We start from the raw sequence: 450397 nt of genomic DNA on the forward strand, positions 1-450397 counted from the left end.
CTGGATCTGCGCTCGGGGAGCCGTGGGACCACGCATCCTGAGGCTGTCGGGCGAGCCTGGGCGTTGAAGAACTGGGTCGACGGCGAGTACGTCGAGGAGCTGGTCACCGGGCCGCTCGACGTGGATGCGCCGGACCTGCTCGATGCTGTGGTGTTGCGTGAGCTGAGTCGGGACTTTGCTGCCGTGATCGCGCAGACCGAGGGACTGCGGACCGATGCGGTTGCCACGGCGGCGGCCGGCTTTGTGGACGTTCCTGGCGAGCCAGGGGGAACTGTGCGGTTCGACGAGCCGTTGACAGTGCGTCCGGTGGATGGGGCGCCGATGCCGCGACCGAGACCGCTGGCGGCGGCGACCACGCGGTACCTGTGTTACCTGCTGCTCGATCTCGCGACCGCCGACCCGGATGTCGGCGATGCCGGACTGATCGCGTCGCTGGCCGTGGCCCGGCGGTCAGGGTTGCCGGGGTACGTCGACGTAGCGGACGACGAGCTGGGATGGAGCGACAAGCAACGGGCGAGGTTTGTGCAGGCTTCGGAGGTGGTCGGATGAGCGCTGAGGATCTCGTTGCGCTGGCCGTCTCCCAGGGCGGGCTGGGCAACGACGCGTTGCTGGCCGCGGTGCTGCCGTTGTTCCACGAGACGGCCGCGGTGCATGAGCGCGGGCTGGTTGCGCCGCTGCGCGGTCTGGATCGGATCGTCGTCGACGAGCAGAACCGGCTCGGCTTCGCGCCCGCGGACGCGGGCCGGCCGTCGCTGGCTGTGCGTGAAGTCGATGCGCGGCAGGGATCGCGACCGACGGCTGTCGAGGTCGTCGCGCACCGGCAGTCCTCGTTGGACCTGGGCGAGAGCGGTGGTCAGGACAAGACGGTCGTCCCCGAGCCGGTGCCGGAGGCGATCACGGCGCCGACGCTGGTGGCCGGCTGGCAGAGCTGGGAGCACGTGGTCGGTCACCACGACCAGCTCACCGACATCTTCAGCCTCGGGCAGTTGCTGCTCGCGCTCGGCTGCGGTCTCGACCTGTCCCGGACCGCGGACGTCGCCACGCTGATCGATGCCCGAGGCAACTTGTACAGGCTCGATCCGGATCTGCATCCGGTGATCGTCTCGGTCGCCGCGCAGATGGTCGAGCCGGATCGGCACCGGCGCGCGCAGGACCTGCACTCGTTGATCGAGCAGCTCGAGAACTACCGCGACCAGCCGCTGGACTTCGACGTCGAGGCGATCGTGCGGGGCGCGGCGGATCGGCGTACGGCGGTGCTCGGAGCGTTGCGGGACAGGTTGTTCGACCTGTCGCGGCGCAATCGGCTGATCAACTTCCGGCCGACCGCGCAGACGTTGAACCTGACCGAGGTGTCGGTGCCGCTGATGCTCGACGTACGGACGATCCGCTCGGAGCAGCTGTTCACCTGGCGGGACGAGCTCGCGGCCGACCTGCTGAAGAAGGCGCAGCCGCTGGGGAAATGGATCCGGTACGACGAGGCGCCGTACGCCGCGAACACCTTGGACAAGCTGATCTCGACGGCTCGTCGGGACCGGGCCGACTACGGGCAGGATCAGCTGCGGCTGGTGCCGGCGTTCCTGCGGTGGCACGACCTGAAGAACGATCGGGATACCCGGATCGCGTCGCCGTTGGTGCTCGCGAAGGTGGAGTTGACGCGGAAGCGCGGGGTGCGGGACTCGTACACGTTGCGGGTGACTGATCCGATCGCGGAGGTCAATCCGACGCTGCGGCATAGCTTGCGGGTCCTGTACGGGATCTCGTTGCCGGAGACGGTCGATCTGTCGTCACCGGGTGCGCTGCGGGAGTTGCACGAGCGGCTGGCGAAGGAGATCCAGGCGACGGAGCCGGGGCTGCAGTTGCATCTGCGGGAGAAGCCGCGGATCGATCTTGTGCGGCAGCGGGCGATGACCCGATTGCGGACGTACAACCGGCGGCGGCGCGGGAATGTGGCGACGGGGTTCGGTGGGAAGCAGTACCCGTATTCGTATCGGCGTACGGACTATCAGCCGTTGGGTGTGCAGATCTATCGGACGCAGATTGCTGAGCAGACGTTGCCGTTGGGGATCGCGCTGGGGGAGGCGCCTCGGCCTGCGCGGGCGCTCGAGACTGACGTGTATTCGTTGGACACCGAGGGTGGGCCGTACTCGTGGGATGTTGATCTGTGCGCGGTTTCGCTGGCGAACTTCAACTATCGGACGTTGGGGTTGGTGCGGGACTACGACGATTTGCTGACGAGTGGGGAGTCGGCGGCGTCGTTCGAGCAGCTGTTCTCGGATCGGCCGCGACCGATCGGGAGTACGCCGCCGGAGCTGGCGCCTGCTGATCGGCATCTCGTCGTACCTGCTGATGGGTCGCAGGTGGCGGCGATCGCTCGGGCTCGGCGGGGTGAGAGTTTTGTGATCCAGGGGCCGCCGGGGACGGGGAAGTCGCAGACGATCACTAACCTGATCGCGGACTTTGTGGCTCGCGGGAAGCGGGTGCTGTTCGTTTGTCAGAAGCGGGCAGCGCTGGATGTGGTGCATGCGCGGTTGGCGAGCCGGCGACTGGATGGGTTGTGTGCGCTGATCCATGACTCGCAGGCGGACAAGAAGGCGTTCGTCCATGGGTTGCGGGAGACGTATGAGAATTGGCTGTCCGCGGAGGACGACTTCGATGCGTTGGTGACGCGCCGGGCCGAGTTGGTCGCTCGCGTCGACCGCCTCCTCTCCACGGTCGAGTCCTTCGAACACCAGCTGACCACGGGCGCCCCACCGCTCCGAACCCTCATCAACCGCCTGGCCGAGCTGCGCGAACACGCGTGGTCTCCCGCCGAGGACGCCGCTGGGCCGGCATCCTCCGTGGGTGCGGTGGTTCCGAGCGTCGCGGAGTGGTGGGCCGCGCGTGACGAGGTGCGCGAGGTCGCCCGCGAGTTGGCCTCGGCGGATCCGTCCACCGGCGGTGTACTCGCCCGCAGCTCACTCGCCTTCATCGCCACCAAACACTGGAACGACATAGACATCACCCTCCCCGCCCGCGCCATCCGCACCCGCTGGGACGCGGTAGCAACTGCGTTGGCAGCGATGGATAAGCCAGCTGCGCCGGCGCCTGCTGCGGAGACGGGCGACCCGGGAGGTGCACACGCGGGAAGCGGGGGGCGTGCCGCGCGGGGTGCACACGTGGGTGGTGCGGACGCGGACGTGCGGGAGGTTCGGGGGCTTGGTTGGCTGGGGCGGGTGGTGGGGCCGTTGGTGGGGGTGGATCGGGTGGAGGCGATTGTGCCTCGGTCTGGTGTTGCTCGGGAGTTGGGGGCTGCTGGGGGTGAGCGGCAGCGGTTGGTGGTGGCTGAGGGGGCGGCTTGGAAGGAGGCTGGTGGGTGGAGTGAGCCGCTGGCGCCGGCGGACGCCCGGGCGGCTCTGAAGGTTGCTCAGGGCAAGGAAGGCGGGGTTCTCTCGTTTCTGAGTGGGGATTGGCGGCGGGTGAAGAACCTGGTCCGCTCCCGCTTCGACGCGACGAACCGTGCCGTGCAACCATCCGTCACCGACACCCTCACGGATCTGGTCGCAGCGCACTCCGCATCGGCCGCCGTCCAACAGCACGTCGAGCAGACGCGGCGTGACTGGGGTGTCGACGACCCGCGTGAGCTGATCGAGCAGCTCGCCGCCGCCCGCAAGGCCGTGCCCGACTGGGAGTTCGTACTGCGTGACGGCGCGCCCGCGCAGCTCTCCCGCCTGGCCGACGCCCTCGACGAAGCCGAAGAACCAACTCAAGACCTGCTCGCCGACCACTGGGACATGTTGACGGTCGACGGCCTCCGCGACCTCGCCGACCGGCTCATCGCCGAGAGCCCCGTCGTACGCGCAGTCGGCCCCAAGCTGCGTGACCTCGCCACCGCCCCGCCCGCCGTGCTCACCGCCCTCCGCCAACTCGACGCCACACCCGACCAGCTCGAGTACGCCGTCTGCGCCGCCGAATGGGAACGCGCCCGCGCCGCCGCACCCCTCCAGCTCTCCTCCGCCCGAGTCGACGCGATCGTCGGCGAACTGAGCATGGCGTACGACGACCTGACCGAGCTCAACGCCCAGGTCGTCACCGCCCAGGTCCGCCGCCGCTTCCTCGCCGAGGTCGCGCACTCCGAGCAGAGCGTCACCGGGATGTCGCCCGAGGACCGTGAACGGAAGAAGACCTTCGCGACCGGCCGGCGCGAGCTGGAACACGAGTTCGGCAAGGTCATGCGGTACCGCTCGATCCGCGACCTCGCCTCCGGCGCACCCGGCGAGGTCGTCTCGGTGCTGCGGCCGGTCTGGCTGATGAGCCCGTCCTCGGTCTCAGAAACGTTGCCGTTGACAACTTCATTCGACGTCGTCGTGTACGACGAGGCCAGCCAGATCCCGGTCGAGGAAGCGATCCCGGCGCTGCACCGCGCGCCGCAGGTGATCGTCGTCGGCGACCAGATGCAGCTGCCGCCGACGCAGTACTTCCGCGTCCGCACACCAGACGAAGAGATAGCCGAGGACGAGACGGCCGAGCAGGTCGGGATCGCGCTCACCGAAGACAGCTTCCTCTCGATCAGCGCACTACGCCTCGCATCGACGATGCTCACGTGGCACTACCGCAGCCGTTCCGAGGCGCTGATCTCGTTCAGCAACTCGGCGTTCTACCAGGGCAAGCTCGCCACCGTCCCCGATCGACTGCCGCCACATGCAGCGCCACCATGGACGGTGCGGTCGGATTCGCCGATGGTGTCCGAGGTCTGCGACAGCATGCTGGCAGGAAGCATCACGGCGGTGCGGCTCGTCGACGGCGTCTACACCCGCCGTACCAACCCCGCCGAGGCGCGCTGGATCGCTGCCTTGGTGCGCGAGACGCTGATCCGGCAGACCGGGAAGAGTCTGGGCATCGTCGCCTTCTCCGAGGCCCAGCAGGGGGAGATCGAGCGGGCGCTGGACGAGCTGGCCGAGGCGGATCCGGAGTTCGCGGCGCTGTACGAGGCGGAGCAGATCCGCACGCACGGCGAACAGGACGCCGGCCTGTTCGTGAAGAACCTGGAGAACGTGCAGGGCGACGAGCGCGACATCATCCTGATGAGCGTCTGCTACGGCACCGGCCCGGACGGCCGGATGCTGATGAACTTCGGCCCGATCAACACCTCCGGCGGCGAGAAACGTCTGAACGTCATCTTCAGCCGTGCCCGAGAACACATGGTGATTGTCAGCAGTATCGAGCCCGAGGCCATCACCAACACCTACAACGACGGCGCCAACACCCTCCGCCGCTTCCTCGCGTACGCGACCGCCGTCTCCCGAGGCGACCACCCCGCGGCGAAGGCCGCCCTCACGCCGTACGCCGTCAAGACGCCGGCGTCAGCGCGACCGAGCGCCGTCATCGAGCAGCTCGCCGCCGCGCTCGAAGCCCGTGGCGTGGAGGTGGACACCGCTGTCGGCGAGTCCGTGTTCCGCTGCGATCTCGCACTCAAGCTCCCCGAGGACGCCGGCCACCGCCTCGCGGTACTCGTGGACACACCTGACCGCGTCGCTTCCGACACACTCCTCGAGCGCCTCACCACACACCCGAGTGCGTTGACCACCACCGGTTGGCGGGTCCATCACGTGCTCACCACGGACTGGACCCGCTCACCGGAGACCGTCATCTCACATCTTCTGGACGCCCTCCACCGGCAGGTCGACTAGCCGCCGATCAGAAGCCGTCCGGCTACCAGAGCTCCGTCGGTCTTGATCTCCCCGCCGACCTTCACCGCCTGCGCCCGCGTTTCCGGGCTCAAGGCGATCTCCAGCGCAGCAGTCAGCGAGTCGACCGTAGGCGTCGCGCGTTCGTGCGCGGCCCCGATCCCGAGCGCGGCAACCCGGGACGCCCAGTACGGCTGATCCGCGATCAGCGGTACGACGACCTGCGGCGTACCGGATCGGGCAGCGGTTGTCGTGGTCCCGGCGCCGCCGTGATGCACGATCGCCGCGACCCTCGGGAACAACGCCTGCTGGTTGACCTCCCCGACCACGAAGCAATCCTTGCCCTCATCGGCAAGATCCAGCTCGGCCCAGCCGCGGCTGAGCAGTACACGGCGACCGTGTGCGCGGCACGCCTCGATGGCCGTCCGGGCGATGTCCTTCGGCGCATGCGCGGCCATGCTCCCGAACCCGACGTACACCGGTGGCTCGCCGGCCTCAAGAAACGCCTCCAGCTCATCAGCCAGCGGACGGTCGTCACGCAGCAGCCATGCGCCCGTCTGTACGACGTCGAGGTCGGTCATGCCCTTCGACGGGCACAGCAGCGGATCCGCGGCGAGCCAGGGGCGCTCGGTGAACACGTAGTCCCGAACGTTCTCCACCGGCGGCAAGCCGATCTCGGCGCGGTGGCTGTTGAGGGAAGGGCCGTACAAGGCGTTCACGCGCTCGGCGTCCTGCTGCCACAACACGCGTCGATCGGTCACCCCTTCCGGCGACGGCGTACCCGGGCGTGCTCCCGGCGAGGAATGCTGCGACGGGATGCCGCCCAGATGGAAGGCCGCGAGCACGTACCGGATGCCGAGCTTGTCGGCGACGTCCCGCGCACCGGCCGGCATCAGACCGGTCGCCACCACCGCCTCGGCGCCCTGCGCCACCCGGCCGAGCGTCTCGAACCGCGCGGCGACCAGCCGCGGTGCCAATACGAACGCCGCGTGCCCCGACGGTGGTTTCGGCGCCGCGACCACCGACTTCACCGACGGCCCCAGCGGCTCCATCGGTACGCCGGCCCGCTCGAGCAGTGCCTCGAAATCATCGTCCGGCGGCGCGCAGACCGTTGCCTCCGCACCGAGCTCTTGTAGCGCTACCGCAAGTCCTGCCAACGGCTCCACATCGCCGCGTGATCCCCACGTTGCCAACACAAAACGCACTGGCCAATCTCCGTTCCCCGAGCTCCGACGAGCTGATCAGCCCACCATTCTGCGAGCCGAACCGGGGCTTGCGGCAAGTCCCCTGTGCCGCTATACGTTGGAAGTAGAGGGTGATTGACGCAGCTGATAGACGATCAGTCCGGCGAGAAGTGCGCCCAGCGTGCCGAGGGCCAGGTCGCCGAGGGTGTCGGTGTAAGCCGTCTGTAGTTCGGGGGAGTTGCGGACGAAGGCGACGTACTCGCCCAGCTCCCACACAACCGCAGCCGTGGCGCCGAAACCGAGGGCCACGAAGGCGGTGAGACCTCGGGACAGGCCGCGCGGTGCGAACGCGAGCAGCACGCCGGCGGTGAGGAAGCCCCACAGGATGAAGTGCATCGCGTCGTCCCACCAGTTGACCGTGTCGAACAGGTTGAGCCGGTTGCCGATCAGGTCGATCAACCACGGCAGCGTCATCAACAGGTCCGCCTGCCACGGGAACGTGCGGTGGAGTTTGCTGCGCGTGCGCCCGTAGGCCCACCACCACAGCGGGAGCACCATCGCGCCGATCGGGTACACGACCAGGCGGGCGGTCGACGCCTTGCCCTTGATCCCGCTGAGATCCGGCCAGATCAGGGCCGAGAGCAACAATGCGAACAGCAGCACCTTCGCGGCCAGGGCGGCGTACCGCAGCCAGTTCGCCCGCGTCGCGCGGACCGTGGTCACAGCCATCGTCGTCATGCCTCCCAGTCAATCGGGCCGCTGGGCGAGGCGGATGAGTACAACTACGCGAAGAACCCCCGCGATCTCCGTCATTGTGACGGAGATGCGGGGGTTCCGGACAGCGCTCGGTTCAGCTGACGCTGACGAGGTCCACGACGAAGATCAGGGTCTCGCCCGGCTTGATCGCGTTGCCGGCGCCACGGTCGCCGTACCCCAGGTGCGGCGGGATGACCAGCTTGCGCCGGCCGCCGACCTTCATGCCCTGGACGCCGGTGTCCCAGCCCTGGATGACCTGGCCGACGCCGAGCTGGAACGCCAGCGGGGCACCGCGGTTGTACGACGCGTCGAACTCCTCGCCGGTGGAGTGGGCCACGCCCACGTAGTGCACATTGACCCGCGAACCGGCCTTCGCCTCGTCGCCGTCGCCAACGGTGATGTCGGTGATCTCGAGATCCGCCGGGGGCGGACCCTCCGGAAAGTCGATCTCTGGCTTCTCAGTCATACCTTCCAGCTAACCAGATCGTCAGTCGAGAATCTGGCGCAGGGTGGTGGCGAACTCCTCCGGCTTGCCCGGCTGGCCGTACTCGTTGCCGAGGAAGCCACCGTGCCCGCTGGGAAACGTGACCGGCTCGAGCCCGAGCCGCTCCGCCGCAGCCTTGCCGCCGCGGGCCGCCATCTGATTGCCCGACTCCTCGCCGACACCGATGACGATCCGCTCCTTCGCCTTGGCCAGCGCGTCGAAGTCCGGCTGGTACGACGTACAGCCGCGAAGGTTCTGCCCGAGCAGCGCGTCGTTGCGGGAGCCGTCGTCCTCGGTCGGTAGGCCGAACATGGCCGGATCCGGCGCCGGCTGCTGCGTGTAGTCGGCGGGGACCTCGCCGTCGTACCCGACGAAGGCGATGAACTTCGCCATGCCGGCGCCCATGCCGTCGCGCTGGTACGTCGCGTACATGTCGGCGACCACGGCCAGGGCGTTCTCACTGTCGGGGAGGATCGCGGCCAGCGGCGGCTCGTGGGCGACCAGAGTGTTGATCAGGTCAGGGCGCTTCGCGGTCAGGGCCAGTGCGTTCACCGCGCCGCCGCTGCTGGCGAAGATGTCGACCGGGCCGGCGTCGAGGTGCTCGATGATCGCGGCGAGATCGGCGGCGTGATCGTCCGGGGACAGCTCGGTGATCTCACCGGTGCGGACGCTCCGCTCGACGCCGCGCGGGTCATACGTGACGACAGTGCGGTCGGCGAACTGCGAGGCCAGGGTCGGGAATCCGCTGGCGCCCATCGGCGAGCCGATCATCAGCAGCACCGGGCGGTTCGCCAGGTCGCCGCGAACGTCGTACGTCAGCGTGGCTCCGGGCACGTCGAGCGTCTGGGTCACAGGCTCTGGCATCACAGCTCCTCTGCGGGGTCGGACTCGTGATCGAGAGCCTAGACCGCTCCGGCTGCACGGAACAGGAACTCAAGGTGCACTATTGTCGCACTCTGTGATCACTCGGCTCGCTGTGTTGGCCGGCCTGGCGGCGGTCCTGACGTCGGCTGTCGCCGTGGCAGCGCCGGCCGAGAACTATGCGCAGTACTCGTTGATGTTCGAGAAGTCGGCCGGGCAGTACTACGCCGGCGGGACGGCCGCCGGCCAATGGGCCTGGACGCCGCTCAGCGCCACCGAGTCCGACATCTCCTGGGGCGATCCCAAGAGTTGGCCGCCGAAGTCCGCCGAGCACTTCATCCACGACGGCGACTGGGTCCTCCTGGACGGCTACAACGACGGCGCCGGCCGCCCACTGACCCAGATCCAACGCGTCACCAGCGAGAAGCTGGGCGACGCCAACTGCAACAACCTGAAGCCGATCCCGTCGGCGGGCGGCCGCCAGCACTATGTCCGATGGACCATCCCCACCACCGGCTACTGCCTCGACGCCACCGGCACCATCAAGCCCCCCAACGGCTCCACCACAGTCAACTTCCGCCACCTACAGAAGTGGCTTCCGCCCCACCCCTGCAGCAACCCTTACTACAAGTCCCAGACCTGCATCACCCAGTACGAACAGTGGTGGGACGACAACCAGCACCCGTACGCCCTTCAACTGACCCGCACAGTCGAACTGGCCCGCCGCCTGGGCATGGCCTTCACCAACCACACCACCGTCCCCCTCACCTGGAACGCCGACGGCCGCTACTACTGGCACTACTGACGCTGCGCGGGTCGGACCAGTCCGGAGTACACGCTAGGCTGATCGCCCGTGAAGGTTTTGGTGATCGGGTCCGGTGGGCGTGAGCATGCACTGGCCTGGGCGTTGACGCAGGACCCCGAGGTCGAGCAGGTGGTGGCGGCTCCGGGGAATCCGGGGATCGCGGCGCTGCGGCCCGCGCACGACGGGCAAACGATCGTTTGCCGGTCGGTGGAGATCGAGGACCACGACGCTGTCCTCGCGCTGGCACAGGAGATCGAGGCGGACCTGGTCGTGGTCGGACCGGAGGCGCCGCTCGTCGCCGGGCTGGCCGACCCGCTGCGGGAGGCCGGGTTCGCGGTGTTCGGTCCGTCCGGGGAAGCCGCACAGATCGAGGGCTCGAAGGCGTTCGCGAAGGACGTGATGGCTGCCGCGAGCGTGCCGACCGGGCGTGCGTACGTGTGCACGACGCCGGAGGAGGCTGCGACCGCGATCGACGCGTTCGGTCCGCCGTACGTCGTGAAGGACGACGGGCTCGCCGCGGGCAAGGGGGTTGTGGTCACCTCGGACCGCGAGGAGGCGCTCGCGCACGCGGCGCAGTGTGGGCAGGTGCTGATCGAGGAGTTCCTGGACGGCCCCGAGGTCTCGCTGTTCGCGATCACCGACGGCACCACGGTGCTGCCGATGCAGCCGGCGCAGGACTTCAAGCGCCTCGCTGACAACGACGAAGGCCCCAACACCGGCGGCATGGGCGCGTACACACCGTTGCCCTGGGCACCGGATGACCTGGTTGCCGAGATCACCGAGAAGGTCCTGCAGCCGACCATCGACGAGCTCCGCCACCGCGGTACGCCGTTCAGCGGTCTGCTGTACGCCGGTCTCGCGCTGACCTCACGTGGTGTCCGCGTGATCGAGTTCAACTGCCGCTTCGGCGACCCGGAGACGCAGGCGCTGCTGCCGATGCTGAAGACCCCGCTCGGCGGTCTCCTGCTCGCAGCCGCCACCGGCAAGCTGGCCGACCAGGGCGACCTGAGCTGGCGCGATGCCGCATCGGTCGCGGTGGTCGTCGCCGCGAAGAAGTACCCGTCCAGCCCGCGCAAGGGCGACCCGATCGCCGGCGTCGAGCAGGCCGAGAGCGACGACGTCCGCGTCTTCCACGCCGGTACGGCGCTCGACGGCGAGGAGCTCGTCACGTCCGGCGGCCGCGTACTGGCGGTCAGTGCGGTCGGCAAGGACCTCGCCGAGGCCCGCCAACGCGCGTACGCCGCCGTCGGCCAGATCCGCATCAAGGGCTCCCAGCACCGCACCGACATCGCCCTCAAGGCCGAACGCGGCGAGATCACGCTCTGACGACTCCTCTCCACCCCCGGCCTGTGAGAAAGTCATACGCTCGAGGGAACCGGATCGATGGGTCGGGGGTGTAGGTGGTTATGGAGACGGAGGGGCTGCGGGAGTTCTACCGCGCGCACCAGCCACGGCTGGTCGGGGTGATCTCGTTGCTCACCGGGTCGCGGGCCGAGGCGGAAGACATCGTCCAGGAGGCGTTCGTCCGGCTGGTGCCCCGGTGGCAGAAGGTCTCGCGGTACGACTCTCCGGAGGCCTGGGTGCGCCTGGTCGCCGTCCGGCTTGCCGCGAACCGGCACCGTGACGGGAACCGGTTCACGCAGCTGTTCCACCGGCTGCCGGCGGAACACGTCCCGGACCCCGCCGACAGGTACGCCGGTGATCTCGAGCAGGCTCTCGCCGGCCTGCCGATGCCGACCCGGCAGGTCGTCGTCCTCCATTACGTCTGTGACCTGAGCGTGGCTCAGGTGGCGGACACGCTCGGGATCGCGGAAGGCACGGTCAAATCGCGCCTGTCCCGCGCCCGGGACGCCCTGTCCGATTCATTGCTGTTGAGGAGTGACGACCATGCCTGATCTGCAAGAGGACCTGCAGGCCCTGGCGGACCGCAAGGCTGCCGATTCCGCCGGTGACTTCGACTCCGTCCTGACCGCGGCCCGTTCCCGCAAGCGCCGCCTGACCGCCGGCCTGACCGTGCTCGGTGCGGCCGTCGTGGTCGGCGCCGTCGCGGTCGTCCCCACGCTCCGGCCGGCGCACGACGCGCCGGTAGCCGACAGCCCGGTCCCGACGAACATGATCGCGCCGCCCGAGGTGTCCGTCCAGCCGAACCCGGCGCCCGTCGAGAAGGCCGGTCCGCTCACGCTGACCTCGGCGAAGGCACTGGTCGCCGGTGGCCAGGTCGTCGCGTCGTTCCCGGACAAGCAGGTCCGGCACGTGACCTTCACGCTCGCGTCGGCGGCCAAGCCGGACGTGCCGCTCTACACGCTGGTGGCCAAGGTGCCCGGCGACGCGTCCACGCCGTACTCGATGAAGGTGAACCCGGGTGAGTCCGGGATCGCGATCCCGCAGTACACCGGCGCCGGGCCGTACACGCTGGCCCTGCCGAAGGGGCTCGCCGCCGGTTCGTACCAGGTGTGCACCCTGTCCGGCGCCAAGCTCTGTGGTCTGGTGACCGTCAAGTAGTAGCCGTCTGGGAGAATGGGGCTCGTGACCAAGCCCCTGATCCCCAACGTTCTCGCCGCGCGCTACGCCAGTCTGTCGATGGCGGAGCTGTGGTCACCGGAGCACAAGATCGTGCTCGAGCGGAAGCTCTGGGTCGCGGTGCTGAGGGCCCAGAAGGAGCTCGGGGTCGAGGTTCCGGACGGGGTCGTCGAGGACTACGAGCGGGTGATCGACCAGGTCGACCTGGCATCGATCGCGGCCCGGGAGCGGGTCACGCGGCACGACGTGAAGGCGCGGATCGAGGAGTTCAGCGCGCTCGCCGGGCACGAACACATCCACAAGGGGATGACGAGTCGTGACCTGACCGAGAACGTGGAGCAGCTCCAGATCCGCGCCGGCCTCGAGCTGGTCCGCGACCGCGCGGTGGCCACCGCCGTACAGCTCGGTCAGAAGGCGGCCGAGCACGCGGCGCTGGTGATGACCGGCCGCTCCCACAACGTCGCCGCGCAGGCGACCACACTGGGCAAGCGGTTCGCCTCGGCCGCGGACGAGCTGCTGGTCGCGATCGCGCGGATCGAGGAGCTGATCGAGCGGTATCCACTGCGCGGCATCAAGGGCCCGGTCGGTACGTCGCAGGACATGCTCGACCTGTTCGGCGGCGACGAGATCAAGCTGGCCACGCTGGAGACCACGATCGCGCAGCACCTGGGCTTCAGCCACACGCTGACCAGCGTCGGCCAGGTGTACCCACGGTCGCTCGACTACGAGGTCGTCTCCGCGCTGGTGCAGCTGGCCGCCGGGCCGTCCAGCCTGGCGACGACGATCCGGCTGATGGCCGGGCACGAGCTGGTCACCGAAGGCTTTAAGGAGGGCCAGGTCGGCTCCTCGGCGATGCCGCACAAGATGAACACCCGGTCGTGCGAGCGGGTCAACGGCCTCGCCGTCATCCTCCGCGGATACGCGTCGATGGCGGGCGAGCTGGCCGGCAACCAGTGGAACGAGGGCGACGTCTTCTGCTCCGTCGTACGGCGGGTCGCGCTGCCGGACGCGTTCTTCGCGCTGGACGGGCTGTTCGAGACGTTCCTGACCGTCCTGGACGAGTTCGGGGTGTACCCGGCCGTCGTGTCGCGTGAGCTCGAGCGGTACCTGCCGTTCCTGACCACGACCAAGGTGCTGATGGCCGCGGTGAAGAACGGCGTCGGCCGGGAGACCGCGCACGAGGTGATCAAGGAGCACGCGGTCGCGACCGCCCTCGACCTGCGCAAGGGTCTGGCCGGCAACGACCTGTTCCACCGCCTCGGCGCCGACGGCCGGCTCGGCCTCACCGAGGAGCAGATCGTCGGCATCGTCGGCGAGCCGCTGACGTTCACCGGCGCGGCCGTCGCCCAGGTCGGAGCGGTCGTCGCGAAGATCGACGACCTGGCGAAGCGCTACCCGGAGGCCGCCGCCTACACCCCGGGTGACATCCTCTAACCCGTGTTCGCACCGCTCACCTGGTTCCTGGTTGCGCTGTCGCTCGCCGCGGCGGTGTTCGCCGTCGTCCTCGCGGCGCGCGACAAGCGGATCAATTGGACATTGCTCGGCATGCTCGGGGTGATCGAGGTCGCGCTGGTGGCGCAACTGGTGGTCGGCATCGTGCAGCTGAGCGGGACCGACCGGGACGTGTCCGGGCCGTTCTTCATCGGCTACCTGATCGGCTCGCTGATCATCCTGCCGATCGGGGCGTTCTGGGCGCTGGCCGAGAGCAGCCGCTGGGGCGCCGGCGCGCTGGCCATCGCCTGCGTCGTGATCCCGATCCTCGAGCTCCGGCTGTACGACGTGTGGACGGCCTGACATGACCGATCCCGCAGCGACCAAGCACGGCCCGGGCCGGATCCTGATCGCGGTGTACGGCGTGTTCGCGCTGGCCGCGACCGCCCGCGCCGGCGTACAGATCGCGACGAAGTTCAGCGACGCCCCGATCGCCTACGTGTTGTCGGCCGTTGCCGCGATCATCTACTGCGCGGCGACGTTCGCGTTGGCCAAGGCAACGAACGTGTCCCGCAAGGTCGCCACGACAGCGATCGCGATCGAGCTGATCGGCGTACTCGCGATCGGTGCGTTCAGCTACGCCGCCCCGGACGACTTCCCGGATGCGACCGTGTGGTCGCACTTCGGGCAGGGCTACGGGTTCGTGCCGGTGGTGCTGCCGGTACTCGGACTGCTCTGGTTGCGTCGCACTCGGTAACTGCCAGGAAACTGCCAGCCACACGCAGGGGCTGCCACAGGTTCGCCGGACAGCATCGGTGACATGCAGATTCCAGGTCATCCTCGGGTCGAGATCGTCGTGCCCGTCAAGAACGAGGAAAACGACCTCGGACCGAATATCAGACGGTTGCGGGAGTTCCTCGACACCGCTTTCCCGTTCCCGGCCGAGGTCTGCATCGCGGACAACGGAAGTACGGACGCGACATATGAGATCGGCATGCTGCTCGCGAGCGAGCTGCCCGGGGTCCGGATCGTCCGGCTCGAGCAGTCCGGCCGCGGCCGCGCGCTGAAGCAGGTCTGGTCCGCGAGTACCGCCGAGGTGCTCGCGTACATGGACGTCGACCTGTCCACCAACCTGAACGCCATGCTCCCGCTGGTGGCGCCGCTGCTGGCCGGGCACAGTGATGTTGCCATCGGCACCCGGTTGGCGAAGAGCTCGCGGGTGGTCCGGCGGCCGAAGCGTGAGTTCATCTCGCGCTCGTACAATCTGTTGCTGCGGGCAACATTGAGTGCGCATTTCTCGGACGCCCAGTGCGGGTTCAAGGCGATCCGTGCCGACGTCGCGCACGAGCTGCTGCCGCTGGTCGAGGACACCAGCTGGTTCTTCGACACCGAGCTGCTGGTGCTGGCCGAGAAGGCCGGGCTGCGGATCCACGAAGTACCGGTGGACTGGGTCGACGACCTCGACTCCCGGGTCGCGATCGCGAAGACGGTCGGCGAGGATCTGCGGGGGATCGCTCGACTGATGCGCAGCCGCGTCGACCTCGAGCCGGTCCGGCAGAAGTACGGCCGCCCGCGGATCCTCGATCCTCGTACGGCGATGGCGGCCCGGGTACTGCGCTTCTGCGCGGTCGGCGTGCTGAGTACCGCGGCGTACGCGCTGCTCTATCTCGTGCTGCGCCAGGGCATGCCGGCCCAGGCGGCGAACCTGCTGTCGCTGCTGATCACGGCGGTCGGCAACACCACGCTCAACCGCCGGATCACCTTCGGCGTACGCGGCGTGGAAGGCCGTTGGCGGCATCAGCTGCGCGGCCTGGTTGCCTTCGGCATCGGGTGGAGCTTGACCGCGGCGTCGCTCTGGCTGTTGCACACGGCAATCGCCGCTCCGCACCAAGCGGTGGAGATCACCGTGCTGACCATCGCGAACCTGGCCGCCACCGTGGTCCGGTTCAGCCTCTTCCAGACGTGGGTGTTCGACGACGACGCGCCTACCTTGCCCGCCTTCGAACCCCCTGCGGTTCTCGACCAGACCCGGAGCAATTGATGACAACCCTGACCGACCCCGTCGAGGCGACGCGGCCGCGGGCGATCAGTACGCAGTACACGCTGGGCCGGGACAAGGTCCTGTACGGCGGGCTGCTGGTGCTGACCGCGATCGCGTACCTGTGGGGACTGTCCAAGAACGGCTATGCCAACGAGTACTACGCGGCCGCCGTGCAGGCCGGGTCGACGAGCTGGAAGGCCTGGTTCTTCGGGTCGTTCGACTCGTCGAGCTTCATCACCGTGGACAAGACCCCCGGGTCGCTGTGGGTGATGGGGTTGTCCGCGCGGATCTTCGGCTTCAACAGCTGGAGCATGCTGGTGCCGCAGGCGCTGATGGGGGTCGCGAGCGTCGGGTTCGTGTACGTGTCGGTGCGGCGGTGGTTCTCCGCGAACGCCGGGCTGCTGGCCGGCGCGATCCTCGCGGTCACGCCGGTCGCGGTGCTGATGTTCCGGTTCAACAACCCGGATGCGCTGCTGATCCTGCTGCTCTGCGCGGGTGCGTGGGCCGTGACGCGGGCGATCGACTCGGTGAAGCACTCGGCCCGGTGGATGATCCTGGCCGGTGCGCTGGTCGGGTTCGGGTTCCTGACGAAGATGCTGCAGGCGTTCCTGATCCTGCCGGCGTTCGGGCTGGCGTACCTGGTGGCCGGGAAGCCGGCGCTCGGGAAGCGGCTGATCCACCTCGTGCTGGCGACGGTCTCGCTGATCGTGAGTGCCGGGTGGTGGGTCGCGATCGTCGAACTGCTGCCCGCTTCGGCGCGGCCGTACATCGGCGGGTCATCGGACAACAGCATTCTCGAGCTGACGCTCGGGTACAACGGGCTTGGCCGGTTGAGCGGTAATGAGACCGGTTCTGTCGGCGGCGGTATCGGCAACCCCGGCTGGGGTGGCGCGACGGGTCTGCAGCGGCTGTTCGGTGGTGAGTTCGGGTCGCAGATCTCCTGGCTGATGCCGGCTGCGCTGCTCGCGACCGTCGTACTGATCGTCGCTGCGGGCAAGGCGCCGAGGACGAACAAGACCCGCGCTTTCGCGTTGCTGTGGGGCGGATGGCTCGTGGTCACCGGGCCGGTGTTCAGCTACATGCAGGGCATCATCCACCCGTACTACATGATCGCGCTGGCGCCGGCCTTCGGTGCGGTGATCGGTGCCGCGATGTCGATCCTGTGGCGCCGCCGGGCCGAGTGGTTGCCGCGGGCAACTCTTGCGGGTGGGGCGTTGCTGACGGCCGGCTGGAGCTTCGCGTTGCTGAACGGGACTCCGACCTGGCACCCGTGGCTGCGGTGGGTGGTGCTGATCACCGGTGTGCTAGCGGCCGGGTTGGTGCTGCTGCTGCCGGAGCTCAAGTTGCATCGGACGGCGGCTCGACGCGCCGGGATCGCGGCTGCGGCGGTGTTGGCGTTCAGCGCGCTGGCGGGGCCTACGGCGTACTCGTTGGACACCATCAGTACGGCGCATGCGGGAGCGATTCCGACTGCTGGTCCCGGCGGGATGGGCGGTATGGGCGGCGGACGTGGTGGCTTTGCGGGCGGGCGGATGGGTACTCCGCCCGGACAGACCGGGACTGGTACGACGGGGCAGCCTGGGACTACTACCGGGGGTGGAATGCCTGGTGGTGGGTTCCTCGGGGGTGGCGGGACCAGTGGAGTCTCGAGTGAGCTGGTGACGCTGCTGCAGCAGGGCGCGAAGGGGTACACCTGGGCCGCCGCCTCGGTGACCGCGAACGGTGCCGCGCCGCTGCAGATTGCGTCCGGCGAGCCGATCATGGCGATCGGCGGGTTCAACGGGACCGACCCGGCGCCGTCGCTGGCCGAGTTCAAGCAACTGGTTGCCCAGGGCAAGATCCACTACTTCATCGGTGGTGGCGGAATGGGTGGCGGCTTCGGCGGCCGTGGCGGGACCTCGAACGAGATCTCGACCTGGGTCTCGGAGAACTTCACTGCGCAGACCGTCGGCAGCACCACCGTGTACGACCTCTCCACCGGAACAGGAGCATGAAGATGACGCAACCCCAAGAAGCCCAGTGGCAAGCCGCCCGAGCGGCCCAGGCCGGCACCGCACCACAGCCGCCGACCGCACCGCAGCCGCCGACCGCGCCTGCACCTGCAGCGGAGGCAGCTCCAAGTATGAAGCGGCCCAGCAACGTGGTGCTCGCCGGGGCCGGGTCTGTGCTTGCGGTGCTGGCTTTCCTTGGTGGGATGGCTGTCGGGCACTCGTGGGACGGGACGAGCACCCAGCAGAACCAGTTCGGTGGGCCGGGTGGTGGCGTCGGCCGCGGATTCCAGGGACAGGGCAACGGTCAGGGAACCGGGCAAGGCACAGTCCCCGGCCAGGGTCAAGGGCAGGGGACCACCGGTCAGGGCCAGGGAACCCAGCAGGGTCAGGGAACGCTTCCAGGGCAGGGAACCCAGCAGGGGCAGGGGACGACGCAGAACGGGTGAACCTGACTTGAAGTAGGCAGCCCGGCGGGTCATGAGCGGACACTCGGCCCGCCGGGCGTTGTTTCTGGACGATCGTCAAGCTGTAAGACGACACGCGGAATGGTTCACCGGCCCACGGGGTGGGGTAGGGATGGGGGCGTGGAATGGTCGAACGTCACCTGGTTCCTGACCGCGCTCGGCGCGGTCGTCGTCCTGATCACGCGCGTCCGGCTCGGTGGAACGGTGGTGGACGGCACCGCTCACGGCGCCGGCCGGCACGGGTTTTCTGCTGCCCTGCTGCGGTTGCACACCGTCGTGGGTGTGATCACGCTGCTCGGCTGGGTCGTTGCCCTGGTCACCGGTCGGCGGGAGATCGCGTTCGTGATGCTGGCCGGGTGGTGGTTGCTGACCGTCATCGGACTGTTGCTTCTGGCCCGTTGGTTGCCGAGTGGAGGCAAGCATTCCGAGGACACGCAGAGTGATGCGTGGGGTTCCGGCGCGGGCCTGTCCGTCCTCGGCCACGTCGGCATGCTGGTCGGCGTCTGCTACTTCACCTTCGTCACGATCACCGATCGCCTGTGAGCCCTGCGATCAGCGCCACGACAGAACGCCGTACGGCGGCCTCGAACGCTTCTGGTGAGAGCGTTGCGCCCGCGCCCGCGACGCGGTCGTACATCAACCCGTCCATCATCGCGGCCACCGGCCACGCCGCCGCCTCCGGCTCGGGTATGCCGAGCCCGTCGAGCAACTGCGCGAGCATCGCGCGCAGTTGCAGCCCGCCCTCGGTGATCGCCGCCCGCAGTTCGGGCTGACGACTCGCCTCCAACGACAGCTCGTACCGCGCGACCAGATCGTCCGGGCGATCGCGCGCCATCCCTGCCGTCATCCCGACCAACAGTTCGACCGGATCCGCGCCGGCCGGTGGCATCGCGCTCACGTCCCGGGTGAGCATCCGGCTCACGCATGCGGTGAGCAGAGCGTTCCGGGTGCGCAAGTAGTACGACGTCGATCCCGGCGGCAGGCCGGCCTCGGTGTCGACCGCGCGGTGGGTCAGCCCGCGCAAACCGCGCGTCGCGACCAGATGGATCGCGGCGTCGGCGATGGCGTCCTGGCGATCCGCACCTCGCGGAACCTGCTTCGTCACGCCGGTCAGTCTCGCACTTCCCAACCAAACTCTACAGATGTAGAGTCCAGTTCATGAGTACGGCGATCGTGGTCGGAGCGGGTATCGGAGGGGTTACGGCTGCTGTCGCGCTGCAACGGTGCGGCTGGCAGGTCACAGTGCTGGAGCGTGCTCCCGAGCTGGGCGAGGTGGGGGCCGGCATCTCGGTCTGGCCGTCGGCGGTCGCCGTGCTCGAGGAGCTCGGGGTGAAGGGCGTCGAGAAGGCGTCGGTGCAGTCGAAGCCGGCCGGCATGCGCAGGCCCGACGGCCGCTGGGTCGTCAGTGCGGCCGAGCTCGGCGTCGAGCTGCCGGTGATGATCCACCGGGCGCAGTTGCACGACCTGATCACGGCCGAGTTCGGTCCGGCCGTCACAGTTCGGACCGGATACGAAGTACGGACCGTCACCCAGGACGCGGACGGCGTCACGGTCAACGGTGAGCTTCACGCCGATCTCGTGGTCGCCGCGGACGGGATCCGGAGCGTGGTGCGGGGAGCGTTGTACCCGCAGTACAAGGGCCCGCGGTACTCCGGGTTCTCGGCGTACCGCGGGATCGCGGATGTGGAGCTGGACGACGGCGGTGGGGAGACCTGGGGCCGTGGGCAACTGTTCGGGTTCGCGCGGCTGATCGACGGGCGGTACTACTGGTACGGGACGGCGAACCAGCCGGCCGACGCGGCGAGCGAGCCGACCGTGTTCAAGAGCTGGCACGATCCGATCCCGAGGCTGATCGCCGGCAGCGAGAAGGTGCTGCAGAACGACATCTACGACCTGACGCTGCCGTTGGTCCCGTTCGTCCAGGGCCGGATCGTCCTGCTCGGCGACGCAGCCCACGCGATGACGCCGAACCTCGGCCGCGGCGCGTGCTCCGCGATCGAGGACGCCGGTGCGCTGGCGCGGCACCTGCAGGCGAGCGAGCTCAGTCAGGCGTTGACGGCGTACGACGCCGAACGGCGACCCGCGACGACCAAGCTGGTCAAGCGGTCGCGGGGTCTCGGCCGGCTCGCGCAGGTCGAGAATCCGGTGGTGTGCGGGCTCCGCGACGGGCTGTTCGCCCTAGGGGGCAAGGTGATGGCGCTGCGTGCCCGCAAGTAGGCTCGCGGCGTGATCACTACGCCGCAGGCGCCGGAGATCCCCGGCGCGAAGCACATCCACTCCGGCAAGGTCCGGGACCTGTACGAGCTGGAGTCCGGCGATCTGCTGATGGTGGCGAGCGACCGGATGAGCGCGTTCGACTGGATCCTGGAGTCGCTGATCCCCGACAAGGGGAAGGTGCTCACCGCGATGAGCCTGTGGTGGTTCGAGCAGCTGGACGTGCCGAACCACATCATCTCCACCGATGTGCCGGCCGAGGTCGCGGGCCGCGCGGTGGTGTGCGAGAAGCTGGCGATCTACCCGGTCGAGTGCGTGGCGCGCGGATACCTCAGCGGCACCGGCCTGCTCGACTACAACGCCACCGGCGCCGTCTGCGGCATCCCGCTGCCGGACGGACTGGTCGAGGGCTCCCGGCTGGACGACCCGATCTTCACCCCGGCGACCAAGGCCGAGCTCGGCGAACACGACGAGAACGTCTCGTACGACGCGGTGGTGGCAACCGTCGGCGCGGACACCGCGTCGACGCTGCGGGACACCACCCTGGAGATCTACGCGTGGGCGCGGTCGATGGCCGAGGATCGCGGGATCATCCTGGCGGACACGAAGTTCGAGTTCGGCGCCCGCGCGGACGGGACGCTGGTGCTCGCCGACGAGGTGCTCACCCCGGACTCGAGCCGCTTCTGGCCGGCCGACCAGTGGTCCCCGGGCAAGCAGCAGCCGTCGTACGACAAGCAGATCGTCCGCGACTGGCTGCAGTTCGAGTCCGGCTGGGACCGTACGTCGGGGGAGGCGCCGCCGCCGCTGTCCGACGAGGTGATCGAGCGGACCAGGGCGGCGTACATCAACGCCTACGAGCAGCTGACCGGCCGTAAGTTCGACGCTTAGAAGGCGCTGACACCCAGGGCGAGCAGGATGAAGCGGGCGCCGCGGCCGGCCAGCACCGACAGGGTGAAGACCACGGTCCGCATCCGCGAGGCGCCGCCGATCAGCGCCACGCCGTACAGCGGTGGGACGCCGACGAAGGCGCTCAGCAGCGTCACCGGGATGCCCCAGCGGCTGTCGCTCATCGCGTCCAGGAGGCGTTTGGTGACGTCGCGGTTCCACTGGATGAAGCGGCCCCGGCGGGTGTCCAGGTTGACCGGCTTGGGTTCCTTGGTCTTGCGGGCCGCGTAGCCGGGGCGGTACCGGACGGCCAGGAACATGGCGACCTTGCCGATGGTCTGGCCGACGGAGATCCCGGCCGCGGCGACGACCGGGTTCAGGGCATGGGTGGCACCGACGGCGAGGACGTACGCCTCGGCATTCATCACCGGTACGACGGCGGACCCGATGCCGAAGCCCACCGCGAGTACCAGTTGCCACACCCACATGACTCCGAGGCTATGCGCCATTGCGGCCATTCCCACGCATCTCAGGCCCACCTTCGGGGGTAGACCAGGGTCCACCCCCTCATCGCGGGTTTCCCGGGGCGGCGAGCCAGCGGCCGCAGAGGATCATGATCAGGCGGTACGACGACACCACCTTGACCGCGAGCGCCGCGATCGCGACGACGTACGGCAGCCACTGCGCGCCGGTGTGGCCGGCCACGACCAGCGAGACCACCACGGCGCCGGTGTTCAGTGCCTTGGCGGGCTTGGACCAGTTCCAGAGGAAGATCGGCCGGTCGACCTTGTAGAAGTAGTTCGGGCTGAGCATCCACGGCCAGAGCAGGAACGAGAACGTCAGCATCGTGTCGAGTACGCCGAACTGCGCCAAGTAGATCGCCAGCGGGCCGATCGTCTCCGGGTACGTCGCCATGAACGCGGCCGCGAGCAGGAACGAGCAGGCCCGGTCGCAGACGATGTCGAACACCGCGCCGGACAGCGACTCCTCGTTCCGCTTGCGGGCCACCCAGCCGTCGAGACTGTCGCCGAACCAGTACGAGAAGTACCCGAGCACCAGCCAGGCCAGGTCGCCGGTACGGAACGCGAAGGTGGCGACCGTCATCGCGATCAAAGTCCGGACCAGGGTGATGCGGTTCGGCAGGCCCAACAGCAGCGCAGGCCGGACCGCTAAAGGGGTCGTGCTCATGCGGCCCTCAGATTCTCGGGATCCAGTGCGTCCCGGAGTTGGTTGCGAAGGAGGTAACCGGCGGCCGTGCCGCCGAGATGGCCGAGCAGCCAGCCGCCGGCCGTCAGGGCCGCCGCGATCAGCAGCGTGCCTGGCTCGAATGGATCGACCGCGCCGCCGACCACGCGACCGAGGCCGATCAGGGTGCCGAGCAGCAGACCGGTCGCAAGCGCGGGTGCGGCGACCGCAGTCAACTGGCGGCGGATCACCCGGCGCAGGAACGCCAGGTCCACGCCCAGTGCGGTCAGGCTGGCGAACTGGCGACGATGGTCGACCAGCTGGTCCGCGACACCGACGATCAGGGCAGCCATCGCGGTCAGCGCGACCAGGGCGAGTCCGGCGATCGTCAGCCCGAAACCAGTGGTGTAGAACGCGGCATTGCCACCCCGGTCGTTCACGGCGTGGACTCCGGCGATCGCGTTGGCCATGGTGCCGACGAGGAAGCCGCAACAGCCCAGCAGCATGCAGATGCGAGACGCCGGGCGCGAGTCGGTGACCAGCCGGAGGCCGGTCAGCATGTACGCCGGATCACTCGACCGCTGCAGCCGCAGCCCGACGGCGCGGATCCACAACGCCGACATGCTCAGGAAGAGCAGTGCGATCCCTGCGAGCGCGATCGTCGACGCGATGTAGCCCAAGTACCGCGAGGTCGCCAGACCGATCACGATCAGCACCGGCCCGGCGATGATGCCCGTACGACGCTGCGCCGCGGTCTCCGGCGTGGATGGCACAGGACCGTCCCGGTGCAACAGACTGCCGATCACCGCACCAGCTGCCGTCATCGCGATCACAACGGGGATCCACAGAGCTGCGTCCAGCACCTCCGCGCCAGGCAGGATCCGGGCCATCCGGGGGAGTGCGCCGAACAGCAGGCTGAGCAGCAGGTACGCCGGTCCGGCGAGCAGTCCGCCGACCAGGCCCGCGATAGCTGCATCGGTCACGGTCAGCTGGCGCAGCTGCTTGCGGGACGCACCTGCCAGTCGGAGCGCGTCCAGTCGCCGTTCGCGTGCCGCCGTACCCAGGCGCAGGGCCTGGACTGCGAGGCCTCCGGTGAGTACGGCGAGGATGATGAGGATCGCGATCAGTCCGGAGCGGAGGCCGGGCTCGGCGACGTAGTTGCTGTAGATGTCTTCGCTCAGCGGGCCCTTGCCCAGGCGCGCGATGCGCAACGCGCCAAGTAGTAGGGAGCCGCTGAGTGCCAGGGTCGCAGTGGCCAGCTTGACCCGGCTGTGGTCGGCCAGCGTCCGCGAGCGGGACAGCTGCACCAGCGTCTCGAGTGTCATCCGAGCGACACCTCGTGCTGGATCAGGCCGTCGCGCAACCTGATCTCACGGTCCGCCGAGGAGGCGACGACGTTGTCGTGCGTCACCATCAGCAGCGCGGCGCCGCGGTACCGGGCGGCCTGCAGCAGTACGTCGAGCAGCTCCTGCCCGGCGCGGCTGTCCAGGCTGCCGGTCGGCTCGTCAGCGAGTACGACGGACGGCCCGGTGACCAGCGCGCGCGCCAACGCGGCACGCTGCGTCTGGCCGCCGGATAACTCGGACGGAACCGCGTCGGCGTCGTCGGCGATCCCCACCTGGTCCAGCCAGTGCCGTGCGGCCACGTGGGCCTCGCCGCGCTCGTGGCCGTCCAGGAGGAGTGGCAGCGCCACGTTGTCGATCAGTGGCAGATCCGGCACCAGCTGCCCGAACTGCAGCACGATGCCGACCTTCGTACGCCGGAGTGCCGCGCGCTGCTCCTCCGGCAGCGTGGCCAGGTCCTGACCGTCCACCCGGACCACACCCGCGTCGGGCGTGAGGATGCCAGCCGCACAGTGCAGCAATGTGGACTTGCCGCAGCCGCTGGCGCCGGTGACCGCGACTACCTCACCTGGTTTGAGCTTCAGACTCACGCCGCGGAGCGCAGTGTTCCGCCGGTACGAGTACTCGACGCCCTCCAGCTCCAGCACTGGTTGTCCACTCATCTGTGAGCCCCCCTTTGCTCTGAGATGCGGTCCAAGGCGCTGTCCAGCCAGCGCAGGTCGGCGTCGAGATGGGCCACGATGTACTCGCGGACCAGTGGTGAGGTCGGGTCGTCGTCGGCGGGCGTCTCGCGCAGCTCGCGGATCCGGCGCAGGTGACTGGCGCGCTGACGGGCAAGGAAGCCGGCCGCGTCCCCGCCGGTGCGGATGGCTGCCACGAGCTTCCGTAGTACCTCGTCGGCGCTGCCCCAGGCCGGCGGGACCGGGTCGGTGAGCCAGTCGGCCAGGTGGTCGCGGCCCTTGCTGGTGAGCGCGTAGACGGTCCGGTCGGGGCCTCCGCCGGATGTCTTGTCGACCACCTCGACCAGGCCGTCGCGCTCCAGTCGACCCAGCGTCGTGTACACCTGGCCGAAGGCCAACGGTCGGCTGTCGGGGAACCACGCGTCATGGCCGCGCTTCACGTCGTACCCGTGGGCCGGGCCGGCGGACAGTAGCCCTAATACGAGCTCTGCGGTGGCCATATCGGTGACTATACACTGCGTGTATGTACTGAGTGAATAGTCTCGGATGCGGCATTCTGGTGCTCGCTCGGTAGGATTCAGGCGTCACCCCGGAACGAACCTGGAGTAGTCAGTGGCTCGCGTTGTCGTCGACGTCATGCTCAAGCCCGAGATTCTCGACCCGCAGGGCAAGGCGGTGCACGGCGCGTTCGGCCGGCTCGGCTTCGACGGCGTGGCCGACGTCCGGCAGGGAAAGCGCTTCGAGATCACCCTGGACGGTGAGGCGACGGAGGAGCGGGTCGCCGAGATCCGCAAGGCCGCGGACACCCTGCTGGCCAATCCGGTGATCGAGGACTACACGCTGCACGTGGAGAACGGACAGTGAAGATCGGGGTCGTCACCTTCCCGGGTTCGCTGGACGACGCGGACGCCCGGCGGGCGGCCGCGGTGGCCGGTGCCGAGGCGGTCGCGCTCTGGCACGGTGACGCGGACCTGCACGGCGTGGACGCGGTCGTCCTGCCCGGCGGCTTCTCGTACGGCGACTACCTGCGCGCCGGCGCGATCTCCCGGTTCGCCCCGGTGATGGAGACCATCATCAAGAAGGCCGGTGAGGGCCTGCCGGTGCTGGGGATCTGCAACGGCTTCCAGGTGCTGTGCGAGTCGCACCTGCTGCCCGGTGCGCTGATCAAGAACCACCACCGCAAGTTCATCTGCAAGGACCAGCCGCTGCGGATCGAGAACAACCGCACCGCCTGGACCAGCGACTACGACGCCAACCACGAGATCACCATCGTGCTGAAGAACCAGGACGGTTCGTTCGTCGCGGACGAGGCGACGCTGGACCGGCTGGAGGGCGAGGGCCGCGTCGTCGCCCGCTACCTGGACGAGAACCCGAACGGCTCGTACCGCGACATCGCCGGGATCACCAACGAGCGCGGCAACGTGGTCGGCCTGATGCCGCACCCCGAGCACTGCGTCGAGACACTCACCGGCCCGACCACGGACGGCCTGGGCTTCTTCACCTCGGTGCTGAAGGCCGTCGTCGCCTCCTGATGAGCCTGACAGGGGTGCGGTCGCTCCTGGCCCGCACCCTCTTACTAGCGGCGGCGGTCGTCCTGGCCGGCACTGGTACGGCGGCTGCACAACCCACCGACCTGATGGCGAAGGTCGTGGTGATCGGCGTACCCGGGCTGAGCTGGAGTGACGTACAGGCTTCGCCGGAGCTGACCGCCTTGGTGAATCAGTCGCATGTGGGGTCGATCTCGGTGAAGACGGCCGGGCCGCACACCTGTCCGGTCGACGGGTGGTTGACGATCAGCGCCGGTACGCGTGCCTGGGGCAACGTTCCGGACCAGCCGTGTGGTGACCTGCCCGCGGTGACCGACGGCAAGATCGCCGGCTGGCAGTCGTACGTCGACCGCCAGGCCGAGCACCACACCGGCGCTCCCATCGGCCGCCTGGGCATCAGCCGCGACCGGGTCTGCGGCTTCGGCCCAGGCGCAGCGATCGCCGTAGCGAAGCCCAACGGCACCGTCGCCAACTGGAGCCCCGACTTCGACGCCGCCAAGCTGGCCAGTACTGCGTGTGGCGACGCGATCGTCGATGCCGGCGCCATGCCGCTCCGCGAAGGACGCGACGAAGCACGCAAGCACGTAGCAGACCTGGTGACGCAAGCCAGAGCTGCAGGTGGCTGGGTGCTGCTCGTCGGAGTCGGCCAGGAGACCGCCGACGCACACCAGCAGACGCTGGTGGCGATGCATCTCCCTCCGGACAACGGTCCGCGCTGGCTGACCAGCGACTCGACCCGCCGCCCCGGCATGATCCAGCTGACCGACATCACCGCCACCGTCCTGCGTGGGGAGGCCAAGCCGGTCGACCCAGCCGGGTCCGAGAAGGCAGGTCCGCTCGACGGCGCGGAGATCCACTTCACCGGCGGCCTGCACACCAATGCAGAAGCAGTGATCGAGGACCGCCTCGACGCCAACCAGCGGTTCGAGCAACCACGGCCGGTGCTGTTCGTGGTGGCGTTGACGATCGTCGGCGCCGAGGTGCTCGCCCTGGTGTGGTTCTTGATCAGGCGCAGCCCGGCGTCCCGTCGTACTGCGGTGTTCACGCTGCTCATGCAGGGCGGGTTCTTCATCGCTGTCTTCCTGGCGCAGGCGACGCTCTGGTGGCGGTGGCCGTCGCCCGGATTCTCCTTGTACGCCGTGACGATCGGCATCAGCGCTTTGTCCGCAGTCCTGGCGCAGGTGTTCCTGAAGCGGTACGCGTACCTCGGGCTCGCGTTGGCGGCGTACCTGCTCCTGTTGATCGACGGAGTGCTCGGTACGCCGATGCAGGTCGGCAGCATGTTCGCCGACGGGCCCGTTATCGGCGGGCGGTTCTATGGCTTCGGCAACTCGACCTTCGCCACGCTGGCGGTCGGTGCGCTGATCACGGCCGGCTGGGCCGCGCAGAAGCTGATCGACAAGAGCAGAGTGCAGGCTGCACTCGCAGTACTGGTCATCGGCGGTGCTGCGATCGTCGTGGACGGCAAGCCGGGCTGGGGTACCGACTTCGGCGGCATCATCGCGCTGACGCCGGCCGTGCTGCTGATGGCCTGGCTCACCTGGAAGGGCACCATCTCGCTGCGCGCACTGATCGGTGTGGGCGTTGCCGGCGTGCTGGCGGTGTCGTTGGTTGCCTTCCTCGACTACCTGCGTCCGCCCGAGCAGCGCAGCCACTTCGGCACGTTCGTCGCGCGGCTGCTCGACGGCGACGTCAGCGACGTACTCATCCGCAAGCTTCAGATGGCAGTCCAGTTCTTCAGCGGACCGGCCGGCTGGGGGATGCTCGTCGGAGTCATCCTCTGCATGCTGGCGACAGTCCTGCCGGACCGGGTGCCCTCGGAGTCCTACCGCGAGTTCTACCGCAGCCTGCCGATGGTCCGGCCCACGCTGCTGGCCATGTCGACGTGCGGTCTCGTCGGCATGCTGTTGAACGACGCCGGGGTCGCACTGCCCGCGATCATGATCGGCTTCGCCCTCCCACTGCTGGTGGCTCATCTCATGGCTTCCCGGCAGCCCGCTACCGTTTCACCTGAGTCCCACCTAGTGCAGGAGTCCTAACGTGTCCACCGACACCGTCAGCAATGCCACCAACACGCCTGAGGTCGAGCAGCCGTGGGCTGAGCTCGGACTGAAGCCGGACGAGTACCAGCGGATCCGGGACATCCTGGACCGGCGTCCGACCAGCTGTGAGCTGGCGATGTACTCGGTGATGTGGAGCGAGCACTGCTCGTACAAGTCGTCCAAGGTGCACCTGAAGCGGTTCGGCGAGATCCCGCAGGAGACGCCGACCGGGAAGATGCTGGCCGGTATCGGTGAGAACGCCGGCGTGATCGACATCGGCGAGGGGTACGCCGTCACGTTCAAGGTCGAGTCGCACAACCACCCGTCGTACGTCGAGCCGTACCAGGGTGCCGCGACCGGCGTCGGCGGCATCGTCCGCGACATCATCGCGATGGGTGCCCGTCCGGTCGCGGTGATGGACCCGCTGCGCTTCGGCCCGCTGGACGCTCCGGACACCAAGCGGGTGCTGCCGGGCATCGTCTCCGGCGTCGGCGGCTACGGCAACAGCCTCGGCCTGCCGAACATCGGCGGCGAGGTCGTCTTCGACCCGACGTACCTGGGCAACCCGCTGGTGAACGCGCTCTGCATCGGTGTGATGCGGCACGAGGACCTGCACCTCGCGAACGCGACCGGCGTCGGCAACCAGATGATCCTGTACGGCGCCAAGACCGGCGGTGACGGGATCGGCGGCGTGTCGGTGCTGGCTTCGGAGACGTTCGCCGAGGGTGGTCCGACCAAGCGGCCGGCGGTCCAGGTCGGCGACCCGTTCATGGAGAAGCTGCTGATCGAGTGCACGCTCGAGCTCTTCGCCGCGAACGTGGTCGAGGGCATCCAGGACCTCGGCGGCGGTGGCCTGTCCTGTGCGACCTCGGAGCTCGCCAGCGCGGGCGACGGCGGCATGCGGGTCTCGCTGGACAAGGTGCCGTTGCGGGACGCGTCGCTGTCGCCCGAAGAGATCCTGATGAGTGAGTCGCAGGAACGGATGATGGCCTGTGTCACCCCGGAGAACGTCGAAGAGTTCCTGAAGATCTGCGCGAAGTGGGACGTGCAGGCCGATGTGATCGGTGAGGTGACCGACACCGGCCGGCTGGAGATCGACTGGCACGGCGAGCGGGTCGTCGACGTACTGCCGGAGACCGTCGCGCACGAGGGGCCGGTCTACAACCGCCCGTACGCGCGGCCGGACTGGCAGGACGCGTTGCAGGCCGACGGCGCCGAGAAGTTGCCTCGGGCAAGCAGTGGCGCGGAGCTGCGGGACACCCTGCTGCGGTTGGTCGCCTCGCCGAACCTCTGTGACAAGTCGTGGGTGACGGACCAGTACGACCGGTACGTGCTCGGCAACTCGGTGCTCTCGCAGCCCGAGGACAGCGGGATGATCCGGGTCGACGAGACCAGCGGCCTGGGTGTCGCGGTCTCGACCGACTGCAACGGACGGTTCGCCAAGCTCGACCCGTACACCGGTGCGAAACTGGCGCTGGCCGAGTCCTACCGGAACGTGGCCACCACAGGTGCCCGGCCGGCAGCGGTGACGGACTGCCTGAACTTCGGCTCGCCGGAGGACTCGGGCGTGATGTGGCAGTTCACCGAGGCGATCCGGGGTCTGGTCGACGGCTGCATCGAGCTCGGCATCCCGGTCACCGGCGGCAACGTGTCGTTCTACAACCAGACCGGCGAGACACCGATCCTGCCGACCCCGGTGGTCGGTGTGCTCGGTGTGATCGACGACGTCACCCGCCGTACGCCGATCGGGTTCACGGCCGAGATGGAGGGTCACCAGCTGTACCTGCTCGGTGAGACCGAGGAGGAGCTGTCCGGCTCGGAGTGGGCGAACGTCATCCACGGTCACCTCGGCGGACGCCCGCCGGCGGTCGACCTCGAGGCCGAGAAGCAGCTGGCCGACATCCTGATCAACGCGTCGCGCGACGGGCTGATCGACGCCGCGCACGACGTCAGCGACGGCGGTGTCGCACAGGCGCTGGTCGAGTCCGCGCTGCGCGGCGGTGTCGGTGCGCGGGTGTGGGCGCCGGACGGGCTCGACCCGTTCCTGTTCCTGTTCGCGGAGTCGGCCGGCCGCGCGGTGGTCGCCGTACCGCGGACCGAGGAGGTGCGGTTCACCGACATGTGCACCGCCCGCCGCTTCCCGCACGCCAAGATCGGCGTGATCACCGGCGACACCCTCGACGTACAGGACCAGTTCGAGGTCCCGCTGGCAGAACTGCGTACGGCGTGGACGGCCACGCTGCCGTCCGTCCTGAACTGAGCCCCTGGTGCTCCTCCGGTCGTCTGGCACACTCGGTGGGGACGAGTGAGGTGATGGATGGCAGAGCGGCGGCCGGTGAAGCCGGGGGAGCTGATGGGCCTGGCGGCTGCGGCCGGCCAGGAGGCTCGGGCTGCGGCGGCTCGGCGGCGGATGGCTCAGATCCGGCTGACGGACGAGGAACGCCGGATCGCCACCGATGAGCTGGCGGAGCAGTTCGCGGTCGGGCGGCTGGACGAGTTGGAGCTGCATCGCCGGGTCGATCTGCTGAACGACGCGGTGACGCATGGCGACCTCCAGCCGATCTTTGCCGGGTTGCCGGCGCCCTCGTTGTACAAGCCGCCGGAGCGGAAGCCGGGGAAGTGGCGGTGGGCCGGGTTCGCCGCGGCCGCTTGGCTGGCGGTGCCGTTCGTGCTGACCGGGCTGCTGTTCATGGTGTTCGGCCGGGAGATCGCTGCGGCCATCTTCGGACTGCCGGCGCTGGCGTGGACGTTCTACGCGTACCGATGGGCGTCGCGTCCGGCCCGGGAGGAACGCCGGCGGTCAGGGTCCTAGCGTCGACTCGCGTGTGACCAGCTGGGCCGGGAGTTCGAGTACGCCGTGGTGTGGCGTGCCTGCGATCGCTTCCAGCAGCAGGGAGGCTGCGCGGCGCCCTAGGTCCTCGAGGCGGAGGTCGACGGTCGTGAGTGGCGGCCTGCTGGCCAGGGCCATCACCGGCCAGTTGTCGTAGCCGGTCACGGCGATCTCGTCGGGCACTGAGCGGCCGAGCTCGCGGAGGCGGTCGCAGACGCCGCGGGCGATCTGGTCGCTGCCACACGTGATTGCGTCCGGATCCTGGCGCAGTACCAGGTCTGTGGCTTGGCGACCCCAGCGTTCGGTCCACTCGCCGAACAGCGGCTCGGTGCAGAGGGCTGCGGCAACGGCATCGACGCGCTCGGCGGCTGATCGGTGGTGAGCCGGGCCGGTGATGTGGGCGATCCGAGTGCGGCCCAGACCCTGCAGGTGGGTGATTGTGGCGGCGGCGCCGGCTGCGTCGTCGACGATGACCGAGGCGTCCGCCGGATTGGTCGAGGCGGCTAGCGCGTAGACGACAGGCAGCGGTACGTCGATCGGCGGCCGCGGCTCGGTCCGCCGGCCGGTCACGACGATGCCGTCGACCCCACGCGCGACCAGTGCGCGCAGGTAGCTCTGCTCGCGTAGCGGATCGTCGCGGGTGTCGCACAGGACGGTCGCCAGCTCGCCTGCGCTGAGTACGTCCTCGACACCGCGCATGATTGGGATGCTGAAACGGCCCGAGCTGTCCGTGGTCAGCAGAGCGACGGTGTACGTCCGGCCGGACGAGAGCGCGCGGCCCCGGGCGTCCGGCGTGAACCTGAGCTGCGCGGCGGCCCGTCGTACCCGATCTCTCGTCTCCTGGCTCAGCTGGCCGGTGTTGTTCAGCGCCTTCGAGGCCGTGCCGGCGGACACGCCGGCCAGCGCGGCAACGTCGGTGATCCGCACGCCTGGCCTCTTCATCGCGTTTCCTTCCGTTCTCCGGCGGGAGCCTATCAGCAGCTCGTCACAGCGTTGCTGACCTGCGCTTTGATCTTGACCAAGGCCGTTGGCAGTCCTACGTTGTCAACGACGGAAAACGTGTGCGGTCTTTCCGTCGGTGTGATGTCCGCCCCCGTCACCCGAAAGGCGTATCGCCATGCCCGAACCCACCCCAGAAGGAATGCCCCGACGTGACTTCCTTGGTGTCTCTCTCGCAGCGGCGGCCATCGTGACCGCCCTCGATCCGGCCCACGCCGACGCTGTCCAACCGTCCGGACCACCCGCCGGTCGTGGCGGACACTATGTCCCGCAGCGCGCGCCGCTCCGGCCGGTGCCGTTCCAGAAGCTCCCGCCCGGCGCGATCGAGCCGCGCGGCTGGCTCGCGCAGCAGTTGGAGCTTCAGGTCGACGGACTCTGCGGCCGGTACGACGAGATCTCGGACTTCCTGGTCTACGAGACGAACGGCTGGGTCGATCCGGCGCAGGGAGCGTGGGAGGAGCTGCCGTACTGGCTCCGCGGGTTCGGCGACCTCGGCTACGTCACCGGCAACACCGGCGTGCTGACCAGGACGCAGCGGTGGATGGAAGGCATCCTGGGGACCCAGGCGGCCGACGGCTGGTTCGGTCCGGAGCGGCTCCGGACCTCGCTGGAGAGCGGGCCGGACTTCTGGCCGGGGATGCCGCTGCTGGCTGCGTTCCGGTCCTGGTACGAGTACTCCGGTGACGAGCGGGTCATTCCGTTCATGACGAACTACCTGGGGTTCCAGAACACGCAGCCGCCGGAGGTGTTCAACCGGTCGTGGGGTGCGTTCCGCTGGGGCGACAACATCGACAGTGCGTACTGGCTCTACAACCGCACCGGGGACGAGTGGCTGCTCGACCTGGTGACCAAGATGCACAGTGGGTCGGCGGACTACGTCGACGGCATCCCGACGTGGCACAACGTCAACCTGGCGCAGGGGTTCCGGGAGCCGCTGCAGTACTGGCTGCTGTCCGGGGAGGAGAAGCACCGCGCGGCGACGTACCGGAACTATGCGACGGTGATGGGGCTGTACGGGCAGTTCCCGGGCGGTGGGTTCGCCGGGGACGAGAACTCGCGGCCTGGGTTCGGTGATCCGCGGCAGGGGTTCGAGACGTGCGGGATCGTCGAGCTGATGCACAGCTGCGAGCTCCTCACCCGCTTCACCGGTGACAGGGCCTGGACGGATCGGTGTGAGGAGTTGGCTTTCAACTCGCTGCCGGCGTCGTACGACCCGCAGCAACAGGTGATGCACTACATCACCTGTGCCAACAGCGTGCAGCTGGATGACCAGCCGAAGCATGGGCAGTTCCAGAACCCGTTCCCGATGCAGGCCTACAAGTACGGCGTACACCAGTACCGGTGCTGTCCGCACAACTACGGCATGGGCTGGCCGTACTACGCGCAGGAGCTCTGGCTGGCGACCACGGACAACGGTCTGGCCGCGTCGATGTACGCCGCCAGCAAGGTGACTGCTCGCGTGGGTGCTGCTGGCGAGACCGTGAGCATCGTGCAGGACACGGAGTACCCGTTCTCCGACACGATCTCCTTCACCGTCCAGGGAGCGGCGCGATTCCCCTTGTATTTAAGGCGTCCCGGCTGGGCTCGCGACGTGTCAGTGAAGGTGAACGGCCAGCCGGTGCATGTCAGCGGCGACTGGCTCAAGGTGGACCGCAATTGGCACCCCGGCGATCGCGTGGAGCTGGTGCTGCCGATGCGGACGAGCACTCGGGTCTGGGACGACAACCAGCACTCGGTGTCTGTGGACCGCGGCCCGTTGACGTACTCGCTGCAGATCGACGAGCAGTACGAGCGCATCGGTGGAACTGATGAATGGCCGGAGCTCTCTGTCTATCCGGAGTCACCGTGGAACTACGGCCTGGTCGCAGGTGCGCGCTTCGACGTCGTACGACGGGACGCCGGCGCGAATCCCTTTACTACCGAGGGAGTGCCGCTCGCGCTGACCACGCAGGCGCGGCGGCTCCCGCAGTGGGAGACGGACACCGAGGACGTGGTCGGGCTGCTGCAGCCGAGTCCGGCGCAGTCATCAGAACCTGTGGAGACGGTGACGCTGATTCCGATGGGTGCGGCGCGGCTGCGGGTCACGTCGTTCCCGCAGGTGTCACCGCACGGCAAGGAGTGGAGCTACCGGACGCGGATCACGGCGTCGCATGTCAACGACGGTGACTCCCTCGAAGCTCCTGACTCGGGGCGGGTGCCGGAATCCTCTGCTGACACGTCGATTCCGCGCTTCACCTGGTGGGATCGTCGCGGGACGACGGAGTGGATCTCGTACGACCTGCGAGACGCTATCGAGGTGTCAAGGGTCTCCGCGTACTGGTACGACGACACCGGCTCCGGCCAGTGCCGGGTGCCGCAGTCCTGGCGTGTGCAGTGGCTGGACGGGGACACGTGGCGGGAGGTCGACAACACCACGCCGTACGACGTTGCAGTCGATCGGGTCAACACCACGACGTTCACGCCGGTGCGGGCGCAGTACGTCCGGGTGGAGGCGGTGCTGCAGCCGACGTACTCGGGCGGATTGCTGCTTTTGACATTCGACTGACCGCCTGGAGCTGCGAAAATAACCCCTGTGGGGGATGAACCGGCGCTGGAGCACGCGCTTCTCGAGCATCTGCAGTTCGCACCGTTGAGCCGGGCGGAGCTGTCACGCCGTACCGGCGTCGGCGATCACCGGGTCCAGGCTGCGTTGGACGACCTGGTCGCGGGGACGTACGTCGTACGGCGCCCGCAGGATGCCGGACCGGCCGACTACGAGATCACCGCGGCCGGATCCGGTCGGCTGCGAGTGGTCGAGGAGCTGGTCGAGTCGCCGTTGAAGATGATGGGGAAGCTGTTCGCGGCGACCGTCGCCGACACGATCCACCCTCGACAGACCACGCCGGCCGACCCTCGGGACCTGTGGCTGTCCGACGACGACCGGTCGGTCTGCTCGGAGGCGTTGGCGAACCAGTACGCCGTCGGGCGGATCGACAGGGGCGAGCTGGGACGTCGTACGGACCTCCTGCTCACCGCCAAGACCCGCCAGGAGCTGGACCCGATCTTCGAGGGCCTGCCGGTGCCCGAGCTGGCTGAGCCGATCACGCTGCCGCCCGGGGCGAAGGGGCCGAACTGGGGAACGGTTGCCGTGCTGTTGGTGCCGGTGCTCTTGGTTGTCGGGATCATCGGCCTCAACATCTGGCGCGGTCACGCGAGCCTCCCGACGGCGGTGCTCTACACGATCATCGCCATCTGTGTCTTCCTCTGGCCGTTCCGCAGTATGCGCAGGCGGAAGTGACGGACCCGGGCGTCGAGCGGCTGGTGCTCAGACACCTGGAGGGTCGGCCGCTGAGCCGCGTCGAGCTCGTCAGCCGCACCGGCGCCACCGACCACCAGGTCCAGGCTGCGCTGGACGAGCTGATCGGCACCGCGCACGTCGTCCGCCGCCCACAGGACATCGGCCCGGCCGACTACGAGCTCACGCCTGTCGGGGTGGAGCACCTGGCCCGGATCGGCCGCATGACCGCCTCGCCGGTCCCAGCTGCCAAACGGCCGGTGGTCAAACGTCAACCTGCCGCCAAGAGACGTCCGCTGGTGCGCCGGCCGACGGTCGCGGTCCGCACGCCGCGGTTCGAGGCGGAGCCCGAGCCGGCCGACCGGGAACTGATCGTGCGGCTGGCGAAGGACCTCGCGGTCGGAGTGGTGTTCTCGGGCGTGATGATCGCGACGCATACCTCGCTCCTGATGTTGTCCCTGGTTTTCTTGATCACCGGCGTCCGGATGTTCTCCACGTACCGAACCTGGGCCAAGAAGCGGCGTTCGGGGTGAACTAGCCTGTGCGCGTGGATCCTGTACTGCGGTTGGCTGTGCCGGCGGACGGGGCTGCTATTGCCGCCTTGGCCCGGGCCTCGGTGCTGGACGTGTTCCCGGCGTACTACGACGCGCAGGAGACCGCGAGCGCAGCCGAGCACATCACCACGCTGGATACCGCGCTGATCGACGACGGCACCTACTACGTGCACGAGGCTGACGGCCAGATCGTCGCCTGCGGTGGATGGAGCCGGCGGAACAAGCTGTTCAACGCGAGTACTGCGGGAGCCGACGAGCGCCTGCTCGACCCCGCGACCGAGCCGGCCCGCATCCGCGCCATGTTCGTCCGTGCGGACTGGACGCGGCGTGGACTCGGGAGAGCGATCCTGACCGCGTGTACGGACGCAGCGCGCGCGGAGGGGTTCACCAGGTTGGCGCTGATGTCGACGCTGCCCGGAGTACCGCTCTACAAGGCTTTTGGCTTCACCGAGGTAGAGGCTGCCCAGCTACCGATGCCCGACGGCACCGTGCTCGCCGGTGTCGCGATGGAACGACCGATAGAGGAGACGGCATGACTGCAGGCACCACTGTCACCGCACCGGACGGCAGCGAGGTCGTACTGGGTGAGATCGGGACCCGCGTGCTGCTGAAGAACTCGCGCGTCCGCGTGTGGGAGGTGTCGCTGCAGCCCGGTGAGGCGCAGGGCTGGCACCTGCACCACAACCCGTATGTCGTACTGTGCCTGTCGACGTCCCCGTGCCACATGGACTGGCTGGACGGCAGTCCGGCGCGGCAGCTGAGTGAAACCGTCGGCGGGTCCGTGTACCGCCCGGTGTCCCCGGTGCACATGCTCACCAACGACGGCGACGCGCTGTACCTCAACCGGTTGATCGAGGTCCTCGACCTGGGCGAGGAAGCCAGCGGCGACCCGCGCTTCGCTGTCGCCGGCGTCCCGGCCGAGTCCGGCTTCGAGCAGGCCGGTGAGCTCCCGGTGAAGGTGGTTGTCGACGAGGACGACGTACGCGTTCAGCACGTGACGCCCGAGGCCGGCGAGTCCTACACCTGGCGCACCGGCGCATACCCGGCCCTCGTGGTCGACCTGGACCTCGAACACCCTGACGTGACGTACCTGGAGCCCGGCGAGTCCTACACCCTGCCCGCCAAGCCAGAGCGCACCTCCGGCTTCAACCTGGTCGAACTGCGCTACTACAGCAGGCCGCGCACCTGATCTGCGTCTCTGGCTCTGAGCACTGCGGCAGTGTCGACCTGACTGAGGTCGGACTGCCGCAGTCGTGCTTTGACGAGTGGCACCTGCGGACCGACCGCGCTGAGCTCGGTGACGCCGAGGGCCGCGAGCAGTACTGCGGCTTGTGGGTCGCTGGCCAGGTCGCCGCAGACCGCGACGCGGACACCGGCGTTGCGGACGACGTGGTCGATGAGTTGGAGTACGGCGGGGTCCAGACCGTCGGCCAGCGAGGCGACCGCGGTGTTGGTGCGGTCGGCGGCCGTCGTGTACTGCGTCAGGTCGTTGGTGCCGATACTGACGAAGTCGAGATCCTTGGCGAGGGTGGCGACGCGCAGCGCTGCGGCCGGTACCTCGACCATGATGCCGACCTCGAGTCCGTCCCGCGGGCCGAGCTCGTCCAGTGCCCAGGCGACCTCGTCGGCGGTCGTGACCATCGGGAACATCACGTGGACCGGCGTCTCGGCTGCTACTCGACGGATGGCTTCGAGTTGGTCGCGCAGAAGCTCCGGGCGACGGCGGAAGACGCGGAGGCCGCGCTCGCCGAGGAACGGGTTCGCCTCCTTGGCCTGCGGGAGGAACGGAAGGGGCTTGTCGCCGCCGATGTCCCACGTGCGGATGGTGATCGGCTTGTTTCCAAGGGCTTGTGCGATCGCGCGGAACGCCTCGACCTGCTCGTCGACGGTCGGCGCAGTACGACGGTCGCCGAAGAGCACCTCGGTCCGTACCAGCCCTGATCCGTCGGCGCCTCGTGCGTCGACTGCGTCCTGGACGACGCCGACGTTCACGAGTACGTCGATGGTCCTGCCGTCGCGGGTGATCGCGTGCTCGTCCGCCTGGGCGACTGCTCGATCGCGCTCTACCTGCCGCTCGGCGATCGTCGCCCGCACGTGCTCCTCGTCCGGCGCAACCTCGAAGGTCCCGGTCCGTGCGTCGAACGCGATCGTCGCACCCGGCCGCACGTCGACATCGCCGATCCCGGTGATGAGCGGGATCCCACGGGACCGCGCCACGATCACCCCGTGGCCGGTCGTACCAGCCGCCCGCACCGCGATCCCTGCGATCCGCGTCGCATCAAGCGTCGCCGCAGTCGCAGCATCCAGCTCGGGTACTACGAGGATGCCGTCCGCCGGTGCATCCTCGGACGCTCCGACCAGAACCCGCAGCACTCGATCCCGCACAGCGCGGACGTCCTGCGCTCGTTCACGCTGGTACGCGTCGTCGAGTCCTTCGAAGGTCGCCGCGAGGTCGTCGTACACCTGCTGCCACGCGGCCGGCGCCGACGCACCGCCGGCGATCGAGGCACGCACATCGTCGAGCACCTTCCGATCACCGAGCAGCGCCAGGTGAGCCACGAAGATGTCGCCGTGCTCGGGGGTCGTGTCGCGCAACACCCGCAGTTGCTCACCGGCGGTTTCCAGGGCCTGCTCGAGCCGTCCAAGTTCGTTGTCTCCGGCAACATAACCACTCACGTCCACGCCCGAGCCCACCAACACCGCAGGCCCGATCGCCACATCCAAACCAGACCCACCCGCCGTGGAAGACCGTACATCGGGCGCGGGTTCGTCGCCGAAGCCTGCAGCGGCGAGCGTCTCGATCGCTTCCAGGGCCTCGGATGCCTGCCGACCGCTGGCCCCCACGCATACTCGATGACCTTGCTGGGCGATCAGCGTCGCGACCATGCTCAAACTGCCCGCATCCACCGGCCCTTTGCCGGTGTCCAGGTTGGTCAAGGTGACCGCCGCATCGAAGCCGTTCACCAGCCCGACCAGCCGAGCGGCCGGCCGCGCGTGCAGGCCGTGCTCGTTGCTGACGACAATCTCCAGCGACCGGTCAGGCTCCACAACCGGCTCCGCCTCAACAGTTGGAGTGTCGCCGAGATGGTCCTGTTTGCCGACTAAACCGCGTTCGGCCTCGGTGACCACCGCGTCGAGCGATGCGCCGGTTGAGGCGGTCACCACCGCGGCGACCAAACCCTCAACCAGAGGCGCACTGCTCAGACGGACGTGATCAGCGACGGACGGATCCACGAACTCGAGCGCCATCTCCGCGCTCAGCACCGCACTGCCGAGATCGAGCAGCACCAGCACCCCATCCGGGCTGTCCGCAGCAGCGAGCGCCTCCGACACCGCCATCGCGTCGGTCCCGAACGTCGTCGCGTCCAACCCGGCCGCGACCGCGATCACCGGACGCTTGTCCTCGGCAACCATCTCCGACGCGAGCCCGACCGCCGCATCGGCCAGCGCCCGGCTGTGCGACACCACCACGATCCCGATCATGCGAGCGTTCGGGCCGCAGACTCCAGAATCAGCGTCGTGCTGGTCGCCCCGGGATCCTGATGACCGGCACTCCGCTCACCCAGATAGCTCGCCCGCCCTTTCCGCGCGACCAGCGGAACCGTCGCATCCCGCCCCTTCGCCGCAGCCTCGGCCGCCGCGGTCAGCGCCGGACCGACGTCCGATCCACCCGCCACGGCAGCGTCGTACGCCTCCAGTGCCGGCGCCCAGGCGTCGTACATCGTCTTGTCGCCGAGCTCGGCCTTGCCGCGGGTAAGTACACCCTCGACACCCGCATGCAGCGCCTTGCCGACCGCCTCGGCGGTGATCGGCGCGACGCCGGCCAGCGCGGTCCCGAACCGCAGGAAGAACGTGCCGTACAGCGGCCCGCTCGCCCCGCCGACCTTGCTGACCAGCGTCATCCCGGCCTTCTTCAACAGCTCGTCGGCGCTCTCGAACGACGTCTCGTCGAGCACCGCCACGATCGCCTGGAACCCGCGATCCATGTTGGCGCCGTGATCCGCGTCCCCGATCGCCGAGTCCAGCTCGGTCAGGTACGCCGCGTTCTCGTGCAGCACGCCCGCGGCATCCCGCAACCAGTTGACGAAGGAATCGACTCCCATGCTCACGCGCCCCAGCGTAGGCCGGGGGTGTTCACCGGCGCGTCCCAGAGACGTACCAGTTCGTCGTCCACCTTCAACAGCGTGACCGAGCAGCCGGCCATCTCCAGCGAGGTGATGTAGTTGCCGACGAGGTTGCGGGCGATCGTGATGCCGGCGCGGTCGAGCAGCTGGGCCACCTCGTTGTACATGATGTACAGCTCGATCAACGGCGTACCGCCCATACCGTTGACGAAGGCAATCACCGAATCGCCTTGCTGATAAGGCAGATCGGAGACCACCGGATCGACCAGCATCGCCGCGATGTCCTTGGCGGGTGCCAGCGGCAACCGTTGCCGGCCGGGCTCGCCGTGGATGCCGATGCCGACCTCCATCTCGTTGTCGGCCAGGTCGAACGTCGGCTTGCCCGCGGCCGGGACCGTGCACGACGTCAGTGCCATACCCATGCTGCGACCGTTGTCGTTCACCCGGCGGGCGAGGTCCGCGACCTGGGCCAGCGGCTGGCCTTCCTCAGCGGCCGCACCGACGATCTTCTCCAGCAGCACGGTCACCCCGACACCGCGGCGACCGGCCGTGTAGAGGCTGTCCTGGACGGCGACGTCGTCGTTCGTCACGACCGACAGCACCTCGGTGCCGGCGTCGGCCGCGGCGAGCTCGGCCGCCATCTCGAAGTTCATCACGTCGCCGGTGTAGTTCTTCACGATGTGCAGTACGCCGGCGCCCGCGTCGACCGCCTTCGTCGCTGCCATCATCTGGTCCGGCACCGGGGAGGTGAACACCTCGCCCGCGCAGGCTGCGTCCAGCATCCCGAGCCCGACGAAACCGCCGTGCATCGGCTCGTGCCCTGACCCGCCACCGGAGATGAGCCCCACCTTGCCCGGCCTCGGCGCGTCCTTGCGGTAGACGATCCGGTTCTCCAGATCCACCCGCAACCGATCCGGATGCGCTGCCGCCATCCCCCGCAGCGCTTCACTCACAACATCACCTGGGTCGTTGATGAGCTTCTTCATGTCCCCATCTGAGCACACGCCCGCCCATTACGGGAGCCCCGATCAACCCGCCGTCGTACCCGACACCTCCGACAGCAACGGGATCGACCGGATCGGACGACTCAGGGTGAGCAGTACGGCGCTGAGCACGAGCAAGACGCCGAACACCAGCAGCGCTGTCCGCGAGCCGGAGCCTTCGAGCATCAATCCGCCGAGCAGCGGTGCGAGCGGGTTGGTGCTGCTCGCCAGGAACATCACCGCGCTCTGCGCGCGGCCTTGCAGGTTGTCCGGGGTGATCAGCATCTGGTAGCCGAAGAGGCCCGAGTTCAGTGCAGGCAGCAGGAACATCGCGAACGACGGCAGCACGATCAGCACTGCGGCGTGCGTGGTGAACGCGGTCGCGCCGAAGGTGATGCTGGTGATCCAGGTGGACGCGATCGTGATCCTGCCGGTGCTGAACCTCGCGAGCAGTTTCGGTGCGGCGATCGCTCCCAGCAGGCCACCCACCCCCAGGCCGGTCTCCAGCAACCCGATCACCGGCGTCGGTACGCCACGCTGCTGCATGCTCAGAATGAGCACGATGACCGTGCCGTTCGCGGCGAAGTTGAGGATGGTCGCGACCGTGGCGATCGTGCGCAACGCGGGCTGGCGGAGTATCCACGTCAGCCCGGAACGGATCGCCTTCAGCATCGGCTCGTGCTTGTCGCCGTCGGGCTTGGCCGCCGGCAGCGGGTGCCGGATCGTCGACAGCATGACCGTCATCACGAGGTACGAGATCGCGTCGACGGCCACCGGGATGACGCGGCCGACAGAGTAGAGCACGCCGCCGAGCGGTGCTCCGATCAGCGCCGCCAGGTTCTGCCGGCCGTGGCTGGCGGCGAGGGCGGTCCCGATGTCGTCGGGGTCGACGATCTGCCGCAGCGCACCGGCCTCGGCCGGGACGAACAGGACGTAGCCCGCACCGCTGAGCAGGCTGACGGCGATCAGGTGCGGCAGCGTCAGTACGTCGAGCCACCCGGCCACGGCGACCGATCCGTACAGCACGGTCCCGAACAGGCTGTACCCGATCAGGATCCGGCGCCGGTTCCAGCGATCCGCCAGCGCGCCGCCGGGGAGCGACATCAGGGTCGATCCGAGCGCACTCGCCGCACCGATCAGGCCGGCTTGAACAGGGGACCCGGTGATGGCCAGGCCGAGCAGCACGAAGACGAACGAGCTCATCGCGGAGCCGATGGAGCTGATCGTCTGGCCGGTCAGCAGCTTGAGGTAGTCACCGTTGTGCAATAACCCCCGGGCGGACATAACCCGGAGGGTATGTCTGGGGCAGGTCAGTCCTTGGGGCGCAAGAGCGGCCGGACGACCTCGCGGGCATCGTGGATCCGGGACTTGACCGTGCCCAGCGGTGCGCCGACCTCGGCCGCGATCTCCTCGTACGACAGGCCGTAGACGTCGCGGAGCACCAGGGGAGTGACCATCTGGGGACGGTCGCGCTCCAGCGTCTCCAGCGCCTCCAGGAGGTCCAGGCGGGTGCCGGCGATCACGCTGGTGGTCCGCGGGTCCGGCTTCTCCATCTGCTCGGGGTTGTGCGCGGCCTGGGCGCTGCGCTTCAGCTTGCGGTACGTCGAGCGGGCGGAGTTGGCCGCGACGGAGTGGACCCAGGTGGAGAAGCTGCTGCGGCCGGAGTACGTGTTGATCTTGGTGGCGATGTTCAGCAGCGCTTCCTGAGCGGCGTCCTCGGCGTCGGCGGAGTACGGCAGGACGCTGCGGCAGATCCGCAGGACGCGGGGGTAGACCTGCCGTAGCAGATCGTCCATCGCGTTCTTGTCACCCGCCTGCGCCTGCTCCGCGAGGGTTGCGAGGTCGTCGGTCGGGCTGGTGCTCTCGCTCATCTGCGCCTTTGCTCTCGATCGGCCCCGGCACGGGACACTCCAGTACTCCATAATGCCCTGTATGGGGGTCCCAACCAGACTCGGGCGTTACGTCGTGCGCCGACGCCTGGGCTCAGGCGGTTTCGCTACGGTATGGCTTGCTCACGATGAGCAACTGGATGCCGAAGTCGCGATCAAGGTGCTCGCGGACAACTGGGGCCATGACGACTCGGTCCGGCACCGGTTCCTCGAGGAGGGCCGGTTCCTGCGCCGGGTCGAGTCCGAGCACGTCGTCCAGGTGCACGACGTCGGCGAGCTGGAGGACGGCCGCCCTTTCCTGGTGCTGACGTACGCCGATCGCGGCACGCTGGCCGATCGGTTGAAGAAGAACCCCCTGCCGCTGGCCGAGGCCGTCGACGTGGTGGTCCAGGTCGGTCGCGGCCTGCAGGCCCTGCACCGGCGCGGTCTGCTGCACCGGGACGTGAAACCGGCGAACGTCCTGTTCCGCAGTACGGACGACGGCGAGCGGGCGGTCCTGTCCGACCTCGGCCTGGGCAAGTCGCTCGACGAGGTGTCGAGGATCACGATGCCCGGCGGCACCCCGTCGTACGTCGCTCCCGAGCAGGCGCTGGGTGAGCGGCTGGACCAGCGTGCCGACCAGTACTCGCTGGGCGCGGTCGCGTACGCCGCTCTCACCGGCCGATCGCCGCACCAGGTCGACGGGCTGGGCGCGGCCAGCCGGGTCGAGGTGGCGCCGCCGCCGAGCTCGCTCGGGTTCGAGCTGCCGGAGCAGGTCGACGCCGCGATCGTCCGCGCGCTGGACCCGGACCGGGAGAAGCGCTGGCCGGACGTGCAGTCGTTCACGCGGGAGCTTGTGGGCGGGCTGGACGAGACCACGCACGACTTCCCGCTGTCGATCCGCGAAGTGATTGCCGTCGACACGGATCACCTGGGTGCGAAGACCGCGTTGAGCGACGAGAACCAGCCGACGATCGTGAAGCTCGCCGAGCCGTCGGAACCGGCGGACACGGAGACGGTCGCGGTCGACGCTCCCGCCGTACCAGAAGAGGCCACGGAGCCTGCCCCGACGCCCAAGCGGAAACGGAAGCGCGGCCGCTGGGTCGTCGCCGCACTACTCGCGCTGGTGGTCGGCGGCGGCGCCGGGTACGCCGGCCAGTGGTACCTGTCCAGTCGCAAGGCGATCGTGGTCTCGCAGGGACAGTTCCAGGTGACGCTGCCCCGGGCCTGGGCGAAGTCGATCGCCCAGACGAACTGGCTGGCGCCGGGCAGCAAGGCCGGGTCGCCCGCTTTCCGGGTCAGCCGGGACGCCGACTGGTCGCCGAACACGCCGGGCGTGTTCATCGGCCTGGCGGGCTCGAAGCTCGCCCTGCCCGACAACAAGGCGCTCGGGTGCAAGCCGGGCCCGACCTACCCGGGCACGTTCAATGACCGGCCGACCACGGACCGGATTTCCAGTGGATGCGCCGGGGCCGATATGGTCCTGTTCGAACGGGTCGTCGATCGCGGGGACGGCGGCTCGATGCTCGTCCAGGTGATCACGCCAGATGCCGCCCGTGCTGCCGAGATCGCCGATTCGGTGAAGTACTAGCGCTGAGGAAGTCCCCATGCGTTTTCCGACCGAACGGCTGCGGCCGTCGCCGGCGCTGATGCAGTCTGCTCGTCGTAGGTTCTACCGGCTGCGCTCCACGATCTTCCGCACCATCTGGCCGGCCGACTAGTCGACCGTCAGCCAAGTGATGCCGAGCGCAACTACCCACAGGACGCCGCCTACCCAGGCAAGGGTGTGCAGACCTGCGGTGAAGCTCGCGGAGTGGCTGAGCACCGCGCTGTAGCCGGCTACGCCCGCTGCGCCGACCGCTTGCCGCGCAGTGTTGTTGACGCCGCTGGCCAGACCGGCGCGGTCCGGCGGTAGTGCTGCGATGGCCGCGTGCACTACCGCGGCGGTCAGCAGACCCATGCCTATGCCCAGGCCGATCTCTACGGGAATGACTGCGCCGTAACGGCTGTCCGAGCGGACAGCCAGCAGGCAGAACGAGCCGATAGCCCCGAGAGCAAGGCCGAACGACATCGGCAGCCTGGAGCCGTACCGAGCTGTGATGCGACCTGAGACCGGACCGAGGACGGCCAGTGGCAGCAGAACCGGCAGCAGTTCCAAGCCGGCACGGAGCGCGGATTGGTCCAGATGCTCTTGTAAATAAAGGGTCAGAGCGAGCAGCGTGCCTAGACCAACCAGATTCATCAGACCGGAGACCACGTTGGCTCCGACGAACGCAGCACCGATGTGCAGCCGGACGTGTGTCTGGCGGTGAGCAATCCGGCGTCGTGGCACCATCCGCCAAGCCATTGGCAGCACCAACGCGATGATCGGCAAGTTGATCAGGAACACCGCACGCCAGCCGAATGCATTGACCAGTACGCCGCCGAGGACCGGTCCGGCGACCAACGCCAGAGCACCCGCACCGGCCCAGATCCCAACGGCACGGGCCCTTGCGGCGCTGTCGACGTACTGATCGGTGATGACGGCCAGCGTGCTCGGCAAGAGCAGCGCAGCGCCGACGCCCTGGAGTGCGCGTGCTGCGACCACGAGCTCTATGTTCGGCGCTATGCCGCACACCAAGGACGCGCAGCCGAAAACCGTGAGTCCGGCGAGCACAGTACGGCGGTGGCCGATGCGATCGCCCAGTGCGCCGCAGACGAGCAGGAGCCCAGCCAGCGCGATCATGTAGCCGCTCACGACCCACTGCTGCCCGGCCGCGCCGGTATCAAGGCCGGTCCGGATCGTCGGCAGCGCCACGTTGACCACGGTCACGTCGAGCTGGACCAGGAAGATTCCGATACACAGCAACGCGAGAAGCATGCGTTCCACGTTCGCACCGAAACACTTCGGGTTGCGTCGAAGTATGACGGTGTGAGCATGGATTACATGAGTGGAGACGCCGATGTGGCTCGCGCCGCCGGCCTGATGGCCGAGCCCGCGCGGGCGAAAGTCCTGATGGCACTGGCGGACGGCCGCGCTCTGCCGGCCTCCCTGCTCGCTTCAGAAGCCGGTGTCTCACCACAGACCGTCAGCGGCCACCTGCGCAAACTGCTGGACGGCGGCCTGGTCGCAGTGGAGCGCTCCGGGCGACACCGGTACTACAAACTGTCCGGACCAGAGGTGGCCGCGGCCGTAGAAGCCCTGGCCCGGATAGCCAAACCCCAACCCATCAAGTCACTCCGCCAGAGCACCCGCGCCGCAGCGCTCCGCGAAGCCCGCACCTGCTACGACCACCTCGCCGGTCGCCTCGGCGTCGCTCTGCTGGACGGTCTGGTACGCCGGGAGGCCCTGACCCGCACCGACGGCGGCGTCGGCGCAGACCGCCGTACGGACGACCCGTTGGCCGCACAACTCCCGGACGGCCCGTATGCACTAGGCCCTCACGCTGTCGAACTGTTCGGCGGGTTGGGTGTCGACCTGGACCACCAGCCGTCCCGGCGCCAACTCCTGAGGTTCTGCGTCGACTGGAGCGAACAACGCCACCACCTGTCGGGCCAGCTGGGCGCGTCCGTAGTAGACAGCCTCCTCAACAACAACTGGCTCCGCCGCCGCCCGAACCAACGAGCCGTCGACCTCACCACCACCGGCCACAAGTCACTCGCCGGACTGCTCGAGGGCTAGGACGGGCCGATCGGAGTGTCGTCGCGCGTGGCCGAGTTCGCCGCGTGGTCGAGGATGTCCTCCATCGCGTCCCGGTCCTGAGGGAGTCCGGTGACGGCGATCTCGAACGTGCACAGGCCTTCGTGGTTGGCCACCCACCGGATGATCACGTAGCGAAGAGAGTTCTCCGGCACGTACGTGTAGACCAGCGTCGCTTCTTGGGTGTCCGGATCCACGGTCTGGGACTTGATCGACAGCATCTGGGCGGCCGGCACCGTCGCGAGATCCGTCAGCCTCTGCGCCATCGACTCGGCGGGTGGCCGGCGGATGGTGAACCCGGCCTCGATCCGGATCCAGCGCTTGCTGGTCGGATCGGTGTAGCGGCCGATCTTCGGCGGATCCGGCTGCGTGAAACCCCAGTTCCGCGGCACCTTGAGGCGGACGTCGGACCGGACGACGTTGGTCGCGGTGAACTCACGGATCCGGTACTCCAGCTGGTCCTTGTCCAGAGCCTTGGTGTCGTCCGGGACGATCTGCTTCGGCGGCGGGGCCGGTGTGGACGGCGTACCGGACGGATCCGGGGTACCCGCCATCGGAAGCGGGGCCGCGGTACCGGCCAGGCTGGGCTCGTCGGTGAGGAACAGGCCGACGCCGTACCCGCCGGCGCCACCGACCCCGGCCAGCGTGAGCAGGCCGGCGCCGAGCAGCGCGCGCCGCGACATCGTGCTCTTCACGCCCCCACCTTCCCCAGATCCCTACTCAAAAGAAGACACCTGAGTACAGTCTCAGGTTGCATGCCCCGAGGTAACAATTCCGTGAAAGCCCTCAGCCGACCTCGTGCACCGACGTCGAGGCGTGCTGTAGAACCTCGTCCAGGGCCGCGGCGTCCTGGGGGATGCCGGTGATACTCATCTCGACGTTGGTCAGCTGGCCGTCGATCGCGATCCAGCGCACGATCACGTAGCGGAGCGTCTGGCCCGGGATAAAGGTGTAGATCAGCGTCGCCACCGGGCGGGAATCGCCGTTCTCGCCGGTGATCGTGGCGTTGGTCTGACTGACGATCCGTACGTCGTTCTCCGGGGCCTGGCTCTTCTTCAGGTCGACGATGAGCTGGGCCATCGCGGCCGCGGGGGTCGTGTCGACCGGCTCGACCGCCTCGATCCGAACGCCCCGCTCCCTCTGGTCGTTCAGGTACTTCACCTCTTGGGGCCGCTTCGGGTCCCTGGTGATCTTCCAGCCCTGCGGCGTGTCGACCGAGAGCTGTACCGAGGGCTCGTCCTGTGGTGTGACGGTGAAGGTATGGCCGATGTACTGGAGGCCTGGTTCGAGCGGGTCGAGGTTGCTGGGGATCGGGGTCTTCACCGGGAGAGACGGCTCGGTCGGGGTCGGTGACGGGGACTCCGACACGGTGCCCAACGGGCCGGCGGTGCCGGAGGCGGTCGGTTCCGGGGTGTCGACGCGGTCGCCGGTGTAGTAGCCACCGCCGACGCCGAGCGCCAGGGCCAGCAGGAGCAGGCCGGCCAGGAGAACTCGTCTCACGCTTGCACCGGTCCACGGGGAGAGCGCGTGGGCGTGGCGGGACCGCCGGGCAGCAGCACGAGGTACGGCGTACCGGCCGGACGTGGGGAGGCGGTCACGGGCACGGCGCCATCTTCTCAGGAGAGGCGGGCACGAGCCCAAAACCCCGGCGGAGACCTTTTCACACCGGTCCTACTGAATCCTTTCAACGAGGACTTGACACCCTTCCAGGCCATACGTAGCGTCCCGGTGACGAAAGTAACACGATCCTGCGGTTACTTCACAGACTTCGCCGATATGTCGGCGCACAGGAGGACCCATGGCACTCGATCAGTCCGTCAGTCGACGGCGGCTCCTCCAGTTGATGGGCGGCGCCGCGGCGGTCGGGACGCTCGCAGCGTGCGGGGGCGGCAGCGGCTCGTCGTCGTCCGGCGGCACGCTCAAGGTGATCGGCGTCGGCGACCAGGAGGCCGGCCTGCGGAAGGTGCTCGACGCGTACAAGTCGTCACACTCCGGCTTCGACTTCAACCTGTCGTTCGCGCCGGCCGACCAGGTGCAGACCGCGCTCCGCACCCAGCTCGGCGGCGGCAACGCACCCGACGTACACGTCGTGTATCCCGGCAACGGCAGCGCGATGTCGATGGCCCAGCTGGCCAAGGCCGGACTGCTCGCCGACCTCAGCAGCCAGTCCTGGACGCAGAAGATCCCGGACGGCTTCAAGGGCGCGTTCCAGAGCGACGGCAAGACGTACATCTACTCGCCCGGATCCAGCATGCTCGGCGCGATCTACAACAAGAAGGCGTTCGCGACCGCCGGTGTCGAGCCGCCGACCACCTGGTCGGAGCTGCTGTCGGTCTGCGAGAAGCTCAAGGCGAAGGGCATCGTCCCGATCGCACTCGGCGCGCAGACCCCGTGGATCACCCAGCTGATCCCGTACGCGCTGGTGCCGGGCACGGTGTATGCCAAGACCCCCGACTTCGACGACAAGATGCTCGCCGGCCAGGCCTCGTTCGCGGACTCCGGCTGGGTCGACGCGATGAACAAGTACCTCGAGTTGCAGAAGAAGGGCTTCTTCAACGACAACCCGAACGGTACGACGTACGAGCAGGCCACCTCGATGGTTGCCACCGGCAAGGCCGCGATGGCGGTCCAGGTCTCCGCCGTACTGTCGGCGTTCCGGGCTGCCTCGCAGACGCCGGACGACCTGTCGATGTTCCCGTTCCCGGCGACGGATGTTGCCGCTGACAACTGGATTCCGGCCGGCGTGGTGGTCGGGATCGCGGTCAGCGCGAAGAGCAAGAAGTCCGACCAGGCCAAGTCCTTCCTCGACTACTGCGGCCAGCAGGAGAACCTGAACACCTGGGCCGAGGCCGTCTCCTGCGTCCCGCTGTACGGCGACGCGAAGGTCGACCCGGCGCTGACCCTGTTCCTGCCCGCGCTGAAGGCGAACAAGGCCGTCCCGTTCATGGACCAGCGCTGGCCGAACGCCGAGGTCCAACCCACCCACTTCGCCGTCGTCCAGGAGCTGCTCGGCGGCAAGACAACCGTCGACGCCGCCCTGAAGAAGATGGACGAGGCCTACCGGAAAAAGGCATGAGAGTACGTATTGCCCCGCCGTGGTGGTTCGCGGTCCCGGCGATCCTCGTGTACGCCGTGGTCGTCTTGTACCCGAGCATCGCGGGGGCGGGATCGGCGTTCACGGACTGGTCCGGGATCGGGAACGCCAAGACGTTCGTCGGGATCGACAACTTCAAACAGCTCGCGCATGACAGCCAGGCGCTCGGCGCGTTGCGGAACACGTTGCTGCTGACGGTCGCGATTGTCGTCGTGCAGAACGCGATCGGCTTGCTGCTGGCGCTCGGCGTACACACCAACATCAAGAGCCGGATGGCGTTGCGGCTGGTGTTCTTCGCGCCGGTCGTGGTGAGTCCGGTGATGGTGTCGTTCCTGTGGAAGTTCGTGTACAACCCGGCTCCGGACGCCGGACTGAACGCTGCGCTCGGAGCGGTCGGGCTCGGTGGATTGCGGCAGGACTGGCTGGGGAATCCGTCGCTGGCGTTGTGGTCGGTCGCGTTCACGGTAATCTGGCAGTGCGCGGGGTACTCGATGGTGATCTTCCTGGCCGGGCTCGAAGGCGTGCCGGCCGAGCTGCACGAGTCCGCGATGGTCGACGGCGCCGGTACGATCGCCCGCTTCCGCCACATCACCTGGCCGCTGCTGGCGCCGGCCGTGACTATCAACGTGATGCTGTCGACGGTGGGCGGGTTGACGTTGTTCACGCAGATCATCGCGATGACGAACGGCGGCCCGGGGTACGCGACGGACACGTTGTCGACGGTGTTGTACAAGCAGGCGTTCGTGTTCGGGAAGTTCGGCTACAGCACCGCGGTCGCACTGGTGCTGGCGATCTTCGTCGCGGCCGTGTCGTTCCTGCAGATCGGGTACCTGAGGTCGAGGGAGACGGCGGCATGAAGTATCGCCCGCGCACGTTCCTGCTGGAGCTGGTGATGATCGCGGTCGCGATCGGGTTCCTGTTCCCGGTGTACGTGCTGGTCACGCTCGCGTTCAAGGATCCCCAGCAGATCGCGAACCGGCCGTTGTCGTTGCCGGACCCACCGAGTGTCGGGAGCTTCGGTGAGGCCTGGCGGTCGGCGGGGCTCAGCTCGGCCTTGCTGAACAGCTCGCTGATCACCGTCGTCAGCGTGCTGCTGCTGATCGCGTTGGGCTCGCTGGCGGCGTACTTCCTGGCCCGTACGGCGACGCGCCTGAGCTACAGCCTCTACATTCTGTTCCTGGTCGGCATCATCCTGCCGTTCCAGCTGGGGATGATCCCGCTGTACCAACTCGTCGACAACCTGGGTCTGCTCGGGACGTACCAGGGCATGATCCTTTTCTACACAGGGATCCAGCTGCCGTTCACGGTCTTCCTGTACACGGGTTTCATCCGGTCGCTCCCGGCGGACTACACGAACGCCGCGCTGATCGACGGCGCATCACATCTCCAGGCGTTCGCGCACGTGATCTTCCCGCTGCTCCGGCCGATCACCGGGACGGTTCTGATCCTGAACGCCGTACAGATCTGGAACGACTTCTTCACCCCGTTGCTCTACCTCGGCGGCTCCGGCCACGAGACCGTGCCGGTGCGGGTGTTCGCCTTCGTCAACCAGTACACGTCGAACTACGGCCTGGTCGCCGCCGGCCTGATCCTCGCCGCCCTCCCGATCCTGCTGCTTTTCCTCTTCCTGCAACGCTATGTCATACGCGGTTTCGCCTCCGGCCTGAAAGGATGACCGCTCCAGAGGACAAAGGGGAGTGGAATGCTGCGAAGGTTGTGGGCTGGAATACTGGCTGTCACGTCGTTGACCGGCGGGATGGCTGTCCTGGGGAGTACTGCGGCTGAGGCACAGCCGGCTGCGGTGTCGGACACGTTGCTGCCGGGTCAGAAGCTGATGGCCCTGCAGTCGATCAAGTCGAAGAGCGGTGTCTTCACGCTGACCATGCAGCGCAGCGGGGTCGTCACGCTGCTGCAGCGTGGCGACAAGCAGCCGCTGTGGCAGACCGAGACCTACCGGCCGGGAGCGGTTCTGGTGATGGGCCAGGACGGGATGCTGCGCATCATCTGGGGCCGGACCCAGCTGCTGGCGATCGGAGCGGCCAGCGCCGGTGCCAAGCTGGTGCTGCCGAACACCGGGCTGCTGGCGACGTACAACACCCGCGGCAAGGCCGTGTGGAACCGGCACATGGTGATCGGCACGCTGACCCCCGGCGTCATCCTCAACGCGCCGAGCGTCGGCCCCGGGCGGGAAGTGATCCTGTACTCGGTTTCGCACGCGTACACGGTTCAGATGCTGGACAGCGGCAGTCTGGTGCTACTGAAGAACGGCAAGACCGTGCTGTGGACCACCGGCAAGAGCGGTCTGCCGAAGGGGTGGGCCGTCATGCGAGCGGACGGCACTTTGTCCACCTACAACGTGTCCAACGACGAGACCTGGCAGTACGACACCCGGCGGCCGGGCACCGTCGCCCAGGTCCGCGACGACGGCAGCTTCCTGCTGATCAACGGAAAGACCGTCGTCAAGAAGTTCCACTGATCAGTAGACCTCGATGCGGTCGAGGCTGATGACCGCGCTGGTTGAGGCCGGGTTCTTGTCGCCGGTGACTCGCACCTTCAGGGTGTGGGCACCGGCGGCGAGCGTCGGGGTGATGTACATCAGCTGCTCGCCGACGCGGATCGAGCTGTAGTAGTCGATGCGTTGCTCGGGACCGCCGTCGACGGAGATCGCGGCGATCCCGTTGCCGGTGTCGGCCACGCTGAGGAGCGCGGCCCGGGTGCCGGTGAAGTGGATGGTGGCGGTCGCGTTGGTCTCGCCGCTCCAGTGGTCGTTGCCCCAGAAGCATTGGTTGCCGCAGCCGGATCCCGAGCTCCAGTTCCCGGCGTACTCGACCGTGCTGTCGGTGTCGTTGATCCAGTAGTTCGACGAGCCGGGGTCACCCGATGGCAGGTTCTGTGTGGCGCCTGCGGCAAGCGGTCGGCCGAGGCTGGGCGTGCCGTCGGCGTTCCAGGTGATCTTCTGGACGCGGGTCGTGCGGAACGAATACGTGTAGGTGCTGGTGTTCTTGCCGTGGTACGCGATCCAGTCCTCGGTCCCGTCCGGCGACTTGAAGAACGAATGGTGCCCGGGACCCCAGACGCCGGTCTCGTCGTTGCGGGAGAAGATCGGGCCGGCGTGCTGCACCCAGTTGGACGCGACCATCGGGTCGGCGCCGTTCGCGATGCTCTTCATCCACAGCTGGTAGTCCGGCTTGCCGGTGTCACAGGTCGAGTAGGTCAGGAACGTGCGCGTCGCGCCGTAGAGCGGTGTCGGCCCTTCTCGAACCTCCGAGCAGCCGCCGTCCGCGGGGATCGCGACCCGGTCACCGGTAGACGTCCACGGGTTGCTCATCCGGACGATGTACAGCTGCGCCGGTCCGCCCTGACCGCGGCCGGGGCCGGTCCAGACGAAGTACTGCTGGCCGTTGACCGTGATCGGTTCGCCGTCGATCGCGTACTCGCCGAAGTCGGCGATCTTCGCCTTGAACGCGTACGGGCCGAGCGGGTCGTCGCCGGCCGACTCGAGGACGTACATCCGGTGGTTGGCGTCCACACCGTCCGAGGCCGTGTAGTAGATGTACCAACGGCCGCCGACGTGACGGAACGCCGGTGCCCACATCTGCGTGTTGCGGGTCGTGTCCGAGTCCCGCCACACCACCTGCTCCGGTCGGACGAGCAGCGTGGCGAGACTGGGGGACGACCAGATCCCGATCCGGTCGCCGCGGGTGGTCGCGACGTAGTACTTGCCGTTGTAGAACATCAGCGACGGATCCGCGGACGGGTTCACCGGGTTCCGGAAGGTCTGCGAGGACACCACATTCCTCTCGACGGCGGGAGCGTTGGCCCCGACCGAGCCGGTCAGGAGTACGGCGAGCAGGACGCTGAGGACGGGGCGGACGAACCTCATGACGAACACCTTCCGGGCTGTGGCGGACCATCTCCCTGGATGAACAGTCGTACGACGGATTTACCATCGTTGTAAACCCTTCAAACAAGGATCAAATGGTCCGCCACCGCGCCGGACTACCTTCCGCGGTTCTTCTTCGCGGCCTTCTCGGCCGCCTTCTGGACAGCCTTGTCGTACGCCTTCTCGGCGTTCTTCAGGTTCCGCTTGGCGCCGCGGTCGGCAGCATTGCCGGAACGGATCGTCTGGTGGATCTGGCTCGTCCCGCGCATCGCCTGCCGCATCTGGCGGCCGTTCTCCGCCGTGTCCTCAAGCCGCTGGTAGGCGTTGTCGACCGCCTTCGCAGCGTTCCGCACTGCTCTCGGCTGCTTCTTCTCTCCCCAGGCCATCGCTGACTCCCTCGTCGTTGGTCGTGCTGACGGTGGTTGCGACGAGACGTCAAAACGCCGGGTTCCGGGTTCAGGACCCTTTCGACCTGCGTCGAAAGGGTCCGGCAGGAACCTCTTGCCGGGATCCGGCGTCTCACCGCACATGAAGCTCAAGGTGCGGGTCGTGCACTACCGGCACGACTGCTGGTACGCCGACATCGACGACGCCGATGATCGCCAGCCGGACGATCCCTACTGGTACGCCGACGGCTGCCACACCCAGGCCGAAGCGATCGCCCTCGCCTGCTCCCAGCTCGCCGCCCTCGACCAGGCAGTTGCCGCCGGCACCCTCCCGGCCCGGATCAGCGAGGCCGTCGCCGCCTGATCCCCTCACGCTGTGTATCCACAGAAACACCTGTGGATAACGGTGTCTAGCTGTGGATATGTGGACGGTTGCTGTGGACAACCTGGGGGCCGGCTGTGGAGGAGGCAACTGATGCCGGTGAGGATGCACGTGCAGTCCGGCCAGTGAGAGAGCGGTTGCCGGGGTCGGGTTCTGGTGGTGAGATAGGTGGCCGTGTGCCGGATGAAACTTTACGAAGATTTATCCGTGACATTCGGCGCGCCAGCTCGTTGATCTGTCAGGCAGTTCGCGAATCAGCGGATCGCTGGGGAATCCGGAGGGACCGCTCGTGCACAAGTTCAACGCTCCACCCGACTGGCCTGAGCCGCCGAGTGACAGCTGGCGTCCGCCGATGGGCTGGGAGCCCGACCCGGCCTGGCCCGACGCCCCGGCCGGCTGGGGGTTCTGGACCAACCGCAGTGGCCGCCGCAGCAGCGGCCCGATCGGCGCGTACGGCGCCGTCGACGCCGGCCGCGTCGAGCTGGCGACAGTCGACCCGGCTCTGGTGCTGATGCACTCCTGATCGTCAACTCCGGCTCCCGCATCCCGACCGGCTGCGGGGGCCGTGTTGTGTCCGCGTTCGGCCACCAGGCTGGCGCGTTCTTATCGCCTTCTGGTGTTATGTTATCAATCTAGATAACACTCACCTGGGAGGCTTCGTGGGCTGGATCGGTCTCGATCTCGGCACGCAAAGTGTGCGCGCCGTGCTGGCCGATGCCAAGGGCCACGTGCTCGCGGGTGCGACCCGTCCGCTCACCAGCCATCGGGACGGCGTCCGCCACGAGCAGGATCCGCAGTCCTGGCTCAGCGCCGTCGACGCAGTCCTGGCCGAGGTCGGGACGGCCGATGTCGACGGCATCGCGATCTGCTCGACCTCCGGCACCTTCCTCCTCACCGACCGCGCCGGCCGACCCGTCACCCCAGCACTGATGTACGACGACGCGCGCGCGGCCGCCCGTCGCGATCACATCGTGGACGCCGACCCGGACCGCTGGGCCACGAGCATGCAACCCACCTGGGCTCTGCCGAAGATCCTCGAGCTCGTCGCGGACGGTCACGATCTCGCCGACCGCCGGGTCGTCCACAGCGCCGATTTCGTCGCGGCCCACCTCGTCGGTCATCCGGTCGCCACCGACACCAGCCACGCCCTCAAGACCGGCTACGACCTCCTCGCCGAGACCTGGCCGGCCGAGGCCTTCGACAAGCTCGGCCTCCCGCTGTCCGCGTTCCCCGCGGTTGTCCGACCTGGCGTCGAGCTCGGCCGCACTCCCGCCGGCGTCCCCGTCCACGCCGGTATGACCGACGGCTGCGCGGCCCAGATCGCCGCTGGTGCTCTCAGCCCAGGCGCGTGGAACTCGGTCCTCGGTACGACGCTCGTCCTCAAAGGCGTCAGCGACGACCTGCTCGTCGACCCCACCGGCGCGGTCTACAGCCATCGTCATCCCGACGGCGGCTGGCTCCCCGGCGGCGCGTCCAGCACGGGTGCCGGCGTACTCACCGAGCTTCTTCCCGCCGCCGACCTCGACGCTCTCGACCGCGCCGCGCGCGCTCAAGGACCGATCGACGCGGTCACGTATCCGCTGACCAAGACCGGCGAGCGGTTCCCCTTCGTCGCGCAGCAGGCCGAGCGCTTCACGCTGGGCAGTACCCCCGACGACCTGCACACGTACGCCGCCGTACTGCAAGGGGTCGCGTTTATCGAGCGGCTCGCGTTCGAGCATCTCGAGACGCTCGGCGCGGACCCGGTGCGGTCGGTCTCGCTGACCGGTGGCGCCACGCGGAGCGGCTACTGGAACCAGCTCCGGGCCGACGTGCTCGGCGTACCGGTCGAGCTTCCGGCCGTACCGGACCCGGCGTACGGCATGGCTGTCCTCGCTGCGTCAGGTGGGACCGACCTCATCGGCACCGCGCGACGCATGGTCCGTGTGGATCGCGTCCTCGAACCAGGCGACCAACGACTTGACGACTTGTACGGCGGATTTGTCGCGGAGCTCGACCGTCGGGGGTATCGCGGATGAGAACGACGATCGTCCTGGCCCGCCACGGCCGCACCGAATGGCATCACGGCAACCGGTACACCGGTTCGACGGACCTCCCGATCGACGAGGTCGGCGTACAGCAGGCACAGCAGTTGAAGGACTGGGCGCTGGACTACGCGCCGGACGCGCTGTGGTGTTCGCCCATGCTGCGAGCTCGGCAAACGATCGGACCGATCGCCGAGACCCTGGACCTGGAGCCGACCGTGGATGCGCGGCTGCGCGAGGTCGACTTCGGGTCGGCCGAGGGGAAGATGTTCAGCGAACTGCCGCCGGCGGTGGCGAAGGCGTTCGTGCTGGACCCGGTGCTCGACCACTTCCCGGGCGGTGAGCATCCGGCCGATGCTGCTGATCGGGTGCACGAGGTCTTCGCCGAGATCGCCGAGCGGCACGAGGGGCAGCGGGTCCTTGTCGTCGCGCACAACACGCTCATCCGGCTGCTCGTCTGCAGGGCGCTCGGACTGCGACTGAACGACTACCGCAGACTGCTACCTGCGCTCGGTCCCGCGGCGCTGGTGCGTTTCCGGTGGCAGGACGGCACAGTGGGTCTCGAGGCGTACAACGTTCCACCTGTGATCGAGCCTGCGCGAATGGAGACCCGGGAATGACATCGGACATCGATGGCGACACCACCGAACTGAGCCGGCCGGCACGCCGGCAGGCCGAGATCGCGGCGTACGTCGTGAAGCACGGCTCGGTCTCGGCCAACGATCTGGTCGAGGCGTTCGGGGTGAGCGTGATGACGGTGCACCGCGACCTGGACGAACTCGAGCGGCAGGGTGTGGTCCGCAAGTACCGCGGTGGCGTGAGCGCGCAGCCGACCAGCGTGTTCGAGAGCAACGTCGCGTACCGGCTGAACACCGCGCACGCGGAGAAGGCCGCGATCGCCCGGCACGCGCGGGCGATGATCGAGCCGGGGATGTCGGTGATGCTCGACGACTCGACCAGCGCGCTGGCCCTGATCGACCTGATCGAGGACATCACACCGTTGACCGTGGCAACGAACTTCCTGCCCGCGATCACCCGGCTGTCCCAGCTCCGCGACATCACGCTGCTCGCACTCGGCGGGATCTACTCCGCGACCCACGACTCGTTCGGCGGGATGCCGTGCGCCGAGGCCGTCGAGGCGCTGCACACCGATCTGCTGTTCTGCTCCGTCTCCGCGGTGTCGCCGACGCACGCGTTCCACCAGGAGGAGGAGATCGTCCTGGTGAAGCGGGCGATGTTGCGCTCGGCAAGGACCAAGGTGCTGCTGGTCGACCACGCCAAGCTGCAGCGCACCGCCCTGCATCGGCTCGCGCCGCTGACCGACTTCGACGTCGTGATCGTCGACGAGAAGACCCCGCAGGACCTGATCGAACCGCTGCGCGACCACGGCGCCACCGTGGAGGTAGCCAAACTCTAGGAGGGGGCTCATGGACGTCGGAGTAGACGTCGGCACCACCGTGACCAAGGCGGTCGCCTTCGACGCCGACGGCCGCCCGCTGGCAGAGGCATCCCGGCCGACCCGGTTGCTGCACCGCAGTCCTGGCCGGTTTGAGCACGAGGCGCTCGAAATAGTTGCCTCGGTCAACGAGGTTGTGCAGGAGCTGGCCGGCGCGGTCGGAAGCCGGCCGGGGGTGTTGGCGATCACCGCGCAGGGCGACGGCCTCTGGCTGGTCGACGATGCGGGTACGCCGGTCCGCCCGGCGATCTCGTGGCTGGACGCGCGGTCGAGCCCGATCCTCGATGAGTGGACCGGTAGTGGTGTGGCCGAGCGGGTGTTCCGGCGGTCGGGCAATCGGATGTTCCCCGGTGCGTCGGGGCCGCTGCTGGCCGCAGTACTGGCGGAAGAACCTGGGGTGATCGAGCGGGCGGGTACGGCGGCGTACTGCAAGGACGTGGTGATGCAGGCGCTGACCGGCGTACGGGCGACGGATGTGTCGGATGCGTCGGCGCCGTTCCTTGATCCCAGGACCGGGGAGTACGACGATGAGGCGCTGGCGGCCACGGGGTTGTCGGGGTTGCGTCGGCTGCTGGCGCCGGTTGCCGGTGCGGGGCCGGTTGGCGAGTTGCGGGACGACTCGACCGGGATGGCTCGCGGGACCAGGGTGTCTGCCGGGCCGTACGACCTTCCGGCCGCGGCGGCGGGCGCTGGTGTGACCGAGCCTGGCGACGCGCTCCTGACTGTCGGTACAACGTTGGCGTGCCAGGTCGTCACCCGTGAACTGCCCGTCGACGGCGAGCCCGCCGGCCTGTTCCTCGGTACCTGGACTCCAGGTGTCTGGCTGCGCGCGATGCCCGCCATGGTGGGCACAGCGGCCCTCGACCGTGTCCTCGCACTCGTCGGGGTCGGTACTGCTCAGCTGCCGGGCCTTCTCGCCGAGAGCTCGCCCGGTGCGGCCGGCGTGACTGTCCTGCCTTATCTGTCGGAGGCCGGTGAGCGCGCGCCGTTCGTCGACACCCGCGCCCGCGGCACGATCGACGGCATCTCGCTGTCTACGACGACGGCCGACCTCGTTCGCGCGACCTGCGAAGGGATCGCGTACGCCGCTCGCCACTGCCTCGAGGCCGCCGGGTGGACCGGTCGCGTGACGGTCTGCGGCGGTGGCGCCCGGAGCAGCGAGTGGACCCAGATCCTCGCCGACGTACTGAACGCGCCGCTGCACACCGCCGAGGCCGAACAGGTCGCCGCGCGCGGTGCAGTGATCTGCGCGCGACGGGCCGTCGACCCGGACAGCGCCGGAGCGGACTGGATCGCCGAGACCCGCCAGGTCGACCCGGATCCGGCGCGCGCCACGTTCTACGCCGAGGGATACGCCCACTACCTGCGCCGGATCGAGGCGGCCCGCCCGCGCTGGTCCGACCCAGCACCCACGTTCACAGGAGATCGATGAGAACCGTCAAGACGCTGCTCGCCGGCGACCACTTCGTACGCAACGAGCTGCTCGCGGCGTCGCTCAGCACGATCCCTGACGTCGTGTTCGAGTTCAGCGAGATCACGCTGCCGTGGCCGCTGACGCCGTACGGGCGGGTCGCCGAGGTGGACGAGGCCAGCGATGTCGAGGACCAGCTGATCGAGGTGCTGGCCGGGGTCGAACTCGCGGTCACGCAGATGGGACCGTTCACGGAGCGGGTACTCGATGCCGCGCCCGACCTGCGGTACCTGGTCGTCTGTCGTGGCGGGCCTGTGAACGTGAACGTTGCCGCGGCGGCTGAACGGGGGATCGCGGTCGCATCCACGCCAGGACGCAACGCGGTGGCGGCCGCGGAGCATGCGGTCGCGTTGATGATGGGTGCCCTGCGCAACCTTCCGCGACTGCAGCGGACGCTGGAGCAGGGGGAGTGGCGCTCCGACCTCTACGCGTACGACGAGTGCGGCGGCGAGCTGGACGGATCCACCGTCGGGCTGGTCGGTTATGGCGCGATCGGGCAACGGGTCGCGCGGGTGATGCTTGCCTTCGGCGCTCATGTCCTGGTCGCCGATCCGTACGTCGATGACCCCCCGGAAGGCATCGAGCTGGTGGAGCTCGACGAGCTGCTGCGGCGGTCCGACGTGGTGAGTCTGCACGCGCGGCTGACTGATCAGACCCGCGGAATGATCGGTGCGGAGCAGCTCGCGTCGATGCCGCGAGGCGCCGTACTGGTGAACACCGCGCGTGGCGGGCTGCTCGACTACGACGCAACGGTGGATGCGCTGGAGTCGGGGCAGCTCGGGGCGGCGGCATTCGACGTGTTCCCAGCCGAGCCGCTGCCAGCGGGTTCGCGGCTGCTGACGGCGCCGAACATCGTCATGACGCCACACCTGGCCGGCGCAACCCGGCAGACCGCTCACCGCGCCGGCTCGATCGCAGCCGAGGCGGTGGCAGCGTTCCTGTCCGGAAAGGATCCTGTGGGGTTAGTGTAGATCATCAGCTATGCTGATGGTATGAGTTCTTCGGATGTTGCCGCGCACGAGATCCGCACCAGCCTGTTCCGGCTGGTCCGCCGACTGCGTCAGGAGCGGCCCGAGGGTGAGCTCAGCTATTCGCAGTTCAACGTGCTGGGCTGGTTGGAGCGCGAAGGTTCGATGACGAACGCGGACCTGGCCGCCGCCGAGCGCGTCACCCCGCAGACCATGATGCGCGCCACCACAGACTTGGTAGCGAGCGGATTCATCAGCCGTGCTGATAATCCCGCCGATCGCCGTCAGGTCCTTCTGGAGATCACGCCGGCCGGCGCCACGCTGGTTCGCGAGGACCGCCGCCGGCGGGACACCTTCCTCGCGAAGGCAATGGACACCACCCTCACGCCCACCGAACGAGAACTCCTCCACCTGGCCGCTCGCCTGATGGACCAACTCTCGGAGGTCGTCGAGTGACGAAGGTCGCCGAGGAACAGGAGGTCGTCCAGGCGGGAGGGCTGCCGGCGCGGTACGCCGCCTCCGTCGGGCTGGGCACGTTGTTGCAGCCGTTGAACTCCTCGATGATCGCCGTCGCGCTGGTCGCGATCGGCGCGGACTTCCACGCGGGGACCGAGACACAGTGGCTGGTCTCGGGGCTGTACCTCGCGACAGCGGTCTCGGCGCCGACCGCCGGGCGACTGGCTGATCTGATCGGTGCCCGGCGAGTCTTTCTTGCCGGGCTCGCGCTCGTGGCGGTCGTGTCGGCGTTGGCTCCGTTGTCGCCGAGCCTCGGCTGGCTGATCGCCGCGCGGGTCCTGCTCGGGATCGGGACCGGCGCGCAGTTCCCCTCGGGCGTCGCGATGATCCGGCGGATCGCCGACCGTCGTAAGGCCTCTGCAGTGGGTGCGCTCGGGCTGTTGTCCGTCTTCGCGCAGACCTCAGCGGCGTTGGGCCCGAGCGTCGGCGGTCTGCTCGTCGGCACGTTCGACTGGCAGGCGATCTTCCTCGTCAATCTCCCGGTCGCCGCCGTCGCGGGCATCGCCGTACTCCGGCTCGTCCCCAAGGACCCGCCCCGACCAGCGGATGACGACCGCAAGCTCTGGCGGGAGATCGACCTCGGCGGGCTGGCGCTCTTCACGCTGGCGATGACCGCGCTCATGCTGGTCCTGCTCTCGCTGTCGACCAACCCGAACTGGTGGTTGCTCGGCGCAGCGATCCCGCTGGCTGTGCTGTTCATCCTCTGGGAACGGCGCTCCACGACGCCGTTCGTCGACGTACGCCTGCTTGCCCGCAGTGCGCCGCTGTCCCTCGGCTACCTCCGCACGATGCTGACGTACGTCGCCTTCTACGCGATCTTCTACGGACTGCCCGGCTGGCTCGAGCAAGCCCGTGGCCTCGATCCGACGAAGGTCGGTCTGGTGGTCCTCCCGATCGCGACACTTGGTGCGATCACCGTCGCGATCGCCACGAAGCTCGCCCGCCGCCACGGAGACCGGTTGCTGCTGATGATCGGTTCGGCCGGGCTGCTGGTCGGGGGCGCCGCGCTGGCCTTCGGAGTTCACAGCGGTACGCCGATCGTCGTACTCGTGGTGATCAGCGCGGTCCTCGGCGTACCGAACGGCTTCAACGGACTCGGCAACCAGTTGGCCGTCTACCGGGCTGCGCCACCTGAGGTCGCGGGCGCGGCGGCGGGGCTGTTCCGTACGTCGCAGTACGTCGGGGCGAACCTCGCCGCCGCCGCGATCGCCATCGTCTTCGCCGGCCCCGCGACCGATGCCGGCCTGCACCGGCTCGGGCTGCTCGTCGGCGGGATCGCCGCGGTACTGCTGCTGGATGTGGTCTTCGCGAGAAAGGGCGCGCTGTGATCATCACCGGGCATCGTGGTGCGTTGGGGACCGAGCCGGAGAACACGCTGCGATCGTTCCGCCGCGCGGTCGCCGACGGCTGCGACGAGATCGAGCTCGACCTGCGGGTGAGCGCCGACGGCGAGCTCGTCATCATGCACGATGCCACCGTCGACCGGACCACCTCCGGATCGGGCGAGGTCGCGTCGCTGACCCTCGCCGAGCTCCGGACGCTGGACGCGGGCCTCGACGAGCAGATCCCGACGTGGTCCGAGGTGATCGAGGCCGTCGATGTGCGTATCCAGGCGGAGGTCAAGTCCGAGGCCGCCGTACCGCTCCTCGCTCAATCCCTCAAGTCGAACCCGTCCCTCGCCGCCCGGACCCTGGTCACGTCCTTCCACCCAGAAATCCTCCTGGCCGTCCGCGACTCCTACCCCGACGCCACCACCGGCCACATCTTCGGCCGTACGCCGGACATCGCTGAAGTCATCACCCGGACCCGCGAGGCCCGAGCCACCTGGTCCCTCTGCGGCATCACCGGCCTGACCCCTGCCGGCGTCGCCGAGCTACACGCCGCCGGCCTCTCGGTCACCGCCTGGCCCGTCCCCGACCCAGCCACCCTCGCCCAAGCCACCGCCCTAGGCGTAGACGGCGTCACCACCGACAACCCCCACCTCCTGCTCTGAGGGTTCCAACGTGCTTGGGTTCACACGTTCCAACGTCGCCCACCCACCCCCGACGCCGGAGGCGGCGTGCTGACTCTCACACGTTCCAACGTCTGAATTTGTTCTTCCATAGAACATAAATGTGTGATTGCCTGTCTCGCATGGGAATCAGCATCGGCGTGGTTGGCGCCGGACAGTTTGCTCCTTCGTTCCTGCGGTTGTGGTCCGCGCACCCGGATGTGTCCGAGGTGCGGCTGACCGACGTGATCCCGGAGCGGACCGCGGAGATGGCCGCCGAACAGGGCATCGCAGTCACGCACGCGTCGTTCGAGGAGATGCTCGAGTCGGACCTGGACGCGGTCGCGATCTTCACCCAGCGCTGGCTGCACGGGGAGATGGCGATCAAGGCGCTCGAGGCCGGCAAGCACGTGTACTCGACGGTCCCGATGGCGATCGAGGCGGACCAGATCGCGCGCATCATCGAGCTGGTCAAGGAGACCGGCCTGACATACATGATGGGTGAGACCAGCTTCTACTACCCGTCGTCGGTGTACTGCCGGCAGAAGCTCGCCGAGGGTGCGTTCGGGCGGGTGTTCTACTCCGAGGGCGACTACGTCCACGACATGGACCTCGGCTTCTACGCGGCGTACCAGTACTCCGGCGGCGACGACTGGAAGAAGACCGCGTCGTTCCCGCCGCTGCTCTACCCGACGCATGCCGTCGGCAACGTTCTCTCGGTGACCGGTCAGCACGCCACGCACGTGTCCGCGATCGGCGTCAAGGACGACCGCGGTGACGGCGTCTTCGACAAGGACGTCAGCCAGTTCAACAACGACTTCTCGAACGCGACCGCCCTCTTCAAGCTGGCCGACGGCGGCATCATGCGGACCAACGAGATGCGCCGCGTCGGGTACCCGTCGCACATCCGCGAGTCGCGGCTGCGCGTGTTCGGCACCGAGGGCAGCTTCGAGCAGCTCGCCACCACGACCCTGTGGCAGAACAAAGAAGGCGTCGAGGACGTCTCCCACCTGATGGAGACCAAGCCGAGCAGCAACCTCGACGACGCCGACCTGGCGAACGTCGACCCCGCGCTGCGCGACGCGTTCCGCTCCGGCCTCTCCCCGGTCCACGACCGCAGCCGCCTGCCGAAGGAGTTCGACGGCATGCACAACGGCCACGAGGGCTCCCACCACTTCCTCGCCGACGACTTCGTCCGCGCGGTAGCCGACAAGACCCTCCCACCCATCAACGCCTGGGTCTCGGCCCGCTACACCCTCCCCGGCATCATCGCCCACCAATCCGCCCTCCAAGGCGGCGCACAACTAGAAATCCCCGACCACGGCGACGCCCCGGTCTGACGGGCAAGGTGATGTGAACTGGACTGGGGCGAGATCGGCCCTAGTCCAGTTCCACCAGTTGAGGCGGACTCTCCGAGAGACGGACGATTTCGTCCGGTAGGTGCCCGGGTTGTGCCGGACGCCGGCGGTAAGTGGTAACAAGCAGCCGCCTGAACTCGGAAGGGAGGCGAGCGAACATCTCGCCGAGCCAGATCGGTAGCGCGTCGTTCAGCCGTACCTCGTTCGCCTGAGACATCAAGGTGGCCAGCAGCCAGTAAGCAGTCGCAATCTCCGGAGCCGCAGGCACGGTTTCGTTGACCAGCCGTTCGAAGATCCGCTCGATCGGTACCAGATCAGAGGAATTGATCCAGACCTCGATTCGGCTGGCCGACAGGTCTTCGACGGCAGCGATGAAGCGGAGGCTGAACGCCCTGAGGCGCGCCTCGATCCAGTCCGCCGTCGGGCTTCCGTCGAGCAGCGGTTGAAGCCTCGGCACGGTGTCGAGGTTCACGAAGTTCGACACCAGGATGGAGTCGCGGGCGACGAACAACTGCCATGGCAGTTCGTCGAGCACGTCGTCGCCGACTGTCATGCCGCGCGCGACCGCCGCCAGTACGGTCAATGGCCCGCTGTCATAGAGCGATTCCGTGGCGTCCTGGGCATGCAGCTTGCTGATCAGATCCTGGGTCTGTGCGACGACGTCCTCAGTCGGCCGACCCGCGAGGCGAACCAGGGCCGGTAGGCAGGCGAACAGGCGGTACGACGGCCCGCGCTGAACATCGGGCTTGTTGATCAGCTCCCAGAGCTCCTCGATGAGCTGTTCGACCACCCGCATCGCATCGGGGAACTGCGAGACCAGATTCAGCAGCAGGAGTTCTCCATGGAACGGAGAGATGTCGTCCGGGCTCTGCGGGTCGCCGGCGACCTTGCCGAGGGATTCCTTGAGCGCTCCCGGCAGATCCTCGCTGGATGCGGGCAGATCACGGTCCTCCCAGTAGGACCAGCGGATCGAGAAGGCCCGGATCTCGCGGTAGTCCCGGCCGGGATTCTGTGACTGGAGATAGGTTCGGAGTACCTGTGACGTGAGCCGTTCGACCGCTCTTGGGGTGAGCAGCCCGAACTCGCGGAGACGGAGGGCGAACGCCGTCAGCATGTAGCGGCGTTTCTGCGTGGACTGGCCCGCCCGGCGGCACAGCTCCAGAACGAACCGCTCGGCCCCGCGATGCTGAAAGCTGTCGAGGACCGCGACCGATACCTCACCGATGACCTCCCACTCGGCGATCTCCAGGTGAGGGGCGAGCTTGGCGAGCAGTTCCTTGGGGCCGCCGGCCCTGCGAACCAGCTCCACCGCGGCGAAGTACTCGAGGAAGGTTCGATGGGTGAATGCGAAGATCGGCTGACTGGTCGGTCCGGAAGACAGGTCGGTGATCAGCCAGGCTCGGCCACGCCACAGCGAGACCAGCTCCTGCGCGGCCTCGCGGGCGGCGAGGACATCCGGAAGGCGCTGCTCCTGCCAGAACCTGGTCAGCCTCTGTACCAGCGCTGCCTCGGTGACACCTTGCTGGCGCTCCGCGCTCTGATAGATCCACAGGGCGATCTCACAGAGCGCGATCTTGGCGTCGGCCTTGAACGCCGGCGGAGTGTCGATGCGGCGCAGCGCGTCCCAGCGATCGAACAACAGGGCAGCACACTTCTCGTACAGTTCCGGTCGATTCTCCGGGATCGATCTCTCGCCCATGTAGATCGCGCAGAGCAGACTCAGCATCAGCGGGTTCGCGCGCAGGTCCGGGGCGTGCTCCTCGGACTCTGCGACGAACGAGTTCACCCGCTGCTCCAGCACCTGCGAAGTAAGACGCGCGTCGATCCGGAACCACGACTCGCAGTACCGCCGGATCTGATCGTCGGAGAACGGCAGGATCCTGAAATGGGTGAAGTCCGTCCTCGACAACGAGGCGATGTCGTAGCCGACCGAACGCGAGGTGACCACCATGGGTGTTGCGGCATAGAGACTCGCGAAGGCCAGGACCGAGTCCTTGACGGCTGCCCGGGACGTCCCGTTGACCACCTCGTCCAGACCGTCGAACATGACGACGGCCCGCCCACTGATGAGGAGCCACTCGATGCAACCGGGCGGCGGGACCAGCTGGTAGTCCTCCGCCATGCAGCTCTCGATGTGATCGAGGATCCGGCGCGGATCCCGCGTCTTGGCGTCGTTGTACCGGCGGAGCTCCACCAGGAACGGGACCCGTGCGTTCTGTTCCGTTGCACTGCTGGTCTCGTGCATCAGGTGCTGGATCAGGGTCGACTTGCCGGCCCCTGGATCCCCGAGGACGACGGTCCGCGCCGACAACTCGAACACGTCCCGTAGATCAAGGCGGTCAGAGTTTGCGACCGAGTCCCAGCCGCCGTCGATCGCCTGCAGATCAGGTGCGACATAGACGTCCTGCAGCCGGATCGACCGCTGCTGGTCGAGTTGTGCCAGCGTGAGGATCTCGGTCTTCTGCTGTACGAGGTTGCGGTACGAACCGACGAACGCGGCGAAGTCGACCAGGTTCAACTTCGACTGCAGTGCTTGCGCGAGTAGCTCCCGGTTGGCGGCTTGTTCGAGGTAGGACTTGGCTCCGTCTCCGGTACCTCGGCTGAATCGGCTCTTGGCGTTGCCGTACAGACCTCGCGCGGCCGCCAGCAGACCTGCGGTGATCGCTCCTGCGACCGCCGGCATGTCATTCGGGTGCGGGGCGATCGTCAGGATCAGGGCGGCTCGAACCTCGGCCCGGAACTTGCTCTGGATCGACTCCGTGTCGCCTCGCATCAGCGTGACCAGGAGTGCGGCCTCGGCGAGGTGCTGTGCCTCGGGAGACTGGCGCAGGAAGTCGCCGATCCGGGTCAGCAGCTCAGGCGAGAGGTCGTGGTCCTCGAGTTCGGCCTGTACGGTGAGGTTCACCGCACCCCGTGACCAGGTCTGTTCGCTGACCGGCTCGCCGACAGGCAGGAGCGCGGCCAGCATGCCGGCGCCCCTGCTGACGGCGTTGACCACCAGCCCGAGGGCGAACTCCCCGATGACCTCATGCGGCGACATGGTTCGTCCTCACGGTCGGTTCCTGCAACGGCAGCAAATCTATTCGACGCGCAGATGTGCCGGCAGGCTCCGCCGCTCGCGGCGCGGCTACGATCCGGTATGGCTTTGGATCTGTTTGCAGGGGTTTCTGTCAGGGACTACGGGATCGCGGTTGCGTGGTACGAGCAGTTGTTCGGTGGGCCGCCGAGTTTTCTGCCTAATGATGTTGAGGCGGTGTGGGAGCTCGGCGAGCATCAGTTCCTGTACATCGAGGTGGTGCCGGAGCATGCGGGGCATGCGCAGCACACGTTGTTCGTCGAGGACTTCGAGGGAGTGCTGCGGGGGATCGCCGAGCGCGGTCTTGTGCCCGCAGCACGGGAGACGTACGAGAACGGCGTACGGCATGCGACGTTCTTCGACCCGGACGGGAACGAGGTCTCGTACGGCGGTGCGCCGTTGGAGTGACGTTTGTTGTTCAAGAACACGACGCTCCGCTCAGGTTGCGACAGCGGAGGGCGGAACGTAGGAACGTCCTATGACCCTGCGACGTCTGGGCCTGTCCGCCCTCTGCATCTCCCTGACCCTTGGTGGCACGACTGCTGTCGCCACCCCGCCGACGCAGCATCTTCCGCTCGGCCCGGACAACCTCACCGAAACCCGCGACTCCCGCACGCAGCAGCCGGGTGTCACGCTGACGACGATCGTCCGCGGCCAGACCGACGCCAAAGCCGGCTGGACCGTCGAGATCGCGATCCCCTCCTCCTCACCCGATCCGGACGCGCCCGCGGCCGCGATCTCCGACCAGGCCGGCGCGAACAAGGCCGCCGACAAGCTCCGCGCCGCGGGCCTCGAGCCGCGCGTCGAGGATGTGCCGACGCCGCGGCTCGCTGACGCGGGTGGGGGCAACCTCGGGTACCGCGTTCGGCTCGGGCTGTTCGCGAACAAGGTCGACGCCGATGCCCTGCGTACCAAGGTGATCGCGGCCGGGCTCAGCGGATCGAGCATCTACACCGGGTGGGACGGCGAGCCCGACGACATCGCCGGCTCGACCGGTCCTTGGCACGTACAGGTGCTGACGATCGACCCGAAGAAGTTCCGCGGCACGCTCGATGCGACGTACGGCTCGGATATCGAGCAGCGCGAGACGACCACCACGCTCGCGACGCTGACCGGCGCGACGGCTGCGGTCAACGCCGGGTTCTTTGTGCTCGACCCGAAGTCTGGAGCGCCTGGCGATGCGGCCGGTGTTGGGGTGTACGACGGGCGGCTGGTGAGCGAGGCGACCAATGGGCGGCCGGCGCTTGTGCTCGGTCCGCGTGGCACGTCTGTCGACCGGTTCACTTGGCGTGGGTCCGTTCGGGGCGTTGGGGCGTCGTTGCCGCTGGACGGACTGAACCGGGTGCCGGGGTTGATCCGCAACTGCGGCGGTACGGCGGACGACCTGCCGACCGCGAAGCCGATGCACGACACCACCTGCACCGACGCGGACGAGCTGATCGCGTTCGACGAGTCGTACGGCGTAAGCACGCCGAGCGGACCGGGTGCTGAGGTGCTGCTCGATCGGCGGGGGATCGTCACCGCGATCCGTACGACGACCCGCGGCGGGGCGATCCCTGAAGGCGGGCGGACTGTGCAGGCGATCGGCAACCTCGTGGGGCCGCTGCTGGCTGCGGCTAAGGTCGGTCGCCCGCTGTCGATCCGCTCGACGCTGCTCGATGATCGCGGGCGTCCGGTGTCGCTGTCCCGCCGTACGACGATCGTCAACGGGGGACCGGAGTTGGTCCGCAACGGGCGGGTGTTTGCCACCGCGGCCGCGGACGGGATGGTGCAGGACACGCCGAGCTTCTACTACGGCTGGGTCCACAAACGAAACCCGCGCACGATCGCCGGCGTAGACGACCACGGCCGCACAGTCCTGATCACCGCCGACGGCCGCAACGTGAACAGCCTCGGGCTGTCGATCTCCGAAGCTGCCGCGGTAGCCAAGTCCTTCCACCTAACCGAAGCCATCAACCTCGACGGCGGCGGCTCCACCACAATGGTTGCCAACGGCAAAGTACTGAACACCCCATCAGACGCCACCGGCGAACGCCCGGTCGGGGACGCCCTGGTCATCACGAAGTAGCCGACGCGCTCGCACGCGGGGGTGACCAGCCGCCGCGTGCCCCCGCAGCCGACCCTCGCACGGGGCCTCTTCAGTCGCGGGCGGCGATTCGGTCCAGGTTGGTCCAGGGGAGGACTCGTGCGGCGACGACGGTTCGGTGCTCGAGTTCGGCGTGTAGGAGTCGATGCACCCCGTCCAGGATCGTGAGCCGGTCGTCGGGTCGGCGTACGACGTCCAGCGGATGGCTTAGATCGGCGGCCAGAGTGCGTTCGTACTGGTCGCGGTACGTGACCGGAGCCGCCGCCACCTGGTGGGGCGTGAGTTGGAACGGGCGGTCGGCGTACGCCCAGAACGGCAGGTCGAGATGATGGGCCAGGTCGGTGACCGGCAGCTCAATCACCGGCAGGTCGAGGGCGTGCAGGAGGTCGAGGTCCCAGTGGAAGTCCAGGATGTACGCCGTCAGCTCCGGCGGTACCGCCAGCGGGAACGGCCGTCGCGTCATTCGTAGATGCGGCGCAGTCGTAGCGTCATCGAGTTTTCGATGTGTTGGGTCATGGCCGCCTCTGCGCCGGCCGGGTCGCCGGACGTGATTGCCTCGACCAGCATCCGGTGTTCGGTCAGGACCTCGGGGCCGATGTCGCGGTTGTAGTGCAGGCGGAAGATGTGTAGGTGGCAGTGGGTGCGTTCGAAGGCGAGGCGGACCTGTTCGCTCCCCGATAACGACGTGATCAGCGTGTGGAAGCGGTTGTCGTGGGCGGTGAGGGACTTGTAGCCGGCGTAGTCGATTGATGTTGGCTCGACTGCGTTTGCCAGTTCCGAGCGAAGCCGTTCGATCCCCGACGGAGAGATCAGTTCGGCGGCGCGCCGCGCGGCCCACGGTTCGAGGAGGAGGCGGAAGCGGTACAGGTCGTCGAACTCGTCCAGCGTCAGCAGCGGCGTCGCTCGGTAGCCCTTCAGTGGCTCCTTGACCGCCAGGCCCTCCGACTCCAGTCGGGCCAGCGCCTCCCGGACCGGCGTCGACGACACCTGGAACTCGCGCGCCAACCCGTCGATCGAGATCCGCGCCCCGGGTCTGATGACGTGGTCCATCAGCATCGTCTTGATGGCCTCGTAGACGTCGTCGGCGAGCATCTGCCGCCGTAGGACCCGCCGGTCCACCTGCGCCTCCATCGGCCCCAACGCGTCAGCCATCAGCTGTCTCCGGAATCTGGTCGCGCCCTTGACCCCACCGGTCAGGTTTCGGCAGGGTAACACTGGTAATCATGCATCATGCACGATTCCGCCCAGAGCAAGCTATGGGAAGGCGCGAACGAATGGTGAGGTTCGAAGAGGTCGGCGTTCTGCCCGAGCCCGGGGACAACGTCGCGATCGCCTCCCGGCGGCTGGAGGCCGGTACCGAGGTCGAGTTGGACGGTACGACGGTGACGCTGCCACACACCGTGCTCGAAGGCCACCGCTTCGTGGTCACCCCGACCGGCACCGGTGACGCGCTGACCTCGTGGAACACCGCGTTCGCCCGCGCCTCCCGCGACCTGGTCCCCGGTGACTATGTGTGTACGCCGACCAGCCTCGCCGCCGTCACCGCCCGCGGCGTCGAGGGCCTGCCGGCAGAGCCGTCCGCGACCAACGAGCCCCTCGACCCGTACGAGCTGGACGAGTCCGCGCTCAGCTTCGGTGCCCAGGTGACCAGCGTCGAGCAGCCCGGCACGTTCCTCGGCTACCCCCGCGAACTTGGCCCGGCCGGCACGCGCAACCACGTCGTACTGATGGCGACCAGTTCGCGCAGCAGCGGGTTCGTCACCGAGCTCGCGCGGCGCTTCGACGGCGCGGCGGCCGGCGACGGCGTCGTACCGGTCGCGCACACCGAGGGCGGCGAGGACGACGTACCGAACAACCTGCACTTCCTGCTCGCCACGCTGGCCGGCTTCACGCTGAACCCGAACGTCGGCGCCGTCCTGATCGTCGACACCGAGGGCGACGTCGTCTCGGGCCGGGCGATCAAGGATTTCATGGCCGAGCACGGCTACCCGTCGATCAAGGTCCCGCACGCGTTCTTCACCCGGAAGGCCGGTTTCGAGCACGACCTGACGATCGCGGGCGCGCTGATCGAGCCGTGGCTGCCGGTCGTCGACGCGCAGCAGCGCGAGGAGGTCCCGCTGGCGGATCTGAAGATCGCGTTGCAGTGCGGCGGCTCGGACGCGTTCTCCGGCATCTCGGCGAACCCGCTCGCCGGTCAGGTCAGCGCTGAGCTGATCCGGCACGGAGGTACCGCGGTGCTCGCGGAGACCGACGAGCTGATCGGCGCCGAGCCGTACGTACTGAAGAACGTCCGCGACCTCGCGACCGCGAAGAAGTTCCTCGCCACGATCAAGTCGTTCAAGGAACGCGTCGGCTGGCACGGCCACACCGCCGAGGGAAACCCGTCCGGCGGCAACGTGTACCGCGGGCTGTACAACATCGTGCTGAAGTCGATCGGTGCCGCGCGCAAGCTTCCGCGCGAGGTCCGCCTCGACCACGTCATCGAGTACGGCGAACCGCTGCCCGGCAACGGCTACATCTTCATGGACAGCCCGGGTAACGACCTGGAATCGGTGGCCGGTCAGATCGGCAGCGGCTGCAACCTGATCTTCTTCACCACCGGCAACGGCTCGATCACCAACTTCCCGTTCGTGCCCACGCTCAAGTTCGTCACGACCAGCGCCCGGTACGAGCGGTTGCATGCCGAGATGGACGTTGACGCAGGCAAGTATCTGACCGGTACGCCGATGGCGGACCTGACCGCGGACACGTTCGGCCTCACGATCCGGGTCGCCTCCGGGGAGAAGAGCGCGGGCGAGCGGGCCGGCCACAGCCAGGTGTCGATCTGGCGGAACTGGAAGCAGGTCGGCCCGGTCGAGGGGATCTCGATCACCACCGACGGCCGGATGAGCCGCAAGCTGACCGACCTCCCGGCCGAGGATCGCGACGCCCCGCTCGACGGCCTGCCGCACACCGGGCTGACGTCGGACGCAAAGACCTCCACGGAGCTACTACGGGTCGACGACAGGTTGGTGCCCGAGGCGGTCGGCCTGATCCTTCCGACCAGCCTTTGCTCCGGCCAGATCGCGCTACGCATCGCAGCCCAGGCGGAGCTGGAGAAATGGGCCGGGAACGCCGTCACCCGGATGGTCGCTCTCCCGCACACCGAGGGCTGTGGCAGCAGTGGTGGCGCGTCCGAGGAGACGTTCGCGCGGATCATGCTCGGCTATCTGCTGCATCCGAACACCCGGATGGCGCTGCTGCTCGAACACGGCTGCGAGAAGACCCACAACGACTACTTCCGCTCGCGACTCGTCGAGGCCGGCGCCGACCCGTCCCGCTTCGGCTGGGCGAGCATCCAGGCGGATGGCGGTCTCGATGCAGTCGGCGAGAAGGTGAAGGACTGGTTCAGCAGCTTCGACCTCACCGCTCCGGCTGACGAGCGCGGGGACCTCGGTGCGCTTACCGTCGGCCTAGAAGCGCGAGGTTCGTTCTCGGATGCGACTGCCGAGGCGTTCGCGTTGATCGGCCGCGAGATCGTGGGCTCGGGCGGTTCCGTCGTACTGTCGTCGCGTGGTGCTCTGCTTGCGCATGACGGGTTCCGTACTGCGGCGTTCGGGTCGGCGGATCCGGTCGGGCCGACTGTCGCGCACGGGCAGCGGCTCGCGGCGCCGGGTTGGCACGTGATGCGGATGCCGGGGACGGACTGGATGGAGACCGCGACCGGCTTCGGCGCGACCGGTGTCCAGCAGGTCCTCGCGCATGTTGCCGGCGGCACCTTGTCGGCGCAGCGGTTCGTACCGGTCGTTGAGTTCAGCAACGACCCGGAGACGGTCGCGACGTACGGAGACGACCTGGACGCGGTCGCCACCGGTGACGCGGCCGAGCAGGCGCGGATCGGGCTCGACACCATCGCCGCGGTCGCCAGCCGCCGGCTCGTCCCCAAAGCAGTTGCCTCCGGCAATGTCGGTTTCCAGATCACCCGTGGTCTGCTCGGTACGTCGATGTGAAAGGCCTGTCAATGCACTTGGTCCGTTATCTGTCCCCGATCGACGGTCGCCCGATCCCTGGTGTGCGCACCGGAGACACGGTGGCATCGCTTCCCGGCATCAACACGTTCGCGGAGCTGCTGCAACTCCCGCTCGAGGACCTGCAGGGCGCGGTCGGGAAGCTGGGGGAGGGCGAGCCGGTCGAGGGGCTGAAGTTCCTGCCGCCGCTCGACGGCCGTGGTGAGGTCTGGTGCGCGGGTGTGACGTACGAGCGGTCGCGCGGCGCCCGGATGGAGGAAAGCACCGAGCAGTCGGTCTACGACAAGGTCTACAGCGCCGACCGGCCCGAGCTGTTCCAGAAGGCGCCGGCCTGGCGGGTCGTGGTGGACGGCGAGCCGGTCGGGATCCGGTCCGACTCCGGTCACGACGTACCGGAGCCGGAGCTCGCGGTGGTTGCCAACAGCCACGGTCAGATCGTCGGGTTCACGGTCTGCAACGACATGAGCTCGCGCTCGATCGAGGGCGTCAACCCGCTGTACGTACCGCAGGCGAAGCTGTTCGCGGGCGGCTGCGCGCTCGCGTCGGGGATCCGCCCGGTGTGGGAGGTTTCCGATCCGAAGAACCTCGACATCCGGTTGGTGATCGAGCGTGACGGCGCGGAGGTGTTCGCGGACACCACGTCGACGGCGAAGCTGGTGCGGGATCTCCAGGACCTGATCGACGTACTGTTCCTGCCGAACGACTTCCCCGACGGCGTGATCCTCGCGACCGGGACCGGCATCGTTCCCGAGCTGGACTTCGCGCTCGCCGAGGGCGATGTCATCACGATCACGATCGACGAGGTCGGCACCCTCACGAATACCGTGGCCGTAGGCCGGGAACCGTTCGCGTTCCTCGCCACCGACAACCTGGAGGGAACCCGATGACGCAGGACACCACGCCGGCCGAGCTCGAGCAGGCACTGGCTGCGGCTTCCGCGGCGGCTCCCGCGTTCGGCGCCTCCGAGCCTGCCGTCCGCGCGGGCTGGATCCGGGCGGTGGCCGATGCACTCGACGCCGCGTCCGACGAGCTGGTCCCGATCGCGATGCGCGAGAGTTCGTTGCCTCAGGCCCGGTTGACCGGCGAGGTTGCCCGCAGCACCGGCCAGCTGCGGATGTTCGCGGACGTCCTTGAAGAAGGCTCGCTGCTGGAAGTCATCATCGACACGGCCGACGCGCAGGCCAAGCCCGTACCGCGGCCCGACCTGCGGCGCGTACTCGTGCCGCTCGGCCCGGTCCTGGTATTTGCCGCCAGCAACTTCCCCTTCGCGTTCAGCGTCTGCGGCGGCGACACCGCCTCCGCACTGGCGGCCGGCTGCCCGGTCATCGTCAAGGCGCACCCCGGCCACCCGGAGCTGTCCGCGCGGACCGCCGAGGTGATGATCGAGGCGCTCAAGACCGCCGGCGCCCCGGACGGAACGTTCGGCCTGATCGCCGGCTTCGACGTCGGCGTCACCGCGCTGAAGGACCCGCGCATCACCGCAGCCGGCTTCACCGGCTCGGTCCCGGCCGGCAAGGCGCTGCACGAGATCGCGGTCACCCGCCCCGAGCCGATCCCCTTCTACGGCGAACTCGGCAGCCTCAACCCGGTTTTCGTCACCCAAGCGGCGATCGATGCCCGTGGCAAGGACATCGCCGGCGGGTACGTCGGTTCGTTCACGCTCGGCGTCGGACAGTTCTGCACCAAGCCCGGCCTGCTCTTCCTGCCGACCGGCCACGGCCTGCAGGAGCAGCTCGTCGAGGCAGTCGGCGGAGTCGCCGATGCGCCGATGCTCAACGATCGCATCAAGGACGGCTTCAGCTCCGGCCTCGACCGCCTCGAGAAGGTCGATGGCGTCCGAGTCTGGTCCGCCGGTGCCGCAACCCTGTTGCAGACCACGGTCACCGAGCTGCTCGCCCGCCGCGACGAGATCCTCGAAGAATGCTTCGGCCCCGTTTCGATCGTCGTCGAGTACGACGGCATCGACCAGCTCAAGCAGGCTGTCGAAGCATTCGAGGGCAACCTCACCGCGACTCTTCACGCGGAGGACGCGGACGCCGACCTGGCCCGCGAACTCCTCCCGCTCCTGACCGCCCGCGCCGGACGCGTGCTGTGGAACGGCTGGCCGACCGGCGTTGCCGTGTCCTGGGCACAGCACCACGGCGGCCCGTTCCCGTCGACGGTCGGCTCGATCCATACCAGCGTCGGCGTGACGGCGGCGCGGCGGTTCCAGCGTCCGGTCGCGTACCAGGACGCTCCCGATGCGGTGCTGCCCGACGTACTGAAGGACTCGAACCCGGCCGGTATCAGCCGCCGGGTGAACGGGACCGTGACCACAGACGAGGTGACGCGATGAGTGACGAACCGACTGTTGACGAGCCGGATGCGCCGATCGGACGGCGGAGTTTCGACCACTGGTTCGGTGAGAAGGGCCGCAACGGCTTCATCCACCGCTCCTGGATGAAGGCGCAGGGCTTCACCGACGAGGTGTTCGACGGCCGCCCGGTGATCGGTATCTGCAACACCTGGTCCGAGCTCACGCCCTGCAACGCGCACCTGCGCCGGCTCGCCGAGTCGGTCAAGCGCGGTGTCTGGCAGGCCGGCGGGTTCCCGTTGGAGTTCCCGGTCATGTCGCTCGGCGAGACGCTGCTGCGCCCGACCGCGATGCTGTTCCGCAACCTGCTCAGCATGGACGTCGAGGAGTCGCTGCGCGGCAACCCGATCGACGGCGTCGTACTGCTGACCGGCTGCGACAAGACCACGCCGGGCTCGATCATGGGCGCTGCCAGCGTCGACCTGCCGACGGTCGTCGTGACCGGCGGTCCGATGTTGAACGGTAAATTCCGCGGTTGCGACATCGGCTCGGGTACGGCGGTGTGGCGGTTCACGCAGGACCGCAACGCAGGCCGGATGACCGAGGAGGACTTCGCGGCGGCCGAGTCCGGCATGTCCCGCAGCAACGGGCACTGCATGACGATGGGGACGGCGTCGACCATGGCCTGTATGGCCGAGGCGCTCGGTCTGCAGCTGACCGGCTCGGCGGCGATCCCGGCCGTGGACTCGCGGCGGTACTCGATCGCGCAGCAGGCCGGCCAGCGGATCGTGAAGATGGTCGAGGAGGACCTCAAGCCGAGCGACATCCTGACCCGCGACGCGTTCGCCAACGCGGTCCGGGCCAACGCGGCGATCGGTGGTTCGACCAACGCTGTCATCCACCTGCTCGCGATCGCGGGCCGGGTCGGCGTCGAGCTCACGCTGGACGACATGGACGAGTGGGCCCGCGGCGTACCGTGGCTGGTCGACCTGCAGCCGTCGGGCAAGTACCTGATGGAGGACTTCTACTACGCCGGCGGCCTGCCCGCGGTGATGAAGGAGATCCTGCCGCTGCTCAAGGCGGACGCGATCACGGTCACCGGCAAGACCATGGGCGAGAACGTCGCACAGGCGCAGCGGACCGACTGGAGCGGGCAGGAGGGTGCGCCGCCCGTCGCCGTCATCCGTCCGGTCGGCGACCCTCTCGGCAGCGGCGCGGGGACCGCCGTACTGAAGGGGAACCTGGCGCCCGACGGCGCTGTGATCAAGCAGTCCGCGGCGTCCGAGAGGTTCATGCAGCACCGCGGGAAGGCGCTGGTGTTCAGCAGCATCGAGGAGTACGACAAGGCGGTCGAGGACCCCGATCTCGATGTCGACGAGGACACAGTGCTCGTCCTGCAGAACTCGGGTCCGCGCGGCTATCCGGGGATGCCCGAGGTCGGCAACATGACGATCCCGCGCAAGCTCGCGGAGATCGGCGTCGACGACATGGTGCGCATCTCCGACGCGCGCATGAGCGGTACGGCGTACGGCACCGTCGTACTGCATGTCACGCCTGAGGCGGCTGTTGGTGGACCGCTGGCGCTCGTACGGACCGGTGACTGGATCGAGCTCGACGTCGCGGCCCGCCGGCTGCATCTCGACGTGTCGGACGAGGAGCTCGAGAAGCGCCGCGCCGACTGGCAGCCACCCGCTCCGCAGACGGACCGCGGTTGGGCTCGCCTGTACGTCGACCACGTGACCCAGGCCAACCAGGGCTGCGACCTGGACTTCCTGGTCGGCCGCACCGGGTCAGCGGTCGGACGGCAGAGTCACTGATGAGCTGGGGACCCTTCGAGGCCGTCCGCGGGCTCCGGCCGTCCGGCACCCTCCCACAGGTGACGCCGATCAGGCGGATCCTGTCGGACGTGCAGACCTCGGCCGATCCGTACGCCGAAGCACGTGCCGCGCTCGAACCGCTCCGGGATCGGATCCTGCCCGACGCCCGGATCGCGGTGACTGCGGGCAGCCGGGGCATCCGCGATCTCGTGCCGGTGGTGAAGGCCGCCGTCGACTGGCTGAAGGATGTCGGCGCGGCGCCGTTCGTGATCCCGGCGATGGGGTCGCACGGTGGCGCGACCGCGGACGGGCAACGCGAGATGCTCGAAGGGCTCGGCGTCACGCCCGAGTCCATCGGCTGCCCGATCGAAGCGACGATGGAGACCGTGGTCGTCGGCACGCTCGACGACGGCACCGAGATCCACCACGACGCGATCGCCGCGAAGGCTGACGGCGTACTCATGGTGAACCGGGTCAAACCGCACACCGACTTCCACGGGCAGATCGAGAGCGGGATCGCGAAGGTCCTCGCCATCGGCCTCGGCAACCATCGCGGTGCCGCGTCGTTGCACGCCGGCGGCATCCCGTCGCTGGGCGGCAACATTGAGGCCGCGGCCCGGATGGTCGTTGCACAGGGCAAGATCCTCGGCGGCCTCGCGATCCTGGAGAACTCGCTCGACGAGACCGCATCGGTCGAGTTCGTCGAGTCCGACGGGATCGCCGGCGCGGCCGAGAACGCCTTGCTGCAAAGGGCGTCGAGCATGCTCGGGCGGCTGCCGTTCGACGAGCTCGACGTACTGGTGATCGATGAGCTGGGCAAGGACAAGTCCGGCGCCGGGATGGACACCAACGTGATCGGCCGGTGCTGGGTGCACGGGATCCCGGAGTTCGAGTCGCCCTCGATTGCCACGATCAGCGTGCACTCCCTGTCGCCGGCATCGCACGGGAACGCGTCCGGGCTCGGCCTGGCCGATGTCATCCCGGCGCGGCTGCTGGAACAGATTGACCTCCGCGCCAGCTACGTGAACGCGCTGACGTCCGGCGCCGGAGGTGCGCGGCGTTCGCGGCTGCCGATGGTGATGGAGGACGACGAGGCCGCCGTACTCGCGGCCGTGACGATGTGCGGGCGACGGCACTGGTCCGAGCTGCGGCTGGCCCGGATCAAGGACACACTGTCTCCGCACGAGCTGATGGTGACGCCGGCGCTGCTGAACGAGGCGGCCGAGCGTTTCGACCTGGAGATCACCGGTACGGCGCGCGATCTGACGTCGGCCGGGAGCCTCGGACCTTGGAGCGAGTGATGAACCTTCGCGAAGCACGTGCCCTGCTTGCCGATCGCGGCTTCGGACCGGGAGACAGCTCGACCAGGACGTTCCCCGACGGATCGCCGTACAAGGTCGAGATCCCCTCCTGCGAGGGGCCGCGGGTGATGACTGCGGTGCTGGAGGAGGCCAAGTCGCGCGGCATCACGATCGACCGGGTCTCGCAGGGCAGCGGCGTGATGATGCTGACCGACGGCGAGATCGAGGAGATGCTCTCGCTCGGCGCCTCCGCGGGTGTGGAGGTGTGTCTGTTCCTCGGGCCGCGCGGCGCGTGGGACATCGGTGGTCAGGCGAAGGTCTCGGCCGCGGTCGGCGGTGTTGCTCGGGGCAACGATCAGGTCGCGGCGTCGTTGTGTGACGCGTTCCGTGCGGTCGAGCTCGGCGTACGGAGTCTGCTGGTCGGCGACATCGGCGTACTGGAGCTGCTCGGCGCGTTGAAGATCGAGGGCGAGCTGCCCGCGGATCTGGTGCTGAAGACGTCGGTGCTGATGCCGTTGCCGAACGCACCGACTGCCCGGCTGTACGAGCGACTCGGCGCAACCAGCCTGAACGTGTCGACGGACCTGCCGGTGCCGGTGCTCGCGGAGATCCGCTCGGTGACGACGGTCCCGATCGACATGTACATCGAGGTCCCCGACGACCAGGGCGGCCACGTCCGCTTCTACGACGTACCGGAGATCGTCCGCGTCGCCGCGCCTGTTTACTTGAAGATGGGCCTGCGCAACGCGCCGAACATCTACCCGGTCGGAGCGCACCTCGCCGGTACGGCGGAAGCCCTCGGGCGGGAGCGTGTCCGGCGAGCGGAGTTGATCCTGCGGCTGCTCGCCGAACAGGATGAGGCATGACCGATGCGCTCGTAACCCGGCTCCGATCCGCGTTGGGCGACGCGGCCGTCGTCGATGACCCCGATGTGCTGGACAGCCATCGGCACGACCACGCGACGTTCTCGCCGGCCGGCGTACCGCGGGTGCTGGCACGGCCGACCTCGACCGCCGAGGTTGTCGAGGTCCTGCAGGCCGCTCGGGACTTCGGCGTACCGGTTGTCACGCAGGGCGCGCGGACCGGGTTGTCGGGGGCGGCCAACGCGATCGACGGCTGCTTGCTGCTGTCGACCGCGCGGATGAACCAGATCCTCGAGGTCTCGGTCGAGGACCAGGTCGCCGTGGTCCAGCCGGGGGTGGTGAACGCGGATCTCTCCCGGGCCGTGCTGGAGAGGGAACTGTTCTACCCGCCGGATCCGTCGTCGTGGGAGATGTCCACGATCGGCGGCAACATCGCGACCAACGCGGGCGGCTTGTGCTGTGTGAAGTACGGCGTGACGTCGGACTTCGTGCGCGGTCTGGAGGTCGTGCTCGCGTCGGGCGAGGTCGTTCGCACCGGTCGCCGGGCGGCGAAGGGCGTCGCCGGGTACGACCTGACCCGATTGATCGTCGGCTCCGAAGGCACGTTGGGCGTGGTCACGGAGGCGACGCTGTCGTTGCGTCCGGCGCCTGAGGCCGCGCTGACGGCGGCTGCGACGTTCCGCTCGATCGAGGACGGGATCGCGGCTGCCGCGGCGGTGATGGCATCGGGACTGCGGCCGTCGTTGCTGGAGTTCCTCGACCAACCGACGGTGCGGGCGATCCAGGACTACCGCGACATGGGTCTTCCGGGTGATGTCGGCTCGATGCTGCTCGCCCAGTCCGATCGCGGGCCTCGTGCGGCCGACGACGTTGCGCGCATCGCGGCGATCTGCGTAGAGCACGGCGCGATCGAGGTCGCGGAGGCGTCGGACGTCGAGGAGTCGCGGATGCTGCTCGAGGCGCGGCGGCTGGTCAACTCCGCGCTGGAGCCACTCGGGACCACACTGATCGACGATGTGTCCGTACCGCGTTCGCAGCTGGTTGCGTTGCTGCGTGGCATCGCCGAGATGGGCGACAAGTACCAGGTGCTGATCTGTTGCCCAGGGCACGTAGGCGACGGGAACATGCACCCGACCGTGGTCTTCGACCGCAACGATCCGGCTGCCGAGGAGCGCGCGCTGGAAGCGTTCGGCGCCGTGATGGAGCTGGGTCTCCGCCTCGGCGGTACGATCACCGGCGAACACGGCATCGGCACGTTGAAGGCGCGTTGGCTGGAGACCGAGCTCGGGCCGGTCGGACTCGAGCTGCACCGGCGGATCAAGCACGCCTTCGACCCGGACAACCTGCTCAACCCCGGGAAGGTACTGCGGTGATCGATCCGTCCGAGATCCGTCCGTCGGCGAGGCAGGTGGCGTGGCAGCGGCAGGAGCTGACGGCGTTCGTGCATTTCGGGCCGAATACGTTCACGGATCTCGAGTGGGGGACCGGCGTGGACGATCCGGCGGTGTTCGACCCGTCGGACCTGGACTGCGCTCAGTGGGTCGAGACCCTCGTGGCCGCGGGGTTCAAGAGTGTGATTCTGACGGCCAAGCACCACGACGGCTTCTGTCTGTGGCCGAGCAAGTACCTCCCGCATACCGTTGCCGCGAGCCCGTATACCGGTGATGTCGTGGCCGAGCTGTCAGAGGCGTGCAAGGCTGCCGGTCTTGGCTTCGGGATCTACCTGTCGCCCGCGGATCTCTATCAGGAGAAGGCGCCCGGCGGGTATTACGGCAACGGCAGCCCAGCGGTCGAGTCGGTCATCGGCGAGTTCACGTACACGGTCGACGACTACAACCGGTTCTACTTGCAGCAATTGCACGAGTTGCTGACGTCGTACGGGCCGATCGCCGAGGTCTGGCTCGATGGCGCGAATCCGACCAGCAGCGCGCAGGCGTACGACTACGACGCCTGGTTCGATCTGATCCGGCGGCTGGCGCCCGACGCCACGATCGCGATCGGCGGCCCGGATGTGCGGTGGGTCGGGAACGAGGACGGGTTCGCGCGCGAGACCGAGTGGAGCGTCGTACCGTTCGCCGCCGGTCAGATGGTGGCCGAGCAGACGGCGCCTTCCGTTGCCGGACCCGATGAGCTGGCGCAGGCCGACGAGTTGCGGTGGTACCCGGCAGAGGTCGATGTGTCGATCCGGCCGGGCTGGTTCTACCACGCGTCCGAGGATGCGGCGGTGAAGTCGTTGCCTGAGCTACTGGACATTTACCGCAAGTCGGTTGGGCGCAACGCCGTACTGCTGCTGAACATCCCGCCGGACCGGCGTGGACGGTTCGCTGACCCGGATGTGGCTGCGCTCTTGGAGTTCGGTGCGGCCATTCGGGAGTACTACGGGACCGATCTGGTGCTGCCGGCAACGATCAACGTGCTGGACCTGCGCGAGAACATCGAGGCTGGGCAGCAGGTTGAGGAGTTCGCGGTCGACGCGCTGATCGACGGTTCGTGGGCGGAGATCGCTCGCGGCACGACGATCGGGTATCGCCGGCTGCTCACGTTGCCCGAGCCGATCGCGCCTGCCGACGTACGCCTCCGCATCCTCGCCAGCCGGGCCGAAGCGGCGGTTTCATTGTCCGTCCACTTCGACCCGGTGCTGGCTCAGTCAGCTGAGGCGGGAGATTGAGCCGCCCGCGGTGATGCCGATCGACGTGCGTACGCCGGCCACGGTCAGGTCGACGACGTACGTCGTACCGGACCAGCGGGTCGCGTACGTGACGGCGCCGGTGGCCTTGACCGGTGCGATGAACGACAGGATCGACGCCGTGGTGCCGGAGCGGGCGAACATCAGGGTCGGCGCCGACAGCCGGGTGTTGATGTTCGGGTAGGTCCAGCCCTGGATCGGCTTGGTCTGCGCCTGCTTGAGCAGGATCGCGCCGGGCGGCAGTGCCTGCCGGTACGGGACCTGGAACAGGATCGTCCGGGTGTCCTCGCCCGCCTTCGATGCCAGGGCGGTCGTCCGCGAGTACACGGTCGCCTTCTGGTCCGCGGGCAGGTGCCACAGGGTCTGGAACTGCTGCGCGGTCTTCGACGACGCACGGTCGAGCGTGACGATCAGGTCCGGGTTGTTCAGCACCAGTACGGCGCGGACGCGGCTGATGCCGGGCCCGGGTACGTCGGAGAACTCGAAGAAGTCGGCGCCCGGCTTCACCTGGGACCTGGTCAGCTTGGTCGCGGGCAGCGTGTCGGCCGAGAGCGGCGTAGTCATCGCGCTGCTGGCGAACGGGCTCTTCGCCCAGGTCCGCCAGACGTCGTTCTGGTACCCGGCGTGGCCGCCGTCGATCAGGATGTCCCGCCCGCGGGCGGTGTAGGTGAGCGACGTGTGGTCGCTGTGACCGTGCAGCTGCCGTGTCGGCCCGTACCTGATGCTGTACGACGACTGGCCCGCGAAGTTGCCCCATCCGGAGCGGCCGAAGACGTAGCCCGCGGAGAACATGCCGACGCGGTCGGTCGGGGCGACCCCGGTGGCGCCTTGCGAGCCGGCGTACTCGAGCGGGGTGCCGGCGACGGGCGCCGTACGGACGACCTCGGAGTCGCCGATCTGGTGCAGGTTGCCGAGTGAGTTCGTTGCCAGGGCGAGCCAGTTGGCCAGGAGCGTGCGGCGCGCGGTGATCGTCGTACCGGGGTCGGCGCCGCAGGCTCGCAGTACGTCGACGGCTCGGCCCCACAGGGAGTAGTTGAACTGCGCGTAGGCGGTCGACTGTTCGTTGGTCGAACCCTCGGCATCGATCGAGGTCGTGATGCCGGCGTTGAGGCGCTGCTGGGCGAGCGTCATGTAGTCGGTGCGGTCGAGCGTGCAGCCGACGCCGAACAGCGCGATGCTCTCGTCGGTGCCGTGGTTCCAGGCGCCGCTCCAGTTGTTGACCAGGAACTTCGCGTGGTCGAGCAGCGCCGCGTCGAGCCAGGCGTACTGCGTCGGCAGCGTGGTCACGTTCAGCCCGGCGAGGACTGCTTGCCGGGTGCAAATGATCACGTTGGTGCGATGCATCGTCGACTCCCAGGCGCCGACGTCACCCTTCCAGGAGTACGGATTGTCGCGGACCCAGTCGTGGACGATCGTCGTCACGTGGTCGATCGCGGCGGTGTCGCCCTGGCTGGCGGCCGTGATTCCTTGGCCCAGCCAACGAAGCGAGTGGAACCACATGTACCAGCTGGGATTGCCGTACGGGTTCAGCTTCCAGTTGATGTTTCCCTTGCCGTCGCCAACCTTGTACGGCTTGAACCCGCCCCAGGTATAGGTGTCCTGCATCACGGACGACAGCGGTGTTGCGTCGTCGACCGTGCTGAAACCCGGGCAGGTGTAGGTGCCACCTGCCGCCGTGGTGATCGCCTGGGCGCTCTTCGCGGCCACCGCGGTCGCCGGGACCACGTTCGTTGCCCCTGGCACGAACTGCGCCGCCTCAGGCTCCGGTAGATCCGCGGCGATCGCGATCCCCGGCCCGGTCTGAGCCGTCGCGACACCGGTGGTGCCGGCAAGGCCCGCAGTAACGAGCCCGAGCACCAGTAACCCTCTGATCATGCATTTCCCCACCCACTCGCCCGCGGCCCCCCGGCCGGCGGTGACAGACCTGTACAACCGCCACGATGGTCAGCCGGTGGAGAAAGTTGCGATGAGTTCTGGTGAGTTTGATCAGCCGCCCGCCGTCTCCCCTGACGACGACGGGCGGCGTAACCGAGTGACTACTCTTCGACGGAAACGACGCGGATCCAGTCGGAGCAGTCGGCCTCACACCACACGTGATCACCCGCGTGCGCGATCCGATCACGCTGGACATGCCCGCAGGCGAGCTGAACCCGCCGCAACGCATGCCCCTGCTTCACCGGAGCACCGGTCCTACCGCCGGGCACCCGCTTCCTGTTCCTGAGGTCGGCCATAGCCGGTCCTCCTCTCATTTGTTGTTGTTCAGCCCTTCACGCAGATGACCTGCTTGAGGTGGGCTACTACTTCGACCAGGTCGGCCTGAGCGGCGATGACCGAGTCGATGTCCTTGTAGGCGGCGGGGATCTCGTCGATCACCCCGGCGTCCTTGCGGGACTCGACGCCGCTGGTCTGGGCGACCAGGTCGTCGACCGTGTAGCGGCGCTTGGCCTCGTTGCGGCTCATCCGGCGGCCTGCCCCGTGAGAGGCCGAGTAGAACGAGCGTTGCGAGCCGAGTCCGCGAACGACGTACGAGCCGGTGCCCATCGACCCCGGGATCAGCCCGAGGTCCCCGAGCCCTGCGCGGATCGCACCCTTGCGGGTGACGAGCAGGTCGAGTCCGTCGATGTGCTCCTCGGCCACGTAGTTGTGGTGGCACGAGATCGGCTGCTCGAACTGCACCTCGACGGCGAACGAGTCGCGCACCGCCTGCATCACCAGTGCGAGCATCACCGCGCGGTTGCGGGCGGCGTACTCCTGGGCCCAGGTGAGGTCGCGACGGTACGAGTCCATCTCCGGCGTACCGGACAGGAACACGGCCAGATCACGGTCCGGAAGGTCCGCGTTGTGCGGCAGCTCCCGGGCGATCCGGATGTGTCGCTCCGCGAGCTCCTTGCCGATGTTGCGGCTGCCGGAGTGCAGCATCAGCCAGACGCGGTCCTCGTCGTCGAGGCAGACCTCGATGAAGTGGTTGCCGCCGCCAAGCGATCCCATCTGCTGCTTGGCCTTGCGCTCGCGGTCCTGCACCCCGTCGTGCAGGCTCGTGAACGCACCCCACAGCCGGTCCCACGGGCGCGGGTCCAGGCCCAGCCGACGTACGCCGACCGTGTCCTTGTGAGCCCGGAAGCCCACAGGTACGGCGGCCTCGATCCGGGAACGGATACGCGACAGGTCGTCCGGCAGATCCGAAGCCGTCAGCGAGGTCAGGACACCTTCCATCCCGCACCCGATGTCGACCCCGACCGCGGACGGCGACACGGCCTGGTACATCGCGATCACGGACCCGACGGTCGCGCCCTTGCCGAGGTGCACGTCCGGCATGACGCGAACCCCGTGCACCCACGGCAGTGCGGCAATGTTGCGCAGCTGCTGCAGGGCCCGCGCGCCTACCTCGTGCTCGTGCGCCCACATCAGTGTGGAGTTCTTGGCCCCACTCAACTCGATCGGAAACTCCACGATTCCCCTCCTTGTTCGACGGCATGCAGCTGCCAGGGCAGGGCTCGAACCTGCGGGGCCTCGGGTCAGAACCGAGGGTGGGTCACCGTCGCCCACCTGGCATCGCGCGCCGCCGCGACACCGGATGGGTGTTGCGTCAGAGCGCTAACTCGGCACGGGAAGGGATCCAGGGCTGCCACAGCAGTGGCATGCCGGCCTCTTCCGGTGTTCGCGAGCCCTTCTTCTCGTTGCACTCGGAGTGCGCGGCGACGGCGTTCAGCCACTCGCCGCGTCCGCCCCGTGATCGTGGGACCACGTGGTCCATGGTGCTGGCGCCGGGCTTACCGCAGTACGCGCAGAGGTACTTGTCGCGCTTGAGTACGCCGGCGCGGGTGTACTGCAGCCGTCCCGATGCGTACCGCCACTTCATCACGACGTAGCGGACCAGACGCAGGACGCGGGGGAGGGGGAACGGTCCGATGCTGGCGCCGTCGTGGGCTTCCTCGACGACGGCGACCTCGCGGACGAGCATCCGGATGGCGTGCGGGATCGACACGACGTGCAACTGCTCGTACGAGGCGTTCAGAACGATCACACCGCTCATGTGGTTCCTCCTCCCTTCCAGTGTGCCCGACCGGGCCGCGCCGGGTCGGTGATGTCGGTGTCGGGTCAACAGATGTTCACTCAGGGTGTCCGGCGGGGCTCGAACCCGCTTTCTCCGGGGCCACGTCCCGGTGCATCGCCCGCTTCTGCTTCGGACACAGCACGCCCGGCAGGATTCGAACCTGCACCCCCCGGCTTCGTAGGCCGGTGCTCTCTCCGGTTGAGCCACGGGCGTCCGGTGCCCTGCGCCGGATGTACTGCGGATTTCCGTCACAGGGCACGCTTGCGGCGCCCGCTCGGCCGGTAGCAAGCATCCTGCGGGCGCCTGGTCCAGCTGGGAGGACTCGAACCTCCGATCTCCTCAACCCAAATGAGGTGGCCTTGCCGCTGGCCTACAGCTGGTAATTCATGAATTCAGTTGTCAATTGTTCGTGCCGGTATCCGTGAATACCGAATTGATTGCATGCGTAGCTGACCCGGATTCCGGGCAAAAGAAAAGAGCCGCCTGCTGCCGGCACCCGGCTCAGACGGCTCCTGGAGGTCTCCCCAGTCGGAGACTACCCAGGCGAACCGCCCGCCCACGGGCCCGGCTCGATGCTGAGCCGGTGGTATTCGAAGGTGTTGTCGGTGCCGGGCCGCGCACATGCCGACAAAACCATGCGGCCACGCCGCCAGGTCTTTGTCAGGGTGCTTGCGCCGGTCACGATCTCTCCTCAGGTTCTGGTCCTTGCGGGGAATAGTCTGACCCATCCCGCTGTGGGACGTCAACGCATTTCCTACAGCATTTATTCCGCCGCTTATTCCGTCGCCCGTCCGACGTACGCCGCCCCACCCCGGTTCCCCACCCGGGTGATCCACCCCACAGCCCCACCCCTCCGCGCCGGAACCGATTCGGAATCCTCCCCCCACTCCCGCTACACTCTTGCCTCGGCACCCGCCGCCTTAGCTCAGTCGGCAGAGCGTCTCACTCGTAATGAGAAGGTCGTCGGTTCGATTCCGACAGGCGGCTCCACCAGACCCCCAGGTCAGAGGTCACTCTGAGGCTGGGGGTTCACTCTTTCCGCTGCCCGTGGTGCAGGTTGTGGTGTCACCTGCCCGACGCACAGTCGATGCAGGTGCGGACCACCGGACGCGCTTGAAGCCGCTCTGCCGAGATCGATCGGCCGCAGCGCTCACACGTTGCGTAGGTTCCGGTCGCAACGCGTGCCAGGGCGGCATCGATCTCCGTCAGTGTCCTCTGGGCCTGCTCAGCGAGCGCGCCGAGCTGGGAACGCTCGAACGCAATCGTCGAACCCTCAGGATCGTGCTCGTCGTCGGCGTTGCTGTCGCGCGACGCAGCCACGACCTTGTCGAAGTCCTCGGTCAGGCTCGCCAGGCGCTCGATCGTCCTTTGCCGCTCACGCTCCAGCTGAGCACGCGGGTCGTCCATCCATCAATTCTGACTCGCGGATCCACCTCACCCAACGCACTCCATCCGGCCGTTCGGCCTCACTGCTCTCCGATCAGGTCGAGGAAGAAGAGCATCGAGTAGCTGTCGGTGGGGCTATCTACGTGGGGCAGGTTGGTGAGGTAATCGGCTCCGGTGGCGGCGGTGTAGGTGGCGATGAAGTCGAGGGCGAGGTCGGATTCGCGGGTGGTGAGGGGGCGGGTTGCGGCGTACGCGTCGATGAGTTGGTGGATGCGGGTGGGGTCGGCGTGGTGGTCGGGGGTGCGGGCCCAGGTTTCGGCGATGCGGCCCAGGTCGTAGAGCTGGAAGGACGTCATGCAGTCGTCGAAGTCGATGAGGGCGGTGATGTCGCCGGTCTGGTCGAGGAGGAGGTTGACGGCGCTGATGTCGTTGTGGACCAGGCCTTGGCGGAGGCCGGCTGGGTTGGCGTAGACGGCCGCGATCTTCTCCTGCAGGACAGTCAGGTGATGGGTCGCATCTCGAAGGACGGGGAGATCGGCGTACGGCGAGCGGAGGAAGCGCTGGATGCGCTCGAGGGGATCGAGTCGCGTGGTCCGTTGGCCGGGGAAGGTTTGGTCTGCGGTCAGGGTGTGCAGCTGGGCAGCGAGTGCTGCGGCGGCGCGGCCGAGTTGCAGGTCGGGTGAGAAGTAGCCGTCGATCAGGTCGGTCGGATGTGTGCCGGCGGCGTACGCGAAGAGCGCTGCGGGGCGGTCGTCGATCCAACCCCACAGAGATCCGTCGTCGGCCGCGATCGGAGCAGGCGTTGGGAATCCGCGACGCGCGAGGAACTCGGTCGCAGCCAGCTCATACTCCACCTCGGCAGCAGTACTGGAGCTGTAGCTCCGGGCAACAAAGGCGCCGTCGACCAGCCAGCTGCGGTTCTTTTCGCCGCCGAGAAGGGGTACGACGTCAAGCGCGTCAAGGCCCCACCCGCGAAGGAAGTCGGTCAGGTCCGAGGCGCCCATGGTGCCCGACCCTTCCACGGCCGACCAGCGAGCGCGACCGGATTCCCGTGGTTGAATGCGTCGATGGAGGTCCACCCCGTTGACCAGGAGCGATGGGACGACCTGGTCGAGCTCTTCGGACCCAGCGGCGGCACGCGCGGATGCTGGTGCATGGCGCGCCGCTTGCCCCCTCGCGAGTTCGCCGGCAACGAGAAGAACCGCGCCGCCCTCGAGCGCTTCGTCCAAGCAGGCATGCCCGTAGGCCTCATCGGGTACGTCGACCAGCGCCCGGCCGCCTGGTGTGCAGTGGCGCCGCGGCCGGAGTACCACGCGATCGTCCACTCACGCGTCCTGCCGATCGACGACCCGGACGACGACTCGATCTGGGCGATCAACTGCCTCTTCGTCAAGGCCGGCTACCGCCGCCGCGGCCTGACGTGGCCGATGATCGAAGCAGCCGTCGAATACGCCCGCACGGAAGGCGCCCGCCTGATCGAGGCCTACCCGGTCAAGACCATGCCCGCCGACCCGGGCCGCGGCGTCCTGACCACCTTCCTCGACGCCGGCTTCACGCCGTACGCCGAGAACCGCACCCGGGCGATGCACAACGTCGTCGTCCGCCGAAACCTTGCTGATTAGTTCCGGAAGGGGAGCGTCCGGAATGGGGTTTACGGTGCTGCCATGGCTGAGAATGAGTGGGTTTCGCCGTGGTGGGAACCGCCGATCGCGGGGACCGATGCCGAGCATCTGGTCGGCGCGTTGGATCGGTTGCGTGCGACCTTCCGGTACAAGGTGGACGACCTGGATGCCGACGGGCTGAACACGCGGATCGGCGCCTCGTCGATCACGCTCGGCGGGTTGATGAAGCATCTCGCGGCGAACGAGGACTACATGTTCAACGTGAAGTTCCGCGGGCTGCCGATGGACGGGCCGTGGGTGCAGAACGGCTGGCGCGACGACAACGACTGGGAGTTCGACTCCGCTGTCGACAACACCCCGGAAGAGCTGTATGCCCTGTGGGACGGCGCCGTTGAGCGTTCCCGCCAGACGTTGGCCACGGCCATCGCGGACGGCGGACTCGACCAGCCGGCCGACATCAGCTGGCCGGACGGGCAGCACGCGAGCCTCCGCCGCCTGGTCTGCGACCTGATCGAGGAGTACGGCCGCCACACCGGCCACGCCGACCTCATCCGCGAGGCCGTCGACGGGCGGGTCGGCGAGGACCCGCCCAGCGACTGGAAGCCCAAGAGCACTACTTGATCCGCTGCAGGGTCCCGTCTGCGGAGACGGCGATGACCGTGGTCACCCCGTCCACCTTCAGGTTGACCAGCATGCGGGACCCCTGCTGCGAAGTGGTGTAGCTGACCACGGCATTGGTGCGGGTCGGCGCGATCACCGACAAGATGGTCGCGTCATGCCCGGCCCGGTTGAACTTCACCACCGGCGCCGCAACCCGCTTGTCGATCGTCGCGTAGTGCCACCCCTGGATCGGATCCTGCGAACCGGAGACCACCTCGATCGGCGTCGTCTGCTGCTGGAACGGGATCTGCAGCAGCGTCGTCTTCACCCGATCGCCCGGCTTGACCGCCACCGCGCGGTCGTTGCTGCTGACAACCACCTTCTGATCCGACGGCAGGTGCCAGAGCGTCGAGTAATCCTGATCCGAAGCAGACGTCCCGCGGTCCAGCACCACCATCAGGTCCGGATCCTTCAGCACGAGTACGCCGCGGGTCCGGTCGAGGCCGGCGCCGAGCGAGTCGTGCAGCTCGTAGAACTCGGACGTCGCGCCGATCGACGACCGCGTCAGCTTGGTCTCCGGGTGCCCGGTCGCCGACTTCACCGTCAGCTCGTTGTGCGCGAACTGGCTCTTCGCCCAGAACCGCCAGTCGTCCACCTTGTACCCGGCATGCCCGCCGTCGATCAGGATGTCCCGCCCGTGCGACGTGTACGTGACGGAGGTGTGGTCGTTGTGCCCGTGCAGCTTCTGCGACGGCCCGAACCGGATGCTGTACGTCGACTCCTGCGTGAACGGCCGCTTCTCGCCCCACCCGGTCCGCCCGAAGATGTACCCGGCGTCGAAGATCCCGATCCGCTGCGTCGGCCGGATCCCCTGCTTGCCGAGCGTCCCGGCGTACTCGAGAACGGTCCCGGGAACGGGTGACGTCCGCACGACCTCGGAGTCGCCCAGCTGCGGCAGGTTCCCGAGCGAGTTCGTCGCGAGCGCGAGCCATTTCGCCAGTTCCCGGCGCCGCGCGATGATCGTCGTACCCGGATCGACCCCGCACTTCCGCAGTACGTCGATCGCCCGTCCCCAGAGCGTGTAGTTGAACTGCGCGTACGCCGTCGACTGCTCGTTCGTGGACCCCTGCGTGTCGATCGAGGTCTTGATCGCACTCGTCAGCCGATCGGACGCGATCTTCTTCAGATCGTTCCGCTGCAGCGTGCAGCCGATCCCGAACAGCGCCAGGCTCTCGTCGGTACCGTGGTTCCAGTCGCCGCTGTAGTTCTTCTGCAGGAACCACGCGTGCTCCATCAGCGCATCGTCCAGCCACGTGTACGTCAGCGGGAGCTTGACCACATGCAACCCGGACAGCACCGCCTGCCGCAGGCAGATCAGCACGTTGGTGCGGTGCATCGTCGACTCGTACGCGCCGACGTCGGACTTCCACGAGTACGGGTTGTCGTTGACCCAGTCGCGCGCGATGTTGCTGACCCGCTGCAGCGCACGCTTGTCGCCGCGCGCGCCGGCCTCGATTCCTTGCCCCAGCCAACGAAGTGAGTGCAGCCACATGTACCAGCTCGGGTTCTTGTCCGGGTTGATCCGCCAGTTGATGTTCCCCTTGCCGTCACCGACCTTCGTCGGCGGCGTCGTACCCCAGGTGAACTTGTCCTGGTACAGGTTCGCGACCGGGTTCGTGTGGTCGATCCCGCTGTATGCCGGGCACGTGTAGGTGTTCTGTTTCGCCGGGGTCGGCGGTGCGGTCGGCGGTTCGGGGGTGTGACTCACGGTCGGGTCCGGGGCCGCCTCCGGCTCGGAGCCGCCCCACGGGATCACCAGTACGGCGGCCAGTACGGCGGCGCTGACCAGCAACGGGATCATCAGCCGGAGCGTCGTTCTGGACGTGCGCAGATGTCTCGCGGGCATCGTTGGTCCTCCCCACATGCTTCACGCATGCCTCTTCTGGCCTAGACCTGAATTCGGGTAGGGCGCTCCCCGGGAAAAATGGTCAGGGTGTGTGTGGCGGCGTACTCAGGAAACGTTCGGCGGACCGTCAAAGGTTGCGGTCGGCATCCTCTGTCTAATAGATGTTTTGAGGGGGGTAAAAAGTTGCGTCGGATCGGCCACTCCGGTTCGGCGTTGCCCGGAAGGGCAGTGTCAGCCGCGCCGGATCGCCTGCAGAATCAGGGCATTCCGCGCGTTCTGACCGGCCGGCACGGTGGTGTGCCGGCCGTCACGCAGGTCGGTGTGGATCCGGTCGGGACGCGCGGCAAGGAATTCGGCCCACGGCACGATCCGCAGATTCGGGTGATGTGAGACCGCCTGCTCCAGTTGGAGATCGATCCATTCGCTGTTGCGTTGATCGGCGACCTGGACAGACGGCGGCTCGTCGGTGCGGGAGACCTGGACGTTGACCCAGTACACGGTCCGGCCCGGGCCGGCGATCCGGAGTGCGCGCTCGACCTGCCCGGCGAACGCGGGCGGATCGAAGATGTCGTTCGACCCGACCGCCATCACGATCCGCTTCGGCAGGCCGTACGTATGCGCCCAGGAGGCCATCGCGTCGACGGCGGCCGAGGTCGGCTGGCCGGACCAGCTGTACTCCGCGAACGTCGTACCCAGCTGTTGTCCGAGAAGCCGGCCGAGTGCTTCGCCGTCCTGTACGGCGATGCTGTCGCCGAACAGCACGACGCCGTTCGTCGAGACGACGTGGCGGACGTGGGCGCTGCTGGAGATGACGCGGTTGTTCCCCTGCCAGGAACCGAGCGTGCCGGATCCGTAGCTTCCTGTGCTGATGGCAGAAGTGGTCGTCTTCGCATGTGCGGCCGGGGCGTCGAAGTGCAGGAGCGCCAGGAGGAACGCGGTCAGGACCACGATGATGGCGGCTGAGGTCGACCAACCTCGGATGCTGGTGCGTGACATGGCTCGTCCCTCCCGTACTGCGGACGCGGAGGGAGATCCGGAGGTTGTCCTACGGCCCGCTCTTGATCGCTTCGGCGATCAGTTCGTTGCGGGCGCTGCCGCCGAGCGGCTCGCTGGTGTGCACGCCGTCGCGCAGGTACGGCGTGGGCCCGTTCGGCCGGGAGGTGAGGAACGAGGACCAGTCGATGATCCGCAGGTTCGGGTGGACGGCTGCCGCCTCGTTGAGCTCCTGGTTGACCCAGGCGCTGTTCGCGAGATCCGCGTCCCGTACGGCGGCCGGCTGCTTCGTGCGGCTGACGTACACGTTCACCCAGTACACGGTCCGATCCGGCCCGGCGATCTTCATCGCGCGCTCGACCTGGGCGGCGAACGCGGGCGGGTCGAAGATGTCGTTCGTACCGACTGCCATCACGATCCGCCGGGGCAGACCGTAGTCACGCGACCACTCCTCGAGTGCGTCGACCGCAGCCGAGGCCGGCTGACCGGACCAGTCGTGGAAGGCGATCGAGTCGCCGGTGCTGTCCGCGAGCCGGCGTTCGAGGGCCGCGCTGTCCTGTACGGCGATGCTGTCGCCGAACAGGAAGATGCCGTCGAACGTGAGCGTGTCGCGGATCTGGTCCTCGGGCGAGATCCGCCGGATCAGGTCCTGCCACGGGCCCAGCGTGCCCGAGCCGTACAGGCCGGGGCCTTTCGTCGGCACGCTGTACGAGCCGGTGCCGTCGGCCGTGGTGTCGGCATCGGTGGTCCGCGGCTCGAGTACGACGAGCGCGCCGGCGAGGACCGCCAGTACCACCAGGGTGACGAAGATCGAGGCGACTGACCCGAGGAACGCCCGGAGTATCGATACACGCTCGTGCTGCGGATGGTTTTGGGCCTGTTTCAGCGTGCCGACACCCCCCAGCTTGAGTCGTCGTCTCCGCGCCGCGACATGTCGCGGCGCGCCCCGAACCTGGTGCATCCCCCCGGCCCCCCACTTACTAAACGCCTCAGACCACCCGATTGGTTGCATCGAGCGGTCAGTGCTTCAGCGTGTACCCCTCACCCGTCAGACGAGCCCGCAGGTCCTTGACCTCGTCCCGCCGCAGGCCGCGCCGCCGAGGTTCCCCGTCCTCGGCAGCCTGCTTCTTCTTCCTCCGCCACCACCACTTCATTCCCTAAGCATCCCTGAAGATCCGACCCACGCATAGGTTTCTGGCTAGACCGGATGGAGTCAGCCGGCGCGTTCCGCCTCGCTCCGCTCCACACAGAATTCGTTGCCCTCGGGGTCCCTCATGGTGACCCAGCCGCGGCCGTCGGGCATCCGGTGGTCCTCGTGGATCGTGCCGCCAAGGGAGAGGATGCGTTCGACCTCTTCGTTGCGGGTGCGCTCGGTCGGGCCCCAGTCGAGGTGCACGCGGTTCTTCACGGTCTTGCCTTCCGGTACTGCGATGAACAGCAGCCCGGGGACCGGCGCGGGCGCCACCACCAGCACCTCGTCGTCGCCCGGCACGTCCCCGTCGGCGACCGGCCAGCCGGTGACAGTACTCCAGAATTGCGCGAGCTCGTAGGGGTTGCCGGCATCGATGGTGATGTGTCGCAGGATCATGCCGAGACCTTAACCGGATGGCCGGGTTCGAAGGGTCGCGGACTGTCGGCGGCCGGGTTTACTGTGCGGGCATGAGCGCCGTACCAGAGGGTCCGGCCGTTGGGGGAAGGAAAGATTCGATGGCATCCCGGCTCAATCCGTACATTCAATTCAAGAGCGAAGCCCGTCCGGCGATGGAGTTCTACCAGGGAGTCTTCGGCGGTGAGGTGGCCCAGAACACCTTCAAGGAGTTCGGTTCGGGCCACGGCCCCGAGGACGACGACCTGCTGATGCACGCCCAGCTCGAGACTCCGAGCGGGTTCACGCTGATGGCGGCCGACACCCCGCAGGGCATGCCGTACAACCCGGGCGACAACATCTCGATCAGCCTGAGCGGTGACGGCGACGAGCTGCGCGGGTATTACGAGAAGCTGTCCGCCGACGGCGGCAAGGTGACGGTCCCGCTGGAGAAGCAGATGTGGGGCGACGAGTTCGGCATGGTGACCGACAAGTTCGGCGTCAACTGGATGGTGAACATCGCCGCCAGCAGCTGACGGCCCGCGCCGCGCCCGGGGTGAAATCCAGTACCCCGGGCGGGGCCGGCGCGGCTAGCTTGGCCCGCATGGGACTCAACGACCTGCTGTACGACCCCATCCGGCACAACAACTGGGCGACCGGGAGCCTGATCCGGTTCTGCGCGGACCAGAAACTCACGGCCGAGCAGCTGGAGATCACCGGCGTCGGCACGTTCGGCGGCATTCTCGCGACCCTCGACCACATCGTCCGGTGCGACGGCGGCTACCTGCGCCGGATCGTGGACCGGCCGCTCGACTACGTCGACAGCGACCCCGCGACCGACCTCGAGACCCTCGCGGGCTGGAACGCCGAGGCCGGCGCGCTGTGGGAGGTGTTCCTGACCCAGCCGATCGACGTCGAACGCGTGATCATCGTCGACAACAACACCCGCGGCACCCGGGTCGGCATCTTCATCGCCCAGGCGATCAACCACGCCAACCACCACCGCGAACAGGTCTGCGCCATCCTCACCGGCCTCGGCATCGAACCACCCGACATCCAGGCCTGGGAATACGCCTGGCAGACCGAGCGGATCTGGGACCTAGCCGTTGATGGCAGCTGACATCAGGCCTGGCTCGTAGGAGCCGCCGGCCTGGTTGAACGTCACGGCCATCCGGTTGGTGGCGTTGATCATCGCGATCAGCGTCACCAGCGCGATCAGCTGGTTGTCGTCGTAGTACTTCGCGGCCCGGGCCCAGGTCTCGTCGGTGACACCCTCGGAGGCGTCGGCGAGCCGGGTCGCCTCCTCGGTGAGCGCCAGCGCGGCCTGCTCCTCCTCGGTGAAGACCGTCGAGTGCCGCCACCCGGCGACCAGGTTGAGGCGGGTCGTGGTCTCGCCCTCGGCCGCGGCCTCCTTGGCGTGAATGTCGATGCAGTGCCCGCAGCCGTTGATCTGGCTGGCCCGGAGCATCACCAGGTTCTGCGTCGCGTGCGGCAGGCCGGTCTGCTGAAGCAGGTTGTGTACCGCGAACAGCCGCTTGGCCAGCTTCGCTCCGAGCTCGTTCTGCATCACGTCGATACGGGGTTCGGTCATCATCGTCCTCATTCATGAGATCTACTGGATGACCACGAGATGCCGCCGGCCCGGCCGCCGTGACGATCCCAGGACGTGACGAGCGCCATACCGGACTTTGTGTCACAGAAGTCCGGTGAGCGGCATCTGATGGCGATACCCGCGCGCACTAGGAGTCCAGCCATGACCGGTACCGACAAAGCCACCGAGGCTTTCGTTGCCCATCGCAACCTCCTGTTCACGGTCGCCTACGAGCTCCTCGGCTCGGCCGCAGACGCCGAGGACGTTCTCCAGGAGACCTGGCTGCGTTGGGTCGGCGTCGACCTCGACACGGTCCTGGACCAGCGCGCGTACCTGGTCCGCATCGCCAGCCGCCAGGCCCTCCAGCGCCTCCGCACCCTCGGCCGCCGCAAGGAGTCGTACGTCGGCCCGTGGCTGCCCGAGCCGCTCCTCACCGCCCCCGATGTCGCCGATGACGTGGAGCTCGCCGACAGCGTCTCGATGGCAATGCTGCTGGTCCTCGAAACGCTCAAGCCCACCGAGCGCGCCGTCTTCGTCCTCCGCGAGGTCTTCGGCCTCGAGTACGACGAGATCGCCGAGGCCGTCGACAAGAAACCGGACGCCGTCCGCCAGATAGCCCACCGAGCCCGCTCTCATGTGGCCGCGCGCCGCCCGGCCGGCCCGGTCAGCCCCACCGAGACCCGCAAGGCCCTGGCCGCCTTCCAACGAGCCATCGAGACCGGTGACCTCCAAAGCCTGGTCGACATCCTCGCCCCCGACGTCGTCTTCCTCGGCGACGGTGGCGGCGTGGTCCAGGCCGTCCAGCGCCCGGTCGTCGGCGCCGACAAGGTGGCCCGCCTCCTCGCCGCCGCCGTGGACCACCTGACCGAAGCCACCCTGGAACTCACCCAGATCAACGGCCAACCGGCCCTGATCCTCCGCTTCGACGGCGAGATCGACACCGTCACCGCCCTGAGGATCGACCACGGCCAGATCACCGGCCTCTACTCGGTCCGCAACCCGTCGAAGCTCTCCCACCTGACCGAGGAGGTCCCCCTCACCCGCTAGCCCTGGATGAAGGCCAGCAAGTCGGCGTTGATGACGTCCGCGTGGGTGGTCGGCATCCCGTGCGGGTAGCCGGTGTACGTCTTGAGTGTGCCGTTCGCGACGAGCTCGGCCGCCCGCGGCGCGGTGGTGGCAGGATTGACGACCTGGTCGTCCTCACCGTGCAGCACCAGCACCGGCACGCTGATCTTCTTCAGGTCCTCGGTGAAGTCCTCGCAGAACGCGGCGATCTCGTCGTACTCCGCCTTCGCCGCGCCCGTCATCGCCTGCCGCCACCAGTTCTGGATGACGGCCTCGGACGGCTCGGCGTCAGGCCGGTTGAAGCCGTAGAACGGCCCCGACGCCACCGCGCGGAAGAACTCGGAGCGGTGCCCGGCCAGTTGCGCCTGGAAGTCGTCAAAGACGCCCTTGGGCAGCCCGTCCGGCCGGCCCTCCGCGGCCATCACGTACGGCGTGACCGCGCTGGTCAGCACGACTTTCGCGACCCTGCCCTCGCCGTGGCGACTGGCATAGCGAGCCACCTCGCCGCCACCGGCTGAATGCCCGATGTGGACGGCGTCGTGCAGATCGAGGTGTGCGGTCAGAGCGGCGAGGTCGTCGGCGTAGTGGTCCATGTCGTGGCCGTCGCCGACCTGCTCGGAGCGGCCGTGACCGCGGCGGTCGTGGGCGATCACCCGGTAGCCGTTCGCGAGGAAGAACATCAGTTGGGCGTCCCAGTCGTCGGCCGACAGCGGCCAGCCGTGGCTGAAGACGATCGGCCGGCCGGTACCCCAGTCCTTGTAGAAGATCTCGACGCCGTCGGTGGTCGTGATGGTGGGCATGGTGTGTTCGCCTTCCCTGCGAGCCGGTTGCTTCCGTGGATCAGCACACCCGACGCGGGCGTCCCGCAGTACCGCGATCCTGCCGGGCAATGACGCAATCCCGCCGGGATCGGGTCAGTGCACCTCGTCGCGGTGGTTGAGCTCGCTGAAGTACGTGCCCGGTGTCATCCCGTAGCGCGTACGGAACTCCTTGATGAAATGCGAGACGTTCGTGTAACCGACATGCCGCGACACCTTGGCCACTCCGCACCCGAGACATCTTCGGCTGGTCCCTACCCCGCTCAAACGACTGGCTCCTGACCCGCGTAACCACCGCAGTCCTACGCCCCGAGCGGAAGCTGTAGTAACGCCTCGCGCAAGATGGCCGGACAATCGAGCGGCCAGGGGACGCAGGGAAACCGCCTACCTCTCATGATGCCGCTGCCGACGGCCAATTTGGCGGCTAGGCGGTTGGGTATCGCTTCTTCGCAGATTGTGCGCGTGGCTTGCGGTGCGACTTGATTCCCAGAAGCCATCGACAAGCGCAGCCGCGCGGTCAAGCCGGTGTCGTTGCGGGTACTTGGACGATGGTCGGCCGCCTGCTTGATCGGCGAGGCGACGGCGTGTCAGGAATCCTCAGGAAGTTCTTCGATCCGACTCATGCGGCGGCTAGGAGCAGTCCTTAGCATCAGAAGCGACACATCGCCACACAGTCAATTGGGGGCCCGGCGATGACGAACGACACGCAGATTCGCCAGCCGGGAAGGCTGGCTGGAAGTCGCCGCCGCATCACCCACGCCGTTGGGCGCGTTGAGCGCTGGCAGACAATTCTGGTCGCCCTCATTGGTTCCTGCGCAACTATTGCTGTTGCTGTCATTGGAGTAGCTGCTAGTGCAGCGGGAGGCGAATCCCAATCGGGCAGAGACCGTATCAGTGTGGATACGGTTTCGTTCTCTGAACACGGCGGAGCCTGGCAGATAGAAATGCGCGGGACGTACAAATCTTCCCGAGCAGACGGCTACCTGCTCGCGATCGCGATACTCCGGGTCTCGGGAGGTAGGACTCAATGGTTCGTCTCTGAGCCCATCGAACCAGACCAGGATGGACGCTGGGTCGCCCGGATTCTCCTAGCGGCCCATCGCCAATCCGTAACCGTGCTGGCTTTTGTTCCCAGCGGCGGCTGCGCGCCAGGCAATGTCTGCGGTGCAAACCCCGAAGCTCTCCGGCAGGCGCTGGAGAACTGACGAGCACGCATGACGGAGCAGGGACATTGGCAACACATCGATGCATACGGGCGCGAAATGCGCCCATGGGCGAAACCTTCAGCGTTGGCTCCAAGGCCGGGGCTCAAAGGACTCGCAAGGAAGCGTTCATCGATCCGAGCCACCGACTTCTTCAGCCTTCGCTGGTGTGCAACTCCTCAAGCTGCCGAGTCCCGGCGCGTCTGCGGGAGCTGGGTCGTCGCACATTCAGGGGCATAGCAGCAGCTCCGCATCATAGGACCCGCGCTGATCCCACGTCACGACGTCGGCTGGCGCGGCTCGCAGATGTGGCTTGATCGCCCACCGCGCTGGCGACCCGGTCCACGCTGCAGCGGTCAGCTAGGCACAAGCCTCGCCGCCGCGTGGCTTGGCCGACGGGCGCTGGCCCTGTAGTCACCGCGCGATAAGCGCGCACTTGCGGGCGGTAGCCCCCACGTCCGGCGATAGCCGGACGGGATGCACCGGCGATGAGCCGGGGGGGCGGGTGGGTGCGTGCGGAGCGGCCGCGGTGAGGAGCGGAGCGACGAGGAGAGCGGCTGCGTAGCACGCGGGGGTGAACCCCAGTCAGTTGACCAGGTCGGTGGATTCGGGGACGGGGGTGAGGGGGGTGCCGTCCGAGAGCCAGTGGCGGATGTTGTCGACTACGAGGTTGGCCATGGCGGTGCGGGTGGGGATGGTGGCGGAGCCTACGTGGGGGAGGAGGACGGCGTTGGGGAGGGTGAGGAGGTCGGGGTGGACCTTGGGCTCGTGTTCGAACACGTCTAGGCCGGCGTACAGGATCGTGTTGGTGCGGAGGGCGTCGACCAGAGCCTGTTCGTCGACGACTGTGCCGCGGGCTACGTTGATGAGGATGCCGTCGGCGCCCAGCGCCTTGAGGACCGAGGCGTCGACCAGGTGGCGTGTGCTGTCGCCGCCGGGGATGACGATCATCAGGATGTCTACGTCGGCGGCCATTTCGGTCAGCGACGCGTAGTACGGATAGTCGACGCCCTTCGGGTGACGGTTGTGGTAGGCAACGGATACGCCGAAGGGCTGGACGCGGTCGGCGATGGCCTGGCCGATGCGGCCGAGGCCGAGGATGCCCATCCGGCGACCGTGCAACGTTGCCGGCGTCAACGGATACGGGCGACCGTCAGCCCACTTGCCTTCGCGGAGGTATTGCTCGGCCCGCCCCAGCTCGCGGACCGTCATCAGCAACAGACCGAGCGCTGTGTCGGCAACCTCGTCATCCAGCACCCCAGGCGTATTCGTGACCACGACCCCACGTGCAGCTGCGGCACTCGCGTCGATCCGGTCGTACCCGACGCCGAAGCTCGCAACCAGCCGTACGGCGGGAAGCCCGTCGAGGAACGGACCGTCGATCGTCGTACCACCGGTGGCGACGGCAACGATCTCGTCCCGCCGGGCCGCGAGTACGGCGTCCGGGTCGCTCTCCTCCCAGAGCCGGATCAGCTCGCAGTGGTCACCGAGACCCTCGGCGACGGCGGGATGCATCGGGCCTGGCATCAGTACGACCGGTTGTCCCACGGTTTCTCCTCACGGATGTTCACCACCGCTTTCCCGGCCAACCCTATTTCCTATCGGCGTCGAGTACGACGATCGGGGGAGGAGGTCACCATGATCATCGACTGCGCTTACTACCGGGACGGACGCCGCCAGCACGTCGAGGCGATGTCGGTCGAGGATGCTGCTGCCCACTGCCAGCAGGGTGGGTTCGTCTGGCTGGGCATGTACGAGCCCACCGCCGAGGAACTCGCCCAGGCGAGGGAGAGCTTCGGCCTGCACGAGCTGGCCGTCGAGGACGCGCAGACCTTCCATCTCCGGCCCAAGGTCGAGCCGTACGCCGGTGACGTGGAGCTCGTCATCCTCCGGACCGCCCGGTACGACGACGAGCGCAAGGAGGTCGACTTCGGCGAGGTGAGCGTCTTCGTCGGGCCGTCGTTCGTGATCACCGTCCGTCAAGGTGTCGCCAGCGATCTGCACGGAGCACGGATCCGCCTCGAGCAACGCCCCGAACTCCTGGAGTGCGGCACGAGCTCGGTCCTCTGGGCGATCCTCGACCAGGTCGTGGACAGCTACGGTCCCGTCGTCGCCGAACTCGAACGCGACATCGAGCGCGTCGAGCAGACCGTCTTCGCCGGCTCCGTCGCGCCGACCGAGCAGATCTACTTCCTCCGTCGTGAGGTCACCGACTTCTACCGGGCCGTCCACCCGCTGCTCGCCGTACTCGCGACGATCGAACGGGGCTCCCGCGACACCGCGCTCCTGCCGTACTTCCGCGACGTCCACGACCATCTCGTCCTAGTGAACGAGGAAGTCGCCGCTCAGCGCGATCTCCTCGCGACCGTCCTGGAGGCGAACATGGCGGTGATCGGCGTCGAGCAGACCAAGATCAGCGTCCGGCAGAACGCGTCGATGGAACAGCTCACCAAGCTGGCCACGGTCTTCCTGCCATTGACCTTCCTGACCGGGTTCTTCGGGCAGAACTTCGGCTGGCTGGTCGACCACATCAGCGCCGAGTGGGACTTCCTCGTACTGGGCATCGGCGGGCTCGTGGTGCCCTGTATCGCGCTCGCGATCTGGTTCCGCCGCCAACGAACAGCCCGACGGCAAGCTGCCTGACGCATCAGATTCACGCGGCGTTCCAACGGTGAAACGAGGGTCGTGGAGCAGGATCCATCCCCTCGGAGGTTGTGAATGCGAAAGCTCCCCGCCCTCATCGTCGCGACGACAATCCTGGCCGCCGTCGCGCTCCCGCCCGCCTCGGCCGCGCTCCCGGCCGACCAGATCCATACCAAACAGTATGGTACGGCGGCCGTCGCCGAGCCGCCGACGTACGACGCCACCCCGCTGAAGTCGTACGCCGCATTCGACGCGAACCAGGCCGTCGCCGTCGACGCGAAGTACTTCTACGCGGTCAACAACACCACGATCACCAAGCACGACCGCCGTACCGGTGAACCGCTGCTGCAGTTCGCCGGCGACGAGGATGGCCCGTTCATCCACATGGACAGCGGAATGGTCCTCGGCAACAAGCTGTACGCCGTCCACTCGAACTACTCGGACTGGCCGATGGAGAGTTCGATCGAGGTGTTCGACACCAAGACGATGCGGCACATCGACTCGTACTCGTTCGGCATCTACCGTGGCTCGCTCACCTGGCTGGACCGGCACGACGGCGCGTGGTGGGCCGGGTTCGCCAACTACGACGACGTGTCGGACCAGACCGGCGAGCCGTACGGCCAGACGTACAACACCCAGATCGTGAAGCTCAACGACAAGTTCGAGCCGCTCGCGTCGTACACGATCCCGAAGCAGATCCTGGACCGCTTCAAGCCGATGTCGAACTCGGGCGGCTCGTGGGGTCCGGACGGCCGGCTCTGGCTGACCGGTCACGACCTCGGCGAGGCGTACGTGATGGAACTGCCGACGGCGGGCTCGGAGCTGCGCTGGATCGCGACGGTCAACCTGCCCGACGTACAGGGGCAGGGCATCGCGTGGGACCGCTCGGACCCGCGGCACCCGACGTTCTGGGCAATCAGCCGGCCGAACCGGTTGGTGCACACGTTCTCGATGCCGATCAGCTCGATCAAGACGCCGACTGCGAAAGGCTGGTCGGTCCTCGGCCCGGGCCAGTTCCGGAAGTAATCGAGTGGGGTAGCGGACGGTTCCTGTCCGCTACCCCGTCGATGCTGGAGGTATGACCAACACAGCGACATTCCACGCGTACTTCGGTTACCGCGACGCCCCCGCCGCACTGCGCTGGCTGGAGAAGGCCTACGGGTTCGAAACCACCATGGAGATCCCGGACGACAAGGGCGGCATCATGCACGCCGAGATGCGGTACGGCGGGGTCGCATTCACGCTCTTCACCGACGAGGCGGCGTACGACCGACCGGTGCGCAAGGGCGACACGGTCGGCCACGGGATGTACGTCGCGTTCGACACGCAGGACGAGGTCGACGCGGTGTATGCGACTGCGACCGCCGCCGGCGCCGAGTCCGTCTGGACCCCTGAGTTGTCGGAGTGGGGCAACTACCGCTGCCGCGTCGCCGACCCCGAAGGCTACGAATGGACGTTCGGCACCCACCGCCCAGGTCTGCCTGCCGCCTGGTAGACGTCCACAGGGCTAGGTGGACCAACCGCCTAGGTTCAGGTCGGCGACCGTGACCGGTTGGCCGGTGGCGAGGGACTGGTTGGCGGCGATGCCTACAGCAACGGCTCGGACGCCGTCGTTGACGTCGGCGGCCCGCGCCAGCGGGTCGTTGGTCGGGCCTACGAAGAGGTCGGTGTAGAGGAGGCGGTCGCCGCCGCCGTGGCCGCCTTCGCCGCGGGGGATCTCCACCTCGACCGCGGTGGCCCAGTGCTTCTGTAGGACCAGTCGCTCACCGTTCGTCCGGACGTCACCGGCGATCACGCGATCGGACGGGTAGCTCGGATCGATCTGGTCGTCGACCACCGCGGCACGCTCGACAACTTCCAGTTCAGCACGGCCGAGAGTGCCGTTGACCGATACGCGGTACCCCTCCCACGGTGAGTGCGCGTTGAGCGAGTAGCTCATTCGCGCACCGTTCGCGTACTCCGCGATCACGGACATGTTGTCCTCGATCGTGATCCCCGGACCGAAGACGTCCTGGTCGCGCAGGTACCCGTCGTACTTCTCGCTCTCGTAGTACAACTGCCGGTTCGTCTCATCGTTGCGCAAGTCAAGCAACCACGGATCGTTGGCCGAGCCATCGATCGTGCCGCGCGCCGGTCGTTGCCCGAGGCCCCGAGCGGTCGCGTTCTCGTCGCCGTAGAAGGACAGTCCACCGGATGCGAACACCCGTGTCGGCGAGGAGGCGATCCACCAGTTCACCAGGTCGAAGTGGTGAGACGCCTTGTGGATCAGCAGGCCGCCGGAGTTCAGCTTCTCGCGGTGCCAGCGGCGGAAGTAGTCGGCGCCGTGCCGCGTGTCGAGCACCCACTGGAACTCGACGCTGGTGATCTTGCCGATCTCGCCGTCCGCGATCACCTGCCGGAGCGCGCTGTTCCGCGGCGAGTAGCGGTAGTTGAACGTGACGACGACGGACTTGCCCGACTCGTTCATCGCGTCGACGATCTGGCGGGTCCCCTCCGCGTTGATCGTCAGCGGCTTCTCCACGATCACGTCCGCGCCGGCGCGCAGCAGCTGCGACACGACCGATGCGTGTGTGTAGTCGGGGCTGGTCACCACGACGCGGTCGACGGACTGCTCCTTGACCATCCGCTCCAGGTCGTCAGCGCCGTACTGCGGGAGCTCCGCCCCACCGAGCTCCGTGACGAGCCGCTGGTGGAACGCGAGCCGGCCCGGGTTCGGGTCGAGCAGGGCGACGAGCTGGGCTTCCTCGGGGTGTGCCTGGAACATCGCGCGGATGTACGACTGCGCCCGCGATCCGGTCCCGGCGACGGCATAGCGTCTGGCCACGACGATCTCCTTCTACTCGTGTAGATGACACACGCTAGCAATCGCTTTCCGGGGCGGTCAACCGTCGTACCATCACTGCATGCCGAAGGAACCGGTGACGCGCAACGACGTGGCGGAGTACGCCGGGGTCAGCACGGCCGTGGTCAGCTACGTGGTGAACGAGGGGCCGCGCAAGGTCGCGCCGGAGACTCGCGAGCGGGTGCTGGAGGCGATCCGGGTCCTCGGGTATCGGCCGAATGCGACGGCGCGGGCGTTGCGGATGGGTACGACGCGGACGTTCGGGCTGATCACGCCGGATGGTGGGAACCCGTTGTTCGCGGAGCTGGCGAAGGCGATCGACCGGGAGGCGGCGTCGCGCGGCTACGTCGTACTGCAAACCAGCACCGACGGCGATCCGGCCACCGAACGCGCGAAGATCGCGGAGCTGTTGGTGCGCCAGGTCAGCGGCCTGTTGCTGGTCGCACCCCACGAGGACCCGGACCTGACCGACGCCGAGGTGCCCGCGATCGCAATCAACCGCGTGCTCCCAACGGTCAGCTCCGTCCGCCCCACCTACCGCGAAGGCGCCCGCCAAGGCGTCGAGCACTTGATCAGCCACGGCCACCAGGTCATAGGCCTGGTAATCGGCGGCACCGGCCACCCCGAACGAGAACTCGGCTGGCAGGATGCGCTCGAGTCAGCCGGCCTTCCCCGCGGCCCGATCGCCCGCGCGGCATTCTCCCGAGAAGGCGGCTACGCGGCGGCCCACCGCCTACTCGAGACCGTCCCTCGCCCGACCGCCATCTTCGCCAGCTCAGACCTCCAAGCTATCGGCGTCCTAAGAGCCCTCCACGAGTCCGGCCTCCACGTCCCCGAAGACATAGCCGTAGTCGCCTTCGACGGCACCCCCGAAACCGAATACACCTGGCCCCCACTAACCGTCGTCCGCCAGCCCCTAGAACTCGTCGCCCAAGAAGCAGTCCGCCGCCTAATCGAAGGCGAGCAATCCATCGAGGCCCTGACCCTCCCCACACAACTAATCCTGCGCCGCTCCTGCGGCTGCTAAGCGTGCGGCTACAGCGTGCCTACGTCTTCGAAGATGAGGGCGGTGCGGGTGGCTAGGACTTCGGGGATGGCTTGGAGTTTTTCTAGGACCAGGCGGCGTAGGCCTTCGTTGTCGGCGGCTCGGACCAACAGGATGGCGTCGAAGTCGCCGCCGACGAGGGCCATGTGTTTGATTTCCGGGATTGCCTGGAGTTGTTTCCGGAGGGTTCGCCACGAGCTTTGGCGGAGACTGAGGGTGACGTACGCCGACGTCGCCAGCCCGAGCCGCAGCGGGTCGACCGTCACCGTGAAGCCGGTGATCACCCCGGTGTTCGTGAGCCGCTCGACCCGCGCATAGGCGTTCGCCCGCGAGATGTGCACCTCGTCCGCGAGAGCGCGAATAGACAGCCGTCCGTCCCGCCCGAGAGCCTCGATGATCTGCCGATCGATCTCGTCGAGCGCGGGAGCGACGACAATCTGTCCAGGACCGGCCCGGTGGACCATCACCTCGTCGGACATTGTGCGACCTCCTCAGCCGGGGCGTAGGCCAAACGTCTCTCAATTCTCCCAGCTATAGATCCACTTGGCCAGGAGGTACGACGATGTGGCTACCGTCCGTCTCCTGCGCTGGAGGGTCAATGACCACCGTCACGGAGCACCTGCTCCCCTCCGCGGAACCCGTCTGTCTGATCGATCAGCACGGCGTACCGCACGAACATCCGTCGTATGACCTCCCCACCAGGGAAGCCCTGCTCGACGGCTACACAGAGTTGATCCGCGGCCGCCGCTTCAACGACCAGGCGAGTGCGCTCGTCCGCCAGGGCCGGCTTGCGGTCTACCCGTCCTCGCACGGGCAGGAAGCCTGTCAGGTCGCAGCGACGATGGTCCTCAAAGAGGGCGACTGGCTGTTCCCGACGTACCGCGACTCGGTCTCGATCGTGAGCCGCGGCGTCGACCCGATCGAGACGCTGACGCTGCTCCGCGGCGACTGGCACTCGGGCTACGACCCGTACGCGCGCATGGTGGCGCCGCAGTCGACCCCGCTCGCGACCCAGCTGCCGCACGCGGTCGGCGTCGCGCACGCGGCCCGGCTGAAGGGCGAGGACACGGTGGTGATGGCGCTCGTCGGCGACGGTGGTACGAGCGAGGGCGACTTCCACGAGGCGCTGAACTTCGCGGCCGTGTTCCACGCGCCGGTCGTGTTCTTCGTCCAGAACAACGCGTACGCGATCTCGGTCCCGCTCGCCAAGCAGAGCGCCGCGCCATCCCTTGCCCACAAGGGCATCGGGTACGGCGTACCGGGCGAACGGGCCGACGGCAACGATCTCGCCGGCCTCCTCGCCGTCCTCGGGCAGGCTGTGGAGAAGGCCCGCGCAGGCGAAGGACCGCAGCTGATCGAGGCGCACACGTACCGCGTCCAGGCGCACACCAACGCCGACGACGCGACGCGCTACCGCCAGGATGACGAGGTCACGCCGTGGCTGGACCGCGACCCGATCCAGCGGCTCACGACGTACCTCGAGCAGCAGGGCTGGCTGGACGACGACGTACGGCAGCGGGCGGAGGGTCAGGCCGTCCAGGTCGCTCAGCAGTTGCGCGACGGTCTGATGCCGGAGCCCGAGGTGGATCCGGCGGAGCTGTTCAAGCACCTGTACGCCGAGGAGACGCAGCAGCTGCGCGAGCAGGCCGCGTTCCTGCGCGACGAACTGGCGCGAGAGGAGGCCTGACGCCATGACGCACACGAAGATCTCGATGGCCCAGGCGCTCAACCAGGCATTGCGGGACGCGATGCACGCGGACGACAGCGTGGTGATGTTCGGCGAGGACGTCGGCGCGCTCGGTGGCGTCTTCCGGATCACCGACGGACTAACCGCGGAGTTCGGCGAGAATCGTTGCTTCGACACCCCATTGGCCGAGGCCGGCATCGTCGGTATGGCGGTCGGCATGGCGATGAACGGGATGCGCCCGGTCGTCGAGATGCAGTTCGACGCGTTCGGGTACCCGGCGTTCGAGCAGGTCGTCTCGCACGTCGCCAAGATGCGCAACCGGACCCGCGGCCGCGTCCAGCTGCCGATGGTCATCCGGATCCCGTACGGCGGCGGCATCGGCGGCGTCGAGCACCACAGCGACTCGTCCGAGAGCTATTTCGCGCACACACCGGGGCTGACCGTGGTGACTCCGGCAACGGTCGCGGACGCGTACGGGTTGTTGCGTAAGGCAATCGAGTTCCCCGATCCGGTTGTGTTCATGGAACCGAAGAAGCTCTACTGGGCCAAGGAAGAGGTCGACCTCACCGAGGACCAGCCCGGCATCGGCACGGCCGTCGTACGGCGTGAAGGCGCCGACGCGACGTTGATTGCCTACGGCCCCGCGTTGCCGGTCGCGCTCGAAGCGGCCGAGGTTGCGGCGGCGGAAGGGCGGCAGCTGACCGTGGTGGATCTGCGCTCGGTGGTGCCGTTCGACGACGAGACGGTGTGCGCGGCGGTACGGCGTACCGGCCGCGCGGTCGTCGTTGCCGAGGCGAGCGGGTTCGCGAGTGTGTCGTCGGAGATCGTTGCCCGGGTCACCGAGAAGTGCTTCCACTCGCTGGCGGCGCCGGTGCGACGGGTGACCGCGTTCGACATCCCGTTCCCGCCACCGAAGCTGGAGAAGTACCAGCTGCCGAGCGTCGACCGGATCCTGGACGCGGTGGACGACCTGCAGTGGGAGGACTCGTGAACACGTTCCTTCTTCCTGACCTCGGTGAAGGGCTGACCGAGGCGGAGATCGTTCGCTGGCTGGTGAAGGTCGGTGACGTGGTCGTCGTCGACACCCCGGTCGCGGAGGTCGAGACGGCGAAGTCGATCGTCGAGCTGCCCTCGCCGTACGCCGGTGTTATCGAGGAACTCCACGGCGAGCCCGGTACGACGATCCCGGTCGGCAAGCCGCTGATCACGGTCGGCGATCCCGCGGGCGAGGCGTACCGCGAGGAAGAACGCGCCGGGTCCGGGAACGTACTCGTTGGCTACGGCACAACCGACGTCTCGGGCGCCGGGCGCCGTCGCAAGCCACGGTCATACGGGAGAGGACTGCCACCGGCCGCAGACGAAAGGCGGGTGCCGGTTGCGAGCGAGAAGCGGGTGCCGCTCGTGGTCTCGCCGCTCGTTCGTCGGTTGGCGCGGGATGCCGAGGTGGATCTGCGTACGCTGGACGGATCCGGCCCGGACGGGCTGATCGTCCGTCGTGACGTCGAGCTGGCCATCGCCCGCCGCACCCAACTCGAGCCGGCCCCCGCCGTACAACAGACCCAGCCGGCCCCGGCTGCACAACAGACCCAGCCGACCCCGAGGCGAACGGGTCTGCCGGAGTTGCGGCGTACGCCGATGAGCGGCTTCCGCAAGGCTGTCGTCGCCACGCTCACCCGCAGCCGAGCCGAGATCCCCGAAGCCACCACCTGGGTGGACGTCGACGCGACCGCCCTCATCGACCTCCGCGCATCGTTGCGCACAGCAACAGACTCCGGCCCCGGCCTCCTCGCGCTGATGGCACGCTTCACAGTCGCCGGCCTGCTCAAATACCCCGAGCTCAACGGCTACGTCGACACCGAGCGCGAAGAACTCGTCCAGTACGACGGCGTGAACCTCGGCCTCGCCGCCCAGACGGACCGCGGTCTCGTCGTGCCGGCCGTCGCCAACGCCCACACCATGACCACCCGCGGCCTGGACACCGAGATCCGCCGCCTGACCGACTCCGCACGAGAAGGAAAGCTGACCCAACACGAGCTGACCTCCGGGACGTTCACGCTGAACAACTACGGCAGCTTCGGCGTCGACGGCAGCGCGGCGATCATCAACCACCCGCAGGTCGCGATCCTCGGCGTCGGCCGGATCATCGACCGCCCGTGGGTGGTGGACGGCGAACTCGCCATCCGCAAGCTGACCCAACTGTCCCTCGTCTTCGACCACCGCGTCTGCGACGGCGGCACCGCAGCCGCCTTCCTCCGCTTCGTCGCCGACGCCTTCGAAAACCCGGCTTCCGTCTTCGCTGATCTGTGAACACGTCCTACGGTGGCGGCATGGCCAAAGCTCCGGCTGACAACGGCGTCCTCGCGCTGCGCCTGCCCACGGCCGAGCGCGAGGCGTTCCTGACCAGGTACGACGCGGCGCTCAACGTCGCGCACGGCGTGGTGCAGAAGGAGTACGTCGCCGTCCCCGACGGGCTCCTCGCCGACACCGAACAGCTCCGCAAGCATTTCGCGGTAAGCGTCGCGTACGCGCAGTCGCTCAAGCCGAAGAAGAAGTCCTAGGACAGCTGTCGCGGCCTCAGGCCGACCAGGATGACCCGGAGTCCGGAGGCGAAGCGGGCTTCGGGGCCGGAGTGGCTCTTGCGGTTGAGGTACGCCGCGAGATGGGTCGCGTCGACGCCCATCCGGCCCGCCGACTCGGTGGCCCAGCGCGCGTCGTTCAGGCCACTGCGTCGTACGACGGAGAGCCAGGCCGAGTCGGTGACCGCGGAGCCGACCAGGTAGTGGAAGATCGCGGACACCGCGGAGTCCAGATGCGTCCCCTTGAAGCCGGCCGCGTCCAGCACTGACTCCACCCGATCGATGAGTGCGTTGTAGTTCGGCCCGAGCCCGCCGTGGGACGCGAGCAACCGCGCCGCCCAAGGGTGCTCCCACAGCGCGTCGTACGCCGCCTGCACGACAACCGTCACGTGATCGCGCCAGTCTCCCCGCTCGGGCGCCGGCACGAGCGCGTCCGCGAAGATCTCGTCGACCACCAGCTCGAGCAGGTCGTCCTTCGTCGCGACCCGCCAGTACAGCGCCGACGTCGCGGCCGCATCCAGCTCGGCCGCCATCACCCGCATCGAGAACTTGTCCAGGCCCTCCCGGTCCAGCACCCGGATCGCTGTCTTCACGATGTCGTCGCGGCTCAGCCGCGCCCGGGTCGGCTCCGGCTCGTCCCGCAGCCACACCGATCCCAGCACCGACCGCCGATCCGCTTCTCGCACTAAAACAGTGTGTCAGATCCGAGCACACTGTTTCACCATCCAAAGTCAGGCAGCAGGCGACCTCGGTACGACGACCTGAGCGGCGTACCGGCGAAGACTCGAAACCATGAGCGCAATCAACCGGGCCCAGTTCCTCCGCCGCGCCGCCGCCCTCGGGCTGATCACCACCGCGGGCATCACCACGACCGCCGCCGCGGCCAGTCCCAAACTCGCCCTCAGAGGCGTCGCGTACGACACCGGCGGCGGTCCCGCCGAGGAGGACAGCCGGGCGCGCTGGCGGAACAGCACGATGCGCGGCGAGATCCACGCCATCCGGCACCGGCTGCACGCGAACTGGGTCAGCATCTACGGCAGCGACGTACGGCGCCTGATCGACACCGCGACCGCGGCGCTCGAGGAGGGGCTGACCGTGTCGATCCAGCCGCGGTCGTTCGACGAGCCGCAGGCGGCGGAGCTGGAGAAGCTGCGCAAGGTCGCGGTCGAGGCCGAGCGGTTGCGGCGACGGCACGGCCAGGAGGTGATCCTCGTCGTCGGGTGCGAGTTCATGCTGTTCACGCCGGGGATCGTGCCGGGAGCGAACTTCTACGAGCGGGTCGAGTACCTGACCAAGGGCGAGTTCGACATGGCCGAGCTGCAGCGGAAGTTCCGCGCGTTCACCGCCCGGATGGTGAAGGTTGCTCGCAGCAACTTCCACGGAAGGATCACGTACGGCGCCGCGTCGGATCTCGAGCAGGTCGACTGGTCGATCTTCGACATCGTCGGGCTGGACTACTACTCGTACCACGCGAACCGCGCCGACCACACGAAGGAGCTGGCGCGGTTCCGCCGGTGGGGCAAGCCGATCCTGATCCTGGAGTTCGGCTGCTGCACCTTCACCGGTGCGGCCGAGCTGGGCGGGATGGGGTGGGACATCGTCGACTACAGCGGCGACGTCCCGGTCATCCCGCCGCAGTACGTCCGGAACGAGCAGGAGCAGGCGGACCACCTGGCCAACATGCTGGGTGTGTTCACCGACGAGGGCTTCCTCGGGGCATCGCCGTACACCTTCATCTCACCGGACGCCCCACACCGCCCGCACGACCTTCCCCACGACGAGGACATGGCCGCCTTCAGCCTGTGCAAGGTCCTGCGGATGCACGACGGCGATCCGGCCTCGCCGTACCACTGGATCCCGAAGAAGTCTTTCCATGCGGTCAGTGCGTTCTATCGTCGTCAGGGGTCGTGACAGTCTGCGGGGATGAGCTCCTCACACTTGGGTGTCTACAGCGACTGGATCGACCACGCGATTGCGCCCGCTGTGCGGGAATCTGCGCGCCCGGCCGCGGATCAGGTCCGCGAGATCGTACGGCGGATGGTGGCGACCGCCGGAGACGATGACGGCCCGTCGGACGTTCGGGTCGAGCGGCGTTGGACGGCGGACGGGCTGGTCGGCGAGGAGATCTCGTACTCCGTCGGCTTCGGCGCGCGGACTCGTGCGCGGGTGCTGAAACCGGCGGACGCCACCGGCCCGCTGCCCGGCGTACTCGCTCTGCACGGTCATGACGGCTTCAAGTACTACGGCCGCGAGAAGATCGCCGACACCGACGAGGAGCCTGCGGCCGAGGTGCGGGCGCTGCGAGACCAGTACTACGAGGGCCGCGCCTACGCGAACGACCTGGCGGCACAGGGGTACGTCGTGCTGGTGCCGGACGCGTTCTGCTGGGGCAGCCGCCGCTTCCCGCTGACGGAGATGCCACCGCAGGTCCGAGAGGATGCCGTCGACGGAGACGCCGCCGCGTACAACGCTGCGGCCGGCCGGCACGAGCACCTGGTCGAGAAGTACTGCACCCTGCTCGGTACGACGTTTGCCGCCGTCGTCGCGCGGGAGGACCGCATCGCCCTCGACTACCTGCGCGGTCGGGACGACACCACTGACCGGACGGCCAGCATCGGACTGTCCGGAGGCGGTTGCCGCTCCGCGTTGCTGCGGGCAACGAGCAGTGAGCTGACCGCTGCCGTCGTGATCGGGATGATGGGCACCTACAACTCGTTGCTCGACCAGAACGTCGTGACCCACACCTGGATGCTGATGCCCCGGATGTTCCCGCCGCAGATCGACTGGTCCGATGTCGCCGCCTGCCAGGCCCCGGCACCGCTCCTGGTGCACTACAACCGGCAGGACGAGCTGTTCCCGTTGGACGGCGAGGAGGCAGCACACGAGCGGATCTCGGCGCAGTACGCCGCCGCCGGGTCCTCAGCGTCGTACGTCGGTCAGTTCTTCGACGGGCCCCACAAGTTCGACCGGGCGATGCAGGCCGCTGCCTTCACCTGGCTGCGCAACGTCCTTGCGGTCGAGTAGGCCGGTGACGAGAGCGACGAGCAGACCGGACACCGCGAGAGCCGCGCCGACCCAGTTGGGTGCGGTGTAGCCGAGGCCGTGCTCGATGGTGAGTCCGCCGAGGTACGCGCCGGCTGCGTTACCCAAGTTGAACGCAGCGATGTTGGCCGCGGACGCCAGCGCCGGAGCGCCCTTCGCCTTGTCCATCACGCGCTTCTGCAGCGGAGCGACGGTCGCGAAGCCCGCTGCGCCGAAGAGTGCGATCGTCACGGCGGACGGCAGCTTGGCGTGGGCAGTGAACACGAAGGCGACCAGCACTGCGGCCAGTAGGGCCAGGATCAGGTAGAGACTCGGCATCAGCGACCGGTCTGCTGCCTTGCCGCCCAGGAGGTTGCCGACGACGAGCCCAGCGCCGAACAGCACCAGCAGCCAGGTCACAGCGCCCGCAGAGAAGCCAGCGACGTCAGTCATCATCGGTGCGATGTAGGTGAAGGACGCGAAGACTCCAGCGAACCCCAGCGCAGTCATAGCCAGCGCCAGCCACACCTGCACGTTCTTGAACACAGCCAGCTCGGTCCGCAGCCCCGGTCCCTCCGCCGTGCCCTGTCGCGGTACGAGGAACACGATGCCGAGCAACCCGACTACGCCGAGCGCAGTGACGGCCCAGAACGTCGACCGCCAGCCGAAGTGCTGTCCGAGCGCAGTCCCGCCCGGTACGCCGAGCACGTTGGCCACGGTGAGCCCCGTGAACATCAGCGCGATCGCACTGGCCTGCTTGGCCTTCGGTACGAGCGACGCCGCGACGACCGATCCGACTCCGAAGAACGCTCCGTGGGACAGCGCTGCAATGATCCGCCCGGTCATCAGAACGCCGTACGACGGAGCGAGCGCGGACACCAGGTTGCCGGCGATGAAGACACCCATCAGCGCGATCAGCACGGTCTTGCGGGAGACCTTCGAGCCGATCGCGGTGAGCAGCGGCGCGCCGACCACGACCCCGAGCGCATAGCCGGAGATCAGCAGGCCGGCCGACGGGATGCTGACGCCGAAGTCGGTCGCGACCTCGGGCAGCAGACCCATGATCACGAACTCGGTGGTGCCGATTCCAAAGGCACCGATAGCGAGGGCCAGCAGGGCTGCGGGCATGACGCGGACTCTCCTCGAATGTAGTCTTGTGACTGTTACCGGCGTGCGCGATAGTTGCATACGCGGACTATTGCACAAGCGCTATGATTGCGCACGCAAGCGTGAAGTTCAAGTGGAGGTGTCGTGGGACTACCGGATGACGCCGCGGAGGCGCGGGCGCAGGGGTGGCGCACCCTGGCAGCTCTGCATGCCCGGATCGAGGACGAGCTGGAGCGCGCGCTGCAGAAGCAGCACGGCCTGTCCGTGAGCGAGTACAGCGTGCTGGACGTGCTGGCGCGGCAGGACGACTACCACCTGCGGATGAACCAGCTGTCCAACGCAGTAGTGCTCAGCCAGTCCGCTACTACCCGGCTGGTGAACCGGCTCGAGGACCGCAAGCTGCTGGAGCGGTACCTGTGCCCGACGGACCGGCGTGGCATCTACACCGAGGTCACCGAGGCCGGCCGCGAGCTGCTCGACCAGGCGCAGCCGACGCACGACGCCGTACTGACGTCTGCCCTGAAGAACGCCTCCGAGCTGCCCGAGCTCTCGCCGCTGGTCGACGCCCTCGGGAAGCTGTCGCTGGCGGTCTGACATGGCGCGCCGGTGGGACAACCGGAAGGCCTACTACTGGCTGATGGGCAGCTGCCTCGCGCTCATCGGCCTGGCGTGGTTCGTGGTCCGGCTGTTCTCGATCCCGGTCGCGATCGGGATGAGCGCAGTAGCCGCCGTACTGCCGCCGATCGCTGTCATCGTCGCGAACTGGGGTCACGACCAGCGCTGACGCGGCCCTCCGCGGGTGTCGGGTCCAGATAGAGGTGCCGCACCATCGGGAACGCCTCCCGCACTCGTACGTCGACCTTCTCGGCGAGCTGCTCGACGGCAGCGCCGGTGGTGTCGGAGTCGTCCAGGTCGACGGTCGCAACGACCAGGACCTGGTCCGGCGCCAGCTGCAGGGTGAGCAGCTCGAGTACTTCGTCGATGCCTGGCGTGCTCGCGATCAGCTCGCGTAGTTCGCGCTGGGTGTCGGCCGGTAGCGCCCGTCCGATCAGCATGGTCTTGTTGTCCCGGCCGAGCGTGAACGCGACCACGATCAGCAGCAGGCCGATGGCGATCGACGCGGCACCGTCCCAGATGTGCTCGCCGGTGACGACGGACAACGTCACACCGGCCGCTGCGATGAGCAGTCCGATCAGTGCGGCCGAGTCCTCGAAGGCCACTGTCTTCACAGCAGGCTCGGCGCTCCGCAGATGCTTGAGGAACGGTACGTCGGCTTCGCGCGCCTCCCGGCGGAGCTGGAACACCGCCCGGAGCCAGGAGCTCCCCTCGAACAGGAACGAGATCCCCAGCACTAAATAGATCACTGCCAGGGCGGCGATCGGTGAGGGCGCGAAGATCGAGCGCAGACCCTCGGTGATCGAGAAGCCGGCGCCGAGGACCAGGATGCCGACCGCGGCGAGCAGTGACCAGAAGTACCGCTCCATGCCGTAGCCGAACGGATGCCGGGCATCGGCCGGCTTGCGACTGCGGTGCAGCGCGGCCAGCAGGAACACCTGGTTGAGCGTGTCCGCGACGGAGTGCGCTGCCTCGGCGAGCAGCGCGGTGGATCCGGACAGCAGACCGGCGACGATCTTGGCGATCGCTATCGCCAGGTTCGCCGTACCGGCTATCAGGACTGTTGCGTCCGACTCTTCCTCAGCCATCACCTCCGCGTGCCCGCGGCGTCATCACCCCAAACGAGGACCTCGATGAACGCTGCGGCCAGCGGGTCGGGCTCACCGCGCGTGTACGCCGTGAGCGTGCGCAAGACCGGTGGATCGAGATGGAGGATGTGACTGCCACTCGGCAGGCCGATGTTGTCGGGGACCAGGGCCGGGCCGAGACCGGCCGCGGCGAGTGCTGGTGCGGCAGCGGTCTGCTCCGTGCGCACGGCGATGCGCGGCTCGAACCCGGCCTGCGCGCACGCGTGGTCGAGCACGTCCGCGAGTCCGTGGCCGGGCGCGTAGTGCACCCATGCCCGGTCGGCGAGGTCCTGGAGCTTGACGGTGTCTCCGGTTGCAGCTGGATCGTCGGACGCGACCACGACGACCAGCTCTTCGGAGCCGAGCGTGCGGGTGACGCCTGGCCAGTTGCTGGGTTCAGGGCCGACGGCGAGGTCGGCCTCGCCTGCGTTCATCGCCTCGACCAGCTCGTCGGTATGGCGGTGCTCGAAGAGGCGGATGCCGACGTCGGGATGCGTCAGTCGCCAGCGGCGGAGTGCCGCGGGCAGCACGCCCAGAGTCATGGAGTAGAGCGTGGCGATCTGCAGTTCGCCGACCTCGAGGCCTGCGGCCTGGCGGGCGGCGCAGCGGGCGCGCTCGGCGTCGGCCAATGCGGCCCGTGCGTGCGGGAGCATGGCGCGGCCGGTCGGGGTGAGGCGAACTGTGCGGGGGAGCCGCTCGAGCAGCGGTCCGCCGGCTGAGCGTTCGAGCGTGCGGATCTGGTGCGAGAGCGCCGGCTGGGTGACGTGCAGGAGCTCGGCGGCCTTGGTGAAGGAGGTCTCGTCGACGACGGTGACGAAGTACTCGAGCTGCCTGAGCGTTGCCATGATCTGAGCTTATGGCTTCGGTGAAAACTATGCCTTGGTTTTATCCGCGCAGGTCAGCAAGGCTGTGGTCATGGAGAACGTCGCGTTGGTAGTCGGTGCCCGGGGTGTCATCGGGACGAATCTGGTCGAACATCTGGCGTCGCTGCCGGACTGGCGGGTGATCGGCCTGTCGCGTCGCGGCGGCGTCGATGTACCCGGTCGCGTCCGCCACGTCGCGGTCGATCTGCTCGATCCGGAAGACACCCGGACCAAGCTCTCGGGGCTCTCCGACGTGACGCACGTGTTCTACGTCGCCTACCAGGACCGGCCGACCTGGGCCGAGCTGGTCGCGCCGAATCTCGCGATGCTGGTGAACGTCGTGGACGCGATCGAGCCGGTCGCGCACGGGCTACGGCACGTGAGCCTGATGCAGGGCTACAAGGTGTACGGCGCACATCTCGGTCCGTTCAAGACGCCGGCCCGCGAGGACGATCCGCCGCACCTGCCGCCGGAGTTCAACGTCGACCAGCAGCGGTTCCTCGAGGAGCGGCAGCAAGGTAAGGCGTGGACCTGGTCGGCGCTGCGACCGTCCGTCGTCGGTGGCGCAGCGTTGGGCAATCCCATGAACCTCGCGGTCGCGATCGCTGTGTATGCGTCGATCTCCAAGGAGCTCGGCGTACCGCTGCGCTTCCCGGGCAAGCCTGGCGCGTACGACGCGCTGCTCGAGCTGACCGATGCGGGTTTGCTGGCCAAGGCAACGGTCTGGGCGGCGACCTCGCCCGCGGCGGCCAACCAGGCGTTCAACATCACGAACGGCGACCTGTTCCGGTGGAACGAGTTGTGGCCCCGGCTGGCGGCGTGGTTCGGACTCGAAGCGGCGCCTCCGCTGCAGATGTCGTTGCAGGACGTGATGGCCGACAAAGAGCCGCTGTGGAAGGAGATGCAGGCCACACACGGACTGGCCACGACGTCCTTCGCAGAGGTGTCGTCGTGGCCGTTCGCGGACTTCGTCTTCGGATGGGACTACGACTTCTTCGCCGACTCGTCGAAGTCCCGGCGGGCCGGGTTCCACGACTACGTCGAGACCGAGCAGATGTTCTACGGCATCTTCGCCGAGCTGCGCCGGCAGGGGATCATTCCCTGATCAGTCCCCGCGCAGATCGGTGCCGTGGGTCCGGAGGAAGTAGATCGGGTCGGTGTAGGTGCCGGGCAACTTGCCGAGCGACTGGATGACCGTCGACGGTCCGTTGGCGTGGCTCATCGCGTACAGGTACGCAGTACCGGCGTCTTTGTCCACGCCGATGAGCAGTGTGCTCACCTGTCCGCAGCGCTGGGCGACCAGGTAGTCGAAAGCTCCCCAAGTCCCCGAACGGACCTGCTTGACCACCGGGGTCATCACCTTCGTCAGTGGCAGGCGGATCGTGTACAGCGCCCCACCGCGGGTGGTGGCCAGGAACGTGTCGTACGTCGTGGACTGGCCGAGCAGCGCCCACGTCTTCACGGCGCTGAAGCCGCCTGTCTGCCCGGTAGGCGTCCAGCCGAAGCTGTTGATGACCCAGCGGTGCACAGTCCCGTTGCTGAGGCCGTAGAACTGATTGCGAGCCAGCGACGGCAGGTTGCTGCTCCAGTTCCAGATCGTGCTCAGCCTGGCCTGACCCGGGCTGAAGACGGTCACCTGCCGCTGGACCGATGAGACCGTCGCGGGCTGGGTCGCCGTGACGGTCCGGTACTGGACGACGCCCTGGCTGGTGATGGAGCCGAGGTCCATCGTGCAGGCGGTCGCGGTCGGTGCCGCATTGGCCGGGCTGGTCAGGAGGGTGAATGGGAGTGCGAGCGCCGGGAGGGCACGCAGGAGCTTCATGTGGGTCACCAGTCCTCTCAGTGAGGTTGATGCGCGCAACGGATCCGAAGTTACCGCCTCGATGTGGCATGCTCCGGGCTGTGACGGCGATGGGTGCGGGAAAGCTGCTCGGGACCAACCTGCGGGCGCGGCGGGACGAGCAGGGCATCTCGCTGTCCGAACTGGCCCGGCGGTCCGGGATCGCGAAGGGCACGCTGTCCCAGCTCGAGTCCGGTGCGGGCAACCCGACGATCGAGACAGTGTTCAGTTTGTCGAACGCTCTCGGCGTGCCGGTGTCGGCTCTGCTGGCCGAGTCGCCGGCGTCGGACCTGGTCCTGGTGCGGTCCGCGGACGTCGACGTACTGTCCGGTGAGGCGATCGATCTGCGGATGCTGCGGCGGCTCGAGCACCCGGGCGGGCTGTTCGAGATCTACAACCAGGAGATCCGGCCGGATGCGGTCCAGCACTCCGACGGACATCCGGGGACCGAGCACCACATCGTCCTGGCTGGTCGGCTACGTGTCAGTACACATGGGCAGACCGAGGAACTGGGGCCTGGCGACTACCTCGCCTTCCGGGCAGCCGGAGCGCACGGCTATGAGGCTGTCGACGGTCCGGTGCGGTCGGTGCTGCTGCTCGAATACCCGCCGGATGTGTACCCGACGGCGGCCGGTGGGCCGCATTTGCCGGGATAGTTCCGGGAGAAGTCCGGGAGAGGTCCGGTTGAGTACATTGACCGGTCGTCGGAACCGCGCGTACTCTCGATATCGTTCATTTTAGCGAACGTCATCGAGGAGAGCCGTCATGCACCGGTCCGCGACACCCGATGTGGTGGTGGTCGGTGCGGGCATGGTCGGGGCGGCCTGCGCGGAGGCGTTGTCGGCGGCCGGCGTGCGGGTGCTGGTCATCGACCGCGACGGCCCGGCCGCGGGGACGACGGCGTCTGGCGAGGGCAACGTGCTGATCTCGGACAAGGAGCCGGGGCCGGAGCTCGACCTGGCGATCGCCTCGCGTGCGGAGTGGGATGTCGTGCGCGGCCGCCTGCCTGAGCGAGTCGCGGATATCGAGTGGGAAGCCAAGGGCGGTGTGGTGGTGGCGACCGGGGATCCGGAGCCGTTGACCGCCTTCGCGGCCAAGCAGCAGGAGGCCGGGGTCGCGGCGCAGGTGATCACCCCTGCTGAGGTTTTCGAGCTCGAGCCACTCATCACGCCCCGAGTGACGATCGGGGTGCATTACCCGGACGACGCGCAGGTGCAGCCGGTGCTGGCGGCGACGGCTTTGCTGGCGGCCGTTCGCGAACGCGGTGGTGAGGTGCGATCGGGGGTGACCGCGCTGGGGTTGCGGCAGTCGCGTGGTCGTGTGGTGGGTGTGGATACCTCGGACGGCGATATCGCTTGTGGGGCAGTGCTCAACGCGTGCGGACCGTGGGCCGGTGCCTTCGGTGCGGCGGCGGGTGCGCCGATCGAGGTGCTGCCGCGGCGCGGCATGATTCTGGTGACCGCACCGCTGCCGGAGTCCGTGCGCCACAAGGTGTACGACGCGGATTACGTCGGTGCGGTCGGGAGCGGCGACGCCGAACTGCAGACGTCGTCGGTGGTCGAGTCGACGCGCGCCGGGACGGTGCTGATCGGGTCGAGCCGGGAGCGGATCGGGTTCGACGAGGCGGTCCGGGTGCGGGTGCTGCGGGAGCTCGCGCGGAAGGCGGTCGGGCTGTTCCCGTTCCTCGGCGATGTGCCGGTGATGCGGGCGTACGGCGGCTTCCGTCCGTACGCTCCGGATCATCTGCCGGTTATCGGTGCGGATCCGCGGGTGCTCGGGCTGTGGCATGCGACCGGTCATGAAGGCGCCGGTATTGGGCTCGCGCCGTCGACAGGCCGGCTGATTACTGAGTTGTTCCTCGGGCTTGCGCCACATCTCGATCCAGCGCCATTCCGCGTCGACCGCCCGGCGGTGATCGCATCATGAGCGCTTATCTTCGACCCCGGGCGGGCGATCCGGCAGCGGTCGGTGTGCCGTCCGCTGTGGACGTCACGGTCGACGGGCATCCGGTGACGGCTCATGCGGGTCAGACGGTGGCCGCCGTACTGCTGGCGAACGGTCGCGATACGTGGCGGACGACTCGCGTCCACAGTCGTCCTCGCGGGACCTTCTGCGGTATCGGGGCGTGTCAGGACTGTCTGGTGACGGTCAACGGTCTTGCCGATGTGCGGGCGTGCCAACGGACGATTGCGACCGGCGACGCGATCACCACGCAGGACGGCGCGGTCCTGCCCGCTACGTCGGCTGGTGTGCAGCCGCCGATGTCCGAGACTGTTGTGCATTCGGCGATGTCCGCCGAGGTTGTGGTTGTAGGTGCTGGGCCGGCGGGGGTTGCGGCCGCGGTTGCTGCTGCTGATGCCGGCGCCGAGGTGCTGCTGGTCGACAACGGACGGGGGATTGGCGGGCAGTACAACCGGCAATTGCCTGCAGAGTTCGCGGCGCGGCGGCCGGATCGCATTCAGCATGAGTGGAAGGCGTTTGCGGCCCAGCGGGAGGTGCTCGGTGGGCACCCGCGGATCACTTACTTGCCGGAGACTTCGATCTGGGCGATCGAGGACCGCGTCGATGAGCGCCAGAAGCTGCCAGTGGCTCGGCTCTGGGCGCAACGAGGTCCGGCGGATGCTGCTGGGCGACAGCCGTTCCCGATCGATGCGAAGGCTGTGGTGCTGGCGACCGGTGCGTACGATCGCGTGCTTCCCTTCCCTGGTTGGGATCTGCCGGGGGTGTACACCGCCGGCGCGGCCCAGGCGCTGGCCAAGGGACAAAGGATCGCGATCGGGAAGCGTGTGCTCGTCGCGGGCACTGGGCCGTTCCTGCTTCCGGTAGCCGAATCCCTCCTCGGCGTCGGCGCGGACGTGGTTGCGCTACTCGAAGCCAACTCGCTCACCACGGTCCGCAAGGGCTGGGCCACCGACCCATTGGTTGCCCCAAGCAAGCTTCGGGAGGCTGTCGGGTACGGCGCGCTGCTCGCCCGGCATCGAGTGCCGCTCCGTCACGGCTGGACCGTGATCGCTGCCCACGGGACGTGTCACGTCGAAGCCGTCACGATCGCGCGTCTCGACTCCACCTGGCGCCCGGTGCCTGGCAGCGAACGCCGTGTCGAGGTCGACGCCGTCTGCGTAGGCTTCGGCTTCACCGCCAACCTGGAGCTGGCAGTCGCGGCCCGCTGCAACCTCACCACCGGCCCCGACGGCGGCCCAGCCGTCGCCGTAGACGACCGCCAGCAAACCACCACCCCCGGCATCTACGCCGCCGGCGAACTAACCGGCATCGGCGGCGCCGCCCTATCCACAGCCGAAGGCACCTTGGCCGGAACAGCCGCAGCCCAACACGCCCTCTCTTCAGGTGATTCAGCAGATGCTCCTTCGGACCGTGCTGCGGTTGTTCGGGGGCGGCGGTTTGCGGCGGCTTTGGCTAAGGCGTATCCCGTGCGGGATGGGTGGAAGAGCTGGAGTGATGCGGACACCATCGTCTGCCGGTGTGAGGAAGTTACGCGGGGAGAGCTCGAGACCGTCGCGGGGGAGCGTGGTCTTGATGACAGCCGGGCAATGAGGCTCAGCAGTCGCGCGGGGTTGGGGATGTGTCAGGGGCGGGTGTGTTCGCGCACCGTCGCCGCATTGCTGGCCGCGCCCGGCGACGTACCGAAAGCAAGCATGAAACGACCGATCGCCGTACCAGTGAGGCTGCGCGATCTTGCCCAAGCTGAGGAGACAACATGAGCGAGAAACTGGACGGCGTGATCGTTGCGACCGCATTGCCGTACGCCGAGGACGCGTCGGCGCCGGCGGGATTGCGGCCGGACCTGGACAAGTACGCCGAGCACTGCCGCTGGCTGGTGGACAACGGCTGCCGCGGCGTCGGGCCGAACGGGTCCCTCGGTGAGTATTCGTCGCTGACCGACGACGAGCGCCGCGCTGTGGCGAAGACGGCGATCGAGGCGGTCGGTGACGACGGCATCGTGGTCGTCGGCGTACACGGCGTCGGCTCCCACCAGGCACGCGCATGGGCTGAGAAGGCCGCCGAGGACGGTGCGGACGGCGTACTGTGCCTGCCGCCGACCATGTACCGCGCGAACCGTGGCGAGGTGATCAACCACTTCACCGAGGTCGCGAAGGCCGGCCTGCCGGTGATGGTCTACAACAACCCGCTCGACACCAAGGTCGACCTGACCCCGGATCTGCTCGCCGAGATCGCCGGCATCGAGAACATCGTCGCGGTGAAGGAGTTCTCCGGTGACGTCCGCCGGGTCCTGGAGATCGGCGAGCTCGCGCCGGACCTGGCCGTGATCGCGGGCGCCGACGACCTGACCCTCGAGGCGCTGCTGATGGGTGCGACCGGCTGGTTCGCCGGCTTCCCGAACGTGTTTCCGAAGGAGTCGGTCCGTTTGTACGACTTGGCCCTGGAGGGCAAGCTGGAAGAGGCCCGCGCGCTGTACGAGCCGCTGGTCGCCGCGTTCCGCTGGGACTCGCGGCCCGAGTTCGTCCAGGCGATCAAGTACGGCATGGACTACGTCGGTCGGTACGGCGGACCGTGCCGGCCGCCGCGCGGACCGCTCGTCCCCGAGCACGTTGCGCAACTGGAGCAGGACATGAAGAAAGCCGTGGAATCCCTGCGATGAGATCCGTCCGGACGATCAGCGCGATCGATTCGCACACCGAGGGCATGCCGACCCGCGTCGTCACCGGCGGGGTCGGCGTCGTCCCGGGTGCGACGATGGCCGAGAAGCGCGAGTACTTCATCAAGCACCTGGACGACCTGCGGTTGTTCCTGATGAACGAACCGCGCGGTCACGCCGCGATGAGCGGAGCGATCCTGCAGCCGCCGACGCGTTCCGATGCGGACTGGGGCGTGCTGTACATCGAGGTCTCCGGCCTGCTGCCGATGTGCGGCCACGGCACGATCGGTGTCGCGACCGTGCTGGTCGAGTCCGGCATGGTCGAGGTGACCGAGCCGGTCACGCAGGTCCGCCTGGACACCCCTGCCGGCCTCGTCGTCGTAGACGTTGCTGTGAGCAACGGTCGCGCGGAGCACGTGACGCTGCGGAACGTCCCGTCGTACTCGCACGCCTTGGACGCTTCGGTCGACGTGCCCGGGCTGGGCAAGGTCACCTACGACCTGGCGTACGGCGGGAACTTCTACGCGATCCTGCCGCTCGAGCAGCTCGGGATCCCGTTCGACCGCGCCGAGAAGGACCGCATCCTGAAGGCCGGTCTGGACATCATGGACGCGATCAACGCCACGGACCGACCGGTCCATCCGCTCGACCCGGGGATCAACGGCTGCAAGCACGTCCAGTTCACCGCACCGGGCGAAGACGGCGCGCACTCCCGGAACGCGATGGCGATCCACCCCGGCTGGTTCGACCGCTCACCCTGCGGCACCGGTACGTCGGCCCGCATGGCCCAGCTCCACGCCCGCGGCGAGCTCCCGCTCAACACCGACTTCGTCAACGAGTCCTTCATCGGCACCCGCTTCACAGGCCGCCTGATCGAGGAAACCACCGTCGGCCCGCACCCCGCCGTCGTCCCCACCGTCACCGGCCGAGCCTGGATCACCGGCACCGCCAACTACCTACTGGACCCCGACGACCCGTTCCCGACCGGCTTCGTGCTCTAGACCCAGATTGAGGCGAGCTCGACGACTTCGAGCTCGCCGAGGGTGCAGTCGGCTTCGGACGGGGTGAGCGTCAGCTCGTAGTGACCCGGCTGCACGCAGGCGGTCAACGACGCCTCGCCGTCGTTCGCGAACACCTCGATCGATGTCGTGTCGACGAGGATGTCGAGCTTGCGAACCGCGGTGATCGTCGGCTGCTCGGCATCGAGTACGGCGATGCCGCCCGAGGTCACCGTGACCCGCGTACCGCAGATGTCCAGCGCCAGCTCGCCGTCCGGCGCGAGGGCGACGTCGCAGGTGATCCGAAGCAACGGCCACGCCGTCCCGATCCGCCACGGGCTGCTCCAGGGCGCCCCGGTGTCCGTCCGCGAGCGGACCGAGCCCGACGATGCGATCGAGGCGGTGTCTGCCGGGGAGAGGGTTCGGGCGGGCCAGGTGTGTCGGCTTCGCGCCAGGCTCTCGAGCTCGGGCACCGGCGTGCGGTACATCCGCAGGCCGTCGGCCGTGCGGTGCAACGAGAGGTCGCAGGGGATGCTCACCTGTTGGTTGAACGGCATGTTCGGGTAGCGGCCGCCGCGCATCCACGCGACCTGAACCCGGCGAGGACCGGCCGCCCAGCTCTGGGTTGCGTAGAAATGCGGCCCGCCATCTACCTGCAACTGTGCGGTCTCCTCGACGAAGGTCCGTCCGTCGAAACTCCCGATCGAATACCGGCCGTCCCCACGCACGAGGACCCATCGCGACTCGTCCGAGCCGGCCACCCCGAGCTCGAAGAAGTCCGGGCACTCGAAGCTGTCCGAGATCGAGCTGTCCAGCGACTCCCAGTGCAGCAGGTCGTCGGAGCGCAGCAGCTGATAGCGGTCGTCGCCGTACAGCACCATCACCCACTGCGCGCGCCGGTGATCGCGGAACACCATCGGATCACGCTCGGGCAGGTCCATGATCGGGTTGCCGACGTAGTGCGTCCAGGTCCGTCCGCGATCCAGGCTGTACGAGACGCATTGCGACCGGTTGTCGTTGCGCGACCAGAAGGCGACCATCGCCGGCCCCGCGCCCGGCTCGGCGAGGCCCGAGGTGTTGTCGACGTCGATCACACAGCTGCCCGACTGCACGCCGGTGTCGAGAGACTCCTCGAAGAACGCCGGTGCAAGCTCAGTCCAGTGCACCAGATCGTTGCTGACGGCATGGATCCAGCACTTGTTCCAGCGCTGGGCGAACAGGTGGTACTCGCCGTCGTAGAAGACCAGCCCGTTGAGGTCGTTGAGCCAGCCCTCCTCACGCTCGACCGGGTTCAGCCGCTGCATCGCCCATTGCCGGGCGGTGAAGTGGAGCTGCGGGCGGAGCGCTTCGGCGTACAGCGGTGGCATCACCGGCACGACGACGGAGCGTGTCGAGCTCAGGACGATGTCGCTCACGCGGAGGTTGCCGTCCGGTTCGTCTACGATTTCCAGCTGCGCTTCCTTGCCGAGCCAGTCGGTCAGGTCGAAGGATGCCGGGTGCAACAGCTCGGTGCCGCGGCCGGTCTCGCTGCGGACGATCCGGCCGTTCACGATCACGTTCAAGCAGGTCTTGTACTCGTAGTCACCGCCGCTGATCCGGAAATTCAGGTACGGGCGCGAGACGACGAACGGCACGGTGAAGTCGCCGATGACGACATCGGCGGAGAGGTCGGTCACGGCGTCCTCAGCGGTGGAGCTTGCCCTGCCAACCGGTGGGGACATTGCCGCCGGGGACCGGTTGGGTCTCGGGGTGGGCGGCCGGCGGGGCCAGCTCGGGGCCGTTGTAGTACTCGGACTCGCCGTAGTGCCAGAACCAGTCCTCGCCCGGCTCGAAGCTGCGGACGATCTGATGACCGCTCTCGGCCGCGTGGCGGGAGGCGTGCTGCTCGGGGGAGGAGTCGCAGCAGCCGATGTGGCCGCACTGCGCGCAGCGGCGGAGGTGGAACCACCAGCCGTCGGCGGCCAGGCACTCGACACAGCCGGTGCCGCTCGGAGGGACAGAACTGTCGATGCCCGGGACCGCGGAACTCTCCGTCATACCGCACATCTTTGCCGCTCCCCGCCGCCCTCACAAGCAAGGCCCTACTCGGGCCACGCAGAGTTCTTGATGACGTCGACGAAGTCGGTGTGGTGGAAGCCGGGCAGGAAGTGTTCGAGAACGTCGGACTTGACGTTGCCGAACGTCGTCGCGGGCCGGTCCTGGATTCCCTCCGTGAACGCCTCGAGGATCCGGTTCTTGAAGTCCGGACGCGGGTGGGCGGCGGTGACGGCGGCGCGCTGCTCGTCGGTGATGGTGTCGTACCCGATGCCGAGTACGTCGAGTTCGACACCGCGGGTGACGAGCGCGACCTCCGCGGGCAGGTGCAGCGGGATCTCCGGCGTGGTGTGTAGCGCGATCGCGGTCCAGACCAGGTCGGCGCTCTCGCCGATGATGCCGTGCTGCTGGAGGAAACGCCTGGCCTCGTCGGCGCCGTCGATCTCGAAGCGCTGATCGATACGGCGGTACCGCTCGGTCAGACCGAGGTCGTGGAACATCGCGCCGACGTACAGCAGCTCGGCGTCGTACTCGAGGTCCTGGCCGCGGAGAGCGCCGAACAGGAAGACCCGGCGCGAGTGGTCGAACAGCAGCGGCGACGCCACGTCGCGGACGAGCTCGGTGGCCTCGCGGGCCAGGGCGCTGTCGGGGATCCGGATCCCGGCGATGGTTTCGATCATGACTACAGGTTCGGGGTGCGGGTTACGCTGATGCCATGTCCAATTCGCCGCATCAACCACAGATTCGGACACACCGGGTCGCGTTCGTGGTGTACGACGGCGTCACGCTCCTCGACGTGAGCGGCCCACTGGAGGTATTGCATCAAGCGAACCGGGCTCAGGACCGCCGCCGATACGACACGGTGCTGGTGTCCGCGTCGAACGGGCAGGTGACCACGGCGTCGGGCGTCGTGCTCGCGGGGCTGGCCGCGGCTGCGGAGGTCGGGGCGGTCGACACGGTGGTGGTGGCTGGCGCCGATCACCTGGTCGAGGGCGTGCCGACAGAGGTTGCCGACCTGACGCGGATGCTTGCGGACAGGGCTGACCGGGTGGCGTCGGTCTGCAGTGGCGCGTTCGTGCTCGCGGGACTCGGCCTGCTCGACGGGCGGCGCGCGACGACCCATTGGCGGCACGCGGCACCGATGGCGCGGCAGTACCCGAACGTCAAGGTCGAGCCCGATGCGCTGCACATCACCGACGGGCGCTACGTGACCTCGGCCGGCATCAGCGCCGGTATCGACCTCGCGCTCGCACTCGTCGAGGCTGACCACGGCGCCGACGTCGCGCGGACAGTTGCCCGGGAGCTGGTGGTCTTCATGCAACGCCCGGGCGGGCAGTCCCAGTTCTCGACCGCCTTGGACACGCCGCCGGCACGCAGCGATCCCCTCCGGGCTGTGACCGAAGCCGTCGCGGCCGATCCCGCGGGCGACCACACCCTGCCCAACCTGGCGGCGTCGGCGGCCGTTAGTCCCCGGCATCTGACCCGCCTGTTCCAGAGCGAGTTCCAGACCACGCCAAGCCGCTGGGTGGAGCGCGTCCGACTCGACCGCGCCCAGCAACTCCTGCTCGACGGCCACAGCATCACCAAAGCAGCCCGTCTCAGCGGCCTCGGCAGCGACGAGACCCTACGCCGAGCCTTCGCCAGACACCTCAGCATCACGCCGACGGAGTACCTACGCCGCTTCCGTGCGACGTGAACCCCAGCTGCTGGCCCGGTCGTACCTGTGCACAGGCGTCCAGATCTGACTCGGCCACGTACGCGATGACCGGGTAGCCGCCGGTGACTGGATGGTCGGCCAGGAAGATGACCGGCGTGCCGGACGGTGGGATCTGGATGGCGCCGCGGGCCATGCCTTCGCTGGAGAGTTCGCCGGTGCGGGCGCGTTCCAACGGAGAGCCGTCGAGGCGTACGCCGACGCGGTTGCTGTTGCTGCTGACCTGGTAGGTCTGGGAGACCAGGGACTGCCAGCCCTCGTCGGTGAACCAGTCCCGGCGAGGTCCCGGGGTCACTCGGAGCGTGACCTTCCCGCCGGTCGGGTGTGCGACGGGAGCCAGGTCGACGCCGGGCATCGGTTCAGAGGAACGTCCGACCGGTAGCGTCTGGTCGGCCGTCAAGGGCGCAGGTCCTAGGACGGACAGGAGGTCGGTGGAGCGCGACCCGAGGACCGGCGGTACGTCGATCCCGCCGCGCACGGCGAGGTAGGTGCGCAGGCCGCTGGGCGGTGGGCCGAAGCGCAAGAGCTCACCGGCTCGCAGCACGGCGGGAGCGTTCAAAGGCACGCCAGCGCAAGGAGCTCCGGTGATGGCCACGACGAGGTCCGCATCCGCGAGCATCACCAGGCCGCCGAACGTCACCTCGATGGCCGCCGCTCCGGCAGGATTGCCGACCAACCGATTGGCCAGCTCGTACGACGACCGGTCGCAAGCGCCCGACGCCGGTACGCCGAGTGCCGCCTGCCCGGCTCGTCCGCGGTCCTGGATTGTTGCCAACGGCCCCGGTTCGAGGACGGTCAGGCTGGTCATCCACGGCCCGCGTCGACGAACCGGACCCGACGGCCCGGATGGAACAGCGCGGCCGGGTCGCGCCTCTGGTCGAAGATCCGCACCGACGTCCGGCCGATCAACTGCCAGCCGCCCGGAGACTCGCGCGGGTACACACCGCTGAACTCACCTGCCAACGCAACCGCTCCGGCGGGGACCTTCGTCCGCGGCGATGACCGGCGAGGGATGTCCCAGCCGCCGGTCGAGGTCAGGTAGCCGAAGCCCGGGGCGAAGCCGCAGAAGGCGACCGTCCACTCGTCGGCGGTATGGCGGCCGATCACGTCGTCCGCCGTGCAGCCGAGGAGGTCGGCGACGTCGCCCAGGTCTGCCCCGTCGTAGACGACCGGGATCTCGATGAGGTCGCCGGTTGTCCGGCTGTCCGGGGAGGGAGTTACGTCGCGCAGGGTCCGCGACAACGTGGCGAGATCGCCGGTTGTGGTGACCAGCACGGTACGGGCCGCCGGGACGATGTCGACGACGTCCGCCGGTGCATCCGCGGTCAGCGCGGCGTAGTACCCGAGCACTTGGTCGAGATCGTCGAGCTCGACCAGCAGCGCCCGGTCGCCCGCCGGGAGGATGCGCATCAGCCGGTGAACGGGCGCAGGGTGACGCCCGCTCCCTCCAACGCGCCACGCACGCGCCGAGCGATATCGACGGCGCCCGGGGTGTCACCGTGCACGCAGATCGAGGTCGGGTCGAGGACCAACGATCCGCCGGAGCTGTCCTGGATCGGTCGGCCGGTAGCCATCGCAATACAGCGGGCCGCGATCTCTGACGCGTCATGCAGCACGGATCCGGCCTCGCGCCGCGACACCAGGGTGCCGGACGGGGTGTACGCACGATCCGCGAAGGCCTCGTGCACCGCGGTCAGACCGGCCTCCGCCGCGAGCCGCAACCACACCGAGCCCGGAAGACCGAGCACGGGAAGCGTCTTGTCGTACTCCGCGACCGCGGCGACCACCGCCGTCGCCTGCTCCACGTGGTGGCCGATCGTGTTGTAGAGCGCGCCGTGCGGCTTCACGTACCGCACCCGGTCGCCCGCGATCCGCGCGAACGCGTCCAGCGCGCCGATCTGATAAACGACCTCGTCGCGCAACGCGGCCGGCTCGATGTCCAGGAACCGCCGCCCGAAGCCCGGCTTGTCGGCGTACCCGACGTGGGCTCCGATCGCGACCCCGCGCTCGACCGCCTCGGCCGTCACCCGCCGCATGATCGACGGATCGCCGGCGTGGAATCCGCAGGCCACGTTCGCGCTGGTGACAACCTCGAGCAGGGCCGAGTCGTCACCCATCGACCAGGAACCAAATCCTTCACCCATGTCCGCGTTGAGGTCCATGCGGCCACCTCCCTCGCCCGAGCCTAGAGATTGTTCAACAATCCTGCAAGAGGCTTGTTCTACTTTTCCTCGCCGCTCCGGTGCGGGATGATGCGGAGATGAGTACGGGTGGGGCCGAGACCGAACGGCAGGCGTGGCTGCGCACCGTCGCCGCCGACGTCTCGCGACTGGATCGGAGCAGCTCCGCGGAGCGGGCCGCCGACATCCTTCGCCGTAGTATCACCGAAGGCGCGCTGCCGCCCGGCGCCCAACTCTCCGAGATCGAGCTGACCGAGGTCCTGGAGGTCAGCCGGAACACGCTGCGCGAGGCGTTCCGGCTGCTGACCCACGAAGGCCTGCTGGTCTACAAGCTGCACCGCGGAGTGTTCGTCCCCGAGCTGGACGAGCGCGACGTCATCGACCTGTACCGGCTGCGTCGCGTCCTGGAGGTGGACGTCGTCCGCGGACTCGCCGACCGCGACCCGGAGCTGCCCGCGGGCCGCCTCGAGCCGCTGCAGGACGACGTCGAGGCTGCCGAGGCCGCCGCCCGCGCGGACCGCTGGCCGGCCGTCGGTACGGCGAACATGCGTTTCCACGAGCACCTGATCGGTCTGGCCGACAGCTCCCGGATGGATGCGATGACCGGCCGGCTGCTCGCGGAGTTGCGGCTCCTGTTCCACGTGATCGCGACCCCGCGCGAGCTGCACGAGCCGTACATCGAGCGCAACCGCAGGCTGTTCGAGCTGCTCGAGGCCCGCAAGTACGACGAGGCCGCGGCCGACCTGCATCAGTACCTGCTCGACTCCGAGGCGGGGATCCTCGCGGCGTTCCGAGATAAGGGCTTGCGCGCGCCGGTGTGAACCTGAGTTGATGAGTCAAACCGTCAGCTGCAAAGGGGAGCACAGTCATGACCGATGACGCCCGGACCGAAGAGACGCCGAAGTCGTACCGCCCCATCGACGCCAAGGGGTTCCGGGACTTCATCTCACGGGGCTGGGGGCCGGTGGACCGCTCGGTAGCGGTGCCGGAAGGGCTCGCCGAGGCGGCCGCCGAGCACCGGCGGAAGCTCGCCGCGGCGCTGCCGGGTCGGCGGATCGCGATCGCGGCCGGCCGCGCACCGGTCCGGTCGAACGACACCGACTACCTGTTCCGGGCCGACAGCGACTTCGTCTGGCTGACCGGTTGCCAGGCCGAGGGCGCCGTACTGGTCATCTCCGGAGACGGCGACGCCACGCTGTACCTGCGCGAGACGGCCGGCCCGGGCGAGGCGGACTTCTTCGCGAACGCGCGCGACGGTGAGCTGTGGATCGGCCCGGTGCCGGGGCTCAAGGACTGGTCGGACGCGCTGCAGATCGCGTGCCGCCCGCTCGAGGAGCTGCCCGCCGCGGTGCGTGGCGCGGTCCCGTTCATGCTGTCGGTGCCTGGCGTCGAGCCGATGCTGGACGCGTTGGTACGGACGTCGCCGACCGACGGCAACGCGCTGCGGCAGACGCTCGCCGAGCTGCGCCGGATCAAGGACGACTGGGAGCTCGACCAGCTGCGTGAGGCGGTCGCGGCCAGCGTGCTCGCGTTCGGCGACGTCGCGAGCGAGCTTCCCGAGGCGATCCGTGGTGGCGGCGAGCGCTGGCTGCAGGGCACCTTCGACCGGCGCGCGCGGACCGCGGGCAACGGCGTCGGGTACGCCTCGATCGTTGCCGCTGGCAAGCATGCGCCGGTGCTGCACTGGGTCCGCAACGACGGCGCGGTGAACGAGGGCGACGTGATCCTGCTGGACGCGGGCGTCGAGACCCGCACGCTGTACACCGCTGACGTGACCCGGACGTTCCCGGCCACCGGTGAGTACACCGCGGCGCAGCGGCAGGTGCACGACCTGGTGCACAAGGCCCAGCTCGCCTCACTCGACGCGGTCAAGGTCGGAGCGCCGTACCGCGCCTTCCAGTACGAGGCTTTGCGGGTGCTGGCCGAAGGGCTGCGGGACTGGGGTCTGCTCGAGGCGTCGATCGACGAGCTGCTCGGCCCGGACGGGCAGCAGCATCGCCGCTACATCGTCTGCGGGACCGGTCACTACATCGGCCTCGACGTCCACGACTGCGACGCGTCCCGTCCGGAGGCGTACTTCGCCGGCACGATCGAGGCCGGGATGGCGCTTGCGGTCGAGCCGGGGCTGTACTTCCACCCGAACGACGAGACCGTGCCGCCGGAGCTGCGTGGCATTGGCATCCGGATCGAGGACAACGTCGTCGTCCACCCGGACCGGCTGGAGATCCTGACCGAGGACCTGCCGATCACCACCGACGGCCTGGAGCAGTGGACCAAGTCACACCTGAAGTAATCAAGCGATCGCTCAAAATTAGCCGTCACAAGCGGTAACACTCTCCCGCCCAGCACGATGTACAGAGCGGGGGAGGGTCGAACTCGGCCGGGCGCGTGGCTAGTGGGGGGCCGCGTTCCACGCGCCAGGCCGAGGCGGCCCCGACTGGGCCCGGGGGGACCCAGGATCCCTGGGTACGGGGAGTAGTCATCATGAATCTACGGGTGCGAGTAGTGCACTACGGCAGCCGGCACTGGTACGCCGACATCGACGACGCCGACGATCCGCAGCCCGACGATCCGTTCTGGTTCGTCGACAACTGCCGGACCCAGGCGCAGGCACTGGAGACGGCCTGCAGCGAGCTCCGGCTGATGACGGGCCGGCTGGTCCGCGGGGACCAGCTCGACCGCGTCCTCGAAGTGACCGGCGTACCGGTCTGAGCTTTCAGCCGACCGGTGGTACGGCGGCGCAGCTGCTGCCGCGCTTGGGTACCGCACGCGCGATCAGGTAGTCGTCGATCGTCGTTTGCATGCACGGGCTCGAGTTGTAGCTCCCGTGTCCCCAGCCTTCGTACGTGAGCAGCACGCCGGACCGGCCGAGCTGACGCTGCACGCTCTGCGCCATGCGGTACGGCGTAGCGGGGTCGTGGATCGCGTTGGCGAGCAGCACCGGCGTCTTGAGCCGATGGACGCTCAGCACGTGCTGCGGGTTGTTCGCCTTCGGCGCACCGAGACAGATCGACACCGCCATCAGCTGACCCGGGTAGCGCATGTCCTGGTTGTTCCGGGCCAGCCGCTGCAGGTGTGCGGCGTACTCGCGGTAGTCCTTCACCGGAAGGTTCCAGTCCTGACAGAACACCGCCAGCGGGTACTGCGCGAGCCCGCTCGGGACGGCGGCAGCTGTTGGCGTTTCAAGGTCCTTCAGCGTCTGCGCCAGTGCGGACCACTCCGGGTCGTAGAGCATCCGAAACACCTGGAAGCTCAGCTTGAACGGATCACTCGACCGAGCCAGCAGTCCGGCCCACACCGCATGGACGTCCTGCCCGTGCAGTGCACAGGAAGACTCCGCCGAGCACCACTTCACGAACTCGTCGAACGAGTCCTGCGCCGCGGACGCCTGGACGTCGAGGAAGCTCTTCGTCGTCGGGGAGCCATGGTCGATCACGCTCTCCACCACCATCGCGCGCACCCGGTTCGGGTACGTCTCGGCGTACTGCGCTCCGAGCAGCGTCCCGTAGGAGCTGCCGTGGAACGAGATCGTGGACTCGCCGAGCGCCCGGCGTACGGCGTCGAGGTCGCGCACCGTCTGCCAGGTGTCGATGTGGTCGTACAGCGGACCGGTGTGCTCGCGGCAATCCGTTGCGAGCTGCTGGTTGTAGCTGATCGTCGCCGTGAACTCCGCCTTGCTGCTGATGATCGGCGACGGCTGCTTGGCGAGTAGTGCAGCCGAGCACTGCACCGGGTTGCTGCGGGCCACGCCGCGCGGGTCGAAGCTGACGATGTCGAAGCGGTCCTGGAGGTTCGCGCTGAATCGCGTCATGCCGGTCTTGATCCGGTCGACCCCGGAGTCGCCCGGTCCACCCGGCCCGAACACGAGCACTCCGACCCGCGAGCCCTTCGCAGTACGTCGGGCGATGGCGAGGTCGAAGGTCGGTCCGCCCGGTTTCCGCCAATCGACGGGCAGTCGGAGCGTCGCGCACTGCGAGCCCTTCACCAGAGCGGGATCGTCGTGCCCTTCTGGTTTGCAATCGGCCCAGTGCACTCGGCTGGGACTGGCAGAGGCGGTCGTCGTCAGCCCGGCCGCGGCGACCGCGAGTACTACGGCGCCGGCCAGGGCGCGTCGTGTGAACTTCATACCGACGATCCTTCGGCAATCGCTTGCTGACGGCATCAGGGACGAGCCCCGCGCGACCCTGGTCACGGATTCAGGGGCCGGATTGACTGCGGCCAAGGGACCGCCGTACCGTCCACAGCGTCAGTGAACTCAACAGCCGCATGAACCCGTGCGGGAGAGTCCCGGGCCAGGGAGACGAACTCTGGACCCGGGCGCCGTAGGAGCAACTCTCCCCAAGAATCTCTCAGGCACCTTCACCGCACGGGCGAGGCATCTCTGGAGGACGTCGGGTCCAACAGAGCGGGGAGGACACCAAACGGTCAACGGCGACCGGAAGGAACCTCCACACGATGGCGATCAGCGTCTTCGACCTGTTCAGTATCGGGATCGGCCCGTCGAGCTCCCACACCGTGGGACCGATGCGCGCCGCCCGCACCTTCGCACTCGGCCTGGCCGCGGACGGCCTGCTGGCTGCGACTACGACCGTCCACGCCGAGCTGTTCGGTTCGCTCGGCGCGACCGGGCACGGTCACGGCAGCAACAAGGCCGTCCTGCTCGGCCTGGAGGGCGCCGACCCCGAGACCGTCGTCACGCACTCGGTCGACGCCAGGGTCGAGACGATCCGCGAGCGCGGCCGGATCGTGCTGGCCGGCGACCACGAGATCGCGTTCGACGAGAACACCGACCTGATCATGCACCGCCGCAAGGCCCTCCCGTACCACCCGAACGGGATGACCTTCGTCGCCCGCGATACGCAAGGCGCAGTACTGCGCGAGCGCACGTACTACTCGGTCGGCGGCGGATTCGTCGTCGACGAGAACGCCGCCGCGGGCGACCGGATCGTCCTGGACACCACCCCGCTGAAGTACCCGTTCACCACCGGCGCGGAGCTGCTCGACCGGTGTCGCGAGTCGCAGCTGTCGATCAGCGAGGTGATGCTCGCGAACGAGCTGGCTTGGCGGACCGAGGACGAGATCCGGTCCGGGCTGTTGCACATCTGGCAGGTCATGCAGGACTGCGTGCGCGAGGGCTGTGAGACCGAGGGCATCCTGCCGGGCGGCCTGAAGGTGCCGCGCCGGGCGCACTCGCTGCACCGCAAGCTGAGCGGCGACCCGTGGTCGGTGGACCCGCTGAAGGTGATGGACTGGGTGAACCTGTTCGCGCTCGCGGTCAACGAACAGAACGCGTCCGGCGGCCGGATCGTCACCGCGCCGACGAACGGTGCCGCAGGCATCATTCCCGCCGTGCTGCACTACTACCGCCGCTTCGTGCCCGGTGCGACCGAGGACGGCGTTGTCCGGTTCCTGCTGACCGCCGGGGCGATCGGCGTGCTCTACAAGGAGAACGCGTCGATCTCCGGCGCCGAGGTCGGCTGCCAGGGCGAGGTCGGATCCGCCTGCTCGATGGCCGCCGCCGGTCTGTGCGAGGTTCTCGGCGGTACGCCGCAACAGGTCGAGAACGCCGCCGAGATCGCGATGGAGCACAACCTCGGCCTGACCTGCGACCCGGTCGGCGGCCTGGTGCAGATCCCGTGCATCGAGCGGAACGCGATGGCGTCGGTGAAGGCGATCAACGCGGCCCGGATGGCGATGCACGGCGACGGCGTCCACGTGGTCACGCTCGACAAGGTCATCAAGACCATGCGCGAGACCGGCGCCGACATGAAGGTCAAGTACAAGGAGACGTCCCGCGGCGGCCTCGCCGTCAACGTCATCGAGTGCTGATCACCACGGGACGGTCCCGTGCAGGCTCAGGTACTCCGCGGTCGGCCCGGACTGGTCGATCTGCGCGAGCCGGGCGATGATCTCCGCGCCCTCCTCGACGGTCTGGTAACCGCTGTGGCCGTTGAAGTCCGTCGCGGTGTAGCCCGGGTCGACGGTGTTGATCCGCAGGTTCGGCAGCTGTCGCGCGTACTGCACCGTCAGCATGTTGAGCGCTGCCTTCGAGGCGCCGTACGCCGGGGCCGGCACCCAGACGGGCACCGTGCTGATCACGTCCGGATCGACGGCGGTGGCGATCGAGCCGAGGCCGCTGGAGACGTTCACGATCACCGGGTTGTCGCTGCGCTCCAGCAACGGCAGGAACCGGCGGATCATCCGCACCGGCCCGTACACGTTCAACTCGAAAACCAGACGGAAGTCGTCGGCGGTCAGATCCCGGATCTCCTTGCGCGGCCCTGGGATGCCGGCGTTGTTGATCAGTACGTCGAGTGAATCCAGCTGCTGCGCGGCCGCGTCGACGGACTCGTCGCTGGTGACGTCCAACTCCAGGTACTGCGCGCCGAGGTCCGCGGCGGCCTGCTTGCCGCGTTCGGGGTCGCGGGCGCCGAGGTAGACAGTGTGTCCGGCCGCGATCAGCTGCCGGGCCGTTTCGTATCCGAGGCCTCTGTTCGCGCCGGTGATGAGTGTCGTAGTCATGGCTTCACCCTCCCGTCGCGCCTGTCGAGCAGGTAGTACCCGCGATGTCCTAGGGAACGGCAGTACCAGGCTGTTCCGGCCCCGGCGCGGAATACTGGGGGCATGGCTGAGCTCGGAAGGACGCTGCATGCCTGGCGCGACCGGGTGACGCCGGAGCAGGTCGGGCTGCCGGCCGGTGGAAACCGCCGCGCGCCGGGGCTGCGGCGCGAGGAGCTGGCCCAGCTCGCCGGGCTGTCGGTCGACTACATCGTCCGGCTCGAGCAGGGCCGGTCGGACTCGCCGTCCGCGCAGGTGCTGACCGCGCTGGCCCGGGCGCTCCGGTTGTCCGATGCCGAGCGCAACCATCTGTTCGTGCTGGCAGGCGAGGTGGAGCCGTCGCCCGGCCGGCTGTCGGCGTACATCCCGCCGGGTGTGCAGCGGATCGTGGATCAGCTCGACGGTGCGCCGCTGTGCGTGTGCGATGCCGCCTGGACGATCATCACCTGGAACCCGTTGTTCGCCGCGATGATCGGCGATCCGTCCGAATGGCGCGGGCGGGACCGCAACATCATCTACCGGCATTTCGTGGCACCGGGCGATCGCGTCGTACAGACGCCGGAGCAACAGCGGGACTTCCGGATCGCGATGGTGACGGATCTGCGCGCATCGCTCGCGCGGTACCCGCACGACACCGACCTCCGGGCGCTGATCGACGAGCTCCGCGCCCGGCATGACGACTTCGCGCGGCTGTGGGACGAGCCGGTTGTCGGCTTCCACCGGTCCGAGCGGAAGATCATCCGGCATCCCGCGGTGGGAGCGTTCACGATCGACTGCGACGTGCTCGCCGTCCCGGGCAACGATCTGCGCATGGTCGTGTACACCGCCGCGCCGAACACCGACGCCGCCGAGAAGCTCCGGCTGTTGTCGGTCATCGGTCTGCAGGCGTTGACCTGAGCGATCAGCTAACGCGCTGCATTCCTACGGTCGCGTAGACGGTTCGGAATTACTGGAATATGAAGTTCTTTCGTTCAATTTCTTCCAAGGGCTGTTTGAATCGACTCTTGGGCCGATAATCTCCCGGACTTGTGAGACCGATCTCTGCCACGGCTTCCCGCCGCCCGCCCTGGCAGAATCCGCGGCGACGCCGTCAGGCCGCCGCCGGCGCCGGCGTACTGCTGCTCGGCTGCCTCGTGCTGGCCTATCTCGGGTACCGCAGCGGCGGACCGCAGCCGGCCAGCCCGGTCGCCGGCCTGGAGCCCGGCCGGCCGACGCAGAACCTCCCGGCGATCCCGCGGACCGCGTCGCCGACGGTCGGTACGACGCCGAGCGCCGTACCGACGTCATTGCCGACAGCAACCAAGCCGGGCGAGATCCAGGTGCCGACCGGTCTCACCACCACGGGCTATCCCTTGATCACCACGGGTACTCCGACCCCGCAGGTCGTCGAGTCGACCGGCCCGACCACTGCGGTCACCGAGCGCCCGCCGACCGTTCCGCCCACTGCGCCAACCACTGCACCGACCGGCGGCCCGACAAGCACCCCCAGTAGCCGCCCCACCACCTCGACTCCCACCGAGCCGCCCCCGACCAGCAGCACCCCGACCGCACCGCCCACCACCCCGGACGACCCCGACCGCCCTGATGGCGGCCTGGGCGGCCTCCTCGGCTCTCTCCTGGACAAGCTCGGGCTCTAGTACGCCTCGACCTCGGTGGTGTCGGCGTTGCCATTGCGCATCGGCTTGAGGTTGACCTGCCAGCCCTGGTTCTTGCCGAAGGTCTGGTCGAACTTCTTGAAGGCGCAGTCGGCGCGGAACTTGCGATTGTCCGGGTCCCAGTCCGTGCCGCTCTTGAAGTAGAGGTGGTAGGCGCCGCCGATCTGCTTCACGGTGGCGGTCTTGGTCGCCTGGATGTACACCATCACCTGCGGGGTGCCGGGCGGCTTGCCGTCGGTGACGATCGAGACGGCGACGTCCTTCGCCGTACCGTTGGTGATCCTGAGCTGTCCCGTTCCGTTCGGGCCTCGCCGTACCAGGACGTCGCCGTTGTCCGGGCGCACTTGTTCTGGCGCACGACCGGGGTCGGGCAGCGTCTTGCCGAATGTCAGCTTGAGGCGTTGTAGCTGGACGAGTGCGGCACTCAGATCGGTGCGCAGTTGGCGCTGCACCTTCTGTGACGTGTATGCGACTCCGCCGCACCGCGCATCGTCCTCGGTCTCCGCCGACAAGCCCGTCAGTTGAGTGGCCGCCACACCGATCCGCACCTGCAACAGCCCGTGTACGGCGGTCAGGCGCGAAGTCACGGTGATCGCAGCCAGCCGCACCGAGATCGTGTTCAGCGAGTCAGCCAGCGTGTTCATGGCGTCGCTGAGCCCCTCGGCCGTGCGGACCCGCGTCAGTCGCGACGCCGGGCCGGCCAGCACCTGGTCGATCCGGGTCAGTTCGGCCTGGTACGCCGCCGAGCCGAGCGGGCCCGCTGTCGGAACGGATGACGCCGGCGCAGGCACAGCACTGCTCGCGACGGATGGTGCGGTCGGCGAGGGACCCGCCTTACCGCCACAACCCGCCAGCAAGCACACCCCGACACAGAGCGCAGCCCAGCGCCTCATCCCCTACCCCCCAGGTCCTCACCCCTGAAGCAGCAAGAGTACCCGTCAGTCCCTAACGCTGGGCCTGACGAACGGAAACGCTAGCGTGCTTCGAATGTTCTGACCCGTCAGCATCATCATCACCCGGTCGACGCCGATGCCGAGACCGCCGGTCGGCGGCATCGCGTACTCGAGCGCGGACAGGAAGTCCTCGTCCAGCGACATCGCCTCGGGATCGCCCGCGGCGGCCTTCAGCGACTGCTCGGTCAGGCGCCGGCGTTGCTCGACCGGGTCGACCAGTTCGGAGTACGCCGTACCGATCTCGGCGCCGAAGGCAACCAGGTCCCAGCGCTCGGCGAGCCGCGGATCGGAGCGGTGGTTGCGGGTCAGCGGCGAGGTCTCCAGCGGGAAGTCGGTGTAGAACGTCGGGAACGTGGTGTTCGGCTCGACGAGTTCGTCGTACAGCTCGAGCACCAGTTCACCGGCCGACATCTCGAAGGTCGTGTGTAGGCCGTGCTCCGCGCAGATCTCCCGCAGCCGCTCGACCGGGGTGTTCGGATCGATCTCCGTGCCGGCCGCCTGGCCGACGGCGTCGTGGACCGTGACGACCGGCCACTCGCCGGAGATATCGATCTCGCCGTCGGCCCGGCGTACGACGGGCTTGCCGAAGACCGCGGTCGCGGCCTCGATCAGCAGCTCACGGGTCAGCTCGCGCATGACGTGGTAGTCGGCGTACGGCTGGTAGGCCTCGACCGAGGTGAACTCCGGGTTGTGGGTCGCGTCCGCGCCCTCGTTGCGGAAGTTCCGGTTCAGCTCGAAGATCTTGCCCATCCCGCCGACGCTGAGCCGCTTCAGGAACAGCTCCGGCGCGATCCGGAGGAACAGTTCGGTGTCGTAGGCATTGATATGCGTGACGAACGGCCGTGCGTTCGCGCCGCCGTGCACCGCCTGCAGCATCGGCGTCTCGACCTCGATGAACCCGCGCGTCTCGAAACCGTTGCGCATCGCCCGTACGGCGGCACTGCGCTGCTGCATCATCCGCAGCGAGTCCGGGTTCATCACCAGGTCGATGTGCCGCTGCCGCACCCGCGCCTCGGGATCGGTGAACCCCTTCCGCTTGTCCGGCAACGGATGCAGGCACTTCGCCGCCATCACCCACGACGTCGCGGCGATCGACAGCTCGCCGCGCCGGCTCGTCACCACCTCGCCGGTCACGCTGACGTGGTCGCCGATGTCGACAAGTCGCCGCCATTGCTCCAGCGGTACGTCGCCGCACGCCTCGGCCGTGAACATCACCTGCAGCTGCGTCAACCCGTCCTGTAACTGCGCGAACGACAGCCCGCCGTGGTTCCGCATCCGCATCACCCGGCCGGTCACCGACACCAGGTGATCGGTGTGATGATCCGGCGGCAGGTTCGGGTACAGCTCCCGTACCCGCTCGAGCGTCTCGGTCCGCGGCACGCTCACCGGGTACGGATCGATGCCTGCGGCAACGAGCTCGGTCAGCTTCGCCCGCCGGATCTGCTCCTGCTCGGTCAGCTTGCGCTCCGGCAACGCGGGCCGCAGCAGTTCCTCTTCCTGCCCGCGTACGGCGGACGCGAACGCGCGCCCGTCCGCCGCCATGATCGCGTGCCGCTCAGCCGTCTCGACCGTGTCGACGCGGGTCCACGGCCGCGGCGCGGGCAGGAAGCCCTCCGCCGTACCGGCCGCCAGCACGACCTGGGCTAGCGATGCACCGCGCGAGTAGCACATCAGCCGCGGCGACCAGCGGGGCAGGTATTTCTCGTTCGACTGGTACAGACTCTCCAGCTGCCAGAAGCGCGAGGCCGCGGTGAGCAGCGCGTTGGTCAGGCGCAGTACCGGACCGGCGCCGACCCGCTCGGCGTCGCTGAAGATCTCGCGGAACATCGCGAAATTCAGCGAGATCCGGTGGATGCCGAGATCGCCGGACGCCTCGATCAGCGAGGTGACCATGAACTCCATCAACCCGTTCGCGGACTCCGGATCGCGCCGCATCAGGTCCAGCGACACACCCCGCACGCCCCACGGGACGAACGACAACAGCCCGCGTACGACGCCGTCCGCATCGCGCGCGATGACCATCACACAGCGCGCGTCGGCCGGATCGCCGAGCCGCCCGAGCGCCATCGAGAACCCACGCTCGGTCCGCGCGCCCCGCCATCGCTCGGCCAGATGCACGTACTGCGCCAACGTTTCCGGCGACAGGTCCCCGTGCCGGACAACCTCCGCGTGGTACCCGGCCCGCTGTACGCGCGTCACCGCCTGCCGCACCGGGCGCATCGTCCGGCCTTCGAGCGTGAAGTCCGCGACGTCGATGATCGCCTCGTCGCCCATCGACAACGCACGCAGACCCGCGTCGACGTACGCCTGGGCTGCTTCCTCGCTCGCGGACAGGACTGCGGGGGACCAGCCGTACGTGCGCGCTTCGACGAGCCAGCGCTGGATCGCGGCCGGCCAGGCGACCGGATCGCCCAGTGGATCACCGCTGGCCAGGCTGACGCCGTTGACCACTCGATAGGCGATCGCGGCGTTGTTGTCCGGCGCGAACACGACCGCCTTGTCGCGGCGGGTGGCGAAGTACCCGAGGGAGTCCCGTTCGCCGTGCAGCAGCAGGAGCCGGCGTACTTCGAGCTCCTCGGGCTGGGTCAGGTACCGGACGCGTTGGACCGAGCGGAGGAAGATCCAGAACGCGATCACCAGCGAGGCCGCGGAGATCGCGCCGACGGTCAGCCCGACCCAGCCGTGCCCCTCGTGACCGCCGAGCTTGCTACGGGACTGGCCGAGGGCGGCGACGATCGCCCAGCCGATCTTCTGTCGCTGACCGCTCAGCGTCCGCGGGAAGATCTGGGTCAACGTGATGCTGACCGCGATCGAGATCAGCATGCCGAAGACCAGCGCGCCGACTGCGAGCCGGCGCGTGCCGGGGGCGAGGCGGGCCGGGAAGGCGCCCCGGATCTTCCACAACAGCACGATCAGCGCGGCCACGACGACCCATTGGACGATGGCCCACTCGAGATCCTGCACCGTGGTGCGGTCGAGGTCGGACAGCCATTCGCTGCCCCCGGGGCTGCTGAGCCGGACCGTGCTGAAGGCGATGTAGGCGGTCAGGCCGAGGAGCCACAGCGCCTCGAAGACCCATAGCACCCAGAGCAGCGCGGCTCGCTTACCGCGCAGCAATGCGCTGCCGACGACCGCGAGGTAGACGGCCGAGAAGATCGTGTGACCGGCCGGGATGCCGACGAAGTCGAAGGCCATGTCCACGTGCTTGACGAGGATCGGCGCTCCGATGTGCAGCGGAATGGCAACGAACGACCACACCGAGGCGAGCACGACGACGCGGCCTACCCAGACCGCGGCTCGGTGCTGCCACACCGGTATGACTACTGCTTGTTCCGACCGCACCAGCCGATCATCCCATTAGTTCGCTGAGACTTCGGTCGACCTAGCACTACCTCGACCCTACCCCTGACGCCACAGCCAATACTTTGGTTGTCATGCCACGCTGACGAGCATGGACGCCGTCCCGTACCGCCTGGTCCGCAACCTGCTGGCGGCTGCCGCCGTGCTGTACTGCAGCCTGCTGCTGGAGGCGGCGGCCGGCTTCCCGCTGGACGTCCACAGGTCCTTCCTGAGTGAGCTCGGCGCACGCGACCAGGCAACCAGTCCGTACGCACGGGCGATGGACCTGTCCAGCAGTGTCCTGACACTGCTCGCGGTCGTGCTCGCCCGCCGAAGTCGTGAGCTGGCCGGGTTGCTGATCAGTACTGCCGTCTTCGCCGTCGGCACGATGTTCGACTCGTTCTCGCCGATGGACTGCGCCCCGTCGGCCGGCGCTGCCTGCCGTGCGGACGAGGTGAACGGCCAGGCCGGTGCGGCGTTGGTGCTGCACGAGGCGACGTCGACGATCGCCGGCGTAGGGACGATCGCCATGGCCGTCTTCGCGATCTTGCTCCTGCGGCGCGCACGCAGTTGGTTGAGCCGACTGGTCGCCGTACTCGCCGGTGGAGTCCTGGTCACTCAGGTCTGGCTGGGGTCGGTGGTCGCGTACGAGACGCTGAGCGGCCAGGAGGTCGCCGCACCGGGCATCCTGCAACGCGCCTCTACCGTGCTGTTCTGCTTAATGTTGGGGACTTTGCTACCAGGTCTGAGGCAAGCTTTCTCTCGATGACCGTGATCTGGATCGTTGTGCCCGGCCTGGCCGAGACTCCGGAGGAGTTCGCCCGGGTCGTCGAGCTGTTGCCGGACGAGGACGTCCGCGTGATCGATCCGTGGCGTACGCCGATCACGTCGGACGTGGACGCTTTGCGCGCGGCTGCCGACGTACCGCCGGATGCGGAGATCGGACTGGTCGGGCATTCGATCGGAGGGCTCGCAGTACTGCGGTGGGCGCTGACCCGGCCGCTGGAGGTGACCAGGTTGGTGCTGGTCGACACCAGCCTGACCTCGGAGACCGGATGGCGCGTGTTCTACCCGGGCACGCGTGGTGACCGGGCGGTGCGCGCGGTCGCGCGGTTCCTCGGGCGGATCGGACTACCGAGCGTCATCGGTACGGGAATGCGCCGGCTGAGCGTCCGCGTCGGCAGCATGGCGAACCACGACCTGTTGTCGAAGGCAACGGCAAGGAGCAGGTACGGCGCGGACACGTCGTGGCTGCTGTTCTGGGACGAGCTCGCGGGCAGCTGGGAGCTGGCGGCCGAAGTACAGAAGCTGGTCGCCGGACCGGTCGGCGCACTCGCGCCGACCACAGTGCTGGTCGCCACCGGCGGCAGCTCCCGCTTCACCGCCACCCGCTGGCTGGCAGGCCAACGCCGCCTGGCCGACAAACTCGGCGGCACAGTCGAGGTCCTACCCGACTCCGCCCACCTGGTCCACCTCGACCGCCCAGACGCAATCGCCACCGCCGTACTGCGGTCGCCCCGGCCTAGGTAGTGCTGGTCATGGCGGGGGTGGGGAGCTTGCGTTGCCACACCTCGTCCAGTGCCATGCGCATTGCACCGGTGACCACAGCGTCCTCAGCCAGGGCGGACAGCTCCAGCTTGGGGTGGTTGAGCGTCAGGAGCCGCAGCTGGTCGGAGATGGCGTCCAGCAGTACGGCGCCGGCGCGCGCGACACCGCCACCGATCACCACGGCCGTCGGGTCCAGCACCAGGATGGACGGCGCCAGAGCGCGTGCGAACGACCGCGCGACCTGCTGTACGACGGCCTGCGCGACCGGATCGCGGTCCGCCGCTGCGGCGAACACGTCCGCCGTGTCGAGCTGGTCACCGCCCAGCTCAGCCAGACGCGACTCCGGGTGGTCCAGCGCGGCCTGTCGACCGAGCGCTGCAATGGCCTCCGAGCCAACCGCCCGCTCCAGCGGTCCGCGGCTGTCCTCCGGGTTGATCACGTCATCCGGACCGGTGGCGATGAAGCCGATCTCACCGGCCGCTCCGGTACCGCGGTGCAGCCGGCCGTCGATGACGATGCCGGCACCGAGTCGCTCGCCCCACTGGACGGCCAGCAGCGTGCCGGTGCCACCTCGCGCGGCTGCGATCGCCAACGCGGCCAGATTGGCGTCGTTGTCCAGCATGACCGGGCAGTCGAGCAGACCGCGCACGTGCTTGATCAGATCGATCGCAGACCAGCCCGGCACGCTGGGGACCAGCTGGACCCGGCCGGTGTGCTCGTCGACGATGCCAGGGCTCGCTGCGACCGCAGCAGCGACGTCCTCGGCCGGTACCTCAGCCTCTGCGAGCGCCTCGGTGATCACCTCGCCGATGACGCCGAGCAGCTCCTGGGCGGTCCAGCCCGGCCCGGAGCGCCGTACCAAGGACAGCTTGCGGCCGGCCAGGTCGGAGACGCCGACGGTCACGCGGTGCGGGCCGACATCGAGGCCCAGAACCGGCGCGGCGCGGCCGCGGAGCGAGACGCGGATGGCCGGCCGGCCGAGCGACCGGTCCGCGGAGTCGGGGCCGTGCTGCTGCAGCCAGCCGGCGTCGAGCAGCTCGTCGACGGCCTGCGCGACCGTCGGTCTGGCCAGACCGGTCCGCTCGACCAGCTCAGCGACGCGCAACGGTGCCGGCGCGGATCGTCGGACCGCATCCAGGACCGAGGCGACATTGATCCGCCGCAGCATCGTCGTACCGCCGCCGCCGACCGTTCCCTTGCTCATGTCCGACCCCTTGCCTGCCACTCGCACAGTATAGATAGCGAGCGTTCGTAAATACTGTCCACTGGCCGCGTCGGTTGGCGGAAACCGATGCGTGAGTCGACAACTATCACCCAACGGGTGCCAGATGTTCCAGCACACGCATCGCTGCCCGGAATCGGGTCGGCTCCAGGCTCAGCCCTGGAGGGCGGTGCGGGCGAAACTGCTCAGTGCCTCCCGGTCCGGTTGCTGGGTCTTGGTCATCAGACTCGCCACGTGCTTCTCCACGGTCCGCGGCGAGATGTGCAGCCGGGAGGCGATCGACTTGTTCCCGATCCGGTCCACCAGCAGCTGGCAGACCTCGAACTCCCGGGTGGTGATGCCGAGCTGCCGCAGGTGCGCCGGAACCAGCTCCGATCCGTTCCGCCGCTGGGAGACCGTCGCGCCGAGCTGCCGCATCAGACCGCGACAAGCACTCGCCACGGCGGGGATTCCCGCGGTGTGGAAGTAGTCCTCGGCCAGCCGCAACCAGCCGACCGGATCACCCCAGCCGTCGGCGTAGGCAGGCTCGGCAACCAGACGCAGACCGAGGTTCCGCGCCAGCGGGAACAGCGCCGCGGTCTCCGTCGCCTCCTGCACCTTGGCGTTGGCTGCTTCGACCTTGCCGTCCCGGCCGAGCAGTACAGCCTCTGCGAACTGGACGAACTGCCTGTTCCACCGCATCCCGCTCGCCGCGGTCGCGGTCACCGCCTCGAAGTGCGCCCAGCCGTTGCGACCGGACAGTACGCCGAGCAGCAGCGCCAGACCGTTCTTGCCGGTCAGGTGGAGGGTGGTCGGGTTCTGCGCGTCGTAAGCGAGCGCCTGCGCCAGGTCGGAGTCGGCCAGCTCGCGGTTCTCCTCGAGCAACGCACAGAACGCCCGGGCCAGCCCGTAGGAGTACGGCAGTTCGTACGACGCTCGCTCGCCACCCCAGTTCGCGACCTCGGCCAGCGCTGCTTCCATCGCGGCCCGATGGCCCTGGTGCGCCTCCAGCATCGCCTTGATCGCCAGGAAGTAGGTCGCGGCCCGCCCCATCCGTAGCCGCCGGGTGACCTCCAGGCACTCGGCGATGATCTCCGCGGCCCGGGCGTACTCGGACCGCAGGATCGCCTGCTGACCGAGGATGCCGTCCATCTCGTACATCAACTGGATGGCGCCGATCCGCAACGCCTGCTGCCGGGCCTGCTCGAGCTCGAGGATGCTGCCGTTCGCGAGGCAGATGGTGCCCGCCTGGAAGAAGTGCGAGGCGACTCGCTGGTGCGTCATCCCTTGGGCCTCGGCGATCTGCCGGGCCCGATGGAAGTAGTCCACCGACCGGTCGAGGTCGTGCTCGCGGGCCAGGATCCCCAGCAGTTGCAGGGACTCGCAGGCCACCTCGGGCAGCTCCGCGCGTTCGGCCGCCGCGGCCGCGCGGAGGGCCAGTTCGGTCGCGGTCTTGAGCCGGCCCGGGCTCGTGCGCGCCAGCTCGAGGTTGGCCGCGATCGCGTCGACCGGGGCGAGGTCGGCGTCGCCGGCATCGCTGCCGAGCAAGGTGCGGGCGGTCGCGACATGCGCCAGCGCGGCCGACCAGCGACCGGCCATCATCTCGGCGTTGGCGAGCTGGACGTGCAGTGCGGCGACCTTGCGGCTGTCGAGGTTGCGGTCCGCCAGCTCGTCGACGGTCGCGGCGTGCGTGGCGATGTGTTCGTAGCCGCCGGTCTCGCTCAGCGCGAGCAGCAGCGAGCCGAGCACGTCGGCCCGGTGGCTGATATCGGGATCGGCGATCAGCAGGGTGTTCGCCCGCTCGAGCAGGTTGGCCGCCGACCCGGTCGAGCCGTCGTCGAACGACCGGCGCCCGGCCAGCGCGAACAGCCGCCCGGCTCGGATGCTGTCGCCACCGGTGTCGGCGAGCTCGGCGACCATCGGGCACCACTCGCCCGGCAGACCGGGATGCAGTTCCTCGACCGCGTCGGCGCAGCGACTGGCCAGGTTCGACCGTTCGGTCGGCGTCAGGCCGGCGAGCAGCGATTCGGCGGTGAGCGGATGCCGGAACGCGTACCAGTCGGGCGCCGGCTCGTCCGGACCGACCAACTGGGCGGCGACGCCGGCCCGGAGCGTGGCCAGCAGTTGACGTTCGTCCGTCCCGGTCGCCTCGCGGACGACGCTCAGCGGGAACCGGTGCCCGATCACAGCGGCGAGCACGAGGATGTCCCGCGACTGCTGCCCGAGCTGCGCGGTACGGCTGCTGATACTGCGCACCACCGCCGCCGGGACGTTCGTGTGCAGGTCGTCGACCACCTGCACGCTGCCGTCCGGCCCGGACACGAGTTGTCCGCTGCGGTTCGCCTCCTGCAGCAGCTCTTCGACGATGAAGGGGACTCCGGCGCTGTCGTTCCACAACTGGTCCGCCAGCTGCTCCGGCACGCCGTCGACCGGAACCTCCAGGCAACCCGCGGCGAGCTCGGCAACCTCCGTCCGCCGCAGCGGTTGCAGCTCGATCAGTTCAGCGGTACCGCGCTGCGCCGACAATCGCGCCAGCTCGTACGCCGCGCAGGTCTCGGACCGCATCGTCGCCACGAGCGCGATCGGCTGGTTGTCCAGGTTGTCGAGCATGTACTCGATCACGGCCAGCGTCTCCGGGTCGGAACCGTGCAGGTCCTCGAGGACGAGTAAGCACCCGTGCTCCCGGCCGACCAGGGTCAGCAGTCGCAGTACTGCTTCTCCGAGTACGACCGGTGACGCAGCGGTGTCGTGCGCCGTACCGTCGTCCCAGTCCGGAACGAGCCGGCCGAGCACCTGCTGGTACGGCCCGAGCACCTCGGTCGCGGGCATCTCACCACGCCGGATGAGCGACAGCAGCGCCTCGGTGAACGGGCGGAAGGCAACCATCGTGCCGATCGCCCCGACCCGTCCGCGCAGTGTCGTCATACCCGCGTCGAGGGCCTCGGTGGTGGCCGTCGCGGCAAGCCGGCTCTTTCCGATACCGGGCTCGCCGACCAGGAAGATCGCACCACCTCGACCGTCACCGGCGTCGGCCAGCAGGCGGTGGTGGCTCTCGATCTCCCGGGCTCTGCCGACGACGGTAGGCGAACGGGTCTGCACGATTGCCAACTGTAACGACGAATTGCTGTCACCGCAGATAGCTTGACCGAGGGCCGGTTGTACCGGACCCTCGGTCAAACGTTCGCTGGTGGGTGCCAGCAGGTCGTCGAACCTAGATCGTGCCGAACGGGCGGCCGTCGGGGGCCGCAACTACGGCGGCCGCCAATGCGCTCATGCCGACGGTTCCGACCAGGGCCATCGCCCGCAGGCCGACCTTGTGCCGCATCGGCAACGTGATCGGACCGAGCGGGTCGGTGTGTTCCGGAGCGGCGGACTGTGTATCGGCCGTGGTGCTGGGCTGAACATCGTGGTGCTGGGCGGTCATGTCGTTCCCCTTGTCACTGTGTGGGCTCTGGTGCTGTGCCACACCTCGACCCGGCGGTTGGTTCGAGCAGCAACACGGACGGAACCCGTTGGGGGAACGCAAGGCGGAGCACTCCGTACCCGATCCCTGCCAGACCGGTCAGCAGGCCTGGAGACGGTACGGCTCGTGGTGTTCCACACTGCGGTCCGTACTGCTGTACTGCCGCGAGCACCAACCCGGCACGACGTCGCCGTACCGCCTCTGCAGTTGGGTACTCACGTGCGGCGAGCCACATCAGTGACTCCACCGCGCCGAGCTCGCCGTGGCACAGACTCAGATCGGCGAGCACCGGACGTTGTGCCGCGGTCCTCAGGTAGCTGTCGAGATCCGCTGGTACTCCGGCCGCCGACCGGGCCAGCGCTGTCCCGGCGTCGCCCGAACACCAGCCGTGGCCGGCGGGTGCGTTCCGCCGGTCCAGGTCGGCTGCTGTCCGGGCGGCGTCCAGGTACCTGTCACCAGGTGCGCCGTACTGCCCGAGGGCCCATGCGATTCCCTGGAAGCCGCGAGCGAAGCCGTGTTCCGCTGCTACTCGGCCACGGAGGCCGCTCTCGACTGTGGTGACCAGGTGATCCGCGTACCGCTCGGCCAGTCGGTCGGCGGCCGGAAGTCCTGTGATTGCTTGCATCGCGGCCAGTCCGCCGGCCGCACCTTCGACGTACGACGGGAACTCGGTGGCATCCGGCACCAACTGCTCACTGAGCTCGAGCGAGCCGGCCAACCAGGTGCTCAGGCCGGAGTCGCCGAGGAGTGTGCGCAGACGGTCGAGGCCGTAGCTGATGCCACCGAGCCCGTGGAACCCCGCTCCGACCAGTTGGGCGGACTCGAGGTCACCCGCCAGCGCTTCGAGCAGCTGGGGGATCGGACGGATCGCGTCGCGCGCCAGCTCGCAGTACCTGTCGGCTCCGGTGATCACACCGACCTGTGCGAGGAAGAGCGCCGTACCGGTGTAGCCGTTGGACAGGCCCGCGCCCATGGAACGCACGGCCCAGTGGTGATCGTCGAGCAACTCCAGGCCGAGCCAGTTGGCCGCGCCACCGGTCTCACCGATCACCTGCGCGACGATCTCGTCGGCGATGTCGGTGGCTGCGGCAAGCAGTTGGTCGGGGTCTGCCTCGGTCGTGCCCAGATGTTGCCGGATCCTCGTACTGACGTGCTTGATCGGCTCCGGACGGGTCGCGAGGCACGCGGAGATCAGCCAGGCCTGCCGATGCTCGTCGACGTCGCTGAGGCCTGCGATCTTCGCCTCTACCGCCGAAAGCCCTGTAGTTGCGAGGACATCGGCGACCTGCGTGCCGTCCGACGCCCACACGTCCGTGCTGTCGGGGCGAGCGGTGAACAGCGGTACGTCGCCTGCCCACAGGTCGGCCAGCTCGTGCGGGACGATCGCGTGCAGTGACTCGTCCGCATCCCACAGCAGGTCGAGCAGCTGACTCCGGCCGGCCGCGTCACGCAGTGCGTCCGGATGGGTCGACTCGTCCAGCAGACTGGTGTACAGGCTGGTGCTGCGCGGTACGAACCGGAGTTGGTCCGCGGCACACTGCGCCAGCAGACCCTCAGGTCCGAGGAACTCGTCACGGTGTCGGGCGATCGCCTCATACGCGGCCCGAAACCCTGTGAGGACAGCGATCTCGTGCTCACGGGGCTCGATCGTCGCTCCGTCCAGCATCGGCCGGTTGGCCGCGCTCTGCGGCTGTCCGGGACGCCGGACGAGATGCATCGAGTCCAGCCCGGCATCGGCCCAGTCGACCACGCTCGTCGACGCCGTCGAGCCGGCGTCGCCGCCCAGCCCGGACACGTCCGAAACGCCGTACTCACCCGACACGAGCAACGGAAGCAGCGCGGTGCGGTACACCGAGCCGAGCAACGAGCTGTACGCCGGGTCGTGGGTCAAACCGGTCACCGGCAGGCGGCTGGGGTGGAAGAGCGTCTCGACATCGACCAGCACCGGCTGGTCGCCCGCGGCGATGAGGTTCTCGAAGTGCATGTCGGTGCCGTCCAGCACGTACAGCAACGCCAGCAGGGCACCTTGCCGCTGGTAGAACCGCCGTACACCGGCGAAGTCGTCGCAGGGCTCGTGGACGACGTACTCCAGCCAGCCGTAGCCGTCCCGAGGCAGCAGGCGGACCGTGCGGATGTCCAGCGCGGTCTTGGCGTTCGTCCAGTCCACAAAGGCGTTGAAGTGCTGGTGGAGCTCCAGCGAGCGGGGCTTGTAGACCAGCCGCCGGCCGTCGGCGAAGGTGAGGATCGCGGTGCACCGGCCGCCCCGGTGCGGGTCGCCGCCGGGGTCGATCGAGGTCAGCGACCCTGGGTCGCGGCCGTCCAGCAGTCCGGTGACGAGTGACGCACGGTCCTCGGCGAGTCGTGCCAGCAGCTCGAGGTGACCCTCGACGCCCTGACGGCACGACTCGCCCAGGACCCTGGCCAGCACCGGGTACGCGGCCAGGAACTCCGCCAGCTCGCTCCCTCCGACCAGCCGGTGGGTGAAGTCGAGGAACCTCTCGGCAGGGGTGTCGCCGGCCAGCTCGCCGCGGTCCCGGGCCCGGGCGAGCTCCAGGACCAGCGTGCGGGCGGCCAGCTTGACCAGGCGGAGGCCCAGCCGCTGCAGGAACTGCTCGGCGAGTACGCCGGTGTGCCCGGCCGCCGCCAGGTCCCGGCGAGCCGAGTCCAGGAGCGGTTCCAGGCAACGCATGAGCGCCTGCCGCCAGTCCGTGCCGGACCCATCCGTTGTCGTGGCCGCTCCACCTGACGTGTAGCCGCCAATGACACCGGTCCCTGCAGGGTCTCGACCGGCGACAGGCGCGCTCGGTGGGAGAGAGGTACTGCGCTCCACGTACTCGGCCCAGGCCGGCGCGGAGTGGGTCAACTCGTGCGGCCGGACGCCCGCGGACCACCAGGTCTTTCGCTGGCTGATCCGGGCTTTTCCCGCGGTCGCTGAGTTGAGCACGGGCTCAGGCTGCCATCGGGGACAGTACCCGGGCATGGGTACTCAGCCCCCATATTCCTGTCCGTTCCGGGTCGGTGTAGCTGAGTGTCGATCGGTGTCTGCCGCGGGGTGACGACTGGGGGGTAGAGCACCCCGCGGCAGCGGACCGGGCCGCCCGGCCTTTGGTGGAAGGCCGGCGGCACGCCCGGAACGATGCCTGCGCGGGACCGGGCCCGACAAGGGCTGTCACCACCCATTTTCGGACCGCCGACAGGGGCCCGAGGATGGGGGCACGGCGGCCGGAACTTGGGTGCCGAATCCCCATGCGTGAACAGGTCCCGCGCTGTCACCGTGGGCCCGTGCTCACCACTGTCGCTCCCGGACTACCCGTCTCGGCCCACTCTGTGCTGGACGTTGTACCGCAGCTGCCCGGTCAGTCGGCTGCGGCCGCGCTCCGGGAGACCGCGGAGGTGGCACTGGCCGCCGATGACCTCGGATACCGTCGGTTCTGGCTCGGAGAGCAGCACGGTGTTCGAGGTGTCGGCGGCGCAGCACCGGCCGTGCTCGCGGCGGTTCTCGCCGCGCGGACCGACCGGATCCGCCTGGGCGCCGGCGGACTCCTACTGACCACCCACCAGCCGCTGGTCGTCGCGGAACAGTTCGCTGCACTCGCAGCGGCGTACCCGAGCCGGATCGACCTGGGTGTGGGGGAGCAACGCAGCGTCGCACCGAGTACTGCGGCTGCACTCGCCGGTGGCGCACGTGACTCGTTCCCGCAGCGGCTGGACGAGCTGTGCGGGTTCCTGCGCGACGGTACGCCGGGCCGGGCGCCGGTCGGCGACGTACGGCTGTCCCTGGCCGGTCTGCCGCCACCGGTCTTCGTGCTGGCCGATCACGCCGGTACTGCGATGACCGCCGCCGTGCGTGGGCTGCCGCTCTTCCTGTCGCACCACACTGCGGCTTCGGTGACGCCGGCTGCGGTCGCGGCGTACCGGGATCACTTCGAGCCGACCGGACCGAAGGTACGGCCGTACCTGGCCGTAACGGTCGGCGTTGTGGCAGCCGACTCCGAGGAGGAGGCCTTTGCCCGATTCGCGGAGTACGTCCGGGTGAAGACCCGACTGGCCGCGGCTGGACCACGGGTCACGTCCGGCGAGCTGATGGCGTTGCTGGAACCGCCGCTGACCGGGCGGGAGCGTGGACGCGCAGAACGACTGCTGGACGACCCGGGCCACATCGTCGGCTCACGCGCGACCGTGGCAGCCGGACTGGGCGCACTGGTCGCGAGTACGACGGCGGACGAGGTCATGCTCGTCCCACTGGCCTTCGACGGAATCATCCGCTCGGCGATCCTCCGCACCGTCGCGGCCGGCCTGACTCGCATCGTCCGTACGGTCCCGAGGCACACGCCTCCGCTGATAGCCACGGCCTAGTCTGGGTACTGCCAACCCAGACGAGAGGCGGGGCCATGTCATCGGAGCGGGAAGTCGTCGAGGGGTGTCCGACCGAGCTGTTCATCGGAGGCAAGTGGGTGGCGGCCGAGGGCGGCAAGACTCTCGCCGTCGAGGACCCGGCCACCGGTACGACGCTCTGCGACGTGGCGGATGCCAGTCCGGCCGACGGCAAGGCGGCGCTCGACGCAGCGGTTGCCGCCCAAGCGGAGTGGGCCGCTACACCACCACGCGAGCGCGGCGAGATCCTGCGCCGTACCTATGAGTTGATGACTGAGCGGGCCGACGACCTCGCGCTGCTGATGACGCTGGAGATGGGCAAGCCGGTCGCCGAGTCCAAGGGCGAGATCGCTTACGCAGCTGAGTTCTTCCGCTGGTTCGCCGAAGAAGCGGTTCGGATCGAGGGCGGATACCAGGTCGCGCCGAACGGCTCAGGGCGGTTCCTGCTGATGCGCCAACCGGTCGGGCCGTGCCTGCTGATCACGCCGTGGAACTTCCCGGCCGCGATGGGCGCGCGCAAGATCGGACCGGCCGTCGCCGCCGGCTGCACGATGGTGATCAAGCCGGCCGCCCAGACGCCGCTCTCGATGCTCAAGCTGGCCGAGCTGATGACCGAGGCAGGTCTGCCGGCGGGTGTGCTGAACGTGGTCACCACCCACGATGCGGGCGGTGTGATGGAGCCGCTGATCCGCGACGGCCGCGCCCGCAAGCTCTCCTTCACCGGATCGACCCCGGTCGGCCGCAAGCTGATCGAGCAAGCCGCCGACCAGGTACTGCGGACCAGCATGGAGCTCGGCGGGAACGCGCCGCTGCTGGTGTTCGAGGACGCCGATCTGGACAAGGCGGTCAACGGCGCGATGCTGGCCAAGATGCGCAACGGCGGCGAGGCCTGTACGTCGGCCAACCGGATCTACGTGCACTCGTCGGTAATGGATGAGTTCTCGTCCCGCCTGACCGAGCGGATGGCAGCGCTCAACGTCGGCCGCGGTACGGAAGAAGGCGTCGAAGTCGGTCCGCTGATCGACGGCAAGCAGCGCGACAAGGTGGCCGACCTGGTCGCCGACGCGATCGCCCAGGGAGCCCGCACGTTGACCGGTGGTTCAGTTGCCGAGGGCAACGGATACTTCTTCCAGCCGACAGTGCTGGCCGACGTACCGGTGAGCGCCCGGCTGCAGAAGGAGGAGATCTTCGGACCGGTCGCACCGCTGACCGCGTTCGAGACCGAGGACGAGGCCGTACGGATGGCGAACGACACGGAGTTCGGCCTGGTCTCCTACCTGTTCACCAAGGACCTGAGCCGCGCGCTCCGAGTCTCCGAACGCCTGGAAGCAGGCATGATCGGCCTCAACCAAGGCATCGTCTCCAACCCGGCCGCCCCCTTCGGCGGCGTTAAACAGTCCGGCCTCGGTCGCGAAGGCGGCACCGTAGGAATCGACGAATACCTGGACCTGAAGTACGTCGCAGTCAACGTCGACTGACGAGTTGGGTGACGGTGACCAGTTGGTAGCCGCGGGCTCGGAGTCCGTGGACGATCGGGCCTACGGCCTGGGCAGTGTAGGGCGCGTTGTCGCCGCCGTGCATGTGGAGGACGACGATGGAGCCGTTCTGTACGTGGTCGAGGACCTGTTTGATGATCGGCTGGGGTGACTTGGCGAAGCCGTCGGCGCCGGGGACGTCGAGGCCGACGGCGGTTACGCCGGCTGGGGCGAGCTCGTGGAGGGCGGTGGCGTCGTAGCAGCCGCCGGGGAAGCGGAACCACCTGGTGGCGTGGGGATCCAGCTGATCCAGCTCGGTGATGGCGCGTCGTACATCCGCGAGCATCTGGTCGCGGGGAACCGTCCCCAGCGTGTAGCAGTGCTTGGTGAAACCGCGGTGATCGTAGGTGTGCGTGCCCAGCTCGAACAACGGGTCGTTGGCGAGCTGGCGGGTGATGCCGGGATACTGCTCCATCCACATCCCGGTCAGGAACATGGTTGCCGGAACATGCAGCGCACGGAGCTCGTCGATCAGTGCCTTGTTGTAGTACGACTTCACCGTGCCGGACACCAACCGCCTGCGCATCAACGCAGTCAGGTCGGCGTCGAAGGTCAGCGCGATCTGCTTCCTGTCCCGCGGCCCGTGGTCGAGGACCGGCATCAGCTTCACGTTGCCGGATGCACCCGGCTTGGCCTGCACCGGTACGACCGTCGGCCGCACCGGCTTCGCCGTACGCACAGGCACTGAGGGCGCCCGGGTCTGGGGTGTCGCCACCGGTCTGCTGTTGCTGCAAGCAACAAGCGCGAACAGCAGGCCAACGACAGCGACATACTTCCCCCAGGTCATGCCCTCACTCTACGGTCAGCGAGAGTCGCTGGATGCCCCAGTTGTTCGCGTCCGGGCCAGGCGGGAACCACACGTCGACGATGTCGTCCTTGATCCAGCTGCCGATGTCGGCCGCGTAGCAATGGCCGTAGCCGGGGACGTACAGGCGAGTTCCCCAGGGGATGATGCGGGCGTCCACCGCGCAGATCCCGGTGCCGGCGTTGTAGCCGAGCGCCGTCTGGGCGACGTCGTTGTACGCCGACACCCGGTAGTTCAGCGTGGTCCCGACCGGCATCCGGTACGACGCCAGGTGGTTCGACGAGTCCAGCCGGTACGACGTACTGATCTGGCCGATCGACGACGCCGAGGTGTCCTCGGCCGACATCGCGTACACCTGGTAATGCGCGCCGTCGCACGGGCTCGCGTCCGTCACCTGCAGCGTCGGCTGACCCCAGTCGCTGATCCACTGCAGCGCCTGCCCGTTCCGGAACGCGCGGTACGCCTTAGCGCCGGCCACCCGGTTGAACGTGAACGTCACCTTCCCGTCCGCGCCGAGACCGCCGCTGATCCCACCCGGCGCGGGCAGCCGGCCGCTCACGTCGTACGGCGGTGCGGTGGTCCCGTTGCCGTGACCGCCGGAGATCGGCCGGTCGGGGATCGGTCCGGTGTAGAAGTGCTGACAGGCCGGCAATGCCGCGGATGCGGTGGCCGGAGCGACCAGCAGAGAAGCGAAACTCAGCAGAACGATGGCGAGAGAGCGCATGACCGCAAGACCTCCAAGGTGGGGCGGGACCATGAGGTTTCACCCTCAAGTAGCGGTCCCGTCCCGCCTTTAGTCAAGGTCTCGACGTAAATCAGTTCACCAGATCGTTCGCCGACCGCAGCACCGGTACGCCGATCCACTCGGGCGCCTTCGCACCGGTGACGTGGAAGGTGTGGCTCTCGCCGGCCGAGAGCGTGATCAGGCACGAGTCCACCCGGGCCGCCGGGTCCAGCCGGTCCGGGAAGAAGGCCAGATCCTTGGCGAGCGCGGTCGCGACGACGGTCACGTCGTACCCGTCCGGGGTTGAGGTCGCCTCGGTGGTGAAGGCGTCCGGGGCCAGCTCCAAGGACGTGTCCTCCACGAAGTACCAGAAGGTGGACGCGCCATCTGCCCCGCGCACTTCCAGATACTCGCCGGCCGGGTTGGATGCGACGGCAACAGAGGAAGGCAACGCGTTGCTGACTGCGGACCGCGCCGGCACCTCGAGCGTGAACGTCTCGCGGGCCAGGACCTCACCGTCGCGGGCGGTCGACCGCCGGGTCACCGTCACCTCGGTGGACCAGGCGTTGTCGGTGTCGTTGTGTGCGGCAACGACCAGCTCGTCCTCCCGCGGTTGCACGGTCAGCAGGCGATCGGCGTACACCCGCTTCAGCGCGAACCACAGAGGCTTGCGGATCCCGTGCCCGTCGACGGCTGCCCAGGAGACCACGGGCCAGTTGTCGTTCAGCTGCCAGACCACAGCGCCGGTGTTCAGCGGGAAGAGCGAGCGGAAGTGCTCGATGCCGTAGGCAACGGCCCGCGCCTGGTTCAGCTGCGTGGTCCAGTGCCAGTCGTCGATGTCCTTCCATACCGGCAGATGCTCACCCAGTCCACGCTCCAGCTTGAGGTTGCCCTCGAATGCCTTCTGGTGCACGAGCATCTGCTCGCCGTACGGGTCGAGCGGCGCGTCGTGCACCACCGAGGTGAGCGTCGACCAGGCCGGCGGCCCCTGGAAGCCGAACTCCGACACGAACCGCGGCTTGTACTTGCGGTACGTCGTGTAGTCCACCTGGTTCCACACGTCCCAGATGTGCATCGTCCCGTGCCGCTCGTCGTTCGGGTGGATGAACTGGTCGAACGAGTACGGGCTACCGGCCGAGTATGGCGTCCGCGGGTCGAGCTCGGCGACGATCTTCGGCAGCAGGTCGAGGTAGTACCCGGCGCCCCACGGCCGGCCGGCCAGCGGGACCCGCCAGCTCCACTCGACGTACCCCCAGATGTTCTCGTTGTTGCCGTTCCAGACCGCGAGGCTGGCGTGCTTGCTCAGCCGGGTGACCGCCTGTCGCGCCTCGGCCTCGACCTCACTCCGCAGCGGCTCCTCCTCGGAGTACGCCGCACACGCGAACAGGAAGTCCTGCCAGACAAGGATTCCCAGCTCGTCGCAGACGTCGTAGAAGTCGTCGCTCTCGTAGATCCCGCCGCCCCAGACGCGCAGCAGGTTCATGCCGGCGTCGACGGCGTCCTGGATGCTGGTCCGGTACGTGTCCGCGTTCAACCGGGTGACGAACGCGTCGTCCGGGATCCAGTTCGCGCCGCGGACGTAGATCGGTTTGCCGTTGACGGACAGGACGAACGGCGTACCGTCGTTGTCCGGGGCAACGTTCACGGTGATGTCCCGGAAGCCGACCCGCCCGGTCCACTCCTCGTCGCCGAGCTTGACGACCACGTCGTACAACGGCTGCTCGCCGTGCCCGCGCGGCCACCAGAGGTCCGCCTCGGGGACCGTGTTGGTGACGGCAACGGTGTCCCACCCGGGCTTGACGCTCGCGGACTGCGTCGTACCGCCGACCTCGACGGTGACGGTGGCGTACTCCGAGGCGGTGTCCGTCCAGGCCAGCGAGACGAAGGTGTTCAGCACACCGTCGGCCCCGGCCAGCGGACGGACCGAGTCGATACGCACGCCGGACCAGGACTCCACACGGATCGGCCGCCAGATGCCCGCGGTCGCGACGTCCGGTCCCCAGTCCCAGCCGAAGTTCGAGGCCATCTTCCGCAGCTCGTTGTACGGGTGCAGGTTGGTGTGCGGCCAGCTGCCGACCTTCGCCCGCTCCGCCTCGGCCGCCGCGACCGGACCCTCGAACTCGATCACCAGCTCGTTGTCCCCGGCAACCAGCACGGCGGTGATGTCGAACCGGTACGAACGGTGCTGGTTCGCGGTCCGGCCGATCTCCTGCCCGTTCAGCGTGACGGTCGCGACCGTGTCGAGCCCGTCGGCCACCAGCTCCTGCCGGTCGTTGCCGTCCGCGGCCCAGCTGAACGTGGTCCGGTAGCTCCACCGGGTCCGCCCGATCCAGTGCAGCTTCGACTCGTTGTCGCCGTCGAACGGGTCCGGGATCTCGCCCGCCGCGAGCAGGTCGGTGTGCACCTCGCCCGGAACGGTCGCGGCCACCGGCCGGTCGATCAGGTCGGCGGGCGCCGGACCCTCGACGGCGCGGACGGTCCAGGCGGCGCCGCCGCCGGTGGTCAGGTCAAGGGTCTTCAGCGATGTCACAGTCGGGCTCCAGGGGATGAACCGGTTTAGTAAATCCGCGCCGCACCGATGAGTGCGGAGCGGTGGACGTCAGTCGTCCAGGACGTACCGTCGCCACAGATCGGCGAGGGCACGGTGGCCCGCCGGGCTCGGGTGCACGCCGTCTCCGGCGAGCGTTCCGGGGCCGACGGAGGCGGCCTGCTTGGTCAGCTCGAGATCGGTCGGCACCAGGATCGCGCCGTACTCGACGGCCAGCTTGCGGACCACCTCGAGCTTCGGGTCCAGGTCCTCGCGCCACGCGTCCTGCCCGTCCTTCACCGGCAGCAGGAACGGCTCCATCAGGACCACCGGACAGTCCAGCGGATCGAGCAGCGCCCGGTACGACGCCTCGAAGGACTCCGCCGTCGTCGGGTCGTTCTCGTCGTACCGCCGCCAGGTGTCGTTGATCCCGATCAGGATCGACACCAGCGACGGGTCGTGGGCCAGCACATCGGTCGACCACCGGCCGGCCAGATCGGCCGCCCGGTTGCCACTGATGCCGGCATTGACGATCTTCGGCCGGTGTTCGCGGTATCGGTCGGAGAGGTCGTCGTACAGGTTGCGGACATAGCCGTCACCCAACCCGTCCGGGTCGGTACGGCGGCCGCAGTCGGTGACCGAGTCCCCGGCGAACACGACGGTCCGCCGGGGATCGAGAAGGATGCTGGTCATAGCGTTGCTGCGGTCACGTCCCAGTCGTCCGGCAGGATCGGCGCGACCTCGACCGTGCTGTTCACGTCGACGAACGCGCCGGTGTCGATCGAATCGGTGATGGAGGCCATCACGTCGACGATGTGGAACGCCAGCGCCCCGGTCGCCCGGTGCGGCCGGCCGGCCCGGATCGCCCGCGCCATCTCCAGCACACCGGTACCGCGCTGGGCCACCGCCTTGGTCTCGGCGATGGTCTCCCAGTCGTCGGCACCGCGGCGACGGATCTTGATCTCACCGTCGAACCCGTTCGGGTCCGGTACGGCGAGCGTCGCGTCCGAGCCGGTGATCTCGACGAACCCGGCCCGCGACAGCGGCGAGTCGAAGCTGAAGATGCTCTGCGACGACTGACCCGACTCGAACTTCGCGATCGCGCTGACATGCGTCGGCACGGTCACGTCGAAATCGGTCCCCGCCAGCGGACCGGAGCCGATCGTGCGCTTCTCCTTCGACTTCGACCCGATCCCCGCGACCGCGGCGACCGGACCGAACAGCTGGACCAGCGTGGTCAGGTAGTACGGGCCGATGTCCCACAGCGGACCCGCGCCGTCGGAGAACAGGAACGCCGGGTTCGGGTGCCAGGACTCCGGGCCGGGGGACTGCATCAGCGTCAGCGCGGTCAACGGCGTACCGATGTCACCGCGCTCGATGATGCGACGGGACTCCTGCAGACCCGGGCCCAGGATGGTGTCGGGTGCGCAGCCCAGCCGCACGCCCGCGTCCTGTGCCGTGGCCAGCAGCTTGAGCCCGCTGTCCTGGTCCAGCGAGAACGGCTTCTCGCTCCAGACATGCTTGCCTGCGGCAACCGCGGCCAGGGCCACCTCGACGTGCGCGATCGGGATGGTCAGGTTGACCACGATCTCGACGTCGGCGTTGTTCAGCACGACCTCGGGACCGCCGTGGGCCTCGATCCCGTACTCCTTGGCCTTCTCCGCGGCCGCTTCCGGCCGCAGGTCGCCGATCGCGACGACCTTCAGGTCCGGGAAGCTCTGCATGCTCTTGATGTAGGCGTCGGAGATGACTCCGGCGCCGATCACACCTACTCCGACTGCTGTCATGCAGGCGCACCCTCTCCGGTCAGGAACGTGTAGCTGCCCTCGACCGCGTCGAAGATCTCGCCGGTGAAGTCGTCAAGTTCGACGACCCGCAGAGCAGCAGGCGCTGCCGCGAGGATCTCCCGGACCGCGATGACGCCGTCGCCGACCGCGACCTGGGCCTTGTTGTTCAGCGTGCCGTCGCCGTCCTTGACGTGGATCGCCTTGACCCGGTCACCGAACTTGCCGAGCAGCGCCGGTACGTCGGCACCGCCGACCGCGGCCCAGTACGTGTCGACCTCGAGGATCACGTCGTCGGACAGGTTGTCGACCAGGATCTCCAGCCCGTGCGCGCCGCCGATCTTCGACTCGAGCTCGAACTGGTGGTTGTGGTAGCCGACCGTGATGCCGTGGTCGGCGGCCTCGATCGCGGCCTTGTTCAGCCCGTCGGCGATGACCTTGATGTCGTCCGCGTTCTGCCAGCGGGCGGGGTCGGTGTGCGGGTCGATCACCGTGCCGATGCCGAGGCGCTTCGCGGCGGCGTAGATCGGGCCGGCCTCGTCCCGCAGCAGGCCGGCGTGCGTGGTGGGGGCCGAGAGTCCGTGCTTGGGCAGCGCGTCGGCCAGACGGTCCGCGAAGGCGGTCACACCGAAGGGCTCGACCTTGGTGTAGCCGATCTCCGCGATGCGTGCCAGAGTGCCGTCGAAGTCCTCTTCGAGCTTGCCCCGGACCGTGTACAACTGGAGGGACAGGTGGTCCACTGCGACCATTGGTTTCTCCTTGTCGGCGGCGCGTCACCCGCTGCCCTGGGGTTTGCACCGACTGATAAGCCGAACCGGTTAAGTAACGACGGCAACGGTATCCCACCGAGCCCGGGCGGCACCACCCTCCGCCCAACCACTGGGCGGTCACCTGGGGCATTTCTCTCGGATTCCCGAGTTTGATCAAACGGTCACTTTGTGTGCTCAAGTGATGACAGGGTGTTCAGGTCAGGCGCACACTGAAGGATTCCGGACCGACCGTCAGCGGTCCGGCCGCCCGTGAGGAGTGAAGCGTTGTGTCCCGTGTGACCATCAAGGAGATCGCCCGTCGCTGTGGTGTCTCCCAAGGCGCCGTCTCGTACGCCCTGAACAACCAGCCCGGGGTGTCGGAGGCCACCCGTGCACGTGTGCTGCAGGTCGCCGCGGAGCTGGAGTGGGTGCCCAACCGGGCTGCCCGCCAGTTGTCCGCCGCGCGCAGCGAGACGTTCGGGCTGGTGCTCGCGAGGTCGGCGCAGACCTTGATCGAGGAGCCGTACTTCATGGGCTTCGTCGGCGGCGTCGAGTCGGTCCTCGCGGAGAAGTCGTACGCGTTGGCCCTGCAGGTGGTGGCCGATCTCGACGAGGAGTTGGCGACGTACCGGAAGTGGGCGGCCGAGCGCCGGGTCGACGGGGTGATCGTCGTCGACCTCCGCGTCGCCGATCCCCGCCTTCCGGTACTGCGGAAGCTCGGTCTGCCGGCCGTGCTGGTCGGGGATCCGGCGCTCGCGGACGGGATGCCGTGCGTCTGGACGGACGGTACGGCGGCAATGAACGCAGCGCTGGATCACGTCGCGTCGCTCGGGCATCGGGTGATCGCGCGGGTCGCGGGGCCACCGGAGTACGGCGATGTCTGGATCCGCGACCAGGCGTTCGAGCTGGCCACCCGGCGATTGTCGGTCGAGACCCGCATCCACCACACCGACTACTCCGCCGCCCAAGGCGCCGCTGCCACGCGTGATGTCGTCACCGGCAGTCCGCGCCCGACCGCGATCATCTACGACAACGACCTGATGGCAGTGGCCGGCCTGGCCGTCATCCAGGGCCTCGGCCTGCGCGTGCCCGACGACATCACGCTGGTGGCCTGGGACGACTCGGCGCTGTGCCGGATCACCCATCCCACACTCACGGCGCTCAGCCACAACATCGTCGGGTACGGCGCGGAAGTCACCCAGCGATTGCTGGCCCTGATCTCCGGCGCCCAACCCCAGGCCCATCTGTACTCGACGCCGTTGCTGATCATCCGCGACAGCTCAGCGCCGCCGACTTAGGAAGCTGTCACCGTGACCGGTACTCCGTTCACCGCGGCGGTACCGGCCACGGCGTCGGTGTAGCCGGCGTCGGTCACATCGTTCGCGCTCTGCCCCAGCACCTGATTCGCGATGGTGAGGCGGGCGCCGGGACGGTTGTGACCGAAGCCGTGCGGGAGGCTGACCACGCCGGGCATGATGTCGTTGCTAGAGGCAACTTCCACGGAGATCGAGCCGGCCGCGGAGGTGACCGTGACGAACTGGCCGTCGGTGAGCTCGCGTTCGGCGAGGTCGTCGGGATTCATCAGGAGCTGGTGCCGGGGCTTGCCCTTCACCAACCGCGCCGAGTTGTGCATCCACGAGTTGTTGTTGCGAAGGTGCCGCCGACCGATCAGCAGGAGTTGGCCGTCCAGCTCGTTGAGCGAATCCAGCCGGGGCAGGTCGTCCAGAATCATCCGCTGCGCCAGATCGATCCGCTTCGACTTGTGATGCAGCGCGCCCGGGAGCGCCGGCTGCAACGGTCCGAGATCGATCCCGCCGGGCGACTTCCGCAGCTTCGCCACCGACAGCCGGTACGGCCCGATCCGCAGTCCGGCGTCCACGATCCTGCGCGGCGACACCCGCAGTCGAGCGGTCACCTCGACCCGCCGACGGCTCCACGACGTACGCCGTACGAACGCCAGCCCGAGGTCGCGGAAGATCTCCCAGTCGTGCCGGGCGTCCGCGGGCTTGGGCAGTACTGCGTCGTTCCAGCGCGCGGTGTTGCGTACGGCGAGCTGGTGGAAGATCACGTCGTAGTGGTCCCGCTCGAGCGGCGGCGCCGGCGGCAGGATCACGTCCGCGTGCCGAGTGGTCTCGTTGATGTACGGATCGATCGCGACCATGAACTCCAGCGACTCGAGCGCCTCGTCCAGCTTCCGACCGCTCGGCGTCGACAGCACCGGGTTCCCGGCCACCGTCATCATGGCCCGGATCTGGCCGTCGCCCGGCGTCAGGATCTCCTCGGCCATCGTCGACACCGGCAGCTCGCCGCCGAACTCCGGCAGCCCGCGCACGCGGCTCTTCCACACCCCGATATGACCGCGTCCGAGTCCGAGGAGTGCGTTCACCGCCGGCCGCGGGAACATCGTCCCGCCCGGCCGATCCAGGTTGCCGGTGATGATGTTCAGCACCTGGATCGCCCATTGGCAGATCGCCCCGAACTGCTGCGTCGACACCCCGACCCGCCCGTAGCAAGCAGCCCGGTCAGCCTCGGCGAACTCACGAGCGACCCGCCGGATCACCTCCGCCGGGATGCCGGTGATCCCCGCCGCCCGCTCCGGCGTCCATGCCTCGACCACGGCCTCGACCGTCTCCAGCCCGTCGACGTACTCCGCGGGACGCGCGGCGCCCAGCGAGATCACCTCATGGATCAGCGCGAGCAGGAACGCCGCGTCGGTCCCCGGCCGGACGAACTGGTGCTCGTCGGCGACCGCCGCCGTCTCGGTCCGCCGCGGATCGATGACGACGACCTTCCCGCCGCGCTTCCGCACGTCCTTCAGCCGCCGCCCGAACCCGGGCGCCGTCATCATGCTGCCGTTCGACGCCATCGGATTCGCACCGAGCATCAGCAGGTACGACGTCCTGTCGATGTCCGGCACCGCGACCATCAACTGATGCCCGTACAGCAGGTACGACGACAGCATGTGCGGCAGCTGGTCGATCGACGTCGCGCTGAACTTGTTCCGGGTCCGCAGCTGCCTGACCATCGTCGGCATGTGCGTGAGCGCGCCGAGACTGTGCACGTTCGGGTTGCCGAGGTAGACGCCGATCGAGTTGCGTCCGTGCTCCTTCTGGATCCCGGTGAACTTGTCGACCACGAGCTCGTACGCCGCGTCCCACCCGATCTCCTGCCAGCCGTCGGGCGTCCGCCGTACCGGCGTGGTCAACCGGTCGGGGTCCTCCTGGAGGTCACGAAGCGCGACCGCCTTCGGGCAGATGTGACCGTGGGACAGCGGGTCCGATTCGTCGCCGCGGATGTCGGTGACCCGCCCGTTCTCGACGGTGACGAGCACGCCGCAGATCGCTTCACACAGGTTGCACGAGGTCCGCCGTACGGTCATCCACTCAAACTACCCTTGGGTAAGGAGACCCGCCATCAGTCGAAGACGGCCTCGTCGAGCCGGCCGAGGATCGCGTCGACCGTCTCGCCGACCGACAGGTCGGAGTTGTCCAGCCACAACCCACGCCGCGGACTGAACGCGTGCAGCTCGTAGTCGAGCTCGTCGACCAGATGATGCGCGCCACCGAGCCGGCCGGAGATGACCTCGGGCCGCGGTGTCAGTACGACGAGATAGCGCGGGCGGGTCCGGATGCCGTCGAGGAACTCGCGCAGCAGTTCACCGATCACGACGTCCTGCAGTACGACGGTGAAACCCGCCTTCGCGTACTCGTCGGCGGCCATACAGGCGAGCCGGTAGCGGAGCTGAAGCTGACGCTGCGCTTCGAGTACGTCGTCGGCCATCGAGGCCTGTCCGCTGACGATCATCCGCCGGAAAACATCCCCCCGCAGATGCACGCCGTACTGGAATCTTTCGGCCAGCATCTGGGACACCGACGACTTCCCCGCCGCCATGATTCCACTGACGACGATCACCCCCTCGGACTCCATGCGGTGATCGTGCCACGTGGCGCAAGGTTTTGAACCGGTCGCGGCGATTCTTCTCCGAAAACCCCAGTTTTGTCAGGGCTTTTCGGTCATCAGTGAGTCCAAGTGGCGGCGCATCAGCTGTCGTAGCCGGGCCGGCGTCGTGCGGTCCGGCTGGATCGCGGCGTGCAACGCGAGGCCGTCGAGCAGAGCATGCAGCAGCTCGACCTCGCGACGCAGATCGAGACCGTCCTTGAGCACGCCGGCGTCGGCGAGCGAATGCAGCAGCGAGTCGCACAGTTGGCGCAGTCCGTTGTGCACGGTGTCGACGTGTTCCTGCAGGGTGCCGGCATCCGATTCGGCCCGGGCCTGCGCCATGAACGCGAGCCAGACATCGAACTCGGCGCGGCGCTCGGCGTCCAGCGGCAGCACCTCGTCGAGATAGCGCAGTACGACGGTCTGCACACTGCCGCCCTTGGGCTCGATCGCGCTGATCCGCTCGGTCACCCGGCGGGAGACCAGGTCCATCGCGAAGCTGAGCAAACCGTCCTGGTCCGGAAAGTAGTAGCGGACCGCGCCGGCCGACCAGCCCGCCTCGGTGGCGATGGTCCGGACCGATGCGGCCCGGATCCCGTCCCGACGGACGACCCGCCACAGCGCCTCGGCGATCTCCTCGCGGCGGGCGTCGTGGTCGACGATCTTCGGCATGTGGTCCTTTTTAGCACAGTCGTGTTAGTGTCGTTTTACAACACAGTCGTGCTGAAAAACCTCGGGAGGGTGAACGACGTGCTGGTCGCTGTGATCGCCGGGTGTGAGATCGGGTTCTGGGTGCTGCTCGCCGCAGGCCTGGTCACGCGGTACCTGCTCAAGCTGCCGAAGGCCGGGATGGTTCTGCTGGCCGGCGTACCACTGGTCGACGTGGTCATGCTGGTCGCGAGCGTGATCGACATCCACCGCGGCGCCGAGCCGGCGTTCAAGCATTCCCTGGCCGCGATCTTCATCGGCGTCAGCGTCGGCTTCGGTCACCAGACGCTGAAGTGGGCGGACGGGTGGGCCGCGCACTACCTCGGCGGTGCGCCGCGTCCGGTGAAGCCGCCGAAGCGCGGCCCCGAGCGGGCTCGCCGCGAGCGGGCCGGCTGGTTCCGGCACCTGCTCGCGTACGTCGTCGGTGTCGGCATCATGATCGGACTCGGCCTGCTCTCGGGTCGCGGGTACGACGCGGTGCTCGCGCCGGCCGGGACGTGGACGCTCGTGCTCGTGATCGACGCGATCGTGTCGTTCAGCTACTCGTTCGAGCGCGACCGCGAGAAGCAGTCGGTCTGACCTCCCCGGTCCGCGCGGTTACTCGTCGTACATTTCCTGCATGACGACGGTAGGGCGGATCTGGGCTGCGGTGACCGCGGCGGTGGTGGTGTGCGGGCTCGTCGTACAACTCTTCGTGACGGCGAGCGGGCACGAGGGATTCTTCCCGGACAACCCGGAGCGCGTGTTCAACGTGTTCGCGTACTTCACGATCCAGTCGAACCTGCTGCTCGGCGGTACGGCGCTGGTGCTCGCGTTGCAGCCGGATCGGTCGGGCGGGGAGCTGTTCAAGACCCTGCGGCTGAACGGCGTGCTGTGCATCGCGGTGACCGGGATCGTGTACCACGCGGTGCTCGCGCGTGACGCCGACTTCCACGGCTGGGCGCAGGTCGCGAACTTCCTGCTGCACACCGTCGCGCCGGTCGTCGGCGTACTGGGTTGGCTGCTCTTCGGGCCGCGCGGCCTCACCGACTGGCGGATCGTCGGCTGGTCCGTCGTGTACCCGCTGCTGTGGCTGGTGTTCACGCTGGTCCGCGGCGCGTTCGTCGGGTTCTATCCGTACCCGTTCGTGAACGTCGACGAGCACGGGTACGGAAAGGTGTTGCTGAACTGTCTGCTGGTGGCGGTACTCTTCCTGGCTCTGGCGGCCGGGGCGACCACTCTCGATCGCCGGTTGCGTCGGAAGACAACCGTCGAAAGGTAGACCCGTGCTGGTGACCTCGCGCTCGTACGCCGAGTACGAAGCGATGTTCGACCTGAAGGAACTCCCGGACTCCATCCTCGACTGCTGCGCCGGCGGCGCGAGCTTCACCGCGGAGGCCGCCGAGCGTGGCGTCGACGCGATCGCCGCCGACCCGGCGTACGAGCTGGAGACCCCCGAACTCGTCGACAGCGTCCGGAAGAGCCTGCCGGCGACGTCGGGAATCGTCGACGAGCACCAGGGGAGTTTCGTCTGGCACTGGTACGGATCCCCGGAGCGGAAGGACCAGTACCGGATCGAGGCCGCCGACCGGTTCCTGCAGGACGTGATGGCGGCGCCGGAGCGGTACGTCGCCGCCGGCCTGCCGGACCTGCCCTTCGGCGACCGTCGCTTCGAGCTGGTGCTCTGCTCGCACCTGCTCTTCACCTGGTCGGACAAGTACGACCGCGCGTGGCACGAGGCTGCTCTGCGCGAGTTGATCCGGGTCAGCAACTCCGAGGTCCGGATCTTCCCGCTGGTACAACAGGGAGCCGGCGATCCGATCCCCTGGTTGCCCGAGGTGCTCAACTCCCTCGAGGGCGTGACGACCCAGATCCGCAAGGTGCCCTACGAGTTCCAGGTCGGCGCCAACGAGATGCTGGTCATCACCCGCAACTGACGATTCTGGTGCTTCCCGCTCATCGCGATCACGGATGAGTTTGCGCCTACCCGCCACGATGAGCGGGAAGCGGTCCAGGTGTGCTGGGCAGGTGGCGGGAGGACGGTCTACCGTCACCTACCCAGCGGCAGTGCCGGGTCAGTTGCAGGGTCAGCGGAGGTACTTGCCGCAGACGGGCCACGGGGAGGCGCCGCGCTGCGCGTAGAGCTTCTTCGCGCGCATCAGCTGCTCGGCCGCGGAGGCCTTCGCCGGGTTGCCGGAGCCGCCGACGCTGCGCCAGGTCTGCAGGTCGAACTGGAACAACCCGTAGTAGCCGGCAGGATTCACGGCGCGGGGGTTGCCGCTGGACTCGCAGTTGGCGACCTTGGCCCAGGCGCCGCTCAGGTTCGCCTTGCCGCTGCTCGCCTTCGGGCGGTCCTCGGACCGGCTCGAGCGGACGTCGCGGTCGGCCTTCTTGGTCGTCGACTTCTTCGACTCGGACTTCCGGGTCTCGGACTTCTTCACGACCCGCGGCGCCGAGGTGGACTTCTTCGCGCCGTCCAGGGTGAGGGTCTGCCCGATGAGGATGAGGTTCGGGTCCTTCAGGTTGTTGATCCGGGCCAGCTCGTGCCAGTCGGCGCCGTTGGCCTGGGCGATCTCGGAGAGGGTGTCGCCGGCTTTGACCTGGTAATCGGTCGCGAACGCCGCGCCGGCGCCGGCGGCGGTGATACCGGCTCCCAGACCGGCGATGGAGAGGGTTCGAGCCACCCGGCGAGTACTTCGCCGGGCGCGCGCATGTCGGGCCTTGGACATCAGAAAGCGCTCCTTGTGAGCTCGGGCATGGTGGGGCACACCAGGCCCTCGTGCAGGGGGAGGGGCAATCCGGACACATCCCACAGCAGGTCACAGGACAGCGTCCGAATGATCACGCCACGGTAACGACGCGACCTGAGTTATCCTCGGGGAGGTTTCCCCGAAACGCAAGTGCAGATCCGGATCTGCCCCGAACTTTTTCCACCCTCTGACGTACCGAAACCCCAACAACAGAACGGTTTCCGGCTCGACACGCCCATCGCCACTGTCGCGGAACCGATCGGTTTATTAGCGCCGGAAATAGCGTTCCGGGACCAGTTCCACGGTCAATTCGCGGATTGTTTCCCGGATGTCGTCAGGCCAGGACTCCCAGACCTGCCGAGCCCACTTGAGCAGGGCCGACTCAACCTCGTCCACGCCGCCGGCGATCAGTACGTCGTACGCCGTCAGCTCGCCGACCCGGTCCGGCGGGACGAGCCGCGGCCAGTCGTCGTACGAGTTCGCCATGATGCCGTGCGCCGTCCGTACGTCGAGGTTGCCCGAGCCGCGCTCCAGGAACATGTAGAGACCGTTCAGCGCGAACACCGGCCCGATCCGCGGGGCGTCCGGGCTGACGTGCTGTCCGCCGTACGCGTCGATCCTGAGCTGGTGCAGGTACCCGAGCCGGGCGGCGTTCTCGACCTCGAAGCCGAGCAGCTCACCCGCGACCTCGGCGCACTCGGGCGAGGCGTTGTACTTCGGGGTCTCGGGCCACCGCGACGATGGAAGTACGGCGCGGCAGCCGGGACAAACCGTTGATTCGTGCGTGTCATCGGGCGAGTTCACTCGTTGATCGAAGCACGGGCCCCGCCGTCCCGGCAGTTGGTTTTCGGGTCGGGGGCGTGGGGCCGGCGGATGAGGCGACGGATGTGATGGGGGCTGTAGGCGTGATCCGAGTGGCTCTCGGCCATCGCGGCACGTTGGTGCGTGGTGCACTGGCCGCGGTGCTGGCAAGAGAGAACGACCTGGACGTGGTGGCCGAGCTGGACCGCTCGGAGGACGTCCTCCAGGTGGCCGGTCGGCGCCCGGACGTGTTCCTGCTCGATCCACAGCTGCCCGGCCGGATCCGGATCGAGGAGCTCTGCCGCAAACTCGCCGGTCGCGGCGTGCTGGTGCTGATCGACCACGAGGCGATCGCGGCCACCAGCCTGGCGCTGGTGAAGCAGGCGCCACGGATCGGGTTGATCGCGACCGACGCGACGACCGACCAGTTGGTGCAGGCCGTGCGCGACGTGGCGAAAGGCCTGCCGGTCGTCGACGTACGTCTCGCTGTGGCTGCGTTGAAGGCGGGCGACAATCCGCTCACCGATCGCGAGTGCGAAGTACTGCGTCAGGTCACTACGGGAGCGACCGCGCAGGAGGTCGCGCGTACGCTCAGCTTGAGCGCGGGGACCGTGCGGAACTACCTGTCCCGGATCCTCGCCAAGACTGGTTCTCGCAGCCGGATCGAGGCGATCCGGAAGGCTCAGGACGCCGGCTGGATCTGAGCGCTGGGTGTCCAGCTGCCGTGTAGGTCGCGGTAGAGACGGGACGTGCGCATCAGACTGGCGTGCGTGCCCAGCGCGGCCTTGTTGCCGTCGAGGACGAGGATGCGGCGGGCGCGCAGGGCGGAGCTGATCCGGTGGGCGATGACGATGAGCGTGCCGTTGCGCTGGGCAAACGCCTGTTCGGCTTGCCGCTCGGCCTCCGGATCGAGGAAGCAGGTCGCTTCGTCGAGCACCACGAGCGGAGCGGGTGACAGGTACGCACGGACGAGTGCGATCAGCTGCTTCTCGCCGGCGGACAACTCGCCGGGTTTGATCTCCGAGAGTCGGCCGATCAGTTGGGTGGCGCCGACGGCCTCGACGGCTTGTGCGACCTGCCGCTTTGTTGCACCGGGCAACAGGTAGGTGAGGTTGTCGTGCACGCTGCCGCTGAAGACGTACGCCTCCTGCGGGATCAGCACCCGGGTCTTCGCGAGTTGTTCGGTGGTGACCTCTGTCGGTGGTGCCCCGCCGAGGAGTAGCCGGCCGGTCGTCGGGGTGAGCATGCCGCAGACCAAACCGGCCAGCGTCGACTTCCCGATACCGCTGGGCCCGACCACGGCGAGGTGCTCGCCCTCGGGGATCGTCAGCTCGAGCTTGTCGAGGACTGGCTCGGCCTTCGGCCCGTAGGCGAACGTGAGGCTCTGCAGCCGCACTTGATAGCCCCGGAGCGCGTCGATCGGCCGCTGCTGCTCAACCAGCGTCGACGTGTCGAGGATCCGGCCGAGTGTGATGACGTACCGCAGACCGCTGTCGCCGAGCGCGTTCATGACTGTGTTCAGTGCAGGCTGCAGGCCGATCAGCACGTACGTGAGCCCACCGAGCAACGTGCCGGTGCTGACACCGCGCCCGACCAGCCACGGCCCGGTCGCAAGCAGGATGAGCAGCGGCAACCATCCGCCGACCGCGAAGCACAACGTCCGCAGGGCCGCGACCTTCGCCAACGCACGCTCGGCTGCCGCATGCGCCTCGATCGGTTGGCCGACCAACCATTCGGCGTACTCCTCGGTCCCGGCGGCGGTGACATCGCGTACGCCGCTGAACACCATGCCGGCCGACGCTGCCAGCTCCTCGTCAGCCGTCAACGACGCGCGGACCCGATCGGCAGCCATCCCCAACACCGCAAGCGATAACGCGAACCCGACGAGGAAGGGTGGTACGACGAACGCCGCAACGAGCGGCGCGAGCGACAACAGCCCGGTCAGCACGCCGAACAGCGTGACCGCGAAGCTTCGCAGTACCAGGACCAACCCGGCGAACGTGTCGCGGACGATCTCCACCTGCCGGTTCAGTCGCGAGACGGCGGCGTCGTCCCCCGAGCGGAGCGCGCCGCGGACAACCCGTCGTACCAGATCGTCGCGAAGGGGCTCGACCAGCTCGCCGAGCCGCCCATAGACCTGCCGCGCCCCGGCGGCGCCCAGGCCCGCTGTTGCGACCAAACCACCGAGCCACGCGATCCCTTGCCACGCGTGGCCGGCGAGAAAGCTGTCCGTCGCCCGCGCCACCGCGATGCCGTACACCGCCGTCGGCAGGATCTCCGGAACCGACCACGCGATCAGCTTGACCGTGGCTCGTTTCCGCAGCGCGGCAGCGCCGTACGACAGCTCCCGCTTCATCCGAAGACAGCTCGATAAGAGGTGTCGTGCCAGAGGTCGGCATGTGGGGCGATGGCGCGGATCTGGCCGTGGTCGAGCCAGATGACCAGGTCGGCGCGCGCCGCGGTCGCGGGACGGTGGGTGACGATCAGGCGGGTGCGGTGGTGCCGGTCCTCGGTCAGGGTCCGGGTGATCTGGCGCTCGGTGGCCGTGTCTAGGCTCGACGTGGCGTCGTCGAGCACCAGGAGGCGCCGGGCGGACCACGCGCGGGCGAGGCCGAGACGCTGGCGTTCTCCGCCGGACATCGGTGCCTTGCGCAATGAAGTGAGGTACCCGTTGGGCAGGCGGCTGACGAAGTCGTGGGCGTGGGTGGCGCGGGCTGCGGCGAGAGCGCGGATCGGGCTGATCGCATGCGGATCGATCGCCTCGCCGACCGTCCTTCCGACCAGCTGCGGGCGCTCGAACGCGCAGCCGACCGCGCTCCGCAGCTCATGCCGGCTGATGGCCTGCAGCGGTACGCCGTCCAGCGACACCTGTCCCGTCGACGGGTCCCGCAGCCTTGCCGCGATCGCCGCGAGGACGGACTTGCCGGCACCGCTCGGGCCGACGACCGCGACGGTGAGACCGCCCGGAAGGTCGAGATTCACGTTGTCCAGCAGGACATTCCCGTCGGCGATCACGCTGACGCCGTCGAAGCTGAGCTGCCCCGGCCCGGCCGGGACCGGCAGCGTGCCGTGGGCGACGGTCTCGATCGCGATCACCTCTGCGGACCGGCTGACCCCGGCCTTCGCGCGGGCGAGCTCGCCGAGGACGCCGGTCAGGTTGCCGAGGCCGGCGCCGAGGACGGCGTACTGCGAGGCGGCGAAGAGTTCGCCGGCGGTGATGTGGCCGGAGACGAGTTGCAGACCGCCGACCGCGAGGACGGCGACGAGTACGAGCGGGCCGACGACTGCGGCCTGTGCGCCGGAGCGGGCGAGGATCCGCCAGGTGACGGCGCCGTTGCGGTGGAGCTCGGGGAGGAGGCCGAGGATGCGGCGCTCCTCGCGTTCCGTCGTACCGGCGGCGGTGATCGTGCGGATGCCGGTGAGCGACTCGGACAGCAGCGCGGCGATGCGGCCCTGGGTCTCTTGGTAGTTGAGGCTGACGTCCGCGGTCCGCTTGGCGAACGTCCACAGGACGAGGATCACGAGCAGTACGCCGCCGAAGAACGCGGCTGCGAGCCACGGGTCGATGATCGCGAGGAGCACGAGACTTCCGAGCGGCGGCGCGATCGCGGCGATGGCGGTCACCGCGGCCGGTCCGGCCTGGGCGGCGTCGGTGGCGTTGGCCGAGACCCGGGTGACCAGGTCGCCGGTCTCGAAGTCGCGCGTACCAGCGGGGCCGCCGCGGACGACGTGCCGGACGAGACGATGACGCAGCCAGGCCGTGGTCTCGGCGACACAGGCCGCGCCGGCGAACGCGTCGACGATGCTCGCCGCGATCCCCAGCCCGATCAGCGCGGCCGCAATGATCAGCCAGCGGGTATACCCGTGGCCGGCCGCGATCGCGTCGACCGAACGGCCGAGGACGGTCGGCAGCGCGAGCGTCACGCCGCTGCCGATCAACGCGTTGAGACCGATCAACGGCAGCCAGCCGCGACCACGTTTCGCCACCTCGCCGAAGGTGATCATCGGTCCAGGCCTGTCTGGTCGGCGAGGAAGGCGAGCATGTCCGCGGCGAGGTTGATGCCACCGGTGACGTGGCCTGCGTCCGGCTCGAATCTCAGCAGCACGGGTCGTTGGCTTGCGGTCGCGTGCTGAAGTGCAGCGCACATCTTCCTTGCGTGCAAGGGATCCACGCGAGTGTCGTTCCCGAACGCCGTCAGCAGCACGGCCGGATACTTCACGCCGTCGGTGACGCGGTGGTACGGCGAGTAGCTCGCCAGGACCTTGAACTCGTCCGGGTCCTTGACGGAGCCGTACTCCGATGTCCAGCGCTCGCCGAGACCCGAGAGCTCGTAGCGGATCATGTCGGTCAGCGGCGCCGAGGAGACCGCGGCGGCGAACAGCTCGGGTCGTTGGGTGATGGCGGCGGCGACGAGCAGACCGCCGTTGGACTCACCGCAGATCGCGAGCTGGTCGGCGGTCGTCCAGCCTTCGGCTATCAGGTACTCGGCGGCGGCGATGAAGTCGTCGATCGTCTGCTGCTTCGTTGACTCGCGGTGTGGCGCGTCGCCGCGGATGGTTGCGGTGACGAAGGCGCCGCCGGCTTCGACCCAGGCGAGCGCGAAGGCTGAGTACGTCGGCGTCAGCGTCTGCCCGAAGCCGCCGTACCCGTAGAGGATCGTCGGTCCGCCTTGGTTGCCGATCACGTGCAGCTCGAGGTCTGCGCCATCGGGCGACGTGTAGCTCAGCCTCTGCGTTTCAGCTCGCTGGCCACCGCTCGCTGTGCCGGTCATGCGGCCCGTGGTCGCGTCGTAGCAGTAGACGGTCGGCGGCGTCACGCTGTCGGTGTAGGTGAACCAGGCTCGATTGCCGTCGCTGGTCAGGGATCCGACGGAGCCGAAGCCGGGCAGGTCGATCGCGCTCTGGCGGGCGCCGGTCTCGCGGTCGTGCACGGCGATCTGGCTGGCCGTGGCAACCAGTACGACGTCGTCGAGGATCGCGAGCCCGGTCAGCGGTCCTTCCGGCTGGATGTACTCGCGCCAGAGCGTCGGCTGGGCCGGGTCGCCGATGCCGATCCCGCTCGCGGTGACGACGTACAGGCGGTTGTCGGGGCCGACCGACATGATCGTCGTCGTGTCTTGCGGGAGGTGTGCGGGCGGCTCGTCGGTCGTCAGGTCTGCGAACCACAGGTCGGTCGTCGTACAGATCGTCAGCCAGCGGCCGTCGGCGCTGAGCTCGAGCCCGTACGACGCCTCGCGGTCCAGGATCGTGGTGTCGTCGGGGTCGCCGAGGCGATGGCGTCGTACCTGACGGAAGCGCACGTAGTAGAAGGCGCTGCCGTCCGGGAGCCAGGCGACGGGGGAGTAGCGGCAGCCGTCGAGCGGGCCGTCGATCAGCTCACCGGTGGCTGTGTCGAGCACGTTGAGCGTCGAGCGTTCGTCGCCGCCGCGGGAGAGTTGGTACGCGAGCTTGGTGCCATCCGGTGACGGCTGCCACGCGTCGAGCGTGGTGAGTCCGGTCGGGTCGAGCTGCTTCGGATCGAGCAGCGGAGTCTCGTCGACGAAGAGGATGGGATGCCCGCCCGCTTCGCGGCGCAGCGTGAAGCAGCGGCCACCGCGCCAGACGGGTGTGGACACGCTGCCGACATCGGACAGCTGCCGGACCCGGTTCTTCCAGCGGAACCGGCTGGTCAGCGTGCCGGCGTACGTCAGCCACAGGTCGTCCTGGTCCCGCGACCACCGTTCGGTCTCCGCGGTCGAGGAGTCCTCGAGCCAGCGGTACGGGTCCGCGACGGTACAACCGTGCACCTGCTCCACGAGCGACAGGCGCTCGGCGCATGGATAAGTCTGCACGGAATCGATCACCTCACTCTCCTTCCGTCCCCCACCAACACAACGAGCACCGGCTCGCCGAGCTACAAGAAGCCGCCCGGCGACCGAGGCGAGTCGGTCACCGGGTCGATCCGGGGTCCTGAATGCAGGTCGGCCCTGGGTGGACGTGCCGCCCACCCAGGGCCTCACTACCTGGCATAACAGGTGCCGTATCAGTGGCAGAGCAGCAGGCTCAGGTTGCTCGGGGTCTGCGAAGCGCAGCCCAGCACGGTCAGCGTGGAGCCGCCGTGGTGGTGGCCGCCGTGGCCGTAGCCCGGGGTCTCCAGACCCTGAAGGTCGAGAAGTGCCATGTGTTTACACCTCCTTCGGTGTAGATCGTCGGGACATGGACTCGGACCACTGGGGAGGTCCGAGGAACGGGAGGGCGACCGGCGCGTCGTGCAGCGCCGCACCCAGGGCCAGCAGTACGCCGGCCGATCCGGTCGCCAGGTCCATCGAGAGACGGAGCAGCTGGTTGCCCGGGTACGCGAGGCCGCCTTCGAACGGCATCGCGTGCCAGCCGAGACCGTGCACGAGGTCGTCGACCGTCGCCTGGTCCTCGCCGAGTGCTGCGGCGGTGAGGAGCAGGCCGGCGCGACCCATGAACAGGCCGGGCTGGACGTAGTAATCGCAGTGCGTCACTCGCTTCAGCTCGCTGAGCGTGGCCGCGAGCTCTTCGGACGGACGGTGGCGCAGGTACCGCTCGAGGACGAGCGCGACGCCGGCCGAGCCTTCTTCGAGGTACGGCAGGGTCCGCCAGCCCTGGTTGACCTGACGCATCCCGTCATCGGTGAGCACGGTCCGCTTGAGGTCCTGCCGGATCGCGATCTCGGCGAGGTCCAGCAGACCGGTGTCGCCGAGCTGCTCGAACGCGTTGAGGAACAGCAACGCCGGCCCGGAGGATCCGTACATCAGCCCGGCCCGCGCGTGCTGCCCGCCGCTGATCTCCGGTACGTCGACCTGCAGCCGATCGGCAACCAGATCGAGCACACGGACGGCCTTGGCGCGGAGCGTCGGCTCGGTGTCGAAGTACAGGAGGTTGAGACCGATGCCGGCCAGGCCGGAGTGCAGGCCGAGCTCGCGGGAGCTCCAGTCGTCGGCGAGCGTACGGTCGACCAGGTCGAGCGCGTCCTGCCGATAACCGAGGTCGTCGAGGACATGCGCGACGCCATGCAGACCGTCGTAGAGGCCCGGTCCGGTGGCGGTGTCGATGGCGCGCTTGCGCAGCCATTCGTCGTACTGCGGGAACCGGGCGCCGGTCTTGCTCAGCGCGTAGAGCACGCCGGCCGCGCCGGTCGCGAGGTCGATGCCGCCGCCGTCGCGGAACTGCGCGATGTCGCCGGGGAACAGCCGGTCGGTGCGTTCGGGTGTCGCGCTGGCGACGATGGCTTTGGTGAGCGCGTCGCGTACGTCGGTCCACTCGGCCTCGCCTGGCAGCGCCAGGTCGACCATCGCCGGGTCGTGCGTCTTGCCCGGGCCGACGATGGTCTTGACGGCGTCGTCGAGCGTGGCGCGCGGCACCGGGAAGGTGTCGGCGATCATGTCGGCGAGCTGGAACGCCTTGCCGGGATGGAGATTGAGTAGGATTGTTGCCTGCGGCGCATAAACCCCGAGCGCGATACAGGCCAGTGCGTACCGGTCGACGTCGATGCCTTGCCGGTCCTGAGGAGCGGCGTACCCGGGATGGGCCAGCGTCGAACGGGCCTGGTCCTCGACCTTGGTCGCGACCTCGAAGTCGATCAGGGTCAGCTTGCCGTCGGCGTCGAGCAGCAGGTTGTCCGGGTGCAGGTCGCAGAACACGACACCGCGCTCGTGCAGCTGACCGACGGCCTGGCCGACCTTGGCGATCATCGCGGTCGCCCATTCGGCGTACTCCGCCTTGTCCGCCTCGGTCGCATCCGGGTGGGTCAGCGGATACCGCCGTACCAGCTCGCGTTGCAGCGACACCGAGTCGATGTGCTCCTGCACGAGGAAGTGATGCTCGCCCAGCTGCAGGTAGTCGTGCGTCTTCGGTACGGCGTCGAGGCCGTCGAGTTGCTCGAGGATGTCGCGCTCGTGGGCGATCCGCGCGACCGCGTCCCGTCCGGCCATGTCGAGACCGGCGTACGGACGACCTTCCTTGAGTACGACGACGGCGCCCGTCTCGTTGTGGTGGCCGACGTACACCCCGCCGCCGTTGGAGAACTGGATGACGCCGTCGACCGAGTACGCGATGTCGTTGGTAGTGACCGCGTTGCGCGCGTCGAGGTGCGGCTGGAGGAAGTCCGGCAGCGGGATCCACGGCGGGGTGACGAAGGTCGGGCCGCGGTGGTCCGGGACAAGGTTGCCCTGGGCATCTTCGATGGCGAGAACGCGTTCGCCGGTCGGGGAGAGGCAGTGCCGGCTGACGAATGCGCCGTACCGGACGAAGAGCGGACCTTGCGCGTAGCGCAGATCGCTCAGGATATAGGGGCCCTCGACGCCGGCGAGGATCTCGTTGAGCTCCTTGAGCACGAGCTCGAGTTGCGCGTCGTCGGTCGGGTAGATCGTCACCAGCTTGCCGCTCGACCCGCGGGGAGCAGCCTTCGAGTTGACTATCACCAGGACGGCTTCGTTACGCAGGAACTTGAACGCGATGCCGCGCGGGACGCAGTACTCCCACACCGCCTCGAGCGTCCGCTGCACATCCTGCAACCGTGCCGACACGTGGATCTTCCAGCCCTGCTTGGGCAGACGGAGGCCCTCGGGGGCGTAGTGCATCCACTGCTCACCCGGCACATGCCGCCATCCGTCCGGAACCGCCCTGTTGGCGATGGCAAAATCCGGATGCTGAGCACCACGATTGGCCGGCGTCTCGTAGAACCGCCGATCCGCAAGGCAGTAGAACTCGTAACTCTCATGCATGACTGTCCGACCCCCTTTCGTGGCGCCCCGCCACATCTTGGGCGCCGCCGTAGGGCTCGGCGTAGTGCACGATGTCATCACTCTCGTGTGAAGAACCCACACACTACAAGTGAGTAACTAAACACTCTTCGTTACCGTACTGCGCATCCTGAGCGCGAATCCCCCCGTAACAACATGTCAATCCACGACAACCCCATCACGGCCCGTAACCTCCTCGGACCTCCCTCGTGGGACTACACCGGATAGGTGTGGACCTCGGTTGCCTTGAGGGTGGCTTGGAGGGTTTGGCCGGGGGAGAGGTGGAGGTCGGCTACGGCTGCGGGGGTTATGTCGGCCAGCAGGTCGGCTGGGCCGGTGGGGGAGGCGTTGAGGCGGACGCGGACGGTGTGGGCGTGTTGTTCTATGCCGGTTACTACTGCGGGCCAGGTGTTGCGGGGGCTGCCGCCTGGCGCGGTCGGGTACAGGCTGACTGCGGTCGGTGGGAAGGCGACGTGGACCGGGCCCGTGGCTGGTTCGGCGAGGGTGATGGTGGCGCCTTCGGGGAGGGTGACGGTGGTGTTGGTGGCGGTGCCTCGGTAGAGGTTCAGGCCTACTAGTTGGGCTACGTAGTTGGTGCGGGGGCGGTGGGCTACCTCGGTGGGTTTGCCTTCTTGGACTACCTGGCCGTTTTCGATGATGACCAGGCGGTCGGCCAGGACCATGGCGTCGAGAGGGTCGTGTGTGACGAGCAGGGTGCGGCCCTCGAAGCGGTGGAGGTGTTGGCCTAGTTCGGCTCGGACGTGGAGGGTGGTGCTGGCGTCGAGGGCGGCGAGCGGTTCGTCCAGGAGCAGTAGCTCGGGGTCTGTGGCCAGTGCGCGGGCCAGGGCTACGCGTTGGGCCTGGCCGCCGGACAGAGCGCGGGGCCTCGTGCGGGCGTACTCCGACAGCCCGACGGTCTCCAGCCAGCGGGCGGCCTCTGAGCGGGCGGTCTGTTTCTCCACTCCACGTGCTCGGAGGCCGAACGCAACGTTCTCCAGGCAGCTGAGGTGGTTGAAGAGGAGGTAGTCCTGGAAGACCACGCCGATCGGCCGGCGGTCGGGTGAGCGGAAGGTGCGCGGCGGCTCGTCCCAGACCGAGGAGTCCAGGGCGATACGTCCGCCGTCCAGCGCGAGCAGTCCGGCGATCGCCCGGAGCGCGGTGGTCTTGCCGGCGCCGTTCGGGCCGAGGAGTGCGACCACCTCGCCCGGCTCGACAGTCAGGTCCAGCGACAACGCGAACGCACCACGCGTCACCTGCAGGTCGGCGTACAGAGTCATTGCAGCCCACTGATCCAGCGCTCGCGCAGAGACGCCAGTACGACGACGGAGACCAACAGCAGCACCAGACTCAGTACGACGGCCACATCCGGATCGGTCTCCAATGCCAGATACACCGCCAGCGGCATAGTCGTCGTACGGCCAGGGAAGTTGCCTGCAAACGTGATGGTGGCGCCGAACTCGCCCAGTGCGCGCGCCCAGCACAGCACAGTCCCCGCAACGATCCCAGGAGCGATGGACGGCAGCGTGACTCGGCGGAACGTAGTCCAGCGTCCTGCACCGAGAGTCGCGGCGGCCTCCTCGTACCGCGGGTCGGCCGCACGCAGCGCACCCTCCACGGAGATCACCAGGAACGGCATAGCCACAAAGGCCTCCGCGACGATCACGCCGGCAGTTGTGAACGGCAAGGAGATCCCGAACCACGAGTCGAGGTACTGGCCGACCAGACCGCGCCGCCCGAGCACCAGCAGCAGCGCAACCCCACCAACCACCGGCGGCAGCACCAGAGGCACCGTCACAAACGCGCGGATCACGCTACGCCCCGGCAGTCCACCCCGCGCCAGCAACCACGCCAACGGAACGCCCAGCACCAGACAGACCGCAGTGGCAGACGTAGCGCACACCAGCGACAACCTCAGCGCCTGCCAGACGTCCGCACTGTGCAGCTTGGCCGGCAGCGTCGACCAAGGCGCCTTCGCGAGCAGGCCAATCAGCGGGATCAGCAGGAACGCGAGCCCGATCAGAGCAGGCAGCAGGAGCACGAGGGGCAGGCGCCCGCTCGTACTCCTGCCACGACGACTCACGGTGCGGAGAAGCCCGCTGCGCTCAGGACTGCCTTGCCCTTGTCGGACAGAACGTGGTCGACGAACGCCTGGGCGCCGGCCGCGTTCGGAGCCTTGGTCAGCGTGGCGATCGGGTACTCGTTGACGGCCTTGCTCGCTTCAGGAAACTCGATGCCCTCGACCTTGTCCTTCGCGGACAGTACGTCGGTCTTGTAGACCAGCGCGGCGTCGACCTCGCCGAGCCCGACCTTGGTCAGTGCGGCCTTCACGTCCTGCTCGAGGCTGTCCGGCTGCGGGGTGATACCCGTTGCCTTGAACACCTTGTCGGCCGCCGCGCCACAGGGGACCTGGACGGCGCACAGCGCGATCTTCTTGTTCTTGTCGCCGAAGTCCTTGAGTCCGGTGATCTTGCCCGGGTTCCCCTTCGGTACGGCGATCTCGAGCGTGTTGCTGACGAAGTTCGTCGCGGTGCCCTTGTCCTTCACGTCGTCCATGTTCTTCGGCGCCGCCGAAGCGAATACGTCCGCGGGCGCACCCTCGTTGATCTGCTTGGCGAGCGCGGAGCTGCCGGCGAAGTTGAAGGTCACCTTCGTGCCCGGGTTCGCGGCCTCGAAGTCCTTGCCCAGCTGGGTGAACGTCCCGGTCAGCGAGGCGGCGGCGAACACGTTGATGGTGCCGGACACGGCCGGCGTACTGCTGCTGCTCGAACTGCTCGAAGGCGAGGACGACGCGGCCGGGCTGTCGTCGCCGCAGCCGGCCATGGTGAGCGCGGCGACTGTGGCAAGGGCGGCGAGCGCGGTACGACGGAACATCAGGCCTCCGGTATCTCTACGACGACATGAGTGGACTTGATCGACGCGACGGCCACCACGCCAGGCTCCAGCCCGAGCTCGTCCGCGGCCTCACGACTCATCAGCGACACGACGCGGAACGGCCCGGCCTGCATCTCGACCTGGGCCATCACGCCGTCCTTCAGCACGCGGGTGACGATCCCCCGCATCCGGTTGCGCGCCGAGGCGGCGGTCGTGTGGCCGGGCTCCGGGGAGTCGGCCATCTTCTGGGCGAACGCGGCGAGCGCTTGCCCGTCAACGGCCATCCGGCCGTTCTCCTGCTTCGACGGCAACCGCCCCTGATCGATCCAGCGACGAACCGTGTCGTCACTGACCCCCAGAAGCGCGGCTGCCTCACTTACCCGCAAGTTCGGCACGGTAGACAGCATACTGCCGCACCTGCGGATTGATGCCAGATTTTCCACATTGACGTCCTCCTCGCCGCGGGCGCCGAGGATGTTCGCCGGGCTACCTCAGGGAGCCGAGCGATGGTTCACGCTTCGCAGAGAGCACTCCTTCGCTCTCTCGACGTGCACTGACCGCCCGTCCGGCGGCGATGTTGACAGCTGCATTGATGTCGGCGTGATCGCGGTGGCCGCACGACGTGCACCGAAACGCTTGGCTCTCGCGGTTCTCGGGTGTGCAGTGGCCGCAGCGGGAACACGTTTGGCTGGTGTAGGCGGGGTTGACCTTCTCGACTCGACCGCCGGCTTTGTCCTCAAGGCGCCGGACCAGCAGTCCCCAGGCGCTGGCCAGGATCTCTCGGTTCAGACCTGCCTTGGCTCGGCGCTTGTTCGGCAAGAAGACCCCGCGCCTCAGCGGATCTGGTTTCGGACGTGGCCGCCGCGTCAGTTGCGCGACTTTGAGATCCTCGACGCGGATGACATCGAAACGGCGCGCGAGCTGGGTCGAGAGCTTCTCGACCCAGTCTTTCCGCCGGTCCGTGGCCCGGGCGTGCAGCTTCGCAATCGCTGTTCGTACACGTCTCCTGCGGTTCGAGCCCGGTTCGGCTCGGGCAAGCCGGCGCTGGAGGTGCGTCAGGTGGCGGCTCTCGGATGTCGAAAGCTTGGGACAGCTCAGGAGTTCTCCGGTTGACAGCGCCGCGGACACGGTCACGCCTCGGTCCACTCCGACGACGGCGCCTGTATTCGGCGGTGGGATCGTGGGTGGAACGGCGGCGAACGCAATGTGCCAACGTCCCGCTCGGTCACGATTGATCCGGTATGACTTGGCCCTCGGAAGCGACCGGCTGAGCCGGAAGCGGACCCAGCCGACCTTCGGGATCAGAACGCGTGCCGCCTTGCCGCTCAGCTGTTCGACGCGGCCGGCCTGCGGCCCGACGATGCGAAACCCTTCATGGCGCCCGGCCGTCCGCCAGGTGGGTCGGCCATGGGTGCCGGCAAAGTAGTTCCGGCACGCCTGGTCGAAGTCGCGCAACGCCTGCTGCTGAACGGTCGACGAACCTGCGCGCAGCCAGTCGAAAGCTCCGCGCGCTTCGGCCAGTTGCCGAGTCTGTTCCACGAATCTCGGCGTCGGCCCCAGATCTCGCCGCCACATCGACCATTGCTCGTTTGCCAGGTTCCAGATGTATCGCGCATGAGCGCAGTGAAGCAGCAGGCCGGCTGCCTGCGCCGACGTCGGATACATGCGATAGCGCGACACGGTGATCAGGTAACCGCACGCCATGGACGGTTTCACGAACGGTGCGACGCGGTTCGCCTTTCCTCGACTCCGGAGGTTCCCGACCTATCGTTTGGGGATGACATCGGGGATGCGGGACTACTTGGACGGGCCGCACAAGGCGGCGCGGGATGTTGTGCGGGGGCGGTTGGCCGCGCACGCGGAATTGGCGGATCTGGCGGTGCGGTTGCCGCGGGACGAGTATCGCGACAAGGTGCTCGAGCTGTTGCTGGAGTCGGCTGCGGACGGGCTGCCTGCACGTGGGTATCCGAAGGAGTACGGCGGTGAGGGTGATCTCGGCGGGTTCATCGCGGGGTTCGAGACGCTTGCCTTCGGTGACCTGTCGGTGATGGTGAAGGCGGGAGTGCAGTTCGGGCTGTTCGCCGGCGCGATCCTGCATCTCGGGACGGAGAAGCACCACGAGCGCTACCTGGCGGATGCGGTCAGCGGGCGGTTGCTCGGTTGCTTCGCGATGACGGAGACCGGCCACGGGTCGAACGTGCAGGCGCTCGGCACGACGGCGACGTACGACGAAGCGACGGGAGAGTTCGTCGTTCACACACCGACGGAGGAGGCGCGGAAGGATTACATAGGTAACGCGGCGCGGCATGGGCGGATGGCGGCGGTGTTCGCGCAGCTTGTCGTTGGTGGTGAGAGACATGGCGTGCACTGCCTGCTGGTGCCGATCCGGGCCGAGGACGGTACGGCGCTGCCGGGCGTGACGCTGTCGGACTGCGGACCCAAGCTCGGGCTGAACGGCGTCGACAACGGGCGGATCGTGTTCGACCAGGTCCGGGTGCCGCGCGATGCCCTGCTGAACCGCTATGCCCAGGTTGATGCCGACGGCAACTACACGAGCGCGATCGAGAACCCGGACCGGCGATTCTTCACCATGCTCGGGACGCTCGTACAGGGACGCGTGTCCGTGGGCGGTGCGGCGATCAACGCGAGCAAGGTGGCACTGACGATCGCGATCAGGTACGGCGATCAGCGGCGTCAGTTCGGCGCTCCGGGCAGTGCCGAGGAGACGGTCCTGCTCGACTACCGGATGCACCAGCGGCGACTGTTGCCGTTGCTCGCCCGGACGTACGCGTTGCACTTCGCTCAGGCCGAGCTGGTCGAGCAGTTCGCACGGGTGTTCAACGACGATCGCGACGAGCACGACCGGCGAGCGCTGGAGGCGCAGGCGGCCGGGACGAAGGCTCTCGGGACATGGCACGCGACCGAGACCATCCAGATGTGCCGCGAGGCATGTGGTGGCGCCGGATACCTGGCGGAGAACCGGCTGGCCACGTTGAAGGCCGACACCGATGTGTTCACCACCTTCGAGGGTGACAACACCGTCCTGCTGCAGCTTGTGGCGAAGGGTTTGCTGACGGACTACCGCGAGTCGTTCGGCAAGCTCGACCCACTCAGCACGGCGCGGTTCGTCGCGGCGCAGGCGGTGGAGATCGCGGTCGAGAAGGCTGCGCTGCGACCGGTGATCGAGCGGCTGCGGGACGTCGTACCGAATCGGAGTGATGCGGCGGATCCGGATGCGGGGTTGCGGGACGATGCGTACCACTCGGGTCTGTTGCGGTTCCGCGAGGAGCACATGTTGTCCGGGGTGGCGCGGCGCTTGAAGGCCGGGATCGATGCGGGAGATGAGCCGTTCGACGTGTTCAACCGGTGCCAGGACCACGTGATCGCGGCCGGGCGGGCGCATGTCGACCGCGTCGTCCTGGAGGCGTTCCAGGCGGCGGTGCAGGATGCGCCGGAGGAGCTCCGGCCGCGGCTGCATGACCTGTACGACCTGCATGCGCTGGCAACGATCGAGGCAGAGCGCGCGTGGTACCTCGAGCACGGGCGGCTGTCGGCGGGGCGTTCGAAGGCGATCACCGCGCTGGTGAACGAATTGTGCGCGGCCCTCCGGCCCGCGGCGGTGGAGCTCGTCGACGCGTTCGGAGTACCGGGCTCAGCAGTGGAGGTGCCGATGGTTGTACCGTCGCAGCATGAGTGAGTCGATCGAACCCGCGTCGGCTGCCGAGGCCGCCCGCGAACTCGCCCGGGTACTGCTTGAGCAAGCCGATGCTCTGGACCTGCACGACCTGCGGGCCACCGGCGCGATCGAGAACGTCCGGGTCCAGGCCCGGGCGCTCGCGGACGCTGTCCACGAACGAGGCTGGGGCGACATCTTCCTCGGGATCGACTCGTACGACCCCGACGAGCTGGACGACCTGCCCCTGGGGCCGGACGACTTCGACGATCCGGCGGACTACCGGGAGATCGTCGAGGGCGGTGGTCTGGACGACCTCGAGGAGCTCGGGGAGCCGCTGCTGCCCGAGGACGGCGTCCGGCTCAGCTACCAGGCGCGCTACGACTACGTGGTGACCGACCCGGAGGCCTTCGTGCAGTACGTGCGGAGCCGCGCGGACGAGGCGCAGAACGACGAAGTGATCGACGACATCGAGGATGCGCAGTCGGCGTTCGAGCTGCTCTGCTACCTGGACGGGCTGGGCTCGAAGGAGTACGAGTCGTTCGGGCTGATCCCGGGCGGCGGCGAGGAATCGCACAAGGTGGTCGAGTTCTCCCTCTGGGACCTGGACCCGACCCGGCGCGACGACACCTACCCCTACTAGAAAGCTCCCGGGAATGGAACTTCCTCGCTGTACTGGTCCCCAGCAGCACCAGTACGGCGAGGAAGTCTCCACATAGAAACGCCGACCGTGCCGGACGTTGGTCGCCACCTCACTGGCGACCAACGCCCGACCGGCACGGCCGGCGTCCTGCTGTTGCCCCGAGAGGGCAAGTGGCCCGAAGGAGGGTGGGCCCGAAGCTCATTCCGAGGCCGGCAGGGGAGGTACAGTCCGGTCGCGGACGGGAGTTCGTCGGGAACCACCTGGACCCGGTGCCGGCGACCCGTCCGTCGCCGACAAGAGAACGTTGTCACGGGCCTGCTACTACCGGGAATCATCCGGTTCAAACATTTGCATTGCCTTTGAAGTAGGCAACGCTCAGTGAAACTTCCCTCACTTTCCGTGCAGATGTTGCCTTCTGCAACAACTAACCACTCGTCAAGACACTCACCGACGCAGCTGGGTGAGGACGGCGAGCACGCGGCGGTGGGTGTCCGGCGCCTCGTCGATGCGGAGCTTCTGGAAGATGCTGCGCATATGGCTCTCGACCGTCCGCTCGGCGAGGACGAGGTGCGCGGCGATCGCACTGTTCGAGCGCCCTTCAGCCACCAGCGCGAGCACCTCACGCTCTCGCGCCGACAACGCGGCCACCGGATCGTCGATACGCGTCGGCGTCACCAGCGCGGCGACAATCGCAGGGTCGAGCGCGGAGCCGCCGTCCACCACCCGGCGCATCGCGTCGAGGAAGTCCCCGACGCGGAGTACCCGATCCTTCAGCAGATAGCCGAACCCGCCGGTGCCGACCAGCCCGACCACGTGACGCGTCTCGATGTGCTGCGACAGCATGAGGATCGGCCGCGCCGGCGACTCCGCCCGCAGGATCACGGCCGCCCGTGCGCCGTCGTCGGTCATCGTCGGCGGCATCCGTACGTCGATGATGGTCAGATCGGGATCGACCGCGCGCACCACGTCGACCAGTTCGTCCGCGGCGTCCGCCGTACCGACCACGTCGTGGCCGTTCTCGGTGAGCAGGCGGCTCAAACCCTCACGAAACAAGGCGGAATCCTCGCCGATCACGATGCGCATGGGATCTCCACCGTGATCGAGGTTCCGGCGCCGGGCGGACTGTCCACGGTGAACTCTCCGCCAACCGAGGCGACTCGGTCTCGCAATGACGTCAGCCCGAACCCTTCCTTCGCCCCGCCCACACCGTCGTCGCGCACCACCGCGCGCAGTACCTGATCCGACAGCCCGACCGAGATCGAGATCCGGGTCGCCCGCGCGTGCTTGAGCGCGTTGGCGATCGCCTCACCGACAGTGAAGTAGACGGTTGTGGCGGCGCCCTCGCCGACCTCCAGCTCAGGTACGACGAGGTCGACCGGCAGCGTGCTGTCCGCGACCAGGTGTCGCAGCGCCACCGCGAGACCGTCATCGAGCCGACTCGGCCGCACCCCGTGCGCGATCCGCCGCAGCTCCGCGACGGTCTCCTCCAGCGTCTCGACTACCTCATCGAGCTCGCGGTACGCCGGTAGGCCGGGCTCGAGCTGGTACTGCACGGACCGTAGCCGCATCCCGATCGCGATCAACTGCTGCTGGGCGCCGTCGTGCAAGTCACGCTCCAGGCGATGCCGCTCAGCGTTCACCTCGTCCATCAATCGAGCTCGACTGGTCCGAACCTCAGTCAGTGCCTCCCGGAGCTCGAGCTGCAGTCGACTCACCTCGATCGGCAGGCGCGCTTCGACGACTGCTTCCCGAGCGCGCCGGACTCGACGCGCAGACGTCGTACCGAGGACCAGGGCACCGACCACGGAATCGCCGGTCTGCAACGGGATCGCGCCGGCGGGCGGTTCGAGCTCGGAGCCGGGTCGTCGCAGCAGGACCTGCAGGCCGGGGTCGTCGAGGGCGGAGCGCAGTACGGCCTCGATCTGTTCCGGCTCGGCCTCGCCGTCGCGCACTCGCCGTACGAAGTCGCGGATCCGGGCCAGCGCGACCGTGCGATCCGGATCGACCAACCGGCCCACTGTGCGATGGATCCAGTGGTAGACAGGAAGCAGGACCAGCGCGGTCACAAAGGCGGCCGTCGTAACGCCGACCCGGTCGGGGAAGAACCCGCCGGTCACGACGACCACCGCTGCGAACACGCCCGCCGAGATCAGCGTCGTGACGAGCCAGCTCACGGTCGCGCCGAGCAGCCGATCTATGTCGAACAGGTCGTGGCGCAGGATCGCGACCGTGATCGCGCCCGGGACCAGCACCAGCATCGCGATCAGGAACCAGGTGTACGCCAAGCTGCCGGGCGCGCCCAGTGCGGTCGCCAACCAGCTCAGACCCAGCAGGATCGGTACGGCGACGGCCGCGGCCATCAGCCAGCGCAGCCGCTGCCGGGTGAGCGGATCGCCACGTCGATAGCGCACAACGAGGCTGGACGCGGCCGCGAGCAACGTGGCCAGGAAGGCAGCGAAGGCGATGACGATCAGGACTGCGTGCGCTGGCGTGGTGCCGGTTCGCACGGCGTCCTCGCGGGAGACGACGAAGTTCACCAGCGCCGCCGAAACCGGCATCGCCGCCCAGATCCATCGCCACAGCCGACCGGGGAGCAGGCCATCGGGGAACAGCAGGACCAACGTGACAAACCCGAGGAAGAGCCACGGCCAGGCGCCGACCGCGACCTTGTCGACAACGGATGCCCCCGGCCACGGACTCGAGGTCCGCGCCGACGAGCCCCAGTCCTCGACGGTGAAGACGAGCGCGGGGACGGTCGCGGTCAGCGCCAAAGCCGGGCCGATCGGACTCGCCGGAGCACGTACGACGACCAGCCAACCCAGCAGCAAGGCAGGGAGCAGCAGCGCGGTCGTGATCGGCCAGTCGGCCGGCTGCCCGATCGACCACGGGCCGTAGGCGAGCACCGCGCGTACGACGGCGGCCGCGACGAACAGGACCGTCGCGGCAGCGACCGAACGCCGACGCCGGGGCACATCCACATGATGACCGCGGACGGCCGCCCGCGCACCAGTGCCAGCACGTAGCGGCTGTCCACAGGCAAGATCCGGCGACAGCACCGATGCGGTACACCCACCGAGAAGGCGACCGTGAAGGAGTCAGCTACTCGAGGAGGGGACTCCGATGATTGCCATCGCCACCGTTCTGTTCGCCTTTCCGCTCGGATTCTTCCTGCGGAACCGCCTGTCCGCGTACGTCGCGTACATCGCGATCTTCGCCTACTGCTTCACGTTCCAGACGCTCTACCTGCTGAGGGCGTGGGTCGGCGACAGCCATCAGGCCTTCCCGGCCGACCCGGAGACGTTGCCGCTCGGCTACCTCGGTGTCACCGCGGGGATCTACGCCGCGGGCTTCGTCCTCGTCACCGTTGGTCACCGGGTCGGGGCCAAGCGGCGTTCACGCGCCGTCGACCTCGACCCGGTGACGTGATCAGGCGAGCTCGAGAGACGGGCGGGCCGGGACCTCGCCGTACGTCGTGGTGCGCTGCCGGGCCGGGCGCCCGGCAGCGGTCGCCATTGCGGTGAGTTCGGCGATCGACTTGCGGCTGCCGTGCTTGGAGCCGGCCATCCGGCTGATGGTCTCCTCCATCAGCGTGCCGCCGATGTCGTTGACGCCGCCGTTCAGTACGGCGACGCAGCCGTCGACGCCGAGCTTCACCCACGAGCACTGGATGTTGTCGATCCGCCCGTGCAGCATGATCCGCGCCATCGCGTGTACCGCGCGGTTCTCGTCGTACGTCGGACCCGGGCGCGCGACCCCGGCCAGGTAGATCGGCGAGTTCTGGTGGATGAACGGCAGCAGGACGAACTCGGTGAACCCACCCGTCTGATCCTGGACGGCGGCGATCGTGCGCAGGTGCTGGACCCAGTGGTGCGGTGCGTCGACATGGCCGTACATCATCGTCGAGCTGGACGGCAGGCCGACCTTGTGCGCCGTACTGATCACCTCGATCCAGCTTGCCGTGGGCAACTTTCCCTTGGTGAGGATCCAGCGCACGTCGTCGTCGAGGATCTCGGCGGCGGTACCGGGGATGCTGTCCAGGCCGGCCTCCTTCACCGAGATCAGGAACTCCTCGATCGACAGACCGGTGCGGACCGAGCCGTTCACGATCTCCATCGGGGAGTACGCGTGGACGTGCATCTCCGGCACGCGATCCTTGACCGCGCGGACGAGATCGGCGTACGCCGTACCCGGGAGGTCCGGGTGGATGCCGCCCTGCATGCAGACCTCGGTCGCGCCGATGACCCAGGCCTCCTCGGCGCGCTGGCCGACCTCGTCCATCGAGAGGGAGTAGGCGTCGGCATCGGTGCGGCGCTGGGCGAACGCGCAGAACCGGCAGCCGGTGTAGCAGACGTTGGTGAAGTTGATGTTCCGGTTCACCACATAGGTGACGTCGTCGCCGACCGTTGCCTTACGCAAGTTGTCGGCGATCTGCGCAAGCTCGTCGAGCGCAGGCCCGGTCACGGTCATCAACGTCAGCGCCTGGGCGTCGGAGAGCCCGGCCGGGTCACGCTCAGCGGCGGCCAAGGCCGCCTTCACGTCGGCCGAGATCCGCTCGGGGGAGCTGGCGTCGGGAGCGGTCGGCCCGCCGGCCGATGTCCCGGCCACGCCGCCCACGCCGCCCACGCCGCCCACGCCGCCCACGCCTGCCGCGCCTGCCGCGCCTGCCGCGCCTGCCGCGGCTGCTTCAGCGGCCGCTGCTTCTGCGGCTCGCCGGGCTGCGACGTCCTCGCGCAGTACGTCCCAGTCGCCGTACGCCGCGTCGAAGTCCGAGCGGGTCTCCGTGCGGCGGCCCTCGGTGTCGATCGCCGTGTGGAGGTCGGTGCGGCCGACGCTGTCCCAGCCGCCGTCCGGCTCCTGCCAGGGCAGGCCGACGGGCTTGGCGTCCTCGTTGGCCAGGCCGGTGGCCGGGTCGACCAATGCCTCGACGTGCGAGATCAGCCGCGGGTCCAACCACGGCTCACGCAGGTACTCCGGATGCGCCGTGAGCCGCTCACGCAGTACGAAGCCCGCGTCCGCCGTAACCTTCGCCAGGTCGTCGATCTGGGGCCACGGCCGCTCCGGGTTCACGTGGTCCGGAGTCAGTGGCGACACCCCGCCGAAGTCATCCACGCCGGCGTCGAGCAAAGCGCGGCACTCAGCCAGGTCAACCAGGTTCGGCGGCGCCTGCACCCGCACCCGCGGCCCGAGCACGATCCGCGTGACCGCGATCGCGGCCAGCCACTCGTCCAGCGGTACGTCGGCGTCGTTGCGCATCGCCGTGTCCGGCTTCACCCGGAACCCCTGGATGATGACTTCCTGGATCCCGTTGTACTGCCGCGCAACCTTGCGCAGCGCGAAGATCGAGTCCGCCCGCTCGGGCAGCGTCTCGCCGATCCCGATCAGCAGTCCGGTCGTGAACGGCACGTTCGACCGACCCGCATCCTCCAGCACCCGCAGCCGGATCGCGGGGTCCTTGTCCGGCGACCCGAAGTGCGGCTGCCCCTTCTCCTCGAACAGCCGCCGCGAGGTGGTCTCCAGCATCATCCCCATGCTCGGCGCGACCGGCTTCAACCGCTGCAGGTCCTGCCACGACATCACGCCCGGGTTCAGGTGGGGCAGCAGACCGGTCTCCTCGAGGACCCGGATCGCCATCGCCCGCACGTAGTCCAGCGTGCTGTCGTACCCGGCCTCCTCCAGCCACTGCCGTGCCGCGTCCCACCGGTCCTCGGGCGCATCGCCCAGCGTGAAGAGCGCCTCCTTGCAGCCCAGGGCCCCTCCCTGCCGCGCGATCTCCAGCACCTCGTCCGGCGACAGGTACGGCGCGTGCACGCGACCGGGCGTCGTCGCGAACGTGCAGTAGTGGCAGCGATCCCGGCACAGCCGGGTCAGCGGGATGAAGACCTTCTTCGAGTACGTGACGATGCCGGGCCGGCCGGCGTCGGCCAGGCCCTGGTCGCGAACGCGGGCCGCGGTCGCCATCAGTGCGGTCAGCGCGTCGCCGCTCGCGCCGAGCAGCACCTCCGCCTCCGCCGGGTCGAGGGTCTTGCCGTCGTCCGCACGCTTCAACGCGCGCCGCATCGCAGTACTGAAATCGTTGGCCACGAAATCCGAGCCTAAGACGGGAAAACCGGTCGATCTCGCGATTCCGGGCACCAAAAACAATCCGTACAGACGTCCTGATAGTTTGCTGTTCGTGCAGGTCAGGAGGGTTGTGGACGGCCGACGGCTGCGCGGTGAGCAGCGGCGGAACGAGCTGCTGCGCGCGACGCTGACCGTCATTGAACGCGACGGAGTCGCAGGTGTGAGCCATCGTGCGGTGGCCGCTGCGGCCGATGTCTCGGTCGCTTCGATCACATACCACTTCCCGACGCTGGACGATCTCCTCGTCGCCGCACTCCGCTCGGCCGCGGACGATCTCGCCGTCGAGCTGCACGGTCGGGGCAGCGAGCTGGGCGCACGCCCGGCCGACGAACTGGCGCGGTTGATCGAGCACAGCGTTGTACGGCGGCGTGGCCGGACGCTGGCGCTCTACGAGCTGTACCTGTACGCCGCGCGCCGACCGGAGCTCCGCGAGACGGCCGGCGCGTGGTTGGAGCCGTTGACCGAGATCGCGCGGACGTTCACTGCGGATCCGCAGAAGGCGCGGCTGCTGGTGGCAGCACTGGATGGCTTGCTGATGCAGGCGCTGATAGGTGCGCGTGAGATCGACCAGCAGGACGTGGCTGCGCTGGTGCAGGTGCTGAGGTAGCGCAGGGGCTACCTGTAGCCGGGTGTTCAGGCCAGGGTCTCCGGCTGTGGCAGAAGGTTGGCTGGGGGCATGCTGAGGTTGTCTGTCGGGGCGCTGCGGACCAGGTGGCAGCTGTTCGCCGGTGCGGTGGTTGCTGTTGCACTAGGGGTTGGGCTGGTCCAGTCCGGGTTGCAGATGCTGGCTGCGACGGATCGGCCCGTGCTGCCGGCAGGACTGTCGGCGTACCAGCGGGCCGAGGTGCGGGAGGGGTACGTCGGGGCCGCGACACTGCTGGGGATGTCGGTCATGCTGGCCGTGTTCCTGAGCGTGTTCATCGTCAGTACGACGTTCGGGTTCGTGACGGTGCAGCGGCGGCGGGAGTTCGGGTTGCTGCGACTGGTGGGTGCGCAACGGGGCTATCTGTGCTTGATGGTGGTCACCGAGGCCGGACTGCTCGGGCTGGTGGGCAGCGTGGTCGGTCTGCCGCTCGGAGTGCTGGCGACGTGGGCTCAGTCGTGGCTGCTCGTACGGCTGGGGATGTTGCCGAGCTGGTTCGAGGCGCCGTGGGATCAGGGTGCGGTGTGGGCGGCGATGATCGTCGGCGTCAGTACGGCGCTGGCCGGCGTACTCGCCGCTGCCTGGCGGGCGTCGCGGATCAACGCGCTGGAGGCGGTCGTGGAGGGATCGGCTGCGCGGCGGGTGATGACTGGCTGGCGATGGTTCTGGGGGCTGTCGGCCACGTTCGGCACGGTGGTGCTGGTGATCGCGGCGCAGGCGGCGCGCGATCTCGTTGCGGGGTTGATGATCGGGCTGGTCGTGATGATCAGCGGGTCGGTCGCGTTGAGCCAGCTGAGTCCGGTCGTCGTACCGCTCGTCGGTCGGGTCCCCGCGGTCGTTGTCCGGGGCAACTTGATCGCGGATCTCGCGCGGGCCGGCGTGCTGCACGCGGTACGGCGAAGCGCGGCGACGGCGGCGCCCTTGATCGTGCTGGTCGGGCTGGTCGTCGGATTGTGGGGGACGTTCGGCTCGCTGGCGAAGGCGGTCGGGGTGGAGCAGGAACGGCTGATCACGGCGGACGTTGTCGTTGATCATGCGGTTGCGCCGGGGCCGGGGATCGTGGCGGCGTCGACGCAGACCGCCGTACCGATCGTCGTCACGCGTGGGAAGAACACGGTGTACTCCGAGGCGATCGGGATCGATGCGGCGGCGTACCAGCAGACGCACAAGCTGCGGCCGCGGAAGGGTTCGCTGGATCGGCTGACCGGGCGAACGATCGCGATCGGGCCCGGGATGGCGGTGGAGGGGTACAAACTCGGGTCGATCCTGAAGGTTGCTCTCGGCAACAGGGTGGTCGCGGTGAAGGTCGTTGCGATCATGCCGGAGACGCTGAATGTCAGCGAGAACTTCTTCATCCCGCGGAGCCTGCTGCCGGCGGGTGGGCGGACCGAGACGTTGGTCAAGCTCGCGCCCGGCGCGACGATGGACGGTCAGACCGTGGAGGAGTGGGCGGAGGCGCGCGGTGAGGCGCAGCAGCGGAGCAACTCGGGCCTGTTCGCTGCGCTGATGGGGTTGGCGGGGGTCTTCACGGCCGTCGCGGTGGTCAATGCGGTCGTGATGTCGACGGCTGATCGGCGGCGCGAGTTCGCGCTGGGGCGGATGGCCGGATTGACGCGTGGGCAGGTTGTTGCGATCGCTGTGGTGGAGTCCGCGACGGTTGTGGTGGTCGGCGTACTGCTTGGAGGTTTGGTTGCCGCGGCCGCGATGGCCGGGATTGCGGCGGGTCCTTACGGCCTTGCAGCGTTGGCGATTCCGTGGCGGCTGCTTGGGTTGATCTTCGCGTCGGCCCTGGTGGTTGTCGGTACGGCGGCAGCGCTCACTGCTTATCGCGCGACGTCTCGCCGGCTCGGCACATACTGAGCAGGACGAGGTGGTGGAACGGGCGGATCAAGTTGTAGTAGAACCGACCCGCCGGCCGCAGGAACTGCACGAGGGTGACCACCTTGAACGTGGCCGGGCGCTCGTTGTCGGTGAAGAACGCGAGATACCCGATCAGGTGGTTGTCCGAGATCCTCAGCAGCAGATAGTGGTCCTCTTCGCCGCGCACGACCGTGAAGAACGCGTCCTTCTCGCCCGGCGTGAAGCTGACGGTCTCCGGCCGAATTCGCCGCGAGTCGGGCACGGTTGCCGTCTCGAGGCGCAGTACCGTCGCGACCGCGATCCGGATGGCGAACAATCCCTTGACCCACAACGGGCTGTGGCTCAGCGCGCCCGCGATGAACTCCCGCAGCGTCACGTCGCCCCGCGCGGTCTTCACGTCGATCTCGTCCATGACCGGGATCAGGTCGTCGAGCTCGTGCAGTGTGGTCGGCATCGTTCGCTCCCTCTAATCGATCAGGCGGAGAGTGAGGTCGTAGATCTCGCGCAGATTCGCCCGCTCGATCGGCGGCAAGACCTGCTCGGCCCCGATCAGAATCAGATACAGCAACTGCGCGAACCGATCTGCGTCAACGTCGGCCCCCAGCCCACGACACAGCTCCTTCAGGTACGCCGTCCGCGCCTCGTCCACCCGCTCCTGCGCCGCCCGCACGTCGGGATCCTGCAAAGCCCACGCCCGCACAGCAATCTCCAACGCCGCACTGTCCGGATCCGCCAGCACCAACCGCAACAAATGCTCCAACTTCGCCCGCGGCTTGGCGTTCTCCTGCTGGATGGCGTCGATCAACCGGGTGGTGTACTGCGCCTCGAAGTACTCCATGAGCGCCGTCTTGAACCCGGCGGCACTCCCGAAGTGGTGGTAATACGACCCCTTGGTCACCCCGAGCTGATCCGTCAACCGCTCGATGGTGATCGCCGGCGCCCCCTCGGTCGCCAACAAATCGAGCCCAGCATCCAACCACTCAGTCCGCGTCACCACACGCAGACCATACCATACGGTTTGGTATGGTCGGTCAGGCGTCGGCGACGGTGAGGGCTTCGGCTTCGGTCTCGGAGTGGTTGGTGGGGACTCGTAGGTGGGAGAGGGGCTTCCAGCCGGAGGCCAGGACGCCGACGGCGAGGAGGACGGCGATTGCGCCTACGTAGAAGGGGAGTTGGATGTTGAATTCCTCGCCGAGCTTGCCGGCCAGCCATGGTGCGACGGCGCCGCCGGAGAAGCGGACGAAGGAGTAGGCCGCGGAGGCCGTGCCGCGCTCGACCGGAGCCGCTGACATGACGGCCTCGGTGATCAGGGTGTTGTTGATGCCGAGGAACAGCCCGGCCACGACCACGCCGATCGCCAGGACCGCCTTGTGGTGGGCGAACAGGCCCATCACTGCAAGGTCCGCGCTGAACAGCAGCAGCACGGTCATCGCGACCGGCAGCGTGCCGAACCGGCGCTGCAGTCGCGGCGCCACGAACACCGAGGTGAACGCGAGACATAGACCCCAGCCGAAGAAGATCAGGCCGATCTGCCGCGCCGACATCGCCAGCGGGAACGGGGTGAACGCGAGCAGCGTGAAGAAGCCGAAGTTGTACAGCAGTGCGGTGATCGCCACAGTCGCCAGCGACCGGTGCCGTAATGCCTTCAGCGGCTCGAGGATCGACGTACGGCGGGCTTCCGGCGGCGAGGCGGGTAGCAGGAATGCGGTCGCGGCGAGCGCGATCGTCATCAGTACGGCGACGCCGAAGAACGGGCCGCGCCAGGAGATCGTGCCGAGCTCACCGCCGACGAGCGGGCCGGCCGCGATGCCGACCCCGAGGGCGGCCTCGTACAGGATGATCGCCTCGGCGACCGAACCGGCGGCCGAGTTCACGATCGTGGCGAGGGCGGTCGCGATGAAGAGCGCGTTACCGAGGCCCCAGCCGGCCCGGAAGGCGACGATCATGCCGATGCTGTTGGACGCGCCGGCCAGCGCGCTGAAGACGACGATGATGGCCAGGCCGATCAGCAGGGTGCGCTTGGCGCCGATCCGGCTCGAGACCGCGCCGGTGATCAGCATCGCGACACCGATGACCGCCATGTAACTGGTGAACAGCAGCGAGACCTGGGACGGGCTCGCGTGCAACTGCTCGGCGATCGGCTTGAGGATCGGGTCCACCAGGCCGATGCCCATGAATGCGATCACGCAGGCGAACGCGACCGCCCAGACGGACTTGGGCTGCTTCAGGAACGATGAGTTGCTCACCGGGGCGTGTCCTCCAGAGGTTCGAGGGTGAGGAGTTTGTGGATGACGGCGACCGCGGCCTGCAGTGTGGTGAGGTCCGTCGCGGAGAGTTGGTGAAGCCGGGAGGCCAGGGCGACCCCGGCCTGCCGCCGGGCGCTGTTCAGTTCGGCGAGGCCGGCATCGGTGAGGCTGATCAGGCTGGCGCGGGAGTCGGCCGGGTCGGCCGCGCGGCGGACCGAGCCCTGCTCCTCCAGGCGTTGGACGAGATTGGACATCGTCGGCTGGGAGCACCGGTCGGCCTTGGCCAGCTCACTGATCCGGGCCTGGCCCAGCTCGTCCAGCCGGCCGAGCACGCGCATCGCGGCATGCGGCAGCGTGTTCACGTCCCGGGTCGCCATCCGGGTCAGTCGCGACGACGCGACGACGACATCCTCGCCGAGCCGAGTCAGATCCGTAGCAATCACACTGACAAATATACATAGGAATGCTATGTATATCCACAGGAGTGAACGAGATCACCCCGCAGCCCGAACTCAGGCGACGGCGGGCGCCGCGGCGCGGGCGAAGAGGCGGTCGAACACCGCGACCCGGTCGAACTGCAACGCGTACGCCCGTGCGCGCCGCTCGGCCGCCGCCCGCTGCTCGTGGGTCCAGTCGCACACGACCTCGTCGAGCACGGTCCGCAGCGTGGCCGGGTCGTGCTGCGGCACCAGCAGAGCCGTATCGCCGACGGCCTCGGGTACGCCGCCCGTCGCGCAGGTGATGATCGGCCCGCCGCCGGCGAGGGCCTTCTCGACCAGCGCGATCCCGAACGTCTCCACGAACTCCGGCTGCTCGCGGGTCGGCAGCACGAACGCCGCGCTCCCCGCCATCAGCGCCGGCTTCTCCGCGTCGTCCACGTCGGTCAGCACCCGCACCCGCTCGCCCAAGCCCAAGGCCGCCACCCGCGCCACTACCGCAGCTTCGTGCGGACCGCGCCCGGCCAGGACCAGCGGCATCCGCTCGGCCGACCGTGAGCCGGCGTACGCGTCGATCAGGTCGTCGATGCCCTTCGCCGACGCGATCCGGGACAGGAACAGCACGTACCCGTCCCTCGAAAGGCCCCGTCGGGTAAGGGTTTCGGCGATCCTGTCGTCGGTGAGCGACAGGTAGGTCCAGGAGTCGACGGCCGGGTAGGAGATGGCGATCCGCTCACGGCACCGCTGCGCGAACGTCGTACCGTGCATGTCGTCGAGGGTCGCGGCCGAGGCCACGATCAGGTCCTTGGTGTACTCCGACACCGCCACGCAGTGGTCGGCCGCGAGGTAGACCGACAGGATGTGCGCGGCCGCCCCGAACCTGCCGCTGGACACGCAGTCGCGCACCACGTTGGTGATGTCGGAGCCGACCGCCTCAGCCACTGTGACGACCTGTGCGGGCCCGACCAGGCGCGCCACCTGGACGGCCTCTTGTACGGCGATCGTGTGTGGGCTCAGGTACAGCGACATCGCCACCGTCGGCACTCCGTCGCTGAACAGCTCGATCAGCCGCCCGATCAGCCCGGACAGATAGCGCCCGTCCGGCACCCGGTAGTCGCCAACCGGCGAAGGCCGCTCGACCGTGATGCCCGGGCTGTACGGCAGCACGCGGTCGAGTGGTTTCAGCGGCAGCCCGGCCGCCTCCAGCGCATCCAGCGGCCAGGTGACGATCCGTACGTCGTCGAACCCGCGGGTGAGCGCCACCTCCGCGAGGCACCGCGCCTCACCGGAGTGCCCGCAGATCACCGGGTCGGCGCGGACCACGATGACCAGCCGCCGGTTGGGTGTGGACGGAACGAGTGTGTTGTCAGCGATGTTCATGCCCACCTCCAGTGGTGTGCAGCGGGTCGGATGTTGATGGTGGCCGGATCCGGGAGCCCCAGCGGGACGGCTGCGGGCCGAGCTCGATGTGCAGGTTGCGGATGTGCCGTAGTTCCCGGCCGGAGATCCAGGGGCGTTCGAGGGTCTTGCCGTCCACCGCGACGGACTGGACGTAGGAGACCGGTCCGCCCGCCTCGACCGGTTCGAATCCTGTGGTGGTGATCGACAGTTCGCCGTCCGGCAGCCGGCTGGTGGACTCCGCCACGGCCGGCGCGCTCAGCAGGAACAGGTTCTGCCCGGCCACCGGGAACAGCCCGAGCGTCGCCCACACGTACCAGGCGGACAGCCCGCCGGAGTCGTCGTTCCCTGGCAGCCCGCCCCGGCCGGTGCCGAACTGGTTGGCGACCGCGGCATGCACCACCTCGGCGGTCCGGTCCGGCCGTCCGGCGTAGTGGTAGGACCACGGCGCCTCGTAGTCAGGCTCGTTGTTCAATCCCTCGAACCGGCTCAGGCCGTACCCGACGTTCATCTCGGCCACGCTCGGCGCCACCCCCGGCTGGGTGACCGGACCGGCGTTGTACCCGAAGAAGCGGTCGAGCAGCCCCACGAATGCCGCATCGCCGCCGGCGAGCGCGATCCGGGCGCGCATGTCGTGCAGCAGACGGAAGGAGTAGTTCCACCGGCCGCCCTCGTAGAACGTTGAGTCGCGCAGCAGGCCGGTGTCCGGGTCGTACGCCGCCTGCCAGCCCTGGGCGAGGTCGCCCATCTGCTGCGCCAGCGTCCGGTCGCGTACCTTGCGGGCGATCGCCGCGGTGCAGTGGTAGGCGTACGCCAGATCGAGCGTGTGGCTGATCGGATGCGCCACACCGTGCACCAGGTAGTCCTCGCCGTACGTCCGGCGCAGGTCCATCTCCAGGTGCACCATGGCCCAGTCCCAGTCGATACCGGGAAGATCCAGCTGGCACAGGTCGGCGAAGAAGGTGTGGGCGAGGGCGCTGCCCTGCCGGGAGAACCGGTCGGCACCCTTGGCCATCCGGTAGCCGATCGGCAGATTGCCCTCCTGCTCGCAGATCGACAGCAGCGCCCCGGCCAGCTCTACGGAACGCTGTGGGAACAAGGTGTTCATCAGCGGCAGTTGGGTGCGGTAGATGTCCCACATCGTGCAGATGTCGAACGCGTAGGGACCCTCGGTCGTCCACGACGGGCTCTCGTCCGGGGCGAAGCACGGCTTGACCAGCGAGTGGTAGAGCGCCGTACCGAAAACCGTTGCCTGCTCGTCGGACTCGGCCTTGATCGTCACCTTGCCGAGGTGGTCGCGCCAGGTGGCTGCCGTCTCGTCCCGCCGCCCGTCGAACGTGACCTGGGTACGGCCGACGTCCGCGTGCAGGTTCTCGCGGGCCTTCTCGCACCCGCGCAGCGAGAAACCCAGCCGCACCTCGACGGTCTGCTCGGCCCGCGAGGGACCCATGAACATCAGCCCGAACGGCCGCAGTGTGGTCGGCCGGATGTAGTCGAAGTCGAGGCGGGTACCGCCGGGCATCAGGCGCCGGTCGTACCACAGCAGCTGCCGCCAGCCGGGGGCGTCGACCTCCAGGTGTACGGCGAGCGGCACCCCCTCGACATGGATCTCGCCCTGGGCCACGCCCGGCTCCAGCATCGCCAGGTGGGCCTTCAGCGGCACGGTCCGGCTGTGCGGGATGGCCAGGCCGCCGGTCGAGGCGTCGATGACGATCCGGGCGGCGTCATCCGCCGGGAACGTGTACTGGTGGACGGCCGACTTTGGGCCGACCGTGACCTCGCAGTGCACCCCCGAGCTCAGCGTCGCCGCGTAGTAGCCGGGCTCGGCCACCTCCTCGAGCAGGTCCCAGGTGGTGCCCAGGTCGTCGAGCGGTCCGAGCATCGGCGTGACCCGGAAGTAGTTGTAGTACTTGCGGATGGCGCCGGTGCCGGATTGCTGGAAGTGCGTGAAGCCGGAGGCGACCGGGCGGTCGTACAACAGGTCGGGCACGCCCTCGGTGTTGAAGTCGTACTGCCCGTATCCGGTCGGGTAGGCGCCGGAGTACGGGCAGGCCGACACCATCCCGAACGGGTGCATGGCACCCGGGTGGGTGTTGCCGACCTGGGGTTTTGGCCACCACCAGGTCGCCGCCAGACCCTGAGGCGTTGGCAGATCGGTGGCGCCGGACCCGATGAACGGGTCGACGTGCTCGTACATCGGCTCACCGCCTCGCGCGGCTGTCGTGGACTCTCAAAGTAGGAAGCGCATGTTTCAGCCGCATGACCGAACGAGACGCGCAGGTTACGACCGCGCCGCCGCGATCCGCGCCCCCGGCCGAGGAAGCTGGGGGATACTGGTGATTCCGGCCGCTGGAGGGGGAGGACATGAGCTCGCTCCGGATCGACGCGGAAACCGCGATCATCCTGCGCGAGGCGTTCCACAAGATCCAGGCGCTGGACCGGACCGATCATCACGGGCTGTACGACTACGTCCGCGGCGTGGCGTGCAAGCTCGCCCGCGTCGACACCTTCTACATCGGCTTCCTGCAGGGCTCGAACCGGGTGCGCTTCCCGTACGGGTACGACAGCGGCAAGTTCGACGATCCGGCCACGCACACGTACGGTCCGAACGGCCAGACGGCTTGGTTGATCAAGCATCGCCAGACCTATCGGTTCGCGTACGACAACGGCGACGTGCTGAATGCGGGTGTGCCGTGCGGCGACACGAGCAAGCAGTCGGCCGACGCCGTCACCGTGCCATTGTTCCGCCAGACGGGCGAGCTGGTCGGCATGGTGTCGATGCAGAGCTACGCGCCGGACAGCTACGACGACAACGCGGTACGGGCGTTCGAATGGCTGGCCGAGATGGTCGCCCGGGTGCTGGGCCGTGAGGACGAGGACCGTCAAGCACTGCGGCTGCTCCCGGCCGGCGAGGACACCCCGAACGTGCTCACCTCCGACCACGTCATGGAGTACCTCTCCAACCGGATCGCGTCACTGCGCACGATCGCGGGCGATGCGCTGGACGCCGGAGTGATGGCGGATGCGGTCAGGGATCGTCTGGCCGAGTTGATCCTGACCGCGGAGCAGACGCAGTCCGAGCTGATCGAGATGATGCTGGACGTCGACGAAGGCCCGGAGCGACGCTTCACCAGTCTGACCCGCGCGCAGCAGGGCGTCGCACTCCTGCTGGTCGAGGGCTACGACAACGACCAGCTCGCCACCGAGCTCGGCATCAGCCTGAATACGGTGAAGTCCCACCTCAGCACGATCCTGCGCAAATACGAGCTGGACAGCCGGGCGCAGGTCGCCGACGACGTACGGCGGTATCTCGCTCGGTGAGCCTTGTCAGAGCTGCTCGGCGATGGCTTCGGCGGCGTCGGCCGGGCCGTTGGCGGCGGCGTACAGCTTCTGGATTCGTTCGGCGGCTTCGTGATGGGTCTCGGTGTCGAGCATCTGGGTGGCGAGCTCGGTGAGGGTGCTCGCGCGGCGGGCGGCGCCGAGGCGTTCGACCAGGACGATGTTGAGGTCCTGCTCGATGTGCAAGGGGATGCCGAGGAGCGGCGTACCGCTGGCCATGGCCGTCTGGACGCTGCCCTGGCCGCCGGTGGTGACGGCGAGGTCGACCTGTGGCATGACTAGGTGGCTGGGGAGGACGCCGTCGATGAGGATGCGGTCGGTGGCCAGGTCGCCGAGGTCGTGGATGGTGCCGGCGACGAGGATTCGTACGTCGAGGCGGCTCAGCTCGGCGATCGCCGTACGGACCTGCGCGGGCGGCGTCGACGTCATGGCGAGGTAGATGGTCGGGCCGGGGCGATCGAGGAACGACTGCACCCTGGCCGGCATCGGCAGGTTGAGTTGGGCGAACAGTGGCCCGACCGCGCGGAGTCGTGCGCCGGCTCGATAGCCCTTGCCGGGAGTCCATGCAGCCAGGTCGGCGGCCGAGATCCCCAGCACTTCCGGAACCTCGGGCACCAACGAGAGATCGCCGAGCAGGAGCGCTGCCAGGCTTGGGATCTGCTCGACGCCGAGCTCGGACGCGACGCGGTTGAAGCCACCGCAGTACGCCGTGATCCGGTTGGGCGACCTGTTGATCAGGAACCGGGCCAGCCAGTCCGGTGCGTGCTTCAACCGCGGATCGACCGGGTGGGTCGGCGCCGGGAGCAGGCGACGCTCGAAGACCGGCGGCACGAAGCTCCCGGCGTGTTCGGTGATCACGCGTACGCCGGTCAGCCGCGACGACAGCAACGTGGTCAGCGTGAATCCCGTGACGGCGACCGTGATCCCGTGAGCGCGGAAGTACTCCGCCTCGGCCGCGATGTACGTCCGGATCTCGGCGTCGTCGTACATGCTCTGCCGGGGATCGCCGAGGCCGACGGCCGAACCGACGAAGGCGGCGGCGCGGGTGGCGGACAGTCCGGGACCGATGACGTCGTACTCGATCCCGGCTTCGGTCAGCAGGCGCTCGTGCGGACCGCCGTGGGTGGCGACCCGGACCTCGATGCCGAGTGCGGTGAGGGCCCGGTGGAGCTCGAGCATCCGGGAGGTCTCGGACAGGTAGGCGCAGTGCGGCAGTAAGCAGATCACGGTTGCCCCCTTCGATGTTGGTAGGTAATATATTGCCTATGTCCTCCAGGAGCAAGAAGCTGTTCGGGATCGGGGCGGGTTCGGAGCTGGCGCCGTCGGTGCGGGCGTTCCGGACGACGTTGGTGCTGGCGCAGAAGCTGCGCTACGAGATGGACGAGCGACTGCGGGCGGACGGATTGACCACGCAGCAGGCCGCGCTGATCACCGCCGTGAAGGCGATGGGGAAGCCGTCGCTCGCGGAGGCCGCGGCCGCGCTGGGGAGCACGCATCAGAATGTCGCGCAGATCGTCGCGGCCCTGCAGCGCAAGGAGTTGCTGGCGGTCGAGCCGGATCCTGCCGACAAGCGTCGCAAGTTGCTATCAGCAACTAATCACAGTTCGGCGTACTGGCGGGAGCGGGACGCGGGCGACGTCGCGGCGATCGACGACTGGTTCGCCGACCTGAGTCCGGCCGAGCTCGAGACGTTCTGCGAGTTGGCCGAGCGTGTGATCGAAAGAGTCGGCCGTGATTAGGGCGGCGCTCGGAAGCACGGTGTTCTTCTTCGCTGCGCCGTGCATGGTCGGCGGCGTGATCCCGTGGTGGGTGAGCGGCTGGGCGGCGCCGCGGTTCTGGCCGGGATTCGTCGTGGTGGCGATCGGGGCGTTCGTCGTACTGCGGGCGTTCGTGCGGTTCGTCCGGGAAGGTCGCGGGACGCCGGCGCCGGTCGCGCCGACCGAGGAGTTGGTGGTCGGCGGCGAGTATCGCTTCGTCCGCAACCCGATGTACGTCGGCGTCGTCACCGCGATCTTCGGCCAGGCGCTCGTCTTCCTCGACTGGCGAGTCGTTGTGTACGGCGTGATCGCGTGGGCCGTGATGGCCGCGTTCGTGAAGGGCTACGAGGAGCCGATCCTGCAGGAGCAGTACGGCCGGCGGTACGAGGAGTACCGCCAGGCCGTACCTGCCTGGGTGCCTAGGTTCGCACCGCTCGGCCGTGGGCGTCGCGGAACAGGCTGACCGGGATCGGCCCGCGATGCAGGACATGCGGGATGTCGGCCCAGGGGAGCAGGGGTTCGGTTGTGTTGAGAGTGCGGAGTCGGTCGAGGGCCTTGGCTGACGGCGTGGACAGAGTGGCCACGGTCTCCGCGCTGTAAGGGATGTAGTCCTCGGCCGGTTGTGGCCGGAACAGCGGGTCGTGCCGTTTGAGCAGGATGCAGGTCTGGCGCGGGTCGAGCAGGTCGGCGTCGATGGTCCAGTAGGGGAGCGAGCCGGGGCCGATCCGGCCGGACTCGCGGAGCGCGTCGAAGATCGGCGCCGGATGGACCGGTGACAGGAAGACGACATCGGTCCAGGTGCAGTCGAGGAGCGGGATCGGACGGCTCAGCGCCTGCGGGCGGTCGGCGTACTTCTCGGCGTGGCGTTCGTACAGGTCGGGATAGCGCTCACGGAGTTGGTTCAGGGGGAGGATGTCGTCGCCGCGGATGTCGCCCGCGGCCTTGTAGAGAAGTGTCGGCATACACAAAAGCCTCCGAACACAGGAAGTCTGCGTCAGAGGCTTATATAGATTTTATCGGATGGCAGGGCCAGGTACGTTGACCGGCATGGACAAGCGCTTCCTCGGCCGGACCGGCCTGCAGGTCACCGAGCTGTGCCTCGGCACGATGACGTTCGGCAGTGAGACGGACGAATCCACCGCCCACCGGATCATAGACGAGTACGTCGCCGCCGGCGGCACGATGATCGACACCGCCGACACCTACTCCGCCGGCTCCTCCGAGGAGATCATCGGCAGCTGGCTGAAGAAACAGAACCGCGACGACCTGGTCATCGCCACCAAGGTGTACGGCGAAGCCGGCCCCGGACAGCCCGTTCGCGGTGCCGGGCGGAAGCACATCCTCGCCGGAGTCGAGGACAGTCTCCGACGGCTGCAGACCGACTTCATCGACCTCTACCAGATCCACGTCTTCGACGACGCGACCCCGCTCGAGGAGACGCTCAGCACTCTCGATGCGCTGGTGACCAGCGGGAAGGTCCGCTTCATCGGCGCGAGCAACCTGACCGGCTGGCAGTTGCAGAAGGCGATCGACCTCAGCCGCGGGCACGGCTGGGAGCCGTACGTCTGCCTGCAGCCGCTCTACAACCTGCTCGACCGCGACGCCGAGCTCGACCTGATCCCGGTCTGCCTCGCCGAAGGCGCCGGCGTGATCGCCTGGAGTCCGCTGGCCGGCGGCTGGCTGTCCGGGAAGTACAGCAAGGACGCCGGCGGTCCGCCCGAGGGCAGCCGCAGCAACCAGGCCGACTGGGACGCCCACGACAACGACCGGACCTGGCGCGTCCTGGACGCGGTGCGAGCGGTAGCAGACGAAGTACGCCGTACTCCGGCTCAGGTCGCGCTCCGCTGGGTCGTGCAGCGGCCGGGTCTGACCGCGCCGATCATCGGCGCCCGCACTCCGGAGCAGCTCGCCGACAACCTCGGCGCAACCGGCTGGAGCCTCACCGACGAGCAGATGGACCGGCTGACCGAGGCCGCCGACCGCCCGCTCCCGTACCCGCACAACATCCTGCAGCTGCCTCAGTTCGTCCGCCGTCAGGGCTGATATCTGCAGCTGTGCAAAGTTGCAGCATTAATAGTTTGCACTGACTGCAAGTTTTTCTTACCCTCGTTGTCATGGGGGCTGAGGGTGGGTTGCGCGAGCGCAAGAAGCTGCAGACACGCGCCGCGCTCGCCGACGCCGCGTTGCGGCTGGCGTTGGAGAAGGGGCCGGACCACGTCACGGTCGAGGAGATCGCCGAGGCGGCCGACGTCTCGGTGCGGACCTTCTTCAACTACTTCCCGCACAAGGAGCACGCGATCCTCGGGCGCAATCCCGAGCACCTCGAGCGGGCGCTGGAACGGATGCGGACCGCGCCCGCCGAGGAATCGCCGCTGACCACGATGTGGTACGCCGTCCAGGACGTCCTGCGCGACCTGGAGAACGACGGCGAACTGTCCCGCCGGGGTGAGCTGATCATGAGCTCCCCGACCCTGCTGTACCAGCTGATGCTGTCGAGTATCGACGACGAGCGGCAACTCACCGCCGCCCTCGCGGAACGGATGGGCGAACCGGCCGGCTCCACCCGCCCGGCGCTGATCGTCAGCGCCGCCGGCGCCGCCTGCCGGGTGGCGATGGAGCTGCACAAGGCCGCGCCTGGCCGGCCGGTCCTCGAGCTCGTCCGCGAAGGCTTCCAACTACTTGCCCAAGGCATCGATCCTGCCTTCGACCAGAGAGGTATCTCATGACGACGACGTCTTCATCCACGCCGGAACCGGCGGCGGATGAGGTCACCGCCGCTGTTGCACTCACCCCGCGGCAGACCGTGCAAGCCATGTCCGGTCTGATGATGGGGCTGTTCGTGGCCATCCTGGCCGGCACGATCGTGTCGACCGCGTTGCCGCGGATCATCCACGACCTGGGCGCGAGCCAATCCTCCTACACCTGGGTCGTCACGCTCGAGCTGCTGACGATGACGGCCACGGTGCCGTTGTGGGGCAAGCTGGCCGACCTCTACAACAACAAGCTGCTCGTCCAGCTGTCGCTGAGTTTCTTCGTCGTCGGTTCGCTGGTCGCGGGCTTCGCGCCGAACATCGAGGTACTGCTCGGCAGCCGGGTCCTGCAGGGTCTGGGCGGCGGCGGTCTGATCGCTCTCGTGCAGATCGTGATGGCGGCGATCATCCCGCCGCGTGAGCTCGGCCGGTACTCCGGCATCTTCGGCGCGATCTTCGCGTCGGCGACCGTCGGCGGACCGTTGCTCGGCGGCTTCCTGGTCGACTCGCCGCTCGGCTGGCGCGCCTGCTTCCTGGTCGGCGTCCCGTTCGTGCTCGCGGCGATCATCCTGCTGCAGCGGACGTTGAAGCTGCCGACGGTACGACGAGAAGTGAAGATCGACTGGTGGGGCGCGGTCCTGATCATGGGCGGCGTGAGTACGTTGCTGGTCTGGTCCTCGTTCGCCGGCAACAAGTTCGACTGGGTCTCCGGCTGGAGCTTCGGGCTGGTCGGGGCCGCGTTGGTGGTCCTCGTGGCCGCGGTGCTGGTCGAGCGGCGGCACCCCGAGCCGATCATCCCGATGGACCTGTTCCGCAACCGCACGGTGACGCTGTCGATCATCGCCAGCGCGCTGGTCGGTGTGTCGATGTTCGGCGGTTCGGTGTTCCTCGCGCAGTACTTCCAGATCGCGCAGGGCTACTCGCCGACCAAGGCCGGTCTGATGAGCCTGCCACTGATCATCGGCATGATGGTCGCGTCGACGATCGCCGGTGGACTGATCACGAAGTACGGCCGGTGGAAGATCTACCTGGTCATCGGCAGCGTGCTGCTGCCGATCGGGCTGGCGCTGTTCGGCACGATCGACGCGAACACGTCGAAGTACATGCTGTGGTCGTTCATGCTCGTGCTCGGTGTCGGCATCGGCCTGGTCATGCAGAACCTGGTGCTGGCCGCGCAGAACGACGTACCGGCCCGGGAGTTGGGCGCCGCCACGTCGGCGGTGAGCTTCTTCCGCAGCATGGGCGGCACGATCGGCGTCAGCGTGCTCGGCGCGATCCTGGCGAACAAGGTGACCGAGACGCTGAACCCGGGCGGCGGCTCGTCCGGCGGCGGTAGCGCCGTACCGAACATCAAGGATCTGCCGGAGCAGGTGCGGACGGTCGTCGAGAACGCGTATGGCGACGCCACCGCGGATCTGTTCATGATGTCGGTGCCGTTCGCGATCCTCGCGCTGGTCGCCGTTTTGTTCATCAAGGAGAAGGCGCTGCTCACCACTTCGGGAGCCGAGCGCCGCGCTGCTGAGGAGCCTGACATCCTGGATGCATGATCGTCGCATTCAGCATCAGCCCGTCGGCCGGTGACGAGACCGGAGGTGTGAGCGAGGCGGTGGCCGAAGCCATCCGCGTCGTCCGCGCCTCCGGTCTTCCCAACGAGACCAACGCGATGTTCACGAACATCGAGGGCGAGTGGGACGAGGTGATGGCCGTCGTGAAACAGGCCGTCGACGCGGTCGCCGCCGTCTCGCCCCGGGTCAGTCTGGTTCTGAAGGCCGACATCCGGCCCGGGTACACCGGCCAGCTCACCGCGAAGGTCGAGCGGATCGAGCAGGCGTTAGTGGACTGAGTTCAGGACGCCGACCACGTCGTCGTAGCGGTTCTCGCGTTCGGCGTGGCGGAGGAAGCGGACCCGGTCCACCAGGACCTCGTCGGTGTCGGGCTGGTGCTGGAGGATGCTCATCGCCTCGTCGAGGTACTCGTCGAGAGGCATCGCGCGCTCGTCGTTCTCCTGGTTCATCAGCGTGGTCTGCACAGCCGGCGGGACCAGCTCGATCACCTGGATGCCGGTGTCCGCGAGCTGGATCCGCAGGCTCTGGGTGTAGCTGTGGATCGCGGCCTTGGTCGCGCTGTACGTCGGCGTGATCGTCAACGGCACCGAGGCGAGACCGGAGGAAACGGTCAGGATCACCGGATCGGTCTGCTGCAGCAGGTACGGCGTGAAGGTCGCGATCGCCCGGATCGTGCCGAGCAGGTTGATGTCGATCGTCTGCTCCGCGGTCGGCAGGTGACCCGGATCGCGAAGGTCCTCGATCTGCATGATGCCGGCCATCGTGACCAGCACGTTGACGTCGTAGGTGCTCGTCACCTGCTCGAACGCGGCCGTGATCGAGGCGGGATCGGCGACGTCGAGGTAGATGCCCTCGATCCCGTCCTCGGCGGCGATCGTGTCGAGCAGGTCCTTGCGGCGGCCGCTGACGATCACGGTGTTGCCGAGGTCGCGGAACCTGCGGGCGAGCTCGAGGCCGATACCCGACGTACCGCCGGTCATGAAGATCGTGTTCCCGGTTGTTTTCATGGCTCCAGCCTGCGACCGGATGCCGATGGCAACCAGGCCGCGCTCAGCCACTGCTCCGCAAGCAGTGGATAACGCCCGTACGCCGTGGACACTGGACGTATGGAGTACGCCGAGCTGTCCGACTTCCTGCGCAAACGCCGGGAGGCCCTGCAACCCGAAGACGTGGGCATGCCCCGCGGGCGCAGGCGCCGTACCCCCGGTCTCCGTCGCGAGGAGGTCGCCGCGCTGGCGTCGATGTCCGCCGACTACTACAGCCGGCTCGAGGGCGGACGCGGCCCGCAGCCGTCGGTCGACATGCTCGGCGCGATCGCCCGCGCGCTCCGGCTGACACTCGAGGAGCGCGACCACCTGTTCCTGCTGGCCGGCCACGGTACGCCGCCGCGGACGACGCGAGCCTGCCACGTCGACCCCGGCATGCTGCGGATCCTCGACCGGCTGCACGACACCCCCGCGATGCTGCTGAACCGGTGTGGCGAGGTGCTCGCGCAGACACCGGCGCACGTCGCGTTCGCCGGTGAGCTGACCAATTTCCAGGGTATGGAGCGCAGCGAGGTCTACCGCTGGTTCGTGCATCCGGAGACCCGGGCGCTCTACGCGGACCCCGAGCTGACCACCCACAGCAAGCTGCTCGTCTCGATGCTGCGCACGACCGCCACGATCGACGGGCCCAAGTCGTACGCCGCGTCACTGGTGAAGGCCCTGCAGAAGCTGAGTCCGGAGTTCGTCGAGATCTGGGATGCGCACGAGGTCGTCGTCGCGCACAGTCAGACCAAGCGGTTCCGGCACCCGGCGGTCGGCGACCTCGAGCTGTACTGCGAGCTGATCGACAACCGGGACGGGCAGCAGACGCTGATCGTGTTCACCGCGGAACCGGGCAGCGAGAGCGCGGAGAAGCTGCAGTTGCTCAGCGTTCTGGGCAGTCAGGCGATGAACTCTGGACAGGGCTTTGATCGGGAGTTAATTTAAGTCCTGAAATTTCATAAGGTTCTGACGGAAAGGTCCGCCCCCATGCTTTCCGATCGATTTCGCCTGCCCGCATTCCTGCTCGCTCTGGTGCTGCTGATCAGCGGGCTCACCTCGACCGCGGTTGCCAAGGTCGAGGCGACCTTCAACGTGCTCGCGTTCTACAGCGGCACCTACGACGCCGCGCACATCGACTTCGAGAAGGAAGCGAATCAACGCTTCCCGCAGTTCGGTGCGCAGAACGGGTTCTCGTACACCTCGACCAACAACTGGGACCAGCTCAACAACCTGAGCGCATCGCAGTACCAGGTCGTCATGTTCCTCGACGACTCGCCGCACACCGATGCGCAGCGCAACGGGTTCAAGAACTACATGGACAACGGCGGCGCGTTCTTCGGCTTCCACGTGTCGGCGTACAACGACGCGAGCGGCGGCTGGCCGTGGTTCAACAACACGCTGCTCGGCACCGGCCGGTTCGTCTCGAACACCTGGGGACCGACCGCGGTCACGCTGAAGGCCGAGAACCGTTCGCACCCCGCGCTGGTCAACACCGGCGCGACGTTCCGCTCGTCGGTGAGCGAGTGGTACAGCTGGCAGATCGACCTGCGGAACAACCCCGACATCCAGATCCTGGCGTCGATCGACCCGTCCAGCTTCCCGGTCGGCACCGATCCCAACCAGACCTGGTACTCCGGCTACTACCCGATCATCTGGACCAACAAGAACTACAAGATGATCTACGCGAACTTCGGCCACAACGCGATGAACTACGAGACCAACACCCGGCTCTCGTCGACCTTCGACAGCCCGGCGCAGAACCAGTTCATGATGGACGCGCTGAAGTGGCTCGGTGGTGGCGGTACGACGCCGCCGGTCGACCAGCCGTCGCCGACCGCGTGGTACCAGGTCGCCAACAAGGGCAACGGGAAGTGCGTCGACGCGCGCGCGGCCGGGGTTGCGAACGGGACGGTCATCCAGCAGTACACCTGCAACGGCACGCAGGCACAGCAGTTCCAGTTCCAGCCGACGTCCGGTGGGTTCACGCGGGTCAACAACCGCAACGATGCGACGAAGGTGATCGATGTAACCGGGGTGTCTGCCGCGGACAACGCCGGCCTGCAGTTGTGGACGTACAGCAACGGGAACAACCAGCAATGGCAAGCCGTGTCCGAAGGCAGCGGCTACTTCCACTTCGTCAGCCGCTTCAGCAACAAATGCCTGACGGTCCCGGGCGGTTCCACGGCCGACAGCACCCAACTCGTCCAACTCACCTGCAACGGAAGTGCAGCGCAGTCCTTCAAGCTGACATGAACGGCGGTTAGATTGCCGCGCATGAGAATCCTGCGTGTGGCCGCTTTGGCGGCAGGAGGTTTGCTGTTGATGTCTCAGGTCATCCCCGCCCAGGCGCACGGCGGGCCGTCGTACCGCTGGGAGCTGACGCCGACCGGAAGTACGGCGCAGTTCCGCGGGCTGGCGGCGGTCAGCAAGGACGTCGCCTGGGTGGGTGGGACCGAGGGGACGGTACTGCGAACCGTCGACGGCGGGAGGCACTGGCAGAACGTCAGCCCGGCCGGTGCGTCGGCGCTGCAGTTCCGCGATGTGGAGGCGTTCGACGCGAAGCGCGCTGTCGCGTTGTCGATCGGGACAGGCGAGGACTCCCGGGTCTACCGCACCGCCGACGGCGGCAAGTCCTGGACCGAGACGTTCCGGAACACCGACCCGAACGCGTTCTACGACTGCTTTGCGTTCAACGACGACAAGCACGGGCTCGCGATGAGCGACCCGGTCGACGGGAAGTTCCGGATCGCGGCGACGTCGGACGGCGGCAAGTCGTGGAAGGTGCAGTCGAACGCCGGGATGCCGGCCGCGCTGCCCGGCGAGTTCGCGTTCGCGGCGAGCGGGACCTGTCTGGTCGCCGGGCCTGGCCGTACTGCGTGGTTCGCGACCGGTGGCGGCGACCGGCCGCGGGTGTTCCGGACGAGCGACGGCGGCCGGCACTGGCGGGTCTCGGACTCGCCGATGGCCAGCGGCATGGCCGCCGGCATCTTCAGCCTCGCGTTCCGGAACCCGTTGTTCGGCGTCGCGGTCGGCGGTGACTTCGAGAAGCCGGACGAGGCGGTGAAGGCGGCCTCGATTACGTACGACGGCGGCCGCACCTGGAAGCTCGTGCCCGCGGACAAGGCGCCGAAGGGGTACCGCAGCGGCTCGCACTTCGTACCGTGGTCGCCGTCGACCGTGGTCGCGGTCGGACCGTCCGGGAGCGATGTGAGCTTCGACGGCGGGCGCAGCTGGAAGCAGTTCTACTACGGCAGCTTCGACAGCGTCGAATGCGCCGGCCACGGCTCCCACGCCGGCTGCTGGGCTTCAGGCGCGAAGGGCGCCGTTGGTCGCCTGGTGCACTGACCGTTCAGACCGGCGACACTCGCTCGTTGTGCGAGTGTCGCCGGTTTTCCGGAAGTATGAGCGCATGCGTAAATTGCTAACGGTCCTGGTGGGGTTCCTGATCGCGGTGCCGACCGTTGCCGCTGCCAATCCTGACGCCGCACGGCCGGAGCGGCCGCTGACGGTGATGACCTACAACATCCATCACGGCGCGGGGATCGACGGGGTCCTCGATCTCGAGCGGATCGCCGTACTGATCGAGCAGTCCGGGGCCGACGTGATCGGGCTCCAGGAGGTCGACCGGCACTGGGACGTGCGCAGCAACTGGGTGGACCAGCCGGCCTGGTTCGCCGCACGGCTCAAGATGCACTACGCGTACGCCGCCAACCTCGACCTCCCGCCGGTGAGCCCGGGCGAGCCGCGGCGCCAGTATGGGACCGCGATCCTGTCGAAGTACCCGATCAAGGACTTCAAGAACACGCTGCTGCCGCTGTACCCGACCGGCGAGCAGCGCGGTCTCGCGGTCGCGAAGATCAAGGTTCGTGGGGCCGACCTACGGTTCGCGAACACGCACCTGACCAGCAACAACAACGCCGAGCGGCTGGAGCAGGCGCAGAAGGTGGTCGAGCTGCTCGGTAAGTCGAAGACCCCGACGCTGCTCGTCGGCGACCTGAACGCGACGCCGGAAGCGCCGGAGATCAAGACCCTGACCGCGGTGTACGACGACACCTGGACCGAGGTCGGCGTCGGCCCGGGCTACACGATCGAGGCAGGCAACCCGACCAAGCGGATCGACTTCCAGCTGCACAGCGCGGGCCTGCGCGCGGTGAAGGCCGCCGTACCGGTCACGCCGGCCTCGGATCACCTCCCGGTGGTCGCCTCGTTCGCCCTCCGCTGAACACCTGACGCGTCACAAAACGCCCTCCGGCTTCGGCGGAGGGCGTTTTTGCGCGCCGACCTGCGTCTTCGCGGAATTACAAGCTTGTAGTTTGTCAAGTCGACACACGGGTGAAACAAAGTTACTTGTGTGAAAGCTGTTCCCAATGGGGCTGTAGGCAACTAGTGTCACGTATGTGGTCCAGGAGGACCAAAAGTTCACGAACCCTGGGGAAGGGGTTCGTGACCGGCGGAAGGAACGATCCCGATGCGGACGCCCCTCAGGGCCACGTCCGGCGGGCGGGTCGGGAGCACTGGGAAGACCGGTAGGGCACTGCTCTCCGGGGTGCTCGCGATCTGTCTGGCCGGCACGATGGTCATCCAGCCCCTTGCGGCCGAGGCTGCCAAGCCGAAGCCGCCGGTGATCCCGTCCAAGGCCGCGGTCGAACGGGCCAAGCAGGCCGCAGCCTCCAAGGCCGCCCAGGTCGCGACCATCGAGCGCCAGCTGGCCGCGGCGAACGCGCGGCTCGAGCAGCTCGGTATCGAGTCCGGCATCGCCGACGAGGCGTACAACGGCGCCGTCTACCGGCTCCAGCAGGCCAAGGCCGAGGCGGCTGCCGCCGCGGCCCGGGCGACCGAGGCGGAGAAGACGCTCGCCACCCAGCGGGCGCAGATCGGCCGGTTCGCCGCCGCGTCGTACCAGGGCGGTGGCGACGTGGCGAAGATCGCGCCGCTGTTCACCGCGAACGGTCCGCAGGATCTGCTCGACTCTGCAGGCGCGGCGCGCTCGGTGTCCGCCGCGATGCAGGGTTCGTACCTGCGGTTCTCGGCGACCCAGGTGATGACCAACCTGTTCAAGGTGCAGGCCGACCAGGCGGTCGTGAAGGTGAAGAAGGCGACCGACGAGGCGGCGAAGGCGAAGAAGGCCGCCGAGGACGCGGAGGCCGCTCAGTCCGCGGCCGTGACAGCGATCGGGGTGCAGCGCACGAAGTCGATCGCGCAGCTCGCCGTACTGCAGAACACGTCGGTGAAGGTGGCTGCCCAGCGGCAGCGGGGACTCGAGGAGCTTGCGCGACAACGAGCCGCCGCTCTCGCCGCGAAGAAGGCCGCCGAGCTGAAGCGCCGGATCGCCGCCCGCGAGGCCGCGGAACGCCGCGCCGAGGCCGCCGAACGAGCCCGGGAAGCAGCCGAGGAGGCCCGGCAGGAGAAGGAAGAGCAGAAGCAGAACCACGGCAAGAAGCCGCCGAAGCACCACAAGCCGAAGCCGAGCAACGACAACAACGGCGGTGGCGGCAATGGTGGCGGGCACAGCTCGGGCGGCAGCGCGCGGGACGCGATCAACTTCGCGCTGAGGCAGCTCGGCGACATGTACCTGTGGGGCGCGACCGGGCCGTCGCGCTGGGACTGCTCCGGTCTGACCCAGGGCGCCTGGGAGCGGGCCGGTGTCCAGCTCCCGCACTACAGCGTCGCGCAGTACGAGCAGATCCAGCACATCGACGAGGACGAGCTGCGGCCGGGTGACCTGATCTTCTGGGCGACGAACCCGAGCGACCCGGGGACCATCCACCACGTCGCCATGTACCTCGGCAACGGGCAGATGATCCACGCGCCGCGGACCGGGAAGCCGGTGCAGATCGACAGCGTCTACTACTGGATCCCGCCGAACTTCTTCGGCCGTCCCTGACCACTTACTCCCTAGACCAGCCGGTGTCCGCCGTCGGCGTGAAGAACGGTGCCGGTGATGAAACCATTGCGCAGCAGGGCGATGATGGCGGCCGCGATGTCCTGGGTCCGGCCGATGCGGCCGACCGGGAGGCGGTCCGCCATCGCGGCCAAGGTGGCGGGCGCCGCGTCGCCGGCGACGTCCTGCCAGATCGGGGTGTCGACCCAGCCGGGGGACACCACGTTGACCCGGATCGGCGCGAGCTCGACCGCGAGCGCCGCGGCCAATGAAGCAAGTGCGCCGTTGAGTGCCGCGAGCAACGATGCGCGCGGTCCGGGCCGGTACGCCGCGATCCCTGAGGTGAACACGATCGAGCCGCCGGGCTCGAGTACCGACGCGCCGTGCTTGGCGAGCAGCAACGGTCCGAGCAGCTTGGAGTCGACCGCGGAGCGGGCCGCGTCGACGTCGTACTCGCTGATCGGCTGGTAGGCGCCGCCGACATCCGCGGCGGTCGTGACGACGTGGTTCACCTTGCCGGTGGTGGCGAAGAGTCGTTCGATATCGCGCTCGATTCCGAGGTCCATGGCAACGGTGTGTACGCCGAGCTCCCGGCGTACTGCCTCGAGCTTGCCGGGTGAGCGGCCCGCGATCGTGACTTCGCTGCCTTGGGCAACGAGCTCAGCGGCGAGAGCGTGGCCCATGCCGGAGCTGCCGCCGACGATCACTACGTGTTCCTGCACTGAATCTCCTTCGGTGGTTGACGTTTCGAGCCAACCACCGGACGAGTCAGTCGACCACGACTTGTTGGCTAACGATCGTTAGTCCGGGGCCAACGGTCATCGCCTGGAGCACCGGGTTGCGCGAATCGGTGCGCCAAACAGCGGCGTACCGGGCGATCAGCGGGCTGCCTTCGATGGGTCGCCAGACGACGTCCGGCGTGGCGGCGCGACGGGATCCGAGGCTGATGGCGGACCTCCGGACGAGCAGCGCCGAGCGGAGCTGCGAGTGGCTCATGCTGATATCGCTCAGCCGTACGCCGGGGCCGAGCCGGCGGAGCAGATCGTCGTGGAACTCCGGCGCCGCCGCGCGCGGGATCCAGATCAGCTCGAGGTCGGTCAGATCGTCGAGGGTCAGCACCGGACGGGCGGCCAGCGGGTGGGTCGCAGTCAGCAGTACGCCGAGCTCCTCGGCGGCGAGGTGTTCGGAAGTGATTGCTGAGGGCAACGTTATCGGCGTACGGACCAGGCCGAGGTCGATCTCGCCGGCGGTCAGCATCCGGAGCTGATCGGTGGTGGTGCCGGCCTCGAGCGTGACCGTGCTGTTCGGGAAGCGTTCGGTGGCGAGCTGTTCGAGGGCGGCGGGGAGCCAGCCGGGGATGCCGTTCAGCAGCCCGAGTCGCAGGACCGGTTCGTCCAGGCCGGCGGCCCGGCGCGTGTCCTTCAGCGCCAGGCCGGCCGCCTGGATGGTTTCGCGGGCGCGGGCCAGGAAGACCTGGCCGGCCGGGGTGAGCTCGACGCCGCGGCTGTGCCGGATCAGCAGGGTCGTACCGACCTCGCGTTCGAGCTGCTTGATCTGCTGGCTCAGGGTCGGGGTGGAGATGTAGAGGCGTTCGGCTGCTTTACCGAAATGGAGTTCCTCGGCAACGCCCACGAAGTACCGCATCTGCCGAAGCTCCACTTGGTCATGGTTTCACGGGATGGCGATGAGGCGGCCGAGGTTCTCGCGGGCGTCGAGGGTTTCGTGGATCCGGGCCACGTCGGTGAGTGGGTGGGTGGCGTGGACGACCGGGCGGAGGTCGCCGGACTGCCAGCGGCGGATGACCTCGGCGATGTCGGCGCGGGCCTCGTCGGGGCGGGCCTGCTGCCAGCCGTACAGGGAGACGCCGGTGAGGGTCCGGAGCTGGAGACCGAGCACCGGGACGGCCGGGACTTCGGTGGTGATGGCGCCGTACGAGACCATCCTGCCGAGGGGCTTCACCAGTTCGAGGCCCTGGTCGAAGACCATGCCGCCGACCGCGTCGAGGACGGTGTCGACGCCGTCCGGGGCGAGGGCGCGGACCTTGGCCGGCCAGTCGGGATCGGTGAGGTCGACCGGCTCGGCGCCGAGGTCGCGGATGAAGTCGAGCTTCTTCGCGGAGGACGCCGTACCGATGATCGTCTTCGGGTCGTAGAACCGGGCCAGCTGGGTGGCGAGGTGGCCGATGGTGCCCGCGGCGGACTGGATCAGGACCGTGCCGCCGGCCGGGACGTGACCTGACTCGAGGACTCGGAGTGCGAGCGGGGCGGTCAGCGACATCATCGAGGCCTCGCCCGCGTCGGCATCGTCGGGGATCGACGCGAGGAACCCGGCATCGGCGACGGTGTAGTCGGCGAAGGCGTCCACGGTGAGCGCCGAGACGCGCTGGCCGACGGCCACGCCGGGCGGGGTGTCGGCGCCGAGCTTGACGATCCGGCCGACGACGTCGCCGGTGAGGGTGCCGGGGAGCGGACGGTCCCAAGGCGAGCCGCCGCGGCGGAGTACGGCGTCGATCGCGTTCGCACCGATCGCCTCGGCCTTGATCAGGACCTGGCCGGTGCCGGGTTCGGGTACGTCGACCTCCTCGAGCTGGAGGACTTCGGGGCCGCCGTGACGGTAGAAGCGCACTGCGCGCATTGTGGGATCTCCATATCGTGGGAGCCAGAAATAATAGGAGACTCCCACGATAACCCCAGGGGTGAGCGATGCCAATAGAGTTGGGGGGTGAAGAAAGGGCCGACGCATCGGCTGGCCGACCGGGTGCTGTGGGCGCTGGGGCGGTCGAGTCAGCATGCCCAGCGGTTGGTCCGGCAGCACATGACCGAGGCCGGTGTCCGGACGCAGCACTATCACGTGCTCGCGAGCCTGGCCGACGACGGCGAGGCTGCTCAGGCGACGCTTGCCGACCGCATCGGCTTCGACCGCAGCGATCTGGTCACGCTGCTCGACGAGCTCGAGGAGCTGAAGTTGCTGGCGCGGCGGGTCGACCCGGCCGACCGGCGCCGCAAGATCGTTGCCATCACCCCGGACGGCGAGAAGCAGCTGGACGCGATGGACGAGCTCATCCTCGCCGCCGAGGCGGACCTGCTGGAGCCGTTGACGGCAGCGGAGCGCAAAACCCTGCTGGGCCTGCTCCGCCGCCTGTCAGGCGATTAGTGACCTTCGGTCTTCAGACGCTGGAAGGAGGCGGTGATCTCGGCCTCGGCGTCGGAGCGGCCGACCCAGGTGGCGCCCTCGACCGACTTGCCGGGTTCGAGGTCCTTGTAGACCTCGAAGAAGTGCTGGATCTCGAGCCGGTCGAACTCCGGCACGTGGTGGATGTCGCGCAGGTGCTCCTGGCGCGGGTCACCGGCCGGGACGCAGAGCACCTTGTCGTCCGGGCCCTTCTCGTCGGTCATCCGGAACATGCCGATCGCCCGGGCCTTGATCAGGCAGCCGGGGAACGTCGGCTCGGTGAGCAGGACGAGTGCGTCCAGCGGGTCGCCGTCCTGACCGAGGGTGTCCTCGATGAACCCGTAGTCGGACGGATACTGGGTGGCCGTGAACAGCGTCCGGTCCAGTCGGAGCCGACCGGTCTTGTGGTCGAGCTCGTACTTGTTGCGGGTGCCCTTGGGGATCTCGATGAAGACGTCGAACTCCATACGGCAGATACTGTCACGGTTCCGACCGACCGAATGACAGGAGCAGCCAGGTGGCACGACCTGCCCGTGCGGCATTCGTCACGCTGCTCACTACGGCGCTGTGCACCAGCATGGGCGCCGGCCTGGTGAGCAGTGCAGGCGCCGTACCCGGATCAGTCCGGACCACACAGCAGGCACCGCCCGTTCTGGCACCCGCGACCACCGAGGGCGTCGCCCCGACGGCGGCCGGAGTCGGCAAGGCGCTCGCTGCCGTCCTCAAGGACCCGTCACTCGGCTCGCACCACGGTGTCTATGTGTACGACGCCTCCCGCGGCAAGCCGGTGTTCTCGGTCGGGGCGGCGACGCCGTACACGCCTGCCTCGACTCTGAAGCTCCTGACCACGGTCTCGGCGCTGGCGACGCTGGGGCCGGACCACACCTTCGCCACCAAGGTCGTGAGCGCGGGCAAGGGCTCGATCGTCCTGGTCGGCGGTGGCGACCCGCTGCTCGCGGTGAAGCAGGCAACCGACTACCCGACGCGCGCAACGCTGCAGACGCTCGCGGCGAGTACTGCGAAGGCGTTGAAGGCGCAAGGCGTCACGCGGGTCACCCTCGGGTACGACGCGTCGCTGTTCACCGGTCCGGCGGCCAATGCGAACTGGGAAGCCAACTACATCCCGGAGGGGATTGCCGCGCCGACGACGGCGCTGTGGGTGAACGAGGGCCGCATCTCACCAGGTATGGCCAAGCGGGCGACCTTGCCGGCCCAGGCCGCAGCCACGTCGTTCTCGAAGTTGCTGGGTACGTACGGGATCACGGTGGCGCCGACCGTCAAGGCCGCGACAGCTCAGGCCAAGGTGGCGCCGCTGGCGCAGGTGAAGTCGCCGACGCTCGGGCAGATCGTCGAGTACATCAACCAGCACAGCGACAACGACGGTGCCGAGGTGCTGCTGCGGCAGGTCGGCATCGCGACGGGCAACGGCGGTTCGTACGTCGGTGGCGTCAAGGGTGTGCGCGCCACGCTCACCAAACTCGGTCTGGATGTCAGCAAGGCCCGCATCTACGACGGCAGCGGTCTGACCCGGGCGAACAAGGTTCCGCTCGACCTGCTCGCCGGTGCGGTCCGGGTGGCGATCTCCAAGGACCACCCGGAGCTGCGGCATCTCCTGAGCGGACTCCCGATCGCGGGCTTCAACGGAAGCCTCAGGGAGCGGTTCACCACCGCCGGGACCGGCACGGGGACCGGACTGGTCCATGCCAAGACCGGCACGCTGACCGGTGTCCATAGCCTCGCTGGGTACGCCCGCGACCGCTCCGGCACGCTCCTGGTGTTCGCTGTCGCCAGCGACAGCGTCCCGGTCCCGAAGACCCTCGACGCCCGCGCGGCCCTCGACCGGACCACGGCTGCCTTGGCCAACTGCGGCTGCTGATCAGCCCCACATGTTGGGACATAGCACTAGGGTCGTTGTATGAGTACGGCTGAAGGCGAGACCACGACCGAGATGGTCGACTGGCAGCTGGCGACCGGTGTGGCGCGGAAGTTGTTGCGCCCCGGCCCGGCGGTCAGCCGCGCGGAGGCGGACCAGGTGGTCGCGGAGCTGCGGCAGTTCGCGGCCGAGTCCGAGGGGCACGTACGCGAGTTCACCGGGCTGCAGGCCACGTCGGCCACCGCTCCGGTGGTCATCGTGGACCGGCCCGGCTGGGTGCAGGCGAACGCGGACGGCTTCCGGACCGTGCTGCAGCCGCTGGCGGACAAGCTGCGCGAGAAGGCGGACCGGACGACCGGTCTGTCCTCTGCGGTCGGCTCACGGGTGACGGGGATCGAGGCCGGTGCGCTGCTGGCGTTCCTGTCCTCCCGGGTGCTCGGCCAGTTCGATCCGTTCTACCCGGCCCAGCCGGACCCGGATCGGCCTCACCTGACCGGTCGGCTGCTGCTCGTGGCACCCAACGTCATGCACGTGGAGACCGAGCTCGACGTCGTACCGCGGGACTTCCGGCTGTGGGTGTGTCTGCACGAGGAGACGCACCGGGTGCAGTTCACCGCCGTGCCGTGGCTGCGGGACCACCTGCGGTCCGAGATCGCCCTGTTCCTGGACCAGGCCGAGCTGGACGCGTCGGCGTACGCCGCGATGTTCCGGGAGGCTGTGCAGCGGCTGGGACGGTCGGTGCGTGGTGAGGCCGAGCTGAGCCTGGTGGACCTGATGCAGTCGCCGGAGCAGCGTGCGGTGCTGGACCGGCTGACCGCGGTCATGTCGTTGCTGGAGGGCCATGCGGACTTCGTGATGGACGGGGTCGGCCCGTCGGTCATTCCGACCGTCGAGCACATCCGGTCCAAGTTCACGTCCCGCCGGCAGAGCGGCAATCCGGTGGACCAGCTGCTGAAGCGGCTGCTCGGGCTGGACGCGAAGCTGCGGCAGTACAAGGACGGTGCGGCGTTCGTACGCCGCGTGGTCGACCAGGTCGGTATGGAGGGCTTCAACCGGGTCTGGACCGGCCCGAACACGCTGCCGACCAAGAACGAGATCGCGAACCCCGATGCCTGGGTCGCCCGACTCCACGGCTGAGTCAGCCGTGGAGGAGTTGGTCGAGCGCAGACGAGGGAAGCTGCACCCGGCCATAGCTCGCGCCCGGGAGGCCGTCCGGGCGACGTTGGCCGAGCTGCCGCAGGGGACCACGGTGCTGGTCGCCTGCTCCGGCGGCACGGATTCACTCGCTCTTGCGGCTGCGACCGCCTTCGAGGCGCCCAAGCTCGGCCTGCGCGCCGGAGCGGTCATCGTCGACCACGGCCTACAGCCGGACTCCGCCCACGTTGCCGCGACCGCGGCTGAGCAGTGCCGGACGTTAGGGCTCGACCCTGTCCAGGTACGTGCGGTGGAGGTCGGCAGCGACGGCGGTCCGGAGGCAGCGGCTAGGGCTGCGCGGTACGACGCTCTGCGGGACGCGGCGGACGAGTTGGCAGCGGACGTCGTACTGCTGGCTCACACTCGTGACGATCAGGCCGAGACTGTCCTACTGGGGCTGGGACGTGGCTCCGGCGGGCGGTCCCTGGCGGGGATGGCTCCGGCGGTCGGCCGGCTGCGCAGGCCGTTCCTGGAGGTACCGCGGGCCACAACCGCGGCGGCGTGCATCGCCTCGGGGCTCCGGCCGTGGCATGACCCGCACAACGACGACCCGCAGTACACGCGGGTGCGGGTGCGGCACGAGGTGCTGCCGGTGCTGGAGGAGGCGCTGGGGCCCGGCGTGGTCGAGGCGCTGGCCCGTACGGCGGGACTGCTCCGGGCGGACGCCGATGCGCTCGACCTACTCGCTGCGGACGTTGCCGAGACCGCACTGAGCCGTGCCGAGGGCGAGGTGCGCGCGGACGTCGGCGTACTGACCGATGAGCCCACTGCGATCCGGACGCGGGTACTGCGGCAGGCCGCGCTGGAAGCCGGTTGCCGGGCCACGGACCTGACCGCGGGGCACGTCGCCGCGGTCGACGCGTTGGTGACCGACTGGCGCGGCCAGCGCTGGATCGACCTACCACAGGGCATCCGCGCGATCCGCAAGGGCGGATTCATCATCCTCGGCCCGGATGTGACAGGCTGACGGCTGTGGATGCGGCGGACATCGAGAAGGACCTGACCAAGATCCATTACACCGAGGACCAGATCCTCGCGAAGCTGCGGGAGCTGGCAGCGCGGATCGAGGCCGACTACGAGGGCAAGGACCTGTTGCTGGTCGGGGTCCTGCGTGGCGCGGTGATGGTGATGGCCGACCTGGCCAGGTCGTTCAGCCGGCACGTGGAGATGGACTGGATGGCCATCTCGTCGTACGGCTCGGGCACCAAGTCGTCGGGTGTGGTGCGGATCCAGAAGGACCTCGACACCGACATCACCAACCGGCACGTGCTGATCGTCGAGGACATCATCGACACCGGGCTCACGCTGAGCTGGCTGGTCAGCAACCTGGAGTCACGCAAACCCGCCTCGCTCGAGCTGTGCACCGCGTTCGTGAAGCCGGACGCCGCCAAGATGCGGGTCCCGGTCAAGTACGTCGGCCTGGAGCTGCCGGACGAGTTCGTCGTCGGCTACGGTCTGGACTACGCCGAGAAGTACCGGAACCTGCGCTGTGTGGCCACGCTGGCCCCGCACGTCTACTCCTGACCGGCTCCCACAAGGCAGACTTGGTGACGGCCTGTACAACGGGTCGTACTGTCCTTTGGTGACCCTCGTGCTGTGTTGTCTTGTGCGACACGAGACACTTGGACTGGTATTACCGTCACAAGCCCGCCACATCCGGGCCTGCCGAGCTAGGAGGGACGGGGCCTAGGCCCCGATCATGGACGTGAAGCGCATCTTCCGCGGACCCCTGTTCTGGATCGTCGTCGCCTTCCTGGGCGTTCTGGTGATCGGGCAGCTCCTGACCGGCTCGACCGGGTACAAGACCGAAGCCACCGGCCAGGTCGTCCAGCTGATCCAGCAGGCCAAGTCGTCGAGCGACAAGACGATCAAGTCGGTGACGCTGATCGACCCCGACCAGGAGATCCGGGTCGAGAAGACCGACGGCACCAAGCTCCGGGCGCACTGGGTCGACGGCCAGGCCGAGACGCTGGGCACCGACCTGCAGTCCCTGTTCCAGGACGGCAAGATCGAGCGGTACGACGTCGAGAACCCGAAGCCGAGCTTCATCGGCCAGGTGTTCTCCACGCTGATCCCGTTCCTGCTGATCGCGGTGGTCTTCATCTTCTTGATGAACTCGATGCAGGGCGGCGGCTCGCGGGTGATGAGCTTCGCCAAGTCGAAGGCCAAGCTGATCACCAAGGACACCCCGAAGACCACGTTCGCCGACGTCGCGGGCTGTGACGAGGCGGTCGAGGAGCTCGGCGAGATCAAGGAGTTCCTGCAGGAGCCCGGGAAGTTCCAGGCGGTCGGCGCGAAGATCCCGAAGGGCGTGCTGCTCTACGGCCAGCCCGGTACCGGTAAGACGCTGCTGGCCCGCGCGGTCGCCGGCGAGGCGGGTGTGCCGTTCTACTCGATCTCCGGTTCGGACTTCGTCGAGATGTTCGTCGGTGTCGGTGCCTCCCGGGTCCGCGACCTGTTCGAGCAGGCCAAGACGAACGCCCCGGCGATCGTGTTCATCGACGAGATCGACGCCGTCGGCCGGCACCGTGGTGCGGGCCTCGGCGGTGGTCACGACGAGCGCGAGCAGACGCTGAACCAGCTGCTGGTCGAGATGGACGGCTTCGACGTCCGCGGCGGTGTGATCCTGATCGCGGCCACCAACCGGCCCGACGTGCTCGACCCGGCGCTGCTGCGCCCGGGCCGGTTCGACCGGCAGATCGCCGTCGACGCGCCGGACCTGCCCGGTCGGACGCAGATCCTCAAGGTCCACTCCCGCGGCAAGCCGATGGCGCCGGACGTCGACCTGACCGCGGTCGCCCGCCGTACTCCGGGTATGACCGGCGCCGACCTGGCCAACGTGCTGAACGAGGCGGCCCTGCTGACCGCCCGGTCGAACGCGCAGGTCATCGACAACCGCGCGCTGGACGAGGCGATCGACCGCGTGATCGCCGGCCCGCAGCGCCGTACCCGCCTGATGTCGGACAAGGAGAAGGTGCTCACCGCGTACCACGAAGGTGGACACGCGCTGGTCGCCGCGGCCCTGCCGCACTCCGACCCGGTGCAGAAGGTGACGATCCTGCCGCGTGGCCGCGCGCTCGGCTACACGATGGTGATGCCGGACGAGGACAAGTACTCGACCACCCGGTCGGAGATGCTGGACAAGCTGGCCTACATGCTCGGTGGCCGCGCGGCCGAGGAGATGGTCTTCCACGACCCGACCACCGGCGCGAGCAACGACATCGAGAAGGCGTCGGCGCTGGCCCGGGCGATGGTCACGCAGTACGGCATGACCGAGCGGCTGGGCGCGATCAAGTTCGGCCAGGACAGCAGCGAGCCGTTCCTCGGCCGTGACTTCGGCAGCCAGCGGAACTACTCCGAGGAGATCGCGGCCGCGGTCGACGAGGAGGTCGGCAAGCTGATCCTGAACGCGCACCAGGAGGCCTTCGACATCCTGGTCGAGAACCGCGCGGTCCTGGACCACCTGGTCGAGGAGCTGCTCGAGAAGGAGACGCTGGACAAGCACCAGATCGCGCGGATCTTCGAGCCGGTGATCATGCGGGAGCGGCGGCCGGCCTGGACCGGCTCGTCCACCCGGGTGCCGTCGGACCAGCCGCCGGTGATGCCGACCGGCAGCAACGGCCGCGCCGAGCAGAACGGTTCGCTGCACGACGTACTGCCGGGCGGCTCGGTCGGTCCGGACGAGGCCATCCGGCCGACGGACTACGGCAGCGGGCCGACCCCGCCGAACAAGCAGTAGCAACAACTCGAGCGCCGCCACCCATCGGGTGGCGGCGCTGCTGTTTACAGTGGCCGGATGACCTCACCGAATTTCGACCACGAGCGGGCGGCACGCGCCGTACGGGAGCTGCTGTTCGCGATCGGGGAGGACCCGGACCGCGAAGGGCTGCGGGACACCCCGGACCGGGTGGCCCGCTCGTACGCCGAGATCACCGCGGGCCTCGGTCAGACCGCCGAGGACGTGCTGACGACCACGTTCGCGCTGGAGCACGATGAGATGGTGCTGGTGAAGGACATCGAGGTCTGGAGTCTGTGTGAGCACCACCTGGTCCCGTTCACCGGCGTCGCGCACGTCGGGTACATCCCGAGCCGGGACGGCCGCATCACCGGACTGTCGAAGCTGGCCCGACTGGTCGACGTGTACGCGAAACGACCGCAGATCCAGGAACGGCTGACCACTCAGGTCGCCGAATCGCTGGTCGAGATCCTCGAACCGCGCGGCGTGATCGTGGTGATCGAGTGCGAACACCTGTGCATGACCATGCGAGGTGTCCGGAAACCGGGCGCGAAGACGATCACCTCCGCGGTCCGCGGCCAGTTGCGCAACCCGGTCACCCGCGCGGAGGCGATGAGCCTGATCGTCGGCTGAGCCGTAGCCCCGGGACCCCTGACTTCGTTGGAGTTTAGGAGTCCGGCACTATGGACATTCTGTCGCTGAGCGTTTACTTTCCGTAGTGGCACTCGGCCAACGGGGACCAGAGTGCCGGTGTGAGGAGGACAGGATGTCGGGGCGTTTCCGGGTCGGCGCCGCATTGGCCGGGGTCGTCGTCCTGACGGCCGGCGGGCTGGTCGCGGCCAACTGGGCCACCGCGGACACGCGGACCAAGACCCCGCAGAAGACCACCCAGAAGCAGACCGAGGATCCGCTGGTCGCGGAGACCCTGGAGTCGCAGCTCGGGTCCGACTCGGGTGTGGTGGGCAGCTATTACGACAACGGCGAGCTGATCGTCGCCGTGTCCGATCTCGCGACCGCGCAGCTGGTCCGCCAGATCGGTGCGATCCCGCGCCTGGTCCGCTTCACCGCCCGCCAGCTGAACGCCGTACAGGGCGAACTGAACAAGCTGGCCATGACGTCCAGCGCCGGCAAGGTGCGCTCGTGGTACGTCGATCCCGTCTCGGGGACCGTGGTCGTCTCGGTGCCGAAGGGTGCACACGACTCGATCACCAACCGGTTCCTGTCCCGCGCCGTGGCGAACGGCGAGCGGGTGACGGTCCGCCAGGTGGTGGGGACGATCCGCCCGACCGCGGACGACTTCAGCCTGCGCGGCGGCGTACAGGTCGACAAGAACACCGGGTACGTCTGCTCGCTCGGCTTCAACGCCCGGACCCGCAAGGGCAACCGGATCTTCCTGACCGCGGGCCACTGCACGGCGGGCAAGCCGTCGTTCTCCCGGAACGGATACATCCTCGGCAACACGTACACCTCGAGCTTCCCGGGCAACGACTTCGGCTCGGTCGGCGTGATCGAGGGCTGGGACCAGCAGGGGTACGTCGAGGGCTGGGGCGCCGGCAACGTCGCGGTCAAGGGGCTCGCGGACGCCACCGTCGGATCGACGCTGTGCAAGTCGGGGAAGAGCACCGGCTGGACCTGCGGGCGGATCGTCGCGAAGAACGTCACGGTGAACTACGGCAACAACCGGATCGTCCGCGGCCTGTTCCAGCACACCGCCTGCGTGGAGGCGGGCGACTCCGGCGGCGCAAACATGACCGGCAACTATGCGCAGGGCATCACCAGCGGCGCGGCCCTGCTCAACGGCCAGTGCCTGGAGAAGTCAGGCCAGACCAACGAGTCGTACTCGCAGCCCATCGCCGAGGTTCTGCAGTCCACCCAGTCCCGCCTGATCCTCGCCAACTGAGCCCAGCCGAGCTGCTGCCGGCAGAAATGTGCGGCTGGTTGCTGGACTGGGGGATGCGCCTACTACGGTGTGTGGGTGGGAAACGGATCGCGGGTTCACGTGGACGGGTTGCCGGTCGTCGACCGGTGTCTGGTCATGGGCGTTGTGAACGTGACGCCGGACTCGTTCTCGGACGGGGGCGAGTGGTTCGAGCCGGCCGCGGCGATCAAGCACGGGCGCGAGTTGCTGGCCGAGGGCGCCGACCTGCTGGACGTCGGCGGCGAGTCGACCCGGCCGGGTGCTGTCCGGCCGTCGCCGGAGGAAGAGATCCGTCGCGTCCTCCCGGTGATCGAGACGCTCGCGGCCGAAGGCGCGATCATCTCCGTCGACACGATGCGGGCCGGGGTCGCGGAGCTGATGCTCGACGCCGGCGCCACGATGATCAACGACGTCTCCGGCGGGCAGGCCGATCCGGACATGCTGGCGCTCGTCGCCGAGCGCAAGACGCCGTACCTGTGCATGCACTGGCGCGGGCACTCGATCGACATGCAGAACCGGGCCGAGTACGACGATGTGGTCGCCGAGGTCATCGTCGAACTGGGCGAGCGGCTCGACGTACTGCGGCAGGCCGGCATCGATCTGAACCGGGTCGCGCTCGACCCCGGGCTCGGTTTCGCGAAGAACGCGAACCACAACTGGGAGATCCTTCGCCGGTTGCGGGAATTCGCCGTACTGGAAAGACCGTTGCTCATCGGTGCGTCCCGGAAGACGTTCCTCGGTAGGCTGCTCGCCGACGAGCAGACCGGCGAACCCAGACCGGCCGTACGACGAGACGATGCGAGCGTGGCCGTGACCGCCCTGGCCGCCGCAGCTGGTGCCTGGTGTGTCCGGGCGCACGCGGTGGCGCCGAACGCGGACGCGGTCCGGGTGGCGAAGAGATGGGGAACGGTATGACGGACGGACCGCGGCAGGGCACCGGTGGCGATGGTGCACGCGGTGCCACCGTCGAGGACGTCGTACTGAATGCGAACACCGCGTTCTACAACGCGTTCGAGGCCGGCGACCTGGACCTGATGGCGGCCGTCTGGCTGCCGGAGCCGGATCCGGTCTGCATCCACCCCGGCAACGCGGCGATCTCCGGGTACGCCGAGATGATGCGGGCCTGGGCGATGATCTTCGCGAACACGCCGTACATCCAGTTCTTCCTGACCGATGTGCAGGTCCGGGTAGATGAAGACGTGGCATACGTCACGTGTACGGAGAATGTCCTGTCCTCGGGTGAGGGTGCCCCCGAGGACGGCTTCGCCGGTGGCAAGGCGCTCGCCACGAACGTTTTCCGTCGAACTTCTAGCGGCTGGCGGTTGTGGATCCACCATGCCTCCCCGGTACTGTCGTCGTCTGGGGGCCGACAGGAGGAGGCGGAATGAGCGGTCCCGTTGTGATTCCTCCTGATGTGATCGAGATCCGGGGCATCCGCGGTTTCGGGCGCCACGGGGTGTTCGAGCACGAGCGGGCCGACGGACAGGAGTTCGTCGTGGATGTCCGGCTGGAGCTGGACACCCGGGCCGCGGCGGCCTCCGACGACCTGGCCGACACCGTGAACTACGGGGTGGTGGCCGAGCAGGTGCACGCCGCGATCGAGACCGACCCGGTAGACCTGATCGAGACCCTCGCCCAGCGCATCGCCGATCTCTGCCTCGCCGACAAGCGGGTGACAGCGACGGCGGTCACCATCCACAAACCCTCGGCGCCGATCTCGGTGCCGTTCGACGACGTTGTCCTGACCGTGCAGCGCAGAGCCGGAGAATCCTCGTGACTGAGACCCCTAGTCCCCACGTCATCGACGCGGACACCCTGAGCGGTGGTCTGAAGCCGATCCGCCAGCTGATCCTGTCGCTCGGCAGCAACCTCGGCGACCGTGAGGCGAACCTGCAGGGCGCGGTCGATGCGCTGCGGGACACCCCGGACGTCGTGGTGGTCGAGGTCTCACCGGTGTACGAGACCCAGCCGATCGGCGGTCCGGACGAGTCCGGCCCGTACCTGAACATCGTCCTGCTCGCCGACACCACGCTGAACGTCGACCTACTGCTCGAGCGGGCGCAGGCGATCGAGCAGGCGTTCGGCCGGGAGCGCAGCGTGCCGGGCGCGCCGCGGACCCTCGACGTCGACCTGATCACCTACGGGCAGAAGACGATCGAGACCGAGGAGCTGACGATCCCGCACCCGCGGGCGCACGAGCGTGCGTTCGTGCTTGCGCCCTGGCTCGACATCGAGCGGGACGCCGTCCTCCCGGGCCACGGCCCGGTCTCTGAGCTGCTGGCCAAGGTCGGGACCGACGGCGTGACCAAGCTCGACATCGAGCTGCAGTAGTGGTGTCCGGCGGTACCGAGCCGGGGCAGGCACCCCGGGACAAGCAGCAGCCGCCACGTCCGGGCTCGGTGCGGCCGACGTCACGCCGGCTGCTGGTCGCGATCGCCGTACTCGGGGTCGCGATCGGCGTCACGATGGTGAAGGCGATCGAGGCCGGTGGTGGAGTCGCTCCGGCGGTGTCGTGGCTGACGCTGGTCGCCTGGGCGTTCCTGGCCGCGTTGCTGTTCGCGGCGGCCCGCAACACCCACCAGCGGATCCAGGTACGCCGAGAGCGGGTCGAGCCGTCCCGCGCGGTGTTCCTGTTGATGATCGGGAAGGCGAGTGCCTTCGTCGGCGCGTTATGTGCCGGTGTTTACGCAGGGTTCGCGTTAAGCTTCCTGCAGGCGATGGGCTCTTCGGGCCCTCGTAACCGTGTGATCATGGCCGCTGCGGCGGCGGTGATCTCTGTGCTGGTCGTCACGGCCGGATTGTTGCTCGAACGCGCGTGTCGCATTCCCGAGGACCCCGACGAGACCCCCTAACATGTCGGTCCATGGGGTCAAGGGGTAGCCGCCGTCGAACCAGGACCACCGTTCTCACCGTTGCCAACGCATCTCTGATCGTTGTCTGCCTGGGCGTGAGTGTCGCGCTGTTCTCGCAGAATGCCTGGATTCTCCGGGCCGCCGCGGTCGGTGCGGCTCTGGTCGCGATCGCCGGCGCCGTCCTGTTCCGCCATCAGTTGCTGGTCGAGCGGCTGGCCCACTCCGACGAGCGTGCGCAGGTCGCGCAGGAGTACTCGCGGATCACCAGCGCCCGGGTGGTCGAGAACGCGGAGTTCGTCGACCTGATGCAGCGCCGGCTGGACAAGATCGACCAGCGCCTCGACAAGATCGACGAAGAGGTCGCCACGGTCGTTGCCGCCGGCGACAAGCACTCGCAGGCCGACGCGCCGACGGTCGTGGACCTGAAGCTCCGAGGTCTGGCCGCCTCCTGAGCCGAGGCCCATACTGCGGTAATGGGGCTGGATGCGAACTACCCGGCTGTGACGATGAACGATCCGAACGGCCATGTCACGGTCTACAACGAGGACCATCTGCCGATCGGTCAACTCGGTCCGACGCCGTACGAGTCACCCTCGGTAAACGTCACCTGCCGCCGCAAGGCGTGGGACGACCTCTACTGGTACCGCCTCCTGAACCCCGAGGGCTTCCCCTTCCCGGCCACCGAGGCGTACGTATCAGCCGACGAAACCCACGAACTGAACCCCGGCCAGCCCTACGCAATCCCCGACTGCGCCAGCGGCTGCCCAATCAAGATCGGCCAGGCAGCAGCCGTAGGCGCCCTGGCAATCGGTGGGGTGGCGGCAGCCGCGGCCTGGCGCCGTCGTCGGCGGGAGACGGGTATCGCGTAGGTTCTTGGTGTGGACTTTGCCAAGTTGCTGAAGGTTGCTGAGGCTGCTGTTGGGCGTGGGCGGGTGGTGACGCAGACGCGGGCGGTGGGGGAGTTGACGTCCAAGGGGGATCGGGACATGGCCTCCGAGGTGGACTTCGCCGTTGAGCGGGAGGTGCGGGCGTTCCTCGAGCGGGAGACGCCGGAGATCGGGGTGCTCGGCGAGGAGGAGGGCGGTGCGACCGACGGGACCCGCTGGGTGCTCGACCCGGTCGACGGTACGGTCAACTTCATCCACGGCGTACCGCTGTGGGCGATCTCGCTCGGTCTCATCCACGAAGGACGGGCCGTCGCGGGTGTGATCGACCACCCCGCCCTCGGTACGACGTACGCCGCCGCCGAAGGCCTGGGCGCCACCTGCAACGGGAAGACGATCCGGGGCAGCGAGTGCACCGACCTGAGCGACGCATTGGTTGCCGTAGGCGACTATGCCGTCGGCCCGAACGCCGAAGCGGTGAACGCCGACCGCCTCGCCCTGACCCAGCGCCTCTACCCGCGCGCCCAACGCCTGCGGATGATCGGTACAGCCGCGACCGCGCTCACCTGGACCGCGAACGGGTACTTCGACGCCCTGATCATGTTCTCCAACAAGCCCTGGGACACGATGGCCGGCGTGGCGATCTGCCGCGAGGCCGGCGTCACGGTCCTGGACCTCGACGGCACCGACCACGCGCCGGAGTCCCGCGGCGTCTTCGCCGTCGCCGACGGCATCCGCGAACCGCTCCAGGAACTGCTCAGCTAAGGGTTATCGATGTCGACACTCGGAATCATCGGCAGCGGCAACATCGGGTCCGTGGTCGCATGGCTCGCGGTCGACGCGGGCATCGACGTGGTGATGGCGAACTCCCGCGGCCCGGAGAGCCTGGCCGACAAGGTCCGCGACCTCGGCGTCCAGGCCGGCACTGTCGAGGAGGCCGTACGAGCCGGCGACTGGGTCCTCGTGACCATCCCCCTTGGCCGGTACGCCGACCTGCCGGTCGAACCGTTCGCGGGCAAGGTCGTGCTGGACACGATGAACTACTACCCGCATCGCGACGGCCGGATCGATCGGCTCGACCGCGAGGTGGTAACAACCGCCCAGCTGCTCCAGGAACACTTGCCCGAGGCCCACACCGTGAAGGCGTTCAACAACATCAGCGCCCGCAACATCGTCACGCTCGCCCGGCCCGCCGACGCCACCGATCGCAGCGCGCTGCCGATCGCCGGCGACGACGCGGACGCGAAGGCGGCAGCCACAGCGCTGATCCAGACCCTCGGGTACGACGTGGTCGATGTCGGCCCGCTGAGCGAGAGCTGGCGGTTCGAGCCGGAGACGGCGGCGTACGTGACGCCGTACCTGTCGAAGGCGAGTACGGCGAAGCAGCGGGCCGCCGGGCATGCCGATCCGGGAAAGCCGCTGCCGGTGGCAGCGCTCGTGCAGCTGATCGCCGGCGCACACCGCCCGCCGGTGGCCGGGCGCGAGTTCTGACCTGCTACTTGTCGATGTCGCCGACGACGAAGAACATGCTGCCGAGGATCGCGATCATGTCCGGGATCATCGTGCCGGGCAGCAAGGCCGGCAGCGCGGAGATGTTGTTGAAGCTGGCCGAGCGGAGTTTGAGCCGCCAGGGCGTCTTGTCGCCGCGCGAGACCAGGTAGTAGCCGTTGATGCCGAGCGGGCTCTCGGTCCACGCGTACGTCTGGCCCTCGGGGACCTTGAGGATCTTCGGCAGCCGGACGTTCACCGGTCCGGCCGGCATCGTGGAGAGCTTGTCGAGGCAGGCGTCGACCAGGTCGAGCGAGACCTTCACCTGCTCGAGGAGGACCGAGAAGCGGGCGTAGCAGTCGCCGTCGGGCCGTGTCACCACGCGGAGTACGTCCTGCAGGTCGCCGTACGCGAGGTAGGGCTCGTCGCGGCGGAGGTCCGCGTCCACGCCGGAAGCGCGGGCGATCGGGCCGGAGACGCCGTACTGCGCGATGAGTTCGGGAGCGAGCTTGCCGACGCCGATCGTGCGGGCGCGGAAGATCTCGTTGCCGAGGATGATGTCCTCGATATCGGGCAGCCGCTTGCGGACCGCGGCGGACGCTGCGGCCGCGCGACCGAGCCAGCCGTACGGGAGGTCCTCCTTCAGCCCGCCGACCCGGTTGAACATGTAGTGCATCCGGCCGCCGGACAGCTCCTCCATCACCGCCTGGATCGTCTCGCGCTCGCGGAACGCGTAGAACACCGGCGTGATCGCGCCGAGCTCCAGCGGGTACGAGCCGAGGAACATCAGGTGGTTCAGCACCCGGTTCAGCTCGGCCAGCAGGGTCCGCAGCCAGACCGCCCGGTCCGGTACCTCGAGGCCCATCATCCGCTCGACCGCGATCACCACGCCGAGCTCGTTCGCGAACGCCGACAGCCAGTCGTGCCGGTTCGCCAGCACGATGATCTGCCGGTAGTCGCGGACCTCGAACAGCTTCTCCGCGCCGCGGTGCATGTAGCCGATGATCGGCTCGCAGCTGACGATCCGCTCGCCGTCCAGCGTCAGTCGCAGCCGCAGTACGCCGTGGGTCGCCGGGTGCTGCGGACCGATGTTGAGCACCATGTCGGTGGTCGGCAGGTCCGATCCGGCTCCACCACGCTCGTAAGCAGGGTCGAATCCGGCGGCCCCAGCCCCGACTCCAACGACTCTTTCGGTACTCATGCCCCCTATCGTGACAGGCTGGGTACGTGGATGACCTCTTCGCACCCTCGGATGTCAGCTGGACGCCGGTGTCGCCCAAGCTGGCCACGCTGCGCCGGCTGAACGCGTCGATCGTGGCTGGGCTGGCCGCGATCGTGGCCCTGCTCGTGCTCGGACTGACGCTCGGCTGGCTGTACGGCGTACTCGCGGTGGTCGTGATCGCGCTGGTACTCGGCTGGGCGTGGATCCTGATCGGCCGCAACCAGCGGTCCTGGAAGTACGCCGAGCGCGAGGACGAGCTGCTGGTCAGCCACGGGATCATGTTCCGCGAGCTGGTCGTCGTACCGTACGGCCGGATGCAGTTCGTCGACGTGACGGCCGGGCCGCTGGAGCGCGCGTACGGGATGGCCACGGTCGAGCTGCACACGGCCACGCCGGCCACCGACGCCAAGATCCCGGGACTGCACCCGGATGAGGCCGGCCGGCTGCGTGACCGGCTGTCGGCCCTCGGCCAGGCGCAGGCGTGGGGCCTGTGACCACACAGACTCCCGAGCTGGTGGGGCAGCGGCTGCACCCCTTGACCCCGTTCGTCAAAGGCTGGGGGTACTTCGTCGTCGCCGCCGTCGCCTTGGTCAACAACGAGGGCCTGCGGCAGAACCTGACATTCGCCGGCATCGGACTGGCCGCCGTCCTCGTCGGCGGCATCCTGCTCGGCACATTGTCCTGGTGGTTCACCAAGTGGCAGCTGACGGGCGATGCGATCCGCGTGGACAGCGGGTTCCTGTTCCGGCGTACCAGGATCATCCGGTTCGACCGGATCCAGGCGATCGACGTCGCGCAGCCGTTCGTGGCCCGTCTGTTCGGTATGGCCGAGCTGCGGATGGACGTGGCCGGTGGCGGTAAGAGCGACGGCAAGCTGAGCTACTTCAGGTACGACGAGGCGCAGAACCTCCGTACGACGCTGCTGGTCCGCGCAAAAGGTCAGCAGGCCGCCGAGCAGCAGGAGAGCGAGCAGCAGGCCGAGGCCGAGGCTCCGCCGCTGCTGACGGTTCCGACCAGCCGCCTGCTCGGTGCGACCCTGCTGTCGTCCACAGTCGTCGGTAGTGCCGGCGCACTGATCTGGTTGATCGTCGCGACCATGGTGCTGAACTTCCACATCGGTCTGTTCGCCGGTCTGCCGCTGCTGCTCGGTGTCGTGCAGCCGATCTGGAAGCAGGTCGTCGGCAACCACGGGTTCACGCTGTCCGAGACCCGCCACGGTCTGCGGACCAAGCGCGGGCTGTTCGACGTACAGCGGCAGACGATCCCGCCGGGGCGGGTGCAGGGTCTGCTGATCACCGAGCCACTGATCTGGCGGTTGATCGGCTGGTCCCGGGTCGAGCTGGACATCGCCGGTGTGGCCGGTCAGAAGGAGGACGGGGACAACGAGCGCGAGGGCGCCCAGCTGCTACCGGTCGGTGAGCGCAGCGAGGTCGCCTATGTGCTCTCCCAGGTGCTGCCTGGGTTCGACCTGGCCGGCATCCAGATGCACATGGCACCAGTGCGGGCCAAGCGGCTCCGGCCGATCGGCTGGCGCTATCTGTCGTACGGCGTCGACGATCAGGTGATGGTCACCACGCGGGGCTGGGTGAGTCGCCGTACGTCGATCGTGCTGCACCACAAGACGCAGTCGGTACGGATGGAGCAGGGACCGCTGCAGCGGCGGCTGGGGCTGGCCAATGTGCATGTGGACACCCCGCTCGGCCCGACCGATGCCATCGCGTTGCACCGCGACCAGGCTGAGGCTGCGGCGCTCGTGCAGGCTCAGGCGGACAGGGCGCGCGAGGCACGACGTACGGTGTCGGCGCCTCTCGCGGTCCAGACCCAGCCGAACCCGCCAAGGCCGGTGGATTCGAGCAGCTCGGCGGCTTCACCGGCCGAGGACAGCTCGGACAGGTAGCGCATCGGCTCTGTCTGCGCGAGGTCGAGGGGTGGTCTGGTTGCGCTGACGCCCAGGGCTTTCAGCGCGTCACGCTGGCTGAGGATCGTGCCGCCGAGGGAGTCCAGGGCTACGTGGGCGGTGATGTCGCAGGTGCCGTCCGGTGTCGGGTCACACTCGCGGCCGTTGCGGAAGCCGGTCAGGGCTCCGTACGGCGGCCTGCTGTCGCGCACGTGGCCGTAGTCGATGGCGATCGCGACGCTGCCGTCGGTCAACCGCCGAACCACGTCCTGCCAGGCGGTGTCGCGGGTGATGCCGACCTCGGCGCGGTCACCGGGCTCGCCGGGCCACCACTGCCGGAGCCAGTCGAGATCGTTGCCCTCGACAACATGTCCGGATGTGAGGTCTGCCGACAGGTAGTGCGGAACACCGTCGTCGTCCCACTCGACGACCTCACACGGGATGTTGTCGAGCCACTCGTTCGCGATCACCAGCCCGGTCAGACGGTCGGGGAGTTCGTCGTCCAGCTCGATATCCACAACCGATAGACCTTCAGCTCGCAGCACCTTGCCGAGTTCCCCACGGCCGGCGCCGATGTCGGCGACCGTAGACAGCTCGAGAAGGTGCGCCAGTCGGGCGATGGCCTGTCCGAAGAGCGGGGACGCGTGCACCGACGTACGGAAGTGCTCGGACGGGCGCTGGCGGCGGTAGAAGCCGTCGGCGCCGTACAGCGCCTGCTGCCAGGCGTCTCGGAAGGTCATCCGAGCGGTACGGCGCCGAACTGGTGCCACGCCCCGTCCGCGTCCTCGCGCCACAAGCCCAGCTCGGTCAGCTGCACTGTCGGGGCCGGCGTCGCGGCCAGAGCGGCCTGCGCCTCGGCGACCACGGCCGGACCGCCCTCCGTGGACGACGAGATGGTCAGGTGCGGCTGCGCGTCCGGGAACTCACCGCCGTACGGCGGGCACTCCGGGAAGGCTGCGAACACGCTCTGGAGCAGGGAACGCACGGTGTCGAACGGCTCCGGCTTCAGCCAGGCCGTGCCGTTCGGAAACTGACCGGCTGTCGGGAAGCTGAGACCAAACGGCTGCACGGACGAGACAGCAGACCGTAGCCGAGCGACGTCGGCGTCAGTGGGCTCCGCGACCCACGGAACCAGCACGGTCACATGCGGTGGGATCAGCTCGGTCAACGGCACCTGTGGCCGCGCACTCGACCGGGACACCGCACGCCAGCGGTCCGTGTACGCCGCCAACTCGGGAACTGTGATCAGAATCGCGGTCAATCCACTCCGCTCTGCCCACGCATCACTCACCCGCACATGCTCTCATCACCTACCCTGACAAGTAGATCGTCTGGTACCCCGCCGTGGGACTGGAACGAGAAGAGAGTGAGTGATGGAACGGATCGGCTTGATCGGAGCCGGCCGGGCCGGGACCGCCGTGGGAGCAGCCTTGGCGGCAGCCGGACATCGGTTGGTGGGAGTCACCGCGCGTTCGGACGCGTCCCGGGACCGCGCTGCCCGCCTTCTGCCCGCAGTACCGGTGCTGCCCGCCGATGAGGTCACGGCACTCGCTGACGTCGTACTGGTCGCAGTACCTGACGATCTGATCCGGGACGTGGCGCAGACGCTGCCGTTGACGAGTGCGCAGTACGTCGTGCACCTGTCCGGCGCGCACGGGTTGAGCCCGTTCAAGGGACTGGCTGCGACACCGGTCGCGCTGCATCCCTCGATGACCTTTCCGGGCGGCCTGGTGCCGCTGGACGACGTCATGTTCACCGCGACCGCGCCAGACGCAGCTCGTTCGGTTGTGGAGCGGCTGGTGAAGTCGCTCGGCGCACAGGTCCAGTGGGTGGCCGACGAGCAGCGGGCGAAGTACCACGCCGGTCTCGTGCACGGTGCGAACCACCTGACCACGTTGGTCTCCCAGGCGATCGCCGTACTGCGGGAGGCCGGCGTGGCGGATCCGGTGGCGACACTGCAGCCGTTGCTGGCCGCAACCCTCGACAACACGCTGCGATCCGGTCATCATGCGCTCACCGGGCCGATCGCCCGCGGCGATGTCGACACGGTGGCAGCACATCTAGCAGCACTACAGGGACTGCGGGACCGGACGGCGACGACGTACGCCGAGCTGGCCCGCGCGACGGTGGAGATGGTGGTGGCGGACGGGCGGCTGGACGCGGGGACGGGCCGCCGGTTCATCGAGGTGCTGGACGGGCACCGGGCAGGAGTCCCAGGGCAGGATCGGACAGGGGAGACACCGGGATGAGACTCACCCAGACCAAGGCCGAACTGCGAGCAGCGGCCGCGATCCGGCCCCGGGCGGTTGTGATGACGATGGGGGCCCTGCACGAAGGCCATGCGGCGTTGCTGGCCGAGGCCCGCGAGCGGGTCGGACCGGACGGCAGCGTGGTGCTGACGATCTTCGTGAACCCGTTGCAGTTCGGGCCGTCGGAGGACTTCGACCGGTACCCGCGGACGCTGGCCAGCGACCTGGCGATCGCCAAGAACGAGGGTGTCGACCTGGTCTTCAACCCGTCGCGCGACGAGCTGTACCCGAACGAGCCGTCGATCACCGTGCATCCGGGCCCGTTGGCGGACGAGCTCGAAGGGGTGTTCCGGCCCGGGCACTTCTCCGGCGTACTGACCGTGGTGTCGAAGCTGCTGCACCTGACCGCACCCGATCTTGCGCTGTACGGCGAGAAGGACTACCAGCAGCTCACGCTGATCCGCGAGATGGTCTGCGACCTGGACATGGACGTCGACATCGTGCCGGTGCCGACCGTACGTGAGCCGGACGGTCTCGCGATGTCCTCACGCAACCGCTACCTGAGCGAGACCGAGCGTGACGAGGCGCTGGTGCTGTACCGCGCGCTGAGCGCCGGCGCGAAGGCTGGGATGAACGGCCCGGACGCGGTGATGGCCGCGGCCCAGGCCGAGCTGGAGGCAGTTCCATCGGTGAAGATCGACTATCTGGCCCTCCGTGCGCCGGATCTGGGCCCGGTCATCGGCCCCGGCGAGGCCCGGATGCTGATCGCCGCGCGTGTGGGTCTGACCCGTCTCATTGACAACATTTCCATCACCCTGCGATGAAATCCGTTGATACGGTCGCCGGATGACGATTCCCGCCGTGCCGCAACGGCTGGCCGCGGCTGAGCCCGGCTGGACCGACTCTGTCGACGTGGTGGTGATCGGCTCGGGGGTTGCCGGGCTGTCCGCTGCGCTGAAGGCCCGTGAGCTGGGCACCGTGCTGGTGGTGACCAAGGACGTTGTCGCGTCCGGCTCCACGCAGTGGGCGCAGGGTGGCGTTGCCGCCGCGCTCGACCCGGAGGACTCGCCCGAGGAACATCTGCAGGACACGCTGGTCGCAGGCGCCGGGCTCAGTGACCCCGAGGCCGTCCGTGTGCTCGTCACCGAAGGCCCCGATGCGGTTCGTGACCTGATCGAGCTCGGCGCACGCTTCGACACCATGGCCGACGGCGAGATCTCGCTGGGCCGCGAGGGCGGGCACCACCGCAACCGGATCGCGCACGCCGGTGGCGACGCGACCGGCGCGGAGATCGAGCGGGCCCTGGTCGCCGCGGTCAAGCGGGCCAAGGACATCCGGCTGATCGAGCACGCGCTCGTCCTCGACCTGCTCACCGCCGAGGACGGCGGGGTCGCCGGCGTGACGCTGCACGTGATGGGTGAGGGCCAACTGGACGGCGTCGGGGCGATCCGCGCCCGGGCCGTGATCCTCGCCTCCGGCGGTCTCGGACAGTTGTACGCGGCAACGACCAACCCGAGCGTGTCGACCGGTGACGGAATGGCGCTGGCGTTGCGGGCCGGGGCGAAGGTGCGGGACCTGGAGTTCATCCAGTTCCACCCGACCGTGCTCTGGCTCGGTAAGAGCGCGAAAGGCCAGCAACCGTTGGTGTCCGAGGCGGTCCGCGGCGAGGGCGCATTCCTGGTCGACGACACCGGCAAACGGTTCATGCAGGGCCAGCACGAGCTGGCCGACCTCGCACCGCGGGACATCGTGGCGAAGGCGATCATGCGCCAGATGATTGCCACCGGCAAGGATCACGTCTACCTGGACGCCCGGCACTTCGGCGACGAGAAGTGGCGGGTGCGGTTCCCGACGATCCTGGCGTCCTGCCGGTCGCACGGTATCGACCCGGTGCGTGAGCTGATCCCGGTCGCACCGGCCTGCCATTACTCGTCCGGCGGCGTGTGGACCGACCTCAACGGTCAGACCTCGGTGCCCGGCCTGTACGCATGCGGTGAGGTGGCCTGCACCGGCGTACACGGCGCCAACCGGCTCGCCTCCAACTCCTTGCTCGAAGGGCTCGTGTTCGCCCGCCGGATCTCCGCGCACCTCGCAAACGGTCTGCCCGAACGGCGTGAGCCGGTCGTCGACGTCCGTACGCCGGGCCTCGTCGACGCGGACGTCGTACCCGAGCTGCAGCGGGCGATGACCGTCGGCGCCGGCGTGATCCGGAGTGCGACCGGTCTGTCCGAGGCAGGTGCGGTGATCGGCAAGCTGATCGAGCAGCCGGCCGACGAGCCGGGTACGCCGGGATGGGAGGCGACGAACCTGGTCACGGTGGCGTCCGCGCTGCTGGCCGCCGCGACCGCCCGGGAAGAAAGCCGTGGCGCGCACTGGCGCGAGGACCACCCGGATCGGGATGATCTGCACTGGTCCGGCAGTCTGGACCTGACGCTGCCTGCCGTGGCCGAGCGGGCTGTGCCCCAGGCCACGTTCGTTCCCCACGTTTCCGAGGAGAATCACCGGCATGGATGAGACAGTCGACCGGGATTGGGTCGTTGACCTCGTGCAGGCAACCATCGAAGAGGACCTGGCCGGGGGCGTCGACGTGACCACCACGGCCACCGTCGACCCGGACCAGATCTCGGTTGCCGAGCTGGTCGCGCGCACCGACGGCGTGGTCGCCGGTCTGGAGATCGCGGAGCTCGTACTGCGACTGGTCGCCGCCCCGGACGAGCTCGAGATCGAGCACTCCGTGCGTGATGGCGCGTCCGTGCAGGCCGGCGGCGTCCTGATGACGGTCCGCGGCAAGACCCGGCAGCTGCTCACCGCCGAACGCACCACGCTGAACCTGCTGTGCCACCTCAGCGGTGTCGCCACGCTGACCCGGCGCTGGGTGGACGCGGTCGCGGGCACCGGCGCGGTCATCCGCGACACCCGCAAGACCATGCCGCTGCTGCGGTCCTTGGAGAAGTACGCCGTCCGCTGCGGTGGCGGCAAGAATCATCGGATGGGCCTGTCCGACGCCGCGCTGATCAAGGACAACCACGTGATCGCCGCCGGCGGGGTCGCGGAGGCGTACCGGCTCGTGCGCAAGGCGTACCCGGACATCTCGATCGAGGTCGAGGTCGACTCGGTCGACGACGCGCTGATCGCGGTCGAGTCCGGCGCCGAGCTGATCCTGCTCGACAACATGGACGTCCCGCAGCTGCGCGAAGCGGTCGAGAAGGTCGGCGGCCGGGCGCGGCTCGAGGCCTCCGGCGGACTGACCCTGGACAAGGCCCGCGCGGTTGCCGAGACCGGCGTCGACTTCCTCGCGGTCGGCGCGCTGACGCACTCGGCGCCGGTGCTGGACATCGCGCTGGACCTGCGAGAAGGCTGACATGTTGCTCGCCGTCGCCGTCGAGAACACCAGGACGCTGGTCGGCCTGGTGTTCGAAGGCACGGTCAAGCGGCATTGGTGGGTCGGTACGGACCCCCGGCGTACGGCGGACGAATGGGCCGTGCTGCTGCAGGGCCTGCTCGCCGGCGAGTCGCCGGTGTCCGGGATCGCGGTGTGTTCCGCCGTACCGCATGTGCTGCATGAGTTGCGGGACGTCGTCTCGCGGTACTACCAGGACGTGCCGAGCGTCGTGGTCGAGCCGGGTGTGAAGACCGGGCTACCGGTGCTCGTCGACAACCCGCGCGAGGTCGGCACCGACCGGATCGCGAACGCGCTCGCCGCGGTGCACAAGTACGGCGCGCCCTGCCTGATCGTCGATGTCGGTACGGCGATCACGATCGACGTGGTGAACCCGGCCGGCGCCTTCATCGGCGGAGTGATTGCCCCAGGCATCGAAACCGCGACCGACGCGCTCGGGTACGCGGCCGCGCAGTTGCGCCGGGTCGAGCTGGTCCGGCCGCGGTCGGTGGTCGCGAAGAACACCGTCGAAGCCCTGCAATCCGGTGCGATCAACGGCTTCGCCGCACTCGTCGACGGCCTGGTCGCACGGATCCGGACCGAGCAGTCTCTGAACGCGGAGAGTCCCGTCGTGCTCACCGGCGCGCTGGCTCCGCTCCTGATCGACCAGCTGACGACGCCGGTCCGCGACGAACCGTTGCTGACGCTGCACGGTCTGTACCAGGCGTACGCCCGCAACCACGGCTGAGGTTTTACCCTCTTGTGCCCTTGAGGTGATCTGCATCACCATGAGGACAGCCATATTGGGGGGAAACCATGAGAGCTACGTATCGGGTACTCGCAGGTCTGATATCGATCGGCGTTCTGGTTCAGGCGATGGCCATCGCGGTCGCCTGGTTCACCGCGCTGAAGGATGTCGACGGCGGTCTGGTGATCGACAAGAACTACGACGGCAACTGGGGTCACAGCCTGCACGGGATCGTCGGGTCGATGATCATCCCACTGCTCGCGATCCTGCTGCTGATCGTCTCGTTCTTCGCGAAGGTCGACGGCGGCGTCAAATGGGCGTTGTACGTGTTCGGTCTGGTCGCGCTGCAGATCGCCTTCGCCTTCGCGGCCTTCGCCGCGCCGGTGATCGGCGCGCTGCACGGGGCCAACGCGCTGGCACTGCTGGCGGTGGCAGGTATGGCCGCCCGGCGAGCCGCCGGTGCACCGGCCACGGCAGCGGCTCCGTCCACCGAGGCGACCGCTTAGATGCCTTTGGCAACTGACAGGCGGTGGCCGTGAAGCTGCGGCTGCCGCCTCGCCGGGTGCTGGTCGGGCTGCTCGCGACGATCGTCGTACTGACGCCGATCGTGTTCTTCTGGGCGCGGAGCCTGGTCCCGAACGACCTGTCGCCGATGTCGATGGGGTACGCCGACTACGGCGGCGGGTCGGCGTCGGAGCATGAGCACCACGGCGTCGACGTCAGCGAGCTCACCGGGCCGCCCGATCAGAAACCCGATGTCGCGGTGGATCTGGTCGCGCGCAAGGAGCACTTCGACATCCCCGGCCGCGGTTCGTTCGACGGTTACACGCTGAACCACACCTCGCCGGGGCCCCGGATCGTCGCAAAACAAGGCGATCTGATCCAGGTCACGCTGCACAACGACAACCTGCCCGACGGCGTCACCCTGCATTGGCACGGCGTCGACGTACCGAACGCCGAGGACGGTGTCGCGGGCGTCACGCAGGACGCGGTCCAGCCGGGGCAGTCGTACGTGTACCGCTTCGTGGCGAAGGACGTCGGCACGTACTGGTACCACTCGCACCAGATCGCGCACGAGCAGGTCCAGAAGGGCTTGTACGGCGTACTGATCGTCCAGCCCGCACCCGGTGACGTGATCGCCGCCGTGCACACCTACGACAAGATCCGCACGGTCAACGGCGAGTACGGCGAACGCCGGGTGAAGGCACCGGGTCCGACGGCTCGCGTGCGGGTGATCAACACCGACAACGGACCGATGTCGATCTGGGTCGACGGGACGTCGTACAAGGTGGTCGCGGTCGACGGGACCGACGTGAACGCGCCGACCGAGGTGAGTGGGAAGAAGGTGCTCGTGACGGCCGGCGGGCGGGTCGATCTGGAGCTCCGTACGGACAAGCCGGTGCGGATCGGGCTCGGCGGTGGACCGACGACGCTGGTGATCGGGGACGGCGATGCCCCGACCGGGACGGAGCCGACGGACCGGGTCGATCTGCTGACGTACGGGTCACCGAAGGCGATCGGCTTCGACCCGGCGAAAGCGACGCGGGTGTTCCGGTACGACATCGGCCGGCGGATCGGCTTCTTCGACGGCAAGCCCGGGCTGCGGTGGTGGACGATCAACGGGCAGCAGTACCCGGACGTGCCGATGTTCGTGGTGGACGAGGGCGATGTCGTCCGGATGACGATCAAGAACACCTCGGGGCAGGTCCATCCGATGCACCTGCACGGCCACCACCTCGTCGTACTCAGCCGGAACGGGGTGAAGGCGACCGGGAGCCCGTGGTGGACGGACTCCCTCAACGTCGAGGACAAGGAGTCCTACGAGGTGGCCTTCGTCGCGAACAACCCGGGCATCTGGATGGACCACTGCCACAACCTGCCGCACGCCTCACAGGGCCTGATCACGCACCTGATGTACAACGGCGTCAGCACGAAGTTCCACCTCGGCGGCGGGACGGACAATCACCCCGAGTAGATCGGGCGGCCGACGGTCAGCGCCGTACGGAGGGTTTCGGGCAGGTCGTTGAACGCCGAGTCGGGCTGCGTACCGGTGGCGTCCAGGGTCTTGGAGAAGAACGCCCGCGCCGCGGCGGCCAGCGCGACGTCGAGCACGTCGGCGTCGGTCAGACCGACCGCTTTCAGTCCGTCGACGTCGGCCTGGGTGACGGTGTCGGCTCCCAGTGCGACCTTCCGGGCGAAGGCCATCACGGCCTGGTCGACCGGGTTGTTCGGCGGCTCGTCGACGAGGGCCGCCACCTCTTCGGCGGTGTAGAACTTGTCGGCCAGTACCTGTCCGTGCGCGAGGCTGCAGTAGCTCGACTTCAGCGCGGTCGCGGCAGCCAGCGTGGCCAGCTCGTAGCGGCGCAGGTCCATGGACTCCTTGATCGCGCCGTTCAGCTGCTTCCACGCGTCGTACACGGCAGGCCGGGCCGCGAACGTCTGGACGAAGTTCGGCACGTGCCCGGCCGGCGCACGGTTCGCCTCGAAGAACTCCGGTTCCTTCGGTGTGTCGATGAATGCCATCGTGGTTCCCCCCTCTGTGGCTCCTCTCACGGTAGGAGCGTGATACCGATCCGGCAACGGCGATGGGAATCCGGTACTCCTGACTGGGTATGGTTCACGAGGTTCGGTTGTGAGGCAGCCTGAGACGAGGTGGTACGGGTGCGGCGGGTGTTTGCCGTGGCGCTGGCAGTGGTCGTCGGTGCGACCTTGCTGACCGCCTGCGCCTCGGATCCGGCGCCGAGCGATGTGGCGGTCGCCTGGGCGCCCAACGGGCGGGCAGCGGTACTGGTGACCTGGAAGGACGCCGGCCAGCCGAACCGGATCACGATCGAGGGTGTGCTCAGCGAGAGCCCGTCGTACGTGAAGTACATCCCGGCCGGTGACCCGAACCGCTGGGAGATTCCGACCTCGGCGTTCCCGCCGGACGGGAACTACAAGGTCGCGGTGGCGACCGGCACGTCGCAGGGCGGCGTGACCAGCAAGCTCACCAAGTCGCCGGTGTTCGACACCGACGGGCCGGTGCGGCCGAGCGCGGCCGCGGTGGCTCCGCAGGGCCGCGGTGTGCTGATTAGGTGGTCGGTGCCGGTCGCGCCCCAGGACTTCACCCCGAACGACCCGCTCGACATCAAGGGCAAGAAGACGCAGCGGTACGTGCCGATGATCGGTCGGCCCGGCCAGATGCTGAAGGTGATCGGCCCGGCGACGACGTCGAACCGGCAGGTGATCAAGAGCATCAAGCCGCCGTACGTCTTCCAGCTCCGCACGGGGAACGAGTGGAGCACGCAGATCGGCGGACAGGTCCTCGGTCTGACCAGCTCGATCAGCGGCGCGGTGCCGCCGCTGGCCCAGTTCAGCGTGCCGATCCGGGTCCGCGGCCGCGTCATCCTGCGTACCGCCGGCTGCGAGCTCGAGAGCCCGTGCACGAGCCAGCGGGCGACACCGGCCGGCGTACCGGTGGTGGTGCTGACCCAGGTCACTCCGGGCGCCCGGTGGACCCCGGCGGCACGCGGTACGACGACGGGCGGTGGGTACTACGACATCGCCGTACCGACCGGTGGGAGCCGGCCGTACAAGATCACCGTGCCGGTGTACTCGAAGGCGGGCATGATCACCGGGACGTCGACGAGCAGACCGGCGTACACGAAGAGTGTCGTCCGGGTGGCGTCGGCCGGGTTCGCCGGTGGGGACACGGCGAAGAAGGCCGGGTCGATGGTGACGATCTCGGCGACGGTCAAGCCGGCCATGAACACGACCGTGATGCTGCAGGCCTGGAACCGACAGACCCGCACCTGGGCGAACCTCAAGGCGATGGCGATGCGGCAGGGCCAGACCGCGCTGGCGTTCAAGGCCGGGCAACCGGGCGACTTCGTCTATCGGTTCGTGATCCCGGGCGCGATGATGTTCGGCCGTCCGATGCAGGGCATCACCACGGCCGGCCTGCAGCTACACGTCCGCTGACTCGGCCGGCGTCGGCGCCGGTACGTCGGTGTGCTTGCGCCGCTTGCGGACCTTGTGGACGACGTAGAACGCGACCACGACGACCGCGATCCCGACCAGCGCCCACAGCGATACCCGGCCGAAGATCTTGTCGGCGTTGTCACCGATCTTGTAGGCGACGATGCCGATCGTCGCCGACCAGGCGATACCGCCGGCGGCGTTGGCGGCCAGGAAGCGCGGGTAGTGCATCCGCAGCATGCCGGCCATCGGGCCCGCGAAGATCCGCAGCAGCGCGACGAACCGGCCGAAGAACACCGTCCAGACGCCGTACTTGTGGAAGTACTTCTCGGCGCGGACGATCCGGTCCTCGGAGAAGTGGTGGAACCGGCGGCCGAGCCGTTCGAACAGCCGGCGTCCCGCCTTGCGGCCGACGAAGTACCCGATCGAGTCGCCGATGATCGCACCGGCGGCCGCCGCCAGGATCACGAACTCGATCCGCAGATGGTGCTGCGAGGCGAGCAGCGCGGCCGCTACCAGGGTGGTCTCACCCGGCAGCGGCACCCCCATGCTCTCGACGCCGATGACGAGTCCGACCACCAGGTACGCGAGGACTGCCACTCCGGTCGGGATGGCGATCGCCTGCGCGAGCAACAGAGGTTCCCCCATGCACCCATAGTGACATCGAGGGACAACCGATTTGGTGACGGGGCAACTATGTCCGGGGAATTTCAGGGTTGTGCCCGTTCCCCGACGGGATCGGCGGAATCGGCGGAATCGGCGGGATCGAGGGGATCGGCGGGATCGACGGGGTGGCGGGCGTCGTGTCACCGCTGAAGGCCTTGGTGACGTTCTGCAACGCCGTGGTGACCTCGGACGGGATGACCCAGAACGTGTTGCCGGGTCCCTTGGCGAGTTCGGGCAGCATCTGCAGGTACTGGTACGCGAGCAGCTTCGGGTCCGGGTCGTTGCGGTGGATCGCGTCGAACACGGTGTCGATCGCCTTCGCCTGACCCTCGGCGCGGAGGATCGCGGCCTGCCGGTCACCCTCGGCCGTCAGGATCCGGGACTGGCGCTGGCCCTCGGCGTTCAGGATTGCGGCCCGCTTCTCCCGCTCGGCCCGCATCTGCTTCTCCATCGACTCCTTGATCGACGCCGGCGGCTCGATCGCCTTGAGCTCGACCCGGTTGACCCGGATGCCCCACTTGCCCGACGCCTCGTCGAGGACCCCGCGGAGGATCGAGTTGATGTGCTCGCGCGACGTCAGCGTCTTCTCCAGGTCCAGCGCGCCGATCACGTTCCGCAGCGTGGTCACGGTCAGCTGCTCGATCGCCTGGATGTAGTTCTGGATCTCGTACGCCGCCGCGCGCGGATCGGTGACCTGGAAGTACAGCACCGTGTCGATGTGGACGACCAGGTTGTCCTCGGTGATGACGGAGTTCGGCTGGAACGAGACCACCTGCTCGCGCAGGTCGATCAGTTGCCGGGGCCGGTCGATGAACGGGATCACGATGTTCAGCCCGGGCTCCAGCGTGCGCAGGTACCGGCCGAGGCGCTCGACGTTGCTCGCCCTGGCCTGCGGGACGATGCGGACGGTCCGCAGTACCAGCACGACCGCGAGCAGTGCGACGACGATTCCGATGATCAGTTCGGCCATGGCTCCTCCTGAGGATGGACGAGGGCGGTGGCCCCCTCGATGGCGAAAACGTCGACCCGGGTGCCCGCGGGGATGTGCAGGTGGGGGTCGTACGAACGGGCGCTCCACTCCTCGCCGCCGATCCGGACGCGGCCCGCGTCCCGATCGCACGGAGCGAGCACCACGGCCTCTCGTCCGATCAGGGCGGCCACCCCGGTGCGCAGATGGGGGTGTCCGGTCAGGTGCCGACGCGCCACCGGCCGGACCAGAACGGCCAGCGTGGCGGCGGTGACTGCGAAGGCGAGCACCTGGAAGCCGATGCCGAGTCCGATCCCGGCGATCGCGCCCGCGGCCAGCGCAGCGAGGGCGAGCAGGAGCAGGTCGAAAGTCGCAGCCATCAACTCAGCCGTGCCGAGGACGGCGGCGACGATCACCCATAGGACCCAGGACTGCATCACAAGTACCTCTACTTCGAAGGTACTCCTGGATACGTGGTTGTGTAGCTAACGGTTCAGCTCTGTTCGGGCGGCTTCCCGGTGGGCACGATGGCCACCAACGTGCTCACCGTCCGGGTGCCGGCCGGACGCTCGGTCGCACTCCTGCCCTTGCGGTACTTGTCGATCAGCGCCGTGACCTCGTTGGCGAGCTCGGTCGCCTCGTCGTGGGTCAGCCACAGCCTGCTGCGACTGAGCGAGCTGAGCTCCTCCCACGGGTCGTCGGCCGGCAGCTCCTCGAACTGCTCGATCAGCCGGTCGACGTAACCCCGCATCATCGCCTGGGTCGCCAACCGGCCCGCACCCTCGGACTGCGAGGCGATCTTCAGTCCAGTGCCCAGCGCCCGCCACGGGCGCTCGCGGCCGTCCTCGGAGCTCTCGGCCCGCTCGATCAGACCCCAGCGTTCCAAGGCGCGCAGGTGATAGCTGGTCGCCGACGGGGTCAGCCCGGCCAGCTCGGCACACTCCGTCGCGGTCAGCACCCGGCCGCTGTAGAGCTCGTCGATGATCAGCTGCCGCGCCGGGTGAGCGAGTGCCCGGATCGCCCGCGGGTCCGAGATCTCCACCCGTTTCTGCTTCGCCACGATCGTCACCCTACCTGTTGACGACGGCAGATGTGAAGCATTAACTTCATATCTATGAAGCAAACCCTTCAGACTTCGATCTGGTCGCACCGCGACATCCGCCTGGTGCTGCCCGCCCGTGCGCTCTCCTATGCAGGTGACTCGATCGCCCTGATCGCGTTGATGCTGCGCGTGTCCGACGGCCACGGCCCGGCCGCGATCACCGCCCTCCTGCTCGCGTTCGCCGTACCGACCGTCGCGATGATCCCGTTCGCCGGGCGGATCGTGGACGGGTTCGATTCGCGTACGGTCCTGGTCTGGTCGGGCCTGCTGCAGGTCGCCGCGGGCGTCGGTCTCGCCTTCGTGCACGACCTGGTCAACACCCTGCTTCTGGTCTGCGTTCTTCAAGTAGGACAGGCCGTTGCCGGTCCTGCGTGGGGAGCGCTGATCCCGCGGATCGTCGGCGAGGAGCTCGTCGGCCGGACCACTGGTACGAGCCAAGCCCTGATCGGTGTTGCGACGCTGGCGGGTTCGGCGGCCGGTGGTGTGCTGGTCGGAGCGGCCGGGACCCGGGGCGCTCTTCTCGTCGACGCCGGAACCTTCCTCGTCCTGGTCCTTGTCGCCCAACTGGTTCGGACTCGCCGTCGGCCGGAGCCGACCGCTCCGCACGAGCGTGGGGGAGTGTCTGCGGGGTTGCGGGCCATCTTCGGCGACGACATACTGCGGATCCTGGTGCCGGCGCTCTGGGTGTTCGTCCTCGCCGGCGAGGCTGTGAATGTCGTGGAGGTCTTCCTGATCACCGGCGAACTCGGCCTCGGCCCCGGCCTGTACGGCGCGGCGGGCGCGGCCACCGGCGCCGGTGCGATCCTCGGCGCCTGGTACAGCGGCCGGCTGCGTGATGACCGGGCCCGGTCCCTGGCGGTGGTCGCCGGGATGGCGGCGATCGGCGGATCGAGTGTGCTGATGGGCCTGGCCGGGAACTTCGTGACGCTGATGATCGGGGCCACCACGATCGGCATCGGCAGCGGCCTGCTGAACGCGGCCACCAGCGCGCTGGTGGTGATGCGGTCGTCCGAGTCGGTCCGCGGCCGGGTGCTCGCGGCCCTGAACGGGACGGTCCGCTCGTTCAGCATCCTCGCGATGCTGCTGGGCGGTCTGGCCGGTGCGCTGCTCGGTCCGCGCGGGACGTTCGTGACCGGCGGGGTGGCGTGTGCGGTGGCGTCCGTGGTCGTCGGAGCGCTGGTCCTGAGGATCAAGCACGGAACAAAGGATTCGGAGCTGGAGGTGGTCAGTCACTAGCCTTAAGCCATGACTGATACGCACGTGGACCCGGTGAACCCCGACAACGGGCAGGACGACCTGCCCGAGCAGATGCGGGTTCGCCGGGAGAAGCGTGACCGGCTACTGGCCGAAGGCGTCCCGCCGTACCCGATCTCGGTGCCGCGGACGCACCTGCTGAAGGACCTGCGGGCGAAGTACGACAGCCAGGACCTGGAGCCCGACACCCGGACCGGCGAGCAGGTCGCCGTGGTCGGCCGGGTGATCTTCCTGCGCAACACCGGCAAGCTGTGCTTCGTCCGGCTCCGGGAGGGCGACGGGACCGAGCTGCAGGTGATGCTGTCGCTGGCCGACCTGGGCGAGGAGGGGCTGGCCCGGTTCAAGCAGCTCGTCGACATCGGCGACCTGCTGGCCGTTCAGGGCGAGGTGATCACCAGCCGGCGCGGCGAGCTGTCGGTGCAGGTGACCGGGTGGCAGCTGGCCGCCAAGACCCTGCGCCCGCTACCGAACGAACACAAGCCGCTCAGCGAAGAGGCCCGCGTCCGGATGCGGTACGTCGACCTGATCGTCCGGCCCGAGGCCCGCGAGATGGTCCGCGCGAAGGCAGCCGTGCTGAAGGCGCTGCGCGCGACGTACGACGAGCACGGCTTCGTCGAGGTCGAGACGCCGGTGCTGCAGCTGACCAACGGCGGCGCCGCGGCCCGTCCGTTCAGCACGCACCTGAACGCGTTCGACCAGGAGATGAAGCTGCGGATCGCGCTCGAGCTCGACCTGAAGCGGGCGATGATCGGCGGCGTCGACCGGGTCTACGAGATCGGCCGCACGTTCCGCAACGAGGGGCTGGACTCCACCCACTCGGCGGAATTCTCGATGATCGAGGCCTATCAGGCGTACGGCGATTACGACTCGATGGCCGAACTCATCCAGGAGCTGATCCGGAACGCGGGCCGTGCGATCGGTCGTACGACGATCACTGCGCGCGACGGTTCGACCATCGACGTCGAGCAGCCGTTCCGGCACGCGACGCTTTTCGGGCTGCTCTCCGAAGCGGTCGGCGAGAGTGTCGACGTGACCACCGACCTGGCCACTCTGACCAAGTTGGCCGAGCAGCACGACGTCGAGCTGCAGCCGGGCCGGAATGTCGGTGAGATCGCCGTCGACTTGTTCGAGAAGCTGTGCGAGCACACGCTGATCCAGCCCACCTTTGTCCGCGACTATCCGGAGTCGGCACGGCCGTTGGCCAAGCCGCACCGCGAAATTCCGGGCCTGGTCGAGGCCTGGGACCTGTTCGTCAACGGCGTCGAGCTCGGGGTCGCGTACTCCGAGCTGAACGACCCGGTGATCCAGCGCGATCGCCTGGTGGCACAGTCGTTGCAGGCCGCGGCCGGTGACCCCGAGGCAATGGAGCTGGACGAGGACTTCCTCCGCGCGATGGAATTCGGGATGCCGCCGGCGGGTGGCATGGGGATGGGCCTGGACCGGTTGGTGATGCTTCTCACCGGGACCGGTATCCGGGAGACCATTCTCTTCCCGTTGCTCCGGCCGGAATGACGGTCCGAATCCCCCGTCAGATCGTTGCATAGCACAACGGACTGGTTCCGCAAATCCGGGGTCGAATGCATTCCGGTCCAGCCGCTTACGAGTGGGATGAATACTCAAAGTTACGATGGCTGTGCGGCGTCGATGAATGACACGAACCCGGTTTGTGCGGTACAAATCAGGTGCTAACAATTCGGCAGGGGGATTGTGCCCGATGGCGGGCGCGGAAAGGTTGTCATCGATGGCGCAAAGGGTTCAGGTGGTTCTCGAGGACGATCTCGACGGCGGTAAGGCCGACGAGACCGTCACCTTCGGGCTGGACGGAACGACGTACGAGATCGACCTGTCCAAGAAGAACGCCGCAAAACTGCGGGACGCACTGGCCGCTTATGTCGGCTCGGGGCGCCGGGTCTCCGGCCGCCGCGGCGGCGCGGGCCGGACGCGGGGCCGGGGCCGCTCGGCGTCGGACTCAGCCGACATCCGGGCCTGGGCCAAGGAGAACGGCTACGAGGTCAGCGAGCGAGGCCGGATCTCCGCCGAGGTGCGCGCGGCGTACAACGAAGCCAAGTAACTTTTCGACCGCCGGTCCCGGCTCCCTTCATTGGGATGCCGGGACCGTCCGCATTCCGGTTGTTTCACAGAGTGGGACACGGCGTGTCGGATCTGGTGACTGACCGGACAGGTAGTTGGGGAAATTCGCTGGTGGCGAACACGCTGTCTGATCGGGTCGGAGTGGGAACACGCTGGTGATCAGTGCGGTTGTTCCCTTGTGATGCCACCCGGGCAGTCGATGGAAGCGTGATCGGATGTTCGCCGAGAGCGAGCCTGTCGGCGCCGGGGACTAGCATGCATGTACGGGGGTCGGCCAACACGGCACGTCCGACTCCTCTGAGGCAAGGAGCGCTTTGGCGATGTTTGAACGATTTACGGACCGCGCCCGTCGGGTAGTCGTCCTGGCTCAGGAAGAGGCCAGGATGCTCAGCCACAACTACATCGGGACCGAGCACATCCTGCTCGGCCTGATCCACGAGGGTGAAGGGGTCGCCGCCAAGGCTCTCGAGAGCCTGGGTATCTCGCTCGAGGCCGTTCGTTCCCAGGTCGAGGAGATCATCGGCCAGGGGCAGCAGGCCCCGAGCGGGCACATCCCGTTCACCCCCCGCGCCAAGAAGGTGCTGGAGCTCTCCCTGCGCGAGGCCCTGCAACTGGGCCACAACTACATCGGCACCGAGCACATCCTGCTCGGCCTCATCCGCGAGGGTGAGGGTGTCGCAGCGCAGGTCCTGGTCAAGCTCGGTGCGGACCTGAACAAGGTCCGGCAGCAGGTCATCCAGCTGCTGAGCGGTTACCAGGGCAAGGAGACCTCGACAGCCGGTGCGCCCACCGAGGGTGCGCCGAGCAGCTCCCTGGTGCTCGACCAGTTCGGCCGGAACTACACCCAGTCCGCTCGTGAGGCGAAGCTCGACCCGGTGATCGGGCGCGAGATGGAGATCGAGCGGGTCATGCAGGTGCTGTCCCGGCGGACCAAGAACAACCCTGTCCTGATCGGTGAGCCGGGTGTCGGCAAGACCGCCATCGTGGAAGGTCTGGCCCAGCAGATCGTCCGTGGTGACGTCCCGGAGACGCTGAAGGACAAGCAGATCTACTCCCTCGACCTGGGTGCCCTGGTAGCCGGTTCGCGCTACCGCGGTGACTTCGAGGAACGCCTGAAGAAGGTGCTCAAGGAGATCCGCACCCGCGGCGACATCGTGCTGTTCATCGACGAGATCCACACCCTCGTCGGGGCCGGTGCGGCCGAGGGCGCGATCGACGCCGCGAGCATCCTGAAGCCGATGCTGGCCCGTGGTGAGCTGCAGACCATCGGCGCGACCACCCTCGACGAGTACCGCAAGTACGTCGAGAAGGACGCCGCGCTGGAGCGCCGGTTCCAGCCGATCCAGGTGGCCGAGCCCTCGATCGCTCACACGATCGAGATCCTCAAGGGCCTCCGCGACCGGTACGAGGCGCACCACCGGGTGACGATCACCGATGCCGCGCTGGTCAACGCCGCGCAGATGGCCGACCGGTACATCTCGGACCGGTTCCTGCCGGACAAGGCGATCGACCTGATCGACGAGGCCGGGGCCCGGTTGCGGATCCGCCGGATGACGGCTCCGCCGGACCTGCGCGAGTTCGACGAGAAGATCGCGACCGTTCGTCGGGAGAAGGAGTCGGCGATCGACGCGCAGGACTTCGAGCGCGCCGCGCGGCTGCGCGACGACGAGAAGAAGCTCATCAACGCGAAGTCCGAGCGGGAGAAGCAGTGGAAGGCCGGCGACATGGATGTCGTCGCCGAGGTCGACGAGGAGCTGATCGCCGAGGTGCTCAGCACCGCGACGGGCATCCCCGTGTTCAAGCTGACCGAGGAGGAGTCCTCCCGGCTGCTCGACATGGAGAAGGAACTCCACAAGCGCTACATCGGCCAGGAGGACGCGGTCAAGGCGCTGTCCCGCTCCATCCGGCGTACTCGCGCCGGCCTGAAGGACCCGCGTCGCCCGAGCGGCTCGTTCATCTTCGCCGGCCCGTCCGGTGTCGGTAAGACCGAGCTGTCGAAGGCGCTGACCGAGTTCCTGTTCGGCGACGAGAACGCGCTGATCAGCCTCGACATGTCGGAGTACTCGGAGAAGCACACGGCCTCGCGGCTGTTCGGCTCGCCTCCGGGTTACGTCGGCTACGAAGAGGGTGGCCAGCTGACCGAGAAGGTCCGCCGCAAGCCGTTCTCCGTGGTGCTGTTCGACGAGGTGGAGAAGGCCCATCCGGACATCTTCAACTCGTTGCTGCAGATCCTGGACGAGGGTCGTCTGACCGATGCCCAGGGCCGCGTGGTCGACTTCAAGAACACCGTCATCATCATGACCACGAACCTGGGTACCAAGGACATCGCCAAGTCGGTGAGCCTCGGCTTCTCCCAGGCCAACGATGTCGGCGGCTCGTACGAGAAGATGAAGGCGAAGGTCACCGAGGAGCTCAAGCAGCACTTCCGGCCCGAGTTCCTGAACCGTGTCGACGAGATCGTGGTCTTCCACCAGCACACGATGGAGGACATCGTCCGGATCGTGGACCTGATGGTCGCCCAGATCGAGCAGCGGCTGAAGGACAAGGACATGGGGATCGAGCTCACCCCGGCGGCGAAGAAGCTGGCCGCCGAGCGTGGCTTCGACCCGGTGCTGGGTGCCCGTCCGTTGCGTCGCGCCTTGCAGCGTGACATCGAGGACGTGCTGGCCGAGAAGATCCTGTTCGGGGAGCTGCGTCCCGGCCAGATCGTCCTGGTCGACGCGATCCCCGAGGGCAAGGTCAACGACGACGGCGTGACCGAGTTCTTCACCTTCAAGGGCAACGAGAAGTCCTCGGCGTCCGACCTGGAGCTGACCGACCTGACCGCCGGCGGCGGCACCGGTCCGGCGTCCGGAGTGCAGGACTCGTAACCACGGCGAACCCAGAAGGCCCCGCTCCGGCGGGGCCTTCTGCATGTCCGGCGACACGCTCGATTTGCGCGGATGCTACTGATTGGTCGTATCGTCCTGCGGAGCGTGACCACTTCGATACAGGAGTGGGTCGCGCCCGCCAACGTATCGATGGGAAGATCGCGCAACTGCTGATGAAGCAGTTACCTACCGCCTGTCTACCGCGTTGTTAACCCTGTGAGCACGCTGTTCGGACCCGGACTGTCGGAAAGGGGGCCGGGGATGGAATCATCTCGTCGCATGGACGCTCCGCGTCTGCCCCTGACCCAGGAACCGGTCGCTGACACCGGTTCCTTTGGCGTGCGGCAGGCCGGCGGCGTACTCGAGCGGGCCCAGCGGATCGCGGACACGTTGCGCGAGCAGGCCGAGCACGAGAACGACCTGGCCCGCGACGAGGCCGGCCGGATCCGCGCCGAGAACGAGCGCCTGAAGGCCGAGGCCGAGGCCGCCGCCCGCAAGCTCCGGACCGACGCGATGACGGCCGCCCAGCGGGTCCTGAACGACGCCGAGCGGGCCGCAGAACAACTCCGTACCGATTCCGAGGCCGAGGCCGAGCGGGTCCGCTCCGAGGCAGAGGAAGCCGCCGACCGGCTGCGGGCCGAGTCCACCGCCGACTCCGATCGGGTCCGGCGGGATGCTGCCGCCGCGGCCGACAAGCTGACCGCCGATGCGAACGCGGAGGCCGAGCGGGTCCGTTCCGAGGCCACCGCGATCGCGGAGCGGCTGAAGACCGAGTCGGAGTCTGCCGCCGAGCAGCTCCGCGCCGCCGTCGCCGACGAGGTCGCGAAGCGCCGGGCGGAGTCGGAGGCCGCGGCCGAGAAGCTGCAGCTCGAGAGCCAGGCGAGCGCCGACCAGCTGCGGGCCGAGTCGCAGGCCGCGGCACAGCGCCGGATCGCCGCCGCCGAGAGCGAAGCGGCTCGCGTCAAGGAAGAGGCCGACGAGCTGCTCGAAGAGGCCCAGCTGGCCCGCGAGTCGGCGCAGTCCACCGTCGAGCGGGCCGGCAAGGAAGCGCAGCAGCTGGTCTCCGACGCCGGTGAGCAGGCCGCGCTGGTGTCGCAGGCCGCCGCGCGCAACGAGGCCGCCCTGATCGCCCGGGCCGAGTCCGAGGCCGGCGACCTGCGGGCCGCGGTCGAGCGCGAGGTCGAGGTGGCCCGGGAGAAGTCCCGTCGCGAGATCGGCGAGGCCCATGCCGAGATCGAGCGGCTGCGCGGCGAGAACCGGACCGAGCTGGAACGCCGTACGGCGGAGCTCGAGGAGACCGAGCGGGCCAAGCTGGCCGCGATCTCGCTGGAGATCGACAAGCTGCGGGCCGAGGCCGTCGCCGAGATCGCCGAGCGCAAGGCCGAGGCCGAGGCCGGCAACGAGCGGCTGATGGCCGACGCGAGGGCCCAGGCCAAGCTCGTCGTCGACTCGATCGAGGCCGACCGCCGGACGGCGTCGGGCGAGGCGCAGCGGATCGTCGAGGACGCGAACAAGGTCGCCGAGGCGGCGATGGCCGAGGCCGAGAAGCAGACGCTGTGGAGCAAGAAGACCGTCGACGACCTGATCGGCGCCGCGGAGACCGAGGCGCAGTCGATCCGTGACGCGGCCGCCAGCGACGCCACCGAGCTGATGCGGCAGAAGCGGGCGCACCTGCGCCGCGTCGTCGGCCGCTCGACCAGCCGCCTCAAGCAGACCCAGGACGCGATCGCCAAGGAGAACGCCGAGCTGACCGCGCTCGCCGAGACCACGCTGTACTCCGCCGGCGAGCAGGCCGAGGCGACGCTGGCCGCCGCCAAGCAGGAGGCCGAGAAGGTCACCGCCCAGGCGCAGGCCCGGGCCGACCGGCTCAAGGGCGCGGCCGCGAACGACGCCCGCGAGATCATCGAGCGGGCCAACCGCCGCGAGGCCGAGGCAGAGGCCGCAACCCAGCATCTGCGCGAGCGCGCGGCCAACGACCTGGCCGAGGCACAGCGCCAGTCGCACGAGCTGATCCGCAGGTCGCGGGGCGAAGCCCAGCAACTCGAGGCCCAGGCGCGCGACCACGCCGATAGTCTTCGGGCACAGGCACGAAAACTTCTCGCCGAAGCCGAGGCGAGGGTCGCGGCGTTGAACCAGCGCCGTGATGAGATCACCAAGGAGCTCACCCAGCTTTCGGGTGTGATCGAGGCACTCGCTGTACCGGGGTTCCGCCCAGGTGGTGGAATGTCCTCCAGTGAGGGTTCCACGGGGGAATCAGGATGAGGACGTGACAGTCAGATCCTTGTCAGTGACAATGTGTGATCCACCCACCCATCGAAGTGAGCATCGGAAAACATGAGCAGTGAAAGCCCAACCCCGTTCCGTACCGTTCTGCGTGGCTACGAGCCTGCCCAGGTGGACCAGCACATCCGTGAGCTGACCACCTCTCTGACTGCGCTGCAGCAGCAGTCCGAGCAGCTGCAGCGTCATGTACAGGAGCTGCAGTCCCGCACGGACGCAGCGGAAGCGGCCGTCATCTCCGCCCAGGAGGACTCCAAGGACCGCACGCCGACCTTCACCGAGTTCGGTGAGCGCGTCGCGAAGATCCTGTCGCTGGCCGATGACGAGGCCCGTGACCTGGTGACCCGCGCCCGCACCGACGCGGAGGCGATCGTCGCCGACGGTGAGTCGCACGCGAAGAAGGTCCGCAAGGAGGCCGAGCAGTACTCCCTGGACTGGAAGAGCGAGGTCGACGCCGAGGCCGCCCGGATCCTCGAAGAGGCCCGGACCCAGGCCGACGACATGCGCGACGAGGCCGAGCGCGACGCCACCGCGCGCCGCAGCGAGGCCCAGGCGCTGTACGAGCAGGAGCGGGCCAAGTCCGCTCAGGCCGCGGCTGCCTTCGAGACCACCCTGGCCGAGCGCCGGGGCAAGGTCGAGCAGGAGTTCGCTGCCCGCACCGCGCTGGCCGAGCAGCAGCTGGCCGCCGTCACCGACCGCGCTGCCCAGGTGCAGCGGGAGGCCGACCGGTCGCGTTCCGAGGCCGAGCGGTTGTCGCAGCAGCAGCTGGCCGACGCCAACCGGCAGGCCCAGGAGATCGTCGCCGCCGCGAAGGACAAGTCCGAGCGGATCCGCGCCGAGTCCGAGCGTGAGCTCGCCGCCGCGACCCAGCGTCGCGACAGCATCAACGCGCAGCTGACCAACGTCCGCCAGATGCTGGCGACGCTGTCCGGCAGCCCGGCGATGCCGCTCGACCTGCTCGCCGACGACGAAGAAGAAGCCGCCGGCAAGAAGAACTGAAGCAGGATCGAAGAGGCCGGCTCGAGTCGTCGAGCCGGCCTCTTGCTATTCGGGGAGCCGGTAACGCTTGCGGGCCAGCGGTTCTACGAGGCCGTCGGCAACTAATCCGTCCAGCGCGCGTTCGCGTTGGACGGCGTCCGGCCACGACGCGTCGAGCTTGTCCTTGGACACCGGCGTCGACGCGGCACGCAGTACGGCGAGCAGGCGGCCGCGGGCCTGCCGGTCGGTGCCCTCGTAGGTCTGGCCGCGGCGCGGCGGGCCGTCGTACGGCGGACTGCCGGCGCAGACCCAGGCGCACTGCGCGCGGATCGGGCAGTCGGCGCAGTTCGGCGTACGGGCGGTGCAGATGAGGGCGCCGAGCTCCATCGAGGCGACGGCCCAGCGGGCGGCTGTTGCCTCGTCAGCGGGGAGAGCCTCGGCGGCTAGGCGCTGGTCTGCCGCGGTGGGGGAGATGGTCGGCTGGGCGACGCCGGTCAGCGCGCGGGCGAGGACCCGGCGGACGTTGGTGTCGACGACGGCATGACGCCGGCCGAAGGCGAACGATGCGATCGCGGCGGCGGTGTAGGTGCCTACGCCGGGCAGTGCGAGCAGTGCGGCGTGGTCGTCCGGTACTTCGCCGCCGTGGCGCTCCACAATCGCCTGAGCCGCCGCGTGCAGCCGCAGAGCGCGCCTGGGGTACCCGAGCCGGTCCCAGGCCCTCACAGCCTCACCAGGGGCCGCTGCGGCCAGGTCCACCGGCTTGGGCCACCGCTCCAACCAGCTCCGGTACGCCGGCAGCACCCGATTCACCGGCGTCTGCTGCAGCATGAACTCACTCACCATCACCGCCCACGCCCCGGCACCCGGCTCCCGCCACGGCAGCACGCGAGCGTTCGCGTCGTACCAACGCAGGACTGGCTCGTGGAGAGCAGTGGCCCCGGTCATGGGGCCTCCCGGCCTGGACTGAGGAGCGGAGGGAGCGAAGCGACCGGAGCGACGAGGGAAGGCCGGGAGGCACAGCCCCATGACCCGCCGCGACGGAGTCGCGGCCAACAGCACAGCGGCGAGCCTGAGTGGTCCAGCACAGTGCCGATATTAGAGTGCGCTTCATGAGCAGCCTGCTCCGTCCGGTCGGGCACCTGCCCGCCAGCGTGTACTGGTTCCGCCGGGGACTGGTGCTCGCGGTCGTAGTCGTGCTGGTCTTTCTGATCTCCCGGCTCTTCTCCGGGGACGGCGACGCGCAGAACACCGCCGCGACCGACCCGCAGCCGAACCCGTCCGGCGCACCGCCGGCCTCGGCCCCGAGCACCTCGTCGAGTACGACGCCGTCCCGGACGCCGACTCCGAAGCCGACGAAGACCACACCGCCCGCGGACCTCGCCTGCACGGGTTCCGACGTACGCATCGACGCACTGCCGGGGAACCGGAAGATCGTCTCCGGCTCGGTGCTGAACTTCGTCGTCCAGCTGGCCCCGGTCGACGACGGGTGCAAGGCAACGATCAGCAACGACAAGCTGACCGTGACCGTGACGTCGGGCAACGACCTGATCTGGAGCACCAGCCAATGCAGCAAGGTGATCCAGACCGCCACGCTGGTTGTTGCCAAGGGCAAGCAGGCGGCCGTCACGGTGCCGTGGAACGGACACCGTTCCGGGCCTGGCTGTCTACCGGGTCAACCGGTCGCCAAGCCCGGAACGTACGTCGTCAAGGCCGAGTACGACGGCCACCTGTCGAGCGCACAAGCCTTCCAGGTCGTCTGATCAGGCAGCTTCGGCCGGCTGCGTCGCGGCGTCCGGCTTCTTCTGCAGGTGCGACGGCGCCACGAACAGCAGTGCCGCAACCAGTCCGATCAGCAGTACTGCGGCCGGCAACAGCAGCGACTGCGCCATCGAGTCACTGAACCCCTGCCGCACCGCCTCCGGCAGCTTGCCGCCCGCAAAACCTTCAGCCGCGGCACCACCCGGCATAGCCGGTAGGTTGTGCGCCAGCCGCGACTCCATCAGTACGGCGATGCTCGCACTGCCCAGCACCGCGCCGACCTGACGGGTCGTGTTGTAAACACCAGCACCGGCGCCGGCCTGATGCATCGGCAGGTTCCGCGTGGCGGTGGTGCCGATCGGCGCCCACATGAAGCCGTTGGCCACACCAAGCAGCGCGATCGGCAGCAGCAGTTCCCAGATCGCCACGTCCGGCTCGATCACCTGGCTCATCCAGAACATCGACACCGAGCAGCACAGCAGGCCGAAGCCGGCGATGAACCGCGGCGGCGTCCGGTCGACCAGCCGGCCGACGAACGGCGCCAGCGCACCGGAGATGACCGCCATCGGCACCAGCAGCAAGGCCGACCTGGTCGGCGACAGACCGCGGACCGCCTGCGCGTACAGCATCAGCGGGAACGCCATCGCGGTGATCGCGAAGCCGACCGTGGTGATCGCGACGTTCGCCAGTGAGAAGTTCCGGTCCTTGAACAGACCCAGCGGCAGCAACGGCTCGCCGCGGTTACGGGACTGCCAGACGACGAAGATCGCCAGTACGACGATCCCGGAGATGATCAGACCCCAGACCGTGATCGGGCCCTTGATCTGGCCCCAGTTGTACTTCTGCCCCTCCTGGATACCGAAGACCAGCAGGAACAACCCGAGCGCGCTCAGCACGACACCGATCAGGTCGAACTTGTGCTCGTGCGTCGGGAGGTCCGGCACCAGTCGCAGCGCCAGGAAGAAGCCGACCACGCCGACCGGGGCGTTGATGAAGAAGATCCACTGCCAGCCGAGCCCGTCGACGAGCACACCGCCGAGGATCGGGCCGACCAGCGTCGCCACGCCGGCGGTCGCGCCCCACAGGCTCATCGCCCGGCCGCGCTGGTCCGGTGGGAAGATGCGGGTGATGACGGCCATCGTCTGCGGAGTCATCATCGAGGCGCCGAGACCCTGGAAGACCCGGGCCACGATCAGCATCTCGATCGAGTTGGTGAGCCCGCACCAGACCGACGCGAGCGTGAACAACGCCAGTCCGGCCAGGTAGAGCTTCTTCGGTCCGATCCGGTCACCGAGGCGTCCGGTGATCAGCAGCGGTACGGCGTACGCCAGCAGGTAGGCGCTCGTCACCCAGACCACGGTGCCGACGTCCGACCCGAGGTCCTCGAGGATCGCGGGCGTCGCGACCGAGACGATGGTCGAGTCGACCAGGATCATGAAGAAGCCGAGCACCAGTGCCCACAGTGCGGGCCACGGCCGCACCTCGGGCCTCACTGCGTCTTGTCGGGTTGCCATTCCAGGTCCTTGCTCTCGATACGTTCGATGGTGGTGGTGAGCCAGTCGCGTTCCGCCCTGACCTGCGCGCGGATGTAGCCGGCGGCCAGCCAGTACGGCTCGGGCACGTTCCGGGCCTGTGCGCCGGCCACAGCCTTGTCCACGTCGGCCAGCCAGAAGTCCAGATCCTCGATCCGGCGGCGGAACCGCAGTACGGCGTCCTCGGCGTCGAGGTTGTGCGCCTCGGCCAGGAACACCGGGAAGACCGGGTACTCGTAGGCGAAGGTCTCGATCCCGCTCTCGACCCGGCGGACCAGCGCCTCGCTGCCGGCCGGGGTGATCTCGTACGTCGTCCGCTCGGGCCGGTTGCCGGCCCGCTCGGTGCCGGTCGCACGCACGTACTCCTGCCCGGCCAGCCGCTCGACCGTGTGGTACAGCGAGCCGGGCCGGACCTTGACGATCCGGTGGTTGTGCCGGCTGACGAGCAGTTGGTACATCTCGTAGGCGTGCATCGGCTTCTCCTCGAGCAGCGCCAGCACCGAGATCGCCAGCGGGGTGAGGTCGGCCATGATCCTCCAGTCGGATTGTTCCGCGCCAAATGTTCCATGTGGAGTATTCGCCTGAGCGGGCAGAAATGCAAGACGCCTCCGGTTCTTTCACGAACCGGAGGCGCCAGGTGACTACGGGTGGTCAGACGTAGCGTTCCAGGATGCTGGACTCGGCCAGCCGGGACAGGCCTTCGCGGACCGTGCGGGCGCGGTTCTCGCCGACGCCCTCGACCGTCTGCAGGTCGTCGATGCTTGCCGCGAGCAACTTCTGCAGGTGGCCGAAGTGGTCGATCAGCCGGTCGATCACGGCACCCGGAAGCCGCGGCACCTTGGCCAGCAGCCGGTACCCGCGCGGGGTGACCGCGGCGTCGAGCTGCTCGGCGCCGCCGAGCTGCAGGGCGCGGGCGACCTGGCCGATGTCGAGCAGGTCGGTCGGGCTGACCGCGTCCAGCTCGAGCAGTACGTCGTCCGCCGTCTTGGCCCGGCGACCCGTGGCCGGCGGGAGGTAGTCGCGGACGACCAGCTCGCGTTCGCCGGCGACACCGGCGACGAGCTCGTTCAGCTGGAGGGTGAGCAGGCGGCCGTCGGTGCCGAGCTCGACGACGTACCCGTCGATCTCGGTGGCGATCCGGCGGACCATCTCCAGCCGTTGCGCGACGGCGGCCACGTCCCGGACCGTGACCAGGTCCTCGATCTCGAGCGCGGACAGCGTGCCGGACACCTCGTCGAGGCGCAGCTTGTACCGCTCGAGGGTGGCGAGGGCCTGGTTCGCGCGGGACAGGATCGCGCCGGAGTCCTCGAGCACGTACCGCTGGTCGTCGACGTACAGCGCGATGATGTGCATCGACTGCGAGACCGAGATCACCGGGAACCCGGTCTGCCGCGCGACCCGGTCGGCGGTCCGGTGCCGGGTGCCGGTCTCCTGGGTGACGATCGACGGATCCGGCATCAGGTGTACGGCGGCCTGGATCAGCCGGGTCGCCTCGCGGTCGAGGACGATCGCGCCGTCCATCTTGCTGAGCTCGCGCAGTCCGGTCGCGGTGAACTCGACGTCGATCTCGAAGCCGCCGGTGGAGATCGCGTCGACGGCCTTGTCGTGACCGAGCACGATCAGTGCGCCGGTCCGGCCGCGCAGGATCCGTTCCAGGCCTTCGCGCAGTTCGGTGCCGGGCGCGACCGCCGCGAGCGTCGCGCGCAGGCGGGCGCCGGTGCTGTTCTTGTCCGTGTTCGGTGCCACGGAACCTGAGTCTATGCGGTTACGCGGACGCAGTTGTGCGGATATCTGCCGCTCGGCCGGACGCACGCGGTGTGACGCGGTCCGCAGTTGCGGTTGCGCGTGCACCCGCCCGTGCATCCGGACCGTGCAGTACTCGTTTCCCGCGTGATCACGCGCAACCGGCGTACGACGCTTGTCGCGTCAGGGGCAGCGGATGACCTGACCGGCGTACGACAGACCGCCGCCGAATCCGAACAGCAGCACCGGCGCGCCGGACGGGATCTCGCGCTTCTCGACCAGTTTCGACAACGCGATCGGGATGCTCGCGGCCGAGGTGTTGCCGGACTCCACGACGTCCTTGGCGACCACGGCGTTGGTCGCGCCGAGCCGCTTCGCGAGCGGCTCGATGATGCGCAGGTTCGCCTGGTGCAGGACGACGCCGCCGAGCTCCTCCGGCTTCAGCCCGGCCTTCTCGCAGACCTGCTGCGCGATCTCGGGGAGCTGCGTGGTGGCCCAGCGGAAGACGCTCAGGCCCTCCTGCTGGAACGGGCCCTCGCGGCCTTCGATCCGGACCGCGTCGGACATCTCCGGCACCGAGCCCCAGACCACCGGGCTGATCCCGGGGTCCTCGTCGGCGACCACGACGGCAGCACCCGCGCCGTCGCCGATCAGTACGCAGGTGGTGCGGTCGGTCCAGTCGGTCCAGTCGCTGAGCTTCTCGACGCCGATCACCACGGCCTTCGACGCGGCGCCGGCCCGGATCGCCTGGTCGGCGGTGGCCAGTGCGTACGCGAACCCGGAGCAGGCGGTGTTCAGGTCGATCGCGGCCGGGTTGCCGAGGCCGAGCCGGGCGGCGACGCGGGCAGCGATGTTCGGCGAGCGGTCGATCGCGGTACACGTTGCGACGACCACGTAGTCGATCTCGGCGATGTCCAGGCCGGCGTTCGCGATCGCCTTGTCGGCGGCGCGCCAGGCCATCTCGTCGACGGACTCGTCCGGGGCTGCGATCCGGCGCTCACGGATTCCGACCCGGCTCTGGATCCACTCGTCGTTGGTCTCGACCATGGTGGCGAGCTCGTCGTTGGTGAGCACCCGTTCCGGCTGGTAGTGGCCGAGCGCGACAACTCTTGATCCGGTCATCAGGTGCTCCTGCAGTCATCCGGGGGGCTATCCAGGTCCGACGACGAACCCGGCGTGGGGGCGCCCCCAGGGTACGTTCCCGATTGCGGGTCTGTTGATCCCCCTGTCCACCCTGTGGCGGGGAACACAGCCGTCAGGCGAGACCCGCGGCCATCAGTGCGGAGGGCAGATCCGGAGCCGCGAACGTGCGCAGGCCGTACTTCTTCTGGATGTCCATCGGCTTGAGGTCCTTGCTCCGGTTCGGGATGTCGGCCGGGACGATCGCCTTGGTGAACCCGAGCCGGGCCGCCTCCGCGAGCCGCTTCTCCAGACCGCCGACGCGCCGGACCTCGCCGGCCAGGCCGACCTCGCCGATCGCGATCAGCCCGGGGTAGATCGGCTTGTCCATCACCGAGGACGCGACCGCGATCGCGACGGACAGGTCCGCGACCGGCTCGGTGATCTTCACGCCGCCGACAGTCGCGACGTACACCTCTTTGTCGGTCAGCTTCAGTCCGGCGCGATTCCCGAGTACGGCGAGGACCATTGCGACTCGCGACGACTCCAACCCGGACGTGGTCCGGCGCGGCTGTGGTGCGGCGGACGGTCCGACCAACGCTTGTACTTCGGCCAGCAGCGGCCGCCGGCCCTCCATCATCACCGTCACGCACGTCCCGGCGACGGGCTCGGCGTGCTCGGACACGAACAGGCCGGTCGGGTCCGTCACCTCGACGATCCCGGTGTCGACCATGTCGAAGCAGCCGACCTCGTCGGACGGGCCGAAGCGGTTCTTCGTCGCGCGCACCATCCGGAACCCGGAGTGCCGGTCGCCGTCGAACGCGAGCACGACGTCGACCAGGTGCTCGAGCATCCGCGGACCGGCGATCGCGCCGTCCTTGGTGACGTGGCCGACCAGCACAACCGCGATGTGCCGCTCCTTCGCGAGCCGGACCAGCGCACCGGTCACCTCGCGGACCTGCGTCACTCCACCCGGAGCGCCGTCGACCTCGGGATGCGCCATCGTCTGCACCGAGTCGATCACCAGGAACGACGGCTCCACCGCGTCGATCTGCCCGACGACCGCGGACAGGTCGGTCTCCGCGGCGAGGAACAGTTCGTCGACGAGCGCGTCCGTACGGCCGGCGCGCAGCCGCACCTGGGCAGCCGACTCTTCGCCGGAGACGTAGAGAGTCCGTTGGCCGCCGCGTGCCGATTGCGCCGCGACCTCCAGCAGCAGAGTGGACTTGCCGACACCGGGCTCACCGGCCAGCAGGATCACCGCGCCCGGGACGACGCCGCCGCCGAGCACGCGGTCGAGCTCGCCGATACCGGTCGGACGCGACTCGGCCTCGATCGCGGAGACTTTGGCGATCGGCATCGCGGGCGACGACACGGGACCCGCGGTGATCCGCGCGGCCTTCGGCGCACCGACTTCGGCGACCGTGCCCCAGGCCTGGCACTCGCCACACCGCCCGATCCAGCGCGCCGACGTCCATCCGCACTCAGAGCACGCGTATGCCGACTTGCCCTTCGCCTGTGTCGCCGCCTTCGCCATGGCACCAACCTAGACGGACGGTCGGACAAATCCCTTCACCGTCCGGAGGACCCGCCCCAACCAGCCGACTGTGCGGTGCGGTGCATCGTCCGCGACGACCGGCAGGTCCGCGGTCTGGCGGGCGGCGTCGAGGTACTTGGTGAGGATCTCGCTCTCGGTCCTTCGCAGCATCGCGCTCTGCTCGAGGAGTTCGAGAGCGTCGGTCAGGTGACCGGCGGCGACCTCTGCCGAGCCGAGGTGTTGCAGGCAGCGGGCGTGACCTTCGACCTCGTCGATCTCGGCGTACAGATGGGCGGCGTGGTCCCAGCGACTGACGGCCTCGTGCTTGTTGCCTTGCATCCACGCGGCCACACCCATCAGCTCGAGCGCGTGTGCCTGGCCGCTCAGGTCGCTTGCGGCTGTTGCTCGGGCGACGGCGGGCCGCAGGTGGTCGAGCGCGCCTTCGGCGTCCTGCTGGTAGAGGTGTACGACGGCGAGGTTGATGGCGATCGCCACGTCGGCCGCGAGGTCCGGACCGGGCCGTTTGAGCCGTGCCTCGTCCAGCCGGTCGCGTGCGTTGAGGACCGCCTCATCACGGTCGTTGCCCGCAGGCGAGCGGTCCGCGCGAGCCAGTGACAGCAGTGCTCGCTCGACCTGCCGTCGCATCGTCATCGCTGCCGCGGTCCGGGTGTGGGTCGCGATGTTGTCGGAGATGCCCAGCCGGGTGCTGGCCGTGTCCAGGTCGCCCAACATCCGGTACGCCGTTGCCGCGCGCGCCGCCGCGAGCTCAGCGAGATCACGGCGACCGCACACCTCGGCCGCAGCATTCAGCAGATCGCTGAGCTGGAGTAGGGAGTCCGGATCCGCACGTCGTACGTACCAGGCCTCGAGGGCGTCGCAGATGCGGGCGAAGTCGTCGATGGTGTCGACGTGCGGCTTCTCCGCCATCAGCAGTTCACGGAGCCACTCCTCGTGCAAGGCGTACCACTCGGCGGCCGCCATACCGCCGCCGTGGGAGCCGAGCGCGATCATCCACTGCTCGGCCTCCTCCGCGGTCGCCTGCAGTTCCGGAGCGCTGTCGCCGCTGTGCTGCCAGGAGCGTCGGATCGCCGGACCGTACTGGATGATCGTGATCGCTCCGAGCAGCACGGTCACCCCGAGACCGATCAACTGCACCCAGCCGCCGCTGTCGAGGCTCTGGTTGAGCATCTCCGACGCCAGCCCGGTGAGCAGCGCGGACGCCACTGTGCCGATGACGAAGCGGAATCCGCGCGACTGGTACGGCGACTCCTGCTTCTCCGCCGCCTTCTCTTCCTCCTCGCTCATGGCCGACTGCCTGTCGTCAGCCCGCGTACGACGGTCCGCCAGAACGTCAGCATCAGAACCGCGGGCACGATCGACGCGACCACAGCCGCGGCGGCGACCGGTCCGCTCGATGCCGAGAACTGGCGCGCCTCACCCCACAGCACCAGCGACAACGGCGTCGTACCCGGTCCGCTGATCAGGAACCCGACGATGAAGTCGTTCCACACCAGTGCAAACTCCAACACCGCAACGGCAATCAGTGCGGGACGGTACGTCCGCTGCACAGTCGCCAGTACGGCGCTCTGCCGCACCGGGCCCTGCAACGCCTCGGACACCAGCGCAGGTGGAGCAGAGGCAAACGCAGACCGCAGTAGCAGCACAGCAAACGGAAGACCTGCAGCCGCGTGCACCAGTGCGAGTGCGATCCGGGAGCCGGCCAGGCCGGCGGCGTCGATCGCATCGCGCAGGGGAGCGGCGTACATCTGCACTGGTGTCACCGCGAGTACTACGAACACCGCCATGACAGTCCGGCCCACGCGCATCGGCAGACCGCCCCACGCGACCAGATAGGCCGTCGGTACCGCGATCACAAGCAGCACGGCCGTGGCAGCACTTGCGATGATCAGCGTGGACAGGAGAGCTCGAAACAATCCGACATTCGCCGCGGCAGCGAAGGACGAGAAGCCGAGTCCCGACGCAGACCACCAGCCACGCACGCCTGCTTCTTCCGGCGAGTGCAGCGCGGTGATGACGAGTACTACGGCCGGGAAGATCCACACCAGCGCGACAGCGAGCCCGATCAGCCAGCCGAACCGCCGTACCGAACGTCGAGGCTTCGGCCGCCCCAGTGACGGGTCCGGTCGTACCACGGTCACCGGCATCGCCCATCGCCGCCGGCGCAGTCCGCGTACGCCGATCAACCCGACCGCCGCGACGATCGCGAACAGTACGACGCCGAGTGCCGCCGTACGGCCGGTGTCGTCACCACTGGTCGTCGCTCGCCACCAGTTCAGCCCGAGTACGTCGGCGGACCGTTGCATCGACCCTGGTACGACGATCAGCACGAGGTCGAACACCCGCACTGCTGCGATCACCACCGTCAGCGTGACCACTCCGGCGATCGGCCGCAGCAGCGGGATCTCCAACGCACGCAGTCGCCGCCAGCCCCGGACGCCTTCTGCAGTGAGGGTTCTGGTCACGTCGTCCGGTATCGCGTCCAGACCGGCGCGGAACAGCGAGACGACGTACCCCAGCCAGGTCCAGCCGAACGCGGACACCAGCACGAGCCAGAACAGTCCCGGTCCGAGCCACACTGGACTCGACCCGAAGAGTCGCGTCCAGACCGCCGTGACCGTTCCACGCTCCGGCGTCGGGTCGAACAGCAGCCGGAACGTCGCACCGGACACCAGCACCGACACGGCGAACGGAATGACCAGCGCGGGCTGCAGGAATGTCGTCACCGCAGGCAGCCGATAACTCAACAGGGCAAGGAAGAATCCGACCACGACGATCCCGAAGGCAACCAGCACCCAGAGCAGACTGTTGCCGACGGCACGCAATGCGCCCTGGTCGGTCATCACCGCGAAGTTGCCGAACCCGAACCCGCCCGGCGTCCGGAACGCCGCCACCACGGTCACTCCGATCGGCACCAGCAGCAGACAGCTGAGCAGCAACGCCGGCAGCCCCAGCAGGTACGGCCCGGCCGGCCGACGTGGTTTGCCGGGGACCGGGCGACCGGTGATCTCGCGTCCGACGATCTCCAGGGACAAGCCGTTGGTCTGCAGCCCCATCAGCTCTCCTCCACCTTGCGCATCGCGTCGATCGCGGCGTCCACAGCCCCTGGTACGGCGTCAGCGCCGCGACCGCCGACCTGGATCAGGAAGTCGGTCAGCACCCGCCACAGGCCATTGATGTCACCGAGCCGACCGAGCTGGTCGGACAGGTCGAACTGCAGTTGCTCACCGGGCTTGGTGAGCTGGACAGCCAGCCGGGTGAGCTCTGGGGTGTACCCGGAGACCCGTCCGTCGACCAGGAACCCGCCCTCCTTGATCCAGGGGTCCGCGGCGGTCGGTGCGGACAGGCGGCGTACCAGATCGCGTGCGTCGTCCCTGGTCGGCTTGGGCAACACCATCACGTCGCCACCGACCACCACAGGTGCTGCAGCTCCTGGACCCATCGGTGGGAACGTGAAGAGGCCGATGTCATTCGGATCTGCGGCAAACGAGCGGACTACCGGCTCCGCGAAGTCGGATGCCAGCACCATGGCCGCTCTGCGATGGCCGAACACCTCGATCAGCGCATCCGGGAACTGCTGGACGAGTGACTCCTTCACTCCGCCCGCGAGCACTCCAGTCGCCGACCACATGGACCCCAGCAACCGGAGTGCAGCTGCGAACTGCGGCTGCTGCGACGGGCGCGGATCGGTCGCTGCTGCGAGGCCAACGTAGACGCTGGGCGCAATACCGAGCAGGACGTTCTCCAGGAAGTCGGTGAGCACCCAGCCGTCACCCGCGGCCAGCGACAACGGTGTGATGCCCGCCTGTGTCAGCGTGCGGTTCAGTGACAGCCAGTCCGACCACAGCCGAGGCGGTTGTACGCCGGCCTGTTCGAACACCGACGGTCGATACCAGACCGCCGACTTGTGTGCGGTCTTGAACGGCACGCCGTACGTCGTCCCGTTGTGGGTCAGGAGGTCCTTCCACAGCCGGGCTTGTCCGAGCGGGGCGAGGTCGTCGGGCATCGGCTCGAGGTCGCCGAGATGACGTGGGACCAGACCTGGCTGCGGGAGCATGACGATGTCCGGCCGGCGCGTGGACCGGGCACCGAAGGCGGTCGAGATGTCGTCGCCGAGCGGTACGACCTCGACCGGGTAGTCCAGCGTGCCCAGACCGTCGAGGACCTTGTGGAACGCGCGCAGCTCCTGTCCGCTCCAGCTGACGGCCACCCTGACGGCACGGCGCAGCCCCAGCACGTCACTCGAACATCCGGTCAGCAGGAGGGCTCCTACGGCGCCGAGGAACGCTCTGCGGCTACTCGGCATCGTCGAACCCGGTAGTGCGTGTCGTGCTGGTCGTGATGAGCAGCAAGGCGACCGAGGCGAGGTCGGGGTTGGGGCGGATCGACAGAAGCGATCCCCAAGTAGGCAGGCCGGTCGCGTCCTCCAGGACGATCGCTCGCGGATACGCGCCGAGTGCCCGGGCTACACCGGCGAGTCGGCGTCGGCCTGGGGTGATCTCGTGCGGGTAGCGGTCCTGGACGTCTTCGAGACCACAGCCGATCACCTTGACCAGGCTCTCGTCGCGGGCGGCCTGTTTGGTCACCTGATGCGTGGTGCGGTGGCCGTGCAGGACGTTGCCGAGGACGGTCAGGTGGGGGAGCAGCCCGCCCTCCGCTGGTACCAGCCGGACCGGTCCGCCCTTCAGTACGACCGCACCGGGCGGCGGGTCCTCCAGTCCGGTCAGTACGTCGGCCAGCCGTCGACGGTCGGTGGCCTGCGGTACGACAACCGCGCGCTGCTCACCTACGTCGATCCGGAGCCGCGCCGGCAGCCCCGGTACGCGTTCGAGCAGCAGACCGTCCATTGTCCGTCAACCCTATGAGTACAGCGGGTCGGCCTGCAGATCACAGAGTGTCGTTAGGCCCTGTCTGGTAACCCGACAGGACCTAGAAGGTCCTGCTCCAGAGGTTGATCGCGTAGTCGACCTCGGACCCCACGTGCGAGTCGATGATCCGCTTGGCGTCCTTCGGTGTGAACTCGATCTTCACGACGGACTCGAAGTCCTTGCGTGATTCGAACCGCCAACCCATGTCCAGCGGCGTCCGGTGCCATCCGCGGTCGGTCCAGAACCGCTCCACCTCGGCCGGCTTGATCATCGGGTACGACGTACTGAACCAGCCGCCGAACGTCGACCGGCTGCCGTCGTTGTCGATCACGAACGCCGTCCCGCCGTGGCGCATCACCCGGTCCAGCTCGACCAGCCCGGGTTCGCAGCCCGGCCCGAAGAAGTACGCCCAGCGCGCATGCATCACGTCGATCGACGAGTCCGGCACCGGCAACCGCTGCGCCGTACCCTGGCGTACTTCGACGTTCGGCAACGTCTGCGTACGTCGACGGGCGGCGTCGGCCAACGCGCCATGCGGCTCCACGCCGATCACTCGCGCGGCCGTCGCGGCGAACTTCGGCAGATGGAATCCGGTACCGCAGCCGATGTCGAGCACCGTCGCGCCGGCCCAGTCCCGGATTGCCCGCATCGCCGGCTCGATCACGCCGTCCGGGTCCACCGCGCGGTTCTCGATCTCGTACACCTTCGGGTGGTGCCAGATGTTGGGACTCGGGATCCCACCTTCTGCGATGCTCACGACGTTCGAGCCTAATGCAGTTGAGTCGGCCCGCAGGCACTGCGATGCTGCGCTCCGTGCAGATGACCGAGTACGCCGGCCGTGACGGCCTCAGTGACATGCAGGAGCTCGTCCAGCGGACCTGGAGCCCGGCGTCCCGGCTGCACCTCGGGGACGTCGCCTGGGAGCGCAGCGTGAACGCCCGTCGGTCGGCCGACAGTTGGCGTACGGCGGTCTGGCGTGACGGCGACGACGTGGTGGCCTGGGCTTGGCTGGCGCAGCCGAGCCATCTGCTGATGACCGTGGACCCGGACCGGCCGGAGCTCGCCGCTACCGTCGTCGAGTGGTTCCAGACGACAGCGGACGGGCCGAAGTTGGCCGTCGGCGTACTGGAGACCGAGAAGCACCTGTTGACCGCGCTGGAGTCGGCCGGCTTCCGGCGTGACGACGATGCGCCGTACTTCACTCACCACTGGATCTCGCTGGACGCACTGACCGAACCAGTCGTGCCTGAAGGATTCACGCTGCGGCACGTACGGCAGGACGAGGTAGCGAAGCGGGGCGCCGTACACCGGGCCGCCTGGTCCGACCTGGGGCCGTCGAACGTGACCGACGAGGACATGGCCGAGGTGATGTCGACCTGGCCCTACCGTCCCGAGCTGGACTGGGTGGTCGAGAACGAGGCAGGCGAGTTCGTTGCCTCGGCGCTGATCTGGCTGGACGAGCAACACCAGGTCGGACTGGTCGAGCCCGTCGGGTGTGCTCCGGCGTACCGACGGCGTGGGCTGGGTGCGGCGGTCAATCTGGCCGCATTGCACGCATTGCGAGAAGCAGGCGGCACCAAAGCCGTCGTCTGTCCGCGAGGTGACGACGGCTACCCGCAGGCGCGGGCGCTCTACCAGAGCTTCGGCTTCCGGCCGGGCTCACGCACGCTGCATCTGCTGCTTGGTTAGCGCGGCGGTCAGCGCGGCCGGGATCAGGAGCAGCCCGCAGAAGACCGCCAGCCAGTGGAAGCCGAGATAGGCGAGGACCGGTCCGGCAGCGGTGCCCGAAAGGGAAGCCAGGACACCCATGGTGAGGTCGGACAGGCCCTGAGCTGAGGTGCGGATGCCGTCCGGGACGGACCGGGACAGCAGAGTCGACCCGGCGACCAGACAGGCCGACCAACCGAGACCCAGCGTGAACAGAGCGAGCCCGGTGAGCGCATGCGCATCGTCCGGCGCGACAGCTGCCAGCGTCATCGCAACCGCGAGTACTCCGAGGCCGATGCCGATCGTGGGGATGCGACCGAGCCGGTCCGCCATCCAGCCGGTCACCGGGGACAGTGCGTACATGCCGGCGACGTGACCGCTGATGACGAACCCGACGATGGTCAGGGACGCGCCGTGGTGCCGCAGGTGGACCGACGTCATCGACATGACCCCGACCATCACCGCGTGCGCAGTTGCGATGGCCAGCAGCCCCAACCGAGCATGCGGGATGGCGATCACCTGGCGAAAGGTCTGCGCGAGCGGCTGGCGCTCCACCCTCGTCGGCCGTACCTGACTGCGCATTCCGACCCAGACCGTGGCCGCGCTGAGGCCGAAGGCGACGACCGAGAAGACGTACGGCCCGGCCAGAGCCAGGATGCCGAGCGACGACCCGACCGAGCCGCCGACGCCGGTCAGGTTCGGGCCGACGATCACGCCGATCGTGGTGGCCCAGACGACCAGTCCGAGTGACCGGGCGACGCGGCTGGGCTCGGCGGCGTCTGTGGCGGCGTACCGCGACTGCAGGTTGGAGGCGGAGCCGCTGCCGAAGAGGCAGCCGGCGGCGAGGAGGAGGGCGAGCGAGCCGATCTGGGCAGCGGCGATCGTGAGTACGGCGCCGACGAAGGCGATCAGATAGCCGAGGCTCAGCGAGACCCTTCGACCGTGGGAGCGAGCGAGTCCTGCCAGAGGTACGGCGAGGGCGGCGGCGCCCAGCGTGGTGGAGGTCGCGACCAGACCGGCCAACGAGGTGGAGCCGGAGACGTTCTCGGCGAGGAGGGCGGCTACTGCGAAGCCGCTGGCGGTGGCGACTCCGCCGAGCGCGTTGCTGGCGACCAGCACCCGTAGTGTCGTCCGCTGCTGCTCGCTGGTCACGGGCAAACCCTCTCATGAACCTGACAGGGAAGCTGCTTATATGATCGGTCCCGACATAAATCGATCCACTCCCTGGGAGTTCGGAATGTCCGATATCGCGATCGTCCCTGCCCCGCGAGAACTCACCGTCGACGAGGGCCGGTGGATCACCGCCGATCCGCTCGGGGAGGCCGTCCGGGACGTGGTCGAGAACCTCGAACCGAACGAGTACCGCATCGACGTCGGCCTCGACGGCGCCCGGCTGACGGCCGGCTCCGAGGACGCGCTCCGGCACGCGGAGACGACGTACGCGCAGTTGATCGAGGCCGCCGAGCCGACCGACGAGTTCGGCAAGGTCGCCGTCCCGCTGGCGCGGATCGCGGACGCGCCGCGGTTCGCCTGGCGCGGGATGATGCTCGACGTCGCCCGGCACTTCATGCCGAAGGACTTCGTCCTGAAGGTCATCGACGTGCTCGCGCTGCACCGGCTGAACGTGCTGCACTTCCACCTCACCGACGACCAGGGCTGGCGGGTCGAGATCGAGGCCTACCCGCGGCTGACCGAGGTCGGCGCATGGCGGGCCGAGACCATGGTCGGCAAGATGACCCGCGGCCAGAAGGAGTTCGAGTACGACGGCCAGCGGCACGGCGGGTTCTACACCAAGGACGACCTCCGCGAGATCGTCGCGTACGCCGCGGACCGCGGGATCACCGTCGTACCGGAGATCGACCTGCCGGGGCACATGCAGGCCGCGATCGCGGCGTACCCGGAGCTCGGGAACCACCCGGACCAGCAGCTGACGGTCCGCCAGTACTGGGGCATCAGCGAGGACGTGCTGAACGTCAACGACGCGACGGTCGAGTTCGTGAAGACCGTGCTGCGTGAGGTGCTGGACATCTTCCCCTCGCCGTACGTGCACCTCGGTGGTGACGAGTGCCCGTCGGTGCAGTGGGGCGAGTCGGAGGCGGCGCAGAAGCGGCAGGCCGAGCTGGGGCTGGACGAGCCCGGGCAGCTGCAGGGCTGGTTCACCGCGCAGGTCGCGGAGGTGCTGGCCGAGCAGGGCCGGCGGCTGGTCGGCTGGGACGAGATGGTCGACACCGACTGCCCTGACGACGCCGTGATCATGGCGTGGCGCAGTGCCGAGCGCGGCGAGATCGCGGTCAAGGCCGGCCACGAGACCGTGATGGCGCCGTGCGAGTCGGTGTACTTCGACTACTACCAGGGCGACCCGGCCACCGAACCGCTTGCCATCGGCAACTTCATCCCGCTGGAGAAGGTGTACGACTTCGAGGTGGTCCCGGAGTCGCTGACCGACGACGAGAAGCGGTTGATCGTCGGCACCCAGTGCCAGATCTGGACCGAGTACATGGAGGGTCCGGAGCAGGTCGGCTACATGCTGCTGCCGCGGCTGTCCGCGTTCGCCGAGCGCGCCTGGGGCTCGGAGAAGGTCTCGTACGACGAGTTCCTCGGCCGCCTCCGCCCGCACCTGGCCCGGATCGAGCGGATCGGCGTCAACTACCGCCCCCTCGATAGCTGAGGGGATAACAAAATCTCCGTTAGCCCTGTTAGCAGGGGTAGACGACCCGGCCTTATCTGGCAACGATGAAACGTCAGAGGGCCGGGTCGGGGAGCGGAGGACGCATGACCGCGGTAGGGCCGCTGGATGCGATGTTCTTGGGTGGGGAGACCCGGGAGCAGCCGATGCATGTGGGTGGGCTGATGTTGTTCGAGCTCTCGGAGGGGGCCGGGCGGGATCATGTTTTTCCCGAGAGCTCGCGGGATTTCGTCTCCCGGCTGTACCACGAGATGGTCGCGGCGCCGGCGGTGAATCCGCTGTTCGCGCGGCGGGTCCGGAACCGGCCGGTCGACCTCGGGTACTGGTCCTGGGAGCAGGACGACGAGATCGACCTCGAGTACCACGTCCGGCTGTCGGCGTTGCCGCGTCCCGGGCGGTTCCGCGAGCTGTTCGAGCTGACCAGCCGTCTGCACGGCACGCTGCTCGACCGTCACCGTCCGCTGTGGGAGATGCACCTGATCGAAGGCGTCGAGGGCCGCCGCTTCGCCCTCTACAGCAAGATCCACCATTCGATGATCGACGGCGTCACCGCCCTCCGCTGGATGCAGGACACCCTCACCACCGATCCCACCAGAACCAACATGCCCGCCACCTTCGCCCTGCCGGGTGGAGTTGAAGGCGAAGCCGGGGCGGGAGGTGGTGGGATGCCGACCGCGGCGGAGCTGCTGGCGGCTGTGGGGCGCGTGCCCGTGAAGACCGCGCACGCGGTTGGCGGGGCCGGGCGGCTGTTGGCGGATCTTGCTGGGCTGACGCCTGTCGGGCTCAAGGAACTGGTGCACTCGACGATGCCGTTCCAGGCGCCGAAGACGATCTTCAACCAGCCGGTGACCGGGGCGCGGCGGTTCGCGGCGCAGTCCTGGCCGATCGAGCGGTTGGAGAAGGTACGGGCGATCACCGGCGCGACGTTGAACGACGTACTGCTGGCGATGTGTTCAGGGGCCTTGCGCAACTATCTGCTCGAGCTGAACGCCCTGCCGGACAAGGCGTTGACGGCCATGGTCCCGGTCTCACTGCGCGACCGCGACGGCGCACCCGGCGGTGGTAACTCGCTCGCGACGCTGATCGCGGACCTCGCCACCGACCAGGTCGATCCTGAACGCCGCATCCGCCGGATCATGGCCTCGACCGCGCACGGCAAGGGCGTCCTGTCCGAGCTCAGCCCGTTGCAGAACCTCATCGTCGGCGCGCTCGGCTTCGGCGTGGCCGGCCCGGCCGCAGTACTCCCAGGGGTGGCGGGCCGCACGACGCCGCCGTACAACGTGGTGATCTCGAACGTGCCGGGCCCTACCGAGAGTCCGCTGTACTGGAACCGTTCGCGGCTGCTCGGGATGTATCCGGCCAGCATCGTGCTCAACGGTCAGGCGCTGAACATCAGCGTCACCAGCTACGACCACCAGCTCCACTTCGGCCTGATCGGCGACCGCCGCACCGTCCCGCACCTCCAACGCATGCTCGGCCACCTCGAGACCTCACTGGCCGACCTCGAGAACATCCACTAAATGCGGACGATCCCGTTCGGGGTGTCGAACAGGGCAGCGTTGAGACCGGGCTGACCGTTGGGGCCGACCCAGGCGACGTCGAGGTCGTTCAGCAGGTGGTCGGCCGGGTGGCCGATCCAGTCCGTGACGCGGACCGGGTCGCCGGCGATCTCGAGCGCGGTCAGCTTGACGCCCTTGCCGCCGACCGACGGGTGCTCGTCGAGGTCGTCCCAGTGGATGAAGAACGGCAGTTGCGGGTCGGCGATCAGACCCTTGACGCCGATCTGCCGCCAGGTCAGGTTCACCCCGTCGGGCCGGTGCCGGTTGCCGGGCACCGCCTGCCGGCCGAGGCGCTGCTCCATCCGCTCCATGTCGCGGACGGCAACCACCCAGCCCAGCCAGCCGCCGCCGAGCTCTTTACGAGCCCGCACCGCCTGACCGAACGGAGCCTTGTCGGAAGCCGGGTGGTCGAGTACGTCGACCACCTCGATGTAGCGATCGTTCTCCAACGGGAGGATGTGGTTCACCGTGCCGAAGCGCGGGTGCACCCCACCGTCGACGAACTCCGCTCCGAGCAGCGTGGACAACCGCTCGACGGTCGCACGGCACCCCTCGGGCCCGCACGCGTACGACAGATGATCCAGACGCATGCCAGTCATTGTGTCCTCACCCACCGACAGTTGCCGCCACCGGGTGTGTCGTTAGGCTCTGAACCATGCGCACGGTCGTTATCGGAGGCACCGGTCATATCGGCACGTACCTGGTCCCGGCGCTGGTTCGCCTCGGTCATCAGGTCACGGTGCTCAGTCGCGGCGAACGTACGCCGTACCAGTCGGACGGAGCGTGGCAGCAGGTCGAGCTGGTCCAGGTGGACCGGGCGGCGGAGGACGCTGCGGGGACCTTCGGACAGCGGGTCGTCGAGCTGAGCCCTGACGTGGTGATCGATCTGATCTGCTTCACCGAGGACAGCGCACGGCAGCTCGCCGAGGCGGTGCAGGGAAGGATCCAGCACCTCCTGCACTGCGGCACGATCTGGGTGCACGGGCCGAGCATGGTCGTCCCGACCCGCGAGGACACGCCGCGGAGGCCGTTCGGCGACTACGGCGTACAGAAGGCCGCGATCGAGACCTACCTGCTCGGCAAGGCGCGCCGCGACGGACTGCCGGTCACGATCGTCCACCCCGGTCACATCTGCGGCCCCGGCTGGACGCCGGTCAACCCGGCCGGCAACTTCGATCTCGGCGTTTACGACAAGCTTGCCCAGGGCGCCGACGTACTGCTCCCGAACCTCGGCCTCGAAACCCTCAACCCCGTGCACGCCGACGACGTGGCCGGGGTGTTCCTCGCGGCGATCGCCAGCCGGTCCACCGCGATCGGCGAGAGTTTCCACGCGGTGGCGAGCGACGCGGTGACCCTTCGCGGGTACGCCGAGGCCGTCGCCACGCGGTTCGGTCAGAAAGCGCGGCTCGGCTTCCTGCCGATCGGGCAGCTGCAGGACCGGCTGCCGAAGCCGGACGGCCAAGCGACCTGGGACCACGTCCTGCACAGCCCCAACTGCTCGATGGCGAAGGCTGAGCGCCTGCTCGGCTTCCGACCGCGTTACTCCGCCGTCGAGGCCGCGCTGGCCGGCATCGACTGGCTCGTCGACGCCGGCAAGATCACCACTACTTAGACGCCGGGTGCGGCAGCAGCGGTCGCGCTGCCTCCAGGTGCTGACGGCACATCTCGGCGAGTACGTCGTACGCCTTGTGGCCCATCAGCGTCTGCAGTTCGACCTTGCTCGACTCGAAGACCGCCTCGACGCCGATGTGCGCCTCGGTGTTACCGGTGCAGTACCAGTCGAGGTCGTGCCCGCCCGGGCCCCAGCCGCGCCGGTCGTACTCGGCGATGCCGACCTCGGTGTACGTCGTACCGTCCGGCCGCTCGACCTCGCGGAAGGTCCGCCGGATCGGCAACTGCCAGCACACGTCGGGCTTGGTCTCGACGAAGTGGATGTCACGCTTCAGCGCCAGACCGTGCAGTGCACAACCCGCGCCGCCTTCGAAACCCGGACGGTTCAGGAAGATGCACGCGCCGTCCCAGACGCGGGTCTTGCGCTCACCCTCGTCGTCGGTCTCGACCCAGCCGTTGGCCCGGCCTTCCTTGCGGAACTGCCAGTCCTCCTTGCCGAGCTCCTTGACCCACTTCTTCACGCGCTTCTCGTCGTCGGAGTCGGAGAAGTGCGCGCCGAGCGTGCAGCAGCCGTCGTTCGGCCGGCCCTTGTAGATCCCCTGGCAGCCACCGCCGAAGATGCAGGTCCAGTTGGACGTCAGCCAGGTCAGGTCGCAGCGGAACACCTGGTCGGAGTCGTCGGGGTCGATGAACTCGACCCAGGCACGGGGGAAATCGAGAGAAACCTCAGGCACTCAGAAAGCGTACGCGCCTTCGCGTCCTAAGCGTGAACCCCGACTCCCGACCCGCCGTTACCTCGTCCGTCCAGTAGCGTGGGGGAATGCGGCTCGGCGTACTCGACGTGGGATCAAACACCGTCCACCTGCTCGTGGTGGACGCACATCGCGGTGCCGCGCCGCTTCCGGCGTACTCGCACAAGACCGAGCTGCGGCTGGCCGAGCACCTCGACGAAGCCGGGAAGATCGACCAGTCCGGCGCCGACGGGCTGATCGCGTTCACCAAGGATGCGGTGCAGCTGGCCGAGGACAAGGGGTGCGAGTCGCTGCTCGCGTTCGCGACGTCCGCTCTGCGCGAGGCCCCGAACGGCGAGAAGGTGCTCGACCGGGTCCGGTCCGAGACCGGCGTCGACCTCGAGGTGCTCAGTGGCGACGACGAGGCCCGGCTGACGTTCCTCGCCGTACGGCGTTGGTTCGGCTGGTCGTCCGGCCGCCTGGCGGTGTTCGACATCGGCGGCGGGTCGCTGGAGATCGCGGCCGGATCCGACGAGCAGCCGACCGTGGCGGTCTCCGTCCAGCTCGGCGCCGGCCGTTTGACCCGCGAGGCGCTTGCTGCCGACCCGCCGGACAAGGACCAGGTCCGCGAGCTGCGCAGACGGATCCGGCTGGAGATGGCTGCCGTCGCAGGTCCGGTGCTGCGAGCCGGCCGGCCCCAGCGGTCGGTCGCGACGAGCAAGACGTTCCGCTCCCTGGCCCGGATCGCCGGAGCGGCGCCGTCCGCCGACGGGCCCTATGTCGCGCGCACGCTGAACCGCGACGACCTGAGCGAATGGATCCCGAAGTTGACCAAGATGACGGCCGCCGAGCGGGCCGCGTTGCCCGGGGTGTCGGCCGGCCGCGCGTCGCAGCTGGTCGCGGGCGCGCTGGTGGCGGACGCCGTGATGGACCTGTTCGACCTGACCGCGCTCGAGGTCTGCCCATGGGCGCTCCGCGAGGGCGTCATCTTGTCCCGGCTCGACCAGCTGCAACCCCGGTGAACCAATGAACCCCCGCACAACCGCGAAGATCGGTCTGTCCACAGCCTCCGTCTACCCCGAGTCGACCGCGAGCGGCTTCGAGCTCGCCGCCCGGCTCGGGTACGACGGTGTCGAGGTGATGATCGGGATCGATCCGCTCAGCACCCAGATCGACGCGATCAAGCGACTCGTCGACTACCACCAGCTCCCGGTGCTGGCGCTGCACGCGCCGACGCTGCTGATCATGCAGCGGGTCTGGGGGACCGACCCGTGGAGCAAGCTCGAGCGCAGTGCCGAGGCCGCGAAGGAGCTCGGCGCGGACGTGGTCGTCGTACACCCGCCGTTCCGTTGGCAGCGCGACTATGCCCGCGGGTTCGTCGAGGGGATCGCCCGGCTCGAGGCCGAGACCGGCGTGACGCTCGCGGTGGAGAACATGTACCCGTGGCGCGCGCCCGGTCGTGACCTGCAGGCGTACGCGCCGAGCTGGGACCCGACCGAGCAGTCCTACGCGCACACCACCCTCGACCTGTCGCACGCTTCGACGGCCGAGCAGGACTGCGTCGAGTTGGCCTCGACGATGGGCACGAGCCTCACCCACGTCCACCTCACCGACGGGACCGGGTCCGCGAAGGACGAGCACCTGGTGCCGGGCCGCGGGACGCAGCGTGCGGCGGATCTGCTGGGCACGCTGGCGAACCAGGACTTCCGCGGGCACATCATCATCGAGATCAACACCCGTCGCGCGACCAGCCGGTCCGAGCGTGAGGTCGACCTGGTCGAGTCGCTCGAGTTCACCCGCAAGCACTTCGTCCGGAGTACGTCGCGGCGTACGTCGTTCGCGGTCACCCCGGAAGGTGAGATCTCGGAGCTGACGCCGTGACCGCTTCCCGACGTACGCCGGGACGCCGCCCCGGCGGACCGGACACGCGGGGAGAGATCCTGCAAGCGGCCCGGGAATCCTTTGCGGACAAGGGATTCGCGGCCACTTCGATCCGCGCGGTCGCGCGGCAGGCCGAGGTCGACGCGGCGTTGGTGCACCACTACTTCGACAGCAAGGAAGAGCTGTTCATCGAGGCGATGGCGATCCCGGTCGACCCGCGCCTGATCGCCGCGAACATCGTCGGCGGACCGCGTGAGGAGACCGGCCGGCGGATCGCGACCGCGTTCCTCGGGGTCTGGGAGTCGCCGGAGGGACAGCAGCGGATGAAGGCGCTGTTCCGCAGCGTCGTCAGCAGCGACGAGGTGGCCCGGATGATGCGGGAAGGCATCACCCAGATGATCGTCCAGCCGGTCTCGCAGATGCTCGACGTGCCCGACGCGCAGTTGCGGGTCTCTCTCGTCGCCACGCAGTTGGTCGGGGTAGCGGTCGTTCGCTACCTGGTCGGGCTCGAGCCGGTCGCGTCGGTCGACGTCGGTGTGCTCATCGATCGGCTGGCGCCCGTTCTCCAGCAGTATCTGACCGGCTGATGCAGATCCCGACCGACGCCGAGATCCGCTCTCTCCATCGGGACTATGCGCCGACGCCGGCCGCGTTCGAGGTCGTCTTCGAGCACTGCCAGCTGGTTTGCTCGGTGGCGGAGCAGTTCTTCGCCGGGCGCGCTGTGGACACCGATCTCGTCCGCGCCGGTGCGTTGCTGCATGACATCGGGGTCTATCGGCTCGAGTCTTCCGCCTACGTCCGGCACGGCGTTCTCGGACATGAATTGCTTGCCTCGTTGGGGTTTCCGGTCGAGATCTGCCGCTTCGCGTCGTGCCACACCGGGGTCGGGATCACCCGGGACGACGTGGTGCGGCAGGCGCTGCCGATCCCGGTCGACGACTACCTGCCGCGGACGCCGGAGGAGGGGCTGGTCCTGTACGCGGACAAGTTCCACAGCAAGCGCACGCCGCCGGTGTTCCTGACCGGTGACACGTACGCCGCGGAGGTCGCGCGGTTCGGGCCGGACAAGGTTCGTGCTTTTGGCATGCTGCGTCAGCGCTACGGCGACCCGTCGTTGGACACATTGAGTGCCGCCACGGGGTACGCCGTTATCTGACAGGTCACAGGCTGTTGCCACGGATCGTCGTACCCGCTAAATTCATCACATGGTGAAAAACGCGGTGAGTTGCCGTGAGGTCGTCGTCGTGCGCGGCGACCGGGAGGTGCTGCACGGGGTCGGGTTCGACCTCCGGGCCGGATCGGTGACCGGGCTGCTCGGGCCGTCCGGTTGTGGCAAGACGACGCTGATCCGCGCGATCGTCGGCCTGCAGGCTCGCGTGACCGGCGATGTGTCGGTGCTCGGGCTGCCGGCCGGTGCGCCGAAGCTGCGCGGCCGGATCGGCTACGTGACCCAGGAGCCCAGTGTGTACGGCGATCTGACCGTCGCGGAGAACCTCCGCTTCTTCGCCGCGGTGCTCGGCGTCGCGTCGTCCGACGTGGAGCGGGTGATCGAGGCGGTCGACCTGACGAGTCACGCCAACGCCCGCGTCGACCGGCTCTCCGGTGGTCAACGCTCGCGCGCATCCCTGGCCGCCGCGCTCCTCGGCAGCCCTGAGTTATTGGTGTTGGACGAACCAACGGTCGGGCTCGACCCTGTGCTGCGTCGTGATCTCTGGGAGCTGTTCCACAAGCTGGCCGACGACGGCGCGACGCTGCTCGTCTCGAGTCACGTGATGGACGAGGCCTCGCGCTGCGACCGCTTGCTGCTGATGCGGGACGGCGATCTGTTGGCCGACGACACTCCTCGGGCGCTGCTCGACTCGGTCGGTACCGAAGACATCGAGCAGGCGTTCCTCACCCTGATCGACCGGAAGGCAGGTGCGCGATGACTCCGCGGGTGACGTTTGCGGTTGCGGCTCGGGTGTTGGCTCAGCTGCGGCGGGATCACCGGACGGTGGCGATGCTGATCGTGCTGCCGGCGTTGCTGGTTAGTCTGATGTGGTGGATGTTCCATGACTCGCCGGGGACGTTCGACCGGATCGGCGGACCGTTGTTGGCGGTGTTCCCGGCGATCATCATGTTCGTGGTGACGTCGGTCGCGACGCTGCGCGAGCGGTCGAGCGGGACGCTGTCGCGGTTGTTCACGATGCCGATGGCGAAACTCGACTTCCTGCTCGGGTACGCGCTCGCGTTCGCGCTGATCGCCGTCGTACAAGCGCTCGTGGTCGTCTCGATCGCCTTGTATCTCTTGGATCTGAACATCCAGGGCGATGCGTGGCAGTTGGGCGTGGTCGCTGTGCTAGACGGCGTACTCGGGGCTGCCCTAGGGTTGTTCGCCAGCGCGTTCGCGGCGACCGAGTTCCAGGCCGTGCAGATGATGCCGGCGGTAATGATCCCGCAGATCCTGCTGTGCGGTCTGCTCGTCCCGCGCGACCAGTTGCCCACGGTCCTGCGCGCGGTCAGCGACGTACTGCCGCTGTCCTACGCCGTCGACGCCGTCATCGGAGTTGCCAACGGCAACGGCCTCACCACCGGCACCGGCAGCGACGCCCTGGTCGTGGTCGCATTCGTCCTCGCAGCCCTCGGCCTGGGCGCCGCCACCCTCAAACGGCGTACCGCTTAGCTCACTCGCCGAAGAGCCAGTCGGACTTGACGGGTGGTGCGAAGCGGAAGTAGGTCGGGTCGGCGAAGGTGCCGGGGATCTTGCCGTGGCCGGTGATCGACGTCTTCGTTCCGTTCGCGTGGCCGAACGTGTAGAGGTACGCCGACTTCGTTTCCTTGTCGATGCCTACGACAACGGTTCCGTAGTTGCCGCAGCCGCCCGCGACCAGCGTCTCGAATCCCTGCCACGTGCCGGCGCGGACCTTGGTGACGACCGGCTTCATCGCGGTGTTGACCGGGATGTGGATGGTGTACAGCGCGCCGCCCCGGGTGTTCGCGAGGAACGTGTCGTACGCCGCGGCCTTGCTGATCAGCGTCATCGACTTGACCGACGCGAATCCCGGCGCCGATCCGTACGCCTTCCAGACGCCGGTGTCGCCGACGACCCAGCGGAACAGCACGCCGTCCGACCGCAGTCCGTACTCGTAGGTCCGCGGGTGGGTCGGATCGTCGTTGAACGTGGACGTCTCGTGGTCGATGAACTTGCTCCACCCGCCGCCGATCCGGGCCAGCTGCGACTCCGTCACCTTGCCGCTCTTGTCGAGCGTGATCCAGTGCTGGTACATCGCGTCCCCGAGCACGACCCGCCCGTACCGCGAGGTGCCGGCCGCTGTCGGCTCGTTGACGAACGACGCGCTCATCCGCACCGCGCCATCGGCGTACAGACCGGGTACGACGCTCTTCGCCCCCGCCGTCGGCGGCGTCACCCCGGTCACCCGCTGCATCGTCTGGTCCCCACCGGCCGTCACCGAACCGAGGTTCAGCGCACACCCCGCCGTCGGGCTCGCTGTTGCTGTTGTGGACGCGGTCGCTGTTGTCGTGGCAGCGGCGACCATCCCGGCCGCCGCCGCCACCATCGTCACGATCTTGTGCAGTTTCCTCATATCTCCCCCTTCGCAATCAACCCCTTGCGATGGGTGAGACTCCAGCCGGATCCCCTTGGTTGATCACGATTCGAAGACTTTGACGACCTTCCCGTTCTTGTCGTAGGCCGCGACCTTCGGCTGGTCGTGGATCTTGTACTTCGCCTTGGTGGTCCAGGTGAACGCGAACCAGCCGCCCTGGCCGACCGGGACCTGATACACCGGTCCGGATCCGATCCGCAGCCGGACCGTGACGGCGGCCGTCGACTTGACCCGGCCCCAGCCGCTCATGCCGTACGTCGTGCAGATCCCGTTCGTGCAGCCCCCGCCGCCACCGCCGGCGGCGTACATGTCCGCTCGTACCGACTTGTCGGACGGATCGAGCACGGGGTCGCTTCCGGTGAGATTTGTCAGGGTGGCGAACGTCGTGTTGGCAGCGAGCTGGCCCGGGAGTCCCTCCTTCTCCGACAGTTCGCACTCGACGACCTTGTGGCCCGAAGGAGAGATCGCGACCAGATCCGCCTCCTGGTACGCCTTCGACTGGTCCAGTGCCACCACCTGCCAGTCGGTGACGTCGATCCAGGCGAGCACCGAGCAGTTCCGCAGCTTGTCCGCGGTGCTGGCCGGCAGCGGGTCCTTCGCCGCTGCCGCGACCACTGCCGGCTTGGGCCTGTCCCCGCCGGGGACGATGCACTGCGCGAACTTCTCGCCGGTCTTGATGTCGTACAACATCAAGTGCCCGGACCGGATCCCCGGGCCGCTGCCCTGGAGCGGCCGCTTCTCGTCCGGGTTCCGCAGGGCGCAGCGGCGGGTGGCCTCTTCCTTCGTGATCCGCTGGTCGGCGCCGGCCTCACCGCTCGGTACGCCGGGAACCGGATCGAACTGCGGGTTCTGCGGCTTGTGCTCCGCGACGCCCGGCGTCGAGTCCGCGGAGTTCAGGTTGGGCAACAGGCTCGCGGCGACGGCGATCGCGGCGACGCCGACAACCGTTCCACCCACGCCGATGAGCTTCCGGCGACGCCGGCCGCGCTGTCCACGTCGTAGTACCTGTGTCGTGTCGAAGGGGTCCAGCGGCTCCGACTCGGCAAGCCGGTGGAGCTCGGCGCTGACCTCACGTACGTCTTCCATCTCGTTCTCCTTCACAGCGCCCGGCTCGTCCGCCGCCGGTCGATGGCTCGTCGGAGAGTGTCGAGACCACGTGCCGCCTGGCTTTTCACAGTTCCCGCCGTACAGCCGAGGATCTCCGCGGTCTGCTCGACGGATAGGTCCTCGTAGTACCGCAGTACGACGCAGGCCCGCTGCCGCGGCCCGAGCGATCGCAACGCCTCGAGTACTTCGTCCCGGTCGGCATACCCCGCCGCGAAATCCTCGCGATCGACCCGATCCGGTACGTCGCCGATCGCAACCTCCCGCCGCCACGGCCGCCGCCCACCGTCATGCGCGGCATTGACCACCATCCGACGGGCGTAAGCGAGCGGATTCCCCACCCGCCGCACTTTCGGCCAGGCAAGGTACAGCTTGTAGAGCGCGTCCTGAACGACGTCATCGGCCCGATGCCGATCCCCCACCACCAGAAACGCCGTCCGCCGCAAGGAAGCGCTAGCCCCCTCGACAAACTCGACAAACTCCCGATCCCGCTCCGCCATCGGCCCCTCCACTCTCCATCTCCCCCTCAAGACGGAACCCCAGAACCTCCAGGTTGCACCCAACCGGGGATCAGCCCAACGGGGATCAGCCCAACGCGGTGCTACGCGCGGCTCGTCCCTCGCCGTGCTCCGCGCCGCACCCACCCACCCCCGGGCTCATCGCCCGGAGCATCCTTTCCGGCTATCGCCGGATCAGCGGGCTACCGCCCGCACTCGTGCACGCTGCCGCGCGAGCGACCGCCCCGTGGTCCGGCCGGTACGTATCTGTTGAGGTGGCTGCGGCCGGCCCATCGCGGGGCTCGTGCTCGGTGAAGCGGAGTGTGGTCAGCCCGTGCTGTAGCGGGCACGTTATGGGTACTGGCAGGGTCTGGGTTGTCCGGTCGAAGGAGAGGGATTGATGAGTACTTGGACTGCGGAAGAACTGGACGCCTTGGACCGGATCGATGAGATCCGCGTCGCCGGGCGTCGGCAGGACGGATCGCTGCGAACACTCACGATCGTGTGGCACGTCGTCGTCGACGGGAGCCTCTACGTCCGCTCGGTTCGCGGTGCTGAAGGCGCTTGGTACAAGGGCGTGCTCCACCACCACGAGGGCGCGATCTCGTGGGACGGCACGACTCGCGACGTCACCTACATCGCTGACGGCACAGTCGACGACCAACTCGACGCGGCGTACTACAAGAAGTACGGCAACGGCCCGGACACCGACGCAATCGTCAACAGCAAGGCCAAACCGACAACCCTCCGCATCGAACCAAGGTAGGCGTCGGCGTCCGCACCTCGTGTTGAACGGCGGTCCACAACCACCTGGCACGGCTGGTCCGCTCATCAAGGAGTTCAGGCGCCCCGCCCTCACAGTCGCCTCGACGAGAATGGTCCAGCCGCACCACGAGGCGGTCGATCGCGCGGCAGCGCGCACCGGTGCGGGCGGTAGCCCGCAGATCCGGCGATAGCCGGAAGTCCCCGGCGATAGCCAGAAGGTCCCGGCGGCATCCGGAAGGTCCCGGCGGCAGCCGGAAGGGATGCTCCGGGCGATGAGCCCGGGGGTGGGCGGGTGCGGCGCGGAGCACGGCGAGGAACGAGGCGCGCGTAGCCCCGCGATGGGCCGACTGCAGCCAGCCCGACGAGTACGCGAACCAGCCGGACCACGGGGCGGTCGATCGCGCGGTAGCGCGCACGGGTGTGGGCGGTAGCCCGCAGGTCCGGCGATAGCCGGAAGGGATGCTCCGGGCGATGAGCCCGGGGGTGGGTGGGGCGGCGCGTAGGACGGCGACGAAGGAGCCGCCCGTAGCCCCGCGATGGGCTGGTCTCAGCCCGACAGATGCGCGACGTTGTGCCACGCCGGGTCCGGCTCCACAGTCAGAGTTACCTTGCCGTGGGGCCAGCCGGTGGTGGCGGCTTGGAGTTGGGCGTCGGCGGGGGTGGTGCCGTCGGTGTAGTAGTGCAGGATGCGGGTGCCGGCCGACGTCTCGTGGGCGAGCAGGTTGCCCGAGCCGCCCAGCCGATCGGTGAGGTGGTCTTCGAAGGCTCGCAGCTCGTCCAGCATCTCCGACTCCGGCAGCCCGTCCTCCCGCACCACCGGATAGTGGATCGCCACCGCCACATGCGTATCCAGATGCGGCCGCCGGATCGACCGCAACGGGTACTCCGCGGTCGCGATCACCCGCTGCCCATCACGCGTACCCTCGAGCATCTTCCACGCCGGACTCCCGTCCTCCAGCGTGTGCTCCGCAGCAAACCCAGCCACCGCAGGCAGCAAAGAATCAATCGGTACGGCGTCATCCGGCGGCGCAGGCAACGTGTCGATCGCCCCCACCCACGTCTCCACCATCTCCTCGCCCAGCACCAGATCCAGGATCAGGAACGTCACCCGCCGCTGAGCATCGACCGACAACGACGCAAACACCGGATGATGTACGCCGACATGCACCGAAGCCGTATCGGGCTCGATCGACACCACCGACTCATCCGTCGCAACGGGAGGCAGCCCGTCGAACTGGATCGTCACCGCGGGCCCCGGCCGGCGCAGATCGGCGTACTCCCAGATCTGGTCGGACGGCGGTGCGGCCCGCAGCCAGCGCCGGGCGACCGCCCGCTGGGCCGGGTTCCCCGCCGCGGTGACGATCAGCACGTGCGACGCGTGCAGCCCAGGGCCCAGCTCCCACTCCAGGTCGGGGTTGATCCGCGAGATCCGCTCGTTCAGCTCCACGTTCACGTCGGTCGGCTGCTGGCGGGCGATCGCGTCCGCCACGGCCGTGGCGCCGGACGCGGACCACCAGGACCAGAACGCGCCGATCGGGTCGGCCTCCGCGGCGTTCCGGCGTCGACGCTTGAAGATGGGCATGACCGCATCCTCTCCCAACCAGGGGTGCGACCATCGAACCAGTGGGCTCGCTGGTGTGGCCCCCGCCACATGATTAGGGAGCGCCAGGTTCAGGCGCGTAACCTGCTGACACCACTGGCAGATGGGTGGGTTGATGAGGAGGAACACGTAGTGCTTCGGCGAGTCCTGCTGGGCATGTCCCGCAGCCCCCAGATCAAGAAAGCGGTGTCGTCGCTCCCGGTGTCCAGTGGCATCGTGGCGCGGTTCGTCGCCGGCGAGACCGCTCCGGAGGCCGTGCTGGCCACCGAGAAGCTGGTCAGCAACGGGCTGAACGTCACCCTCGACCACCTCGGTGAGGACGTCACCGACCTGGCCGCCGCGCAGGCCACCGCCGACGCGTACCTCGACCTGCTGAAGAAGCTCGCCGCTGCCGGCCTCACCAAGAACGCCGAGGTCTCGGTCAAGCTGTCCGCGGTCGGCCAGGCGCTCCCGGGCGACGGCGAGAAGATCGCGCTCGAGAACGCCCGGACCATCTGCCTCGCGGCCCGCAACGCCGGTACGACGGTGACCCTCGACATGGAGGACCACACCACCACCGATTCCACGCTCGGCATCCTGCGCGAGCTGCGGCAGGACTTCCCCGAGACCGGCGCGGTCCTCCAGGCGTATCTCCGCCGTACCGAGGCCGACTGCCGCGACCTCGCGCACGCCGGGTCCCGTGTCCGCCTCTGCAAGGGTGCGTACAAGGAGCCGGAGTCGGTCGCGTTCCAGGAGAAGCGTCAGGTCGACAAGGCGTACGTCCGGGCGATGAAGGTCCTGATGAACGGCGCCGGCTACCCGATGATCGCCTCGCACGACCCGCGGCTGATCGCGATCGCCGGTGCGCTCGCGGAGCGCGCGAACCGCCGGCCGGGCAGCTTCGAGTACCAGATGCTCTTCGGCATCCGCCCCGAGGAGCAGCTCCGCCTGGCCGGCCTCGGCCACACCATGCGGATCTACATCCCGTACGGCGAGGACTGGTACGGCTACCTCGTCCGCCGCCTCGCCGAGCGCCCCGCGAACCTGCAGTTCTTCGCCCGCTCCTTGATCAGCAAGAAGTAGCCGCAGCGCTCAGCAGTAACCTGTGCACCATGAGTGCAAAGGTGGCCGTTCTCGGGGCCGGAGTGATGGGGGAGACGTTGCTGTCCGGGCTGATTCGAGCCGGGCGGCGACCGGAGGACCTCCTGATCACCGAGCGCCGGGAGGAGCGCGCCGCCGAGCTGCGGGAGCGGTACGGCGTTGACGTCGTCTCCAACCTGGACGCGGCGAAGCAGGCGGAGACGCTGGTCCTGGTGGTGAAGCCGCAGGACATGCCGGATCTGCTCGCCGAGATCGCCCCCGCGGTGCAGCCGTCCCAGACCGTGATCTCGCTGGCGGCCGGTATCACCACCAAGTTCGTCGAGTCCCGCCTGCCCGAAGGCGTCGCCGTCGTACGCGTCATGCCGAACACGCCGGCCCTGGTCGACGAGGGCATGGCCGCGATCTCCCGCGGCGCGCACTGCGACGAGAGCCACCTCGAGCTGGCCGAGAGCCTGCTGGCCGCGACCGGTCGCGTCGTACGCGTGCCCGAGAAGCAGCAGGACGCGGTGACCGCGATCTCCGGCTCGGGTCCGGCGTACATCTTCTTCGTGGTCGAGTCGATGATCGAGGCCGGTGTCCACATGGGCCTCCCACGCGGTACGGCGACCGACCTCGTCATCCAGACCGTTGTCGGTTCGGCGAAGCTGCTCCGCGAGACCGGCGAGCACCCGACCGTACTGCGGGAGCGCGTCACCTCTCCGGGCGGTACGACGGCCGCCGCCGTACGCGAGCTGGAGGACCACAAGGTCCGCGCCGCGTTCCTCTCGGCGATCGAGGCCGCACGCAACCGTTCCCGCGACCTGGCCGCCGAATAACACCTGCCGAATAACACCTCTCGCACTGCTGGCGTTATGGTTGTGCGCCGCAGTTCCTTCCTTGTTCAAGGGTTGAGTCGCTATGGTCCCGCCCATGGGAAATGGTTCGGTCGAGCCGGACACCGCGCCTGCGCAGCAGCAACACGAGGTCGCGCAGCGAGCTGATGTGCCCCAGTTGCCGTGGCGTGTGCCGCTGGATCCGGCGCCGTGGTGGGCCTGGGCGCTGTTCATCCTGCCGTTCATCGTCGTCCCGGGGCTGAACTCGTGGCTCTGGATGGGCGCCCGCGACATGCTCGCGGTCGGCCTGCTGACGATCATCGGCGCGTCGGTCGTCCGCGTCGCCGGCGGCGTCGTGCTGTACCGGGTCGAGCTGACCGAGACCGCGCTGAAGGCCCGCACCAGCATGCTGATCCGCAGCCTGGCCTGGCAGGACGTCGACTCGATCGAGGTCGGCGACGACAACGTCGTCCTCACCCGCGGCCAGGACGAGAACGAGATCAACGGCATCCCCAAGGACCGCACCGCCGAGGTCGGCGCCGTCATGGAGGCGATCCGGGCTCAGGCCGCGGACACGCCCGTACGCCGCCACCGCCCGCGCCCGGGCATCGGCGCCGCGCTCGTCCTGCTGTACCTGGTGCTGTCGATCGGCGCCTTCCTGCTCCGCTGGCACATCGTCATCTGACGCTCCACGGTCCTTCGCCGGCGATCCGCTCGACGCTCACCCGGGCGACCACGCCGGTGTCCCAGATCCCTTCGCCGAAGGGGAACTCCGGCAGGCCGAGGTAGCGCTGGGTCTCGCGATCCATCAACGCCTTGTACTCGTCCGGGATCCCAGGCCCGTCGAGCTTCACGGTGCCTCGCACAACGAGGTACTGCGTGATGCCGCGCGCGCTGACCTGGTCGTCCTGGATCAGCAGCGTCACCCGCGGATCGCGGAACAGGTTGCGGGTCTTGCGGTGTGGCGCCTGGAGACCGATCAGGATGTCGTCGCCGTCGCGCTCGACCCACACCAGTGAGGCCTGTGGCGACCCGTCCGGATCGATGGTGATGATCGTGACGTCCTTCGGCTCCTCGAAGAGCCGGTAGCTGGATTCGGGAATCATGACGTCGACGCTAGCCAGCCCCGTGGGAACCTCTGGGTACCCTGAGCGCTGTGTACGGAGTGGAACCCGGTGACATCTTCCTGGCCGATTGCCCTGCCCGCCTGGCGGTCGAGGTGATCGCGGACAAGTGGACGGTCGTCGTCCTCTGGGGACTCAACGATCACGCCCGACGCCACTCGGAGCTGATCGATCTCATCGGCGGCATCTCGAAGAAGGTGCTCACCCAGACGCTCCGGCGCCTGCAGACGAACGGCCTGGTCACGCGCACCGATCACGGCGGCGTCCCGCCGCGCGTCGAGTACGAGCTGACCGCCCTCGGCCGCACGCTGATGGGCCCGATCCGGATGCTCACAGAGTGGGCAGAACAGAACGGAGACGCAGTCCTCGCGGCCCAAGAGGCAGGATGACCGCATGGACTTCTCTCTGTGGCCCGCAGCCTCCCGGACCTGGAACGGCGTACTCGAAGGTGCCGAGTACGCCGAGCGCACCGGCTGGCACGGCGTTTGGATAGCTGATCACTTCATGCAGAACAGCGACGACCTGACCGTCCCGGTCAACGAGGCTCTCGCGCTGCTGGCCGGCATCGCCGCACGCACCTCGCGGGTGCGGGTGGGCTCGATGGTGCTCGGCAATACGTACCGGCACCCGGCGGTGGTCGCCAACGCGGCCGCGACGATCGACCAGATCGCGAACGGACGGTTCGTGCTCGGGATCGGCGCGGGGTGGCAGGTCAACGAACACGAGGTGTACGGGATCGAGCTGCCGGCGATCGGTCCGCGGCTGAAGCGGTTCGAGGAAGCCTGTCAGGTGATCAAGGGCCTGCTGACGCAGGAGCGGACGACGTTCGACGGGAAGTATTACCAGCTCACCGATGCGCCGTGTGAGCCGAAGCCGGCGCAGCTCCCGATCCTGATCGGCGCGTCGGGGGAGAAGGTTGCCCTGGGCATCGTTGCGAAGTACGCCGACGAGTGGAACCACTGGGGCCGACCGGACCTAGCGGCGCAGAAGGGAGTGGTTTTCGCGCAGCACTGTGAGCGAGTCGGGCGGGATCCGCAGAGCATCAGGCGGTCGGCGCAGACGTTCCTGGAGGTCGTCGTACCGGGTGATGCCGAGGCGGCGGAGCGGAAGGAAAGGCTCGAGAGTCGCGGCGCGCACGTGATCATGGGATCGGCGCAGGAGGTGCTCGACGTGGTCGCGCAGTACCCGGCGGCCGGGATCGACGAGCTGCTCGTGCCGGACGCGTTCCTCGGCGACGGCAACCGGCGTTTCGATGCGTTGGAGCGTCTCCGCGAGGAAGTGCTACAGAAGATCTAGTGTCGCGACCACGGGCCAGTGGTCGCTGGGTACGCGCCCGTCCGGGCGGTAGTGCGAGACGGCCGCGTCGGTCACCGTCCACGTCGGTGTGACGAGGATGTGGTCGATGCGGTCGTCGTCCTCAGTGCCGGTGAAGTTGTGCCAGCTGCCCCCGGCTTCGAGCGGTACGGCGAGGGACAGGCCGGACTCCACGAGCGACTTCACCGGCGGAGAGTCAGGCGTGGCGTTGAGGTCGCCCATCACGATCCACGGCAGCGATCCGCTGATCCAGCGGGCGATCAGCCGCGACGACTGCAGTTGCGCGACCTCGCCGGCGTGGTCGTAGTGCGTGTTGACGACGCCGACCGTCGTACCGTTGCGGTGCCGCAGCCAGACCAGCGTCGCGATCCGGGTCAGGTCCGCGTCCCAGCCGACGGATCCCGGCGTACCCGGATCGTCGGACAGCCAGCGGGTCTCGTGCCGCTCGATCCGCCAGTCGCCGGGCCGGACCAGGACGACGGAATGCTCACCCGCGCTCATCCCGTCGTCCCGGCCGGCGCCGACGATCTCGTACTTCGGGAACCGCCAGCGCAGGTACTCGAGCTGGTCGGGCAGCACTTCCTGCAGCCCGACCACGTCCGCGTCCAGGTGCTCGATCGCCGCCACCGCCGCCTTCCGCCGTACCGGCCAGGCGTTGTCGCCGTCCGGTGCGGAGGAGTTGCGGATGTTGAAGGTGGCGGCACGGAGCTTCATGGTGCCGATCCTGCCAAACCCATGGCTCGCGTCGCTGCCTGGAGTCGGGGAGTGCTCGCGTCGAGCGCCCGGTCCCGGCCCTGCGCGAGCAGCTGGTCGATCGCTCCCGGGTCGGTCGTCAGCCGCGCGTACTCCTTCTGCAGCGGGTCGATCACCGCGAGAACGGCATCCGCCACATCCTGCTTGAGAGCGCCGTACGTCGCGTACGACTTCGCCAGCTCGACCGGGTCGCCGTCGGTGCACGCTGCCAGGATGTCCAGCAGGTTGGTGACGCCCGGCTTGTTCGCCTCGTCGTGCCGGACCTCGTTCTCGGAGTCCGTCACCGCGCGCATGATCTGCCGGCGGATCACGTCCGGCGGGTCGAGCAGCCGGATCGTGCCGATCGCGTCGTCGGCCGCGGACTTGCTCATCTTCGCGGTCGGGTTGGCCAGGTCCTTGACCCGGGTCGCCAGCGCCGCCTTGTTCAGCTGCGGTACGACGAACGTCTCGCCGTACTCGCGGTTGAAGCGGATCGCGATGTCGCGGGCGAGCTCGACATGCTGGTCCTGGTCTCCGCCGACCGGGACCCGCTCCGCGCCGTACAGCAGGATGTCCGCGGCCATCAGGCACGGGTACGTGAACAGCGACGCCCGGGTCATCGGGCGGTTGCCCTTCTCCTTGTACTGGATCATCCGCGACAGCTCACCGACGTACGACGTGCACTCGAGCAGGTACGCGAGCTGGGCGTGCGTGGGGACGTCGGACTGGATGAAGACCGTGCCCTCGGGTACGCCGGCCGCGAGCATCAGCGTCGCGAACTCGCGGGTGAGCGCGGCGAGTCTTCGGGGGTCGTGCTTGGTCGTCATCGCGTGCAGGTTCGCGACGAAGTAGAAGCCGTCCGGGTCGGTGAACCGGCGCAGCGCGCCGAGGTGGTTGCCGAGCGTCAGCCGGCCGGACGGGGTGATGCCGGACAGTGCGGTCATGATCGTTGCCTTTCGGTGTGTGGGCCCCACCGAGGGCAACGAAAAAGGCCGCCTCGGAGAGGCGGCCTTGGTGGCTGCGTGCGAACACGCCGGGTGGACCGCCCTAGGCGGCCCACCACAGCTGCAAGTTCGTGTTCACGGATCGAGCGTACCTCATCGCGCGGTCAGCGACTGGACGATCAATTCGTTGCGGGCGTCCTGACCCAACGGCACCGACGGGTGCACGCCGTCGCGCAGGTAGTTCAGCAATCGGTACGGCTTGACCCAGAGCCACTCGGCCCAGCGGATGATGCGCAGGTTCGAGTACTTCTCCTGCGCGTCGTACATCTGCATGTTCAGCCAGGAGCTGTTGCGCTGGTCCGCGAGCTGAATCGTCGCGCCGACGCTCTTGCGGACGGCCTGGATGTTGACCCAGTACACGATCCGGTTGCGGCCGACGATGCTCATCGCCCGGTCGAGCTGGGCGGCGAACTTCGGCGGGTCGAAGATGTCGTTCGACCCGCTCGCCATCAGGACCCGTCGCGGCAGGCCGTACGCCGCTGCCCACTGCTGCAGCGCGTCAACGGCGCCGGAGGTGGGCCGGCTGGACCAGTTGTTGACGGCCATCTGGCTGCCGTCGCGACCCAGCAGCCGGGTCGCGAGCGACTTCCCGTCCTGGACCGAGATGCTGTCGCCGAACATGTAGACGCCGTCGGTGTCGAGGACGCGGTGGATCTGTGCGGTGGTCGAGATGGCGCGCGTACCGTTCGCCCAGGAGCCGAGCACGCCCGAACCGTACGGGCCGGTGGTCGTGGTGGTGGCGGCCGCGAAGCCGTCGATCGTATCGGCAGAGGTGGACGCCGTGGTGGCGGATGCGATTTCGGTAGAGACGGCCGCAGAGACGGCGGCTGCCGCTCCGACTGTGAAGATCTGCCGCCGGTTGGGTTTCATTTGCCTCACGGGAGGTACTGTGCGGCCTGCTCCGCGGCCCCCGCAAGTCCGAATCTCACTGTCCGCAGTCGAAGCACACCGAAAACGGCGCGAAAAGGGCCCATTCGAGCGCTTGCTCAGGCGTAGATCTGCAGGAACCTGCAAATTCTGTAACGCTTTGCAGTCCGCTGCCGATGAATCGACTGTTGGACCACCGACGAGCCGGCGCAACCAGGGAGGGGTGTTGCGCCGGCTCGTCGCTCTTGCCTCAGGTTCCGGTCGTCAGCTCCTCGATGAACGGCCCGACGACAGCCATCAATTCCTCCGGCGACGCATCCAGCCCGTCCAGCCGGACCAGGTGCCGACTGATCACCAGCCCGAGCGTCAACGCCCCGATCACCCCGGACCGCAGTACGGCGTCGTCCCCGGGCAACTGCGCCGCGATCTGCCGCTGCTGCGAGGTCATCGCCGCCCGCACCTCTTCGGCCGCCTCGGGATGACTGAACATCGCGCGGAGAGCAGCTAGCGAGGCCGCGGGCTCGTCGGTCAGCTTCTCGGTCAGCGCGGCGGTCAGTAGCTCGGCGATCTGCTCCGGCGTGCCTTCGATCGGTCCGTCTGCGGGGATCGCGGCTGCCTGCGCGAACAGCTTCTCCTTGGACCCGAAGTACCGCATCACCAGGCCGGGGTCGCTGCCGGCCTCGGTCGCGATCGCGCGGATCGTCGTCCGATCGAAGCCGTGCTCGCCGAACAGTTGCCGCGCGGCGGTGAGGATCCGCGCCTCGGTCGCCTGCCGCTGTTCCACCCTGGTCGCCATGGAGTTCAGTCTACGCATGTTGACTCAGCGAGGTGTGCCGGTCTACGGTTCAGTCAACACATGTAGACCGAATGAGGAGTTTCGATGATCCAGGCGATTCTGCTGACGTTCCTGGCCGGGCTGATGACCTTCAACGGCATGCCGCATTTCGTGCAGGGCATCAGCGCCCGCGAGTATCCGAATCTCACCGGCAACTCCCCGATCAGGAACGCGGTCGGCGGCCTCGTCGCGTTCGTGATCGCCGGCGCGCTGATCGTCCCGGCCCACGTCGCGGCTCATCCCTGGCCGGCCGCGATCGCCGGGCTGCTGGGCGCCGCCGTGATGACCGTCTTTCATGCCGGCGGCGGCGCTTTCCGCCTGAACAGAAGATTCGGGAAACCCATGCCCAAGGCCTGACGGTTATCGTCGGGGCATGAGTGGTGAGGCGTTGCTGGTCTTCGACGACGGATTGACGGCGTACGACTTCGGCCGGGGGCACCCGATGAGTCCGATCCGGGTCGAGCTGACGATCAAGCTGGCGCGGGCGCTCGGCGTACTCGATCAACTGAAGGTCGTGCCCGCGCCGACGGCGGACGATGCGTTGCTCGAGACCGTGCACACCCCGGAGTACGTCGCCGCGGTGAAGAACGCCGGGGACCACCCCGACGAGGCGGATCCGATCCACGGGCTCGGCACGTCCGACACCTACTGCTTCCCGCGGATGCACGAGGTCTCGGCGCAGATCGTCGGCGCTTCGGTCGAGGCGGCGCGGGCGGTGTGGGAGGGCGACGTGCTGCACGCCGCGAACATCGCCGGCGGTCTGCATCACGCAATGCCCAACCAGGCCAGCGGTTTCTGCGTGTACAACGACCCGGCGATCGCGATCCAGTGGCTGCTCGACCACGGCGCCGAGCGGGTCGCGTACGTCGACGTCGACGTGCACCACGGGGACGGCGTACAGGCCGTCTTCTACGACGATCCGCGGGTGTTGACCGTCAGCCTGCACGAGTCGCCGACCACGCTGTTCCCGGGGACGGGCAGTCCCGGCGAGACCGGCGGGCCAGGCGCGGAGGGTACGGCGGTCAACGTCGCGCTGCCGCCGGGGACCGGCGATGCGGGCTGGTTGCGGGCGTTCCACGCGATCGTGCCGGACGTGGTGAAGGCGTTCCGGCCGAGCGTGCTGGTCACGCAGCACGGGTGCGACTCGCACGTCGAGGATCCGCTGGCTCACTTGACGAAGACCATCGACGGACAGCGGGCGGCGTACGTGGCCTTGCACGACCTTGCCCATGAGGTGGCGGGCGGGAAGTGGGTCGCTACCGGCGGCGGTGGGTACGCGATCATCGACGTCGTACCGCGAGCCTGGACGCACCTGCTCGCGATCGTCGCGGGCGACCCGATCGACCCGCTGACGCCGGTGCCGGAGGGGTGGCGCGAGGAGATCCAGATCCGGTTCGGCCGGGTCGCGCCGATGCGGATGACCGACGGGCAGGACGCGAAGTACGTCGACTGGTCGACCGGCTACAACCCCAACACCTGGCTCGACCGCTCGATCAAGGCGACACGCGACGCGAGCTTCCCTTTGTTAGGTCTTGATACAACCTACTGAGTCACAGGAGTCCCCCTCTTTCCCATTCGTACCAACAGCCACTACGCTCGTTGCATGCACGGACGGAGGTGCCGGAGGGGAAGCCGGCGCACGATCCGTGCTGGAAGTGCGGTGCGCAATGGCATCAAAGAAGTCCGGTGGTGAGCAGCCGCTCGCCGAGGTGAAGTTCCTGACCGTGGCGGAAGTCGCCACGGCCATGCGCGTGTCCAAGATGACTGTGTACCGCTTGGTGCACTCCGGAGAGCTGCCCGCGGTGCGGGTAGGTCGTTCGTTCCGGGTGTCGGAGGACGCCGTGCACGACTACCTCAAAGGCGCCTTCTTCCAAGCCGGATAACAACGAGAGTCGAAGGGGCCGGATCCATTGGACCGGCCCCTTCGTCATGCTCTGAACAGCGCCCGGAGCGCCTTCGCGGCCTGAGCGACGGTCTCGTCCGGCAGATCGGCCCAGAGCTCGTGGTGCGCGGCCGAGCTCGCCTTCACCGCCTGCTCCGCCAAGCTGATCCCCTCGGGGGTGAGGCGGATCTGCGTGCCGCGGCCGTCGTCCGGATCCGGCTCGCGGGTGACGAGGCCCCGGCGTACGAGCTGGTTGGTGACGTTGCTGGTGCCGCCGGAGGACAGGAGGAGATTCCGGCTCAGGTCGGACGGCTTCTGCCGGTACGGCGTACCGCCGCGACGCAGGGACACGATCACGTCGTACTCCGCGGTGGTCAGGCCGAGGTCGCGGAGGATCTGCCGGGTCGACTCGCTCAGCTCCGCTGCCAGCACCATGATCCGTTTCGCGAGCTCGCTGGTCGGGTGCAGGACCTCGGGCAACTCCTGCTGCCACGAAGCGATCAGCTGGTCCACCGGGTCGTCGTTCACGGTTGACAGTCTAAATCCCTTTGGTGATAGCTTTTAAGAAAGCTTTCTACTGAGGGAGATGTTTGTGAGGCTGTTGCTCAAGGGTGGGACCGTGATCGACACCTTCCCGGAGGTGGTCGTACGCCGGGGGGCCGACGTACTGATCGAGGACGGGCGGATCGCCGCGGTCGGGCCCGAGCTGGACGTGGATGCCGAGGTGATCGACGCGAGCGAGCGGATCGTGCTGCCGGGGTTCGTGGACACGCATCGGCATCTGTGGCAGACCGCGTTGCGCGGGACCACGGTCGACGACGATCTCGGGACGTACTTCGAGCGGGTGCTCGGCGCTTATGGTTCCCGGTTCCGCGCCGAAGATGTTGCGGCAGGCAACCTTGTCGGTGCATTGGAGTGTTTGAACGCCGGAATCACGACGGTTCAGGACTACTCACATGTCCAGCGGACGCCCGAGCATGCCGACGCGGCTCTGGATGCGTTGGAGCGTAGCGGGATCCGGGCGGTCTTCGGGTACGGTCCCTCGCCGCTCGGCGGTGGCGCTGTCAATCCGGCGGAGATGCGGCGGATCATGGCGCGGCAGTCCGACCGCCTTGGTCTTGCGGTCGCCGCGATCGGGCCTTCGTTCGTGCCGTTCGAGGCTGTCCAGGCGGACTGGGAGCTCGCGGACTCGCTGGGCGTGCCGGTTGTGGTGCATATCAGCAGCAGTTCGCAGACGCCGGATCCGATCACGCAACTACGCGACGCCGGCCTGGCTCGGCCGAACACCCTGTACGTGCACGGGAACAATCTGCCCGACTCCGAGTTGAAGGTGATCGCCGAGACCGGCGCGGCCGTCTCGATCACGCCGACAGTCGAGGCGCGGATGGAGATGGGGCAGCCGCTGGCAGGTCGACTCCGCGCCGCCGGGGTTGATTTCAGCCTCGGGATCGATGTTGTGACCACCTCCGGCGGTGATATATTCCGCGCGATGCACGAGGTGCTTGCCCTTGGCTACAAGGCGTTCTCCGCCGCAGAGATGCTGCAGCTGGCCACGCTCGGTGGTGCTCGTGCACTCGGGTTGGCCGAGGTCGGTTCGCTTGCTATTGGCAACAAGGCTGATGTGATCCTGTTGCGCAGTACGGACATCAACCTGGTCGGCGGGCTGCACGATCCGGTCGCGACGGTGGTGACCGCAGCGCATCCCGGCAACGTGGAAACGGTCCTCGTCGGAGGTGCGCCGGTGAAGCGCGACGGCCACCTGGTCAGTACGTCGTTGGATCAGGCTCTCGGTGCGCTGGCCGAGTCGACGGCGTACCTCACCGCTTGAGGAGTGCGCGGATCGCAGTACTGATCTCGTCCGGTGCTTCCTCGGCCATGAAGTGGCCGGCGGTCGTGGTCTGGTGGTGGAGGTCGATCGTCCAGGCCTTCCAGCGCGCGGCCGCGTCGAAGCCGAGCGCCGCGCCCCAGTCCTGCTGGATCACCGTCACCGGCATCCGCAGCTTGTTGCCCTGAGCAAGATCTTCCGAATCGTGCGTGACGTCGATCGTCGCCGAAGCACGGTAGTCCGCAACGATCGACGGCACCGCCCGCCGCGACGCCTCCAGGTAGACGGACCGCACCTCGGGCGGGATCGCCGCGGGATCCTTCACCCAGAGATCCAGGAAGTACCCGAAGAAGTCGTCGGACGCCGCCGCGATCATCCGCTCCGGCAGCCCGGCCGGCTGCGCCATCAGATACAGGTGGAACCCGACCGCCGCACTCGTACCGTGCATCACCTCCCACATGTCGAGCGTGGGCAACACGTCCAAGCACATCAGGTGCGACACCACGTCCGGATGATCGAGCCCAGCCCGAAACGCGACCAAGGCCCCCCGGTCATGCCCCACCAACGCAAACCGCGAGTACCCCAACTCCCGAGCCACCGCGACAACATCCGCCGCCATCGTCCGCTTCGAGTAGTCCCCGTCCGGCTTGTCACTCTCGCCATACCCGCGCAGATCGGGACAGATCACCGTGTGCTCACCCGCCAACTCACGAGCGACCTTCCGCCACATCAGATGCGTCTGTGGGAACCCGTGGAGCAGGACAACCGGAGTGCCGGACCCGGTGACGGCGACGTTGAGTGTCACGCCGTTCGCGTGGATGCGGTGGTAGTCGAATTCGTTCACGCCGATCAGCCTGCTGGATGCCGATGAGCGTTCGATGAGCACGCTACGGTGGCTGGGTGGAGTTCGGGGTGCTTGGGCCGGTCGAGGCCTGGGACGGGGAGCCGGTTGATTTGAAGGGGCCTCGGCATCGGGCGGTGTTGGCTCGATTGATCGTGGCGCGAGGGCGGGTTGTGCCGGCGGGCGTGCTGGTGGATGACCTGTGGGTGGATCCGCCGGCGGGGGCGTTGAGTGCGTTGCGGACGTTTGTGGCCGCGTTGCGGCGGGCGATCGAGCCGGAGCGGGCGCCGAGGGAGCCGGCTCGGTTGCTGGTGACCGAGGGGCCTGGTTATGCGTTGCGGACCGAGGCTGTGGATGCGTGGCGGTTCGAGGCGGCGGTGGGGGCGTCGTTGCCGCCTGGGGAGTTGCTGCCGGGACTGCTTGCGGGGTTGGCGTTGTGGCGGGGTCCGGCGTACGCGGAGTTTGCGGATGAAGGGTGGGCGCTGGCCGGGCGCTCGCGGTTGAACGAGTTGCGGCTGCGGGCCGTGGAGCGGGTCGGGGAGGCGCGGCTGGCGTTGGGGCTCGCAGCGGAGGCAGTGCCGGACCTGGACGCACATGTGACTGAGCATCCGTGGCGTGAGGACGCCTGGCGGTTGCTCGCGCTGGCCTTGTACCGGAGCGAGCGGCAGGGCGACGCTCTCGCCGTACTGCGTCGCGCCCGGGAGACTCTGGTCGGTCAGCTCGGTGTTGATCCCGGCCCGGCGCTCAGCCGGTTGGAGACCGACATCCTCAACCAAGCCGCGCATCTCACGCCGGCCGACAGTGTCTGGGCGGAGACGGCCGCGGCGTACGACCGCGTGGTCGGCGGGACACGCGCCCGGATCGAGTCGACCGTCGGACTACTCCGCAACCTCGCGGTCACCGGTGGTGGCGGCTTGGAGGCCGCGCGTGGACATCGCCTCGCTGCCATCACGGCTGCCGAGGAGTTGGGTGATCCCGATCTGACGGCGCGAGTGATCGGCGCGTACGACGTACCTGCCATCTGGACGCGCTCCGACGACGAGACGCAGGCCGCGGCGATCGTGGCTGCGGCCGAACGGGTTCTACCGACGCAGCACCACCCGAGCATCCGCGCCCGCCTGCTCGCGACCATCGCACTGGAATCACGTGGCTCCCGCTCATCACGACCTCACGAGGCAGCGCTCGAGGCCGAGGGACTCGCGCGCGGTCTCGACGACCCAGCGCTGCTGGCCTTCACGCTCAACGGCGTCTTCATGCAGACCTGCTACCGAGCCGGTCTCGCTCCAGCCCGCGACGCGATCGGCGCCGAGCTCGTCACCCTCTCGCAACGCCACAACCTCTTTACCTATGAGGTTCTGGGCCACCTGATCCGGCTCCAGTCCGCGTGCGCACGAGCCGACCACACAGCCGCCGACGAACACGCCGCAGCCGCCGACGCGTTGGCCGCCCGCCACGAGCTCCCGCTCGTCGAGGTCTTCACCCGCTGGTATGCCGCCCTCCGCGCTGACACCCCCGAGTCCTACCGCGCAGCCGCTGCTCTGCTGGACGGCGCCGGCATGCCAGGGCTGAGCGAAGGCCTTCTCCCGCTGGCATTGGCCGCGCACGCGATCCGCCATGGCGAGCCGATCCCCGAGGCTGACTACGGCCCGCATGCCCCGTGGGTGAAGGGATCGCCGAACCCGCCGCCCGGGCTGTTACTCGAGACCTACTGGGCACTAACTGCTCACGCGGCCAGGCAATCAGGCGACGCCCAACTGTTGGAGAAAGCGCAGACCGCTCTGGGCACTGCCGCAGAAGAGCACGCAGGCGGCAGCGGCCTGCTCACACTTGGCCCGGTCGCCGACTTCTTGCGTTAAAGATCGTCCGGGGAGCCACTCTCGGACTTGCGATCAGCCTGCTGGCGCAGCTCGTGGTGTGACTGGTGCGCGGTCGTCCGATACGCCTCCTCGTACGCCGCCAACGCGCCGGCCACCCCGGACCCGCGACCCCGCCGCTTCGCCCACGAGGCGAACCAGGTCAGCCCCGCGAGCACCACCACGAGTCCACCGACAAAGACGACGTACGCCATACGCCCACCGTACTGCGCCATTCCCAGCAGGCTGCCAGGTTCCTTCCAGGACCGTCGCAGCCCGCGCGACCAGGATGGAACTACCAACCAGAAGGAGGCTCCCGATGCCGATCCGAATCGTCAAAACAGTTGCCGTAGGCACCATCGCCACCCTGGGCCTGGCCGCCGTCGCCTTCACCCCCGCCGCCTACGCGAGCACCACCAAGACCACCGCGACCCCACACCTGGCAGTCCTCACCAAGCCGGTCGCCGAGGTCACGGTCCGCAAAGCCGCCTAGTTGGTACGACGCGCGCGGAACGCCAACGCGTGCGGGATGTCGGGGCCGGTCGGCTCCTCGAAGCGCTCGACCGTCAGACCGGACTCGACGATCGCGTTCAGATACTCCGCCAGGGGCATATGGCGCATACCGATCCGGCGACGGATACCTTCCGCGCTCCACCACGGCGACTCGTCGTGCCAGCCGGACTGCCGGTAGGTCGGGTGGGCGGTCCGGCGGCCGTCCTCCTCGTACACAACGTGCGGTCCGTTGAAGCAGGGGTGCACGCCGTACGCCACCAGCACGCCGCCCGGGCGCAGCACCCGCGCCGCCTCGAGCAGGACCGCGCCGAAGTCGTCGACGTCCGTCGAGATCCACATCGTGATCGCGGTGTCGAAGGACGCGTCGGCGAACGGAAGCACGGCGGCATCGCCGTGCACCAGGGGTCCGTCGGTTCGGGTCCGGGCCAGGCTCAGCTGGTCCTTCGAGAAGTCCAGCCCGACGACGCTGCGTCCGCTGGCCCGGATCGATTCGAAGTTCCGCCCGGTGCCGCAGCCGATGTCGAGACACGGTCCTGAACCGGGGCCGAGCAGCTCCAGGACGCCGGGCTGATGTGGCTCCGAACCCTCCACGAACCGCTCTTCGTACCAGTCCGCCAAACCGTCGTACCGAGCCCTCAAAACGGCCTCCCCAGGTCATGTCAAGTTTAGTCGAGGAGGCTGCTTTAGGTCGGGACAGTGACCTACGGGTAAGCTTTGCCGACGTTCTCTTTGAGTTTGGATGGTCAGACGTGGGTTCCGTAATCAAGAAGCGCCGCAAGCGTATGGCGAAGAAGAAGCACCGCAAGCTGCTGAAGAAGACGCGGGTGCAGCGCCGCAAGCTCGGCAAGTAGCCGGCAGGTACTGTTCCGCCGCGCCCGGTCCGGCTGGGGGTAGCTCGTGGCACAGGTAGTGATGGTTACCGGCGTCTCGCGGGACGCCGGTGCTCGCTGTGCCCGAAGGCTGGCCGATGACCCGGCGATCGGCACCGTGCTCGGGGTCGATGTGGTCCCGCCACGGGCCGAGCTCGGGCGGGTCCGGTTCGTCCGGGCAGACATCCGCAATCCCGTGATCGCGAAGGTGATCGCGGCCGAAGGCGTGGATACGGTCGTCCATACGGGCGTCGTGGCGACCCCGGGTAGCGCCGGTGGTCGTTCGTCGATGAAGGAGATCAACGTCATCGGCACCATGCAGCTGCTCGCCGCCTGCCAGAAGGCGTCCGGCGTGGCCAAACTGGTGGTCAAGTCCTCCACCACCGTGTACGGCGCCGGCCCGCGTGATCCGGCCATGTTCACCGAGGAGATGGCGCCACGCGCGATCCATCACCACGGACTGAGCAAGGACGCGGTCGAGGTCGAGGGGTACGTGCGCGGCTTCGCCCGTCGCCGCCCCGACGTCTGCGTCACCACGCTCCGGATGGCGAACTGGATCGGCCCCAAGACCGATTCCCCGATGACGCGGTACTTCGCGCTGCCGGTCGTGCCGACTGTTTTCGGGTACGACGCGCGCCTGCAGTTCCTGCACGAGGACGACGGCGTCGAGGCGATCCTGCGCGCGACCGTCAACGATCTTCCCGGGACCTTCAACCTGGCCGGTGACGGCATGCTCTCGTTGTCCCAGGCGATCCGCCGGCTCGGCCGGCCGACGCTGCGGCTGCCGTCGTTCACCGCGTCCAGCACGGCTGCCGCCGTCCGGCGGGCGCGGCTGGCGGACTTCTCGCCTGACCAGATCACCTTTCTTACTTATGGGCGCGGTGTGGACACGACCCGGATGCGGACCGAGTTCGGGTTCGAGCCGAAGTACACGACCGCGGAGGCGTTCGACGATTTCCGGACCTCGCTCGGGGTCGGCGCGATGACGCGGGTCGCGGGCGTGCTCGGCGCTGGGCTGGGAGCGTTGCGTGGCTGACGCGGACGTGATCCCGATCGGCTCCGGCGGCCGGCCCGGCCGCGGGAGCGGACGCCGTACGACGCCCTCCGCCGCCGCTCGTGCGCTCGCGGGGCCGAACAAGAAGAAGAACAACCGCGCCGGAACCGACCAGTCCGCCGACGGGAAGGCCGCCGGGCGTGGACGGGCGGTTGACCCGCGGAGCGCGGCGGGGCCGGATGAGGCGGGCGCTGAGGCTCTGGGGATCGTGCCGGATGTGGATAGGCCCGATCTGTCGGGGCTGGACCTGAGCGGGCTCGACTTCGGGCGGCTCGAGCGGATGGTGCGGGAGCTGTTCGGGGAGGACGGCGAGCGCCGGGTCGCCGAGTGGCTGGCGTTCCTGCGGCGGCGGCTGAGCGGTGACTACGAGCTCGACGAGTTCGGGTACGACTCCGATCTGACCGACCAGGTGCTGCTGCCGATGCTGCGCCCGATGGTGGAGAAATGGTTTCGCGTCGAGGTGCGGGGCATCGAGAACATTCCGACCGACGGCAGTGCGCTGATCGTCGCGAACCACTCGGGCACCATGCCGATCGACGGACTCGTGACCCAGGTCGTCGTCAACGACCACACCGGCCGGCCGCTGCGCACGCTGGCGGCGGACCTGGTGTTCCAGACGCCGTTCGTCGGCGAGCTGTCCCGCAAGGGCGGCGCGACCCTGGCGAACAACGACGACGCCGAGCGGCTGCTCCGCCAGGGCAACCTGGTCGGGGTCTGGCCCGAAGGGTTCAAGGGTCTCGGCAAGCCGTTCGCCGAGCGGTACAAGCTGCAGCGCTTCGGGCGGGGCGGGTTCGTCAGCGCCGCGATGCGGACCGGCGTACCGATCGTCCCGTGCTCGATCGTCGGGGCCGAGGAGATCTATCCGCTGGTCGGCAACATCGCCTCGCTGGCGCGGCTGCTCGGCGTCCCGTACATCCCGATCACGCCGTTCTTCCCGCTGCTCGGGCCGCTCGGCCTGATCCCGCTGCCGTCGAAGTGGCTGATCGAGTTCGGCGAGCCGATCCGCACCGACGACTTCCCCGACGGCGCCCCGGACGACCCGATGCTGGTCTTCAACGTCACCGACCAGGTCCGCGAAACCATCCAGCAGACCCTCTACACCCTGCTGATGCAACGCCGCAGCGTCTTCTTCTGAACCCACCGGACACAGCAAGAAGCCCGGCACACGATCGGTGTGCCGGGCTTCTCTGCGTCTTACCTCCAGGGTCCTACTTCCAGGGCGGAAGCAGGGTCTGGATGATCCCCGGAAGATCGATCAGGGGAGTCGTCGGGAACGGCCACGGCCAGGACGGCGTGGTCGGGGTGAGCGTAGAAGGCAGCACCGTGGGCGTCGCAATCGGCGAGTTTGACGACGACGGCTTGGGTGGCGTCTTCAGGACCGTCGGCGGCGGAGCCGTGGACTCGACGATCGTGGTGTTCGGCAGCTGGGTCGGCGCCGTGCTCGGCTGGAGCGTGGTCGACGCACCGGGTGTCGGGATCGTCGAGGACGCCTTGGTGCTCGTCCCCGGCTTGACCGGATCACTCGGCTCGCCGTTACCGGGCGTCGTCCGGTTCGGCTTGCTGGTGTTGGTGCCGCCGCCGGTGTTGGCCGACTTCGGTGCCGCGCACTTCGGGCAGGCTGCCGACGTGTGCTGCGCCAGCTGCTCGATCGTCGCCAGCGCCTCCACTCCGGACTTCAGCGACTCCGGCGGGAGTTTGGGCGCGAGCCCCACAAGAGCCTGGCGGGCGCTGGTGATGAAGGCCGTGATCGCGCTGATCGAACTCTCGTCGCCGTCCTGCTGGTACGACGCGACCAATCGGGACACGCCCTTGCGGGACTGCGCCGAGAAGTCGTCCAGGGTCGCGTTGATCGTGCCCACCGAACCGCCGTTGTCGGCGAGCTCGCGGACAACGGACAATCGGGTCATCGCGTGCTCGAGGTCGCGCCGGCCGCGTGAGTCGTCCCCGACGCTCACATTGGTCGACACGTTCTCGATGCTGCGCTTCATTCCGTACAAGGTGTCGCCGGGCATCGCCTGCTGGGCGGCGGCGGCAGAACCGATGCCACCTCCGAGCAGCACGAGCGCGGCGGTACTGGCCACGAGCCGGATCCTCCGGCCCTGTCGGCGGCGGATATCTGTCACGGACGCGCCAACGTCCTCGCGACCCGGCGGGTCGTCCGAGCTGTCCGGTGCGCTGCGCACCATCGTCGGAGTCGCAGTGGTCGCCGCGCGCGCCGCCGCCTGCTCCAGCAGACGGTGCCGCAACTCGGCGCTGAACTCCGGTCGCGGTGCAACTGCGCCGGCGGTCCTCAGCCGTCCGACCAGCTCCACAGCTTCCAGCAACTCGGGGTCTTCGCTCAGTCGCGCGGAGTGACGGGGCCCGTGATCGACGGCGTGCGCGAATGACTCCGCGCGCGCTCGAGCCCTGTGTAGGTCACTCATGATGTTCGTTCTCCTCAATGGCCAGTCGGGGTTACCGACAGGTCCTCATGAAGAGGAACGAGGAAACTCGCTGACGGGTTACGAAAGACATTCGTTGTCATCCGCCTCACCTCAAGTCCTTGGGGATAACCTTCGCCAAGTGCCTCACGGCCCTCAGTTGCAGTTGCTTGACGGCGCCCTCCGATTTCTCGAGCGCCTTGGCCGTTTCCGCGATCGACAGGCCGGCGAAGAACCGCATCGTCAGGCAGTCGCGCTGCTCGTCGGGCAGGCCCGCGACCGCGTCCCGCAGGACCTCTGCGGTGGCGGCGGCGAGCACATCGATCTCCGGACCCTCGGTCTGCCGGTCGTGGGTCTCGATCTCGTCGGTGACCACTTCCAGCCGGACCCGGCCGGACTTGTAGTGGTCGGTGATCAGGTTCCGGGCGATCGTCACCAGCCAGGCGCCGAAGTCCCGGCCCTGCCAGCGGAACGAGTCCAGCGCGCGCAGCGCCCGGACGAAGGTCTCGCTGGTCAGGTCCTCTGCGAGTGCCGACGAGGACACCCGCGCATAGATGTAGCGATAGACGGTGAGCGAGTACTCGTCGTACAGCTCACCGAAGGCACCGACGTCCCCGGCCTGGGCGCGATCGACGAGCTCTGCACGTCTCATCCCGTCCGGGCTTGGCTCCGGCGTGGTCAAGTTTTCTCCCCGTTCAACTGACACGTCTTCTGACACATCCGCGAATGGCCACAGTGGCTGGGACAGGACAGAGCGTTACCGCTCGAACGCACACTGTCAACAGCCTGAGGCGTGCCGCCTTCCGTCCGGTCTGGTCGTCACGAATGCGCCAGCGGACTGCGTCCGTAGGTCGGAGCAGCCTGCTGTCGGGGATGGTGGTGCATCGCGCATGAGGTTCCCCGCGCGGCCGGGTTTCTGCAGTGTGAGGTTCGACAGAAGCGCGCCCGCGAAGTCACCTGTATATCGGTGGTCACGCTCTGCTGCAACCGTTCTGCGCAAGCCGGTTGAAAGTTGGTGCCACCCCCGGGCGTGACAGACTCACCTGGTGAACGTGAATTTCGCGGACATTCTTCGTGACACAGCGCAACGGCACGGCGAGCGTCCCGCGCTGGTCGACGGGGACCGGCGGCTGACCTGGGGCGAGGTCGACGAGGCCGTCGACCGGACCGCGCAGGGGCTTGCCGCGGCCGGCCTCGTGCCCGGGTACCGGGTCCTGCTCCTGGTTGCCAACAGCATCGACTTCGTCACGTCCTACCTGGGCATTCTCCGGGCCGGGCTGGTCGCCGTACCGCTGAACACCGGGCTCACCAAGCCTGAGATCGCGACCGTCGCGGCACACTCCGGAGCTCGGTTGGCGGTCGCCGGACCGGGCCTCGCGGACCGGATCGAGGGTGTCCGGACGGTGGCGCCGGGCCAGCTCGAAGGTGACGCTCCGTTACCGCCGCCGATCGATCCCGAGGCGCTCGCGGTCCTGCTCTACACGTCCGGAACCAGTGGGGATCCGCGTGCCGCGATGCTCACCCATCGGGCACTTTCCGCGAATGTGCAGAACCTCACCGAGCTCGGAGAGGACCGGATGGGCCCCGAGGACGTGGTCCTCGGGGTGCTGCCGATGTTCCACGCGTTCGGGCTGAACGCCGTCCTCGGCTGGGCCGTCGCGACCGGCGCCGCGCTGATCATCGAGCAGCGGTTCGACCCGGAGGAGACGCTCGACCTGGTCGGCAAGTACGGCGTGACGCGGCTGCCGCTCGCCCCGCCGGCGCTGCACACCCTCCTGGGCCGAGCCGATCTGCGCGAGGCACTCCGGTCGGTCAAGGTCGTGCTGACCGGCGCGTCGACGCTCGACCGCACGCTCGCGGATCGTTTCGAGCAGGTGAGCGGCCACTTCGTCCACCAGGGGTACGGCCTGACCGAGGCGTCCCCGGGTGTCACCACGACCCTGGGCGAATCCGAGCCGAAGCCCGGTTCGGTCGGCCGCCCGCTGCCGAACGTCGAGCTCCGGATCGCCGACGAGCAGGGCGAGGACGTCGAGGGTGACGACCCCGGCGAGATCCTGATCCGCGGCGGCAACCTGTTCTCCGGCTACTGGCCGGACGGTGTGGACGGGCCCGATGCCGAAGGCTGGTACCGGACCGGCGATGTCGGGTTCCTGGATTCGGACGGCGACCTGTTCCTGGTCGATCGGCTGCGCGAGCTGATCATCGTGTCCGGCTTCAACGTCTTCCCGAGCGAGGTCGAAGAGGTGCTGGTCGGTGCTCCCGGCGTATGGGAGGCAGCTGTCATCGGTATGCCGTCCGAGGAGACGGGCGAGGCGGTGAAGGCGTTCGTCGTACCGAATGCCGACACCACGGTGGATGTCGCGGCGGTCCGTGAGTACGCCGACGGCCGGCTCGCGCGGTTCAAGTCGCCGGTGGAGATCGAGGTCGTGGACCAGTTGCCGCACTCGGTCACGGGCAAGGTCGCCAAGGGACGGTTGCGGGATCGATGAGCAAGGTCGTTATGTACGGGAAGCCGGGTTGTCATCTCTGCGACGACGCCCGGGAGATCATCCGCGCGGTCTGCGGTGAGCTCGGCGTGGAGTGGACCGAGGTCGACATCACGCAGGATGACCAGCTGTTCACGCAGTACGGCGAACAGATCCCGGTCACGTTCGTGGACGGGAAGCAGCACGACTTCTGGCGGGTGGACCCGGCAAGACTCAGGAAGGCCTTGACAACCTAGGCGTGTCTTGCAGGTCACCCATCGCCGATTTTGTTCTCACGTTCACAAGCTCCTAGAGTAAGAACCGCCGCCGGCCGTCAGACCGCGGTGAACCAACCGCTCCCAGGAGAATTGTGACGCGTGCCAGCAGCCGTCGCCCCGGCCCGCCGACGAGAACCGAACGCGGCATCCCCGAGGCGACTGTCGCGCGCTTGCCGGTCTACCTGCGGGCCCTGACCGCGCTCTCGGACAGTGGCATCGCGACCGCGTCGAGCGAGGATCTGGCGACCGCGGCCGGCGTGAACTCGGCCAAGCTCCGCAAGGACCTGTCCTACCTGGGGTCGTACGGCACCCGCGGCGTCGGGTACGACGTCGAGTACCTGCGCTACCAGATCGCCCGCGAGATCGGCGTCACCCAGGACTGGGCCGTGGTCATCGTCGGGATCGGAAACCTCGGCCACGCGCTGGCGAACTACTCCGGCTTCGGCACCCGTGGCTTCCGGATCGTCGCCCTGCTCGACGCCGACCCGAAGCTGGTCGGCGAGCGGATCGGCGACATGGAGGTCCGCGACTTCGCCGAGCTCGAGGACATCGTCGAGCGCGACCGGGTCTCGATCGGCGTGATCACCACCCCCGCCGGTCCGGCCCAGGAGGTCTGCGACCGGCTGGTCGCCGCCGGCGTGACCAGCATCCTGAACTTCGCGCCCGTGGTGCTGTCCGTGCCCGACGGCGTCGACATCCGCAAGGTGGACCTCTCGATCGAGTTGCAGATCCTGGCGTACCACGAACAACGAAAGTCCGGAGAGGCGGCGCTCCCCCAGGTGCCCGAGCTACCAGCGATGAACGGTCTGACGGATCTCCCGAGTGTCGGGGGTGTCGGCGCATGAGTTACCTGGTCGTCGGCATCAGTCATCGTTCCGCTGACATCAACGTCCTCGAGCGGGTCGCGCTCGACGCGGACGCGGCGACCAAGCTGGCCCTGGCCGTCAAGCACACGCCCGCCGTTGCCGAGTCCGCAGTACTTGCCACCTGCAACCGGACCGAGGTCTACGCGACCGTCGACCGGTTCCACGCGGGGATGGACGAGGTCACCGCGATCCTGTCCGACGTCACCGGCGTACCGCTGCTGGATCTGGCCGAGCACCTCTACGTGCACTTCGAGGAGGGCTCGGTCGCGCACCTGTTCCAGGTCGCGGTCGGGCTGGACTCGATGATCGTCGGCGAGAGCCAGATCCTCGGCCAGGTGAAGGAGACGCTGCGCGTCGGCCAGGACCTGGAGACCGTCGGCACCGACCTGAATGCCCTGCTGCAGCACGCGTTGCGGGTCGGTAAGCGGGCCCGCACCGAGACCGGGATCGACTCCGCCGGACGCTCGGTCGTCTCGGCCGGGCTCGAAGCGGTCGGCGGGTTCGAAGGCCGCCGGGCACTGGTCGTCGGCGCCGGTTCGATGGCCTCGCTGGCCGCCCAGACGCTGCTCAACGGCGGCGCGAAGAGCGTGACCATTGCCAACCGCAACTATGACCGCGCGGTCGCGCTGACCGACCGGATCGGCGGTACGGCGATCCCGCTGGCCGACGTACCGGATGCGCTGCGCGAGGCCGACCTGATCGTGTCGTGCACCGGCGCGCGAGGCGTCGTACTGACCGAAGAGATGATCCGGAACGCGACGGACGGGCGACCGCTCGGCGTACTCGATGTCGCCCTGCCGCGGGACGTCGCACCCGAGGCGGCGCGGATCCCCGGCGTCACGCTGGTCACGCTGGCTGACCTCGCTGGTACGGCGGGCGGCAGCGAGGCCGACATCGACGAGGTACGGCGGATCGTCGGCGAGGAGACCGGTGCGTTCGAGGCGACCCGGCGGGCCGCATCGGTGGCGCCGACCGTGGTTGCACTGCGGACGATGGCGACCGAGCTGGTCGATTCCGAGCTGGCGCGGCTGGACCGCCGCCTGCCCGGCCTCGACGAGCAGCAGCGGCACGAGGTCGGGCGGACCATCCGTCGCGTCGTCGACAAGTTGCTGCACAACCCGACGGTCCGGGTGAAGGAGCTCGGGGGAGACCCCGGCGGACCGACGTACGCCGACGCGTTGCGCGAGCTGTTCGCGCTCGATCAGGCAACGGTCGACGCCGTGACTGCGGTCAAGTCGCCCGAGGAGACCAGCAAGACCCCCGCGGACGCCCGGCACGGTGGAGGTGAGCAAGCATGATCCGGCTCGGTACCCGCCGCTCCGCGCTCGCGACCGCGCAGTCGACCCTCGTCGCGGATGAGCTGCGCAAGCTCGGCCACGAGGTCGAGCTCGTGCTGATCACGACCACCGGTGACGTCAACCGTGCCCCGGTCGAGCAGATCGGCGGCACCGGCATCTTCGTCAGCGCACTGCGCGACGCCTTGCTGGCCAATGAGATCGACATCGCGGTGCACTCTCTCAAGGACCTCCCGACCGCGCCGGTCGACGGACTGGTGCTCGGCGCCATCCCGCTCCGCGAGGACCCGCGCGACGTACTCGTCGCCCGCGACGGTCTGACGCTCGGCGAGCTGCCGCGCGGCGCGATCATCGGCACCGGGGCCGCACGTCGCGTCGCGCAGATCGACGCGCTCGGCCTGGGCATCGAGTGCACCGGGGTCCGCGGCAACGTGGACACCCGGATCGCGTTGGTTGCCGACGGCAAGGTAGACGCGGTGATCGTTGCGCGCGCCGGGGTGTCCCGGCTCGGACGGCTCGCCGAGGTCACCGAGACGCTGGACCCGATCCAGATGCTGCCCGCGCCGGGGCAGGGCGCGCTGGCCATCGAGTGCCGGTCCGACAACGCCGAGGTGCTGGCCGCCCTGGCGCACCTCGAGGACCCGGCCACCCGCGCAGCGGTGACGGCGGAACGGCAACTGCTGGCCACGCTCGAGGCAGGGTGCACGGCTCCGGTCGGCGCGCTGGCCGAGGTGGTCGAGGGTGAGGACGGCCCGGAGCTGTGGCTGCGGGGCGCGCTCGGCCAGGAGGACGGCGTACGACGGCTCTCCGCGAACGGGCCGGTGGACGACCCGGTGTCTCTCGGCAAGGCGCTGGCGAACGAACTGCTGGAGCGAACATGACACCGGCACAGGGCACTACGACGGCGGCCCACAAGACGGCCCACAAGACGAGCAGGAAAACGACGAGGGCGAAGGCAGACGTGAGCGCGAAGACAGCGGCCACCGCGGCACCTCAGAAGGCTGCGACCAGTACCGTCAAGCAGACCAGACCACTCGGCCACGTGACATTCGTCGGCGTCGGCCCCGGTGACCCCGCACTGCTGACGCTGGCCGGCCGTGACGTGCTCGCCAACGCCGACGCGGTCGTTGTCGAAGGCCCCGAACACGACGCGTTCCTGACCTATTGCAAGGCGGGCGTCGAGGTCGTCGACGGCTCCGGCGCCGAGGGCAGCCGGGCGCTGCGGATCGCGGCCCGGGCGCGGCTCGTGGTGAAGACGGCCAAGACCGCGGCGAACGTCGTACGCCTGCTGACCGGCGACCCGTTCACCTTCTCCAGCGGCGCCGAGGAGGCCGCCGCGTGCAAGAAGGCGGGGATCGCGTTCAACGTCGTCCCGGGCGTGAGCGAGGTGAGCGCGGTCCCGACGTACGCCGGGATCCCGCTGACGATGAAGGGCGACCGCGAGGTCACCGTCGTCGACCTGGCCGAGAACAAGCTCGACCTGAGCCGGCTGCAGCCGAAGCAGACGCTGGTCCTGCTGAACGCTGTCGAGACTTTGAAGGACACCGTCGCGGCCCTGGTCGAGGGCGGCTTCGACGCCGCAACCCCGGTCGCGCTGACCGTCGGCGGTACGACGACCGCGCAGACCAGCGTGGTCGGGACGCTGGAGTCGATCGTCGCGGACCTGCGGGCTTCCAAGGTGACCGGCGAGGCCGTCATCGTGGTCGGCGCGGTGGTCGAGCAGCGCGAGGCGCTGTCCTGGTTCGAGACCAAGCCGCTGTTCGGCTGGCGGATCCTGGTCCCGCGGACCAAGGACCAGGCCGGTCCGCTGATGGACCGGCTGCGGCGGTACGGCGCGACGCCGGAAGAGGTCCCGACGATCTCGGTGGAGCCGCCGCGCAACCCGCAGCAGATGGACAAGGCGATCCGCGGTCTGGTCGAGGGACGCTACGAGTGGGTCGCGTTCACCTCGGTCAACGCGGTGAAGGCGGTCCGGGAGAAGTTCGACGACTACGGGCTGGACGCGCGGGCGTTCTCCGGGCTGAAGATCGCGGCGGTCGGCGACAAGACCGCCGAGGCGATCGGTGCCTGGGGCATCCGTCCGGACCTGGTCCCGTCCGGTGAGCAGTCGGCTGCCGGGCTGGTCGAGGACTGGCCGCCGTTCGACGAGGTGCTCGACCCGATCAACCGGGTCTTCCTGCCGCGCGCGGACATCGCCACCGAGACACTCGTTGCCGGGCTCACCGATCTCGGCTGGGAGGTCGACGACGTCACGGCGTACCGGACCGTGCGCGCCGCCCCGCCGCCCGCGCCGACCCGCGAGGCGATCAAGTCGGGCAAGTTCGACGCGGTCGTCTTCACCTCGTCCTCGACGGTGCGGAACCTGGTCGGTATCGCCGGCAAGCCGCACGCGTCGACGGTGATCGCGGTGATCGGCCCGGCCACGCTGAAGACAGCCGAGGAGCACGGCCTGCGCGTCGACGCGATGGCCGAGACGCCGTCGGTCGAGGAGCTGGCCGACGCCCTCGCCCGGTTCGGTGCGGACCGGCGTGACACCATGGTGGAGGCCGGTGAGCCGGTCACCCGTCCGTCCGAGCGTCGCTCGGGATCTCGTCGGAAGAGCTGAGTTCCATGCCTGGTGGTTTCCCGGAGGTCAGGCCGCGGCGGCTTCGGTCGTCGGCGGCGGTACGTCGACTGGTCGCGGAGACGACCATCGAGCCGCGACAGTTGATCCTGCCGATGTTCATCCGGGAGGACGCTCGGGAGCCGATCCCGATCCGGTCGATGCCGGGCGTCGTACAGCACACCCGGGACACGGCGCGGAAGGCGGTCGCTGAGGCGGCGTCTCTCGGGCTCGGCGGGGTGATGCTGTTCGGCGTACCTTCGGTGAAGGACGAGGTCGGGTCCGGTGCGCTGGATCCCAACGGGATTCTGAACGTGGCGATCGCCGACGCGGTGGCCGAGGCCGGTGACTCGCTGCTGGTGATGTCGGACCTGTGTCTCGACGAGTTCACGTCGCACGGGCACTGCGGCGTACTCGACTCCGAAGGCCGGGTCGACAACGACGCGACGCTCTCGATCTATGCCGAGATGGGCGTCGCGCAGGCTTCGGCGGGCGCGCATGTTGTCGGCCCGTCCGGGATGATGGACGGCCAGGTCGGCGTGGTCCGCGCTGCTCTGGACAAGGCCGGCTTCATCGACACGGTGATCCTCGCGTACGCCGTGAAGTACGCGTCGGCCTTCTTCGGCCCGTTCCGCGAGGCGGTCGACTCGTCGCTCACCGGCGACCGGAAGACGTACCAGCAGGACAACGCCAACGCCCGCGACGCCATCCGCGAGGTCGACCTCGACATCGCCGAGGGCGCCGACATCGTCATGGTCAAGCCCGCCCTGGCCTACCTCGACATCATCCGCCAGGTCCGCGACCACGTGAACGTCCCCGTTGCCGCGTACAACATCTCCGGCGAATACGCCATGGTAGAAGCCGCCGCCGCCAACGGCTGGATCAACCGCGAAGCCGCCATCCTGGAAACCCTAACCTCAATCCGCCGAGCCGGCGCCGACACAATCCTCACCTACTGGGCCACCGAAGCAGCAGCCCACCTCCTGAGGTAAGTCGGCCCCCGCACGCTACGCAGGCGTTCCTCGTCGCTCCGCCCCTCGACACACCTGCTACGCGCGCCCACACCCACCCCCCGGCTCATCGCCGGTGCATCCTTTCCGGCTACCGCCGGACGTGCCGGCTATCGCCGGGGTTGCGCGCTGCCGCGCGATCGACTACTTGGCGGGCGCACCGGATACGTCGACCGAGATGACGGCGGCTGTGAATGAGCCATGACTGCTGTGACTCAATCGCCATCGTCGGTCTGCCGCCCACGTGCTGCGAACCTGGTGGCGAACTGGTCGGCAGTCGGTCGCATCAGCCGCATCCAAAAACTGCGAGCCAACGTTTCCCGTCCGTGAAACCATGGCTGGATGTTGAGCTACCGAAAGGCCGATGCCGCGTAAGCACCCGGCTCAAGTTCGCGCGGAGTCTGCTGCGCGACTGCGGATGACGAAGACCAACGGTCACACCACGATCTCCCGAATCTCGAACCTTCCCGGCCTGTCCCCACACGGTCGGCTCGTCTTAGCTCGGCTGGAGAACACCCGCCTGCAGCCTGGGCAGGTGCTGGAGGCGATCCAGCACTGGGAGCGGTTCGTCCGGGACCCGGCGCATCGCCTGTACGACCCGCGCTACACGGGATGTGGGATCTGGGAGTGCTGCCCGCCGATGCTCGAGGTCCAGGCGATCCTGCACATCGTCGTACGCAACCTGCCTCGGCGAGACTCCTGCCGCCTCCAAGCCGACCTCGATCGGATCAACGAGTGCTGGAGATGGCGACCTCCGTACGCGTGAGATCGGCGTGACACGTGCTTGGCCTGCGCTGGACGGCGAGGCGCGTGCGGCGTGGGGCTGACTCGGACGCGTGCCTGGCAGACGACCCGGCTCGGGCGAGTGAGGGGGCACCGGTGCTCTTGTCGAGGGGCGAGCAGGAGACGCGTTCATGCGGCGGGTTCGTTGTCGCCCCACGGGTCGAACGGGGTGGGTGCTGCTGCGGTGCGGGCAGGTGTCGGCGGTGATTCGGTTGTGTGGGTGACCGGGTCGTCGTTGGTCCGCGGGGCGAGGTGCGTCGGTTCTGCGATCTTGGCGGGTCGGAGCTGGGTGGAGCTTGTCCGGGGCGCGGTTGGTTCGTCGTCCTCCCATGGGTTGAAGGGCGTGAGTTGTGGTGGGTTGGCCGGCGTCTGTGGCTCGGTTGTGGGCGTGAGGGGGTCACCCTCGGCCCATGGACTGAACGCTGGTGTTGAGGGCTGGTGAACGATGTCGGCGGCCGGGGGTTTGTATTTGTTAGGTGGGGTGAGGGTGGGATTTGTCCAGGTGGGGTTGGTGACGTGGACGACGCCGTTGAGGATGCGGATGTTCCAGTGGCCAGAGTGGAGGTCGAGGTGGTGGCGTTTGCAGAGCAGGGCGAGGTTGTTGACGGCGGTGGGGCCGCCGTCGAGCCAGGAGATGATGTGGTGGGCTTCGCATTGGATGGGTGGGGCGTGGCAGATGACGCAGCCTTTGTCGCGGGCGTTGAGGGCGCGGCGCATGGGGCGGGTTACTAGGCGCTGGGTCGTGCCGACGTCGAGGGGCTGTGACTTGGAGCCGAGGACGATGGGGAGGATCTGCGCGTCGCAGGCGAGGCGGCGTACGGTCGCGGCGGACAGGTCGTCGCCGAAGGTCATGTCCCCGGTGGCGTTCGCTATCGCGGCGGCGAGGTCGTTGTAGTCGATGGTGATGCTGATGTGCGGCTTCGGCCCGTGGCCGGGTACGAAGCCGATCTCGGCAGCCGCATCGTTCGCGGTGCCGATGTCCGCCTCATCCGCCGTGCTGGCGACTAGGTCATCGCCAACGTGCTCAGGCGAGGTGGTCGCTCGTGACCTCGTGGCAGCTGCTGTGGCGACGGTTGTAGCTGCGGTGGTGGGGGTGCCGGCTGTGTTGAGGATGGTGGTTAGGGCGTCGGCTTGGCGTTTGTCGCGGGGGCGGGGGTCTTGTTGGCCGTCGAGGGTTTTGTGGGGCTTGGCGTGGGCGTGGATGAGGGTGCGGAACAGCTCGGCGTTCTCGTTGGCGAGGTAGCCACGGAACGTGACACCGCGGTCGACGGTCTTCAGCGCCAGGGATTCCCGCTCGTACGCCGCCTTCTCGTCCGGTTCGGGGCCGTCGGGGTCGAGGATGTCGCGGATCTTGCGGCCGGCGCGGCGCAGCTCGGTCGGGGTGTGGGTGGCGGCCAGGTCGATGAGGCGCTGTTCGGCGAACTCCAGGTCTTCGGCCGGGACCGTCGCGGGGACCTGGTTCAGGACGGAGACGATCGCGGCCGCCTGGGCAGGCGAGACGCGCCACCCCGGAGTACCTCCGTCCCGCACCTCGTCCACAGCCTCGTTCGGGTCGTCAACCTCGGCCGGATGTGCGGTGGCCGGGTTGGCAAAGGGCGTGCTGGGGTCAGGGAGAGCTGCGGTGGTGGCGGAGTACTTGGGCAGGTCGGTGGCGATGCGGACCTGACGCCGGGCTTCGGTGGCGTCGGTGCGGTATCGATGCGTCAGGAGGCGAGCGGTGTCTCCGGCGCCGACCTCGGTCGCGTAGCTGGACTGGTCGATGGCTGCGATGAGGTGGAGCTCGAGAGTCTCCAAGCGAGCCTTCTCCGCGACGACCGCGTCGAGAGCAGACAGCTTCTCGCTGTCGCTCATCGACCAGACGGGCCGTTCGCCGAGGACCTCCATGCCGACAAGCCTAGACAAGCCCTCCGACAGTTTCCCAACCCAGAACCCCTTACTTTCAAGGGATTTCGAGTTGGCTGACTATCCACAGGCGGTGGAGTTGTCCACAGTCGCAAGCCATTGGTAGCAACAGATGGCAAGCTGTGCCAGCCGACACAGTCGAGTGACAGCGCTCTAGCCGGCGACGGAGTCGAGGACATCCCAGCGATACAGCCACTGAGCAACACGATCCAGGGTGATCGCCTGGTGTTTGCTGTCTCGGTCCCGAACCGCGCGTGCCTCGAGTCCGTCGCGCCACTCTTGTCCGGGAACGATGAACAACACTGGTGCTGGGTTGGTGAAGTCGACGAGCACGACGACGTCATAGGTCTGGTCGCTGACATCTCGCCGCCAGTCGTCTGTTTGCCAGTCGCCGCTGAACCGGCCGAACACTCGGATCCTGATCTTCTGCCCCGCAGTGTGCAGCCGGTACGAGCCACTGACTGTACGGACTGCCAAGTAGATGCCTCGCTGTCCGAATTGATCGAGCACGGCACCAATCGCCCGCTGATGCTTGGTGTCGTTGGTGACGGCCATGCGGGTCTCCTCGCGGATCGGTGGTGCTTGCTCGATCGTCGATCTCAGTGCTGGATTGTGTAATCCGATTGGGTGAAGCCGGCCTTTAGGGTGCGGGTGGCGTTGTGGGTTAGGGGGATTTCGGTGGGGAGGGGGCCGAAGAGGGGGATGCCGGTGCCTAGGAGGACGGGGGCGGTGGTGATGGTCAGTTCGTTGAGGAGGCCGGCCGTCAGGAATGTTTGGATGGTTCGGGCGCCGTCGGTGTAGATGCGTTGGGCGCCTCGGTCGGTGAGGGTTTCTACCAGGGCTTCCAGGGTGCGGTGGACCAGGATGCGGTCGTCGGCGTTCGGGTCGAGGGTTGAGCTGAGGACCTCTACCTGCTTGCCTTCGTACGGCCACAGGTCGTACGTCAGGGCCAGTTCGTAGGTGTTGCGACCGAGTACGACGGTGTCGATCGAGGACATGAACTCGTCGTACCCGGTCTCGCCGGCCTGTTCGGCTCGGGTGGTGAGCCAGTCGATGGAGCCGTCGGGGCGGGCTATGTAGCCGTCGAGGCTGGTGGCGATGAAGGCAGCAGCGTGGAAGCTCACCCCGTCATTTTAGTAGCCCGCCACCTCCGGCCAGCTCAGCTCGACACCGTCGGCGACAAGACGGGCCTGGTACTCCGCGAGCAGAGCCGGCGTACTGCGGACCGCTCGCGGAGCCACGCCTCGATCCAGGCAGAACGCCGCGAGCGCGCCCGCGGACTCGCCGATGTTCCACTCGACCGGATGGAGCCGGTAGCAGCCGTTCGTGATGTGCGTCGTACCGAGGTTCTTGTTGGCGGGAAGCAGATTCTCGACCCGCTCCGGAATGAGCGCACCGAGCGGGATCCGGAACGGGCTGCTCGCGACATCGATGTAATTGTCGCCGCCGGTCGACGGATGCAGATCGATCCGATACATCCCCACGCCGACCGTGTCGTCGTACTCGACCGCGCCTCGGTCGCCGCGCACCGCGACCGAGAGGTCCTGCTCGACGATCGTGTACTCCGCCTTGATCCGCCGCGATTCCCGGATGTACGGCGCCTGGGCCAACCCGTCCGCGGACCCGAGCAGATCCCCGCGCAACCGCAACCCGGGGAAGCCGGACCCGCCGTCGGGCCGAGGCGCCTCGGTCTGCAGCCAGTAGAAGACGGACTGCGACAGCTCACGCGCCGCGGCCAGATGCTTCGAAGCGTCCGGTACGTCGATGACCGCGCCCTCGAAGTAGTCGATCATCGGCCAGTTCACCAGGCAGATGTCGCTCTCGTACGCCCCCGGGACGAAGTGCCTGCGCGCCGCGATCCGGCGGAACGTCCAGAGGTTGGTGTCCCCGCCGGTCAGCCGCTGATCGGCAACGACCGCAAGCGGATCGTCGTCGGGGTTCGGCGTGAAGGAGCGATGCGATGTCTCCAGCGTCCGCGGGTTCGGCGCGGTCCACGACAGCAAGCGGTCGCCCCAGAACGACGGCTGGTAGTTCCGCCAGAAGGCGTAGTTGGCCGGCTTGTCGCCGACCTGGTCCCCGTCGACGTGATCGACCGCGAAGCAGTACGAGACCGCCTGCATGTTCATCGGCTGCGCCTCTGCCGGCGCGCTCGGCTCGCCGGTCTCGCGCTGCGACTCGAACCCGGTCACGTACTCCGTCCCGGTCAGCGGCAGCAGTTCCCCGGTCTCGGTCGCGTCGAGGATGTACGGCGCTGTGACCGTGACCTGCTCGTCGGACTCGCGGTGCTGCACGGTCACCGCGGTGACGCGATCGCCGTCTGTCTCGGCCGCGACCGGACGGTACGGCTGGAGCACGCGCAGGCGGCGGCTCGCGCGGTACGGCGCGAGCATGGCCTCCAGTACGGCGAGTGCGACCCGCGGCTCGTGGCAGAGCTTGGACACGTAGCCGGCGCCCGGGTTCAGCTGCGGGGTCGCGCGGGAGGCCGCGGTCAGCGGGTAGTGCCGGCGGTAGTACTCGCGGATGCCGTCGCGGAGAGCGCGGTACGACGCTGTCACGCCGAACTGCTCGACCCAGCTGTGCTCGTCCGGCGGGACGGCCTGGCTGGTCAACTGCCCGCCGAGCCAGTCGAACTCCTCGGTCAGTACGACCGATCGACCGGCACGCAGCGCGGCCAGGGCGGCCGCGACGCCGCCGAGCCCGCCGCCGACCACAAGTACCTCTGTATGCATTCAGACACCTTTGGGTGGAGTGAGAGTGGTTCCTTCGGTCAGCTCACACGGGAGCAAGATCTGCTGCGAGGTCGCGGTGCCGCTGAGGATCGCCTCGAGCAGTTCGACCGCCCGCACGCCCATTGCCCGCCGCGGCACGTGAAACCCGCTGAAGTCCACGTCACTCGCCACCGGACGAGTCGAGTCACCCAGCGCGACCACGGAAAGATCCCCGGGTACGTCGATCCCGCGCGCGGTTGCCGCAGCCACCAGCGAGACAGCATCCGCCCGCTCCTCGACAAACACCGCGGTGATCTTCCGATCCAGCAACACATCAAGCAGCCGCGCCGCCCAGCCGTCAGCCGAGCCCGCAGGAGCGGTCGGGAGGACGAGGGACTTGCGGCCGGCGGCTTGGTGGAAGCCGTGGAGGCGGTCGGCTGAGGATTCGGGGATGGGGGCGGGGGAGGCGGCGGGGCCGGCGTATGCGACGTGGCGGTGGCCCAGGGCGATGGCTTTGGTGACGATGGTGTGGGTTGCGGTGGTGTAGTCGGCGCCCACGGACGGGACGGGGGCGCCGGCGTCGTCGCGGCGGCCGACGGAGACGAAGGGGTAGTCCTCGGCGATCAGGCGGGCGAGCTCGTCGGAGGGGACCTCGCGGCCGAGGAGCAGGCAGCCGTCGGCGATGCGGAGGCGGTTGTTCTCGTGGAAGATCCGGCGATGGCCGTCCGCGACCGGGGCGCTGGTGAACAGCAGCAGGTCCCACCCGAGGCGCTCGGCGCGGTCCTCGATACCGGCCAGGAACGGGTAGTAGAAGTCGCCGCTCGTGCTCGGGAAGACCGACTCGTAGGTGAACACGCCGAGGATCTGGTTGCGCTGCTTGAGCATCCGCCGGGCCAGCGGATCCGCCTGGTACCCGGTCTCGCGGATCACCTTGAGCACCCGGTCCCGGGTCTCGGCCGGGATCCGGGCGGTCGCGTCACTGCGATTGTTCAGCACCAGTGAGACCGTCGTCTGGCTGACATTCGCCAGCCGCGCGATGTCGCGCTGGGTCAGCCGGGTCGCCTTCTGTGGCATCGCCCGACAATAGCTCGACCGCCCAGACCGGTCAAGTCAAACGCCAATGATAATACGGATCAGCAGACAGCTACGACGTCCTCAGCTTGAGCACCTGCCGACCCGGGATCCGGCCGGTCAGATAGACGCGCAGACCGTCCGGGGTGAGGCTGCCGCCGAGGTACGTGTACCGCTCGCCCGGATCCATCGCCACCCGCGCGGCACCGTTCCCGGGGCCGAACTCGATCCGGTCCGCACCGACCGTGTAGCTCCCCGTGCCCGAGACAAGCTGGTAGTTGCCCGAGGCATCCAACGCGTCGACGCCGGCCAGCGTCCCGCCCGGCCGGAAGCAGAGCTCGATGGCGTACGCCGTCTCGTCGCCGGCGAAGTCGAACGTCAGGTCGAAGCCGTCCGAAACCTCCGTCACAGCGATCTCCGTCCGCAGCGTCCGGTACTGCTTGGGGCGGTGGCCGAAGTCCATCGAGGCGTAGAAACGGCCGTCCGGCGTCAGCGCGTAGCGCCCGTCCGCCCGGCGGTAGCGCTTCGGAAGCGGGAGGTGATACGGCACCTTCACCTCGGACGACAGCTTGAATGTCTTCCCCGACACCTGCAGCCCGTCGCTGCGGAAATGCCCGGTGCTGAAGAACTGCGGCGACAACCGGACCGAGTCCAGAATCGCGGCACCGTTGCGCAGCTTGAAGAACGTCGGGTTGGTCGACAACCCCGACGAGATCATCGGGATGTCGTGGAAGTCGGTCCCGCCGAACACCGTCGCGGTCCGCGCACCACGGCGTACCCGAGCAGACGCTTGCGACGGGAAGTGCTGGACGAAGTCGGTCGGCACCGCCCGAGCGGCGGGGAGAACAGCTGCAAGCGCGGGTCGCTCGAGTACCTCGGCCAGGAAGTCGCCGAGCTCACCCGTGCCCCGCGATTCGATGCTCTTGGCAACAGTCGTGAAGCGGCCGTCACCAGTGTGCAAGGCGAGCTCGCGGTACTGCGTCAGGTACCACCACACCTCGCGCAGTCCCTTCTGGTCCTGGCGTCGGGAGGCCGTCGTGTCGACCTCGCCGTTCGGCTCCAGGAAATACAGCGTCGCCTGGAGGTTCCGACGTACGTAGTCCACCAGGGCTGGCTTGTCGCGCAACCACGCGATCGTCAGCAGACAGGGGTTCGTCACCTCGGCGGCGTACGTCGAGCTGCGTTCGCTGTAGATCCCGTCCGGTGTCGCGTCGATGCCTTCATCGAGCCAGTCGTCGATCCGCGCCGTGTACCGCCGGTCCGGGAAGAGGTGGTGTGCGCGGGCGAGTGCCGCCGAGACCTCCCACCGGTGGTTCGGCGTGTGTACGCCGCCGGCAGCGAGAGCAGGCGCTGCCTTGCGAATCACGGAAGCGAGCGTCGTACGCAGCGGCGACGTCTCCGCCGAGTCATCCGCGTCGAGGAACGCGTACAGCACGCACACGTCCTGGATCGCGAACGAGCTGTCCGGCGGCGAGTGCAGGTTGCCGACGTCGTACAGGCCGTCATCGTGCTGCCGCGCCGCCAGCTGTTCGACCAGCCAACCCAGCGGCTCGAGCAGGGAGGTGTCGTGGTGGTACGACGACCTGCCCCACACATACCCGGAGATCAGTCGCCTGGCTTTCCGCGCCACGGTGCGGATGCTGTCGCCGGCGTTCTGGTAGTTCGCGAGCACCAGCGGGATCTGGGTCTGGTTGGCGTTGGTCAGCAGGGTCAGGAAGTCCTCGTCCACAGCTGCTACCTCAGCACGCGCCGCGGTCGGATGCAGTGCGCCGACCGCAACGGTGGTCAGCGAACCGGTGAGAAAGGTACGTCGCAGCATCGGCATCTCCTGGGCGGTAAGCGGTTGCCAAATGCTCAGAACTGTCGCCCCGGAACTTTGTCCTGTCAATACCTCGCAGACCGGCCGGATCCGGTCAGTCCGGACGTCTGCGAACTCTTGCATAAACCGGTTTCTCGTACTAGTTTGACCGGCCAAGGCAAGCGCTTTCCATCGGTTTCCGGAGGTAAACGACTATGAGTGCGCTGGGTGAGCTCGGCAGCCTCCGGGGGAAGAAAACCGCAGGTCAGAAGAAGGACAACCTGGCTGGGTACCTCTTCCTGGCACCGTGGTTGCTGGGCCTTTTCCTGATCACGATCGGCCCGATGCTGGCCTCGCTGTACCTGTCCTTCACGGACTACAACCTGATCCAGGCTCCGAAGTGGATCGGCCTGGACAATTTCGCCCGGATGCTGTCCGATCAGCGGCTGCACAATTCACTCCGGGTGACGTTCACCTACGTGTTCGTGTCGGTCCCGCTGCAGCTGGCGATCGCCCTGCTGCTGGCCGTCGTACTCGACCGTGGTGTCCGCGGGATGGCGTTCTACCGCTCGATCTTCTACCTGCCGTCGCTGCTCGGCTCGAGTGTCGCGATCGCGATCCTCTGGCGGCAGGTGTTCGGCACGACCGGCCTGCTCAACCAGCTGCTCGACGTGATCGGGATCGAGGGCAAGGGCTGGATCTCCGATCCGAGTACGGCGCTCGGCACGCTCGTCGTACTCAACGTGTGGACATTCGGCTCGCCGATGGTGATCTTCCTGGCCGGGCTGAGACAGATCCCGTCGATGTACTACGAGGCCGCGTCCGTCGACGGCGCCGGGACGCTGCGCAGGTTCTTCAGCATCACGCTGCCGCTGCTGACGCCGATCATCTTCTTCAACCTGGTGCTGCAGATCATCCACGCGTTCCAGGCGTTCACGCAGGCGTTCGTCGTCTCCGGGGGCAGCGGCGGGCCGTCGGACTCGACGATGTTCTTCACGCTGTACCTCTACGACCGGGGCTTCGGGAACTTCGACATGGGCTACGCGTCCGCGATGGCCTGGTTCCTGCTCGTGATCATCGGGATCTTCACCGCGGCGAACTTCCTCCTCTCGAAGTACTGGGTGTTCTATGACGACTGAAACGCTCCGCACCACGGTCGCCACCCGACGGGCCGGCGTCATCACCTGGGCGCGGGTCCGGCCGCTGGTGATCCACGTCGTACTCGCGGCATCCGCAGTGGTGATGCTCTACCCGGTGATCTGGATGGTGGTCAGTTCACTGCGGCCGGGCAACGAGATCTTCCGCGATCCGGGGATCCTGGTGAAGGACCTGCGGATCGACAACTACCGGGTCGGCTGGAACGCGCTGACCGAGCCGTTCACCCGCTACCTGCTGAACTCGGCGGTGGTGGTGCTCGGCTCGATCCTCGGCAACCTGGTGTCCTGCTCGATGGCGGCGTACGCGTTCGCCCGGCTCGAGTTCGTGGGCAAGAAGTTCTGGTTCGCGATCATGTTGCTGAGCATCATGCTGCCGATCCACGTGGTGATCGTGCCGCAGTACATCCTGTTCTCGCACGCAGGCTGGATCAACACGTTCCTCCCGCTGATCGTGCCGAAGCTGCTGGCGACGGACGCGTTCTTCGTGTTCCTGATGGTGCAGTTCATCCGCGGCATCCCGCGCGAGCTGGACGAGGCCGCCCGGATCGACGGCTGCGGCCGGGGCAGCATCTTCCTGCGGGTGATCCTGCCGCTGATGGTCCCGGCGCTGGCCACCACGACGATCTTCACGTTCATCTGGACCTGGAACGACTTCTTCAGCCAGCTGATCTACCTGACCGACCCGCACATGTACACCGTCCCGGTCGCGTTGCGGGGCTTCGTCGACTCGACCTCCAGCAGCTCCTGGGGATCGATGTTCGCGATGTCGGTCGTCTCCCTCGTCCCGGTCTTCCTCGCCTTCCTGTTCGGCCAGCGGTTCCTGATCAAGGGCATCGCGACCACCGGCATCAAGTAGTAGCTCCCCCTGAAAGGTCCACATCATGAGGCTGCACATCCCACGCGTGGCAACGGCCCTGGCCCTGGCCACCACGTTGCTGGCGGCAAGCGCCTGCGGCGGCGACTCCGGCGGTCCGGGCGGATCGTCCGACGACGCCGGCGGCAAGGTCACACTCCGGTTCACCTGGTGGGGGTCGGACACCCGGACCAAGCTCACCCAGCAGGTGATCGACGCGTACCAGAAGGACCACCCGAACGTCACGATCAAGGGTGAGTTCGGCGAATGGTCCGGCTACTGGGACAAGCTCGCCACCACGGTCGCGGCGAACGACGCCCCGGACATCATCCAGATGGACGAGAAGTACCTGCGTGAGTACGCCGATCGCGGCGCACTGCTCGACCTGAAGAAGGCAGAGGGCCTGGACACCGGCAAGTTCGAGCCGGACACGTTGAGCGCCGGCGAGTTCGACGGCGGCCTGTACGGACTGAACGCCGGGATCAACTCGTTCGCGGTGATCGCGAACCCGGCCGTCTTCAAGGCCGCCGGGGTGGCGCTGCCCGACGACAGCAAGTGGACGTGGGACGACTACGCCCGGATCTCCGCCGAGATCTCCTCGAAGCTGAACGGCAAGGGCTGGGGCACCGGCACCCTCGGGCAGAACGAGGCCGGCCTGAACCTGTGGGCGCGGCAGAACGGCGAATCGCTCTGGACCAAGGACGGCAAGCTCGGCGTCTCGCCGGAGAAGGCGACCGACTTCTTCAACTACGTGCTGAAGTTGCGGGACAGCAAGGCGATCCCGCCCGCGGAGCTGACCTCGCAGGACATGAACGCGGCGCTCGACCAGTCCGCGATGGCGACCGGCAAGCTGGCGATGAGCTTCACCTGGAGCAACCAGCTGCTGGCCTTCAGCAAGGCGTCCGGTCAGAACCTGAAGCTGCTGCGGATCCCGAGCGCCGACGGCAAGGCCACTGACAACGGCTCGTACTACAAGGGCTCGATGTTCTGGTCGATCTCGTCGCGGTCGAAGCACCAGAAGGAGGCGTCGGACTTCGTCAACTACCTGGCGAACAACAGCGCCGCGGGCAACGTCCTGCTGGCCGAGCGCGGCGTACCGCCGAACACCGAGATCCGCGCCGCGGTGACGCCGAAGCTGCAGCCGGCCGACGCGACGTCCGCGAAGTTCATCCAGGACATCGCCAAGGAGCTCGGCGACCCGTCGCCGGCGCCGCCGGTCGGCGGAGGTGCCGCGGAGAAGATCGTCCAGCGGTACACGACCGACGTACTCTTCGGCCGGCAGGCGCCGGACAAGGCGGCCAAGGCGATGCTGGACGAGATCAGCGGAGGACTCAAGTAGTGTCGATGACGAGGCCGCGCGTGGCCGTGGCGGGAGTCCACGGCCACGGCGCCTCCCATGTTCGTAACGTGGCCCGGCTGGCCGAGGCCGGCCGGGCCGAACTGGTCGGGGTCGCCGATCCCCGTCCGGTCGAGGGCGTGCGCGCCTTCGACAGTCTGGAACAGTTGCTCGCGGCAACTGAAGTTGATGTCGTGATCATCAGCACGCCGATCCAGACGCACGTCCCGCTGGCGGAGCTGGCGATGCGCGCGGGCGCCGACGTACTGCTGGAGAAGCCGCCGACCGCATCGCTGGCCGAGTTCGAGCAGCTGACGAAGCTTGTGGACGAGACCGGGCGGGCGTGTCAGGTCGGTTTCCAGGCGCAGGCGTCCGAGGCGACTCTCACGCTCGGGAGGATAGTCGCGGACGGGCAGTTGGGTGAGATCCGCGGGATCAGTGCGGTCGGGAAGTGGGTGCGGACGGCGAAGTACTTCGGCCGGGCGCGCTGGGCCGGCAAGCGACGGCTCGACGGTGTCGATGTCGTCGACGGTGCGGTGACGAATCCGCTGGCGCATGCGACCGCGGCGGCCTTGCTGTTGGACGGGTCGACCGGCGTGGACGACGTACGGTCGGTCGAGACGGAGTTGTACCGCGCGAATCCGATCGAGTCCGACGACACGTCGACGGTCCGGATCGTGACGAGCCGCGGTACGACGATCTTGATCGCGGTCACGTTGTGCGCGGTCGAGCATCTCGAGCCGGCCGTGATCGTGCACGGGTCCGAGGGGAACGCCGTACTGGAGTATGCGTCGGACCGGCTCGGTGGGACGAAGTACGGACGGGCGGATCTTCTGGAGAATCTGCTCGCGCATCGGGCGGATCCCGCCGTACCGCTGTATGTGCCGCTGGCTGCGACGGGTGGGTTCACTCGCGTGGTCGAAGCTGTGCGGACGGCGGCGGACCCGACGGAGATCCCGGACGAGTTCGTGCAGTGGGAAGGCGAAGGACTTGAGCGCCGGCCGGTCGTTCTCAATGTCGAGAACTGGATCGACCGGGCCTCGGACGAGTTGGCGTTGTTCAGCGAGCTCGGGGCGCCATGGACAAAGCAACCACCGCGGGAGAACTCATGAATCTCGGCTGCAATCACGCTGTCAACCAATCGATCCAGGTGACGGCGGGCGGCGGCGAGCTGTTCACCTACGTCTACAACGCGGACGATTCGCAGTACGAGTCGCCGCGTCCGTACTTCCACCCGATGCGCACGCTGACCGGCGACCTGATCAGCGTGTACCGGCCGTGGGATCACCTGTGGCACAAGGGGATGTCGTGGTCGTTGCCGCATTTCGGGCACGACAACTTCTGGGGCGGACCGACGTACACCAAGGAGAACGGGTACAAGCCGCTCGGCAACAACGGGTCGCAGGATCACGACCGGGTCGACGCGCTGGACGTGTCCGATGACGAGGTTAGGTTCGCGCACCACCTCTCCTGGCACACCGAGGGCGGCAAGCACGTCGTCGACGAGACACGCACGATCACCACGCGACTCGCGGACGACGGCTGGGTGCTGGTCTACGAGACCGCGATGACCAACGTGTCCGGCGACAACATCCAGATCGGCAGCCCGACCACAGCCGGCCGGCCGAACGCAGGGTACGGCGGGTTGTTCTGGCGCGGACCGCGTGCGTTCACCAACGGCACGATCCTCGCCCCGCAAGGCAAGGGCCGCGACGAGCTCCGCGGTCAGCGCGCACCGTGGATGGGCTTCACCGCCCGCCAGGACGAGACCGACACGGCGTCGACGATCATCATCGCCGACGCCGGCGACAACGTCCGCCACCCACCGGAATGGTTCGTCCGCTCGGAAGACTTCGCCGCCGTCTGCCCCGCCCCGTTCTTCTCCGAAGAACTCCCGTTCCCCGTCGGCGATACCCTCCGCCTCCGCTACGCCGTACTGATAGCCGACGGCCTCTCCGACGACAACCGCGCCACCGGCCTCGCCGCACAAGCGACCAAGGCACTCGCGGCGACCTGAGCTCAGGCGGTTTTTACGCTGCCGCCGTCGATCAGGTAGTCGGCGCCGACGATGCTTGCGGCTAGGGGTGAGCAGAGTTGAACGACGAGGGCGGCTACCTCGGCTGGCTCGATCAGGCGGCCGGTGAGCATGCCGATTTGTTGGGGGAGGCCTTCCAGTAGGGCCTCGTGGGGGACGCCGAGGGTGCGGGCTAGCTGGCCGCCGTACTTGTCGGGGTCGGTCCAGAGGGCTGTCCGCACGGGGCCGGGGGAGACGGTGTTCACGCGCACGCCTTGTGGGCCGAACTCCTCCGCGAGTGCCTTCCCGAGTGCGGTCAAAGCCGCCTTCGCGGTTGTGTACGGCGCTGGGCCGCCGGACGGGACCCGTGCCGAGTTCGACGAGACGTTGACGATCGCGCCGCCCTGGCGGAGCAGGCTCGGGAGCGCGGCCCGCGTCGTACGGACGGTGGCGAAGTAGTTCACGTCGAACAGTTCGCGCCAAGTGTCGTCGTCGATCGCCTGGAACCCGCTGGCCAGCTCGCCGTCGCCACCGCCGACGTTGTTCACGAGTAGATCGAGTTCGCCGACCTCGGCAAGAGCCGCGGCCACGGCCTGCTCCGGCCCGTCCGCGGTCGCGAGATCCGCCGGTACGACGAAGGCGCCGGTGTCGCGCAGCTCCGGCGTACTGGTGCGGGCGACCGCGACGACGCGCACGCCCTCCGCGACGAGCTGTTCGACGACGGCCAGGCCGATCCCGCGGCTGGCACCGGTGACGAGCGCGTTCTTGTCCTTCAACTGAAGATCCATGACCATCCTTAGTTGCATCGGTACTGACCCTGAAAACGTACTACTTGCAACACAAGTGTCGCAAGTAGTTGAGCAGAGGTGACTTCCAGGTACACTTTTGCCATGCGCGCAGACGCCGAGCGGACCGTGCGGACGATCCTCGAGGCGGCCGAGCGAGTCCTGAACCGCAATCCGTCCGCCTCGATGGAGGAGATCGCCGCCGCGGCCGGCGTCGCCCGGACGACCGTGCATCGCCGGTTCGCCACCCGCGAGGCGCTCGTGACGGCGATGAAGACCTGGGCGTCACAGCAGCTCGCGAGTGCTGTCGACGAGGCCCGGTTCGAGACCGCGCCGCCGATGGTCGCCCTCTACCAGGCGACCGCGAACGCCCTCCGAGTCAAGCTGTCCTGGGGCTTCTCGATGAACACGGCTCTGGCCGCCAGCAGCGAGAGCGACGAGCTGATGTCCGGCGTCGTCGCCTCCTGCGACCGCCTGTTCGAGCGCCTGAAACAAGCCGGCGTACTACGAGCCGACGTCGACCCGATCTGGGCCCGCCGCATCTACTACGCCCTCCTCCACGAGGTCTGCCAGAACCGCCGCGACGACGACCCCGACGACACCGACGCCCTCGCGACGCTGCTCGTCGACACCCTCCTCCGCGGAGTAGGCAGCCCGACCGCCCAGCTCTAGGTAGGCAGGGCCAGCGTGAAGCTGGTGTTGCCCGGGGTTGAGCTGAGGGTCAGGGTGCCGTTGTGCGCATGGGTGATGGATTGGGCCAGTGAGAGGCCGAGGCCGGTGCCACCGGTGGTGCTGGTGCGCGCCGTGTCAGCTCGGGTGAAGCGCTGGAAGACATTCGGCAGCAGGTCCGCAGGGATGCCGGGCCCGTCGTCGTGGATCGTGAGTACGGCGGAGTCGTCGGCGAGCTTGGCCGCGACGGTGACCGTCGTACCGGCCGGGGTGTGGCGGCGGGCGTTGGTGAGCAGGTTCGTGACGACCTGATGCAGGCGCTGCTCATCGCCGATGATCACGATCGGGTCGGGTGGCAGCTCCAGCTCCCAATGGTGGCTAGGGGCAACGATCTGGGCATCGGTGACCGAGTCGCGGGCGAGCCGGGACAGGTCGACCGGGCGACGGTCGAGCGGGCGACCGGCGTCCAGACGGGCGAGCAGCAGGAGATCCTCGACCAACGACGCCATGCGAGTGGTCTCGACCATGACCTTTCCCATGGCGTGCCCGTAGAGCTCGGGATCGCGTTGGCGGAGGCTCAGCTGTGCGTAGCCGTGGATCGTCGTCAGCGGCGTACGGAGCTCGTGGGATGCATCGGCAACGAACTGCCGGACCTGCTGCTCGCTGCGGTGCCGTGCGTCGAGGGCGTTCTCCATATGACCGAGCAGCGTGTTGAGGGCGACCGCCACCTGGCCGACCTCGGTGTGTTCGTCGGTGAGTTGGTCGGGTACGCGAGCCGTCACCCCGATCTCCCCGGTGTCGAGCGGCAGACCGGCCACCTCGCGAGCCGTCTGCGCGACCCGGCGCAGCGGTCGCAGTTGACGCCGTACGACGAACACGCAGACACCGCCCGCGGTCAGTACGCCGATGCCGCCGAAGAGCACCTCCCAGCCGATCAGGCTGTTGATGGTGTTCTGGATGTCCTTCGTCGGGAGCCCGGTGATCACCGTGACCGCGCCGACGCTGGATGCGTGCACCCGGTACTCACCGAGGTTCGGCAGGTCGACCGTGCCGTTCTGGCCGGCGGTCAGGTCGTCGAGCATGCCGACCGCCGGGTCACCGAGAGCGGTGAGTGTGCCGTCCGAGGTGATCACGTTGCCCTCGGCCCCGGACGGTGTGACGTAGACGGTCACGGTGCCTGCGTCCTGCCCGTGCGGCGCGTCCGGCGGCGGTCCGCTGCCCTTGACCAGCGCGTTGATCGCCCGCCCCTGGGTCGCAGCCACCTTCCCGTCGAGCTGCCTGGTCAGGTACGAGCTGATCGCGGCGGTCGTCAGCGCGCCGATCACGAGACTCACCACCGCAACCAACGCCACCATCGCCGCCGCGACCCGCACACTCAACGACCGCGCCGCAACCCTCATGCATCCAGCATGTGCCGCGAGTTTTCAACCCAGCTTCGCGTTCCCTGGCACCTTGCTGTGAACTCAGAGCAGCACGCCGGCCGCCGCGCGCAGCCCGTCGAGCTCGGCCGCCGCCCACCCTTCGTCCCGCGACTCCGTACCGCGGAACCGTGGTTTGTCGACGAGGTGGAAGCGCAGGTTGAAGATGCTCCCGACAACCTGCAGGTAGGGGATCGCCGCTTCGTCCTCCGCGCTGATCCCGCCGTACCCGGCCTTGAATGCGTCCCAGTGCGGCGTCGTCGCGACGCCGGTGAAATCCGCGGCCGGCGGACCGACCGCCGCGAGATCGAAATCGAGCAGCAGAAGTCCCTGCTCGGTCAACAAGACATTGTCCATCGTGACGTCGCCGTGGCAGGTTCCTGCCTTTGAGTACTGCGCGAGGTTGTTCCGTACAGCATCCGCCAGCGACCGGAGCAGGTTTTCCTCCGAGTTATCCACAGCGAGAATCTGCTCGAGCGGTTCGTCGAGCCGGTGGACGACGTCGGCCGGCCGACGGAAGTACGGCGACGTGTAGTTGCCGGCGGCATTGTGGAATGCGGCGAGTTGGACACCGAAGGCGGCGTACAACTCGTCGGTGAACGGCTGCTCCGGCTTGCGGCCCTCGACGTACGTCGAGAGGGTGAACGCGCGGGGTCCTTCCGGGGTATCGAGCAACCCGACGGTGTCTTCGTCGAGCAGCGGAACGACGGACGGAACGAGTACGCCGGCCGACCGCAGATGTGCCGAAAGCCCTGTCTCCCAACGGATCTCGTCGGGATGACGACCGTCGTACCGGTAGAGCTTGAGGACGTACCGCGCACCGTCGCCACCAGTGAGCTCGTACACGTCGTTGACCAGCGAGCGGAGCAGGACGGCGCCGGTGAATTCGAGTCCGTAGCGTTCCGCGAGGTGTGCGGCGAGCGCCTCGGGGTCGGGGAGGGATCGCGCGGTCGGGACCATGGGTGCGAGGATATGAGTCGTTTGAATGAGCGAGGTTGTGGGGAGGTTCGAGACGTTTCCGGATTCGCCTCCCCTTCCGGGGCCGGAAACCGGTAGCCTCGTGCAGCGCGCTATATGGGGGCCGCCGTTCCACCCACCCGACGAACTGCCGGAGAGCCCAAACCGGTCAGGAGTGCACGTCTTGCAGGAGAACACCAGCAGCACCAGTACTGGCGAACTGGTCAACGTACCCCTTACCGGTGCGGACAAGGTTGCCTACGCCTTTTACGCGACCGCGGCTGCCGCGGCGCTGGTCGGCCAGGTCTGGGCCGGCGTGACCCACATCCCCTGGCCGAGCGACGGCTTCTCGCCGTTGCTCAAGATCATCCTCGTCACGCCCGCGGTCGCGGTGCTCGAGCTCGGTGGCGTCGCCACCGCAGCGCTCGCAGACCTCCGCCGGCGTAAGGGTGAGCAGGCCTACGCCTACCGCGCGATGTCGTTCTTCGCGGCGCTCGTCGCGGTCGTGTTCAACGTGGTCGGCCACTGGCGGCCGGAGGAGCGCTTCCTCGCCTTCGGCTTCGGCGGCCTGTCCGCGTTCGCCTACGTGCTCTGGCTGATCCACAGCTCGGCCCGTCGCCGCGACGCACTGCGCCGCGCCGGGCAGATGCGTGAGACCGGCCCGGTGTACGGCGTCGTGCAGTGGGCCCGCGAGCCGCGGGTCACCTGGCTGGCGCGTTCGCTGGCGATCGAGCACGGCTACGGCCTGTACGAGAGCCTGCGGGCGGCCCAGCACCAGATCCGCAACCGGAGTCGTCGCGAGGCGATCGCCGGCACGGTAGCGGAGTACATCCGCTCCGAGCACCAGGACGAGCGGCTGGCGAAGATCGCCGAGACGACGTACGACCCCGACCGGCTGGCCGGGATGCTCGAGGAGCGGATCAACTACGAGGTCATCACCAGCAAGCTGACCAAGGCGATCTCGCCGCCGCCGGAGCCCGAGGAGGGTCCGGCCGTACCGGCCGCTGTCTGGGTGCTCGAGGGCGGGCAGCCGCGACGAGTGGACAACAGCGGTGTGTCGCTGCGCGACGAGGACGCCTGGACCGGCGAGCTGATGGCGATCGTCGACCAGCCGCCGGAGGGCGACGAGTCGGTCGCCGAGGCGGTCGTGGTCGAGGACGCCGGCGAACCGCAGCACGTCGTCAACGGCAGCACGAACGGTGCCTCCGGCAAGCTCAAGCCGTTCGCGCCGCAGCCGAAGGCCGAGCCGACGGTGGAGAAGCCCAAGCCGCCGTCGCCGTTCGCCGGGCCGACGGACCCGGAGCCGCCGGCACTGATCACCACGCCGAAGGTCGAGCCGGTCGTCGTCAGCAAGCCGGTCGAGGAAGAACCGGCCGAGCCGACCGACCTGGAGAAGAAGCGCATGCGCGCGTGGAACATGCTGGCCGATTGGCCTGCGGGTCATGAGCGTTCGGCCAGGAACCTCGCCACCGCGGTCAACTGCAGCGAGCCGATGGCCGCACGCTTCATCGAGCAGTACGAGACCGAGCACGGGGTCGTGTTCGCCTCGCAGAACTGAGTCATCCAGCTGCCGGTGGACCTCCCAGGTTCACCGGCAGTTCTGCGAGACCGCTCACCAGCACGCGACGCCACTCGAGCTCTTCGGCCGGCTTCGCGAGGCTCATCCGCGGGAACCGGCGTACCAGCGCCAGCAGCGACTCCTGCAGCTCGATCCGGGCCAGCTGTGCGCCGAGGCAGAAGTGCGGCCCGAAGCCGAACGACATGTGCTTGTTGTCCTGCCGATCGACCCGCAGCTCGTCCGGAGCGTTGTACGCCCGCGGGTCGCGGTTGGCCGAGTTGAGCGCGGCCATCACGCCCTCGCCGGCCTTGATCTGTACGCCGTGCAGCTCGAGGTCCTCGACCGCGACCCGGAGCTGACCGACCTCGCTGAACCGGTTGAACCGCAGCAGCTCCTCGATCGCGGTGGGTACGAGCTCGGGCTCCTCGACCAGCCGGGCCCAGTTCTCCGGCCAGCGCAGCAACGTGGCGACGCAGCTCGAGATCTGGTTCGCCGACGTCTCGTGACCGGCGACCAGCAGATTCACCCCGAACGCGATCAGCTCTTCCTGACTGAGCCGATCGCCCTCTTCGCGCGCCCGCACGAGTTCGTCGAGCAGGTCCTCGGCCGGCTGGTCCGTGTTCGCCAGCTTCTTCGTGACCAGGTCCTCGATGTACGCCGTGAGGTTGGTCATCGCGTCCTCGACCAGGTCCTTCTCGGCCATCTTCATGCTGTACCCGAGCTCGGTCCACTCCCGGAACTGCGCGCGATCCGCATACGGTACGCCGAGCAGCTGGCAGATCACCTGGATCGGTAACGGCAACGCCACCAGCTGCCGGATGTCCGCACCGTCCCCGGCGCGGGCGACGTCCTCGGCCAGCTGCGCCGACAGCTCCGCCACCCACGGCCGGGTCCGCTCGATCTTCCGGTGCGCGAACGTTGGCACCACCAACCTTCGCAGCCGAGTGTGCTCCGGCGGGTCGGTCGTGGTCAGGCTGTTCGGCATCGGCTTGGCCAGCGCGACCCGCGGCGCCCCTTGCTTCACCACGGCGGCCCGCGAGAACCGCGGATCCGCGAGCACGAGCTTCACGTCGTCGTACCGCGTCACCAGCCACACCTCGGCACCCGCCAGCGTCCGAACCCGGGCCACCGGCTCGTTCTCCCGGAGCTCCGCGAACGTCGGCGACGGATCGAACCGGAACGCATCCTCGAACGGAATCTGCAGCACCATGGCCTCAACCCTAGGCAAGTTAGGTAACCCTTGCTTGTTGTCCCAGCGCGTCGCGCCGGGTTGCCACCGCCGCGACGATGACGGCGGTCCCGATGATCAGCAGTACGACGGCGCCGACGAGCGCGCCGACCGTGATGCCCTCGACGGCGGGCAGCGTGCCGCCGACGCTCAGGTCGACGGCGACGTTGCGCGAGCCGTCGGCGTTCATGATCACGACGGACCAGTCGCCACCACTGGTGTTCCAGGTCAGCGTGCTGGGTCCGGTGCCGGTTGCGGAGGCGACCCAGAAGGACTGGGTGGCGGGAGCGGCGGACGGCTCGTCTCCGGCCCGGGACGTGGTGGAGAGCTTGAAGGGATCGACCTCGAAGTCCGCGGCCTCGTCGTGACCGACACCGTTCAGGTACGCCGCGACGTCGGCCGCCCGACCGATGCCGACGAACACCGCCGTACCCGGCGTCTTCGACTCGAAGTCGATCCGGATGTCACCGAGGAAATCGTCGGTGTAGAGGGCGTCCGGTCCGGCGCCGCCGATGTCGAGCGACGGAGCCGACAGCGCGTACGACGTCGTGGTGAGGCGCTCCGGGCCCGCGGTGAAGTATCCGTTGCCGTCGCGCTGGTGCTGGGCCCACAGGCCGACGCCGCCGATGGCGAACAGGATGACGCTGACCATCGCGAACATGCCACCGACGACGACGAGCAGGGTGCGCCAGCCGCTCCAGGATCGACGTACTGGTGGTGCGGGGGCGAGCGGTGCGGTGGTCATGAGACACGCTCCGATGTCGGGGTGGAGGAGGTGGCGGCGGATGGGGCAGGGCGGGTCCAGAAGCGGCGACTGCCGATGAGCAAGGTGATGGCGACGGCGGACCAGACGACGACGTACAGCCAGGTCTCGCGGGACAGGTCGGGGCCGGCGGGCCAGAGGTCGCTGGTGTTGATGCTGCCTTCGGTGGCGTGGGCGATCAGCGTGATCAGCACGCTGCCGGCTGCGTGGTTGAACAGCCACCCGTACCAGAAGGTGACGGCGACCGTGGTCACGGCCTCGTAGGGCTGGAGCCCGTACGACGAGATCAGGAACAGCGGCAGATGCCAGCCGGCGATCGCGACGGCCATCAGCGCGGTCGCGGCGAGCGGCGTACGGGTCGTCTGCAGCTTCGACTGGGCGAACCCGCGGAAGCTCGGTTCCTCGCTGAACGGTCCACCCATCGGGTCGACCATGTTCATGCCGATGACGAGCGCGAGTCCGTACCACGGCGCGAACTGCCCGGAGCTGGGCGACGGTGCGCCCATCGCCTGGTTGATCCCGATCGTCACGAAGTGGACGGCGAGCGGTACGGCGATCGCGACGACGTACCAGACCCAGCGGACCCGCCAGCGGATGAGCCGGGCGCCGATGGCCCGGAGGCCGGCGAGACCGTCGTTCACAAACGCGATGACGAGTGCGGCGAGCAGCGCGCCCGGGGCGAAGAAACTGCCGAACGGGAGGGTCGCCCAGGTGAGTGCGTAGGCGAGGACGAAGAAGCTGATGACCGGGTGGTTGCGGACGAACGACATGACGGATCTCCTTGCGGACAGGTGGTTGCCGGGTGGTTCCGCGGCGCGGGCGGGCGGCAGGTTGCCGTCGTCGTCGGGCTGGTTCTGGATGATTCGGGTCTTCACAGCGCCTCCAGTGGTCTCCTTCGAGACTCGTGGAGGCAGACGTGTTCGGCAGACCGGGCAACCGGTGGAGATGGGGTTCGGGTTTCTGGTGTGCCGTCAGGCGCGCAGGTACAGCAGTACGGCGAGCACCCGGCGGGACTCGCTCCGCGTGGACGGGATGCCGAGCTTGGTGAAGATGCCGGAGACGTACTTCTCCGCGGCCCGCAACGTGACGACCAGGTCGTCGGCGATGCCCTGGTTGGAGGCACCGGTCGCCATCAGCTCCAGTACCTGACGTTCGCGCGGGGTCAGCACGGCCAGAGAATCGTCGCTGCGCCGCCGTTGCAGCAAGGTGGAGACGATCTTCGGATCGATGGCCGAGCCACCGGCGGCAACCCGTCGTACGGCGCCGGTGAAGTCCTCGACGTCGCTGATCCGGTCCTTCAGCAGGTAGCCGACGCCTTCGGCCGATTCGGACAGCAGCTGCATGGCCAGACCGAGTTCGAGGTACTGCGACAGCACGAGTACTCCGACTCCGGGTTGCCGCTCGCGGATCTGCAGCGCGGCGCGCATCCCTTCGTCGTTGTGGGTCGGTGGCAACCGGATGTCGAGGATCGCGACCTCCGGCGGGAAGCCGCGGACGTACTGGAGCAGGTCGTCGGCATTGTCGTACGCCGCGACCACGTCCAGGCCGGCCTCGCCGAGGATCCGGGTGAGCCCCTCGCGCAGCAGCACGCTGTCCTCGGCAATGGCTACGCGCATGGGATCTCCGCCTCGAGCCGGGTGCCGCCGCCGGCGGGACTCCAGATCCGGAGCCGCCCGCCGATCGCCTCGACCCGGTCGGCGAGACCGCGCAGACCCGACCCGCGTTCGGTGTCCGCTCCACCGACGCCGTCGTCGACCACCTCGACGACGAGCCGGCCGGCGGAACGGGTGACCTGGACGGACGCAGTACTCGCGTGGGCGTGCTTGGCGATGTTCGTGAGGCTCTCGCTGACCACGTAGTACGCCGCGACCTCGACGTGCTCGGGCAGCCTTCCTTCGGCAGTGACCTTGAGCGTCACCGGGACGGCGGCCTGCGCGATCAGGGACTCCAGCGCGACGGCAAGACCGTGCCCGGTCAGGACCGCAGGATGGATGCCGCGGGCAACATCACGGAGTTCGTCCAGCGAGGCGGTGACCTGCTGCTTGGCCTGCATCAGCCGCGCCTTGGTGTCGGCGTCGTCCGCGGACCGGCCGGCGATCAGCCCGATCTCCAGGGCCAGCGCGACCAGGCGCTGCTGGGCTCCGTCGTGCAGATTGCGTTCGAGCCGTTTCCGCTCCTGCTGCTCGGCATCGATGACCCGCGCACGGGAGCCTTGCAGCTCGTGCAGCCGGGCGCGGAGTTCCGCCTGCAGACGGCTGTTCTCCAAGGCGATGCCGGCCGCCGCGGCGACGGCGTCCAGCAACTCGTGCTCGTCCTCGAGCGACCGGTCGAACTCGAGAGCGACGACGGGCTCCTGGTCGCGATAGATCACCCGCGTCGCTCGTCCGTCGGATCCGTCGGCTCCACCGGACAGCGTGACGGCATGTCCGTCCGAGTCCGCCCAGCTGCCGTACTTCGGCAGCCAGAAGGCAAGGGTCAACGAGGGATCGTGCAGGGCTCGCGCCAGCGGCACGCGCAGGTCACCGGCCGGGTCGGCGCGCAGGTCCATCAGCAGTGCGCCGACATCGGTACGGGCGAGTCGGGCGTCGAGCAGTCCGAGCAGGAACACGACCGGCGCGAGCCCGAGTACGGCGAACGTCACGTGCCGGACCGTTTCGATCTGCGGCCAGCCACGCAGACCGCCGATGAACAGGATCGCGAGCATGATCAGCGCCAGCCCGAAGCTGTCCACGAGCAACGCCACCGGGCGTCGACGGACCGGACTCGCGGACGGTCGCCGTACCAGGAGAAGGGCGGCGCCGACGAGCAGCAGGGCGCTCATCGTGATCAGCTGGACCTGCTCGATCCGGCCGGCCAGCGCCGGCCGCGTCGTGACGGTGAAGAGGCTGTCCGGATTGATCCCGAGCAGGATCTTCGCGAGCTGCAGTACGACGGTCGTCGTGTAACCGGCGATGACGACGATCTGGCGGCGGCGTCCGACCACCCGTCCGGTCGGATACGCGAGGAACACATGAAGGAACATCGCCGCCGGCAGCAGGTCGAGCAGATGACCGATGGAGAGCAGTACGGGCACGGTCGACCACTGCAGCGCGGTCAGCGCCATGACGAACCCGGTGGCGATCATCAGCGGACCGAGCCGGCTGGCCGGCCGTCGCCACCAGGCGAGGGTGCCGCTGATCAGGTACGGGACGGTGATCCAGTTGAAGAGCAATGCCTGCAGACCCGGCCGGACCAGCTCGTCTCCAGCCATCGCGAGGGCGACCGAGACGACCAGCGTGCCGAAACCGGCCACGACCGTCGCCCACAGCGCCCACGGCCCCGGTCCGCGGGCCGGTTCGATCGCCGGCGCCGCCCTCGCCACAACCCGTCACCCACCCTCTACCCGCCAGCGTGCGCCCGTTGGCCGGTGCAGGCAATGGCGAGGTGCAGGACGACGTCCTGCACCTCGCGGGTCCTACTTGGTGCCGAAGCTGTAGATCGTGGTGCTCTTGTAGGTCTCGCCGGGGCGGAGGACGGTCGACGGGAAGTTGGGGTGGTTGGGGGAGTCGGGGAAGTGCTGGGTCTCGAAGGCAAAGGCGTCGCCCTGGCGGTAGGCCTTGTTGCCGATGCCGAGGAAAGTGCCGTCGAGGAAGTTGCCGCTGTAGAACTGGACGCCGGGCTGGTCGGTGTGGACCTCGATCGTGCGGCCGTGCTCGGGCTCGGTGAAGCGGCCGGCGAGGCGCAGGCCGTTGCTGTCCGGCTGACCGGCGATGACGAAGTTGTGGTCGTAGCCGCGGCCGAAGATCAGCTGCTGGTGGTCGCCGCGCAGGCGGGCACCGATCGCGGTCGGCCGGTTGAAGTCGAACGGCGTACCGGCCACCGGGGCGATCTCGCCGGTCGGGATCAGGTTCACGTCGACCGGGGTGTACTTCGCGGCGTTCAGCTCGAGCACGTGGTCGTAGATGGTGCCGTTGCCCTCGCCGAGCAGGTTGAAGTACACGTGGTTGGTCAGGTTGACGATGGTCGGCTTGCCCGCGACGGTCGCGTGGTAGTCGATCCGGAGGTTGTCGCGCTTGTCCAGCGTGTACGTGACGGTGCTGGTGAGCTCACCGGGGAAGCCCATCTCGCCGTCCGGGCTGACGTAGGTGAACGCGACGCCGACGGCCTTGTCGGACCTGACGACCTTGGCCTTCCAGACCTTCTTGTCGAAGCCGATCGTGCCGCCGTGCAACGCGTTCTCGCCGTTGTTGATCGGGATCTGGTAGGTCGTCCCGTCGAGCGTGAACCTGCCCTTGGCGATCCGGTTGCCGTAGCGGCCGATGGTGGCACCGAAGTACGGGCTGAGCGCCGCGTAGTCCGGCAGGTTGTCGAAGCCGAGGCTGATGTTCGTGGTCCGGCCACGGCGGTCCGGCGTCTCGACCCGCTGGATGGTCGCGCCCCAGGTGAGCATCGAGATCGTCACCCGGCCGTTGGTGAACGTGTACACGTCCACACCCTGGCCGTCCGGGGTGGTGCCGAACGGGTCCTTGCGGATCTCGAGCTTGCCGTGGTGTTCGCCCATGGCGCTCAACTTATCCGTCGTGCCGGCGGCGGACTTGGTCTGGGTACTGGCTTCCGCGGTGCTGGTGAGAGCGCCCGCGGCGGCGGCACCGAGGCCCAGTGCGCCGGCGGTCCGGAGGACCTGGCGGCGGGGCAGGTGATCGGGCATCGCAATCCCCTCAATCGTTGTAGAAGCAGACCTTGGCACGATAAGCACGCCAGACCGGTGTTTGGAACAGTTCGGATGGGTGTGAATTCGTCCGATCTCTTCACCCTGCTTACTGTGATGACCAGATCGGTCCGGTCCGGGCCCCGATCGAGCCTTCTCTCCTCCGTCGTCCGCGGGCGATCATGTCCGCATGAGCCGAACCGCACTGATCGTGATCGACGTCCAGGAATCCTTCCGGACCCGCGCGAACTGGCAACTCGTCAATCACCCGGACATCGCCGACCGGGTGAACCGGCTGGTGCACGCGGCCCGGGACAAGGGTGACCTTGTCGTCTGGGTCCTGCACACCGAGCCCGGAACCGGTGGCGCGTTCGACCCGGCCAACGGCTACGTCCGGCTCATCGACGGTCTCGAACCGTTGCCCGGCGAGCCGATAATCAGCAAGACGTCCCACAACGCCTTCACCACAACGAATCTGCAGCAGTTGCTGACCCAGCACGGCGTCTCCGAGATCGTTGTCAGCGGCATCCGTACGGAGCAGTGCTGCGAGACGACCGCCCGGGTCGGGTCCGACCTCGGGTACGACGTCGTGTTCGTGACCGAGGCGACCGCGACGATGGCGCTGGCGCACTGGTCGATCCGCGAGGAGGCGTCGGTCGAGGAGATCCTCGCCGATCACCGGACCCTGACGGCGGAGCAGGTCGCCGAGCGGACGGAGTACGTGCTGGCCGGCCGGTTCGCCACGATCCGGACACTCGACGAGCTCGCCGCCGTACCCGTGACATCCTGACCGGATGCGTCCCACCCGGGTGGTCTTCGTGCTGGTGCCCAAGGTGCACCTGCTGGATCTCGCCGGGCCGGCGCAGGTGTTCACGACGGCGAACGACCTCGGGTACTCCTACGAGGTCAGTTACGTCGCCGAATCCGAAGAGGTCATGACCGCGCAGGGCGTGCCGTTACGCGCAGAGTTGGACTGGCCGGAGGTGGGACCCGGCGACCTGATCGTCGTGCCTGGATGGCGATCGCCACGGTTGTCGCCGGTCCCGCCGATCGGCCAGGGGACCCGCCAACGCCTACGCGATCACCATGCGGGCGGCGGCACGGTTGCGAGTGTCTGCTCGGGCGCCGATGCGCTCGGTGCGAGCGGTCTGCTCGACGGCCGGCGATTCACGACCCATCACGATCTGACGGACGAGTTGGCCGCCCGCTACCCGCGGGCTGCGATCGTCCGCGATGTGCTGTACGTCGAGGACGACCGCGTCATCACGTCCGCCGGCATTGCCAGCGGTATCGACCTCACCCTGCACCTGGTCGCGGTCGCCCACGGCGCGGAGGCGGCCGCCCGCGTCGCGCGCGAGATGGTCGTCTACGCCCGCCGCAACGGCGATGAACTGCAGGAGTCGGCCATGCTCCGCCACCGCGGTCATCTCAGCGATCTGGCCCACCGCATCCAGGACGTCATCGACGCCCGGTACGCCGATCGCCTCCTGCTCTCCGATCTCGCCGGCCAGGTCGGCGTCAGCGAGCGCACGCTGACCCGCATCTTCACCACCGCGACCGGCCTCACCCCGCTCCGCTACCAGCAACTCCTCCGCCTCGAGCGCGCCGAACACCTCATCGGCCACGGGACCACGATCGAAACAGCCGCCCGCACCGTCGGCTTCGAGGACGCCCGCATGCTCCGCCGCTTACGCAGCCGAACTTCTGTCTAGACCGGAACCAACTTTTCCGCCGGACCCGTCGTCTACTCGTGCACAACCGACCAACGAGGGGACGAGAGATGAAGGTTGCTGGGGGCAAGCTGCGGGGGATGCTCGCGGCCGGTGCAGCGGTAGGCGCGATGGCGGCCGGGATCGGCGTGCTGGGGATGGGCGGCGCGGATGCCGCGACGTCGAGCACGGCTGCGACGACGGCGTTGAGCCGTTCGCAGCTGCTGACCGTGGGCGAGGTGAAGAAGGCGGACGCGCGACGCAACTGGTTCCGGCAGGTTGACAGGGGAATCCTGCCGCGGACGTACTGCGGTCCCGCGTCGACCGAGGGCAAGCACGTCTCGGCGCGGATGGCGCGCGGGTTCACCGACGAGATGGACGCGTACGGCGCGCAGTACGTCAGCCAGTACGCGAATGCGGCGGCCGCGAAGGCGGCGTACAACTCGATCATCGCGACGCTGAAGAGCTGCACGTACAGCAAGCCGGCGCCGACGCATGCGCGCAAGATCACCGAGAACCGGGTCGTGAAGGGCGCGTCCGGCGATCTCACCCAGGTGATCCGCTGGTACGACTACCCGAAGCCGAACGACCCGGGCAGCGAGGCCGGTGGCTTCCCGTACGCCGTGACGCTGAAGGGCCGCAACGTCTCGGTCCTCGCGTTCAGCGAGATGGGTCCGGGCGTGCCCGCGCCGAACTTCGACAAGCTGGCCCGGCAGGCGGCGGCGAAGGTGACCCGCTGACCCACGGGGACGGGGTCGTGATGGCCGGGGCGGATGAGGGGTCACCGCCCCGGCCATCACTTACTGCGGGAGCTTCGACGCCGCGATCAGTTTGCTGACCGCAGTGTTGAGCTGCCCGCTGAGGAGGGCGTGATCTGCGTCCGAGATGAGCTTGGACGCGGGTTCGTTCAGGTTCTGGCCGATGTGGTTCTGGGCGATCCATCGGCTGACTCCGACAACAGCGTCGTCCTCGGCGAAGGTGTCGGCCTTGGTGCGCTCGAGGAGCTTGGCGGACTGTGCGGCCGCGGCCAGCGCGATGGTTGCCTGCGGCCCCGACCAGTCCCTGACGCCGAGCGCGATGCTCGCCGCGACGCCGGCCGATACCGCATAGGCATCATGCTTGCGCAGCAGGCTGTTGCGTGCCTCGGTCAACGACTGTCGGGCCGCTGCCTGCGTCGTGAGACCCCAACCGAACGGGTACTGCGGGTCGTACGACGCGTCGCCGACGTTCAACGGCTGCTGGTCCTCGGTCCGCGGCCAGCTGACCGGCAGGCGACCGCTGAACGGAACCTTCCCGAACAGTACGTCGGCAACACCCGCGCCCTCGGTGCCAGGCAACCAGGATGCGACCACGGCGTTGATCTTGCTGAGCTGGTCCGCGATCACCTGCGGGCGCCCGGACACGACCAGCACGACGCACTTCATCGCACCGCAGACCTTGTCCACCGCGGCCTTGTCCGCGGCCGTGAGCTGCAGGTCGTGACCGTTGCCCACGTCACCGATTCCCTCGGCGTACGGGCGTTCGCCGACCACGACCACGCCGACGTCATGACCCTCCAGCGGAGCGGAGGCGTCCGCGCTGAACGTTGCCGTCGGCACCACCTGCTTGATCCCGTCGAGGATCGTCGTACCGGTGGTCGTCGCGCCCGAACCGCCTTGCCAGGTGATGCTCCAGCCGCCCATCTGGTTGCCCAGGTCATTGGCGTTGCTACCGGCAACATAAACCTTCTGGCCGGCGTTCAACGGCAGGAGGCTGCCGTCGTTCTTCAGCAATACCTGGGATTCCGCCGCGGCCTGGCGGCCGACCGCGCGATGGGCGGCCGATCCGATCGAGGCGATGTTCGACGTGTCGGCGTACGGGTGCTCGAAGAGGCCGAGCTTGAACTTCTCGGTCAGGATCCGTCGTACCGCGTCGTCGATCCGGGTCATCGGGATCCGGCCGGCGGCGATCTCGTCGGTCAGGCCCTGGGTGAAGCCCTGGTAGTTCGTCGGCACCATGATCATGTCGAGGCCGGCGTTGATCGACGTACGGATGTCGCTCGCGTAGTCGCCCGGCAGCTGGTCGATCGCCTGCCAGTCGCTGATCACGAAGCCGTCGAAACCCATCCGCTGCTTGAGTACGCCGTTGATCAGCTCGCCGTTCCCGTGCATCTTCACCGGCGGGGCGCCGTCGATCGACATACTCGAGTACGACGGCATCACGGTGCCGACGCCGAGATCCACCGCGGTCTTGAACGGTGCCAGGTGCAACGTCTCCAGCTGCTGCCGGGTGACCTGCGTGATGCCCTGGTCGATCTTGTACGAGCCCGTCGTCGAGCTGCCGTACGTCGTACCGCCGTCGCCGACGAAGTGCTTCGCGGTCGCGAGCACGTGGTTGTTCTGCTTGAGCTGACTGCCGTCGGCCTTGCCCTGCAGGCCGGTGATGACCGTCTCCATCGACTGCACGAGCGCGGGATCCTCACCGAATCCTTCGTACGCACGGCCCCAGCGGTCGTCGCGGACCACGCAGAGGCACGGCGCGAAGTCCCACGGGATGCCGGTCGCGCGGACCTCGGTCGCGGTCACCTCGCCGGCCTTCTGCGCCAGCGCCGGATCGCGGGTCGCGCCGATCGCGATGTTGTGCGGCAAGATCGTTGCCCCGACCACGTTGTTGTGGCCGTGAACCGCGTCGACCCCGTAGATCAAGGGGATCTGGAGCCGGGTCGCCTGCGCGTTCAGCTGGAAGTTGTCGATCATCGCGGCCCACGCGGCCGGGGTGTTCGGGGTCGGGACCGAGCCGCCACCGGAGAGCAGCGAGCCGAGGTTGTACGACGCGATGTCCGTGCGGGAGCGCAATGCGTTGCGTTCGGCCTGGGTCATCTGGCCGACCTTCTCGGCCGTCGTCATCCGGGCAAGCAGGTCGTCGACGCGCTTCTTGATCGGGAGCTTCGAGTTGAGGTACGGGAGGTCGTGGGCGTTGATGACGACGACCGGGTTAGCAGGTGCTTTCGCGCCGGTGACCGTGAGCTCGAGCGGGATGGTCTCGGCGGGCTCGGCGGTGTGGTCCTTCTTCGTTGTCACCGCGACGGTCTGGCTGGTGCCGGACGCCGTACCGGCCGGGAAGGTGATCGTGCCGGCGACGGGTGTGTAGTCGGCGGCTGAGGCGCTGCCGGTGCCGGTCTTGTAGTCGACGGTGACCGGTGCTTCGAGCGGCGAGCTGTCGGTGGTGGCGACGGAGACCTTCACCTGCGCGGTGGCGCCCTCCTTGACCGGGTAGACGCCGGCGTCCGTGATGACGCTCGCCTTCAGCGCCGGGTCGGCCTTGCCGTACACCTCGACCTGGTCGATCGCGAACTCGCCGGGCGAGCCGACCGGCATCGTGAACGCGTAGCCCCACATGTGGGTCAGGTTCAGGATCTGGTCGATGCCGCCGACCGGTTGGTAGTCGCCGCGGTACTGCAGTTCGCTGAACGGGATCTCGACCTGGTGCCAGCCCTGCCAGTCGTCGGTGAAGCTGGTGTTCCACAGCTCGGAGGCCTCGGCGTTCGCGCCGCCGTCCTTGATCTCGAAGAAGATCCGCTTGCCGGAGCCGGGCGGGAGCGGTGCGGTGTTCTGCCCGTACCACCAGAACCGGATCCCCTTGTACGCCGACCAGTCGGCCGGGTTCACGTCGTACGTGATGTCGTGGCTGAAGCCGCCATACCCGCTGATGTTGTAGGTCCCGTGCAGGACCTTCTCACCGGCGGGGGCGTCCGCGCGGGTCTGGAGCTCCATCGTGGGCGGGTCGTCGGCGTCGCTGCCCCAGGTGAAGATGCCCGCGTTCGGCGGGTAGGCGAACGGCTCGCCCCCTTCGAACGCCGCCAAGGTGATCGGCGTCGGGTCATCGGCCACCGCCGGGCTGGACACCAGCAGTCCCGCGACCAGTGCCGCCGCCGCCACTACAGCAATCCGCCGCAAACCACGCATGGCCGCTCCCCACCTCAGCGCGAGCCTCACACCCGCGTTCGGCCCGACTCTCAGCCCTCCCACCCCACCGGTCAATACCTCACCGGTTCCGAAACTAGAGCGCTCTCACGCTCCACGCGTGGCAGTCGCGAACAACTGCTCGAATCTGTCGATGAGAGTTCTCCCTTGCGTCCGTTCGGGTGGGACGCGAAGTCTGGACAGTTGGTTGGTGGGTGGGTGACTGTGGTCCCGGCGACGAGGGGGAGGGGACTCCATGAAGCTCCGGTATGTGCTGAGCAGCGTGGCGCTGGTCGTTCCGATGGCTGTGGTTGCGGTGGTGTCACCCGCGACGGCGGCGTCATCACAGGAACCGGCAGGCTCGGCCAAGATTCCGACGATGCTGCGGCAGAGTGCGGCGCTCGCCAAGGCCGGTGCGTCGGCCAAGGCGAAGGCCGCCGGCCCGCAGGCTCGCGCGCTCGGCGTGACGGACGGCGGCCGGATCGGCGTGCAGGTGTACGCCGCGGCGCCGGTGACTGCGGCGCAGGAAGGCGACCTGTCCAGGCTCGGGGTCTCGGTGCTGAAGAACTCGGCCGACTTCAAGGCCGTACCGGGTGCGGACCTGCCGAACACCGGACTCGTCTCCGCCTCGGTGCCGTACGACAAGCTCGACGCGCTCGCCGGCCTCGGCTGGGTCACCGCCCTGCGCCCGTCGCTCCGTCCGGCCGTCGACGCCGGCCCGATCACCGCCGAAGGAGTCCAGCTCCACAAGGCCGACAAGGCCCAGGCGCGCGGGCTGACCGGACGCGGGCAGAAGGTCGGCGCGATCTCCGGCGACGTCGACCACCTGGCCGACGCCGTCGCCGCGGGTGAGTTGCCGCCGGACGTGCAGGTGCTGCAGCAAGCAGCGTCGTACGAGGACGACGAAGGCACCGCGATGCTGGAGATCATCCACGACATGGCGCCGGACGCGAAGCTGGCCTATGCCAGTACGCAGGACACGACCGCGCAGTACGTCGAGGCGTTCCACACGCTGGCCAACGCGGGCGTGACGATGATCGCCGAAGACATCGCGCTCGACGACGAGCCGGCGTTCCAGCAGGGCATCGGCGCCGCGACGGCGGAGAGCCTGGCCAAGCACGGGATCTGGATCAGCTCCTCGGCCGGCAACCTCGGCAACCGGCACGCGCCGCGGGTGACCGCGGTCGGCACCGGCAAGGGCCCCGACGGGGTCACCGGACCGTTCAACGGCTGCCCGAACGCTCCCGACAACGTGGTGAAGCTCCGCGGCGCGGACACGTCGTACGACCTCAACCTGCTGCCCGGCGCCGCGTTCATGCCGACGCTGCAGTGGAGCGAGCCGCGTGCGGTCTACCCGACCGCCGGTCAGGGTGGATTCACCGACCTCAACCTGTATCTGATGGACGCCTCCGGTACGACGTGCCTCGCGGCCAGCAACGCGGTCCAGGCGAACGGGGTCGGCGACACCATCGAGCAGTTCATCTACGAGAACACGACCGGTGTGGCGCAGCCCGTCAAGCTCGTCGTCGACGTCCAGGGCACCTCGACCGCCCGCAAGGCGCCGATCCTCGATCTGCGCTGGCGTGCACTGTCGGCCGGCGTACAGACGATCGACCCGCCGGAGCGGGCCGGGTCGATGAACCCGGACTCGAACTACCTGGGCTTCGCGACCAGCGCCGGTGCGGTGAACGCCAGCCTGTCGGTCGACCCGAAGACCATCGCGCTCGAGCCGTACAGCGCGGCCGGTCCGACCCAGATCGTCACCACCACGCGCTGCCCGGGCGGGAAGCCGGGTCCGTGCAAGGGCGTCCCCGGTTCGTCGCGGAGCTTCCCGGCGCCGTACTGGGCCGCCGCTGACGGTGTCTCGGTGAGTGGAGCCGGCGGCTTCGGATCGGGCACCTGTCCGACCACCGTGCAAGGTGCTTGCCGGTTCTTCGGTACGTCGGCAGCTGCGCCGACTGCTGCCGGTGTGGCCGCGCTGACCCGGCAGGAGTTCGGTGGCCGGCTGGCGCCGATCGCGCTGAACGCGATCCTCGCTGCCCGGGCGGTGCACCGCACCGACTCCGGAATCGGAGCGGGCGTCCTGAGCGCGAGGTGAATTAAGAAGCTGTAGTGGTCCGATTGAGTGCAAATTCAGTACTCGTATTCATGGACCGATGCCGCCATCCCCGGAAAGGATGGCGGCATGACTACACGTTTCGGGGTATTCGTCCCGCAGGGCTGGAAGATGGATCTGGCCCAGATCGCCGATCCGATCGAGCAGTGGGAGGCGATGACTGACGTCGCCAAGCGCGCCGACGAGCAGTCCTGGGACTCGATCTGGCTGTTCGACCACTTCCACACGGTGCCCGAGCCGAGTGACAACACCACGTTCGAGTGCTGGAGCGCGACCGCGGCGCTGGCCCGTGACACCAAGCGGGTGAACATCGGCCAGATGGTCGGCTGCAACGGCTACCGCAACCCGGCGCTCTACGCGAAGATCGCCTCCACCGTCGACGTCGCCAGCCACGGCCGCCTGTACGCCGGTATCGGCGCGGGCTGGTACGAGCACGAGTGGAAGGCGTACGGCTACGAGTGGACCGACATCCCGCAGCGGATGGCCGCGTTCCGCGAGGCGACCGAGATCATCTACAAGATGTGGACCGAGGACAAGCCGGTCTACAACGGCAAGTACTACTCGGTCGACGCGCCGATCAACGAGCCGAAGGGCGTCCGCAAGCCGCACCCGAGCTTCTGGATCGGCGGCGGCGGCCCGAAGGTCACGCTGAAGCTGGTCGCGCAGTACGGCGACGCCGCGAACATCGGCGGCGGCAACCCCGAGGTGATCAAGGAGAAGTGCGACATCCTCCGGGAGCACTGCCGCAAGATCGGTCGCGACTACGACGAGATCATCAAGTCGACCGGGCTCAACGTGTTCCCGATCGACAAGGGCGACGACCCGCAGAAGGCGACCGAGAAGGCGCTCGGCCCGATGAACCGGGAGAAGTTCGACCGGGACAACCTGATCACCACCGAGGACGAGATCGCGAACAAGGTCGAGGCCTCGCTCGAGGCCGGCGCCGACTACGTGATCTTCTACATCCCCGGCGTGGCGTACGACCTGGATCTGCTGGAGCGCGTCGAGAACGTGGCGAAGCGGTTCGCCTGACCGGTACCGGTCATGGCGGGTGTACGTCAGACGGACCGGTGGACCGGGGCCGAAGGCAACTGACAGGCTCCCGATGATGGCCTCGCGTGGGTCGGGGCATCGGGAGGTGTCCGCCTGTGCGGTACTCGAAGTCAGTTGGCCGATCGTCCCGGTCCGCGTCCGGTCTGCTCGCCGCGGTGGTCGTCAGTTCCCTGCTGCTGACGACCACCCCGGCGCACGCCGCGCAACCCGGCGCCGCCCAGCCTGCAGGTGCCGTCAACCCGACGCCCGGCGCGTCGGTCAAGCGGATCACGCTCGTCACCGGCGATGTCGCCGAGCTGACCACGAGCGCCAACGGGCAGGTGTCCGCCCGGCTGACCGACGACGAGCCGTACTACTTCGGCACGTTCGACGGCGAGCTCAGCCTGATCCCGTCCGAGGCCTATCCGCTGCTCACCGCGGGCCGCCTGGACAAGCGCCTCTTCAACCTCACCGAACTCGCTGCGCAGGGGTACGACGACGCGAGCAGCGATCGCCTACCCCTCCTCCTGACCGCGCCGGCCACCCTGCGCAGCGCCCCTAGTACGCCGGCGGCCGCGACACTCCGCCGTACGCTCACCAGCGTCGGCAGCTCGGCGGTCACCGTGCAGAAGTCCGACGCGAAGGCGTTCTGGGACGGCATCAGCGGCCCGACGACCTTCAAGACCAGCCAGGTCACGAAGATCTGGCTCGACGGCCGCACGCACGCCACCGACGACTTGTCGGACAAGCAGATAGGTGCCCCGACGGCCTGGAAGCAGGGGTACGACGGCCACGGCGTCAAGGTCGCCGTCCTCGACACCGGGTACGACGCCGGCCACCCCGATCTCGCCAAGCAGGTCGTCGCCTCGGAGAGCTTCGTCCCTGACGAGGCGGTCCAGGACCTGCACGGCCACGGCACCCACACCGCCTCGATCGTCGCCGGCCTCGGTACTGCGTCCGACGGCAAGCGGAAGGGCGTGGCGCCCGGCGCGGGGCTGCTGATCGGCAAGGTGCTCGACAACAGCGGCGGCGGCTACGACTCCGAGGCGATCGCCGGTATGGAGTGGGCCGTCCAGCAGGGCGCGAAGGTCGTCAGCATGAGCCTCGGCGGCCTGCCGTCGGACGGCACCGACCCGATGAGCGAGGCCGTCGACCGGCTGTCGAAGTCGAGCGGCGCGCTCTTCGTGATCGCGGCCGGCAACGCCGGCGCCGAGCAGACCGTCGGATCGCCGGGTGCAGCGTCCGAGGCGCTGACCGTCGGCGCGGTCGACGCCGACAACAAGCTGGCCAACTTCTCCAGCCGCGGCCCGCGCATCGGCGACGGCGCACTCAAGCCCGAGGTGACTGCTCCCGGTGTGGAGATCGTGGCCGCCCGGGCCGCCGGTACCGCGCAGGGGCACATCCTCGGCCAGTACTACACCGCGCTCAGCGGTACGTCGATGGCAACGCCGCACGTCGCCGGCGCCGCCGCGATCCTCGCTCAGCGCCACCCCGACTGGACCGGCCCGCAACTGAAGGCCGCGCTGGCCTCGACCGCCGTCCCATCGGCCGGCGCCCGGACCGACCAGCAAGGCCTCGGCCTGATCGACATCCCGAACGCGCTCGACCCGAAGGTCCTCCCGGACACTGCCAACCTGTTCTTCGGCGACCTGTCCTGGACCGGCCCGACCGCACCGGCACCGGTCACCCGGAAGGTTGCCTACCGCAACAACTCGAACCGCTCGGTGACCCTCACCCTGTCGGTCGACGCGAAGTCTCCGGCGGGGGTGGAGGCCGGGCTGACGGTGAGCCCAGCCCGACTGACCATCCCCGCCGGTGGTACGGCGTCCGCGGCCGTGACGCTCAACCTGGCGAAGACCAAGCCCGCCAACTACGCGGGCGTCCTGACCGCCCGCAGCGGAAGCAGCGTCGTCCGGACCGGACTCGGGTTCGCCGCCGGTGGTCGGTTGAACCAGGTGACCGTGAAGGCGATCGGGCGCGACGGCAAGCCCGCGACCACCGCGGCCGGCGCGAGCGGCGTGCAGCTGTGGAACCAGGACACCGGTGACGTCAACGCGATCGCCTTCGACGAGAACGGCAGCCGCACCCTCGACGTACCGACCGGCCGATACAGCGTGATGGCTTACGCGGTGGGTGGCGACGAGGCGGACTGGGCCAACTCGATCACGTTGCTCGGCGATCCGGACGAGTGGATCGGCACCGACCGTACCTTCACGTTCGACGCCCGGACTGCGCACAAGGTGACGATCAAGACGCCGCGACCGGCCGACGCGCAGAGCATCGGCATCGCCTGGCACCGCAAGGTCGGCGACCGGGATGCCGTCTCCGGCTGGGCCTTCGACGGCAAGGTTGCCAATGGCATCTACGTGCAGGACTTCGGAAAGGTTGCCAACGGCACCTTCCAGGTCGTGCAGCGCTGGGATCTCGCCCAGCCGCAGCTGACCGTCGACGTACCCGGTGCGGGCCGGCTGCCGACGCCCGGCGAGGGCTCCTACCGGACCGTGTACGTCGGCAACGAGAACCTCCCGCTGTACGACGGCGGCGACGGTACGCCGGCGGAGCTGACCGGCGCCAAGGACAAGATCGCGCTGATCCGCTGGATCTCACCCGACGACATCGTCGCGCAGGTGCAGGCGGCGAAGGCAGCCGGCGCGAAGGTGGTCTTCGTTTACAACGAGGCGCCCGGCTACTGGTCGACCGGGACCGAGCAAGGCGTCCCGCTCTACCTCCTGCGCTCCGTACAGGGCAAGCAACTGCTGGCCGCCCTCGCGAAGGGACCGGTATCGCTCAAGCTGAGCGGCGTCCTCGACAGCACCTACCGGTACGACGTCGCGATCGGACCGTCGACGGTGAAGGGACCGCTGACCTACGACGTGGCGAAGCTGCGCCCGGCCGTGGTGACCACGAACTTCCAGCGCAACGACGCGTGGTTCCTGCACACCGACCAGCGGATCGCGCACCTGCCCGGGATCAGCACTGGGCTGACGTCGACGCGAGCAGTGACCGGGCCGGTGAGCCGGACCGACTACCTGGTCACCGACCTCAAGGGCGTGACCTGGGACGAGACGACCTCGGCTGGGGAGTGGAACGAGAGCGGGTACGAGTCGACGATCCCGCGCAGCTACCGGCCGGGGGAGCAGGTCACGCGGGGCTGGTGGGAGTCGCTGATGCGTCCCGCCGTACCGGGGTTGTCGGACTCCGCCGGTGACGTGGCGCAGGGTTGGCCGCCGGCGCGGTTCGAGAATGCGTTGCGGATCGCGATTCCGCAGTACGTGAGCGGCGACCGGAGTGTGTTCGGCTGGGGTGATCGCGGCGATGTGACGAGCATGAAGCTCAGCAGCAACGGCGTGGAGCTCGGCAGCGCGGACTGGTCGGTGGCGCAGTGGGCGGTGCCGGCGCGTGCGGCCTGGTACGACCTGACGCTGGACCAGAAGCGTGGGTCGAACAGCTGGGCGACCACGTCTACCGCGACGCACACGACGTGGCACTTCCTGTCAGTGCCGACGAAGAGCCGGGCTGTGCTGCCGCTGGTGCAGGTCGACTACAAACACACCGATGGGTGGCTCGAGCTGACTCCGGCTTATCAGCCGGGTGTGCGTGGAGTGGGCCTCTTCCGCACGACCGCGGAGATCTCCTATGACGGGAAGACCTGGCAGAAGCTGTCGGTGCGCGGACTCGGCACCGTCCGGGCGAAGCTGCCGGCTGGTGCCAACCCGAGCATTCGGGTGACGGCGACGGATCTCATCGGTAACAGCATCAGCCAGACGATCGACCGGGCCTGGTAGAAATCTGATCGTTAGCAGTTCTGATCGTTAAAAAGGGGCGACGCCACGGAGCCGGGGGGATGTGCTCCGTGGCGTCGCCAGGGGCGCACCTAGGGAGGGGTGGGGGCAGGTGCGCCGGTCTGTGGGGGATCAGCTCCCGAGGATGCCTCCACCGAGAACGCCCAGCAGTCCCAGCAGGGACAGCAGGTTGCGGATGACCTGGTCGACCGCCTTCGCCCCACCGGTCTGGTAGGCGGTCACGCACTTCTGCAGCTGGTCCTGGGTCGGCTTGGTGATCGTCACCTTCGCCATCTCGGACTGGCAGTACGTCGTGGCCGTCTGCAGCTCGCCCACCGTGGAACCGACCGTGCCGACGATCAGACCGACCGCGGTCGTCAGCGTCGCGACACCGGGCGGCGTCGTGGTGGTCGGAGTGGTCGGCTTCGACGTCGGCTTGGTCGGGGTCGGCTTGCCCGGGGTCGGCTTCGAGGTCGGCTTGCCAGGTGTCGGCTTCGACGTCGGGCGCTGGGTCGGAATGACCGTCGGCCGGGTCCCGTCCCGCTCGTCGGTCGGCGTGGTGATCACCGTCGGCGGCGGGGTCGGGAGGTCGATCGTCTTCGGCAGGTTCTTGTCCGACGGCGCGTTGATGTCGCCGCCGCTGATCTGCTGGCCGGCGTCGTCCACGTCGTCACCGGAGGTCCCGTTGCCGACCGCGATCCAGCTGCCGCCGGCGTACGCCTTGGCGATGCTGACCACGAGGTCGACGTACTGCTGGGAGTGGTTGTAGCGCAGTACGGCCGCGTTGACGTCGGAGGCCTTGGACAGGTCGGTCTTGCCGGAGCACAGGTACACCGCGGTCGACATCGCCGCGTCGTCGATGTCCTGCGGGTTCCGCACGCCGTCGCCGTCGCCGTCCACTCCCATGGCTCGCCAGGTGCCGGGGATGAACTGCATCGGGCCGACCGCGCGGTCGAACGCCCCGTCGCCGTCGAACGCACCGGCGTCGGTGTCGGAGATCCGGGCCATGCCGGACGAGCCGTCCAGCCGCGGGCCGTAGATGCCCGGTACGGCGACGCCCTGCGAGTTCAGCGCGTTGCCGCCGAAGCGGCCGTGGTTGGACTCGACCCGGCCGATCGCGGCCACCAGCGTCCAGGGCAGATGGCAGGACGGGTCGGCCTGGGCCAGCACCTGCTGTGCCCGGGAGTACGCCTTCAGGGCGGCGTTCGGGATGCCGTTCTTCGACAGGCCCGAGACCACCTGGGTCGGTTGTTCGCCAGGGTCGACGCCCGGGCCGACCACACCCGGCTGCGGCACGTTGGCCGGCTGGGAGATCGGCTGCTTCGGAACGACGACCGAGTTACCTCCGGACAGACCTTGCTCCAGCGACGCCGTGGCGACCGCCGGATCATCCGTGGCACTGACGGTGAATGCGCTCGCGAACAGCGCCAACGGGATCAGTGGCGCCACCTGACGCCAGCCGCTACCCGTGGCGCGGCGCTTGCCCTTCGCCATCGATGATTCCCCTCCGTGACTCATCGACCAGCCCGGCCCCACGCTGCGGACTGTCTATGTGTCTTTCTCGGTTGCCGTCGTAATAGGTCTAACGTCCGCCCCGTTGCGTGGGTTACGCGCCGGACGAGACCGTGTACGTGCGGTTACCGGGTACCCATACTGGCGCGTAACAAAGCGCCTGTGAACCCCCTGCGCACGATCCACCGCTGTAATTCGGACCGCCCTGCCCATCGGCCCGCGTGGCCGGTCGGGGAGAATGGCCGCCGTGCCCGCACACACAGAACAGTCCGCCGAGCTCTTCGACAGAGCATCCGCAGTCACCCCGGGCGGGGTCAACTCTCCCGTACGTGCGTTCCGCGCCGTCGGCGGCGTACCGCGCTTCATGGCATCTGGTGACGGATGTCACATGACCGACGTCGACGGCAATCGCTACCTCGACCTGGTCTCCTCCTGGGGCCCGCTGCTGCTCGGACACGCGCACCCGGAAGTGATCGCCGCCGTCCAGGCCGCGGTCGCCCGGGGTACGTCGTACGGGACGCCGACCGAGACCGAGGTACTGCTCGGTGAGGAGATCGTCGCCCGGACGCCGGTGGACAAGGTCCGGCTGGTGTCGTCCGGGACCGAGGCCACGATGTCCGCGCTCCGCCTGGCCCGCGGGTTCACCGGGCGCGCCAAGATCATCAAGTTCGCCGGCTGCTACCACGGACATGTGGACGCACTGCTGGCCCAGGCCGGTTCCGGCGTCATCACGCTGGGCATCCCCGGTACGCCGGGCGTCACCGAGGCGACCACGGCCGACACGATCGTCCTGCCCTACAACGACCAGGCAGCAGTCACGGCTGCGTTCGCGGAGTACGGCGATCAGATCGCGGCCGTGATCACCGAGGCGTCGCCGGGCAACATGGGCGTCGTCCCGCCGCGCGACAACTTCAACGCGTTCCTGGCGCAGGCCTGCCGCGACAACGGCGCGCTGTTCATCTCCGACGAGGTGATGACCGGCTTCCGGATCACCCGCTCGGGTTGGTACGGCGTGGACGGCGTACAGCCCGATCTGATGACGTTCGGCAAGGTGATGGGCGGCGGCTTCCCGGCCGCGGCGTTCGGCGGCCGGGCCGATGTGATGGCCCACCTGGCACCCGAGGGCTCGGTCTACCAAGCCGGCACCCTGTCTGGGAACCCGATCGCGACCACGGCCGGTCTGACCACGCTGCGGCTGGCGACCGACGAGGTCTACGCCAAGATCGACGAGACGTCGCTCACGATCCAGCGTCTGGTCTCGACCGCGCTGGACAAGGAAGGTGTGCCGCACGTCATCCAGGCGGCCGGGAACCTCTTCAGCGTCTTCTTCGTGGAGTCCTCGGAGGGACCTGCCGAGATCCGGGACTTCGCCGGTGCGAACGCCCAGGTGCTGCCAAGGTTCACGGCGTTCTTCCATGCCATGCTGGACGCCGGCGTCTACCTGCCGCCGAGCGCCTTCGAGGCGTGGTTCGTGAGCAGTGCCATCGACGACGATGCGCTGGCCGAGTTGGAGAACGCCCTCGCTCCGGCGGCCCGCGCGGCAGCCGGCGTACAGAACTGAAGGGACAGGCGGTGACCGAAACGACGGTCGTGCACCTGATGCGTCACGGCGAGGTGTACAACCCGACCGGCGTGCTCTACGGCCGGATCCCCGACTTCCACCTGTCCGAGCTCGGCCGCGCGATGGCCGAGCGGGTGGCCGAGCACGTCAAGGGCCGCGACATCGTGCACCTGGTCAGCTCGCCGCTGGAGCGGGCCCAGGAGACGATGGAGCCGATCGCGAAGGTGTTCGGGCTCACGCCCGACATCGACGAGCGGGTGATCGAGGCGGCGAACCTGTTCGAGGGCAAGAAGTTCGGCGTCGGCGACGGCGCGCTCAAGAACCCGAGCGCCTGGTGGCTGCTCCGGAACCCGTGGAAGCCGTCCTGGGGCGAGCCGTACCAGCAGATCGTCCGGCGGATGCGGGACGCGATCGAGACCGCCCGGGAGAAGGCCGCCGGGCACGAGGCGCTGATCGTGTCGCACCAGCTGCCGATCTGGATCGTCCGGTCCGCGATCGAGGGCCGGCGGATGTTCCACGACCCGCGCAAGCGGCAGTGCAGCCTGGCCAGCCTGACCTCGTTCACCTTCCACGGTGACCAGATCGTCTCCGTCGGGTACTCCGAGCCGGCCAAGGATCTGTTGCCGGTCAAGCCCTCGAAGAAGTTCGTCGGCGGCGCGTGATGTTCCGTCGTACGGCGATCGCGGTGGCCGGCTTGCTCCTCGTCGCGGGGTGCAGCTCGGGTCAGCAGGCTTCGCAGAACCGGCAGGGCCAGTCGGGTTTCGTCAGCGGCAACGGCAACGTGTCGCTGTTCGCGGCCGCGGACCGGAAGCCTGCGCCGGAGCTCACCGGGAAGACGCTCGATGGGAAGACCTGGACCCTGTCCGAGCAGATCGGCAAGGTCGTCGTGCTGAATGTCTGGGGCTCGTGGTGCCCGCCGTGCCGCAAGGAAGCGCCTGACCTGGTCGCGGCCTCGAAGGAGCTCGGCCCGTCGGTGCAGTTCATCGGGTTGAACACGCGCGACCTCGATCAGGCCCAGGCGAAGAAGTTCGTGCAGGAGTTCGACGTTCCGTACCCGAACCTCTACGACCCCGACGGCAAGGGCCTGCTGCGGTTCCGCGGACAGATCTCGTCGGCGGCGATCCCGACCACACTGGTGATCGACAAGACCGGCAAGGTCGCCGGGCGGGTGGTCGGTGAAGTGACGAAGCAAACTCTGCTCGGCATGGTCAAGGACGCCGGTTGAGCTGATGGGACAGTGGTTCGCCGACTCGATGACGGGGTCGATGCTGGTAGCACTGCCGATCGCGGTGCTCGCCGGCGCGATCTCGTTCTTCTCGCCGTGCGTCGTACCGCTGCTGCCCGGCTACCTCTCCTACGTCACCGGTCTGTCCGCGGCCGAGCTGGATTCGGCCAAGCGCGGCCGGATGCTGGCCGGTACGGCGTTGTTCGTGGCCGGGTTCTCGGCTGTGTTCATCCTGACCGGAGTGGTGTTCGGGAAGGCCGGTGATCTGCTGATCGATCACCAGACCGCGATCACCCGGGTGCTCGGCGCGCTGACCGTTGTGCTCGGCATCATCTTCCTCGGCGGGTTCGGGTTCATGCAGCGGGACCTGCGGGTGCACCGGGTTCCGGCGGTCGGGATCGCGGCGGCGCCGCTGCTCGGCGTACTGTTCGGATTCGGGTGGACTCCGTGTATCGGTCCGACGCTCGGGACCGTGATGACGCTGGCCACCACCGAGGGCAGCACCGGGCGGGGTGCGGCGCTGGCGCTGGTGTTCAGCCTCGGGCTGGGCATTCCGTTCATCGTCGCGGCATTGGCGTTCCGGCGGATGCTGGGCGCGGTGGCGTGGGTCCGCAAGCACCAACTGCTGGTGATCCGGATCGGCGGCGTACTGATGATCGCGGTGGGACTGCTGCTGCTGACGGGAGTGTGGGATGCGATGACCGCGGACCTGCGGCAGTGGGTCGCCAACTTCGGATCGGCGGTCTGAGATGACAGAGGTCAAGGACCGCATCGCGGCCGCGTCCGGACCGGAGGAGCCGTCCGGCCCGCCGGCGATGGGACTGGTCGGCTGGTTGCGGTGGACCTGGCGGCAGCTGACGTCGATGAAGACGGCGCTGGTGCTGCTGTTCCTGCTCGCGCTCGGCGCGGTGCCCGGATCGCTCGTCCCGCAGACGCCGATCGACCCGATCAAGGTCTCGGACTTCCTTGCGGCGCACAAGACGCTCGGGCCGCTGTACGACAAGCTCGGGCTGTTCGACGTCTACAAGTCGGCGTGGTTCTCGGCGATCTACCTGCTGCTGTTCATCTCGCTGATCGGCTGTGTCGTCCCGCGGCTTTCCGTTTATGCGAAGGGGCTGCGGGCCCGGCCGCCGAAGCCGCCGCGGAACCTGAACCGGCTGCCCGGGTACGAACGGTTCGAGGTCGACGCCGATGACGACGTACTCGAGGCTGCGACCCGTGAGCTGCGGAAGCGCCGGTTCCGGGTGCAGGCGTACGACGGTGCCGTCGGGGCGGAGCGTGGTTATCTGCGCGAGGCGGGCAACCTGCTCTTCCACTTCTCGCTGATCCTTGCGCTGGTCGGTGTCGCGTGGGGTTCGCTGTTCGGTTACCGCGGCACGGTGTTGGTTGTCGTGGGCAACGGGTTCTCGAACACGGTCGCGCAGTACGACGATTTCACGCCGGGCCGCGCGTTCAGCGGCGACGACGATCTGCCGCCGTTCTCGCTGACCGTCAAGAACTTCGAGGTGAAGTTCCAGGAGGACGGGCCGCAGAAGGGTGCGGCGCGGGAGTTCAACGCGCAGCTCGCGTACCAGGAGACGCCGGATGCGCCGGAGAAGTCGTACGACCTGCAGGTCAACCATCCGCTGAAGCTGGACGGCAGCAGCGTCTTCCTGCTCGGGCACGGGTACGCGCCGCGGGTGACGGTCAAGGACGGGCAGGGGAACGTGGCGTTCTCCGGGCCGGCGCCGTTCCTGCCGCAGGACTCGAACTTCTCGTCGTTCGGCGTGATCAAGGCTCCGGACGCGCGGCCGATGACGCTGGGCTTCGAAGGGTTCTTCCTGCCGACCGCGGTGATCGGCCAGGACGGTCCGGTGTCGGTCTTCCCCGACGACCTGAACCCACAGCTGGTGATGACCGGGTATTACGGCCGGCCGCAGCCGGAGACCGGGAAGCCGGAGTCGGTGTACCAGCTGGACAAGACCAAGCTGACGCAGTTCGAGCAGAACGGCGACAAGTGGCGGTTCCAGCTCGCGCCCGGGCAGAGCGTCGCGCTGCCGGACAAGGCCGGGTCGATCACGTTCGACGGATACAGCCGGTGGGTGAAGCTGCAGGTCAGCCACACGCCTGGCACGGATCTCGCGCTGGCGGGCATCCTGCTGGCGATCCTCGGGCTGATGGGGTCGCTGTTCGTGCATCCGCGGCGTACCTGGGTGCGCGTCCGGGACGAGGACGGGCGTACCGTTGTCGAGGTTGCCGGTCTGGACCGCGGCCCCGAACGCGGCCTCGGCGACGAGATCCACGCAATTACCAAGAGCCTCAAACCAGCCAGCTCGAGCACCGAGGAGCAGCCATGAGCCCGGAGACCTACGCACAAGTCTCCAACCTGCTGATCCCGACCGCCACGGTGATCTACGTCCTGGCCCTCATCTCCCACGCCATGGAGTGGGCCCTGGGCCGCGCCTCCGTGGCACAAGCTCCTGCGGAGCAGGAAGAAGCCAAGGCACAGCTCGTCGCCTCCGGCGCGACCGCCTCCGCGGCGTCCGCCGCTGTCGGCTCGGCCGGCGTCGCCGAAGGCGGATCCGCCTCGGCCGGCTCTTCCATCTCCGGCGCCGAAGGCGCCGCGTCTTCCGAGCGGTTGGATGCGGCTAGTCGGATTGGGTTGTTGCTGACTTGGCTTGGGTTTGTGTTGCACCTGGGTGGTGTGGTGACGCGCGGTTTGGCGGCGGGGCGGGTGCCGTGGGGGAACATGTACGAGTTCTCCATCACCGCATCGCTCGCCGTGGCGATCGTCTACCTGATCTTCGTGCAGAAGTACAAGCTGCAGTGGCTCGGCCTCGGCGTCACCTTCGTGATCGCCGCCGTACTCGGCCTCGCCTCCCTCGCGCTCTACACCCCGGCCGGCCCGCTCGTCCCGGCCCTGCACTCGTACTGGCTCGTCATCCACGTCTCCTCCGCCGCGATCTCCGGCGGTGCGTTCACCGTCGGCGGCCTCGTCTCCGTCCTGTACCTCGTGAAGGCCCGCGCCGAGCGCAAGGCCCTCGCCGGCGGCACGATGTCCGCATCGCTGCGCCGCCTCCCGAGCGCCGAGGCGATGGACGGTACGGCGTACAAGGTGCTCGCGTTCGCCTTCCCGCTGTGGACGTTCGGCGTACTCGTGGCCGGTCCGATCTGGGCCGAGCACGCCTGGGGCCGGTACTGGGGCTGGGACCCCAAGGAGGTCTGGTCGCTCGTCACCTGGGTCGTGTACGCCGCGTACCTGCACGCCCGCGCGACCGCCGGCTGGCGTGGCCGCCGGGCCGCGACGATCGCGATCGTCGGCTGGTTCGTCTTCATCTTCAACTTCGTCGGCGTGAACCTGTTGGTCTCCGGCCTGCACTCCTACGCTGGGGTCTGAGATGAAGGAGTTCGCCATCTACACCGGCCTGCGGGCGGCCCTGTTCGCCGTCTGCTTCGCCGTGCTCTGGTTCGCACTGAACAACTGGCTGACGATCTTCCCGCTGCTCCTCGTCGCCCTGATCCTGTCGTCGATCCTCTCGATCTTCGTACTGCGCGCCGCCCGCGAACGGCTGGCCGGCAAGATCGAGACCCGGGCCGCGAACATCTCGCAGCGCCTCGAGCAGGCCCGCACCGCCGAAGACGACGACTGACCGTCGCTTCCGCGTGACCACGCCGTACCAGTGATCAACTGGTACGGAGAGTGACTTATGCCACTGGCGTAATCTCCGCAAAATCCTTTGTGCATTCCTTCACATGAGTCGTAGAGTGATGGATGAAACGAAACAGTTTCGTTCTATCGGTGTTCTTGTAGCTACGCAGGGTGATGAAGGTGGACAACGCAGGCGTACGGCAGCGGCCTCGGGTCGAAGGCGGTCGTGAGGACGAGATCCTCGACGCGACCGTCGCGGTGGTGGCCGACCTCGGCTACGACCGGCTGACGATGGACGCGGTCGCGACGGCGGCCAAGGCCAGCAAGGCGACGCTGTACCGACGCTGGTCCACCAAGGCCGAGCTGGTCGTGGACGCGATCAGCCGGGCCAAGGGGTGCCCGATGCCGGAGGAGGTCGACACCGGCAGCCTGCGCGGCGACCTGATCTCGATGGCGTGCGGTGCGGGTGGTTTCACCGACGAGCTTCCGATGTCGGTGATCGCCGGTCTGCTGACCGCGCTGCATCGCGACGCCGAGCTGCAGCAGGCTTTCCGTGAGCGCTTCCTGGCGCCGCGGCAGGCCCTGACCAACAAGGTGTACGAGCGTGCCGTCGAGCGCGGCGAGATCGCACCGGACGTCGACGTCGACCTGCTGTCGGTGACGTTGCCCGCGGTGATCATCCACCACGCCTACATCCTCGGCGTCGAGCCGACCGACGAGCTGATCCTCCGAGTGATCGACAACGTGATCCTGCCTGCGGCGCGGGGGTCGCAGGTGAGCTGACCGGTGAGGGGCCGGTCCGCGACGTAGCAAGACAGTCTGCCCAAGAGGGGAAATTCCTATGTCCGAAGAAGTCATCAAGGCCGATCCGCCGGAAGGCAGGCCGACCGACGCGGTCGGTGGGTCCACCGGCCACGGTCACCGCAATCTCGGTATCGCGCTCGCGCTGATCTGCATGGCGCAGCTGATGGTCGTGCTGGACGGCACCATCGTCAACATCGCGCTGCCGCACATCAAGGGCGCGCTCGGCTTCAGCGACGCGTCGCTGCCGTGGGTCGTCAACGCGTACGCGCTGGCCTTCGGTGGTCTGCTGCTGCTCGGCGGCCGGATCGGTGACATCCTCGGTCGCCGCAAGGTCTTCGTGTTCGGTGTCGTCCTGTTCGGCCTGGCGTCGTTCGTCGGCGGTATCGCGCAGAGCGAGACCGTGCTGCTGATCAGCCGGATCCTGCAGGGTCTCGCGGCCGCGGCGGCCTCGCCGAACGCGCTCGCACTGATCACCACGACGTTCCCGGCCGGCAAGGAGCGCAACCGGGCAATGGGCGTGTACGCCGCGATGTCCGGGGCCGGCGCTGCCGTCGGTCTGATCCTGGGTGGCGCGCTGACCGAGGCGTCCTGGCGCTGGACGTTCTTCATCAACACGCCGATCGGCCTGCTGGTCGCCGTACTGGCCTTCCGGTTCCTGGGTGAGTCCGAGCGGCAGACCGGCAAGTTCGACCTGCCCGGTGCGATCACCGGCACGCTGGGTCTGACCTCGCTGGTCTACGGCCTGACGCACGCCGCGACCAACGGGTGGGGTGACGCGCTGACGCTGACGTACATCTTCGGCGGCCTGGCGCTGATCGGGATCTTCCTCGTGATCGAGTCCCGGTCGAAGCACGCGCTGATGCCGTTCCGGATCCTCGCGAACCGGACCCGTGGGGTCAGCTTCTTCGTGATGCTGATCGTCGGTGCGGCGATGTTCTCGATGTTCTACTTCCTGGGCATCTTCGTGCAGAGCATCATGGGCTACAGCGCGCTGAAGACCGGTATCTCGTTCCTGCCGTTCAGTGTCGGCATCGTGCTCGCGGCCCAGGTCGCGTCGACGCTGGTGGCACGGATCGACCCGCGGTGGATCGCGGGTACCGGTGGCGTGTTCGTGGCGGCCGGCATGTTCGGGTTCAGCCGGCTCCAGGTCGACTCGACGTACTGGACGCACCTGCTGCCGTACATCCTGGTGCTCTCGTTCGGTATGGGCCTGATCTTCGTACCGCTCACGCTGACCGCGGTCAGCGGGGTCGCCGCGGAGGACTCGGGGGTCGGATCGGCGGTGCTGAACACGGTCCAGCAGATCGGTGGTGCGGTCGGCCTGGCGCTGCTGGGCACGATCTCCACCAGCGCGATCAAGGACAAGTTCGCCGAGCTGGCCCCGGGCCTGCAGAAGGCGGCCGAGTCCGGGCAGTCGCCGGCCCAGATCAAGCAGTTGCAGGGGCAGTTCACTGCACTTGCTACGACGCACGGGTTCACCCGCGCGTTCGTGTGGTCCGCGTTCCTTGCGCTGGGCGCCGCGTTGATCACGCTGGTCGGCCTGTCGATCAAGCACAAGGATCTGGCCAACGACGGCCAGAGCCCGGTCCACATGGGCTGAGTGCTGTTGATGCTCGAAGGGCCTGCTTCCCGGGAGGGGGGAAGCAGGCCCTTCGTCTTGTTCTACAGGTGTTTCAGCATCACGAGTTCGCGGGTGACGCCGTCGGCCATCAGGTCGCCGGGCTCGTCGGTGTCGACGTACCCGTGGCGGAGGTAGAGGTTGTGCGCGGGATCGTTGCCGGGGACAACGGACAGCTTGAGGACGGTGGCGCCGATGCCGCGGGCCCAGTCCTCGACGGCGGTCATCAGCGCGTTGCCGACGCCTTTGCCGCGACCGGCGGGGGCGACCCACATCGATACCAGCTCGGCATGGTCATCGTCGGGGAATCCGCCGGCCATGCCCGCCGGCGTACCGTCGATCGTGGCGATCACCTGGTAGGCGCCGGGCGCGCTGAGGCGCTCGCGCCAGCGTTCCTCGGGGGCGTCCACCCAGTCCGCGAGTTGCGAACCGAAGGCGGACGGCGCCTCCTCGAGCGCGGCGAGCCGGAGCTCGCTCCAGGACTTCCAGTCGTCCGGGCCGATGGCCTGTATGTCGATCACGCGGACAGGATCGCAGTCGGCCCGGAGCGGAGACCAGTCAGTTTCGGGGTGGGAACCGCGAGGAGACCCAGTCGCGGACGCCGCCGAGGCCGTCGCCGAGGTCGCGGAGCAGCTTGGCCAGCGGGTCCTGCGAGCGGTTGAACGCGTCGGTGTACGACTTCGCGGCGTTCTTCGCCTCCTGCGAGATCGACGCGTTCGCATCGTCCTGGCGCTTCGGGTAGTCGCCGGAGACGATCGTCGTGTACTCGCCCTCGTCGACCCAGCGGCGCAGTTCGTGCGCGCGGATCACGGCCATCGGGTGCGACTGCGCCTCGAGCAGCAGCAGTTTCAGCACGCTGTCGCGCAGGTCGCCGGCACTCTCGTACTCCGTACCCTGCGCAAGGAACGTCGTCGTGTCGAGCTCACCGAGCTGGCCGCCGCTGGCGAGCTTCATCTGGACGCGCAGCGCGACCGCCGGGTCCTGGGCCGCGAGCAGACCGGCGCGGTCACCCGACAGCTCGGCCTTGCGGGACCACTCGTGCAGGGCGGCGACGATCGCGCGGAGGCCGAGAGCGCCGATCGGCATCCAGTTCAATGCGCCGGTGAGACGCATCAGCCAGAGCAGGAGCGACTGGTACAGAGCGTGGCCGCTCTGCGCGTGCCCGAGCTCGTGACCGAGGACGAACCGCAGCTCCTCCTCGTCCATGCCTTGGATCAGCGCGCTGTTCACGACGATGAACGGCTTGTCCATGCCGATCGTCATCGCGTTCCAGATCGGGCTGTTGGTGACGTACAGCTCGGGGAGCTGGCGGACGTCCAGGGTGGCGGCGGCCTCGGTGTAGAGCCGGTGCACGGTCGGGAACTGCCGCTCGTCCACCCGGATCGCCCCGCCGAGGAACTGCAGCCGGAACGCGCGCTCGTTGATCATCCCCGACATCTTGCGCAGCAAGTAGTCGAAGCCCTTCAACTGCCGCAGGGCCACCAGCGCACCGCGGTCCGCCGGGTGCTCCCACGCCCGCGAACTGATATCGGTCAACGTCACCCGCTGCCGCGTCGGCCGATCGCCGTTCTCGCTCATCGCTCCCCCTGCTTCCCGGTCGTCATGGACCCCCAACTTAGCTCGCCCGTGGGTCTGATCGAGGTTTGAGCGCCAGGGCCAGCAGCAGGGTCGGGAGCCAGCCGAGGGGTACCGACCACCAGCCGAGGCCCTGGCCCGCTGCGAGCGCGGTCGTGGCGAGGCAGATCGCCGTACCTGTCAGCCAATATGTGAAGGCTGCCCAGCCGGGGTGATCCTTGGCCCGGCGGTGGCCGACCCAGGCGAAGGTGAGGGTTGCGGGGAGGGCGAGGGCGGTGGCGCCGAGCGTGAGTACCGCGAGGATCAGCGCGACGTCGCCGGGGGAGAACTCGACCGCTCCGAGGGGGATCATGTGCTTGATCCTGTCGCGTTCGGGCGCCGGTCACCGAGCGTAGGAATACTCAAATCGCTCCGTAGGTCCTAGCCTGGCCCGCATGAGTGAGGCTGACAGGGTGTGCCGCGAGGTCGACCGGCGGGACGACAAGGCACGCGCCTGGGTGTCCGAGGCGATCCGGATCGTGGACGCCGACGCGAACCGCAGCGCGGACACCCATCTGCACGTGTTCCCGATGCCGGAAGGTACCGGCGTAGACCTGTACCTCAAGGACGAGTCCGTACATCCCACCGGCTCGCTCAAGCACCGGCTCGCCCGGTCCCTGTTCCTGTACGCCCTCTGCAACGGCTGGATCCACGAAGGCACCACGGTCATCGAGGCGTCCAGCGGGTCCACGGCCGTCAGCGAGGCGTACTTCGCGCGGCTGCTCGGGCTCCCGTTCGTCGCGGTGATGCCGCGCTCGACCAGCCCCGAGAAGGTCGAGCTGATCGAGTTCTACGGCGGCCGCTGCCACTTCGTCGAACGCTCCGGCCAGATCTACGGCGAGGCCAAGCGCCTGGCCGAGGAGACCGGCGGGCACTATATGGACCAGTTCACGTACGCCGAGCGTGCGACCGACTGGCGCGGCAACAACAACATCGCCGAGTCGATCTTCGGGCAGCTGTCCCTCGAACAACACCCGATCCCGACCTGGGTCGTGGTCGGCGCCGGGACCGGCGGTACTTCGGCGACCATCGGGCGGTACGTGCGCTACCAGCGGTACGACACGTCGGTAGCGGTGGTCGACCCGGAGAACTCCGCGTTCTTCCCCGCCTTCGAAGCCGGCGACCACGAGTTCTCCACCGGCCGCCCTTCGCGCATCGAAGGCATCGGCCGACCGCGGGTCGAACCGTCATTCGTGCTGGGCGTCGTCGACCGGATGATCTCGGTGCCTGATGCGGCCTCGATTGCTGCGATGCGGTTCTGCTCGCGGGTCACTGGTCGACTCGTTGGCGGGTCGACTGGGACGAACCTGTGGGGATCGCTGCGGTTGGCCGCCGAAATGCGTCGTACGGGGGCGCGCGGCAGCATCGTGACACTCCTGTGCGACAGCGGCGAACGCTACGGCAACACGTACTACGACGACGCCTGGCTGCGCACCAGCGGAATCGACATCACGCCATACACCACCACCCTGGAAACCTTCGCCCGAACCGGCAACTGGACCGAACCGGAGTAGCCCCCGCGGGCTACGCAGGCGCTTCCTTCGTCGCTCCGCTCCTCAGCACACCTGCTCCGCGCGCCCCCACCCACCCCCGGCTCAGCGCCGTGCATCCCTTTCCGGCTATCGCCGGACGTTGCCGGCTGCCGCCGGCGAGTGGCGGCTGCCGCCGCGGTGCGCTCGCTCCGCTCGCGGTGAGTGCCGCGCGGGCCGCCTGCTCGCTGGTGCGACTGCGGCGAGCTGTAACCGCCCAGGCGTGCTCCCATCCGCCCGGCTTATCGCCGGACCTGCCGGCTGTCCCCGGTGGGTGGCGGCTGCCGCCTGCTCGCTGGTTCGACTGCGGCGAGTGGTGACCGTGGTTGGCCCCGCATGCTCCGCAGACGGTCGCCGTCCTCGCCGCGCACCTCGAACGCGTCTGCTACGCGCGCTCGCGGCCGCGCCGGCGGGCCGGAGGCGCTGTCGGCACAGTCCGGTCGGCCGCGGGCGTCGGCGAGGCAGTCGCAGCGAGCTGGCGCGCTCGACGCCGTCGTGGCCGGTCGGACAGCAGTTGGTGGATACCAGCCGCAAAGCAGGGGCGAGTGAGCGTGCGTAGCAGACGCGCTGAGGAGGGGAGCGACGAAGGAAGCGGCTGCGGGGGTGCGCGTGGTTGGGCGTAGTCGCCGCGAGCGGCAGCTCGCCACTCGCAGGCGGCAGCCTGCAGATCCCGGCGATAGCCGGAAGAGAGATACCGGCGATAAGCCGGGGGGCGGGTGGGAGCGGGCGAAGCAGGTGCGCTGAGGAGCGGAGCGACGAAGGGAGCGGCTGCGTAGCACGCGTGGGCTGGTCGCAGTCAGCCGTCAGCACAGTTCGTGCGGTGGGATGGAGTCTTATCCGCCGAGTGCGAGGCCGACGGCTAGGCCCACGGCGTACAGGAGTTCGGTTTGGCCGGTGCCCTTGAGGACTGGGATGAGGGCGGGGCCGACCGCGTCGCTCAGGACGACCCGGATCGACTTGATTGCGAGGGGTGCGGCGATGAAGGCGAGGAGGGTCCAGGGGGTGGCGATGACGGAGACGGCGGCTAGGACGAAGGCCAGAATTACGAGGGCGGCGTACAACTGGCGGGAGCGCGGTGCGCCGAGAACCACGGCGAGGGTGCGTTTGCCGGTGACGGAGTCGGTGGGGATGTCGCGCAGGTTGTTGGCTACCAGGAGGGCGCACGCGATCGAGCCGACCGAGACGGCGCCTGCAACCGCGGGCCAGGTGATGGTTTCGGCTTGGGCGTACGTCGTACCGAGGACGGCGACCAGGCCGAAGAAGAGGAAGACGCTGACCTCGCCGAGCGCGCGGTAGCCGTACGGGCGTTTGCCGCCGGTGTAGAACCACGCGCCGAGGAGAGAGGCGGCGCCGGCGACCAGGAGCCACCAGGTGGTGGTCGCGGCGAGGACGATGCCTAGCGCGGCGCCGATGCCGAAGCAGGTGAAGGCGGCGGTTTTGACCTGGCCGGGAGAGGCGACCTTGGAGCCGACCAGCCGCAGCGGGCCGACGCGGTTCTCGTCGGTGCCGCGGATGCCGTCGCTGTAGTCGTTGGCGTAGTTGACACCGATCTGCAGTGCCAGCGCGACGCCGAGGGCCAGCAGCGCCTTCCACCAGACGAAGCCGTCCACGTACGCGGCCGCGCCGGTTCCGACGAGGACAGGGGAGATCGCGGCGGGCAAGGTGCGGGGGCGGGCGCCTTCGATCCACTGGGCAGGGGTGGCCATGACCATCGATTCTGTCAGCCGCGAGTCCGAACGCGGGAAGCGGGCCGGTCGGCGGATGGCCGAGCCGTGAGCGGACGTCCGGGCGGAGGGCCGTACGCTCGGGTTGTTATGGCTAGGTTGCGGCTGGTTCCGGGGACGCCGGATGAGGTGTTGGCGGCGCTTGCCGGTGTGCTGGACGGCAGCGGTACGCCGTTCGCGCCGCTGCCGGACGATGCGGCCGGGGCGGCCCGGGTCGAGCAGGCTGCGGCGCCGGAGCGGCCGCTGGAGGACGGATGCGCTGTGGTGCTGACCACATCGGGTTCCTCCGGTGAGCCGAAGGGAGTGCTGCTGTCCCGGGAAGCGCTGATCGCGTCCGCGCACGCGACCCACGACCGCCTCGGCGGGCCGGGGCAGTGGTTGCTGCCGATGAAGCCGTACTTCGTGGGCGGGTTGCAGATCCTCACGCGATCGCTGGTCGCGGGTACGACGCCGGTGATGCTCGGCGAGAGCTTCACCGAGAGCGCTGCCGCGATGACGGGCACGCGCCGGTACACGGCGATGGTGCCGACGCAGTTGGCGCGGTACCTGGAGACGGATGCGGATGCGCTGCGGTCGTTCGACGCGATCATCATCGGCGGGGCGTCGACCCCGGAGCCGTTGAAGCTGAAGGCGGCGGAGGCGGGCGTCACGGCGATTCCGGCGTACGGGATGACCGAGACCGGGAGCGGTTGTGTGTACGCCGGGGTGCCGCTGGACGGGACGTCGATCTCGCTCGATGACGATCAGCGGATCCTGATCAAGGGGAGCACGCTGTTCTCCGGGTACCGGTTGCGGCCGGAGTTGACGGCTGAGGTGCTGAAGGACGGGTGGTTCCGGACGCAGGACCGCGGTGAGCTGGTGGATGGGCGACTGCGAATCGTTGGCCGGGTCGATGATGTGGTGATCTCCGGTGGAGTGAACGTCACGCTGACCACGGTGCAGGCACGCCTGCTCGAACATCCGTCGGTGAAGGACGCTGTTGTCCTGGGAGTTCCGGATGCGGAGTGGGGGACGCGCGTGGTCGCCTTCGTAGTTGGTTCGGGCGCCCGGCGCGAAGAGCTGCGGGACTGGGTGAGTGAAACGTTGCCTCGGGCATGGGCTCCGCAGGACGTGATCGGGCTGGACGCGTTGCCGATGCTTGCCTCGGGCAAGGTTGATCGGCAGGGGTTGCTGGAGGGCGTGCGGTGATCACGTACTCGATCGGGCTGAAGAACAAGTTCCGTGGCATCACGGTCCGCGAGGGCATGGTGTTCGAAGGGCCGGCCGGCTGGGCGGAGTGGAGTCCGTTCCTGGACTACGACGACGCGACGTCCGTCTCCTGGTTACGCGCGGCCCATGAGGCCGCCGAGCAGGGTTGGCCGGCGCCGGTGCGCGACCGCGTCCCCGTCAACTGCACCGTGCCTGCGATCGGCCCCGAGAAAGCCGCGGAGATCGTGAGGGCAAGCGGCTGCAGTACGGCGAAGGTGAAGGTCGCCGAGCCGGGCCAGACGCTGGCCGACGACATCGCTCGCGTAGAAGCGGTACGGGACGCGATCGGCAATGGGCGACTACGGATCGATGCGAACGGTGCGTGGTCCGTCGACCAGGCCGTGCTGAGCCTCAAGGAGTTGCGGCGTTTCGACCTCGAGTACGTCGAGCAGCCGTCCGCGACCGTGGAGGAGCTGGCTGAGGTACGGCGGCGTACCGACGTACCCGTGGCCGCGGACGAGTCGATCCGGCGGGCTGAGGATCCCTTGCTGGTGAAGAAGCTCGACGCCGCGGACATCGCCGTACTGAAGGTGCAGCCGATCGGTGGCGTCCGGGCGTGCCTGGACATTGCCGAGCAGATCGGACTGCCGGTGGTGGTGTCGTCGGCGTTGGAGACCTCGGTGGGGATCGCCGCAGGGGTGGCGTTGGCGGCGGCCTTGCCCGAGCTTCCTTACGCGTGTGGTCTGGCGACGGTCTCGATGTTCACATCCGAACTAGTTACCGAGCCACTAGTTGCAGTCGACGGATTCCTTCCGGTGAAGCGTGTTGTGCCGGACGCACACCTCCTGGATGCGGCCCGCGCCGACGCGGAGCGGACGAAAGTGTGGGAAGAACGCCTGATGCGAGTGAGGAGCGCGGGATGAACCCGTCCACGGCTTTTGCGACTGTGGTGGTCGATGAGCTGATCCGCAACGGCGTACGGGAAGCGGTGGTCTCGCCAGGGTCCCGGAGCGCGCCCCTGGCGTTGGCGTTCGCGGAGGCGGACCGCAGCGGGCGGCTCAGGCTGCACGTGCGGATCGACGAGCGTACGGCGGGCTTCCTGGCCATCGGCCTCATGCGCGGCAGCGGTCTGCCCGTGCCGGTGGTCACCACGTCCGGTACTGCGGTGGCGAACCTGCACCCCGCCGTACTCGAGGCATCGCACAGCGGGCTCCCGCTGATCGTACTGAGCGCGGACCGCCCACCTGCGCTCCGAGGTAGCGGTGCGAACCAGACGACCGACCAGATCAAGGTGTTCGGCTCTGCGGTCCGGCTGTTCCACGAGATGGGTACGCCGGTCCGTGAGATCGGGCAGGTGGCGTACTGGCGATCCCAGGTCGCGCGGGCAGTAGCCAACGCGACAGGCGCCCGCTCCGCCGACCCAGGGCCGGTGCAGCTCAACTGCCCGCTCTCGGAGCCCCTGGTGCCCACCGACGGACCTGAGTGGCCAGAGGCGTTGAGCGGGCGCAGCACTGGGCCGTGGACTGCAGTGCATGCGGCGAGTGGTCGCCCGGCTGCTGTGTCTCCGGGGCCTCGGACTGTAGTGGTTGCAGGTGATGGGGCCTCACAGGCGGCCCGGCTCGCCGCAGAGGCCGGGCGATGGCCGTTGTTCGCAGAGCCCTCGAGCCGGGCGCGGACCGGCTCGGCGGTGATCTCCGCGTACCGGTTGTTGCTGCAGGCAAGCTCTCTGGGCGCGGAGATCGAGCGCGTGTTGGTCTTCGGCCACCCGACGTTGTCGCGGCCGATCTCGAAGCTGCTGGCCCGGCCGGAGGTCGAGATGATCGTGGTCTCGCCGACCGGCCTCTGGCCGGACCCGGCTCGGCGCGCGAGGTCCGTTGTCACCGGGCTCGAGGTCACCGGCGCCGACACGACCGACTGGCTCGAGCGGTGGCAGCACGCTGATCAAGTAGCGCGTCCGGAGATCGACAAGGTACTGGCGGACGGCCTGAGCGGCCCGCGCGTCGCAGCGCTCGTCGGCGAGGCCGTTGGCGCCGACGGAATGCTCGTCGTCGCGTCCTCGAACCCGATCCGCGACCTCGATCTCGCCCCGGTCGTTCCGATCCGCACGATCGCCAACCGCGGTCTCGCCGGTATCGACGGCACGATCTCGACTGCCGTCGGCGCCGCGCTGGCGAACGCGGGCCCGACGTACGCGCTGATCGGCGACCTCGCGTTCCTGCACGACAGCAACGGGCTTGTCATCGGCCCGGACGAGGCCCGCCCCGACCTGCGGATCGTGGTCGTCAACGACAACGGCGGCGGGATCTTCTCGACGCTGGAGCAGGGCGATCCGACGCACGCCACGCACTTCGAGCGCGTCTTCGGCACTCCGCACAACGTGGACCTGGGCGCATTGTGCGCCGCGACGGGTACGCCGTACGTGAGCGTCGAGACGGTCGACCAACTGCGTACTGCGCTCGCGCCGACCGTCGCCGGCATGGACGTCGTCGAGGTGAAGGTCTCGCGCGACGACCACCGTCCGCTGGGTGAGGCGATGGTGGCCGCGATCAAGCGGCTGTAACAGGCACCTTCGCCGGCGTCCGCTCCGGATGCAGCGTGCGGAGGTGATTGAGCAGCGTCAACGCTACGGCGACCACCAGCGCCGTCGTGGTCAGGATCGGGATCGTCGCGCCGCGCAGTGACGAGTTCAGCGGCGCTGCGATCGTGAAGATCAGGCTGACCGCCGTGATGATCGTCGTCAGCTTCCGGCCGGGCCGCGCCACGGCCAGGAACGGCAGGCACCACAGGAAGTACCAGTCGTGCGCACTAGGCCCCAGCACGACCACTGCGAGCAGTGCGATGCCAACAGCCCGCGCCGCGTAGTGGATCGACGACCGAAGACTCAGTACTGCGATCAGCCCGAGCGCAGCGACCATTCCGACGAGTCGGACGATCTGCAGCGCCTGTGCGGCCGCAGTGTCCTCACCTAGCCAGCCGAGTACGCCGGACGCAGCCATGCCGATCAGATTGGCGATGGAGAACGGCGACCGGACCAGCCCGGGCACATCCAGCGCACCGAACCACCCAGAGCCCACACCGGTCAGCGCGCCGATCGTGAACAGCGTCAGTACCGACACAGCCCCAGCAATCACCAGACTGGCGAACCGGAGCAGCCGTCCGGCCAGCGGGCTCATCACTGCGGCGATAGCGATCACTACTAGGCCGCCCGGCAACTTCACCGCTGCGGCCGCGCCCGCTATGACAGCCGCCGTACCCCACTTGCCAGTCAGCGCTACTGCGAAGGCGCTGCAGGCCAGTCCGATCATCAGTACGTCGTTGTGTGCTGCGCCGATGCCGTGGGTGATCAGCATCGGGTTCAGCACGACCAGCCAGGTCGCGAAGGCCGGGTCGACACGGCAGGCGCTCGCCAGACGCGGTACGGCCCAGGCGATGAGCACTATGCCCAGTACGGCGAGGAGGCGGTGGGCCAGCATCAGCGTGTACGGGTTCATGGTGACGTGGGCGACCAGTCCGCCGTACGCGAGCGGCAGCGGACCGTACGGCGCAGGTGTCTGCATCCACATCGGGTCGACCGCTTCGATGATGTGGCCGGACAGTACGCCGGGGCCTACGTCGTACGGGTTGTAGCCCTTGGCGACCAGCGCGCCCTGGGCGGCATAGCTCCAGGCGTCGCGGCTGAACAGCGGCGGGGTCAGCAGGAGCGGAGCGCTCCAGTACGCCGTCATGCGGAGCAGCTGGAACCGTTCGCCGGCCATGACCCGCCGGCCCACGGTCAGCCAGGCCCAGGCCATCAGCCCGAGCCCGGCGACCATGAACGTGAGGCCGATCATCCGGCCGATCAGCGAGTGACGAAGATCGCCGGTGATCGGCAGACTGGCAACCCACGAGGACTGGGGCACCACCGAGGTCACCAGACTGGCCAGAGCAACGACGACAGAGCCGACCAGCCCACGGACCATCGGCGAACGCATACGCGAAACGCTAGTAGGTCTGAGCGACCTCTACGTGAACAGCGCCTAGCGTCAGGCGGACTCCTTACGGAAAGTGCGCGCTCCGACCGTCAGGCCGATCACTGTGAGCAGTACGACCCAGAACAGGCCCCACAGCGACGCCGAGCTGCTGATGTCGCCGCGGAACAGGGCGCGGACGCCGTTCACGACGTGCTTCAGCGGACTGACGTCGGACAGCCGCTGCAGCCAGGTCGGACCGATCTGCATCGGCAGCAGGATGCCGGACAGCAGCAGCAACGGCATGGCGATGCCGTTGAGCAGCGGGGCCAGCGCGTCCTCGCTCTTGGTGATGAGTGCGACGGAGTACGACAGGGAGGCGAACGTTGCGCCGAGGAGGGCGACGATCACGAGTGAGAGCAGTACGCCGCCCCACGGCGCACGCAGGCCGAGTGGGAGCGCGGCGAGGAGCAGGAGGATGGACTGGACTACGAGTACGACGACGTCACGCAGTACGCGGCCTGCCATCAGGGCCATCCGGGATGCCGGGGTGACGCGGTCGGCCTCGATCACGCCGGCGCGGTACTCCGCGATCAGCCCGAAGCCGACGAACATCGCGCCGAACATGCCGAGCTGGACGATCAGACCGGGGATGAACACCTGGTACGCGTTCGTGGCCTGGCCCTGACTGATCTGCGCGGTGAGCGGCTTGAGCAGCGGGCCGAACAGGAACAGGTACATCAGCGGCTGGCTGAGCATCAGGATCGACCACATCGGATTGCGCAGCGACAGCCGCATCTGCCGGTGGAACACGATCCACGTTTCACGGAGGACGGTCATGCGACGGCCTCTTCCTTCTCGTCGGTGGGGGCGGGGGTGTGCTCGTCGCGGAGCGAGCGGCCGGTCATGGTCAGGAACACGTCGTCGAGGGTCGGGCGGTGTACCTCGACCCCGTGCAACTCGATGCCCTGGGCATCGATCGAGCGGAGCAGGCCGGGGAGCACCGAACCGCCGCGCTGGATGCGGAAACCGACCACGTCGGCGTCGGTCTCGACCTCGACCGCGCCGTCGAGCTCGCGGACGATCTTCATCACGGTCGGAGCCTGGGCGGTGTCGGCGAGACTCAGCCGGACCGCGTCGCCGGAGACCTGCTGCTTGAGGTTCTCCGGGGTGCCGGCGGCAACGATCTTGCCGTGGTCGATGACCAGGATCCGGTCGCAGAGCGCGTCCGCCTCGTCCAGGTAGTGCGTGGTGAGGAAGATCGTCGCGCCGCGGTCACGGAGGCCGCGGATGTGCTCCCAGAGGTTCGCGCGGGCCTGCGGGTCGAGGCCGGTCGTCGGCTCGTCGAGGAAGATCAGCTTCGGGTCGTGGATCAGGCCCATCACGATGTCCAGCCGCCGGCGCTGGCCGCCGGAGAGCGTCTTGCACTGCCGGCGCCAGAGGCCGGGCAGGTCGAACTCCTCGAACAACCGCTGGCCGTCGGCGGATGCCTTCGCTTTCGGTACGCCGTACAGCCGCGCGTGATCGACGACCTCGTCACCGGCGATCGCCTCGGGGAGGGTGGACCCACTCTGGGGGACGTAGCCGATACCGCGTCGTACGCCCACCGGGTCCTTCGCGAGGTCGCAGCCGGCCACGGTCGCGCTCCCGCTGGTCGGCTTGATCAGGGTCGCCAGCATCCGCATGGTCGTGGTCTTGCCGGCCCCGTTCGGCCCGAGAAACCCGACGATCTCCCCGTCGGCCACATCCAGGTCAACACCTTGCACGGCTTGCACCGGACCCCGCTTGGTCTTGAAGGTCCGCACCAGCCCACGCGCTTCGATCATCATGCGGCCAGTGTGACTAATCAACTTTGACTAGTCAATGTTGATTAGCTGAGGGCGGTCGGGCGATTCACGTGGTGGGTGGGTCGGGGATTTCGCCCCAGTGGGTGATCATGCCGGGGGTGGGGGCCCAGTCGGCGGGTTCGCCGGCGAAGGCGTAGGCGCCGGATTTTATCCGGGTGTGGAACTGGCGGGTCCAGTCGAGTTCGCCGTTGTCGCGGGCGGTGGTGATGCGGAACATCTCGACGACGTGGTTGGGGGTGCCGGGGTCCTCGAGGATCTGGCGTTCGGAGAAGGGTTGGGACTTGAGCCAGGCCTCGAGCTGGGTGATTCGTGCCTCGAGGGCGACCAGGACCTCGTCGCGACGCAGGGACCACAGGAAGGCCAGCGCGGCCTGCATCTTGTCGGGGTGGAAGCCGTCGACGGTCCACAGCATGCCGCGGAGGAGCGAGAAGTACTCCGTTTCGCCGTCCGACGTGAGCTTGTACGACGTACGCCCGGGCCGATGCGCCCCGTCCTGCTCCAGTTCGAGCAGGTAGCCGTGCTTGGCGAGCGTCCGCAGGCCGGTGTAGATCGAGCCGGGGTTGATGTTCGCCCACGCCTGCACGTTCCACGTCATCAGCTCGCGCCGCAACTGGTACCCGTACGCCGGCTGGAAGATCCGCACGACGCCGAGCAGCAACAACCGCGTGGTGGACATGTTCGCAGTGTAAATCCGGACGACCCGCACGCGTCCCCAGGCGTACGATCCGGGCCATGGATGTCCGGGTGACGAGCGATCCGCAGGCGTTCGAGCAGACCGTGTTCCCTTTCCTGCAACAGGATCCGGTGCTGCACACGATCATCATGAGCAACGTCCACGAGCGCGCGAACGGTACGGCGCGCGCCGAGTCGGAGCCGTCGTACTTCGTCTCCGTGCACGACCCGGACGTGATCGGCGTCGCGATGCGTACGCCGGGCCGCGGTGTGTACCTCGGCGCCCTCCACGAGGACCTCGCCGAGCCGATCGCCGACGCGTACGCCGACGTACTCGCCGAACTCTCCGGCGTCGCGGGCGACAAGCCTGCCGCGCGCCGGTTCGCGGAGCGGTGGGTCGAGCGGCGCGGCGGAAACCTGACGGAGACGCGCGGCACCCGGCTGCACAAGCTGATCGACTTCACGCCGCTCTCGGCCGACGGAGGTACGCCGCGCCCGATGCGCCCCGACGACATCGACCTGGTCGCCGCCTGGGGCAAGGACGGTTTCGCGGAAGAGCTGTCGACCGGCCACCACGAGTGGGCCGTCGCTCGCCTGGCGGAGGGGACGATGTGGATGTGGGAGGTCGACGGCGAGGCGGTGAGCATGGTCGGCTACCACCTCCCGCTCTTCGGCGTCTGCCGCGTCGGTCCGGTCTACACGCCGCCGGGGCGCCGACGCCACGGGTACGCCGGTGGGCTCACCAGCCATGTCTCCGCGCTAATCCTTGCCGACGGCAACCAGGCCTGCCTGTACACGGACCTGGCCAACCCGACCTCCAACAAGATCTACCACGAGGCCGGCTACCGACCCGTGGCCGACTTCATCGATGTCGAGTTCAGTACGTGAGAGCGCAGCTCACGTCGGACACGTTGGCGTACCGGGATCTCGCATTCCCTTTCCTGCAACGTGATCCGGTCCGGCACCTGATCATCCTGACCAGCGTGCAAGAACACGCCGACAGTCCACGGTCGGACCCGGCGTACTTCGTCTCCGTGCACGACGGACCCGACGACGCAGTCGTAGGCGCTGCGATGCGAGCGCCAGGCCGTCTGGTGTACCTCGGTGCGCTGCGGCCGGAGTACGCCGAGATCGTCGCGGACGCCTTGCTCGAAGTGCTGCCGCACGCGCCAGGGGTGGCGGGCGATCGTGTTGTCGCCGCCCGCTTCGCCGATCGGTGGTGTGCGCGGCGCGGGCGCAGGGCGACCGAGGTCAGGGCCGCACGTCTGCACAAGCTGGACACCTTGTCGCCGCTGCCGGCGGACGGTCGGCCACGCCTCATGACCGCGGCTGATGTCGAAATGGTGGCCGCGTGGGGAGCGGACGGGTTCGCGCAGGAGATCGGGGGGAACTACCTGGACTGGTCCAGGCTGCACCTGCGTGAACGGCGGCTGTGGCTCTGGACGGCCGACGAGGAACCGGTGAGCATGGTCGCTCATCACCTGCCGGTCTTCGGCGTCTGCCGCGTCGGGCCGGTGTACACGCCGCCCGAGCACCGGCGGCACGGGTACGCCGGCGCTCTGACCAGTCACGTGTCTGCCGATCTCCTCTCCGCCGGCAATCAGGCCTGCCTCTACACGAACCTCGCCGATCCGACGTCCAACTCGATCTACCAGCGCGCGGGATACCGCCCGGTCGCCGACTTCGTCGAAATGGCGTTCTCAGCATGATCGTCCGCACCACCAGCGATCCGGCCGCGTTCAAGGAGCTCGTATTCCCTTTTCTGCAAGGCGATCCGGTCCGAAATTCGACGATCCTGACCAATATCGTGGACCGCGTCCACGGCATCATGGACGATCCCGAGCCGCCAGTGTTCGTCTCGGTGCACGATGGCGACGAGGTGGTCGGCGTGGTGCTGAGTACGACGTTGCGCGGCATCAACCTTGCTGATCTCCCGGTGGAGCTCGTGCCGGTGGTGGTCGACGTACTGGCTGAGGCCTCGCCGCGGGCGATCGGGGTGGTCGGGCCGGAGGACTCGGCGCGGTTGTTCGCGGAGGAGTACGCCGTACGCACCGGACGGGCGTTTCGTGAGACGGAGCGGGCTCGGCTGCATCAGCTCGGTGACTTCGTCGAGCAGAAGGCGGATGGTGCGCCGCGTCTCGCGACGGTGGACGATCTGGATGTGGTCGGGCTGATGTTCTCGGGTTTCCGCGCCGAGTCCGGGCATCCGAGTGAGGGCGAGGCGGCGGATCGGCGCTGGATCGGGCAGCGGATCGAGCGGGATCGCGTGTGGGTGTGGGAGGACGGCGGGCGGATCGTCAGTGTCGTTGGTCACCAGGAGCCGGTGTTCGGTGCGGCGCGAATCGGTCCGGTGTACACGCCACCGGAGTACCGCGGTCGGGGGTATGCGAGTGCGCTGACGGCGGAGGTGAGTCGGCGGTTGCGCGGTGCCGGTGATGAGGTGTGTTTGTTCACGGATCTTGCGAATCCGACGTCGAACCGGATCTATGCGGCCATTGGGTTCCGGGGTGTGCGGGACCTGGTTGGTTATGCGTTCGATTGAGCCGGTCCGGCACGTCGTACTGCTGGAGGAGCTGGACGCCGGAGGTGTGCTGGTCGAGGCGGCGGATGGCGGGTTCGCGGTGGCGCGGGAGCCGCGGGGGATTCGGCTCGGTGCGGTCGTCGGGGTGGGGGAGTTGGTTGCGCGGTTGCTTGAGGTGGCGCCGGAGTCGTCGGCGGTCGAGGGGGAAGGTGAGGTTGCCGGGGCCTTTGCCGAGGCGTGGGCTGTTGCTGTGGGCAAGCAGGTTGAGGAGCGGGGCGGCGTACGGCTGTATCGGCTGGGCGAATTGAAGGTGCCGGTGAGCTCGGGGCGGGCGCGGCTGGCCGGGTCCGACGAGGTTGAGCTGTGCGCGGAGTGGTTGGACGCGATGATCGCTGAAGAGGACCAGCTCCGCGGTTGGACGATGCCGCGTCCGTTGGTACGTCCCACGATCGACGGGGTGAGTGCGGCCGCAGCCCGTCGATTCGCGGTCAGGGATCAGGTGCGGCGGTTGATCGACGGCGCGCGATTGTGGGTCCTCGAGGACGGCGGGGTTGTAGTGGCGATGGCGGGGCATCGGCCGGTGCGGGGCGGGGTTGTGCGGTTGGGGCCGATCTACACGCCGCCGGAGTACAGGCGGCGGGGGTACGGGAGTGCGTTGACCGGGCAGCTTGTGGACAACCTGCGGGCGGCCGAGGTCTGTTTGCGGACAGACCTCGGCAATCCGCACTCACATCGCGTGTACCAGCAGCTCGGGTTCGAGACTGTGGTGGATCTGCGGAGGTTTCAGCTGAGCTCGGTGGATTCGCCCGGGGCGAGGCCGAGGTAGGGGCGGTCGTCGGCGTTCAGGAAGCGCGAGAACATGCTCTGACCGATCGGGCTGAGCAGCGCGTCGTGGATGCCGATGGTCTGCTGGGCCTTGATCGACCGCGCGTACTCGACGGCCGGCGGCAGCGCGAACCACGGGCCGGAGATCGGCACGAGGTTGGTGTGTACGGCGCGGTCGGGCTGGGTGAACGAGTCGCCCGGGTGGTAGACGGCGTCGTCGACGAGGAAGCCGATGTTCTCGCACGGTACGCCCCACTCGGGGAGGATCACCGCGTGGTCCTTGCCGTAGGCACTCACCGAGAAACCGGCGGCGTCGAACGACTGCCCGCCCTCGACCACGTGCACCCGCTCACCCAGCGCGGTGAGCTGCGCGGCGACGCCGGCGTTGGTGTAGACGGGCACGTCGAGCGCGGCGACACGGTCGACGTCGAGGTGGTCCTGATGCTCGTGCGTGACGAGGATCGCGTCAGCCTTCTCGAACGCCGCATCCTCACTGAACGATCCGGGATCGATCAGCAGAACCTTCCCGTCCTTCTCCAACCGAACACAAGCATGCGCGAACTTCGTCAACTTCACTTGTCAGTCTCCCAATGCGTCGTTCACCGGAACCACTCAGGCGCTCGCCCCAGCCAGCTTAGTTCGCCCCCGAACACATCCTCAGCCGACCGTGCACCTACTTCCACGGTCGGTTGAGGCAGTTGGTTCAAGCCGTACGTACTGATGGGCTGGGTGAACGCATGCGGGTGCTCGGCACTTTCCCGAGCCTGGCATCCGGTCTGCCGGACCACACGAGCCACCGTCGGCGGGCGGTTGTACGCGGGGGCTTGCCTAGTCGCCTAGGGCGTCTCGCATGGGGACTAGTTTGGCGTTGGTTTCGGCTAGTTCGGCGTTGGGGTTGGAGCCGGCGACTATGCCGGCGCCGGCGAACAGGCGCATGCGGCGGGGGTTTTCGGGGTCGGCCTGGCCGCAGCGGAGGGCTATGCACCATTCGCCGTCGCCGGATGCGTCCATCCAGCCGACCGGGCCGCTGAAGCGGCCGCGTTGCATGCCCTCGATCTCGCCGATCAGGTCGCGCGCGACGGGCGTCGGCGTACCGCAGATCGCCGCCGACGGATGGAGCGCGGCGGCGAGACCGAGAGCAGACGCGCCGTTGTTCGCGACGCCGGCGACGTCGGTCGCGAGGTGCATCACGTTCGGCAGGTGGAGGACGAACGGCGTCTCCGGCACGTTCATCGACTTGCAGTGCGGTTCGAGCGCCTCGGCCACGGAGCGTACGGCGTACTCGTGCTCCTCGAGGTCCTTCGACGACCGCGCCAGCGACGCGGCCAACGCCAGATCGTGCGCGTCATCGCCCGTACGGCGAATCGTCCCCGCCAGCACACGCGACGTGATCAGGCCCTTCTCCCGCCGCACCAGCAGCTCCGGAGTCGCGCCGATCAGACCGTCGACGGAGAACGTCCAGCAGTTCGGGTACGACGTCGCGAGCCGGTGCAGCGGCCAGCGCAGATCGATCGGCTGCTCCGCGATCGCGATCAGGTCGCGCGCGAGCACCACCTTGTCCAGCTCGCCGGCGGTGATCCGGCGTACCGCCTCGGCGACGATGCTCGACCACGCGGTCCCGGTACGGGCGCCGTCCGCGAACGTCACGTCGTACACCGGCGACGGCTCGTGCTTGACCAGCTCAGGAGGCGCGGGCAACGAACTCGCCGGCGACACCGTCGTCACCCAGGTCGTCCCGGCACGACGGCCGACGATGACTTCCGGGACGACCAGAACACTCGGGTCCTCGTCGGTGAAGCCGAACGATCCGAAGCAGACCAGTCCCGACCCTGGTACGCCGACATCGTCGCGGACCACTGCCGCCGCCGTGATCTCCTGCCACCAGCGCATCGCGTCCTGGAAGCGGTTGCCACCGGCAACGTCGAGCCGGGCGGCGACGCCCCAGCCGACCTGGCCGTCGCCCCGCCGGACCCAGGCGAGTCCCCCTTCGGCGGGCAGATGGTCCAGCAGTTGCGCGGACACGTCGTCGACCACCTGGCTGCGGATCACCAGGCGCGGAGCCTGGTCGCGAACCGGCTCAGACAAACTCACGGGACCACTCCTCGCGCGTGCTGCGGCCCCGGGTTGCGGCGGCCGGACGGCTCCCAAGAGATGTACTCACGAGATGCAAGCGTATGCCTGCCGGACAGCGCACCGCCTCACCCGTGATGAACTAGACAGGTGACGCGCGCAGACCTGAGCAAAGAACCGCATGCCGTGGCGGCCATGTTCGACAACGTGGCCGAGGGGTACGACCGGACCAACGCGGTCGCGACGATGGGTCTGGAGAAGCACTACTGGCGACCGGAGACCTTCAAGGAGATCGCGCCGCGGAAGGGGATGAAGATCCTCGACCTGGCGGCCGGGACCGGTGCGTCCAGCATCAAACTGCGCGAGGCCGGCGCCGAGGTGGTGTCCTGCGACTTCTCGGTCGGCATGCTCCGGGTCGGCAAGCGCCGCCACCCCGAGCTCGACCTGATCGCCGGCGACGCGCTCCGGCTCCCGTTCGCCGACGACACCTTCGACGTGGTGACGATCTCGTGGGCGCTACGGAACGTGAACGACGTTTCGGTCGCGCTGAAGGAGATGCTCCGGGTGACCCGTCCCGGCGGGCGCCTCGTCGTACTCGAGCAGTCGCATCCGACCTGGAAGCCGTTCCGGGTCGTGTACCTGGAGTACATGATGCGCGCCGTACCGGCGGTCGCGAAGGTGGTCTCGAGCAACCCCGAGGCGTACGAGTACCTGGCCGAGTCGACCCGCGCGTGGCTCCCGCAGGAGCCGCTGGCCCGGACCATCCAGGAGGCGGGCTGGACCCACGTCCAGTGGCGCAACCTGACCGGCGGCCTGGTCGCCATCCACCGGGGAGTGAAGCCTGTTTAATTACGCAACGGAAATTATGCGTAATTTGCTTGCCAGCAAGGGGGTTGGGGCGAGTTTCGTGTCCGCGTCAGGCAGTCCTAGACTGTCAAGTGACGAGTGCTCGTGAAGCGATTCACGAGCGCACCAGCCCCCTCAGCCAGGCCAGGAATCGAGATGAGCCAGAGCGTGCCGAGCGCGCAGCAGGTGGAGACCGCCGATGTGATCGTCGTCGGTGCCGGGCCCGCCGGATCAGCGGCGGCGTACCACCTGGCGAACGCCGGACTCGACGTGCTGCTGCTGGAGAAGACCGCGTTCCCGCGCGAGAAGGTGTGCGGTGACGGGCTGACCCCGCGCGGCACCAAGCAGCTGATCAACATGGGCATCGACATCTCCGAAGAGGCCGGCTGGATCCGCAACTACGGTCTGCGGATCCAGGGCGCCGGGCACCAGTTGCAGCTCGACTGGCCGGATCTGGCCAGCCACCCGAACTACGGCCTGACCCGCAACCGGATGGACTTCGACGACATGCTCGCCCGGCAGGCCGTGAAGGCCGGGGCGCGGTTGCGCGAGCGGACCAACGTCGGCGCCCCGATCCTCGACGACCGCGGCTTCATCGTCGGCGTCACCGCGAAGCCGGTCGACGACAACGGCCGCCGGGCCGGTGCCGACCTCGAGTTCCGGGCGCCACTGGTGATGGCGGCCGACGGCAACTCGTCCCGGCTCAGCGTCTCGATGGGCATCCACAAGCGCGACGACCGGCCGATGGGTGTCGCGGTCCGGACGTACTTCACCAGCCCGCGGACCAACGACGACTACCTCGAGTCCTGGCTCGAGCTGTGGGCCGACGACCCGAAGCAGCCCGGCGGGAAGGTGCTGCTGCCGGGGTACGGCTGGATCTTCGGGATGGGCGACGGCACGGTCAACGTCGGCCTCGGCATCCTGAACACCTCGGACGCGTTCGGCAAGGTCGACTACGCCGACCTGCTGAAGGCGTGGCTGAAGAACACGCCCGAGGAGTGGCAGTTCCGCGACGAGTTCCAGACCATCCCGATCCGCGGCGCTGCCCTGCCGATGGGCTTCAACCGGCAGCCGCACTACACCCGCGGCCTGATGCTGCTCGGCGACGCCGGCGGCATGGTCAACCCGTTCAACGGCGAGGGCATCCCGTACGCGATGGAGTCCGGGGCGTTCGCCGCCGAGGTCGCCGCCCAGGCGCTGCGCCGGCAGCCGAACCAGCGGGAGCGCGCGCTGACGGCGTACCCGAAGGCGCTGAAGCAGGAGTACGGCGGCTACTACACGCTCGGCCGGATCTTCGTGAAGCTGATCGGAAATCCGGAGGTGATGCGGCTGTGCACGAAGTACGGTCTGCCGCGCACCACGCTGATGAAGTTCACCTTGAAGTTGCTCGCGAACCTCACCGACCCGCGGGACGGGGACGTGATGGACAAGATCATCAACGGTCTCACGAAGCTCGCACCGGCCGCGTAACCGGCGGGGCGAGTGAGCTGAGCCACAGCGCTACTGATAACACAGTCCTGGTAATCCCGGGCTGACCCGATCGACAGAATCAACCGGCTGAAGGAGGGAGCACCCAGCGATGCACCCCTACACACCGATTCTCGCTCTTGGTGTGCTCGCGGCGCTCTTCGTCGCAGGCAGCATCACCGTGAGCGCGCTGGTCGGCCCGAAGCGCTACAACCGGGCCAAGCTGGACTCCTACGAGTGCGGCATCGAGCCGACCCCACAGCCGGTCGGTGGTGGGCGCTTCCCGGTGAAGTACTACATCACCGCGATGCTGTTCATCGTGTTCGACATCGAGATCGTCTTCCTCTACCCGTGGGCGGTGGCCTTCGACCAGATGGCACTGTTCGGGCTGGTCGAGATGGTCATTTTCATCGTCACCGTCTTCATCGCGTACTCGTACGTGTGGCGTCGTGGCGGACTGGAGTGGGACTGACATGGGTCTTGAAGAACAGCTTCCGGCCGGCGTACTGCTGAGCACGGTCGAGGGCCTGCTGGGTTATATGCGTAAGGCGTCGTTGTGGCCGGCAACCTTCGGGCTGGCCTGCTGCGCGATCGAGATGATGACGACCGGCGCGCCGCGGTACGACGCGGCCCGGTTCGGCATGGAGGTCTTCCGGGCGTCGCCGCGGCAGGCCGACCTGATGATCGTGGCCGGCCGGGTGAGCCAGAAGATGGCTCCGGTACTGCGCCAGATCTACGACCAGATGCCCGGCCCGAAGTGGGTGCTGGCGATGGGCGTGTGCGCGTCGTCGGGCGGCATGTTCAACAACTACGCGGTCGTCCAGGGCGTCGACCACGTCGTACCGGTCGACATGTACCTGCCCGGCTGCCCGCCGCGGCCGGAGATGCTGCTGGACGCGTTCCTGAAGATCCACGACCAGATCCAGCACATGAAGCTCGGCGCGCACAAGAAGGCGCTGCAGTCCGAGCAGGAGGCCGCGGCCCTGGTCGCCGCGCCGACGATCGAGATGAAGGGCTTGCTCCGGTGAGCGACACGCAACCCGAGAACCTGCCGGCGACGTCGGCCGCCAGTGACGCGCAGACGCCGCAGGCCGAGGTCATCGAGCAGCGCGAGGGCATGTTCGGTGTCCGCGGTACCGGTGACACCTCCGGCTTCGGCCGGCTCAAGCGCCAGATCGCGTTGCCCGGCAGTACGCCGAAGCCGTACGGCTCCTGGTTCGACGGCGCCGTCGACCGCCTCGAAGGCCTGGTCGGTGACGGCGCGATCGAGAAGGTCGTGGTCGACCGCAACGAGCTGACCCTGCACATCAAGCGTGAGCACCTGGTCGATGTCTGCCAGCACCTGCGCGACGACGAGGCGCTGCGGTTCGAGTTCTGCTCCGGTGTCAGCGGGGTGCACTACCCCGAGGAGACCGGCCGCGAGCTGCACGCCGTCTACCACTTCCTGTCGATCACCCACAACCGCCGGATCCGGCTGGAGGTGTCGGCGCCCGACGCGGACCCGCACATCCCGTCGATCGTCTCGGTCTACCCGGCCAACGACTGGCACGAGCGCGAGACCTGGGACTTCTTCGGCATCGTCTTCGACGGACACCCGGCGCTGACCCGGATCCAGATGCCCGACGACTGGCCGGGCCACCCGCAGCGCAAGGACTACCCGCTCGGCGGTATCGACGTCGAGTACAAGGGCGCTGTCATCCCACCGCCCGACACGCGGAGGTCGTACAACTAATGACCACAACAGATCCGTACGCGACGACCCGGGACACCACCGAGGGCAAGGTCTTCACCGTCACCGGTCAGGACTGGGACTCGGTCGTCTCCGGTCTCGGTGACGAGCCGGAAGAGCACGTCGTCGTCAACATGGGCCCGCAGCACCCGTCCACGCACGGCGTGCTCCGGCTGATCCTCGAGCTCGAGGGCGAGTCGGTGACCGAGGCCCGCTGCGGCATCGGCTACCTGCACACCGGTATCGAGAAGAACATGGAGTTCCGCTCCTGGGTGCAGGGCGTCACGTTCGTCACCCGGATGGACTACCTGTCGCCGTTCTACAACGAGGCGGCGTACTGCCTCGCGGTCGAGAAGCTGCTCGGGATCGAGGACGACATCCCGGACAAGGCGAACGTGATGCGGGTGCTCCTGATGGAGCTCAACCGGATCAGCAGCCACCTGGTCTGTATCGCCACCGGCGGTATGGAGATCGGCGCGCTGACCGTGATGACGATCGGCTTCCGCGAGCGCGAGAAGACCCTCGACCTGTTCGAGCTGATCACCGGCCTGCGGATGAACCACGCGTTCATCCGCCCGGGCGGTGTCGCGCAGGACCTGCCGCCGGGTGCGCTGGACAAGATCCGCGAGTACATCACCTGGATGAACAAGCACCTCAAGGAGTACGCCGAGCTCTGCAACGCCAACCCGATCTTCAAGGCGCGGCTGCAGAACGTCGGCTACCTGGATCTGGCCGGCTGCATGGCGCTCGGCATCTCCGGCCCGACGGTGCGTTCGACCGGTTACGCGCTGGACCTGCGCAAGACCCAGCCGTACTGCGGTTACGAGACCTACGACTTCGACGTACCGACCTGGGACAGCTCGGACTCGTACGGACGGTTCCGGGTCCGGCTGCAGGAGATGCACGAGTCGCTGAAGATCGTCGAGCAGTGCGCCGACCGGCTGGAGAAGATGGAAGGCCAGCCGGTGATGGTGGCCGACAAGAAGATCGGCTGGCCGAGCCAGCTGGCCGTCGGCGCCGACGGGATGGGCAACTCCCTCGACCACATCAAGCACATCATGGGCGAGTCGATGGAAGCGCTGATCCATCACTTCAAGCTGGTCACCGAGGGCTTCCGGGTGCCGGCCGGCCAGGCCTACGTGGCGATCGAGTCGCCGCGCGGTGAGCTCGGCGCGCACGTCGTCTCCGACGGCGGCACCAAGCCGTACCGGGTGCACTTCCGTGACCCGTCCTTCGCAAACCTGCAGGCGATGCCGATCATGTGCGAGGGCGGCCAGGTCGCCGACGTGATCGTCGCCGTCGCCAGCCTTGACCCGGTGATGGGTGGAGTGGACCGCTAAATGGCCGAGAACCACGCGACTGCTACCGACAAGCCGGTGCCGTACAGCACCGGTGACTCGAAGATCACCGACGCCACGATCGCGGAGATGCGCGAGATCATGGCGCGGTACCCGCAGGCCCAGTCGGCGCTGCTGCCGATGCTGCACCTGGTGCAGTCGGTCGAGGGCCGGGTCACCCCGGAAGGCATCGAGATCTGCGCCGACCTGCTCGGGCTGACCGGTGCCGAGGTGTCGGCGGTGGCGACCTTCTACACGATGTACAAGCGCCGTCCGGTCGGCGACTACCACGTCGGCGTCTGCACGAACACGCTGTGCGCGGTGATGGGCGGCGACCTGATCTTCGACCGGCTCAAGCAGCACCTCGACGTCGGCAACGACGAGACCACCGAGGACGGCAAGATCACCCTCGAGCACATCGAGTGCAACGCGGCCTGCGACTATGCGCCGGTGATGACGGTCAACTGGGAGTTCTTCGACGACATGACGCCGGAGACCGCCACCCAGCTGGTCGACGACCTGCGCGAGGGCAACGAGGTCAAGTCGCCGCGTGGCGCCACGATCTGCACCTGGCGCGAGGCCGAGCGGGTGCTGGCCGGCTTCTCCGACGGTCGCGCCGACGAGGGCCCGACCGGCGGTAAGGCGTCGCTGGCCGGTCTCCGGCTGGCCCGCGAACGCAACTGGACCGCCCCCGGCGGCTCCGCCAACGCCGACACCCAGAAGGAGGGCTGACCATGACTGACACGCTGACCCCGGTGCTGTCCGACAACTGGGACCAGATCAGGTCCTGGCAGCTGTCGTCGTACCAGCGCTCCGGCGGGTACGACGCCCTCCGTACGGCGCTCGGGATGCAGCCGGCCGATGTCGTCACCGCCGTCAAGGACTCCGGTCTGCGCGGCCGCGGCGGCGCGGGCTTCCCGACCGGGATGAAGTGGTCGTTCATCCCGCAGGACAACCCGAAGCCGAAGTACCTGGTGGTGAACGCGGACGAGTCCGAGCCGGGCACCTGCAAGGACATCCCGCTGATGATGGCCTCGCCGCACACGCTGGTCGAGGGCGTCATCATCGCGTCGTACGCGATCCGCGCGTCGGTCGCGTTCATCTACGTGCGCGGTGAAGTGCTGCACGTGATCCGCCGGCTGCAGCAGGCCGTGCAGGAGGCCAAGGACGCCGGCTTCATCGGCCAGAACATCCTCGGTACCGGCTACGACCTCGACGTGGTCGTGCACGCCGGCGCCGGCGCCTACATCTGCGGCGAGGAGACGGCGCTGCTGGACTCGCTCGAAGGACGTCGCGGTCAACCTCGTCTGCGCCCTCCGTTCCCCGCGGTCGCGGGCCTGTACGGCTGCCCCACTGTTATCAACAACGTCGAGTCGATCGCGTCGGTTCCCGCCATCATCAAGAACGGCGCGGACTGGTTCGGCTCGATGGGCACCGAGAAGTCCAAGGGCATGACGCTGTACTCGCTGTCCGGGCACGTCGTCCGCCCGGGCCAGTACGAAGCCCCGATGGGGATCACGCTGCGCGAGCTGATCGACCTCGCCGGCGGCGTCCGCGAGGGCCACACGCTGAAGTTCTGGACGCCGGGTGGTTCGTCCACGCCGCTGCTGACGGCCGAGCACCTCGACGTACCGCTGGACTACGAGGGCGTCGGGTCGGTCGGGTCGATGCTGGGCACCAAGGCCCTGCAGATCTTCGACGACTCGGTCTGCGCGGTCCGCGCCGTACTGCGGTGGACCGAGTTCTACAAGCACGAGTCCTGCGGCAAGTGCACGCCCTGCCGTGAGGGCACGTGGTGGCTGGTGCAGATCCTCGAGCGCCTCGAAGCAGGTAACGGCACCGAGGAAGACCTGGTCACGCTGCTCGATCTGTGCGAGAACATCACCGGCCGCTCGTTCTGCGCGCTGGCCGACGGTGCGACCGCTCCGATCACCAGCTCGATCCAGCACTTCAAGGACGAGTACCTGGCGCACTTCGAGAACGGCGGCTGCCCGTTCGACCCGATGGCAAGCACTGTCTTCGCGACCGCTGGAGCTAGCGCATGACGATCCAAGCGAACCCGCCGGCCGGGTCGGAGGTGGAGCGGACCGACCTGGTCACCGTGACCATCGACGACATCGAGGTCAAGGTTCCGAAGAACAGCCTGGCGATCCGGGCCGCCGAGCAGATCGGCATCCAGATCCCGCGGTTCTGCGACCACCCGCTGCTCGACCCGGTCGGCGCCTGCCGGCAGTGTCTGGTCGAGGTCACCGACGCGGGGAACGGCCGCGGTATGCCGAAGCCGCAGGCGTCCTGCACGCTGACGGTTGCCGACGGCATGGTGATCCGCACCCAGGTGAGCTCGCCGGTGGCCGACAAGGCACAGCACGGGAACATGGAGTTCCTGCTGATCAACCACCCGCTGGACTGCCCGGTCTGCGACAAGGGCGGCGAGTGCCCGCTGCAGAACCAGGCGATGTCCAACGGCGGCGGCGAGTCCCGGTTCCACGAGTCGCACGGGGTCAAGCGGACCTACCCGAAGCCGATCAACATCTCGGCCGAGGTCCTGCTGGACCGCGAGCGCTGCATCCTCTGCGCGCGCTGCACCCGGTTCTCCGAGCAGATCGCCGGTGACCCGTTCATCGCGCTGATCGAGCGCGGCGCGCTGCAGCAGGTCGGTATCTACGAGAAGGAGCCCTTCGAGAGCTACTTCTCCGGCAACACGATCCAGATCTGCCCGGTCGGTGCGCTGACCAGTGCGGCGTACCGCTTCCGCTCGCGGCCGTTCGACCTGGTGTCGGTGCCGTCGGTGGCCGAGCACGACGCGTCCGGTGCGGCGATCCGGATCGACTACCGGCGCGGCAAGGTGATGCGCCGGCTGGCCGGCGACGACCCGCAGGTCAACGAGGAGTGGATCTCCGACAAGGACCGGTTCGCGTTCCAGTACGCGACCACCGGCGACCGGCTGACCCACCCGATGATCCGCGAGGACGGCGAGCTGCGGCCGGCGTCCTGGCCGGAGGCACTCTCTTTCGCGGCCGAGAAGCTGAACGCGGCCCGCGGCAACGCGGCGGTGCTGACCGGTGGCCGGCTGACCCTCGAGGACGCCTACGCGTACTCGAAGTTCGCGCGGGTCGCCCTGGGCAGCAACGACATCGACTTCCGGGCCCGGCCGCACTCCGCGGAGGAGGCGGACTTCCTCGCCGCCGCGGTGGCCGGCACGGGTCTGGGTACGACGTTCACCGATCTGGAGAACGCCGGCACCGTGCTGTTCGCTGGGTTCGAGCCCGAGGAAGAGGCAGCGTCGGTCTTCCTCCGGGTCCGCAAGGGCGTCCGGACGCACGGGACCAAGGTGTTCACGGTCGCGGCGCACCGCTCGCGCGGCATCGAGAAGCTGGACGGCGTCGCCGTACTGACATCGCCCGGTACCGAGGCCGCCGTACTCGGGGATCTCGGTAACGCCGGTGAGGCCGGCGCACCTGCCCGGGCCGCGCTCGGTACGGACTCGATCATCGTCGTCGGCGAGCGGCTGGCGAGCGTCCCGGGCGGGTACTCGGCCGCGCTGCGGCTGGCGCTCGACACGGGTGCGCAGCTGGCCTGGATCCCGCGCCGTGCGGGTGACCGGAGCGCGCTCGAGGCCGGCTGCCTGCCGGGTCTGCTGCCCGGTGGCCGCCTGGTGACCGACCCGCAGGCGCGGGTCGACCTGCAGGCCGCCTGGGACGTGGAGCACCTGCCGGCCGAGACCGGCAAGGACCTGACGGAGATCCTCGCCAACGCCGGATCGCTGCAGGCGCTGGTCGTCGCGGGTGTCGAGATCGACGACCTGCCCGACCCGGCCGCGGCGCTGGCCGCGCTCGAGGCGGCGCCGTTCGTGGTCAGCTTCGAGGTCCGCAACTCCCAGGTGACCGAGTACGCCGACGTGGTCTTCCCGGTCGTACCGCCGGTGGAGAAGTCCGGCACCTTCGTGAACTGGGAGGGCCGCGAGCGGTCGTTCCCGGTCGTGCTCAAGGTGCCGACCGCGATGCCGGACGTCCGCGCGCTGGCCGCGCTGTCGCAGGAGATGGGCCGCTCGATCGGGTTCAGCACGCCGGACGGCGCGAAGCGCGAGTTCGACGAGCTCGGCCGCTGGGACGGCGACCGTGCGCAGGAGCCGACGTACCAGGCCGCTCCGGCGCTCGGCGCGTTCGACTCCACCCGCCTCGCGACCTGGCGGATGCTGATCGACGACAGCCGGGCCTGCGACGGTGAGCCGCACCTGACCGCGACCGCGCGTACGCCGGTCGCCCGGATCTCGCTCACCACCGCACGCCGGGTCGGTGTCGCCGACGGGGACGAGCTGGTGGTGAGCACCGACGCCGGGTCGATCCGGCTGCCGGTCGTGATCACCCCGATGACCGACAACGTGGTCTGGCTGCCGACCAACTCGGCCGACTCCCACGTCCGCCGGTCACTGCACGCAGACCATGGCTCGATCGTGACGATCGCCGGAGGGAACGCATGACCATCCCACTCGCCGTGCCGGATGCGGGGGTCGGTCACGACCCCTGGTGGGTGATCCTGATCAAGGTCCTCTTCATCTTCGTCTTCCTGGTGGTGTTGACGCTGTTCAACATCTGGTGGGAGCGCCGGGTCGTGGCCCGGATGCAGCAGCGGATCGGCCCGAACGTGCACGGCCCGCAGGGTCTGCTGCAGTCGCTGGCCGACGGCGTCAAGCTGATGCTGAAGGAAGACCTGATGCCGAAGGGCGTCGACCGGTTCGTCTTCGTGCTCGCGCCCGCGATCGTCGCCGTACCGGCCTTCCTCACCTTCGCGGTGATCCCGTTCGGGCCGACGGTGCGGATTCCCTGGACCGACACCTACACCCGGCTGCAGCTGACCGACCTGCCGGTCTCGGCGCTGTACGTGATGGCGGTCGCCTCGATCGGCATCTACGGCATCGTGCTCGGCGGCTGGTCGTCGAACTCGACGTACTCGCTGCTCGGCGGTCTGCGCTCGAGCGCGCAGATGATCTCGTACGAGGTCGGCATGGGGCTGGCCCTGGTGACCGTGTTCCTGTTCGCCGGTTCGATGTCCACCTCGGAGATCGTGGCCGCGCAGTCGCACCAGACCGTGCACTGGTTCGGGACGGCGATCCCGCTGCCCGGGTGGTACGCGTTCCTGTTGTTCCCGTCGTTCGTGATCTACGTGATCTCGATGGTCGGCGAGACGAACCGGGCGCCGTTCGACCTGCCCGAGGCCGAGGGCGAGCTGGTGGCCGGCTTCCTGACCGAGTACTCCTCGATCAAGTACGCGATGTTCTTCCTGGCCGAGTACATCAACATGGCGACCGTGTCCGCGCTGGCCACCACGCTGTTCCTGGGCGGCTGGCGGGCACCGTGGCCGATCTCGATCTGGGACGGCGCGAACTCCGGCTACTGGCCGGTGCTGTGGTTCATGGGCAAGCTGATGGCCTTCATCTTCTTCTACATCTGGCTGCGCGGAACGCTGCCGCGGCTGCGCTACGACCAGTTCATGAAGCTCGGCTGGAAGATCCTGATCCCGATCTCGCTGGCCTGGATCCTGCTGGTCGCCACCGTCCGCGCGGTCGGCCGGGAGACCAACTTCAGCCGGACGACGCTGCTGGTCGCGGCCGCCGTGGTGCTGGTGATCGCGGTCATCAGCATGTTCGTCCCGCAGAAGCCGAAGGACGAGGACAAGCCTGAGGTTGCCGACGGCAAGGAATTCGACGCCTTCGCCGGTGGCTTCCCGGTTCCACCACCGATCACCACTCAACAGTCCGAGACGAAATCGGGGGCAGCCTCCCGTGGCTAGTGTCAAAGAGTCCCTCTGGGACCCGGTAGCCGGGTTCGGCGTCACCTTCCGGACGATGTTCCGGAAGGTGTTCACCGAGGAGTACCCGTTCGAGAAGAAGCCGACCGCACCGCGCTTCCACGGCCGGCACCAGCTGAACCGCTGGCCGGACGGGCTGGAGAAGTGCATCGGCTGTGAGCTGTGCGCGTGGGCATGCCCCGCGGACGCGATCTACGTCGAGGGTGCCGACAACACCGAGGGCGGCCGGATGTCGCCGGGTGAGCGGTACGGGCGCGTCTACCAGATCAACTACCTGCGCTGCATCCTCTGCGGTCTGTGCATCGAGGCCTGCCCGACCCGGGCGCTCACGATGACCAACGAGTACGAGCTGGCCGACACCAGCCGCGAGTCCCTCATCTACGAGAAGAAGGACCTGCTGGCGCCGCTGCTGCCGGGTATGCAGGAGCCGCCGCACGAGATGCAGCTCGGCGCGACCGAGAAGGACTACTACCTCGGTCTGACCGGTGCCGCCGTACCGGCCGAGGGGAGTGACGCGAAGTGATCACCCTGGTGACCGGCCCGCAGGTCGCGTTCTGGCTGCTGGCCCCGGTGATGATCCTGGCCGCGATCGGCATGGTGCTGGTCCGCAAGGCGGTGCACTCGGCGCTGCTGCTGGCGACCGTGATGATCTGCCTCGCGGTGCAGTACGCCGCCCAGGACGCGCCGTTCCTGTTCGCAGTACAGATCATCGTCTACACCGGCGCGATCCTGATGCTGTTCCTGTTCGTGCTGATGCTGGTCGGCGTCGACGCCTCGGACTCGCTGGTGGAGACGATCCGCGGTCAGCGGCTGCTGGCCGGGATCGCGTTCATCGCGTTCGGCGTACTGCTGGTCGCCGCCGTCGGCAACGCGACGTTCGGGCACCCGACCGGGCTGGCCGACGCGCAGCCGGACGGGAACCCGAAGGCGATCGCGGCGCTGTTGTTCGGCAAGTACGTCTGGGCGTTCGAGGTCACCTCGGCGCTGCTGATCACCGCGGCGATGGGCGCCATGATGCTGGCCCACCGCGAGCGGCTGACCAAGAAGCGCACCCAGCGTGACCACGCCGAGGAGCGGATCCGCAAGTACGCCGAGCAGGGCATCCACCCTGGTCCGCTGCCGACCCCCGGCGTACTGGCCCGGCACAACGCCGTCGACACGCCGGCGCTGCTGCCCGACGGGTCGATCGCACCGACCTCGGTTTCGCGCGTGCTCCAGGCACGTGGCACCGTGTTCCCCGAAACCGAGGAGCGCGAAGAGATCGAGACGGTCCGGGAAATCAGCGAAGGCGAGTACCCGGCAGAGGAGGACGACAAGTGAGCACCGAGCCGTACATCGTGCTTGCGGCGATTCTTTTCAGCATCGGCGCACTGGGCGTGCTGGTACGCCGGAACGCGATCGTCGTCTTCATGTGCGTCGAACTGATGCTGAACGCGACCAACCTCGCGTTCGTCAGCTTCGCCCGCCAGCACGGCAACCTCGACGGTCAGATCGCCGCCTTCTTCGTGATGGTGGTGGCCGCGGCCGAGGTCGTGATCGGGCTGGCGATCATCATGGCCATCTTCCGCACCCGTCGCTCGGCCTCGGTCGACGACGCCAACCTGCTCAAGTACTGAGGTAAGCACCGATGAGTCATGAGCTGACGTGGCTGCTGGTCGCGGTACCGGCGGTGTCCGCGGCGATCCTGTTGCTCGGTGGCAAGGCCACCAACGCATGGGGTCACCTGCTGGGCACGCTGGCGCCGCTGATCTCCTTCGCCTTCGGCGTCGTGCTGTTCTTCCAGATGCGCGGCAAGCCCGACGGCGAGCGGTCCGAGACGGTCAAGCTGTTCGAGTGGTTCTCGGTCGGCCACATCACGGTCGACTTCACCCTGCTGATCGACCCGCTGTCGATCCTGTTCGTGCTGCTGATCACCGGTGTGGGTTCGCTGATCCACATCTACTCGATCGGCTACATGGAGCACGACGAGCGCCGGCGGCGGTTCTTCGGGTACCTGAACCTGTTCATCGCCTCGATGCTGCTGCTGGTGCTGGCCGCCGACTACCTGCTGGTCTTCGTCGGCTGGGAGGGCGTCGGTCTGGCGTCGTACCTTCTGATCGGCTTCTGGCAGTACAAGACGACGGCAGCGGTCGCCGCGAAGAAGGCGTTCGTGGTGAACCGGGTCGGTGACATCGGCCTCTCGCTCGCGGTGATGAGCATGTGGGCGCTGTTCGGCTCCTCGGCCTTCGGCACCGTGAACGCCGGCGCCGAGCACCTGTCGAAGACCTGGGCCACACTGCTCGGCCTGATGCTGCTGCTGGCCGCCTGCGGTAAGTCCGCGCAGGTGCCGCTGCAGTCCTGGCTGCTGGACGCGATGGAAGGCCCGACCCCGGTGTCGGCGCTGATCCACGCGGCGACCATGGTCACCGCGGGCGTCTACCTGGTGGTCCGCTCGCACGCGATCTTCGAGCAGTCCGACGCCGCCTCGACCGCGGTGGTGATCGTCGGTACGGTCACCGCGCTCGCCGGCGCGATCATCGGTTGCGCCAAGGACGACATCAAGAAGGCGCTGGCCGGTTCGACGATGAGCCAGATCGGCTACATGATGCTGGCCGCCGGCCTCGGCCCGGCCGGGTACGTGTTCGCGATCTTCCACCTGCTCACCCACGGCTTCTTCAAGGCCAACATGTTCCTCGGCGCCGGATCGGTTATGCACGGCATGAACGACGACGTGAACATGCGCCACTACGGAGCCCTGCGGACGGCGATGAAGGTCACCTTCGTGACGTTCGGCTTCGGCTACCTGGCGATCCTCGGCATCCCGCCGTTCGCCGGCTTCTTCAGCAAGGACAAGATCATCGAGGCCGCGTTCGCGGACAACATCGTGATCGGTCTCTGTGCGCTGCTCGGCGCCGGTATCACCGCGTTCTACATGACGCGGGTGATGATGATGACGTTCTTCGGCAAGAAGCGCTGGGACGACGACGTGCACCCGCACGAGTCGCCCAAGGTGATGACGTGGCCGCTGATCATCCTGGCCGCGCTCTCCCTCGGCGGCGGTGCGCTGTACTTCGCCGGCCACTGGATCGTCGACTGGCTGACCCCGGTCGTCGGTCACGAGGAGGAGCACGCTCGGCTGAGTGCGACCGTGATGACGATCATCACGCTCGCGGTCGTTGCCGTCGGCATCGCGATCTCGGTGCTGATGTACCGCCGGGACATCCCGCGCGAGGCGCCGGCCGGCTCGCCGATCACCACGTTCGCGCGCCGTGACCTGTACGGCGACGCACTGAACGAGGCCCTCTTCATGCGCCCGGGCCAGTACCTGACCCGGACCCTGGTCTGGCTCGACAACCGGGGCGTCGACGGCCTGGTCAACGGCCTGGCCGCACTCTTCGGCGGACTGTCCGGCCGGCTCCGCCGGTTCCAGACGGGCTTCGTCCGTTCGTACGCACTCAGCATGGTCTTCGGCGCCGCATTCGTGGTCGTCGCCCTCCTCGCGGTGAGGTTGTCGTGAACATCGGTTGGCTGACCCTGTTACTGCTCCTGCCATTCGTCGGGGCCGTCGCGACGATGCTGGTGCCCAAGGCGAAAGGCCTGCTGGCCAAGCAGATCGCGCTCGGGTTCTCGCTCGTCACGCTGGTGCTGACCGTGATCGTTGCGATCGGCTACCACCGCAACGGCGCCGACGACTACGCCGAGACGTACACCTGGATCAAGGCCTTCGGCGCGCACTACGCGCTCGGCCTCGACGGTGTCGGCGTGGTGCTGGTGGTGCTGACCGCGCTGCTGTCGCCGATCGTGATCATCGCGTCTTGGAACGACGCACAGAACGGCCGCTGGTCGGAGAAGTCCTTCTTCGCCTGGATCCTCGGCCTGGAGGCACTGTCGATCGGCGTGTTCGCCGCGACCGACGTGTTCCTCTTCTACGTGCTGTTCGAGGCCACGCTGATCCCGATGTACTTCCTGATCGGCGGCTTCGGCGGTCCGCAGCGTTCGTACGCCGCGGTGAAGTTCCTGCTGTACTCGCTGCTCGGCGGTCTGCTCATGCTGGCCTCGGTCGTCGGCCTGTACGTCGTCTCGGCCAAGCACGGCGCCCCGTCGTACCTGCTGTCCGACATGGTGAAGCTGGACATGAGCCAGAACACCGAGCGCTGGCTGTTCCTCGGCTTCATGTTCGCGTTCGCGGTCAAGGCGCCGATGGTGCCGTTCCACACCTGGCTGCCGGACGCGGCCGGTGAGGCGACGCCGGGTACGTCGGTGCTGCTGGTCGGCATCCTGGACAAGATCGGCACCTTCGGGATGATCCGGTTCTGCCTGGGCCTGTTCCCGAACGCGTCCCAGTGGGCCACCCCGGTCGTGCTGGTGCTCGCGCTGATCTCGGTGCTGTACGGCGCGCTGCTGGCGATCGGGCAGACCGACATCAAGCGGCTGATCGCGTACACCTCGATCTCGCACTTCGGCTTCATCGTGATGGGTATCTTCGCGCTGACGTCGCAGGGCCTGACCGGGTCGACGCTGTACATGTTCAACCACGGTCTCTCCACCGCGGCGCTGTTCCTCGTCGCCGGATACCTGATCTCCCGGCGCGGGTCCGCGCGGATCGCCGACTACGGCGGGGTCGAGAAGGTGGCACCGGTGCTGGCCGGCACGTTCCTGTTCGCCGGCCTGTCCAGCCTCGCGCTGCCCGGTCTGTCGCCGTTCATCTCCGAGTTCATGGTGCTGGCCGGGACGTTCAGCCGGCACAAGGTGATCGCGGTGATCGCCGTACTCGGTATCGTGCTGGCCGCGCTGTACATCCTGCTGATGTACCAACGCACGATGACCGGTCCGGTCCGCGACGGGATCGAGAAACTGAAGGACCTGAACCCGCGTGAGGTGCTCGCGATCGCGCCGCTGGTGATCCTGATCATCGGCTTCGGTATCTACCCCAAGCCCGTGGTCGACATCATCAAGCCCGCGGTCGAATCGACCATGCAGCGGGTCGGCGTGACCGACAAGGCACCGCAGATCCCCGTGACGGAGGGACAGAAGTGAGCGCGATGTTGCTGCCGCTGGCGGACTTCACGGCGCCGAAGATCGAGTACAACGAGCTGGCTCCGCTGCTCGTCGTCTTCGGTGCGGCGTGCGTCGGCGTCCTGGTCGAGGCGTTCCTGCCCCGGTCCTTGCGGCACCTGGTGCAGCTGTCGATCACGGTGGTCGCCGTGGTCGTGTCGGGGGTCCTGACCGGCATCCTGATGAACGACAACAAGGAACTGATCGCCGCGCAGGGTGCGATCTCGGTGGACGGCCCCGCGCTGTTCACCTGGCTGATCCTGCTGGCGCTGACGCTGATCAGCGTGCTGCTGTTCGCCGAGCGGTCGATCGACGGCGGCCTGTCCGCGTTCGCCGGCCAGGCGGCCGCCGTACCGGGTTCCGAGGCCGAGCGGGAGGGTACGGCGGCCCGGATCGAGCACACCGAGATCTTCCCGCTGACCCTGTTCGCGGTCGGCGGCATGATGCTGTTCGCCGCGTCGAACGACCTGCTGGTGCTGTTCGTCGCGCTCGAGGTCTTCTCGCTGCCGCTGTACCTGCTCTGCGGCCTGGCGCGTCGTCGCCGGCTGATCTCGCAGGAAGCCGCGATGAAGTACTTCCTGCTCGGTGCGTTCTCGTCGGCGTTCCTGCTGTTCGGCATCGCGCTGCTCTACGGGTACGCCGGCACCATGTCGCTCGGCGGGATCGCGGACGCGCTGTCCACCCAGACCGGTGGCGACACGATCCTGCTGGCCGGGACCGGCCTGGTGGGTGTCGGCCTGCTGTTCAAGGTCGGCGGCGTACCGTTCCACTCCTGGACCCCGGACGTGTACCAGGGCGCCCCGACGCCGGTCACCGGCTTCATGGCGGCCTGCACCAAGATCGCCGCGTTCGTCGGTCTGATGCGGGTCTTCTACGTCGCCCTCGGCGGCACGCGCTGGGACTGGGCGCCGATGATGTGGATCGTCGCGATCCTCACCATGGTCATCGGTTCGATCGTCGCGATCACCCAGACCGACGTGAAGCGGATGCTGGCGTACTCGTCGATCGCGCACGCAGGCTTCCTGCTGACCGCGTTCGTCGGCCTCGCGCAGGCGGGCAGCGGCGTACACAACGGGATCACGTCGACCCAGGCGGTGCTGTTCTACCTGGTCTCGTACGGCTTCCCGACCATCGGCGCGTTCGCCGTCGTCACGCTGGTGCGCGACGCCGGGGGCGAGGCGACCCATCTGTCCCGCTGGGCGGGCCTGGGCAAGAAGTCGCCGCTGCTGGCCGGCATCTTCGCGTTCTTCCTGCTGTCCTTCGCCGGTATCCCGCTGACCGCGGGCTTCACCGGCAAGTGGGCGGTCTTCAGCGCGGCCTGGACCGGCGGCGCGTGGCCGCTGGTCGTCGTCGCCGTACTGTCGAGCCTGGTGGCCGCGTTCTTCTACGTCCGCGTGATCGTGCTGATGTTCTTCTCCGACCTGCCGGCCGACGCGCCGGACGTGGCGCTGCCCGGCTGGCAGACCACGTCGGCCGTTGCGCTGGGTCTCGCCGCCACGGTGGTTCTCGGTCTGGTTCCCGGACCGGTCCTCGACCTGGCGGCCCGAGCTGGTGAGTTCATCCGTTGAGTCCGACCCCGCTGCCGGCCGAGAGCCTGGGATTCGAGTTCGCCGACGCGGCGCTCGAGTCCCGGGTTCGTGCTGGGCTGGAACGGGTCGAGCAGGCCTTGCTCGACGCGACCCAGTCCGAGGCGCCGTTCGTCACCGCGGCCGCCCAGCACGTGATGCTTGCCGGTGGCAAGCGGTTCCGGCCGCTGCTGGTGCTGCTCGGCGCCGAGTTCGGCGCTGATGTCGCGTCCGACGAGGTGGTGAAGGCGGCGGTCGTCGTCGAGCTCACGCACGTCGCGACGCTGCACCACGACGACGTGATGGACGAGGCGGCGCTGCGGCGCGGCTCGTCCACCGCGAACGCGCGCTGGGACAACTCGGTCGCGATCCTGTCCGGCGACTGGCTGTTCGCCCGCGCGTCGGACCTGGTCGCGGACCTCGGGCCGGAAGCGGTCCGGATCCAGGCCCGCACCTTCGGCCGGCTGGTCGAGGGGCAGATCCGCGAGACGATGGGTGTCGGCGAAGGCCAGGACCCGTTGAAGCACTACCTGTCGGTGGTCGCCGACAAGACCGGTTCGCTGATCGCGACGTCCGCCCTCTTCGGCGCCCGGTACGCCGGTGCGTCGGAGGAAGTGCAGGAGTCGCTGCGGGCGTTCGGCGAGGAGATCGGCGTCGCCTTCCAGCTCGCCGACGACCTGCTCGACATCGCCTCCGAGTTCGACCAGTCCGGCAAGACGCCTGGCACGGATCTCCGTGAAGGCGTGCCGACGCTCCCGGTCCTGATCTTCCGCGCCCAGGCAGATCCCACGGATCCGAGGGACGCCCGGCTGCTGGATCTGCTGGACTCCGACCTCTCCGACGACGAGCGGTTGTCCGAGACGCTGGACCTGCTCCGCTCCCACCCGTCCTTCCAGCAGGCCGAGGACGACGTACGCCGCCGTGCCGCCGACGCCCGCAAGCTCCTCAGCACGCTCCCCGAAGGCCCCGGCCGGGAAGCCCTCGACACCCTCTGCGACCTGGTAGCCACCCGCTCCGTCTGACGCGAGTCACCTTCGGGTGAGGTGGAAACGCCGGTAGGCGGTGATCGGGCGGTGCTTCTCGACGTACCCGCCGTCCGGGGTGCGGGTGATCTGGCCGGTCTCGATGCCGTGTTTGACGACCTCCGCGTCCTGCTGCTGCAGGCCCAGGCAGATGCGACGGGTGATGGTGAAGGCGATCGGCGGGCCGAGGATCAGCAACGCCTGGAACAGGTGGATCAGCGCGTTCACCGACAGGTGGAACTGGACGGCCATCGTGTCGGCGCCGGCCGCGGCCCAGAGGACGCCGTAGAAAACGACTCCGGCCACACCGATGCCGGTGCGGATCGGGTTGCTGCGGGGGCGTTCGAGCAGGTTGTGCTCCCGTCGGTCGCGGGTCACTCGCTCCTCGATGAACGGGTAGATCCCGACGAGCGCGAGGAACAGCGTGCAGATCGCAACCGGGAGCAGGATGGCGAAGCTGATGGTCCTGCCCCACCACACGACCTCCCATCCCGGTGCCAGCCGCAGCGCTCCGTCGAGGAAGGCCAGGTACCACGCGGGACCGACTCCGGCCGACGTGTTCGCTGGATCGGCCGGACCGAACAGCCACACCGGGTTGATAGTCGCCAGCGCGGCCATCAGGCTCACCACTCCGGTGACGAAGCAGAACAGGCCCGCGCCCTTGACCACGGCGACAGCCGCCGGACTTCCCACCACGTTGTCCTCGGTTCGCCCGGGGCCGGCGAACTGCGCCGGCTTGTTCCTCAACGCGAGAAGCCCGCTGACGATGAAGAGCGCAAAGAGCAGTGCGGGTAGGACGATGACGTGCAGCGGGTAGAACCGCGTGATCACGTCGCCGGGGAAGTCTCCTCCGAACAGCAGCGCGGACAGTTGAGTACCCACGAACGGGGTCGCCTGCAGCACGCCGTCGAGTACGGCGAGGCTCGTGCCGGAGGCCATGTCGTCCGGGAGCGACGTACCGGTGAGGCAGGCGCCCAGCGTGATGATCAGCAGCCCGAAGACGACCACCCAGTTCAGTCGCCGCGGCCGGCGGAACCCGGCGGTGAAGAACAGCCGCAACAGGTGTAGCAGGATCGCCGCCACCATGATCAGCGCGCCCCAGTGGTGCATCTGCCGGATCAGCAGGCCACCGCGCATCTCGAAGCTGATCGACATCGTCGAATCGAGGGCCTGCGACATCTGTACGCCGTGCAGCGGTGTGTACGGGCCGTCGTACACAACGTGTTGGACCGACGGTTCGTACGGCACCATCAGCACGAGGCCGGTGAGCGTCACCACAACGAAGCTGTAGAAGGCGATCTGGCCGAACAGCAGCGACCAGTGGTCAGGAAAGACTCGCGCTCGCAGATTGCTCCAGGGACCATGCATGATTCGGCCCTCCTCATACATACGACCCCGCAGCACCCGAGACTGTGACGCCTCGTGTCACACCTCACAGGCTCCTAGAAGGAGTTCTGCCGGCGTGCGGCCCGTGGGCGGGCGTCGGGGTCGTAGAGGTGGCGGGCCAGCCAGGGGGCCCAGAGCGACTGGGTGCGGGTCAGGGGCTGTGGGTGATGGGCGCGGATGCGGCCCTGAGGGCGCGGGCCCTGCCGGTTTCCGGCGTACCACTGGTCAAGGCTGGCGGCGACGGACTTCCACTGCGCGAAGCCGGTGTGGGGATCGAGGTCGGGGGACTCGGTGCAGAGGTGCTCGGACCACAGTTCGTGGCGGAGGGAGCGGGCGAGTTCGGGGGAGTCGATTGCGCAGGTCAGTTCGCTGTCGTTGGTCCAGGAGCGGCGGTTGAAGTTGTCGGAGCCGCAGGTCATCCACCTGTCGTCGACGATGCAGACCTTGGCGTGGACATAGATCGGTACGCCGTTCTCGTTCTCGAGGTCGTAGATGGCGACCCGGTCGGAGTCGAGCCGGCGGAGTGCGTCCAGTTGGGCGTGCCGCGCGGGTGGTCCGCTGACCCGGCCGTCCTGGTCCGGGTACCGCGGTACGACGGCGATGATGCGCAGGTCCGGCGACCGCTGTAGGGCCGCGTGCAGTCCTTCGGTCACCGCGTCCGACCAGAGGTACTGGTCCTCGACGTAGATCAGCCTCTGCGCGCGCCCGAACGCCTTCAAATAGGCGCGCGCGATGCTGCGCTCGCCATCCGGCGCGAACGGGAATCCGGGATGCTTGTGTGCGTACGTCCGCAGTACCTGGACGGCATGCGGTCCGGCCGGCGGCGGGTCCGGGAACGCCTCCGGCAGGTTGCCCGGACGCCGCGGCATCCGGGCCAGCCGCTGCACCAGCATCCGGTACGGCGTACGCCGGTCCAGCGGGTGTGGATCGTCCCACCGTTCCACGAAGCACCTGAGCAGATCGCCAACCACCGGTCCGCGGACCTCGAGCGTCAGGTCGTGCCATGGCGCGCGGTCGCCGTACCGCGGATCCATCGGCGCGGTCTGCGGATCGCCCTGGTGGCGTTTGTCGTCGCGGCGGCCGTGGCACAGGTCGATGCCGCCGACGAACGCGACATCGGCGGCCGGATCGTCGTGGTGCCTGATGACGAAGAGCTTCTGGTGGTGCGAGGCGAGCCGGCGTACGCGTTGGTCGAGCAGGACCTCACCGCCGGCCTCGTTCAACTCGGTGCCGAGGTGCTGGTTTTGCTGGGCGTTGAAGCTGAGGCGATCGGAATGCGAGCGCCACAACAGCGCGCGGACCTCCACTCCGGACCGGGCCAGGTCGCAGAGCACCTCGCCGATGGACGGGCCGCCGTCGTACAGGACCTCGTCCGGATCGCCGCGCCAGTCGGTGAAGTAGACGCGATCACCCGGCCGCAGGGCGCACAGTTCGTCGTACAGATGCTGGAAGTACGTCGCGCCGTGCACCAGCGGCCGGACGAGATTCCCCTCGGTCCAGGCTCCGTCGGCATCGATGTCGGTGGCCGGATTGCCCCGCTCACCCGGCGTCAGGAACCACTCGTGCGTCATCTGCCCCAGGTGCCCCTACCCGGCTCAGTCCATGAGCCGACCCTGCCAGGTGGGGCTTTCGATGTAGTGGTTGTCGTACAGGTCGCTGGTCTTCGCGACCTCGGCCCAGTCGGTGTCGCCGCGGTACGCGCCTTCGAGCAGGCGGTAGTAGCCGAAGCGGGGCTTGGCCTGGGTGAGGACGAACAGGACCTCGGCGGGCTCGTCGCCCGCGGCCTCGAAGGCGTGCGGGGTGTTCGGTGGGACGAGCAGGAAGTCGCCCTGCTCGAGCGTGACGAGTTCCTCGCCGAGGAGCACGCGGAGCGATCCCTTCAGTACGAAGAACAGTTCCGCAGCCTCACGGTGCAGATGCGGGGGAGCGCCTTCCTTGCCGGCCTGGAAAACCGAACGGTGGCTGGTCAGATGCCCCTCGGTCTCGGTCACGTCGGCCAGCAGCGTGACACCGCTCGCAGCAAGTACTTCGGCCTCGTTGGCGCGGATCAGAACGGTCATGGCAGGATCTCCTTGGTATTCGAGATGTTTGATGTCCAGGATTAAGTCCTGGGTTCAGGACCTGAGGTTGGCGAAGCGATTTCGGGTGTTGTCCGGAGCGGCCGGGTTGAGGCGGACGACCTCGGCCGCGATGTCGGCGATCGACTTGCCGGCCAGCTCGCGGCGGTACGTCAGTTCGGCGCCGTGCATCGCCTGTGAGATCACGCAGATCTTCGTGTAGTCGGCCCGCGCGTCGGCGCCCGGACCCTCCTTGAGGATCTCCATGCAGCGGAACGCGTCATCCGGCCCGTCGATCGCGACGACGATGTCGAGCAGGCTGATGTTGCGCGGATCGCGGGCCAACTGGAAGCCGCCCTTCGGCCCGGAGACCGAGGTGAGGATGCCGGCCCGGGTGAGTGCCTGGAGCTGTTTGTTCAGGTACGCCGTCGGCAAGTTGTAGAAGGCTGCGAGCCGCTTGGCGGTGACCGCCTCGCCCGACGCCCAGCTGAGATTCACGCAGCTGTGCATCGCCCACTCGACGCCCTCGTTCATCTTCATAACCTGGATACTAAATGTCCTGAATAGCTGTCGTCAAGCGCGCCGCGACCGCTGGGCGTCAGATTGCGGAAGCGGTGACCGCGGCGCGTTCGAGGGCGAGAGTGCGGCGGCGGCTGTGCATGCTGTCGAAGGTGAACAGGGCCAGTGCGACCCAGACCAGGCCGAAGCCGGCCCAGCGCATCGGCGTCATCTGCTCGTGGAAGATCAGCAGGCCGCAGATGAACTGCATGATCGGCGCGATGTAGTTCAGCAGCCCCAGAGTGGTCATCGAGATCCGGGTGGCCGCGGCCCCGAAGAGCAGCAGCGGTACGGCGGTGATCGGGCCGGTCAGCAACACCAGCACGAGGTACGCCGTCCCGTGGTGCGTGACCGTCGCGTGGCCCTGCAGTCCGAGTACGGCGATCGCTATCAGCGCGAGCGGAGCAACGGTGCCGGACTCGACAGCCATGCCCTCGATCGCGCCGGCGCCGGCCTGCTTCTTCGCCAGGCCGTAGCACCCGAACGAGAACGTCAGGATGATCGCGACCCACGGCGGCTTGCCGTTCTCGATCGCCAGGCCGAGGACGGCCACGAAGGCGATCCCCAGCGCGGTCCACTGCATCGGCCGGAGCTGTTCCTTCAGTACGAAGACGCCGAGCAGGACGGTGAACAGCGGCGTGATGAAGTACCCGAGCGAGGTCTCCACGACGTGGCCGTGGCCGACGGCCCAGATGTACGTGCCCCAGTTCACCGAGATCAGGAACGCCGCCGCGATCAACGGCCAGCGCCGGCGTGGCTCCGCGAGTAGCGCCTTCACCCCGGCGAACTTCCGCAGTACGGCGACCAGGATCACGATCGTGACCAGCGACCAGAGGATGCGGTGGGCGAGCAGTTCGATCGCGCCGGAGTGGTCGAGAAGTTTCCAGTACAGCGGGAAGAGACCCCAGATCAGGTAGGCGGTGAACCCGTAGGTGAATCCTCTTCGCTGTTCCGGCACGGCGTCAGCGTAAGCCCGCGCGACAGTCGCATCCAACTACTTTGCTCATGACGTGAGACGGAGGGCCGTTAGTCTGTCCGGCGACCTGCCCCAACCACAGGAGGTAACCGATGTCGCCCCGACAGGAACTGCTCGACGCGTTGGTCGACGACGCGACCCGAACGGCGCTCGGGGCGACCGAGCTGAGCCCGGAGGATCGCGTCCTGGCCCGGCTGCGGGTGCAGGACGCGATCGAGCGGACGGCTACGCGAGCGCATGGCGATGTCATCGCTCTGGCCCACGGCGACGGTCATGGGCCGGAGGCGGAGCGGTTCGTGGCACATCTGGACACCAGGTACCAGGAGCAGGGCGGGCCGGATCCGGCGCTGCGGGACACGGCGGCCGGGAGACTGGCGGCTGAGCTGGTGGCGTCCGACGACAGGACGAACGGGTTCCACCCGTTGCTGAAGGGGCGGGCGGAGGACTACATCGCGCATTCGGTCACCGTCGCAGCGCAGGAGGCGGCGCAGAAGTTGCCCCATGGGCCGTCCCAGGCGCGTGCCGCCGCAGGGGCCGCCGCCGCGGCTGGTGCCGATGTGGTGGCTGCTCCGATCGACATCGCCACCAGCCGTCTGAACGATCTCCGAACCCACGACGCGAAGCGAGGCGGACCGTCGATCGGGTGATGTGGGGCGTGAGTCCGTTGGTGTGATGGGGTTGGATGGAAGGGTGAACACCAGGAGGCACGCGTGGGTGTGAGGACCGGTCTGGTCTCGGTGACGTTTCGGCAGTTGCCGGTCGACCAGGTGGTGGAGGTGGCGGCGAAGTCCGGGCTTGCGGCGATCGAGTGGGGCGGTGACGTGCATGTCCCGCTCGGCAATCTCGTCAACGCCAAACGGGTGCGGAACCTGACCGAGGTGCACGGCCTGCAGGTCGCGGCGTACGGCTCGTATCTTCGGGCCGGCAACGTCGATCGGGAGGAGATGCGCTCCGCGGTCGCCACCGCCGAGGCGCTCGGCGCACCCCGGATCCGGGTCTGGGCCGGCAACGTCGGTACGGCGGAAGCCGGCGTCGGCGACCGGATGGCGGTGACTCGCGGGCTGGGCGAGCTGGCCGATATGGCTGCCGGTGCTGGGATCGAGATCGCGATGGAGTTCCACCGCAACACGCTCACCGACGAGGTCGACTCGACGATCACGCTGCTGCTCGACGTCGGCGCGCCGAACCTCAAGACGTACTGGCAGCCGCCGGTCGACCTGGACGACGCGCAGTGCCTTCAGCAGCTCGAGGCGTTGATGCCGTGGCTGAGCACGGTGCACGTGTTCTCATGGTGGCCGTCCAACAATCGGCTGCCGCTCGCGGCCCGCGAGTCCTTGTGGCGCCCGGTCCTCGACCGCCTTGCCGTCGAGCCTCGCGAGATCAACGCGCTGTTGGAGTTCGTCGCTGACGACTCACCGGAGCAGTTCACCAAGGACGCCGCCGACCTGCACAGTTGGGTCTAACTGACGCGCTCCGAACCGCCCCGGCGCGCTCTGGCTGCGGCGTTGAGGCGGTCCGGGAGCGGGAGGTGAGCGACCCGGTTGAGGTAGCCCATGTCGCGGAGGATCGTGTGTGAGGCCGCGGCTGCCGCAGCTCCTGGCTGGTAGCCCGCCGCGAAGCCGACGGCTTCGAACATGTCGACGTCGTTGCTGCCGTCCCCGATCGCGACCGTGCGTTCGCGCGGGATCCCGAGCTCCTCGTTCCACCGACGGATCGCGGTGACCTTGCCGGGTCCGTCGACGAGTCCGCTGACCTCACCCGTCAGTACGCCGTCCTCGATCCCGAGCGTGCCCGCGGCGTACCGCTCGACGCCGAGACGTTCCGCGAGCGGCCCGACGATCGTGTCGAACCCGCCGCTCGCGATTGCGACCTCGTGGCCTGCCGCCTTCAGGTCGCGGATCAGATCCTCGACGCCTTCGCTCAGCTCGACGGTCTCCGCGACCTGGCGGACCAGCGAGGCGTCGACACCACGCAGTACGGCGATCTTCGCGCGGATCGACGTCTCGTAGTCCGGGGCGTGTACTGCGTTGACCTCGGGCAGCCGCCCGGCGAGCTCGGCCAGCGTGGCGAGGGTGTCGTGTTTGCTGATCGTCTGGTCGACGTCGAACACGAACAGGTGTTTCTGCATCGGAACGATGGGTTCCTTGTCAGCAGTCCCCGGGCTGAGCGCGTGACTCATCGCCGACGAGACCTCGCTCCGGACCGACGGCCGCCACTGTCCACGCGCCGGATCCCACACGCCGTTCGACTGATCCGCGGCGCCGTCCAGGAACGTGGTGATCGTGCCGACCATCTCCCCGAACTCCGGGTAGTCCTTAAGCTGCGCGATCCGCGACCGCAGCTGCTCGAACCCCTGGTGCCAAAGGATTTCGGTCTCGCCGTCCTGAGCCGGCGCCTGCCCGTAGAACCGATACGGGTACGGCGGTCCGCTGCGACCAGCCTCGCGCCAGTGCCAGTTCTCGGCCAACGCGTTCCGCAGCTTGTCGCCGTCCACCGGGCAGGTCTGCGCGATGTAGTACAGGTCGGCGATGTCCTTGAAGCGGGGAGCGAGGATGCCGTCGCCGACGCCGGGCTGGCAGGCGAGCGCCGCCATCTTGTCGGCCGCGAGATCCGCGACCGGCCGCAGCAGCGGCGTGATCGGCTGCAGACCAGGGAGTTGTACGCCGACGAGCGACCGCCGCGCGCGCTCGGACTCGCTCGTCCGCTGGATCATCGTCGGCAGCTTCACGTCGATCTCGATCGAGAAGCTGTCCCCGTCACGCCGTACGCCGAGTGGGCCGCGGGTGTCGTCGACCGGGTGTACGTCGACGGTGAAGACGGCATGTCCGCTGCCCGCGACCTTCACGTCCCGGGTCGTGTAGCGGACCAGTCCGCCGAGACCGACGCCGCCGTCGAGGGGCGCGCGGCCCTCCGGGGCGACCGCGAGGATGGCGTCGCGGACCTTGTCGACGTACTCGTCGGCGTCGAAGGCGCTGTTGTAGATGTCGAGATCGTTCGCCGTCCGCGCCATCTCGTACACCGGATCGATGTCGCCGCCGGCCGTCGCGGGCCAGCTTTCGGCGTACGCCGCGAGCGGGTTCGAACCGGTCGCCTCCCAGGTGTCGCCGTCCTGGTTCAGCAGGCTGATGAGGTCACCGGCGATCAGTTGGCGCTTCGCGCGGTCGGCCGAGAATCGCGGCGTACTGATGTCGTCGAGGTGCTTGGTGAGCGCAGCCCAGGTGCGGAAGGCGCGACGAAACTCGCGCACATCGAGGTGGCGCATGCCAGTCAGCCCTTCGCGGCGGCGTCGAGCGCGGCCTGGAGCCAGGCGGGCCCGTCGTACGCCTGATCGGCGAACTGCTCGGTGAGCTCGGTGCCGAGGCGGTCGGACGTCGTCCAGCCCTGGCTGATGAAGGACCGAGCCAGCCGGCCGAGGTCGGAAAGGTCGAGGCCTTGGCCGTCGGAGAGGTCGGCCAGGGTGCGCGCCGGGCCGGTGACCGGAAGGCCTTCGATCACAGTGCACTCGTCCTCACGGACCGAGCGCGGATGCACCGTGACGCCGTTGGGTAGGTCCTTCCGGGCTCGGCCGGAGAACTCGATCCCGTCTGCGCTGACGCTGCCGGCGCCGTACAGCTCGGCTGCGGATCGGTGCGACACGACCAGGGTGGTCAGGGGTCGTTCCCAGGCAGGGGTGGCGTCGGCCAGGAGCCAGGTCGCGTACAGCGTTTGATGTGCGTGGCTCGCCCCGGCCCGGACCCGGATCACGCCGTCGATGACGGGTTCGACGATCTCGGCGTCCTGCCATTGCGCGAGGACCTGGTCGGTCACCTGGTCGTGCAGTTGGGCGATCGCGACCAGGCCGTGCTGACCCTCGGCCAATGCGCAGAGCCGCGCGAACGCCTCCAGGTTCTTAGGCCGTGCGAAGCCCTTCATCGTCAACCCCGTAGCCGTATCGGTGGACAGTTGCCGCGATCATCATCCAGCCCTTGTGGTTCAGGAAGATGAACAGCTGGTGGTCGGAAAGTTTCGCTGAGTACTGGCCAATCGACGGATTGTGCCGGAATGCTGGGGTGCGACAGGTTCCTTCCCCGCCCCGGAGGTGTCCGATGTCCATCACGTTCCCGCGACTGTTCGCCGTACTGCTGCTGTTTGCCGCAACCCTGACCGCGTCGCAGGTCGTGGCCACGACGGTCGCGCACGCGGACGGTTGCTATACCTGGGGCCGCACGCTCAGCCAGGGGATGAACGGCGAGGACGTGCGGCAGTTGCAGATCCGGGTCGCCGGCTATCCCGGGTACGGCGGTCATCTCGCGACCGACGGTGATTTCGGGCCGGCCACGAAGGCGGCGGTGCAGCGCTTCCAGTCGGCGTACGGGCTGGGTGCGGACGGGGTCGCCGGGCCGGCGACGTTCAGCAAGATCTACGCGCTGCAGGACGACGACTGCACGCCGATCCATTTCACGTACGCCGAGCTGGATGACGGCTGCGGTGGGTCCGGGTACGACGGCGGGCCGTTGTCGGAGGCGGCGACCAAGGCGAACGCGCTGCAGACGATGTGGCAGCTCGAGGCGCTTCGTCACGCACTCGGCGACCAGGCCCTCAACATCTCGAGCGGCTTCCGCAGCATCCCGTGCAACAACTCGGTCGGCGGCGCGAGCAACAGCCAGCACCTGTACGGCCGCTCCGCCGACCTCACCGGCGTCCACTCCTTCTGCACAATGGCAAAGGAAGCCCGCAACCACGGCTTCGGCGGCATCTTCGGCCCGGGCTACCCCGACCACAACGACCACACCCACGTAGACATCCGCACCACAAACTCCTGGAGCGCCCCCAACTGCGGCATCTAGCCGTCAGAGGAGCTGGCTCACCGTGTGGATGATGAGGCCGACGAGGGCGCCGACGACGGTGCCGTTGATGCGGATGAACTGTAGGTCCCGTCCGACGTGGAGCTCGATGCGGGCGGAGGCCTCGCGGCCGTCCCAGCGTTCGATGGTGTCGGAGATGACGGAGACGATCTCGGTGCCGTACGTGCGTACGACGTACCCGACGGCCTCGGATGCGCGGGTGTCGACCCTCGTGCGGAGCCCTTCGTCGTTCTGGAGCCGGTGGCCGAGGTCCTGTAGCGCCTTCACCGCGCGGGCTCGCAGCGTGCTGTCCGGGTCGTTGATCGAGTCGATCAGCGCGGTCCGCATCGCGTCCCAGACCGCGGTCAGACTCGAGCCCATGTCGGGATGCGTGAGCATCCGCGCCTTCCACGCCTCGAACCGTTCCATCGTCTCCGGGTCGTGCTGCAGATCGTCGGCCAGTTGCGCAAGCAGCCGGTCGACAGCCCGCCGCGCCGGGTGCGCCTGGTTGTCGCGTACGTCGGCCAGCCACGCCAGCGCCTCGCGGTGGATCCGGTCGATCACCAGCCGGTCCACCCACTGCGGCGACCAGCGCGGCGCCCGCGGACCGACCACGTCCGCGAGCAGCTCCCGGTTATTCGCCAGCCAGTCGTACGCCTCGACCATCAGCAGGTCGAACAGTGCGTGATGCGCGCCGTCCTCGACCACCGACTGCACGAAGTGCCCCGCGATCGGGCTCAGCGGCTCCTTCACGAACCGCGGCAGCAACGACCCCCGCACGAACGCGGCCACATCCTCGTCGCCGAGCCTCGGCAACGCCGCCCCGATCGTCCGGGCGCCCTCCGCCACGATCCGCTCGGCGTGGTTGCCGTCCGCAAGCCACTCACCGGCCCGCCGGCTCACCTCCGCCGTACGCATCTTCTCCCCGACGACTTCCTCGGACAGGAAGTTCTCGGTGACGAACTGCTCCAGGCTCTCGGCCAGGCTGTCCTTCCGGGTCGGCACGATCGCGGTGTGCGGGATCGGCAGCCCGAGCGGGTGCCGGAACAGCGCCGTCACCGCGAACCAGTCGGCCAGCGCGCCCACCATCGCCGCCTCGGATGCCGCGTTCAGGTACGCCCAGCCGCCGCCGTGGTGCAGCGTCGCCACGTAGATCACCGCGGCGAGCACCAGCAGCGCCAACGCCACCGACCGCATCTGCCGCAGCCCACGCCGCCGTACCTGATCGGCCGCGCTCAGGGTCATTGTCGCCATACCCCGATTCAACCAAGTGGGCGGTGACGAGGAGGTCAGGCAAGCACCTGATTTGTCCCTCGACGTTCTATCAGGCCGGAAATCAGAGCCAGAAGCAGGCCCGCGACGGCGAGTGCGGAACCCAGCCGGCTCGGCCATTCGTAGCCGTAGCCGGCCGCGAGTACGACGCCGCCGAGCCAGGCGCCCAGTGCGTTGGCGATGTTCAGCGTCGAGTGGTTGAGCGACGCGGCCAGCGACTGGCCCTCGTGGGCAACGTCCATCAAGCGGGTCTGCAGCGCCGGCACGAGGATGCTCGCCGAGCACCCCATCGCGAAGACCGCGACCAGCGCCCCGGTCCGCGTCTGTGCGAGCCAGCCGAACGCCCCCAGTACGACGGCTACCGCGACGAGCCCGCCGTACACGCTGCCCATCAGCGACCTGTCGGCGAGCCGGCCGCCGACGACCGTCCCGACCGTCATGCCCACGCCGTACACGGCCAGCACGATCGTCACCGCGGACTCCGAGAACCCGGCCAGTTCCGTCATCGTCGGGGTGATGTAGGAGTACGTCGCGAACATCCCGCCGAAGCCGACCATCCCGACCAGCAGAGCCATCCACACCTGTGGCCGCGCCAGAGCGCTCAGCTCGCTGCGGATGTTCACGTCGCTGCCGACCGGCTGCGGCGCTACCCAGAACCACACCGCGACCAGCGTCAGCAGGCCCAACGCTCCGACCGCCAGGAACGGCACCTGCCACCCGAGCCGCTGTCCCAGCAACGTCGTCAGCGGTACGCCGATGATGTTCGCGATCGGCAACCCGACCATCGTCATCGACACCGCCCGTGCACGTCGCTCGGGCGCCACCATCGACGCCCCGACAACAGCGCCGATCCCGAAGAACGCGCCGTGCGGCAGCCCGGACAGGAACCGCGCCGCCATCAGGAACTCGTAGCTCGAGGCAACAGCCGACAACACGTTGCCGACCACGAACACTGCCACCAGGCCAAGCAGCAACCGCTTTCGCCCGGTCCGCGCGCCGAGCGCCGCGATCACCGGAGCACCGACCACGACACCCAGCGCGTACGCCGAGATGACGTGGCCGGCCGTCGGGATCGACACGTGCACGCCGTCCGCGATCTGCGGCAGCAGCCCCATCGAGACGAACTCGGTGGTCCCGATCGCGAAACCACCGGTCGCCAGCGCGAACAACGCCAGGCTGACATGCCGCGCAGTACCGCGTGTGTCAGGAGTCACCGAACTTGTCACACCTGATTGTCGCAGAGATCAGCAGGGCCACCGCGAGGAGGGCGAAGACCGCGTTCCCGATCAGATCGGCTGTCCGCGGGGCATCGAAAATGGGGGCTTCCGGGAAGGCGTGCCACGCGTAGGTGAGCATGGCGCCGCCTGCCACGGCCAGCGCGTGCATCTGGGTCCAGCCGGTCCGGCGCGAGCAGTACACCAGCACGGTCGCCGCCACGGCGTCGATGAGGAGCATGACGGCCGCGGCCAGCCAGGCGTTCTTCACCAGGTCACTCGTCACCATCCAGGCCGAGCTCAACGCCAGCGCCGCGATCGCGAACACCCAGGCCGGTGGCACTGTGCCGGTCGTACGACGCTGGGGCCGCCGGCCGACCCGGGCCGCGACGAAGACCAGGACGACGATCGCGATCACGACGCCGGCGAACTGGGCCGGGGATGCGACGAAGGAGTCCGTGCCGAGCTGGATGGCGGTCGTGGCGATGATGCCGACGACGAACAATGCGGCGTACACGCTGAAGCCGACCTTGCCGAGCCATGGTTCGCGGCGTCGTCGTGACATCGACTCGACCACGACGATCGGCACCGTGATGCTCCAGATCGTGTGCAGCCCGAGCACGAACACCGTCCACGGCGCACCCATCCCGAGGAAGCCGATGTGGCCGGGGTCGAGGAGTCGCTGGCCGGCGTAGTTCGGGTTGAACAGTGACTGGGTGGTGATGCCTTCCTCGAGGACTCCGTACGCGAGGGCGAGGATCACCACGCTCGGATAACCCCACCCGCGCCGCCGCACGACCTCCCGGATCAGGACCGCGCCGCCGCCGTACAGCGGGGCCAGGCCGATCAGAGCGAACAGCGCGGTGATCGGGATGTTCCCGAGCAGGAACTCCGCGACCAGGGGCGACAGGAAGAACAGGCCAAGGGCGGGCAGGGCTCGCTTCACACTCGTTTGCTGGGGCGCGGTAATCGTCATGCTCATCACTCTGAGGTCCGTGGGGCGGTCGTACGGATGCGATCCGTCCGGTTCCGGCGCTGACGGATGTCATGGCTCAGGGTTCGACCAGGGTCATTCTCCCTATACGGCGTATAGGGAATGTGTATTTAATGGTCGCTATGAACGACGTGACGACCAAGGACCGGATCACCGCCGCGGCGACGTACCTGCTGACCGAGCACGGCGCGGCCGGGGTGTCGATGCGGAAGGTGGCGGCCGCGGTCGGGATCACACCGATGGCGATCTACCAGTACTTCCCGGACCGGGAGACGCTTCTGAACGCGATCGCCGACGCGGCGTTCGTCGAGCTGGTCCGCCGGTGGGAGTCGGCGGAGCGTCCTACTGCGGCGGATGAACTGCTGCGGGAGATGCTGATCGATCACGTCGACTTCGCGCTCGAGCATCCCCGGCTCTACGACTACATGTTCACCGAGCGGCGTGACCAGGCGCGGAAGTTCCCCGCGGACTTCCGGGCCCGCAAGTCACCCACGCTCAACCTCGTCGCCGACGCGATCACCGCCGGCGTCGACCAGCAACTGTTCCGCGCCGACACGGACATCTGGGAAACCAGCCTGATGTTCGCCGCCCTGCTCCACGGCCTGATCCAACTCCACCACGGCGACCGCATCGGCATGCCGGAGCAATCCTTCCGCGCCCTCTGCCTCCGCCTGGGCGAAAGGATGATCGATGAACTACGTATCTAGATGGGTCGCGCTGGCAGCGGCCCTCGCGACAGGTGTGCTGCTGTACTTCGGGTCCGGCCTGCACACCGTGCCTGCGCTGACCTGGCTCGCTCCCGTTCCCGTGTTTCTGGTCGCTCCCCGCCTTCGACCCGGAGCGGCGTGGCTGACTGCGTTTGTGGGGTGGCTTCTCGGGCTGTCCAACCTGGCGCGGTATTTGCTGAGTGATCTCGAGTTGCCTGTTGTGGTGTTGGCATTCCTGCTTCTGCTAGCGGGGGTGTTTGCGGGCACCGTGTTGTTCTTCAGGGGACTTGTGGTGCGCGGGCATCCGGTGGTCGCGGCGTTTGTGGCTCCGGCTTTGTGGGCGGGGCTTGATTATCTGATTGCGAGCGTCTCGCCACACGGAGCGTTCACGAGTCTCGCGTACACGCAGGTAGAGGTTGCCCCGATCAACCAGATCGTGTCGTTGGCCGGGCCGTGGGGGCTCAGCTTTCTGCTGCTGTTCCCGGCTGCGGTGATTGCCGCGCGCAAGCTCCTGCTGGTCGGCGTGCTCGCGATGGTTGCCGCTAGCACCTGTGTGTACGGCGTTGTGCGGCTGCACGGGACGCCGCAGAGCGAGCCCGTCAAGATCGCTGTGCTGTCAGCGCAAGGAGCCGACGACGCGGGCTGGCCCGACGCTGCAGGGCCGGCGATTGTCGATCGCTACCTTCCGATGATCGGCGCGGCTGCCCGAGCCGGTGCGAAGATCGTGCTGCTGCCGGAGAAGATTGTCGATGTTCGGACGACCGATCTGCCACAGCTCTCGCAGCAGTTCCAAACGATTGCCACGAGCAACAAGATCGAGCTCGTCGTCGGTCTCACGGTGCTCGGCGACGGGGACCACAACCGCGCCCTGATGTTCCACCCCGACGGCGCCGCGCCGACGTCGTACGACAAGCACCACCTGATCCCGGGCATCGAGCCCTACACGCCCGGCGACCGGTTGGCGACGTACGACACCTGGGGTCTGATGATCTGCAAGGACCTGGACTTCCCCGCGCTGGCTCGGCAGTACGGCGAACTCGACACCTCGCTCCTGCTCGTCCCCGCGCTCGACTTCGTCGACGACGGCTGGCTGCACAGCCGGATGGCGTTGCTCCGCGGTATCGAGAACGGCATCCCGATCGCCCGTGACGGCAGCCAGGGCCGCCTGACCCTGACCGACGCCAACGGCCGCATCGTCGCCGAAACCACCGCCCCCGCAAACGGCCCGGCCGTCCTGATCGGCGAGCTCCGACCGGGGATCGATCACACGCTCTACACCGCCTGGGGCGACTGGTTCGCCTGGCTGTGCGGGCTCCTCGCACTGGTTGGGATGGTGTTGTTGAGGTCCCGCGGTGGGCGTGAAAGCATCCGGCATGGCCAACTTCGGGGACTACCAGTTGCAGATCTACCTGCAGGGGATGTTGCAGGGGACGACGCCGAAGATCACGACCGACCTGGCCCGGCTGGAGTCGCAGGCGGCCGGGAAGCTCCCGCTGGAGGCGATGGGGTACATCGTGCCGAGCGCGGGCGGCGGCGCGACCGCGCGGGCCAACCAGGCGGCGTTCGACCGCTGGCGTCTGGCGCCGCGGATGCTCCGCGGCAGCACCGACCGTGACCTGTCCTGCACCATCCTCGGTACGGCGATGCCCGCGCCGGTCCTGGTCGCACCGATCGGTGTCCAGACCCTCGCGCATCCCGACGGCGAACTGGCCACCGCTCGGGCCGCCGACACCCTCGGCCTGACGTACACGCACTCGACCCAGGCGAGCCACGCGATCGAGCAGATCGAAGCCGCCAACAAGTGGTTCCAGCTGTACTACCCGACCGACCGCGACGTCTGCCTCAGCTTTCTCCAGCGCGCCAAGGCGGCCGGGTACGGCGTACTCGTCGTCACGCTCGACACCGGGACGATCGGGTGGCGACCGGCCGATCTGGATCGCGGGTTCCTCCCGTTCCTGAAGGGGGAGGGGCTCGCGAACTACTTCAGCGACCCGGTCTTCCGGTCGAAGCTCGCGAAGCCGATCGAGGAGGATCCCGGCGCGGCGGTGATGCTCTGGGCGCAGATCTTCCCGAACGTCGGGCTGGCCTGGGACGACCTGTCGTTCCTGCGCGACAACTGGGACGGCCCGATCGTCCTCAAGGGCATCACCGCGGTCGAGGACGCCAAGCTCGCGGCCGAACACGGCGTCGACGGCATCGTCGTCTCGAACCACGGCGGCCGCCAGGTCGACGGCGCCGTCGCGTCGCTGGACGCGCTGCCCGCGATCGCGGACGCGGTCGGCGAACAACTCACAGTCCTGTTCGACTCCGGCGTACGCACCGGCTCCGACGCCGCGAAGGCGCTCGCCCTGGGCGCCAAGGCAGTCCTGCTAGGCCGCCCCCTCCTCTACGGCCTCGCCCTAGCCGGCCAGGCCGGCGTCGAGCATGTACTCCGGTGCTTCCTCGCCGAGCTGGACCTGACCCTCGCCCTCTCCGGCTACGCCAACCACCGCGAACTCAACCGCGACTCGGTGGTCCGCGCGTGAAGGCGGTGATCTTCGATCTCGATGACACGCTGTTCGATCACACCGGGTCCGCTCAACAGGCCGTTCGCGGTTGGGTGACGGGGCTCGGGATCGCGCCGACGGACGAGCTGATCGCGCAGTGGTTCGTGATCGAGGACGGGGTGTACCCGCGATACCTGGCGGGCGAGCTGACTCACCACGAACAGCGTCGCGAGCGGCTGCGTGCGTTCCTGCCGGTCCTCGGGCTGTCGGTGCCGGTGACGGATGCGGAGCTGGACCAGGTGTTCGACGGGTATCTGACCCAGTACAAGAGCAGCTGGACGGCGTTCCCGGACGCACGGCCCGCGCTGGAAGTTGCTCGGGGCAACGGTTTGCGGATCGGTGTGCTGACCAACGGGAACCCGGTGCAGCAGAACGCGAAGCTGGCAGCGATCGGCCTGGCGGACCTGATCGACGTGGTGCGCACGTCCGAAGAGCTCGGGGTCAGCAAGCCGGATCCGCTGACCTACCTGTCCACGTGTGAGGCGTTGGGAGTCGAGCCGGGGGAGACGTTGATGATCGGCGACAACCTCGAGCTGGATGTGCTCGGCGCGCGGGCCGCCGGGTTGGCGGCGCGGCATCTGGATCGGTCCGTGGGACAGAGTCTGCCGGAGCTGCTCGACCTGTTGTAGTCTTTGCGACAGAGATTGAATTCTCTGAAGCGATCATTACAGGAGGTCGCGGTGCGGAACGTGACGGCGCTGGTCCGGCGGTACGTCGACGACGGCCGGTTCCCCGGCACGGTCACGGTGGTCGCCCATCGCGACGAGGTCGTGTTGTTCGACATGTACGGGCGTCGTGACGTCGAGCGCGACCGTCCGATGACCGCGGACACGATCTTCCGGATCTACTCGATGACCAAGCCGATCGTGAGCCTCGGGCTGATGCAGCTCTACGAGGAGGGCCGCTTCCAGCTCGACGACCCGGTGGTGAAGTACCTGCCGGAGCTCGGCCGGCCGAAGGTGTACACGGACGGCTCGGTCCGCGAGTCGATCCGCGACATGACCGTGCGGGACCTGCTCATGCACACCTCCGGCCTCGCCGCCTCGAACGGGAGTCATCCGGTCAGCCTGCTGTACCAGGACGCCGGGCTGACCCGGACGTCGGACCTGACGCTCGCCGAGCTGCCGGCCCTACTGGCCGAGCTGCCGCTGCGGGCCGATCCTGGCACCCGCTGGATCTACGGGATCTCCACCGATCTCGTCGGCCGGCTGTGCGAGGTGCTCGGCGGCGTACCGCTCGATGAGTATCTGAAGACCCGGATCTTCGATCCGCTCGGCATGACGGACACCGGCTTCTCGGTGCCCGAGGCAAGCCTGTCCCGGTTCGCCGCGGCCTACGGGTACGACGATGGCGGCTTCACGCTGCTCGACGATCCACTGACCAGCGCCTACACCCAGCAACGGACCTACCTGTCCGGGGTGGCCGGGCTGGTCTCCACCGCGGGCGACTACCTGCGCTTCACCCGGATGCTCGCGGGCGGCGGTTCGCTCGACGGGACACGGATCATCGGGTCGCGGACGCTGCGGTTCATGACGATGAACCACCTGCCTGGGGGTCAGGATCTCGCCGCGTTCGCAGACTTCGGCGGTGAGACGAAGCGGGCTGGGCAGGGCTTCGGGCTCGGCTTCGGGGTGTTGCTCGATCCGACCGTCGCGCAGACCATCGGGACCCCTGGCGAGTTCTTCTGGGGTGGCAAGGCCTCGACCGCGTTCTTCGTCTCCCCGGCCGACGAACTCGTCGTCGTCTTCCTCACCCAACTCCGCCCCTCCGCCAGCTACCCGATCCGCCGCGAACTCAGAGCTGCTATCTACGCGTCCCTCGACGACTGACGCCATGCTGACAACGGATGACGGCTGCCGGATCTGGACCGACGTCACCGGCGACGGCCCGCGCGTCGTTCTGGTGCATGGCGGTCCGGGATGGTGGGACGTGTTCCACCACCTGTCGCTCCCCGGGTTCACCTTGCATAGGTGGGACCAACGAGGATGCGGCCGATCCGACCGCCGCGGCCCGTACACCCTCGACCGGTACGTCGCCGACCTGGCCACGGTCGCCGGCCCCGACCCGTGCATCGTCATCGGACATTCGTGGGGAGCTGCGCTCGCCTTGGAATATGCCCAAGCGCATCCACACGCCGTCGAGCGGTTGGTGCTGGTGTCGTCGGTCGGCCTCGACGGTCCGCCGGCCGACTACCGCGCGAGGCGTGCTGCGTTGCTGGCCGAGACTCCGGAGGACGATCCCTGGATCGCCCAGATCTCCGTGAACATCGCCGATCGGGAGACGGCCGTCGACTGGTCGAGGAAGTTGAACACGCCCTGGTTCGAGCCGAATCCGGTGTGTGCAGAGGCCTTACGGGCGGAGCTGCACGCCCTGCCGGATCGGGCCGCGGCCTGCGCGCGGGCCGTCGTACCGACGCTCCTGGTGCACGGCGCTGAAGACCTGCGGCCGCCGTACGTCACCGACAGCCTGCTGGACGCGCTGCCCAACGCAGAACGGGTAGTGCTCGACGGTGTCGGGCACTACCCGTGGGTGGAAGACCCGGACGGCTTCCAGAAAGTCGTCCGGGAGTTCCTCGCTAGCTGATCGTCCAGGTGTCGGCGCCGGTGACGAGGGCCTGCAGGTCGCCGGTGCCCTGTGCCTCCTGGGCGGTGGCGATCTGCTGACGGACCAGGTCGTCGTACGCCGGACGCTCGACCGAGCGGAACACGCCGATCGGGGCCTGGTGCAGCACGCCCGCATCGGTCAGCCGCGACAGCGCGAACGCGTACGCCGGATCGTCCGTGTGCGCGTCGTGGATGACGAGATCCGCCTCGCCGCCGGGCAGGTCCGCAACCTCGCGTACGGCGAGAGACGCGAACCCGTCACGCACCACCCCGAGATGCCCGTCCTTGCCGAAGCGGATCGGCTCGCCGTGAACCAGCGGGATGATCGCGTCGTCCCGGGTCTCCGGGTCCTTGAACGCCTCGAACGCGTTGTCGTTGAAGATCGGGCAGTTCTGGTAGATCTCGACGAAGGCCGTACCGCGGTGCTCGGCGGCGGCGCGCAGCACCGAGGTGAGGTGCTTGCGGTCGGAGTCGACCGTCCGGGCCACGAACGTCGCCTCCGCGCCGAGCGCCAGCGAGACCGGGTTGAACGGGTTGTCGACCGAGCCCATCGGCGTCGACTTCGTCACCTTGCCCGGCTCCGAGGTCGGCGAGTACTGGCCCTTGGTCAGGCCGTAGATCCGGTTGTTGAACAGCAGGATCTTCATGTTCACGTTGCGGCGCAGTGTGTGGATCAGGTGGTTGCCGCCGATCGACAGCGCGTCGCCGTCACCGGTGACGACCCACACGCTGAGGTCCGGACGCGACACCGCCAGCCCGGTCGCGATCGCCGGCGCGCGCCCGTGGATCGAGTGCATGCCGTACGTCGACAGGTAGTACGGGAACCGTGAGGAACAACCGATCCCGGACACCATCGCGACGTTCTCGCGCTTGATCCCGAGCTCGGGCAGGAACCCCTGGAAGGCCGCGAGTACGGCGTAGTCGCCGCAACCCGGGCACCAGCGGACCTCCTGGTCCGACACGTACTCCTTGCGGTTCTGCGGCTCGGTCGCGGCCGGTACGCCACGCAGGCCACCGGGCAGACTCGGCAGGCCGAGGTCGACCGTGCTCATCGTGCTCCCTCCGACTCGTGCAGTTGGCCGTTGGACTGACCGTTGGGCTGACCGTTGGTACGGCCGTTCGGCTCGGTGCGCAGCGCCTCGCCGTGCGTCAGTCCGGCGGCGGCCGAACCGAGGTGACGGGCGTCGTCGTCGATGCCGGCGGTCTCCTCGACCAGGTTGCCGATCACCTCGGCAAGCTCCGCGGCGCCCAGCGGCATACCGCGAACCTGCGCGTAGGAGACGACGTCGACCAGGTACTTCGCCCGCAGCAGCATCGCGAGCTGGCCGAGGTTCATCTCGGGGACCAGGACCTTGTCGTAGCTGCGGATCAGATCGCCGAGGTTCGACGGGAACGGGTTCAGGTGCCGCAGGTGCGCCTGCGCGATCTTTCCGCCGACCGCGCGGACCCGGCGGACGCCGGCGCCGATCGGGCCGTACGTCGAACCCCATCCGAGCACCAGGACCTTCGCCGTACCGTCGGGGTCGTCGACCTCGATCGGCGGGATCGACCGGGCGACCGCGTCCACCTTGGCCTGGCGGGTGCGGATCATCAGGTCGTGGTTGGCCGGGTCGTAGGAGATGTTGCCGGTCTTGTCCTCCTTCTCCAGACCACCGATCCGGTGGTCCAGACCCGCCGTACCCGGGACGGCCCAGGCACGGGCCAGGGTCTCCGGGTCGCGCAGGTAGGGGAGGTAGGTGGGCTCGCCCTTGTCGTTGGTCGCGTTCGGCTCGAGGGTGAAGTTCGGCTCGATCGTCGGAAGGTCGGCGACAGCCGGGATCTTCCACGGCTCGGAACCGTTCGCCAGATAGCCGTCGGACAGCACGATCACCGGCGTGCGGTAGGTGATCGCGATCCGGGCCGCCTCGACCGCGATCGCGAAGCAGTCCGCGGGGGACTGGGCCGCGAGGACGGGCAGCGGGGCCTCGCCGTTGCGGCCGAACATCACCTGCAACAGGTCGGCCTGCTCGGTCTTGGTCGGCATACCGGTCGACGGGCCGGCGCGCTGGATGTCGCAGACGACCAGCGGCAGCTCGAGCATCACGCCGAGACCGATCGTCTCGGACTTCAGGCTGATCCCCGGACCGGACGACGTGGTCACACCGAGCGCGCCGCCGAACGACGCACCGAGCGCCGCGCCGACACCGGCGATCTCGTCCTCGGCCTGGATCGTGGTGACGTTGAACCGCTTGAGCTTGGACAGCTCGTGCAGTACGTCGGAGGCCGGGGTGATCGGATACGCGCCGAGGACCAGCGGCAGGCCGGCGCGCTGGGCGCCCGCCACCAGGCCGTACGCCAGCGCGAGGTTGCCGGAGATGTTCCGGTAGGTGCCGGTGGCCATGCTGGCCGGCTTCACTTCGTACCGGACCGAGAACTCCTCGGCGGTCTCGCCGAAGTTGTAGCCCGCGCGGAAGGCGGCGATGTTCGCGTCCCGGATGTCCGGTTTGCCCGCGAACTTGGTCTGGAGGAACGTGATCGTCGACTCGACCGGCCGCTGGAACAGCCAGGACACCAGGCCGAGGGCGTACATGTTCTTCGCCCGGGACGCGTCCTTGCGGGTCAGGCCGAACTCCTTGACCGACTCCACCGTCATACCGGTCAGGTTGAGCGGGACCACGTGGTAGGCGTCGAGCTCGCCGGTCTCCAGCGGGTTCTCGTCGTACCCGATCCGCTTCAGGTTGCGGGCGGTGAAGTCCGCGGTGTCGACGATCAGCGTGGCGCCGCGAGGGACGTCCTTGAGGTTCGCCTTCAGGGCCGCCGGGTTCATCGCGATCAGCACGTCGGGCGCGTCGCCAGGCGTGAGGATGTCGTGGTCGGCGAAGTGGAGCTGGAAGGACGACACTCCCGGCAGGGTTCCGGCTGGTGCCCGGATCTCGGCTGGGAAGTTGGGCAACGTCGACAGGTCATTGCCGAACGAAGCTGTTTCTGCGGTGAACCTGTCCCCCGTGAGCTGCATCCCGTCACCGGAATCGCCGGCGAAGCGGATCACCACGCGGTCGAGCTGCTTGACCTCGATGGTCACTGTTCTTTTCATCTCCAAGTCGAAGCTTGGGTCGTCCGGCCGCCTTGTGGGCAACAGGCCGATCCCCCCGTCAGGGCGATAACCCCAATATTAGTTCGCCCTTAGAACAGAACCATGCGGAAGCCCCGGTGGTCCACAGCCTGGGACGCGGTCTTAACGGGTCGTTGGGTCAGGTACGGACGAAACCTTCCAGTGTCACACTCCGCAGCGGCTCGCTTGCGATCCGAAGTGAGAACCGGCAGGGTGTCGTCATCAAGCTGTGACTTCGAGGAGCTGTTTCATGCGTCGTGTGCTGGTCGGACTGCTGACGTTGCTGCTGGCCGGTTGCGCGGCCCCGATCGCCCCGGCGGACAGCGCGCTGAGTCTCGGCAGTACGGCGTCCGCGGCCGTCGCGGCGCAGGTTCGGACTGCGAAGATCGCGAGCATCCGGACGACGGACGCGACCAAGGGTGTGATCACGGTGGTCGGGACGCTGACGCCGGCGCCCACGGCGGGGACGCGGATCCCGCTGCATCAATGGATCCCGTCGTTGAAGCGGTGGCAGGAGGTCGCGCACGGGTACTCGTCCGGCAGCAGCGTGACGATCACCACGGTCCAGCCCGGGTCGATCCGGACGTACCGGATCGCGGTCGGTGCACAGGCGCCGTACGCCGCGGTGGTGTCGCCGATGATCAGCTTCAAGCACTACGTGTGGCGCGGGATGTTCAAGAAAGGGCTGGTCGCCGCGGGCGGAGCGGGGCAGCCGCAGTTCACCGTCGTACCGCCGAACGAAGGGCCGCGGCGGGCCGAGGCGGATCTGCTGGCGAACCAGGGCGGGTATGTCTGGGGCGAAGTGGACTCGACGGGGTGCCGGTACGTGCGGAACTGGCTCGGCAATCTGACCGATGGTCTCGTGCGGGTGTCGCTGCACAACGGGACGACGGCGATGACGTCGATCCGGATGCAACAGGAGACCGAGACCTGGCTGAACTACGACATCTCCGGCGTGACGCGGTTGCGGCTGCAGGTCGCGGACATCCGGTCCGGGTACGGCCCGTACGTTTCGATCGACTCGCTCCTGCTCTGCACGAACTAAGCTGCTGCCTGTGTCGGACAGCTATGGCGTCATCGCCGCGGTGGTCGCGCTCGGCCTGGTCGGGCTGCTCGGCGCGTTCGCGCTGAACAAGGCGCTGACGGTCACCTACCCGACCGAGGGCAAACTCAAGACCTACGAGTCCGGCGTAGACCCGGTCGGCGAGGGCTGGGCCCAGGTCCACATCCGCTACTACCTGTTCGCCTACCTCTACGTGATCTTCGCCGTAGACGCGATCTACCTCTTCCCCTGGGCCACAGTTTTCAGCACCCTCGGCTACGCCACTCTCATCGAGATGTTCATCTTCCTGGCCTTCGTAGCGGTAGGCCTCCTCTACGCCTACCGCAAGGGCGTCATCCGCTGGACCTAGTCGGTCTAGCTGTTCGCGAGGGCGGCGGCGATTGCCCAGTCTTGGGCGCCCACACCTACGGATTTGAAGACTGTGCGGCCTTCTCGCGTTGGTGGGTTGGAGAGCGCGGGGCCGAGTTCGACGAGGTCGGTTTCGGCGAGGGCTCCGGAGTTGATTGCGTCGATTACCTCGCCGGACTCCTCGAGGGCGGCTTCGCGTTGGTCGACTACGACTGTGGATGCGGTGGTGAGGAGGTTGCGGGGGAGTTCTCGCATGGTGGGGCGGAAGGCGCCGATGGCGTTGACGTGGACCGTGGTGGGGAGGGCGTCGGCGTCGAAGAGTGGGGTGGTGGAGGACGTTGCGCAGCAGATGATGTCGGTGTCGGCGATTGACTCTTCGACGCTGGTGCTTGGGGTGAACTTCGCCTCGGGGAATTCGGTCGCCAACTGGTCGGCGAGGGCCGTTGCGCGGTCAGCCGATCGGCCGGTGATGGTGATCTGAGTGATGGGTCGCACGGCGAGAACTGCGCGGACCTGGTCTGCGGCTTGGGCGCCGGTGCCGATCAGGGTGAGGCGGGTGGCGCCGGCTTGAGCCAGTAGATCGGTTGCGACGCCGACGACTGCGCCGGTGCGCAGGGTGGTGATCGAGCTGCCGTCGGCGACCAGTTGTTCGCCGTTGCCGGTCCAGATCACGGTGGCGCGGATCGCCGGTACCTGGTCGAGCGCGATCCCGATCTTCTTGACGACCGCGGTCCCGGTCGGCGTGTGGTACGCCGACATCACGAGCACCGTCCCGTCGCCGAAGATCTGCCGCGGTGGCAGCACGAAGTTCCCGGCCGCCAGCTCGCGGAACGCGTCCCGCACCGCGTCGACCGCCGTACTCATCGGAACCAGGCGGAGTACATCCTCAGCAGAAAGCACCTTCACCCGCCGAGCATATTCTGGCGCGATGGATCTGCACCGTGACGCAATCGTGGCCGATGGGCACAACGACCTCTTGATGCTGGTGGCAAGACGGCCCAAGGACGTCTGGTCGACGTACTTCCGGGAGCGCTGGATCCCGCAGTTGCGCGACGGCGGGATCGACGTACAGGTGCTGCCGGTGTTCATCGACTCGGAGTTCCTGCCCGAGGGCGCGCTCCGCGAGACGCTGCGGATGATCGAGGCTGCACACCGGATCGCGGCGGCGAACTCCGACGAGGTCGCGTTGTGTACGGCGCCTGGCGACATCGAGGCCACCACGGCCGCGGGCAAGATCGCGCTGGTACTCGCGCTCGAAGGCTGCCCGCAGATCGACACCGACGTCGAACTCCTGCAGACGCTGCACCGGCTCGGCGTACGGATGGTCTCGTTCACGCATTTCGGTCGCAGCGCGCTGGGTGACGGTTCCGGCGAGGACGCAACCGGCGGGCGGTTGACGCATGCCGGCGTCGAGGCGGTTGGATTGCTCGAGGAGCTCGGCGTACTGATCGACGTATCCCACGTCGGCCGCGCCGGGGTCGAGCACATCCTCGAGCTGGCGACCAAGCCGGTAGTCGCGTCGCACTCGAGCGCGTTCGCGCTGCGCGACCACCACCGCAACCTGACCGACGAGCAGCTCCGCGGGATCGCCGCGACCGGCGGCGTGGTCTGCGTGAACTTCTTCGCTGGCTTCCTCACCACCGAGGAGAAGCCGACGGTCGACCACCTCGCCGACCACATCGTCCACATCCTCGACGTCGCCGGCGAGGATCATGTCGGCCTGGGCAGCGACTTCGTCGCCGAGGTCTTCGGCGAGAAGATCCCCGCCTGCGACCGGCCCGTCGTCATCCAGGGCCTGGACGCCGAGCTCTACGTTCCCGGCCTAGAAGGGCCGGGCGGCATGCCCCTGGTCACCGACGCGCTGGTCCGCCGGGGTTTGCCGGAAGCAACGATTCGGAAAACCCTGGGCCAGAATCTGACCCGGATTCTGACTACTCACAGTAATCTCTGACCAGACGTCAAGCCTAGTTGCCTGGTCACCGTTTGTGATTGCGCTGGGCAACAAACATGAGTTTCAAATGCGCGTCTTAACGGTATGCGTACGGACTGTCGCCAAGTGGTCAGTTCAGGGCTATCGTGATTACACGGGGGAACGGGGCGAATACCGGACGGTGAGGCTATGTCGTGGCAACTGTGGGTAGTGATTGCACTCGCTGCTGCAGGTCTGGTGCTGGTGGCGGCGGCGCGAATGCGGCACGCCCGTAAAGTCTTCGACGACATCACCGATCTCAACCGCCCGATCCGCATGACTCCGCCGGTCACGGCCGACGACCTGGCCCGGGCTCGTGCACGGCACGCCCACCCCGAGCCCAATCGCCGCCGCCAGCACGGCTAATCGGCGTCGAGCAGTCCGTCCCGGCGCGCCACGGCCGCCGCCTCGGTCCGCGAGCGGACGCCGAGCTTCGCGAGGATGTTCGAGACGTGCACGCTGACCGTCTTCTCGCTGATGTACAGCTCGCGCGCCAGCTGCCGGTTGGTGCGTCCCTCCGCAAGCAACCGCAGTACTTCGGTCTCCCGCGACGTCAGCGCACTGGCGCCGGCGGTCTCGCCGCCACCGGTCTCGTCGAGCAGCGGCTTCGACCCCAGTTCACGACCGACCTCGGCGGCCATCGCTGTCTGCTCATTCGCCTCGGCGACCCGGCCCGCGGCCCGCAGCGCTGCGGACAAGCGGACCCGCGACCACGCCTGCTCGAAGACATACCCGTACCCGAAGGCGTCCGTCGTCCGCTCCCAGGCGGCGACATGCTCCTCCGGCGTCGGCGCGTCCACTCCGGCCAGCCACCGCAGCCGATCCCACTCCGACTCCAGCCGCGCAAGCCAGGCGAGTCCTTCGACGCCCATCAACCGTCCCGGCGGCATGCCCTTCTCAGCGGTCGCCTGCCCGGCCGCGACCAGCTCCGCGCCGCGCGAGACCAGCTCCGCGGCCGCCGACGGCTCACCGACGGCGCGGTGGCACAGCAGCTGCAGCCCGAGCGTCGCGAACCGGATCCGCCCCAGGAACCACTCCGTCTGGAACACATCGGCGCACAGCGCTGACACGTCGGTGATCAGCTTCTCCGCCTCGGCCGGCTGATCCAGCTGCCGGTACGCGTCGACGGCCGGCTGGAGCCCGATGATCGGCAGCATGATGTCGAGGTCCCACCACTTCCGGGACATCTCGAACTCCTCGGCGACCGCGGTATCACCACGCCCGCTCCGCACCGAGAACTCCACCGCCCGCAGCGCCGCCGCAGCCGCCGCCGGCGTCATCGAATCAGTCTGCGCCGTCGCGGCCGCCTCGTCCCACTCGCCGAGCATGAACTGGGTCAACGCCAGCATCCGCCGCGCGTCGAACCCGTACACGGCCCATTGCCGTCCGAGCTCACCCGCTCGCTTGGCTGCGAACGACAACGCGGCCTTCGCGTTCAGCAGGTCGCCCTGCTCGTAGTGCGTCGACCCGAGCAAGAACCGGCTTCGCACCTCGGCAGCGGGATCGCCGGTGAGCTGCGCCCGTACGGCGGCCTCCTCCAACTGCTTGGCCGCCGTCTCCGGATCGCCGGCCCGGCGGCGGAGCTGAGCGAGCGTGATCCCGGCGTCGCTGGCTGCGGACTCCTGACCGGCCTCGCGGGCGATCTCGAGCGCGCGATGCGCCCAGCGCTCTGCCTCCATCGGACGACCGAGCGCGTCGGACACCCGGGCGTAGAGCGACGCGACCTGCGCCTTGAACGCACTGGACGGATCGTCGTGGACCAGCTTGAGCGCCTGCGAGATCGCCTCGCTGGCCTCCTTGTCCTGGTCGATGATCAGCGCGATATCGGCCAGCGGCAGGAGCAGCTCGGCCCGCTGCAGCTTCGGTGCGTCCGGCGGCAGATCGGCCAGCGCCTTCCGGAGCAGCTTGAGCGCGCGCAGGTGCTGCGAGGACAGCGTGGCCGCCATCGCGGTGTCGACGATCAGCCAGGTCTTGTCGACCGTGCTTGTCGGCGCTGCGTTCGGGAACAGCTCGAGGGCCATCTCGTAGTGCTTCAACGCCTCCTGCGGCGCGGCGACGGACAGCGCTTCCTGCCCGGCCCGGACGCGAGCCTCGAACGCAGTGGCCAGGTCGTGCGACCGCGTGGCATGCCCCGCCAGCTCAGCCGCCGTACCCGCGACTGTCTTGTCTTCCAGGGCTTGCACGTACGCCGCGTGCTCGCGGACACGCTCGCCCGGCAGCAGATCGTCGTACACGGCCTCGGCCAGCAGGGCGTGGCGGAAGTAGTACCGATCGTTGGTCGGTACGTCGATGATGTGCGCGTCGATCAGCTCGCGCAGCGCGTCGTCGAGCTCGCGATCCGGCAGCTTCGCGACCGCCGTGAGGAGATCGTGCGGGACGCGGCGGCCGGCGACCGCGATCACGCGGGCGACCTGGCGCGCGTCGTCCGACAGCGGGTCGAGGCGGACCAGCAGCAGATCGGCGAGATCGGGCGGCACAGTGTCGCCGTCACCCATCGAGGCCGCGGCGGCCAGCTCCTCGGTGAAGAATGCGTTCCCGCCGGCGCGCTCGAGGATGCGACGCTCCTCGACCGCGGACAGCGGCTCGGCGAGCAACGAGTGGAGCAGCGTGCGGGACTCGTCGGCGTCGAGGGGGAGCAGGTTCACCCGGCGTACCCGAGGGTTGCGGGACCACTCGGCGATCGGCCGGCGGAGCGGATGGCGGCGGTGCAGGTCGTCGCTGCGGTACGACACGACCAGGGCCAGGCGCTGCGAGGTCAGTCGGGTGATGAGGAAACCGATCAGGTCCCGGGTCGAGTCGTCGGCCCAGTGGGCGTCCTCGATGATCACCAGGATCGGCTCGCTGGTGGCGAGCGCGGTGAACGCTCCGAGCACGGCATCGAACAGCGCGGCGCGGTCGAGCTGACCCTCTTGCGGCACGGGCTGCGCGCTGAGCAGACGGTGAGCGGGGAGCAGCCGGCTGATCGCGGGGAAGTTGGCCAGCACACTCTCGACGAGGTCGGGGCGGTCGCCGGCGAGGCGGCCGAAGATCTCGGAGAACGGCTGGTACGGCAGGCCGGCGTCGCCGAAGTCGGTGCAGTGTCCGACGAGTACGCCGAAACCGCGCTCGTGCGCACCGGTTGCCACCTCGTCCAGCATCCGGGTCTTGCCGACGCCGGCATCACCGGACAGCAGTACGGCGCCGGCGCGACGCGTTTTCGCGTCGTCCACGGCGCTCAGCAGGGCAGCCATCTCGGTCGAGCGGCCGACGAGAGGTGTCGAGTTCCAGGGCACGTCGTCCATCTTCGCCCCTGGAGCCGACACAAATCGACGGTATCCCGTCCGCGGAGCCCCGGTTCTGCTGTCAGCGTGAGACTTTGCGGGAAAAAGAGCGCCGTCCCTGATCGCGTGATCAGGGACGGCGGCTGGGGCGGTCATCGGGCCGTGGTGGGTCGGAGGGCCCGGCGCGAGTGCCGCGGCTCGGGCTGCGAACCCTTCGCCGGGCGCTGCTTGCGGGTCACGTTCCCGAAGTCACGCTTGGTCCGCTCGAGGCGGTACGCGGTCTCCGCCTTGATCGTGTCCTGGCTCAGAGGAGTGTTGAACATTGTTTCCCTCCCTTCAGGCTTTCCGGCCGAACAGCTGGCTGATGGTCCGGCGGGCCCCGGTGTTCCGGTGCTGCCGGAAGTCACGGCTGAGACGCTCCCTGCGGTACGCGACCTCTGCCTTGACCGATTCGTTCGTGTACATGTCTTCCTCCGTCTTTCGGTGCCAGCTCCTTGCTGACAGGTACCAATCTGCTCGTCTGAGGTAGGCCCGCACATCGGAACTCCTCCCTATCCCCGGGGGCCGCTCTGCCTTAGGTGTTCTTAGGGGGTCCTAGGAGGTGCCTAAGGCGCTCGAAAACGGCGGGGTCCGCGGGCCTGCGGGCTGTTGGGAGATGCCCTGGAAGACGGCGGCGGGGGGGGGGGGGGGGGGGGGGCGGGGCGGGGGGGGGGGGGGGGGGGGGGGGGGGGGGCGGGGCGGGGGCGGGGGGGGGGGGGGCCGGCGGGGGGGGGCGCCCCGCGCCTGTGGGGAGGGGGCCTGGGGCGGTGACCTGGCGGTCACATCGCCGGACGGGCACGCAGCTCGGGCGCACAGGGCGCGGGCGGCTGCTGCTTCTGCTTGCGCTGGAACCAGAACGGACGCTGGAAGTCGTGCCGGATGCGTTCCTGCCGGTACTTGATCTCGGCCCGCACCGCGTCGGTCGAGTACATGAACATGATCTCCTCCGAGCTCCTGTCGATGAGAAGACAGTGCGCCCCTGAGGAGGCGGCCCACATCCGCACAACTCCCTATGCCAGAGGCAACTAACGCCTTAGGTACGCCGGGACCGCCTACCCCGCGTGCTACGCGGATGCTTTCTTCGTCGCGCTGCTCCTCAGCGCACCCGCTCCGCACGCACCCGCCCACCCCCGGCTCAGCGCCGTGCATCCCCTTCCGGCTATCGCCGGACGTGCCGGCTGTCGCCGGAGTTGCCGGCTTATCGCCGGGTGTGCGGCTTATCGCCGAGTTGCCGGCTGCCGCCGGAGTTCCTCGCTGCGCTCGGAGCGACCGCACCGTGGCGGGGCGTGCTCGTCGTCGGTGAAGTGGACCCGCAGCGGCGGCCCTCAACCCGGACGCGTCGCCCTGCCGGAGTACATCGACGCAGGTGGCCGAGACCGGTGGCGCGCAGGCCAACGGGTCCACAAGTCGCTCGACCGTCTACGGTCAGGCCGCACCCCGAGGCGGTCACCGCGCGGCAGCGCGCACGGGTACGGGCGGCAGCCCGCAGACCCGGCGATAAGCCGGAAACCCGGCGATAGCCGGCCACTCCGGCGGCAGCCGGCACTCCCGGCGATGAGCCGAACACTCCGGCGGCAGCCGGCCACTCCCGGCGATAAGCCGGAAGCACCCGGCGGCAGCCGGCACGGTCCGGCGATAGCCGGAAGGGGATGCACGGCGCTGAGCCGGGGGTGGGTGGGGTGCGTGTGGAGTGGGTGCGCTGAGGAGTGGAGCGACGAAGAAAGCGCCTGCGGAGCAGGCGGGGGAACACGCGCGGGAGGTCAGCTGCGGTAGGACAGGCTCAGTTCGTAGTGTTCTGGGTCCAGGAGTTCGTCGGCGTGTTCGGCGAAGCGGTCGTCGGCGGTCCAGCTGGTGCGGGTGGTGTGGAGGAACCAGGTGTTGTCGGGGCGGTTCAGGTGACCGGCTTCGACGGGGGTGAGTGGGCGGCCGCGGAGGCGTTGTTCGCAGTGGTCGAGGTAGAGGCCGGCACGGTTGAGTGTGACGCTGATCGAGTCGTTGTACAGACCGCGTTCGGGCAGATCGCGGAGGGAGTCCAGCGCCGGGATCCGGCTGCGTTCGAGCGAGATCGCCGTACCGTCCGTCAGCTGTCGGACCCGCTCGATCACCACCACCTCCGCCGACTCGAGGCCGAGCCGCGACGCCAGCCCCGGATCGTCCTCGCGTTCGATCCGGACCGTTCGCATCCGGGTCTCGACGCCCTGCGCCGACAGCGCGTGCGTCCACCCCAACCGCCCGTCCAGCGGTCGCCCGTCGAACAGCACATACGACCCCTTGCCGGTATGCGTCGCGATCAGCTCGTCCTCGGCCAGCACCGCGAGTGCCGCCCGGACCGTGTTCCGGCTGACCGAGAATCGGCGAGCCAGTTCCACCTCGCCCGGCAGTTGCGCGCCTCGCCGTACGACGCCGGACCTGATCTCCCGCGCGAGGACCCGCGCGACCCGTTCGTGTTTCAGGGAGATCCGGCGCATCACCGCAACTGCTCCACGCTCACGATCTCGATCATCGGTGCATAGAGACGCATGATGTCGAGCGCCTTGTGGTGGTTCTCGTCGGTCGATCCCGCGCACGCCTCTTCGACCACTTGGACCTGTACGCCGGCGTCGACCGCGGCCAGCGCCGTACTGATCACGCAGCAGTCCGTCGTCACCCCGCCCAGCACCAGCCGCCCATCCGCCCGCGCCGCGAGCGCAGGACCCCAGGCACCAAAGGTCGTCTTGTCCAGAGTTGGAGCGCCCTTGAACTCGTCGACGAGCTGATAGTCGTCAGCATCCGGCGGCTGCAACGCAAATGGAAACTCCTCGTAGTACGGCACCCACGCACCGCTCGGCTTCTCCGGCGCCACGAACCGCGTGAAGACGACATCCGCCCCGAAGATCGAGATCAGCTGCTTCGTCGGCTCGATCACCCGCTCGAACCCCGGCGTCGCCCAGCCGGACTTCGGATCCGCGAAGATCCGCTGCAAATCGATCAGTGCCAGCACCATCAGGCAGCCGCCTCCTGCCGGCGTACGGCGGCCCCGCGGCCGAACCACTGCACGAGGAACCCGATCACCAGCGCCACCAGTACGCCGAGGTTCGCGTACGCCCACGCGCCGTCCTTGCCGCCGAGGGCGAACGGCCCGAGCAGGTAGCCCTGCCAGGTCAGCCACGACGCCAGCGTGTTCGTGACGAGTCCCCAGCCGATGCCGGTGGCAACGAGCATCGTGGCCACGGGCAACCACTGCACGTCGCCGTACCGCCCGTTCGCCCGGTACAGGTCGTCCTCGGCGTAGTTCCGCTGCCGGGCCGCGATGTCGGCGAGCATGATCCCGCACCAGGCCGCGATCGGTACGCCGAGCGTGATCAGGAACCCCTGGAACTGCCCGAGGAAGTCGCCGCCGTAGAAGACGACGTAGATCGTCCCGCCGATCATCACGACACCGTCGATGAACGCCGCGACGTACCGCTTGACCGGCAGGCCGAGCGACAGCAGCGCGAGCCCGGACGAGTAGATGTCGAGTACGGCGCCGCCGACCAGACCGAGCACCGCGACGATCACGAACGGCACCAGGAACCACGTCGGCAACGCCTCCGCGAGCGCGCCGATCGGGTCGGCGCCGATCGCCTTGCTCAGGTCCGGGGACGAACCCGCGAGCAGCAGACCGAAGATCAGCAGTACGACGGGAGCCACCGAACCGCCGAACGTCGTCCAGCCGACCACGCCGCGACTCGACGCCCGGCGGGGGAGGTACCGCGAGTAGTCCGCGGCCGCGTTCACCCAGCCGAGCCCGAAGCCCGTCATCAGGAACACCAGTGCGCCGATCACCGCCTGCGCAGAACCGCTCGGCAGCGCGGACACCGTGCTCCAGTGGATCTGGTCGGCGACCAGGATCATGTAAACGACGGTGAGTACGCCGGTGACAATCGTGATGACCGTCTGCGCGCGCATGATCAGGTCGAATCCGAGTACGCCGCAAGCGACCGTCAGCAGACCGACGACGACCAGCGCGATCACCTTGGTGACATTGCCGCCGCCCCAGCCGAGCCGCTCGAACACGGTCGCCGTCGCGAGCGTCGCGAGGATCGTCAGCACGGTCTCCCAGCCGACGGTCAGCAACCACGAGACGAGCGACGGAAGCTTGTTGCCCCGGACACCGAACGCGGCGCGGCTGAGCACCATCGTCGGCGCCGATCCGCGCTTACCGGCCAGTGCGATCAACCCGCAGAGCAGGAACGAGAACACCACCCCGATCACGCCGGCGATCACCGCCTGCCAGAACGAGATCCCGAACCCGAGCGCGAACGCGCCGTAGCTCAGCCCCAGGACGGAGACGTTCGCGCCGAACCACGGCCAGAACAGCTGGCTGGGACGGCCCTTCCGGTCCGCGTCGGCGATCACGTTCAGCCCGTTGCTCTCCACCGAGAGCGCCCGGGTCTGCTGCACCTCGAGCTGATCAGCCATGGTGTCTCCCCACCGGAGTGGACCTGTTCAGTCCTGTTCAATCACGGTAAGCCCGGCCGGTCGGGTGGTCAACAATGAACCCATGGAGCTCAGCGCAGAGGTCGACGGGTTCAGGCTGGCGTACGAACGGGAGGGTGAAGGGCCCGCGGTCGTGCTGCTGCACGGTTGGCCCGGGGACCACACGGACTACAGACGGCTCAGGCCGTTGCTGGTCGAGCGCGGTACCGAGGTCGTCGTACCGGATCTGCGCGGGTTCGGTGAGTCGGACGCGACCGACACCGACCCGGCGCAGTACGCAGCCGCCGCGCAGGGGCGAAGCGTGCTGGCGCTGATCGAGGAGCTCGGGCTGGATCGGCCGGTGCTCGTTGGATACGACATCGGCAGCCGGATCGCCCAGGCGATCGCGCGTTCGCAGCCCGAGCTGATCGAGGGCCTGGTGATCGCGCCGCCGCTGCCGGGGATCGGGAAGCGGGTGTTCTCCGAGCACGCGCAGGCGGAGTTCTGGTACCAGTCGTTCCATCGGCTGCCGGTGATCGAGGAGCTGATCGACGGGAAGCCGGAGGCGGTCCGCTCGTACCTGAACCATTTCTGGACGCACTGGTCCGGGCCGGGGTTCGAGCCGGAGCTCGACCACCTGGTGGAGGCGTATTCGCAGCCGGGCGCGTTCACGGCGTCGATCCAGTGGTACCGGGCGGGGGCTGGGGCGGTCGCGGTGTCTGCGGCTGAGACGGCGCCGCCGTTGTACGACCGGATCGCCGTACCGACGGTGGTGCTGTGGCCGGAGTTCGACCCGTTGTTCCCGCGGGCGTGGTCCGATCGGGTGGACGACTTCTTCAGCGACGTCCGGGTGCGGTACGTCGACGGTGTCGGCCACTACGCGCCGCTCGAATACCCGGAGGTCCTCGCGGAGGAGATTGTCGGACTAGGCTGAGCGCATGACCGAGCTGGGGATGCCGACGGTGCGACCGGCAGTCGGCGCGCTGGCGAGGCTCGCGCCGGAGCCGGTCCGGTACCTGCTGAACTGGGGGCGTAAGTACTCGCTCTGGGTGTTCAACTTCGGGCTGGCCTGCTGCGCGATCGAGTTCATCGCCGCGTCGATGGGCCGGCACGACTTCATCCGGCTCGGCGTGATCCCGTTCGCGCCCGGTCCGCGGCAGGCCGACCTGATGGTGGTGTCGGGCACCGTCACGGACAAGATGGCGCCGGCGATCAAGCGGCTGTACGACCAGATGCCCGAACCGAAGTACGTGATCTCGTTCGGCTCCTGCTCGAACTCGGGCGGTCCGTACTGGGATTCGTACTGCGTGACCAAGGGCGTCGACCAGATCATCCCGGTCGACGTGTACGTGCCCGGCTGCCCGCCGCGGCCGGAGGCGTTGCTGCAGGGGATCCTCAAACTGCAGGAGAAGATCGCGGGCGAGGCGCTTGCCGATCGGTACGACGAGCCGTCCGCCGCCGCGCTGACCCGCGGATTGGTGCAGCCTTGAGCGCCGACGCACTGGAGGCGCTGACGAGTGCCGGCATCACAGCGACGTCGACGGACAGCTTCGGCCCGACGGCGATCGACGTACCGGCGGAGTCGTGGGTGGCGGCGCATGAGGTACTACGGGATGCCGTCGGGCTCACGTTCTTCGATTTCCTGAGCGCTTCGGATGAGCTCACGGACGGGTTCCGGGTGGTGTCGCATCTCGCGGACTTCTGGGGTGGGTCGCATGTCGACCACGTGCTGGTCCGGACGCTGGTGCCCCGGGACAAGGCGGTGCTGCCGACGCTGTCCGAGGTGTACGCCGGGGCGAACTGGCATGAGCGCGAAACGTTCGAGATGTTCGGGATCAGCTTCGAGGGGCATCCGAACCTGATCACGCTGCTCCTGCCGGACGAGTTCGAGGGCCACCCGCTGCGCAAGGAGTTCGTGCTGGCGTCCCGGGTAGCCAAGCCCTGGCCCGGTGCGAAGGAGCCCGGCGAGTCCGACCACGCTCCCGTCGGCGCGCCGAGTCGCCGCCGCACCCTCCCACCCGGCGTCCCCGACGCGGAAACCTGGGGCCCCCGCCCACCAGGCTCCCCCGACCCAGACCCACTGGCAGCAGCCCAAGCCGCCGCCACCCCCGCCCGCCCCCGCCGCGCGGGCGGGGCCGCAGGTGCAGGCGGAGGCGCAGGAGCCGAACGCCGCACCCGCCGCCAATCCGCACCACCACCCAACGCACCCGCCCCTGCACCTGCCGCGGACCCAGCCCCCGGCGAGGAGGCTGGTGGTCGGTCGGGGGATGAGTCGCCGGGCGAGTCGTCGTGATTCCTTCGGCTGAGTTGTTGGCTCGGTACACGCTCGAGCGGCAGCATCCGTTGACCCGCACGTGGGTTGACGACGACGCGCGCCGCCTGGCCATCCTCACCGAAGAGCATGCGGCGCTCGACATCCTGCTGGCCGAGGATCTGCAGGTCGCCACCTACCGCGCGAAGCGCCTCGCCCCCGGCAAGTCGCCCGAGCAGATGCTCAACCGTTGGGTTGCCGTAGGCAACGACCTCGAAGTGATGTTCAGCATCCGCTTCGAGAACATGAACCTCGCGAAACCGTTCGTCGACGCCACCCCGATGAGCCGCTCACCCGAACCGCGCGACCTCCAAGCACTGGCCGCCGCAGCGCTCGAGTACTACGGCGTCCACAACCCGCTCTACCTTCGCCTCTGGAGCGCGGACGCCGGCGTCGACGGCACCGTCCCCGACCGCCGCTTCCTCGGCGCACCGATCAGCGAGCTGCAACCACACGACGTACCGCCCGGCCTCGCCCTCCGCCCGGCGAAGAGCGTCGAACACTACGACGAGGCGCGCCGCGCGTACGAGGACGTCGACACCGCCCACCCGCACCACACCGAAGAAGCCGCCATCCAGGACCTGGATGATCTCCAGGAGTCCGCCGACGACGGTCTGCTCTTCGACATCACGGTGAACGACGACTGGGCCGGGTACGCCGCCGCCATCATCAAGCCCGACGACGCCCTCGGCCTCCCGGCGTACGTCGTCCGCGAACTGATCCTCGCCAAGAAATACCGCGGCCACAGCTACGGCCCCCACCTGAGCACCCTCCTCGCCCAGGCCCTCCCCGACCCCACCCGCATCTTCATCGGCACCATCCACTCCGCCAACCAAGGCGCCCGCACCGCAGCCCTGACCGCCGGCCGCCACGACGTAGGCGGCTGGCTTCAACTCCCGCTACCTCAGGCCTGAGCGAGTCGCTCTGTCGGCTGCCCGGTGAGGTCGGCGATGAGTTCGAAGTCCTTGTCCAGATGGAGAAGAACAAAGCCGGTCTGCTCTGCGGTTGCAGCGATCAGCAAGTCTGCCACCGAAGGCGCTCGGTGCTGCCCGGCGGATGCGAGCTGCGACTGTATGACGACGGCGCGACGCTCAATCGCGGGGGTAGCGTTCTCCAGTGGCATGGCGGCGATGGATGGCTGATGCAAGAACAATCGATGCTCGTCCGCGGACCGCGCCGAGAAACCGAGTTCGAGCAAGGTGACGGTGGTGATGTGTACCAGTCCCCGGTTGATGCGGTTGGCCCATTCCTCCCTGTCAGGAGTCGTGTTCAGCCGCACCACGGCCGACTTGTCGATCAGCCAGCGCCGGGAGTCGACGGACGGCGTCATGACCAGGCCTGCTCCATGACGTCAGGATCCTCGACGTCGCGGGTCAGTTCCGCCAACCGCTCCAGGTCGGCGACAGTCACGACCACCTGTGAGCGCGCAGCCTCCTGGCTGAGTTGCCGGCGCAGATACTCACTCCTGGACAGTCCTAGACCTGCTGCTCGGTTGTCGATCACGGCGAGTACGTCGTCGGGTACGTCGCGAATGAGGACATCAGTCATGGCGTCACCTCCCAATCGGTATCACATGATATCAGGACGGCGCGGGCGTGTTGTAGAAGACCTCCTCGCGGGTGATCTGGCCGGACTCAACTGTGCAGAGGGAGAGTTTGGTGGTTTGGGAACGGGCGCCGGTTTGGGTGTTGCGTTGGGTGAAGGTGAAGCGGATGGCGAAGTGGTTGTCGTGGAGGAGGGGGCCTAGCGTTTCGACGGCGAGGTATTCGACGTCTGCGTTGAGGCGGCGGATGTTTTCGAGGATTGCTGCGACGCCTTTGAGTTCGGTTGTGGATTCGAGTGGGGCGGTGCGGATGATGTCGGGGGCGAGGAAGGTCAGGGCTGTGTCGAGGCGGCCGGATGACAGTGCGTCGGCGTACCCGTGGGCGACCTCGGGGGTGGAGAGGATGCGGAATTCGTCGGCGTGTTCGTGGGCCCATTCGGTGAAGGTGAGGGCGGGGCGGCCGGTTAGTTCGGTGACGGTGGTGGTGACGGGTTCGGGGTTGTCGACGAGTGAGGCCCAGTAGCTGACCGCGCTCGCGGCCAGGGCCGGGTCGGCGCCTTGGTCGAGCATGGCCTGGCGGGCGGCGTCCTCGGTCAGGGGTACGACGTGCAGGTCCTTGCCGACTGCACGACCGATCGTCGCCACCTGCTCCGCCTGCGTCAGCGCCTCAGGGCCGGTGAGCTCGTAGATCTGGCCGACGTGGCCGGGGTTGACGAAGCTGAGTACGGCGACCGCCGCGATGTCGCGCTCGTGGATCATCGACCGCGACGCCTCCGGGTACGGAAGCCGGAGCGTGTCACCCGAACGGAAGTCCTCGGCCCACGACTGCGCGTTGACCGCGAACCCGCTCGGCCGCAGGAACGTCCACGCCTTGCCCGCATCGCGCAGCAGCCGCTCGACATCACCCCAGACCCCACCCTCGGCGGCATTGAGCGAGGACAAATACACCACCCGCGAAGGCAACGCCGGGACGATCTCCCCGGCCCCGTCCGCGCTGAACGACGGCCACAGCAAGAACGCGGCATCCACGTCGGCCGAGGCCCGGCGTACGGCGTCTGCGTCGGTGATATCGCCCTGGATCAACTCGACCTCGGGCGGGAAGCCGGCGAGCTCCGGCGTACGGACGAGGGCTCGGACGGTGACGCCGGCGGCGCGCAGTCCGTCGACAACGTGGCGGCCTACGCGGCCGGTGGCTCCGGTGACAAGGATTCTCATGTGCCCCACCCTTTGACCTCAACGTTGGTTGAGGTCAAGCCGGAACCACTAGGCTGACGGTCATGCTGGAGTTCGTGGTGCGGGTGGTGGGCGTCCTGGTCGCCTTCCTGGTGGCGCCGTTGCTGGTCGGTCAGGCCGAGCACAAGGTGATGGCGCACATGCAGTCACGGCTCGGCCCGATGTACGCCGGTGGGTTCCACGGCTGGGCGCAGCTGGTCGCGGACGGGGTGAAGTTCGTCCAGAAGGAGAGCGTCGTCCCGGCGGCCGCGGACAAGCGGGTCTTCGAATGGGCCCCGATCGTCGCGATCCTGCCGTACCTCGCCGCGCTCGCCGCGATCCCGCTGGCGCCGGGCATCGTCGGCGCCGATCTCGACGCCGGCCTGTTCTTCGTACTCGCGGTGATGAGCATCGGCGTCCTCGGCTCGCTGATGGCGGGCTGGGGCAGCGGCAACAAGTACAGCCTCCTCGGCGGACTCCGGGTCGCGGCGCAGCTGATGAGCTACGAGCTGCCGTTCGTCCTGTCCGCGGCGAGTGTCGCCGTCGCGGCCGGTTCGCTGAGCCTGACCGAGATCGGGCACGCGTGGAACCCGTGGTGGCTGCTCTGGCAGCTGCCCGGCATGGTCGTGTTCTTCATCGCCGGTCTGGCCGAGCTGCAGCGGCCGCCGTTCGACATGCCGGTCGCGGACTCCGAGGTGATCTTCGGCCCGTACACGGAGTACACCGGCCTCCGCTTCGCGATGTTTCTGCTCGCGGAGTACGCCGGGATCGTCGTACTCGCGGGGCTCACAACGGTGCTGTTCCTCGGCGGCTGGAGTGGCCCCGGACCGGAATCGATCGGCTGGATCTGGACGCTGCTGAAGGTCGGTGTGGTCTCGGTCGTGGTGATCTGGGTGCGGGTGTCGTTCCCGCGCATGCGCGCCGACCAACTGCAGAAGCTCGCGTGGCAGGGCCTGGTGCCGGTGGCGCTGTTCCAGCTCGCGCTCACCGGCATCGGCGTCATCCTGTTCTGAGTGCTTCCGTCGGGGAGAGTCGGGCGGCCCGGATAGCCGGGTAGAGACCGGCGAGCCCACCGATGACGAGCGTGGCGACGACTCCTCCGGCGAGTGCCCAGACCGGGATCACCGTCAGCCAGCTCTGGTACGACGCGTACGCCGCCGTGACTGCGGATCCGAGAACCGCGCCGCCGATTCCGCCGAGCGCGGAGAGCAGCAGCGACTCCGTGAGGAACTGCGTGCGGATCCGACCGCGGGTCGCGCCGAGCGACCGGCGGAGGCCGATCTCCGCACGGCGTTCGAGCACCGAGATCACCATGATGTTCGCGACACCGACGCCGCCGACCAGGAGTGCGACCGCGCCGAGTCCGAGCAGCAGACCGGTGAATGCCTGCCCGGCAGCCTGTTTCGCGGCGAGCGCGTCGGACGGCCGCGAGACCTCGACCTCGTTCGGCGCCTCCGGGTTGGCCGTTGCCCCGAGCACCGATCGGACCGCCGGCACCTGGGCGTCGTCCGATCGCATGTAGATCGTGGTCGGGTGTCCGTCGAACGACAGCTTGCTCGCCGCCGGCCAACCCATCAGGGCGGCGCTGTCCAGCTCGGGTGCGAGCGCGGCCGGTTCGAGGATGCCGAGGACGGTGAACCAGACATTGCCGATCAGGACCTGCGTGTCCTGCCCGGCCTTGGTGATGCCGAGCCGATCGGCGGCGCTCGCGCCGAGCACGGTCGCCGGGTACGAGCCGGTTGCCGCGTCGATCCACTTGCCGCTGCGGACCGTCGCGCCGATGGTGTCGAGCAGGTTGGTGCGGGCGGCGTACGCGATGATGCCGTTGGTCTCGACGTCCGGGATCTTGTTGGTCCGGTAGACGGACGTGTCGTCGACCTTGCCGACTGCGGACTCGGCGCGAACCGGGGCGATCCGGCGGACCATGGCTTCGGCGGTCAACGGGAGTTGCGCCTGCTCGCCGGTCAATCGAGTGCCTGGGGCAACTGTCAACAGATTGGTGCCCAGCGCATCGAGTTGCCCATCGAGCTCCGCCCGCGAGGACGACGAGATCCCGACGACGGACACCATTGCGGCGATGCCGATCGCAATCCCCAAGGCCGACAGGAACGCGCGGGTCGGTCGGGTGCGTAGACCAACCGCGCCGACTCGCACCACATCTCTTAGCTTCAAGGATGCTGGTTTGAGTTCGCCTCTCATGATCGCACCTCCTCGACGATGACGCCGTCCCGCATGCGGACCTGGCGGGGCAGCGAGGCTGCGATGTCCCGGTCGTGGGTGATGACGACGACAGTCGTGCCCGCGGCGTGCAGGTCCCGGAGCAACTGCATGACGCCGGCGCCCGACGCCGAGTCGAGTGCCCCGGTCGGCTCGTCGGCCAGCAGTACGGCGGGTTCGCCTGCGACTGCCCGCGCCACCGCGACCCGCTGCCGCTCGCCACCCGACAGCTCCTGGGGCTCGTGCTCCAGCCGATGCCCCAACCCAACACGTTCGAGGGCCGCCGCCGCCCGCTTCCGCCGTACCGACAGACGCAGACCGGAGTACAGCAATCCGTCGGCCACGTTGTCCAAGGCGCGCACGCCCGCGGACAAATGGAACTGCTGGAACACGAATCCGATCCGTGTCGCCCGCAACGCCGACAGCCCCGCGTCGGACAACCGCGCCACGTCATAAGAGTCGATCCGCACAGTCCCGGAGGTCGGCCGGTCGAGCGTGCCCAACACGTTGAGCATCGTCGACTTCCCGGAGCCCGACGGCCCGACGATCGCGACCAGCTCGCCGGCCTCGATCCGCAAGCTGACTCCGCCGAGCGCGTTGACGCCGCCCGGGTACACCTTGGTCACCTCGCTCAACTCGATCACTTCGGGATCCCGACTGTCGTGCCGGCCTTGATCCCGGCGCCGCTGACCTCGACCTGACCACTCGCGAACAGCCCGGTTTTCACCGGCACGTACCGCGACGTCGTACCGTCCGTGACCTCGACACCGAACCCGCCTTCGCGCAGCGCAACCAGCGCCGCGACCGGGACGGTCAGCACGTTCTTCCGCTCCGAGGCGGTAAAGGTCACATCGGTTGCCGCCGACGACCAACTGGCCACTGCCTTCTGGTTGGCGATGGCAACGATCACCTCGACCTTCGTCTCCGGGTCCTTGTCCGGGCTCTCCGCCGGGATGATCACCGTCGACACCTTCTCGATCCGGCCCGGCACGGTCTTGCCGTCCGGAAGCGCCACCGTCACGGCCGCGTTGAGCGTCGCGAGCCGCTGGTCCGCTGCATCTAGCTGGACCGTGACGGCCCGAGTCGTGCCGGTGTAATTGAGCACCGGCTGGTTCGGACCTAGCGGCGTACCCTCCTGACCCTGCACGCTGTCCACCCGGATATGACCGGGCGCGAACAGCACACTGCCGAGCTCGACCACCCCGGTCTCGTCCAGCCCGAGATCGTCCTGCCACTCCTCAACCGCTGCGGCAGTGGCGTCGGTGTACTCGTCGTCCACGGTGAAACCCGTGTACCCCATCGCCTTCAGATTCTGCTCGAGCTGCAGTACATCGTTGCCCTCGGCCCCGATCGACAACCTGCGGTACGCCGGGAGCGCGCCGTACAGCAGGATCGTGGGCTTGTTGTCGATGCTGTAGATCGTGTTCCCGCGAACCAGCTCACGCCCGCTGTCCGGTACGGCGGTCACGGTGCCGGCGACCCGGCTGACCGCGGAGGACGTCGTACCGAAGCCGAGTTGGCCGTCCTGGGTCTCGGTGTCCTTCAACGTCTGCTGCGTGACCTTGGTGGTGTTGACCGGCAAAGCCTGCGCGGATGGGTTCGTTGCCTGGCTGGTGTCGCCCCGGCTGACCAGGAACGCGCTCGCGGCGCCCCCGGCGGCCAGGACGACCACAGCCGTCAGTGCTTTGCGCATCAGCGTGCCGCCAGGATGCTCTGGCAGGCGCCCTGCGCCTTCTGGAAGTCGGGGTCGTCGGCGACGCCCGGGCCGATCATGATGCCGGGCTGGTCCGGCTTCGGGTCCGGGAACTTCTCGACACCGTTCTTCCGCATGCACTCGGCGTACTTGCGGCCGTTCTCCGCCTGCTGCGGGTTCGCGCTGCCCTGCGCCTGCGGGTTGTACTGGCTGCACGCCTCCATCGCCTTCTGGACCTGCTCCTGGGTGACGCCGGAGTTCTTGTCGAACTTGAGCATCGGCCCCTTGCCCGGCTCCGGGTCCGGGACGTTCAGGCCGTTCTCCCGCAGGCACTGGGTGAACTTGACCGCCATCTCGTCCTGACTGAGGCTGGCCGGCGCACTGCTCGGTGCAGTCGCCCCGGCGCTCCCGGAGCCGGACGCGACCTGGGTGTCGGGCTTGTCGGCGCCACAACCGGTGATGAGAACGGCGGCTGCCAGCGCGGTGGCGGCCAGGATGGTCTTGCGCATCGGTGCGCTCCTCTCGTTTCCCCGAAGCCTTCGCCGTACGCCGTTTCCCCGTGGTTTCCGAGTCCGCTAACGCGGGGGAAACACGGGCGTCGGGGATCATGGGGGCGTGCGGGTTCTGGTGGTCGAGGACGAACCGTTGCTGGCGGCAGCGATCGCGGAGTGGCTGCGTGACGAGTCACATGCGGTCGACGTGGCCGGTGACGGCGGCGCTGCGCTCGAACGGCTGTCGGTGAACGCGTACGACGTACTCGTGCTCGATCGCGACATCCCGGTCGTGCATGGCGACGAGGTGTGCCGGCAGTTGGTGCAGTCCGGGTCGGACACCCGGGTGCTGATGCTGACGGCTGCCGCTGCGGTCACTGACCGGGTCGAGGGGCTGGGGCTCGGTGCGGACGACTACCTGACCAAGCCGTTCGCGTTCGCTGAGCTGGCTGCCCGGGTGCTCGCGCTGGGGCGGCGGAGTCGTCCGGCCGATCCGCCCGTACTGCGACGTGCCGGGGTGACGCTCGATCCGGCGCGGCACGAGGTGTTCCGCGACGGCCGGTACGTGCCGGTGTCGAAGAAGGAGTTCGCCGTACTCGCGGAGCTGCTGCGGGCCGACGGCGCGACCGTGTCGGCCGAACAACTGCTGGAGAAAGCATGGGACGAGCACGTGGACCCGTTCACCGGGGCGGTGCGGCTGACGATCCTCAAGCTGCGCCGCAAACTGGGCGAGCCGGGGCTGGTCGAGACCGTTACCGGCGTCGGGTACCGCATCCCATGAGGCGGCTGACGCTGCGGGGCCGGCTGACGTTGCTGTACGGCGGTCTGTTCATGGTCGCCGGTGTCGTGCTGCTGGGGGTGACGTATGCGCTGTTCACGGCGAACCTGGGGCAGAAGTATCAGGTGATCGTGAAGGGGACTTATCTGAGTCCGACGACCGGTGCTACGACCAAGCCGCCGCCTCCTGACCAGGCGTACGTGCTGAACAAGGACGGTGCGCTGCTGACCGGCTCGGACGCCGAGCGTGTGATGAACGAGCAGCGGGAGCAGGTGCGGCAGGCGGCGATCGAGTCGTTGCTGATCCAGGGGAGCGTTGCGCTGGTCGTTGTCGGTGGGTTGGCGGCTGGGTTCGGGTGGCTGGTGGCCGGGCGGGTGCTGGCGCCGCTGCATCGGGTCACTGACACCGCTCGGCGGATCTCGGCTTCACCTGCGGCTCTGCATGAGCGGATCGCGTTGCAGGGGCCCGATGACGAGGTGAAGAACCTGGCTGATGCCTTCGACACGATGGTCGAGCGGCTGGACCATTCGTTCGACGGCCAGCGGCGGTTCGTCGCCAACGCGTCGCACGAGTTGCGTACGCCGTTGACGCTCGGGCGGGCGCTGGTCGAGGTCGCGATGCATCGACGTACTGCGTCTGCCGATGTGAAGGAACTGGGCGAGAGCCTGCTCACGATCAACGCCCGGCATGAGCAGCTGATCGAGGGGCTGCTGATCCTGGCGGACTCGGAGAAGCAGCTGACGACCGTGTATCCGGTGAACCTCGCCGACGTCGTGACTCACGTCTGTAGTCAGTTGGCGGGTGAGGCCTTGGCGGCTGGGGTGGAGGTTGAGCGCGGGCCGGGGGAGGCGCCGACCCGCGGGGACGCGCTCCTGCTCGAGCGGCTGGTCCACAACCTCGTCGAGAACGGCATCCGCCACAACACCCCCGACGGCTGGGTCCGCGTGATCAGCAAGACGGTCGGTGACGAGGTGCAGGTTGTGGTGACGAACACCGGGCCGGAGATCCCGCCGTACGAGGTCGAGAGTCTCTTCAAGCCGTTTTACCGGCTCGGTGCCGAACGGCTGGTCAGCGGTCGAGGTGCCGGCTTGGGGTTGTCCATCGTCCGCTCGGTAGCGGAGGCGCACGCTGGCACGGTAACCGCCGTACCCCGCCTCGGCGGTGGTCTGGAAGTCACTGTGGTGCTACCTGTCGATCTGGGGTGATGGGGTTCGTGTAGGTGGTACAGAGTGACTAGGAGGTTGTGATGAACCAGTACCTGCTCAGCATCTACCAGCCGGACGGCGTGATTCCCGAGCCTGAGGTGCTGGATCCGATCCTGCGTGACCTCCAGGCGTTGAACGAGGAGATGCAGTCGGCCGGGGTCTGGGTGTTCGCCGCGGGGCTGCACCCGCCGGAGACCGCGACCATGCTGAAGGCCCAGGGTGACGAGGTGCTGATCACGGACGGCCCGTTCACCGAGGGCAAGGAGCATCTGGGCGGCTTCACGGTTATTCAGGTCGAAGATCTCGACGCCGCTCTCCACTGGGCTCGCCGCCTCGCCAAGGTGTTGCGCAATCTGTCCGTAGAAGTCAGACCATTTCAGTCGTGACGCCTGACCTTGCGGCAATCTTCCGCGCTGAGCACGGGCGGGCGGTTGCTGTGTTGGCGCGGGTGTTCGGGGATCTGGAAATTGCCGAGGACGCCGTACAGGACGCGTTTGCGACGGCGGTGGAGAAGTGGCCGGAGAGCGGCGTACCGCCGAGTCCTGCGGGGTGGATCATCACGACCGCGCGGAACCGGGCGATCGATCGGCTGCGGCGGGAGTCGGCGCGGCCCGACAAACAGGCCGAGGCGGCGCTGCTGCATGCCGAGGGCGAGCCGGAGGAGGTGGGCGCTGTGTACGACGACCGGCTCCGGCTGATCTTCACCTGCTGCCACCCCGCCCTCGCGCTGAATGTCCGTGTCGCGCTCACGCTCCGCATGCTCGGCGGCCTCACCACGACCGAGATCGCGCATGCGTTCCTGGTTCCTGAGCCGACGATGGCGCAACGGCTGGTCCGCGCGAAGGCGAAGATCCGCGCGGCGGGCATCCCGTACCGCGTCCCGTACGAGGCGGATCTGCCGGAGCGGGTGCGCGGCGTACTCGCCGTCGTCTATCTGATCTTCAACGAGGGGTACGCCGCGTCGTCCGGCGAGTCGCTGGTCCGCGACGAGCTCGCACTCGAGGCGATCCGCCTGGGCCGCCTCCTCGTCGAACTCATGCCCGACGAACCCGAGGCCGTCGGCCTACTCGCCCTGATGCTCCTCCAACACTCCCGCCGCCCCGCGCGGGTCGGTCCGGACGGCGCCCTGATCCGCCTACCCGACCAGAACCGGGCCCTGTGGGACCGCGAGCTGATCACCGAGGGCCAGACCCTGGTCCGCCACTGCCTCCGCCGCAACCACCCCGGCCCGTACCAACTCCAAGCAGCCATCAACGCCGTCCACGCCGACGCCCCCACCCCCGACTCCACCGACTGGCGCCAGATAATCCACCTCTACGACCACCTGCTGACGGTTGAGCCGTCCCCCGTGATCGCCCTCAACCGCGCGGTCGCGGTAGCCGAGGTCGAAGGTCCGTCTGCCGCGCTGACGCTGGTCGACGCGCTCCCGCTCGACACTTACTACCTCTTCCACGCGATCCGCGCCGACCTCCTCACCCAACTCGCCCGCACGACCGAGGCCCACCAGGCGTACAACCGCGCCCTCTCCCTAACCCCCAACGAAGCCGAACAAAACTTCCTCCGCACCCGCCTGCAGTAGCCCGCGCACCTTCGGCGTTCTGTAGGGTCCACCCGTGCGGGGATTTGAGTTGATTTGTGAGGTGGAGCCGCCTACTCGGCCTGATCTGAAGCGGGTTCGGCATCAGATTGGGGTGATGAGTCCGATTGCGGACGGGTTCTTGATACCGGACAACCACATCGGGCGGGCGACCGTGTCGAGTGTGGCGGTGGCCAACGAGGTGCAGCTGATGGGGGCGCGGGGTATCGCCTGCCTCAACTCGCGGGACCGGAATCTGCTCGGCTTCCGGCGGGACCTGCTGACAGCCGCGGCGTACGGCGTGGAGCAGTTCCTGTTCGTCCACGGTGACGACCCGGCCGAAGGCGCCCGGACCAGCCAGCTGACGGTACGCCGGATGATCGAGCAGGCGCGCGAGACGTCGTACCCGGGCTGCAACCCGTTCCAGGTCGGCGCCGCCACCCGCCTGGCGAAGGTCCCGAGCTGGAAGGCCGAGGCTGACTTCCTGTACGTGCAGGTCAGCTACGACCTCGACGAACTGCTCCGCTGGCGCGAGTCGGTCGAGCTCGACATCCCGGTGTACGCCGGCGTGATGGTGCTCGCCTCCGCGAAGATGGCCCACAACCTCGCCGCGCTTCCCCAGCTCACCATCCCGGACGAACTGATCGAGGCAGTGGAGCGGGACCGCGACGCCGGCGTCGACCATGCCTGCGAGCAAATCCTCAAGATCCGTGACTCAGGCGCCTTCGACGGCGTTCACCTGATACCTGTCAGCCGCTACCGCCAGGTGGCCGCCCGCCTCGAACGCGAGCTGTAAAGGCGGCAGATCAGCTAATGTCCTGCTAAGGAGACGGGAGGTGGAGCGTGGGGGTGCCTGGTAAGGGGCTCGTCGAAGGGCTGAAGGTCACCGCGAAGACGCTGGCCCGTCGGTCCGTCACCGAGCAATATCCGGATGTGCTGCCGGAGCTGCCGCCGCGCAGCCGTGGCGTGATCGCGTTGATGGAGGAGAACTGCACCTCCTGCATGCTGTGCGCCCGCGAGTGCCCGAGCTGGTGCATCTACATCGACTCGCACACCGAGACCGCGCCGTCGGTCGGTGAGCAGGCGCGCGAGCGCAGCCGGAACGTGCTGGACCGGTTCGCGATCGACTTCAGCCTCTGCATGTACTGCGGGATCTGCATCGAGGCCTGCCCGTTCGACGCGTTGTTCTGGTCGCCGGAGTTCGAGTACGCCGAGACCGACCTGCGCAACCTGACCCACGAGAAGGACCGCCTCCGCGACTGGATGTGGACCGTCCCCGCACCACAACCCATCGACCCCGGCCCGGCGACCGAGGACGAGGCGTGACGACATTCCTCTTCAGCGTTGCGGGCGCGGTGGCCCTCATCGCCTCCGTCCTGGTTGTGACGTCCCAGCGGATCGTGCACGCCGCGCTCTGGCTGGTCGTTGCGCTCGGCGCGATCGCCGGCTGCTTCGGCGTACTGCATGCCGAGTTCGTCGCGCTGGTGCAGATCCTGGTGTACGTCGGCGCGATCGTCGTACTCGTGCTGTTCTCCCTGATGTTGACCAAAGCGCCGACCAACCCGCTGCCCAGCCTGACCACCGGCCGCAGTCCGTTCGCCGCCGTCGTCGCCGGTGTGCTCGCGGTACTCCTCGGCACCGGCGTGGTTCTTGCCTTTGGCAACGAGAAGATCAAGCCGGTCGCGGACGGATCCGCACAGGCCGTGGGTACGCAGGTCTTCAAGACCTGGGTGCTGCCGTTCGAAGTTCTCTCGGTTCTCCTGCTGGCCGCGCTGATCGGCGCGATCGCCCTGTCCCAGCGGAAGAAGGAGGACTGACGTGCCGTTGATCCTCCCGCTGCTGCTGGCCGTCGCGCTGTTCTGCATCGGGGTGTACGGCGTTCTCGCGCGCCGCAACCTGATCACCCTGCTGATGTCGTTCGAGCTGATGCTGAACGCGGTCAACCTCAACCTGGTCGCGTTCGACGCGTGGCGGATCAACGAGGCCACCGGTCAGACGCTGGCGGTCTTCGTGATCACGCTGGCCGCGGCCGAGATCGGTCTCGGGCTGGCGATCGTGCTGCTGCTGTTCCGCGGCCAGGGCCACGTCGACGCAGATGCCGCACGTGACCTGGCAGAACAAGTGGTGGAAGAGGAGCGAGCCACGTGATCGCCACCGCCTGGCGGGTGGTCGGCGTCGGCTTCTCGCTCCTCGTCGTGCTGGCCGCGGCCCTCCTGTACGGCGTTGACCCGCAGCAGACCATGGCCGGCGGAGCCATGATCGGCGAGGACTTCTGGTTCTCGTACGAGTTCCGCACCGACGGCCTGACCGTACTCATGCTCGCCGTCGTCGGGGTCGTGTCCGCCTGCGTCCAGATCTACTCGATCGGGTACGTCCGCGAGCGCATCGCGTCGTACACGGCTCTCGTCACGCTGTTCACCGCGGCGATGGTGACGGTGGTGATCTCGGACAACCTGTTCCTCCTGCTGATCGGTTGGGAGGTGATGGGCGCCTGCTCGTACCTGCTGATCGGTCACTACTGGGAGCGCCGCGACGCGCGGGCCGGTGCGATGAAGGCGTTCCTGATGACCCGGCTCGGCGACGTCGGGTTTCTGTTCGGGATCTTCGTGCTGGGCGTCGGGTACCACAGCTTCCGGATCTCCGAGCTCGGCACCAGCCCGATCGAGCCGCACACGTTGACGATCGGCACGATCCTGCTGCTGGTCGGCGTCATCGGCAAGTCCGCGCAGGTCCCGCTGCAGACCTGGCTCCCCGACGCGATGCCCGGCCCGAGCCCGGTCAGTGCCCTGATCCACGCGGCGACGATGGTTGCCGCTGGTGTCTTCCTGATCGCCCGGCTGTACAACGTCTTCGTCGAGGCCCAGACCACGCTGACGGTGCTGGCCGTCGTTGCCTGCGTGACGATGCTGTTCGCAGCGTCCTGCGCGATGGCGGCGGTGGAAGTGAAGCGGGTGCTCGCCTGGTCGACCGTGAGCCAGTTGGCGATCATGTTCGCCGGGCTGTCGCTCGGTACGCACGACGGTCGCCGCGCGGCGCTCTTCCACCTGCTGACGCACGCGGCGTTCAAGGGTCTGCTCTTCCTCTGCGCCGGCGTGCTCCTGCATCAGGTCGGCAGCGCGGCGTTCGTCGTACTGCGCCGTTACACCCGCCGCGGCGCTTCGCGGAAGCAGTTGCGGGTGACGTTCGTGACGATGACGATCGGGCTCGCCGCGCTGGCCGGCGTACCTGGGTTCGCAGGCTTCTTCTCGAAGGACTCGGTGGTCGAAGCCGCCTGGGAGCAGGCCCGGGACGGTTCGACGGTGGGCTGGATTGTGCTCGTGTCGGTTTGCCTGACCGCGGCGATGACTGCGTTCTACTGCGTCCGCCTGTGGCTGTGGGTGTTCTTCCGTACTCCGGCCCTCGCGGGCGCGGTCGGCGCGTTCGAAGGCGATGACCCGATGGCGGATCTCGACGAGCCGGACGCGAACAAGCTGCGCGACGGTTCGTGGGTGATGCTCACGCCGATGGTGCTGCTGGCCGTCGGCGCGATCGGGCTGGGCTACACGGACGGCGTGCACCTCAACTGGGCGATCGCCGCCATCACGACCGTGCTCGCATTGCTCGGCGGCCTCGCGGCGTACTCGCTCTGGCATCGGGGCGCTGATCCGCGACCGGTCGTGCTGGAGCGCGAGTACGGCGTGGATCCGGCGTACCAGCGGCTCTTCGTCGTACCGGTGCAATGGCTGGCAAAGCTCGCGGTCGGCAACGATCGGGATGTCATCGGCGCTTACGTACGGGCGACCGGACGCGCCGGCGTGCTGGCTTCGCAGGGGTTCCGGAAGCTGCAGACGGGGAACGTGCAGACGTACCTGACCGCGGCCGTGATCGGTGCAGTCGCGCTCGCG

The 450397-nt window shown here is 68.3% G+C and carries 436 protein-coding genes, 4 tRNA genes, 3 pseudogenes and 1 riboswitch (2 of these 444 cut by a window edge); of the genes and pseudogenes, 251 read left to right on the forward strand and 192 right to left on the reverse strand.

Annotated features, from left to right (window positions below; all coding sequences use genetic code 11):
- Together FDA38_RS23830 and FDA38_RS43445 are read left to right on the forward strand one after the other, a co-directional pair.
- Positions 1-549, forward strand: the end of a protein-coding gene (locus FDA38_RS23830; RefSeq protein WP_137256286.1) for a M48 family metalloprotease. The gene continues 603 nt to the left of window position 1, outside the view; 549 of the gene's 1152 nt are visible here — the last part of the coding sequence; the start codon falls outside the window, past its left edge; it ends in the stop codon at positions 547-549.
- Entirely contained in the window at positions 546-5666 is a 5121-nt protein-coding gene (locus FDA38_RS43445) for an AAA domain-containing protein (RefSeq protein WP_170989846.1), read from the forward strand. Before FDA38_RS23830 ends, FDA38_RS43445 begins: the two co-directional genes overlap by 4 nt.
- Here the strand turns inward: FDA38_RS43445 and FDA38_RS23840 are convergent.
- From FDA38_RS23840 to FDA38_RS23855, 4 genes are all read right to left on the reverse strand, one after another.
- Positions 5663-6868, reverse strand: coding sequence for a glycosyltransferase (locus FDA38_RS23840; RefSeq protein WP_137256288.1), 1206 nt, complete (start codon positions 6866-6868; stop codon positions 5663-5665). The genes FDA38_RS43445 and FDA38_RS23840 overlap by 4 nt on opposite strands.
- A 90-nt stretch (positions 6869-6958) precedes the next feature.
- Positions 6959-7585, reverse strand: a complete 627-nt coding sequence (locus FDA38_RS23845) for a hypothetical protein (RefSeq protein ID WP_137256289.1) — start codon at positions 7583-7585, stop codon at positions 6959-6961.
- Between the two features lie 112 nt (positions 7586-7697).
- Positions 7698-8069, reverse strand: coding sequence for an FKBP-type peptidyl-prolyl cis-trans isomerase (locus tag FDA38_RS23850; protein ID WP_137256290.1), 372 nt, complete (start codon positions 8067-8069; stop codon positions 7698-7700).
- A gap of 21 nt (positions 8070-8090) precedes the next feature.
- Positions 8091-8951 (reverse strand): alpha/beta fold hydrolase, encoded by an 861-nt coding sequence (locus tag FDA38_RS23855; RefSeq protein ID WP_137256291.1) that lies wholly within the window; start codon positions 8949-8951, stop codon positions 8091-8093.
- 94 nt (positions 8952-9045) lie between these two features.
- Here FDA38_RS23855 and FDA38_RS23860 point away from each other — a divergent pair, with 94 nt between their 5' ends.
- The 11 genes from FDA38_RS23860 to FDA38_RS23910 all read left to right on the forward strand — a co-directional run bounded on the left by FDA38_RS23860 (position 9046) and on the right by FDA38_RS23910 (position 18743).
- Entirely contained in the window at positions 9046-9753 is a 708-nt protein-coding gene (locus tag FDA38_RS23860; RefSeq protein ID WP_137256292.1) for a hypothetical protein, read from the forward strand.
- Between the two features lie 48 nt (positions 9754-9801).
- Positions 9802-11079 (forward strand): phosphoribosylamine--glycine ligase, encoded by a 1278-nt coding sequence (gene purD, locus FDA38_RS23865; RefSeq protein WP_137256293.1) that lies wholly within the window; start codon positions 9802-9804, stop codon positions 11077-11079.
- 80 nt (positions 11080-11159) lie between these two features.
- Complete coding sequence (locus tag FDA38_RS23870) at positions 11160-11648, forward strand: SigE family RNA polymerase sigma factor (protein WP_130442519.1); 489 nt, start codon at positions 11160-11162, stop codon at positions 11646-11648.
- Positions 11641-12255: a hypothetical protein gene (locus tag FDA38_RS23875; protein WP_137256294.1), complete on the forward strand. Its 615-nt coding sequence runs from the start codon at positions 11641-11643 to the stop codon at positions 12253-12255. The genes FDA38_RS23870 and FDA38_RS23875 overlap by 8 nt, the downstream gene beginning before the upstream one ends.
- A gap of 15 nt (positions 12256-12270) precedes the next feature.
- Positions 12271-13707, forward strand: a complete 1437-nt coding sequence (purB, locus tag FDA38_RS23880) for an adenylosuccinate lyase (RefSeq protein WP_137256295.1) — start codon at positions 12271-12273, stop codon at positions 13705-13707.
- 3 nt (positions 13708-13710) lie between these two features.
- On the forward strand, positions 13711-14067 hold the full coding sequence (locus FDA38_RS23885; protein WP_137256296.1) for a hypothetical protein: 357 nt from the start codon (positions 13711-13713) through the stop codon (positions 14065-14067).
- Position 14068: 1 nt separating this feature from the next.
- A complete protein-coding gene (locus FDA38_RS23890; RefSeq protein ID WP_137256297.1) occupies positions 14069-14461 on the forward strand; it encodes a hypothetical protein in 393 nt (130 codons plus the stop codon).
- 63 nt (positions 14462-14524) lie between these two features.
- Entirely contained in the window at positions 14525-15745 is a 1221-nt protein-coding gene (locus FDA38_RS23895; RefSeq protein ID WP_137256298.1) for a bifunctional glycosyltransferase family 2/GtrA family protein, read from the forward strand.
- The gene (locus FDA38_RS23900; protein ID WP_137256299.1) at positions 15745-17739 is read left to right on the forward strand and encodes a glycosyltransferase family 39 protein; all 1995 of its coding nucleotides are present in this window, start codon (positions 15745-15747) and stop codon (positions 17737-17739) included. The genes FDA38_RS23895 and FDA38_RS23900 overlap by 1 nt, the downstream gene beginning before the upstream one ends.
- 2 nt (positions 17740-17741) lie before the next feature.
- Positions 17742-18182, forward strand: coding sequence for a hypothetical protein (locus tag FDA38_RS23905; RefSeq protein ID WP_137256300.1), 441 nt, complete (start codon positions 17742-17744; stop codon positions 18180-18182).
- A gap of 138 nt (positions 18183-18320) precedes the next feature.
- Positions 18321-18743 (forward strand): hypothetical protein, encoded by a 423-nt coding sequence (locus tag FDA38_RS23910; RefSeq protein WP_137256301.1) that lies wholly within the window; start codon positions 18321-18323, stop codon positions 18741-18743.
- Here FDA38_RS23910 and FDA38_RS23915 read toward each other — a convergent pair.
- Positions 18727-19305 (reverse strand): TetR/AcrR family transcriptional regulator, encoded by a 579-nt coding sequence (locus FDA38_RS23915; RefSeq protein WP_137256302.1) that lies wholly within the window; start codon positions 19303-19305, stop codon positions 18727-18729. The genes FDA38_RS23910 and FDA38_RS23915 overlap by 17 nt on opposite strands.
- A 53-nt stretch (positions 19306-19358) precedes the next feature.
- Here FDA38_RS23915 and FDA38_RS23920 point away from each other — a divergent pair, with 53 nt between their 5' ends.
- Together FDA38_RS23920 and FDA38_RS23925 are read left to right on the forward strand one after the other, a co-directional pair.
- Entirely contained in the window at positions 19359-20417 is a 1059-nt protein-coding gene (locus FDA38_RS23920) for an FAD-dependent monooxygenase (protein ID WP_137256303.1), read from the forward strand.
- A 9-nt stretch (positions 20418-20426) separates the two neighbouring features.
- A complete protein-coding gene (locus FDA38_RS23925) occupies positions 20427-21302 on the forward strand; it encodes a phosphoribosylaminoimidazolesuccinocarboxamide synthase (RefSeq protein ID WP_137256304.1) in 876 nt (291 codons plus the stop codon).
- Here FDA38_RS23925 and FDA38_RS23930 read toward each other — a convergent pair.
- The 5 genes from FDA38_RS23930 to FDA38_RS23950 all read right to left on the reverse strand — a co-directional run bounded on the left by FDA38_RS23930 (position 21299) and on the right by FDA38_RS23950 (position 25007).
- On the reverse strand, positions 21299-21787 hold the full coding sequence (locus FDA38_RS23930; protein WP_137256305.1) for a hypothetical protein: 489 nt from the start codon (positions 21785-21787) through the stop codon (positions 21299-21301). The genes FDA38_RS23925 and FDA38_RS23930 overlap by 4 nt on opposite strands.
- A 79-nt stretch (positions 21788-21866) precedes the next feature.
- Entirely contained in the window at positions 21867-22487 is a 621-nt protein-coding gene (locus FDA38_RS23935) for a CDP-alcohol phosphatidyltransferase family protein (RefSeq protein WP_137256306.1), read from the reverse strand.
- Positions 22484-23809, reverse strand: coding sequence for an FtsX-like permease family protein (locus FDA38_RS23940; protein ID WP_137256307.1), 1326 nt, complete (start codon positions 23807-23809; stop codon positions 22484-22486). Before FDA38_RS23940 ends, FDA38_RS23935 begins: the two co-directional genes overlap by 4 nt.
- Positions 23806-24489 carry an ABC transporter ATP-binding protein gene (locus tag FDA38_RS23945; RefSeq protein ID WP_137256308.1) on the reverse strand — a complete coding sequence of 228 codons (684 nt, stop codon included), beginning with the start codon at positions 24487-24489 and terminating at the stop codon, positions 23806-23808. The genes FDA38_RS23940 and FDA38_RS23945 overlap by 4 nt, the downstream gene beginning before the upstream one ends.
- A complete protein-coding gene (locus FDA38_RS23950) occupies positions 24486-25007 on the reverse strand; it encodes a PadR family transcriptional regulator (RefSeq protein WP_137256309.1) in 522 nt (173 codons plus the stop codon). The genes FDA38_RS23945 and FDA38_RS23950 overlap by 4 nt, the downstream gene beginning before the upstream one ends.
- Positions 25008-25119: 112 nt before the next feature.
- On the opposite strand from FDA38_RS23950, the gene purS reads away from it, so the two are divergent.
- The 5 genes from purS to FDA38_RS23975 are packed head-to-tail and all read left to right on the forward strand — an operon-like array spanning position 25120 to position 30908.
- Complete coding sequence (gene purS, locus FDA38_RS23955; protein WP_130387955.1) at positions 25120-25371, forward strand: phosphoribosylformylglycinamidine synthase subunit PurS; 252 nt, start codon at positions 25120-25122, stop codon at positions 25369-25371.
- On the forward strand, positions 25368-26039 hold the full coding sequence (purQ, locus tag FDA38_RS23960) for a phosphoribosylformylglycinamidine synthase subunit PurQ (RefSeq protein ID WP_137256310.1): 672 nt from the start codon (positions 25368-25370) through the stop codon (positions 26037-26039). The genes purS and purQ overlap by 4 nt, the downstream gene beginning before the upstream one ends.
- Before the next feature lie 14 nt (positions 26040-26053).
- A complete protein-coding gene (locus tag FDA38_RS23965) occupies positions 26054-28093 on the forward strand; it encodes a hypothetical protein (RefSeq protein ID WP_137256311.1) in 2040 nt (679 codons plus the stop codon).
- A 1-nt stretch (position 28094) separates the two neighbouring features.
- Complete coding sequence (purL, locus tag FDA38_RS23970) at positions 28095-30356, forward strand: phosphoribosylformylglycinamidine synthase subunit PurL (protein WP_137256312.1); 2262 nt, start codon at positions 28095-28097, stop codon at positions 30354-30356.
- 57 nt (positions 30357-30413) lie between these two features.
- Positions 30414-30908, forward strand: coding sequence for a DUF1707 SHOCT-like domain-containing protein (locus FDA38_RS23975; RefSeq protein WP_137256313.1), 495 nt, complete (start codon positions 30414-30416; stop codon positions 30906-30908).
- Here the strand turns inward: FDA38_RS23975 and FDA38_RS23980 are convergent.
- Entirely contained in the window at positions 30897-31868 is a 972-nt protein-coding gene (locus FDA38_RS23980; protein ID WP_137256314.1) for a LacI family DNA-binding transcriptional regulator, read from the reverse strand. The two genes, FDA38_RS23975 and FDA38_RS23980, sit on opposite strands and share 12 nt — an antisense overlap.
- A gap of 199 nt (positions 31869-32067) precedes the next feature.
- On the opposite strand from FDA38_RS23980, the gene FDA38_RS23985 reads away from it, so the two are divergent.
- From FDA38_RS23985 to FDA38_RS24005, 5 genes are read left to right on the forward strand one after another with little or no spacing between them, the layout of a single operon-like run.
- Entirely contained in the window at positions 32068-34470 is a 2403-nt protein-coding gene (locus FDA38_RS23985) for a beta-L-arabinofuranosidase domain-containing protein (RefSeq protein WP_137256315.1), read from the forward strand.
- A gap of 27 nt (positions 34471-34497) precedes the next feature.
- Complete coding sequence (locus FDA38_RS23990; protein ID WP_137256316.1) at positions 34498-35202, forward strand: DUF1707 domain-containing protein; 705 nt, start codon at positions 34498-34500, stop codon at positions 35200-35202.
- Positions 35199-35732, forward strand: coding sequence for a hypothetical protein (locus FDA38_RS23995; RefSeq protein ID WP_137256317.1), 534 nt, complete (start codon positions 35199-35201; stop codon positions 35730-35732). Before FDA38_RS23990 ends, FDA38_RS23995 begins: the two co-directional genes overlap by 4 nt.
- Positions 35733-35746: 14 nt before the next feature.
- The gene (locus FDA38_RS24000) at positions 35747-36289 is read left to right on the forward strand and encodes a GNAT family N-acetyltransferase (RefSeq protein WP_202877797.1); all 543 of its coding nucleotides are present in this window, start codon (positions 35747-35749) and stop codon (positions 36287-36289) included.
- The gene (locus FDA38_RS24005) at positions 36286-36942 is read left to right on the forward strand and encodes a cupin domain-containing protein (protein WP_137256319.1); all 657 of its coding nucleotides are present in this window, start codon (positions 36286-36288) and stop codon (positions 36940-36942) included. Before FDA38_RS24000 ends, FDA38_RS24005 begins: the two co-directional genes overlap by 4 nt.
- Here FDA38_RS24005 and ptsP read toward each other — a convergent pair.
- From ptsP to FDA38_RS24030, 6 genes and pseudogenes are all read right to left on the reverse strand, one after another.
- Positions 36921-38801, reverse strand: a complete 1881-nt coding sequence (gene ptsP, locus FDA38_RS24010; RefSeq protein WP_380090976.1) for a phosphoenolpyruvate--protein phosphotransferase — start codon at positions 38799-38801, stop codon at positions 36921-36923. The two genes, FDA38_RS24005 and ptsP, sit on opposite strands and share 22 nt — an antisense overlap.
- 24 nt (positions 38802-38825) lie before the next feature.
- Positions 38826-39236, reverse strand: a pseudogene (gene dhaM, locus FDA38_RS43555) (dihydroxyacetone kinase phosphoryl donor subunit DhaM); the annotation flags it as partial.
- Entirely contained in the window at positions 39233-39856 is a 624-nt protein-coding gene (dhaL, locus tag FDA38_RS24015) for a dihydroxyacetone kinase subunit DhaL (protein ID WP_137256751.1), read from the reverse strand. The gene dhaL and the pseudogene dhaM, both read right to left, overlap by 4 nt.
- A gap of 2 nt (positions 39857-39858) precedes the next feature.
- Positions 39859-40863: a dihydroxyacetone kinase subunit DhaK gene (gene dhaK, locus FDA38_RS24020; protein ID WP_137256321.1), complete on the reverse strand. Its 1005-nt coding sequence runs from the start codon at positions 40861-40863 to the stop codon at positions 39859-39861.
- A gap of 42 nt (positions 40864-40905) precedes the next feature.
- A complete protein-coding gene (locus tag FDA38_RS24025; protein ID WP_137256322.1) occupies positions 40906-42144 on the reverse strand; it encodes an MFS transporter in 1239 nt (412 codons plus the stop codon).
- Positions 42145-42170: 26 nt separating this feature from the next.
- On the reverse strand, positions 42171-42731 hold the full coding sequence (locus FDA38_RS24030; RefSeq protein WP_134110310.1) for an RNA polymerase sigma factor: 561 nt from the start codon (positions 42729-42731) through the stop codon (positions 42171-42173).
- Between the two features lie 61 nt (positions 42732-42792).
- On the opposite strand from FDA38_RS24030, the gene FDA38_RS24035 reads away from it, so the two are divergent.
- Positions 42793-44319: a serine/threonine-protein kinase gene (locus FDA38_RS24035; RefSeq protein WP_137256323.1), complete on the forward strand. Its 1527-nt coding sequence runs from the start codon at positions 42793-42795 to the stop codon at positions 44317-44319.
- A gap of 126 nt (positions 44320-44445) precedes the next feature.
- Here FDA38_RS24035 and FDA38_RS24040 read toward each other — a convergent pair whose 3' ends face one another.
- On the reverse strand, positions 44446-45588 hold the full coding sequence (locus FDA38_RS24040; protein ID WP_137256752.1) for an MFS transporter: 1143 nt from the start codon (positions 45586-45588) through the stop codon (positions 44446-44448).
- Between the two features lie 66 nt (positions 45589-45654).
- Here FDA38_RS24040 and FDA38_RS24045 point away from each other — a divergent pair, with 66 nt between their 5' ends.
- A complete protein-coding gene (locus FDA38_RS24045) occupies positions 45655-46389 on the forward strand; it encodes an ArsR/SmtB family transcription factor (protein ID WP_137256324.1) in 735 nt (244 codons plus the stop codon).
- On the opposite strand, the gene FDA38_RS24050 is transcribed toward FDA38_RS24045, so the two are convergent.
- Positions 46386-47102, reverse strand: coding sequence for a hypothetical protein (locus tag FDA38_RS24050; protein WP_137256325.1), 717 nt, complete (start codon positions 47100-47102; stop codon positions 46386-46388). The genes FDA38_RS24045 and FDA38_RS24050 overlap by 4 nt on opposite strands.
- Before the next feature lie 91 nt (positions 47103-47193).
- Positions 47194-47907 carry a hypothetical protein gene (locus tag FDA38_RS24055; RefSeq protein ID WP_137256326.1) on the reverse strand — a complete coding sequence of 238 codons (714 nt, stop codon included), beginning with the start codon at positions 47905-47907 and terminating at the stop codon, positions 47194-47196.
- 298 nt (positions 47908-48205) lie between these two features.
- Here FDA38_RS24055 and FDA38_RS24060 point away from each other — a divergent pair, with 298 nt between their 5' ends.
- Genes FDA38_RS24060 through FDA38_RS24075 form a run of 4 tightly spaced genes read left to right on the forward strand, consistent with a single transcriptional unit; the run spans position 48206 to position 51977 of the window.
- A complete protein-coding gene (locus tag FDA38_RS24060; protein WP_137256327.1) occupies positions 48206-49483 on the forward strand; it encodes an ABC transporter substrate-binding protein in 1278 nt (425 codons plus the stop codon).
- The gene (locus tag FDA38_RS24065; RefSeq protein ID WP_137256328.1) at positions 49480-50358 is read left to right on the forward strand and encodes a carbohydrate ABC transporter permease; all 879 of its coding nucleotides are present in this window, start codon (positions 49480-49482) and stop codon (positions 50356-50358) included. Before FDA38_RS24060 ends, FDA38_RS24065 begins: the two co-directional genes overlap by 4 nt.
- Positions 50355-51176 (forward strand): carbohydrate ABC transporter permease, encoded by an 822-nt coding sequence (locus FDA38_RS24070; RefSeq protein ID WP_137256329.1) that lies wholly within the window; start codon positions 50355-50357, stop codon positions 51174-51176. The genes FDA38_RS24065 and FDA38_RS24070 overlap by 4 nt, the downstream gene beginning before the upstream one ends.
- Before the next feature lie 27 nt (positions 51177-51203).
- On the forward strand, positions 51204-51977 hold the full coding sequence (locus FDA38_RS24075; RefSeq protein WP_137256330.1) for a hypothetical protein: 774 nt from the start codon (positions 51204-51206) through the stop codon (positions 51975-51977).
- Here FDA38_RS24075 and FDA38_RS24080 read toward each other — a convergent pair whose 3' ends face one another.
- Positions 51978-53384: a glycoside hydrolase family 43 protein gene (locus tag FDA38_RS24080; RefSeq protein ID WP_137256331.1), complete on the reverse strand. Its 1407-nt coding sequence runs from the start codon at positions 53382-53384 to the stop codon at positions 51978-51980.
- 116 nt (positions 53385-53500) lie between these two features.
- A complete protein-coding gene (locus FDA38_RS24085; RefSeq protein ID WP_137256332.1) occupies positions 53501-53770 on the reverse strand; it encodes a hypothetical protein in 270 nt (89 codons plus the stop codon).
- Positions 53771-53912: 142 nt separating this feature from the next.
- Here FDA38_RS24085 and FDA38_RS24090 point away from each other — a divergent pair, with 142 nt between their 5' ends.
- The 11 genes from FDA38_RS24090 to FDA38_RS24140 all read left to right on the forward strand — a co-directional run bounded on the left by FDA38_RS24090 (position 53913) and on the right by FDA38_RS24140 (position 63917).
- On the forward strand, positions 53913-54134 hold the full coding sequence (locus tag FDA38_RS24090; protein WP_137256333.1) for a hypothetical protein: 222 nt from the start codon (positions 53913-53915) through the stop codon (positions 54132-54134).
- A gap of 307 nt (positions 54135-54441) precedes the next feature.
- Complete coding sequence (locus FDA38_RS24095) at positions 54442-54675, forward strand: hypothetical protein (RefSeq protein ID WP_137256334.1); 234 nt, start codon at positions 54442-54444, stop codon at positions 54673-54675.
- Positions 54676-54811: 136 nt separating this feature from the next.
- Positions 54812-56170, forward strand: coding sequence for an FGGY-family carbohydrate kinase (locus tag FDA38_RS24100; protein WP_137256335.1), 1359 nt, complete (start codon positions 54812-54814; stop codon positions 56168-56170).
- Positions 56167-56796 carry a histidine phosphatase family protein gene (locus FDA38_RS24105; protein WP_137256336.1) on the forward strand — a complete coding sequence of 210 codons (630 nt, stop codon included), beginning with the start codon at positions 56167-56169 and terminating at the stop codon, positions 56794-56796. The genes FDA38_RS24100 and FDA38_RS24105 overlap by 4 nt, the downstream gene beginning before the upstream one ends.
- Complete coding sequence (locus FDA38_RS24110; RefSeq protein WP_137256337.1) at positions 56793-57593, forward strand: DeoR/GlpR family DNA-binding transcription regulator; 801 nt, start codon at positions 56793-56795, stop codon at positions 57591-57593. The genes FDA38_RS24105 and FDA38_RS24110 overlap by 4 nt, the downstream gene beginning before the upstream one ends.
- Positions 57594-57603: 10 nt before the next feature.
- Positions 57604-59064, forward strand: a complete 1461-nt coding sequence (locus FDA38_RS24115) for an FGGY family carbohydrate kinase (RefSeq protein ID WP_137256338.1) — start codon at positions 57604-57606, stop codon at positions 59062-59064.
- Positions 59061-60074: a 2-hydroxyacid dehydrogenase gene (locus FDA38_RS24120; RefSeq protein WP_137256339.1), complete on the forward strand. Its 1014-nt coding sequence runs from the start codon at positions 59061-59063 to the stop codon at positions 60072-60074. The genes FDA38_RS24115 and FDA38_RS24120 overlap by 4 nt, the downstream gene beginning before the upstream one ends.
- Positions 60075-60095: 21 nt before the next feature.
- Complete coding sequence (locus FDA38_RS24125) at positions 60096-60527, forward strand: MarR family winged helix-turn-helix transcriptional regulator (protein WP_137256340.1); 432 nt, start codon at positions 60096-60098, stop codon at positions 60525-60527.
- Complete coding sequence (locus tag FDA38_RS24130) at positions 60524-61915, forward strand: MFS transporter (RefSeq protein WP_137256341.1); 1392 nt, start codon at positions 60524-60526, stop codon at positions 61913-61915. The genes FDA38_RS24125 and FDA38_RS24130 overlap by 4 nt, the downstream gene beginning before the upstream one ends.
- Positions 61912-62580 carry a glycerophosphodiester phosphodiesterase gene (locus FDA38_RS24135; protein ID WP_137256342.1) on the forward strand — a complete coding sequence of 223 codons (669 nt, stop codon included), beginning with the start codon at positions 61912-61914 and terminating at the stop codon, positions 62578-62580. The genes FDA38_RS24130 and FDA38_RS24135 overlap by 4 nt, the downstream gene beginning before the upstream one ends.
- A 140-nt stretch (positions 62581-62720) precedes the next feature.
- Positions 62721-63917, forward strand: coding sequence for a Gfo/Idh/MocA family protein (locus FDA38_RS24140; protein ID WP_137256343.1), 1197 nt, complete (start codon positions 62721-62723; stop codon positions 63915-63917).
- A 40-nt stretch (positions 63918-63957) separates the two neighbouring features.
- Here the strand turns inward: FDA38_RS24140 and FDA38_RS24145 are convergent, their stop codons facing one another.
- A complete protein-coding gene (locus tag FDA38_RS24145) occupies positions 63958-66975 on the reverse strand; it encodes an NACHT domain-containing protein (RefSeq protein WP_137256344.1) in 3018 nt (1005 codons plus the stop codon).
- Between the two features lie 99 nt (positions 66976-67074).
- Here FDA38_RS24145 and FDA38_RS24150 point away from each other — a divergent pair, with 99 nt between their 5' ends.
- Entirely contained in the window at positions 67075-67419 is a 345-nt protein-coding gene (locus FDA38_RS24150) for a VOC family protein (RefSeq protein WP_137256345.1), read from the forward strand.
- Positions 67420-67489: 70 nt separating this feature from the next.
- The gene (locus tag FDA38_RS24155; RefSeq protein ID WP_137256346.1) at positions 67490-69079 is read left to right on the forward strand and encodes a phosphodiester glycosidase family protein; all 1590 of its coding nucleotides are present in this window, start codon (positions 67490-67492) and stop codon (positions 69077-69079) included.
- 70 nt (positions 69080-69149) lie between these two features.
- On the opposite strand, the gene FDA38_RS24160 is transcribed toward FDA38_RS24155, so the two are convergent.
- Together FDA38_RS24160 and FDA38_RS24165 are read right to left on the reverse strand one after the other, a co-directional pair.
- Positions 69150-69560, reverse strand: a complete 411-nt coding sequence (locus FDA38_RS24160; protein ID WP_137256347.1) for a hypothetical protein — start codon at positions 69558-69560, stop codon at positions 69150-69152.
- Complete coding sequence (locus FDA38_RS24165; RefSeq protein ID WP_233714883.1) at positions 69557-70249, reverse strand: GntR family transcriptional regulator; 693 nt, start codon at positions 70247-70249, stop codon at positions 69557-69559. Before FDA38_RS24165 ends, FDA38_RS24160 begins: the two co-directional genes overlap by 4 nt.
- A 122-nt stretch (positions 70250-70371) precedes the next feature.
- Here FDA38_RS24165 and FDA38_RS24170 point away from each other — a divergent pair, with 122 nt between their 5' ends.
- The 8 genes from FDA38_RS24170 (at position 70372) to FDA38_RS24205 (ending at position 82046) form a co-directional block, all read left to right on the forward strand.
- Entirely contained in the window at positions 70372-73086 is a 2715-nt protein-coding gene (locus tag FDA38_RS24170; RefSeq protein WP_233714884.1) for a UxaA family hydrolase, read from the forward strand.
- An 80-nt stretch (positions 73087-73166) separates the two neighbouring features.
- Positions 73167-73991 (forward strand): fumarylacetoacetate hydrolase family protein, encoded by an 825-nt coding sequence (locus FDA38_RS24175; RefSeq protein ID WP_233714885.1) that lies wholly within the window; start codon positions 73167-73169, stop codon positions 73989-73991.
- Entirely contained in the window at positions 73988-75439 is a 1452-nt protein-coding gene (locus FDA38_RS24180; protein WP_137256350.1) for an aldehyde dehydrogenase (NADP(+)), read from the forward strand. Before FDA38_RS24175 ends, FDA38_RS24180 begins: the two co-directional genes overlap by 4 nt.
- Positions 75436-77214 (forward strand): IlvD/Edd family dehydratase, encoded by a 1779-nt coding sequence (locus FDA38_RS24185; protein ID WP_233714886.1) that lies wholly within the window; start codon positions 75436-75438, stop codon positions 77212-77214. The genes FDA38_RS24180 and FDA38_RS24185 overlap by 4 nt, the downstream gene beginning before the upstream one ends.
- On the forward strand, positions 77214-78515 hold the full coding sequence (locus tag FDA38_RS24190) for a nickel pincer cofactor-dependent isomerase, group 22 (RefSeq protein WP_137256351.1): 1302 nt from the start codon (positions 77214-77216) through the stop codon (positions 78513-78515). Before FDA38_RS24185 ends, FDA38_RS24190 begins: the two co-directional genes overlap by 1 nt.
- Complete coding sequence (locus FDA38_RS24195) at positions 78515-79381, forward strand: U32 family peptidase (protein WP_137256352.1); 867 nt, start codon at positions 78515-78517, stop codon at positions 79379-79381. Before FDA38_RS24190 ends, FDA38_RS24195 begins: the two co-directional genes overlap by 1 nt.
- A complete protein-coding gene (locus tag FDA38_RS24200; protein WP_137256353.1) occupies positions 79378-80751 on the forward strand; it encodes an FAD-binding oxidoreductase in 1374 nt (457 codons plus the stop codon). Before FDA38_RS24195 ends, FDA38_RS24200 begins: the two co-directional genes overlap by 4 nt.
- Positions 80748-82046, forward strand: coding sequence for an alpha-L-fucosidase (locus FDA38_RS24205; protein ID WP_170989848.1), 1299 nt, complete (start codon positions 80748-80750; stop codon positions 82044-82046). The genes FDA38_RS24200 and FDA38_RS24205 overlap by 4 nt, the downstream gene beginning before the upstream one ends.
- Here the strand turns inward: FDA38_RS24205 and FDA38_RS24210 are convergent.
- From FDA38_RS24210 to FDA38_RS24235, 7 genes are all read right to left on the reverse strand, one after another.
- The gene (locus FDA38_RS24210; RefSeq protein WP_137256355.1) at positions 82026-83939 is read right to left on the reverse strand and encodes a heparinase II/III domain-containing protein; all 1914 of its coding nucleotides are present in this window, start codon (positions 83937-83939) and stop codon (positions 82026-82028) included. The two genes, FDA38_RS24205 and FDA38_RS24210, sit on opposite strands and share 21 nt — an antisense overlap.
- A 161-nt stretch (positions 83940-84100) precedes the next feature.
- Positions 84101-84295, reverse strand: coding sequence for a hypothetical protein (locus tag FDA38_RS24215; RefSeq protein WP_130442383.1), 195 nt, complete (start codon positions 84293-84295; stop codon positions 84101-84103).
- Positions 84296-84323: 28 nt separating this feature from the next.
- Positions 84324-85514, reverse strand: coding sequence for an RtcB family protein (locus FDA38_RS24220; protein WP_233714887.1), 1191 nt, complete (start codon positions 85512-85514; stop codon positions 84324-84326).
- A gap of 29 nt (positions 85515-85543) precedes the next feature.
- Positions 85544-85616 (reverse strand) — tRNA-Gln (locus FDA38_RS42350).
- Positions 85617-85650: 34 nt separating this feature from the next.
- Positions 85651-86097: an HNH endonuclease gene (locus FDA38_RS24225; protein ID WP_137256356.1), complete on the reverse strand. Its 447-nt coding sequence runs from the start codon at positions 86095-86097 to the stop codon at positions 85651-85653.
- Between the two features lie 160 nt (positions 86098-86257).
- Positions 86258-86331, reverse strand: a tRNA-Arg gene (locus tag FDA38_RS24230).
- Between the two features lie 91 nt (positions 86332-86422).
- Positions 86423-86498 (reverse strand) — tRNA-Pro (locus FDA38_RS24235).
- Positions 86499-87032: 534 nt separating this feature from the next.
- Here FDA38_RS24235 and FDA38_RS24240 point away from each other — a divergent pair.
- A tRNA-Thr gene (locus tag FDA38_RS24240) sits at positions 87033-87108 on the forward strand.
- A gap of 75 nt (positions 87109-87183) precedes the next feature.
- Here the strand turns inward: FDA38_RS24240 and FDA38_RS24245 are convergent.
- Positions 87184-87525 carry a TraR/DksA family transcriptional regulator gene (locus FDA38_RS24245; protein WP_137256357.1) on the reverse strand — a complete coding sequence of 114 codons (342 nt, stop codon included), beginning with the start codon at positions 87523-87525 and terminating at the stop codon, positions 87184-87186.
- A gap of 59 nt (positions 87526-87584) precedes the next feature.
- Positions 87585-88508: a phosphotransferase gene (locus tag FDA38_RS24250; protein WP_137256358.1), complete on the reverse strand. Its 924-nt coding sequence runs from the start codon at positions 88506-88508 to the stop codon at positions 87585-87587.
- 63 nt (positions 88509-88571) lie between these two features.
- Here FDA38_RS24250 and FDA38_RS24255 point away from each other — a divergent pair, with 63 nt between their 5' ends.
- Entirely contained in the window at positions 88572-89126 is a 555-nt protein-coding gene (locus tag FDA38_RS24255) for a GNAT family N-acetyltransferase (protein WP_137256359.1), read from the forward strand.
- Positions 89127-89168: 42 nt separating this feature from the next.
- The gene (locus FDA38_RS24260; RefSeq protein ID WP_137256360.1) at positions 89169-89747 is read left to right on the forward strand and encodes a mycothiol transferase; all 579 of its coding nucleotides are present in this window, start codon (positions 89169-89171) and stop codon (positions 89745-89747) included.
- On the opposite strand, the gene FDA38_RS24265 is transcribed toward FDA38_RS24260, so the two are convergent.
- From FDA38_RS24265 to FDA38_RS24280, 5 genes are all read right to left on the reverse strand, one after another.
- On the reverse strand, positions 89740-91632 hold the full coding sequence (locus tag FDA38_RS24265; RefSeq protein ID WP_233714888.1) for a heparinase II/III domain-containing protein: 1893 nt from the start codon (positions 91630-91632) through the stop codon (positions 89740-89742). The two genes, FDA38_RS24260 and FDA38_RS24265, sit on opposite strands and share 8 nt — an antisense overlap.
- Positions 91633-91863: 231 nt before the next feature.
- A complete protein-coding gene (locus FDA38_RS24270) occupies positions 91864-92628 on the reverse strand; it encodes an SGNH/GDSL hydrolase family protein (RefSeq protein WP_233714889.1) in 765 nt (254 codons plus the stop codon).
- A gap of 49 nt (positions 92629-92677) precedes the next feature.
- The gene (locus tag FDA38_RS24275; protein WP_233714890.1) at positions 92678-93586 is read right to left on the reverse strand and encodes an SGNH/GDSL hydrolase family protein; all 909 of its coding nucleotides are present in this window, start codon (positions 93584-93586) and stop codon (positions 92678-92680) included.
- 58 nt (positions 93587-93644) lie between these two features.
- Complete coding sequence (locus tag FDA38_RS43450) at positions 93645-93779, reverse strand: hypothetical protein (RefSeq protein WP_267901759.1); 135 nt, start codon at positions 93777-93779, stop codon at positions 93645-93647.
- Between the two features lie 59 nt (positions 93780-93838).
- Complete coding sequence (locus tag FDA38_RS24280; protein ID WP_137256362.1) at positions 93839-94213, reverse strand: VOC family protein; 375 nt, start codon at positions 94211-94213, stop codon at positions 93839-93841.
- A gap of 119 nt (positions 94214-94332) precedes the next feature.
- On the opposite strand from FDA38_RS24280, the gene FDA38_RS24285 reads away from it, so the two are divergent.
- Positions 94333-94746 (forward strand): VOC family protein, encoded by a 414-nt coding sequence (locus FDA38_RS24285; RefSeq protein WP_137256363.1) that lies wholly within the window; start codon positions 94333-94335, stop codon positions 94744-94746.
- Positions 94747-94814: 68 nt separating this feature from the next.
- On the forward strand, positions 94815-95330 hold the full coding sequence (locus FDA38_RS24290; RefSeq protein ID WP_137256364.1) for a DinB family protein: 516 nt from the start codon (positions 94815-94817) through the stop codon (positions 95328-95330).
- Here FDA38_RS24290 and FDA38_RS24295 read toward each other — a convergent pair.
- Positions 95310-95801, reverse strand: a complete 492-nt coding sequence (locus tag FDA38_RS24295) for a carboxymuconolactone decarboxylase family protein (RefSeq protein WP_137256365.1) — start codon at positions 95799-95801, stop codon at positions 95310-95312. The genes FDA38_RS24290 and FDA38_RS24295 overlap by 21 nt on opposite strands.
- Positions 95802-95963: 162 nt before the next feature.
- Here FDA38_RS24295 and FDA38_RS24300 point away from each other — a divergent pair, with 162 nt between their 5' ends.
- Positions 95964-96848: an RNA polymerase sigma-70 factor gene (locus FDA38_RS24300; protein ID WP_202877799.1), complete on the forward strand. Its 885-nt coding sequence runs from the start codon at positions 95964-95966 to the stop codon at positions 96846-96848.
- Here FDA38_RS24300 and FDA38_RS24305 read toward each other — a convergent pair.
- Both FDA38_RS24305 and FDA38_RS42355 read right to left on the reverse strand, forming a co-directional pair.
- Positions 96845-97666 (reverse strand): alpha/beta fold hydrolase, encoded by an 822-nt coding sequence (locus FDA38_RS24305; RefSeq protein WP_137256367.1) that lies wholly within the window; start codon positions 97664-97666, stop codon positions 96845-96847. The two genes, FDA38_RS24300 and FDA38_RS24305, sit on opposite strands and share 4 nt — an antisense overlap.
- A gap of 114 nt (positions 97667-97780) precedes the next feature.
- Positions 97781-97909 carry an AraC family transcriptional regulator gene (locus FDA38_RS42355; RefSeq protein ID WP_170989849.1) on the reverse strand — a complete coding sequence of 43 codons (129 nt, stop codon included), beginning with the start codon at positions 97907-97909 and terminating at the stop codon, positions 97781-97783.
- 467 nt (positions 97910-98376) lie between these two features.
- Between FDA38_RS42355 and FDA38_RS24315 the strand changes: the two genes are divergently transcribed.
- Entirely contained in the window at positions 98377-98889 is a 513-nt protein-coding gene (locus FDA38_RS24315) for a hypothetical protein (protein ID WP_137256369.1), read from the forward strand.
- A 582-nt stretch (positions 98890-99471) separates the two neighbouring features.
- Here FDA38_RS24315 and FDA38_RS24320 read toward each other — a convergent pair.
- Positions 99472-100434, reverse strand: coding sequence for a 2-hydroxyacid dehydrogenase (locus FDA38_RS24320; RefSeq protein WP_233714891.1), 963 nt, complete (start codon positions 100432-100434; stop codon positions 99472-99474).
- Between the two features lie 90 nt (positions 100435-100524).
- Between FDA38_RS24320 and FDA38_RS24325 the strand changes: the two genes are divergently transcribed.
- The 3 genes from FDA38_RS24325 to FDA38_RS24335 all read left to right on the forward strand — a co-directional run bounded on the left by FDA38_RS24325 (position 100525) and on the right by FDA38_RS24335 (position 103024).
- Positions 100525-101529, forward strand: a complete 1005-nt coding sequence (locus FDA38_RS24325) for a magnesium and cobalt transport protein CorA (protein ID WP_137256370.1) — start codon at positions 100525-100527, stop codon at positions 101527-101529.
- Positions 101530-101604: 75 nt separating this feature from the next.
- On the forward strand, positions 101605-102555 hold the full coding sequence (locus FDA38_RS24330; RefSeq protein ID WP_137256371.1) for a hypothetical protein: 951 nt from the start codon (positions 101605-101607) through the stop codon (positions 102553-102555).
- 52 nt (positions 102556-102607) lie between these two features.
- Entirely contained in the window at positions 102608-103024 is a 417-nt protein-coding gene (locus tag FDA38_RS24335) for a VOC family protein (protein WP_137256372.1), read from the forward strand.
- A 12-nt stretch (positions 103025-103036) separates the two neighbouring features.
- Here FDA38_RS24335 and FDA38_RS24340 read toward each other — a convergent pair whose 3' ends face one another.
- On the reverse strand, positions 103037-104353 hold the full coding sequence (locus tag FDA38_RS24340; RefSeq protein ID WP_233714892.1) for a Gfo/Idh/MocA family protein: 1317 nt from the start codon (positions 104351-104353) through the stop codon (positions 103037-103039).
- A 79-nt stretch (positions 104354-104432) separates the two neighbouring features.
- Between FDA38_RS24340 and FDA38_RS24345 the strand changes: the two genes are divergently transcribed.
- The gene (locus FDA38_RS24345; protein WP_137256373.1) at positions 104433-105398 is read left to right on the forward strand and encodes a LacI family DNA-binding transcriptional regulator; all 966 of its coding nucleotides are present in this window, start codon (positions 104433-104435) and stop codon (positions 105396-105398) included.
- 8 nt (positions 105399-105406) lie between these two features.
- On the opposite strand, the gene FDA38_RS24350 is transcribed toward FDA38_RS24345, so the two are convergent.
- Positions 105407-105895, reverse strand: coding sequence for an Lrp/AsnC family transcriptional regulator (locus FDA38_RS24350; protein WP_130387870.1), 489 nt, complete (start codon positions 105893-105895; stop codon positions 105407-105409).
- A 119-nt stretch (positions 105896-106014) separates the two neighbouring features.
- On the opposite strand from FDA38_RS24350, the gene FDA38_RS24355 reads away from it, so the two are divergent.
- From FDA38_RS24355 to FDA38_RS24370, 4 genes are read left to right on the forward strand one after another with little or no spacing between them, the layout of a single operon-like run.
- On the forward strand, positions 106015-107103 hold the full coding sequence (locus FDA38_RS24355; RefSeq protein WP_137256374.1) for a thiamine pyrophosphate-dependent dehydrogenase E1 component subunit alpha: 1089 nt from the start codon (positions 106015-106017) through the stop codon (positions 107101-107103).
- 4 nt (positions 107104-107107) lie between these two features.
- Positions 107108-108094, forward strand: coding sequence for an alpha-ketoacid dehydrogenase subunit beta (locus FDA38_RS24360; protein ID WP_137256375.1), 987 nt, complete (start codon positions 107108-107110; stop codon positions 108092-108094).
- Positions 108091-109410, forward strand: a complete 1320-nt coding sequence (locus FDA38_RS24365; protein ID WP_137256376.1) for a dihydrolipoamide acetyltransferase family protein — start codon at positions 108091-108093, stop codon at positions 109408-109410. Before FDA38_RS24360 ends, FDA38_RS24365 begins: the two co-directional genes overlap by 4 nt.
- 20 nt (positions 109411-109430) lie before the next feature.
- Positions 109431-109661, forward strand: coding sequence for a hypothetical protein (locus tag FDA38_RS24370; protein WP_137256377.1), 231 nt, complete (start codon positions 109431-109433; stop codon positions 109659-109661).
- Here the strand turns inward: FDA38_RS24370 and FDA38_RS24375 are convergent.
- Positions 109658-110365: a TetR/AcrR family transcriptional regulator gene (locus FDA38_RS24375; RefSeq protein ID WP_137256378.1), complete on the reverse strand. Its 708-nt coding sequence runs from the start codon at positions 110363-110365 to the stop codon at positions 109658-109660. The two genes, FDA38_RS24370 and FDA38_RS24375, sit on opposite strands and share 4 nt — an antisense overlap.
- A gap of 106 nt (positions 110366-110471) precedes the next feature.
- Here FDA38_RS24375 and FDA38_RS24380 point away from each other — a divergent pair, with 106 nt between their 5' ends.
- Positions 110472-111590 (forward strand): abortive phage infection protein, encoded by a 1119-nt coding sequence (locus FDA38_RS24380; protein ID WP_137256379.1) that lies wholly within the window; start codon positions 110472-110474, stop codon positions 111588-111590.
- A 12-nt stretch (positions 111591-111602) separates the two neighbouring features.
- The gene (locus tag FDA38_RS24385) at positions 111603-112703 is read left to right on the forward strand and encodes a dienelactone hydrolase family protein (protein ID WP_137256380.1); all 1101 of its coding nucleotides are present in this window, start codon (positions 111603-111605) and stop codon (positions 112701-112703) included.
- On the opposite strand, the gene FDA38_RS24390 is transcribed toward FDA38_RS24385, so the two are convergent.
- A complete protein-coding gene (locus tag FDA38_RS24390) occupies positions 112599-113828 on the reverse strand; it encodes an MFS transporter (RefSeq protein WP_137256381.1) in 1230 nt (409 codons plus the stop codon). The two genes, FDA38_RS24385 and FDA38_RS24390, sit on opposite strands and share 105 nt — an antisense overlap.
- Positions 113829-113951: 123 nt before the next feature.
- Here FDA38_RS24390 and FDA38_RS24395 point away from each other — a divergent pair, with 123 nt between their 5' ends.
- A complete protein-coding gene (locus FDA38_RS24395; RefSeq protein WP_137256382.1) occupies positions 113952-114401 on the forward strand; it encodes a MarR family winged helix-turn-helix transcriptional regulator in 450 nt (149 codons plus the stop codon).
- A gap of 1 nt (position 114402) precedes the next feature.
- On the forward strand, positions 114403-114591 hold the full coding sequence (locus FDA38_RS24400) for a DUF3099 domain-containing protein (protein ID WP_137256383.1): 189 nt from the start codon (positions 114403-114405) through the stop codon (positions 114589-114591).
- Here FDA38_RS24400 and FDA38_RS24405 read toward each other — a convergent pair.
- Positions 114557-115510 carry a cation diffusion facilitator family transporter gene (locus tag FDA38_RS24405; RefSeq protein WP_137256384.1) on the reverse strand — a complete coding sequence of 318 codons (954 nt, stop codon included), beginning with the start codon at positions 115508-115510 and terminating at the stop codon, positions 114557-114559. The two genes, FDA38_RS24400 and FDA38_RS24405, sit on opposite strands and share 35 nt — an antisense overlap.
- Positions 115510-116394: a LysR family transcriptional regulator gene (locus tag FDA38_RS24410; protein WP_137256385.1), complete on the reverse strand. Its 885-nt coding sequence runs from the start codon at positions 116392-116394 to the stop codon at positions 115510-115512. Before FDA38_RS24410 ends, FDA38_RS24405 begins: the two co-directional genes overlap by 1 nt.
- A 70-nt stretch (positions 116395-116464) precedes the next feature.
- Between FDA38_RS24410 and FDA38_RS24415 the strand changes: the two genes are divergently transcribed.
- Entirely contained in the window at positions 116465-117517 is a 1053-nt protein-coding gene (locus tag FDA38_RS24415) for an SDR family oxidoreductase (protein ID WP_137256386.1), read from the forward strand.
- Here FDA38_RS24415 and FDA38_RS24420 read toward each other — a convergent pair whose 3' ends face one another.
- Positions 117518-118234: a hypothetical protein gene (locus tag FDA38_RS24420; protein WP_137256387.1), complete on the reverse strand. Its 717-nt coding sequence runs from the start codon at positions 118232-118234 to the stop codon at positions 117518-117520.
- A gap of 89 nt (positions 118235-118323) precedes the next feature.
- On the opposite strand from FDA38_RS24420, the gene FDA38_RS24425 reads away from it, so the two are divergent.
- From FDA38_RS24425 to FDA38_RS24445, 5 genes are all read left to right on the forward strand, one after another.
- Entirely contained in the window at positions 118324-118908 is a 585-nt protein-coding gene (locus FDA38_RS24425; RefSeq protein ID WP_233714940.1) for a helix-turn-helix domain-containing protein, read from the forward strand.
- Positions 118909-119017: 109 nt separating this feature from the next.
- Positions 119018-120178, forward strand: a complete 1161-nt coding sequence (locus FDA38_RS24430) for an NAD(P)/FAD-dependent oxidoreductase (protein ID WP_137256389.1) — start codon at positions 119018-119020, stop codon at positions 120176-120178.
- Positions 120175-121971 (forward strand): FAD-dependent oxidoreductase, encoded by a 1797-nt coding sequence (locus FDA38_RS24435; RefSeq protein ID WP_137256390.1) that lies wholly within the window; start codon positions 120175-120177, stop codon positions 121969-121971. Before FDA38_RS24430 ends, FDA38_RS24435 begins: the two co-directional genes overlap by 4 nt.
- Positions 121968-122870 carry a dihydrodipicolinate synthase family protein gene (locus FDA38_RS24440; protein WP_137256391.1) on the forward strand — a complete coding sequence of 301 codons (903 nt, stop codon included), beginning with the start codon at positions 121968-121970 and terminating at the stop codon, positions 122868-122870. Before FDA38_RS24435 ends, FDA38_RS24440 begins: the two co-directional genes overlap by 4 nt.
- Positions 122867-123868, forward strand: coding sequence for a proline racemase family protein (locus FDA38_RS24445; RefSeq protein ID WP_137256392.1), 1002 nt, complete (start codon positions 122867-122869; stop codon positions 123866-123868). The genes FDA38_RS24440 and FDA38_RS24445 overlap by 4 nt, the downstream gene beginning before the upstream one ends.
- On the opposite strand, the gene FDA38_RS24450 is transcribed toward FDA38_RS24445, so the two are convergent.
- The 3 genes from FDA38_RS24450 to FDA38_RS24460 are packed head-to-tail and all read right to left on the reverse strand — an operon-like array spanning position 123865 to position 126579.
- Positions 123865-125541, reverse strand: a complete 1677-nt coding sequence (locus tag FDA38_RS24450; protein WP_170989850.1) for a glycoside hydrolase family 32 protein — start codon at positions 125539-125541, stop codon at positions 123865-123867. The two genes, FDA38_RS24445 and FDA38_RS24450, sit on opposite strands and share 4 nt — an antisense overlap.
- Before the next feature lie 7 nt (positions 125542-125548).
- Positions 125549-125902 carry a UBP-type zinc finger domain-containing protein gene (locus FDA38_RS24455; RefSeq protein ID WP_137256394.1) on the reverse strand — a complete coding sequence of 118 codons (354 nt, stop codon included), beginning with the start codon at positions 125900-125902 and terminating at the stop codon, positions 125549-125551.
- A gap of 44 nt (positions 125903-125946) precedes the next feature.
- Entirely contained in the window at positions 125947-126579 is a 633-nt protein-coding gene (locus tag FDA38_RS24460) for an HD domain-containing protein (protein WP_137256395.1), read from the reverse strand.
- A gap of 35 nt (positions 126580-126614) precedes the next feature.
- Here FDA38_RS24460 and FDA38_RS24465 point away from each other — a divergent pair, with 35 nt between their 5' ends.
- Complete coding sequence (locus tag FDA38_RS24465) at positions 126615-127595, forward strand: GlxA family transcriptional regulator (protein ID WP_137256396.1); 981 nt, start codon at positions 126615-126617, stop codon at positions 127593-127595.
- On the opposite strand, the gene FDA38_RS24470 is transcribed toward FDA38_RS24465, so the two are convergent.
- Genes FDA38_RS24470 through FDA38_RS24480 form a run of 3 tightly spaced genes read right to left on the reverse strand, consistent with a single transcriptional unit; the run spans position 127555 to position 129775 of the window.
- The gene (locus tag FDA38_RS24470) at positions 127555-128421 is read right to left on the reverse strand and encodes a 5-oxoprolinase subunit C family protein (protein WP_137256397.1); all 867 of its coding nucleotides are present in this window, start codon (positions 128419-128421) and stop codon (positions 127555-127557) included. The genes FDA38_RS24465 and FDA38_RS24470 overlap by 41 nt on opposite strands.
- Positions 128418-129023: a 5-oxoprolinase subunit B family protein gene (locus tag FDA38_RS24475; protein ID WP_137256398.1), complete on the reverse strand. Its 606-nt coding sequence runs from the start codon at positions 129021-129023 to the stop codon at positions 128418-128420. The genes FDA38_RS24470 and FDA38_RS24475 overlap by 4 nt, the downstream gene beginning before the upstream one ends.
- On the reverse strand, positions 129023-129775 hold the full coding sequence (locus tag FDA38_RS24480; RefSeq protein WP_137256399.1) for a LamB/YcsF family protein: 753 nt from the start codon (positions 129773-129775) through the stop codon (positions 129023-129025). Before FDA38_RS24480 ends, FDA38_RS24475 begins: the two co-directional genes overlap by 1 nt.
- 98 nt (positions 129776-129873) lie before the next feature.
- Here FDA38_RS24480 and FDA38_RS24485 point away from each other — a divergent pair, with 98 nt between their 5' ends.
- The 3 genes from FDA38_RS24485 (at position 129874) to FDA38_RS24495 (ending at position 132505) form a co-directional block, all read left to right on the forward strand.
- Positions 129874-130614, forward strand: coding sequence for a GntR family transcriptional regulator (locus FDA38_RS24485; RefSeq protein WP_137256400.1), 741 nt, complete (start codon positions 129874-129876; stop codon positions 130612-130614).
- Between the two features lie 47 nt (positions 130615-130661).
- Positions 130662-132086 (forward strand): aminopeptidase P family protein, encoded by a 1425-nt coding sequence (locus FDA38_RS24490; RefSeq protein WP_137256401.1) that lies wholly within the window; start codon positions 130662-130664, stop codon positions 132084-132086.
- Positions 132087-132277: 191 nt separating this feature from the next.
- Entirely contained in the window at positions 132278-132505 is a 228-nt protein-coding gene (locus FDA38_RS24495; protein ID WP_130442273.1) for a hypothetical protein, read from the forward strand.
- A 4-nt stretch (positions 132506-132509) separates the two neighbouring features.
- On the opposite strand, the gene FDA38_RS24500 is transcribed toward FDA38_RS24495, so the two are convergent.
- A complete protein-coding gene (locus FDA38_RS24500) occupies positions 132510-133919 on the reverse strand; it encodes an alpha/beta fold hydrolase (protein ID WP_137256402.1) in 1410 nt (469 codons plus the stop codon).
- 141 nt (positions 133920-134060) lie between these two features.
- Positions 134061-134168, forward strand: a riboswitch (glycine riboswitch).
- Positions 134169-134248: 80 nt separating this feature from the next.
- Here FDA38_RS24500 and FDA38_RS24505 point away from each other — a divergent pair.
- The gene (locus FDA38_RS24505) at positions 134249-135622 is read left to right on the forward strand and encodes an L-serine ammonia-lyase (RefSeq protein ID WP_137256403.1); all 1374 of its coding nucleotides are present in this window, start codon (positions 134249-134251) and stop codon (positions 135620-135622) included.
- On the opposite strand, the gene FDA38_RS24510 is transcribed toward FDA38_RS24505, so the two are convergent.
- On the reverse strand, positions 135623-136315 hold the full coding sequence (locus FDA38_RS24510) for an SDR family NAD(P)-dependent oxidoreductase (protein ID WP_137256404.1): 693 nt from the start codon (positions 136313-136315) through the stop codon (positions 135623-135625).
- 102 nt (positions 136316-136417) lie between these two features.
- Here FDA38_RS24510 and FDA38_RS24515 point away from each other — a divergent pair, with 102 nt between their 5' ends.
- Complete coding sequence (locus FDA38_RS24515) at positions 136418-137248, forward strand: helix-turn-helix transcriptional regulator (RefSeq protein ID WP_137256405.1); 831 nt, start codon at positions 136418-136420, stop codon at positions 137246-137248.
- Positions 137249-137379: 131 nt separating this feature from the next.
- A complete protein-coding gene (locus FDA38_RS24520; protein WP_137256406.1) occupies positions 137380-137988 on the forward strand; it encodes a hypothetical protein in 609 nt (202 codons plus the stop codon).
- On the opposite strand, the gene FDA38_RS24525 is transcribed toward FDA38_RS24520, so the two are convergent.
- Both FDA38_RS24525 and lysX read right to left on the reverse strand, forming a co-directional pair.
- The gene (locus tag FDA38_RS24525; RefSeq protein ID WP_137256407.1) at positions 137985-138797 is read right to left on the reverse strand and encodes a hypothetical protein; all 813 of its coding nucleotides are present in this window, start codon (positions 138795-138797) and stop codon (positions 137985-137987) included. The genes FDA38_RS24520 and FDA38_RS24525 overlap by 4 nt on opposite strands.
- A gap of 147 nt (positions 138798-138944) precedes the next feature.
- The gene (gene lysX / locus FDA38_RS24530; protein ID WP_137256408.1) at positions 138945-142301 is read right to left on the reverse strand and encodes a bifunctional lysylphosphatidylglycerol synthetase/lysine--tRNA ligase LysX; all 3357 of its coding nucleotides are present in this window, start codon (positions 142299-142301) and stop codon (positions 138945-138947) included.
- Between the two features lie 109 nt (positions 142302-142410).
- On the opposite strand from lysX, the gene FDA38_RS24535 reads away from it, so the two are divergent.
- Together FDA38_RS24535 and FDA38_RS24540 are read left to right on the forward strand one after the other, a co-directional pair.
- Positions 142411-143067, forward strand: a complete 657-nt coding sequence (locus FDA38_RS24535) for a DUF998 domain-containing protein (protein WP_137256409.1) — start codon at positions 142411-142413, stop codon at positions 143065-143067.
- Positions 143064-143828, forward strand: a complete 765-nt coding sequence (locus FDA38_RS24540) for an alpha/beta fold hydrolase (RefSeq protein WP_137256410.1) — start codon at positions 143064-143066, stop codon at positions 143826-143828. Before FDA38_RS24535 ends, FDA38_RS24540 begins: the two co-directional genes overlap by 4 nt.
- Here FDA38_RS24540 and FDA38_RS24545 read toward each other — a convergent pair.
- From FDA38_RS24545 to FDA38_RS24560, 4 genes are all read right to left on the reverse strand, one after another.
- Entirely contained in the window at positions 143821-145050 is a 1230-nt protein-coding gene (locus FDA38_RS24545; RefSeq protein WP_233714893.1) for an ROK family transcriptional regulator, read from the reverse strand. The genes FDA38_RS24540 and FDA38_RS24545 overlap by 8 nt on opposite strands.
- Before the next feature lie 171 nt (positions 145051-145221).
- Positions 145222-148146: a helix-turn-helix transcriptional regulator gene (locus FDA38_RS24550; RefSeq protein ID WP_137256411.1), complete on the reverse strand. Its 2925-nt coding sequence runs from the start codon at positions 148144-148146 to the stop codon at positions 145222-145224.
- Between the two features lie 112 nt (positions 148147-148258).
- Entirely contained in the window at positions 148259-148471 is a 213-nt protein-coding gene (locus tag FDA38_RS24555) for a hypothetical protein (protein WP_137256412.1), read from the reverse strand.
- 13 nt (positions 148472-148484) lie between these two features.
- Positions 148485-151199 carry a type 2 lanthipeptide synthetase LanM family protein gene (locus FDA38_RS24560; protein WP_233714894.1) on the reverse strand — a complete coding sequence of 905 codons (2715 nt, stop codon included), beginning with the start codon at positions 151197-151199 and terminating at the stop codon, positions 148485-148487.
- Positions 151200-151792: 593 nt separating this feature from the next.
- Between FDA38_RS24560 and FDA38_RS24565 the strand changes: the two genes are divergently transcribed.
- Both FDA38_RS24565 and FDA38_RS24570 read left to right on the forward strand, forming a co-directional pair.
- Positions 151793-152866, forward strand: a complete 1074-nt coding sequence (locus tag FDA38_RS24565) for an MsnO8 family LLM class oxidoreductase (RefSeq protein WP_233714895.1) — start codon at positions 151793-151795, stop codon at positions 152864-152866.
- A gap of 35 nt (positions 152867-152901) precedes the next feature.
- Positions 152902-154362 (forward strand): NAD-dependent succinate-semialdehyde dehydrogenase, encoded by a 1461-nt coding sequence (locus FDA38_RS24570; RefSeq protein ID WP_137256415.1) that lies wholly within the window; start codon positions 152902-152904, stop codon positions 154360-154362.
- Here FDA38_RS24570 and FDA38_RS24575 read toward each other — a convergent pair.
- From FDA38_RS24575 to FDA38_RS24600, 6 genes are all read right to left on the reverse strand, one after another.
- Complete coding sequence (locus FDA38_RS24575) at positions 154349-155206, reverse strand: polysaccharide deacetylase family protein (RefSeq protein WP_233714896.1); 858 nt, start codon at positions 155204-155206, stop codon at positions 154349-154351. The two genes, FDA38_RS24570 and FDA38_RS24575, sit on opposite strands and share 14 nt — an antisense overlap.
- A gap of 4 nt (positions 155207-155210) precedes the next feature.
- Complete coding sequence (locus FDA38_RS24580; RefSeq protein ID WP_137256416.1) at positions 155211-155948, reverse strand: 3D domain-containing protein; 738 nt, start codon at positions 155946-155948, stop codon at positions 155211-155213.
- Between the two features lie 91 nt (positions 155949-156039).
- Positions 156040-158478 (reverse strand): glycoside hydrolase family 2 protein, encoded by a 2439-nt coding sequence (locus FDA38_RS24585; RefSeq protein ID WP_137256417.1) that lies wholly within the window; start codon positions 158476-158478, stop codon positions 156040-156042.
- A gap of 69 nt (positions 158479-158547) precedes the next feature.
- Positions 158548-159168 (reverse strand): SGNH/GDSL hydrolase family protein, encoded by a 621-nt coding sequence (locus FDA38_RS24590; protein WP_137256418.1) that lies wholly within the window; start codon positions 159166-159168, stop codon positions 158548-158550.
- Positions 159165-160262 carry a Gfo/Idh/MocA family protein gene (locus tag FDA38_RS24595; RefSeq protein ID WP_137256419.1) on the reverse strand — a complete coding sequence of 366 codons (1098 nt, stop codon included), beginning with the start codon at positions 160260-160262 and terminating at the stop codon, positions 159165-159167. Before FDA38_RS24595 ends, FDA38_RS24590 begins: the two co-directional genes overlap by 4 nt.
- Positions 160259-161008: a sugar phosphate isomerase/epimerase family protein gene (locus FDA38_RS24600; RefSeq protein WP_137256420.1), complete on the reverse strand. Its 750-nt coding sequence runs from the start codon at positions 161006-161008 to the stop codon at positions 160259-160261. The genes FDA38_RS24595 and FDA38_RS24600 overlap by 4 nt, the downstream gene beginning before the upstream one ends.
- 287 nt (positions 161009-161295) lie before the next feature.
- Here FDA38_RS24600 and FDA38_RS24605 point away from each other — a divergent pair, with 287 nt between their 5' ends.
- Entirely contained in the window at positions 161296-162306 is a 1011-nt protein-coding gene (locus tag FDA38_RS24605; RefSeq protein WP_137256421.1) for a LacI family DNA-binding transcriptional regulator, read from the forward strand.
- Here the strand turns inward: FDA38_RS24605 and FDA38_RS24610 are convergent.
- The 3 genes from FDA38_RS24610 to FDA38_RS24620 all read right to left on the reverse strand — a co-directional run bounded on the left by FDA38_RS24610 (position 162303) and on the right by FDA38_RS24620 (position 165619).
- Positions 162303-164387 carry a molybdopterin-dependent oxidoreductase gene (locus FDA38_RS24610; protein WP_137256422.1) on the reverse strand — a complete coding sequence of 695 codons (2085 nt, stop codon included), beginning with the start codon at positions 164385-164387 and terminating at the stop codon, positions 162303-162305. The genes FDA38_RS24605 and FDA38_RS24610 overlap by 4 nt on opposite strands.
- A gap of 35 nt (positions 164388-164422) precedes the next feature.
- A complete protein-coding gene (locus FDA38_RS24615; RefSeq protein ID WP_137256423.1) occupies positions 164423-164935 on the reverse strand; it encodes an AAA family ATPase in 513 nt (170 codons plus the stop codon).
- A gap of 72 nt (positions 164936-165007) precedes the next feature.
- Positions 165008-165619 carry a TetR/AcrR family transcriptional regulator gene (locus FDA38_RS24620; protein ID WP_137256424.1) on the reverse strand — a complete coding sequence of 204 codons (612 nt, stop codon included), beginning with the start codon at positions 165617-165619 and terminating at the stop codon, positions 165008-165010.
- Between the two features lie 69 nt (positions 165620-165688).
- Between FDA38_RS24620 and FDA38_RS24625 the strand changes: the two genes are divergently transcribed.
- The 3 genes from FDA38_RS24625 to FDA38_RS24635 are packed head-to-tail and all read left to right on the forward strand — an operon-like array spanning position 165689 to position 167571.
- A complete protein-coding gene (locus tag FDA38_RS24625; RefSeq protein ID WP_233714897.1) occupies positions 165689-166234 on the forward strand; it encodes a 2TM domain-containing protein in 546 nt (181 codons plus the stop codon).
- 40 nt (positions 166235-166274) lie between these two features.
- Positions 166275-166916, forward strand: a complete 642-nt coding sequence (locus FDA38_RS24630; protein WP_137256425.1) for a Pr6Pr family membrane protein — start codon at positions 166275-166277, stop codon at positions 166914-166916.
- Between the two features lie 4 nt (positions 166917-166920).
- Positions 166921-167571, forward strand: coding sequence for a class I SAM-dependent methyltransferase (locus tag FDA38_RS24635; protein WP_137256426.1), 651 nt, complete (start codon positions 166921-166923; stop codon positions 167569-167571).
- 150 nt (positions 167572-167721) lie between these two features.
- Here FDA38_RS24635 and FDA38_RS24640 read toward each other — a convergent pair whose 3' ends face one another.
- Both FDA38_RS24640 and FDA38_RS24645 read right to left on the reverse strand, forming a co-directional pair.
- Positions 167722-168363 (reverse strand): transglycosylase family protein, encoded by a 642-nt coding sequence (locus FDA38_RS24640; RefSeq protein WP_137256427.1) that lies wholly within the window; start codon positions 168361-168363, stop codon positions 167722-167724.
- A 288-nt stretch (positions 168364-168651) separates the two neighbouring features.
- Complete coding sequence (locus FDA38_RS24645) at positions 168652-169188, reverse strand: DUF5946 family protein (RefSeq protein WP_137256428.1); 537 nt, start codon at positions 169186-169188, stop codon at positions 168652-168654.
- A gap of 101 nt (positions 169189-169289) precedes the next feature.
- Between FDA38_RS24645 and FDA38_RS24650 the strand changes: the two genes are divergently transcribed.
- A complete protein-coding gene (locus tag FDA38_RS24650) occupies positions 169290-169889 on the forward strand; it encodes a response regulator transcription factor (protein WP_233714898.1) in 600 nt (199 codons plus the stop codon).
- Here the strand turns inward: FDA38_RS24650 and FDA38_RS24655 are convergent.
- From FDA38_RS24655 to FDA38_RS24700, 10 genes are all read right to left on the reverse strand, one after another.
- Positions 169868-171541, reverse strand: coding sequence for an ABC transporter ATP-binding protein (locus FDA38_RS24655; protein WP_137256429.1), 1674 nt, complete (start codon positions 171539-171541; stop codon positions 169868-169870). The genes FDA38_RS24650 and FDA38_RS24655 overlap by 22 nt on opposite strands.
- Positions 171538-173172 (reverse strand): ABC transporter ATP-binding protein, encoded by a 1635-nt coding sequence (locus FDA38_RS24660; protein WP_233714899.1) that lies wholly within the window; start codon positions 173170-173172, stop codon positions 171538-171540. The genes FDA38_RS24655 and FDA38_RS24660 overlap by 4 nt, the downstream gene beginning before the upstream one ends.
- Positions 173173-173186: 14 nt before the next feature.
- Complete coding sequence (locus FDA38_RS24665; protein ID WP_202877800.1) at positions 173187-175028, reverse strand: prolyl oligopeptidase family serine peptidase; 1842 nt, start codon at positions 175026-175028, stop codon at positions 173187-173189.
- A gap of 179 nt (positions 175029-175207) precedes the next feature.
- Positions 175208-175345 carry a SapB/AmfS family lanthipeptide gene (locus FDA38_RS24670; RefSeq protein ID WP_130387812.1) on the reverse strand — a complete coding sequence of 46 codons (138 nt, stop codon included), beginning with the start codon at positions 175343-175345 and terminating at the stop codon, positions 175208-175210.
- A gap of 4 nt (positions 175346-175349) precedes the next feature.
- Positions 175350-177917 (reverse strand): class III lanthionine synthetase LanKC, encoded by a 2568-nt coding sequence (gene lanKC / locus FDA38_RS24675; RefSeq protein ID WP_137256431.1) that lies wholly within the window; start codon positions 177915-177917, stop codon positions 175350-175352.
- A 233-nt stretch (positions 177918-178150) separates the two neighbouring features.
- Entirely contained in the window at positions 178151-179212 is a 1062-nt protein-coding gene (locus FDA38_RS24680; RefSeq protein WP_137256432.1) for an ABC transporter ATP-binding protein, read from the reverse strand.
- The gene (gene modB, locus FDA38_RS24685) at positions 179209-179973 is read right to left on the reverse strand and encodes a molybdate ABC transporter permease subunit (RefSeq protein ID WP_233714900.1); all 765 of its coding nucleotides are present in this window, start codon (positions 179971-179973) and stop codon (positions 179209-179211) included. Before modB ends, FDA38_RS24680 begins: the two co-directional genes overlap by 4 nt.
- Before the next feature lie 38 nt (positions 179974-180011).
- Positions 180012-180806 (reverse strand): molybdate ABC transporter substrate-binding protein, encoded by a 795-nt coding sequence (modA, locus tag FDA38_RS24690; protein ID WP_137256434.1) that lies wholly within the window; start codon positions 180804-180806, stop codon positions 180012-180014.
- On the reverse strand, positions 180806-181201 hold the full coding sequence (locus FDA38_RS24695) for a TOBE domain-containing protein (RefSeq protein WP_137256435.1): 396 nt from the start codon (positions 181199-181201) through the stop codon (positions 180806-180808). Before FDA38_RS24695 ends, modA begins: the two co-directional genes overlap by 1 nt.
- A 91-nt stretch (positions 181202-181292) precedes the next feature.
- Positions 181293-182522, reverse strand: coding sequence for an RNA-guided endonuclease InsQ/TnpB family protein (locus FDA38_RS24700; RefSeq protein WP_233714902.1), 1230 nt, complete (start codon positions 182520-182522; stop codon positions 181293-181295).
- Positions 182523-182583: 61 nt separating this feature from the next.
- Between FDA38_RS24700 and FDA38_RS24705 the strand changes: the two genes are divergently transcribed.
- Both FDA38_RS24705 and FDA38_RS24710 read left to right on the forward strand, forming a co-directional pair.
- Positions 182584-184503 carry an acyl-CoA dehydrogenase family protein gene (locus tag FDA38_RS24705; protein ID WP_137256436.1) on the forward strand — a complete coding sequence of 640 codons (1920 nt, stop codon included), beginning with the start codon at positions 182584-182586 and terminating at the stop codon, positions 184501-184503.
- Positions 184496-185122, forward strand: a complete 627-nt coding sequence (locus FDA38_RS24710; RefSeq protein ID WP_134109944.1) for a hypothetical protein — start codon at positions 184496-184498, stop codon at positions 185120-185122. The genes FDA38_RS24705 and FDA38_RS24710 overlap by 8 nt, the downstream gene beginning before the upstream one ends.
- A gap of 444 nt (positions 185123-185566) precedes the next feature.
- On the opposite strand, the gene FDA38_RS24715 is transcribed toward FDA38_RS24710, so the two are convergent.
- Both FDA38_RS24715 and FDA38_RS24720 read right to left on the reverse strand, forming a co-directional pair.
- Positions 185567-186205, reverse strand: a complete 639-nt coding sequence (locus FDA38_RS24715; protein ID WP_137256437.1) for a response regulator transcription factor — start codon at positions 186203-186205, stop codon at positions 185567-185569.
- Positions 186193-188094 carry a sensor histidine kinase gene (locus FDA38_RS24720; protein ID WP_137256438.1) on the reverse strand — a complete coding sequence of 634 codons (1902 nt, stop codon included), beginning with the start codon at positions 188092-188094 and terminating at the stop codon, positions 186193-186195. Before FDA38_RS24720 ends, FDA38_RS24715 begins: the two co-directional genes overlap by 13 nt.
- Before the next feature lie 148 nt (positions 188095-188242).
- On the opposite strand from FDA38_RS24720, the gene FDA38_RS24725 reads away from it, so the two are divergent.
- Positions 188243-188548 carry a hypothetical protein gene (locus FDA38_RS24725; RefSeq protein WP_137256439.1) on the forward strand — a complete coding sequence of 102 codons (306 nt, stop codon included), beginning with the start codon at positions 188243-188245 and terminating at the stop codon, positions 188546-188548.
- Here FDA38_RS24725 and FDA38_RS24730 read toward each other — a convergent pair whose 3' ends face one another.
- Entirely contained in the window at positions 188549-191179 is a 2631-nt protein-coding gene (locus FDA38_RS24730) for a bifunctional FO biosynthesis protein CofGH (protein WP_137256763.1), read from the reverse strand.
- A gap of 115 nt (positions 191180-191294) precedes the next feature.
- On the opposite strand from FDA38_RS24730, the gene FDA38_RS24735 reads away from it, so the two are divergent.
- Complete coding sequence (locus FDA38_RS24735) at positions 191295-191849, forward strand: TetR/AcrR family transcriptional regulator (protein ID WP_233714903.1); 555 nt, start codon at positions 191295-191297, stop codon at positions 191847-191849.
- Positions 191850-191918: 69 nt separating this feature from the next.
- Positions 191919-193745 (forward strand): ABC transporter permease, encoded by a 1827-nt coding sequence (locus FDA38_RS24740; RefSeq protein ID WP_137256441.1) that lies wholly within the window; start codon positions 191919-191921, stop codon positions 193743-193745.
- Here FDA38_RS24740 and FDA38_RS24745 read toward each other — a convergent pair.
- The 6 genes from FDA38_RS24745 to FDA38_RS24770 all read right to left on the reverse strand — a co-directional run bounded on the left by FDA38_RS24745 (position 193702) and on the right by FDA38_RS24770 (position 200023).
- A complete protein-coding gene (locus FDA38_RS24745) occupies positions 193702-194199 on the reverse strand; it encodes a DUF2867 domain-containing protein (RefSeq protein WP_137256442.1) in 498 nt (165 codons plus the stop codon). The genes FDA38_RS24740 and FDA38_RS24745 overlap by 44 nt on opposite strands.
- A 12-nt stretch (positions 194200-194211) precedes the next feature.
- Positions 194212-194742, reverse strand: coding sequence for a TetR/AcrR family transcriptional regulator (locus tag FDA38_RS24750; protein WP_202877801.1), 531 nt, complete (start codon positions 194740-194742; stop codon positions 194212-194214).
- A gap of 34 nt (positions 194743-194776) precedes the next feature.
- The gene (locus tag FDA38_RS24755; protein ID WP_233714904.1) at positions 194777-195991 is read right to left on the reverse strand and encodes an MFS transporter; all 1215 of its coding nucleotides are present in this window, start codon (positions 195989-195991) and stop codon (positions 194777-194779) included.
- On the reverse strand, positions 195988-196434 hold the full coding sequence (locus FDA38_RS24760; RefSeq protein WP_137256444.1) for a MarR family winged helix-turn-helix transcriptional regulator: 447 nt from the start codon (positions 196432-196434) through the stop codon (positions 195988-195990). The genes FDA38_RS24755 and FDA38_RS24760 overlap by 4 nt, the downstream gene beginning before the upstream one ends.
- A 69-nt stretch (positions 196435-196503) precedes the next feature.
- A complete protein-coding gene (locus FDA38_RS24765) occupies positions 196504-197808 on the reverse strand; it encodes a glycosyltransferase (protein WP_137256445.1) in 1305 nt (434 codons plus the stop codon).
- A complete protein-coding gene (locus FDA38_RS24770) occupies positions 197795-200023 on the reverse strand; it encodes a glycoside hydrolase domain-containing protein (RefSeq protein WP_137256446.1) in 2229 nt (742 codons plus the stop codon). The genes FDA38_RS24765 and FDA38_RS24770 overlap by 14 nt, the downstream gene beginning before the upstream one ends.
- A 167-nt stretch (positions 200024-200190) precedes the next feature.
- Here FDA38_RS24770 and FDA38_RS24775 point away from each other — a divergent pair, with 167 nt between their 5' ends.
- Positions 200191-201147: a LuxR C-terminal-related transcriptional regulator gene (locus tag FDA38_RS24775; RefSeq protein WP_137256447.1), complete on the forward strand. Its 957-nt coding sequence runs from the start codon at positions 200191-200193 to the stop codon at positions 201145-201147.
- 6 nt (positions 201148-201153) lie between these two features.
- On the opposite strand, the gene FDA38_RS24780 is transcribed toward FDA38_RS24775, so the two are convergent.
- Positions 201154-202392, reverse strand: a complete 1239-nt coding sequence (locus FDA38_RS24780; RefSeq protein ID WP_137256448.1) for a glycosyltransferase family protein — start codon at positions 202390-202392, stop codon at positions 201154-201156.
- Between the two features lie 38 nt (positions 202393-202430).
- Between FDA38_RS24780 and FDA38_RS24785 the strand changes: the two genes are divergently transcribed.
- Together FDA38_RS24785 and FDA38_RS24790 are read left to right on the forward strand one after the other, a co-directional pair.
- Positions 202431-202904: a MarR family winged helix-turn-helix transcriptional regulator gene (locus FDA38_RS24785; RefSeq protein WP_170989851.1), complete on the forward strand. Its 474-nt coding sequence runs from the start codon at positions 202431-202433 to the stop codon at positions 202902-202904.
- The gene (locus tag FDA38_RS24790; protein WP_202877802.1) at positions 202897-203385 is read left to right on the forward strand and encodes a methyltransferase family protein; all 489 of its coding nucleotides are present in this window, start codon (positions 202897-202899) and stop codon (positions 203383-203385) included. Before FDA38_RS24785 ends, FDA38_RS24790 begins: the two co-directional genes overlap by 8 nt.
- Here FDA38_RS24790 and FDA38_RS24795 read toward each other — a convergent pair.
- The gene (locus FDA38_RS24795; RefSeq protein WP_137256450.1) at positions 203342-203884 is read right to left on the reverse strand and encodes a hypothetical protein; all 543 of its coding nucleotides are present in this window, start codon (positions 203882-203884) and stop codon (positions 203342-203344) included. The two genes, FDA38_RS24790 and FDA38_RS24795, sit on opposite strands and share 44 nt — an antisense overlap.
- 58 nt (positions 203885-203942) lie before the next feature.
- Between FDA38_RS24795 and FDA38_RS24800 the strand changes: the two genes are divergently transcribed.
- From FDA38_RS24800 to FDA38_RS24815, 4 genes are all read left to right on the forward strand, one after another.
- Positions 203943-204965: an aldo/keto reductase gene (locus FDA38_RS24800; RefSeq protein ID WP_233714905.1), complete on the forward strand. Its 1023-nt coding sequence runs from the start codon at positions 203943-203945 to the stop codon at positions 204963-204965.
- A gap of 71 nt (positions 204966-205036) precedes the next feature.
- A complete protein-coding gene (locus FDA38_RS24805; RefSeq protein WP_137256451.1) occupies positions 205037-205648 on the forward strand; it encodes a TetR family transcriptional regulator in 612 nt (203 codons plus the stop codon).
- Positions 205645-207219, forward strand: coding sequence for an MDR family MFS transporter (locus FDA38_RS24810; protein WP_137256452.1), 1575 nt, complete (start codon positions 205645-205647; stop codon positions 207217-207219). Before FDA38_RS24805 ends, FDA38_RS24810 begins: the two co-directional genes overlap by 4 nt.
- Entirely contained in the window at positions 207216-207515 is a 300-nt protein-coding gene (locus tag FDA38_RS24815; protein ID WP_137256453.1) for a thiamine-binding protein, read from the forward strand. The genes FDA38_RS24810 and FDA38_RS24815 overlap by 4 nt, the downstream gene beginning before the upstream one ends.
- Here the strand turns inward: FDA38_RS24815 and FDA38_RS24820 are convergent.
- A complete protein-coding gene (locus FDA38_RS24820) occupies positions 207504-208244 on the reverse strand; it encodes an SDR family oxidoreductase (protein ID WP_137256454.1) in 741 nt (246 codons plus the stop codon). The two genes, FDA38_RS24815 and FDA38_RS24820, sit on opposite strands and share 12 nt — an antisense overlap.
- Before the next feature lie 99 nt (positions 208245-208343).
- Here FDA38_RS24820 and FDA38_RS24825 point away from each other — a divergent pair, with 99 nt between their 5' ends.
- The 5 genes from FDA38_RS24825 (at position 208344) to FDA38_RS24845 (ending at position 214149) form a co-directional block, all read left to right on the forward strand.
- Entirely contained in the window at positions 208344-209210 is an 867-nt protein-coding gene (locus FDA38_RS24825; RefSeq protein WP_137256455.1) for a helix-turn-helix transcriptional regulator, read from the forward strand.
- Between the two features lie 42 nt (positions 209211-209252).
- On the forward strand, positions 209253-210518 hold the full coding sequence (locus FDA38_RS24830) for an RICIN domain-containing protein (protein WP_137256456.1): 1266 nt from the start codon (positions 209253-209255) through the stop codon (positions 210516-210518).
- A gap of 21 nt (positions 210519-210539) precedes the next feature.
- The gene (locus FDA38_RS24835) at positions 210540-211610 is read left to right on the forward strand and encodes a WD40/YVTN/BNR-like repeat-containing protein (RefSeq protein WP_137256457.1); all 1071 of its coding nucleotides are present in this window, start codon (positions 210540-210542) and stop codon (positions 211608-211610) included.
- 64 nt (positions 211611-211674) lie between these two features.
- Complete coding sequence (locus tag FDA38_RS24840) at positions 211675-212487, forward strand: endonuclease/exonuclease/phosphatase family protein (RefSeq protein ID WP_137256458.1); 813 nt, start codon at positions 211675-211677, stop codon at positions 212485-212487.
- A 246-nt stretch (positions 212488-212733) separates the two neighbouring features.
- On the forward strand, positions 212734-214149 hold the full coding sequence (locus tag FDA38_RS24845; protein WP_137256459.1) for a C40 family peptidase: 1416 nt from the start codon (positions 212734-212736) through the stop codon (positions 214147-214149).
- A gap of 11 nt (positions 214150-214160) precedes the next feature.
- On the opposite strand, the gene FDA38_RS24850 is transcribed toward FDA38_RS24845, so the two are convergent.
- The 3 genes from FDA38_RS24850 to FDA38_RS24860 are packed head-to-tail and all read right to left on the reverse strand — an operon-like array spanning position 214161 to position 216771.
- Entirely contained in the window at positions 214161-214868 is a 708-nt protein-coding gene (locus FDA38_RS24850; RefSeq protein WP_202877803.1) for an SDR family oxidoreductase, read from the reverse strand.
- A 46-nt stretch (positions 214869-214914) separates the two neighbouring features.
- Positions 214915-215805, reverse strand: coding sequence for a LysR family transcriptional regulator (locus FDA38_RS24855; RefSeq protein ID WP_137256460.1), 891 nt, complete (start codon positions 215803-215805; stop codon positions 214915-214917).
- 12 nt (positions 215806-215817) lie between these two features.
- Positions 215818-216771 (reverse strand): quinone oxidoreductase family protein, encoded by a 954-nt coding sequence (locus FDA38_RS24860; protein WP_202877804.1) that lies wholly within the window; start codon positions 216769-216771, stop codon positions 215818-215820.
- Positions 216772-216867: 96 nt separating this feature from the next.
- Here FDA38_RS24860 and FDA38_RS24865 point away from each other — a divergent pair, with 96 nt between their 5' ends.
- Entirely contained in the window at positions 216868-217299 is a 432-nt protein-coding gene (locus tag FDA38_RS24865) for a MarR family winged helix-turn-helix transcriptional regulator (RefSeq protein ID WP_137256462.1), read from the forward strand.
- On the opposite strand, the gene FDA38_RS24870 is transcribed toward FDA38_RS24865, so the two are convergent.
- Positions 217296-217784 (reverse strand): inorganic diphosphatase, encoded by a 489-nt coding sequence (locus FDA38_RS24870; RefSeq protein ID WP_130442133.1) that lies wholly within the window; start codon positions 217782-217784, stop codon positions 217296-217298. The genes FDA38_RS24865 and FDA38_RS24870 overlap by 4 nt on opposite strands.
- A 50-nt stretch (positions 217785-217834) precedes the next feature.
- Here FDA38_RS24870 and dacB point away from each other — a divergent pair, with 50 nt between their 5' ends.
- From dacB to FDA38_RS24950, 16 genes are all read left to right on the forward strand, one after another.
- Positions 217835-219193 carry a D-alanyl-D-alanine carboxypeptidase/D-alanyl-D-alanine endopeptidase gene (gene dacB, locus FDA38_RS24875; protein WP_137256463.1) on the forward strand — a complete coding sequence of 453 codons (1359 nt, stop codon included), beginning with the start codon at positions 217835-217837 and terminating at the stop codon, positions 219191-219193.
- Positions 219194-219232: 39 nt separating this feature from the next.
- Positions 219233-220327 (forward strand): zinc-dependent metalloprotease, encoded by a 1095-nt coding sequence (locus FDA38_RS24880; protein WP_137256464.1) that lies wholly within the window; start codon positions 219233-219235, stop codon positions 220325-220327.
- A gap of 7 nt (positions 220328-220334) precedes the next feature.
- Complete coding sequence (gene tilS, locus FDA38_RS24885; RefSeq protein ID WP_233714906.1) at positions 220335-221351, forward strand: tRNA lysidine(34) synthetase TilS; 1017 nt, start codon at positions 220335-220337, stop codon at positions 221349-221351.
- 5 nt (positions 221352-221356) lie between these two features.
- On the forward strand, positions 221357-221908 hold the full coding sequence (gene hpt, locus FDA38_RS24890; RefSeq protein ID WP_130443709.1) for a hypoxanthine phosphoribosyltransferase: 552 nt from the start codon (positions 221357-221359) through the stop codon (positions 221906-221908).
- 175 nt (positions 221909-222083) lie between these two features.
- Positions 222084-224123: an ATP-dependent zinc metalloprotease FtsH gene (gene ftsH / locus FDA38_RS24895; protein ID WP_137256466.1), complete on the forward strand. Its 2040-nt coding sequence runs from the start codon at positions 222084-222086 to the stop codon at positions 224121-224123.
- A gap of 57 nt (positions 224124-224180) precedes the next feature.
- Complete coding sequence (folE, locus tag FDA38_RS24900; RefSeq protein ID WP_137256467.1) at positions 224181-224753, forward strand: GTP cyclohydrolase I FolE; 573 nt, start codon at positions 224181-224183, stop codon at positions 224751-224753.
- A gap of 133 nt (positions 224754-224886) precedes the next feature.
- Positions 224887-226020 carry a S1 family peptidase gene (locus FDA38_RS24905; RefSeq protein WP_137256468.1) on the forward strand — a complete coding sequence of 378 codons (1134 nt, stop codon included), beginning with the start codon at positions 224887-224889 and terminating at the stop codon, positions 226018-226020.
- A 135-nt stretch (positions 226021-226155) separates the two neighbouring features.
- Positions 226156-226953, forward strand: coding sequence for a dihydropteroate synthase (folP, locus tag FDA38_RS24910; RefSeq protein WP_137256768.1), 798 nt, complete (start codon positions 226156-226158; stop codon positions 226951-226953).
- Positions 226950-227426, forward strand: coding sequence for a nuclear transport factor 2 family protein (locus tag FDA38_RS24915; protein WP_233714907.1), 477 nt, complete (start codon positions 226950-226952; stop codon positions 227424-227426). Before folP ends, FDA38_RS24915 begins: the two co-directional genes overlap by 4 nt.
- Positions 227423-227815 carry a dihydroneopterin aldolase gene (gene folB / locus FDA38_RS24920; protein WP_137256469.1) on the forward strand — a complete coding sequence of 131 codons (393 nt, stop codon included), beginning with the start codon at positions 227423-227425 and terminating at the stop codon, positions 227813-227815. The genes FDA38_RS24915 and folB overlap by 4 nt, the downstream gene beginning before the upstream one ends.
- Entirely contained in the window at positions 227812-228369 is a 558-nt protein-coding gene (gene folK, locus FDA38_RS24925; protein WP_137256470.1) for a 2-amino-4-hydroxy-6-hydroxymethyldihydropteridine diphosphokinase, read from the forward strand. The genes folB and folK overlap by 4 nt, the downstream gene beginning before the upstream one ends.
- A gap of 2 nt (positions 228370-228371) precedes the next feature.
- Positions 228372-228890 carry a DUF3180 domain-containing protein gene (locus FDA38_RS24930; protein WP_233714908.1) on the forward strand — a complete coding sequence of 173 codons (519 nt, stop codon included), beginning with the start codon at positions 228372-228374 and terminating at the stop codon, positions 228888-228890.
- 95 nt (positions 228891-228985) lie between these two features.
- A complete protein-coding gene (locus tag FDA38_RS24935; protein WP_233714909.1) occupies positions 228986-229342 on the forward strand; it encodes a hypothetical protein in 357 nt (118 codons plus the stop codon).
- A 21-nt stretch (positions 229343-229363) separates the two neighbouring features.
- Positions 229364-229759 (forward strand): hypothetical protein, encoded by a 396-nt coding sequence (locus FDA38_RS24940; protein ID WP_137256473.1) that lies wholly within the window; start codon positions 229364-229366, stop codon positions 229757-229759.
- 9 nt (positions 229760-229768) lie between these two features.
- Entirely contained in the window at positions 229769-230539 is a 771-nt protein-coding gene (locus tag FDA38_RS24945; protein ID WP_137256474.1) for an inositol monophosphatase family protein, read from the forward strand.
- Positions 230540-230548: 9 nt separating this feature from the next.
- A complete protein-coding gene (locus FDA38_RS24950; protein WP_137256475.1) occupies positions 230549-231265 on the forward strand; it encodes an NADPH-dependent F420 reductase in 717 nt (238 codons plus the stop codon).
- A 4-nt stretch (positions 231266-231269) separates the two neighbouring features.
- Here the strand turns inward: FDA38_RS24950 and FDA38_RS24955 are convergent, their stop codons facing one another.
- Positions 231270-232463 (reverse strand): NADH-quinone oxidoreductase subunit D, encoded by a 1194-nt coding sequence (locus FDA38_RS24955; RefSeq protein WP_137256476.1) that lies wholly within the window; start codon positions 232461-232463, stop codon positions 231270-231272.
- A 26-nt stretch (positions 232464-232489) separates the two neighbouring features.
- Between FDA38_RS24955 and FDA38_RS24960 the strand changes: the two genes are divergently transcribed.
- Positions 232490-232978, forward strand: a complete 489-nt coding sequence (locus FDA38_RS24960) for a PH domain-containing protein (RefSeq protein ID WP_137256477.1) — start codon at positions 232490-232492, stop codon at positions 232976-232978.
- Complete coding sequence (locus FDA38_RS24965) at positions 232975-234381, forward strand: PH domain-containing protein (RefSeq protein WP_233714910.1); 1407 nt, start codon at positions 232975-232977, stop codon at positions 234379-234381. The genes FDA38_RS24960 and FDA38_RS24965 overlap by 4 nt, the downstream gene beginning before the upstream one ends.
- Positions 234382-234485: 104 nt before the next feature.
- Here FDA38_RS24965 and FDA38_RS24970 read toward each other — a convergent pair.
- Both FDA38_RS24970 and FDA38_RS24975 read right to left on the reverse strand, forming a co-directional pair.
- A pseudogene (locus tag FDA38_RS24970) lies at positions 234486-235121 on the reverse strand (SAM-dependent methyltransferase); the annotation flags it as partial.
- Complete coding sequence (locus tag FDA38_RS24975) at positions 235118-235672, reverse strand: 2'-5' RNA ligase family protein (protein WP_137256479.1); 555 nt, start codon at positions 235670-235672, stop codon at positions 235118-235120. The gene FDA38_RS24975 and the pseudogene FDA38_RS24970, both read right to left, overlap by 4 nt.
- Positions 235673-235754: 82 nt before the next feature.
- On the opposite strand from FDA38_RS24975, the gene FDA38_RS24980 reads away from it, so the two are divergent.
- From FDA38_RS24980 to FDA38_RS25010, 7 genes are all read left to right on the forward strand, one after another.
- Complete coding sequence (locus tag FDA38_RS24980) at positions 235755-236630, forward strand: Rossmann-like and DUF2520 domain-containing protein (RefSeq protein WP_137256480.1); 876 nt, start codon at positions 235755-235757, stop codon at positions 236628-236630.
- Entirely contained in the window at positions 236627-237454 is an 828-nt protein-coding gene (gene panC / locus FDA38_RS24985) for a pantoate--beta-alanine ligase (protein ID WP_137256481.1), read from the forward strand. Before FDA38_RS24980 ends, panC begins: the two co-directional genes overlap by 4 nt.
- 22 nt (positions 237455-237476) lie before the next feature.
- Entirely contained in the window at positions 237477-239144 is a 1668-nt protein-coding gene (locus tag FDA38_RS24990) for an L-aspartate oxidase (protein WP_137256482.1), read from the forward strand.
- Complete coding sequence (gene nadC / locus FDA38_RS24995) at positions 239137-239991, forward strand: carboxylating nicotinate-nucleotide diphosphorylase (RefSeq protein WP_137256483.1); 855 nt, start codon at positions 239137-239139, stop codon at positions 239989-239991. The genes FDA38_RS24990 and nadC overlap by 8 nt, the downstream gene beginning before the upstream one ends.
- Before the next feature lies 1 nt (position 239992).
- Positions 239993-240757, forward strand: coding sequence for a type III pantothenate kinase (locus FDA38_RS25000; protein WP_137256484.1), 765 nt, complete (start codon positions 239993-239995; stop codon positions 240755-240757).
- 68 nt (positions 240758-240825) lie between these two features.
- On the forward strand, positions 240826-241263 hold the full coding sequence (locus FDA38_RS25005) for a hypothetical protein (protein WP_137256485.1): 438 nt from the start codon (positions 240826-240828) through the stop codon (positions 241261-241263).
- A 29-nt stretch (positions 241264-241292) separates the two neighbouring features.
- Positions 241293-242732 carry a multicopper oxidase family protein gene (locus tag FDA38_RS25010; RefSeq protein WP_233714911.1) on the forward strand — a complete coding sequence of 480 codons (1440 nt, stop codon included), beginning with the start codon at positions 241293-241295 and terminating at the stop codon, positions 242730-242732.
- On the opposite strand, the gene FDA38_RS25015 is transcribed toward FDA38_RS25010, so the two are convergent.
- A complete protein-coding gene (locus FDA38_RS25015; protein WP_137256486.1) occupies positions 242720-243280 on the reverse strand; it encodes a carboxymuconolactone decarboxylase family protein in 561 nt (186 codons plus the stop codon). The two genes, FDA38_RS25010 and FDA38_RS25015, sit on opposite strands and share 13 nt — an antisense overlap.
- A 138-nt stretch (positions 243281-243418) precedes the next feature.
- Here FDA38_RS25015 and FDA38_RS25020 point away from each other — a divergent pair, with 138 nt between their 5' ends.
- On the forward strand, positions 243419-244717 hold the full coding sequence (locus tag FDA38_RS25020) for a hypothetical protein (RefSeq protein ID WP_233714912.1): 1299 nt from the start codon (positions 243419-243421) through the stop codon (positions 244715-244717).
- Here FDA38_RS25020 and FDA38_RS25025 read toward each other — a convergent pair.
- Genes FDA38_RS25025 through FDA38_RS25040 form a run of 4 tightly spaced genes read right to left on the reverse strand, consistent with a single transcriptional unit; the run spans position 244703 to position 247407 of the window.
- On the reverse strand, positions 244703-245362 hold the full coding sequence (locus FDA38_RS25025; RefSeq protein WP_137256488.1) for a DedA family protein: 660 nt from the start codon (positions 245360-245362) through the stop codon (positions 244703-244705). The two genes, FDA38_RS25020 and FDA38_RS25025, sit on opposite strands and share 15 nt — an antisense overlap.
- 46 nt (positions 245363-245408) lie before the next feature.
- Positions 245409-246350: an SPFH domain-containing protein gene (locus FDA38_RS25030; protein WP_233714913.1), complete on the reverse strand. Its 942-nt coding sequence runs from the start codon at positions 246348-246350 to the stop codon at positions 245409-245411.
- Positions 246338-246784: an NfeD family protein gene (locus FDA38_RS25035; RefSeq protein ID WP_137256489.1), complete on the reverse strand. Its 447-nt coding sequence runs from the start codon at positions 246782-246784 to the stop codon at positions 246338-246340. Before FDA38_RS25035 ends, FDA38_RS25030 begins: the two co-directional genes overlap by 13 nt.
- A 56-nt stretch (positions 246785-246840) precedes the next feature.
- Positions 246841-247407 carry a winged helix-turn-helix domain-containing protein gene (locus FDA38_RS25040; RefSeq protein ID WP_202877805.1) on the reverse strand — a complete coding sequence of 189 codons (567 nt, stop codon included), beginning with the start codon at positions 247405-247407 and terminating at the stop codon, positions 246841-246843.
- 54 nt (positions 247408-247461) lie between these two features.
- On the opposite strand from FDA38_RS25040, the gene FDA38_RS25045 reads away from it, so the two are divergent.
- The 6 genes from FDA38_RS25045 to FDA38_RS25070 all read left to right on the forward strand — a co-directional run bounded on the left by FDA38_RS25045 (position 247462) and on the right by FDA38_RS25070 (position 256943).
- Positions 247462-248685, forward strand: coding sequence for an MFS transporter (locus FDA38_RS25045; RefSeq protein WP_137256491.1), 1224 nt, complete (start codon positions 247462-247464; stop codon positions 248683-248685).
- Between the two features lie 9 nt (positions 248686-248694).
- Positions 248695-250215: a lysine--tRNA ligase gene (lysS, locus tag FDA38_RS25050; RefSeq protein WP_137256492.1), complete on the forward strand. Its 1521-nt coding sequence runs from the start codon at positions 248695-248697 to the stop codon at positions 250213-250215.
- A 229-nt stretch (positions 250216-250444) separates the two neighbouring features.
- A complete protein-coding gene (locus FDA38_RS25055) occupies positions 250445-250774 on the forward strand; it encodes a histone-like nucleoid-structuring protein Lsr2 (RefSeq protein ID WP_134109801.1) in 330 nt (109 codons plus the stop codon).
- Between the two features lie 340 nt (positions 250775-251114).
- Positions 251115-253664, forward strand: a complete 2550-nt coding sequence (locus FDA38_RS25060; protein WP_137256493.1) for an ATP-dependent Clp protease ATP-binding subunit — start codon at positions 251115-251117, stop codon at positions 253662-253664.
- A gap of 279 nt (positions 253665-253943) precedes the next feature.
- Complete coding sequence (locus FDA38_RS25065) at positions 253944-255926, forward strand: kinetoplast-associated-like protein (RefSeq protein ID WP_137256494.1); 1983 nt, start codon at positions 253944-253946, stop codon at positions 255924-255926.
- A gap of 72 nt (positions 255927-255998) precedes the next feature.
- The gene (locus FDA38_RS25070) at positions 255999-256943 is read left to right on the forward strand and encodes a DivIVA domain-containing protein (RefSeq protein ID WP_137256495.1); all 945 of its coding nucleotides are present in this window, start codon (positions 255999-256001) and stop codon (positions 256941-256943) included.
- A 45-nt stretch (positions 256944-256988) separates the two neighbouring features.
- On the opposite strand, the gene FDA38_RS25075 is transcribed toward FDA38_RS25070, so the two are convergent.
- A complete protein-coding gene (locus FDA38_RS25075; RefSeq protein WP_202877806.1) occupies positions 256989-257867 on the reverse strand; it encodes an A/G-specific adenine glycosylase in 879 nt (292 codons plus the stop codon).
- A gap of 164 nt (positions 257868-258031) precedes the next feature.
- Between FDA38_RS25075 and FDA38_RS25080 the strand changes: the two genes are divergently transcribed.
- On the forward strand, positions 258032-258682 hold the full coding sequence (locus FDA38_RS25080; protein WP_137256496.1) for a hypothetical protein: 651 nt from the start codon (positions 258032-258034) through the stop codon (positions 258680-258682).
- Here the strand turns inward: FDA38_RS25080 and FDA38_RS25085 are convergent, their stop codons facing one another.
- From FDA38_RS25085 to FDA38_RS25130, 10 genes are all read right to left on the reverse strand, one after another.
- Positions 258683-260194: a DHA2 family efflux MFS transporter permease subunit gene (locus FDA38_RS25085; RefSeq protein WP_137256497.1), complete on the reverse strand. Its 1512-nt coding sequence runs from the start codon at positions 260192-260194 to the stop codon at positions 258683-258685. It lies immediately after the preceding gene.
- Complete coding sequence (locus tag FDA38_RS25090) at positions 260170-260742, reverse strand: PadR family transcriptional regulator (RefSeq protein WP_137256498.1); 573 nt, start codon at positions 260740-260742, stop codon at positions 260170-260172. The genes FDA38_RS25085 and FDA38_RS25090 overlap by 25 nt, the downstream gene beginning before the upstream one ends.
- Before the next feature lie 121 nt (positions 260743-260863).
- A complete protein-coding gene (gene disA / locus FDA38_RS25095) occupies positions 260864-261958 on the reverse strand; it encodes a DNA integrity scanning diadenylate cyclase DisA (RefSeq protein WP_202877807.1) in 1095 nt (364 codons plus the stop codon).
- A gap of 180 nt (positions 261959-262138) precedes the next feature.
- On the reverse strand, positions 262139-263077 hold the full coding sequence (locus FDA38_RS25100) for a beta-ketoacyl-ACP synthase III (RefSeq protein ID WP_137256499.1): 939 nt from the start codon (positions 263075-263077) through the stop codon (positions 262139-262141).
- 133 nt (positions 263078-263210) lie between these two features.
- Positions 263211-264611 carry a DNA repair protein RadA gene (gene radA / locus FDA38_RS25105; RefSeq protein WP_137256500.1) on the reverse strand — a complete coding sequence of 467 codons (1401 nt, stop codon included), beginning with the start codon at positions 264609-264611 and terminating at the stop codon, positions 263211-263213.
- Positions 264612-264620: 9 nt separating this feature from the next.
- Positions 264621-265916: a tetratricopeptide repeat protein gene (locus tag FDA38_RS25110; protein WP_137256501.1), complete on the reverse strand. Its 1296-nt coding sequence runs from the start codon at positions 265914-265916 to the stop codon at positions 264621-264623.
- The gene (locus tag FDA38_RS25115) at positions 265913-267685 is read right to left on the reverse strand and encodes an ABC transporter permease (protein WP_137256502.1); all 1773 of its coding nucleotides are present in this window, start codon (positions 267683-267685) and stop codon (positions 265913-265915) included. Before FDA38_RS25115 ends, FDA38_RS25110 begins: the two co-directional genes overlap by 4 nt.
- Positions 267685-268935, reverse strand: coding sequence for an ABC transporter substrate-binding protein (locus FDA38_RS25120; RefSeq protein WP_137256503.1), 1251 nt, complete (start codon positions 268933-268935; stop codon positions 267685-267687). The genes FDA38_RS25115 and FDA38_RS25120 overlap by 1 nt, the downstream gene beginning before the upstream one ends.
- Entirely contained in the window at positions 268925-269476 is a 552-nt protein-coding gene (locus tag FDA38_RS25125; protein WP_137256504.1) for a P-loop NTPase family protein, read from the reverse strand. Before FDA38_RS25125 ends, FDA38_RS25120 begins: the two co-directional genes overlap by 11 nt.
- A gap of 82 nt (positions 269477-269558) precedes the next feature.
- Positions 269559-270254, reverse strand: a complete 696-nt coding sequence (locus FDA38_RS25130; protein ID WP_137256505.1) for a class I SAM-dependent methyltransferase — start codon at positions 270252-270254, stop codon at positions 269559-269561.
- Positions 270255-270316: 62 nt separating this feature from the next.
- Here FDA38_RS25130 and FDA38_RS25135 point away from each other — a divergent pair, with 62 nt between their 5' ends.
- Positions 270317-271186 (forward strand): GNAT family N-acetyltransferase, encoded by an 870-nt coding sequence (locus FDA38_RS25135; protein WP_233714941.1) that lies wholly within the window; start codon positions 270317-270319, stop codon positions 271184-271186.
- Here FDA38_RS25135 and FDA38_RS25140 read toward each other — a convergent pair.
- The gene (locus tag FDA38_RS25140; protein WP_233714914.1) at positions 271157-272356 is read right to left on the reverse strand and encodes an MFS transporter; all 1200 of its coding nucleotides are present in this window, start codon (positions 272354-272356) and stop codon (positions 271157-271159) included. The two genes, FDA38_RS25135 and FDA38_RS25140, sit on opposite strands and share 30 nt — an antisense overlap.
- Positions 272357-272441: 85 nt before the next feature.
- Here FDA38_RS25140 and FDA38_RS25145 point away from each other — a divergent pair, with 85 nt between their 5' ends.
- Complete coding sequence (locus FDA38_RS25145; protein ID WP_137256508.1) at positions 272442-273872, forward strand: beta-N-acetylhexosaminidase; 1431 nt, start codon at positions 272442-272444, stop codon at positions 273870-273872.
- A 104-nt stretch (positions 273873-273976) separates the two neighbouring features.
- Complete coding sequence (locus FDA38_RS25150; RefSeq protein WP_137256509.1) at positions 273977-275410, forward strand: WS/DGAT/MGAT family O-acyltransferase; 1434 nt, start codon at positions 273977-273979, stop codon at positions 275408-275410.
- Here the strand turns inward: FDA38_RS25150 and FDA38_RS25155 are convergent.
- On the reverse strand, positions 275407-276039 hold the full coding sequence (locus FDA38_RS25155) for a VOC family protein (protein ID WP_137256510.1): 633 nt from the start codon (positions 276037-276039) through the stop codon (positions 275407-275409). The genes FDA38_RS25150 and FDA38_RS25155 overlap by 4 nt on opposite strands.
- Positions 276040-276104: 65 nt before the next feature.
- On the opposite strand from FDA38_RS25155, the gene FDA38_RS25160 reads away from it, so the two are divergent.
- Positions 276105-277061, forward strand: coding sequence for an NAD-dependent epimerase/dehydratase family protein (locus tag FDA38_RS25160; RefSeq protein WP_137256511.1), 957 nt, complete (start codon positions 276105-276107; stop codon positions 277059-277061).
- On the opposite strand, the gene FDA38_RS25165 is transcribed toward FDA38_RS25160, so the two are convergent.
- Positions 277054-277794, reverse strand: a complete 741-nt coding sequence (locus FDA38_RS25165; protein WP_137256512.1) for a hypothetical protein — start codon at positions 277792-277794, stop codon at positions 277054-277056. The genes FDA38_RS25160 and FDA38_RS25165 overlap by 8 nt on opposite strands.
- An 86-nt stretch (positions 277795-277880) precedes the next feature.
- Between FDA38_RS25165 and FDA38_RS25170 the strand changes: the two genes are divergently transcribed.
- From FDA38_RS25170 to FDA38_RS25195, 6 genes are read left to right on the forward strand one after another with little or no spacing between them, the layout of a single operon-like run.
- Positions 277881-278813, forward strand: a complete 933-nt coding sequence (locus FDA38_RS25170; protein WP_137256513.1) for a Ppx/GppA phosphatase family protein — start codon at positions 277881-277883, stop codon at positions 278811-278813.
- Between the two features lie 4 nt (positions 278814-278817).
- Positions 278818-279672: a sugar phosphate isomerase/epimerase family protein gene (locus FDA38_RS25175; RefSeq protein WP_137256514.1), complete on the forward strand. Its 855-nt coding sequence runs from the start codon at positions 278818-278820 to the stop codon at positions 279670-279672.
- Positions 279669-280259: a TetR/AcrR family transcriptional regulator gene (locus FDA38_RS25180; protein WP_137256515.1), complete on the forward strand. Its 591-nt coding sequence runs from the start codon at positions 279669-279671 to the stop codon at positions 280257-280259. The genes FDA38_RS25175 and FDA38_RS25180 overlap by 4 nt, the downstream gene beginning before the upstream one ends.
- Entirely contained in the window at positions 280259-280828 is a 570-nt protein-coding gene (locus FDA38_RS25185; protein WP_137256516.1) for an HDIG domain-containing metalloprotein, read from the forward strand. Before FDA38_RS25180 ends, FDA38_RS25185 begins: the two co-directional genes overlap by 1 nt.
- A 49-nt stretch (positions 280829-280877) precedes the next feature.
- Positions 280878-281600, forward strand: a complete 723-nt coding sequence (locus FDA38_RS25190) for an ABC transporter ATP-binding protein (RefSeq protein ID WP_137256517.1) — start codon at positions 280878-280880, stop codon at positions 281598-281600.
- Positions 281597-282334 carry an ABC transporter permease gene (locus FDA38_RS25195; RefSeq protein ID WP_137256518.1) on the forward strand — a complete coding sequence of 246 codons (738 nt, stop codon included), beginning with the start codon at positions 281597-281599 and terminating at the stop codon, positions 282332-282334. Before FDA38_RS25190 ends, FDA38_RS25195 begins: the two co-directional genes overlap by 4 nt.
- A gap of 1 nt (position 282335) precedes the next feature.
- On the opposite strand, the gene FDA38_RS25200 is transcribed toward FDA38_RS25195, so the two are convergent.
- The 3 genes from FDA38_RS25200 to FDA38_RS25210 form a co-directional block, all read right to left on the reverse strand.
- Positions 282336-283256 (reverse strand): hypothetical protein, encoded by a 921-nt coding sequence (locus FDA38_RS25200; protein ID WP_233714915.1) that lies wholly within the window; start codon positions 283254-283256, stop codon positions 282336-282338.
- A gap of 63 nt (positions 283257-283319) precedes the next feature.
- Complete coding sequence (locus FDA38_RS25205) at positions 283320-284363, reverse strand: hypothetical protein (protein WP_137256519.1); 1044 nt, start codon at positions 284361-284363, stop codon at positions 283320-283322.
- Positions 284364-284374: 11 nt separating this feature from the next.
- Complete coding sequence (locus tag FDA38_RS25210; protein WP_137256520.1) at positions 284375-284881, reverse strand: SigE family RNA polymerase sigma factor; 507 nt, start codon at positions 284879-284881, stop codon at positions 284375-284377.
- Between the two features lie 397 nt (positions 284882-285278).
- On the opposite strand from FDA38_RS25210, the gene FDA38_RS25215 reads away from it, so the two are divergent.
- Complete coding sequence (locus tag FDA38_RS25215; RefSeq protein ID WP_137256521.1) at positions 285279-285644, forward strand: DUF2255 family protein; 366 nt, start codon at positions 285279-285281, stop codon at positions 285642-285644.
- A 546-nt stretch (positions 285645-286190) separates the two neighbouring features.
- Here the strand turns inward: FDA38_RS25215 and FDA38_RS25220 are convergent.
- Positions 286191-287225: a DUF695 domain-containing protein gene (locus FDA38_RS25220; RefSeq protein ID WP_137256522.1), complete on the reverse strand. Its 1035-nt coding sequence runs from the start codon at positions 287223-287225 to the stop codon at positions 286191-286193.
- A gap of 150 nt (positions 287226-287375) precedes the next feature.
- Between FDA38_RS25220 and FDA38_RS25225 the strand changes: the two genes are divergently transcribed.
- The 3 genes from FDA38_RS25225 to FDA38_RS25235 all read left to right on the forward strand — a co-directional run bounded on the left by FDA38_RS25225 (position 287376) and on the right by FDA38_RS25235 (position 289820).
- Positions 287376-288305, forward strand: coding sequence for a proline dehydrogenase family protein (locus FDA38_RS25225; protein WP_137256523.1), 930 nt, complete (start codon positions 287376-287378; stop codon positions 288303-288305).
- Between the two features lie 29 nt (positions 288306-288334).
- Entirely contained in the window at positions 288335-289138 is an 804-nt protein-coding gene (gene proC / locus FDA38_RS25230; protein ID WP_137256524.1) for a pyrroline-5-carboxylate reductase, read from the forward strand.
- A 94-nt stretch (positions 289139-289232) separates the two neighbouring features.
- Positions 289233-289820, forward strand: coding sequence for a hypothetical protein (locus FDA38_RS25235; protein ID WP_233714916.1), 588 nt, complete (start codon positions 289233-289235; stop codon positions 289818-289820).
- On the opposite strand, the gene FDA38_RS25240 is transcribed toward FDA38_RS25235, so the two are convergent.
- Positions 289813-290241 (reverse strand): TIGR03618 family F420-dependent PPOX class oxidoreductase, encoded by a 429-nt coding sequence (locus FDA38_RS25240; protein ID WP_137256526.1) that lies wholly within the window; start codon positions 290239-290241, stop codon positions 289813-289815. The genes FDA38_RS25235 and FDA38_RS25240 overlap by 8 nt on opposite strands.
- Before the next feature lie 50 nt (positions 290242-290291).
- Here FDA38_RS25240 and FDA38_RS25245 point away from each other — a divergent pair, with 50 nt between their 5' ends.
- Together FDA38_RS25245 and FDA38_RS25250 are read left to right on the forward strand one after the other, a co-directional pair.
- Complete coding sequence (locus FDA38_RS25245) at positions 290292-290648, forward strand: winged helix-turn-helix transcriptional regulator (RefSeq protein ID WP_137256527.1); 357 nt, start codon at positions 290292-290294, stop codon at positions 290646-290648.
- A 4-nt stretch (positions 290649-290652) separates the two neighbouring features.
- Positions 290653-291555, forward strand: coding sequence for a TIGR03560 family F420-dependent LLM class oxidoreductase (locus FDA38_RS25250; RefSeq protein WP_137256528.1), 903 nt, complete (start codon positions 290653-290655; stop codon positions 291553-291555).
- On the opposite strand, the gene FDA38_RS25255 is transcribed toward FDA38_RS25250, so the two are convergent.
- The 4 genes from FDA38_RS25255 to FDA38_RS25270 form a co-directional block, all read right to left on the reverse strand.
- Positions 291541-292287 (reverse strand): endonuclease/exonuclease/phosphatase family protein, encoded by a 747-nt coding sequence (locus tag FDA38_RS25255; protein WP_137256529.1) that lies wholly within the window; start codon positions 292285-292287, stop codon positions 291541-291543. The two genes, FDA38_RS25250 and FDA38_RS25255, sit on opposite strands and share 15 nt — an antisense overlap.
- Complete coding sequence (gene trpS, locus FDA38_RS25260) at positions 292284-293249, reverse strand: tryptophan--tRNA ligase (RefSeq protein WP_137256530.1); 966 nt, start codon at positions 293247-293249, stop codon at positions 292284-292286. The genes FDA38_RS25255 and trpS overlap by 4 nt, the downstream gene beginning before the upstream one ends.
- A gap of 153 nt (positions 293250-293402) precedes the next feature.
- Positions 293403-294179, reverse strand: coding sequence for an SGNH/GDSL hydrolase family protein (locus FDA38_RS25265; RefSeq protein ID WP_233714917.1), 777 nt, complete (start codon positions 294177-294179; stop codon positions 293403-293405).
- A 247-nt stretch (positions 294180-294426) separates the two neighbouring features.
- The gene (locus FDA38_RS25270) at positions 294427-294972 is read right to left on the reverse strand and encodes a TetR/AcrR family transcriptional regulator (protein ID WP_137256531.1); all 546 of its coding nucleotides are present in this window, start codon (positions 294970-294972) and stop codon (positions 294427-294429) included.
- Positions 294973-295056: 84 nt separating this feature from the next.
- Here FDA38_RS25270 and FDA38_RS25275 point away from each other — a divergent pair, with 84 nt between their 5' ends.
- The 3 genes from FDA38_RS25275 to FDA38_RS25285 all read left to right on the forward strand — a co-directional run bounded on the left by FDA38_RS25275 (position 295057) and on the right by FDA38_RS25285 (position 296894).
- Complete coding sequence (locus FDA38_RS25275) at positions 295057-295368, forward strand: hypothetical protein (RefSeq protein ID WP_137256532.1); 312 nt, start codon at positions 295057-295059, stop codon at positions 295366-295368.
- 16 nt (positions 295369-295384) lie between these two features.
- Complete coding sequence (locus FDA38_RS25280; RefSeq protein WP_137256533.1) at positions 295385-296560, forward strand: acetoin utilization protein AcuC; 1176 nt, start codon at positions 295385-295387, stop codon at positions 296558-296560.
- 118 nt (positions 296561-296678) lie between these two features.
- Positions 296679-296894, forward strand: a complete 216-nt coding sequence (locus FDA38_RS25285; protein WP_012923942.1) for a helix-turn-helix domain-containing protein — start codon at positions 296679-296681, stop codon at positions 296892-296894.
- A 44-nt stretch (positions 296895-296938) separates the two neighbouring features.
- On the opposite strand, the gene FDA38_RS25290 is transcribed toward FDA38_RS25285, so the two are convergent.
- Entirely contained in the window at positions 296939-297421 is a 483-nt protein-coding gene (locus tag FDA38_RS25290) for a MarR family winged helix-turn-helix transcriptional regulator (RefSeq protein WP_137256534.1), read from the reverse strand.
- A 64-nt stretch (positions 297422-297485) separates the two neighbouring features.
- On the opposite strand from FDA38_RS25290, the gene FDA38_RS25295 reads away from it, so the two are divergent.
- A complete protein-coding gene (locus FDA38_RS25295; RefSeq protein WP_233714918.1) occupies positions 297486-298721 on the forward strand; it encodes an amidohydrolase family protein in 1236 nt (411 codons plus the stop codon).
- Here the strand turns inward: FDA38_RS25295 and FDA38_RS25300 are convergent.
- Positions 298711-299562 carry an alpha/beta fold hydrolase gene (locus FDA38_RS25300; RefSeq protein ID WP_233714919.1) on the reverse strand — a complete coding sequence of 284 codons (852 nt, stop codon included), beginning with the start codon at positions 299560-299562 and terminating at the stop codon, positions 298711-298713. The genes FDA38_RS25295 and FDA38_RS25300 overlap by 11 nt on opposite strands.
- Positions 299563-299618: 56 nt before the next feature.
- On the opposite strand from FDA38_RS25300, the gene FDA38_RS25305 reads away from it, so the two are divergent.
- On the forward strand, positions 299619-301415 hold the full coding sequence (locus FDA38_RS25305; protein ID WP_137256535.1) for an AfsR/SARP family transcriptional regulator: 1797 nt from the start codon (positions 299619-299621) through the stop codon (positions 301413-301415).
- On the opposite strand, the gene FDA38_RS25310 is transcribed toward FDA38_RS25305, so the two are convergent.
- Positions 301412-301627 (reverse strand): hypothetical protein, encoded by a 216-nt coding sequence (locus FDA38_RS25310; protein ID WP_137256536.1) that lies wholly within the window; start codon positions 301625-301627, stop codon positions 301412-301414. The genes FDA38_RS25305 and FDA38_RS25310 overlap by 4 nt on opposite strands.
- Before the next feature lie 104 nt (positions 301628-301731).
- On the opposite strand from FDA38_RS25310, the gene FDA38_RS42360 reads away from it, so the two are divergent.
- Positions 301732-301905: a hypothetical protein gene (locus FDA38_RS42360; RefSeq protein WP_170989854.1), complete on the forward strand. Its 174-nt coding sequence runs from the start codon at positions 301732-301734 to the stop codon at positions 301903-301905.
- On the opposite strand, the gene FDA38_RS25315 is transcribed toward FDA38_RS42360, so the two are convergent.
- Positions 301902-302564: a class I SAM-dependent methyltransferase gene (locus tag FDA38_RS25315; RefSeq protein ID WP_137256537.1), complete on the reverse strand. Its 663-nt coding sequence runs from the start codon at positions 302562-302564 to the stop codon at positions 301902-301904. The two genes, FDA38_RS42360 and FDA38_RS25315, sit on opposite strands and share 4 nt — an antisense overlap.
- 110 nt (positions 302565-302674) lie before the next feature.
- On the opposite strand from FDA38_RS25315, the gene FDA38_RS25320 reads away from it, so the two are divergent.
- From FDA38_RS25320 to FDA38_RS25330, 3 genes are all read left to right on the forward strand, one after another.
- Positions 302675-302776: a 30S ribosomal protein bS22 gene (locus FDA38_RS25320; RefSeq protein WP_008356322.1), complete on the forward strand. Its 102-nt coding sequence runs from the start codon at positions 302675-302677 to the stop codon at positions 302774-302776.
- A gap of 61 nt (positions 302777-302837) precedes the next feature.
- The gene (locus FDA38_RS25325) at positions 302838-303830 is read left to right on the forward strand and encodes an NAD-dependent epimerase/dehydratase family protein (protein ID WP_137256776.1); all 993 of its coding nucleotides are present in this window, start codon (positions 302838-302840) and stop codon (positions 303828-303830) included.
- The gene (locus FDA38_RS25330) at positions 303823-304983 is read left to right on the forward strand and encodes a lysophospholipid acyltransferase family protein (RefSeq protein WP_137256538.1); all 1161 of its coding nucleotides are present in this window, start codon (positions 303823-303825) and stop codon (positions 304981-304983) included. Before FDA38_RS25325 ends, FDA38_RS25330 begins: the two co-directional genes overlap by 8 nt.
- Positions 304984-305056: 73 nt before the next feature.
- Here the strand turns inward: FDA38_RS25330 and FDA38_RS25335 are convergent, their stop codons facing one another.
- Together FDA38_RS25335 and FDA38_RS25340 are read right to left on the reverse strand one after the other, a co-directional pair.
- A complete protein-coding gene (locus tag FDA38_RS25335) occupies positions 305057-306271 on the reverse strand; it encodes a DUF5667 domain-containing protein (protein WP_137256539.1) in 1215 nt (404 codons plus the stop codon).
- A 106-nt stretch (positions 306272-306377) separates the two neighbouring features.
- Positions 306378-306920: a sigma-70 family RNA polymerase sigma factor gene (locus FDA38_RS25340; RefSeq protein ID WP_130384882.1), complete on the reverse strand. Its 543-nt coding sequence runs from the start codon at positions 306918-306920 to the stop codon at positions 306378-306380.
- Between the two features lie 394 nt (positions 306921-307314).
- Here FDA38_RS25340 and FDA38_RS25345 point away from each other — a divergent pair, with 394 nt between their 5' ends.
- From FDA38_RS25345 to FDA38_RS25380, 8 genes are all read left to right on the forward strand, one after another.
- Positions 307315-308757 (forward strand): class I adenylate-forming enzyme family protein, encoded by a 1443-nt coding sequence (locus FDA38_RS25345; RefSeq protein ID WP_137256540.1) that lies wholly within the window; start codon positions 307315-307317, stop codon positions 308755-308757.
- Positions 308754-308990, forward strand: coding sequence for a glutaredoxin family protein (locus FDA38_RS25350; RefSeq protein WP_137256541.1), 237 nt, complete (start codon positions 308754-308756; stop codon positions 308988-308990). The genes FDA38_RS25345 and FDA38_RS25350 overlap by 4 nt, the downstream gene beginning before the upstream one ends.
- A gap of 113 nt (positions 308991-309103) precedes the next feature.
- Complete coding sequence (locus FDA38_RS25355; protein WP_137256542.1) at positions 309104-309856, forward strand: redox-sensing transcriptional repressor Rex; 753 nt, start codon at positions 309104-309106, stop codon at positions 309854-309856.
- Positions 309853-311175 (forward strand): glutamyl-tRNA reductase, encoded by a 1323-nt coding sequence (locus tag FDA38_RS25360; protein WP_137256543.1) that lies wholly within the window; start codon positions 309853-309855, stop codon positions 311173-311175. The genes FDA38_RS25355 and FDA38_RS25360 overlap by 4 nt, the downstream gene beginning before the upstream one ends.
- Positions 311172-312053 carry a hydroxymethylbilane synthase gene (hemC, locus tag FDA38_RS25365; RefSeq protein WP_137256544.1) on the forward strand — a complete coding sequence of 294 codons (882 nt, stop codon included), beginning with the start codon at positions 311172-311174 and terminating at the stop codon, positions 312051-312053. The genes FDA38_RS25360 and hemC overlap by 4 nt, the downstream gene beginning before the upstream one ends.
- Positions 312050-313777: a bifunctional uroporphyrinogen-III C-methyltransferase/uroporphyrinogen-III synthase gene (locus FDA38_RS25370; RefSeq protein ID WP_137256545.1), complete on the forward strand. Its 1728-nt coding sequence runs from the start codon at positions 312050-312052 to the stop codon at positions 313775-313777. The genes hemC and FDA38_RS25370 overlap by 4 nt, the downstream gene beginning before the upstream one ends.
- Positions 313778-313782: 5 nt before the next feature.
- Entirely contained in the window at positions 313783-314766 is a 984-nt protein-coding gene (hemB, locus tag FDA38_RS25375; protein ID WP_137256546.1) for a porphobilinogen synthase, read from the forward strand.
- Positions 314767-315148: 382 nt separating this feature from the next.
- Positions 315149-315550, forward strand: coding sequence for a hypothetical protein (locus FDA38_RS25380; protein ID WP_137256547.1), 402 nt, complete (start codon positions 315149-315151; stop codon positions 315548-315550).
- 146 nt (positions 315551-315696) lie between these two features.
- Here FDA38_RS25380 and FDA38_RS25385 read toward each other — a convergent pair whose 3' ends face one another.
- The 6 genes from FDA38_RS25385 to FDA38_RS25410 all read right to left on the reverse strand — a co-directional run bounded on the left by FDA38_RS25385 (position 315697) and on the right by FDA38_RS25410 (position 323067).
- Complete coding sequence (locus FDA38_RS25385) at positions 315697-317451, reverse strand: HNH endonuclease signature motif containing protein (protein WP_137256548.1); 1755 nt, start codon at positions 317449-317451, stop codon at positions 315697-315699.
- A gap of 171 nt (positions 317452-317622) precedes the next feature.
- Positions 317623-318024, reverse strand: a complete 402-nt coding sequence (locus FDA38_RS25390) for a hypothetical protein (protein ID WP_137256549.1) — start codon at positions 318022-318024, stop codon at positions 317623-317625.
- A gap of 44 nt (positions 318025-318068) precedes the next feature.
- Positions 318069-318593 (reverse strand): dihydrofolate reductase family protein, encoded by a 525-nt coding sequence (locus tag FDA38_RS25395; RefSeq protein WP_137256550.1) that lies wholly within the window; start codon positions 318591-318593, stop codon positions 318069-318071.
- Between the two features lie 9 nt (positions 318594-318602).
- Complete coding sequence (locus FDA38_RS25400; protein ID WP_137256551.1) at positions 318603-320198, reverse strand: FAD-dependent oxidoreductase; 1596 nt, start codon at positions 320196-320198, stop codon at positions 318603-318605.
- A complete protein-coding gene (locus tag FDA38_RS25405; RefSeq protein WP_137256552.1) occupies positions 320199-321251 on the reverse strand; it encodes a LacI family DNA-binding transcriptional regulator in 1053 nt (350 codons plus the stop codon). It lies immediately after the preceding gene.
- Between the two features lie 70 nt (positions 321252-321321).
- On the reverse strand, positions 321322-323067 hold the full coding sequence (locus FDA38_RS25410; protein WP_202877808.1) for a hypothetical protein: 1746 nt from the start codon (positions 323065-323067) through the stop codon (positions 321322-321324).
- Between the two features lie 194 nt (positions 323068-323261).
- On the opposite strand from FDA38_RS25410, the gene FDA38_RS25415 reads away from it, so the two are divergent.
- From FDA38_RS25415 to FDA38_RS25435, 5 genes are read left to right on the forward strand one after another with little or no spacing between them, the layout of a single operon-like run.
- Entirely contained in the window at positions 323262-324185 is a 924-nt protein-coding gene (locus FDA38_RS25415) for a carbohydrate ABC transporter permease (protein ID WP_137256554.1), read from the forward strand.
- On the forward strand, positions 324175-325059 hold the full coding sequence (locus FDA38_RS25420) for a carbohydrate ABC transporter permease (protein ID WP_137256555.1): 885 nt from the start codon (positions 324175-324177) through the stop codon (positions 325057-325059). Before FDA38_RS25415 ends, FDA38_RS25420 begins: the two co-directional genes overlap by 11 nt.
- Positions 325060-325084: 25 nt before the next feature.
- Positions 325085-326395: an ABC transporter substrate-binding protein gene (locus FDA38_RS25425; RefSeq protein ID WP_137256556.1), complete on the forward strand. Its 1311-nt coding sequence runs from the start codon at positions 325085-325087 to the stop codon at positions 326393-326395.
- 5 nt (positions 326396-326400) lie between these two features.
- Entirely contained in the window at positions 326401-327504 is a 1104-nt protein-coding gene (locus FDA38_RS25430; RefSeq protein ID WP_137256557.1) for a Gfo/Idh/MocA family protein, read from the forward strand.
- A complete protein-coding gene (locus tag FDA38_RS25435) occupies positions 327501-328409 on the forward strand; it encodes a DUF6807 domain-containing protein (protein WP_137256558.1) in 909 nt (302 codons plus the stop codon). Before FDA38_RS25430 ends, FDA38_RS25435 begins: the two co-directional genes overlap by 4 nt.
- 2 nt (positions 328410-328411) lie before the next feature.
- Here FDA38_RS25435 and FDA38_RS25440 read toward each other — a convergent pair whose 3' ends face one another.
- Positions 328412-329194 carry an SDR family NAD(P)-dependent oxidoreductase gene (locus FDA38_RS25440; RefSeq protein WP_137256559.1) on the reverse strand — a complete coding sequence of 261 codons (783 nt, stop codon included), beginning with the start codon at positions 329192-329194 and terminating at the stop codon, positions 328412-328414.
- A gap of 102 nt (positions 329195-329296) precedes the next feature.
- Between FDA38_RS25440 and FDA38_RS25445 the strand changes: the two genes are divergently transcribed.
- Positions 329297-329863: a TetR/AcrR family transcriptional regulator gene (locus tag FDA38_RS25445; RefSeq protein ID WP_137256560.1), complete on the forward strand. Its 567-nt coding sequence runs from the start codon at positions 329297-329299 to the stop codon at positions 329861-329863.
- Here FDA38_RS25445 and FDA38_RS25450 read toward each other — a convergent pair.
- Both FDA38_RS25450 and FDA38_RS25455 read right to left on the reverse strand, forming a co-directional pair.
- Positions 329860-331260, reverse strand: a complete 1401-nt coding sequence (locus FDA38_RS25450) for a sensor histidine kinase (RefSeq protein WP_137256561.1) — start codon at positions 331258-331260, stop codon at positions 329860-329862. The two genes, FDA38_RS25445 and FDA38_RS25450, sit on opposite strands and share 4 nt — an antisense overlap.
- A gap of 63 nt (positions 331261-331323) precedes the next feature.
- Positions 331324-332238 (reverse strand): phosphotransferase enzyme family protein, encoded by a 915-nt coding sequence (locus FDA38_RS25455; RefSeq protein WP_137256562.1) that lies wholly within the window; start codon positions 332236-332238, stop codon positions 331324-331326.
- Between the two features lie 181 nt (positions 332239-332419).
- Between FDA38_RS25455 and FDA38_RS42365 the strand changes: the two genes are divergently transcribed.
- Positions 332420-333793 carry a hypothetical protein gene (locus FDA38_RS42365; RefSeq protein WP_170989855.1) on the forward strand — a complete coding sequence of 458 codons (1374 nt, stop codon included), beginning with the start codon at positions 332420-332422 and terminating at the stop codon, positions 333791-333793.
- 1 nt (position 333794) lies between these two features.
- On the opposite strand, the gene FDA38_RS25465 is transcribed toward FDA38_RS42365, so the two are convergent.
- The 6 genes from FDA38_RS25465 to FDA38_RS25490 form a co-directional block, all read right to left on the reverse strand.
- On the reverse strand, positions 333795-335003 hold the full coding sequence (locus FDA38_RS25465; protein WP_137256563.1) for a cytochrome P450: 1209 nt from the start codon (positions 335001-335003) through the stop codon (positions 333795-333797).
- A 19-nt stretch (positions 335004-335022) separates the two neighbouring features.
- The gene (locus FDA38_RS25470) at positions 335023-335766 is read right to left on the reverse strand and encodes a hypothetical protein (protein ID WP_137256564.1); all 744 of its coding nucleotides are present in this window, start codon (positions 335764-335766) and stop codon (positions 335023-335025) included.
- Entirely contained in the window at positions 335763-336659 is an 897-nt protein-coding gene (locus tag FDA38_RS25475; RefSeq protein WP_137256565.1) for a CPBP family intramembrane glutamic endopeptidase, read from the reverse strand. The genes FDA38_RS25470 and FDA38_RS25475 overlap by 4 nt, the downstream gene beginning before the upstream one ends.
- Positions 336660-336755: 96 nt before the next feature.
- The gene (locus tag FDA38_RS25480; protein WP_137256566.1) at positions 336756-337400 is read right to left on the reverse strand and encodes a response regulator transcription factor; all 645 of its coding nucleotides are present in this window, start codon (positions 337398-337400) and stop codon (positions 336756-336758) included.
- Positions 337391-339145, reverse strand: a complete 1755-nt coding sequence (locus FDA38_RS25485; RefSeq protein WP_137256567.1) for a sensor histidine kinase — start codon at positions 339143-339145, stop codon at positions 337391-337393. The genes FDA38_RS25480 and FDA38_RS25485 overlap by 10 nt, the downstream gene beginning before the upstream one ends.
- Positions 339146-339238: 93 nt before the next feature.
- Positions 339239-340471, reverse strand: coding sequence for an aldose epimerase family protein (locus tag FDA38_RS25490; protein ID WP_137256568.1), 1233 nt, complete (start codon positions 340469-340471; stop codon positions 339239-339241).
- Positions 340472-340661: 190 nt separating this feature from the next.
- Here FDA38_RS25490 and FDA38_RS25495 point away from each other — a divergent pair, with 190 nt between their 5' ends.
- From FDA38_RS25495 to FDA38_RS25505, 3 genes are all read left to right on the forward strand, one after another.
- On the forward strand, positions 340662-341261 hold the full coding sequence (locus FDA38_RS25495) for a cysteine hydrolase family protein (RefSeq protein WP_170989856.1): 600 nt from the start codon (positions 340662-340664) through the stop codon (positions 341259-341261).
- 4 nt (positions 341262-341265) lie between these two features.
- Positions 341266-342183, forward strand: coding sequence for a GlxA family transcriptional regulator (locus tag FDA38_RS25500; protein ID WP_137256569.1), 918 nt, complete (start codon positions 341266-341268; stop codon positions 342181-342183).
- Between the two features lie 68 nt (positions 342184-342251).
- A complete protein-coding gene (locus FDA38_RS25505) occupies positions 342252-342920 on the forward strand; it encodes a hypothetical protein (protein ID WP_137256570.1) in 669 nt (222 codons plus the stop codon).
- A 60-nt stretch (positions 342921-342980) separates the two neighbouring features.
- On the opposite strand, the gene FDA38_RS25510 is transcribed toward FDA38_RS25505, so the two are convergent.
- Positions 342981-346124, reverse strand: coding sequence for a glycoside hydrolase family 3 N-terminal domain-containing protein (locus FDA38_RS25510; RefSeq protein WP_137256571.1), 3144 nt, complete (start codon positions 346122-346124; stop codon positions 342981-342983).
- 253 nt (positions 346125-346377) lie between these two features.
- Here FDA38_RS25510 and FDA38_RS25515 point away from each other — a divergent pair, with 253 nt between their 5' ends.
- The 3 genes from FDA38_RS25515 (at position 346378) to FDA38_RS25525 (ending at position 353054) form a co-directional block, all read left to right on the forward strand.
- Positions 346378-348219, forward strand: coding sequence for a S8 family serine peptidase (locus FDA38_RS25515; RefSeq protein ID WP_137256572.1), 1842 nt, complete (start codon positions 346378-346380; stop codon positions 348217-348219).
- A gap of 87 nt (positions 348220-348306) precedes the next feature.
- A complete protein-coding gene (locus FDA38_RS25520; protein ID WP_137256573.1) occupies positions 348307-349269 on the forward strand; it encodes an LLM class F420-dependent oxidoreductase in 963 nt (320 codons plus the stop codon).
- 116 nt (positions 349270-349385) lie between these two features.
- Complete coding sequence (locus tag FDA38_RS25525; RefSeq protein WP_137256574.1) at positions 349386-353054, forward strand: S8 family peptidase; 3669 nt, start codon at positions 349386-349388, stop codon at positions 353052-353054.
- 129 nt (positions 353055-353183) lie between these two features.
- On the opposite strand, the gene FDA38_RS25530 is transcribed toward FDA38_RS25525, so the two are convergent.
- On the reverse strand, positions 353184-354545 hold the full coding sequence (locus tag FDA38_RS25530; protein ID WP_137256575.1) for a lytic transglycosylase domain-containing protein: 1362 nt from the start codon (positions 354543-354545) through the stop codon (positions 353184-353186).
- 256 nt (positions 354546-354801) lie between these two features.
- On the opposite strand from FDA38_RS25530, the gene hemL reads away from it, so the two are divergent.
- The 9 genes from hemL to FDA38_RS25575 all read left to right on the forward strand — a co-directional run bounded on the left by hemL (position 354802) and on the right by FDA38_RS25575 (position 363381).
- Positions 354802-356124, forward strand: a complete 1323-nt coding sequence (hemL, locus tag FDA38_RS25535; RefSeq protein WP_137256576.1) for a glutamate-1-semialdehyde 2,1-aminomutase — start codon at positions 354802-354804, stop codon at positions 356122-356124.
- A 38-nt stretch (positions 356125-356162) separates the two neighbouring features.
- Entirely contained in the window at positions 356163-356786 is a 624-nt protein-coding gene (locus FDA38_RS25540) for a histidine phosphatase family protein (RefSeq protein WP_233714942.1), read from the forward strand.
- Positions 356786-357349, forward strand: a complete 564-nt coding sequence (locus FDA38_RS25545; RefSeq protein ID WP_137256578.1) for a TlpA family protein disulfide reductase — start codon at positions 356786-356788, stop codon at positions 357347-357349. Before FDA38_RS25540 ends, FDA38_RS25545 begins: the two co-directional genes overlap by 1 nt.
- Positions 357350-357353: 4 nt before the next feature.
- The gene (locus tag FDA38_RS25550; RefSeq protein ID WP_137256579.1) at positions 357354-358097 is read left to right on the forward strand and encodes a cytochrome c biogenesis CcdA family protein; all 744 of its coding nucleotides are present in this window, start codon (positions 357354-357356) and stop codon (positions 358095-358097) included.
- A 1-nt stretch (position 358098) separates the two neighbouring features.
- Positions 358099-359685 (forward strand): cytochrome c biogenesis protein ResB, encoded by a 1587-nt coding sequence (resB, locus tag FDA38_RS25555; protein WP_137256580.1) that lies wholly within the window; start codon positions 358099-358101, stop codon positions 359683-359685.
- Positions 359682-360725: a c-type cytochrome biogenesis protein CcsB gene (gene ccsB / locus FDA38_RS25560; RefSeq protein ID WP_137256581.1), complete on the forward strand. Its 1044-nt coding sequence runs from the start codon at positions 359682-359684 to the stop codon at positions 360723-360725. Before resB ends, ccsB begins: the two co-directional genes overlap by 4 nt.
- Before the next feature lies 1 nt (position 360726).
- A complete protein-coding gene (locus FDA38_RS25565; RefSeq protein WP_137256582.1) occupies positions 360727-360978 on the forward strand; it encodes a DUF4229 domain-containing protein in 252 nt (83 codons plus the stop codon).
- A 173-nt stretch (positions 360979-361151) separates the two neighbouring features.
- On the forward strand, positions 361152-361760 hold the full coding sequence (locus tag FDA38_RS25570) for a TetR-like C-terminal domain-containing protein (protein WP_137256583.1): 609 nt from the start codon (positions 361152-361154) through the stop codon (positions 361758-361760).
- Positions 361761-361818: 58 nt separating this feature from the next.
- Complete coding sequence (locus tag FDA38_RS25575) at positions 361819-363381, forward strand: MFS transporter (RefSeq protein ID WP_137256584.1); 1563 nt, start codon at positions 361819-361821, stop codon at positions 363379-363381.
- Positions 363382-363443: 62 nt separating this feature from the next.
- Here FDA38_RS25575 and FDA38_RS25580 read toward each other — a convergent pair whose 3' ends face one another.
- Genes FDA38_RS25580 through FDA38_RS25590 form a run of 3 tightly spaced genes read right to left on the reverse strand, consistent with a single transcriptional unit; the run spans position 363444 to position 365326 of the window.
- Positions 363444-363920 (reverse strand): GNAT family N-acetyltransferase, encoded by a 477-nt coding sequence (locus FDA38_RS25580; protein WP_137256585.1) that lies wholly within the window; start codon positions 363918-363920, stop codon positions 363444-363446.
- 37 nt (positions 363921-363957) lie between these two features.
- Entirely contained in the window at positions 363958-364977 is a 1020-nt protein-coding gene (locus FDA38_RS25585) for a M48 family metallopeptidase (protein ID WP_137256586.1), read from the reverse strand.
- A 37-nt stretch (positions 364978-365014) separates the two neighbouring features.
- Positions 365015-365326, reverse strand: a complete 312-nt coding sequence (locus FDA38_RS25590) for a hypothetical protein (protein WP_137256587.1) — start codon at positions 365324-365326, stop codon at positions 365015-365017.
- 82 nt (positions 365327-365408) lie between these two features.
- Here FDA38_RS25590 and cds1 point away from each other — a divergent pair, with 82 nt between their 5' ends.
- Complete coding sequence (gene cds1 / locus FDA38_RS25595) at positions 365409-366527, forward strand: L-cysteine desulfhydrase Cds1 (protein WP_137256588.1); 1119 nt, start codon at positions 365409-365411, stop codon at positions 366525-366527.
- An 848-nt stretch (positions 366528-367375) separates the two neighbouring features.
- Here cds1 and FDA38_RS25600 read toward each other — a convergent pair.
- Entirely contained in the window at positions 367376-368248 is an 873-nt protein-coding gene (locus tag FDA38_RS25600; RefSeq protein WP_137256589.1) for a 1,4-dihydroxy-2-naphthoate polyprenyltransferase, read from the reverse strand.
- Between the two features lie 108 nt (positions 368249-368356).
- Here FDA38_RS25600 and FDA38_RS25605 point away from each other — a divergent pair, with 108 nt between their 5' ends.
- From FDA38_RS25605 to menD, 3 genes are read left to right on the forward strand one after another with little or no spacing between them, the layout of a single operon-like run.
- Positions 368357-369454 carry an AMP-binding protein gene (locus tag FDA38_RS25605; protein ID WP_137256590.1) on the forward strand — a complete coding sequence of 366 codons (1098 nt, stop codon included), beginning with the start codon at positions 368357-368359 and terminating at the stop codon, positions 369452-369454.
- On the forward strand, positions 369451-370377 hold the full coding sequence (locus tag FDA38_RS25610; protein WP_137256591.1) for an o-succinylbenzoate synthase: 927 nt from the start codon (positions 369451-369453) through the stop codon (positions 370375-370377). The genes FDA38_RS25605 and FDA38_RS25610 overlap by 4 nt, the downstream gene beginning before the upstream one ends.
- Positions 370374-372014 carry a 2-succinyl-5-enolpyruvyl-6-hydroxy-3-cyclohexene-1-carboxylic-acid synthase gene (menD, locus tag FDA38_RS25615; protein WP_137256592.1) on the forward strand — a complete coding sequence of 547 codons (1641 nt, stop codon included), beginning with the start codon at positions 370374-370376 and terminating at the stop codon, positions 372012-372014. Before FDA38_RS25610 ends, menD begins: the two co-directional genes overlap by 4 nt.
- Here the strand turns inward: menD and mptB are convergent.
- The 4 genes from mptB to FDA38_RS25635 all read right to left on the reverse strand — a co-directional run bounded on the left by mptB (position 372001) and on the right by FDA38_RS25635 (position 375924).
- Positions 372001-373425: a polyprenol phosphomannose-dependent alpha 1,6 mannosyltransferase MptB gene (gene mptB, locus FDA38_RS25620; RefSeq protein WP_233714921.1), complete on the reverse strand. Its 1425-nt coding sequence runs from the start codon at positions 373423-373425 to the stop codon at positions 372001-372003. The two genes, menD and mptB, sit on opposite strands and share 14 nt — an antisense overlap.
- A gap of 51 nt (positions 373426-373476) precedes the next feature.
- Positions 373477-374241 carry an ABC transporter permease gene (locus FDA38_RS25625; protein WP_137256593.1) on the reverse strand — a complete coding sequence of 255 codons (765 nt, stop codon included), beginning with the start codon at positions 374239-374241 and terminating at the stop codon, positions 373477-373479.
- Positions 374238-375230, reverse strand: a complete 993-nt coding sequence (locus tag FDA38_RS25630) for an ATP-binding cassette domain-containing protein (protein ID WP_137256594.1) — start codon at positions 375228-375230, stop codon at positions 374238-374240. The genes FDA38_RS25625 and FDA38_RS25630 overlap by 4 nt, the downstream gene beginning before the upstream one ends.
- Positions 375231-375294: 64 nt before the next feature.
- Complete coding sequence (locus FDA38_RS25635) at positions 375295-375924, reverse strand: PadR family transcriptional regulator (protein ID WP_137256595.1); 630 nt, start codon at positions 375922-375924, stop codon at positions 375295-375297.
- Between the two features lie 56 nt (positions 375925-375980).
- Here FDA38_RS25635 and FDA38_RS25640 point away from each other — a divergent pair, with 56 nt between their 5' ends.
- The 4 genes from FDA38_RS25640 to FDA38_RS25655 are packed head-to-tail and all read left to right on the forward strand — an operon-like array spanning position 375981 to position 379267.
- Positions 375981-376808, forward strand: coding sequence for a GNAT family N-acetyltransferase (locus FDA38_RS25640; RefSeq protein ID WP_137256596.1), 828 nt, complete (start codon positions 375981-375983; stop codon positions 376806-376808).
- The gene (locus FDA38_RS25645) at positions 376805-377629 is read left to right on the forward strand and encodes a GNAT family N-acetyltransferase (protein ID WP_137256597.1); all 825 of its coding nucleotides are present in this window, start codon (positions 376805-376807) and stop codon (positions 377627-377629) included. Before FDA38_RS25640 ends, FDA38_RS25645 begins: the two co-directional genes overlap by 4 nt.
- On the forward strand, positions 377626-378462 hold the full coding sequence (locus FDA38_RS25650; RefSeq protein ID WP_202877809.1) for a GNAT family N-acetyltransferase: 837 nt from the start codon (positions 377626-377628) through the stop codon (positions 378460-378462). The genes FDA38_RS25645 and FDA38_RS25650 overlap by 4 nt, the downstream gene beginning before the upstream one ends.
- Positions 378449-379267 (forward strand): GNAT family N-acetyltransferase, encoded by an 819-nt coding sequence (locus FDA38_RS25655; protein ID WP_137256598.1) that lies wholly within the window; start codon positions 378449-378451, stop codon positions 379265-379267. The genes FDA38_RS25650 and FDA38_RS25655 overlap by 14 nt, the downstream gene beginning before the upstream one ends.
- Here FDA38_RS25655 and FDA38_RS25660 read toward each other — a convergent pair.
- Positions 379225-379842, reverse strand: a complete 618-nt coding sequence (locus tag FDA38_RS25660; RefSeq protein WP_137256599.1) for an MBL fold metallo-hydrolase — start codon at positions 379840-379842, stop codon at positions 379225-379227. The genes FDA38_RS25655 and FDA38_RS25660 overlap by 43 nt on opposite strands.
- Positions 379843-380094: 252 nt before the next feature.
- Positions 380095-381357, reverse strand: a complete 1263-nt coding sequence (locus FDA38_RS25665) for an isochorismate synthase (protein ID WP_137256600.1) — start codon at positions 381355-381357, stop codon at positions 380095-380097.
- A 129-nt stretch (positions 381358-381486) separates the two neighbouring features.
- Here FDA38_RS25665 and FDA38_RS25670 point away from each other — a divergent pair, with 129 nt between their 5' ends.
- From FDA38_RS25670 to FDA38_RS25750, 17 genes are all read left to right on the forward strand, one after another.
- Positions 381487-382185 carry a demethylmenaquinone methyltransferase gene (locus tag FDA38_RS25670; protein ID WP_137256601.1) on the forward strand — a complete coding sequence of 233 codons (699 nt, stop codon included), beginning with the start codon at positions 381487-381489 and terminating at the stop codon, positions 382183-382185.
- A gap of 153 nt (positions 382186-382338) precedes the next feature.
- Positions 382339-383652, forward strand: a complete 1314-nt coding sequence (locus tag FDA38_RS25675; protein ID WP_137256602.1) for a geranylgeranyl reductase family protein — start codon at positions 382339-382341, stop codon at positions 383650-383652.
- 109 nt (positions 383653-383761) lie between these two features.
- Complete coding sequence (locus FDA38_RS25680; RefSeq protein ID WP_137256603.1) at positions 383762-384121, forward strand: NADH-quinone oxidoreductase subunit A; 360 nt, start codon at positions 383762-383764, stop codon at positions 384119-384121.
- A 1-nt stretch (position 384122) separates the two neighbouring features.
- The gene (locus tag FDA38_RS25685) at positions 384123-384677 is read left to right on the forward strand and encodes a NuoB/complex I 20 kDa subunit family protein (RefSeq protein ID WP_137256604.1); all 555 of its coding nucleotides are present in this window, start codon (positions 384123-384125) and stop codon (positions 384675-384677) included.
- Positions 384674-385381: an NADH-quinone oxidoreductase subunit C gene (locus FDA38_RS25690; protein ID WP_137256605.1), complete on the forward strand. Its 708-nt coding sequence runs from the start codon at positions 384674-384676 to the stop codon at positions 385379-385381. Before FDA38_RS25685 ends, FDA38_RS25690 begins: the two co-directional genes overlap by 4 nt.
- Positions 385381-386718: an NADH-quinone oxidoreductase subunit D gene (locus FDA38_RS25695; RefSeq protein WP_137256606.1), complete on the forward strand. Its 1338-nt coding sequence runs from the start codon at positions 385381-385383 to the stop codon at positions 386716-386718. The genes FDA38_RS25690 and FDA38_RS25695 overlap by 1 nt, the downstream gene beginning before the upstream one ends.
- Positions 386719-387447 (forward strand): NADH-quinone oxidoreductase subunit NuoE, encoded by a 729-nt coding sequence (gene nuoE, locus FDA38_RS25700; RefSeq protein ID WP_137256607.1) that lies wholly within the window; start codon positions 386719-386721, stop codon positions 387445-387447. It begins immediately after the preceding gene.
- 2 nt (positions 387448-387449) lie between these two features.
- Positions 387450-388760 (forward strand): NADH-quinone oxidoreductase subunit NuoF, encoded by a 1311-nt coding sequence (gene nuoF / locus FDA38_RS25705; protein WP_137256608.1) that lies wholly within the window; start codon positions 387450-387452, stop codon positions 388758-388760.
- Positions 388757-391195: an NADH-quinone oxidoreductase subunit G gene (locus tag FDA38_RS25710; RefSeq protein WP_137256609.1), complete on the forward strand. Its 2439-nt coding sequence runs from the start codon at positions 388757-388759 to the stop codon at positions 391193-391195. The genes nuoF and FDA38_RS25710 overlap by 4 nt, the downstream gene beginning before the upstream one ends.
- Positions 391192-392505, forward strand: a complete 1314-nt coding sequence (gene nuoH / locus FDA38_RS25715; RefSeq protein WP_137256610.1) for an NADH-quinone oxidoreductase subunit NuoH — start codon at positions 391192-391194, stop codon at positions 392503-392505. The genes FDA38_RS25710 and nuoH overlap by 4 nt, the downstream gene beginning before the upstream one ends.
- Positions 392498-393046 carry an NADH-quinone oxidoreductase subunit NuoI gene (gene nuoI, locus FDA38_RS25720; RefSeq protein ID WP_137256611.1) on the forward strand — a complete coding sequence of 183 codons (549 nt, stop codon included), beginning with the start codon at positions 392498-392500 and terminating at the stop codon, positions 393044-393046. Before nuoH ends, nuoI begins: the two co-directional genes overlap by 8 nt.
- A complete protein-coding gene (locus FDA38_RS25725; RefSeq protein WP_137256612.1) occupies positions 393043-393843 on the forward strand; it encodes an NADH-quinone oxidoreductase subunit J in 801 nt (266 codons plus the stop codon). Before nuoI ends, FDA38_RS25725 begins: the two co-directional genes overlap by 4 nt.
- Positions 393840-394139, forward strand: coding sequence for an NADH-quinone oxidoreductase subunit NuoK (nuoK, locus tag FDA38_RS25730; protein ID WP_130441814.1), 300 nt, complete (start codon positions 393840-393842; stop codon positions 394137-394139). The genes FDA38_RS25725 and nuoK (FDA38_RS25730) overlap by 4 nt, the downstream gene beginning before the upstream one ends.
- An 11-nt stretch (positions 394140-394150) precedes the next feature.
- Positions 394151-396019, forward strand: coding sequence for an NADH-quinone oxidoreductase subunit L (gene nuoL, locus FDA38_RS25735; RefSeq protein ID WP_137256613.1), 1869 nt, complete (start codon positions 394151-394153; stop codon positions 396017-396019).
- Positions 396016-397539, forward strand: a complete 1524-nt coding sequence (locus tag FDA38_RS25740) for an NADH-quinone oxidoreductase subunit M (protein ID WP_137256614.1) — start codon at positions 396016-396018, stop codon at positions 397537-397539. Before nuoL ends, FDA38_RS25740 begins: the two co-directional genes overlap by 4 nt.
- Positions 397540-397544: 5 nt before the next feature.
- The gene (gene nuoN, locus FDA38_RS25745; RefSeq protein ID WP_137256780.1) at positions 397545-399125 is read left to right on the forward strand and encodes an NADH-quinone oxidoreductase subunit NuoN; all 1581 of its coding nucleotides are present in this window, start codon (positions 397545-397547) and stop codon (positions 399123-399125) included.
- Positions 399122-400144, forward strand: coding sequence for a polyprenyl synthetase family protein (locus FDA38_RS25750; RefSeq protein WP_137256615.1), 1023 nt, complete (start codon positions 399122-399124; stop codon positions 400142-400144). The genes nuoN and FDA38_RS25750 overlap by 4 nt, the downstream gene beginning before the upstream one ends.
- 6 nt (positions 400145-400150) lie before the next feature.
- On the opposite strand, the gene qcrB is transcribed toward FDA38_RS25750, so the two are convergent.
- From qcrB to rarD, 5 genes are all read right to left on the reverse strand, one after another.
- Positions 400151-401512, reverse strand: a complete 1362-nt coding sequence (gene qcrB / locus FDA38_RS25755) for a cytochrome bc1 complex cytochrome b subunit (RefSeq protein ID WP_137256616.1) — start codon at positions 401510-401512, stop codon at positions 400151-400153.
- Positions 401513-401586: 74 nt separating this feature from the next.
- Positions 401587-403101, reverse strand: a complete 1515-nt coding sequence (locus tag FDA38_RS25760) for a phospholipase D-like domain-containing protein (RefSeq protein WP_137256617.1) — start codon at positions 403099-403101, stop codon at positions 401587-401589.
- 24 nt (positions 403102-403125) lie between these two features.
- Positions 403126-403590 carry a cupin domain-containing protein gene (locus FDA38_RS25765; RefSeq protein ID WP_137256618.1) on the reverse strand — a complete coding sequence of 155 codons (465 nt, stop codon included), beginning with the start codon at positions 403588-403590 and terminating at the stop codon, positions 403126-403128.
- A 54-nt stretch (positions 403591-403644) separates the two neighbouring features.
- Complete coding sequence (locus FDA38_RS25770) at positions 403645-404127, reverse strand: RrF2 family transcriptional regulator (protein ID WP_137256619.1); 483 nt, start codon at positions 404125-404127, stop codon at positions 403645-403647.
- Positions 404128-404185: 58 nt separating this feature from the next.
- Positions 404186-405103: an EamA family transporter RarD gene (gene rarD / locus FDA38_RS25775; protein ID WP_137256620.1), complete on the reverse strand. Its 918-nt coding sequence runs from the start codon at positions 405101-405103 to the stop codon at positions 404186-404188.
- Positions 405104-405213: 110 nt separating this feature from the next.
- Between rarD and FDA38_RS25780 the strand changes: the two genes are divergently transcribed.
- The gene (locus FDA38_RS25780; RefSeq protein WP_137256621.1) at positions 405214-405768 is read left to right on the forward strand and encodes a hypothetical protein; all 555 of its coding nucleotides are present in this window, start codon (positions 405214-405216) and stop codon (positions 405766-405768) included.
- 63 nt (positions 405769-405831) lie between these two features.
- Positions 405832-406584: a sugar phosphate isomerase/epimerase family protein gene (locus FDA38_RS25785; protein WP_137256622.1), complete on the forward strand. Its 753-nt coding sequence runs from the start codon at positions 405832-405834 to the stop codon at positions 406582-406584.
- On the opposite strand, the gene FDA38_RS25790 is transcribed toward FDA38_RS25785, so the two are convergent.
- A complete protein-coding gene (locus tag FDA38_RS25790; protein ID WP_137256623.1) occupies positions 406581-408383 on the reverse strand; it encodes an HAD family hydrolase in 1803 nt (600 codons plus the stop codon). The genes FDA38_RS25785 and FDA38_RS25790 overlap by 4 nt on opposite strands.
- Before the next feature lie 5 nt (positions 408384-408388).
- Positions 408389-409033, reverse strand: a complete 645-nt coding sequence (locus FDA38_RS25795; RefSeq protein ID WP_137256624.1) for a hypothetical protein — start codon at positions 409031-409033, stop codon at positions 408389-408391.
- 173 nt (positions 409034-409206) lie between these two features.
- On the opposite strand from FDA38_RS25795, the gene FDA38_RS25800 reads away from it, so the two are divergent.
- Positions 409207-409947: a D-Ala-D-Ala carboxypeptidase family metallohydrolase gene (locus FDA38_RS25800; protein WP_137256625.1), complete on the forward strand. Its 741-nt coding sequence runs from the start codon at positions 409207-409209 to the stop codon at positions 409945-409947.
- A gap of 3 nt (positions 409948-409950) precedes the next feature.
- Here the strand turns inward: FDA38_RS25800 and FDA38_RS25805 are convergent, their stop codons facing one another.
- From FDA38_RS25805 to FDA38_RS25815, 3 genes are read right to left on the reverse strand one after another with little or no spacing between them, the layout of a single operon-like run.
- Positions 409951-411198 (reverse strand): DUF445 domain-containing protein, encoded by a 1248-nt coding sequence (locus tag FDA38_RS25805; RefSeq protein WP_137256626.1) that lies wholly within the window; start codon positions 411196-411198, stop codon positions 409951-409953.
- Positions 411199-411233: 35 nt separating this feature from the next.
- Positions 411234-412430 carry an MFS transporter gene (locus FDA38_RS25810; RefSeq protein ID WP_233714922.1) on the reverse strand — a complete coding sequence of 399 codons (1197 nt, stop codon included), beginning with the start codon at positions 412428-412430 and terminating at the stop codon, positions 411234-411236.
- On the reverse strand, positions 412420-413406 hold the full coding sequence (locus FDA38_RS25815; RefSeq protein WP_137256628.1) for a hypothetical protein: 987 nt from the start codon (positions 413404-413406) through the stop codon (positions 412420-412422). Before FDA38_RS25815 ends, FDA38_RS25810 begins: the two co-directional genes overlap by 11 nt.
- A gap of 140 nt (positions 413407-413546) precedes the next feature.
- Here FDA38_RS25815 and FDA38_RS25820 point away from each other — a divergent pair, with 140 nt between their 5' ends.
- From FDA38_RS25820 to FDA38_RS25845, 6 genes are read left to right on the forward strand one after another with little or no spacing between them, the layout of a single operon-like run.
- Positions 413547-414131: a TetR/AcrR family transcriptional regulator gene (locus tag FDA38_RS25820; RefSeq protein WP_170989857.1), complete on the forward strand. Its 585-nt coding sequence runs from the start codon at positions 413547-413549 to the stop codon at positions 414129-414131.
- Positions 414115-415746 (forward strand): nitrilase-related carbon-nitrogen hydrolase, encoded by a 1632-nt coding sequence (locus tag FDA38_RS43170; RefSeq protein ID WP_137256630.1) that lies wholly within the window; start codon positions 414115-414117, stop codon positions 415744-415746. Before FDA38_RS25820 ends, FDA38_RS43170 begins: the two co-directional genes overlap by 17 nt.
- Positions 415634-416656 (forward strand): alpha-hydroxy-acid oxidizing protein, encoded by a 1023-nt coding sequence (locus FDA38_RS25830; RefSeq protein ID WP_233714923.1) that lies wholly within the window; start codon positions 415634-415636, stop codon positions 416654-416656. Before FDA38_RS43170 ends, FDA38_RS25830 begins: the two co-directional genes overlap by 113 nt.
- The gene (locus tag FDA38_RS25835) at positions 416653-417306 is read left to right on the forward strand and encodes an HAD family hydrolase (RefSeq protein WP_137256632.1); all 654 of its coding nucleotides are present in this window, start codon (positions 416653-416655) and stop codon (positions 417304-417306) included. Before FDA38_RS25830 ends, FDA38_RS25835 begins: the two co-directional genes overlap by 4 nt.
- A gap of 51 nt (positions 417307-417357) precedes the next feature.
- Positions 417358-418506, forward strand: coding sequence for a serine hydrolase domain-containing protein (locus FDA38_RS25840; protein WP_202877810.1), 1149 nt, complete (start codon positions 417358-417360; stop codon positions 418504-418506).
- A gap of 4 nt (positions 418507-418510) precedes the next feature.
- Entirely contained in the window at positions 418511-419260 is a 750-nt protein-coding gene (locus FDA38_RS25845; protein WP_137256634.1) for an alpha/beta fold hydrolase, read from the forward strand.
- On the opposite strand, the gene FDA38_RS25850 is transcribed toward FDA38_RS25845, so the two are convergent.
- Entirely contained in the window at positions 419253-420332 is a 1080-nt protein-coding gene (locus tag FDA38_RS25850) for a 2-oxoacid:ferredoxin oxidoreductase subunit beta (protein WP_137256635.1), read from the reverse strand. The two genes, FDA38_RS25845 and FDA38_RS25850, sit on opposite strands and share 8 nt — an antisense overlap.
- A complete protein-coding gene (locus FDA38_RS25855) occupies positions 420329-422353 on the reverse strand; it encodes a 2-oxoacid:acceptor oxidoreductase subunit alpha (protein ID WP_233714924.1) in 2025 nt (674 codons plus the stop codon). The genes FDA38_RS25850 and FDA38_RS25855 overlap by 4 nt, the downstream gene beginning before the upstream one ends.
- Before the next feature lie 268 nt (positions 422354-422621).
- On the opposite strand from FDA38_RS25855, the gene FDA38_RS25860 reads away from it, so the two are divergent.
- Together FDA38_RS25860 and FDA38_RS25865 are read left to right on the forward strand one after the other, a co-directional pair.
- Positions 422622-423416, forward strand: a complete 795-nt coding sequence (locus FDA38_RS25860; RefSeq protein ID WP_137256636.1) for a hypothetical protein — start codon at positions 422622-422624, stop codon at positions 423414-423416.
- A gap of 10 nt (positions 423417-423426) precedes the next feature.
- Positions 423427-423783 carry an NADH-quinone oxidoreductase subunit A gene (locus FDA38_RS25865; protein ID WP_137256637.1) on the forward strand — a complete coding sequence of 119 codons (357 nt, stop codon included), beginning with the start codon at positions 423427-423429 and terminating at the stop codon, positions 423781-423783.
- A 5-nt stretch (positions 423784-423788) separates the two neighbouring features.
- On the opposite strand, the gene FDA38_RS25870 is transcribed toward FDA38_RS25865, so the two are convergent.
- On the reverse strand, positions 423789-424688 hold the full coding sequence (locus FDA38_RS25870) for an ornithine cyclodeaminase family protein (RefSeq protein WP_137256638.1): 900 nt from the start codon (positions 424686-424688) through the stop codon (positions 423789-423791).
- 22 nt (positions 424689-424710) lie between these two features.
- On the opposite strand from FDA38_RS25870, the gene FDA38_RS25875 reads away from it, so the two are divergent.
- Entirely contained in the window at positions 424711-425733 is a 1023-nt protein-coding gene (locus tag FDA38_RS25875) for a dipeptidase (RefSeq protein ID WP_137256639.1), read from the forward strand.
- Between the two features lie 168 nt (positions 425734-425901).
- A complete protein-coding gene (locus FDA38_RS25880) occupies positions 425902-426117 on the forward strand; it encodes a hypothetical protein (RefSeq protein WP_137256640.1) in 216 nt (71 codons plus the stop codon).
- On the opposite strand, the gene FDA38_RS25885 is transcribed toward FDA38_RS25880, so the two are convergent.
- The 7 genes from FDA38_RS25885 to FDA38_RS25905 all read right to left on the reverse strand — a co-directional run bounded on the left by FDA38_RS25885 (position 426114) and on the right by FDA38_RS25905 (position 433490).
- Positions 426114-429053, reverse strand: a complete 2940-nt coding sequence (locus tag FDA38_RS25885) for a helix-turn-helix transcriptional regulator (RefSeq protein ID WP_233714925.1) — start codon at positions 429051-429053, stop codon at positions 426114-426116. The genes FDA38_RS25880 and FDA38_RS25885 overlap by 4 nt on opposite strands.
- A gap of 110 nt (positions 429054-429163) precedes the next feature.
- Positions 429164-429334, reverse strand: a complete 171-nt coding sequence (locus FDA38_RS42370) for a hypothetical protein (protein WP_170989858.1) — start codon at positions 429332-429334, stop codon at positions 429164-429166.
- Positions 429335-429347: 13 nt separating this feature from the next.
- Positions 429348-429476: a hypothetical protein gene (locus FDA38_RS43455; protein ID WP_267901761.1), complete on the reverse strand. Its 129-nt coding sequence runs from the start codon at positions 429474-429476 to the stop codon at positions 429348-429350.
- Positions 429477-429829: 353 nt separating this feature from the next.
- Entirely contained in the window at positions 429830-429982 is a 153-nt protein-coding gene (locus FDA38_RS42375; protein ID WP_170989859.1) for a hypothetical protein, read from the reverse strand.
- 828 nt (positions 429983-430810) lie between these two features.
- Complete coding sequence (locus tag FDA38_RS25895) at positions 430811-431518, reverse strand: GntR family transcriptional regulator (protein WP_137256641.1); 708 nt, start codon at positions 431516-431518, stop codon at positions 430811-430813.
- Complete coding sequence (locus FDA38_RS25900; RefSeq protein WP_137256642.1) at positions 431518-432033, reverse strand: cysteine hydrolase family protein; 516 nt, start codon at positions 432031-432033, stop codon at positions 431518-431520. The genes FDA38_RS25895 and FDA38_RS25900 overlap by 1 nt, the downstream gene beginning before the upstream one ends.
- Positions 432033-433490 carry a purine-cytosine permease family protein gene (locus tag FDA38_RS25905; protein WP_170989860.1) on the reverse strand — a complete coding sequence of 486 codons (1458 nt, stop codon included), beginning with the start codon at positions 433488-433490 and terminating at the stop codon, positions 432033-432035. Before FDA38_RS25905 ends, FDA38_RS25900 begins: the two co-directional genes overlap by 1 nt.
- An 82-nt stretch (positions 433491-433572) precedes the next feature.
- Here FDA38_RS25905 and FDA38_RS25910 point away from each other — a divergent pair, with 82 nt between their 5' ends.
- Genes FDA38_RS25910 through FDA38_RS25925 form a run of 4 tightly spaced genes read left to right on the forward strand, consistent with a single transcriptional unit; the run spans position 433573 to position 436712 of the window.
- Entirely contained in the window at positions 433573-434421 is an 849-nt protein-coding gene (locus FDA38_RS25910) for an alpha/beta fold hydrolase (RefSeq protein WP_137256643.1), read from the forward strand.
- A gap of 4 nt (positions 434422-434425) precedes the next feature.
- Positions 434426-434977 carry an NADH-quinone oxidoreductase subunit B gene (locus FDA38_RS25915; RefSeq protein ID WP_137256644.1) on the forward strand — a complete coding sequence of 184 codons (552 nt, stop codon included), beginning with the start codon at positions 434426-434428 and terminating at the stop codon, positions 434975-434977.
- Positions 434974-435780 (forward strand): NADH-quinone oxidoreductase subunit C, encoded by an 807-nt coding sequence (locus FDA38_RS25920; RefSeq protein ID WP_137256645.1) that lies wholly within the window; start codon positions 434974-434976, stop codon positions 435778-435780. The genes FDA38_RS25915 and FDA38_RS25920 overlap by 4 nt, the downstream gene beginning before the upstream one ends.
- Positions 435777-436712, forward strand: a complete 936-nt coding sequence (locus FDA38_RS25925; protein WP_233714926.1) for a GNAT family N-acetyltransferase — start codon at positions 435777-435779, stop codon at positions 436710-436712. The genes FDA38_RS25920 and FDA38_RS25925 overlap by 4 nt, the downstream gene beginning before the upstream one ends.
- On the opposite strand, the gene FDA38_RS25930 is transcribed toward FDA38_RS25925, so the two are convergent.
- The 3 genes from FDA38_RS25930 to FDA38_RS25940 are packed head-to-tail and all read right to left on the reverse strand — an operon-like array spanning position 436703 to position 438556.
- Positions 436703-437128 (reverse strand): PIN domain nuclease, encoded by a 426-nt coding sequence (locus FDA38_RS25930; RefSeq protein WP_137256646.1) that lies wholly within the window; start codon positions 437126-437128, stop codon positions 436703-436705. The two genes, FDA38_RS25925 and FDA38_RS25930, sit on opposite strands and share 10 nt — an antisense overlap.
- Complete coding sequence (gene vapB, locus FDA38_RS25935) at positions 437125-437346, reverse strand: type II toxin-antitoxin system VapB family antitoxin (protein WP_137256647.1); 222 nt, start codon at positions 437344-437346, stop codon at positions 437125-437127. Before vapB ends, FDA38_RS25930 begins: the two co-directional genes overlap by 4 nt.
- A gap of 31 nt (positions 437347-437377) precedes the next feature.
- A complete protein-coding gene (locus tag FDA38_RS25940; RefSeq protein ID WP_137256648.1) occupies positions 437378-438556 on the reverse strand; it encodes an NAD(P)H-binding protein in 1179 nt (392 codons plus the stop codon).
- Positions 438557-438618: 62 nt separating this feature from the next.
- Between FDA38_RS25940 and FDA38_RS25945 the strand changes: the two genes are divergently transcribed.
- Positions 438619-439566: a complex I subunit 1/NuoH family protein gene (locus FDA38_RS25945; protein WP_233714927.1), complete on the forward strand. Its 948-nt coding sequence runs from the start codon at positions 438619-438621 to the stop codon at positions 439564-439566.
- Here the strand turns inward: FDA38_RS25945 and FDA38_RS25950 are convergent.
- Genes FDA38_RS25950 through FDA38_RS25965 form a run of 4 tightly spaced genes read right to left on the reverse strand, consistent with a single transcriptional unit; the run spans position 439553 to position 442972 of the window.
- A complete protein-coding gene (locus FDA38_RS25950; protein ID WP_137256650.1) occupies positions 439553-440752 on the reverse strand; it encodes an ABC transporter permease in 1200 nt (399 codons plus the stop codon). The two genes, FDA38_RS25945 and FDA38_RS25950, sit on opposite strands and share 14 nt — an antisense overlap.
- Positions 440749-441414, reverse strand: a complete 666-nt coding sequence (locus FDA38_RS25955) for an ABC transporter ATP-binding protein (protein WP_137256651.1) — start codon at positions 441412-441414, stop codon at positions 440749-440751. Before FDA38_RS25955 ends, FDA38_RS25950 begins: the two co-directional genes overlap by 4 nt.
- Positions 441411-442463, reverse strand: coding sequence for a peptidoglycan-binding protein (locus FDA38_RS25960; protein ID WP_137256652.1), 1053 nt, complete (start codon positions 442461-442463; stop codon positions 441411-441413). The genes FDA38_RS25955 and FDA38_RS25960 overlap by 4 nt, the downstream gene beginning before the upstream one ends.
- The gene (locus FDA38_RS25965; RefSeq protein WP_137256653.1) at positions 442463-442972 is read right to left on the reverse strand and encodes a hypothetical protein; all 510 of its coding nucleotides are present in this window, start codon (positions 442970-442972) and stop codon (positions 442463-442465) included. Before FDA38_RS25965 ends, FDA38_RS25960 begins: the two co-directional genes overlap by 1 nt.
- A gap of 106 nt (positions 442973-443078) precedes the next feature.
- On the opposite strand from FDA38_RS25965, the gene FDA38_RS25970 reads away from it, so the two are divergent.
- From FDA38_RS25970 to FDA38_RS26010, 9 genes and pseudogenes are all read left to right on the forward strand, one after another.
- Positions 443079-443735, forward strand: a complete 657-nt coding sequence (locus tag FDA38_RS25970; RefSeq protein ID WP_137256654.1) for a response regulator transcription factor — start codon at positions 443079-443081, stop codon at positions 443733-443735.
- The gene (locus tag FDA38_RS25975; protein ID WP_137256655.1) at positions 443732-444937 is read left to right on the forward strand and encodes a sensor histidine kinase; all 1206 of its coding nucleotides are present in this window, start codon (positions 443732-443734) and stop codon (positions 444935-444937) included. The genes FDA38_RS25970 and FDA38_RS25975 overlap by 4 nt, the downstream gene beginning before the upstream one ends.
- 41 nt (positions 444938-444978) lie before the next feature.
- Entirely contained in the window at positions 444979-445323 is a 345-nt protein-coding gene (locus FDA38_RS25980; RefSeq protein WP_137256656.1) for a YciI family protein, read from the forward strand.
- Positions 445311-446516: an RNA polymerase sigma factor gene (locus FDA38_RS25985; protein WP_202877839.1), complete on the forward strand. Its 1206-nt coding sequence runs from the start codon at positions 445311-445313 to the stop codon at positions 446514-446516. Before FDA38_RS25980 ends, FDA38_RS25985 begins: the two co-directional genes overlap by 13 nt.
- A 115-nt stretch (positions 446517-446631) precedes the next feature.
- The gene (locus FDA38_RS25990) at positions 446632-447309 is read left to right on the forward strand and encodes a methylenetetrahydrofolate reductase (protein ID WP_233714928.1); all 678 of its coding nucleotides are present in this window, start codon (positions 446632-446634) and stop codon (positions 447307-447309) included.
- 182 nt (positions 447310-447491) lie between these two features.
- A pseudogene (locus FDA38_RS43175) lies at positions 447492-447707 on the forward strand (4Fe-4S binding protein); the annotation flags it as partial.
- A 128-nt stretch (positions 447708-447835) separates the two neighbouring features.
- Positions 447836-448330 carry an NADH-quinone oxidoreductase subunit J family protein gene (locus FDA38_RS26000; RefSeq protein WP_137256660.1) on the forward strand — a complete coding sequence of 165 codons (495 nt, stop codon included), beginning with the start codon at positions 447836-447838 and terminating at the stop codon, positions 448328-448330.
- Between the two features lies 1 nt (position 448331).
- A complete protein-coding gene (gene nuoK, locus FDA38_RS26005; RefSeq protein WP_137256661.1) occupies positions 448332-448661 on the forward strand; it encodes an NADH-quinone oxidoreductase subunit NuoK in 330 nt (109 codons plus the stop codon).
- Positions 448658-450397, forward strand: the 5' portion of a protein-coding gene (locus FDA38_RS26010) for an NADH-quinone oxidoreductase subunit 5 family protein (protein WP_137256662.1). Its footprint extends 27 nt past the window's final position; only the first 1740 of its 1767 coding nucleotides appear in the window; its start codon is at positions 448658-448660; its stop codon lies off the right edge, out of view. The genes nuoK (FDA38_RS26005) and FDA38_RS26010 overlap by 4 nt, the downstream gene beginning before the upstream one ends.

The organism is Kribbella jiaozuonensis, from assembly GCF_005233875.1.
GTDB lineage: Bacteria > Actinomycetota > Actinomycetes > Propionibacteriales > Kribbellaceae > Kribbella > Kribbella jiaozuonensis.

What these genes read in the sequence shown, in the direction of transcription:
- FDA38_RS23935 (WP_137256306.1), bottom strand. Translation starts at nt 22,487, where the DNA reads ATGAGCACGACCCCTTTAGCGGTCCGGCCTGCGCTGCTGTTGGGCCTG.
- FDA38_RS24915 (WP_233714907.1), top strand. Translation starts at nt 226,950, where the DNA reads ATGACGGACGGACCGCGGCAGGGCACCGGTGGCGATGGTGCACGCGGT.
- FDA38_RS24040 (WP_137256752.1), bottom strand. Translation starts at nt 45,588, where the DNA reads ATGCTTCTCGCGTTGCTGTGTATCGGAATCTTCCTGGTCCAGCTCGAC.
- modA (WP_137256434.1), bottom strand. Translation starts at nt 180,806, where the DNA reads ATGTTCCGTCGTACCGCGCTCGCCGCCCTTGCCACAGTCGCCGCGCTC.
- FDA38_RS25025 (WP_137256488.1), bottom strand. Translation starts at nt 245,362, where the DNA reads ATGGGGGAACCTCTGTTGCTCGCGCAGGCGATCGCCATCCCGACCGGA.
- FDA38_RS23895 (WP_137256298.1), top strand. Translation starts at nt 14,525, where the DNA reads ATGCAGATTCCAGGTCATCCTCGGGTCGAGATCGTCGTGCCCGTCAAG.
- FDA38_RS25085 (WP_137256497.1), bottom strand. Translation starts at nt 260,194, where the DNA reads ATGGCAACCCGACAAGACGCAGTGAGGCCCGAGGTGCGGCCGTGGCCC.
- FDA38_RS25960 (WP_137256652.1), bottom strand. Translation starts at nt 442,463, where the DNA reads ATGCGCAAAGCACTGACGGCTGTGGTCGTCCTGGCCGCCGGGGGCGCC.
- FDA38_RS24950 (WP_137256475.1), top strand. Translation starts at nt 230,549, where the DNA reads ATGTCGACACTCGGAATCATCGGCAGCGGCAACATCGGGTCCGTGGTC.
- ftsH (WP_137256466.1), top strand. Translation starts at nt 222,084, where the DNA reads ATGGACGTGAAGCGCATCTTCCGCGGACCCCTGTTCTGGATCGTCGTC.
- FDA38_RS24795 (WP_137256450.1), bottom strand. Translation starts at nt 203,884, where the DNA reads ATGCCGACACTTCTCTACAAGGCCGCGGGCGACATCCGCGGCGACGAC.
- nuoL (WP_137256613.1), top strand. Translation starts at nt 394,151, where the DNA reads ATGAGTCATGAGCTGACGTGGCTGCTGGTCGCGGTACCGGCGGTGTCC.
- FDA38_RS24005 (WP_137256319.1), top strand. Translation starts at nt 36,286, where the DNA reads ATGACTGCAGGCACCACTGTCACCGCACCGGACGGCAGCGAGGTCGTA.
- FDA38_RS23900 (WP_137256299.1), top strand. Translation starts at nt 15,745, where the DNA reads ATGACAACCCTGACCGACCCCGTCGAGGCGACGCGGCCGCGGGCGATC.
- lysS (WP_137256492.1), top strand. Translation starts at nt 248,695, where the DNA reads ATGACTGATACGCACGTGGACCCGGTGAACCCCGACAACGGGCAGGAC.
- FDA38_RS24380 (WP_137256379.1), top strand. Translation starts at nt 110,472, where the DNA reads ATGAGCGCAATCAACCGGGCCCAGTTCCTCCGCCGCGCCGCCGCCCTC.
- FDA38_RS25830 (WP_233714923.1), top strand. Translation starts at nt 415,634, where the DNA reads ATGGGGTACATCGTGCCGAGCGCGGGCGGCGGCGCGACCGCGCGGGCC.
- FDA38_RS25115 (WP_137256502.1), bottom strand. Translation starts at nt 267,685, where the DNA reads ATGGGGCTGCAGACCAACGGCTTGTCCCTGGAGATCGTCGGACGCGAG.
- FDA38_RS25070 (WP_137256495.1), top strand. Translation starts at nt 255,999, where the DNA reads ATGAGCAGTGAAAGCCCAACCCCGTTCCGTACCGTTCTGCGTGGCTAC.
- proC (WP_137256524.1), top strand. Translation starts at nt 288,335, where the DNA reads ATGAGTGCAAAGGTGGCCGTTCTCGGGGCCGGAGTGATGGGGGAGACG.
- FDA38_RS24030 (WP_134110310.1), bottom strand. Translation starts at nt 42,731, where the DNA reads ATGAGCGAGAGCACCAGCCCGACCGACGACCTCGCAACCCTCGCGGAG.
- folP (WP_137256768.1), top strand. Translation starts at nt 226,156, where the DNA reads ATGGGCGTTGTGAACGTGACGCCGGACTCGTTCTCGGACGGGGGCGAG.
- FDA38_RS25090 (WP_137256498.1), bottom strand. Translation starts at nt 260,742, where the DNA reads ATGGCCGACCTCACCCCGCTGGCGATCTCGGTGCTGGCGCTGCTCGAG.
- qcrB (WP_137256616.1), bottom strand. Translation starts at nt 401,512, where the DNA reads ATGCATGGTCCCTGGAGCAATCTGCGAGCGCGAGTCTTTCCTGACCAC.
- FDA38_RS25980 (WP_137256656.1), top strand. Translation starts at nt 444,979, where the DNA reads ATGAACCAGTACCTGCTCAGCATCTACCAGCCGGACGGCGTGATTCCC.
- FDA38_RS25455 (WP_137256562.1), bottom strand. Translation starts at nt 332,238, where the DNA reads ATGGTCCCGACCGCGCGATCCCTCCCCGACCCCGAGGCGCTCGCCGCA.
- FDA38_RS23845 (WP_137256289.1), bottom strand. Translation starts at nt 7,585, where the DNA reads ATGACGACGATGGCTGTGACCACGGTCCGCGCGACGCGGGCGAACTGG.
- FDA38_RS24715 (WP_137256437.1), bottom strand. Translation starts at nt 186,205, where the DNA reads ATGCGCATCGTGATCGGCGAGGATTCCGCCTTGTTTCGTGAGGGTTTG.
- FDA38_RS25630 (WP_137256594.1), bottom strand. Translation starts at nt 375,230, where the DNA reads ATGATGATCGAAGCGCGTGGGCTGGTGCGGACCTTCAAGACCAAGCGG.
- purB (WP_137256295.1), top strand. Translation starts at nt 12,271, where the DNA reads ATGGGGCTCGTGACCAAGCCCCTGATCCCCAACGTTCTCGCCGCGCGC.
- FDA38_RS24610 (WP_137256422.1), bottom strand. Translation starts at nt 164,387, where the DNA reads ATGACCGTACGGCGGACCTCGTGCAACCTGTGTGAAGCGATCTGCGGC.
- FDA38_RS24285 (WP_137256363.1), top strand. Translation starts at nt 94,333, where the DNA reads ATGGCATCCCGGCTCAATCCGTACATTCAATTCAAGAGCGAAGCCCGT.
- FDA38_RS24110 (WP_137256337.1), top strand. Translation starts at nt 56,793, where the DNA reads ATGACATCGGACATCGATGGCGACACCACCGAACTGAGCCGGCCGGCA.
- FDA38_RS25820 (WP_170989857.1), top strand. Translation starts at nt 413,547, where the DNA reads ATGAACGACGTGACGACCAAGGACCGGATCACCGCCGCGGCGACGTAC.
- FDA38_RS25420 (WP_137256555.1), top strand. Translation starts at nt 324,175, where the DNA reads ATGACGACTGAAACGCTCCGCACCACGGTCGCCACCCGACGGGCCGGC.
- FDA38_RS25590 (WP_137256587.1), bottom strand. Translation starts at nt 365,326, where the DNA reads ATGATCCCCCTCGGAGCGGTCGAGTTCTCCCCCGGCGACGTCGCGCTG.
- FDA38_RS24775 (WP_137256447.1), top strand. Translation starts at nt 200,191, where the DNA reads ATGAGCTCGCTCCGGATCGACGCGGAAACCGCGATCATCCTGCGCGAG.
- FDA38_RS25575 (WP_137256584.1), top strand. Translation starts at nt 361,819, where the DNA reads ATGTCCGAAGAAGTCATCAAGGCCGATCCGCCGGAAGGCAGGCCGACC.
- FDA38_RS25685 (WP_137256604.1), top strand. Translation starts at nt 384,123, where the DNA reads ATGGGTCTTGAAGAACAGCTTCCGGCCGGCGTACTGCTGAGCACGGTC.
- FDA38_RS24485 (WP_137256400.1), top strand. Translation starts at nt 129,874, where the DNA reads ATGAGTACGGGTGGGGCCGAGACCGAACGGCAGGCGTGGCTGCGCACC.
- FDA38_RS42370 (WP_170989858.1), bottom strand. Translation starts at nt 429,334, where the DNA reads ATGTTCAACACTCCTCTGAGCCAGGACACGATCAAGGCGGAGACCGCG.
- FDA38_RS24430 (WP_137256389.1), top strand. Translation starts at nt 119,018, where the DNA reads ATGCACCGGTCCGCGACACCCGATGTGGTGGTGGTCGGTGCGGGCATG.
- dhaL (WP_137256751.1), bottom strand. Translation starts at nt 39,856, where the DNA reads ATGGGAGTCGATTCCTTCGTCAACTGGTTGCGGGATGCCGCGGGCGTG.
- cds1 (WP_137256588.1), top strand. Translation starts at nt 365,409, where the DNA reads ATGAGTGAGGCTGACAGGGTGTGCCGCGAGGTCGACCGGCGGGACGAC.
- FDA38_RS25640 (WP_137256596.1), top strand. Translation starts at nt 375,981, where the DNA reads ATGGATGTCCGGGTGACGAGCGATCCGCAGGCGTTCGAGCAGACCGTG.
- FDA38_RS25680 (WP_137256603.1), top strand. Translation starts at nt 383,762, where the DNA reads ATGCACCCCTACACACCGATTCTCGCTCTTGGTGTGCTCGCGGCGCTC.
- FDA38_RS25600 (WP_137256589.1), bottom strand. Translation starts at nt 368,248, where the DNA reads ATGGCCACCCCTGCCCAGTGGATCGAAGGCGCCCGCCCCCGCACCTTG.
- FDA38_RS24725 (WP_137256439.1), top strand. Translation starts at nt 188,243, where the DNA reads ATGATTGCCATCGCCACCGTTCTGTTCGCCTTTCCGCTCGGATTCTTC.
- FDA38_RS25520 (WP_137256573.1), top strand. Translation starts at nt 348,307, where the DNA reads ATGACTACACGTTTCGGGGTATTCGTCCCGCAGGGCTGGAAGATGGAT.
- FDA38_RS25795 (WP_137256624.1), bottom strand. Translation starts at nt 409,033, where the DNA reads ATGAAGGGCTTCGCACGGCCTAAGAACCTGGAGGCGTTCGCGCGGCTC.
- FDA38_RS25930 (WP_137256646.1), bottom strand. Translation starts at nt 437,128, where the DNA reads ATGACGCCGTCCGTCGACTCCCGGCGCTGGCTGATCGACAAGTCGGCC.
- FDA38_RS25655 (WP_137256598.1), top strand. Translation starts at nt 378,449, where the DNA reads ATGCGTTCGATTGAGCCGGTCCGGCACGTCGTACTGCTGGAGGAGCTG.
- FDA38_RS25990 (WP_233714928.1), top strand. Translation starts at nt 446,632, where the DNA reads ATGAGTCCGATTGCGGACGGGTTCTTGATACCGGACAACCACATCGGG.
- FDA38_RS24765 (WP_137256445.1), bottom strand. Translation starts at nt 197,808, where the DNA reads ATGAACATCGCTGACAACACACTCGTTCCGTCCACACCCAACCGGCGG.
- FDA38_RS43450 (WP_267901759.1), bottom strand. Translation starts at nt 93,779, where the DNA reads ATGAAGTGGTGGTGGCGGAGGAAGAAGAAGCAGGCTGCCGAGGACGGG.
- FDA38_RS25570 (WP_137256583.1), top strand. Translation starts at nt 361,152, where the DNA reads ATGAAGGTGGACAACGCAGGCGTACGGCAGCGGCCTCGGGTCGAAGGC.
- FDA38_RS25195 (WP_137256518.1), top strand. Translation starts at nt 281,597, where the DNA reads ATGACTCCGCGGGTGACGTTTGCGGTTGCGGCTCGGGTGTTGGCTCAG.
- FDA38_RS24425 (WP_233714940.1), top strand. Translation starts at nt 118,324, where the DNA reads ATGGGTGCGGGAAAGCTGCTCGGGACCAACCTGCGGGCGCGGCGGGAC.
- FDA38_RS25425 (WP_137256556.1), top strand. Translation starts at nt 325,085, where the DNA reads ATGAGGCTGCACATCCCACGCGTGGCAACGGCCCTGGCCCTGGCCACC.
- FDA38_RS24405 (WP_137256384.1), bottom strand. Translation starts at nt 115,510, where the DNA reads ATGGCTGAGGAAGAGTCGGACGCAACAGTCCTGATAGCCGGTACGGCG.
- FDA38_RS25875 (WP_137256639.1), top strand. Translation starts at nt 424,711, where the DNA reads ATGGATCTGCACCGTGACGCAATCGTGGCCGATGGGCACAACGACCTC.
- dhaK (WP_137256321.1), bottom strand. Translation starts at nt 40,863, where the DNA reads ATGAAGAAGCTCATCAACGACCCAGGTGATGTTGTGAGTGAAGCGCTG.
- FDA38_RS25495 (WP_170989856.1), top strand. Translation starts at nt 340,662, where the DNA reads ATGAGCCGAACCGCACTGATCGTGATCGACGTCCAGGAATCCTTCCGG.
- FDA38_RS25005 (WP_137256485.1), top strand. Translation starts at nt 240,826, where the DNA reads ATGAGAGCTACGTATCGGGTACTCGCAGGTCTGATATCGATCGGCGTT.
- FDA38_RS25975 (WP_137256655.1), top strand. Translation starts at nt 443,732, where the DNA reads ATGAGGCGGCTGACGCTGCGGGGCCGGCTGACGTTGCTGTACGGCGGT.
- FDA38_RS24075 (WP_137256330.1), top strand. Translation starts at nt 51,204, where the DNA reads ATGCTGCGAAGGTTGTGGGCTGGAATACTGGCTGTCACGTCGTTGACC.
- FDA38_RS25160 (WP_137256511.1), top strand. Translation starts at nt 276,105, where the DNA reads ATGCGCACGGTCGTTATCGGAGGCACCGGTCATATCGGCACGTACCTG.
- FDA38_RS24140 (WP_137256343.1), top strand. Translation starts at nt 62,721, where the DNA reads ATGGGAATCAGCATCGGCGTGGTTGGCGCCGGACAGTTTGCTCCTTCG.
- FDA38_RS24065 (WP_137256328.1), top strand. Translation starts at nt 49,480, where the DNA reads ATGAGAGTACGTATTGCCCCGCCGTGGTGGTTCGCGGTCCCGGCGATC.
- FDA38_RS25950 (WP_137256650.1), bottom strand. Translation starts at nt 440,752, where the DNA reads ATGAGAGGCGAACTCAAACCAGCATCCTTGAAGCTAAGAGATGTGGTG.
- FDA38_RS23875 (WP_137256294.1), top strand. Translation starts at nt 11,641, where the DNA reads ATGCCTGATCTGCAAGAGGACCTGCAGGCCCTGGCGGACCGCAAGGCT.
- FDA38_RS24640 (WP_137256427.1), bottom strand. Translation starts at nt 168,363, where the DNA reads ATGTCCAAGGCCCGACATGCGCGCGCCCGGCGAAGTACTCGCCGGGTG.
- FDA38_RS25015 (WP_137256486.1), bottom strand. Translation starts at nt 243,280, where the DNA reads ATGGCATTCATCGACACACCGAAGGAACCGGAGTTCTTCGAGGCGAAC.
- FDA38_RS25380 (WP_137256547.1), top strand. Translation starts at nt 315,149, where the DNA reads ATGCCGCGTAAGCACCCGGCTCAAGTTCGCGCGGAGTCTGCTGCGCGA.
- FDA38_RS24180 (WP_137256350.1), top strand. Translation starts at nt 73,988, where the DNA reads ATGACGCAGGACACCACGCCGGCCGAGCTCGAGCAGGCACTGGCTGCG.
- FDA38_RS23870 (WP_130442519.1), top strand. Translation starts at nt 11,160, where the DNA reads ATGGAGACGGAGGGGCTGCGGGAGTTCTACCGCGCGCACCAGCCACGG.
- FDA38_RS24315 (WP_137256369.1), top strand. Translation starts at nt 98,377, where the DNA reads ATGACGAACGACACGCAGATTCGCCAGCCGGGAAGGCTGGCTGGAAGT.
- FDA38_RS24680 (WP_137256432.1), bottom strand. Translation starts at nt 179,212, where the DNA reads ATGACTCTGTACGCCGACCTGCAGGTGACGCGTGGTGCGTTCGCGTTG.
- menD (WP_137256592.1), top strand. Translation starts at nt 370,374, where the DNA reads ATGAACCCGTCCACGGCTTTTGCGACTGTGGTGGTCGATGAGCTGATC.
- FDA38_RS23985 (WP_137256315.1), top strand. Translation starts at nt 32,068, where the DNA reads ATGCCCCGACGTGACTTCCTTGGTGTCTCTCTCGCAGCGGCGGCCATC.
- FDA38_RS25190 (WP_137256517.1), top strand. Translation starts at nt 280,878, where the DNA reads ATGGTGAAAAACGCGGTGAGTTGCCGTGAGGTCGTCGTCGTGCGCGGC.
- FDA38_RS25550 (WP_137256579.1), top strand. Translation starts at nt 357,354, where the DNA reads ATGGGACAGTGGTTCGCCGACTCGATGACGGGGTCGATGCTGGTAGCA.
- nuoN (WP_137256780.1), top strand. Translation starts at nt 397,545, where the DNA reads ATGTTGCTGCCGCTGGCGGACTTCACGGCGCCGAAGATCGAGTACAAC.
- FDA38_RS24440 (WP_137256391.1), top strand. Translation starts at nt 121,968, where the DNA reads ATGAGCGAGAAACTGGACGGCGTGATCGTTGCGACCGCATTGCCGTAC.
- FDA38_RS24280 (WP_137256362.1), bottom strand. Translation starts at nt 94,213, where the DNA reads ATGATCCTGCGACACATCACCATCGATGCCGGCAACCCCTACGAGCTC.
- FDA38_RS24090 (WP_137256333.1), top strand. Translation starts at nt 53,913, where the DNA reads ATGAAGCTCAAGGTGCGGGTCGTGCACTACCGGCACGACTGCTGGTAC.
- FDA38_RS24590 (WP_137256418.1), bottom strand. Translation starts at nt 159,168, where the DNA reads ATGACCAGCATCCTTCTCGATCCCCGGCGGACCGTCGTGTTCGCCGGG.
- FDA38_RS24465 (WP_137256396.1), top strand. Translation starts at nt 126,615, where the DNA reads ATGTCCAATTCGCCGCATCAACCACAGATTCGGACACACCGGGTCGCG.
- FDA38_RS24345 (WP_137256373.1), top strand. Translation starts at nt 104,433, where the DNA reads ATGCCGAAGGAACCGGTGACGCGCAACGACGTGGCGGAGTACGCCGGG.
- FDA38_RS25510 (WP_137256571.1), bottom strand. Translation starts at nt 346,124, where the DNA reads ATGCGTGGTTTGCGGCGGATTGCTGTAGTGGCGGCGGCGGCACTGGTC.
- FDA38_RS25465 (WP_137256563.1), bottom strand. Translation starts at nt 335,003, where the DNA reads ATGGTGCTGCAGATTCCGTTCGAGGATGCGTTCCGGTTCGATCCGTCG.
- FDA38_RS24600 (WP_137256420.1), bottom strand. Translation starts at nt 161,008, where the DNA reads ATGGTCGCAGTGGACCACCTGTCCCTCCAGTTGTACACGGTCCGGGGC.
- FDA38_RS25405 (WP_137256552.1), bottom strand. Translation starts at nt 321,251, where the DNA reads ATGCCACAGAAGGCGACCCGGCTGACCCAGCGCGACATCGCGCGGCTG.
- FDA38_RS24905 (WP_137256468.1), top strand. Translation starts at nt 224,887, where the DNA reads ATGTCGGGGCGTTTCCGGGTCGGCGCCGCATTGGCCGGGGTCGTCGTC.
- FDA38_RS24270 (WP_233714889.1), bottom strand. Translation starts at nt 92,628, where the DNA reads ATGTCACGCACCAGCATCCGAGGTTGGTCGACCTCAGCCGCCATCATC.
- FDA38_RS42360 (WP_170989854.1), top strand. Translation starts at nt 301,732, where the DNA reads ATGCCGATCCGAATCGTCAAAACAGTTGCCGTAGGCACCATCGCCACC.
- FDA38_RS25080 (WP_137256496.1), top strand. Translation starts at nt 258,032, where the DNA reads ATGAGCAGCCTGCTCCGTCCGGTCGGGCACCTGCCCGCCAGCGTGTAC.
- FDA38_RS25175 (WP_137256514.1), top strand. Translation starts at nt 278,818, where the DNA reads ATGAACCCCCGCACAACCGCGAAGATCGGTCTGTCCACAGCCTCCGTC.
- FDA38_RS24940 (WP_137256473.1), top strand. Translation starts at nt 229,364, where the DNA reads ATGGGGCTGGATGCGAACTACCCGGCTGTGACGATGAACGATCCGAAC.
- FDA38_RS24185 (WP_233714886.1), top strand. Translation starts at nt 75,436, where the DNA reads ATGAGTGACGAACCGACTGTTGACGAGCCGGATGCGCCGATCGGACGG.
- FDA38_RS25515 (WP_137256572.1), top strand. Translation starts at nt 346,378, where the DNA reads ATGAAGCTCCGGTATGTGCTGAGCAGCGTGGCGCTGGTCGTTCCGATG.
- FDA38_RS24670 (WP_130387812.1), bottom strand. Translation starts at nt 175,345, where the DNA reads ATGGCACTTCTCGACCTTCAGGGTCTGGAGACCCCGGGCTACGGCCAC.
- nuoF (WP_137256608.1), top strand. Translation starts at nt 387,450, where the DNA reads ATGACTGACACGCTGACCCCGGTGCTGTCCGACAACTGGGACCAGATC.
- radA (WP_137256500.1), bottom strand. Translation starts at nt 264,611, where the DNA reads ATGGCGAAGGCGGCGACACAGGCGAAGGGCAAGTCGGCATACGCGTGC.
- FDA38_RS24325 (WP_137256370.1), top strand. Translation starts at nt 100,525, where the DNA reads ATGATCATCGACTGCGCTTACTACCGGGACGGACGCCGCCAGCACGTC.
- FDA38_RS24415 (WP_137256386.1), top strand. Translation starts at nt 116,465, where the DNA reads ATGGAGAACGTCGCGTTGGTAGTCGGTGCCCGGGGTGTCATCGGGACG.
- FDA38_RS25035 (WP_137256489.1), bottom strand. Translation starts at nt 246,784, where the DNA reads ATGCAGTCCTGGGTCCTATGGGTGATCGTCGCCGCCGTCCTCGGCACG.
- FDA38_RS25905 (WP_170989860.1), bottom strand. Translation starts at nt 433,490, where the DNA reads ATGGCTGATCAGCTCGAGGTGCAGCAGACCCGGGCGCTCTCGGTGGAG.
- FDA38_RS24615 (WP_137256423.1), bottom strand. Translation starts at nt 164,935, where the DNA reads ATGGAGTCCGAGGGGGTGATCGTCGTCAGTGGAATCATGGCGGCGGGG.
- FDA38_RS23930 (WP_137256305.1), bottom strand. Translation starts at nt 21,787, where the DNA reads ATGTGGGTGTGGCAACTGGTACTCGCGGTGGGCTTCGGCATCGGGTCC.
- FDA38_RS24210 (WP_137256355.1), bottom strand. Translation starts at nt 83,939, where the DNA reads ATGATCAGAGGGTTACTGGTGCTCGGGCTCGTTACTGCGGGCCTTGCC.
- FDA38_RS25100 (WP_137256499.1), bottom strand. Translation starts at nt 263,077, where the DNA reads ATGACCGGATCAAGAGTTGTCGCGCTCGGCCACTACCAGCCGGAACGG.
- FDA38_RS24170 (WP_233714884.1), top strand. Translation starts at nt 70,372, where the DNA reads ATGGTGAGGTTCGAAGAGGTCGGCGTTCTGCCCGAGCCCGGGGACAAC.
- FDA38_RS25350 (WP_137256541.1), top strand. Translation starts at nt 308,754, where the DNA reads ATGAGCAAGGTCGTTATGTACGGGAAGCCGGGTTGTCATCTCTGCGAC.
- FDA38_RS25780 (WP_137256621.1), top strand. Translation starts at nt 405,214, where the DNA reads ATGTCGCCCCGACAGGAACTGCTCGACGCGTTGGTCGACGACGCGACC.
- FDA38_RS24390 (WP_137256381.1), bottom strand. Translation starts at nt 113,828, where the DNA reads ATGCCCGCAGCCCTGCTGGCCCTCGCTATCGGTGCCTTTGGAATCGGC.
- FDA38_RS25790 (WP_137256623.1), bottom strand. Translation starts at nt 408,383, where the DNA reads ATGCGCCACCTCGATGTGCGCGAGTTTCGTCGCGCCTTCCGCACCTGG.
- resB (WP_137256580.1), top strand. Translation starts at nt 358,099, where the DNA reads ATGACAGAGGTCAAGGACCGCATCGCGGCCGCGTCCGGACCGGAGGAG.
- FDA38_RS25060 (WP_137256493.1), top strand. Translation starts at nt 251,115, where the DNA reads ATGTTTGAACGATTTACGGACCGCGCCCGTCGGGTAGTCGTCCTGGCT.
- FDA38_RS25275 (WP_137256532.1), top strand. Translation starts at nt 295,057, where the DNA reads ATGATCCAGGCGATTCTGCTGACGTTCCTGGCCGGGCTGATGACCTTC.
- FDA38_RS25240 (WP_137256526.1), bottom strand. Translation starts at nt 290,241, where the DNA reads ATGATTCCCGAATCCAGCTACCGGCTCTTCGAGGAGCCGAAGGACGTC.
- FDA38_RS24515 (WP_137256405.1), top strand. Translation starts at nt 136,418, where the DNA reads ATGGCTGAGCTCGGAAGGACGCTGCATGCCTGGCGCGACCGGGTGACG.
- FDA38_RS25880 (WP_137256640.1), top strand. Translation starts at nt 425,902, where the DNA reads ATGTCGTGGCAACTGTGGGTAGTGATTGCACTCGCTGCTGCAGGTCTG.
- FDA38_RS24620 (WP_137256424.1), bottom strand. Translation starts at nt 165,619, where the DNA reads ATGCCGAAGATCGTCGACCACGACGCCCGCCGCGAGGAGATCGCCGAG.
- FDA38_RS24435 (WP_137256390.1), top strand. Translation starts at nt 120,175, where the DNA reads ATGAGCGCTTATCTTCGACCCCGGGCGGGCGATCCGGCAGCGGTCGGT.
- FDA38_RS25065 (WP_137256494.1), top strand. Translation starts at nt 253,944, where the DNA reads ATGGACGCTCCGCGTCTGCCCCTGACCCAGGAACCGGTCGCTGACACC.
- FDA38_RS25270 (WP_137256531.1), bottom strand. Translation starts at nt 294,972, where the DNA reads ATGGCGACCAGGGTGGAACAGCGGCAGGCGACCGAGGCGCGGATCCTC.
- FDA38_RS24125 (WP_137256340.1), top strand. Translation starts at nt 60,096, where the DNA reads ATGAGTTCTTCGGATGTTGCCGCGCACGAGATCCGCACCAGCCTGTTC.
- FDA38_RS24330 (WP_137256371.1), top strand. Translation starts at nt 101,605, where the DNA reads ATGCGAAAGCTCCCCGCCCTCATCGTCGCGACGACAATCCTGGCCGCC.
- FDA38_RS25135 (WP_233714941.1), top strand. Translation starts at nt 270,317, where the DNA reads ATGACCGAGTACGCCGGCCGTGACGGCCTCAGTGACATGCAGGAGCTC.
- trpS (WP_137256530.1), bottom strand. Translation starts at nt 293,249, where the DNA reads ATGACCGCACTGTCCGGCATCACCCCGTCCGGCCGGCTGACGCTCGGC.
- FDA38_RS25765 (WP_137256618.1), bottom strand. Translation starts at nt 403,590, where the DNA reads ATGACCGTTCTGATCCGCGCCAACGAGGCCGAAGTACTTGCTGCGAGC.
- FDA38_RS25410 (WP_202877808.1), bottom strand. Translation starts at nt 323,067, where the DNA reads ATGCTGCGACGTACCTTTCTCACCGGTTCGCTGACCACCGTTGCGGTC.
- FDA38_RS25205 (WP_137256519.1), bottom strand. Translation starts at nt 284,363, where the DNA reads ATGGAAGACGTACGTGAGGTCAGCGCCGAGCTCCACCGGCTTGCCGAG.
- FDA38_RS24455 (WP_137256394.1), bottom strand. Translation starts at nt 125,902, where the DNA reads ATGACGGAGAGTTCCGCGGTCCCGGGCATCGACAGTTCTGTCCCTCCG.
- FDA38_RS24250 (WP_137256358.1), bottom strand. Translation starts at nt 88,508, where the DNA reads ATGGGCGCCTCGGACCTGACCGACTTCCTTCGCGGGTGGGGCCTTGAC.
- hemL (WP_137256576.1), top strand. Translation starts at nt 354,802, where the DNA reads ATGGCCGCCGTGCCCGCACACACAGAACAGTCCGCCGAGCTCTTCGAC.
- FDA38_RS25545 (WP_137256578.1), top strand. Translation starts at nt 356,786, where the DNA reads ATGTTCCGTCGTACGGCGATCGCGGTGGCCGGCTTGCTCCTCGTCGCG.
- FDA38_RS23940 (WP_137256307.1), bottom strand. Translation starts at nt 23,809, where the DNA reads ATGACACTCGAGACGCTGGTGCAGCTGTCCCGCTCGCGGACGCTGGCC.
- FDA38_RS25585 (WP_137256586.1), bottom strand. Translation starts at nt 364,977, where the DNA reads ATGAGCGAGAACGGCGATCGGCCGACGCGGCAGCGGGTGACGTTGACC.
- FDA38_RS43445 (WP_170989846.1), top strand. Translation starts at nt 546, where the DNA reads ATGAGCGCTGAGGATCTCGTTGCGCTGGCCGTCTCCCAGGGCGGGCTG.
- FDA38_RS24705 (WP_137256436.1), top strand. Translation starts at nt 182,584, where the DNA reads ATGACATCGGGGATGCGGGACTACTTGGACGGGCCGCACAAGGCGGCG.
- FDA38_RS24160 (WP_137256347.1), bottom strand. Translation starts at nt 69,560, where the DNA reads ATGACGCGACGGCCGTTCCCGCTGGCGGTACCGCCGGAGCTGACGGCG.
- FDA38_RS24540 (WP_137256410.1), top strand. Translation starts at nt 143,064, where the DNA reads ATGACCGTGATCTGGATCGTTGTGCCCGGCCTGGCCGAGACTCCGGAG.
- FDA38_RS24165 (WP_233714883.1), bottom strand. Translation starts at nt 70,249, where the DNA reads ATGGCTGACGCGTTGGGGCCGATGGAGGCGCAGGTGGACCGGCGGGTC.
- FDA38_RS25280 (WP_137256533.1), top strand. Translation starts at nt 295,385, where the DNA reads ATGAGTGGTGAGGCGTTGCTGGTCTTCGACGACGGATTGACGGCGTAC.
- FDA38_RS24255 (WP_137256359.1), top strand. Translation starts at nt 88,572, where the DNA reads ATGGAGGTCCACCCCGTTGACCAGGAGCGATGGGACGACCTGGTCGAG.
- FDA38_RS23890 (WP_137256297.1), top strand. Translation starts at nt 14,069, where the DNA reads ATGACCGATCCCGCAGCGACCAAGCACGGCCCGGGCCGGATCCTGATC.
- FDA38_RS25605 (WP_137256590.1), top strand. Translation starts at nt 368,357, where the DNA reads ATGGCTAGGTTGCGGCTGGTTCCGGGGACGCCGGATGAGGTGTTGGCG.
- FDA38_RS24505 (WP_137256403.1), top strand. Translation starts at nt 134,249, where the DNA reads ATGGCGATCAGCGTCTTCGACCTGTTCAGTATCGGGATCGGCCCGTCG.
- FDA38_RS24745 (WP_137256442.1), bottom strand. Translation starts at nt 194,199, where the DNA reads ATGCCGACCACACTGCACGAGCTCGACGACCTGATCCCGGTCATGGAC.
- FDA38_RS25045 (WP_137256491.1), top strand. Translation starts at nt 247,462, where the DNA reads ATGAAGCAAACCCTTCAGACTTCGATCTGGTCGCACCGCGACATCCGC.
- FDA38_RS24025 (WP_137256322.1), bottom strand. Translation starts at nt 42,144, where the DNA reads ATGTCCGCCCGGGGGTTATTGCACAACGGTGACTACCTCAAGCTGCTG.
- FDA38_RS24060 (WP_137256327.1), top strand. Translation starts at nt 48,206, where the DNA reads ATGGCACTCGATCAGTCCGTCAGTCGACGGCGGCTCCTCCAGTTGATG.
- FDA38_RS23850 (WP_137256290.1), bottom strand. Translation starts at nt 8,069, where the DNA reads ATGACTGAGAAGCCAGAGATCGACTTTCCGGAGGGTCCGCCCCCGGCG.
- FDA38_RS24290 (WP_137256364.1), top strand. Translation starts at nt 94,815, where the DNA reads ATGGGACTCAACGACCTGCTGTACGACCCCATCCGGCACAACAACTGG.
- FDA38_RS25335 (WP_137256539.1), bottom strand. Translation starts at nt 306,271, where the DNA reads ATGAGTGACCTACACAGGGCTCGAGCGCGCGCGGAGTCATTCGCGCAC.
- FDA38_RS25385 (WP_137256548.1), bottom strand. Translation starts at nt 317,451, where the DNA reads ATGGAGGTCCTCGGCGAACGGCCCGTCTGGTCGATGAGCGACAGCGAG.
- FDA38_RS24355 (WP_137256374.1), top strand. Translation starts at nt 106,015, where the DNA reads ATGACCACCGTCACGGAGCACCTGCTCCCCTCCGCGGAACCCGTCTGT.
- vapB (WP_137256647.1), bottom strand. Translation starts at nt 437,346, where the DNA reads ATGACTGATGTCCTCATTCGCGACGTACCCGACGACGTACTCGCCGTG.
- FDA38_RS24870 (WP_130442133.1), bottom strand. Translation starts at nt 217,784, where the DNA reads ATGGAGTTCGACGTCTTCATCGAGATCCCCAAGGGCACCCGCAACAAG.
- FDA38_RS24300 (WP_202877799.1), top strand. Translation starts at nt 95,964, where the DNA reads ATGACCGGTACCGACAAAGCCACCGAGGCTTTCGTTGCCCATCGCAAC.
- FDA38_RS25965 (WP_137256653.1), bottom strand. Translation starts at nt 442,972, where the DNA reads ATGCGCAAGACCATCCTGGCCGCCACCGCGCTGGCAGCCGCCGTTCTC.
- FDA38_RS25200 (WP_233714915.1), bottom strand. Translation starts at nt 283,256, where the DNA reads ATGAGGAAACTGCACAAGATCGTGACGATGGTGGCGGCGGCGGCCGGG.
- FDA38_RS24655 (WP_137256429.1), bottom strand. Translation starts at nt 171,541, where the DNA reads ATGAAGCGGGAGCTGTCGTACGGCGCTGCCGCGCTGCGGAAACGAGCC.
- nuoE (WP_137256607.1), top strand. Translation starts at nt 386,719, where the DNA reads ATGGCCGAGAACCACGCGACTGCTACCGACAAGCCGGTGCCGTACAGC.
- FDA38_RS24510 (WP_137256404.1), bottom strand. Translation starts at nt 136,315, where the DNA reads ATGACTACGACACTCATCACCGGCGCGAACAGAGGCCTCGGATACGAA.
- FDA38_RS25565 (WP_137256582.1), top strand. Translation starts at nt 360,727, where the DNA reads ATGAAGGAGTTCGCCATCTACACCGGCCTGCGGGCGGCCCTGTTCGCC.
- FDA38_RS25310 (WP_137256536.1), bottom strand. Translation starts at nt 301,627, where the DNA reads ATGGCGTACGTCGTCTTTGTCGGTGGACTCGTGGTGGTGCTCGCGGGG.
- FDA38_RS25120 (WP_137256503.1), bottom strand. Translation starts at nt 268,935, where the DNA reads ATGCCGAGTAGCCGCAGAGCGTTCCTCGGCGCCGTAGGAGCCCTCCTG.
- FDA38_RS24835 (WP_137256457.1), top strand. Translation starts at nt 210,540, where the DNA reads ATGAGAATCCTGCGTGTGGCCGCTTTGGCGGCAGGAGGTTTGCTGTTG.
- folE (WP_137256467.1), top strand. Translation starts at nt 224,181, where the DNA reads ATGACCTCACCGAATTTCGACCACGAGCGGGCGGCACGCGCCGTACGG.
- FDA38_RS24410 (WP_137256385.1), bottom strand. Translation starts at nt 116,394, where the DNA reads ATGGCAACGCTCAGGCAGCTCGAGTACTTCGTCACCGTCGTCGACGAG.
- FDA38_RS24445 (WP_137256392.1), top strand. Translation starts at nt 122,867, where the DNA reads ATGAGATCCGTCCGGACGATCAGCGCGATCGATTCGCACACCGAGGGC.
- FDA38_RS24580 (WP_137256416.1), bottom strand. Translation starts at nt 155,948, where the DNA reads ATGCGCTCTCTCGCCATCGTTCTGCTGAGTTTCGCTTCTCTGCTGGTC.
- FDA38_RS24080 (WP_137256331.1), bottom strand. Translation starts at nt 53,384, where the DNA reads ATGAGGTTCGTCCGCCCCGTCCTCAGCGTCCTGCTCGCCGTACTCCTG.
- FDA38_RS25250 (WP_137256528.1), top strand. Translation starts at nt 290,653, where the DNA reads ATGGACTTCTCTCTGTGGCCCGCAGCCTCCCGGACCTGGAACGGCGTA.
- FDA38_RS24545 (WP_233714893.1), bottom strand. Translation starts at nt 145,050, where the DNA reads ATGAGCAAGGGAACGGTCGGCGGCGGCGGTACGACGATGCTGCGGCGG.
- FDA38_RS24630 (WP_137256425.1), top strand. Translation starts at nt 166,275, where the DNA reads ATGACGACGGTAGGGCGGATCTGGGCTGCGGTGACCGCGGCGGTGGTG.
- FDA38_RS24740 (WP_137256441.1), top strand. Translation starts at nt 191,919, where the DNA reads ATGCTGAGGTTGTCTGTCGGGGCGCTGCGGACCAGGTGGCAGCTGTTC.
- FDA38_RS25435 (WP_137256558.1), top strand. Translation starts at nt 327,501, where the DNA reads ATGAATCTCGGCTGCAATCACGCTGTCAACCAATCGATCCAGGTGACG.
- hemB (WP_137256546.1), top strand. Translation starts at nt 313,783, where the DNA reads ATGCCTGGTGGTTTCCCGGAGGTCAGGCCGCGGCGGCTTCGGTCGTCG.
- FDA38_RS24560 (WP_233714894.1), bottom strand. Translation starts at nt 151,199, where the DNA reads ATGCGTTGCCTGGAACCGCTCCTGGACTCGGCTCGCCGGGACCTGGCG.
- nadC (WP_137256483.1), top strand. Translation starts at nt 239,137, where the DNA reads ATGGATGAGACAGTCGACCGGGATTGGGTCGTTGACCTCGTGCAGGCA.
- FDA38_RS24470 (WP_137256397.1), bottom strand. Translation starts at nt 128,421, where the DNA reads ATGACCAGCCTGACCGTCCTCGAACCGGGGCCGTTGGCAACAATCCAG.
- FDA38_RS25940 (WP_137256648.1), bottom strand. Translation starts at nt 438,556, where the DNA reads ATGAGAATCCTTGTCACCGGAGCCACCGGCCGCGTAGGCCGCCACGTT.
- FDA38_RS24150 (WP_137256345.1), top strand. Translation starts at nt 67,075, where the DNA reads ATGGCTTTGGATCTGTTTGCAGGGGTTTCTGTCAGGGACTACGGGATC.
- FDA38_RS25650 (WP_202877809.1), top strand. Translation starts at nt 377,626, where the DNA reads ATGATCGTCCGCACCACCAGCGATCCGGCCGCGTTCAAGGAGCTCGTA.
- FDA38_RS24085 (WP_137256332.1), bottom strand. Translation starts at nt 53,770, where the DNA reads ATGGCCTGGGGAGAGAAGAAGCAGCCGAGAGCAGTGCGGAACGCTGCG.
- FDA38_RS24260 (WP_137256360.1), top strand. Translation starts at nt 89,169, where the DNA reads ATGGCTGAGAATGAGTGGGTTTCGCCGTGGTGGGAACCGCCGATCGCG.
- FDA38_RS25000 (WP_137256484.1), top strand. Translation starts at nt 239,993, where the DNA reads ATGTTGCTCGCCGTCGCCGTCGAGAACACCAGGACGCTGGTCGGCCTG.
- FDA38_RS25185 (WP_137256516.1), top strand. Translation starts at nt 280,259, where the DNA reads ATGCAGATCCCGACCGACGCCGAGATCCGCTCTCTCCATCGGGACTAT.
- FDA38_RS24825 (WP_137256455.1), top strand. Translation starts at nt 208,344, where the DNA reads ATGGAGTACGCCGAGCTGTCCGACTTCCTGCGCAAACGCCGGGAGGCC.
- FDA38_RS24350 (WP_130387870.1), bottom strand. Translation starts at nt 105,895, where the DNA reads ATGTCCGACGAGGTGATGGTCCACCGGGCCGGTCCTGGACAGATTGTC.
- FDA38_RS24805 (WP_137256451.1), top strand. Translation starts at nt 205,037, where the DNA reads ATGGGGGCTGAGGGTGGGTTGCGCGAGCGCAAGAAGCTGCAGACACGC.
- FDA38_RS24475 (WP_137256398.1), bottom strand. Translation starts at nt 129,023, where the DNA reads ATGCGCATCCTCCCGGCGGGCGACCGGGCGCTGCTGGTCGAGCTCGAC.
- FDA38_RS23945 (WP_137256308.1), bottom strand. Translation starts at nt 24,489, where the DNA reads ATGAGTGGACAACCAGTGCTGGAGCTGGAGGGCGTCGAGTACTCGTAC.
- FDA38_RS25415 (WP_137256554.1), top strand. Translation starts at nt 323,262, where the DNA reads ATGAGTGCGCTGGGTGAGCTCGGCAGCCTCCGGGGGAAGAAAACCGCA.
- FDA38_RS25370 (WP_137256545.1), top strand. Translation starts at nt 312,050, where the DNA reads ATGACACCGGCACAGGGCACTACGACGGCGGCCCACAAGACGGCCCAC.
- FDA38_RS24360 (WP_137256375.1), top strand. Translation starts at nt 107,108, where the DNA reads ATGACGCACACGAAGATCTCGATGGCCCAGGCGCTCAACCAGGCATTG.
- FDA38_RS25150 (WP_137256509.1), top strand. Translation starts at nt 273,977, where the DNA reads ATGACCGCGGTAGGGCCGCTGGATGCGATGTTCTTGGGTGGGGAGACC.
- FDA38_RS25145 (WP_137256508.1), top strand. Translation starts at nt 272,442, where the DNA reads ATGTCCGATATCGCGATCGTCCCTGCCCCGCGAGAACTCACCGTCGAC.
- FDA38_RS24070 (WP_137256329.1), top strand. Translation starts at nt 50,355, where the DNA reads ATGAAGTATCGCCCGCGCACGTTCCTGCTGGAGCTGGTGATGATCGCG.
- FDA38_RS24815 (WP_137256453.1), top strand. Translation starts at nt 207,216, where the DNA reads ATGATCGTCGCATTCAGCATCAGCCCGTCGGCCGGTGACGAGACCGGA.
- FDA38_RS24990 (WP_137256482.1), top strand. Translation starts at nt 237,477, where the DNA reads ATGACGATTCCCGCCGTGCCGCAACGGCTGGCCGCGGCTGAGCCCGGC.
- FDA38_RS24770 (WP_137256446.1), bottom strand. Translation starts at nt 200,023, where the DNA reads ATGTACGAGCACGTCGACCCGTTCATCGGGTCCGGCGCCACCGATCTG.
- FDA38_RS25170 (WP_137256513.1), top strand. Translation starts at nt 277,881, where the DNA reads ATGCGGCTCGGCGTACTCGACGTGGGATCAAACACCGTCCACCTGCTC.
- ccsB (WP_137256581.1), top strand. Translation starts at nt 359,682, where the DNA reads ATGAGCCCGGAGACCTACGCACAAGTCTCCAACCTGCTGATCCCGACC.
- FDA38_RS24335 (WP_137256372.1), top strand. Translation starts at nt 102,608, where the DNA reads ATGACCAACACAGCGACATTCCACGCGTACTTCGGTTACCGCGACGCC.
- FDA38_RS25900 (WP_137256642.1), bottom strand. Translation starts at nt 432,033, where the DNA reads ATGGTGCTGGCACTGATCGATTTGCAGCGGATCTTCGCGGATCCGAAG.
- nuoH (WP_137256610.1), top strand. Translation starts at nt 391,192, where the DNA reads ATGACCATCCCACTCGCCGTGCCGGATGCGGGGGTCGGTCACGACCCC.
- FDA38_RS25285 (WP_012923942.1), top strand. Translation starts at nt 296,679, where the DNA reads ATGGCATCAAAGAAGTCCGGTGGTGAGCAGCCGCTCGCCGAGGTGAAG.
- FDA38_RS25480 (WP_137256566.1), bottom strand. Translation starts at nt 337,400, where the DNA reads ATGCGCGTAGCCATTGCCGAGGACAGCGTGCTGCTGCGCGAGGGGCTC.
- FDA38_RS24495 (WP_130442273.1), top strand. Translation starts at nt 132,278, where the DNA reads ATGAATCTACGGGTGCGAGTAGTGCACTACGGCAGCCGGCACTGGTAC.
- FDA38_RS25450 (WP_137256561.1), bottom strand. Translation starts at nt 331,260, where the DNA reads ATGAGGGTTGCGGCGCGGTCGTTGAGTGTGCGGGTCGCGGCGGCGATG.
- FDA38_RS25675 (WP_137256602.1), top strand. Translation starts at nt 382,339, where the DNA reads ATGAGCCAGAGCGTGCCGAGCGCGCAGCAGGTGGAGACCGCCGATGTG.
- FDA38_RS25440 (WP_137256559.1), bottom strand. Translation starts at nt 329,194, where the DNA reads ATGGATCTTCAGTTGAAGGACAAGAACGCGCTCGTCACCGGTGCCAGC.
- FDA38_RS24275 (WP_233714890.1), bottom strand. Translation starts at nt 93,586, where the DNA reads ATGCACCAGGTTCGGGGCGCGCCGCGACATGTCGCGGCGCGGAGACGA.
- FDA38_RS24955 (WP_137256476.1), bottom strand. Translation starts at nt 232,463, where the DNA reads ATGAGTACCGAAAGAGTCGTTGGAGTCGGGGCTGGGGCCGCCGGATTC.
- FDA38_RS24980 (WP_137256480.1), top strand. Translation starts at nt 235,755, where the DNA reads ATGGAACGGATCGGCTTGATCGGAGCCGGCCGGGCCGGGACCGCCGTG.
- FDA38_RS25895 (WP_137256641.1), bottom strand. Translation starts at nt 431,518, where the DNA reads ATGCGCCGGATCTCCCTGAAACACGAACGGGTCGCGCGGGTCCTCGCG.
- FDA38_RS25850 (WP_137256635.1), bottom strand. Translation starts at nt 420,332, where the DNA reads ATGAGCACGGTCGACCTCGGCCTGCCGAGTCTGCCCGGTGGCCTGCGT.
- FDA38_RS24830 (WP_137256456.1), top strand. Translation starts at nt 209,253, where the DNA reads ATGCTTTCCGATCGATTTCGCCTGCCCGCATTCCTGCTCGCTCTGGTG.
- FDA38_RS25695 (WP_137256606.1), top strand. Translation starts at nt 385,381, where the DNA reads ATGACCACAACAGATCCGTACGCGACGACCCGGGACACCACCGAGGGC.
- FDA38_RS25340 (WP_130384882.1), bottom strand. Translation starts at nt 306,920, where the DNA reads ATGAGACGTGCAGAGCTCGTCGATCGCGCCCAGGCCGGGGACGTCGGT.
- FDA38_RS43455 (WP_267901761.1), bottom strand. Translation starts at nt 429,476, where the DNA reads ATGTACACGAACGAATCGGTCAAGGCAGAGGTCGCGTACCGCAGGGAG.
- FDA38_RS25635 (WP_137256595.1), bottom strand. Translation starts at nt 375,924, where the DNA reads ATGTCCACCACGCGGTTGTTGCTGCTCGGCGTCGTGCGGATCTTCCAG.
- FDA38_RS25075 (WP_202877806.1), bottom strand. Translation starts at nt 257,867, where the DNA reads ATGACCGGGGCCACTGCTCTCCACGAGCCAGTCCTGCGTTGGTACGAC.
- FDA38_RS23855 (WP_137256291.1), bottom strand. Translation starts at nt 8,951, where the DNA reads ATGCCAGAGCCTGTGACCCAGACGCTCGACGTGCCCGGAGCCACGCTG.
- FDA38_RS24710 (WP_134109944.1), top strand. Translation starts at nt 184,496, where the DNA reads ATGAGTGAGTCGATCGAACCCGCGTCGGCTGCCGAGGCCGCCCGCGAA.
- FDA38_RS25215 (WP_137256521.1), top strand. Translation starts at nt 285,279, where the DNA reads ATGAGTACTTGGACTGCGGAAGAACTGGACGCCTTGGACCGGATCGAT.
- FDA38_RS23950 (WP_137256309.1), bottom strand. Translation starts at nt 25,007, where the DNA reads ATGGCCACCGCAGAGCTCGTATTAGGGCTACTGTCCGCCGGCCCGGCC.
- FDA38_RS24305 (WP_137256367.1), bottom strand. Translation starts at nt 97,666, where the DNA reads ATGCCCACCATCACGACCACCGACGGCGTCGAGATCTTCTACAAGGAC.
- FDA38_RS24295 (WP_137256365.1), bottom strand. Translation starts at nt 95,801, where the DNA reads ATGACCGAACCCCGTATCGACGTGATGCAGAACGAGCTCGGAGCGAAG.
- FDA38_RS25220 (WP_137256522.1), bottom strand. Translation starts at nt 287,225, where the DNA reads ATGCCCATCTTCAAGCGTCGACGCCGGAACGCCGCGGAGGCCGACCCG.
- FDA38_RS25710 (WP_137256609.1), top strand. Translation starts at nt 388,757, where the DNA reads ATGACGATCCAAGCGAACCCGCCGGCCGGGTCGGAGGTGGAGCGGACC.
- FDA38_RS25110 (WP_137256501.1), bottom strand. Translation starts at nt 265,916, where the DNA reads ATGAGCGAGGAGGAAGAGAAGGCGGCGGAGAAGCAGGAGTCGCCGTAC.
- FDA38_RS24500 (WP_137256402.1), bottom strand. Translation starts at nt 133,919, where the DNA reads ATGAAGTTCACACGACGCGCCCTGGCCGGCGCCGTAGTACTCGCGGTC.
- FDA38_RS24045 (WP_137256324.1), top strand. Translation starts at nt 45,655, where the DNA reads ATGAGTGGAGACGCCGATGTGGCTCGCGCCGCCGGCCTGATGGCCGAG.
- FDA38_RS25625 (WP_137256593.1), bottom strand. Translation starts at nt 374,241, where the DNA reads ATGACCGTCCTCCGTGAAACGTGGATCGTGTTCCACCGGCAGATGCGG.
- FDA38_RS25805 (WP_137256626.1), bottom strand. Translation starts at nt 411,198, where the DNA reads ATGGCGACAATGACCCTGAGCGCGGCCGATCAGGTACGGCGGCGTGGG.
- FDA38_RS25055 (WP_134109801.1), top strand. Translation starts at nt 250,445, where the DNA reads ATGGCGCAAAGGGTTCAGGTGGTTCTCGAGGACGATCTCGACGGCGGT.
- FDA38_RS25945 (WP_233714927.1), top strand. Translation starts at nt 438,619, where the DNA reads ATGCTGGAGTTCGTGGTGCGGGTGGTGGGCGTCCTGGTCGCCTTCCTG.
- FDA38_RS24385 (WP_137256380.1), top strand. Translation starts at nt 111,603, where the DNA reads ATGAGCTCCTCACACTTGGGTGTCTACAGCGACTGGATCGACCACGCG.
- FDA38_RS25360 (WP_137256543.1), top strand. Translation starts at nt 309,853, where the DNA reads ATGAGTTACCTGGTCGTCGGCATCAGTCATCGTTCCGCTGACATCAAC.
- FDA38_RS25760 (WP_137256617.1), bottom strand. Translation starts at nt 403,101, where the DNA reads ATGACGCACGAGTGGTTCCTGACGCCGGGTGAGCGGGGCAATCCGGCC.
- hemC (WP_137256544.1), top strand. Translation starts at nt 311,172, where the DNA reads ATGATCCGGCTCGGTACCCGCCGCTCCGCGCTCGCGACCGCGCAGTCG.
- FDA38_RS25400 (WP_137256551.1), bottom strand. Translation starts at nt 320,198, where the DNA reads ATGCATACAGAGGTACTTGTGGTCGGCGGCGGGCTCGGCGGCGTCGCG.
- FDA38_RS24880 (WP_137256464.1), top strand. Translation starts at nt 219,233, where the DNA reads ATGAGTACGGCTGAAGGCGAGACCACGACCGAGATGGTCGACTGGCAG.
- FDA38_RS25800 (WP_137256625.1), top strand. Translation starts at nt 409,207, where the DNA reads ATGTCCATCACGTTCCCGCGACTGTTCGCCGTACTGCTGCTGTTTGCC.
- FDA38_RS24490 (WP_137256401.1), top strand. Translation starts at nt 130,662, where the DNA reads ATGACCGATGACGCCCGGACCGAAGAGACGCCGAAGTCGTACCGCCCC.
- FDA38_RS24120 (WP_137256339.1), top strand. Translation starts at nt 59,061, where the DNA reads ATGAGAACCGTCAAGACGCTGCTCGCCGGCGACCACTTCGTACGCAAC.
- FDA38_RS25265 (WP_233714917.1), bottom strand. Translation starts at nt 294,179, where the DNA reads ATGAAACCCAACCGGCGGCAGATCTTCACAGTCGGAGCGGCAGCCGCC.
- FDA38_RS24845 (WP_137256459.1), top strand. Translation starts at nt 212,734, where the DNA reads ATGCGGACGCCCCTCAGGGCCACGTCCGGCGGGCGGGTCGGGAGCACT.
- FDA38_RS24225 (WP_137256356.1), bottom strand. Translation starts at nt 86,097, where the DNA reads ATGAGCGGTGTGATCGTTCTGAACGCCTCGTACGAGCAGTTGCACGTC.
- FDA38_RS25915 (WP_137256644.1), top strand. Translation starts at nt 434,426, where the DNA reads ATGACCGAGCTGGGGATGCCGACGGTGCGACCGGCAGTCGGCGCGCTG.
- FDA38_RS23905 (WP_137256300.1), top strand. Translation starts at nt 17,742, where the DNA reads ATGACGCAACCCCAAGAAGCCCAGTGGCAAGCCGCCCGAGCGGCCCAG.
- FDA38_RS24570 (WP_137256415.1), top strand. Translation starts at nt 152,902, where the DNA reads ATGTCATCGGAGCGGGAAGTCGTCGAGGGGTGTCCGACCGAGCTGTTC.
- FDA38_RS25770 (WP_137256619.1), bottom strand. Translation starts at nt 404,127, where the DNA reads ATGAAGATGAACGAGGGCGTCGAGTGGGCGATGCACAGCTGCGTGAAT.
- FDA38_RS25430 (WP_137256557.1), top strand. Translation starts at nt 326,401, where the DNA reads ATGACGAGGCCGCGCGTGGCCGTGGCGGGAGTCCACGGCCACGGCGCC.
- FDA38_RS24370 (WP_137256377.1), top strand. Translation starts at nt 109,431, where the DNA reads ATGGCCAAAGCTCCGGCTGACAACGGCGTCCTCGCGCTGCGCCTGCCC.
- FDA38_RS25030 (WP_233714913.1), bottom strand. Translation starts at nt 246,350, where the DNA reads ATGGCCGAACTGATCATCGGAATCGTCGTCGCACTGCTCGCGGTCGTG.
- FDA38_RS25910 (WP_137256643.1), top strand. Translation starts at nt 433,573, where the DNA reads ATGGAGCTCAGCGCAGAGGTCGACGGGTTCAGGCTGGCGTACGAACGG.
- FDA38_RS25390 (WP_137256549.1), bottom strand. Translation starts at nt 318,024, where the DNA reads ATGGCCGTCACCAACGACACCAAGCATCAGCGGGCGATTGGTGCCGTG.
- FDA38_RS25540 (WP_233714942.1), top strand. Translation starts at nt 356,163, where the DNA reads ATGCGTCACGGCGAGGTGTACAACCCGACCGGCGTGCTCTACGGCCGG.
- folB (WP_137256469.1), top strand. Translation starts at nt 227,423, where the DNA reads ATGAGCGGTCCCGTTGTGATTCCTCCTGATGTGATCGAGATCCGGGGC.
- FDA38_RS23975 (WP_137256313.1), top strand. Translation starts at nt 30,414, where the DNA reads ATGGCAGAGCGGCGGCCGGTGAAGCCGGGGGAGCTGATGGGCCTGGCG.
- FDA38_RS25210 (WP_137256520.1), bottom strand. Translation starts at nt 284,881, where the DNA reads ATGGCGGAGCGGGATCGGGAGTTTGTCGAGTTTGTCGAGGGGGCTAGC.
- FDA38_RS24555 (WP_137256412.1), bottom strand. Translation starts at nt 148,471, where the DNA reads ATGACCGCCCAGCACCACGATGTTCAGCCCAGCACCACGGCCGATACA.
- lanKC (WP_137256431.1), bottom strand. Translation starts at nt 177,917, where the DNA reads ATGCATGAGAGTTACGAGTTCTACTGCCTTGCGGATCGGCGGTTCTAC.
- FDA38_RS24420 (WP_137256387.1), bottom strand. Translation starts at nt 118,234, where the DNA reads ATGAAGCTCCTGCGTGCCCTCCCGGCGCTCGCACTCCCATTCACCCTC.
- FDA38_RS24190 (WP_137256351.1), top strand. Translation starts at nt 77,214, where the DNA reads ATGAGCTGGGGACCCTTCGAGGCCGTCCGCGGGCTCCGGCCGTCCGGC.
- FDA38_RS25255 (WP_137256529.1), bottom strand. Translation starts at nt 292,287, where the DNA reads ATGAAGCTCCGTGCCGCCACCTTCAACATCCGCAACTCCTCCGCACCG.
- FDA38_RS24575 (WP_233714896.1), bottom strand. Translation starts at nt 155,206, where the DNA reads ATGACCTGGGGGAAGTATGTCGCTGTCGTTGGCCTGCTGTTCGCGCTT.
- FDA38_RS43170 (WP_137256630.1), top strand. Translation starts at nt 414,115, where the DNA reads ATGAACTACGTATCTAGATGGGTCGCGCTGGCAGCGGCCCTCGCGACA.
- FDA38_RS24595 (WP_137256419.1), bottom strand. Translation starts at nt 160,262, where the DNA reads ATGACAGCAGTCGGAGTAGGTGTGATCGGCGCCGGAGTCATCTCCGAC.
- FDA38_RS25505 (WP_137256570.1), top strand. Translation starts at nt 342,252, where the DNA reads ATGAAGGTTGCTGGGGGCAAGCTGCGGGGGATGCTCGCGGCCGGTGCA.
- FDA38_RS25860 (WP_137256636.1), top strand. Translation starts at nt 422,622, where the DNA reads ATGCGTCGTGTGCTGGTCGGACTGCTGACGTTGCTGCTGGCCGGTTGC.
- FDA38_RS24810 (WP_137256452.1), top strand. Translation starts at nt 205,645, where the DNA reads ATGACGACGACGTCTTCATCCACGCCGGAACCGGCGGCGGATGAGGTC.
- FDA38_RS24195 (WP_137256352.1), top strand. Translation starts at nt 78,515, where the DNA reads ATGAACCTTCGCGAAGCACGTGCCCTGCTTGCCGATCGCGGCTTCGGA.
- FDA38_RS25325 (WP_137256776.1), top strand. Translation starts at nt 302,838, where the DNA reads ATGGTTACCGGCGTCTCGCGGGACGCCGGTGCTCGCTGTGCCCGAAGG.
- FDA38_RS24730 (WP_137256763.1), bottom strand. Translation starts at nt 191,179, where the DNA reads ATGCGGCGCGCGTTGAAGCGTGCGGACGACGGCAAGACCCTCGACCCG.
- FDA38_RS25845 (WP_137256634.1), top strand. Translation starts at nt 418,511, where the DNA reads ATGCTGACAACGGATGACGGCTGCCGGATCTGGACCGACGTCACCGGC.
- FDA38_RS25500 (WP_137256569.1), top strand. Translation starts at nt 341,266, where the DNA reads ATGCGTCCCACCCGGGTGGTCTTCGTGCTGGTGCCCAAGGTGCACCTG.
- panC (WP_137256481.1), top strand. Translation starts at nt 236,627, where the DNA reads ATGAGACTCACCCAGACCAAGGCCGAACTGCGAGCAGCGGCCGCGATC.
- FDA38_RS24785 (WP_170989851.1), top strand. Translation starts at nt 202,431, where the DNA reads ATGTCCTCCAGGAGCAAGAAGCTGTTCGGGATCGGGGCGGGTTCGGAG.
- FDA38_RS25125 (WP_137256504.1), bottom strand. Translation starts at nt 269,476, where the DNA reads ATGGACGGTCTGCTGCTCGAACGCGTACCGGGGCTGCCGGCGCGGCTC.
- FDA38_RS24265 (WP_233714888.1), bottom strand. Translation starts at nt 91,632, where the DNA reads ATGCCCGCGAGACATCTGCGCACGTCCAGAACGACGCTCCGGCTGATG.
- FDA38_RS24840 (WP_137256458.1), top strand. Translation starts at nt 211,675, where the DNA reads ATGCGTAAATTGCTAACGGTCCTGGTGGGGTTCCTGATCGCGGTGCCG.
- FDA38_RS25470 (WP_137256564.1), bottom strand. Translation starts at nt 335,766, where the DNA reads ATGACCACCGCACCGCTCGCCCCCGCACCACCAGTACGTCGATCCTGG.
- FDA38_RS25490 (WP_137256568.1), bottom strand. Translation starts at nt 340,471, where the DNA reads ATGCCCGATCACCTGCCCCGCCGCCAGGTCCTCCGGACCGCCGGCGCA.
- FDA38_RS24105 (WP_137256336.1), top strand. Translation starts at nt 56,167, where the DNA reads ATGAGAACGACGATCGTCCTGGCCCGCCACGGCCGCACCGAATGGCAT.
- FDA38_RS24155 (WP_137256346.1), top strand. Translation starts at nt 67,490, where the DNA reads ATGACCCTGCGACGTCTGGGCCTGTCCGCCCTCTGCATCTCCCTGACC.
- FDA38_RS24200 (WP_137256353.1), top strand. Translation starts at nt 79,378, where the DNA reads ATGACCGATGCGCTCGTAACCCGGCTCCGATCCGCGTTGGGCGACGCG.
- FDA38_RS24400 (WP_137256383.1), top strand. Translation starts at nt 114,403, where the DNA reads ATGGCGCGCCGGTGGGACAACCGGAAGGCCTACTACTGGCTGATGGGC.
- FDA38_RS24460 (WP_137256395.1), bottom strand. Translation starts at nt 126,579, where the DNA reads ATGATCGAAACCATCGCCGGGATCCGGATCCCCGACAGCGCCCTGGCC.
- FDA38_RS24115 (WP_137256338.1), top strand. Translation starts at nt 57,604, where the DNA reads ATGGACGTCGGAGTAGACGTCGGCACCACCGTGACCAAGGCGGTCGCC.
- FDA38_RS24820 (WP_137256454.1), bottom strand. Translation starts at nt 208,244, where the DNA reads ATGAAAACAACCGGGAACACGATCTTCATGACCGGCGGTACGTCGGGT.
- FDA38_RS24245 (WP_137256357.1), bottom strand. Translation starts at nt 87,525, where the DNA reads ATGGACGACCCGCGTGCTCAGCTGGAGCGTGAGCGGCAAAGGACGATC.
- FDA38_RS24145 (WP_137256344.1), bottom strand. Translation starts at nt 66,975, where the DNA reads ATGTCGCCGCATGAGGTCATCGGGGAGTTCGCCCTCGGGCTGGTGGTC.
- FDA38_RS25815 (WP_137256628.1), bottom strand. Translation starts at nt 413,406, where the DNA reads ATGACGATTACCGCGCCCCAGCAAACGAGTGTGAAGCGAGCCCTGCCC.
- FDA38_RS25855 (WP_233714924.1), bottom strand. Translation starts at nt 422,353, where the DNA reads ATGAAAAGAACAGTGACCATCGAGGTCAAGCAGCTCGACCGCGTGGTG.
- FDA38_RS25445 (WP_137256560.1), top strand. Translation starts at nt 329,297, where the DNA reads ATGCGCGCAGACGCCGAGCGGACCGTGCGGACGATCCTCGAGGCGGCC.
- FDA38_RS23980 (WP_137256314.1), bottom strand. Translation starts at nt 31,868, where the DNA reads ATGAAGAGGCCAGGCGTGCGGATCACCGACGTTGCCGCGCTGGCCGGC.
- FDA38_RS25155 (WP_137256510.1), bottom strand. Translation starts at nt 276,039, where the DNA reads ATGCGTCTGGATCATCTGTCGTACGCGTGCGGGCCCGAGGGGTGCCGT.
- FDA38_RS24800 (WP_233714905.1), top strand. Translation starts at nt 203,943, where the DNA reads ATGGCAGGGCCAGGTACGTTGACCGGCATGGACAAGCGCTTCCTCGGC.
- FDA38_RS24035 (WP_137256323.1), top strand. Translation starts at nt 42,793, where the DNA reads ATGGGGGTCCCAACCAGACTCGGGCGTTACGTCGTGCGCCGACGCCTG.
- FDA38_RS23920 (WP_137256303.1), top strand. Translation starts at nt 19,359, where the DNA reads ATGAGTACGGCGATCGTGGTCGGAGCGGGTATCGGAGGGGTTACGGCT.
- FDA38_RS25530 (WP_137256575.1), bottom strand. Translation starts at nt 354,545, where the DNA reads ATGGCGAAGGGCAAGCGCCGCGCCACGGGTAGCGGCTGGCGTCAGGTG.
- FDA38_RS25235 (WP_233714916.1), top strand. Translation starts at nt 289,233, where the DNA reads ATGGGAAATGGTTCGGTCGAGCCGGACACCGCGCCTGCGCAGCAGCAA.
- mptB (WP_233714921.1), bottom strand. Translation starts at nt 373,425, where the DNA reads ATGCGTTCGCCGATGGTCCGTGGGCTGGTCGGCTCTGTCGTCGTTGCT.
- FDA38_RS42375 (WP_170989859.1), bottom strand. Translation starts at nt 429,982, where the DNA reads ATGTACTCGACCGACGCGGTGCGGGCCGAGATCAAGTACCGGCAGGAA.
- FDA38_RS24480 (WP_137256399.1), bottom strand. Translation starts at nt 129,775, where the DNA reads ATGGACCTCAACGCGGACATGGGTGAAGGATTTGGTTCCTGGTCGATG.
- FDA38_RS24215 (WP_130442383.1), bottom strand. Translation starts at nt 84,295, where the DNA reads ATGGCCGACCTCAGGAACAGGAAGCGGGTGCCCGGCGGTAGGACCGGT.
- FDA38_RS24535 (WP_137256409.1), top strand. Translation starts at nt 142,411, where the DNA reads ATGGACGCCGTCCCGTACCGCCTGGTCCGCAACCTGCTGGCGGCTGCC.